The sequence below is a fragment of the Arthrobacter sp. zg-Y1110 genome (assembly GCF_025244865.1).
Classification (GTDB): Bacteria; Actinomycetota; Actinomycetes; order Actinomycetales; family Micrococcaceae; genus Arthrobacter_B.
In genome coordinates this window covers 2,962,772-3,409,002 of the sequence record NZ_CP104272.1, presented here as the reverse complement: position 1 = coordinate 3,409,002, position 446,231 = coordinate 2,962,772, and the positions used below count along the sequence as shown (strand labels likewise).

Here is a 446,231-nt window from a genome sequence, read left to right as displayed (position 1 = left end):
CGCCGTCGGCGGCGGAAAATGCGCCGGAAGCGGTCGTGATCCATGTGGGCGCGGCCTACGGCAGCCGGCTCTGGCCCGCGGACCGGTTTGCCGACGTCGCCCGTGAACTCGACGCCGCCGGTTCCCCGATCCTCTTTACGGGCAGCCGGTCCGAGCGGCAGCGGGCGCTCGCCGTCGCCGACGCCGCCGGGCTGGGGGCGGAGTGCGTTGTGGCCGGTGAGCTCCGGCTGGACGAGTTCGCCGCCGTGATTTCCCGGTCCCGGCTGGTGATCTCGGCCGATACCGGTGCGGCGCACCTGGCGTCGGCCTATGCCCGGCCGTCAGTGGTCCTGTTCGGCCCGGCGCCGGTCAGTGAATGGGGTCCGCCGCCGGGCCCGCACATCGCCCTGACCGACGGCAGCCGACGCCGCGGAGACACCTTCGCCACGGATCCGGACCCTGCACTGCTGGCGGTCACGGTGGAGGACGTCCTGGCCGCCGTGGAGAAGCTCGAGGCGCTCTAGCGGTCGCTCAGGCGCAGCCGGCCGCCGGATGCGTCCACGGTTAGTTCCGCCCGGCCGCCGATCGGCAGGGTCAGCTGCGGCTGGGTGTGCCCGAAATCGACGTTGGCCAGGACCGGCAGGCCTGCCAGGGCGGGCTGGGCCGCGATCTCCTGCAGATGCGGCAGCGTGATGCCGCTGGACGCCTGGAACCTGCCGATGACCAGGCCCTGAATATCCTCCGCGTCCGGCTGCTGGAGCAGGGAGGTGAGGTCCCGGGCAAAGGTTCTGGGATCGGTCGTGGCATCGTCCTCCAGCATGAGCACGGCGCCGGCCAGCGGAGGCATCTGCGCGGTGCCCTGCAGGAGGTTCAGGGTGCACAGGTTCCCGCCGATAATGCGGCCGGAGGCGCTGCCCTGCTGCAGGGGCCACCATCCTTCCCCGGGCTGGGGACTGCGGTTGTCCTGGTCCAGGAACCAGGCGTCGTCGGTCCACTCGGGGGAGGGGGCAAGCTCCATCCGGTAGCCGTTCACCAGGGCGTCCACGAACCACTGCTGCGTTAGGTCAAAGTGGTCCCGCATACCGAAGCTGGACCAGTGCGGCCCGGAATAGGTCACCAGGCCGGTGCGGGCGAAAATCGCGTTCTGCAGCGCCGTAATGTCGGAATATCCGCACAGGATCTTCGGATTGGCGGCTATCAGGTCCCAATCCAGATAGGGGAGCAGCTCGTTGCTGTTGAAGCCGCCGATGACGGTCAGGATCCCCTTGACCTCCGGATCCGCAAACGCGTCATGCAGGTCGGCAACGCGGGAGGCGACCGAGGTGGAGTCGAAAATGTCCCGCTCATCCACGTGGCGGCCGTAGGAAAGCCGCAGGCCCAAGTCAGCGAAACGGCGTTCGATGAGGGCGCTGTGATCGTGTTCGGCCACCATGGCGCGGCTCGCCGCCGGGGCAATGACGCGCAGCAGGTCGCCCCTGGCCAGTTTGGGCGGGACGGTGGCTGGCGGGACTCTATTTTCCGGGGCACTGGTTTCCGGGGCAGCGGCAGGATCCATGGTGGAACGGTAACAGGGCGCCGTACGGTATCCGGGTAGGGCAGCGCAGGCCGCGCGGCGGTTCAGGCGGTTGCGCTGTCCCTGGCTGCGGGGGTCGCTGCCTGGGTGAGTGGCTTGGGGGCATCCAGCAGGTCATGCTGCAGCCGCACCAGGATCCTCGCCAGTCTGCGGGAGACCTGCATCTGGGTCAGGCCCAGCCGTTCTCCGATGGCCTGCTGGGATTCCTCGTGGAAATACCGCAGGAACAGCAGCTCCTTGTCCTGGTCGGTCAGATTCCGCACGGCGCGGCGCAGCATGGCAAGGTTCTCGGCCCGCTCCAGCCGGCCATCGGCTACGGCCCATTGCTCCGTACCGGCTGTGTCCGCCAGCGCTTCCAGGGATTCCGGGCGAAGGCTGCTCTGGCAGTTCAGTGCTTCAGAAACGGCTTTCGTGGGAACTCCCAATGCCTCGGACAGTTCACGCAGTGACGGCTCCCGCCCGAGCGTCTGCAGGAGTTCCGGTTGCAGCCTGGCGATGGCGGTCCGCAGGTCCTGGAGTTGCCGCGGCGGCCGGACTACCCAGGAGTGGTCCCGAAGATAGCGCTTGAGCTCTCCGTGAATGGTGGGAACCGCGAAGGCCGGAAAATGCGGGCCGACGGCAGGATCAAAGCGGCGTACCGCCTTGATCAGGCCCATGTAGGCGACCTGGCGCAGGTCCGCCAGCTCACGCCCTCTCCCCGCGTAGGCGGCGGCAGCCGTTTCAGCGATTTCCCGGTACCGGAGGACAAGTTCGTTGTGCAGCGCCTGCTGCAGGTCACCGCGTGCCTGGCGGGCTTTTTCAAACGGAAGCAGGGAGGACGGAACACCGGAGAAAGCGCTCATGAGCAGCACGGGTTTTCAGCAGCAGGTTCGGCCCCCTGCTGGACCGCCTGATCAGGACACCAGAGCGCTCACGGGTTATCAATAGTCCGGACCACCTGTTTTGTTACTGCTTCTTGAGCTCTGGATGGAGCAGAAGGTATAAGCGCCGGGAACGGCCGGCATCCTCCGGCACGGCGGGACCGGCTCCTTTTGCCGCGCCGGCCCGGGCGGCGGAGCGGTGCAGAAACAACGCGGCGACGGCGGCCGCAGCCACCGGTGCGCTTCCCAGGGCAATCATGAGAGTGCAGTACATCCACAGGAACATCAGGGTGGGCGGGGTTCCCAGCGGTGCCTCCAGGAATCCGGCCCAAAGGGCCAGCCAGTATGCCGCGCAGGCAGCGAGGACAATCCAGGCGGTGCGGCGGCGAACAAGGGCGAGCAGCTTTTGCTCCATGGCGAAAATCCAGGCAGATAGGCGGAAGTGCCGCCTGCTTGACCCATCAACCCTAGGCCCGCAGGCGGCTCCACCGCCGGTTTTGCGGAGCTTGTTCCTACTTTGTGGACAGCGGGGTTGCCATTCCCGCTGATTCCTCCACAATGACGGATATTTCTCCGGCAGGTGCCTGCTCGTCGGCTGCCGCTTGCAGGGCGGCGACCTGATCCGCGGGGACCTGGACGGTCACCGCTCCGGTGCGTCCGCTGGTGCTGATCGAGTGGACTTCCAGGTTCGGAACGGGCTTGTCCGCGAGCCAGGTCTGCACTTGGCTGCGGGCCTGCTGCAGTTGGTCGGCGTTGAACGCCACGAGGACCGGCTCTGCACCGGCGTCGCGCACCTGGGCCTCGGCCTCCGGACCGGTCACCGCGATGTGGAGAACGCCGCGGTCAATCCAGCCGTCAGCGTATTCGGTTCCCAGCTCGTTCCTGAGGCGCGCGTGCAGCAGCAGCAGCTGGGCACCGGGTCCGTTCGTTGTCATGGTTGCATCCGATCCTGGTGTGGCTGACGTGGCAGTGCCGGACGGCGAATCCGGCGGGGTGCCCGGCCCGCCGTCTGCGGATAGCGGTGCGCAGCCGGTAACCGCGCCTGCGGCGATCACGGCTGCCAGGGCGGCCCCGGCCAGGGATCGGACTGTAAGCAGGTGGAGCGACGGCGGTGTCCGGTTTCGGATCATGATTCCTCCTGGTGCGTGACTGTAGCTTAAGTCAAAGCGGGTCCCGGCCGTTGGCAGGGACCCGCTTCAGTGTGTACCGCTGGTGTTGTTAGGCGCCCACAGAAACCCGGCGGCGCTTGTTGTACATCAGCGCTGCGGCACCGGCGGCGAGCAGGGATGCTCCGCCTCCGGCCAGCAGGCCGAGGTTGGCGGCGCCGGTGTCAGGCAGTCCGCCACCCGGGTTAGCGGCCGGAGCCGGGTTCACCACAACCGGGGCTGCGGTGACCGTGATGCTCGCGGAGGCGTTGGCCGACGGAGCGCTGTTGATGGTCTGTACGGCCGTGATTCCGTAGTCGCCCACGGTCAAATCGCCCATCGGAACAGACCAGTTGCCGTCTTCATCCACGACTACGGCTTCGAGGGCCTCGTCATCGACCGCAACGGTCACCTCGACGCCGGCGGTGCCGGTACCGGTGATTTCGTTGGGGAGTGAACCTTCAACGAACTCCTGGCCGTCAGTTGGGGAGGTGATCACCGGAGCGTCGGGTGCGACCGTAAGGTTCAGCGTCGCTGCCCCCGAGTCTTCCTTGCCGGCAATGCCGCCCTGGACTGCGGACAGCTTGTAGACGCCGTACGTCAGCGGTTCCTCGAGGGTTACCGACCATTTGCCTTCGTCGTCGACCTCGGTATCGAGAACTGCAGCGGCTGCTACTTCCTCTTCCTCGGCGTCGCCCGGCACGGTCAGGGATACGGTGGCGCCGGCTACGCCGGTGCCTTCAATGGTCTCAATGGAATGCAGCACTGTGGCAGGAGTCGTGAAGACCGGAGCCGGCAGGGGAGCTTCCTTGACCGTCAGTTCGAAGTTGCTGACGGTGGACTTGCTGAACCCGTTGATGGCCTGCGCGGTGATGGTGAGCTTTTCGTCGGCCGGTACCAGAGTCGGTGCCTTGAAGGACCAGGTGCCGTCCGCGGCGACCTCTACCGTCGAGTCCACACCGTCGACGTTCAGGTTTACGGTGCTGCCGGCAGGAGCCGTGCCGGTGATGGCCGCGTCGGTGTCAACGGTGCCGTTGTTCGCCGGGCTGGTCAGCGCGGGTGCGTCCAGGTGCACGGCGAGGGTGTAGCCGGGGAGCACGTCCATTGCACGGCCGAGGTCCGCACCCGTGACCTTGCCGGAGCCGGGTACGCCTGCGCTAATGAGGCCTACGGCCAGGTTGCCGGAGATCATGGATCCGCCGGAGTCACCCTGTGCAGCCTGAAGCTCGGCTTCAAACCCTTCAACCCAGGAGCCCTCAACGTTGACGAGATGATCACTCTGCAGGATGGTGCCGCAGGTCCAGAAGGTTGTCCGGCCGGACTTGCAGATCGGTGCGCCCACGACGGGAGCGGTGGATCCGGTGACCTTCACCGTGGTGGCGGAAAGATCATCAACGTTTTTCCACTGCAGGGTTTCCGGGAGCAGGGTCAGTTCGGGGTTGATCTCGTCGATGACGCCGATATCGGTACCGGGATCGGTCTCGGTGCCGCCGAATTCGTAGGTGGCGCTGAAGAGGCCCAAGGCGTAGGCATGGTGTTCGAGAACGGTCTCGGGGAATGCGCCGTCCGGGCAGTGCCCGGCGGTGATGGCCGCAGCCTCGCCGTCGGCATTGAACCCGGCGAAACCGATGGAGCAGGCAAAGGCACCTTCGGCGGTCTCGAAGAGGTAGCCCGAACCATTCGGAATGTCCTCAAACTTCAACGTGGTCCCGTGGTCGTAGGTGACCGTGACGTTTGAGTACAGCTCGTCGAACTGCTGCGGCGTCATTGGTGCAGCCGTGCCGCGGGCCGAGGGGGAACCCAGCGCTTCTGCGGGCTCGCCCACCTTGAGTTCAAACCCCTGGTCGATGTTGCCGCTGACGGACTGCAGCTTGTCCGCACTGCCCGTTGCTGCGGCGTACTCGGACAGGAGGCTCCGGAGATCCGATGCCCGCTTTGCTTCCACGTCAGCCGGAGCTTTTTCCTCGGCTGCTTCGGACGGCTGGAGCGCCGGGGACGCCTCGGGTGCCTGATCTTCGCTGGGAGCCTCTGCGGCCGGGGCCTCGGGCTCAACGACTGTGGCGTCGAGTTCGGTAGCGAGTGCCAGGAGTTCTTCGCCGCTGCCGGTGATAACCAGGCTGCCGTCGAGGACCTCAATGCCGACAAAGCCCGCAGTGGCCTTGAGCCGCTCGAGGTTGTCCGAAGCCTTCTTGCCAAGGTCGCCTGCAGCTACGAATTCGTCGACGGTCATGCCGAGATCGCGCTGGAGGGCCTCCTCGAGGCCGGGGGCCAGTTCTCCGGCATCCGAGGCCGGGATTTCTGTGCCCTGCAGAAGCGCAGCGGCAGGTGTTTCGGTTGGCTGCGGGGCGTCCCCGGTATCAGCCATGGCCGGGCCGGCGATGAATGCGCCGCTCACCGCCAAAAGGGCAGCGGCGCTAAGGGCGCCTACCCGTGCATAGAGCGGGCGTGAACTTTCCTGCATGAAATTTTTCCCCCATAAAGCATTGGCCCCCGGCGTTTCCGTGCAGGCGCACGTACGGCACGGCACCTGGAGACTGCGGAGGTAATGAGACTGACACTACTGAATTTGTACCGATCCCGGCCGATTCCCTGAAAGGCCGTTATCCTGCCAATGAATTCAACCGGCCGGAATTAAAGCACCGGGTAACCGAGATCACAGACACGCGAAAGAATAGCGGTCACCGCCCGGTATGGCAAGGCTTGTGCATGGGCCCTTTGCATGCCGGGTCTAACGTCACCGGGGTTCGCGGAAAAGGGCATAAACGAGGCGGGCCCCGGCTATTCGCCGGGGCCCGCCTCGTTTATCGATTAGGAATTCCTAGGACTCAGAAGCCGCGTTGCGGCGGCGGTTGAACAGCAGGGCTGCACCACCGGCGGTGAGCAGGGCTGCTCCGCCTCCGGCCAGCAGGCCCAGGTTTGCTGCACCGGTGTCGGGCAGTCCGCCCGCTCCCGGGTTTCCGGCCGGAACGGGATTGACGGTGACGGGCGGGTCAACAACTGCAGCCGTAACGACGAAGCTGGTGTCGGAGAAATCGGAAACAGCATCTCCGACGGCCTGGATGGCAACAATGTTGTGGGCGCCCTCAGCCAAAGGAGTCAACGGGACGGACCAGTTGCCGCTGGCATCGGCGACGGTTGCCTGGATCGCGAGTTCATCCACATCCGCCTCACCGTCGAGATCGAAGTCGACGACGAGCTCGACGTCCGCACCGGGCACCGCGGTACCGGTGATTGCTGCCGGCAGCTTGTTGACGGGGATTTCGGCACCGTTGCCCGGGGTGGTGACCACCGGAGCGGCGGGGACCACATCGATGAAGTCGTTGATTGTCTCGGAGCTTTCCTTGCCCTCCTGCGACTGCACGAGGGTCAGGTCATACTCTCCGTAGCCCAGCGGCGTCTCGAGGGTCAGCTCCCAGATGCCGTTTTCGCCGACTGTGACGACGCCGGTAATCGGTGCTGCTACGTCCCCGTTGATCGTGATCGTGACGGTGGCCCCCGGGACGCCGTTACCGGTGAGAACCTTCAGGGAGTCCACGACGCGGGTCGGGGTGGTGACAGCCGGAGCCGGCAGCGGAGCATCTTCAAGGGCCACTGTGACAGTGGTGGCAGCTGACCTGGCGTCGCCGTTGATGGCAACTATCGAAAGGGTCAGCGGCTCCCCGTCCACCGCGACGACGGTGGGCGCGAGGACACTCCACGTGCCATCTGCCGCTACCGGGATGGTCTGCACCACTCCATTGGCGGTCAACTCCACGGAGGTTGCCCCCGGAGCCGTTCCCGTGATGCGCTGGCTCGTCTTGACGACATCACCGTTTTTGAGGTTAACGGTGGGCGCTGCCAAGGCCGCGGGTGCGGTCTCGGTGGGCGTCGCGGTGGCGGTGCCCGTGGGCGTCGGGGTTGCCGTACCGGTGGGATCCGGAGCCGCCGTGGTGGTGACCGAAGGAGTCGGCGTCGGAGTCGGCGTGGTGGTCTCGCTGGGATCCGGAGACGGCGTGGTGGTCTCGCTGGGCTCCGGAGACGGCATCTCTCCGGCCATCGCGGGGCTGGCAATGAATGCACCGCTGACCGTCAAAAGCGCGACGGCGCTAACGGCGCCGAGCCGTGCCGAAATATTGCGTGAATTTTCCTGCATGAAATTTTCCCCCATAAAACCGTCGACCCCCGACGTTTCCATGCTGGTAAGGCGGCAAATGGAGAATGCGGAGGGAACGAGACTGAAACTGCTGAACAAGTATTTGAAGTGCGCACAGTATTGTGCGCCATCAATAAGTGGTACCTGCAACGGATAGAGACCCATACCGCAGGTAAGGGCGAGAATAGCGTGCCCCTCCCTAGATAGCAAGGATGCGGATTATCCGGGCCAAGAGCATATTGAAAGCGCTCCCCAGGCCGGGTAGGGTCGCCGTCGTAATCCCGGACCCCCGTGTCCCGGGCTGTACTAAACCGCAGGGAGATTCATGGCACGGGCGCGGACAAAAGGCAGCCAAACGGCACTGCGGCCGGGAGCTGCCGGGATTCTCGTGGCGCTGGCATCGTCGGCGGTGTTTGGATTGTCCGGATCCTTTGCGAAGGCGCTGCTGGAAACCGGTTGGAGCCCCACCGGCGCCGTTGCTGTCCGGATGCTCGGAGCGGCACTAGTCCTCGCGGTTCCTACTGCGTTCGTCCTGCGCGGACGCTGGAGCCAGGTTCGGAGCAATTGGCGCACCATCGTGCTGTTCGGGTTCATCGGGGTGGCCGGGTGCCAGTTCTTCTATTTCAATGCGGTGGAGCGCCTGTCCGTGGGAGTGGCCCTGTTGCTGGAGTTCCTGGCACCGGTGCTGATGGTGCTTTGGATTTGGGCTGCCACGCGACGCCGCCCCGGCATCCGCACGGTCCTCGGCACGGTGGCCGCCGTGGCGGGGCTGGTGCTGGTACTGGATTTGGGAGGCAGCACGCGCATTGACCCGGTGGGAGTGCTGTGGGGACTCGCCGCCGCGGTCTGCCTGGCGAGCTATTTCTTCATCACCGCCAAGCAGAACGATTCCCTCCCGCCGCTGGTGCTGGCCACGGGCGGCATGTTTGTGGGCGGTGCCACCATGGCCGCGTTGGGCCTCACGGGCATCCTTTCCCTAAATTTCAGCACCACGGATGTGGACCTGGCAGGGTGGCGGACCGCATGGTGGGTTCCGCTGATCGGCCTGGTGCTGTTTTCCACGGTGCTGGCCTACGTCACCGGGATCATTGCGGCTCGCTCCCTCGGCTCCCGGGTGGCTTCGTTCGTGTCCCTGACCGAGGTGCTGTTCGCCGTCCTGTGGGCGTGGCTGCTGCTTTCGGAGCTGCCACGCCCCGTCCAGCTGGCAGGCGGGTGCCTGATTGTTGCCGGCGTTGTGCTGGTTCGTTCCGACGAGCCGGCCGGACTGCCCGGGGAGGCAGCGGCCGACGTCGAGCCCTACGCCTAGCGCTGCATTCCCCGGTTCCTACGGGGCCTGGAACGGCGGCAACGAAATTTGCCGCTCGCAGAGCTCGCGGTAAATATTAAAGCCGCCTTCCTCCAGGCCCCTCCAGGCCCCTCCAGGCCCCTCCAGGCCCCTCCAGGCCCGCGAAAGTCCCCGGGATGGCCCCGCGAAAGGCCCCGTAGGGGCCCCGTAAGCCCCGAAGCCCCTATGCTCCGGGCGCTTCGGCCGCCAGGGGTGCGGAAACCTTGATTTCCCGCTTCAGGATTTTGCCCGTGGGTCCCTTGGGCAGCGCGTCGGTCAGCTCGATCCGGCGCGGATACTTGTACGCGGCCAACCGGTCCTTGGTGAACTGCTGGATGTCTGCGATCAGCTCGTCCCGTGCTGCGTCGTCAGCGGGCACTGCTTCTTCACGAAGTCCCACCACCGCGACGATTTCCTCGCCGTGCAGAGGATCGGGGATGCCGATGACCGCGGCTTCGGCCACGGCCGGGTGTTCGTAGAGGACCTCTTCGACCTCACGGGGATAGACGTTGTAGCCGCCGCGCAGAATGATGTCCTTCTTCCGGTCCACGATGTAGATGTTGCCGTCCTCGTCGAAACGGGCCAGGTCCCCGGTCCGGAACCAGCCGTCCGGGATCGCAGCGGCCGTGGCGTCGTCGTTCTTCCAGTAGCCCTTCATCACGCCGTCGCCGCGGACGGACAGCTCCCCGACCTCGCCGACCGGAACGTCGTTGCCGTCCGGGTCCAGCATCCGGACCTCCGTCCCCGCCACTGTTTTACCGATGGAGCCGGGCCGGCGGTCGCCGCCGGGAACGTTGAAGGAGACGATCGGCGAGGTCTCCGAGAGGCCGTAACCCTCCAGCAGCTCAATGCCGAAAACTTCCTCGAACTCGTGCAGGATTTCCAGCGGCATGGCGGAACCACCGGTGATGGCGCCGCGCAGGGATGACAGATTGGTGGTCCTGACCGCCGGGTGGCGCAGCATGCCCACGTACATGGTGGGCACGCCTTCGAAGATGGTCACGCCGTCGCGCTCGATGATCTCCAGGGCCTTGCCCGCATCGAAACGAGGCAGCAGGCTGATGGACGCACCGGACAGGACGGACGAGTTCAGGGCCGCGGTCTGGCCGAACACGTGGAAGAAGGGCAGGCCGCCGAAGTGGACATCCGTCTCCACCGTGTTCAGCAGGGACTGGGCCACATAGGCGTTGGTGAGGAGGTTCCGGTGCGTGAGGGCGGCACCCTTGGGCCGGCCCGTGGTTCCGGAGGTGTAGAGGATCACCGCGGTGTCCTGGTCAGCCACTTCAGCCACTTCGGTGCGGCTGTCCGCACCGGCCAGCAACTGCAGGAATGCGGCCGAATCCACGGAGACCACCTCCACTCCGCCGGCCTCTTCCGCCCCGGCGGAGACTTCCGCGGCCACGCCCTCCCACGCGAAGGCAATCCGGGCACCCGAGTCCTGCAGGTGGTAGGCCACCTCGCGGGCCTTCAGCAGCGGGTTCATGGGAACGACGACGGCGCCGTGGCGCAGGGCGCCGAAGTACAGGAACGCCATCTGCGGGATGTTCGGCATCACCAGCGCAACGCGGTCTCCGGGCTCCACCCCCCGGCTGGCGAGGAGGCCGGCAACCTTGGCGCTCATGGCGTCGAGGGCCGCGTAGGAGACAACGGTTTCATCTAGCTTCAGGGCTGTCCGCTCCGGAAAGCGCGCCACCGTGTCAGTCAGAATGCCGGCGAGGTTGTGCATGGGGGTGATCTCCTTTGATCTGCGACGTAGAGGGAAGTCTAGCCACCGCCGTCGCACGCGGGAAACTTTCTTAACACGGCGGCTCACAAACGGAGCGCGGAAAACGTCTACCGTATGTGGAAGTGAAACCCTTTGAGCAGATTGTCCGCGAGCACGGCCCGGCCGTGCTGCGCGTCTGCCGTGCCGTCCTGGGTCCGGACGACGCCGAAGACGCGTGGTCCGAAACGTTCCTCGCCGCCCTGGGCGCCTACCCGGACCTGCCCGACGGCGCGAACGTCCAGGCCTGGTTGGTGACCATAGCCAAGCGGAAGGCCGTGGATCAGCACCGTTCCGCCGCCCGCAACCCGGTTCCGGTGGACGACGTGCCCGAACCGGTGAGGGCACCGCAGGCCGACACGGACGGATTGTGGTGGGCCCTGAAAACCCTGCCGGTGCGCCAGCGCGAGGCGCTGGCCTACCACCACCTCGCCGGGCTCCCGTATGCCGACGTGGCCCGGCTGCTCGGCGGCAGCGAAGCAGCCTGCCGCCGCTCCGCAGCAGACGGCATCAAGAAACTACGAACCCTGTATGAGGAGGACCGCCATGGCATCCTTTGAGACCTCCGGCGCCGGCCCCTCCAGTGCCGGCCTCCTGGACCCCGATCCCCGCGAGGACGCGGTCCTTGCCGCCCTGCATTCCCGCCTGGCCGCAGGAGCCGAGTTCGCCGGACTGCTGGACGTTGCCTACACCGTCATCGACAGTCCCGTGGGCCGGCTCATCCTTGCCGCCACCGACGCCGGCCTGGTCCGGGTCGCGTTCGAATGCGAAGGGGTGGACACCGTTCTGCAGGACCTCAGCACCCGGATCAGCCCGCGGATCCTCGAGGCTCCGGAGCGCCTGGCCCGTCCCGCCGCCCAACTCCGCGAGTACTTCGGCGGGACCCGGCGTAGCTTCGACCTGGACTTGGACCTGCGGCTTACCGCCGGATACCGGCGGACGGTGGTCCAGACGCTGCAGCAGATCGGTTACGGGCACACCTCCACGTATGCGGGCATAGCCGCACTGACCGGAAACCCCGGAGCCGTCCGGGCGGTGGGCACCGCCTGCGGCCGCAATCCGCTGCCCCTGGTCATCCCCTGCCACCGGGTCCTGCGCTCTGACGGGACCACCGGCGGCTACCGCGGCGGTCCCGACGCCAAGAAGATCCTCCTCGACCTGGAAGCCGCCGCATGAGCAACTCCCTCTTTCCCCGCGAACGCTCCGAACCCGCCGTCGGCGCCGTCCATGTGCCGGGCTGGCTGCCGCCGGAGAAACAGCAGCGCATTGTCCAGGCCTGCCGTCAGTGGGCCATCGGGCCGGTACCCATGCGCGCCGCCGTCCTCCCCGGCGGGCACACCATGTCCGTGCAGACCGTATGCCTGGGCTGGCACTGGCAGCCCTACAAGTACACGCGGACGGCCGACGACGTCGGGGGCGGCCGCGTCGCCGACCTGCCGGACTGGCTGGTCGAGTTGGGCCGCGATGCCCTCCGCGAGGCCTATCGGCAACCCGACGGCGGTTACGCCCGCGACGATTTCCGGCCGGAGAACTACACCCCCGATACGGCGCTGATCAACTACTACGCCGAGGGCGCCCACATGGGCATGCACCAGGACAAGGACGAGAAATCCAGCGCCCCGGTGGTATCCATCAGCATCGGGGACACCTGCGTTTTCCGGTTCGGCAACACTGAAACGCGGACCCGGCCCTACACCGACTTGGAGCTGGAATCAGGAGACCTGTTTGTCTTCGGCGGTCCCTCCCGGTTCGCCTACCACGGCGTTCCGCGGACCCTGGCAGGCACGGCGGACCCCGCATCCGGCCTGCCCGCGGGGCGGATCAATATCACGCTGCGCATGACCGGACTGTCATGACCGAGGCTGCGGCTTTGGCAGGCAGGCAGCGGCGTCCGCTCCGGCACCGCGGCCCCTTCGCCTGGGAACCGCTCGCCAGTGCGCTGCAGGCGCACGCCGTGCCCGGCCTGGAGCGGGTCACCCGGACGGAGGACGGCGCTACGGTCGAGCGGTTGCTGGCGGGAGCTTCGGCACCCCTCGCCGTGGCAGTGTCCCTGGGGGACGCCGGAGTAGTCCTCGACCTGCCCGCGCTGCCCGCAGCGGAGGAAGCCGCCCTGATAACAACGGTCCGGACCTGGCTGGACCTGGACGCCGATCCGGGCGTAGTGGACCCGTTCCTCTCCCGATTCGAGCTGCTGGAACCCCTGGTGAACCGGCACCCCGGCCTGCGGGTGCCCGGCTCCGCGGACGGCTTTGAAACCGGCGTCCAGACTGTCCTCGGGCAGCAGGTATCCCTCGCGGCCGCCCGGACCTTCGGTGCCCGGCTGGTTGCGGCGTTCGGGGATCCCGGGCCGAACGGGTTGTTTGCTTTCCCGACGGCGGAGCGGCTGGCAGCGGTGCCGGCCGCCGAGATCCAATCCGCGGTCCGGATCACCCATGCCCGTGCCCGGACTTTGTCTGCGCTGGCCGAAGCCGTGGCCGGTGGCCTGCCGCTGCGCCCGGGGGCGGAGCCGGCGGCTGTGCGCACCGGCCTGCTGGCCCTGCCCGGGATCGGACCGTGGACAGCGGACTACCTGGCTGTGCGGGTGCTGGGGGACCGTGATGCCTACCCGGCCGATGACTTGGTGTTGAAACGCGCCCTCGGGGTGGGAAGCGGGCGGGAGGCAGCCTTGCTGTCGCAGCCCTGGCGTCCGTGGCGCTCCTACGCCCTGTTCCACCTCTGGACCCGGGCAGCCTACGCGGTGCCGGCCCCCGCTGCGCGGTAGCTTTCCGCGGCGGGCGGCCCGTCAGGTCCCGAGCAGCGAAAAGACGAGGGAGAACGCCGCCGGCCCGCCCTGCACCAGGGACAGCCTGCCCATTCTCCTGTCGCTGAGCACCAGGACCACCGCAGCGAGCAGCATGCAGGCAGTGGTGAAGGTCATCAGCGTCAGACCGGCCACGGCATTACCGGCGACAAGCAGGACCACGCCCAGTCCTGCGCCCACCGCCAGGAACAGGTTGTAGAACCCCAGGTTGTAGGCCAGTTGTGCGGTGGCGGCGGCATTGGTTCCCCGCAGCTGAAAGATCTCCGCGGTTTCCGGCTCGGCCCAGCGCAGGGATTCGAGCATAAATAAGTAGAACGCCACGGCGGCGGCTACTACGGCAAAAATCGCGGCGGCAATCAGCACGGGCACTCCTTGCGCATGCGGGGGGTCATGGGGCATGTGGTCTCCGGCGCGGTCGCGCCGCAGCAGTATTGTCCGCAGCAGTATTGTCCCCAGCAGTGTTCTCCGCAGTGCCGTCAATGCTGACAGCAGCCCCGGCGCTCCTCAAGGGGGAAGGGGATTTCGGTTGGCAGGCGGGACCGATTGCCCGTTAGCCTTGAAAGGGCAGCTTTTTCGTACCTGCCTCCCCGGCGTTGGACGCCGTAGCCGCTTCTTTGGAAGGACACACTTTGCGCCCAATCCGCCCCGCCCGTTCCCTGGCCACGGTGGTGCTGGCAACGCTTGCCCTGACCGCGTGTGGATCCGATTACCCCCTCGGCGACGCCCAGCGCGAGGCTGCCGAGAACAGCACCTCCAACCTCAGCGGAGTGCTGTCCGGGGCCGGATCGAGTGCCCAGGGCCCTGCAATGGACTCCTGGATCGCCGGTTTCGGGACGCTGCATCCCAAAGTCCAGCTCCAGTATTCGCCGGACGGCTCCGGTGCAGGGCGCAGCGCACTGCTGGCCGGTGCGGTGAACTTCGCCGGGTCCGACGCCTATCTGCAGGAAGAAGAGATCGAGGACGCCAAGGCGGTCTGCGGGCCGGAGGGCGCCCTGGACATTCCCGCCTACATTTCCCCGATTGCCGTGGCCTTCAACCTCCCCGGCATCGAGTCGCTGAACCTGGACGCCGTCACCATTGCCCGGATGTTCCGCGGCGAGATTGAAGCCTGGAATGATCCGGCCATCGCTGCACTCAACCCGGGCGTCCAGCTGCCTGAAACCCGGATCACCCCCGTCAGCCGAGCGGATGACTCGGGTACCACGGAGAACTTCACCGAGTACCTGCACGAAGTGTCGCCCGATGCCTGGCCGGATGCACCGTCCGGAACCTGGCCGGGAGGGCTGCAGGGCGAAAATGCACAGGGAAGCTCCGGCGTCGTCAGTACGGTGACACGCACCGAGGGAGCCGTCACCTACGCCGACGACTCGGTGATCGACGATTCCATGGGCACCGCCAACCTGCTCGTCGGGACCGAATTCGTGCCGATCAGCGCCGAAGCGGCGAGCACCGCCGTCGAACAGTCCAAGCGCGTCCCCGGCCGCGGGGAGCATGACATTGCGCTCCAGCTGGACCGGCGGACCACAGCGCCCGGGGCCTACCCGCTGGTGCTGGTTTCCTACCAGATCTACTGCAGTTCCTATGACGACGCCGACCTCGTCGAGCGGGTGCGGACCTTCGGCCAGTATGTGGTGAGCGAGGAGGGACAGCAGACATCCGCGGAGGCAGCGAAGAGCGCCCCCATCCCCGATTCCCTGGCCGAAGAGGCCCGCGAGGCGCTGGAATCGATCACCGTCCGCGACTAGTTCCACGGGCCCGGCGTGCTACCTGTCGGTAGCACCCGGGCTTCCCCCGCTGCTCTTTCGTTGCCCCCTTGCGCCCCCTCATTGCCGGTGTCACCGTGGATTTACGCAACGCTGAAGGGGGCTGCTGTGGAACCTATCCGAATCGAACGCTGGTGGCCTTACCTGGACGGTTCGGCCAAGGACTGGCTGAGGCACAATCTCCGCCAGGACGGCCTGCCGCCCAAGGTCCAGGACCGGATTGCCGAGGCCGGCGGCCCTGTCATGGACCCCATCCTCGCCGAGCCGGACTGGGCCTTCATCGAACTGGACGCCCAGGCCGTCGAGTAAGGGTGCGGCACCAACGCTTCTATGGGAGGGCCTGAGCCAATCTGCTAGATTGGCCGCACCCCGGCCTAAGGCGGCGTTATGACCAAGCTCAGTGACGAGTCCCTGCCCCATCTCCCGCAGTTCATTGCCCGGCCCGGCTATGACCGCTCCCGGCTCAGCACCGGCATCGTGCATTTCGGTGTCGGAGGATTCCACCGGGCACATCAGGCGATGTACCTGGACCGCCTGATGAACCAGGGCAAAGCCCTGGACTGGGCCATCTGCGGAGTGGGTGTGCTGCCCTCCGACGCCGCCATGAAAACCGTGATGGACAGCCAGGACTGCCTGTACACCCTGGTCCTGAAGCACCCCGACGGGGCCCTGGAAGCCCGCGTGATCGGCTCGATTGCCGAGTACCTTTTCGCACCCGAAAATCCCGAAGCGGTCATTGAAAAAATGGCATCCCCGGCCACGCGCATCGTTTCCCTCACCATTACCGAGGGCGGCTACAACATCAGCGACACCACGGGACAATTCGATCCCCGGAATGCCGGCGTAGCGGCGGACCTGCAGCCCGGTGCGGTGCCCTCGAGCGTCTTCGGCCTGGTTGTCGAGGCACTGCGCCGCCGGCGTGACCGAGGGGTGGCACCGTTCGCGGTGATGTCCTGCGACAACGTCCCGGGCAACGGCGAAGTGGCCCGAAAGGCCTTCGGGGAGTTCGCCCGGCTGCGGGACCCGGAACTGGGCAAATGGGTGCAGGAGGCTGTTTCCTTCCCCTCCTCGATGGTGGACCGGATCACTCCGGCGACCACCGATGCCGACCGCACGCTGCTGTCGGCAGAGTTCGGAGTCGAGGACGCATGGCCCGTGGTGGCCGAAGACTTCGAGCAGTGGGCCCTCGAGGACGCGTTCCCGCAGGGCAGGCCCCCGTGGGAAGACGCCGGTGTGAGCATGGCGACGGATGTGGAGCCGTTCGAGCGGATGAAGCTCCGCCTGCTGAACTGCGGTCACCAGGGCCTGGCCTATTTGGGCTACCTCTCGGGCTACCGATATGTGCATGAAGCAGCTCGTGACCCGCAGCTGGCACAGTTCCTGCTGGACTACATGGATAAAGAAGCTACCCCCACCCTGCTTCCGGTTCCGGGGGTGGACCTGACGGCCTACAAGAAACGGCTGCTGCAGCGTTTCGGCAATGAACACGTCCGGGACACCCTCGCCCGCCTGTGCGCCGAAAGCTCGGACCGCATTCCGAAATGGCTGGTTCCGGTGGTCCGCGAGAACGTGGCTGCCGGCGGCGAAGTCTCCCGTTCCGCTGCGATCATTGCCGCCTGGGCACGTTACGCCGAGGGTGTGGATGAGGCAGGCGAGCCCATACGCGTTGTGGACAACCGGCGGGACGAGGTAATGGCCGTAGCCGCCCGGAACCGGGAGGATCCGCTGGCCTTTATTTCACAGCAGCAGTTCTTCGCCGACCTGGCCTCCGATGCCCGGTTCACGGAAGCGTACCTATCCGCTCTGGGCACCCTGCACGCCAGCGGAGCCGCCGCTGCCGTCGCCGCGCTGGTGGACAAGGCCTGACGGGACAGCGTCCCGGAGGCACGCCCTAGTCGACGAAGTGGGTTTTCACAGCCTGCGAGGTCACGGACTGCACCACGCGCTCGGCTACGTCCCGGAGTTTCAGGTTCCGGTTGCTGGAGGCATCGCGCAGGATCTCGAAGGCCGCTTCCTGGCTGCATTTGTTCTGCGCCATGACAATACCTACGGCAACGTCGATGGTGGTCCTGGCTCCCATGGCTGCGCGGAGGTGATCGGCGGTGCTCCTGTGCCGGGCGATCTGGACGGCCAGTTGCAGGGTAACTGCCGCCTCGGCCGCGAACGTTTCGGCTGACCGGATGATGTCCGGCGTGAAGTGACCCGCGTCCCGGGCGTACAGGTTGAGCCCGGCACCGCCGTCGCTGCCGAGGATAAGCGGGACGCCGAGGATGGAGTGGAAACCGCGGTCCCGGATGGCGTCCGCATACTCCGGCCACCGCGGGTCGGTACGCACGTCTTCCACCACAACGGTCCGCCCTGTCCGCGAGGCCCGCATGCACGGTCCGTCTCCGAAGCCGTACTGGACCTCGTCCAGCGCCCGGGCCGCCTCGCTGCTGCTGGCGACGGTGGTGCCCTGCTTGTTCCGAAGCAGGGTCACCCCGGCCAGGACTTCGGCATCATTGCTGAAAAGCTCAGCGGCACGCGTGGCGAAGCCCTCAAGGAAGAACTCCACCGACTCGGTCTGCAGGATAAGCTGCTGCAATTCAGCTGCAACGGACTGCTGGTCCGCGGTTAGGCTCATACGCTGATTCTATCGCCGGCCTGCCCCGTCCCCGTCCGCGCATCCGCTGCCCGCCCACGCCTAGGTGGCCTCCGCCAGTTCGGTTTCCTTTTCCCTGCTCCACGTCCTGGCATAGACCCCGATCAGTGCCTCCTGGCGAAGCGTGAATCCCAGCCGGTTTAACAGGCCGTGCGCCTGGTACACGGTGAGGTGCTGGGCGCTGCGGCTGGCTCCGGCCTTGTCTGCCCGGTAGAGGTAGGTGTCAATGGTCCGCAGCCAGCGCCGGCGCCAGTTGGTGACGGCGGGTTCGGAGGCGGTGGCCATCATCAGCCGGTGCACGGGCATCAACTGGGCCTGGGCCTGCGCGCCTGTGGCCTTCTGCACTCCGGCAGCCCGCGGATCGGAAGCGGTGCAGCTATGGAGATGGCTGTCCCAGTAGTACTCCCAGGAAACCCGACGGCGGTCCGGCCACGTGGAGGCACGCGGTCCCTTCATCATGGCGTAGGCCGAATCGAAGAGAAGCAGGGATGCCAGCGCCGATCGGTTCTGTGCCTTCGCAAACCGGGCGGTTGCCCAGAGGCAGAGATCGGAGGAAAGCTCGAAGACTTCCTCCGCCAGGGCCAGCCCGTCAACGCCGCCGTAGCGGGCCAGGTCCGCTTCGACCGACGGCAGCAGCGCGTCCGTGCCGATTGTCCGGTCCAGCACCGGTTCGTTAAATTCATGCTCCACCGAGAGGCTGCGCACCGGATCCCCGGACTGCTCCTGCAGTGCCCCCAGCAGGGACTGCAGCCGGTCCAGGGTTTCCACGGGGGCAAGTACCCGAAGCCGGACCTGCGCATTGGACGGCTGCATGCGTCGGGTATAGAACCACCGCTTGGTTCCGCAAAGCCTGGCCTGCGCAACGAGGGGGGTCACAAGTTCACCGATGATCCGATCTGCCAGTTCGAAGCCACCGGCATCAACAGTCAGGTTCCACCATGTGGGGTGAGGAGAGGGGTGGGAGGGAGTGCGGAGTGCGGCTGGCTGGGTCATGGCCATCCTTTCGGTGCTTGTTGTGCTGAGCCACCCCACCCGGAACGCCTATTTCAGCGCGTCCCGGGATGGAAGTCTTTCCCAATCCAGCGGCCGTGTCCACCACCTGAGGTTCCTCGCTGCGAAGACGGACGGAACCCATCCCGAAGCGCTCGATTAGGAGTAATATCTCCTGCTTGTGCACGCAGGTCCAGAGGTGCCGCACAGCCGCACCCCCGTGCCGCGAGGGCCGGGAATAGGGAAATTCCGTCATATTTACAGAAATCGCAAGCAGGCTGATAAATTGTTTGGCCGGGCACAAGACTTCTTCGAATATCCGATGAATGCGGAACCCGGAAAATTGTCCCTGCATAACTTGTTCTTCCAAAAGGTCCGGCATGCCCATGTTTTCCATTCCGCGCATCGGCCGGCAACGGACGTCCATTCCGGACTGGCCGGCCCTTTTCCACTGTTCCCCGTCCGGGTACGTTGTGGTTTCCGGGCAGGGCGTCATCCTGGAATCAAACTCCACTTTCGCGGCTTGGATCGGCAGGAACCGGAGTGCGCTCGCAGGCACCGTTTTTGCTGATCTCCTTTCGCCCGAAGACCTGCTGGAATACCAGCGCTGGAGCGCGGCACTCACTGCAGTACCTGCAGCGAATCTGAGCGTCGACTTCAACGGAGCTGGAAGCACCAGGCTGCCGGCCCACATCTCGGCGGTCCGGACCGCCTCCCGCGGCCGCACCATGGACCTGATCACGGTTTTCCCCATGCCCGGAAGGCGCAGGTATGAACGCGACCTGGTTGACGCGCTCCAGCAGGCCGAAGCCGCAGAGGCCGCACGCGGAGTTGCCGAGCGTGCGGCCAAGGAGCGGGAATCACTGCTGAAAACCATCCTGGACACGGTGGACGTGGGGGTGCTCGTGGTGGATGACGAAGGACGGGAAATCCTCGCCAACGCCCATATGGAGGCCAGTCGGACCATCTTGGGGGCCGAAGACCTGAGCGACTTCGAGTCCGGAGTGTGGTCTGTTTACGGTCCGGACCGGATCACACCGCTTCCGGACGAGCTGCTCCCCATCCGCCGTGCCGTTGCCGGTGAATCCTTTTCGCAGCAGATCATGTGGATCGGCACCGGTGAGGGCAAGATGGCGGTCAGCGTGTGTGCGCGCCCGGTGCGGAACGGAGGGGACTTCAAATGCTCCGTCCTGGCGTTCAGCGACGTCACCCAGCTGGTGCGCGCGCTGGCGGCACAGGGTGAGTTCGTGGGTAATGTGTCCCACGAGCTGCGAACACCCCTGACATCCATCCTCGGTTACCTGGATATGGCTCTGGAAGAAGAAGGACAGTTGCCCGGCACTGTCGAATCGGCCCTGCAGGCAGCGGTTCGGAATTCCGAGCGGCTGCTGCAGCTGGTGTCCGATCTGCTGTCCGTGGCATCCGACAGCGGCGCGATGGAACTGCAGGAAGTGGATCTGGCTTCCACCGTCACAGCCGCCGCGGATTCCTTCCGCCCCCACGCGCGGATCAACGGGGTGGAAATCGGTGTGGAGGTAGCGGCCGGGCTGCGGGCCGTGGCGGACGAAGACCGGATCCGGCAGGTGCTGGAGAACCTGGTGTCCAACGCCGTCAAGTTCTCGCCCGGCGGCGGAACGGTGCGGATCGGGGCGCGGAGGCAGGATGAAACCGTGGTGATTGAGGTCGCCGACACCGGCATCGGCATGACGCCGGCGGAACAGGAACAGGTCTTCAGCAAGTTCTTCAGGTCCGGCCAGGTTCTCACCGCGGCCATCCCCGGGGCAGGGTTGGGCCTGGTGATCACCCGCAGGATCGTGGAAGAGCACGGAGGCAGTATCGACTTCAGCAGCGAGGCGGGGCGGGGAAGCGTCTTCACCGTGAAGCTTCCGGCGGCCGGACCGGGTTCAGGCTTGCAAAGTTAGTAAGTCTGCTTATCGTTAAGGGGCCAGATCCGGCTTCAAACGAGGAGACTGTCCAGTGCGAGCGATGGTGTACCGAGGGCCCTACAAGGTGAGGGTGGAAGAAAAGGACATACCGCCGATCGAGCACCCCAATGATGCCATCGTGCGGGTCACCCGGGCGGCCATCTGCGGCTCCGATCTGCACCTTTACCACGGCCTGATGCCGGATACCCGGGTCGGCACGACGTTCGGCCACGAGTTCATCGGAGTGGTGGAGGAAGTCGGGTCGTCCGTGCAGAACCTCAAGGTCGGGGACCGTGTGATGGTCCCGGCCAACATTTACTGCGGTTCCTGCTACTTCTGCGCGCGGGGGCTCTACTCGAACTGCCACAACGTCAACCCCAACGCCACGGCCGTAGGCAGTCTCTACGGCTATTCGCACACCACCGGCGGTTACGACGGCGGCCAGGCGGAGTTCGTCCGGGTCCCGTTCGCCGACGTCGGGCCCTCCATCATCCCCGACTGGATGGACGAAGAAGACGCCCTGATGTGCACCGATGCACTCGCCACGGGCTACTTCGGCGCCCAGCTGGGGGACATCGTCGAAGGGGACACGGTGGTGGTTTTCGGTGCCGGCCCGGTGGGTTTGTACGCCGCCAAGTCCTCCTGGCTGATGGGTGCCGGCCGGGTGATCGTGATTGACCACCTGGACTACCGGCTCGAAAAGGCCCGGACCTTCGCCCACGCCGAGACCTACAACTTCACCGAGTACGACGACATTGTGGTGCACATGAAGAAGATCACCGACTACCTCGGCGCCGACGTCGCAATCGACGCCGTGGGAGCCGAGGCTGACGGCAATTTCCTGCAGCAGGTTACGGGCACGAAGCTCAAACTGCAGGGCGGGTCCGCAGTGGCACTCAACTGGGCGATCGACTCGGTACGCAAGGCCGGCACCGTGTCCGTCATGGGCGCCTACGGTCCGCTCTTCAACGCCGTGAAGTTCGGCGACGCGCTGAACAAGGGCCTGACGCTGAACATGAACCAGACGCCGATGAAACGGCAGTGGCCGCGCCTGTTCGAGCACATCAAGGCCGGCTACCTCAAGCCCAGCGAGATCATCACGCACCGGATTCCGCTGGAACACATCGCCGAGGGCTATCACATGTTCTCCGCCAAGCTGGATAACTGCATCAAGCCCGTCATCGTCCCCGGTTCCTGAAAGGAAGGACACTGCAATGGCCTACACGCCGCAAAAGCCGACCCGAACCCCCTCCAGCGAGGAACTGCGCGCGCGGATCCCGGGCTGGGGCGTTGACCTGGATCCCCGGGACCGTCCTGCGGTGCCCAAGCTGCAGTTTGATCCCACCCTCAGCGGCGCGCATTGGGAATTCCCGGAACGGCAGGAAGAAAAGTTCCCGCGGGAGCGCTCGATCGAGCACAAGTTCCTCACTCCGGTGTTCGGCACCGCCTGCCCGCCCAAGGGGCTGTCCGGCGTGATGCGCCGGTACGCCTACCGCCGGTACAGCGAGGCCCGTGCGACCCACTGGCTGATCCTGCTCGCCGCGGACCGGGTGGACGCCGTGGAGAGCCATCTGGCTTCCTTCGCGACCCTGCACCCGGACAATCCGATCACGGAGACCGGGGTGCTGAGCGAGTTCACCCGCCACGGCTTCTCTTCCCGGGCGGGCCGGAAGCGGGCGGACGTCAATCACCAGTGGATCGACCCGATCATCGTCGGCGGCCCGTGGCTGCTGGCCGGCGCGGGGGCGGCTACCGCCGTCGGCGCCGTGGTGCGCCGGCTGCGGAAGTAACGCCGGCTGCGGAAGTAACCCGGACCCGGGCACGCCTTCGTCGTGTCTGCCGTTGGTCCTTAGTAGGAATACCGGAGAGGTCCGAATCGGTTAAAACACCACACGGGACACTTGAGGTGGCGGGAGATCATGGACGGCAGGGGTGTTGAGCAGTACCGGCGCAGGATGGAACGGGCCGCGCGGCTGCGGGCCGCGGCGGCCGGCGGAGGGCTCGACGATGAAGACCTGGAACGTGCGGAGGCCGAAGAAGGGCTGCGGCACAAGCGCCGGAAGGTCGACGACGCCGCCAAGGCCGATTATCTGGTCCGGGATGCCATGGCACGGGGTGATTTCGACAACCTGAAGTACGCCGGGAAACCTATCCCTAATCTGGGCGACGGCCATGATCCGGACTGGTGGATCAAGGGGCTGATGCAGCGCGAGAACGTGACTGGATTAGGACCCAAGGCCATCCTGCTGCGCACGGAAGACGCGGAACTGGACGCCCGGCTGGACACGCGGTGGACCGAAAAGCAGGTTCGCGAGATCGTCCAGGATTTCAATGCGCGTGTCATCGATGCGCGCCGCCAGCTCGAAGGCGGGCCGCCCGTCGTTACGCGCACCCGCGACGTCGGGCAGGAAGTGCAGCGCTGGCGGGAACGGAAGGCCGAGGCGGCCGAAAAAGAAGCCGCCGCCGCTCCGGAACCGGAGCAGCGGCGGCCTTGGTTCAAACGCAGGCGCTAGGCGCTAGACGGTGGTGGCGTCGTGGACTTCGCCCACCAGCTCTTCGATGATGTCCTCAAGGAACAAGACGCCGGTGGTGTTGCCCTTGGCGTCAAAGACCCGCGCCACGTGGGCGCCGGTGCGGCGCATGGTGGCCAGGGCATCCTCCAGCTCGCTGCCCCGGTAAGCGGACGCCAGCCGGCGGATCCGCTTGGCGGGCACCGATGCCGCGAACTCGTCCGGCGTGGTGAGGTCCATAACGTCCTTCAGGTGAAGGTAGCCGTCGGGGTCGCCGTCGTCGTTGGTGAGGATGTACCGCGAGTAACCGTGGACGTCCACGGCCTGCTGCAGGTCCGCGGGGGTTGCGGTCTCGGGCAGCAGCACCATCTGGCTGATCGGAACCTCGACGTCGGCCACGGTCTTCTCCGTGAACTCGAAAGCGGCCGTCAGGGTGCCGCTGCGGTCCGAGAGCACCCCGTCACGCGTGGACTGCTCCACGATGTTCGCGACCTCGTCGAGGGTGTAGGCGCTGGTGGCTTCATCCTTGGGTTCCACCCGGAACAGGCGCAGGACACCGTTCGCTATGCCGTTCAGGGTCCAGATGATCGGACGGACAATGCGGGACACGATCACCAGGGGCGGAGCCAGCAGCAGTGCGGCGCGGGTGGGCACGGAGAACGAGATGTTCTTCGGCACCATTTCACCCACCACCACGTGCAGGAACGTCACCAGCAGCAGCGCCACCACAAACGCGATAATCCCAATGGCGTCTGCGGACAGCGGAGTCAGGCCCAGCGGGATCTCCAGCAGGTGGTGGATGGCCGGTTCCGAGACATTCAGGATGACCAGGGAACAGACGGTGATGCCAAGCTGGCTGGTCGCCAGCATCAGCGTGGCGTGCTCCATGGCCCACAGGGTGGTTTTCGCGGCCTTGCTGCCGGCTTCGGCCTTGGGCTCGATCTGTGACCGGCGCGCCGAGATCACGGCGAATTCAGCACCGACGAAGAACGCGTTGACCACCAGCAGCACTACGAGCCAGATGATTCCGGGCAGGTATTCACTCATGGGTCAGGTCCTTGGTCAGCGAGTCGACAATGCGGTCATGGGCGCTCACCGGGGTCTCCAGCGAGCCCGACGGGGTGAAGCGCAGGCGTTCGATGTGGTTTCGGATCACCCGTTCCACACGGAGCGTGCCGCCCTCGATTTCCACTTCGTCGCCCAGCTCCGGCAGCCGGTCCAGTACGTCCGTGACAAAGCCGGCGATGGTGTCATATTCCTCGCCGTCGGGAACCTCGACGCCGGTGCGGTCCAGGAGTTCGTCCGGCCGCAGCGCGGCGTCGAACGTGATGGCGCGGCCCGTGCGGACGACGCCGATGCGCGCGCGGTCGTGTTCGTCCTCGAGTTCGCCGACAATCTCTTCCACGAGGTCTTCGAGGGTCACGATGCCGGCGGTGCCGCCGTGCTCGTCGGACACGATCGCAACCTGCAGGCCCTGGGCCCGCAGAAGTCCCAGCAGGGTGTCAACGCCCATGGACTCGGGTACATGCAGCGGTTCCACCATGAGTTCTGCGGCAGTGACGGAGGTCCGTGCGGCCAGCGGCACGGCGAAGGCCTGCTTGAGGTGCAGTACGCCCAGAACGTCGTCCGAATCGCGTCCGATCACGGGGAAGCGGGAATAGCCGGTTGCCGTGGCAACGGCGACAACCTGCTCGGCAGTGTCGGACTCGTGGACCGTCCGCATGCGGACCCGGGGGGTCATAACGTCTGCCGCGGAGTGCTCGGCGAAGCGCAGGGTCCGGTTCAGGAGCACGGCGTGGTCCAGGTCCAGCACGCCTTCCAGGGCTGAACGCCGAACCAGGGAACTGAGTTCTTCGGCGCTGCGTGCACCCGAGAGCTCTTCCTTTGGTTCGATGCCGAAGGACCGGATGATGGCGTTCGCCGTGTTGTTGAACAGCAGGATTACTGGCTTGAACACCGTGGTGAAGACGGTCTGGAAGGGCACTACCAGCTTGGCGGTTGCCAGGGGGAGGGCCAGGGCAAAGTTCTTGGGAACCAGTTCGCCGATGATCATCGAGAAGATGGTGGCGAGGAAAATGCCGGCCACGGCACCGATTCCCGGCACCATCCCCTCCGGCAGGCCCAGCGCCGTGAGCGGGGAGCGCAGCATCGAACTGATTGCCGGTTCAAAGGTGTACCCGGTCAGCAGGGTGGTCAGGGTGATGCCCAGCTGGGCGCTGGAAAGATGGGTGGAGGTGATCTTCAGCGCGGCGATTGTGGGATTGAGGCGTTTCTCGCCCTTGTCGCGGCGGGACTCAAGGTCCGCACGGTCCAAATTGACGAGCGCAAATTCGGAGGCGACAAACAGTCCGGTGCCGACGGTGAGGAGCAATCCTACGCCGACCATGAGCCATTCATACATGGGGCTGCCCCTCTCTCGTGATAGCCGTTGCAGCCGGAGTGGGCACAGTCTGCAGATCGGTCAGGACGGGGAGGGGCATGGGTTTATGTGAGGGAGGGTCATCCATAGTCCAAGGAATGTTACAGGATGGACCTGTTTCCTGTTCCAAGGTTTCCTTCAGGTTATAGCCGGAAACCACGTCAATGCCTACCAGCTGCCCTGCCCATGCCGATAGGTGGGCTCGTGGTTGGTGGAGGCAGCCACCCGGTGCTGGCGCACCAGACAAAACGGGTCATAAAGTTCAATCCCCAGCCGGCCGGTGCCGGGCACGGGCTGGCAAAAGCAGGTGCAGGGAAAGTTCACGGGCGCCTTTCCGGGCCCTCGCATCAAGGCCCTCGAAGTTCTCTTGATCCGCAGCGGAGGGTCCCCGCGGGAAGCGGAAACCGTCCTACTTTCCTTGATACAACGCCAGCGCGTCCTGAGCCAAAACGGGCAGTTTCCGCAGCCGTCCCGTACCTCCGCACGCCAGTGGCATGCGGAAGGACGGGAAGCGGCGGCCGGGAACTAGCTGGTCGCCAGCTCCGGCTCGGTAACCGTTTCCATCAGGACGGAATCGAGCAGGTCGCCGGCGTCCTCCGCTGAGGAGGACCGGGCAAGGGCAAGCTCGGAGACGAGCAGCTGCCGGGCCTTCAGCAGCATCCGCTTCTCCCCGGTGGACAGGGGATGGGTCCGCTCGCGGCACCACAGGTCACGGACAACTTCTGCGATCAGGCGCAGTTCGCCGGTGGACATTTTGCCTTCGTTGGCCTTGAACCGGCGGGACCAGTTGTCCGGTTCCATCCCCACCGGACCGCGCAGCACCGCAAAGACGGCCTCTACGCCGGCTTCGTCGATGACGGAACGTACCCCTACGTCTTCGGCGTTGTCGGCCGGGAGCTTGATGGTCAATTCAGTGGCGTGGACGCGGAAGGTCAGGGTTTCCCGCTCCACCCCCTTGACTGTCATCGGGGAAATATCGGTAACGGTGACGGCGCCGTGGTGCGGGTACACCAGGGTCTGCCCGACGGTGAAATTCAAAATGACGTCCCTCTGTTCAAATGGTTCCGAGCTTGCTTCGGAAGCGGGCTCCCGAGACCGCTTGGACCTGTCCGGGCCGGTCACCAATGAAGGGTGACGGCCGGGCGCGCGGGCAATAGAGAAGGAGTCAATTTCCAGGCGGGAGGTGCGGATCTTGCTGAAAAGGTTGACGGATTAGTCGTTGACTGTCCGGCTCGCGGTCCCCACGCTGTCCCGTCAGCTTATCCTCCCTGCGCAAGTGCCTGCTTTTCCGGGCCGCCGGCAGTGCTTGTTTCCGCCGCACGGCGCACTTGTCGTACGGCTTCGCACAGACAAGGCACAGTCCCAGCACAGGGTGGAGACAGCAGGGAAAATACCGGGACGCAAAAGGGAACTTTGCGCTTACGCTTGACCCAGCCACCGGCACCGAGCCAAAAGGACGTATTCATGGCACACGTTTCGTCCCAATCGCCCACGGGTAATCTTCCGCGCCTCGCGCACCCGGACGGCAGTCCGATCCGGGCGCTGGTGGTCGACGACGAGACCAGCCTCGCGGAGCTTGTTGGCATGGGTTTGCGGATGCTGGGTTGGAATGTCGTTACTGCAGGAGACGGACTCGGTGCGGTTTCTGCTGCCCGTGAATTCCGGCCCGACGTCCTGGTGCTGGACGTGATGATGCCCGGGGTCAACGGGCTTCAGGCCCTGCAGAAGATCAGGTCCTTCCTGCCGCAGGTTCCCGCTCTGTTCCTTACCGCCAGGGATGCCGTGGAGGACCGTATCTCCGGGCTGGCCGCCGGCGGGGATGACTACGTAACCAAGCCGTTCAGCATGGAGGAACTGATGCTCCGCCTGCACCGCCTGGTGCAGCGTTCCGGGGCCGCGGCGTCGGGCTCGGACGAACTGGTGGTCGGCGACCTGGTGATGAACCTCGAAACCCGCGAGGTCAGCAGGGGCGGGGAGGACATTGCCCTCACGAACACCCAGTGGGAGCTGCTGCGGTACCTCATGGAAAACCCGAGGCGGGTGCTGAGTAAGGCGCAGATCCTGACGAATGTCTGGAACTACGATTTCGGCGGCCAGGCGAACATTGTCGAGCTGTACATTTCCTACCTGCGCAAGAAGATCGACGTCGGACGCCCGCCCATGATCCATACGGTCCGGGGCGCCGGCTACGTGCTTAAGCCGGCGGCCCCATGATCCAGGCGGGTACTCGTCCGGCTGCCGGGGGATCGCAAATGCGCAGCCATCCGCTGCGCACCAAGCTCATACTCACCACACTGGCGCTCCTGACAGTGACCTGTGCGGCGTTGGGCATTTTCAGCCACGTGGCCATGGACCGGTATCTCACCGGAGTGCTCGACGACGGCTTGGAACGAGCTGCGGCCCGAGCCGGGTTCCGCCTCGCCCAGTCTCCGGGCGAGTATAAGTCGCCCCAAAAGGAGTTGGCCCCGGGTGCCGCCGGTAAGGACAACGGAGCCGGGGGGCGGGGGGACGGCAGCGACTACCAGTCCGGCCATCGCCCGGGCTCCCTGAATGCCTTCTTCGAGGACGGGGTTGCCCGCCGATCCACGCTTGTGCTTGAGGACGGCACTGCCGTTTCCCTGAACGGGGCGGACCTGGACCTGCTGGCGGGAATGGATCCGGCCCGCGGCCCCCAGGACATGAACCTGTCCAGCGGGCATTACCGGCTGGATGCGTTCCCCGTCCCGGCCGGCGCCGGGAACGGAATGCTGGTCACCGGACTTTCAACGGCGCAGCGGGAGAGCACCCTGGCCTCGCTCGATCTGACTATGGTCGTCCTGTCCCTGGCAGGCCTGCTCGTCACCGGGTTTGCAGGCACGGTGATCATCCGCCGCTCGCTGCGCCCGCTGGATGAGCTGGCCGCCGTCGCGACCTCCGTATCCAAGCTGCCGCTGGCCTCCGGCGAGGTGGAAATCCCAGTCCGCGTGCCCCCGGCGGCGGCCCGGCCCGGGTCCGAAGTCGGAACGGTGGGGATGGCCCTGAACGGCATGATCGATCACGTTACCAACGCCCTGCGCGCCCGGCAGGCCAGCGAAACGAAGGTGCGGCGGTTCGTTGCCGACGCCAGCCACGAGCTGCGCACGCCGCTTACCTCTATCCGCGGGTACACGGAGCTGGTCCTGCTCAGCGAACACGTCAGCCCTCCGGGCCGGGCCGCGTTGGAACGCGTGGACAGTGAGTCCAAGCGCATGTCCGCGCTGGTTGAAGACCTGCTGCTGCTGGCGAGGCTGGACGAGGGGCAGCGGGGCGAGCGGGCCGACGTCGACCTCACCGAACTGATCGTGGAGGCAGTCAGCGACGCGCAGGTCTCCGCCCCGGAGTACCAGTGGACGCTGATGCTGCCTGATGAACCGGTATTGGTGTCCGCCGTCGAGTCCGAGCTGCGGCAGGTGCTTATTAATCTGCTTTCCAATGCCCATAAGCACACGCCTCGGGGGACCCGCGTGGAAATCGGACTGCAGGCGGGAGCAACCTGGGCCACCTTGACGGTGACGGATGACGGCCAGGGGATAGATCCGGACTTCATCGATTCCCTGTTCTCCCGGTTCAGTAAGGCCGATTCCGCCCGGACGGGGAATACGAGCAACACGGGGCTCGGCCTGGCCATTGTCTGTGCCCTCGTTGCGGCCAACGAGGGGACCATCGAGGTCGAGAGCAAACCCGGCCGCACCAGCTTCACCGTGGTGCTGCCGCTCGCTGGTGCGGTAGCGGTCTGAGCCCGTGGGGCAGTTATTCGGCCAGCCCGATCCAGTACCGTCGCGTGCCGTCCCGGCTGTCCTCATAGACTCCGCCGTTCTTCTCGATGACCGCCCGGGATCCGGCGTTGTTTTCCGCGCAGGTGACCAGCACCCGTGCAATGCCCAGCTCACGGGCAACCGGCAGGGCGTCCTGAAGCGCCCGTGTGGCATGCCTCCGCCGTCGTGCGGAGGGCCGGACGCTGTATCCAATGTGGCCACCCTGCTCGAACAGGAAATCATTCAGGGTGTGCCGGATGGCAAGCGAACCCAGGAATTCATCACCGTCCACGAGCCACAGATAGGTGCAGGGCACAAAGCCTTCCTGCCGCGGTGTGTCCGGGAACCGTTCCTTGACCAGGCCGTCGACGAAATCGGCAAAGTCCCCGGCAATTTCCGTGCGAATGCGCTCTTTCGAGGTGTCCCCGTACACGCCGGAACCGTCCATCCTCTCGCCGTTGAATTCTTCGGCTGCGGCCAGCCAACTGTTCCGGAAACGGACATCGGGGGTAATCAGGGTTGCCATTGGGGAATTGTACGGCCGTTTAATTTGGTTGGTTTATAGGAAATCAACCAAATGGGCAGGATTACCAGCCCATGGGATGAAAGACTGCCGTTTCATCCGAAAGTCGGTTGGGGGCGGGATAGCTTCGGGGCCATGACTCAATTCCTGAATTACACGCGTACCTGGGGCGCCCCGGCGGCAGCCGCAGTATTTCTGGTGCTCTGGATTATCGGCGAGGCGGGTCGGATGGGCGGAGACTTCTTAACCTGGTCTGGCGTGTTCCCGCTGCTGGCCTTCACTTTGGCCATAGGGCTTGCCTCACGGTTTGCCTATGCTGCAATGCTCATTCCCGCTGCCGTCCTTGGTGCGCAGCTACTCCGCGCGGTACCGCCGTTGGAACCCAATACCTGGCCCATTTACCTGGGCTCCGCCGTCGTTCTCTTTTTTGCCGCGTTCTCGGGAGACAAGTGGCAGCGGGTGGCGGGAATTGCCACCGCGCCTTTCCTCGCCGCCACCATGTCCTACCTGATGCTGAACAGAAGCTACTCGGGAGGAGTTGGCTGGCTGCCGGTTTACGGTGTCTCGTGGCACACAATGCGGGATTTCTGGATTCTGTATACCTCCTTCTTGCTGGTCCTCCTGACCGTTGGGTGGCTGGCTGGCTACGCACTTCGGGGCTGGGAGGAGCGCCGCACCCTGTCTGCGGAACGGACGGCGGCCGTGGACACGCTGAAGGCCACCGAAGTGGATCTGATCGTGGAACAGGAGCGCACCCGGATTTCCCGCGACCTGCACGATGTCCTGGCCCACTCGCTGGCGGTAATCGCGGCCCAGGCGGACGGATCCCGGTATCTGGGCAAGGATCAGCCACAGCCTGTGCTTGACGCGCTGGAGAACATAGCTTCGTCTGCACGCCGCGCCCTGACGGATGCCCAACGCGTGATCGAGGGGGTGGGCGACGGCGGGTCCGCTCTCCCGCAACCGAGGCTGGAGGATATTGAGAAACTGCTGGAACAGCAGGGCAGCAGCCTGCTGGTGGAGCGCACCGAATCCGGAACCCCGGTGGAACTTCCGGAGGGCCAGCAGATGGCCGTCTTCCGGATTGTCCAGGAGTCCTTGACCAATGCCCTGCGCCACGGCGGGACAGGCACCCGGGTAACCGTGCATCTGGATTGGAGCGGTCCCGGACTTTCGCTGCAGATAGCCTCCTATGCGGATCGACCCGGAAAACCGGCCACCGGAGCCATCACGACGGCTGGCACCGGCCGCGGCATCCCCGGCATGCGGGAGCGGGCCCACCTTGCCGGTGGGTGGCTTACGGCCGGTCCGGACGGAGGCAGCTTCCGGGTAACCGCGTTCCTTCCCTACGGCCTGGCTCTAAGTGCTCCGGGCGCGGAGATTTACGCCGCGGAGCTGGTGGGCGCAGATGAGTGAGGCTAAGGCCGGCGCCGCCCCCATCACTGTGGCGTTGGTGGATGACCAGCCGCTGTTCCGGACCGGTATCCAAATGCTGATCCGCTCGCAGCAGGACCTGGCCTACTGCGGCAGCGCCGGCAACGGGATGGAAGCCGTGGAACTGGCCGAAGCCGCGTGCCCGGACATCATGCTGATGGACCTGCGCATGCCCGTGGTGGACGGCATCACAGCCACCCGTCGCATCATGGCAGCAGCGGACGAAGCCGGGCGGGAGCGGCCGAAGGTGATTGCCCTGACCACCTTCAACCGGGACCAGGCCGTGGTGGAGGCCGTCCGCGCCGGCGCCAGCGGCTACCTGCTCAAGAGCGCCGAGCCGGAGTTCCTGCTTTCCGCCATCCGGACCGTCTATGCGGGCTATTCCGTGGTGGCCCCCGGATCGGCCCATGACCTCTTTGCGCATCTCACCCGCAGCGCGGATCCGGCGGAACCGGACACGGCGGCCATCGCCGAGCTGACCGCGCGGGAAAAGGACGTGTTCCTGCTCGTGGCTAAGGGGCTCAGCAATGCGGACATTGCGGGCAGCGTGTTCCTTTCAGAGGCCACGGTGAAGACGCATATCCGCCGTATCCAGGACCGGTTGGGTTTGGCTACGCGGATTTCGATGGTGGCCTTCGCGTATGAGCACCGGCTGCTGGGCTAAGAGGGCTCCCGCAGACAGGAAACCGACCGTATCCTCCGAGGATGGACCCGGTTCGCGTTTGCTTCGAGATATTCACCGCCGCCTGCGCCGGAACCTGGGTGCTCTCACTGCTCACCCGGGAATACTCCTGGACGGACCGCATCTGGTCCATAGTTCCGCTGGCCTATTTATGGGTTTTTGCCGTTGCGTCCGACGGCGACCACAGGGTAACGCTGATGGCGGTCCTGGTTACGCTCTGGGGCGTCCGGCTGACGTTCAATTTTGCCCGCAAGGGCGGTTACGCCCCGGGCGGCGAGGACTACCGGTGGGGGATCCTGCGCCAACGGCTGAAGCCGTGGCAGTTCCAGGCCTTCAACCTGCTGTTCATCAGCATCTATCAGAACGTCGTCATCTGGGTGATGACCCTGCCGGTGCTGACCGCCTACCAACACCCCGGAGCACTCACGGGCTGGGACTGGCTGCTGGCGGTCCTGTTTCTGGCCGCACTGGCTTCAGAGACCGTGGCGGACCAGCAGCAGTGGAACTTCCAGCAGTGGAAAAAGGCCCTGCGGACCGCCGGACGTATTCCGTCGGCCGACTTCCTCCAAACAGGACTGTTCCGGTACTCGCGCCATCCGAACTTCTTCTTTGAACAGCTCCAATGGTGGCTCTTCTACGGTTTCGCCGTCACCGCCTCGGGGGAGTGGCTGCATTGGACGCTGGCAGGCCCGGTCCTGCTGACCCTGCTCTTCGCCGGGTCCACCGCCTTCACCGAGAGCATTTCCCTGGCACGCTACCCCGACTACGCACGGTACCGGCGCCGGACCTCCCCACTCGTTCCGCTTCCTCCACGGCTAGGTTCAAAGCACGCCCGCTAGACGGGGAGGCAGGCGGAATGTTGGGTGGGTCGCCGCGCCCCGATCCGGGCACAGCGTCCCACTGGGTGGGGCCGCTGTGCCTCCTGTTGTCACAGGTTTCACAGGAGAACCACGCGTTGGGATCCTCTGCGGCGGGAGTGAGCTGCCAGCCCTTAACCCGCGCCAGCAGCTGTCTCCTCAGTCACATTCGACGGTTTTGGGAACGGCAGGTTCTTCTACAGGTGTTGAATAGGGCAGGATAGAAACAATCCGGTCCTGTTCCTGTCGAACCACGAGGCCGGCTACAACTCAAAGCTTGCGGCGTCCCCCAGCGCCGCGGCATAGAAGGGCTTCGCTTCGGCGGGGCCCTTCCGTGTATCTGAGAAGATTAGTCCCATGCCCGGACTGCACCCCCTGAAGCCGCATCGGCACTCACCGTCGGATGAGCCGAGGATAACGCGCACCCGGGATGCGCTCGAGGCAGGCCTGTGGGAGCTGCTTCGGGACCACGAACTCGCGGAGATCAGCGTGGCTGCACTCTGCCGGCAGGCCGGGGTGCACCGCACCACCTTCTACGGACACCACAGGAACATTTTCGACTTCGCCGGTTCGGTATACGCCGGCGTCGTGGACCGGCTTGGCACAGTTGAACTGGACCAACGCGGCACCGGCCGGACAATCGCGGAGATCGGGGACCTGTACGTCGAGTCCATCCGGCAGATCCTGCAGCACACCAAGGCAGAACAGCGGGTCTACCGGGCACTTTTTCACACCGAGACCTTCCTCGGCATCCTCGCCGACCAGCTAAACGTGCGGATTCTTCTGGCACTGCATGTCTGGCGGGCGCACAACGCGCCGCCCCCGGCCCTGGACCTGGACGCGACCGCGGCCTTCCTGGGCGGCGCCTATGCCTCCTGGTTCGAACAGTGGGTGGTCAGTGACGACGACGACGTCGAAGCCCGGCTGGCCACGCTGCGTCACCTGCTCCCGTGCTGGTGGCCGAGGGACGGCTTCCCGGAGGACTAGGGCTTCGCCGCGTGCCTTGGTGACGGGGCAGGGATCCAGTGTCCACTCTTGCCCGGCCGCAGGGAAGCCGCTTAGCTTCCCGGAAGTGACCTATTCGGGGGAGTGGAAATGAAGCCGTGGATAAATCCCATGGACCGCCGGGCGCGCTGGTACTGGTCGTTTCTCAGCGTGGCCGCGGCGACCGTTGTTCTGGGTACCGCTCTGCTGTTGAATCCGGGGTCCGGCAGGGGTGGTGGATGCCTCTGGTCCTGGTGATCGGCGGAGTGGTGTTTTGGGGCGCCTCGTCACAGCGGAAGCGCGCTGCGGAAGAGTTCCGGGTGGGACCGCCGGCTGAGGGCAGCAGCGCCACCGAGAATACCTAGAGCCGGTGAAGGGATCCGCGCAGCGAGGCCAGGTCCGGGTAGCCGTTGACCGCCATGGTCAGGTCCGCTTCAGCGAGCAGGCTGCGCATCACATGGGTGATTCCCGCCTGCCCGCCCGCCGCCAGACCGTAGACATAGGGCCGGCCGATCCCCACCGCCGTGGCCCCGAGTGCCAGTGCCCGCAGCGCGTCCACACCGGACCGCACGCCTGAATCGAAAAGCACGGGCGCGCCGTCGGCCGCTTCAACGACGCCCGGAAGGCAGTCAATTGCCGGGATGCCGCCGTTGGCCTGCCGTCCGCCGTGGTTGGAGCAGTAAATGCCGTCCATTCCGCCGTCCAGTGCGCGCCGGGCGTCTTCGGGGGAGCAGATACCTTTGAGGATGATCGGCAGCGACGTCATGGATCGGAACCAGTCCAGGTCCTCCCACGTCATCGTGGGGTTGCCGAACAGTGAGGCCCACAGCATGACGGCAGCGGCGGGATCCGGTGACCCCTGGTCGGCCAGGAGCTTCCGGAAGCGGTCATCGGTCAGGTAATTGGCCAGGCACTGGCCCGAAAGCATCGGCAGGTACGCGGCACTGAGGTCGCGGGGCCGCCAGCCGTTCACCCACGTATCCAACGTGATGACGATGCCCGAGTACCCGGCTGCTTCGGCACGGTGCACCAGGGACTCGGCCAGCTCCCGGTCGGCGGGCGGGTAGAGCTGGAAGAGCCCGGGGGTTTCACCGGCGGCTGCACGGACCTGTTCCAGCGGAGCGGAGGAGAGGGTGGAGGCAACCATCGGGATGCCCAGCTCCGCGGAAGCCGCAGCCGTCGCCAGGTCGCCGTCGTCGGCCACGGCACCCAGCACGCCCACCGGAGCGAAGAACAGGGGAGACGGCAGCCGGTGGCCCAGCAGATCAATGCCCATGTTGCGCTGGGCGGCTCCGACCAACATGCGCGGCATGATGCCAAGCCGCTCAAAGGCAGCCACATTGGCACGTTGGGTGTGCTCGTTTCCGGCACCGCCCGCAACGTAACCCAGAATCCGCGGATCCATCCTGCTTTCTGCCAACTCCTCCATGCCGGCCGAGCTCATCGGCAGATCCGGCAGGACGCCGCGTGCGCCGTTCATGTAGATGCCAAGCTGATAATCGCCGTAGTTCTTGCTCATGGAGGCTCCGCCTTTTCTTTCCGGCCGCTTTGCCGGTTTTCCGCTTTGCCCGGGATGCTACTCCAGCGGCGGCGGGGCATCCTGCCGACCCGCGGCGAAACGTTCCAGCCGTTCCTCAAGTCCGGCGCGGACTGCGGGCCATTCGTCGGACAGGACCGAGTACACCGCGGTGTCCCGCCAGCTGCCGTCGGCGCGGCGTTTGTCCCGGCGCCGGATGCCCTCGAAGACGGCACCGATCCCGCTGATCGCCGCACGGGAACGGGCATTGAGCGAGTCCGCCTGGATGCTGATCCGTCTGAAACCGGCGTCAAAGGCGGAGCCGAGCAGGAGCAGCTTCGTTTCCGCGTTGACCGCCGTTCCCCAGACAGCGGGAGCGTAGGCGGTCCACCCCAGCTGCACGGATTCGCCCGACAGATCCAGGTCAGCGAGGCTGCTGGTTCCCACGACGGCGCCCGGATGGTTTCCGTGGACCAGCCGCACCGCGAACGGCAGCTCATTCCACCGGTAGTAGGCCTGGGCCCACGCTGTGAACCCGTCCAGATCGGTGTGCAGGCCGGCCGGACCGCCGCCGTAGCCGCCGGCAAAGACCTCCGGTACCGCAATGGCTCGATGCAGGTCCGGGATCAGGTCAAGGGTGAGCGGCTCGAGCCGGACAAACCGGCCGGAAAGAACCGAGCGTTGGGGCAGTGAGGCGCTCATGCCGGCGGTCCGGCGTCGTCCGCCATGGCCTACCCCGCCGTGACCTGGAACTTGTTGCGCCAGTCCGTAATCAGCCATTCGCCTGCGCCCTGCCCCGGCCGAGAGCAAAGCGTCATGGACGCCTCGATGATCTGCGTATCTGTTCCCGGTTCCCCGGCACCGGGGGCCACTTCCATTTCCGCGGCCACGTAAATCTCGGTGACGATGCTCTTGTTGTCCTCGGCCAGCCACACGTCAACGACTTCGATGTCCAGCTTCGTGAAGCGGGACCGGTCGGATTCGTAGATGTACCGGTAGGAATCGCCGTAACGCTCCTGGTGGAAGGTGCTTTGCATAACGATTCCGCCAAAGGGCGAACCGTCACTAAGGCTCTGCCGGGCCATGCCTTGGAGCTCTGGGGCGATCCGTTCCCCATTTTCGGCCCACCATTCCTCCGGCATCCACGCACCGCCGTTGAGCGGGGAGTCGAGTCCCTCCTCGACCATAAAGGCCAGGTTGCTCCGGTGCGCTTCCTCGATTTGCTCCTGCGAGTACAGGGAAAGCAGGTTCGGCTCCACCACCGCCGGATCGAGGGTCCATGCCGGATCGTCTTCGGCCGGCGAGACCTGCAGGTAGGTTCCCTGGGCCGTCTCCACGTTGCCCTTGACTCCCAGCCCGCGCTGGGAAGCGGACGACGTCGGCGCCGGGGTTGTCGTTGGCGTGGGGGAGGGCTTTGCCTTGGGTGATGCTTTTTCCGTCGATTTGAAGGACGGGGAAGCCGACGGCGGGGCGCTGGCCGGGGCCTTGCTGGTTTCCGTGCCGGCCGGGCCGTTGCCGCAGCCGGAAAGGACGGTTACCAGCAACGCCAGACCTGCTGCCGCAAAAGCCGGGCGCAGGCCGGTGGATGTACCCATGGTTAGAAATTCCCCCATTCGAACCACGCCCTGGCCGGGTGTGGAAAGCGCCAGTATAGGCTCAAGGATTTCAGCTGGCGCCTCGGCGGGCGGTCCGGCGTGTTCGCTGCCGTGCGGAGCGGAAGACAAAAAAGATCCCGATCCGTTTCCGGATCGGGATCTTTTTCTTGGTTGCGGGGGCAAGATTTGAACTTGCGACCTCTGGGTTATGAGCCCAGCGAGCTACCGAACTGCTCCACCCCGCGGCGTGGTCTCAACTTTACCGCAGATCCGCCGCACAGCGTAATCCAGTGGCGGGGCTCACAATTCCTGCCGTCCCGTTCGGTACGCTGGGGCGGGTGAGCCTGCCGAAAACCGATACCGCCGTCACCTATCCCGCCGGAGCCCTGACGGGCACGGGAGCCGTACTCCACTTGGAGACACTGCCGGGCGGAAGGCTTGCGGTGTTGCTGGATACCACTCCCGTTCACCCGGTGGACGCCGGCTGGCCGGACCAGGGGCCGGACCTGGCCACGCTAACGACGCCGGACGGCCGTGAGGTACCCGTGCTTGACTGCGTGCTCGGGGCCACGGACGGCACCGCACTGTTCCTGGGCCGGGACATCCCGGTCCGCAAGGGCACCGAGGGCTGGGTGTTCGCGGTGGTTCATGTGCTGTCGGGGGATACCGGCATTGCGGAGGGAGACCGTGTCGGGGTCCGGGTGGACGGCGAACACCGGGCCGCGCTTTCGGCCGGTCACACAGCCTGCCACCTGGCGTCCCTGGCCCTGAACCGGCAGCTCGCCGGCGCCTGGAAGAAAGAGGTGCAGGTGGATGCGGCGGGTAACCCGAACTTCGACGCCCTGGCGATCGAAACATCGACGATTCTGCCCGGAGGCTCCCGGGACGTTTACCGGGTGGGGAAATCACTGCGGCGGAAGGGCTTTTTGCCGGACGCGCTGCTGACGGACCTGGCGGCCGTGGAAAAGGGTGTGAACGCAGTGTTGGCCGAGTGGGTGGCCTCCGACGCAGAGGTCCGCATCGAGCGGAAATCGGACCTTCTCACCGGTATGCGGCGCTGGGTCTGCGAACTGCCCGGCGGCTCGGTCAGCATTCCCTGCGGCGGCACCCATCTGGCCTCGTTGGCGGCTGTTTCCGAGATTGAAGTGCGGTTGAGCTGCGAACCCGGCGAGGGAGCCGCGGAAGTAGTTATGGATACCATTTGCACCCGCACCGGATCGGCTTAGTCGGCAAACGTTTCCCGGCCTGCCGCCGCGGTTATTCCTCATTGCCCCATTCCGCAAGCATTCCCCGCTGTCCCGTGCCTCCGGAAATGCTTTGCGCCAAGTGATCCGGTGACCCGTGGATAGCCCTTGCCCACTCGAATGGATGAACGTAGTGTTCCGCCCACGTGAGCGGAACCGCTGTCTCAAATGAGCAAAGGTGACCAGATGAGATTTCGACGCAGCAGGGGGAATCGCAACCACCGCCGTTACCGGCTTCGAGCGGGTTTGGCCTCCGCGGCAGCAGCCGCCCTGGTGCTGACCGGCTGCGGCGGTTCTGAGGCGGAGGGCAGGGATGAGATTGTCGTAGCAATTGTCTCCAACCCGCAGATGCAGGACGCAATCACGCTCCAGGACGAATTCAAGGCCCAGTATCCGGACATTGACGTCAGCTTTGTATCCCTTCCCGAAAACGAGGCGCGAGCGAAAATCACCGCCTCTGTTGCCACACAGGGCGGGGAATTCGATGTCGTGATGATCTCCAATTACGAAACGCCGATGTGGGCGGAAAACGGCTGGATCACTAATCTCCAGGACTATGCCGATTCCACCGAAGGATATGATCCCGACGATTTCGTCCCCACTATCCGTGAGGCGCTGAGTTACGAGGGAGACCTCTACTCCGTTCCGTTCTACGGTGAATCCTCCTTCCTCGTCTACCGGCAGGACCTGTTCGACGAAGCAGGCCTGACCATGCCGGAAAGCCCCACCTGGGACGACATCCGCGGCTTCGCCGAAGCACTCAACGATCCGGAGAACAATATGTCCGGTGTCTGTCTGCGCGGGCTGGCCGGCTGGGGTGAGGTCATGGCGCCGCTGGACACCATGATCAACACCTACGGCGGCCGGTGGTTCGACGAGGACTGGAATGCCCGTTTGGATGAGCCCGTAGTGGAAGAAGCCGTCACCGATTATGTGGACCTGGTGCAGAACTACGGGCAGGCCGGTGCCGCCACCAGCGGCTACGGGGACTGCCTGACCCTCTACAGCCAGGGAAATACGGCCATGTGGTACGACGCCACGGCCATGGTTTCCGCCATTGAGGACCCGGCGTCTTCACTCGTAGTCGGGAAAAGCGGATACGCGCCGGCACCCGTCAAGGAGACGGAGTCCGCCGGCTGGCTTTACAGCTGGTCCCTGGCCATCCCCACCACCAGCAACTCCAAGGACGCTGCCTGGGACTTTGTTTCCTGGATGACGGATAAGGAATACATCCAGCTTGTGGGCGAGGAGATCGGCTGGGAACGGGTGCCGCCGGGCAGCCGGCTCTCCACCTATGAGATCCCCGAATACGCCGAGGTGGCCGAGGCCTATGCCGAGCCGACCTTGGATGCGATGGCCGGGGCATCCCAGGAAAACAGCATGGTCCGCGGTGTGCCCTACACCGGCCTCCAGTTTGTCGGTATCCCGGAGTTCCAGGATCTGGGCACGCGGGTGGGGCAGCAGATATCGGCGGCCATAGCCGGGCAGCAGACAGTCCAAGAAGCGCTGGAACAATCCCAGGGCTACGCCGAAACGGTGGCGGAAAGCTACCAGGACGGAGCGGGTTAAATGTCCACGTTGGTTGAGCGGCAACAGGTCCGCGCCAGGAAGGCCGCAACGGAGCGGGAGGGCGGGGGAATGTCCTCCGCCGAGGGATGGCGGCGGCGCCTGCCGTTGTTGCCGGCCCTGATTTTCACATTGATCGTGACGCAGGTGCCCTTCCTCTTTACCATCTGGTACTCCCTGCAGAACTGGAACCTGCTGCGGCCGGAGGGTAACCAGTTTGTGGGGCTGGGGAACTACATCGATATTTTCTCCGACTCCACGTTCCGCGGGGCGGCGCTGAACAGCGTCCTCTTCACCGTGGCCTGTGTTTTCTTCGCGATGTTGCTGGGCATCATCTTCGCCCTGCTGCTGGACCGCAGTTTCGCCGGCCGGGGAGTGGTGCGTACCCTGCTGATCACCCCGTTCCTGATCATGCCGGTGGCCAGCTCCCTGCTGTGGTCCATTTCAATCCTCAATCCGAGCTACGGCCTGCTGAACTGGATCATCGGACTGGTGGGCATCCCGCCGGTGGACTGGACGTCGCAGCACCCGATCGTGTCCATCCTGATGGCGCTGGTGTGGCAGTGGACGCCGTTCATGATGCTGCTGGTCCTGTCCGGGCTGCAGGCGCAGTCGAAGGACGTGCTGGAGGCAGCGCAGGTGGACGGCGCGGGGTGGTGGCGGACGTTCATCTCGGTGACGTTGCCGCAGCTGCGCCGGTACATCGAACTCGGAGTCCTGCTTGGCGCCATCTATGTGGTGAATACCTTCGACCAGATCTACCTCATGACCGCCGGCGGGCCCGGGACGGCCAGTGCAAACCTGCCGTTCTACATCTACCAGCGGGCTTTCCTTGGCTTTGACATCGGCCAGGCCGCTGCCATGGGCGTGGTGGTTGTTATTGCCACCATCATTGTGGCCACCCTGGCCCTCCGCCTGATTTTCAAGAGCTTCGACGTAAAGGACTGACGACGTGGCTACCCAGACTGCTGCACCTACTCCCGCCGGGAAAGAAACAACTCCCGCTGCCAAAACCGTTCGGAAACCGGCCCGGCGTTTCAACTCCGCACCCATCCTCACCACGGTGACATGGGTGCTGGCACTGATTTTCTTCTCACCGGTGCTCTGGATGGTGCTGACCTCCTTCAAGCAGGAGTCCGCCGCCGCATCCGATCCGCCGGTGTTCTTCTTCGCCCCCACGCTGGACCAGTACCGGGCGGTACTGGACAGCGGGGCCGGAAGCTATTTCGCCAACTCGGCGATTGCCACCGGCGTCTCCACCATCCTGGTGGTCATCCTGGCGGTGCCGGCCTCCTATGCCTTGAGTATCCGGCCGGTGAAAAAGACCTCGGACGTGCTGTTCTTCTTTATCTCCACCCGCATGCTGCCGGTCGTGGCCGTGATTATGCCGATCTACGTGATTGCCGGGCAGCTGAAGGTATTGGATAACGTGTGGACGCTGGTGGTGCTGTACACCTCGATGAACCTGCCCATCGCCGTGTGGATGATGCGCTCGTTTTTCCTGGAAGTGCCCGGCGAGGTGCTCGAGGCGGCGCAGATGGACGGAGCCGGGCTGATGAAGACCCTCCTGCGGGTCCTAATGCCCATGGTCGCCCCCGGCCTTGCCGCGACGGCATTGATCTGCGTGATCTTCGCCTGGAACGAGTTCTTCTTCGCGCTGATCCTTACGGCGGGCCAATCGGCTACGGTCCCGGTCTTCCTGGTGTCCCAGATGACCAGCGAAGGCTTGTTCCTGGCGCAGCTCTCGGCGGCGTCGGTGCTGGCTTCGCTGCCGGTGGTGATTGCCGGATGGGTGGCGCAGAAGCAGCTGGTCCGCGGCCTGTCCATGGGCGCAGTCAAGTAAGCGGCTGACGCTTTGGCCGGGCCGCATCCCGGCCCGGTCAAAGCGCGGAGTTCTGCTCCTGGACAGTGGCGTTGGAGGAAACCTCGAAGGTCCGCTCGGGCGGCTCGACACTGGAGGGATCCATCCACATGAACTCCCAGACGTGTCCGTCCGGGTCGGTTGCCGAGCCGCTGTACATCCCCGGCATACGCTCCTCAGCCGGCGCGTAGACGGCACCCCCGCCGGGGGCGCAGGCGGCCAGGAAACGGTCCACTTCGTCCCTGCTGTCGCAGCTGATGCAGTTGAGTACTTCCTTGCCTGCGGAAGCCAGGTGCGGGGTATCTCCTTCGGGGAGGAAGCCTTGGTAGAAGTCCTCCTGCAGCAGCATCACCACAATGCTGTCCGAAATGACGATGGCGCTGGTGCGTTCATCACTGAACTGCGGGTTCTTGGTGAATCCGAGCCCCAGATAGAAGTTCTCTGCAGTCTTGAGGTTTGCCACCGGCAGGTTGGGGAAAATCATGCGTTCCATGTCTGGTCCTTCCTTCGAAGCCCGCGGGTGCGCTTCACTGCGGAGAACCCACGGTGGAGGTGCGTTCGGGTAACGCGCTGTTCCTTCACGTTCCCACTGCCCGCTCCCGCTGACAACGGGTAGCAGGAACGATCGGCAGCGGATCCGGGGCTCCGCCCTCGACGGGCTGTCCAGAAGGCCACGATTCACTTTAGAAAGGAAACCTCCTCCCGCCCTCAGCGGAAAGGGAACAGCAAGTGTCCGCTCTCGGCCAGCACCCGGACCAGCAGGTCTGCAGAACGCTGATCGCGGGGTCCTCGCTGCGGCGTCTGCCGGGGATCAGACTCGAGTCCGGGAAGACTGCGGCGGTTCTTCTTGGCCTGTCTGCGATTCATGGCGGTGCCTCCCTTGCCGCTCCCCTTTTGGGAGCTCAGGGCAACAGCAAACGTGCTCAAGTGCACTTGAGGTCAAATTTCCGTCACAGTTCTTCGGCTGTCCGCGAGCGTGCGCAACACTGGACCAGTGAACCAACCACCACGCCAACTGCTGGCTATCGGCGAGGTGGCGGAGCGTGCCGGAATTTCAGTTCCTGCCGTCCGCTACTACGAAGAGCGTGGATTGATCGTTTCCCAACGCACCAGCAGCAACCAGAGACAGTTCCCGCGCCACGTCCTGCGTCGGCTGGCTGTCATCTCCGCAGGCCGTCGTATCGGTTTGTCGCTCGAGGAAGTGGGTGTTGCCCTGGGCGCCCTACCTGCGGACCGGGCGCCCACGAGGAGCGAGTGGGCCGCCATGAGTGCCGACTGGTCACGGATGGTCGCCGGAAGAATCCGCGTGCTGCAGGCATTGCAGGCATCCCTTGACGGCTGCATCGGATGTGGATGCCTGTCCCGGGACAGGTGCGGGATTTTCAACCCCGGCGACCAGGCCGCACTGGTGGGACCCGGCTCCCGCTGGGAGCGCGAGGCCCGCGGTGAAGCCGGAACTGGTTTCGCATCATGACGCCGCCCATATTCCCCTTGTCCCAATAACTGCTAGTGTCACTGCTGCGAAGGCGGGCCGGGCACTTCCGGCTATCTACCTGGCACAACCGGACCAAGGGAGAAGCCATGAGCAGCACTTCGGACGATATTTACCTGGCCCAGGCCATTCGTCTTGCCACCGAGAACGTGGCCAACGACGGCGGACCTTTCGGTGCCGTCGTCGTCACCGCCGAAGGTGCCGCGTTTGAGGGCGTGAACCGGGTGACCGCGAACAACGATCCCACCGCGCACGCCGAAGTAACGGCCATCCGCAACGCCTGTGCCACTCTTGGCACGTTCGACCTCACGGGTGCGGTGCTGTACACCAGCTGCGAACCCTGCCCCATGTGCCTGGCGTCCTCGCTCTGGGCCCGCGTGGACCGCGTGGTTTTCGCTGCGGACCGGCACGATGCCGCCAGCGCAGGTTTCGATGACGCAGTCTTCTACGAGTTCTTTGAAACGCCGGTGGAACAGCGTTCCATGCAGGTTGCCCAGCTGGCCGTGGAAGGCAGTCCGGCGATGGCTCCGTTTAATGCCTGGACCGCGGCGTCGGAGCGGATCGATTACTAGGCTCTGGTTCGTCCGGCGCTCGCAGTGGGCCCCGGGCGCCTAGAACCGGTGCTCCAGTGCGGCGCCGATGGTCTTGGAGTAGCAGGTTGACCCATCGGAGGCGATGTACGGGCCGAAGTTCGGCACCACCCGGTAGCCGGCGTTCTCGTAAAAGCGGTGGCCGTCCGGCTGGGCGGAGCCTGCCTCTGCCGTAAGGACAGCGAATCCCATCTGCTTCGCTCGTGCCTCCAACGCCCCGAGGACCGCCGTCGCCACTCCTGAACCGCGGGCATACGGCAGGACATACACGCGCTTGATCTCCGCCGTCGTGGTATCCAGCCGCCGAAGCCCGCCGCAGCCCAGCGGCTGGCCCGTACTGCGCTCGTAGGCGATGAGGAAAACTGCCGAATCGGACGCGCGCGGCGGATTGGGATCGTGTTCCGCAGTACCGTAGCGGGCGTCCAGTTCCGCCTGCTGGGCTTCGCGCAGGTCGGCACCTACGGGGTTGCTCCACGGCACTTCGCGGATCCGCAGGTGCGGGGTGGAGTAGGGACGGAATCCGGAAAAGGGTCGCAAATCCGACATGCTGCCTCCAGCGTCAGTGGTAGTGCTTCCACGCTAGGAGCCCGGGGTTTCGCCTGTGTTTCGGGAGTGTGCCGTCCCGGCAAAAGGAATGTTCCGGATATGCGAATCGTGCGAGAATAGTGCTGATGTCAACCGTTGAATCTTCCCCCGCCAAAAAGTCCGAGCTGCGCCGTGTCCGCTCGGTTCCCACCGCCACCGGACCGCAGGTCCGCCCCGCCACGGAGGGTTGGGAACAGGCCAAGGAGCCCGACGGCCGGCCCCTGCTGCAGTTCAAATCACCGCGCGTGTCCCAGCCGCCGGCCCATCTGGCCGATATGACGCTGGCCGAACGCCAGGAGAAGCTGAAGTCCCTGGGCCTGCCTGCGTTCCGCGCGAAGCAGCTGTCGGTGCACTACTTCCAGCACTACACCACCGACCCGGAAGCCATGAGCGACCTTCCGAAGGAACGCCGTGACGAGCTGGTGGGCGAAATGTTCCCCACGCTGCTCACCGAGATCAAGCGCCTGACCACGGACAACGGGGACACGATCAAGTTCCTCTGGCGCCTCTTCGACGGCTCCCTCGTCGAGTCCGTGCTGATGCGCTACCCCGGCCGCATCACCCTGTGTGTCTCCAGCCAGTGCGGCTGCGGCATGAACTGCCCGTTCTGCGCCACCGGCCAGGCCGGCCTCACCCGCAACATGTCCACCGCGGAAATCCTGGACCAGATTGTCCAGGCCAACCGGGTGATCAAGGAAGGCGGCCTCGGCGGCAAGCGGCGTGACGGCGGACACGACGCCGAGCGCGTCACCAACATCGTCTTTATGGGCATGGGCGAGCCGCTGGCCAACTACAAGCGCGTGATGAACGCCGTGCACCGGATGGCCGCCGAGGTTCCCGAAGGCCTGGGCATGAGCGCCCGCAACATCACCGTCTCCACCGTGGGCCTCGTGCCGGCCATCAAGAAGCTTGCCGAGGAAAACATCCCGGTCACCTTCGCACTGAGCCTGCATGCCCCGGACGACGAGCTGCGCGACGAGCTGATCCCGGTCAACAGCCGGTGGAAGGTGGACGAGGCCCTGGACGCCGCGTACAACTACTACCGCGTCACCGGCCGCCGCGTCTCCATCGAGTATGCGCTGATCAAGGACATGAACGACCACGCCTGGCGTGCGGACCTGCTTGCCAAGAAGCTCAATGCCCGCGGCCGCGGCTGGGTGCACGTGAACCCCATTCCGCTGAACCCCACGCCCGGTTCCATCTGGACGTCGCCGGAGCCCGAGGTCATGCAGGAGTTCATCAACCACCTGATCGACGCCGGCATCCCCACTACCATCCGCGACACCCGCGGCAAGGAGATCGACGGGGCCTGCGGCCAGCTCGCCGCGGCGGACTAGCACCGGGAACAAAGGTTTAATGACGACGGCGGGAGGCCGGGCTGCGAGCCCGGCTCCCGCCGTCGTCGTTTTGGCTTAAAGCGGGCAGCCTACTTGAGGTGGTCCACCAGGACGTCCGCGATGCCCGTGTACTTGGCCGGGGTGAGGGCCTGCAGGCGGGCCTCCGCCTCGGCGGGAAGGCCAAGGCCGGCAACGAATTCCTTCATCCGGTCGGCGTCCACGCGGTGGCCGCGGGTGAGGTCCTTGAGCCGCTCATAGGGGTTTTCCATGCCCTCAACGCCGGCCACGGCTTCGGCGCGCATCACCATCTGGATGGCTTCCCCGAGCACCTCCCAGTTGGAGTCCAGGTCAGATGCCAGGACCTGCTCGGCGACGTGCAGCCGCTGGAGTCCCTTGGCGACGTTGGAAACGGCCAGCACCGAGTGTCCGAAGGCCACGCCGATGTTGCGCTGCGAGGAGGAGTCGGTGAGATCGCGCTGCCAGCGGGAGGTGACCAGGGTGGAAGCCAGCGTGTCCAGCAGGCCGTTGGAGATTTCCAGGTTTGCTTCGGCGTTCTCGAAGCGGATCGGATTGACCTTGTGCGGCATGGTGGAGGAGCCGGTGGCGCCTTCCACGGGGACCTGCGCGAAGTAGCCAATGGAGATGTAGCTCCAGACGTCCGTGCAGAAGTTGTGCAGGATGCGGTTGAAGCGGGCGATGTCTGCGTAGAGCTCTGCCTGCCAGTCGTGGGATTCGATCTGCGTGGTCAGCGGATTCCAGGCCAGGCCCAGGCCTTCCACGAAGCTGCGGGCCACCTGCTGCCAGTCGGTCTGCGGAGCCGCTGCGTAGTGGGCGGCGTACGTTCCGGTGGCGCCGTTGATCTTGCCCAGGAACTCAGTGTTGCGGATCCGGCGCAGCTGGCGGGTGAGGCGGTGGACGGTGACGGCCAGTTCCTTGCCCAAAGTGGTGGGGGTGGCCGGCTGTCCGTGCGTCCGGGACAGCATGGGCACAGTGCGGGTGTCCTCCGCCATCGCGGCGATCTGGTCCACCAGATTCTGCGCCGCCGGCAGCCAGACGTTTTCGACGGCGCCCTTGATGCCGAGGGCGTAGGAAAGGTTGTTGATGTCTTCGGACGTGCAGCCGAAGTGCACCAGGCTCTTCAGGTTCTCGAGACCGAGGGCCGGCAGCCTGTCGGCAATGTAGTACTCGACGGCCTTGACGTCGTGCACGGTGCGCTTTTCAATTTCGCCCAGCTCGGCCACGGAGTTGCCGTCGAAGCTCGTCACGATTTCCCGCAGCTGGTTCTGCTGGTCCTCTGTAAGCGGCGCGGTGCCCGGCAGGACGGCGTGGGAGGTCAGGTGAATCAGCCATTCCACCTCCACATGGGTCCGGTCCCGGTTCAGCGCGGCTTCGGACAGGTAGTCCACCAGCGGTGCGGTGGCGCTGCGGTAGCGGCCGTCCAGCGGGCCCAGGGCGATAGCGGGGGTTACGGAGGCGAGGGATACACGGGGTTCGGATTCGGCCATGCGGTAATTCTTTCATGCCGGGGCAGCGACGTTGGTGTGTGACTCATCGCTGCTCGGCGGTTTTGCCCTGGCCGGCCACTGTCCCTCGACAGCCGGGCGCCGCCGCACACAGGCCCGGTTCTTTCCACCGGAGGTGTGCGGAACGCCGCGGTCCGGTGACATGCCCGGCACCCTTGAGGGACCGGCGTCGTTCTTGAGCAGTCCCCGTCCCCGGAAGGCCTGGGCCGGGTCAGGTTGGCTGTGGACGCTACGTCACCCGTGGGAGGAAATGATGAACCAAATGGCTGCTGCGGCCTACGCGGCGGAGACGGAACGGTTGCTTTTGGCGTTCGCAGTAGAAACCGACGAGCTGGAGCGCGAGGTTGCCGCCGCCGCAGTCGTCCAGTGGGAGTCTCCCGCGGCAGACGCGTTTCGGCAGGAGCTCCTGGCCGTAGCGCAGCGGTTCCCCGACGTTTCGCTGCAGCTGCGGTTCGCCGCGGGCGAGCTGCAGCAGGATCCGCTCATGTTGGCTGCGGGGAGCTGACCATGGCGGAGATAGGAACCTGCGACCGGCCGTTGTACGAGGTGCGGGGCGGGGCCGCAGGTCTCCTGGTCCAGTACGAGGACCTGGTCCGGGTTGCGGGCAGGCTGGAGTCGACCACGGACCGCCTGCGGCTGCTCGGGCAGAGGGTGACGGAGCTTTGGCTGGAAATGGGCGGGTGGGGCGGAAGTTCGGCGACGGCCCGGGTCAGGTTGCGGATACTGGAGGCGGCCCAGACCCTGAAAACCTCCGCTGCCGCCGTCGATGCCCTTACGGACGGGGTGCGCGAAAGTGCCCGTGCCTATGCGGAAGCGGAAGGCCGGATTAAGGAACGGACGCCTTCCATCGGCCTGTTCCCGGTGAACCCCTGGTTTGCCCGCGGCCCCTATCCGCGGGCTGAGTGGTGGTTCCCCACCCTGCGCCAGTCGGAGATGGGCCTTGCCGATCCGGCCTCCGAAACCTTGATGAACGCTGCTTTGCTCCTGCTTTACGGAGCCGGGAGGGGGAAGCTGCGGCCAGTGGAGGTATCCGAGCTGCCCGGTGAACAAGGCCGCGTACGCCTGGACGGAACTGCTGCCGGCCTGCTGGAGCGGTCGGAGGTGCTGTTGCGGGAAAACAGGCCAGGCGTGATCGAAGTCCTCCCGGTCACGGGGAGCGACGGAAAGAAGACGTTTGTTGTCACCCTTCCCGGTACGCAGAGCCCCGGCATTTCCCCCGGAAGCGAGAACCCGTTCGATGCCATGGGCGTCTTCGAACCGTCCCTGAAAGACAGTTCGTACGTTACGGCGGGAGTGCGGGAGGCCTTGCGGCTGGCCGGGGCTGAAGCGGAGGACGCCGTCATCCTTTCCGGCTACAGCCAGGGCGGGGACCACGCCATCCGCGTTGCCGCATACTTGGCCGAGGAAAGCGAGTACAACGTGGCGTACCTGCTGACCGCAGGCAGCCACACGGGAGCCGCGGACCTGCCCCCGGGCGTCCCCGCACTGCACCTGGAGCATGTGCAGGACTGGGTGCCCGGGATCGACGGCATCCCGAATCCTGACACACCGGACCGGGTCACCATGACACTGACCGATCCGGCGGCCACTCCCGAGGGCGAGGACGCCGGTTTGGGTCCCGGGCACCGGCTGGACAATTACCGCCGGGGTGCCGCACTCGCAGACGCCAGTGATGATGCGTCGCTGCGGGCGGCTGTGGCATCCCTCGGTGCCGCTGTCGCAGCCGGAAGCGTTGCCACCAGGCACTTGTACCGTCTCTCCAGGGAAGAACTGCCGCAGCGGGAAGTGAGGGTTGTGCCGAGGCCTTCGCCGGGGAAGGACTACCGTCCGCCCGTCGGGCCCTAGCATCCGGACGACCGAAGCGGTTCGCCTCCCGCTTGCGGCTAGTCGCGGCTCCGGCTGTAGCTCCGGTTCCGGCTCCGCCCGCCAGTGACCGTATCCAGGACCAGCGACACAAGGCTGATGACAACAGCGCCCAGAACGGCTGTCCAGAAGAAGGAATCAACCTCGAAGCGGATGGGCGTGTAGCTGCTGAGCCAGGCGGTGAGCTCGAGCATGGCGGCATTGATGACTATGCGGAACAACCCCAGGGTCAGGATGGCCAACGGCAAGGTCAGTCCCTGTGCGATGGGACGGACCAGGGCGTTCACCACGCCGAAAATCAGGCCCACAAAAAGATACGCGAGCACCGTATCTATCACCGGATCACCGCTGAGGCTCCCGGTCGGCGCGCTCACCGTGAGGCCCGGCAAAAGCCACCCGGCTACCCAGAGGGCAACGGCGTTCAGGACTATCCGCAGCAACAGAGAGAACATGCCCCCATGCTGGCAGAAAATGGACCATTACTGTTAACGCCATGACCACTACCGAGAATGACACCGACGCAGCTGAAGTTCCCGCACCCGGCATCGCCCCACGGCCTGTTATCGGGCAGCTGCCCCAATACGCCGCGGGCAAGCCGCCGGTGGTTGTAGAAGGACTTCAGAGCTACAAACTCTCTTCCAACGAGAACCCGTTCCCGCCGCTGCCGGCCGTGTTGGATGCGATAAACGAAGCCGCTACGGTGAACCGCTATCCGGATCCGCTTTCCACTGCCCTGCGCAATGAACTCTCCACCTTCCTGGACGTTCCAGCGGAAGACATTGTGACCGGCGGCGGCAGCTTGGGAGCACTGAACCAGTTGCTCGCCACCTTTGCCGGACAGAACCCGGACGGAGCAGCAGACGAGGTTATCTACCCCTGGCGTTCCTTCGAGGCGTACCCCATCAGCGTTGGCCTGGCCGGTGCCCGGAGCGTCCAGGTACCGCTGAACTCCGACGGCACTCACAACCTGGCAGCCATGGCCGAGGCGGTCACGGAACGGACCAAGGTGATCCTGCTGTGCACCCCCAACAACCCGACCGGCCCGGTCCTGACGACAGCACAGGTAGAGGACTTCCTCCGACGGATTCCCACCAACATCATTGTGGTCATCGATGAAGCGTATGAGGATTTCGTGCGGGACGATGACGCCGTCAACGGTGTCGAAATGTACCGCAAGCATCCCAACGTTGTGGTGCTGAGGACCTTCTCCAAGGGTGCAGGACTGGCCGGACTGCGCGTGGGCTATTCCATTGCGCACGAGCCGATCACCGAGCACCTCCGGGTAGCGGCAGTCCCGTTTGCCGTGTCCACCATCGCCGAACAGGCAGCTGTGGCCTCCCTCCGGCACCACGACCAAATTGTGGAGAGAATACAAGGACTCGTCGCCGAGCGGACCCGGGTGGTGGAGGGGCTGGAGGCGCTGGGATGGTCCATTCCGGCTGCGCAGGGGAACTTTGTCTGGCTGGCCCTGGGCGAAAACACCCCCGAGTTTGCAGCGCTGGCAGGGGAACAGGCACTGGCTGTCAGGGCCTTTGGCAACGAAGGTGTGAGAGTGACCATCGGCGAAGAGGAAGCAAACACGCGGTTCCTGGCGTTATGTGCGACTTATACAAAAGGCCCGCGCGTTTCCTAGCGTGTCTTAGGTAGGGGCGGAAGCCGCGCCGTCGTTAGGCTTTGGAAGGTAACTTCCACTTATATGCGACACAGGGAATGTATTCCCTACGAAGTATATTTCCAGCGCGGTGCGGCTTTCGGCTGTCCAGGCAAGGAGAAGGCATGGACGTAGGACATTTGCCGGCCAGTGAGTTCGACTCGGCCGGACTAGAGCAATCCCTCATGGGCGCTCCGGAGGAAAACCCTGTCCCGGACATGGTTCAGCTGCTGAGTATCGACGGCGAGCTCCTGCAGGACGATACCTATGGCAGCTACGTCCAGGGCCTGACTTCCGAGGAACTCCGCGGGTTCTACCGCGACATGTTCCTGGTCCGACGGTTCGATGAAGAAGCCACCGCCCTTCAGCGGCAGGGCGAACTGGTGATGTGGGTTCCGCTCACCGGCCAGGAAGGCGCGCAGATCGGTTCCGGCAGGGCCCTGAAGCCGCAGGATTACGTATTCCCCACCTACCGGGAACACGGCGTCGCCTACACCCGGGGCCTGGAACTCGCCCAGCTGCTCCGGCGCTTCCGCGGCATTTCCCACGGAGGCTGGGACCCCCGCGAAGTCAATTTCCACCTCTACACGCTGGTGCTGGCCGCCCAGGTGCCGCACGCCGTCGGCTATGCCATGGGAATGGCCCGTGACCGGCTGACGAACCCCAAGCTGCCCGAGGCAGCCACTGTCGCGTACTTCGGCGACGGGGCGAGCTCCGAAGGCGACGTGCATGAAGGCATGGTCTTTGCCGCGTCCTACAACGCGCCGGTGGTCTTCTTCTGCCAGAACAACCACTGGGCCATCTCCGTGCCCACCGAAGTCCAGTCGCGCATCCCCTTGGCCAATCGGGCACAGGGCTACGGCTTCCCCGGAGTGCGCGTTGACGGCAACGACGTCCTGGCCGTCCACGCCGTGACGCGCTGGGCGCTGGAGCACGCCCGTTCGGGCGGTGGTCCGGTGCTCATTGAAGCCTTCACCTACCGGATGAGCGCGCATACGACGGCGGATGACCCCACCAAATACCGCCTCAGCGCCGACGAGGAAGCCTGGCTGGACCGGGACCCGTTGCTTCGGATGGAAAAGTACCTGCGCAGCCAGGGGCTTGCCGATGATGCGTTCTTTGAGGACCTCCGCGAGGAGGGCCGCAACATGGCCGTCCGGCTTCGCGAGAACGTCCAGCAGATGGAGGCGCCGGGCTTTGAAGACGCCTTCGCCGATGTCTACGCAGAGGCCCATCCGCTGATCCGCGAAGAGCTGGATGAGCATCGCCGGTACGAAGCCGGATTCGCCAGCGCCGACGACGCCAGCCCCGCCACCACCAACCCCGCCGCCCCGGAGCACACCGCATGAGCACCACCATGACCATGGCCAAGGCCATCAACGCCGGTCTGCGCGCAGCCCTCGAATCCCACCCGAACTCCCTGCTGATGGGCGAGGACATCGGTTCCCTGGGCGGCGTGTACCGGGTCACCGAGGGCCTGAAGGCAGACTTCGGTGCGGACCGCGTTATGGACACGCCGCTGGCCGAATCCGGAATCATCGGGACCGCGATCGGCCTGGCCCTGCGCGGCTACCTGCCCGTCTGCGAAATCCAGTTCGACGGGTTCGTCTTCCCGGGCTTCAACCAGATCACCACCCAGCTGGCGAAAATGCACTCCCGCAGCGAGGGGGCGCTCAACGCACCCGTGGTCATCCGGATCCCGTACGGCGGCGGCATCGGCTCCATCGAACACCACTCGGAATCGCCCGAAGCGCTCTTTGCCCACACTGCAGGGCTGCGCATCATCACGCCGTCGAACCCCCAGGACGCCTACTGGATGATCCAGCAGGCCGTGGCCTGCAAGGACCCGGTCATCGTCTTCGAACCCAAGCGCCGATACTGGCTCAAGGGCGACGTCGACACCACCGCACCGACGTCGGATCCGTTCTCTGCCCATATTGTCCGCGAAGGAACCGACGCAACCATCGTCGCCTACGGCCCGCTGGTCCCCGTCGCCCTGGCAGCGGCCGCAGCGGCTGAAGAGGACGGACGGTCCGTCGAGGTGGTGGATCTGCGGTCCATTTCGCCCATCGACTTCGACACCGTGACCGAGTCCGTGCGGAAGACGGGACGGCTGATTGTCACCCACGAAGCCCCTACCTTCGGCGGGATCGGCGGCGAGATCGCCGCACGGGTGGCGGAACGCGCCTTCCTGTCCCTGGAAGCTCCGGTGCTTCGCGTGGGTGGCTTCCACATGCCCTACCCGGTAGCGAAGGTCGAGGAACATTACCTTCCGGACATCGACCGCCTGCTTGAGGCGCTGGACCGCTCCTTCGCCTACTGATGCGCCTGCCCGCCCGCCTACATCCCATGACGAAGAACGAGTTGCAATGACTGAAAAGACATTCCGCCTGCCGGACGTGGGTGAAGGCCTGACCGAAGCCGATATCGTGCAGTGGAAGGTGTCGCCGGGGGACACGGTTGCCGTCAATGACGTGATCGTGGAAATCGAAACGGCGAAGTCCCTGGTGGAACTTCCCTCCCCGTTCGCCGGCACGGTCTCTGCCCTGATGGTTGCGGAAGGCGAGACGGTCGACGTCGGCACGCCCATCATCAGCGTGACGGTCGACGACGGCGCCGGGCCCAAGGCGCCGACGGCGGCAGGGGAGCCTGCAGCGTCCGCCACGGAAGAGGTTCCCGCGGAAACAAATCCCATGCCGTCCGCACCGGCAGGGGAAGCTCCGGCAGCCTCGCTGACCGGCACCGGCCCCAAGCCGGACGCGGTGCGTCGTCGCCCGCGCCGCCCCGTGTCCTCCGGCGCGCCGGCGGCCGCGAAGCCGGAACCAGCCGCACGGCCGGCTGCGGCCGCTCCCGCCGCCCCGGCTCCCGCTCCTGCCGATCCCGCAACTCCCGCATCTCCGGCGGCTTCGGCCCCGGCGTCGTCCGGAACCGCAGCAGTCCAGGACCGGGTCAACCGGCTGATCCAGCGCGTGCTGGCCAAACCGCCGGTACGCAAGGCTGCCAAGGATCTGGGCATCAACCTGTCGGACGTCACCGCCACCGGAGCCAGCGGCGAGGTGACCAAGCAGGACCTGATCAGCTACCAGGCCCAGCGTGAAGCAGAGCGCGAGTCGGCCGGCGAGTTCTGGTCCCCGGGTGCCGGTGCCATTGATTCGCGGATTGAACGGATCCCCGTCAAGGGCGTGCGCCGCGCCACTGCAAAGGCGATGGTGGAAAGCGCCTTCAGCGCACCCCACGTCAGCATCTTCGTCGATGTGGATGCGTCCCGGACCATGGAGTTCGTGAAGCGGCTGAAGGCGGCCAAGGACTTTGAAGGCATCCGGGTTTCACCGCTGCTGATCCTGGCGAAGGCCGTCATCTGGGCGGCCGCACGGAATCCCTCCGTCAACGCCACCTGGGCCGGCGACGAGATCCTGGTAAAGCACTTCATGAACCTCGGTATTGCGGCGGCCACCCCGCGGGGACTGATGGTGCCGAACATCAAGGACGCGCAGGAACTGTCCCTGAAGGAACTCGCAATCGCCCTCAACACCCTGGCGGCAACGGCCCGAGAGGGACGGACCCCGCCGGCCGATATGCGGGGCGGCACGCTGACCGTCACCAACATCGGATCGCTGGGCATCGACACAGGCACCCCGATCATCAATCCCGGCGAGGTGGCCATCGTGGCGTTCGGCACCATCAAGCAGAAGCCCTGGGTGGTTGACGGCGAGGTGGTGCCGCGCTGGATCACCACCCTGGGCGGCTCCTTCGACCACCGCGTGGTCGACGGCGACCTGTCTGCCCGCTTCATGGCGGACGTCGCCTCAATCCTGGAAGAGCCTGCACTGCTCCTGGATTAGGCACTTACGGCACCGGGCGGGTCTTCAGCGAACCCTTACGGCGTCGACGGCGGCACTCAGGATCGGTGCAAGCCGGCGCACACCCTCGGCTATGTCTTCGGAGGAGACCGCGCTGAAGGCCAGCCGCAGCTTGTTGGAGGGGCCCTCGCCGGGCGTGAATGCCGCGCCCGGAATGAAAACCGTCCCGGCGTCGATCGCTTCATAGAGCAGGGGATAGGTGTCCACACCCTCGGGCAGCGTCACCCAGATGAAGAACCCGCCGTCCGGCCGGGTCCACGTGACGCCCGCGGGCATGTGTTCGTCCAATGCGTCCAGCATCGCGGAGCACCGCTCGGCGTAGAGGCTGCGGGAGCTGCGCACATGGCCCATCCAGTCGTACTCGCGCAGGTACGCGGAGACCAGCATCTGGGTCAAAGGCGAGGGGCAGAGGACCACGGCCTCGCAGGCGAGGTAGAACCGCCGGTAAAGGTGGCGGGGGACCAGCGCCCAGCCGAGCCGGACTCCGGGGGCGAAGATCTTGGAGAACGAGCCCAAATACAGCACGTCCTGGGCGTTCCCTGCCCGCATCGGGGTCAGGGGTTCGCCGTCGAACCGGAGGAGGCCGTAGGGATTGTCCTCAAGGATCAGGATGTTGTTCCGCCGGCAGATTTCCACCACCGCCTGCCGGCGGTCGGCGGTCAGGGTGACGCCGCTGGGATTGTTGAAGCTCGGGATCGTATAGAGCAGCTTGATGGTTTTGCCTTCGGCACGTACCTCGCGGATCCGCTGCTCGAGTGCCTCCGGAACGAGGCCGCCGTCGTCCATCGGAACGGTGCGTACGTCCACCTCGTAGGCCTCGAAGGCATTCAGTGCCCCTACGTACGTGGGATCCTCGCAGAGGATGACGTCTCCTGGATCGCAGAAGACCTTGGCGGCGACATCCTGCGCGGACTGCGAACCGGTGGTGATGACGATGTCGGCCGGATCGGCGTCGAGGATGCCCTCGGCAGCCATGACCTCGCATGCCTGCGTGCGCAGCTCTTCCATCCCCTGCCCGCCGCCGTACTGCAGCGCCTCCAGCCCGTGTTCCGCAATAATGCGCTGGGCGGTCCGGCCGAGGTCTTCCAGTGGGAGCGAACGCAGATAGGGGCTCCCGCCTGCCAGGGAAATCAGGCCCGGACGGATGGAAATGTCGAAGACATCCCGTACCGCGGACTGCTTGATGTGGAAGGCGCGGTTGGAGAACAGCACCTCGTGGCGATGGGAGCCGGCGGCGCGTTCCAAAGCGGCCATGGTGTCAACGGGCAGTTCTACGGCATCGGAGAATTCCTCGCGGGTCATGCCACCCATGCTAACCCCAATAGTTGACCGTCAGGCAACGGCTGTTTAGTACACCAACCCCCGGCCTCGGGTCCGGCTGAACCCGGTCAGCCGGCGGAGCTTAGATCCAGCCGGCCTTGTGGGCCTTGATACCGGCCTGGAACCGGCTCTCGGCACCCAGCTCCTCCAGCATCCAGGCGATGTGGCGGCGGCAGGTCCGCACACTGATGCCAACCCGTCGGGCAATGGCTTCATCCGAATAACCGGAGGCCAGCGCCGTGAGGACGGACCGCTGGGTGCTGGTGAGTCCCTCCCTGCCGGGGTCGTCAATCAGGAACGGCTCCGCCAAGCCCCATGCAAACTCGAAGAGCAACCCGAAGATGCGGATCAGATTGGTATCCCGCACTACCAGCCCGGCAACGTCGCCGGGGTGCAGATCCCGGGCCACCACCGCCACTTTGTCATCGAAAATCAGGGTTCTCAGCGGCATATAGGGAAGGGTGCGGAACTGCCCTCCTGCTTGGGTAATAACTTCTACGGCCTTGCGGGTGGGCACATGGTCCCGCGTGCTCGCGTGGTACAGCGTTTGCCGGCGGACGCCGCTGCGCAGGAGATCCAGGTCCTTCTGCACGCTTTCCTCGTGGATGTCTGCGTTGGCACCCTGTCCCGGACGGGCGATCAGGACACGGTCGGTGGCGCTGCGCCCGTACTCGATCAGTACCCGCTGGACTTTCTCCTGGTCCTCGACCACCTCCACCGATGAATCGGCGGCCAAACGCTTGCGTGCCTCGGCGTAGGCCGGGGTCAATGCCGCCATTTCCCGCCGGCGGGTGCTGATTCTTCCGCGCAGTTCCAGCAGCGTCCGTTCGTCCGGATCCACCAGTTCTGCGAGTGCAACATCAGGGGAAACCGCCGTGTAGCTCGGGCAGTCCGCGTCCTGCTGCAGCAGGAGGCAGCTTGCGGTCAGTTCGGAGATGGCGCCGTCGATTACCTTGCTGGTGTACCCCAAGGCCTCGGAAGCCTCCTCCGCCGTCCACCCCGGACGGCTTACGGCAAAGCGGTAGACGTCGAGCGAAACCTGAGACAGCACGGCGAATCCTTTCAACGCATCAGCTGTAGCCCCCACAGCTACCCTACCCATGGGGCCCGGTTTCGGGGCCCCATGTGACAAAAGTGTTTTATGACGGCAACACACTTTGGAATGCAGGACATGGCCGGTTAATGCCAACGACGCCGGCGCCGAGCTCCTGCCGCGGAAAACCTCAGGTCATGGCGCTTTCTTATCCCGGCTGCAGCCGGGATAAGGAACCTGCCGGGTCCACATCCGGACATGTCAGGAACCGGGCAGCGGAGGCTATTTACAGGCCGTGCAGCGGCGGGGGAAGCTTTCGGAGTCAAATCAAGGCGCCGGCTGAGCAACAGCCCAAGACCCAAGGGGGATAGCGATCATGAAGAGCTGGGATTGGTTCTAACTGAGGGCCCCCAAGGGGTCAAACACAAGTAACTAGAACACTGCAAGGCCGCCCAGTGGCGGTAACCGCACCCCGAGGGGAAAGACGCATATGAGCCAGCTAGCTGCAGTTCGACCAGCCTCACGGACGCAACCGGGCACTCATTGGTGGTCGCTCTCCATTCATACCGGGGGCTTTGATGTAGCGGACGGCATCATCGGAGAACTGGTTACCCCGCTGGCGGCTCAGGCCCAGGTTCTGGGTGCGCAGCGCTGGTATTTCACGCGGTGCACGGACCCGGCCAACGCACACGTAAAACTCCGGGTGCTGGCACCTTCGAGCACGCTGGACCGGCTGCAGTCGCTGTTGGTGGCCCTGCAGGACCAGTCCAGCGGTGTCATCGGGCACCTGGAAACCAGCCAGCAGTTCAGCGAGCCGGCGACGGACCGGCTCAGCCCGGGCGGCGGTGAACCGCAGGACCCGCGCGTCGAAGCAGACCTAGCGAAATACGGCGGCGTGGAGGGCCTTTCCCTCGCCGAAGAGGTATTTGAGCTCTCTTCCGATCTGGCGAGTTGGGCCACCGCGCGCTTTCCCAAGGTCCAGAACCGCTGGGCACTTGGATCGCTCCTGCTGTTCGATGCGGCCCGGAGCATGATGAAAGGCCCCCGGGCATCAGCATGGCCGGACCGGCGCCGCCTCTCTTGGGACTACTACTGGGACAGTCACCTGCGCAGCTGCACGGCAGGGTTCGGCCCGCGGGCCGCCGGTGTACGGCAGGCCATGACGGTCCAGGTGGGCGCAAAGGTCATGCCGACCCACCGGCTGATGGCAGCGACGGCAGCGGAATCCGCCGTCGAAAACTGGCGGCGACGCTGGTTCCGGGGCATCGACACGTATTTGTATCGGGCGGACAAGGCCCGGCTCAGCCGAAGCGCCCAGCACCTGACGGTCTACCAGGCGCACATGCTTCTGAACCGCCTGGGCCTGAGCCTCCGCGAGGAAGCGGCCATGGGATTGTACGCACGGACCTGGAGTCCGGAACGGGAATCAGTTCTGCTCGATAAGCGCTGAACCTGCGCACTATGGGAAGGGGGCCCATCCGGTGGCCGATCATGAAGAAGTAGTGGTAGCGGACGCGCAGGAGCTCGGCTCGGTCCTCGGTTGCTCGGAAGACGTCCTGGCGGATCTGAAGAACAGCGGAGTCCTGGCGCCCTACGGCGAAGCCTGGAATGTCGGCCCGGCGCGTGAATACCTGAGGGACGCGGCCTGGGCGGACGAGGTCTGGTACTAGCAGGACGCCGAACGCAGAAGAGGGACGGACCAGTAGCGGTCCGTCCCTCTTTTCTGTCTGCTGTGGCTAGGCTACGGAGACTGAAGCCTCAGCCAGAACGCGGACGGCCTCGCCGAGCTGGGCAACGGTGTCCGGGTCGTCCTGCGGGTGCAGTCCGGCGTAACGCGTTACGGATCCGCCGATGGCCAGGCGTACTTCCTCGACTACGCGGGCGCCGGCAATACCGACCGACTTGCGGGCATCGTCCTGCGCCCAAACGCCGCCGTACTGGCCGAAGGCGGCACCGATGACGGCGGTGGGCATACCGGAGATGGCGCCTGCGCCGAAGGGGCGGGACAGCCAGTCAATGGCGTTCTTCAGCACTGCAGGCATGGTGCCGTTGTACTCGGGGCTGATCAGCAGCAGGCCGTCGGACGCAGCGGCTGCGTCGCGCAGTACCTGTGCTGCCTCCGGGACGAGCCCCTCCACATCAATGTCCTCGTTGTAGAACGGAATTTCGCCCAACCCGTCAAAGAGCTTCACTTCGACGCCTTCCGGAGCGCCGGCGGCAGCGGCTTCAGCGAGCTGGCGGTTGATGGAACCGGCGCGGAGGCTGCCGACGAGGGTCAGGATGGTGGTGCTCAAAATTGGAACTCCTGTCTTGGCCGCGCCGCCTTGGGGGCACGGGCACGGATTCTTCTTCAAGGCCTTAAGCGGACTACAGTCCGATTTTATTCCCCACGGCGCTACACTGGCCCGCATGGGCGGGAGAGGACCATCACAAGCGGGTATCCGAGTGGATGCCGCCCGGAATCATCACCGCCTGCTCGAAGCGGCTTTGGAACTCGTAGCCGCCGGCGGTGCGGACGCCTTGACGATGGATGATCTTGCCGAGCGGGCCCGGGTGGGCAAGGGGACGGTGTTCCGGCGCTTCGGCTCGCGTGCCGGCTTGATGCAGGCGCTGCTGGACCATGCCGAGCAGGGTTTCCGGACGGCCTACCTGTTCGGCCCGCCCCCGCTGGGGCCAGGAGCGCCGCCCAGGGACCGGCTGCTCGCCTTCGGCCGGGCACGGTTGGCATCGCTGACCGTGACCGGAGAGCTGGCCCGGGCGGCCGACGTCGATCCCCGGACCCGCTACCAGCATCCATCCCGAAGCCTTGCCCGCCGGCACCTTGCCGGGCTGCTCCGGCTGGCCGGTACGGTTCCGGACCCGGAACTCGCCGCCTACCAGTTGATGGCCTTCCTGGATGCAGGCCTGCTTCTCCACCTGCGGGCTGAGGAAGGCATGAGCCTGCCCCGCTTGGAGAAGGGGTGGGAGGAGCTGGTGGGCGCACTCGCCCGCCCCGGGTAGCTCAGGGTTCCTGGTGCGTCCCGCCTTCGGGCTGCTCGAGCCGAAGCGAGGAGATAAGGGCGCGTAGCGCCTGCCGCAGTTCCTGGCTGTCCTCTGCGTCCAAGGTCGCTTCCGCCTGTGCCAGATTGGCGCACTCCATGACTTTGACGCCCGCCTCGGTAACCGACCAGGTCCCGGACCCGTCCCGGGCGGAGTATCCGCAGGACTGGAGGTTTAGAAGATCGCTCCGAATAGCCGTTGAGGACTGGCCGGTCGTCTCGGCCAGCACGGCTTCCGTAGCAGCAGCCGAGGCAAGGCATCCAAGCAGGTGAAAGCTGCCCTGGTTCAGGCCGAACCGTTCCAGCGCACTGTCTGAGGCAAGGTGGGTCACATGGGCAGCTGCCGAAAGGAGGCGGGGGAAGTAGCCGGGTGCCGCGCCGGGTTCGGAACCGGAGGCGGGGTTCGGGCCGGATGGAAGGCCTGAAGCTGTTTCGTCCTCGCGGGCCCCAGTCACGCTGCGGCCCTGGATGTGCGGGGGCTGGCAGTCAAGCGCGTAATCGGAGTGCTAGTGGCGCTTAGGAAAAAGGCGTCGCGGGGGCAGACGTGGCAAAACGGCACTGGTTCCTCGGAGGTTTTAAAGGTTGGGTGCGGCTGGCAAACAGCCTGTGGCCACGTCTTGACCAATGGTCATCCTATTGTGAAGTATCCACGCCGGACAAGCGGGCTCAGGAGGCGCCGCGGCCTGCTAGGCCGGTGCCGGGTCCGTAACGATTCCGACGTCCGGCGACATGGAATCTTTTAGTGACGTAGTTCTCAGTTAGCTTTGTTTGGTGCAAATTAAGGAACGGATCGAAGATTCGCGGATGAGCCCCCGGCAGGTGGCTATTATCGCCATCTGCACCACCCTTTATATGATCGACGGCTTCGATGTCCTGGTCATGGCCTTCAGTGCCAGCCATGTGGCCGAAGAATGGGGACTGAACGGTGCACAGCTGGGCTACCTGCTCAGCGCCGCTCTGGTGGGCATGGCCGTCGGATCCATCTTCGTCTCGACGGTCTCCGACATTATCGGGCGCCAGAAAACGCTGCTGATCGGCGTCTGCATTGTCGCCGCCGGCATGCTGGCCTCCTACTTCGCCCCGAATTATGCGGTGCTGCTGATTCTGCGCCTCCTGACGGGCGTGGCCATTGGAACGCTCCAGTCCACCATCAGCGTTTTTGCCTCTGAGTTCTCCAACGCCAAGCGCCGATCCACCGCCCTGTCCCTCGTCAGCATCGGGCAGCCGATCGGCGGCGTCCTCGGCGGCCTGATCAGCGGTGTCCTGATCAGCCAATACGGCTGGCGTTCCGCGTTCCTGTTCGGCGCCGTCGTCACCCTCCTGATGATCCCGCTGGTGATGAAGGTATTCCCGGAATCCGTCGACTATCTGTTGACCCGCCGGCCGGCTGGCGCACTGGAACGAGTCAACCGCAGCCTGCGGGCCATCGGGCAGCCTGCCGTGGATGTGCTGCCGGAATCCGTCACCGTCGAGCAGAACAAATCCCGTTTTGCGGATGTCCTTACCGGTTACAACGCGCGCCGAACCATCCTGCTGGCCCTGGCCTACTTTGTCCTCATGGCGAGCTTCTACTTCGCGAACTCCTGGACCCCTCGACTTATTGCGGAAAGCGGTTTTACCGCCCAGGACGGCATCAACGCAGGTGTGCTCTTCAGCGTCGGCGCGATTGTCGGCGGCGTCCTGCTGGGCTTGCTGGGGGCACGCTTCCCCATGCGCAAGGTCCTGGCCGTGTTCTTCGTGATTGGGGCCGCCACCTTCGTCGTGTTCGCCAACTCGACCAACGGTTCGCTTGGCTGGGCCCTGTTCGCGGCAGCGCTGGTAGGGTTCGGCTCCAATGCGCCCATCGCCGGCATGTTGGCGATCAGCCCCACCTATTACACGAGCGAGGTCCGCGGCACCGCCCTGGGACTGGTGATCGGCATGGGCCGCATCGGCGCCATCATCTCGCCGATCCTTGCCGGTTCCCTGATGGACGGCGGATGGACGCCCGGAGATCTGTACTTCCTGTTCGTTATCCCAATGGCGCTGGGCGCCGTCATCATTTCCATGCTGGGCCAGCCGGTCCTTCGCGGACCCAGCCCCAAGGCTGCCGCACCGGTCCATTAACAGCCGCCGTCCGGTCCGCACGGCTGCGGACCGGACGGTCGCCGGTGGAACTGCTAGGAAGTCACCAGATCAGGCCACTCCGAGGCCAGCTCCAGCCCGTGGGCTGCAGAGACCGATGAGTGGGTGACCCGGCCGCCGGCGATATTGAGCCCGTGCGCGAGGTCCGGGTGCTTCTCAAAGGCGCCGGCCACACCGAGGCTGGCCAGCGAAACCGCGTACGGCAGGGTCACGTTGGTCAACGCGTAGGTGGACGTATTCGGAACCGCACCGGGCATGTTGGCCACGCAGTAGAACAGGGAGCCGTGCACCCGGAAGGTCGGATCTTCGTGCGTGGTGGGGTGGCTGTCTTCGAAGCAGCCGCCCTGGTCCACCGCGATGTCCACCAGCACGCTTCCCGGTTTCATCCGCGAAACCATCTCATTGGTGACCAGCTTCGGAGCCCGTGCCCCGGGGACCAGTACCGAGCCGATCACCAGGTCCGCATCCACCACGGCCCGCTCGATCTCGAAAGCGTTGGATGCCACCGTCTTGATCCGGCCGGCATACAGCTCATCGAGTTCCCGCAGCCGGTCGATATTGATGTCCAGGACCGTAACGTCCGCATGGGCGCCTACGGCCGCCGCCGCCGCGTTGGTCCCGGCCACTCCGGCCCCCAGCACCACGACCTTGGCCGGCCGGACACCCGGAACGCCGCCCAGCAGCAGGCCTGGCCCGCCCGCCGGGGCCATCATGGACTGCGCACCCACCTGGACCGAAAGCCGCCCGGCTACTTCGGACATGGGCGCCAGCAGGGGGAGGGCCCGGCCGCGCTGCACGGTCTCATAGGCGATCGCCGTGACTCCGCGGTCCAGCAGTGCAGCCGTCAGCTCCGGCTCCGCCGCCAGATGCAGGTAAGTGAAGAGGATCAGGCCCGGCCGGAAATGCCGGTATTCGGCGGCAATGGGCTCCTTGACCTTGAGGATCATGGCTGCCTGCGCCCAGACGTCGTCGGCTGAGTCCAGGATCTGCGCCCCGGCGGCGGTGTATTCCGCGTCCGTAATGTTCGAGCCGGTGCCGGCACCGCTTTGTACCAGCACCTGGTGGCCATGGGAGCGCAGCTCGTGCACGCCCGAGGCGGTTATTGCTACACGGAATTCATTGTTCTTGATTTCCTTGGGGATACCGATGATCACAGTATTGCTCCGTCAGTAGGGTCAGCCGGCGGGGTGTCCGCCGACACATCCCCAGCATAGGTCCCCGCCACACGGCCGTGCAGTGGCACCGGGAGCCGGTTTTCCACCGGCGGACTTCCGGTATCAGGAGCCGGGAGCCTCCGCGCTGTTCGCGGTTGCTTCCCCGGCTGCCTTGGCTGCCCTCGCGGCCTGCGATTCGAGCCAGGCCTGGACGTCCTCCATCCGGATGCGGCGGTGCGAACCGCGGTATTGGACCGGGATAATCCCGGCATCCGTCAGGTTGCGCAGGTAGGTATGCGAGATGCCGGCGGCAGCGGCCGCCTGGGAAGTGGTCAGCAGCGGCACAGATCCGGCCGGAAGCGGCGGATCCACCGGCGCCGCCGGCTCCGAGGACACGGTCACGGGGGCGCCCGCCGCGAGACGCGACAGCAGGTCCAGCACAGCGTCCCGGGCGGCGTCGGGCAGCCGCAGCGCCGTTCCGTCCACGAAGACGGTGACATCGCCGGCAGCCAGCGCGCGCTTCAGCGCAAGGGTGTCTTTGTCCGGCAGCGCCGGTACGGTCCTGGAACTCTCATTCATGGCCCTAATCTTGCCAGTGGAATGGCGGGCGGGCGGGCACCGATGCCGTGTTGAGGCGGTTCGGGCAGTGGAAACAGCGGGACGGCCCGGGTTCTTCGTGGTGGAATAGGGCTGGCGTATCGAAAGGGACCGGAAGCCGGTTCGAAATTTACTCGAGGGAGAGTTCATGGGCACCGAGAGCACCAGGTCCATCCGCGGCGCGGTCCTGCAGACCATCGGCGCCCCGCGCCCCTACGCTCAGTCCCGGCCGGTGGTGGTCCAGGACCTCCAGCTGCAGCCGCCCGGGCCCGGTGAAATCATGGTGCGCATCGAGGCTGCCAGCCTGTGCCACTCGGACCTGTCGGTGGTGAACGGCAGCCGGGTGAGGCCGCTGCCCATGCTGCTCGGGCACGAGGCCGCGGGAAAGGTGGAGGAGCTGGGCGAGGGCGTGGACGACCTCGCCGTCGGACAGCGCGTGGTGATGGCTTTCCTGCCCCGCTGCGGTGAATGTGCAGGCTGCCGGACCGAGGGCAAGATGCCCTGCATCCCGGGATCCGCAGCGAATAATGCCGGTACGCTGCTCGACGGCGGGATGCGGCTGACCGCCGCGGACGGCGGCGAAGTACGCCATCACCTCGGCGTCTCCGGCTTCGCCACGCATGCCGTGGTCAACCGGAAGTCAGTGGTGCCCGTAGATGACGACATCCCGCCGCACGTGGCAGCCCTGCTGGGGTGCGCCGTCCTCACCGGAGGCGGCGCGGTGCTGAACCCGGCCCGTCCGGGCAAGGACGACGACGTCGCGATCGTCGGGCTCGGCGGCGTCGGCATGGCTGCGCTCCTGACGGCACTGTCCCTGGATGTGCACAGTGTGATCGGCATTGACTCATTGCCGGAGAAACTGGCACGCGCCCGGGAGCTCGGCGCCGACGAGGTGTACACGCCGCAGGAGGCGCTCGACGCCGGCATCCGCCCCGTCCTGGTGATCGAGGCTGCCGGGCATCCCCGCGCCTTCGAAACGGCCGTACGGATCACCGCCCCCGGGGGTACCACCGTCACGGTAGGGCTGCCGGCCCCGGACCAAACCTCCGAAATCACGCCGCTGACGCTGACCGCCGAAGCCCGGACCATCATCGGCAGCTACCTCGGTTCCGCCGTTCCCGCCCGGGACATCCCGGTTTACGCGCAGCTGTGGCGGGAGGGAAAACTGCCGGTGGAGGAACTGGTCTCCTCCACCATTGCACTGGAGGACATCAACTCGGCCATGGATACCCTGGCGGACGGCCTCGCCATCCGCCAGGTCATCCGCTTCGAGCCGGACGGCGCTTCTGCATGAGCAAACCGCGCCCCCGGCGCATGTGGGAACCGGACATCCTGGGCGAGGGATTCGACCAGCTGACCCTGGACCTGCCCGGCGGCAAGGTTGCCACCCTGGTCCGCTACACGCCGCCGGATCCGCTGTCGGGCCCAACACCGTCCGGCCCGACGCCGGATGTCCTCTACGTGCACGGCTGGTCGGACTACTTCTTCCAGACCGAACTGGCGCGCTACTGGGCGGGGCAGGGCGCGCGGTTCTTCGCCCTTGACCTGCACAACTACGGGCGGAGCCTCCGCCCGGGGGAGGAACCCGGATACGTCCAGGACCTCCGCGACTATGACGCGGATGTGGGTGCAGCACTGGAAGCCATGGGGCAGGACGCGGCAGACGCCGGACCGCTGATCCTGCTTGGGCACTCCACCGGCGGCCTGACGCTGGCGCTCTGGGCGCAGCGCCACCCCGGCCGGGCCGCAGCCCTGATCCTGAACAGCCCGTGGCTGGAATTCCAGGCCACGGAACTGGCCCGCCGGGTTATTTCACCGCTTGTCAGCCTGGAGGCACAGCATCACCCGCGCCGCCCGTTGCCGCCGGTTGACCCCGGAATCTACACCCGGACGGTGTCTGCGGCGTTCGGCGGGGAATGGCATTACGACACCGACTGGCGTCCCGTGCGGGGTTTCCCGGTCACGGTCGCTTTCCTGCATGCAGTGTTCTCCGCCCAGGCAACGGTCGCCGCGGGACTGCAGCTGCAGCTGCCCGTGCTGGTGCTGCTGTCAGACAACAGCTACCTGCATCCGCGCTGGTCGGAAGATGCGGCGCGCTCCGACGTCGTGCTGGACGTCAACGTGGTGGCTCACCGCTCGCTCTCCCTGGGCTCCACCGTGAGCGTGGACCGGATCTCCAATGCGATGCACGACGTGTTCCTGTCGGCACCGGCGGTCCGGGCCCAGGCGTACAACGCAATCACCCGCTGGGGGAGCGGTTACCTGCGGGCCCTGCCGCACTTCGGCAAGGCCCGCCCGCCCGAGGGCTAGTCGATCAGCTCGTACGCCGGCAGGGTCAGGAAGTCCGTGTAGTCCTTGGACAGGCTGATCTCCCCGATGATCCGGCTGGCCGGCTCGAAGTAACCCGTGAACATTTCGTCCGACACCTCTCCGCGCAGCCGTTCCGTTTCTTCGGCCAGGATCCGGCTGACCAATTCCTCGGTGACGGTCTCGCCGGTATCCTCGAGCACCACGTTGTTGCGGACCTGCTGCCAGACCTGGGAGCGGGAAATCTCCGCAGTGGCCGCGTCCTCCATCAGGTTGCGGATGGCGACGGCACCGTTGCCGGAGAGCCAGACGGCAACGTAGTTGATGGCCACATAGAGGTTGGACCGCAGTCCTGCTTCCGTGATGGAGCCTCCGGCGGTGCTGACATCGAGCAGGTCGGTGGCCGTCACGGACACGTCCTCGCGCTGGCGGTCCACCTGGTTCGGCTTGTCGCCCAGGACGTCGTCGAAGACCTCCCGGCAGACGGGCACCAGGTCCGGGTGGGCCACCCAGGAACCGTCAAACCCGTCCCCGGCCTCACGGGTTTTGTCGGCCTTCACTTTCTCCAGTGCGCTTGCAGTGATTTCGGGTTCGCGGCGGTTGGGAATGAAGGCGGCCATACCGCCCATGGCGAAGGCGCCGCGGCGGTGGCAGGTCTTCACCAGCAGTTCGGTGTAGGCGCGCATGAAGGGTGCAGTCATGGAGACGTCGGCCCGGTCCGGCAGCAGATAGGCCTTCCCTGCATCACGGAAGACCTTGATCATGCTGAAGAGGTAATCCCAGCGCCCGGCGTTCAGGCCGGAGGCGTGATCGCGCAGTTCGTAGAGGATCTCCTCCATTTCGAAGGCGGCCGGAATGGTCTCGATCAGGACGGTGGCGCGGACGGAGCCCTGCGGCACGCCCACGTACTCCTCGGAGAAGTTGAAGACGTCGTTCCAGAGGCGTGCCTCCAGGTGGCTTTCCATCTTGGGAAGGTAGTAGTACGGTCCCTGTCCGTTGTCCAGCAGGTGCCGGGCATTGGAGAAGAAGTGGAGTCCGAAATCCACCAGGGCGCCAACGGCGGGTTCGCCGTCGATCAGCACATGCTTTTCGGGCAGGTGCCATCCGCGCGGGCGCATTACGACGACGGCGAGCGGGGCATCGGTGCGCAGCGCATACTCCTTGCCCTCGGGTGAGGTGAAGGAGAGGTCGTTGCGTGCGGCACGGTAGAGGTTCACCTGCGAATCCACCACGTTGTGCCAGGTGGGGGTGCAGGCATCTTCAAGGTCGGCCAGCCAGACCTTGGCGCCGGAGTTCAGGGCATTGATGGCCATTTTGGCGGGGGAAGCCGGGCCGGTCATTTCCACCCGGCGGTCCTGCAGCGCGGCGGGCGCCTCGGCCACCTTCCAGTCCCCGCTGCGGATATCGGCGGTCTCGGGCAGGAAATCCAGCCGGCCGGTGGAGGCGGCTTCCTCGCGGCGGACGGAGCGGGCGGCAAGCCGCTCGTCGCGGGTGCTGCGGAAGCGGCGGTGGAGTTCCTCGATGAATTCCAGCGCTTCGGGGGTCAGGATGTGTTCCGATCCTTCGGCGGGCGAGGAGTCGGTTACTTCAATGGCCATAATGATTCTCCCTGTGGCAATGCCGGTGGACAGCAAATAAAAGTGATGCCGGTTACTTCTTCCGTATCGTGGATATTATTGTCTGGGAAGTGGAATTACAAGGGATTACCGCCAGGGCGTCATGGCTGCTGATAGGTGTTCGCGGGCCCGGAACAACCGTCCGCGCACGGCCTGCGGGCTGATGCTCAGCGCAGCGCCGATCTCCGCATAGCTCTGTCCATGGATTTCACGCAGGAGCCAGCAGGCCCGCTGATCCGCAGGAAGCAGGGAGAGGGCCCGCCGAAGCGCCTCCAATTCTGCCGCCACCTCCGCCGTCCGGTGCGGATCCGCTTCCCGGTCCGGGTCGCGGGCGGTGGCAACCGCGGCAGCGTCAGCCAGCGGATCGGCGCCCGGCAGGTCCTGCGGGTGGGAGGTGCGGTGCCGAAGCACGTCCAGGCAGCGGTTGGTTGCCGTCCGGTAGACCCAGCCGCCGAAGGCTTCCTCCCGGTTCAAGGTCGGGAGCATCCGCCAGCCGGCCGTCAGCGTGTCCTGCACGACGTCCTCGGCATCACCGCGGTCCCGAAGCATGCGGTAGGCGAGGCGGAACAACCTGCGCTGGTAAATGGCCACCAGATACTCGAAGGCGGGCAGGTCTCCTCCGCGGGCCAGGGCGACCAGGGCGGCCTCGTCCGGATGCCGGTTCCCTGGCCCGGTGCGCGGGGATCTCCCGCCGTTATGCGCCGCCTGCGGCAGCTCGGATCCCGCCATGGTGTCCCTGTCCCGTCCGGCAGCGGCCGGACGTGGGTCGATTGTCCCAGAACGGGGGCCATGACGGAATAACCGCAGGACGGGCAGGGCGAAAGACGGTTGAAGTCCCGGTTCTGCCGTGACGATTCGGGCCTTCGCGCGTCATTAACTCTGTAAGGGACGCGCGCGGTGCATCCGCAATGAACGCAGGAGATGATTCCCATGGCAGATCCATCAAAGACAGCGGGGGCAACGTCCGCTACGGCCCATCCCCAGGGTGCCCAGAGTATGCAGACCGGACAGGGTTCTCCCCAGGGGCAGGGCAGCTCCTCTGCCTCGCCGTCGACTGACGCCGAGCGCCGGACCGGACCGCTGCACACACCCCGGGGCGACACCACCATCGAGGAAACCGTGGTGCAGAAGCTGGCCGGCATGGCCACCCGCGAGGTGCCGGGCGTGCATGCCATGGGCAATGCCGCCCGGCGGGCCTTCAGCTCCATGACCGAGAGGATCCCGGGTTCACAGACCAACGTCAGCAACGGCGTCACGGTGGAAAAGGGTGAACGCCAGGCCGCGATCGACGTCAGCATCGTGGTGGAGTACGGCTTTTCCGTGGTGGAGGTGAGCCAGGGCATCCGGCGCAACGTCATCCGGTCCGTGGAAAACGCCACCGGCCTGGAAGTGCTGGAGGTGAACGTGAATGTCACCGATGTCCACCTGCCGGATGAGAACGAGGACCAGGACGACCAGCAGCCTTCCAGCCAGTCCAAGAGCCTGGAGTAAGGGCCGTACAACAACCAAAAGGAGGACTCCATGTCCGCAACGCGGTGGTGTCTGTTAATCGGGCTGGTGCTGGGAATCGTGCTGGCCTTCGGCGGTTGGCTGGCCTTCCTCATTACGCTGCTGTTCGGCCTGATCGGGCTGCTGGTGGGGTTGGTGGCGGATGGGAAGGTGGACGTGGCGGGAATGCTCGGTAAAGCGTCAAGCCGATGAGCATTCCCTCGGCACTGCCGTCGCTGCATTCGGGGCGGGATGCCGATGACCGCGGCGAAACCGTCCTGGCCCGGCGGGTGCTGGAGAAAACGGCCAGCCAGGTAGCCCGGGATGAAACGTTTGCCGGCGGAAGCTCCGGAGGATTCCTCGGTATCGGCAGCCGCGCGGATCTTTCCGCACGGCCGGATGCCAGCGTGGAGTTGGCCGGAAACGTCGCCAGCCTCAAGGTCACTGTGGGGTTGCCGTATCCGATGCCGCTGCGCCAGGCCACCGAACAACTGCGCCGCCGGATCACGGAGCGGGTCACCGAGCTGACCGGAGTCCAGGTGCGGCAGGTGGACATTACGGTTGCCTGGCTGAAGCCGCCGCAGCGGGATACGCGTGGTCGAAGGAAACTGCAATGAACGCGAAGATCCCGCCGCCGGTGTCCATGCGGCGCAGGCCCAGCCGCTCCGTTCCCGCAGCAATTTCCGCCATCGTGATGCTGGCGCTTGGTGTGGGCCTGGTCTGGGCCGCCGTCGCCCGCCTTCTTCAGGAGAGTTGGCCGGCCTTCGTGACGGAACTGCTGCGTTGGCTCTCCGAGACCGGGTGGGACAGCACCCGGGGCTGGACGGGCGCCGTAGTGCTGCTCCTGATCGGGTTGATCCTGCTGCTGTGCGGAATGGTCCCCGGAGACTTCTCCGCACTGCCGCTGCGGGCCAAGCCGGTGAATATGCCGGGGCTGCCCGGAGCGGGGGAATCGGGCGGCGTTCCGTCGGTCCGGGGCGGGGAAACCGTGGTGATGAGCCGGCGCGCAGTCGCGCGGTTGGCGGCATCCACCTGCGACCACATTGACGGGGTGGCCTCCGCCTCCGCGACGGCGTCCTCGCGCAAGGTCCATCTGGACGTGAGGACGGCGCTGCACGGCACCACCGATTTGCAGCACTGGGTGGTGGACGGGGTACGCTCCCGCCTGGCCGCCACCGGACTGGATCCGGTGCCGGAAGTCACGGCAACCATCCGCACGCGGGACTGACAGCCGGAACCAGGACAGGAAGGCAGGGGCAATGAGGCACCATTCAGGAAGAGCCAACCGGACCTGGCTGATTATCCTCGGGGTCCTTTTCCTTGCTGCCGGAGTGCTGGCAGCACTTATCGCCAGCGGAACCCTCGATCGCCTGATCGGCGGCAGCCCGGGCCGTTCGGACCGGGTGCTGTCCGAATCTGACGGCCAGGGGTTCCTGGCGGGGGAGTACGTGCCCTGGGGCATGCTGCTGGCCGGGGTGATCCTGGGCATCCTGGGGCTGTGGTGGCTTCTGGCGCAGATTCCCCGGTCCCGGCCGGCGGGGACGTTCCGGCTGCAGGAAGACCCGGCGCACGGCGTCACCGTGTGTGATCCGCAGGTGCTGGCCTCCGCCGTCAGTAATGAAACGGAACAGCTGCCCGGAGTGGTGGGCTCAACCGTCCGCCTGCGCGGCACTGCGGACGAGCCGGACCTAGCCATGAAGGTGACGGTGAATTCCGATGCCGACGTGCAGGGCGTGATCGCCCGGATCCAGCAGGAAGTGGTGCCGCATCTGGTCTCGGCCCTGGAGGTGCCGCTGAATACCTTCGGACTGGAGATAGACGCCAGCAGCAAAGCCGGTGCCCCGGGAGGCGGCGCAACGGTCAGCTCCCGGGGAACGGTGGTGTACTAGGCGCCGCTTATGGCTTCGCGGCGGTGAGCGCGGCGCGCTCGCGGGCGACGTCGTCGTGGTGTGCAGCCACCCGTGCCTGGTGCACGGGGGTCCGCCGCAGGACGGCATAGACAATGCCCAGCAGGACGAACCATGCGGGGGTCACGAGGAGCGCCTGCAGCGTGTCTGCCTGGGTGGTGAGCGTCCACAGGATAAACGCGAAGAACGCCAGCACGAGGTAGGCCATCACGACGCCGCCGGGCATCGGAAACTTCGACGCCTCATGCAGCTGCGGCCGGCGCTTGCGGTACACCAGGTAGCTGATCAGGATGATGGACCAGACGAACATAAAGCACAGGGCCGAAATGGTGCTCACCAAGGTGAATGCCGCGCTGACGGATTCACCCGCGTACAGCAGGGCGACGCCGGCGAGCAGGAAGGTGCAGGAGAAGAACAGTGCGTTCTGGGGCACCTTCCGCCGGGAGAGGCGGCCGAATTGGCGGGGAGCGTCGCCGTCCTGCGCCAGGCCGAAAACCATACGCGAAGTGGAATATATCCCGGAATTCGCTGAAGATGCCGCGGATGTCAGCACTACGAAGTTCACGATGGCCGCGGCGGTGCCAAGTCCGGCCAGGGTGAACATACCCACGAACGGGCTTTCGTCGGCGCTGAATTCGTCCCAAGGGATGACGGCCATCAGGACGGTCAGGGCGCCTACGTAGAAGAGCAGGATACGGATCGGAATGGAGTTCACGGCCCGGGGCAGGTTCTTTTCCGGATCCTTGGTTTCCGCCGCGGTGGTACCCACCAGTTCAATGCCGACAAACGCGAACACCGCGATCTGGAAGCCGGCAACAAAGCCCATCGGCCCGGTGGGGAAGAAGCCGCCGTGTTCCCAGAGGTTGCCGAAGCCGGCGGTAACCCCCTCGCCGTGCGTGAAGCCGGTAAGGATCATGACCAGTCCAACCACGATGAGCGTCAGGATGGCGACGATCTTGACCAGCGCAAACCAGAATTCGGTTTCACCGAACGCCTTGACGGTTGGCAGGTTCAAGGCCAGCAGGAGCAGGATGCAGGCCAGGGCAGGTATCCACAGGGGAGCGTTGCCCCACCAGAAGGTGACGTAGTGGGCAATTGCCACCACGTCTGCAATGCCGGTGACCACCCAGCAGAACCAGTAGGTCCAGCCGGTGAAGAAGCCTGCCCAGGGGCCCAGCAGGTCCGCGGAGAAATCGGTGAAGGACTTGTAACGAAGGTTGGAGAGCAGCAGTTCGCCCATGGCCCGCATCACGAAGAAGAGCATGAAGCCGATGATCGCGTAGACGAAGATCACTGACGGGCCGGCCGCGGAGATGGTCTTGCCTGACCCCATGAACAACCCGGTGCCGATGGCCCCGCCGATAGCCAGCAGCTGGATGTGCCGGCTGGACAGGGACCGGGCGAGGTGGGGTTCTTCCGCCCTGTTTTGCGGCGCGGAAACAGGGCTGTCGCTTGGTGGGCGGGTTATGTGCTCAGACATTGAAATCTCTCTTTTAGGCACCCGCCGGCAGCTCATCCGCCGTAATCGCCTATGCCGCCCGATGAGGCAACCCTGGATGTTGGCGCTGCCGCCGACATTTCAGTTTGGAAGCCGTTAACAGGCCCCGTCAAATTCAGGCAGCTGTGACGTTGCAGGTCACACGGGGGTTGGGAGCCTTCCCGGACGGAAGTCGGGACCACGCGCCCGGGCGTGTCAGAGGGTTGAGGCGGTGCCGGGAGCAGGCTAAAGTTGGCCGTGTCACATCAGCATTCACAACTGAACATGCCTTTATCAGCCGTGGCGGGAGAGTCCCGCCGGATGCGCATCAGCATCGGCGGGCGCCGTAGGAGCAAACCCTCCCCGGGAATCTCTCAGGCCCCCGTACCGCCACAGCGAGGCAACTCTGGAAAGCAGTTCCCGGCCGTGCCGGAAACTCACCGACGGTGCAAGCGGAAGTACACCCGCGGAATCTCTCAGGTCCAATACAGAGCGGGGAGGAGCCGTCGCCGTCGACGTACCCCCGTCTGCCTTTCCTGGAGCCTCACATGCCTGTAGAACCGTCCTCCTCTACTCTTGCCGCCGCGTTTGTGGACCGGCACATCGGTGCCCGTGCCGACGCCGTTGAAACCATGCTCAAGGCTGTCGGCTACGACTCCCTTGACGGCCTGGTGGACATGGCCGTCCCCGCCGCGATCCGGCAGAACTTCCCGTTGGTCCTGGATCCGGCGAAGAGCGAAGAGGAAACCCTCGCAGCCCTGCGGAGGATTGCCGGGAAGAACAAGACGGCCGTCCAGATGATCGGCCAGGGCTACTACGGCACCCACACCCCTCCGGTGATCCTGCGCAACGTGGTGGAGGATCCGGCCTGGTACACCGCCTACACCCCCTACCAGCCCGAAATCTCCCAGGGCCGGCTCGAAGCCCTCCTGAACTTCCAGACCATGGTCCAGGACCTCACCGCACTGCCCATCGCCAACGCGTCCCTGCTGGACGAAGCCACTGCCGTGGCCGAGGCCGTGCTGCTGATGCGCCGGTCCAACAAGTCCCACAGCAACGGCGCCATCGTGCTGGACTCGGAGCTCTTCCCGCAGACCATCGCCGTGGTGAAGGGGCGAGCCAAGGCGCTTGCCTTCGACGTCATTGTTGCCGACCTCGCCAACGGCCTGCCCGAAGGTGAGCTGGCCGGCGTCGTGCTCCAGCAGCCCGGCGCCTCCGGCGTGGTCCGCGACTCTGCCGGCCTGATCGCTGAAGCGAAGGACCGCGGCGCGCTCGTCACCGTGGCCGCGGACCTGCTGGCCCTGACCCTCATCACTCCTCCCGGCGAGCAGGGCGCGGACATTGCCGTCGGCTCCGTGCAGCGCTTCGGCGTTCCGCTGTTCTACGGCGGCCCGCACGCCGCCTACATGGCCGTCCGCAAGGGCCTGGAACGTTCCCTGCCCGGCCGCCTGGTGGGCGTCTCCAAGGATTCCGCCGGCACCCCCGCCTACCGCCTGGCGCTGCAGACCCGCGAGCAGCACATCCGCCGCGAAAAGGCGACTTCGAATATCTGCACCGCGCAGGCGCTGCTCGCCATCGTGGCCTCCATGTACGCCGTCTACCACGGCCCCGAAGGCCTCACCGCGATTGCCCGCCGCGCCCACGACTCCGCCCGGACGCTGGCTACCGCCCTGAAGGCCGCCGGCGTCGAACTGCTGCACGAGTCCTTCTTCGACACCGTTACTGCCCGCGTTCCCGGCCGTGCTGCGGAGGTTATTGCCGCCGCGGAGGCGAAGGGCATCAACCTGCGCCGGATCGATGCGGACACCGTGGGTATCTCCGCCGACGAAACGACGACGCCGGCAGTGATCGCCGACGTGGCCGCAGCCTTCGGTGCCGCCTCCGTGGAAGCGGCGGACGGCTTCGACCTGCCGGCGGGGCTGCTGCGCACCTCAGAGTTCATGACGCACCCGGTGTTCTCCTCCTACCGCTCCGAAACCCAGATGCTGCGTTACCTGCGCCGCCTCTCGGACCGCGACCTGGCCCTGGACCGCACCATGATCCCGCTGGGCTCCTGCACCATGAAGCTCAACGCCACCGCGGAAATGCAGGCCATGACGTGGCCGGAGTTCGCCTCCATCCACCCGTTCGCTCCGGACTCCCAGACCGAGGGCTGGCGCGAACTGATCGCGGACCTGGAAGAGAAGCTCGCGGTCATCACCGGGTATGACACGGTTTCCATCCAGCCCAACGCCGGCTCGCAGGGCGAACTGGCCGGACTGCTTGCCATCCGCGGCTACCACCACTCCCGCGGCGACGAACAGCGCACCGTCTGCCTCATCCCCGCCTCGGCGCACGGCACCAACGCCGCCTCCGCCGTGCTGGCCGGCATGAAGGTGGTGGTGGTGGCCACGGCCGACGACGGCGCCATCGACCACGCGGACCTGCGCGCCAAGATCGATGCGAACCGCGAAAACCTCGCCGCCATCATGATCACCTACCCCTCCACCCACGGCGTGTTCGACGACGACGTCCGCGACGTCTGCGAAGCGGTCCACGAGGCCGGCGGCCAGGTCTACATTGACGGCGCCAACCTCAACGCGCTGGTCGGCCTGGCACAGCCGGGCGAGTTCGGCGGCGACGTGTCCCACCTGAACCTGCACAAGACCTTCTGCATCCCGCACGGCGGCGGCGGCCCCGGCGTCGGCCCCGTGGCAGCCAAGGCGCACCTCGCGCCCTTCATGCCCGGCGACGCCGCCACCTGGACCGGCGGCGAGGACATTCCCGTCTCCGCGTCCCGCTTCGGTTCCGCCGGCGTGCTGCCCATCTCCTGGGCGTACATCAGCCTGATGGGCGGCGAAGGACTGACCAGCGCCACCAAGCACGCCCTGCTCGCGGCGAACTACGTGGCCGCCCGGCTGAACGAGTACTACCCCGTGCTCTACACGGGCAAGGGCGGACTCGTGGCGCACGAGTGCATCCTGGACCTGCGTGAACTGACCGCCAAAACCGGCGTGACCGCCGAGGACGTGGCCAAGCGGCTGGTGGACTACGGGTTCCATGCCCCCACGCTGTCCTTCCCGGTGGCCGGCACCCTGATGGTGGAACCCACCGAGTCCGAGGACCTGGGCGAGATGGACCGCTTCATCGATGCGATGATCGCCATCCGCGCCGAGATCGACCAGGTGGCGGCCGGGGACTTCACCCTCGAGGGCAGCCCGCTGCGCAATGCCCCGCACACCGCCGTCGTCGTGGCAGCCAACGAATGGGACCGCGCCTACCCGCGCGAACAGGCCGCTTTCCCTCTGCGCAGCCTGCGCATGGACAAGTACTTCCCGCCGGTAGGCCGGATTGACGGCGCCGCAGGGGACCGGAACCTGATCTGCTCCTGCCCGCCCATCGAAGACTTCGAAAACTAGAAGGAACATTCCATGACTGAGAAGTACACGGCGCTCTACGAGGCGCACAAACAGCTGGGCGCTTCCTTCACCGACTTCGGCGGCTGGCAGATGCCCCTCAAATACAGCTCCGAATTGGCCGAACATAAGGCAGTGCGCAGCGCAGCCGGGCTGTTCGACCTCTCCCACATGGGTGAAGTGGAGGTGTCCGGGCCCGACGCCGGGGCGTTCCTGGACTACGCCCTGGTCGGCAAACTCTCCGCAGTGAAGGTGGGACGCGCCAAGTATTCGCTGATCACCAACAATGACGGCGGGATCATCGATGACCTGATCAGCTACCGGCTCGCGGACGATTCCTACCTGGTGGTCCCCAACGCGGGCAACGCCGACGCCGTCGCCGCCGAACTGGCGTCCCGCGCCGAGGGCTTCGACGTCGCGGTGAACAATGTCTCGGCGGAAACCTCGCTGGTTGCCGTCCAAGGTCCGGTTGCCGAAGCCATCCTGCTGGACCTGGTCCCCGCCGAACAGGCTGAGACCGTAACCGGGATGAAGTACTACGCCGCGGCTACGGTGGGCATCCGGGCGGCGGAGCGGACCTTGGACCTGCTCGTGGCCCGCACCGGGTACACCGGCGAAGACGGGTTCGAGATCTACGTCCCCAACGACGACGCCGCGGACCTCTGGTCTGCGCTGCTGGCTGCCGGTGAAGGCCGGGGGTTGATTCCGGCGGGCCTGGCCTGTCGCGATTCGCTCCGCCTGGAAGCCGGGATGCCGCTCTACGGCAACGAACTCACGCTGGACACGGACCCGTACGCCGCTGGCCTGGGACCCGTCGTCGCCCTCTCCAAGGAGGGGAACTTTGTGGGCCGTTCCGCCCTCGAAACCCGTAAGGCTGCCGGACCTGCCCGCCGCCTCGTGGGTCTCAAGGGCTCCGGCCGACGTTCGGCGCGCAGCCACTACCCGGTTCTCAGCAGTGACGGCGAAACGGTTATCGGTGAAGTCACTTCCGGCGCTCCCAGCCCGACCCTCGGCTTCCCTATCGCCCTCGCCTATGTGGATGAGGCCTACACACAACCCGGCACGGAACTTAACGTCGACCTCCGTGGCAAACCAGAAACCTTCACGGTTGTCGAGCTTCCTTTCTATAAGCGCAGCAAGCAGTAACGCCAAAGACAAAAAGAGATTCTGTGACGGCGGCGCCAGCTGTGGCAGGCGGTATTGTCTCGGGCGCGGCTCCCGCAAGTAGGTGGAGGCTATGGGGCTGGAACGTGCGCGCGGTGCGGCGTTCGTGTAGCCCCGCATCGCCGAGCGAGGAACGAGCGAGGCAGTGAAAGATCCAGGGTCCCCTCTCCGAGCTTGCGAGGAGGAGGGCAGGATCTGGAACGCTAAGGGCGGCAGAATGCCGCGCTTCCGACGCCCCGGCCTAGACTTTGAACCAGACCCGAACGCACTCGACACAGCTTCGAAAGGCAAAAAGATGAGCAAAGTAAACGCAGGACTCCGTTATTCCGCCGAGCACGAGTGGGTCGACTCCTCGAGCCCCGTCCGCGTCGGCATTTCAGCCGTCGCCGCAGACGCCCTTGGCGACGTCGTTTATGTTGACCTTCCCGCCGTCGGCGACACGGTGACCGCCGGCGAAACCTGCGGCGAGGTTGAGTCCACGAAGTCCGTCTCGGACCTCTACGCTCCGGTTTCCGGTGAAATCGTGGAGATCAACCAGGAGGCCATCGACAATCCGGCCCTGCTGAACGAGGACCCGTACGGCGCCGGCTGGCTGTTCACCGTGAACGCCACGAGTGAAGGCGCGCTGCTCAGCGCCGAGGAATACGCGGAGAAGAACGGCGGCGACCTGTGAGCGATTACCTCAATGACTCCCTCGCGGTAGTTGACCCCGAGGTCGCAGCGCAGATCGACAACGAGCTCCGCCGGCAGCAGCAGGGCCTGGAGATGATCGCCTCCGAGAACCACACTGCCGTTTCCGTCATGGAAGCCCAGGGGTCGGTGCTGACCAACAAGTACGCCGAAGGCTACCCGGGACGGCGCTACTATGGCGGCTGCGAATTCGTGGACGTCATTGAGCAGTTGGCCATCGACCGCGCCAAGTCCCTCTTCGGTGCGGGCTTCGCCAACGTGCAGCCACACTCCGGCGCGCAGGCCAACGCTTCCGTCATGCACGCCCTGATCCGGCCCGGAGACACCATCCTGGGCCTGTCCCTGGCGCACGGCGGGCACCTGACCCACGGCATGAAGATCAACTTCTCCGGCCGGCTCTACAACGTGGTGCCCTACAACGTGTCCGAAGAGGACCACCGCGTGGACATGGCCGAGGTGGAGGCCCTTGCCAAGGAACACCAGCCCAAGCTGATCGTCGCCGGCTGGTCCGCCTACGCCCGCCAGCTGGACTTCGCCGAATTCCGCCGCATCGCGGACGAGGTGGGTGCTTTCCTGATGGTGGACATGGCCCACTTCGCCGGTCTGGTGGCCGCGGGACTGCACCCCAGCCCCGTGCCCCACGCCCACGTGGTCACCACCACCACGCACAAGACCCTTGCCGGTCCCCGCGGCGGCATCATCCTGTCCAACGACGCCGACATTGCCAAGAAGATCAACTCTGCAGTGTTCCCGGGTCAGCAGGGCGGTCCGCTGGAACACGTGATTGCCGGCAAGGCGACCGCCTTCAAGATTGCAGCCACCCCCGAGTTCAAAGAGCGGCAGGAGCGCACGCTCGCCGGCGCCCGGATCCTTGCCGAACGCCTGCTGGCCGACGACGTCGCTGCCGCCGGCATCTCCGTGGTCTCCGGCGGAACGGACGTGCACCTGGTGCTCGTGGACCTGCGCAACGCGGCCCTCAACGGCCAGGAAGCCGAAGACCGGCTCGCCCAGATCGACATCACCGTGAACCGCAACGCCGTACCGTTCGATCCGCGGCCGCCCATGGTGACCTCGGGCCTGCGGATCGGCACCCCCGCCCTGGCCACCCGCGGCTTCGGTGAAGACGCATTCCGGGAAGTCGCGGACATCATTGCCAAGGCTCTCATCGCCGGTGAGGACACCGATCTGGCACCGCTGCGCGAACGCGTTACCGCTCTCGCGCAGGCCCATCCGCTGTACCCGGAGGTGGCGGATCTCGCCGCTGCCCCCGCTGCGGCAAACCGTTAGGAAGCACTACCTTGGCTGTCGGCGTTTTTGACCTGTTTACCGTGGGCATCGGCCCATCGAGCTCCCACACGGTGGGCCCGATGCGTGCCGCTGCCGTGTTCGCGGCGGAGCTGGTCGACGCCGGCAGCCTGGCCGACGTCGCCGGCCTGAGGGTGGATTTGTACGGCTCCCTCGCGGCGACCGGCCGGGGCCACGGCACCATGACTGCAGTGCTGCTGGGGCTGGAGGGCTTCGCCCCCGAACTCATCCTGCCTGAACAGGTGGAGCAGCGGCTGGCCGACATTGAGGCGACCCGGAAACTGCAGTTGTGCGCGCAGGTTCCCGGTGCAGTGGCCTGCCCGCTGGAATACGGCGAGGCGGATATTGTGCTGCACCCGCTGACGGTCCTGCCGCGGCACACCAACGGCATGAAGTTCGCCGCCCTGGCCGCCGACGGTTCCGCACTGCACGAGGCCACTTTCTTCTCCGTGGGCGGCGGCTTCATTGTCCGCGAGGGTGAAGAGCGGGCGGATGCCCTGGAACTCGAGGCCAGCAAATCCGACCTGCCGTACCCCTTCCGCACCGCCGTCGGACTGCTGCAGCACTGCACCGGCACCGGACTGAGCATCAGCGAAGTGATGCTGGCCAACGAAAAGGTCTCCCGTACCGAAGCTGAGATCCGCTCCGGCCTGCTGCACATCCGCGACGTGATGGAGGAGTGCAAGGACTCCGCCATCCGCCGCACCGGCCTGCTGCCCGGCGGGCTGAAGGTCCGCCGTCGGGCGCCGGCCTGGCACACCCGGCTGCGTGCCGAGGATCCAAACCGGGACCCGAAATTCTGGCAGGAATGGGTGAACCTGGTGGCGCTGGCCGTGAACGAGGAAAACGCGTCCGGTGGACGGGTGGTCACCGCGCCCACCAACGGTGCGGCGGGCATCATCCCCGCAGTGATGTTCTACGCCACCCACTACGGCCCCGGCATGGAGAACGCCACTCCCGAGCAGCGCGACGACGTCGTGGTCCGCTTCCTGCTCGCCGCCGCTGCCGTGGGGGTGCTCTACAAGGAGCAGGCCTCCATCTCCGGCGCCGAGGTGGGCTGCCAGGGCGAGGTGGGATCGGCGTCGTCCATGGCCGCTGCCGGGTTGGCCGAAATCCTGGGCGGCACCCCGGAACAGGTGGAAAACGCCGCTGAAATCGCCATGGAACACAACCTCGGCTTGACCTGCGATCCGATCGGGGGGCTGGTGCAGGTGCCCTGCATCGAGCGGAACGCCATCGGTGCCGCGAAGGCTGTCAACGCCGCAAAAATGGCGCTTTGGGGCGACGGCGAACACCGGGTCTCGCTGGATGAGGTCATTGTGACCATGCGGGAAACCGGCCGCGACATGAGCTCGAAGTACAAGGAAACCGCACTCGGCGGACTGGCCGTCAATGTGGTGGAGTGCTGACGCTCCGTCTCACGTACAGCAAGTGATTTGTGCAATACCACTGGCTTAAGCAAGGCTATGTTGTCGCATTCGACAGCACGCTTACTTGAAACAGGGGTTCGAACCAATGAACGCAGCACGGGCAGTTTCCATGGCACCGGCATCGGAGGACGTGGGGTTGCTCGGCACCATTGACGCCGCCGTCAACTCCTTTTTTGAACCGATTACAGCTGTGTTCTCCGGGATCGTGTTCTTCCCGATCACCATCGGCGACTTCAGCTTCCCCGCAGTCGTTGCCTGGCTGATCATCGCCGGCATCGTCTTTACGTTCTACTTCGGCTTCATCCAGTTCCGCGGACTGAAGGTGGCCATCCAGGTGGTCCGCGGCAAATTCTCCTCAAAGGATGATCCGGGCGAGGTCCCGCACTTCCAGGCCCTCACCTCCGCTCTCTCGGGCACCGTCGGCCTGGGCAACATTGCCGGCGTCGGTGCGGCCATGGCCCTGGGCGGCCCCGGCGCGACCTTCTGGATGATCCTCGCCGGACTGCTCGGCATGGCCTCGAAGTTCGCGGAATGCACGCTCGGCGTGAAGTACCGCGAAGTCCACGAAGACGGCTCCATCAGCGGCGGTCCGTTCAAGTACCTGCCGGTGGCCTTCCGGCGCCTGGGCCATTGGCCCGCGAAGATCCTCACCGGAATCTTTGCGGTAGCGATCCTGATCTTCGGCATTGCCGGCGGCAACATGTTCCAGGCCAACCAGACCTTCGCGCAGATCCAGAACGTCACCGGCGGCGAGGACGGCATCCTCGGCAGTGCGGGAGCGGCCCTGATCTTCGGCCTGGTCCTGGCAGTCCTGGTGGCCGTGGTGATCCTCGGCGGCATCAAGTCGATCGGTGCCACCACCTCCAAGCTGGTGCCCGCCATGGCCGGCGTCTACATCGTGGCCTGCCTGTTCGTCATCATCGTCAACTTCGAGAACGTACCGGCAGCCTTCGGCGCCATCATCGAGGGCGCCTTCCGTCCCGAGGGCTTCGCCGGCGGCATCATCGGCGTGATGATCGTCGGCTTCCAGCGGGCGTCCTTCTCGAATGAGGCGGGCGTTGGCTCCGCAGCCATCGCGCACTCCGCGGTCAAGACCCGCCGGCCGGTCAGCGAAGGCTTCGTGGCGCTCTTCGAACCGCTGGTGGACACCGTGCTCATCTGCACCATGACAGCCCTGGCCATCATCATGGCCTCCACCCCCAGCCTGCAGGCAGGGATCGACCAGGTCCAGGCCGGAGGCGACGCGCCCGACGGCGTCATCCTCACCTCCGACGCCTTCGCCACCGTCCTGCCGTGGTTCCCGATCGTGCTGTCCATTGCCGTGGCGCTCTTCGCCTACTCCACCCTGATCACCTGGTCCTACTACGGCCTGAAGTCCTGGGAATACCTCTTCGGCCGCGGTAAGCGCCGGGAAATCACCTACAAGGTCATCTTCCTGCTCTTCACCGTGGCCGGCTGCGTCCTGTCCTTCAGCCAGGTCATCAGCTTCGCTGACGCCGCCCTCTTTGTCTGCGCGTTCGTGAACCTGCTCGGCGTGTACCTGCTGCTGCCCGTGATCAAGAAGGAAATGAAGCAGTTCCTGGCAGACCGCCAGAGCGGAAAGCTGGAGATGCTGGGCATTGACGACGACGACATCGAGGCCGCCGCCGCCACCGCCTAACCCGCGCGTCGGGCACGTTCCCTTGCCGCCAAACTCCTCCGCCGCTTCCGGGTATCGCCCGGAAGCGGCGGGGGAGTTTTTGGTTGAGCCACCGCCGCGAAGGGTGGTAGACCGTAAGGGAAAACTACGGATAGGGATGGGAATGCCTAAGACCGGCAAGAACGACCACGCAGTGAAGAGCGAACTGCCTTCGACCCTGCAGCGCTCGGATTCCAAGGCCCAGGACACCTTCGCCAAGACCTACGATTCAGCGGTGGAGGAATACGGCGACGGCGAGCGGGCCGCCCGGACGGCGTACGCCTCCCTCAAGCACACCCACGAAAAAGTGGGCGACCACTGGGAGGAAAAGGAGCGGAAGGGCCCCTCCGATGCCCGTGCCGCGGAAGGGCGCACTTCGGCCAAGGACACGACCGGGGGAGTCGACGCCAACGCGTCCAAGGCGCACTTGTACGACCTAGCGTCCCGGCTGGACATTCCCGGCCGCTCGAAGATGACCAAGGACGAGCTGGTGGAGGCGCTGCAGAAGGCCAGCGAAAAGCAGACCCGGAAGGCCCGGGAAAGCTAGCGACGGGGCCTAGCCGCGGCCGCCGAAAGGCATCCCGGCCGCGGTGACCAACAGCGAGCGGACATTGGCCGACGCCGGGGCGGAGGCCATAAACAGCACGGCGGCAGCGGCCTCCTCCGCGGGGAACGAGGGTTCCTCGGCCCGGGTGCCGTTGGCCTGCAGCGCGCCCTGCCCGCCGCTGATCCCGGCAAGCAGGTCGGTGGCGGCGTTGCCGATGTCGATCTGCCCGCAGGTGATGCCGAAGGGGCGCCCGTCCAGGTCTATGGCCTTGGTCAGGCCGGTGACCGCGTGCTTCGTCGCGGTATACGCCGCCGAAAGCGGACGGGGCGTGTGCGCCGAAACCGAGCCGTTGTTGATGATCCGGCCGCCCTGCGGGGACTGGGCCTTCATGTGCCGCACGGCCGCAGCGGTACACAGCATGGTGCCGGTGACGTTGACCGCGAGGGTCCGGTTCCAGTCCTCGATGCTCAGCTCGTCGATGCTGCCCGTGGGGCCGAACGTCCCGGCATTGTTGAACAACACGTCCACCCGCCCGAATGCGCCGACGGCCGCGGCGAAAAGCCGCTCGACGTCGTCGGGCACCGTAATGTCCGCGGGCACCACGAGTGCCGCTTCGAATCCGGCGGCGGTTTCCTGCAGCTCCGCCTCCCGGCGTCCGGCCAGCACCACCTGGAAGCCGGCGGACAGGAAAGCCCGGGCCGTGGCACGGCCGATCCCCGAACCTGCCCCGGTAATAACCGCGGTCCGGGGCGGAAGTGTTTCGGTCGAACGGGTCTGGTTGTCCATCATTGCATTGTGCCTTGCCCTTCCTCCGGGCGGCACCGGTTCCGGAACGGAACTGCCGCATCGTGTGCCCCGGCCTATTGATTCTCCCAAGGGGCTGGCGGGCCGTCCGCCGCCGCCATACGATACCAAGCACAGTCTCGTGTTCCTGGCAGGGCAGTACCCTTCGGCGGATCGGGAAAGTTCCATGTCGACAGTGAAATACACCGCGGAACCGGACGGAACTTTTGTAGCACCCCGGGTGGTGCCGGTGTCCAGGGGGCGGATCGTCGTCAACTGGATCACCTCCACCGACCACAAAACCATCGGGTTTATGTACCTGATCGCGTCCTTCGTCTTCTTCTCGCTGGCCGGTGTGATGGCACTGCTCATCCGTGCCGAACTCTTTGAGCCGGGAATGCAGATCCTGCAGACACGGGAGCAGTACAACCAGCTCTTCACCATGCACGGCACCGCCATGCTGCTGATGTTCGCCACCCCGCTTTTCGCCGGCTTCGCGAACGTGATCATGCCGCTGCAGATCGGGGCGCCCGATGTCGCGTTCCCGCGCCTGAACGCCCTCGCGTTCTGGTTCTTCCTGTTTGGCTCGCTGATTGCACTGTCCGGGTTCATCACCCCGCAGGGCACCGCGTCCTTCGGCTGGACCGCCTATACGCCGCTGTCCAACGTTGCGTTCAGCCCCGGCCTCGGCGGTGACCTGTGGGTCTTCGGCTTGGCGTTATCCGGCTTCGGCACCATCCTGGGTTCGGTCAACTTTGTCACCACCATCATCTGTCTGCGGGCTCCGGGCATGACCATGTGGCGCATGCCGATCTTCACCTGGAACACCCTGGTTACGGCGATCCTGGTGCTGATGGCGTTCCCGCCCCTGGCCGCAGCACTGTTCGCCCTGGGCGCGGACCGGCGCTTCGGTGCGGACATCTTCAACCCGGAACGCGGCGGCTCCATCCTGTGGCAGCACCTGTTCTGGTTCTTCGGCCATCCCGAGGTCTACATCATTGCCCTGCCGTTCTTCGGCATCGTGTCCGAAATCTTCCCGGTCTTCAGTCGAAAATCCATTTTCGGCTACAAGGGCCTGGTGTTTGCCACGATTGCCATCGCCGCCCTGTCGATGACGGTCTGGGCGCACCACATGTACGTGACCGGCGCCGTTATGCTGCCGTTCTTCTCCTTCATGACCATGCTGATCGCGGTGCCCACCGGGGTGAAGTTCTTCAACTGGATCGGCACCCTGTGGCGGGGGTCCATAACGTTCGAGACCCCCATGCTCTGGAGCATCGGCTTCCTGATCACGTTCCTCTTCGGCGGCCTGACCGGCATCATCCTGTCCTCTCCGCCGCTGGACTTCCATGTTTCGGACACGTACTTCGTGGTGGCGCACTTCCACTACGTGGTGTTCGGGACCGTGGTCTTCGCAATGTTTGCCGGATTTTATTTCTGGTGGCCCAAATTCACTGGAAAGATGCTGAACGAACGACTCGGCAAAATCCACTTCTGGCTGCTTTTCCTGGGTTTCCACACCACGTTCCTGATCCAGCATTGGCTGGGTGTGCTGGGGATGCCCCGGCGGTACGCCGACTACCTGGTGGAGGACAACTTCACCGGAATGAACCAGCTCTCCACCATCGGTTCGGGCATCCTGGCGCTGTCCATGATTCCCTTCTTCTGGAATGTCTACGCCACCTGGCGGCACGGCAAGAAGGTCGAGGTGGATGATCCGTGGGGCTTCGGCGGATCGCTCGAGTGGGCCACTTCCTGCCCGCCGCCGCGGCACAACTTCACCTCGCTGCCGAAGATCCGCTCGGAACGGCCCGCGCTGGACCTCCACCATCCCGAGCTGATGGCGCGCGCGAACTCCGACACGAATTCGCCGGCGGAAAAACTGTTCGGTGCTGCGGATATGGGCAGCGAGCAGCCGCGTAATCCCGATCCGCGGCAATAAGTAACCACTGCGGCCGCCGCCGCGGTTTCCGGCCTTTACCGGCAGGGAACCGCGGCGGCGATTGTGTTTACGGCCCTTCGGTTTGGCTGAGCCGATTTTGTTCCGGGTGGTCGCCAACCGTTGACCCTGCCAAGGGGCGGGCCTAGGGTCAACGCATCATCACCGTGGATGTGGAAACAAAAACAAAGGAGTTTTTGTGACGATTGCTGCTGCGTTCCAACAGCCCCTCGACCCGATTGCCGGTTCCCTGCCCCTGTCCGCCATCCTGGCCGCCCTGCCGCTGCTGATTCTGTTTGTCCTGCTGGGCGTGTTCCGGCTGAAGGCTTACCAGGCGGCACTGATCAGCCTGGCACTGTCCATCATCCTTGCCATCGTGGGCTGGAGGATGCCGGTGGGACAGGTTCTTTCAGCCACGGGGCTTGGCGCCTTCTACGCCATCTTCCCCATCCTCTGGATCCTGATCAACGCCCTGTGGATCTACAAGCTGACCGTGGCAACGCCGTGGTTCGAGGTCCTGGGACGCACCATCCGCTCCATTTCCGACGATCTGCGCATCCTGTCCATCCTGATTGCCTTCTGCTTCGGCGCCCTGCTGGAATCCCTGGCCGGCTTCGGAGCGCCGGTAGCCATCGCGGCTGCCATGCTGATGGCCGCAGGCATGAAGCCGCTGAAATCCGCCATGGTCGCCCTGCTGGCGAACACGGCTCCGGTGGCCTTCGGCGCCATGGCGGCACCGATCATCGCGCTGAACGGCGTCACGGGCATCCCGCTGCAGGAGCTGTCCTCCATGACCGGACGGCAGACGCCCTTCATTGCGCTGGTGGTTCCGCTGATCCTGGTCTTCCTGGTGGACGGGAAACGCGGTCTGCGGCAGACCTGGCCGGTGGCGCTCGTCGCCGGAGCGGCCTTCGGACTGGCACAGTTCGCGGCCTCCAACTTCTTCATCGTGGAACTGACCGACGTCGTTGCCGCCGTCGTGACGGTAGTGGCCGTACTCCTGATGCTCCGGGTCTGGCAGCCGTCCGAGATCATCGGCATGACCGGTGAAACCCGCGAGGCCGAGAAGGCAGGGGAAACCGCGTCGGTTTCCGAGACGGAATCCGTTGGAACGGACACCCTCACCGGATCGGGCCGCGGGTCCGCACCCGGGGCCGCACCCGGGGCCGGAACCGGAACCGCTGCCGGGGGAGCAACCGCCGTGGGTGCGGGAGCCGACGGCGGCCGGGTAGGAGACGGCGGGGAGGGAGACCGGGCCGCCAGCGGCACCACCTCCTCCACCGGCAGGCCGTCCGGGCACGACGTCTGGATGGCCATCGCACCTTATCTGGTGATCATCGTGGTGTTCTCCATTGCCCAGATTCCCGTGGTCAAGACGTGGTTGATGAGCATCGGCAGCACCACGTTCCTGTGGCCGGGACTCGACGTCACCGGAAACAACGGCGAACCGGTGGCTGCCCAGACCCTGCGTTTTGACCACATCCGGGCTACCGGCACCCTGCTGCTTTTCTCCGGCATCATCACCATGGTGCTGTACCGGATCGCGGCGGGCCGCGGCCTACGCGTCTACGGAGAAACCCTGAAGCAGCTGCGCTGGACCATCCTGACCGTCTGCGCCGTGCTGGCCCTGTCCTTCGTGATGAACCTGTCCGGCCAGACCACCACCCTCGGGGTCGCCCTGGCCTCCGCGGGAAGCTTCTTCGCACTGCTTTCCCCGCTGCTGGGCTGGATCGGCGTGGCCCTTACCGGCTCCGACACCTCCTCGAACTCCCTGTTCGGCGCCCTGCAGGTAGCCGCTGCCAACGAAACCGGGCTGTCGCCCACGCTCATGGCCGCAGCCAACTCCTCCGCAGGCGTTATGGGCAAGATGCTTTCGCTGCAGAACCTGGCCATCGCCTCGGCCGCAGTGGGCCTGGAAGGGGCGGAAGGAACACTGCTGCGCAAACTCATCGGCTGGAGCCTTGGCCTGCTGGCGTTCATCACCGTGCTGATCTGGCTGCAGTCCACCTCGATTCTTGGCTGGATGGTCCCCTGATCCCTGCCCGAACCACCTCACCGAATTACAAGAACTACAAGGAGAAATCCCGTGAGCACGCACTCCCTCAACCCGGTTCCCGCTAACGCTGCCGGTTCCGGCAGTACCGTCCTAAGCGGTTTCCCCTCCGTCTCCTTCCTGGAAGCGGACCGGCAGCGGGTGAGCACGGACAGGTCCGGCTTCGTTCCGGAATCGCTGCCGGACGGCGTGGTGTTCGCCCGCACCGCGGACGACGTCGTCGCCACCCTCCAGTTGGCCACTCAACACCGCATACCCGTGGTTCCGCGGGGAGCCGGCACCGGGCTGGCCGCGGCGTCGTCCTCCCGTGCCGGCGAACTGGTGCTCGATGTTTCGGGCATGAACCGGATCCTGCGCATCGACCCCGTGGAGCAGCTGGCCGTGGTGGAGCCCGGAGTCCTCAACGCGGACCTCAATGCGGCCGCCGCGGAATACGGGCTCTTCTATGCACCGGATCCGGCGAGCACCGCCATCTGCAGCATCGGCGGCAACATTGCCACGAACGCAGGTGGCATGCGCTGCGCCAAGTACGGCGTCACCCGGGAATCGGTGCTGGCCCTGCGCGTGATCCTGGCGGACGGACGGGAACTGCGGACCGGCCGCGAAACCATCAAGGGTGTCAGCGGCTATGACCTCAACGCCCTGATGATCGGTTCGGAGGGGACCCTGGGTGTGGTGGTCGAAGCCACGCTGCGGCTGCGCCCGCTACCGGTGCATACCGCCACAGTGGCTGCATTCTTCCCGGATGTCACCGCCGCTGCCCAGGCCGCGTCCGCCGTCGTAGCCGCCCGGATCCAGCCGTCCGTGATGGAGCTGATGGACGGACAAACGCTGGAGGCGGTGGATATGGCCATGGGAACGGATTACCGCTCAAAGGGCGGAGCGTTCCTGCTGGTGCAGACGGACGGGTATGGGGCGTTCCTTGAGCAGGACGTGGTGATGGACGTCCTGACGACGCTGGGCAGCTGCGAAAGGGCCGTCGACGACGAGCACGCCGCCGCGCTGATCACTGCGCGCCGGGAAGCCATCCCCTCACTGGAGAAGCTGGGCCGGGTGTCGATCGGCGATATCGGCGTTCCCCGGGGACGGTTGGCGGAGGTGGTGACTGGGCTCGAAGAAATCTCCGCGCGCACCGGGGTCCGCATCTTCACCATCGCGCATGCCTCGGACGGGAACCTGCATCCCATGATCGTGCTGGATCCGGAGGATTCGGTGACCACCGGTCCGGCGAAAGCGGCCCTGGGGGAGATGTTCCACCTTGCCCACCGGCTGGGCGGCACCCTCACCGGCGAACACGGCATCGGGCTGCTCAAGCGGGACTGGCTGGAGGAGGAGCTGGGCGGGGTATCCCTGGAGGTCATGCACACCATCCGCACCGCCCTGGACCCGCTGGGTATCCTCAACCCGGGCAAGGCGCTCTAGGCCGGGTTGGCCCCCGCGGCCGGGGGTCGGCGCAACAGTGCCCCGGGAGCGGCGCGGTACCGCGGTTTCGGTGGTGCACGCCCCGGGCGGGGCCTACCCTGTGCAGTCCACCAGCTGTTTATCCCCATGAGGAGAGGCCATGCGCCGACTGCCCCTAGTTACTATTGCCGACAAACTGGAAAACGCGGGCTGGCTGGACCCTGCAGCCGGATGGGTGGCGAGGACCGTGAAGTCGGTGCTGCCCTGGCCTGCCGTGCGGGACGTCCTGCACGGCGTCCCCTTGGGACATCCCCTGCACCCCCTGATGATCGTGGTGCCGCTGGGAGCCTGGGTTTCCGCTGCCGTGCTGGACGTGCTGCCCGGTAACGAGCGGGCCGCCCGGACCCTGATAGGCGTGGGGGTAGCAGCGGCTGGTCCCACGGCGCTCGCAGGTGTCACGGACTTCTCCCAGCTGGATACCGTACAGCAGCGCACCGGAATTGTGCACCAGGCCGCCAACGCACTCGCCGTCGGCCTCTATTCCGCCTCCTGGGTGGTGCGGGGACGGGGCCGGACGGGACTGGGCCGGGTCCTGGCCTTCACCGGCCTTGCGGTCACCGGTGCCGGCGGCTTCCTGGGCGGACACCTTTCCTACCGCCAGGGTGCCGGAGTCAACCGCAATGAGGATTTCGCGGAGAAGGTGCCGGCAGGCTGGCACTCGCTGGGGCCTGCGGCTTCGTTCGCTTCCGGGGTTCCGCAGCCGGCCCGGCTCGGATCGGTCAACCTCATGGTGCTTAAACGGACCGACGGCGCCGCGGACGGTGCGGTTTCCGTCCTGGCGGGCACGTGCAGCCATCTCGGTGGACCCCTGCACGAGGGTGAGCTCCGCCAAGTGAAAAACGAGCTGTGCATTGTCTGTCCCTGGCACGGCAGCACGTTCTCCGTGCAGTCGGGCGAAGTGGTGCACGGACCGGCTACCTCCCCGCAGCCGGCTTTTTCCACCCGGATCCGGGACGGCCTGCTGGAAGTGAGCGTTAAGCCTTAAACCTGTCCGCTGCACTACGCAAGGAGCCTGCAATGCGCACAACTTCACTGGGAACCAATGGTCCAGAGGTCGGCGTCATCGGCCTGGGCTGCATGGGCATGAGCTACGCCTACGACATGAAGGCGGAACGTGACGACGAAACCTCCATCTCGGTAATCCGCGGAGCGATCGAACTCGGGACCACCCTGATTGACACCGCCGACGTGTACGGCCCCTACACCAATGAGGAACTCGTGGGCCGGGCGTTGAAGGACGGCTACCGGGAGCGGGTGGCGCTGTCTACCAAGGTAGGGCTGGAGGTCAGCAACGAGGCCCCGGCCGCCGGAACCATGCCCGGGCTGAAGAAGGACGGCCGCCCCGAGCACATCCGCGCATCCATCGATGCGAGCCTGCGCCGGCTCGGCACCGATCACGTGGACTTATACATCCTGCACCGGGTGGATCCGCAGGTGCCGCTGGAGGAATCCTGGGGCGCCATGGCCCACGTGGTCCGTGACGGCAAGGCCCGGGCCATCGGCCTGTCCGAGGCCAGCGTGGAACAGATCCGGCTGGCGCAGACGGTGCATCCGGTGACCGCCGTGCAGTCCGAACTCTCGCTCTGGACCCGGGACCGGCTGGCCGACGTCGTGCCCTACTGCGAGGAACAGGGTATGGCGTTCCTGCCCTTCTCGCCGCTGGGCCGCGGTTTCCTCACCGGCCGCTTCACCTCCTTCGATGACCTGCCCGCTGATGACATGCGCCGCAGGCTTCCGCGCTTCCAGCAGGAGAACTTCAAGGCAAACCTCGCCATTGTGCAACGGGTGCACGACGTCGCGGCACGGGTGGGGGCGACGCCCGCCCAGGTGGCGCTGGCGTGGACGGTGGCCCAGGGCCGGCGGGTAATTCCGATTCCCGGCACCAAGACCCCCAAATACCTGCGCGAAAACGTGGGTGCCGGGGACCTGGTGCTCAGCGGCGAGGACCTGGCATTGCTCAATGACGCACCGCAGCCGGAGGGCGCCCGGTACTGACCCGCCGGATCGCGTCAGGCCCCGCCCACTGCCGCCAGGTCCGCGCGGACCTGCTCGGGTATTGACGCCTTCCGGAATCGTTTGCACCGAGTGCAATGATGCACGTAGTGTAGAAACGTGCTGACCACCCTCCCGGTTGAAGACCGCCGCAAAGCGCTGAAAAGCCGCCACCGGCAGGACATTGTGGCTGCCGCGGCCGCGCTGATGGACGAGCGCCAGGCCACGGATTTCACCGTGGACGAGTTGGCGCAGCGCGCAGACGTTTCCCGCCGCACGGTGTTCAACCACTTTGCCTCCATCAACGACATTGTCTCGGAGGTCTGCAGCGACGTACTCAGCGCCGCCGTCGCCAGCCTGACCGCCGTCCCGGCGTCCGACGTCGGACGCCCGGCCGTGCTGGATGAAATTGCCGAGGCCTTCCGCAACGCGGACCTGGTGGCGCCCATGGCCTACCTGAACCGCGTGCTCGGCGACGGCGGGCCGGCAGTGACGGCACATCCCATGGCCCTGCGGGCCTTCACCGAACTCAGCGAACGGCTGTCAGCCGTGATGCTCAGCCGCCACCCCGAGGCCGACAAACTCAGCGTGCACCTTCTGGTGGGCGCCCTGACCAGCGGGCTTGGGGTGCTCTACCACCACTGGCATTGCGCCACCGGCGCCGTCGACACCCCGCAGTCCCGGCGTAGCTGGGCGCGGATGCTGGACCAGCTCCTTGAAACCGTCCGTACCGGCCATGCCGCCGGACCGGCCGGCCAAGCCGGCCAACCCTGCCCTAGTTCCGTAGTTTCCTCCAACCATCCCTCTAAAGGACAGACTCTCAATGGCTGAATTCCTCTACCGCCTCGGAGCAGCGGCAGCCCGCCGTGCGCGCACCGTGCTGGCGGCGTGGTTCGCAGTGCTCGTGGTGGCCGGCGTGGCCTTCACGCTCTTCAGCGGTACCCTCACCACCGCGTTCTCCATTCCCAACACGCCCACCACCCAGGTCACCGAACGCCTGCAGGAAAAGCTCCCGCAGGCATCGGGCGGCTCCGGCTCCGTGATGGTCCAGACGGAGGACGGCTCCCGCTTCACCGAGGCCCAGCAGCAGGAAATCACCGCACTGGTCAACAAGGCAGCCGAGATCGACGGCGTGGAAAACGTCATCGATCCGTTCGCCACCGAGGCGGACCGTGCCAAGCAGGGGCAGGAGCTCGAGGCAGGCCTGGCGCAGGTTGAGGCGGGCCGCGCCCAGATCGAGGACGGCCGCGCCCAGCTGGAGGCCGGGCAGGCCCAGCTCGACGCCGCACGGCAGCAGGCCGAAGCAGCCGGCACCCCCGCCGAAATGATGGCCGCACTGGACGCGCAGCAGGCCGAGCTGGATGCCAAGCGCGCGGAACTGGACGCCGGCAGCGAAGAGCTGGAAGCCGGAGCCGTGCAGGCCGAAGAGGGCGCAGCCCTGCTGGAAATGGCCAAGGAGATCCGTATGGTTTCCGAGGACGGCAGCGCCGCCATCCTGAACGTGACCTTCACGGAGTCACAGATGGAAATCCTGCAGGAAACCAAGGATGACCTGGTCGCTGCCTTTGAGGACGAACCCATTGACGGCGTAAAGGTGGATTTCTCCGCTGAAATCTCCGCCGCGGCTCCTGCACTCTTCGGCATCGGCGAAGTTGTTGGACTCGTCATCGCAGGAGTTGTCCTGTTTGTGATGCTGGGGACCCTGATCGGCGCCGGCCTGCCGCTGCTGACCGCCCTGATCGGCGTCGGCATCGGTGCCCTGGGCGCGCTGGCCTTCTCCGGCGTCGTCGAAATGGCGTCCGTGACCCCCGTGCTGGGCCTGATGCTTGGCCTGGCAGTGGGTATCGACTACGCCCTGTTCATCGTCAACCGGCACCGCCGGCAGCTCAAGACCGGCCTCACCCTGCAGGAATCCATTGCGCTGGCCAACGGCACCTCGGGCAACGCCGTGGTGTTCGCCGGTGCAACCGTCTTCATTGCACTGCTCGCCTTGAATGTCACGGGCATTCCGTTCCTGGGCCTCATGGGTACCGTGGGCGCGGCGTGTGTGGCCATCGCCGTACTGGTTGCCGTCACGCTGACCCCGGCCCTGCTGAAGCTCGTGGGCATGCGCATCCTCAGCCGCAAGGAACGCGCGGCCATCGCTCCTGCCGACGGCGCCGAGTCCAAGGAGGGCCGCCCGCAGCTCGCGGCGGCCAAGCCCATGTCCTCCGGCCGTGCAGTGGTGACGGTTATCGGCTCCATCGCCGCACTGCTGCTGCTGGCGGTGCCGTCCATGGACCTGCGGCTGAACCTGCCCGACGGTTCCGCCGAAGCGCACGACACCACCCAGTACCGGGCCTATGCGGCCGTCTCCGAGAAGTTCGGCGAGGGGCAGAACGGCCCGCTGCTGCTCGTAGCGGAGCTGCCCGGCGAGCCCAGCGAAGAAGAAGCGCTGGTGGCCCAGAACGAGATCGCCACCGCCATCTTCGACCAGGACGACGTGGCGGCAGTAGCCCCCATCGGTACCTCCGAAGACCGGAGCGTGGCTGCCTTCCAGGTCATTCCGGAAGAAGGCCCCACGAGCGAATCCACGGAGAACCTCGTGAACTCGCTGCGCGGCATGTCCCCGATTGAGGGCGAAAACGGCGACTACGAGATCGGCGTCGCCGGCTCTGCCAGCGGCAACATCGACATTTCCGAGAAGCTGGGTTCCGCCCTGCCGCTCTACCTCGGCGTAGTGGTGGGACTGTCCCTGCTGATCCTGATCCTGGTGTTCCGGTCCATCTTCGTTCCGGTGATCGCCACGCTCGGGTTCATCCTGTCCTACTTCGCCGCCCTCGGCGGCGTGGTGGCCATCTACCAGTGGGGCTGGCTGTCCGGGATCTTCGGGGTGGAAACCCCCGGCCCGATCCTGAGCTTCCTGCCGACCATCCTGGCGGGCATCCTCTTCGGCCTGGCCATGGACTACATGCTCTTCCTCGGCTCCGGCATGCGGGAGGCCTTCGTTCACGGAGCACCTGCACGCCTGGCCGTGGCCCAGGGCTTCCGCGCCGGCCGCTCGGTGGTTGCCGCGGCAGCCATCATCATGGCGTCCGTGTTCGGCGGCTTCATCTTCTCGCACAGCACGATGATCCGGCCGATCGGCTTTGCCCTGGCCTTCGGCGTCCTCGTTGACGCCTTCGTGGTGCGGATGCTGCTGATCCCGGCCCTGATGCACCTTGCCGGCGACAAGGCCTGGTGGCTGCCGAAGTGGCTGGACAAGATCCTGCCGGACGTCGACGTCGAGGGCGCTTCCCTGGAACGCCGCCATCCGCACGTCGATGAGAAGCACTCAGAGGTGGAGGAACCGGTCCGGAGCTAGTTCCGCCCGTTCCCTGGGAACAAAAAGGTGCCGCCCTTCCTTCGGGAAGGGCGGCACCTTTTTGTTCCGGGAATTGTGTTCCGGGAAGAGCGTGCCTAGACGGCGGCGGCTTCTTCGGCCGGAGCTTCCACAGACGCACGCGTGAGCAGCAGGAAGGACGCGGCGGCCAGGACCAGGAAGCCGAGCATGGCGACACCCATCGGCACGCCGGTCTCTTCGCCCCACAGGCCAACCAGCGGGGACACGAGGGCTGCCAGCAGGAACTGCAGCGAGCCCAGGAAAGCGGAACCGGTGCCGGCGTGGTGCCCGGCCTCTTCGAGGGCCAGCGCTGTGGCGTTGCCGAAGATCAGGCCCAGGGAACCCTGGAAGACGGCGAACAGCACCAGGGTGGGGACCGTCGGGGTGCCGTTGGATACCGAAATGAGCATGCCGGCGGCCGCCAGGACGGCGACGGACAGGCCAATGGCGATCATCAGGCGGTACGGTGCCTTGCCCGCAAGGGCGGCAGCTACGGCACTGACGATGGTGATGGCCACGGCGTTCATGGCGAACACGAGGGAGAACCGGGTCTCGGACATGCCCAGGATGTTCTGGATGACGAACGGGGAGGCGGCGATGTACGCAAAGAGTCCGGCGAAGGAGAAGCAGAAGGTCAGCAGGTAACCGGTGTAGTTGCGGTTGCGGAGCACTTCACCCGCCACGCGGAAGGTGGCCTTGAGGCCGCCGCGGTTGCGGTCTGCCTCGGGCAGGGTTTCCTTCACGCCGAACAGTGCGCCCAGGAACATCAGCAGGACCAGGACCGCGAGGACCCAGAACACCATCCGCCAGCCGCCGGCAGCGATGATGCCGCCGCCGGCCAGCGGGCCGATCACGGGGGCAATGACGCTGATCATGGTCAGCACACCCAGCAGCTTGGCGGCTGCTGCTCCGCGGGAGGTGTCGGAGACAATGGCACGCGCCAGCACAATGCCGGCGGCGCCGCCAAGGCCCTGCAGGAAGCGGGCGGTGGCCAGGATTTCAACGTTCGGTGCAACGGCGCAGAGCACGGTCGCCAGCAAGGCAACGAAGGAGCCGATCAGCAGCGGCTTGCGGCGGCCGACGCCGTCGGAGAGCGGGCCGATGACCAGCTGACCGAGGGCCAGGCCCACCAGGAACGCCGTCATGGTGAGTTGGATGCCGGTGGCGCTGGTGTTCAGGTCATGCGCCATGTGCGGGAAGGCCGGCAGGTACATGTCGATGGACAGCGGGGCCACTGCGGTGAGCAGGGCCAAGATGCCCGTCAGCATGCCGGCGTTGGGCCGCTTGGAGGGCGGTGCGGGGAGCGTGGTGCTCGTCATGAAAAACCTTCTTCTAAAACCGTGTAAGTGCCGAGCGAGCATAGCATATGTAGACATATATATTCTAAGATATGCGCTAGGATCGTTGGCATGACGAACGACGGCGCGCCGGCGGCAACGCGCGAAATTGCGGACCTGCTGCGCGATCTTTCCTGGAACATCCACCGGAAGGCGCCCGAGATCACCGGGATCGAACCGCTGCCCAACACTGAGCTGGCCGTGCTCAAGCATGTGCTGGACAACCCGGGCCTGACGGTCACGGAACTTGCCCGGCTGATGGGGCTCAAGCAGAGCAATGCCAGCGCCGCCGTGCGAACGCTGGCGGAGCGCGGGCTGGTGACGCGGTCGGGCAGTCCGACGGACCGGCGCGTCAGCCTCCTGTTGCCCACCGAGGAGGCACGGGCGCAGAACGAGGTCATTGCCCACGCCTGGGCGGGCCCTATCCGTGCCGGCATCGAGCGGCTGACTGTCGAACAGCGGGAAGCGCTGGCGGCGGCGTCGGAGGCGCTGGTTGCCTTGAACCGCGCCATGCAGTCCCGGGGCTGAACGTCTGCTGCCACTGTGTGCAGTTGCAGGCGGTTTAAACCGGCTGCAGAAATGTAAACCGGCGGCCGGAATTCCCGTGACAGCCGGCGGGATGGGGACCTAAGCTTCCCGCCATGGCTATCGCACGCGTTCCCAATACAGTTATCGACTGCCCGGATCCCGAGGCACTCGCCACCTTCTACGGCGCGCTGCTGGACTGGAAGGTGGGTGTGGACGACGACGGCTGGGCGGACATCACCGACGTCACCGGCCAGCGCTTCGCCTTCCAGCGGGTGGAAAACTACACACCGCCGGCCTGGCCCGGCCAGGACGTTCCCCAGCAGATGCATATCGACGTCGATGTGGACGACCTGGATGAGGCGGAAGCCGCCGTGCTCGCCCTCGGCGCCACCAAGCACGAGTACCAGCCGGGGGATACTTTCCGGGTGTTCCTTGACCCGGCCGGCCATCCGTTCTGCCTCTGCGTCGGCTGGCAGGATGACTGAAATTCCCGTGACAGCCGGCGGCAGGGTGCTCTAAGGTTCCAGCCATGGCTATTGCACGAGTACCCAGCACAGTTATCGACTGCCCGGATCCCGAGGCACTCGCCATCTTCTACGGCGCCCTCCTGGACTGGAAGGTGGACCTGGACGGGCACGACGGCGACTGGACCGAAATCTCCGACGTCACCGGCCAGCGCTTCGCTTTCCAGCGGGTGGAAAACTACACTCCGCCGGTCTGGCCGGGCCAGGATGTTCCCCAGCAGATGCATATCGATGTCGATGTGGACGATCTGGACGAAGGGGAAGCGGCGGTCCTCGCGCTTGGAGCAACCAAACATGAGCACCAGCGGGGAAGGACCTTCCGCGTGTTCCTGGATCCGGCAGGTCACCCCTTCTGCCTCTGCCAGGCCTAGCCGGCCGGGGCGGCCGGCGCCGCGCAGATTAGCGGCTGAGGTTGTCCTCCAGTGTGGCAGTGTGCGCGGCAAGCCGGGCGAACGCGCCCTCGGCGGCCCGCAGCTCGGCCGGAGTGCCCGCCTCGATGACCCGGCCGGCGTCGAGCACCACCACCTGATCCGCGTTCTCCACGGTGGAGAGCCGGTGCGCGATGGTCAGCGTGGTGCGCCCGGCGGACAGCCGCTCCAGGGCCAGCTGAACCTGCGCCTCGGTGGTGTTGTCCAGCGCCGAGGTGGCCTCGTCCAGGACCAGCACCGGCGGATTGCGCAGGATGGTGCGGGCAATGGCGAGCCGCTGCTGCTCCCCGCCGGAGAATCGGTGGCCGCGCGCACCCACCAGGGTGTCCAGGCCGTCCGGCAGGGTACCGACGCTGTCGGCCATCTGCGCGGCGGCAAGCGCGGACCAGAGCTGGTCGTCACTGGCGTCCGGATCGGCCAGCAGCAGGTTTTCGCGGATGGAGGCGTGGATCAGGTAGGTCTCCTGCGAGACGACGCCGACAATCCGGGCGAGGTCCTCGGGGGCCAGATCGCGTACATCCACGCCGTCGATGGTGACGCGGCCCGAGCCGGTGTCATTGAGGCGCGGCAGCAGGGACGCCAGGGTGCTCTTGCCGGAGCCGGTGGGGCCGACGACGGCGGTGGCGGTCCCGGCGGGCAGCGTCAGGTCGATGCCGTGCAGGACTTCGGTGCCGTCGTCGTACGCAAAGTGCACGTCCTCGAACCGCACGTCGCCGCGCACGGTTGCCGGATCCAGCCGGACCGGGTTTTTCGCCGGGCGGATCTGCGGCTCAAGGTCCAGGTACTCGAAGATCCGGCTGAAGAACGCCAGCGCGGTCACCCACTGCACACCGATGTTCAGCAGCCCCATGACCGGCCGGAAGATGCCGGCCTGCAGTCCGGTGAACGCCACTAGGGTGCCGATGGTCATGCCGCCGCTGGTGGCGGGGAAGCCGGCGGCGAGGTAGATGACGGCCGGAATGGCGGCGAAGACAATCTGCATGGTGGCCATCCGCCAGCGCCCGGCGAGCTGGCTGCGCAGCTCCAGTCCCACCAGGGTTTCGGAGCGGGCGCGGAACCGGTCGGCGTCGCGCGGAACGGTGCCCAGCGTTTTGGCCAGCCGGACGCCCGAGACCGAGAGGCCCTCTTCGACCTGGGTGTGCAGGGCGGCGAGCTCGCGCTGGCGTTCGTCGGTGACGTCGCGGCGGATCATCGCCACCCGGCGGGAGAGCCAGATGGCCGGCGGGAGCACCACCAGCGAGATCAGGCTCAGCCCGGGGGAGAGCGCCACCATCGCGACGGCGGTGGCGACCGCCGTCGTGAGGTTGGAGGCCACGCCCGTGGCGGTGGTGGTGACCACGGACTGCATGCCGGAGATATCGTGCGTGAGCCGGGACTGCACCTCCCCGCCGCGGGTGCGGGTGAAGAAGCCGAGCGACTGGGCCTGCAGATGGGTGAAAAGATTCACGCGCAGGGTATGCATAACGCGCTGGCCCATGCTGGTGGCCATCCAGGTCTGTACGACGCCGATGGCGGCGGTCAGGGCGGCCACGCCCACCATGGAAGCGGTCAGGAACAGCAGCAGCCGGGTGTTGCCATGCGGCAGTGCGTCATCAATCACCGCGCGGACCAGGAACGGCTGTGCCAGGCCGACCACCGACGAGGCGGTGATCAGCAGGACGACGACGGCGATGGCACCCTTGTGCGGGGCGAATAGTGCGGCGATGCGCCGCAGGTGAACCGGATGCCGGTTCAGTTGCTTTTGGTCGGCGGGATTCAGCTTGGCGGGGCCGCGGCCGCCGCCTGGTCCTCTGCCGCTTCCGGGGCCTTCGGGGGCCGCTTCGGGAACAGCCATGGTTCCTCCTGTCGCTGCCGGGAGATGCGATTCGGCAGCTAATGCAGAGGTTACCTCATTATGTGGTTACCGCGAAATGGGTAGACTGTTTTCATGACTGATGCTTCTGCCGATCCGGCGGCCCTGGGGGAACTGATGCATACGGCGTTCCGCGGACTGCGGAAGCGCTGGATGCAGCAGCTGGCCCCGTACGACCTGACGCCGCACCAGTTCCGCGCGCTGAGCGCGGTGGCACGGGCAGCGGGGCACGGGGGCGGGGTGCACGGCGGGGCGCACGGGGGCGCACCGGACACGGCCGGGGTCGACTGTGAGCCCGGGCTGCGGCTGAAGGAACTGGCGGAGCGGCTGCGCATTGCCCCGCGCTCGGCCACGGAGGTGGTGGACCAGTTAACCGCCAAGGGGCTGGTGGAGCGCCGGGCACATCCGACCGACCGTCGGGCTACCCTGCTGACGCTGAGCGAGGCAGGGGAGCGGCTGCGGGAAACGGTGCTGGCAGACCGGAAGCGCGAGGCGGACGAGTTCTTTTCCGTTCTGGAGCCGGGGGACCGGGCGGAGTTGGCGCGGATCCTGGGCGAGCTTGGCGGGAGTAGGGATGGATAATTCCCGGCACGCAAACACGATGGAAAGCTAAGCAACCTGATTTTCTCCTGTGGGGGTCGTTCTGTTAGATTTCGAACGGGGAATTCCACGCGTTGCTGCGTGCCTTCCTTGGCAGCAATTTGCTGGTGATTGAACAAAGTCTCGATATATAAGGTCTCTACTTCATGTGTAAAACGAGCGGTAAGCCCCTCGCCCGGGCTGGTGTCGCAGCCCCGGCACGGCCCGCACTCAGTTCCTCGCCGCCCCCGGAAGAATCCGCCCGAGGATGAATGCGCAGGCAGTAATCCAGCGCAACAACGTCCGGGTGCTTGGACGTCCAGATGGCCCTGTGCTGCTGCTGGTTCAGGGCTTTGGCTGCGACCAGGTGATCTGGGACCCGATCCTGCCGGCGTTTACGGACGCCTACAAAGTGGTGCTGTTTGATCATGTCGGAACCGGGGCGGCCGATCCGGAGGCTTACAACGAAGCAAAATACGCTGATCTGGAAGGTTATCTGGGCGACCTCATCGAGGTGCTGGATGCCTTGGATGTGCAGGACGCCACCATCGTGGGGCACAGCATAGCCGGCACCATGGCACTGGCCGCCTCGGTGCGCAGCCCTCGGATTGCATGCCTCATCCTGCTCTGCACGTCGCCCTGCTACCTCAACGACGAGGGTTATTCGGGTGGATTCGCCCCCGGTGACATCCAGAAGGTTATTGATGCGGTGGAGGCCAACTACCCCCTCTGGGCGAGGACGATGAGCGCGGGCATAGCGGGAGCGGATGCAGGCCCGGAGGTCAATGACATGCTGGCGGACCGGCTGTGCCGGTTGCATCCGGAGTACGTGCGGGACTTCCTGCGAATGAGCTTCGCCACGGACATCCGGCACCTGCTGCCCCAGGTGTCCGTTCCGGCCCTGGTCCTGCAGCCGCGGGCCGACCCGCTGACCCCGGAAGCGGCGTCGTTGTACCTGCACCAGCATCTCCCCGGCAGCACGCTTGTGGAACTGGAAACGCGCGGCAACATGCCGCACATCATCAACCCCCGAGAGACGGCCGAGGCCATCCTCCAGTACCTGCCGACGGTTCAGGCATGACCGGCGCGACCAGCGCAGCGGCGGATGGTCCGCAGGCCGGCGACGGCGTGTACGAGGAGCACTTCCATGCGGCGGCTTCCGGGTACCTCGTCCTCACCACGGACGGTACGATCCTGGATGCCAACCAGACGCTGGCCTCCTGGACCGGGCATTCCCGGGAGGGGTTGCTCGGAGGCAACATCATTGACCTGATGCCGTTGGCCGACCAGGTGGTCTTCACCTCCTACGCCGTACCGCAGCTGGCCGTGGCGGGATGCTTCAACGAAATGGCGGCGGAGCTGGTGTCCGCAGACGGGGACCTGATTCCGGTTCTCCTCTCCGGCGTGCGCACGGAGGAAAAAGACGCCCGAGACGGGGCCGGCGTGGACCGGATCGCCGTCTTTAACGCCTCTGAACGCAGGCTCTACGAGCGGGAGCTGGTGGCTGCCCTGCGCAAAGCCGAGGCGGCTGAAGCAGCGCGGGCCGCAGCGGAAGAAGAAACCCGGGAAAAGCAGAAGGCACTGGAGGAGAAAGACCTCGTCCTGCAGGCGAATCTGGCGAAGAGCAGGGAGCGCGAAGCCTTACTGGAAACGGTGCTCAACACGATCGACGTCGGCCTGCTTGTGGTGGATGCGCAGGGCCGGACCATGCTGACAAACGCCCATCTCCAGTCCGCCTGGAACAGGGTCCAAGGGGACATCGCCCCGGGCGGGGACCGGCCGATTTTCGGTCCGGACCGCGTCACGCCCCTGTCCGATGTCGAGAGTCCGGTGAGGCGGGCCGTCGCGGGTGAGTCCTTCTCGAACCGGTTGGTATGGTTCGGGTCCTTGGACCGTGGAAACCAGCTGGCCCTCAATGTCTCCGCCCGGCCCATCAGGGCGGAAGGGGTGGTTTCCGGATCGGTGATCGTCTACAGCGACGTCAGCCGGTTGGTCCATGCCGTCGCGGCCCAGGAGGAATTCGTGGCGAGTGTGTCCCACGAACTGCGGACCCCGCTGACTTCGATCATGGGTTACCTTGACCTCGCACTGGACGAGGAGGGACTGTCCCCGGTGGTGACCTCGGCGCTGAATGTTGCGCTGCGCAACTCGGAACGGCTGTTGGCGCTGGTGTCCGATCTGTTGTCCGTAGCGTCCGGTGCTACCAAAATGGACCGCCGACCGGTGAATCTGGCCGAAATCGTGCGGGCAGGCGTGGTGTCGGTATCCCCGAAGGCTGCTGCGGGACGGGTGGACCTGGTGTCGGAGATTCCGGTCTCGCTGACTGCTGATGCGGATCCGCAGCGACTGGCACAGGTGGTCGATAACCTGCTGTCCAACGCCGTGAAGTACTCGCCGGACGGGGGAACAGTGACAATCCGCCTCTGCAAGGACGAGCACGCGGTCCGCCTTTCCGTGGCAGATACCGGGATCGGAATGAGCGAGGCCGAACAGGAAAAGGTCTTTACCAAGTTCTTCCGGTCCCGCCGCGCTGTTGCCTCGGCTGTGCCCGGGGTCGGCCTGGGCCTGGTGATCACCAAGAACATTGTGGAATCGCACGGGGGAAAGCTGAGCTTCGTCAGCAGTCCGGGGCAGGGAAGCGAGTTCACGGTGTCCCTGCCCCTGGCGGCGGAAACCGCTGCCGGAATCAGTTCCGCTCGTTGAGCTTCTTCAACAGGTCGGTAAGGTTCTGCAGCTCGGTCGAAGTCCAGCTCCCGAGCCGGTCCCGCAGGAGGGCCCGCTTCGCAGAGTGGGCGTTCTCGTAGCGGACCCGACCTTCCGGAGTCAGATTCAGCAGCTGGACCCGCCCGTCGGCAGGGTTCGCCCGGCGGACCACCAGGCCCAGGGTTTCCAGCTGGGACACCGTCCGGCTGAGCAGGGCCTTGTCCACCTGAAGCGCCTCGGCCACGCTCCCCTGCGGACATTCCCCGCCGCGGTACAGGGTCATCAACACCGTGAACCCCAGCGGCTGCAGGCCCGGATGGACCGCCGCGGCGGCATCCTTGAACGTCCCCCGCGCGGCGGCAAGCATCATGGAAAACTCGCGTTCCACTTCCAGGACGGCGGACTCGAAGGTGATGCTGTCAGCGTCCCCGGCTGCCGACGTCGTCACCCTATGCGTTGTTCTTTCCGGCCGGAACATCCTTCCCCGCAGAAACGTCCGGATCCTGCCCGGCGGCCTCTTCGGACACGGCAGCTACCGTCTCTGCAGTAGTCCCGGAGTCCTTCCCGGACGCCGCAGCAGCTTCTTCTGCCTGCATCTTCTCGTGCCGGGTCAGGCTGCCCAGCGGCAGGTTCGGCAGGAAGAGCACAGCCAGCAGGGTCAGGACGCCCAGCGGAGCGGCGATCATGAAGATGTGCGCCACCGAGGAGCCGTACACCGATTCCACAATGAGACGCACGGATTCGGGCAGGGAATTCACATCCGGGATGCTGCCGGAGGCCAGCGATGCGGCGACCGCCTTGCCCTCCTCGCCCAGCGCGCCGATGGCAGCCGTCAGTTCGCCCTGCTTCTCGGCCAGCCGGTCGGTCACCTGGGTGGCCAGCACCGCGCCCAGCGCGGACACACCGACGGTGCCGCCGATAGTACGGAAGAAGTTGATGCTGGAGCTGGCGACGCCGAGATCCCGGGTGGAAACGTCGTTCTGCACCACGAGCACGAGGTTCTGCATCACCATGCCCACGCCGGCGCCGAGCAGGAACATGTACAGGGAGACGAGCCCGAAGTTCGTGTCATATTCGATGGTGCCCATGAGGACAAGGCCCACCGTCAGCAGCACGGACCCGACCACCACGTAGGCCTTCCACTTGCCGCTCTTGGTGATCATCCGGCCCACAATCGTGGAGATAATCAGCAGGCCGGCCATCATCGGGATGGTCATCAATCCGGACATGGTCGCAGATGCGCCGCGGGCCAGCTGCATGTACTGGGACAGGAACACGGTGGTGCCGAACATGGCGACGCCGACGGCGAGGGACCCGACCACCGCGAAGGTGAAGGTCCGGTTGCGGAACAGAGTCAACGGGATCAGCGGCTCCGGGGCCTTCAGTTCCACGGTCACGAACGCGGCCAGGCCCAGCAGCGAACCGCCGACCATCCATGCGGTGGCCGCACTGGCCCAGCCGAAGTCCGTGCCGACCAGGGAAACCCAGATGAGCAGGCAGGACACGGATGCCGAAAGCAGCACGATGCCGGCGTAGTCGATCTGCACCTTCCGCTTCTTCAGCGGCGGCAGGTGCAGGGTCTTCTGGATCATCACCAGGGCGACGGCGGCCAGCGGCACGGCGACGTAGAAGTTCCAACGCCAGTTGACGGTGTCCGTGATGACGCCGCCGATCAGAGGACCGCCCACCGTGGACAGGGCCATCACGGCGCCGAACAGGCCCATGTACCGGCCGCGTTCCCGCGGCGAGACAATGTCCGCCATGACAATCTGGGTCAGCGCGCCGAGACCGCCGGCGCCGATGCCCTGCACCACGCGCATGGCGATCAGCCAGTCGGTGTTGTGCGCGAAACCTGCCGCGGCGCTGGCGACAATGAAGATGATCAGGGCCAGCTGGACCAGGACCTTGCGGTTGAGCAGGTCTGCGAGCTTGCCCCAGATCGGGGTCGAAACCGCGGTGGCCAGCAGGGTGGCGGTGACCACCCAGGTGAAGGCGGCCTGGTCGCCGTCGAGGTCCGAGATGATCACCGGCAGCGAGGTGCTCACCACCGTGTTCGCCAGCATCGAGACGAACATGCCCAGCAGCAGGCCGGTCAGGGCCTGGAGAACGGCACGGTGCTTGCGTTTTGCTTCAGCCCGCGCCTCGGCTCGGGTTGCGGGGGCGGCGCCCTGCGGGGCAGGGGAAACGGACATGGGGTACTCCAAAAAGCCGAACGACGGTTAAAGGTTGATTTAAATCAACGGTACGTCCGGGGTTTTTGCTGCCTTGACCAGATGCGCCCCTCGGTGACTGATCTCATGGGGAAAGGTGATGAGGTCGTCTTCCGGCTGTGGGGTCGGAGCGCGCAGCGGTGAAGCCGGGCACAATGAAGGGTGGCCGAGATTCCGTTTTCCAAGGGGCACCGATGAGCAATACCGTGCATGGTTCGTCCACCTTCCCGCCGCGCCACCCGGGTCTGGAGCCGCGCTTCCGGGTGTCCCGGGAGGCGCTGCGTGCCTCCCTCTGGTTCTGGCCCACCTGCGCCTCGCTTGCAGCGGTGCTGCTGACCCTGCTGCTGTTGCAGGTCCGCCCGGGTGACGACGTCGCGTGGGCACGCTGGATCTGGCCGGCCGGCGTCGATGCGGCGAGCAGCCTGCTGCAGACCGTGGCCACCAGCGTGATGACGGCAGCGACCGTGACGTTCTCCCTGACCGTGGTGGCATTGCAGCTGGCCTCGCAGCAGTTTTCGCCCCGGCTGCTGCGCGAGTTTGCTCGGGATGCCCGGACCCAGACCGTCCTGGGCGTGCTGATGGGAACGTTTATGGCGTCCGTCACCGGCCTCTACGGGATGGAGGTGGACCGCTCCGTCCCGGTGCTGGTGGTGGGCCTGGTCTACGTGCTGGGGATTGCCAGCGGCGTGGTGCTGCTGCTGTTCATCGGGCACATCACCCGGTCGCTGCGGGTGGACACCATGATGCTCAACGCGCATCAGGGCTGCCTGGCGGTGCTGCGTGAAACCTATCCCGCATCCGATACCGGCGAGGTGCAGGACTTTCCCCGGCCCGACGGCGGCACTCCTGTGCCGGTCGGCCGCAGCGGCATCGTGCAGGCAGTGCACGCGAAGCCCCTGGTCCAGATGCTGCACGAACACGGACTGACTCTGCGGATGGAGGTGCAGCCGGGCGACCATGTCACCATCGGCACGCCGGTGGCCCGGGTCTGGAGCGACGACGGCGGCCCGGTCCCGCTGGGTGCCGTGCGCGAGTCCCTGGCGGGTGCACTGGAAATCGGCTATGAACGGACACCTGAGCAGGACGCCGCGCTGGGGCTGCGCCAGCTGACCGACATTGCGGTCAAGGCCATTTCCCCAAGCATCAATGATCCGATCACCGCCGCCCACGCGCTGGGCTACTGTGCCGATCTGCTGGTGGACATCTCGCGCCGGCGGCTCGGCCCCGAAGGGCAGGAAGATAACGACGGGGTGCTGCGCCTGGTCACTGTGGGCCGTGACTACCGGTACTTCTTGGACCTGGTCTGCGGGCCGGTCCGCCGCTTCGCGGATTCCGAACCGATTGTGCTCACCGCCGTGCAGCGCCTGCTGCGTGACTGCGCGGCCACTGCCGTCAATGAGAACCAGCGCGAGGAGATCCGTCGGCAGTCCTCGCTGGTGCTCGAGAACACCTCGCGGACCCTGGCGGTGGCTGACGGACAGGAAGTCCGCGACATGGCCCGCCGGGTGGAGGAGGCCCTGGCCGGGGACCTGGAAGCCGCCTTCGGTGACCGGGCGGGGGAAACCCGCTCGGTTTAGGGCAGCAGTTCCATGGCCAGGACAAAAACGCCCATGGCCAGCACGAAGAACCCGAAGCCCCGCCGCAGCGCGGCCTCCGGAATACGCCCGACCAGCCGGGCACCGATGAGCGATCCGATAATCGCCGCAGCGGTGACACCGCCCACCAGCGCCCAGTCCAGGGACACGGTGGTGAGGTAGCCGGCGAGGCCTGCAAAGGACTTCATGGAAATGACCACCAGCGAAGTTCCCACCGCCACGGGCATGGAAAGCCCGCCCAGCAGGGCCAGTGCCGGGACCACCAGGAAGCCGCCGCCGGCTCCCACCAGGCCGGTCACCAACCCCACCACCAGGCCTTCGACAATGACCTTCCCCACCGGAAGCTCCTTGCTATGCGATTCCGCGGACCCGCCCCTGCGTCCGCGGATCATCGCCACCGAGGTTGCGATCATCATCAGGGCGAAGGCGACCATCAGCACCACTCCCGGTATCCGCCCGCCAAGCAGGCCCCCTGCAAACGCCCCTGCCATCCCCGCCGCGCCGAAGAGCAGCCCGGTGCGCCACTTCACCCGACCCTTGCGGGCGTGCCCGACGGCGCTGAAGGCCGAGGTCACGCCAACCACGAAGAGCGACGAGGCGATGGCCTCGCGGGGGCTCATGCCGGCCACGTAGGTCAGGATCGGGACGGTGAGGATGGACCCGCCCCCGCCAAGCAGGCCGAGCGAGAGCCCGATCAGCACGGAAAGCAGGAGGGTCGCGGCGAGGGTAACAGTCATGGATGGTGTCCTTGGAAAGGGGAGCGGCGGTGGGGCAGGCGGGTTAGCGGGCGGCGGGCAGCTGGCTGATGGCCGACTGCGCCGTGGGTTCGGACGCCGCCTTGTTCCAGGGCATCTTCGACAGGGCCTGGCCCATGGCGCAGGTGTTGGTCGCAGCGGAGAACGTCAGCCCGGCGCCGATTCCCCCGGCCAGCAGCCGCACCTTGGGGGACACGAACCGGCCGCCGGCGAGGCCGGCGATCACCAGGGAGCCTGCGGCCATGCGGACCTGGCGTTCCAGCGACCAGCGCTGTGCGCCGCGGACGACGTCGCCGCCGGCCGCCGCGAACGCGGGCACACCGCCGGTGAGGACCCGGGCGTTGGTGACGGCCGCACCGGCGAGGCGCCCGCGGGCCTGTTCGGCGCGGACGCCGGACTGGCAGACCAGCACCACGCGGTCGCCCAGGCGTTTGGCCAGTTCATCGGTGTGCTCGGACAGCAGCGGCAGCGGCACGTTGTAGGAGCCCCGGATGTGCATGCTTTCAAACTCGGCGGCGGAACGGACGTCGAGGACCACGAGGTCTTCGTACCGGCCCATCCAGTTCTGCAGGGTGGCGGCGTCGAGCTCGGTTACGGGGGAAGCGGAGGAGGCCATGGGCCCTCATTTCTGTAGATAGGTAGTTCTGCGGGAAACGCCGGAGCGAAACCCCTGGGGGTATACTTCCGGTAAGAAAATCACCACCGGAGGAGAAGTCCATGCAGCTGGATAACAACGAACTCGCACCCGTCATCAACCGGCTGAAGCGGGCTCAGGGACAGCTGACCGCGGTTACCCGCATGCTCGAGGAGGGGCGGGACTGCAAAGACATCGTCACGCAGCTGGCAGCTGTGTCGAAGGCGCTGGACAAGGCGGGATTCGCAATCATCGCGGCCGGCCTGGAGCAGTGCCTGCTCAACGATGACGGCTCGATGGACAAGAAGGACCTGGAAAAGCTCTTCCTCTCCCTGGCCTAGGCGGCAGGGGCGGCGGTTCGCCGGCCGCCCCTGCCAGCGGAAATCAGCTGTTGATACGGGCCTGCATGCCGGACCAGCCGGCGTAGCTGCCGTCCAGTTCGACGACGTCGTACCCGGCCCGGCGCAGGGCGCTGGCGGCCACGGAGTTGCGCACGCCGCTCTGGCAGTAGGTCACGATGGTGCCCTCGTCCGGCAGCTGGTCCAGGTTCCAGAGCACCCGGCCGGCGCTGAGCTGCTTCGAACCGGGGATGTGTCCGGCGGTGTGCTCGGTGCGGTTGCGGACATCAAGGACCAGGGCTGCGTCAAAGCCTTCCAGCTCCTCCGGCTGGATCAGGCGCGGCAGAGTCTGCGGCAGGCCGTCCATGGTGGTGGCGAAGCCGGCCACCCGGTCAATGCCGACCCGGACCAGGTGGTCCCACATCTCCTGTGCAGAGCCCTGATCGGCGGCGAGCAGCACCAGCGGGCGGTGGTCGGTTTCGGGGTCCACGGCCCAGGCTCCGAAGCTGGCGGTTTTGGTGCCGGCGGGGATATTCACCGATCCGGTCACGGTTCCCTTGTGGACCTCTCCGTTCGAGCGGGTGTCCACGAAGGTGAGGGTGTCCTGCGCCAGGCCGCGGGCGACGTCGTCCGCGGACAGTTCCTGCAGCGGGGCGCGTTCGCCCATCACGGCCGGACCCTGCCGGTTTTCGCGCTTCATCCTGCCGAAGTAGGCGTGCGCATCAGGCTGCCCGTCGAGCAGTTCATCCACGAAGCCCTGCTCGTCATTGGCGGCAAGGTATTTGCCCCACCACGCGTAGAGGCGTTCGTAGCCCACGGTGGTGGAGGGGAGTGCGCCGAGCGCCTTGCCGCAGGCGCTGCCCGAGCCGTGGCCGGGGTAGACCTGCACGTGGTCGGGCAGGGTCAGGAACTTTTCCTGCAGACTGCGGAAAATCTGCCGGGCGCCTTCGAAGCGGGTGTCCACGCCGCCGGCGGCTTCATCCAGCAGGTCGGGGCGGCCCAGGTCTCCGGAAAAAACGAAGTCGCCGGAGAGCAGGTAGCCGGGTTCGCTGCTGAAGGCGCCGTCGGTGACCAGGAAGGAAAGATGTTCCGGCGTGTGGCCCGGGGTGTGCAGGGCCTGGAGGGTGATGTTGCCGAGGGGAACCGTGTCGCCGTCGTGTAGGCGGGCCGCCTCGAAGCGGTACTGCCAGTCCGTGCCGCCCTCGCCGGAAACGTACATTTCGGCGCCGGTGGCGGCCGCGAGCTCGCGGGTGCCGGAGAGGTAATCGGCATGGATGTGTGTCTCGGTGACCGCGACAATGCGCATGCCGTTGGCGGCGGCGAGCTCCAGGTAGGTGTTGATGTCGCGGCGGGCGTCCACCACCACGGCTTCGCCCTGGCGCTGGCAGCCGATGAAGTAGCTTGCCTGGGCCAGGTCCTCGTCATAGATGCGTTCGAGCAGCATGGAATCTCCTTTGTGGGGTTTTTAGACACCCCCGGGGGTATCCGTCCTGCTTCGACGGTAATACCCAGGGGGGTATGTCCGCAAACCCGAGGGGTGCGCTTTGCATACCCTAGGGGGTATCTGCAACCATGGTGGAGGGACGCAATGTCCGGTAGGAATACGAGCCAAGGAACAAGCAAAATGTGCCGAGCAGTAAAGTGCCGCAAATGCGGCAAGACCACGTGGGCCGGATGCGGAAACCACGTTGACCAGGTGATGCGCGGGGTGTCGAAGGCGGACCGCTGCAGCTGCGGCGGGGACGCCGGAAAAGCTACGGCCGGCGCCCAGCCGTCCGGCGGCTGGCTCGGGAAACTGTTCGGCCGGAAGTAAGCAGGACCGGCCGGGGCAAGCCGAGCCTCCGGCCACCGCAGGTGCGGCTGTGGCAGGCTGTGGCCATGGAAACCACCACCGGCATTCCCCCATGGCCTTCGGCCGAGCCGCAGTATGCCAACGTGAGGCTGCGCGCGTTCCGGGACACCGACGTCGGGATGGCCATGGAGCTGGCCCAGGACAAGTACGTCCCCACGGTGGGGAGCCTTCCGGCGCGGGCAACCCACGGGCAGGCCTTGGAGTGGCTGGAACAGCAGCGGCAGCGGCACGCCGCGGGAACAGGCTTTTCCTTTGCCGTCGCGGATGCCGAAACCGATCAGTGCGTGGGGCAGATCGGACTCTGGGGGTGGGAGCTGCAGCACGGCCGTGCCCAGGCCGGCTACGGCATCATGCCAACCGCCCGGGGGCACCGGTTTGCTGCCAACGCCCTGCGGGCACTGCTGGAATTCGCCTGGACTATTCCGGAGCTGCACCGCGTGGAGGCGTACATCGAGCCGTGGAACACCGCCTCGATCCGTTCGGCCGAACTCGCGGGTTTTGCGCAGGAAGGACTACTGCGCAGCTACATGGAGATTTCCGGGCAGCGGCGGGACCTGCTGATCTATGGAGCGGTCAGGGGACACGAGGGGTAGCCGGCGCCGGGACGGCGCATTCGCAATCATCCTTTCCGACGCAACCGCGGCCCCATCCGTTGACTCCCCGCCCCGCGGAAGCGGACAGTTGAGGCATGCCAGGCATCGCCGCACCCCTCTGGGATTCTCTGACCGGGACCGTCCAATCGGGCTGGTGTCCGGGACTGGTGGCAGGGGTCCGGATCAACGGGCAGACCGAAATCTTCGCCACCGGCTCGCTGGGACTCGACCAGTCCGAGCCGATGGCCGAGGACACTCCGTTCCGCATCTCCTCGCTGAGCAAACTGTTCGGCGGCGCCCTGGCCATGAGCCTGGTGGCCGACGGCGCGCTGGGATTGAATGACGAGGCCGGACGGTGGCTGCCGCGGCTCGCAAACCTGCGGGTGCTGGCCACTCCGGATGCCCCTTTGACGCTGACGGTCCCGGCCCGCGGACCCGTCACGGTGCGCCACCTGCTGACCTTCACCGCCGGCCTGGGCGTCGACTTCGATCCGACCCCGTATGTGGCGGCCACCCAGGATTTCCTCTGGGGACCCAACCCGCCGGACATGACCCCCGAGGAGTACCTGACCCGGCTCGGCAGCCTGCCGCTGGCCTACCAGCCGGGGGAGCGCTGGATGTACCACGCCAGCGCGGACGTGCTCTCGGTCCTGCTCGCGGCAGCCACTGTCACGCCCCTGGACCAGCTGGTGCAGGAGCGGATCAGCGAACCGTTCGGGCTGACCGGCACCGGCTTCCCGACGGGCACCGAACATTTCCCGGTGGTGTACGCGGTTAACGACGACGGCGGGTTGTTCGAGGCGGTGTCCTACCGGGATGCGCTGGCGGGACCGCCGAAGTTCGCGTCCCTGGCCGGCGGGATGGTTTCCACCGTGCCGGACTTCGTGCGCTTCCTCGCCGGGCTCGCGGATGACACGGTGCTGCCGGCCGAGCTGCGGCACGAAATGACGGCGGACCAGTTGACCTCCCCGCAGCAGGTCGGCGTGGCCGAAGTGGCCGGCCCGGACGAATCCTGGGGATTCATGACCGCCGTACAGACCGGGCGTGGGGCGCCTTGGTCCGAGCCGGGCATGTGGGGCTGGGCCGGCGGATCCGGGACCAGCGCCGCCGTTTTTCCCAACGGGGATATCGGCGTCGTGTTCACCCAGCGGTTCCTGAGCAGCCCGCAGGAGCATTTCGATTTCTTCTGGGAACCGTTCGGGGAGCTGCGGGAGAGTATTCGGAACACCGCTACCTAGTTGGCCGCGGCCAGGAGGGCTTCCTACGCGAAGTGGGTTGCTACCTTGGCGGCGGTCACCGATTCGACCAGCCGTTCAGCCAGCTCGCGGAGCTTGATGTTCTGGTGGCTGGACGCCCGCCGGAGGATGCCAAAGGCTTCCCCCTGGCTGCAGCGGTTCTGTCCGGCAACGATACCGACGGCAATGTCGATGGCGGTGCGGGACTCCATGGCCTTACGCAGATCGTCGCTGACCTCCTTGTGGTTCGCAATCTGAACGGCAACCTGCAGGGTCACGGCAGCTTCCGCTGCATAGTCCTCAACGGCATGCACGAAATCATCGGTGAAAATGCCGGTGCTCTTGCCGTAGAGGTTGAGGGCCGCGCCGCCGTCGTCACCAATGAGCAGGGGTACGGCGAGCACGGAATAGCAGCCCAGGCCATGGATAGCCTCGAAATACTCGATCCAGCGTGAACCGGTGCGGGTGTCGGCCACCAGCGTCAGCTCTCCGCTCTCCGCCGCGTAGAGGCACGGCCCGTCGCCGTACCCGTACTGGAGTTCGTCGAGCTGATTGGCCTCGGTGCTGCTGCTGGCCACCGTCTGGGCGCGTTTGTCCCGTTTCAGGGTGATGCTGCAGAGCAGCTGGTCCGGGTCGCTGAAAAGTTCAGCAGCTTGTCCGGCGAAGGCTTCAAGAAAAAGCTCCATGCCCGGGTTGTCCAGAATGAGTTGCTGCAGCTGCGCCGCAACTGAGGTTCCGCGAGTAAGGGCTGTCATTGCAACAGCTTATCCGGGCGGCTGCTCGGGAATGGCCCGCGGACGACGGCGCGCGGCCGGCGACAATAAGGCCTGCTGCTTAGGGCGTTATGCTCCGGATGGGACCGAAGAGCCCTAGGATAAACGCAATTCCGCAGCACCGCAGAAACGAGGCTTCAGTGTCCACGCCCCACCCCGACCCGCAGAATGACCAGTATCCCTACCCGTCGACTACGGAAACGGAAGACCGGACCCAGACGCAGACGCAGTTCCCGTCCTACCCGATGTCGGCCCAGCGGCCCAGCGGGCGTGCAGCGGGGGAGAGCTTCAAGAACCAGTCGCTGCTCTTCGGTGTGCTCGGCCTGTTTGTCGCTGGATTCGTCCTCGGTCCCATGGCCATTTACTACGCCCAGAAAGCCGAGGCGCTGAATGTCCCTGCAAGTGCGGGCAAGGTGCTCGGCTGGGTCAACGTGGTTATGTGCGCCATCACCGTGGCTATCTTCCAAACGCTGATTTACTTCCTGGTGTTCGCCGCGATTACCGGGTTTGGGGGCCGCGCCATCTAAGTGCTTGACCCTGACACAGTGGCAGGCAGGAGAACTGAGACATGTTATCCATCGGAGCCTTCGCGCAGATCGGCCAGGTGACCCACCGCATGCTGCGGCACTGGGACACCGCCGGGCTGCTCGTCCCGGCCCACGTGAACGAGTTCAGCGGCTACCGCTCCTACGATCCCTCCCAGCTGGAACGGCTGCACCGGATCGTCGCCCTTCGCCAGCTCGGCTTCGGCCTGGAGGAAGTTGCCTCCATTCTCGATGCCGGCGTCGACGCCGACCGGATCGCCCGGATGCTCCGCATCCGGCGGGCCGAGGTGGAGAGCGAACAGCGGACGGCGGCCGCGAGGCTCCTCGACGTGGAACGGCGGCTCCATCTCATTGAAAAGGAAAATGCCATGTCCCAGATCGAAATCGTGCAGAAGTCCCTGCCTGCGGTCCGTTTGGCCGCCCGCACCGCCGTCGTTTCCGAACAGCACGAGGTGGCCGCCGTCGTCGGGCCGTTGTTCGATGCCGTGGCGGAGGCCCTGGCACCCACGGGTGCATCCCTGGATAGGCCGATCGCCCAGTACGAGACGAGCGAAAACGGCATGCACATCATGGCCGGGTATGCCGTCTCCTCTGCGGGTCCCGACGGCGTGGAGCTGGTGGATCTGCCGTCCGTCCCGACCGCCATCTGCGGTGTCCACCTCGGCGCCATGGACCGCATAGGGGAAAGCTGGCAGGCCGTGCATACAGAGACCATTGCCCGCGGCTTTGTGCTCTCGGGTCCGTGCCGCGAGGTGTATATCCGTGCGGCCTCCGATGACCAGGCGGACTGGGTCACGGAGCTGCAGCAGCCCGTCCGGCCGGTCCGCGGAACACCGCCGGTTTAGACGTTGTAGATCTTCCCGGCGGTGATCCCGCCGTCGACCACAAACTCGGCACCCGTGGAGAAGCTGGACTCGTCGCTGGCCAGGAAGAGGACCACACTGGTGACCTCTTCCGGAGCGGCCGGCCGGGTGAGGGTGGTTTCGGTGAAGTCGATCAGCTTGACCCGCATGAGGGGTAGCTCTGCACATGAAACGCCGGCAGCATGGGGAGTCGACGGCGATCCTCGGACTCGGCTGGAGGGGCCAATAACACGATGGCCAGGACCGACAGCAGGGCCAGCAGACAATGGTGATTTGTGACACGAATCAGGATTCAACCAGCGGTAGACTGTCGGAATGACTGATCGAGCGCCCGCCGGAACGCAGGCGGTGGGCCGAGCGCTCAGCGTATTGAAACTCCTCGGTTCTGCCTCTGGAGAGCTCAGCGGCAACGAAATCGGCACCACGCTAGGCCTGTCCTCGGGAACTGCTAATCGGATCATCCGGGCTTTGGTTGCAGAGGATTTTATTGCCCGCAACCCGCGAACTGACTGTTATTTCCTCGGTAGGGGTGCTGTTCTCCTCGGCGAAGCTGCGCAGCGGAGTTTTGGGATCGACAAGATGCTGCCACTGCTTGAGCAGCTGAACGCTGAGACCGGGGAATCAGTAAACCTATCGGTTCGCGACGGGAATGAATCAGTGGTGATGATGCGGGTTCAGTCCACACTGCCGTTGAGGTTCGAGCAGCGCCCCGGTGCTCGATTCCCGTTGTATACGACTGCATCTGGGAAGGCGATACTTGCTCACACACCCGAGCGGGACGCCTATATCAGGGATCTGCCACCCCGGCTGGAGAAGCTGACTCCCCATACTCTTGAAACACCGCAGGACCTGGAACGGGCTCTTACCTCGGTCAGGCGACGCGGTTACAGCACAGACGAGCAGGAAAACGTTGACGGCGTACGCTGCGTCGGCGCTCCGATACTTGACAGGTCTGGAAACGCTCAGGCGGCGATTGTTGTTCAGGTCCCTGCGGTCCGAATGTCGAAGCAACGCACGAGCGAGCTCGGTAAGCGCGCTGCCCAGATTGCAGCAGAAGCTGCCCGGTTCCTCCCCGTCGATCGGGCGATATCCCGCTGAGCGGGCAAACGTCAGCAGGTCATGCCGAATGTTTCCGGCGACTCCCTAACCACCGCTTGCTTGCACTAGCGATGTGAATCCGCGGCAGATGCACTCGCACAAACCACGCGTGTGAGCTCCTCGGTGCCATATCGCTGCTGCTCGACGGCGGGCAGGACCATCTTGATTATGTGAGGTACTTCACAAGTTGCCTCTCTCGCCCTAGAGTGTGTCCATTATGTGGGGACCCTCCACACATAGCGAAGACAACGAGGTCCGTTATGAACACTGAAGATTCAACTGAAACAGTTTTTACATGGGCCGCGCCTCCTCTGAAATTCGGGAATGGCGCGCTGGATGAGATCGGCCTTGAGGTGGCGGCTTTGGGCGCGACATCGTGCCTCATAATCACTGACCCAGGGGTGAGGGACACCGGAATTCCCGAACGCGTCCGGGAATTGGTATTAGCGTGCCGGATTAAGTGTGAAGTGTTCGATGGGGTAGCGGTTGAGCCCACGGACGCCAGCATTAACGCGGCCGTGACCTACGCACGTCAACAGGATTGGGACTGCTATATAGCGATTGGCGGCGGGTCCGCCATCGACACCGCAAAGGCGGTTAACCTCCTCACCACGCACCCGGGCGAATTGTTGGATTTTGTAACTCCCCCGATCGGAGGTGGCAAGGCGCCGTGGCTACCGCTGAAACCGCTCATTGCCGTTCCGACTACAGCCGGAACGGGTTCGGAGTCCACGACAATCTGTGTAATCGACTTTCTGGGGCTCCACCTAAAAGCCGGCATCAGTCATGCGAAACTTCGACCCACAATGGCCATAGTCGACCCGCTGACAACTCTTACACTGCCCAGCCAGGTAACGGCATCAAGCGGTATGGATGTGCTGTCCCATGCCTTGGAGAGCTATACCTGTGTGCCTTTCGATTCAAAGCCCAAACCGGCGGACCCGATGAAACGGCCAGCATTCTGCGGTTCGAACCCGATCAGTGACATCTGGTGTGAACAGGCCCTGCGGCTCGCAGGCAAGTACCTCCCCCTTGCCGTAGCCAACGGTGACGACCGTGAGGCCCGATACCAGATGGCGCTGGCCTCAGCGTCCGCGGGTACAGGTTTCGGTAATGCGGGCACCCATCTGCCCCATGCGAATGCCTATCCCGTGGCGGGCGCCGTGAAGAACTACCGGGCAGAAGGGTACCCCGAGATGCCGATGGTGCCTCACGGGCAGGCAGTGTCGTCAACGGCGGCAGCCGTGTTCCGCTGGACTTATGAAGGTGACCCGGCCAGGCATCTTCGAGCTGCAGAGCTGCTTTCGGGGCAGACCTTTACAGCCACGGATGGAGCTGATGCCCTTCCCCACGTCCTTTCAGAACTGATGCGGAAAATAGGGATGCCTGAGGGCCTTCGAAGTTTTGGCTATACGGAGGCCGACCTTGACGAGCTCGTGGACGGGACCATGAAACAATCCCGTCAACTGGCTGTGGTCCCGCGCCTGGTCACCAGAGACGCCCTTTACGGCATCTTTCAGGAGTCCCTGTGAGCGCGGGGTCGGAGTCCCAGAATGGTGCAGTAGTCATTTCAAAAAAAGATCTCCGCACCGTGATCGTCTCCTGCATCGTCGGAACCACTGTTGAGTGGTACGACTTCTTCCTCTACGGCGTTGCCGCAGGACTTGTATTCAACAAGCTCTACTTCCCTAGTGAGGACCCGCTGGTCGGCACTCTGTTGGCCTTCGCTTCTTTTGCTGTTGGCTTCGTTGCCCGCCCGGTGGGAGGGCTTATCTTCGGCCACATCGGAGACAGGGTGGGGCGTAAGAAGACCCTCGTTGCCACGATGATGATCATGGGCGTCGCGACGTTCCTGATCGGCGTCATACCGCCCTATGCGATGATCGGCGCTGCTGCACCGATCCTGTTGATCGTGTTCAGGCTCGCCCAGGGAGTAGCTGTGGGCGGGGAATGGGGTGGGGCCGTGCTTATGGCTGTTGAGTATGCGCCTAAGGGTAAGCGGGGTTTGTACGGTAGTCTGCCCCAAATTGGACTGGCTCTGGGGCTAATGATGGGCACCGGGGTCCTGGCGTTCTTGGCCGCAGTGATGAGTGATGCATCGTTCCTGGCCTGGGGATGGAGAATAGCTTTCTTGCTCAGTGCCGTACTGGTGATTGTGGGGCTGTTTATCCGGCTGAAGGTGATGGAAACTCCCGCATTCCAGAAACTCCAGGAGGCCGAAGCTCGCGCAACTATTCCTGCACTTGAGCTGGTCAAGAGTAAAAAGTCAAGGCGGAACATGGTGCTTGGCATGGGAGCCCGCTGGGCTGAAGGTGTTGCCTTCAATACCTGGGCGGTCTTCGTCATTACCTATGGAACGGGAACGCTGAAGCTAAGTCAGGGAACACTGTTGCTGTCCGTGATGACAGCCGCCGCGGTTATGGTCGGCATGATTCCGCTCATGGGCCGGCTCTCGGACCGGGTGGATCGGCGGCACATGTATGCGGCGGGAGTGGTGGTTCTGGGGCTAGCGTCCTGGCCAGCATTCCTACTGCTTGGCACTGGCAACGTTTTGATCGTTGGAGGAACAATTGTTCTAGTCTTGGGCATCATATATCCGGTAATTTACGCGCCTGAGGCCTCACTATTTGCAGAACTATTCCCAACGCGGGTACGGTACAGCGGCATTTCCGTGGTCTACCAGATGTCGGGGATCGTCGCCTCGGGCCTAACACCGCTCATACTGGTCTATCTGCTGGGGCAAGCCGATGGCGGCGTTCATTGGATCGTGGGCTATATCGGTGCCGTCACCCTAATTAGTGTCGTGTCGACCCTGGCCATTCGTCGCCGCGACATGCATACGGAAGCGGACGACGCAGCGGAGGTGATCGCTATGGAAAAGACGCCGTTGACGGATACTAAAACCGTATGACGAACCGTTAACATCCCCGGAGCCTTCAAAAGGCTCCGGGGATGTAGGGCGTTAAGCGGTCATGGCCTTCCAAAGAGCTTCCGCATCCCGCCCTTCGCCTTCCTGGCGACTCGCCTCGCGCGTCAGCAGCAGACCAGTTTCGCGCAGGTGATAATCCATAGCCGATGCAGCGCTGGTTCCGTCCCCGCGGATGATGGCTTCCACTATCGGCGCATGCTCCGCTTGGATGCTGTGTAGCGTCCGGGATTTTTCTGCTGTGGAGGCACCAACCAAGCGAATGGCATCGCGGAGCGTTTCCACTGTTCGCCGTACCAGCACGTTGCCGGCCATCGTCAGGATCAGTCCGTGCAATTGCTGGTCGCGGAGCATAAACAGTGATTCGTTGTCGGCGTCGGCGGCTGATTGCAGGTCATCAAACGCGGCACGAAGCGCATCCCGGGCACTCTCATCGGAGCGTGCCGCCATGCGTGCGGCGGGTACCTCGAGCGCCAGGCGGACGGCGAAGATCTCAACCAGTTCCTTCGGGCCGGGCATGATAATACGAAAACCGCGGTTGCGCTCAAACCTGACCATCCTGGTCTCGGCCAGTCGTAGCAGGGCATCCCGCACGGGACTTCGGGAAACCCCGAGGCTTTCAGCCAGGCTGTAAACCGAATACAGCTCGCCGGGAACCAGTGTTCCCTCCCTTATCGCCGTTCGTATGGCATCGATTGCACGTTCCGTGAGGGAAGGGGGATTTCCCTCGAGCGGCGTCATGGGAATTTGCGGCATGTTTTTCATTTTACTCACTGGGCCTTTTTATGTGGACTGCAGCATGTAACATGCTACTCATGGTCATGTCACTGGAGACACCTCGTTCACTTCCTTCCCTTTTGCGGTCCCTCGGAATTTCGGATGTACGGGACGATGCGCTCTCTCGGGCAGCCTATTCTTCCGATGCGTCCTTATACCGGGTGGAGCCCGCAGTGGTGATGTTCCCTAAGGACTCTGATGAGGTGGAGACCGCAATGGAAGCTTGCCGCGAGCGTGGGATATCCCTTACCGCGCGCGGCGCTGGTACTTCTGTGGCTGGTAACGCAGTCGGCAGCGGCGTCGTTATGGATTTCAGTCGGTATATGAACAGAGTGCTGTCCCTTGACGCCGATACGCGCACTGCGATCGTTCAACCGGGGACTGTTCATGCAACGCTGCAGAAGAAGGCGCTTGCTCAGGGCCTTCGCTTCGGCCCTGACCCGTCTACGCACCAAAGGTGCACCATCGGCGGAATGATTGGCAACAACGCCTGCGGGTCCCGCACATTGGCTTATGGCCGCACCAGCGATAACGTCATGCACCTTGACGTCGTCACAGGTTCCGGGGAGCGGATCTTCCTCGGCCAGGACGGGACGCCGGTGACCCCTCAAACGGATGCCCTGCGGAGGTTAGTGGCAGGAGGTCTGGAGACCATACGAACAGAGCTGGGCCAGTTCGGCCGTCAGGTATCCGGTTACTCCTTGGAGCACCTGCTGCCGGAGAAGCGGTTTGATCTGCGTCGGGCTCTCGTAGGTAGCGAGGGAACACTGGCAGTCGTACTGGAAGCAGGTGTTCGGCTGGTTGCTGACGCGCAATACAAGACGCTGGTTGTTCTGGGCTTTGAAGACATCGGAGCTGCCGGGGACGCTGTCATTCCAGTCTTGGGCTTCTCACCGACAGCCTGCGAGGGGATGGACCGGAGGATCGTCGACGTTGTGGCCAGTAGGAGAGGGGCTGCAGCGATACCGGACCTTCCGGCAGGAGCTGCTTGGCTTTTGGTTGAACTCTCCGGTGACGACGCGAATGATGTGAGGGACCGGGCGGAAAAGGTAGCACTGCTGGATGTGGCAGTAGACAACCGAATTGTGACAGGGCAAGCCGAGGCTGCCAGACTCTGGAAGATCCGTGAGGATGGAGCAGGGCTCGCCGGGCGGTCCCCGGTGGGTGCCCCCGCCCACTCTGGATGGGAGGACGCGGCCGTCCCGCCCGCGAAACTCGGTGATTATCTGCGCGATTTCGACAAGCTGTTGACCAGTCATCGCCTTACCGGCTTCCCATACGGTCACTTCGGCGACGGATGTGTCCACGTCCGCCTCGACTTTCCCCTGGCAGCCCCGGACGGCCTGCAGGTTTTCAGGCAGTTCATGACGGAAGCAGCCGAACTGGTAGCCCGTTATGGGGGGTCGCTTTCCGGGGAACATGGAGACGGGCGTGCCCGCAGCGAGTTGCTGCCGTACATGTACTCCCCTGATGCCCTCAGGATGTTTTCCCACGTGAAACACATCATGGATCCGGCCAACATCCTGAATCCCGGCGTGATAGTGGAGCCGGCGGCATTAGACGGCGACGTTCGAGTAGCACGGGCACACCCAGTGACCAAGGGACTCGCCTTGGGATACCACGACGACGGAGGCGATTTCAGCCAAGCCGTCCACAGGTGTACTGGAGTCGGAAAATGCAGGGCGGACAATCTCGGCGACGACGTCATGTGTCCTTCCTTTCTCGCAACGCGGGAAGAAAAAGACTCAACACGGGGGCGTGCTCGGGTTTTGCAGGAGATGATCAGCAAAGGGACTACTGACTGGCGGGCGCCGGAAGTGCATGACGCGCTGGACCTGTGCCTTTCCTGCAAAGGGTGCGCTTCGGACTGCCCAACCGGCGTGGATATGGCTTCATACAAGGCAGAGGTTTTGTACCAGAGTTACAAGGGCCGGCTCCGGCCGATGACGCACTACACCTTGGGATGGCTGCCGCGCTGGGCGGCTTTAGCGTCCAAGGCTCCCAGGCTGGTCAACGCTATGACGCGTCTACCGGGGGTGGGCAGGCTTGGGCTTCGAATGGCCGGAGTGGACAGCAGGCGCAGTATTCCGCATTTTGCTGCGGAAACGTTCCATCAGTGGTTTGCTTCACGGCCGGAGATAGCCGGAGAGCCCGCCCGCGAGGTACTGCTGTGGGTGGATTCGTTCACAAACTATTTTTCGCCGGAAATCGGTCAGGCCGCTGTACGGGTCTTGGAGGGGAGCGGAGCCCGAGTCATCGTTCCTGCTGAACCGCTGTGCTGCGGGCTCACCTGGATTTCAACCGGTCAATTGGACAGCGCCCGAAGAATTCTGAGTCAGACTGTGGAGACGCTTGCCGCCGCGGCGGTGAATGGCATCCAAATCGTGGGCATCGAACCGTCCTGCACTGCCGTTATGCGATCGGACGCGCTCGAACTGGTGGGTGGGGATGCCGCGGCAAAGGTTGCCAACGCCACCCATACCCTCGCCGAGTACCTCGGGTCGCTCCCGGACTACAGCCCGCCGTCCCTGGCCGGGCAACCCGTGGTAGCCCAGCCGCACTGCCACCACCACGCGGTGATGGGCTGGAGCGCGGATGCAAAGCTTCTTAAGGATGCTGGTGCGGAACTCGAACAGCTGGGCGGCTGCTGCGGCCTTGCAGGGAACTTCGGAGTCGAGAAAGGGCACTACGACATTTCCGTCGCTGTCGCCGAGCAGCAGTTACTTCCTGCAGTCCAGGCCGCAGCCCCCGATGCCCTGGTGCTTGCGGACGGTTACTCGTGCCGGACGCAGCTGGAAGACCTGACTGACCGACGTGGGCTGCACCTGGCCCAGATCCTGGATGAGGCCACTTAACAGCAGCCTTGAAATGCCCATCTTGGTCAGATGAGTTGCACGCCGACAAAAGCCAGGACGGCGATGAGTGCCCATGAGAGCATGGCCGCCACAATGGCCCGACCGCTTGTGCGAAGCATCGACCGGAGCCGCACCGAGGCTCCGAGGCCGAAGAGGGCTGCGGCGAGGAGCAGGTCCTGGACTATGCCGGCCGCTTCGAGGGCTGAGGAAGGAAGTAAACCCAGGGTACGTACAACGATCATCAGCATGAAACCCGCGACGAAAAGCGGGATAAGCGGCGGTAGCTTGATCCCGGGGGCTACAACAGCCTTGGTGGGAGTGCCACGGTCCATGGGAGCGTTCGCTTTATGCCGACGGCGGTACCGGTCCACCACAGATGCCCCGGTGACCATCGGAGCCAGCAGCAGCACACGCGTCAGTTTGATGATCAGCGCGGCCGCGAGGGCGGTCGGTCCTGCCGTTTGTGCTGTCGCTACGACCTGGCCTACGTCATGAACGCTGGCCCCGACCCAATATCCGAACGTCACAGTGTCCAGGCCCAGTGGCCCCTTCAGGGCAGGTAGGGCTGCAATGGCGAGCGTTCCGCACAAAGTGACAAGCGCAATAGGCACCACCGTAGCGCGGTGGTCGGCTCTGGTTACTCCACCCATGGCCCCAATCGCGGAGGCACCGCAGATGGAAAACCCCGCTGCAAGCAGTATGGGCTGGTCGCCCGGGAGCCTCAGCGCCTTACCGAGGATCAGCGTGCCCGCAAAGGTCAGCACCACGATTGCGACCACTATGCCTAGCGTTTTCCAGCCCAACTCAGCCACATCCACGAGGCTGAGCTTGAGGCCAAGCAGGACAATTCCCAGCCGCATGAACCGTTTGGCGGAAAGCGTCAGCCCCGGCTGCAGGATTCCTTCAACGGCGGTGCTGATCCCGGGCAGGTTGGCGCTGAGGATGCCCAGTATGACGGCCGCTGTGAGGAAAGGGATCACGGGAACGGCCAAGTGTATGAGCCATGCGGATGATACGGCGATCGCAGCCACCGCCAGGCCAGGCAGCAGTGGGCTCCGGAACCCGCGGGGAAGTGTTCGCTGGCTGGGGTTTGGGGAGGACACGGCACCGTCTCTTCTCATAGCGATTTGGCCCAGGCTGGTCCGGCAGCTGCCGGACCCATGCCGGATTTCCTTTCTCTGGCGCAGGTTGTGGAACGTACCGCGGACTCGGAATATCAGCGGTTCAGATCTAGGGACTGCCTGGCGCTCAGGAGACCCATGGAGTAGATGTCATCTGTGGTGCAGCCACGGGACAGGTCGTTCATTGGCGCCGCCAGTCCCTGAAGGAGGGGGCCCAAAGCCAGGGCTCCGCCCAACCGTTCGGTGATTTTGTAACCGATATTGGCCGCATCGAGGGTAGGAAAAATGAGTACGTTGGCGTGGCCCGCAACAGCTGAACCGGGCGCCTTCAACATGCCGATCTGGGGTACTAAAGCAGCATCTAGCTGCAGTTCTCCATCCGCTTGCAGCGACGGGTGGCGGGCCCGGAGGACTACCATGGCGTTTTTGATCTTGTCTACATGCGGGTGAACGGCACTGTCCCGGGTTGAGAACGATAAGAGCGCTACCTTGGCGCGCTCTCCGGTTAGCGTCTGGTGCATCATCGCTGCTGATGCGGCGATATCCGCCAATTCCTCGGCTGAAGGATCGGGGACGACAGCACAATCTCCGAAGGTTATCTGCCGGCCGTTCGGCAGCAGCATCAGGAAAGAACTGCTCAGGGTGCTGCAGCCGCGCGACAACCCCACAACCCGTAGCGCGGCCCGCAGGACCAGAGCCGTTGGGGAGCCCGCGCCCGCGACGCATGCGTCGACGCAGCCGGCCTTCAGTGCAGCAGCGGCCAGGTAGACGGGATCCTGTCTAACCTGCTCCAGCTGCTCGGGCTTCCGGATACGAATACTAGAGACGATGCGGTCGATGGCGCTGTCCCCGGCTAGTTCGCCGACGTCGAGTATCCATCCGCGCGGAACCTCACATCCGAGCTGTTGCGCTAGCCGCTGGATTTCTGCGCTCCTACCCACCAATCGGGGGAGGAGAATCCCCTGGGATCCAAGGACGGCGGCGGCGCGTATGGCTCTCGGGTCCTCACCGTCAGCGAAGCCGACGGTTCGGTCATGGCCGGACAGTTCCTGCCTCCAACGGTCAAACACGGTGCTCGCAACGGACTCCCCTGTCCGAAGTTCCGGCCTCCCGGCGATTTCTGCCGTCACGGGCATACCCTCTCGTAAGTTGCCTGCGGAGGCCTTCAGGAGGCCTCCGCAGGGCGCAGATTTCAGGAGCCAGGGATTTATACGTAATCCTTGTACTTGTCGAGCAGGCGGATCGGTTTGGCGAGGGCGTCGCGCCTGAACGGGTCACCGAGCTCCCGAGTGCACATGATTTCGATGACGGTGGTTTTTCCCTCGTTCAGCTGGGCAGCAAGCGCGCGTTTAAGTGCTGGTCCGACTTCGTCCAAGCGGTCCACCACAATGCCCTCTGCCCCCATGGTTTGCGCCATGGCGGCAAAGCTCTCGTTCTCGTTGTCCAGTTCACCGGCAACAAACCGGCGGTTGTAGAATTCGACCTGGTTCTTTTTTTCGGCACCCCACTGCCGGTTGCGAAAAACGACCGCAGTAACCGGGATGTCGTGCCGGACCGCGGTGAGCACTTCGCCCATGCTCATAGCCCAAGCCCCGTCACCCGCGTAGGCAACAGCGGGACGCTCCATGGCAGCCGCTTTTGCTCCAATGATGGTTGGCAACGCGTAGCCGCAGTTACCGAAGCTCATGGGAGCGAAGAAACTGCGCGGCTTTTCAAAGCGCAGGTAGCTGTGTGCCACGGAGTTGATGTTGCCTATGTCGGTGGAGATCATGACATCTTCCGGCATGGCCTTCTCAAGTTCACGTAGTACCTGCCGAGGCGACAACCAGTTGCCCTCCTCGTTTTTGTGCTCTTCGAGCATGTCAAGGCTGTACTCGTCAGTTTCGTGGGTCCATGCAATCAGTTCCTCTTCCCAGGCTTCCTTTTCAGCCTTGATGGCGGTCGCACGTTCAGTCTTGGTCGCATCGCAGTCCAGAACGACTTGATCGAGTCGTCGAATGAGTTCGATGGCAACTGCCTTGGCATCGCCGCAAATGCCGACACTGATCTTCTTGACCAGGCCGAGCATCGTATGGTCGGCATCGATCTGGATGATCTTGGCCTCGGTAGGCCAGTAGGCCTGACCATACTGCGGCAGGGTACCGAACGGGCCAAGCCGGGTACCGAGAGCAATGACGACGTCGGCCTGCGAGATGAGCTTCATGCCCGCCTTGGAACCCTGGTAGCCGAGCGGTCCGGCCCAAAGGGGGTGGCTGGCCGGGAACGAATCGTTGTGCTGGTAGCTGTTCACCACGGGAGCGCCCAAGCGTTCTGCCAGAGCCTTGCATTCCTCGATACCGTCTGCCATTACCACCCCACCGCCGGAAACAATGACCGGGAACTTGGCGGAAGCGATCAATGCTGCCGCTTCATCCAAGGTCTTGGAGCCGCCGGCGCCGCGGTCAACCCGGCGAGGTTCAGGGATTTCAGCAGTAATTTCACCGTAGAAGTAATCGCGGGGAATGTTGAGCTGGGTCGGGCCGTTTTCGGACATGGCGCGGTCGAAGCACCGCCCGGTGTACTCGGCCATCCGGGCTGGATGGGTCACGTGGCCTTGGTATTTTGTGAACTCCTGAAACATGGGCAGCTGTTTGGCCTCTTGGAAACCACCGAGGCCGATGCCCGTGGTGCCTGCCTCCGGTGTCACGATGACGACGGGGCTATGCGCCCAGAATGCTGCAGCGATACCAGTGACACAGTTGCTGATGCCGGGGCCATTCTGGCCGATGACCACACCATGGCGCCCGCTAGCGCGGGCATAACCGTCCGCCATATGGGCGGCCCCCTGCTCATGTACGACCGGAACCAGCCGTATGCCCGCCGGAGCAAAGATGTCCATGGCATCCATGAAGGCCGATCCCATAATGCCGAAAATGTCAGTTACGTCGTTGGCAACCAAGGTTTCAACGAAAGCCTCTGAGGGGGTCATTTTTTGCATCCCCTTGATGGCTTCCCTGGGGGATTTCTGTGGCGCAGCCAGCTTCTGTGGGCCTGTGGTCCCTACCGCGGATGAACCGGTATCGGGTGCAGCTGTTGTGCCGTCTTCGGCAACAGGAAAAAGGTCGACCATGATGATGCTCCTCCTCCAGGCGTTCACCCAGACTTTTGAGAAAAATGGAACAAAATGTTCCTGTTTTCGGTACTGGAGCCGAGAGTATGCCAAGGACGACGAACCGTCAACGGAAATTTAAATAGTTGAAACGTGATGTACAGCATTTCGCTATATGTGGCAGTATGTTGCCTACTACGTGATCGGAGACAATCGAATGGCAGAAATTCGCAGGCTCGGGGAATCTGCTCCGGTACCGTCTGAACTCGTTGGCGACACCCCCACCATGCGGTTGTTCTCCCTCTTGGAGTTAATCGCCACGAAAGATCAGCTCTTTACGCTTCAGGGCTTGGTGGAGGAAACAGGAACCCCCAAGCCGACTCTTCATCGCATGCTTCAGCAACTCGAGGGCTCAGGGCTGTTGGTTCGGGAAAATAACGGTCGGCACTATGGCACCGGGGCCAGGCTGCGCCGGATGGCGGAGAAACTGCTAATCAACGACATACATCACGGGGCCAGACATGCTGTCCTGCGCGATCTCGTGAGGGAATTGGGCGAAAGCTGCAACGTCACAACCGTGTCTGGCAGCGAGGTGGTCTACCTAGACCGCATTGAAACCCCTGAGCCGTTGAGGATAACGCTCCAGCCTGGTTCCCGCGTCCCGGTGCACTGTTCAGCCAGTGGAAAGATGATCCTCTCCCAGCTCAGCCCCGCCCAGCGCAGGCGCCTGATCTCCGCCGCGCCGTTGGAACGCTACACAGATAAGACCATGACGGACCCGGACCTAATCGACGAGGAACTTCAACTCGTCCGCCGGGATGGCTACGCCATCGACGACGAGGAATTCCTCCCAGGTCTGGTGTGCGTGGCCGTGTTGGTTCCGACCGGGAATCCGGTTTCCAACCTATGTGTGGCAGTACAGGCGCCAGCCATGCGGCTCACCCCCGAGAAGGGATTGAAGCTTCTTCCCGCCCTGCACCGTGCTGCTGCGGCGCTTGGCGAGATTGAATTAGGTTCTTCCGCCCCTGATGGAAGCGGTAAGGGCGGCAACGACGCAGGCTTGGCGGAGGGGGACGGGTTGTGGACCAGCTGAACTGCGTGATGCCGGACCACATGGTGTCTGTCCGTGACGTATTCGGCGTCGACTCGGACCTTATGGTGCCGGCATTCCGGGAAGGCGGTGAGCATGTCCCCCGAATAGATCCCGCCTATCTCTTTAACGAAGAAGTCACATTAGCCATCCTGGTGGCGTTCACCCGGAACCGGCGGATGCTGCTTCAGGGGCTGCATGGAACGGGCAAGTCGACACATATCGAACAGGTGGCGGCACGCCTGAACTGGGGTTGTGTGCGCGTGAATCTGGATGGCCATATCAGCAGACTCGACCTGATAGGGCGGGATGGGGTGGTACTCAAGGAGGGCAAACAAGTCACGGAGTTCCAAGAAGGAATCGTTCCATGGGCAGTTCAACGTCCGATGGCCCTGATTTTGGATGAGTACGATGCCGGACGGCCGGATGTGATGTTCGTGATCCAGCGGCTCTTGGAGCGCGACGGCAAGTTAACGATGCTGGATCAGAACCGGGTCCTCGACGTGCACCCCGGGTTCCGGCTCTTCGCCACAGCCAACACGGTGGGTTTGGGGAACCTCAACGGTATGTACCATGGCGTTCAACGGCTGAACCACGCCCAAATGGACCGCTGGAACATCATCGCTTCGCTAAACCATCCCAGCGCGGCGGAAGAGGCCGGGATCGTTTTGGCTCAGGTGCCCGAACTGGAGGATGCCGCCGGCCGAAAACTGGTGGCATCCATGGTGGCAGTGGCCAACCTGACACGCGAGGGGTTCCGCGTAGGCGACCTCTCCACACTGATGTCTCCGCGGACAGTGATTACCTGGGCCGAGAATGTCGGCGTCTTCGGCGATGCCGGCAAGGCATTCCGGTTGTCCTTCGCCAACAGGTGTGACGAGGCCGAGCAAACTCTCCTTGCGGAATACTTCCAGCGCTGTTTCGACCGCGAATTGGCCCCGCCGGCGTCTGGACCAGTGCCGCCCAAGCGCAACCACTCACCCGTTATGGCTAGCTAAGGCCCACCCACCTATGGATCCCGTCGTGCATGCCGGACCCGGTCTGGAGGATCGCGACCCTGCGGTTTCCGGGGAAGGCGCTGTAGCCGCGCTCCGCCGCCAAAAACAGACATTTGAGCTCTGCGCGGCGGTCATACGTTCCCTTTCCGGTCAGCCCGACGTGCACTTTCGAGGCGCCACGCTGTACAGGGGCAGCACTTCACTGTCGATGCCTGCACCGCACCTCCACATGGGGGAGGACCCCCCGGCCTTGGAAGACGTCCGCGGCGTGGCTGACGGCATGGCCCTACGGCTTCGGCACAGTGACCCGGTTTTGCACCGATATCTCTGTCCAACAGAACCAGCCCGCATGCTCGTTTTTGAAATGCTCGAACAGTTCCGGGTTGAATCCCTGAGCGACCCGGAGATGCCAGGTATCCGGGTCAACCTGAATCGGCGCTTCCAGCAGTGGTCTAGGGAGTTTTACGGGTCCACCTTGTCCGGGACCGACTTGGGAGTCATCGTCTTTGCGGTGTCGCAGGTCTGCCGTGCGAGAATCACGCTGGACCCCATCTGTCCGGAATATGAGGACCGAATCGAATCCATCTGGGCCCGGCTGGCTCCTCGCCTCGGTGTGCATCTGGCTGCCCTTCGGCGGGAGAGGGCATCTCAGCGGGTGTTCGCAGGCCATGCTCTTGCCATCGCCGAGGCTATCGCCGCCACTATAGAGCACATGATCGTGGCGGGGAAAAGGCCATCCCGAGGTGGCCGGAGTGCTTCGTTTCCTCTGCTCTTCGACCAGGAAAGCAGCGGGGATGCCATCCCGGTTGCCAGCTATGGGAACAGCCAGGCGCTGGAATCCGGTGGCACCGGATATCGCTGCTTCACCAGAGCCTATGACCGCGAGCTCATGGCAACGGACCTGGTCCGCACTGGGCTGCTCCGCCACTACCGGCAGCAGTTGGATGAGAGTATCGCCGGGCAGGGCATCAACGTTCACAGGCTGGGATCCAGTCTTGCCGCGGTGCTGTCCTCAGCCATCCCGGACGGCTGGGACGGCGACGCCCTCGAAGGACGCTTAGACGGCAGCAGGCTCGCCCGGATTGTTACGTCTTCCGGAGACCATCGGGTTTTCCGGACGGATCGGATCCAATCCCGAAGCGAGGTCCGAGTCACTTTCCTGGTGGACTGCTCCGGATCCATGAAAGAGCACAGTGCTGCTATTGCAGCCCTCGTTGATGTCTATGCACGCGCCTTGGACCTTGTCGGCGCGCGCTGTGAAGTCCTTGGGTTCACGACGGGTACCTGGAACGGCGGCCGCGTAGGGAAGGACTGGATCGGTGCCGGACGGCCCCCGAACCCCGGGCGCCTCAATGAGGTGCAGCATTTGGTGTTCAAGGATGGCGACACCCCCTGGCGGCAGGCCCGTCCGGGCATCGCAGGGCTGATGAAGAAGGAGTTATTCCGGGAAGGCGTGGATGGCGAAGCCGTCGATTGGGCCTGCCGGCGGCTCGCGGATTCCTCGGAGGGGCATGGTTCCGCCGGCGACGGCGGTTCAGGGCGGCGGATCCTGATGGTTCTTTCCGACGGCAGTCCGATGGACGGGGCCACGTCCCTTGCCAACGACGACCACTATCTGGAACAACACTTGCAAAGCATCGTTTCGTCGCACGAGGTTAGCGGCGGAGTGGAGATAATTGGGCTCGGTGTCGGGTTGGACCTTTCGCCGTACTACCGAAGGAATGCTGCACTGGACCTGTCCCGGGGAACCACTCCCGGAATCATCAATCAAGTGCTCGGGTTGTTCCTGCGCGACTAGTCGGTCACCACGGTCCTTAGGTTCTTCCCCCCGGCCTCCCTGATCTCCCGCACCTCCGTCGACAGCCTTGATATCCCAGCCGGCGTAAGGGGACCGCGGACCGGCACCGCGTGTGCCGGTCCGCGGAACACCGCCGGTTTAGACGTTGTAGATCTTCCCGGCGGTGATCCCGCCGTCGACCACAAACTCGGCACCCGTGGAGAAGCTTGACTCGTCGCTGGCCAGGAAGAGGACAACACTGGTGACCTCTTCCGGAGCGGCCGGCCGGGTGAGGGTGGTTTCGGTGAAGTCGATCGGCTTCTGCCTGCCCATCACGGCGGTCATCGGCGTCTGGATGGACCCCGGGTGCACCGAGTTGACCCGCACGTGGGATGCGGCGAGTTCCAGCGCGGTGGACTTCGTCAGTCCGCGCAGGCCGAACTTCGACGCCGTGTAGCCGTGCATTCCGGCAATGCCCTCCAGTCCGGCGGTGGAGGAAATGTTGATGACCGACGACGGCGCGGACGCCTTGAGCGCCTCGACTGCTGCGGACATGCCGAGGAAGGGGCCGGTCAGGTTGATGTCCAGTGCCCGCTGCCAGCGCTCCGCCGGATATTGGCCGAGCGGACCGCCGTCGAGGATGCCGGCGTTGTTCACCAGGATATTGAGGCCGCCGAAGGTTTCGAGCGTGGCTGCCACGGCGGCGGCCCAGTCCTCGGCGCTGGTGACATTCAGATGCACGTAGCGTGCGGCGTCGCCCAGTTCCGCGGCCAGGGCGGCACCGGCGTCGTCGTTGATGTCGGCGATCATCACCTTGGCGCCTTCACGCACGAAAGCCCGTGCGTGGGAGGCGCCCATACCGCTGGCTGCGCCGGTAATCAGGGATACTTTGTCTTTGAGTCGTTCGCTCACGGTTGGATCCTCCTGGTTGGATTGCCGGTTCCCACGGCACGTTCGGCGCTGTGGTGGGGCGGGGCCCATTTCCGATCGTACGGCGGCGGAATCGGGCAAAATCCGCGGGAGGGGCCCCGTTGTGGGCAGTGTCATATGCGCAGGAAACCCTTTAGGCTCCTCACCATGGCATCCCTGATCTCCCACACATCCTTCGACAGCCTCGACGCCTACGGTCAGTCCGTGTTCTGGCGGCGGATCCTCGGCTTCCGGGAAGACCCGGAGGACCCGAACCGGCCGGGCGAGGAGGAATGCATGATCTTCTCCCAGGACGGCACGCAGCGGCTGCTGTTCATTGAGGTTCCGGACGCCAAGCAGATCAAGAACCGCGTCCATCTGGACTTGAAGCCCGCCGAAGGTACCCGCGACCAGGAACTCGAGCGCCTTCTGGGGCTGGGCGCCCGCGAAGTCGACGACCGGCGCAACGCGGACGGCACCGGGTGGGTGGTGCTCGCAGATCCGGAGGGCAACGAATTCTGCATCCTGCGCAGCGACGAGGAGCGCCGGGCGTCCGCCTAGGGGCAGGCATCCTGGGCTCGGGTTAGGCCGGGGGTGGCTGGGACTGGGACAAGACCCTCCCGTCCGGCGGGTCGTCACGCGTAGTGTCGGGGACTGTATTCCGGAAGACCACCGAGAGGAAAGCCGATGGAGAACGTCACCTTAAACAACGGCGTCGAAATGCCGATCCTGGGCTTCGGCGTGTATCAGGTCCCGCCGGATGAGACCGAAGAGGCCGTGACCAACGCGCTGGCTGCGGGATACCGCTCGCTGGACACCGCCGCGGCGTACCAAAACGAAGACGCCGTGGGACGTGCGGTGCAGAAGAGCGGCCTGGCACGCAACGAACTGTTCATCACCACCAAGCTCTGGATCCAGGACAACGGCGAGGCCACCACCACACGCGCCTTCGAGAACTCGTTGCAGAACCTAGGCATGGAGTATGTGGATCTGTACCTGATCCACCAGCCCTTCGGTGACGTCTACGGCGAGTGGCGGGTAATGGAACAGCTCTACAACGACGGCGCCGCGCGGGCCATCGGTGTTTCGAACTTCGCCCCGGACCGGTTGATCGATCTGATCATGCACCACGACGTGGTTCCGGCCGTGAACCAGATTGAAACCAACCCGTTCTACCAGCGGGCGGTCGAAAACCAGTTGATGAGCGACCACGGCGTCCGGCACGAGTCCTGGGCGCCCTTCGCCGAGGGTAAGAACAATCTCTTCTCCGATCCCACGCTCTCGGCCGTCGGCGACACCCACGGGAAGTCCATTCCCCAGGTGGTGCTCCGCTGGCTGATTCAACGCCGAATAGTGGTGATCCCGAAATCGGTCCGCCCGGACCGGATGGCGGAGAACTTCGATGTGTTCGACTTCGAGCTCAGCCCACAGGAAATGGCCTCCATAGCCGACCTCGATACCGGGAAGTCCATGTTTTTCGACCACCGGGACCCCAAGGCCGTGGCCCGCTTGAGCGGGGTCACTTTGGAGTAGGTTCGGGCGCCCGATGCAGGTCCCGCACGAGGTAGAGCCACGGGAAGGACCGGCTCCCCACCTGCCAGCCGTCCGTTTCGTAGTGGGAGGAAGGCCGGGTCCAGAGCACACGGCGGTGTTCCCACTGGGTGTCCGTCTGCAGCATCCGGTGCCGGAGCATGTCGACGCCGATGGTGCGCCAGCCCATCCGCCCGGCCAGTTCCAGCTCGGGCATTTCATCGAAGGCCGTGACCGGGCCGAGCCAGCGCTCGCGGGAACCGGGGGCCTGTTCCTCCGGGCGCGTACCGAAACGCTGCTGTACCGCCTGCCGGGTCATCCCCAGCTCGCGGCCCAGTGCAGCCCAGCTGACTCCCGCGCTCCGGGCCGCCGCGACCGCCCGGTGCTGCAGCTGCTGGCTTGCCTGCTCGGCTGCCCCTGCCCGAGCCACGAGGGCGAGGTGGTCCTCCTCGGTGAGGGTCCCGGCGTCGTCGTAGTCGCCGAGGATCAGTGCGCCGATCTGCTCCTGCAGGTCGGTGACCGGACCGCGGGTCACGGCTGTTCACCGGCGTCGCGGCTGGGCAGCCAGTACTCCCTGCCGCTGCTGTCCGTGCTTCTCCGCCGGACGTGCGCGACGGCAAGGTACACGCTGCCCACGATCAGGGCGCCGCCGGCACCCTGGCAGAGGCCCTTGGGGAATCCATGCAGGTCGAGCAGCAACCAGAGGGCAAATAGTGCAACGCCAACCAGAAACATCACTGCGGCGTAAACGGCGGTGAAGATGCGGAAAGTTCTCATGGTGTCAATCAAAGCTTGACATCTTCGAAACGTCAAGGATTTGTTGACACTTTCTTGATTCGGCTTCCGGTACTCGCGTATCGGGGATCCGCGGCGGCTAGGGTGCAGGGATTGGTGCGCCATCAGCGGTGCACTGGAGAGAAGAGAAGAGAAGAGAAGAGAAGAGGAGCAGACGTGGAACGTTCGGTGCTGTCGTTGTGGTCATCCGGGTCGGTGCTGTCCATCGGGTCGAAGAACTCGGTGCTGTCGATCGGCAGCGTGGGGTCGGCGTGCTCCATCGGCTCGATCGGGTCCTTTGGCTCGGCGCTGTCCATCGGATCGGCGTTGTCCGCGGTGGCGGTGATGTCCTGGCTATCCGTCGGGTCCATCATGTCTTTGCGGTCCAAGGCCGGGGTCATGGCCGCCGGCAAGGCCTAGCCTGCGGCCTCCCAGGCTGTGACCGTCAGGAAGCCGGGCTCCGCCAAGTCGATGTCCGCCTCCAGTTCCTGGCGCACGGTCCCGGAGTAGGGGGCCACCAGCAAGGTGCCTACCCGAACCATGCCCGCCCCGGCGGTACCGCGCCAGCCGATCGAGGCCGTGGCTGCTTCCCCGGGGGTCAGCGTCACCGGCTGCACTGGAGAATCCTCGGTCATGTGGGAGCCGCCGTGCACCGCAGTGATGCCCATGACCCAGCCGTCGCTGCTCTCGAAGTCCAGATCCGGGTAGCCCTGCACCGTGCAGGACCGTGTTCCCGTGTTTCGCACAGTGATCTGCGCTGCCCGGTGGCCCATGGCTGCATCCCACCCGCCGATCGAGGACTCGACTTCTTCACCGGTGCACCACAGCGGATCCGGCTCGGAGAGGGCGGCACCCACCGGCTCGGCACCGTAAACCGTTGGCTCCGGAGTGGGCGTCGCGGCAGGCTCCGGAACAGGCTGCGAGGGATTGCGGGCGGTGAGCGGCAGTGCAACCAGCACGGCCGCCGAGAACAGCACGAATGCGCCCAGGGCCCAGCCACGCTGCCGAACCCGGGCGGTGGGAGCGGGTTCCTCCGGAACTCGGGCTGCGTGACGTTTCTCCGGCAGATGGGAACCCGCCCCGTCGGAAGCGCGGGCGGAAAGGAAGGTGGCCACGAGGGCCGGCACCCAGCCCCATGCAACCCCCCAATACGCTCCGGTGAGCAGTGAGGGCCCAAGCAGGTCAAAAATCCACTGTGCCCTGCCCAGGGGCCATTGGGCCAGGACCGAAGCCACGGCCAGCACCGCTGAACCGGCCACGGCCGCCAGCGTCACGCTCATCCAGTTGGCTAGGAAGAGCGCGCCCCGGGTGCCGGTCTTCCTGCTATCGGGCAGGAGCACCAAGGTGAACGCGGCCACGGCCAGGGCTGTTAACCCGGCCACCAGCACCAGGCCGGAACCGTCCAGGAGAGACTTGATGCGGACCGGCATAGTGTCCGGGGAGACCAGTGAAGCCAGGAAGATCGGTATCCGGCCGTTCCCTGCGGTCAGCAGCGCTTCGAAGGCCCAGCCGGAAATCAGCCAGAGGGCGGCGACGACGGCGGGCAGAAGCAGCGGTTTCAAGCCTGCGGCAGAGTTCCCCATGCAGCGAGGGTACCCCGCCATCCTCAAGCCGGATCCGGCAGCGGAGGGTGCGGGAAGTTACCGCACCGTTGCCGGTACGAGTTGCCGCCGCAGCTCCGCACACAGTTCCGCCAGCGCCTGCGGGGCGCTGCGGCACAGCCGCGGGAAGGCCAGGTAACCGTGCGGCATTCCCACATACGTGGTGACGCGAACCGGAACGCCGGCCTTGCGCAGCGCTTCGGCGTACCGCAGCCCGTCGTCGCGGATGGGGTCGTGTTCGGCTACCTGGATCAGTGCCGGCGGCAGCCCGGTGTGGTCCAGGGCCAGCAGCGGCGAGGCATACGGGTTGCTGCGGTCTGCCAGATCGGGAACGTAGAGGCTGCCGTAGCGGAGAATCTCCTCCTTGGTGAGGATGGGCGCGTTGGCGTTCTCCTCGATTGACGGGCTGCCCAAGGTCAGGTCGGTAGCGGGGTAGATCAGCCCCTGGAACGCGATGGCGGGACCGGACCGGTCCCGGGACATCAGCGTCAGCACCGCCGCCAGGTTGCCTCCGGCACTGTCGCCCACCACGGCGAGCCGGCCGGCGTCGGCCTCCCAATCGGCAGCGCGTCCGGCCACCTCGACCAGCGCCGCATAGCAGTCCTCCGCGGCGGCTGGCCAGGGATGCGTCGGCGCCAGCCGGTACTCGAGGGAAACGACGACGGCGCGTGCGTCCCGGGCGATAGTGCTGGCCAGCGAGTCATAGATGTCCAGGTTGCCGACGGTCCAGCCGCCGCCGTGGATCAGGACCACCAGGGGCAAGGTTCCATCGGCGTCCTTCGGCCGGTACACCCGGACGGGGATCCGGCCCTCCGCACCCGCGGCGGTGTCGTCCGTCATTTTTACGCCGGATGCGACGCCGCCCAGCACCCAGTCCAGAACCGGGTTGTGCTTGATGGTGCGCTGCTGGTCAGCGAGAATCTGTTCCTCGCTCTTGCGGGCCACGGAGAAGCGCGCCAGCACCTTGCCCACCAGCCGTACCCGGAGATCAAGCTTTGCCATCTTCGTGCCTTTCTTCTGCTTACCGGCACAGCCAGGGAACTTCCTCCGCTGCTCCGGACGGGCTGTACCCCCGGCCGCCCGGGGCATCCTCGCACCACTCGCTCACCAATGCCCCGCCGAGGCTCAGCGTAACGGGAAGCGCACCCACAAGGAGCAACGTCCCGGTGAGCGTTGAACACAGCCAGGCCTGGCCCGCAGAGGTGGCGCGCCGCAACACGATATAGGCAGCTACCGCCCCGAAAAACGTGAGAAGAAACGGCAGGAAGCGCAGAGCCTGGTCCCGGGTGGCGCCCGTCCCGGCGAGGGCGGACTGGAGGGAAGCTGCAGCCAGGACCGCCCCGATCAGGGCCGGTACCCCGCAGATGGCCCACACGGTCATGCCCAAGGTCAGCGGTGCCTGGGGAGGGGGTGCAGCGTGTGCGGGCATGCGGCCGAGTGTAGCTCAGGCGCCGATTTGCAGGATCGGCCAGGCCTTCCGTGAGTGCGGAAAGGCCGCGCCTGCCGGGACCCGCCGTCGTCGTTCCCGTTAGCCGTTGCCGCGCCGGGAGCGACCGGGCAGAATCGGACCGTCGGTGAAGGCGCGGGACAATGAGGCACGGGACCGACCCGGGCGGATGGAGCGGCAATGAGCACGGACACTACGACGAGCACCGGCACCGGGCAGGCGTCGCACGCCGCGGACAGCCATGACGTGATCCGGGTGCAGGGTGCGCGGGTGAACAACCTGCGTGACATCAGCATCGAGATTCCCAAGCGTCGGCTGACGGTGTTTACCGGCGTGTCCGGCTCCGGCAAGAGCTCGCTGGTATTCGGAACCGTGGCGGCCGAATCCCAGCGGCTGATCAACGAGACCTACAGTGCCTTTGTGCAGGGGTTTATGCCCTCCCTGGCCCGGCCGGAGGTGGACCTGCTGGAGGGGCTGACCACCGCGATCATTGTTGACCAGGAACGGATGGGTTCGAACCCGCGCTCCACCGTGGGCACCGCCACCGATGCGAACGCGATGCTGCGGATCCTGTTCAGCCGGCTGGGGCAGCCGAACATCGGCCCGCCCAACGCGTATTCCTTCAACGTCCCGTCCGTGAAGGCCTCCGGCGCCATCACGGTGGAGCGGGGCGACGGGAAGACCCGGGCGGAAAAGGCGGTGTTCAACCGGCTCGGCGGCATGTGCCCGCGCTGTGAGGGGACGGGAGCGGTCACCGACTTCGACCTCACGGCACTGTTCGACGGCGCGAAATCACTGTCCGAAGGCGCCATCACGGTGCCGGGCTACAGCATGGACGGCTGGTTCGGGCGGATCTACGCCGGCTCCGGGTTCTTCAACATGGACAAGCCGATTGCAAAGTTCAATAAGCGCGAGCTGCATGACCTGCTGTACAAGGAGCCCACCAAGATCAAAGTGGAAGGCATCAACCTCACCTATGAAGGGCTGATTCCGAAGATCTCCAAGTCCATGCTGTCCAAGGACCCCGAAGCCATGCAGCCGCACATCCGCGCCTTCGTGGATCGCGCCATCACCTTCAGCACCTGCCCCGAATGCGACGGCACCCGGATCAGCCCGGAGGCACGGTCCTCGAAGATCGGCGGCCTCAACATCGCCGACGTCTGTGCCATGCAGATCAGCGACCTCGCCGGCTGGGTCCGCGGGCTGAAGGAACCCTCGGTGGCGCCGCTGCTGGCCGGGCTGCAGCACCTGCTGGACGCCTTCGCGGAAATCGGGCTGGGCTACCTGTCCCTGGACCGCCCCTCGGGCACCCTGTCCGGCGGCGAGTCGCAGCGGACCAAGATGATCCGCCACCTGGGCTCCTCGCTGACCGACGTCACCTACGTTTTCGACGAACCGACCATCGGCCTGCATCCGCACGACATTGCCCGGATGAATCAGCTGCTGCTGCAGCTGCGGGACAAGGGGAACACGGTGCTGGTGGTGGAACACAAACCGGAAACCATCGCGATTGCGGACCACGTGGTGGACCTGGGCCCGGGCGCCGGCGCCGGGGGCGGCACGGTTACCTTCGAGGGACCGCTGGAGGGACTGCGGAAGAGCGGCACGCTGACCGGCCGCCACCTCGGGGACCGGGCGCGGCTCAAGGATTCGGTGCGGCAGGCGTCGTCGTCCCTGGAAGTGCGCGGTGCCGCCACCAACAACCTGCGCGACGTCGACGTCGACATTCCGCTGGGTGTCCTGGTGGTCCTCACCGGGGTGGCCGGCTCCGGCAAGAGCTCGCTGATCACCGGGTCGGTGTCCGGGCGGGAAGGCGTGGTGACAGTGGACCAGGCCGCCATCCGCGGTTCCCGGCGCAGCAACCCGGCCACCTACACCGGTCTGCTGGAACCGATCCGCAAGGCGTTCGCGAAGGCCAACGGCGTGAAGCCCGCCCTGTTTTCCTCCAACTCCGAGGGGGCGTGCCCGTCCTGCAACGGCGCCGGGGTGATCTACACCGAGCTGGGCGTGATGGCCACGGTGGAATCGGTATGCGAGGACTGCGAGGGCCGCCGCTTCCAAGCCTCGGTGCTGGAATACACGTTGGGCGGGAAGGATATTGCCGAGGTGCTGGCCCTGTCAGTGGCCGAGGCGCAGGAGTTCTTCGGCGACGGCGAAGCCCGCACCCCGGCCGCACATAAGATCCTGAGCCAGCTGGCCGACGTCGGACTCGGATACCTTCATCTGGGACAGCCGCTGACCACGCTTTCCGGCGGCGAACGGCAGCGGCTGAAGCTGGCCACCCATATGGGCGGCAAGGAAGCCGTCTTTGTGCTGGACGAGCCGACCACCGGCCTGCACCTGGCCGACGTCGAACAACTGCTGGCCCTGCTGGACCGGCTGGTGGATTCCGGGAAGTCCGTGATCGTGATCGAGCACCACCAGGCGGTGATGGCGCATGCGGACTGGATCATCGACCTGGGCCCCGGTGCCGGGCGGGACGGCGGGCGCATCGTGTTCGAGGGGACCCCGGCGGATCTGGTGGCGGACGCGTCCACGCTGACCGGAGAGCATCTGGCCGCCTACGTGGCGGGGTGATCTGGGGCTAGACCCCTTCGACCGCGGGCAGGCGCCCGGAACGTACCGCATCGGCGAAGGCTTGATAGTCCCGCTCGTTTTGATCTGCGTACCGCTCGCAGAAGTCGGTGATCGAGTTATCGAACTTCTCGCTCTTGCCAAGATAGGCGGCGATCGCGACCGGGTCTCCTGATCTGGCGTGGGCCCGGGCCAATGTCCAGCCGCAGGTGCGGGCGTAAAACTCCATCCCGCGGGGTTTCATCGTTTCCACGACCACTGAGCCCTTCATGTCCCGCAGCTGGCGCCAGTACAGGTACCGGTTTTCCTGCACGCCCTTGGTCCAGCCCAGGAAGATGTCGCTGGCGGCCTGCATCCTTCGCTGGCCCTGCACTACGCGCTGGCCCGGCTGGCGGTATCTGCTTTTGGGCAGGTGGTCCTCAAGGACTGACCGTGTTGCTTCCTTGACCTGCAGGAACAGCGGGTCATCTGAATCGCGGCCCTGAAGCAACGCGATAAAGCCCCGGGTGCCGACGCTGCCCACACCCACCACCTTGCGGGCGATATCGACGATTTCGAAGCGCTCGAGGAGGTCGCGCCTGTCGTCCTGCAACGTGGCCCGGTAGGACCGGAGCTGTTCGCGGGATTCCTCCCACATCTGGTCCGCGGATAAACCGTATGAATCACCGAACTCCCTGAGCGGGATGACGATCGGCGGTTGGCTGACGATTCGGTACTTCCCGTCCACGCGCTCGGCCAGCTTGGACAGTGCCTGCAGGCTGTCCCGGGAACGCGCCTTCCGGACGGCCTGTTGCGCCCTCTTTTCGATCTGCTTCGCTGCCTTTTTCTCCACCTTGCCCTTCCCGTTGTCCGCCCCCAGCTGGATCGTGGACAAAATATCCTGTTCCGTCAGACGCGCGTACCAGATGTCCATGGTTCCCATTTGTGCGAACTCGCGCATCGCTTCGCGGTAACCCCGAACCGCGGCAAGGGTTGCCGAGCGCGCCTCTTCGTTGGTGAAGGAGTTGTTCCTGGCCGCAATGGTGAAACTCGCGGACATCCGCAGCACGTCGTACTCGAACGGACCCGGAAGTGTTTCGTCGAAGTCATTGAGGTCGAACAGCAGGATCCGCTCGGGTGAGGCGAATACCCCGAAGTTCGACAAATGGGCGTCGCCGCAGAGCTGGGCGGTCAGGCCGGATCTCGGTGTGTCCTTGAGGTCGGCGGCCATGACCTTGGCTGCACCCCGGTAGAAGGTAAACGGAGAGTCAAGCATCCGGCCGTGGCGCACCGGCACGAGGTCCGCATCGCGGGTGAGGTTCTGTTCTTCGATGAGCGCGACGGGGTCCGGGCGGTCGGCTGCTGGAACCCACCCTTGATGGGCGGAGACGGGTGTTGTCTCCCGGCGGTCCTTGCCTGCTGCCACGCGTTCCGTAACGCTCGGGTGCGTGACCTCGATACTGGCCATGATCGGCGACCTCTCTACAACGGCGTTTTGCGCCATCCGGCAGGTCCTGCGGGGTCAGACTTTGTACGGCGGCTGACGTCCATAGAATATCGGGTTGCCTTCCCCGAGGGGATGGGTCCGGCGTCCGGGGAGGGCCCCGCCTCCCGTTTCGCCGCCGTCTTCCGGGGCTGCTCCGGCGGCCCGCTGGCTGCCCGCTCTCGACGGCCACGGCACTATCTCGTAATTTGAGTCGTGGTCATACCCCAACGGCAAGGACCGCCGCCGCTGTGACAGGTACGGGGAGGAACAGGATGATTCCGCTACTGCTCGGAGCCGCGGTGCTGATAGTTTTCGGTGCTTTTTCGGCGCCGCTGAGCCGCCGAGGGGTGACGAGTGCCATGGCGTTCGTGCTCGCCGGGACTGTCCTCGCGGCGGCGTTGGGCGGATCACCCACCCTGGAAAGCCACGCCGTCGAGCGGGTCACCGAACTGGCCCTTGTGTTCCTTCTCTTCACCGACGCCGCCCGGCTCGATCTTGGAATCCTGCGCCGAACTCTCGGGTGGCCGGGGCGGTTGCTGCTGATCGGGCTGCCGCTGACCCTTGTCCTTGGCTTCGGGGCCGGGCTGCTCCTCTTCCCCGAACTTCCCCTGGCCAGTGTTTTCCTCCTGTCCGCGATGCTCTGCTCGACCGACGCCGCGCTGGGGCAGAGGGTCGTCGAGGATACCGCGGTGCCGGGGCGCGTGCGCCAGGCACTGACTGTGGAAAGCGGCCTGAACGATGGCATCGCGGTGCCGTTCTTTCTGGTGTCGCTGGACATCTCGTTGGCGACGCTTGACGGCAGCGTACCGTCGGCTGTCGTGGATGCCATCGCGGAGCAAATCGGATGGGGGCTGCTGGCCGGGGTCGGTGTCGGGGGAGCAGGCGGGTACCTGTTGCGGGCCGCTGCCGGACGGATTGAAACGCAGTGGCGCCAGCCGTTCACGCTGGCCGTTGCCCTCGGCGCCTACGCGGCGGCGGGTTCGCTCGGCGGCAGTGTGTTCATCGCGGCGTTTGTGGGAGGAATGGCGTTCCGCCTGTCCAGCCGTGCAGGGAACATCGACACGACTTCCTTCACCGCCGAGGTGGGGAGTGTTCTCGCCGCGGCCACTTGGATGATTTTCGGCGCGGTCGCGGTCCTGACCGCCGTCCCGCACATCACCTGGCAGGTTGTGGCCTACGCCGTGCTGAGCCTCACCGTCGTGCGGATGCTGCCGGTCGCCGTCGCCCTGGCCGGCAGCGGTGTGCGGTGGCAAACCCAGGTGTTCATGGGGTGGTTCGGCCCCCGGGGGCTGGCCTCCGTGGTGTTCGGCCTGCTGGCCTTTGAGGGGGGAATCCCGGCGGCAACCACGCTCCTGACGACGGTGGTTGTCACGGTAGGCCTGAGTGTCTTCGCGCATGGGCTTTCGGCCAAGCCGCTCGTGGCTGCCTACCACCGCTGGTCCGAGGCCAATCCCGGAAAGTAGTATCCGGATGCGGAAGCAGTTACGACACCGGGCTGCGGGGTGCGAACATGATCACGGCGACGCCCGCCAGGCAGATCAGCGACCCGAGGATGTCCCACCGGTCGGGCCGGAAGCCGTCGAAGACCATGCCCCAGGCCAGCGACCCGGCCACGAACACTCCACCATAGGCGGCCAGGATCCGCCCAAAGTGCGCGTCCGGCTGCAGCGTGGCCACAAATCCGTAGGCGCCCAGGGCCATCACGCCCAGACCCGCCCACCACCACGCCCGGTCCTCCCGCACGGACTGCCACACCAGCCAGGCTCCGCCGATTTCGGCGGCAGCCGCCAGGAGGAACAGGAGGACGGTTTTTGCAATGGTCATGGCATCCATCCTGCAGGGTTTTGCCCAAAACGCAGGGAATCCAACCCGTGCTGCGTCAAGGGTCGTCCGGTGCGGAGGGAAACGTCACCCGCCGCCCCGTTACCGGGTCTGGTCGCCGCCGGGCCCGGCCGCCTGCGCACCCCGCACCCGGTGCCGGACCTCGCGGTACAGCAGGCTCTCCACGGTAACCAGCCCCGCAACCAGGGCGGTAACGAGGAGAAGCGCCGCCAAGGAGGTCAACGGCGGACCAGCGGCCACCAACGCCAGCAGCAGCGCGGCCGTACCCAGCCGCCACTTCTTCCATCCGCCGCCCATCCTCCGCCAGAAGGCAGCGGTGCCCAGCAGGTACAGTGCCGGGCCGCCGAACAACGCGAAAACCCCAACGCTGCTCAGGCCCTTCCCCTCCTCCACATGCGCCAACACGTCCTCGACGCCCAGGGCCGTGAGCACAATGCCGGCTACGAGGGGTAGGTGCAGGTAGGTGTATGCGACGACGGCGGCGGAAGACCGGGCGGATCCGCGCAGAGCGGCGAAGCGGTGTTCGGCCGCGACGGCCGTGACGTCGAAGTAGAGCCACCAAAGCCCGATGGACAGACAGATTCCCGCCGCCGCACCGGTCAGCACCGGCACGCTCACGGGCAGTTCGGAGGCACCGACGCCGATGGACACGATGGATTCGCCGAGTGCGAGGATGACCACGAGTGCATACCGTTCGGTCCAGTGCGCCGCCGAGTGGATCCGCCAGTTGCCGTGCCACGAGATGAGGAAGGTGAGGCCGGTGTCCAGCACCATGCCGGCCAGCCAGAACCAGGTCTGTGCGGTGCCGCCCAGCAGCGCCCCGGTGACGACCAGCGCCGCTCCCAGGACGGCGGTGAAGGTCAGCTTGGCTATCTGCCGGCGCAGCGGCCGATCGTTCCCGGACGCATACACGTACAGGACCAGGTGCAGGATCCGGACCGCAGAATAGGCCAGGGCAAGGACCATCGGGCCGTGGAGGCCGCCGTCGAGGTCTTCGAACGCTTCCGGAATAGCCAGGGCGGCGATAAAGGCCGCCACCATCACGGCGGACAGGCCGAACCGCATCAACCCCTCGTCGACGTGTGCCTGGTTGGCGAGCCAGGAAAAGGGGGCCCAGGACCACCAGAGCAGGACCAGGATGACCATCCCCTGCAACACGCCCAGGAATGAATGCTCGTGCACCATGAATCCGGTGACCTGGGTGAAGGCGAACACGAACACCAGGTCAAAGAACAACTCGAAGGTGGTCACCCGGTGCGTTTCATCCGAGATGCGGGCAGCAGGAAGCGGCGGGCGCGGCAGATGCGGCATGCCACAAAGAATAGAAGTCCGTGGCCCCGCCTAGAAGATAATGCGGTCGAAAAGCCAAACGTTCCGCGGCGTCGACAATGTCCGGCCGCGGTCGGATGGGCTGGACTCCGACGTCCGTGAAATTCGGGAATTCCTACGGTTTGTCGTGATCCCTGCAGTTTGTGACAATTCCTGCGTCGCGCGGCGCAGGAATTGCGACAAAGCGCAGGATCTTTCGCAAACCGGCATCCGGCCCGGCTGAATATTGAACCGTCACACCGAACCGTTCCGCTTGTGACCCACGTCATGTCTCCGGTACGGTGACTACACCGCCGGCGGTTCGACTATCGAACGTTCTGTTCAAATAACGAACACGATCGGCGGCCACCAACGGCACAACGAAGTGAGGACCCCGTGCAGTTCCACCACCACGGCTACGTATCCGGTGACCCCCGCATCCAGCCCGCCGCCGGCACCGGCGTCGACCGCCCCGCCGACCTGCCCGACAAAGTGGACGTGCTGATCGTCGGCTCCGGTCCCGCCGGGATGCTCACCGCCGCGCAGCTGTCGCAGTTCCCCAGTGTCACCACCCGGATCGTGGAGCGGCGGGACAGCCGCCTCGCCATCGGCCAGGCGGACGGCATCCAGGCCCGCAGCGTGGAAACCTTCCAGGCATTCGGCTTCGCCGAGGAAATCACCGCCGAGGCCTACCGCATTACCGAGATGTGCTTCTGGCGCCCGGACCCCGAAAATCCGGAGAATATCGTCCGTTCCGGCCGCGCCCTGGATGACCCCGCCGGAATCAGCGAATTCCCGCACCTGATCGTCAACCAGGCCCGCGTGCTGGACTACTTCGCCCGGTTCATGGCCAACTCGCCCACCCGTATGCAGCCCGACTACGGGTTCGAATTCCGCGGTCTGGAGGTCGACGACGACGCCGAGTACCCGGTCACCGTCACCCTCCTGTCCACGGCCGGCACGGATGAAGGCACGGAGCGCACGGTTAAAGCCAAGTACGTGGTCGGCTCCGACGGCGCCCGCAGCAAGGTCCGCGACTCCATCGGCTGCACCCTGGCCGGAGACAAGGCCAACCACGCCTGGGGCGTGATGGATGTGCTGGCCAACACCGACTTCCCCGACATCCGCACCAAGTGCGCCATCCAGTCCTCCAACGGCGGCAGCATCCTGCTCATCCCGCGCGAGGGCGGCCACCTGTTCCGCATGTACGTTGACCTCGGTGTTGTGCCCGAAGGCGACAATGGTGCCGTCCGCAAGACCTCCATTGACCAGATCATCGCCAAGGCCAACGGCATCATGGCCCCCTACACGCTCGACGTCCGCAACGTCGCCTGGCACAGCGTGTACGAGGTGGGCCACCGGCTCACCGATCGGTTCGACGACGTTGTGCCCGAGGACCTCGGCACCCGCACCCCGCGCGTCTTCATTACCGGCGACGCCTGCCATACGCACAGCGCCAAGGCCGGCCAGGGCATGAACGTCTCCATGCAGGACGGCTTCAACCTGGGCTGGAAGCTCGGCCACGTGCTGGACGGCCGCAGCCCGGAAACCCTGCTCTCCACCTACTCTGCGGAACGCCAGGTGGTGGCAAAGAACCTCATCGACTTCGACAAAGAGTGGTCCACGCTCATGGCGAAGAAGCCCGAAGAGTTCGAGAACCCCTCGGACCTGGAGGACTTCTACGTCCGCACCGCCGAGTTCCCGGCCGGGTTCATGACCGAGTACACCCCCTCCATGCTCATTGCCGAGCCGAAGCACCAGGACCTGGCCGCCGGCTTCCCCATCGGCAAGCGCTTCAAGTCCGCGCCTGTGCTCCGCGTGTGCGACACCAACCCGGTGCAGCTGGGCCACCAGGCGCGGGCGGACGGCAAGTGGCGGATCTACGTCTTCGCCGACGCCGCGGCTGCAGGCACGCCCTCGCCGGTGGCCGAGCTGGCGGACTGGCTGGACACCGCGCCGGACTCCCCGCTCGCGGCCACGCCGGAAGGAGCGGACCGGGATGCCTGGTTCGACGTCAAGGTGATCTACCAGCAGGACCACACGGGCATTGATCTGGGTGCCGTGCCGGCGGTGTTCAAGCCGCAGGTCGGACCGTTCCAGCTCGACGACCTGGCGAAGGTCTACGGCGCCGACCCGACCGCCGACATCTTCGAGCAGCGCGGAATTTCCCGGAACGGCGCGGTGGTGGTGGTCCGCCCGGACCAGTACGTCGCCAACGTGCTGCCGCTGACGGCCACCGCGGAGCTCGCGGGGTTCTTCGCACCCCTGCTGCCGGCCCGCCAGCAGGCGTAACCGGTTCCCAACGCACGACGACGGCGGCGCCTTAGGTGCCGCCGTCGTCCCGCGTTAACGGCGGCAGGGCTGGCAGACTGACCAGTATGGACAGCTCCGACCCTTCCGAAATCACGCTCGACTTCAACGCCGCCGCGCTCCTTTGGGACGCCTACGCCGCGGCATTCCCCGCCCGGGCTGCGGCCGCCGGGGAATACACCGTGGAAACCTTCGGCGATTCCCCGGCACTGGCCGATGAACTGCTGGCCCTGGTCCTGGATGGCCGCAAGCGGGCCACCTCCTCGCACGTCGCTGAGTATGTCGCGGAAGGCGAACCGCTTCCGCGCATCGGCATCCACTGGATTGTCTGCGACGGCGCCGGTGCGCCGAAAGCGATCCTGCGCACCACCGAACTGCGGCTCGGGACCTTTGCCGACGCGGATGAGGCTTTCGCCTACGACGAGGGTGAAGATGACCGGAGCCTGGCGTCCTGGCAGCGCGAGCACCGGAAGTTCTGGGAACGCACGGCCGCAGCGCGCGGTGGCAGCTGGTCAGAGGAGGACGAGCTGGTGTTCGAACGCTTCGAGGTGGTCTGGCCTATCGGGTGAAGGATGAACAGCTGCCCTTGAAATACTCCCGCAACAGAGCGGGATCTCCGGCCCGTGCCGGGGCAATGACGGAGGCATCAAAGACCTCGGGGTTGACCATGTGTTCCTGTATTGCGGGCAGGGATGTGTACTTGGCCAGGTACTCCATGCTGTGTCCCTGGCCGGCCGCGTCTCCGCTGTCGAGGGCCTGGAGGTAGGAATCCATCCAGGCGCAGAGCCAGTAGCCGGCGACCGTGGTGTCCTGGACTCCGTCCTGGATGCTGATCTGTCCCTGCTGGGTTCCGGCCGCGGGGTCGCTGAAGTTGCTGAGTTCGATCCGCCAATCCATACCGGCCGGCAGCGGCTCCGGGAACTCGGCGATGGCTTCCGCCACCGCCTGGTCGAAGCAATCGGGTTTGATGCTCACGTAGCCCCCGGCCGGGTCGATCCGCATAATTTCGCCGCCCGGGCAGGGCCGTAGGGTCATGGTGGGCTCCGGCGTGGGACGGGCGCTGGCCTCCGCGCGGGCCAACGCCTCGTTGCTTTCCGCGTCGGTGGTTCCGCAACCGGCGAGCACGCCGGTAAACAGGGCGCCGGCTGCGGCAACGCCCATCGCTGCGGTAAATCGAGTTTTCATGTGTCCCCCCGGTCTACGCAGACCATAGCTCAGCACGGGCCGGGGGGATAGCCGCATTTTTGGCGAGCCGGCCGGGGCTAACCCGCCCAGGCGCGGGTGCGCGTTACCAGGGCAGGGGACCGTCCTCATCGCTGAAGGTGCCGGTGGGCCCGTCCGCCGGGATCGTGGCCATCCGGACGGCTGCCCTGGCGCCCTGCTCCGGTGTGCGTGTTCCCCGGAAACCGTTCAGATCGGTGGCAACAAAACCCGGACAGACCGCATTAATCAGGATGCCTTCCGGAGCAAGTCCCTTCGCATACTGCAGCGTCAGGGAGGTCAGGGCGGTTTTGGACGGCGCGTACCCGGCGGCGATCGGGTCGGTGTTGGCCGGATTGGATACTGCGGCGAGGGATCCGGCCACGCTGGAGACGTTGACGATCCGAGGGGCCTCGGAGAGGCGCAGCAGCGGCAGGAAGGCCGCCGTCACGGAGATGACGCCGAAGAAGTTGGTCTCGAAGACCGAGCGGATTTCATTCACGTCGGCCGAGCCCGGCTGTTGGGCAGCAAAGCTGACTCCCGGCGTCGCCACAATCCCGGCGTTGTTGATCAGGGCATCCAGCCGCCCGAAGCGGCGCTTTACCTCGTCCGCAGCGGCCGCCACCGAGGCCGGATCGGTCACATCGAGGACGACGGCGACGGCGTCTCCACCCTCCGCGCGCACCTCCGCAGCAGCCCGCTCACCGGCGTCGGCGTTCCGTGCGGCTACCACCACGGTGTGGCCGAGCGCCGCCAGCTGGCCGGCAATCTCGCGCCCGATACCTTTGTTGGCGCCGGTGACGAGGGAAATCATGCTGTTATTCATGGGACTCCTAGAGAAAACACGGCCAACCCGACCGGGAAGGCACTTTCAGTCTGTCCGCAGGGGCGTGTACTTGGAATAACGAAAAGTCCGTATTTTTTGCTCTACAGTACAAAGATGGTGAATGACCGGTTATCGGAAGTCCTCGACCTGATAGAGGTCAGGAGCATTATTTCGGGCAGCACTGCGGTGTCCGGGCGGTGGGAAACCGAAAGCAGTCTCGATGAGGACCTGAAGTTCTTCGCGGTTGTGCAGGGCAGGATGCGGCTCTCGACCGACGGGCCGGACATGCCCCTGATCCTGGAGGCTGGCGATGTTGCCCTCCTCAACGGCCGCCGCTGGCTCAAGCTGGAGGGCGGCAGCGGGGACGCCTCGCCGCTGCGCCTGAAACCGCCGGCCAGCGGGACGTTCGTCCGGGTGGGGGAGGGTGCACCGGGCACCGAGGACATCGTCATCGGCGGCCGAGTGGCTGTGAACGCCACCGGGCGTGAACTGCTGCTGCGGGCCCTGCCGCCCGTGGCCCACATACGTTCCGGAACCGACGCCGCGCCGCACCTGCACGGACTCGTCGAGCGGCTGTTCGAGGAGGTGTCCGGGCAGCGGGTCGGGTCGGGGTTTGCGGCACGACAGTACGGCCAGCTGCTGTTGCTGGAGGTGTTGCGTGCATTCATCACCGATGCGGCACTGCCGCCGGGATGGCTGAAACTGCTTGCCGACGAACGGCTGCGGCCGGCGCTGGCGTTGATCCACGCCCAGGGGACCCGGCCTCCGAGCCTGGAGGACATGGCCGGTGCCGTGGCCATGTCGCGCACCGCCTTCACCGAACGGTTTAGGGAAGTTGCCGGCTCTCCGCCGCGGTCCTACCTGAATAACTGGCGCATGCTCGTAGCGCAGCGGGAACTGAGGTCCGGGGATACCCGGATCCGTTCATTGGCGTTGGACCTGGGTTTCTCCTCCGAGAGCGCCTTCAGTACGGCGTTCAAGCGCAGTGTGGGCGAATCGCCGCTGCATTACCGGTCCCGGGTGCGGGCGCTGGAGCCGGTGGATTAGCTCGCGCTGGCCGGACGACGACGGCGGGAGTGGGCGTAGATCCGAGCCTGATCGCCGGACAGGGCGAGGATCAGCAGGACGTCAAAGGCGTAGCCGAACAAGTTGGTCCGCAGCGCCGCCTCGGGTCCGGCGGACACGGCGGCCACCTGCAGGGCCATGGCGACTGAGCTCAGGCACATCGCGGTGATCCGGGCCCTGTTACTGCCGCGCAGTATGAGCACGGCCAGCACCGCCTCCACCCCGGCGAAAACGGTGAGCGAGACGCTGGTGGGAGCGTAGGCACTGCCCAGCTCGGCAATCCCACGGCTCTGGGTGCCCAGCAGGTTGATCACCGGGGAGATATCGGCCAAGTGGACCAGGAAGGGCGCCGCCATCGCCAGGGAGGCGAATCCGCGCAGGAACACCAGAACGGCACCCAAAATAACCGCGGCCGGCGGCCGGTCCCGGGCAGCAGCTGCGCCGATGGGCACGGTCGGGCCGATGTCCGGGAGACTGCTCAGGTCCGCCACCGGCAGGTCCCCGTCGGTGACAATCGAGTCCCCGCCGCCGTTGCGGGAGTGGTATCCGGTGGAGAAGTTCTTGATGACCTCCACGGACACCGCGGGGGAGGCTTCCCGGAGAGAGCTGATCAGGTAGTCCCGTTCGGCGTCGATGTTCTCTCCGACCCGGTGCGTGACCTGCAGGGTGAACAGGGACAAACCGACGGCACGGTCAAAGGACGCGGCGCCCAGCCAGTCCGCGGCAATGCCGCCGGGGAGCATCCAGCCCTCGGGGCAGCGCCAGAAACGGACATGGTGGCGCTGCCGCGGGTTGCCGTGCATTTCCTGCTCGTAGGCAAAATCCTGCTGCCGGTCGAACAGGAGCAGGGGGCTCACCGGGGCCTGGACATAGCTGCGATGCAGCAGGGTGGAGGAGACAATGCGCCAGCTGCTGGCCAGGGTCACCGGGTCCGCGAGGTGCCAGCCGGCCTTTTCCAAGGCGCCCCGCAACTGCGCCTCGCTGCCCAGAAAGGCGAGGTTGACGGCGTCGCCGAACAGGCCGGCATTGGTGCGGGTGCGGCCCATGAAGTAGTTGGGAATGAAAATCTGTGTCAGGACCCGGTCCAGGCGCGGCAGCACCAAGTACGCCAGCGCGGCCCAGAACACCACCAGGAACCAGATATGCCGCTGCTGCAGGCTCTCCTCCAGCAGCAGCACGGCGAACCAGGCTGCACCGATGCCGCTGAACGTAAAGAAAGCCCAGTCGACGGCGGTTGCCGCCGGCCCGCCGTCGGACTCCGCTGCGGTGCCCGGCTGGGTCATCCGGAAGTCATAGCCCCGGCAGTTCGCCGTTTGCCCGGGCCTCAATCCAGTCCACGGCGGCATCCGGCAGGTAGTAGGCTCCGCTGCCGTCGGAAGCCATGCCGCGGCTGCGGGAGATTTCCTCCACCACCCACGGCTCTACGGCGTCACCGTTATTGGCGGTCAGCCACTCGCGGGACTCGGCGGTGAGCATCGGCCACCAGAGGGCAATGTCCAGGTCATCGCGCTCAAACTGTTCATAAGTCATGGCTAAAACTCTGGCACTTTCGGGCCGGTTGGTCGACGGCCGCCGCTTCCCGGTTACCGGCCGGCCGGAAATATCCCCGCGGGCTCAGCGGTGAGCCGGTAGCGGCGTACCGGCGCGTCGAACCCGTCCGGTGCCTCGACGTCGTCGCCGGGCAGGAGCCCAAAGCCGTCCTCATGCTGTCCCGGACCCCATTCGGCGTGCGCCTCGCGCCAGGAGTCCTGCCAGGCGGCGTCGGGGGCAATCAGTTGCAGCATGGGCGCCACTCTAGTAGCTCCCGGGTTCACCCGCCGCGAAGCCAGGTTGCCCCGGAAAACCGGACGTGCGACCGTGGAGGGGAGGCCGCGACACGGTCTCCCGGACGAGGGGTGCCGTACCCGGTGTGCGACAAGACGGCCCGAGGGAGACTCTCATGTCATGGATTGTTCTGGTGCTGTCCGGCGTCCTGGAAGCAGTATGGGCCACCGCCCTGGACAAATCGCAGGGATTCAGCCGGTTCTGGCCGTCGGCCATTTTCGTTACCGCCCTTATCGCCAGCATGGCCGGGCTCGCCTACGCCATGCGGGAACTGCCGCTGGGCACCTCGTACGCCGTCTGGGTAGGGATCGGCGCGACACTGACCGTCATCTACGCCATGGCCACCGGCGCGGAATCCGTGTCCCTGCTGAAGATCGTGTTCCTGGCGATGATCGTGGGCGGCGTGATCGGGCTGAAGTCGCTCCACTAGGCCCGTTCCAGGCCCTGCGTGAGCACTGCTTAGCGACGCATGCGTGCCCTGCGCACCTGCACCCTTGTGCAGCGGAAACCCGGAGAGTTGAGTTGGGGAATGGGATCCCTTACGTACTCCATGAACTGCTCACTGGACGGGTACAGCGCCGACGCTGACGGTAACTTCGCCTGGTTGGAGCCGACCGAAGATTTTCTTGCCTCACATTCCGAGGACCTGGAGGACGCGGCCGCCGTGCTCTACGGGCGACGGATGTACGAAACCCTGTCCGTGTGGGAGACCGACCGCGCCGCGTCAGTTGGCCTTCCGGGGACTGACAGGTTCGCGGACGCCTGGTCGGCGGTGCCCAAGGTGGTGTTTTCCTCCACACTGCAGGATGTTTTCACCGGCCGGACATCGTTGGAACCCACCCTGACCCCGGAAGCCGTGGAGCGGGCCAAAGCCGCGGGAAACGTCATGATCGGCGGACCGGAACTGGCTAAGAGCGCCATGCGCATGGGGTTGGTGGACATTGTGTCGCTGGTGATCTGTCCGGTAATTGCCGGCGGCGGTCAGCGGGCCCTGCCCGACGGGGTGCCACTGGACCTTCGCCTGCTGCGGGAACAACGCCTCGACAACGGGGGAGTCCGGGTGACCTACGCCGTGGGCTGAGGCGATGCTTCCCCGCGCGGCGGCCGGATCGGATCTAACCGCCGCGCACCCTGCACCCGTCTACTGCTTAGAAGAGGCGTTCCGCCACGTTCACCCGGGTGGCCGACGCCAGTGCGGACTCGACCTTCGCCTTGGGTGTTGTGCCCGGAACCGAGCTCATCAGCTGGTCGTCGGGGATGCTGGCATCCGCGAGGTACAGACGGGTGTAGCCAGCGGAGTCCGGCTCAAACCTCCAGCTCTCGGCGAGGGTGCCCGCCTCGACGACGTCATAGCCCAGCCCGTCGATGAGTGCGGCCGCCTCAGCCTTGGCCGAATCGTCGTCGGAAGCGATGGGCAGAGCGGAGCGCTCAGCGGACCCGGCGGGGCGGGCCAGAAGCGGAATGTGGTGGGCCAGGACGTTATTGAAGGCCTTGACGTACTGCGCCCCGGGAAGCCGGCTCTGCACCAGTTCGCTGGTGGTCACCGTGCTGTCATCGAGCTCGGCGATGCGCCCGTCCCGGGACGGATAGTAATTGCTGGTGTCCAGGACGATCTTGCCGGCCAGGAGTCCGTCCGGAAGAGCGGAAACCGCGTTCAGTGGAATGGACAGCACGACGGCGTCACCGAGTTTCGCGGCGTCTTCCACCGTTCCGGCCTGGGCCAGCGGCCCGAGGTCGGCCACCAGTTCCGAGAGCGTTTCAGGTCCCCTCGAGTTGGCAATAACGACGTTCATGCCCGCCGCAACCGCGAGCCGCGCGACTGCGGATCCGATGTTCCCGCTTCCAATGATGCCCAATGTCGGCATTGCGTATCCCTTCGATAATGTTCGGCTGGACTGGCGCGGGTGTCCTCCGGCAGCCCCTAAAGGAGGCAACTGCCGCTGCTGCGGAGGAATTCCCCCGGGCGGCGGCGCCCCTGCGGGTGCTCCCGGGCGGCGGAAGTGTTAGGCGAGCCGTGACCCGGCGGACATTGCGAGGTTTCGAGCTCCGGTGAAGTGTTCGGCCGTGCCGACACGGTTCAGCAGCCGTGCCGCGCGGACCATGAGGTTTCCCCGCCGACGCCGGCCGGCGTCGTAGCGCTGCAGGCCGGCGGCAACGTCGGGAGCCGCGGTTAGTGCGTCGACCAGGGCAACCGCGTCCAGAAGTGCCTCGCAGGCGCCGCGGCCAAGGTTCGGCGCCATACCGTGCGCCGCGTCGCCGAGCAGCGCCAAGTTGCCGGAAATGTAGGACGGGAGCGGCGGAATGTCGAACAGTTCCCGGTAATCTATCGGGCTCCCGTCCAGTTTCCCCAGGACCTGGGCGATATCCGGATGCCACCCGCGGTAGAGGCTGCGCAGCAGGTCGGCCCCCTGGGCGCCGATAGCCTCCGGGGAGCCCAGCGCGGGAAGGTCTGTGGAGCGGAGGCAGGCAAACCAGTTAGTGCTGCCGGCATCCAGCGGCGTAATGCCGAACAGGCGGCCGCGCCCCCAGGTCTCGCTGACTCCGCGGGCCGGGCCGGGGACAACGCCCCGAAAGGCCACTGTTCCCAGTGCCCGGGGCGATACTCCGTTGCCGGCGGTGCGCAGGCGGCTGAAGATTCCGTCGGCGGCCACGACAACATCGGCAGAAGGCAGGGTTGAGGGTTCGGCGACCGGTGAATCCCATTCGATAACCCCGGCAGGAAAGTCCCCGGCCAGGGCCTCGAGCAGGACGGTGCGTGGAACAAGGCGAGCGGTCCGGCCGCGGCCCATGGCTGCGATCTGGCTGCCGTCAGGTTTCAGAATCCGTGCGCCGCGCTCTTCCACCGAACCGGCGCGGACTGCGTCACCGGCGCCCAACGCGTCGAGGGCGCGCATCGCCTCGGGCCACATGGCCAGTGCCGTTCCGCTGCCGGGCAGGTTTGCGCCGCGTTCGAGCACCTGGACCGACCATCCTGCGCGCAGCAGTCCCCGCGCAACGGCGGTTCCCCCGATGCCCGCTCCGACGATCAGTGCTGAACCGCGCATGGGTGTCTCCTCATCAATGGTCCGGCTGCCGCAGGCTCGGGGGCGGCCACTGTCTGACGGTGATCCCACCCAAGGCGGAATCTACGCCGTCTGCTGCCTGCTGTCGACGTCGGTCTCGGCAGCGGTTTCCCGCGGCCGCCGGAAGCCGACGGCCGTCAGGTAAATCCCCAGCGACGCCTCCCAGATGATCTCCGGAAGGGTGGCCAGGGCCGAGGGAACCGAGGTCTGCCCGTAGGCTCCGAAAAGCACGGCAAGGCCGGACAGCGACATCAGCGGGCCGCCGATCAGGCCGAACAGTGCCATCGGCCGCGGCACCAGGTGCGAGCGGTACATCAGGAACCCGAGCAGCAGCCCGTTGCCGATGCCCACCACGAACCCCGGGCCGAGCAGGAACGTCCAGCCGTGCACCGCCACCAGCGCCCGGGCTACGGGCAGGTACTCCCCGGCGTCGGCACCCGCGGTCTGCCGCAGCGTCACCACGGTGAGCACGCTGAGAATTCCGACGGCAATAAGCGCGCACTCCATGATCCGGGCCGCAACATAGCCGACCGCGGCGGTCTCGCTGTAGCGCCGCAGCACGGGAAACAGCACGACGGCGGTGCCGATGTTGGTCACGATCAGCACCAGTTCGCAGACGGCGCCGAGCAGGATCCGGGTGTCCGCACCGGGTCCGGCGAGGTAGTTGGGGTCGGTGAGCAGCGGTGCGTACAGGGCAGCCCCGGCGATGGCGGAGGCGAAGGTGAGGAGGAAGAGGATCCCGGCGGTCCGGGCCGTGCGGTTAGAGGTCTGCATGACGCTCCTGTCAGCCAAAGGTGTACTGCGTACACCGGATGCGATGAACCTAGGTGTATGTCGTACACTTTGTCAAGGATCTCTTCCCGGGAAGGTGGCACTGTGGGACAGGTACCCAAGGCGCGGCAGCAGGAACCGTCCGCGCGGCGTCCGCGCCTGAACCGGGACGCCGTGCTGCGCGCCGGCGTCGTGCTGGCTGATCAGGTGGGCACTGACGGTTTCACTATGCGCACGCTGGCGGACGAACTCGGCGTGGTTCCCATGGCGCTGTACAAACACGTGGCCAACAAGCAGGAACTGCTCGAGGGCATGGTGGACCTGGTCTGGGCCGAGGTCACGGAACCGGACAGCGGGCGCGGCTGGAAACAAGCCATGCGCGGCCGCGCCGTCTCCCTCTGGGCCGCACTGGTCCGGCACCGCTGGGCCGTGGGACGGATGGAAGCGGCCGGCCGGCCGGGACCGGAGAGCCTGCGCCAGCACAACGCGATGCTGGGCTGCCTGCGGCAGAGCGGATTCTCGTTCCGCACTACCGTCCACGTCATGAGCCTGCTGGATGCCTACGTATACGGCTTTGCCCTGCAGCAGAAGACCCTGTCCTTTGAAACCCCGGAGGAGTCGGCCGAGGCTGCCGCCGACACCCTCAACGGGGAATCGGCGGAGGCCGCGGCCTTGTATCCGTACCTGCTCGAAGTGGTGGGCGAGCTGGCGAAGGAAGGCTATGACTATGACGCCGAATTCAACGTCGGGCTCGACGTCCTGCTGGACGGCATCGAAACTCTGCGGAGCTCCTGGCGCGACGGCTAGGTTCGGCGGAGCGAGATCATCATTTCTTTGACGGCTTGATACTCAGCAGTGCGCTGATACGCCTCGAAAAAACTGCTGCTCCCGGCAGCTTTGAGGCTCGGATCGATATCAGGAAGGTCCTCTGAAGGGCTAATCCACCGGGAGAATGCTGCGCCGGTTGTTGAGTCAATATTGAAGCCGGGCAGGGAGGACGAGATCGGGAAGTCTGACTTGAAAGTATTGATACTCATCTCAGCACCCACTTCACCACGGACCGGGTTGAACCTTGTTTCATAGTGATAAGCGATTGCCGTCCCTTCATGGGTTGGGGCAATCTGCTCACCCGGAATTTTCTGATATTCGAGCGGAACAGGTGCGGTAGGCCCGGCGACCACCGAGTCATTGACTGCAGGAAAACCTGCGACAAAAGCAGCCATCTGCCTTCCTTGCGCGTCCTGCACGATGAGGGACGTGGACACTTCGTTCGGGCTCGAGGCGGGATTGGAGAGTACTGACCATTCGGAGGGGTAATCGAACTCGAACATGCCGTCGGGGGTGATGTACGTCGAAACCTGGGGTGTGGAGACCGCCGGTTGGGGTAGGTCCTGTTCCTTCGAAGGGGACTCAGCCGCAGCGGTTTGTGTTTCGGTCGGCCCCGGTCCCGCAGTCTCGGCATCCGGGACTGACGGAGCGCAAGCCCCCAGAAACAGTACGGCAAGCACAGCGATTGCCGGTTGAATAATACGGTGGCTTTGAGGCATGGATTTCAATATCCCCTGATTTTGTCGCTGATCGCAACATGAAACTCCGATAATCAGTAATTTATAGGAGATCCCGCGCTTTCGACGTGAGAGCAGGGGTGCTCCGTCGGATAATATGTCCGGGTCGACCTAATTGTTCCGGTGTGCGGAAACTGCGGATTCGACCGTAGTTGCAATCTCCGCTGCGGCGAAGATATGACGCTTTGACATCGTCAACTACTGAAGCACGACCCTGATAACAGAAAAGGCATACCCCTTAATGAGCACTACCGAAACAAGCTATAAGCCCGTTACCGGCACCGGGAAGTCCTTTGTCGTGACATGGCTGCTCGCGCTCTTCCTGGGCGGGCTGGGTATCGACCGGTTCTACCTGGGCAAGATCGGGACCGGCGTCCTGAAGCTCCTGACGGGTGGCGGTTTCGGTATCTGGACGCTGGTCGACCTGATCATCACCCTGACCGGGAACCAGAAGGACAAGCAGGGCCGCCCGCTGGACGGCTACAAGGAGAATAAGAAGACGGCGTGGATCGTCACCGCCGTCGTCTGGGTTCTCAATGTGATCCTGTCTGTGGTCATGGCGACCACCATGATGGCGGTGATCGGAGCGGCCATTGAGGAAAGCCAGAAGGCATCGGAGACGAACAGCACTACGCAGTCGAGCCCGGCTCCGGTCTACTCCGCGCCGACCGAGGAGGCCCCCGCTGCTCCTGCCGTTCCAAAGAACGATGACAATCTGCAGGCGCTGAACAGTGCCACGTTCTACAGCGACTCCCTGCACATGAGCAAGGCAGCCATCCAGGAGCAGCTGGGTGGGGAATACGGCCAGTACACCCCGGAGGCCGCGCAGTACGCCGTCGATAACCTCAAGGCCGATTACAAGACCAACGCGCTGGAAGCCGCGAAGTCTTTGCAGAAGGAAAACCCGATGCCCCTGGATGAGCTGCGGGATTACCTCGCCAGCACCGATATGTACGGCGCAATGTTCACCCAGGAGGAAGCCGACTACGCCATTCAGAACCTGAAGTAGTCCCCTTCCCCGCAAGACTCCGATGCTGGCCGGCGGCAGGCGATCCGACGGACGACGACGGCGGGACGGTGCCGCGGCATCCGTCCCGCCGATCCGGGAGCTGTTGCCACCCCGCCGCCCCGGTGCGACGGTAGGACGAGTAGGCCAACCGACTAGGGGCACCATGGACCTCGAGGAACTGCTCGCGGCGCTCAACGCAGGCGAGACCATTACCGCCGGATCGCCCCTGCATGAGGCCATGCATCACGCCAGCCAGGCCGCCCTGCAGATTACCGGCGAGATCAACAGCGGCTACCACGAACCGGCCCGGGTGCGGGAGCTGCTCTCCCGGCTGACCGGGAGGCCGGTGGACGAATCCGGGGCCCTGTTCCCGCCGTTTTCCTCCGACTTCGGGAAGAACATCAGCCTGGGGAAACGGGTGTTCATCAACGCCGGCTGCCGGTTCCAGGACCAGGGCGGGATCCGCATCGGCGATGACTGCCTGATCGGCCACAACGTTGTCCTGGCCACGCTCAACCATGATCTGTCGCCGGTGCGCCGGGCGGACATGCATCCGGCGCCGGTCACACTGGGCCGGAATGTCTGGCTCGGTTCCAACGTCACGGTGTTGCCGGGTGTGACCATCGGCGACGATTCCGTGGTGGCCGCCGGCGCCGTCGTCACCAAGGACGTTCCGGCGCGGTCCCTCGCCGTCGGGTCACCTGCCCGGGTTATCCGTTCACTCGCGGATTAGACCGGCCGTGGCAGGCGTGCGGCGTGCGCAACCCTTTAGTTGCCGCGGACGCCGGTGTTAGCTAGAGGCACGGATTGAATCGATGTGCGGGAACACCCGCACGGGAAGGAGATCGCCATGACCGAGCATCTCCACAAATTCGCTGACCTCTACCGGAAACAAGGACCCTGGTGTGCCGCTTATGTCGATGCCGGGGCCGGAACCGTGGAAGGCCGCGAAGCCGCTGAAGTCCGCCCGGGCAACGTCCGGACGGCGCTGGCGGAAAAGGGGGCCTCGCCGGCGGACCTTGAGGCCATGGAAGCCGCGGTGGCTCCTGCTTACGGAGTACCCGCCCCGGTGTCGCGCTTCGTCCTCGTCCGGCAGGGAACGGTGGAACTGAACGAACTCCTGCCCGGCCCGCTGATGGGCCCGAAGCACCTTTCCGCGGGAATAGTTCCGGACCTGCTGCCGCTGCTCAAGCACCGCCCCGAAGAATTCCCGTACATCGTTGCGGAAGTGTCGCGGGAAGGCGCCGAGATCCGGCTGGAATATGTGGGCCGCCCCGGTCCCGCCAGCATCTCTGATGTTGCAGGCTCCAGTGAGGATATCCGCAAACTCTCCGTCGGCGACGGCTGGGCGCAGGACAAGCAGCAGCGCAGGACCGAAGATATCTGGCGCCGGAACGCGGACGAGGTCGCCGGACAGATCGACAGCATCGTGGATAGCAGCGGTGCCCGGCTGATCGTGCTCGCGGGTGATGTCCGTGCCCGCGGACTGGTGCAGGACCAGCTCGCCGAAGCGCACCGGCCCCTGGTCCGCATGCTCGATTCGCATACCCGTACCGGCGGCGCCCATCATGAGGGTTTTGAGGACCGCGTCCAGGAACTGATTGCCCTGCAGTGGGCGGACGAGCAGGAACAGATCATGGACCGCCTTGCCCTGCAGCAAGGGCAGGCCAACCCCGAGTCGACCACCGGCATCGGCGCTGTTGTCCAGGCGCTCCAACAGGCTCAGGTGGACGTGCTGATCCTGAATGACACCGCGCTCGCCGACCACCCGCTGCTGGCACTCGGTGCCGAGCCGTGGGTAGCCACCGCGGAGGAACAGGCACTCGGCGCGGACGTGCTGGGCAAGGTTTCCGCGACTGTGGCCCTGCTTCGCGCCGCGGCCCTGACCGATTCCAAGCTTCTCCTGGTGCCCGACGGCGTCCTGCCCGGCGGAGCCGGCGTCGCCGCGCTGCTGCGCTGGCCCACCGGTCCGGAAGCACCCGGAAGGAACGCGACCTAGAGGCAGTTCCGGATTAGCGCTGGCGGACGGCCTGGACGACGACGTCGCGCAGGGTGACCTGGCTGCCGTCCGGTGCGGTCATGGAGCGCGGATGCTCCTCGGCGACGGTGATGGACCACGCGGACGGATCCAGCAGTGCTTGGATGTCCCGGGCCGTCACGGTCGCTTCGGCCGGCGGATGGTGCCCGTGCGCCGTCGTCGCCTCGTCGTCGTGGGCGTGCCCGACAATCAGGAGGGTGCCGCCCGGGGCCACCCACTCCGCGACCCGGGCATAGAACGCCAGCTGCGGCATCGCCGGGTGGGCGTAGTTGGTGGTGACCAGGTCAAAGCGGCGTCCCGGTTCCCAGGAGACCAGGTCGGCCTCGATCCAGTCCACACTGCCGGACAGGGTCTGCGCTTCGGCACGCCGGGACGCTGCGGCCAGGGCAGATGCCGATACGTCCGTACCCACTACCGTCCAGCCGTGCGCTGCCAGTTCCAGGGCTTCCGCGCCGGTGCCGCAGCCGGCGTCCAGCGCGATGCCTGCCGGGAGCTCCGCCGCGAGGCGGGCCACATAGGGGTTGGCCGGCGGCTGGTGGTTCGCGGCCGGATCGGTGTCCGGAGCCTCGTGCCAGTGCTGCTCCCAGTAGTCCTTGTCGAAGCTGTGTGTCATTGTTCCAGCGTAGTCCCGGGCCGGGCCGGGGCTAGCTGGAGGTGAGCTCCCCGGCGAGGTAGCGGTTCCGCGACTCAATGAGCTTCCGGAGGTAGCGGGCCAGCACCAGTTTCTCGACCAGGCGCCCGACGACGCCGAACGGCGCCTCGAACTCGATGCGGTCAACCATGGTGCTGCCCGCGGGATCCTGACGGAACTCGTGGACGTGCCGGAACCGCCGGAACGGGCCCCTGACCTGCTCATCGACGAAACGGTCCGGCGCCTCCATCTCGGTGATCCGGCTAGTCATCCGCAGCGGAACACCGAAATGCCAGGCCCGCCAGGTGACGTCCTCACCCAGGGAGATGAGGCCCGACGTCACGCCGCCGACCGCCTCTTCCCGGGACCGCGCCATCGAGTCCTTGTGCGCATCAATGCTCCGGGCACGGTCAAACAGCTCCGATGCGGGCAGGGCTGTCCGGGTGGTGCACTCGAAGTAGACGGTCATGGTCAGAGTATGGCAGGGCGCTCTGCGGCCGGCGGCGTACGCGGGAGTCGGCATCAGAGCCCGGTGGTTGGGGGACGGAATCCGCTGTCGCTTCTAAAAGTGTGTGCCAGCTCCTCCCAAAGCAAGGCGGTGGCATTGCTACACGTGGTGACGGTGCCGAAGCCGGTGTGGTGCAGTGCGCGTCGCTGGTTCGCAAAACCCATAGTCGGCCAGCGTGCGCAGGAAAAGAGTCCCTGACACAAATGGAAAATTTCTTAGAACCCGTATGGACATTCACGTTTTGGCAACACACTGTTCGAACGCACTGTTGGGAACACACCTACCGAAGTCAAGACGATCATTTTGGGGATGATATGAGCCGCGTAGTGCAATCGAACACTGGTCATCGTGAGGCAGCTACCCGTCCTGTGCAGCACGACAGCACGGCTGTGTGGTCCATGTTGACTGTAGAGCCGGAGCACAGGGATGCGGGTGATGAAATAGTCCGCCGTATTGTTGCTCCGCTGATGTCCGGAACGAGGACCGGGGGAGAGCGCTGGTTTGGCTTTTCCCGCAGGCTGGAATCCGCCCATCCGGCCGTGCACCTGCATGTGCGTGCCGCCGACGACGTTGTTAAGCGGCTTTGGAAGTTTGTGTACGCGTTGGCAGACGAAAGCGCTGCCTCACTGGGTCCCGTGAAGATCTCCCGGTGGCCGGACATCACTTATCCACCACGATCAGGCGAGCCGGTGCACGAAGTAATGGAAGCGGCATTTGCCCGGTTCGGTGGACGGAAGGGCTTGGAACTGGTTTCTGAGGTTGCCGACTTGTCCTCGGACCTGGCTTTGTGGGCAGTCAACCGCTTTCCCCGCCTCAACATGCGCTCGATGCTGGCCGCCCTGCTTCTCTTCGACACCGGGCACGCCATGATGCGCGGGCCGCGGTCCGCTGTGTGGCCCGACCGCAGAACCACTAGCTGGGACTACTACTGGAATGCTCATCTGCACGCCTGTACAGGTTCTTTTGGTTCGCACTCCGGGCAGGCACGCACGGCAATGATGGCCCAGATGGCACCCCGGGTTATGCCTGCGCATAGGGTGATGGCCGCCCTTGCCTCGGAGTCGGCAGTGGATATCTGGCGGAAGCGCTGGGCAAGGGCCATCGATGAGTATTTGTACCGGGCAGACAAGCAACGCATCAGTCGCAGTGCGCAGCAGCTGGCTATGGGGGCTAGCGGGCTGGCACTCAACCGGCTGGGCTTTCCACCCCGGGAACAGGGGGCCCTTGGGATATACGCGCGTGCCTGGAGCAAGGATATTGAAGCGCGGTATTCCGGTGAGGAGCATTAGTCGCTCCCGCCAAAGCAAGGTAAGGAATGACGGCGTCGGCGGCGCCGGCTAGTGGCCACGGGTTAGCGTACTGGCCTCCGGCGCCAAAGACGCCAGCTGAGAGCCGGTTGATGGATCCGGGTCAGACGCACTTGAGCTGGCGACGCGGCCCGACCGGAACCTCGACGCGGATTTCGTCGCGGACGCTCTGGTCCTTGCTGAAGTTGTGCTTGCTGCTTTGACTGGCCGAGAGCACTTTCGATCCTTCGGGATTGCGGATGGCAGTCATTGACGGATCATTTCATATCCCGCCACGGCCTTCGGAAAGGGCCCCGGAGCACGCCAACCGTGACGGGAAGTCGGTTTTTCCCAACTCGACCTAGACCGTGTACCTCCCGGCATTCGGTGCGCACCGGCCCAATAGGACGCGAACAGGTAATGATTTGGGGGGGGGGGGCGGTATGGACTTACACGTTTTGGGAACACAGGATAAACACAGCAAAAGTACCCATGTCAGCCAATCATTCTTGGGGATGAAATGAGCCGCGTAATGCAGTCGAATACTGTTCATCGAGGTGCAGCTTCCCGCCCTGGGAAGCAGCACCCCAGCACAACCCTGTGGTCCATCCTGACTATTGAGCCGGAGCGTAAGAATGCCGGCGACGACATTATCCGCCATGTTGTTTCCCCTTTGTCTTCCCAACTGCGGGCCGGGGAGGGGAACCGGTTTCGGTTGTCACGCAGCCCGGAATCCGACCGTCACGCCGTGCTCCTGCATTTGCTTGCCACCGACGACGTCGCTAAGCGCCTATGGAAGTTTGCGCACGCGCTGGCGGACGAAAACGTTGCCACGCTGGGTACTGTGAAGATCTCCCACTCGCCGGGGCTCGTTTATCCGCCGCTGCCGGGCGAACCGGTACCTGAGGTGGTGGAAGCGGCATTTGCACGGTTCGGTGGGCCAAAGGGCTTGGACCTGGTAACTGAGATTGGCGAGGTCTCCATGGATCTGACTTTGTGGGCGGTCAATCGCTTTCCCAGCCTCAACACGCGCTCGATGCTGGTTGCCCTGCTTCTCTTCGACGCCGGCCACGCCATGATGCGGGGCCCCCGGTCCTCTGTTTGGCCCGACCGCAGAACCACTAGCTGGGACTTCTACTGGAACGCTCATCTGCACGCCTGCACAGGTTCTTTTGGCCCGAACGCTGCGCAAGCGCGCAGGGCAATGATGGCCCGGATTGCACCCCGGGTTATGCCCGCACATCGGGTGATGGCCGCTCTTGCCTCAGAGCAGGCAGTGGATATCTGGCGGAAGCGGTGGGCGAGGGCCATGGATGAGTATTTGTACCGGGCAGACAAACAACGCGTCAGCCGCAGTGCGCAGCAACTGGCAATGGGGGCTAGCCAGCACGCACTCAACGGGCTGGGATTCGCGCTCAGGGAGCAGGCGACCCTTGGCCTATACGCGCGTGCATGGAGTAAAGAAATTGAAGCGCAGTATTCCGGTGAGGAGCATTAGCCGCAGCCGTCAAAACAGGGTAAGAAATGGCGGCGTAGGCGGCACCTGGCAGTAGCCGCCGCTTATGCCCGGACCGCGTTCTCCTAGAACTGGATCCCCCGTGAGAGGGCACCGTCCGCCAGAACGTTCGCTCCGGTCATCCGGGAGGCGCGCGGGCTGGAGACGAACACAACGACGTCGGCCACCTCCTGCGCGCTGCCCATCCGCCCGGTGGGATTCAGCGCCATGGACGAGGCAAACATCTCCGGACTGTTCCGTTCCATGCTCTGCCAGACGCCGCCGTCGTGATAGGTGTTGCCCGGCGACACTGTGTTGGCGCGGATCCCGGTCCCGGCCAACTGGAAGGCCAGCCCGGCCATATAGGCGATCAGCGCCGACTTGACCGTGCCGTACGGACCGGACGCGAAATCCACCTCCCGGCCGGAAACGCTGGAGATGGCCACCAGCGACGGCGACTCGCTGCGCCCAACGTGCGGGACCGCCGCCTGCATCAGGCGTACGGTCCCCATCAGGTCTACCCGCAGGCACGCCTCCCACGATTCGGCACTGTCATCGATGGCCAGGGCGCTGACGTTGCTGACCACCGCGTCCAATCCGCCGAAGCGCCCGGCGACGGCATCCACCCAGGCGGCCACGGCGTCGCCGTCGCCCACGTCCAGGACTGCGCCTTCCACCTTGACCCCGGTGCCGGCCAATGCCGTTTCGGTGGCTGTGATTTCCGCCTTGTTCCGGGCGCAGAAGGCAACGTTGGCCCCTTCCGCGGCGAACGCTTCCACGATCGCCCGCCCAATCCCGCGGGTGCCGCCGGTGACCAGTGCCGTCTTGCCGTTCAACTGCAGATCCATCGTTCCTCCGGAGCGGGTTGTCGGGGTTAGAGAAGTTCTTCGCTGCGCCGGCGCAGGTCTGCGTGCAGCCCGTCGTAGGCAGCGGCGGACGGGAACAGGGCCTTGCGTGCCTTGACCACCACGGAGTAATTGGCGTCCACGGCGTTGGCGATCGGTGCCTGCGCCGTCTGGGTGAGCAACTGGTAGGCATCCATCTGGTGCAGGCCGAAGAGCTCGCCGAACCAGCGCACCATCTCCACCTGGCCGATGCGCCAGGAATCCTCCATGGGCCGGGACGAGCCGACGGCCATCCACTCTGCGTCGGTCTCCAGCCTCGGCCAGGCGGGTGCGCCGCCCTTGATCAGGTCCACCAGGATCGTGGAATGCATGGCCCCTTCCACGGCGGTGCCGCAGGCTTCACCTTCGCCCTGGCGGTAATGCCCGTCGCCGATGGAGAACAGCGCGCCCGGCTGGTTCACCCCGAGGTACACGGTGGTGCCGGCCTTCACCTCCGGGGCGTCCATGTTTCCGCCGAAGCGTTCGGGGACCAGGGAGGAGCGGACCTCCCCGCCGGGAGGAGCCACCCCGACCGTTCCCAGCATGGGTTCCAGCGGCAGGGCCACTTCAAAGTCCCCGAACCGGGCGGAGAAACCGACGGTGGAGCGGGCGGAGTCCACGTGGTAGATCCAGGTGGTGTCCGGCAACGGATCCTGCAGGAACGCGGTGCGGTCGGTGCTGGTGAGTCCGCCGAAGAACGGGATGGTGGCGGAGGCGCCGTAGCTCCGCGCCGGGGTCAGCTCCACGATGTGCAGGGCGAGGGTATCGCCGGGTTCGGCGCCTTCAACGTAGAACGGTCCGGTCTGCGGGTTTACGAAGTTGAGGTCGACCTTCTCGCTGGACAGGTCCTCGACCGTGGTCAGTGCGTTGTTGAAGGCGTCCTCCGACCAGAGCTTCAAGGCGGTTCCCGGTCGAACCTTCATCACGGGCTCGGCCCCGCCGAAGGTGTAGACCAGCTGGTCCGGACGCGGGTGGTACTCAAGGATTTCCATGGGGCCGGATGCTATCGAAGGTTTCCGGTTCTGGATATACGCGGCGGGGGACCGGGTGGACTGACGGCCTGCTAAGGCTCCCTCACTGAGTTCCGCCGGGATGGCTTGAGGAAGGAAGCTCGGTATTTCCCTGATTCAGCATTGCTGACCGCGATACAACATTCCAGTTGCCGCAATTTCTTTCGGTGCGGAAAGCCGCGGGTTTTCCACCGGCGAATATGCGTCGGGCCGCCGGATTTCGCCTAACCGGAACCACATGGCAGGATTCCCTTCGATAAACAGAAACGACCCTGATCACAGAAAAGGCAAGCCCGTTAATGAGCACCACCGACACAAGTTATATGACCACTACCGCCACCAAGAAGTCCTTCGTTGTGACCTGGCTGCTCGCACTCTTCCTGGGCACGCTGGGCGCCGATCGCTTCTACCTGGGCAAGATCGGGACAGGCGTCCTGAAGCTCCTGACGGGTGGCGGTTTCGGTATCTGGGCGTTGGTCGACCTGATCATCACCCTGACCGGAAACCAGAAGGATAAGCACGGTCAGCCTCTCGCCGGCTACCAGGAGAGCAAGAAGACGGCGTGGATCGTCACCGCCGTCGTCTGGGTTCTCGGCGTCGTCGTTTCGCTGATCATGCTCCTCACCGGAGCGCTGGCAGTCGGCTCGGCCGTCGAGAACAGCCAGGCAGTGTCCCAGGAGGACAGCGGCACGGTAGTCGAGGCTCCGGCTCCGACCGCGACTCCGGCTGAGACGTACATTCCCTTCGTGTCCGATGCGCCCACCCTGGACCCCTCCGTTCCGAAGGAGTACCAGGAGGTTATGCAGAGCGCTCAGGGCTTTACCTACATGTCCCTGAGTAAGGCTGACATGATCGACAAGCTGGTCTACACGGGCTACTCCCCGGAGGAGGCCCAGTACGCAGTGGACAACCTGGGCGTGGACTTCAAGGAACATGCGCTGAAGAAGGCCCAGGAGTACAAGGAGTGGGGCGACTCCCCCGAGGAGATCCACCACATGCTCGTCAGTGAATACGGGGAGAAGTTCACCCCGGAGGAAGCCGACTACGCCATTCAGAACCTGAAGTAGCCTGATTCCGCCGGAGCCCCGGCACCTTTATGGAAATAGCCAGAAGCGCACGGTTGCTTCTGGCTATTCCTTTGCCCGGTCAGGTGCGGGACTCCTCCCTGAGGAGCCAGACCGCACTGTCCGCGGGAAGCAGTCCCGCATCGGTCAGGGGCGATGATGCCAACACAACGCTGCCTTGCGGAAGGGCACAGGGCTCCTCACCCATGGCCACGGCAAGCAGGAACCGGTCCCCGCGCTCGCAGAGGAGCAATCCGTTGTCCTGGACGTGCCAGGTGGTTGCATCGTCGGGCGACAGGATCTCCTTCTCGATCAGTTCCCTGCGCACCCTCAGCGCCTCGGTCACCAGCTGCAGGGTCGACGCCGGATCATCCAGCTGCATCTGAACCGACCTGGATCCCCAGGCCGCCGGTACCGGCAGCCACGGATCTGCTGCCCCGGCGGGTGAGAACCCGTAGGTGTTCTCGGCTGCGACCGTCCACGGCAGCGGGACACGGGCCCCGTCACGGGATACCCCGGCCCGGGTCCACATGGGATCCGCTCGGGCGTGGAGCGGCACTTCAGCTTCGGGCAGGTTGAGCTCCTGGCCCTGGTAGATGTACGCGCCACCGGGCAGTCCCAGGATGGCGAGCAGGCCCGCACGCGCACGGAGGGTTCCGCGTTCACCGCCGCCGAACCGTGTCACGGAGCGGACAATGTCGTGGTTCTCCAGTGCCCAGGTCAGCGGCGCCCCGTGCTCTTTCCGAGCGGCTTCGAGTTCAGTGCCGACTGCGGCCCATGCAGCGGCATCCCAGCCCAGCTTCACGAAGGCAAACGCGAATGCCTGATGCATCTCGTCATGCCGGGTGTACCGGGCAGCGCGGTGCGGTTCCAGGTTCACCTCGCCTACCAGCACCCGGGTGGGGGAGTAGGAGTCGGCAACGCGGCGCCAGCGCCGGTACACCTCGTGCACTTCATCCTGGTCGGAGACCTGCGGGTTGGAGCGCAGGCCGTTGACGACGCCGTCGGTGCTGGCGGTGTCCGGCAGGCCGTCGGCCTTGAACAGGGCGTGTGCGACGTCGATCCGCAGGCCGTCCACGCCCTTGTCGAACCAGAACCGGAGCACGCCCTCGAAGTAGTCGCCCACTGCGGGGTTGCGCCAGTTCCAGTCCGGCTGCTCCGGGGAAAAGAGGTGCAGGTACCACTCCTTGTCCGTGTCCGAGCCAGGATTCACCCGGCTCCAGGCGCGGCCGCCGAAAACGCTCTGCCAGTTGTTCGGCGGGGTGTCGTCATCAACGCCGTTCTCGAAGTGGAACATCGCCCGTTCAGGTGAGCCTGAATCGGCGGCGACGGCAGCTTGGAACAGGGGATGCTCCGATGAGCAGTGGTTGGGCACCACGTCGAGGAAGATCCGAAGCCCCAGAGCGTGCGCCGCCTCGAGCACTTGGTCGAATTGTTCCATGGTGCCGAAGAGGGGATCGACCGCGCAGTAGTCGCTGACGTCGTAGCCCTGGTCCACCTGCGGGGAGGGCTGGAACGGGGTCATCCAGATGCCGTCTACGCCGAGGGAGGCAATGTAAGGCAGACGGTCCAGCAGGCCCGCAAGATCGCCTACCCCGTCACCGTCGCCGTCGGCGAAGGAGCGTGGATAGACCTGGTAGATGACGGCGTCCTGCCACCAGCCGGGCCTCTGTCCCCGGACGGTCGGCCGGCTCATTTGGTGGCACCCGAGGTGAGTCCCTCGACGATCCGCCGCTGGAAGATGAGAACCATGATCACCAGCGGGACGGTGACGATCACTCCCGCTGCCATTTGCTCACCGAAGGGTGCCTGGAACTCCGTGGCCCCGGTGAACTTGGAAATGGCGACCGTGGCAGTCTGCCGTTCGGGATCATTGATCATCGACAGCGCGATGATGAACTCGTTCCAGCTGTGGATGAACGTGAGGATCGCCGTCGTGAAGACGCCGGGCGCTGCCAACGGCAGGAGGATCTTCCGGAACGCCTGCCACTTGGTGCAGCCGTCAATCATCGCCGCCTCCTCCAGGTCGAAGGGAAGCGCCTTCATGAAGGTGGTGAGGTTCCAGACGGCAAGCGGGATGGCGAAGGACAGGTTGGGCACGATCATCGCCTGGTAGGTGTTGATCCAGCCGATGTCCGTGAACAGGCGCAGCAACGGCACCACCACGGAGATGCCCGGGAACATGGAGGTGGCAATAACGAGGCCGAGGATCACGGACTTGAACCGGAAGTTCAGCCGGGAGATGGCATAGGCGGCGAAGATCCCGAGGACCAGTGCCGCCGTCGTGGTGATGCCGGCGACGATCAGGCTGTTCAGCAGGGCCTGGCCGAACATCGTGGATCCGTCGAAGACCTTCAGGTAGTTCTCGAGTGAGAAGGGCTGGGGAATGAGGCTGTTGTCGAAGATGTCTGCCGTGCGGCGGAAGCTGGAGACCAGCATCCAGTAAAACGGGGACAGGCAGTACACGAAGATCGCCGCGAGGCCGAGGTACGTGAGGTAGCTCTTCGTGCCGCGCTTCTTGGGTTTCCGCTGCGGGGCGTCGTCAGGGGTGTCCGCGCGTGTCAGGACGGGAATCTGGGTCATCAGAGTGCCTTTGCCTTCCGGGAGCGGCCGGTCTTGCGGAGGGAGCGCATCTCCTTGGCTCCGGCGACGTCGGCGCCGAGCAGCTTCACGAAGACGATCGCGACCAGGGCAACGTAGAGGAACAGGACGACGGCGAACGCCGACGCCGAGCCGTAGCGCAGCTGGTTGGATTCATCCCAAGCGAGCATGGAGAGGGTCTCCACGGATTGTTTGCCGGGGCCGATCAGGACGAACGGCAGGTCAAACATCCGCAGGGCGTCGAGGAGACGGAAGAGGACGGCGACGAGCAGCGTCGGCTTCACGAGCGGGAGCGTGATTGAACCCAGCGTGCGCCACCAGCCGGCGCCGTCGATACGTGCGGCCTCGTACACCTCTTCCGGGATCACCTGCATCCCGGCGAGGACGAGCAGGCCGATGAACGGTGCCGTCTTCCAGACTTCGGCGATGATCACCGCGGCTTTCGCCTGGAAACCTTCGGCGGTCCAGAGGATCTCCGTACCGATCAGGGTGTTGGCGATGCCGTCCGACTGGAAGATCCAGCGCCACAGGAGTCCCGAGACTGCGGTGGGGACAGCCCACGGGATGAGGATGCTGGCGCGCAGCAGGCCCCGTCCCCGGAACGCCCGGTTCATGGCCAGGGCCAGGCACAGGCCGAGCACGGTCTCGAGGGTGACGGTGGTGAGGGTGAAGAAGGTGGTGTTGGCGAGGGCGTTCAGGAACCGTTCACCGGACTCTCCGACAAGGAGGTCGGTGTAGTTGGCCAGCCCGACGAAGGTCTCGCCTTCGGCGACGAACCCGTTCTCGTCGAGCCCGGATTCTTCCCGGAAGAGCGACTGGTAGAGGGCGGACACCAGGGGGTAGGCGATCACCAGGGCAAGGACCAGCAGGGTGGGGGACAGCAGCAGCGCCGCCATCCTGCCTTCGCCGGAGGTTCGGGAGTCGGGTTTGCGTTTTCCAGGAGGCTGGCCGTCGGGACGGCGCGGGGGCGCAGCGGTGCTGGTACTCATGGAGTTCCTAACTGTGCACGGGAATGGGAATCAAGCTGCGGAGGCGGCCGCCGGCACCGACGTCGGCGGCCGCCGGCGGCCTATTCGGCCGAGAGCTCTTCGAGCTTTGCCTGCATGTCGGCGAGGGCGGTTTCCGGATCCTTCTCCCCGGTGAGGGCCGCGTACGCCTCTTCCTGAATTGCCGTCGTCGTCGCGCCGTACTTGACGACCTGCGGGCGCGCCTGCGCGTTCTCCAGCGATTCCAGGAGCGTGGGATAGAACGGGCGCTTTTCTACGACGGCGGGATCCTCGAGCAGTGAGGGGTAGACGGGAGCCCGCGAACTCTTGTCCAGGCGTGCTTTCGACTCTTCCTCGCTGGTGAAGAACTTGATGAAGTCCAGGGCCGTTGCCTTGTTCTCCGTGAACGGTGAGACGGCGAGGTTCCGGCCGCCAAGCGTGGAGACCCCCGGATTGTCGCCGATGCCGGGAACCGAGCTGATGCCGAATTTGTCCACAACGGCGCTTGAGCCGTCCGTGGCGGTCAGCGAGGAGTAGACGAACGGCCAGTTGCGCAGGAACACGAGATCGCCTTCCTGGAAGGCGCGGCGGCCCTGCTCCTCGATGTAGGTGATGGCGTCACTGGGAACCAGGCCCTCGTTGAAGGCGTCGGTGAGCTGGGTGAGTCCGGCGAGGGCCTCGGGGGTGTCCACCGTCGGGGCGCCCTCATCGTCGAAGACCTGGCCGCCGGCTGATCCGACGGCTTCAGTGAAGTTCACCGTCAGGGCCTCGTTTTTGTCGAACTGGCCCGCGTAGCAGGACATGCCCTCGGCCTCGGGGAGGGCGAGGACCTTCTCGCACGCCGCCGTCATCTCTTCCCAGTTGGTGGGCGGGGCGTCGATGCCGGCCGCCTGGAGGAGGTCCGTGCGGTGGTAGAGCAGAGCGCCGTCCGTGTAGTACGGGGCGCCGTACAGCGTGCCGCGGTAGGTTGCGGTCTCCACTGCGGCTGGGACCATGGTGTCCGTGGGCAGTGCGTCCTCGGGCAGCGGAAGGATCCACCGGTTCGCGGCGAACTCGGAGGTCCAGACGACGTCGAGGTTCAGGACGCTGAAGGTCTCCGACTTGATCTGGGCGTTTTGCACCAGCTGCTGGCGCTGCTGGTCCGCGGAATCGGGCAGTTCGACGAACGTCACCTGCTCCTCCGGGTGCTCGGCGTTCCATTTGTCGATGGTGTCCTGCGCGGCGCCGGAGGCATCCCGGGAGGAGACATAGTTGATGGGTCCCCGGCCCTCGAACGCTGCGGCCGCGTCCTGCTGCGCTTCGGGTTCTTCACTGCTTCCTCCGCCGCAGCCGGTGAGGACCAGGCCGGAGATGGTCAGTGCTGCTGTTCCGAGGAGGATCTGTCGAAAGTGGCGTCGTTGCCTCATGCTGTGCTCCTTGTAGTGGCGAGTGGTGCTGGCTTTTTAGTGCTGGTCTCAGTGCTGCTGGTTTCGGGGCGGGCTGGTTTCGGGGCGGGCTGGTGGACCCGCGGGCAATGAGGGTGTGCGGCATAATCCGTGGCCCGAGGTCGCGGGTGCGCAGCAGTTTGGCGACCGCCGTCCGGCCCATTTCCTCCAGCGGCTGGGCGACGGTGCTCAGCGGAGGGTGGACGTGCTGGGACGTGGACGTGTTGTCGAAGCCGAGCACCGAGACGTCGTCGGGCACGCGGCGGCCGCGCTCCTGCAGTTCGTTGACGGCGGCGGCGGCCATCTCGTCGCTGACCGCGAAGACGGCGGTGAGGTCCGGTTCCTGCCGAAGCAGTTCATCCAGGCCCGGGGCGCCGCTGTCGTAGAAGAAGGTGCCGTGGGCGACGACGGAGGTGTGGCCTGCCTCCGCCATGGCCCGTTCGTAGCCGCGCTGGCGCGGGTGGGCGACGAAGACCGATGCCGGATCCCCGGCGAGCAGGCCGATCCGCCGGTGGCCCAGGGACAGCAGGTACCGGGTGGCGTCGTAGGCGGCCCGCTCGTCATCGATGGAGACGCTGGGGGAGCCGGACTTGTCGCTGATGGCGACGGAAATGAGCGGGATGTTCGGACCGAGGATCTGCCGCATTTCCGGTGTGATGACGGCCGAAATCAGGATGACGCCGGCGGCCCGGTAGGTCCGCAGCGTCCGCAGGTAGCCATCGATAAAGACGGACTGCAGTCCCGTCCGGCCAAGCATCACGGCGTACCCCTGCTCGCGTGCTGCTTCCTCGACGCCGCGCATCACCTCGGAGGCCAGCGCGTCGGACACCATAGGCGCGAGGAGCCCGATGACTGAGGTCTGCCGCGTCTTTAGCCCGCGGGCCATGAAGTCGGTCTCGTAGTTGAGGCGGGTTACGGCCTCTTCGACGCGGCGCCGGGTCTCCTCGGAATAGCCCACCAGACCGTTGACTACCCGGGACACGGTGGCCGGGGAGACGCCGGCATACTTCGCCACATCCCTGATGGTTGCCATGGCCCGCCTCCTCGTGGACTCATCCGTGGGCGCAAACGGTTTACGTAAACGGTTGCGCGATCTGCGTCACACCCTATGCGGAGGTGTGCGGGATCCATGACGTTTCGTAAACGGGCAGGAAAAATCCCCTCCGACCCGGGGTCTGAGGGGATTTTTTTGGGGCCTTTTACTGGGGAATCAGACGCACTTGAGCCGGCGTTGCGGCCCGGCCGGAAGCTCGACGCGGATCTCGTCGTCGATGTTCACCGCCCCGCCGCTCAGCACGATGCCCATGATTCCGGTTTTCCGCACGATCTTTCCGGCACTGTCGCGGGGCAGCACCGCTTTGAGCAGTCCGGTTTGGAAGGGGTCAATCTGCCGGCAGGGGTTCCGCAGCCCGGTTACCTGCACGACGGCGTCGGGTCCGATCCGCAGGAGTGTCCCCTCGAGCAGGTTCAGGAGGTCGATGCCGCGGGTGGTGATGTTTTCCCCGAGGTCACCGGGATGCAGCTCGAAGCCGTCCTGCGCCAGTTCGTCGAACAGTTCCGCATGGATCAGGTGCACCTGCCGGAGGTTGGGTTCCGTCGGATGGGATCGCTTTCTGAACACATGCTGCACGGTGCTGCCGGAATGTGCGTCTCCGTCAACGCCCAGCCCTTCCACCAGCAGAACCGATTCGACCCGGTCCTTGCTGAAGTTGTGCTTGCTGCTTTGACTGACCGAGACCACTTTCGGTCCTTGGGAATTGGAGCTGGCAGTCATTGACGGATCATTTCATATCCCGCGACGGCTTCGAATCCGATCCACCTACCGCTCGCTAATCTGACGGAGCACTATGAAGGTGTTGCCCGCTGGTATGTGGCCACGGAACGAACGACCAGCCTTGACCGCAGCTCTCCGCGCTCCCGCCGTCTGACCTTGGGCGGTTTCGAGGGCCGATGTTCACCTAGAGCCAATGGAGATCTACGATGTCCAACGTTTTCAACCCCGTTTGGCTGGTCCGCCGCGGCGAAAACCTGCACTGGATAACCCACCGGGTGAGATTTGAGCCCCGTCCCATCCTGGCCCATATCCAATTGACCGCGCTTAGCATGCAGAACGGCGAAAGGTTCCAGCCGTTCAAGCGGCAGTTCGCAAAAACCTATATCGAGACAAAGGAAACAACCATAGGACCGTGGGGGCCTATGGCCAATGAGGAAACCGACAATTTTGTCTGGATGGAAGCCGCCGATGAACTCACCTTCGTGCTCAAAACCGAGGGGATCGAGGGCTGCTCGGCGTTCGGCCTCCTCCACGACCGCGGCAGCCAAAAGACTCTCAGCAGCGTGAAAAAGACGGTCAGCCTGGCCGTTTTCGATGACGAGGGAACCGTTGTGGGACGCCATATCGAAGAGCAGCTGGAGGGCGGGGAGAAGCTTCATCTGGAGGACATCCAGGAGCAGGTGCTGAGAAGGGCCACCGCGTGGACGGACCGGAATGTCGACGTTGCTGAGGTGGATTTGACCGGTCTTCCGCAGAATGCGGAATTCCGCATCAATACCCGCACGCGCCGGCCGGTACCTCCAAATGACCCGGGTAGGAGCCAATGACGCTCGCCGGCCGGCTACGAGACCGGAGCCAGCTCCGGGTAGTCCGTGTAGTCGGCGCTCCGTCGGCGTAGACGGTGCCTCGGGCGAACTCGTGCAGCGGGTGGTCTTCCTGGCAGTGACAGGAGGCGGACCCGGTTCTCCGTGATCAGCGATAGTTATCGGTGCGAGTGCGAGTGCGGGTGATTAGTCAGGGAGTCGGATACCCCCCCCCCGGCAATCGACTGCAAAAATAATTGAAGTCGCATTTGCTCCCTGCAGTCTCACTAATTATTCTTCAGGGATGACCGAAGCAAGGAAAGTGCAACCGCACCCCGCAGGAAAATGTTGGTGGTGCGGGAAACCGGGTGACTCAGGCGAGCACAAGGTTAAGAAAACAGACCTCCGCCGCATATTTACGAACAAAAAGGAGTCAGAATCAATATTCCTGAGTCCTACAGCAGTCGAAACAAACAGTAAGCTGCGGATTATGCAAGGCCCCGATAGTAAACTGATAAAGTTTCCAAATATCCTCTGTAAAGTCTGTAACAATGCTCAAAGTCAACCATTTGATCGCGCATACACCGATTTCATTGCCTACTACGCTCGCCACCGCGAACGCATCATGGATGAACGTTCCATAGATTTCCGGAAAATCTATGGACGCAGCACTTGGCGGCGAGAAGTGCTGCACCTAAGTAAATACTTGCTAAAACACGCTGGCTGTAGAATCGCCGAACAAGGCTTCAAAGTGAACGAGAGCGTGGCTGCCTTTTTGAACTCCCCGGCCGCCGAACTTCCTGGCATTCACCTAGGTATGCACTTGGATACATCCCTCCAGAACCTTGTTGCTTCTGAGACAGCGGGGGAATTTGAGCTTCGGGTATTTCTTCCGGACTTGGATGTTCACTTTGCTGAATCAATTAGCGACACTGCATTCGGAGTTTTTAAAGAACAGCGATTATATTATATCAGTGGCAAGATGTTTATCGACTCACTTGTTTTTGAGTGGCAGGTATTCTATGAGGAACTGAAGAGCCCGCTCAGGTTCCCCTTTAGGAAGCCGGTATATAATCTAATTTTGACCGATTCCGTAAAACACTAGCGGTTTCCCTATCTATAACAGGGCCCCGTGGCCTTCTGTGATCTTTTGCAAAATCTGGATGTCTTTGCCGATCGATCCGACATAGATTCATTTGGTTTTCATTATCCCAAGTGTCCTTAAGCTAATGGGTTCTCCATCCGAAGACTGTCCTCAGATGGAATCGATGCTTATGGTTTGCACCCAATTCATCTGTTTGGCAGGACGACAGCAGGCCTCCCTCGTGGAGGGCCTGCCGTCGTCGTTCGTTTTTCGACTAGGAAACCGGAGCCAGTTCCGGGTAGTCGGTGTAGCCGGCGGCACCGTCGGTGTAAACGGTGGTCTGGTCGATCTCGTTCAACGGGTGGTCCTCCTGCCAGCGGCGGGCCAGGTCCGGGTTGGCGATCACGGGACGGCCGACGACGGCGGCGTCGGCCAGGTCCTCCTCGAGCAGCATGACGGCGTCCTCGCGGCTGGTGACCGTGCCGAAGCCGGTGTTCATCAGCACCGGGCCGCCGAAGCGGTGGCGCAGGCCCTGGACCATCTCGTCGGCCGGGTCGGCGTGCAGGATGCTCAGGTAGGCCGGCTTCAGATCGGCGATGCCGTCCACCAGGGCGGTGTAGGTGGCGGTCACGTCGGCGCGGTCGGTTTCCAGCACGCCCTGGATGTTGTGTTCCGGGGAGATGCGGATGCCGGTGTGCTCGGCGCCGACGGCCTCGGCCACGGCACGGAAGGCCTCGATGACCAGGCGGGCGCGGTTCTCCGGGGATCCGCCGTAGTTGTCGGTGCGGGTGTTGGAGACGGGGGAGAGGAATTCCTGCAGCAGGTAGCCGTTGGCACCGTGCAGCTCGACGCCGTCGAACCCGGCCTTCATCGCGTTCCGCGCGGCGGAGACGAAGTCCTGCACGACGCCGGGGAGTTCGGCTTCGGTGAGGGCGTGCGGCACCGGGAAGGGCTGCTTGCCGGCGTAGGTGTGGGCCATGCCTTCAACCGCGATGGCGCTGGGGGCGACGACGGGGCGGCCGCCGTTGATGTTTTCGTGGGCGACGCGTCCGGAGTGCATCAGCTGGGCGACGATCCGGCCGCCGGCTTCGTGGACGGCGTCGGTGACGCGCTTCCACCCGGCGACGTGTTCCTCGGTGACCAGGCCGGGCATCAGGGCGTTGCCCTGGCCGGTGAAGGAGGGGTAGATGCCGTCAGTGATGATCAGGCCCATGGAGGCGCGCTGGCGGTAGTGCTCGACCATGATGTCGGTGGGCACGCCGTTGCGGTCGGCGCGTACGCGGGACATCGGTGCCATGACGAGGCGGTTGGGCAGTTCCATGGTGCCGACGGTGAGGGGGGTAAAGAGTTTCACTAAGTGGTTCCTTCTGTTGCGTGCTTCAGCGCAGGAGGAGCCTGGGCTGAAGGTTCTACAGCGTGGCAACGCCGCGAACCGCTGCAGATATTCCACGGGCGCGGCGCATCACATGCGTCGGGTGCTAGCACTGCCGCCGGCACCCCGATGCATCAGCTCTAAAGCCTGTTTTCCAGCTGCAACTTGCGCCATGAATGGGCATTAATGATCGGTTTACGCATCTGAGTTAGGTCAAAAACCATAACCACTATTCGTGTTTCCATAACTTATCTGGAACTCGATGGATTGGTCCTGCTGCCTGGCACAGCAACGTGAATGACGTGGCGGGGCACCGAGTCGCCGTCAATACCAAAAATGGTATGCCCGATTAGAGACTTGATGTGCGGCGGCGGACCTGTGGGATCGAATGCCTTATGGCGCAGCGCGACTAAGAAACCAATCCGAATGTCATTCGTCTGATATGTAACTGTCTGCTTCAGATATGCCGTTCGATCGCTTAGCGGAAGTCTGGTTTCATCCACCTTCATTTCTACGTGGAGCGCGCAGGCATCGAATTTCAGCCTGATGTCAACCCGCCCACCTCCGACATGGGAGACCTCATACTCGACGCGGCCGCCGAGGTTGCCTGTCAGGTAGTTGTATAGATCTTCCTGGATGGCGTCCTCCTTCGCATTGGCATCGAAAAGGTATTTGTAATGCCCAGCCGAGGATGCGGTTCTGCTGACGAGGAAGTTGAGGATAAGCAGCAGGACTTCGTCGACGACTGATACGACTTGACCTTTGTAATCCGGGCTGGTGGACAGCGCTTCGCGCAACTGATCAAAGAGCTCTTGCTGTACAAGATTCAAATGTGCGCGACCGGCCGCTACGTGATCCAGCCGTTGCGCTATATCGGTAAGCGTCTTCGGCGAGACCTGTGCCAGCTGGTATTCGTCAACTGAACCAGCAGGCACAAGAAGTCTAAGCGTAGGTGGCAGCGGCGTGGATAGGACGCCGCTGCTTGCTTTTTCCGAGGCATCATCTCCCCTCGACACCCGCCGAGCGATCTCGATAATGCCATTGGCAGCGTGGAGCTGAGCGGACGCCTCATCGTTGAGTCCACCAGCTCCGCGCGAAGCAAGGTCGGCGACGTACTCCTCAAGGTTGCTCAAATGGCTAGCCTTGCTGGCGAAGCCGCTAGTGATGACCGGCTGAATCAGATCCTGAACGCCGGAGATGTCGATGCTGTGGGTGCCGACAGGGAACGTTCTTGCGCTGGTATAAATGGCCAGCAGATCCCGGATGACGACTTCAGCCTGATAAAAGCCATCCTTGCCTAGTTGCTTACCCATCCGTTCGAGATCATCGGCCAAAGCCGACCACGCGGTGAGTGTCACCCGCTTGGCGTCGCCGTACCAATGGTCTAAGCCGCTGGAGTCGACGCTGAATCTTCGTATCTGCTCACGCAAAACCGTCAATAAATTCCCCGAGAGCGGTGCTGTGCTCATGGCTCCGATCTCGTCACTGGACACGATCCCGGCGACGAGTTCGCGGAGAGCTTCGACAACGCTGAGCATTGGGTGTGCATCCGGTCGTTTATGGGCGTGCGCTGAGACTGCAAAAAACCTGGCAGCGTCTTGGAGGTGCGGGGCCATTTCCTGAACCGATGCGGCCCTCAACGAGCGGACCGTGGACACCATTGCGAGAGCCCATGCGGCATCTGACTCCACGGCATGGGTGAGCGACGGATCACCGCCGACCACCGCGTCAACGCCACCTATGACGCGGACAACCTCGACGAGCCGATCAGCTTCAGGCCAGACATCGACGGCTATGCTCACCGAACGGATGACAGCTCGCGCCATCGGAGCGACTGTTGGAGCGCCAAATTTCTGGAGCAACGCCAGCAATGAGAAGTGTGACCCGTACCCAACCGCAACGAGCCGTGTCATGACCTCGAGTGCGTCCGCCGATGCCAGGTCGGCGACCTCTGATCTTTCTCGTCTAAGAAATCCGGCAGCTACCGGCTCAAGGCCCTCGACGAGCCTTTCACCGACAATCTGGGTGATGACAGAGCTCGCCAGCAGCGCTTCAAGCGAGTCCCGAAGTAGGGATGGCTGCTCGGTAGCGATAACTGCGTCGGCGACCGCTTCCACCGCCGCAGCTGCGTCGCCATCCCCTTCCTCCGCATCCCTGGCGACGAGATTCGCAACTATCGGAAGTGCAGATTGGCCGATGAGAGTGGTGGCCCCGGAGGCGATTCGACCCCACCCGCCGAGGTCTTGGACCGCAGAGCTTGGAAAGGGTTTTCCTTGGGAGTTCCGAGCTACGGCCAGCACAGCGCCAGCGAGCGTTTCAGCATCGGGGCAGCTCATTTAGACTCCTCAATAAACTGACGATTCACATAATGGTTTTCGGATTACAGATCGAACGTATCGGTATCACCAGACGAAGGCGTTGTCGTCAGCAATAAGGCGGCTCTCTCTCGGCAGAAGGTGCATGAGGGGGCCGGTACTGCGAGTAGCAACGATGATCTGCATCGGCGCTTCTGCCGCAACTTCCAGAAGCGCAGAGACCATTGTCGCCAGATCCCCGTCAGGCATCTCCTCCGCCGCGGGCGAGTCCAGAAGTAGGAACCCTGGATGGCGGCCAATATTTTCTGCATATCCGTGTTTGATTAGCGCAATAACTGTCGCGATCTTCAACCGCAACTGCTCGCCAGGCGTCACCGCGCTGTACATTGACAGATCACCGTTCTGCCGCAGTTTCATGTTCGCAGCGCCGTCGAGCGCTATGTTGCTTAAACTGTCGGCGCCGAAGTTCACCACCAATCGCTCGATCTCTGCGGAAATCTGATCAAGCAGAGGATCCTGGTGAGCCTTGACCCAATCAGCGAGGACCTCTTTCGCAACTTCAGCAATAGCAAGGTGTATCGGGTCTACACGAGATTCATCCGTATGGCGGACCGGATCAGCCAAAGCCGCGGCAGCTCCCTCAGCCCGAGCCAGCTCGATTTCTAATAACCTCCGCTCTTCAGCTGCCGCGAGTAGCGAAGCGTCTGTCTCTGTCTCTTCTACAAGTTCATCGCGATGCACCTGCAGCGCACTGATCTGAGAACGTAGAGAATCCATGTTGTTCTCGATATCCGCCATCGCACGCTCAAGTGCTTCAATCTCGTCGACCGGCGCATCGTCTGCTTCGCTCCCGTCAAGAGCGGAGGCCGCGGACGCAACCAAGACACTAGAGGTGCTCTGCTCAGCAGAGGCGGCCACGATAACGTCAGTCTCAAGCGCCGCCAGATTGAGATCACTGGTGCACACTGAGCATTTGTGTTCCTCCGGCTCAGCAGCACGACGCTCGGCTGTGACCGTTGCAGTACACCGTGGGCACACCGTTGGTGCCATCTGATGGAAGAATTTTTTCAGCAGCGCGTCCTCATACTGGGTGTTCTGATGCGCTTTTGCAACCTTCAGCTGTTGCCGCACCGTATCCGCAGCAATCGAGCGCTTCAGAAGCTGAGTATCCAAGTCATGTAGTTGACGGATCAGCTCGCTGATCTCAGCGTTAGCGCTGGCAGTTTTCGCGGCGTCGGGAACGTCAGTCGGGAGCGCACCGATTTTCGCTTTGACCTCCCCCACATTCCTAAGGGCCTCAGCTCTGGCGCTCTCCACAGCTTCGGTCGCAGTTCTTGTCCGGGCTTCCGAGAGGTTTTGCTCAGACCCTAGTGTCCCTGCGACAGTTGCAGCGGTTGCCAGAACTGGCACCCAGTCAGTGCCAATAAACATCTGCATCAGCCGGACGCTGAGAGTTGATTCTTTGCCGATGATGGATTTCAAATACTTAGGGCGAACCCACAGCGCGTTTACATAAGACGACCATCTGTGCGTCACCGATTTCCCAGACTGCGACACGGTGAATGGCTCTAGCCGGAGACGATTCATCATCACCGAACTCATCGCGTCCTCGAAGGAGTCATTATCGAATGAGACCAGAGCTGTCCCCATTGCACCGTCTTTTCCGACAACGGTGACCGTACCATTTCTGACTTCGCCATTGTCAGCATCGAAGGCTACTCGCAGCCTCTCGGGCCCAACGAACCAGTCAACCTCGACGTGTTCGATCCACCGCTTCACTGGAATGGAAAACTCCGAGCATCTTCCAGAAAGCGACCATAACAAGAGGTTCATAATGCTCGATTTGCCACGCAAGTTGTGTTCTGAGCCAATACCGTTTACGCCGTCAACCGGCTCCCATACAAAGTCAAAGGGGACCAGTGCGCGCACAATAGGCCCATCGCTTGTAGCGCCCTCCGAATTCATGCCAGGGACTGTCAAATCGGACGGATTCGTAGCAGGATCAGTGCCATCTGGCAGCGGACTGCTGACAGCATCCATTGACTCCAACTGACATCCCTTTGCATCGGGATGCGATGGATCCAGCCGCTTCGTCCCCCTGAAAGTAACACGTGCCACACGGAGATGCACCGGTACTCCCTTGGAGGCTGAAGTCGGGATGCCGAGGTCCGTGAGAATCTCATCGACGCGGGCGGAACTCATCTCAAGACGGTTACCCTTTCTCCTGCGGCCGAGCACCTTCACGATCTCATCAGCAAGAAGACTCACAGTCCACCTCCGGTTGTTTTGGCTACAGGAAACACAGCATTCTCAAGGTGCTCTCGCACTCGTTCCGCGATTGGTGCTATGTCCAATCCCAACTCTGTGCCGGCGTAAGTCGCTTGCTCGTACTGCCGTTCCTTCAACTTGCTCCCGACCGTCTCACCGGCAGCGGCGGCCACTAGTTCTGCCTGGCGCGTGTACCAGCCGAGCACCGGGTCATGACTGATCTCTGTCACGGCGGTCGAACCCGCATCAGTTATGAACAACTGGTTTCGGAGGCTCCTCGTTCCTGGTTCTCCCGACCGGCGGAAAATTGCCAGCCCGTAGGTTTCGAGTAGAGCCATCGCATCATCGATCGCCTCATACGCCCCATAGAACCACCGGGGCATCGGATAGTAATGCAAATCCGGCTCAGGATCGTCCAGCAGGGAACGCGCCACGTTCAAGTAGCGAGAGTCGAGCCTTCCTTCTTCAACCTGCGAAATAAGTTCGTCGGCCAGGTAGTCAGGGTTGCGCATCCAAAAGTCCATTGCTTGGAGACGCAATTCGCTACGCACAGCTTTGACTGCACCCACTGGATCCCCCTCAAGAACCTCCCCGCCGGTGCGGTCAAGAAGCACTAGCAGCCGAAGGGCATGCTGCGTCCGGGTGTGAGGCGAGCGCTCCACAGCTACCTTGCTTGTGTCTTTCATCTTTCCCCCAAGTCGATGCTCCATCGACCATCAAACCAGCTATTCGTTGACACATTGTTACGAGTCATTCCATGCAAACGCCAGATAGCTGCGACTGTGTGATTCATTATGTCTGGCCGCCGAAGGCTATCGCCGACGACACGAGGGCTCAACATTGAATCGTTGCTTCCAAGCCCCTTGACGTGACCCGCACCACATGTAACCCTGATCATATACGATTTCGTACTTGATCCAGGAGAGACATGGGCAACGACGCCACCACGGACACGCTGAAGCAGGCCGGCAAGGTCATCGCCGTCCACATCAATTACCCCTCGCGGGCAGCAGAACGCGGACGCACCCCGGAACAGCCCTCCTACTTCCTCAAGCCCAGCTCCTCCCTGGCCCTGACCGGCGGCAGCGTGGAGCGCCCGGCGGGCTGTGAACTGCTCGGCTTCGAAGGCGAAATCGCCCTGGTCATCGGCAGGACCGCCCGCCGCATTTCGATCGAGGACGCGTGGAGCTACGTCGGGGGAGTGACCGCCAGCAATGACCTGGGTGTCTACGACCTGCGCTGGGCAGACAAAGGCTCCAACCTCCGCTCCAAGGGCGGCGACGGTTTCACCCCGGTCGGTCCGCACATCCTCGACGCGGCCGACGTCGACCCCGCCGCACTGCGCGTCCGTACCTGGGTCAACGGCGAACTCGCCCAGGAAGATACCACCGCAGACCTGCTCTTCCCCTTCGCCCAGCTGGTGGCCGACCTCTCCCAGCTGCTCTCCCTGGAACCGGGCGACCTGATCCTCACCGGCACCCCCGCCGGCGCCTCCGTGGCCGTCCCCGGCGACCGCCTCGAAGTCGAAGTCGACGTCCCTGGCACGGACAAAACCACCGGCCGCCTCGCCACCACCGTCACCGACGGCACGACGCCGCTGGCCCCCTTCGGCGCACAGCCCAAGATTGACGACAAGCAGCGCGAAGAAGCCTGGGGTTCCGCGGAAAAGGCGGGCCTCGCACCCAAGGAACAGGCCAAAACCCTCTCCCCGGAACTCAAGGCGAAGCTGGAATCCGTCGCCACCGCCACCCTGTCCTCGCAGATGCGCGCCCGCGGCCTGAACAACGTCTCCATCGACGGCCTCACCGGCACCCGCCCCGGCCGCAAGGTCGTCGGCACCGCCCGCACCCTGCGCTTTGTCCCCAACCGCGAGGACCTCTTCAAAACCCACGGCGGCGGCTACAACGCGCAGAAACGCGCCATCGACTCCGTGGGCGACGGTGAAATCCTCGTGATGGAAGCCCGCGGCGAAAAGGGCACCGGCACCCTGGGCGACATCCTCGCCCTCCGCGCCAAGCACAACGGCGCCGCAGCCATCATCACCGACGGCGGCGTGCGCGACTACTCCACCGTGGCCGGCATCGACCTGCCCGTCTACTGCGCCAACCCGCACCCCGCCGTCCTCGGCCGCAAGCACGTCCCCTGGGACACCGACATCACCATCGCCTGCGGCGGCGCCACCGTGCAGCCCGGCGACATCATCGTGGCCGACGACGACGGCATCCTCGTCATCCCGCCGGCCATCGCGGAGGAGCTGGTAGAGGCCTGCATTCGGCAGGAACACCAGGAAGAGTTCATCGCCGAAATGGTGAAGGCCGGACACGGCGTCGACGGGCTGTACCCGATGAACGCCGCGTGGAAGGAAAAGTACGAGGCCTGGGCAGCGGAACAGGCATGAGCGCAGCAGCCAACAGCAACGGGCAAGCCACGAAAACCAGCCCCGCCGCCGGCTCCAAGTCGGAGCAGGCCTACACCCAGCTGAAGGACCGCATCCTCGGCGGCGAAATGAGCCCCGGCTACCGCCTAGTGCTCAGCAGCATCGCCACGGAGATGGGCTTCAGCGTGGTCCCGGTCCGCGAAGCCATCCGCCGGCTCGAAGCCGAAGGGCTGGTGCACTTTGTCCGCAACGTCGGCGCCACCGTGGCCGGCATCGATCCGGACCTGTACCTGCACACCATGCAGACCCTCAGCATTATCGAAGGTGCCGCCACCGCCCTGGCCGCCCCGAGCATCAGCGCCGAGGAACTGGCTAAGGCCCGGGAACTGAACAACCAGATGCGCGAGGTCCTCGACAACTTCGACCCGGTCCGCTTCACCGCCCTGAACACCGAGTTCCACGCCCTGCTCTACGCCCGCTGCCCCAATCCGCACATCCTGGACCTGGTCCACCGCGGCTGGAACCGGCTGGGCCGCATGCGCTCCTCCGTCTTCCGGTACGTCCCGGACCGGGCGCACGCCTCGGTACAGGAACACGAGGCGCTGCTGGACCTGATCGACGCCGGCGCCCCGGCGGCCGACGTCGAACACGCCGCCCGCGCGCACCGCACCAGCACGCTCAACGCGTTCCTGGCCCAGAACCACCAGCCGCCTTCCCCGATCTAAGAACAGCTAAAGCCTCCCGATCTAAAGAAACACACGAAAGAGGAAACCATGAGCACGCACTTCGTTCCGGAGAACCTGCCCACCCACATCCAGCACTTCATCAACGGCAAGTTCGTGGACTCCGCCAATGGCGCCACCTTCGACGTGCTGGATCCGGTCACCAACAAGACCTACGCCACCGCCGCCGCTGGCCAGAAGGAAGACATCGACGCCGCCGTCGCCGCCGCCCGCGAAGCCTTCGTCAACGGTCCCTGGCCGAAAATGAAGCCGCGCGAACGCGCCCGCGTGCTGAATAAGATTGCCGACGCCGTCGAGGCCCAGGAAGAACGCCTGGCCGAGATGGAAACCTTTGACACCGGGCTGCCCATTACCCAGGCCAAGGGCCAGGCCCTGCGCGCCGCGGAGAACTTCCGCTTCTTCGCGGACCTGATCGTGGCGCAGTTCGACGATGCCATGAAGGTCCCCGGCAGCCAGATCAACTACGTGAACCGCAAGCCCATCGGCGTCGCCGGGCTCATCACCCCGTGGAACACCCCGTTTATGCTCGAGTCCTGGAAGCTCGCCCCGGCCCTGGCCACCGGCAACACCGTGGTGCTCAAGCCGGCCGAATTCACCCCGCTCTCCGCCTCGCTCTGGGCCGACATCTTCACCGAAGCCGGCGTCCCCGCCGGTGTCTTCAACCTGGTCAACGGCCTGGGCGAGGAAGCCGGCGATGCCCTGGTGAAGCACCCGCAGGTCCCGCTGATCTCCTTCACCGGCGAAACCACCACCGGGCAGACGATTTTTCGCAACGCCGCGGAAAACCTGAAGGGCCTGTCCATGGAGCTCGGCGGCAAGAGCCCCTGCGTCATCTTCGCCGACGCGGACCTGGACGCCGCCATCGACTCCGCCCTCTTCGGCGTCTTCTCCCTCAACGGCGAACGCTGCACCGCCGGCTCCCGCATCCTGGTCGAACGCCCGGTCTACGACGAGTTCTGCGAACGCTTCGCCGCCCGCGCCAAGACCATCGTCGTCGGCGACCCGCACGATCCGAAGACCCAGGTCGGCGCCCTCGTGCACCCCGAACACTTCGACAAGGTCGCCTCCTACGTGGAAATCGGCAAGACCGAAGGCCGCCTGCTCGCCGGCGGCGGACGCCCCGAAGGCCTCGAAGAAGGCAACTACATCGCCCCGACCGTCTTCGCCGACGTCGCCCCCGACGCCCGGATCTTCCAGGAAGAAATCTTCGGCCCCGTCGTCGCCATCACCCCCTTCGACACCGAAGCCGAAGCCCTGGAACTGGCCAACAACACCAAGTACGGGCTCGCCGCGTACATCTGGACGCAGGACCTCACCCGCGCGCACAACTTCGCGCAGAACACCGAGGCCGGGATGGTCTGGCTCAACAGCCACAACGTCCGCGACCTGCGCACCCCGTTCGGCGGCGTGAAGTCCTCCGGCCTGGGCCACGAGGGCGGCTACCGCTCCATCGACTTCTACACCGACCAGCAGGCCGTGCACATCACCCTGGGCAAGGTCCACACCCCCAAGTTCGGGACCGACGACGCCGCCAAGGTCGACGGCTAACCCCTCCCCGACACTTCCCCCGCCGTTTGCAAAGGAGCAAAACCATGGACATCGAAAACCGCATTCCCACCCCGAGCATCGCCCCGCCGGACATTGTCCGCTGCGCCTACACGGACCTGGTGGTCACCGACCTGGAACGGTCCCGGAAGTTCTACGTGGACGTCCTCGGCCTGCACGTCACCGCAGAGGACGAGAACGCCATCTACCTGCGCTCCCTGGAGGAGTTCATCCACCACAACCTGGTGCTGCGCAAGGGCCCGGTGGCCGCCGTCGCCGCCCTGGCCTACCGCGTCCGCACCCCCGAAGACGTGGACGTAGCCGAGGCGTACTACAAGGAACTGGGTTGCCGCACCGAGCGCCGCAAGGACGGCTTCGTGAAGGGCATCGGCGACTCCGTGCGCGTGGAGGACCCGCTGGGCTTCCCCTACGAGTTCTTCTACGAAGTGGACCACGTGGAACGCCTCACCCAGCGCTACGACCTCTACTCCGCCGGGGAACTGGTCCGCCTGGACCACTTCAACCAGGTCACCCCTGACGTGCCCCGCGGCCGCGCCTACCTGGAGGACCTGGGCTTCCGCGTCTCCGAGGACATCAAGGATTCCGACGGCGTCACCTACGCCGCCTGGATGCACCGCAAGCACACCGTCCATGACACCGCCCTGACCGGCGGCGACGGCCCGCGCATGCACCACATGGCCTTCGCCACGCACGAAAAGCACAACATCATCCAGATCTGCGACAAGATGGGCGCCCTGCGCATCTCCGACCGGATTGAACGCGGCCCCGGCCGGCACGGCGTCTCCAACGCCTTCTACCTCTACATCCTGGATCCGGACGACCACCGCATCGAGATCTACACGCAGGACTACTACACCGGCGATCCGGACAACCCCACCATCACCTGGGACGTCCACGACAACCAGCGCCGCGACTGGTGGGGCAACCCCGTGGTCCCGTCCTGGTACACCGAGGCCTCCCTGGTGCTGGACCTGGACGGCAACCCGCAGCCGCTTACCCAGCGCACGGAAACCTCGGAAATGGCGGTCACCATCGGCGCGGACGGGTTCTCCTACACCCGCCCCGACGACGCCGCCGGCAGTGCCTCCGGCGAGCCCGCCAAGGGCTTCAAGATCGGCACCCAGCTCTAGACCGCGCCCGACGACGGCGCTGAAGCCGGCGCCGTCGTCGTCACACCCTCTCCCACGCACCCCCGAACACGCCGCACTCTCCGAACACTGCACCCTCCGAAGACAAAGGAATCGCCGTGCTAGATAAACAGACTCTCCGGGCGGTGGCCGATGAGCTGCTTGAAGCCCAACGCACCCGCACCCCGGTGCCGCGCCTGACCGAGCGCTACCCGGACATGACCATCGAGGACTCCTACGCCGTGCAGAACCTGTGGCGGGAACGGATGATCGCCTCCGGGCGGTCCCTGGCCGGCCACAAGATCGGCCTCACCTCCAAGGCCATGCAGGCCGCCACCGGCATCACCGAACCCGACTACGGCGTCATCCTCGATGACATGGTGCTGGAAAACGGCTGCACCCTGGAGTGGGACCGGTACACGCATCCGCGGATCGAGGTGGAGCTGGCGTTTGTGCTGGGCAAGCCGCTCTCCGGGCCGAACTGCACGCTGTTCGACGTCCTGGATGCCACGGATTACGTGGTGCCGGCGCTGGAAATCCTGGATTCGCGGATCGAGATGGAGGGCCGGACCATCGTGGACACCATCGCGGACAACGCGGCGATGGGCGCCATGGTGGTCGGCGGGAACCCGGTGCGACCGGCCGACGTGGACCTGCGCTGGGTGTCCGCGCTGCTCTACCGGAACCAGGGCATTGAGGAAACCGGCGTCGCGGCCGGGGTGCTGAACCATCCCGCTGCCGGCGTGTACTGGCTGGCGAACAAGCTCGCCGTGCACGGCACCTCGCTGGAGGCCGGGGAAATCATCCTCGCCGGCTCCTTCACCCGCCCGATGTGGGTATACAAGGGCGACACCGTCTTTGCCGACTACGGACCGTTGGGAACCATTACATGCCGCTTCGAGTAGAGGAAACCTTCGCCGCCCGGCTGTCCGCCGGGGGCCGGCAAACCGGCATGTGGGTCTGCTCCGGCAGTCCGCTGGTAGCCGAAATCTGTGCCGGATCCGGGCTGGACTGGCTGCTGATCGACGCCGAACACAGCCCCAACGGGCTGGAATCCCTGCTCGCCCAGCTGCAGGCGGTGCACGGCTATCCGGTCACCGCGGTGGTCCGCCCGCCCATCGGGGACGCGGTGCTGCTCAAGCAGTACCTGGATCTGGGGGCGCAGAACCTGCTGATTCCCATGGTCGACACCCCGGAGCAGGCCGCCGAGCTGGTCCGCGCCGTCCGGTATCCGCCGCACGGCATCCGCGGGGTGGGCAGCGCCCTGGCCCGCGCGTCGCGCTGGAACCGGATCGAGGGATACCTCGAAAACGCCGCCGAGTCCGTGACCCTGCTGGTGCAGATCGAGACCGCCGCCGCCGTCGAAAACGTGGAGGCGATTGCCGCCGTCGACGGGGTGGACGGGCTGTTCATCGGGCCGTCGGACCTCGCCGCGTCCATGGGCCACCTCGGCCAGCAGGAGCATCCCGACGTGATTGCCGCCGTCGAGCACTGCATCCGGGTGGTGAAGGCTGCCGGGAAACCGGTGGGCGTGAACGCGTTCGCCGAAGCCACCGCCCGCCGCTATATCGACGCCGGCGTGGACTTCATCCTGGTGGGCGCCGACGTCGCACTCCTGGCCCGGGGCAGCGAAGCCCTAGCCGCAAAATATCTCCCTGCCGCGGACGACGACGTCCGCGCGAGTTACTGATAAGGATTCCCATGGCTGCACCTTCCGGCACTGCCGCCGGCTCCCATTCCCCTCGATCCACCGCTGAATCCACCGCTCGATCCACTCCGCGGGACACCCGCAGGGTTGCGACCGCAACCCTGATCGGCACCACCGTTGAGTGGTATGACTTCTTCATTTACGCCACCGCTGCAGGGCTGGTCTTTTCCGAGCTGTTCTTCAAGCCCGCGGGCAGCGAGTTCGCCACCCTCGTCACGTTCGCCTCGGTGGGCCTGAGTTTCCTGTTCCGTCCGCTCGGCGCCTTCCTGGCCGGGCACTACGGCGACAAGATCGGCCGCAAGGCCATGCTGGTGCTGACCCTGCTGCTCATGGGCGGGGCCACCACCCTGATCGGCGTCCTGCCCACCCATGCCACCGCCGGCATCTGGGCACCCATCCTGCTGGTGCTGCTGCGCATCATCCAGGGCATCTCCGCCGGCGGCGAATGGGGCGGCGCGGTGCTGATGTCCGTGGAACACGCCCCGCGCAACCGTCGCGGGCTCTTCGGCTCCTTCCCGCAGCTGGGCGTGCCGCTGGGCATGCTGCTGGCCTCCGGCGTGACCGCGCTGATGACCGGCGTCATCTCCCCGGGCGACGAGTTCGTGGAATGGGGCTGGCGCCTGCCGTTCCTGCTGAGCATCGTTCTCATTGTGGTCGGCTTCCTGGTGCGGATGTCCGTCAGCGAAAGCCCGGTCTTCGAGGAAATTGCCGAGAAGAAGAAGCAGACCCAGATGCCCATCGTGGAACTGATGAAGAACCACTGGAAGCTGGTTCTCCTGGCCGCCCTGGTCTTCGCGGGCAACAGCGCCGCCGGGTACATGACCACCGGCGGATTCATCCTGAACTACTCCACCAACCCGGACGGCCCGGTGGCGCTGGACCGCACGGATGTGCTGCTGGCCGTCTCCGGCTCCGCGGCCCTGTGGTTCGTCTTCACCTTGGTCAGCGGCTTCATGGCGGACCGGATCGGGCGGAAGAACACCTACCTCATCGGGTTCGCCTGCCTGGCCCTGACCGTCTTCCCGCTGTTCTGGCTGATCAACACCGGCGACATCGGGATCCTGTTCCTCGGCATGGCCCTGTTCACCGTGGGACTCGGCCTGACCTACGGGCCGCAGGCGGCCTGGTACAGCGAGATTTTCCCGGCGTCGATCCGCTTCTCCGGCGTCTCGGTGTCCTACGCGCTGGGCGCGATCCTCGGCGGGGCGTTCGCGCCGACCATCGCCGCTGCGCTGGTCAAGGAGACAGGTTCGACGACGGCGGTTTCCGCTTACCTGCTGGTGATGATCGTGCTCGCTGCAGCCGCCACTATGATGCTGCGCGACCGGCCGGGCATCGACCTATCGATCCGGAACCAGGCGGAGCAGGAAGTTGGGGCAACCATCTTCGATAAGCGCCGCGGGGTGTCTACGGATGATGCCGGTTCGGGGGCTGTCGGTTCGGGTACGGGCGACGGAGTGGCAACCCGCTAGCCGTCGAGCCGGGGCCGCGCGGCGGCGTGTCCAATACGGGCACTGGCCCGCACGTTTAGCTCCTCAGCTGGGGGCCCGGCAGCTTAGGGGGTCGATTCCCCTAAGCTGCCGGGCCTTAGCTGTTTCCGGGACGGCCCGGCGTCTGGGATGACCGGGCCGGCCGGGCCGGGCGTCCGGGGAATCGAGAAGGCACAAATTACCGTTTTCCGTCCGAAAATCGGTAATTTGTGCCTTCTCGTTCGTCGCAGTCGTCCCCGGCCGCACAGTGTCCCACGAAGTGGTGCTGGTGGGGCAGATGGTTCCCCACCAGGAAACTTCCGTACCACCCGATGGGATGCTGTGCTGCTGCTGACCCCTCCCGCTGCAGAGCGTCCCACGAAATGGGACGGGTGGGGCTGCTGTCCCCATCAGGCAACATCCGCACCATTCCCTGGGATGCTGTGCTGGCGACGGGCGCTCCGCTGCAGAGCGTCCCACGACGTGGGGCGGGTGGGGCTGCTGTGTCCCCATCAGGCAACATCCGCACCATTCCCTGGGATGCTGTGCTGGCGGCGGGCGCTCCGCTGCAGAGCGTCCCACGACGTGGGGCGGGTGGGGCTGCTGTGTCCCCACCAGGAAACCTTCGTACCACCCGGTGGGATGCTGTGCTGGCGAGGTTGGTGCCCGTGTTGGTGTCCGCGGCGGTGGCAGCTGTCGCAGGACCCTGGGCACTCAGGATGCTTCGACCGTCGAAGCCTCCTGCGGCAGCATGTTCTCGCGAGGGATAAACGTGCTGCCGCGGGCGGGTTTCTCCCCGAAGGACCGGAAAACCAGCGGCAATCCGCAGGCGGTCCACGGATCCGCTCCGTCCATGGCCTGCACATGCACATGGGGCTGCGTGGAGTTGCCAGAGTTTCCGCAGTCCCCGATCTGCTCGCCCTCGCGGACCTGCTGCCCGGTAGAAACCCGGATCGACCCGGACCGCAGGTGCATCACCCCGACCACCGCTCCGCCGTCGGCCGTTTCGATGAGGACGTAGTTTCCGGCAATCGCACCGGCTCCCTGCCGCAGCCGGCCTTGCTGGCCCAGCACATACGGGATGAGGGCCAGCTGCGACCGGCGGGCTTCGTGGTCGGCTTCGCCGTCGTGCACGGTGACCACCTGCCCGCTGACCGGAGCCAGGATCGGCCGTCCGAAGGCGAAGAACAGTTCCGGAGGCTCGGTTCCGAACGCGGAGTGCCAGCTGACCGTGGGAGCCGAACGGCCGTCGTCGTCCACGCCCACAAAGTCGATGGCATAGGTGGTGGCGAGCAGATGCGTGCCGTGGCTGGGTACCCGCCGCAGGGGACTGTTCTGCACTTTCCATTTCCCGGTGAAGGGGAGGGAAACTTCCAGCGGTGCATGGTGCGTCATGGTCCGGTTATAGGCCTCGTGCGGGTGGAAGGAAAGGGCCGAGCCGCAGCAGGGTTGTCCCTCCGCGGGTTCGGGTTTGGCATGCATACTGCCGCAAGCCAGGGGTCCGGGCCTAACCTGAAAAGGGCGGGGCGGCGGCAGGCACCGTTGTCCTCCTCGGCGTCTCCGGCGTAGGCCCAGCAAGCAGGCGGAACTCCCAGGGTTTCGCTGGAACAGGGAGCATAAACATGTGCACAGGCATCAGGTTCTCGGACGGCAGCAACCTCTATTTCGCACGTAACCTCGACTGGACGTCTGATTTCGGAGAGCGGGTGGTGGTGACGCCCACCGGGTACGCCACGAACTCGCCCTTCGGGGCGGTGCCGAAGATCCAGCATGCGGTCATCGGCATGGGCATCGTTCAGGAAGACACACCGCTGTACTTCGACTGCGGCAACGACGCAGGCCTGGCCGTCGGCGGCCTCAACTTTCCGGGGTACGCGCAGTACGCGCCGGCACCGGTCGACGGCGCGACAAACGTTGCCGCATTCGAGTTCCCGCTTTGGGTGGCCTCCCAGTTCAGCACCGTCGACGAGGTTGAGGCAGCCCTGAACAAGGTTGTCATTGTGGACAGGCCGATCAACGAGAAGTACCCGAGCTCATTGCTGCACTGGTTGATCGGCGACTCGACGCGCGCCATCGTCGTGGAGTACACGAGCGACGGCATGCACGTCTTCCACGACGACGTCGACGTCCTGGCAAACCAGCCCGGCTTCGGCTGGCACCACGAGAACCTGCGCAACTACCTCAACGCCTCGCCCGACTTCCCGGAGGAGGTCGTGCTCAACCAGGCGCACCTGACCCCGTTCGGCTCGGGGTCGCTTATGCGGGGGATCCCCGGCGACTACTACTCGCCGTCGCGGTTTGTACGCGCAGCCTACGTCCACGCGAACTACCCGCCCAAGACGAGCGAAGAGGAGAACGTCAGCCGCGCGTTCCACACGCTGCAGCAGGTCGCGATGGTGGAAGGAAGCGCGGCCATGGGCTCGGGCGAGTTTGAGAAGACCACCTATACCGGGCTCTTCTCGTCCCGGACCATGACCTACTACTGGAACACGTACGACGACCCGGCCATCCAGAGTGTCGCGCTGGCCGACCACGGGGCGGACAAAACGGAGCTTGTGGTCGTCTAGCTTTCTGCACGCCCGTCGGAACAAGGGAGATTGCCGTGCCGAATCTCGCCAGTATCCTCAGCGATACCGCAGCCCGCTCACCGGACAGTCCCGTGCTGAGGATCGGCGACAGCGTGATGAGTTACGCGGCGCTGGATGAGTTGAGTGCCCGTGCCGCGGGTTTGCTTGCAGCCCGCGGCATCGGCTCTGGTGACCGGGTGGCGCTTCTTTTGCCCGATGTTCCGCCGATGGCCGCCCTGTATTACGGGATCCTGCGGCAAGGGGCGGTTGCAGTGCCGATGAACCCGTTGCTCGCTGCCAAGGAAATCGCGCACCAGTTGGCGGATTCCGGTGCCCGGCTGCTCTTTGCCTTCGGCTACGAGGACATCCTTGCCCATGCCGACGACGGCGCAGCGGAGGCCGGCGCCGATGTCATCCCGGTGAACACCGGCAGCTTCCGTGAGCTGCTCGCCGCCGCGGCGCCGCGTCCGGGGGTGGTGGATCGAGCCGATAACGACGCCGCCGTCATCCTCTACACCTCGGGAGCCACGGGTCCGCCCAAGGGTGCCACGCTCTCGCACGCCAATCTGCGCAGCACCGCCGATGCTGCCAGCGGCTTGCTGCCGGTGCAGGACTCCGACGTGCTTTTTGGGGGACTGCCGCTCTTCCATGGCTTCGGGCAGGCCCTGGTGATGAACGCGGCCGTGCTGACGGGAGCTTCCGTCAGCTTGCTGCCGCGGTTCGAACCGGGAACCGCGCTGCAGATGATTGAGCGGGATGGGGTCACCATCTTCGCCGGGATTCCGGCGATGTACGCGGCAATGCTGGAGCATCCGGCCCTTGGGGAGGCTGATACATCCAGTGTGCGTTGGGGAATCTCCGGCACGGCGCCGCTGCCGCGCGAGAGCCTGGAGGGCATCGAACAGGCCTTCGGTTCGCAGGTCCTGGAGGCATACGGGCTGGCCGAAGCCTTGGTCTCGTTCAATGCTCCGGTTCCGGAGCGGCGCTCTGGATCGGTCGGCCAACCGGTGCCCGGGATGGAGGTGCGCATTCTGGACGGTGCTGCCAATGACGTTCCTGAAGGCGAGGTCGGTGAGCTGGTCACCCGCGGCGAGGGGCTCATGCTGGGCTACTGGAACGACCCTCAAACAACGGCTGCAGCGCTGGCGGACGGCTGGCTTCACACCGGCGACCTTGCGCGGTTGGATGAGCAGGGCAACATCTACGTCGTCGGCCGTGTGGAGACCTGACAGTCCGACATCACGGGGTACCCGAAACCCACTGTCCCGTGTAGATTACTTCGCATGCGAAATAATAGTGTGTCAGTCGTCACGTCCGACCGGATTAGTATCCCCGTCCCTGCGGGCGGTGCGCTCGCCGGAACCCTGCGCCTTCCGGCCGACGCCGCTCCCCGGGCCGCCGTCGTCATCCACCCCGCCACGGCGGTAGCCGAACGGCTGTACACCGGCTTCAGCGAATACCTGGCCGAAAACGGGTATGCGGTCCTGACCTACGACTATCGCGGAACCGGCGCGTCCGGCAGCCCGAAGGCCAACCGGAAGCTGCGGATGCGCGACTGGATGGCCCAGGACGTTCCCGCCGCCGCGGACTGGCTGGCCGCGCGGTTCCCGGAGCTGCCGCGCCTGGCCGTCGGGCACAGCATCGGCGGACATGCGATGGCCCTGGACAACGGCACGGACGGACTGCTCGGATTCGTGGCCATCGCCTCGCACGCCGGTGTCACCAAGACCATCCAGGACCCGAAGGAACGGCTGCGCGTGGGACTGGTCCTACGGGTCCTCGGCCCGCTCACCAGCCGGTTGCTCGGTGCAGTGCCGGGCCGGAAAATGGGCCTGGGTGAGGACATGCCCGGCGGCGCCATGCTCGAGTGGAGCTCATGGTCCCGCCGGCCCAACTACTTCTTCGACGATCCGAGCATGGACGCCGCCGAACGCGCGGCACGGGTCAAGACCGAGGTGCTGTCCATCGGCTTCACCGACGACCTCTGGGCCACCCCGGGACAGATCAACGCCATCTACAGCCGGCTCACCAACGCCCCGCTGGAGCGGCGTACCTACTCGCCCGACGACGCCGGGGTGCCCGCGATCGGGCACATGGGCTTTTTCCGGCGCGGGGTCAAGGACAAGCTGTGGCCCGAGGTCCTCACCTGGCTGGACGGACGGATCGCGAAGCAGTCGTGATGCCGGGCGACGCCGGCGGGACAAGCGGCAACGGCCGGGAGGGCGGCAATGCCGGGCAGGGCGACGCTGGCGGGACGGGCGACGGCGGGCAGAGCGGCGCCAGCGGGGGCCGCGACGCCAGCGGAACGGGCGACGCCGGTCGGCGGCGTCCGCCACGGCTGGTCTTCCTGACGCTGACCGCCGAGAGGCGGCTGCGGCGGTGGATCGGACGCCGGGGCGAGGACCGCGGCCTCAGCGCGGCAGCTTCCGGGGTGCTGCTGTATCTGGCCGCCCGTCCCGGCGCGAGCACCGGCGAGGTGGCCGAAGCGGTGGACGCCTCGCCGGCCGGGCTAAGCGGGCTGTTGTCCCGGCTGGAGAAGGCCGGGCTCGTCACCCGGGCACCGGATCCGGCGGACCGCCGGACCATCCGGGTGAACCTGACCGCCGACGGGAAGGCGGCGCTCGGCGTCGTGCAGTCAGCGCTGGGCGAGCTGAACGGAAAGATCACTGACGGGTTCAGCGCCGAGGAGCTGGCCGTCGTCGCCCGTTGGCTGCGGCACGTTGCGGACGCGCTGGACTAGAACCGGGGGAGGCCCCGCTTAGGATGGCCGCATGCGCCAAGACCCGATCGACTGGACCCCCGTCAGCACCGAGCGTCTGCTGCTGCGCCGGCTCGAACGCGCGGATTACGATGCCGCCATCCAGATCCACACGGACCCCCGGACCAACCGGCACAATCCGCATACCCCGACGGTGGAATCCGTGACAAAGTCCCTGCAGGATTTCCTGGACCACTGGGACCGCGAGGGCTTCGGCTACTGGGCGGTGGCCGAACGGGACGCCCCGGACATCGTCATCGGCTTCACCGGACTGCAGCGCGCCGCGGTGGACGGCCGGACCATCCTGAATCTGTATTACCGCTACGACCCGGCGGTCTGGGGCCGGGGCTACGCGACAGAGGGAGCAACGGAAGCCGTGCGCTGCGGCCGGACGCTGCTGCCGGCGCTGCCGATCCTGGCCCGCACGACGACGACAAACACCGGCTCCCAGCGGACAGCGCTCGCCGCCGGCCTGAGGCACTTTCCCGGATTGGACCGGGAGTATGCCGGAGTGCCGGAGATGTACTTGGCCCTGGGCTGGCCCGAGGCTGATTCCGCCGCGAAACCCGACGCCGGCGCCGGCAATGCCGCTGTTGGTTCTCGAACGGCGCCGGTCTAGGTCGTTGCGGACCGGCGCCGCGGGACGGCCTCCGACAGCGGCGCAGCAACCGGAGCGGTGGCCCAGAACGCCAGTGCCGCGACCGGCAGCACCACGCCCAGGCCGGTGAACAGCTCCAGCGCCGTCGGGCCCTGACCGCTCACGACCCCGGTCAGCATCATCGTGACGGTGATCGAGGACAGCATAAACACCGGCACCATCACCACCAGCAGGGCGATGCCCGCGCCGCGGACCCCGGCCCGCCGTCGTCGTACCGCCACCCACAGCGCCGGCAGCACCAGTGCGATCCAGACCCAGTGGTGGAACCAGGAAATCGGCGAGATCGCGAGCATCACCACGGCGTTCGCGCTGACCGCAGCCACCGTGTCACCGCGGGCGTCCGAGCGGCGGATGGCGAAGAAACCCAGCACGACGACGGCGGCCGAGGCCAGCAGCCAGAGCGGCCGCTGCAGCGACTCGGGGGTCCCGAGATGCGAGAGCAGCGAGTTCAGCGACACGTTGTACATGTCCGTGGTGTCCCCGACACGGTCGGAGTTGAAGAGCGAGTCGAACCAGAAGGTCCGTGACTGCTCCGGCGAGGCCAGCCAGCCGACGGCAATGGTCGCGGCGAACGCGGCACCCATGGTCAGGATGGCCCGCCAGTCGCGGCGGACCAAGAAGATCAGCCCGAACGCCAGCGGCGTGAGCTTGATGCCGGCCGCAAGTCCGATGAGGATGCCGCGCGGAATTTTCGACGACGCCGGCCGGAGCAGGTCCGCGACGATCAGGAGCATCAGCATCGGGTTGATCTGGCCGAAGCCCAGGCCCTCGCGCCACGGTCCGAGCACGCCGATCAGCAGAGTGGCGAGAACGGCGACGCCGGCGCTGCCGCCCAGCGCGGTGTGCAGCCGCGGGGGCAGCACCTCGTTCTTCGTGAGGTAGCGGGCGACGAGGAAGGCGGTCAGCACCAGGCAGGCGCACGACGTCGCCGTCAGCAGGACCAGCCCCACGGCCTCGGGCAGGACCGCGAACGGCGTCAGCAGCAGGGCGGCGAAGGGCGGATACGTGAACGGCAGGCCGCGGGTGTCCGTTTCAACCAGGCTCGGGTCATACAGGCGGTGCTCGCCCAGGCCGAGGAACGCCCGGGCTCCTTCGCGGTACACGGTGAAATCCAGGCCGTGAATCTGGGCGCCGAGGACCACCAGGACCAGCGCAACCGGAAGGCCGAGCGCGAGCCAGAGGATCCGGGTGCGGGTGCGGGACGCCGGGTCCGCCGTTGATAATGCCATGCCTGCCAGTTTAGACGGCAGCGTGCCGGCGGCTTTGGGATGGCAGGCTGATCCGGCCGTGACGGTGCGCCCGCACGGTGCCCGGCGTCGTCGTGCTCCCTATTCTTCGCGCGTTTCGCGCGGGCGGTCCGGCGGGACGGTGTCCAGATCCAGGCGTAGGAAGATGCTGTTGGGATCCGCGGTGTAGCCGCCGAACGGCGGGCAGGGCCGAAAGCCGTGCCGCTGGTAGAGCCGCTGCGCCGGCGCGAAGAAGTCCTGGGTGCCGGTTTCCAGCAGCAGGGCGATGTAGCCGCGGGACCGTGCCTCGGCGACGATCATCTGCAGGATGCATGCTGCGACGCCGTGTCCGCGGGCGGCTTCTGCGGTGCGCATGGACTTGATCTCGCCCTGGTGCGGCCCGAGCTGCTTGAGTGCGCCGCAGCCCAGCAGCTGCCCGTCCTTCCGCGCGGTCCAGAAGGTTATGTCCGGGTCCTGCAGGGCGGCGGGGTCCAACGCGTGCACGCTTTCGGCCGGGGAGACGGCGAACATGTCGGCCAGATGCTCGGCCAGCAGCTTGAGCACGTCTTCCCGGCCGGGGTCGTCGAGCTGCAGCTTCACGGTGTTCCTCTCACGGATGTGCTGAAGATCAGCGCCGTCTCGGGTTCGGGATCGGGGCGGCCGCCAGAGCGCGCTGTGCTGCGAGAATTTCGGTCAGGGTCCCGGGCTTGGCGTAGACCTTGTCCTCCGGGGATGCGTCCGGGACGGCGGCGGGTTCCGCCGGGCCGGTCGAGGCGGCCCGCAGGTCCAGGCACATAAAGGTGCTGTTGGGGTTGGCGCGGTAGCTGCCGAACGGCGGGCATGCGGTGAAACCGTGGCGCTGATACAGCCGCCTGGACGAGGCGAAGAACTCCTGTGTGCCGGTTTCCAGCAGCAAAGCGATGTAGCCGCGGGCGCGGGCGTTCGTGATGATCTGCTGCAGGAGCATCTGGGCAACACCCCGTCCGCGGGCGGACTCGACCGTGCGCATCGAGGTGATTTCGCCGTATTCACCTGCTGTGCCTCCGAACAGGGGAGGAAGTTCCTTCAACGCGCCGCAGCCCAGCAGGGTGCCGTCCTCGCGGACCGTCCAGAAGGTGACGGAGGGGTCCCTCAAGGACGGAGGAGTCAGGCCTGCGGCTACTGTTCCGGCGGGATACAGCAGGTCGCGGTTCTCTGCGAGGAGGGCTCGGACATCGCCTTTGCCCGGATCGTCTCGGATTACGCTCACCCGGTGCGCCTCCAGGGCGCGCGGGCCGGCCTGCCCTCCGCGGACGGTGGGGCGCGTGTCGCGGAGGTCCGGGATAACGGGCAGGGCCGCCGTCGTCGCCTGCTGGCCCGCACCGGCGAACGGGACCGGACCCGGAACGCGGATCGGCGGCGGCGTGGGGATGTAACCGGGCATTTCTACTTCTTCCAACTCTGAAACGGAGACGGGCTCCCGAATGTCTTCCGGGACGTCGACTGCTGTCCCAGCGGAACTCAGCCGGCGATCCCGCCGGAGTGCAGCTGTGGGACCCGCCGCGTCTTCTCAGCCAGAGTCTAACCGGTGCCCGCCGTGACGGCGGACACCGGCATAGCTGGGGCGGGTTAGCGGACCGTGAGTTCCCGTGCGGCGGCGGCAAGCTCGGCGATCCGGGGGTTGGATTTCTCCAGCTCGGCTGCGTGCTCGGCGACAACCTCTTTCTTGGTCTCAAGGATTAGTGCGTCGAATTCATCCCGCACGCCCGTTTCCAGGGAGCAGTTGTAGTACTTCATGGCCAGGGCAGCTTCGGCGGGAGTGGGTGCGTACGTGATTTCGACGTCGGCGGGAATGATTTCCACGCCGGAGGCCTGCTTCGGGCCGCTGCGTTCGGGGTATTCCACGGCCGTACCGAGCTCGACGTCCGATGTGAAGCCGTACAGCTCGCCGGACGCCGGCGTCACCGGATCCCCGGCGTCGATCAGGCACTGGACCACTTCCTGCTGGAGGGGTGCCAGGGCCTCAAATGTCCGGTCGGCCAGGCCGCCGGCCAGTTTGCTGCTGAGCCGGTTGTAGTCGATCAGGCTCTGCTCGGCGTTCTCTCCCAGTGCAGCCCAGGCTTTCGTGTTGCAGGCTTCGGATACTGCCTCGAAGGCGTCGTCATGCACAAAGACCTTGGCCGGTGACGGGCCGAACTGTTCACCGCGGAGCCCGCGGGCCGTAGCGTCCTGCACGCTTTCGAAGAACGCGTCATCAACGGTGAGCTGGTCCAGCAGATCAGCGCGCCACTGCACTGCCGGTTCCTCCGGGATGAACGCCTCGTATTCGGGATAGCCGTTGTCCGCGTAGCACTGGAAGCGGAGGGTGTCCTGGGCAAGGTGGATGGCGTCCATATCTTCGGCCAAATAGATTTCGAACGGGTCGGCCGAGGACTCCGAAACCGGTGCCAGGGCGGAATCGGCGGCACAGCCGGCGAGAGCGGCGGCTCCGAGGGCGATGACCCCGAGGCCGGCAAGATAACGACGACGCCGGGCCGGTGCGGCGGGGTCGGAGGCCGGTGCGGGCGCAGCGAGGGAGAGTCGGTTGCGGTTCATGGTGTGCCTTTCGAGACTGGATCCAGGGTGCGGTGCCGGACCAGCTCATCGGGAGCATGTCCGTAGAACGACAGCAGTAATCAGGTGGAGCAGGCAGTGCTGGTGGGGCGGGTGGTGCAGGGAGCTGAGGGGTGCAGGTCAGGCGGTTCGGAGCCGCCGGGACCGGATCTGCCGGTCCGCGGCGGTCAGTGCTGCCGTGGCCAAGGCCAATCCGAGGAACGCCCATTCCCAGTGGGCGGTAACTGGGCCAGGTAAGCCCGAGGCGGCAAGCCAGGTTTCGAGGGAACCTCCGGACCAGAGCCGGACCAGCAACGGCGTCGATGCCACGGCCAGGCCAGCAGTCCAGGGGATCATCCGGCTTCCGCTGACCAGGACCATTCCGACGGCCAGCATCAGCGCCGCCGCTGCCAGTGTCAGGGACCGGGCATCAACGGCAAGCACGCTCGCCGCGTCGTAGAAGAACAGGGCAGCGCCGCCGGACAACCGGCTGACGGCCAGCCACAGACCCGACAACGAGACACCGGCCGTGACGGCCCCCAGCAGGACGCGGCGGGAAGCGCTGGCCGCGGGGTTGCCGATGAGGGCCAGCAGCGCCAGGCCGCTGAGCACGAGCATGGGAGTGAGCGGCGGTGCGAGGATTCCCGCGACGGCGCCGGAGAGGGGAATCAGCGGAGCTGTCACTGCCGCGCTGAGATGCAGTGTCCGGCGCAGGGAGTGCCGGCCGGCCAGCGCAGCAACGAATCCGGCGAGCAGTGCCAGGTAAACCGCCGCGGCCGCCGTCGTGAACGGTCCCGCGGCCAGGAACGCCTCACCGAACCCCTCGCCCGTGGGCCGCCAGCGCAGCGTGCCCGGCCGGACCCACGGACCCCATTCGCCCAGCAGTGTCAGGGTGAGCGCAAGGTAGGTGGCCAGCACGGTGGCGGTGAAGGCGATGCCGTTGCGTCGCCGCCGGCCCACGCTGCCAAGCAGTTCCAGGCCGCGGGTAGCCAGGCCGTTGCCTACGAGGTTGAGCAGTTCGGCCGGGGTGGCCTTGGTGCGGTGCTCGGAACGGGCGACGTAGAGCAGTACGCCGATCAGTTCCTCGCCCTGCTCCCGGCGCCAGCGGCGCGGGTAGGCTACAAGCGCCCGGGTGTAGGTGGCCTCCAGTTTGGAGGCTCCGCCGTTCATGCTCCGGCCTGCGCTGCACGCAGTCGCAGCTTCGACATGGCCTGCCGGGCGTTGGCTGCCAGACGGTCCGCTTCCTTGGCGAGGGTGGCGGCGCCGCCGTCGGTAATCCGGTAGTAGCGGCGGGCTCGGCCGTCCACCACGTCCTCGCCGGAAATCTCCACCAACCCGTCTTCCCGCAGCCGGTCCAGCACCCCGTAGAGGGTGCCGGGCTGCAGCTTCACCCGGCCGCCGGAGAGGTCCTTTGTCTCGGCGATCAGGGCGTAGCCGTGCTTGGGTCCGTCAGCCAGGGCCGAGAGGACCAGGAAGGTCGGTTCGCGCATCTCATGCTTGCTCATGCCCTGAACGATAGTCAGAAAAACTGAATATAGGGAAGAAATGAATATAACGGTTAAGTCACGGTTGTTTCAGTGCTGCCTGGGCTATGGGATCCGGATTTGCCGGGTTGTGAGCGCGGCTGAAAGTCCTTGCCATACTCATGTCATATACATATATTGCTTCCATGAGCACACGAGAGATGCGCGAACCGACCTTCCTGATCCTGACTGCCTTAGCCAGGGGTAGGCATCACGGCTATTCCCTGCTGACGGAGACCAAGAAGCTTTCCGGTGGAAGGGTGTCGCTCAAGCCCGGCAGCCTCTATACGACGCTGGACCGCCTTCAGGAGGAGGGTCTGGTGCAGGACGCAGGCGAGGAAGTGGTGGCCGGACGGCTTCGCCGGTACTACGCACTGACGGATAACGGGGCCGACGCATTGAAAAGGGAGGCCGACCGGATGGAGGCCGCCGCAGATGCCGCGCGGCAAAGCCTGCGCATCAGGACCAAGGGGGCACTGGCATGAGCGAAGCAGCTGCAATGGAGGAGCAGTACCGACGGGCGCTGCGGGCCTACCCTGTCGACTGGCGCGCCCGGCACGGCGAGGAGTTTCTGGGGGTGCTGCTCGACGTCGCCGCCAGCGAAGGGAGAGGGGAGGCAACCCGACCGGAGCTGCTGCAGTTGGCGTTGCACGGAACCCTTGCACGTGTGAATCAGGTTCTGCCGAGCCGCCGTCGGGACCGGATGGCTGCCATCGGGGCCATCTCAGGTACCGCTCTCGCGCTGGTGATGATGGTTCTCGGCGAGTTGGGGCGGTGGTTCCGCTGGAATAGCTACAATCTGGTGGATCATCCGTTCGGAGCGTTCACAACTCCCGCAGCGATCGTTTTTGTCCTGACCCTCGTGGCATTCGGAGCCCGGGCAGCCGGACGGCGCACTACTGCCATATTCCTGCAGCTGGCTTCCGTGGCTGCAAGCATCGCCCTGGCGGTCATCCTCGGCGTCACGGATCCACCCATCCCGGTGCATCCGCTGGTGTTTGCCCTCTTTGCCGTAGCGGGTCTGCTGGCGTTGTGTGGTGACCCTATCGGGACCCCGCTGCTCCGAAACGTTGTACTCATCGGCGCGCCGGCACTTGGTGCTTTCCTCACCCTCACCAGCTATCTGCAGGGCGGGGGAGCCCAGCGCACCTTCTGGGGCGGCCCCTACCTCATCAATGACCAGCGGTTGGCATGGTGGTCCCTGGAACTGGTGGTTCTTGGCGCGGTTCTTGCTGCTGCCGGGCACAAGGTGCGCCCCTGGGCCTGCCTTGTCCTTATCCCGCTGATGTCCCTCCCGCTTTCCGGCATGTTCCTGATGGTTGGGGGCAACAGCGGCATTGGACTTGTCGGGATACCGCCCGAGGTCTTTTACTTCGGTTGCTCGTCCTTTGGCGTCCTCAGCGCGTGGGTGGCCTGGAAGCGGCCCGTGCTGAGCTTCCCGGGCAGGGGTTCCACACCTGCCGCCTAACTGGGTGTCCGGAGGCATGGAATCCGGGCCGTATTCCCCTGCGGTTTGGGGAAAACCCTGCGGTTTGTGGCAATCCCTGCGCGGCGCAGCGCAGGGATCCGGACAAACCGCGGGGATACAGACAAACCGCAGGGATTCGCAGCCGACCCGCAAGCGGAGGACAAACAATCAGTTGTCGAGCTTGGCCAGCAGTGCTGCCAGCGCCTCCCGCTCGCCGCCGTCCAGGACGTCCAACAGACGGTGTTCGGTGGCCACATGGTCCGGAAGGGCGGCGTCGACGGCGGCCCGGCCGGCGTCGGTCAGGGTCACCTGCTTGCCGCGCCGGTCCGCGGAACTGGGGGAGCGCAGGACGTATCCCTGCGCCTCCAATCGGTTCAACCGCTGCGCTATGGCGCTGGAGGTGACCATGGACCCTGCGGAGAGGTCCTTGGGGCTGAGTGTGTAGGGCGGGCCGGAACGGCGCAGCGTGGCCAGCACGTCGAAGGAGGCCGCATCCAGGCCGTGTTTTGCGAAGGTTGCAGCCAGCTGTTCATCGAACCGGCGGGCCACCCGGGACAGCCGGCCGACCACGGCCATGGGGGAGACATCCAAATCCGGCCGTTCCGCTGCCCACTGCCGGAGAACCCTGTCCACGTGATCGCTCATGAAATGCACCCTAGCAATTAACTAAGCACTTAGCTATATTAGCTAAGTGCTTAGCAAATCGATAACTCTGACAGCGACGACGGCCCTGGCGCCGATCGTCTGGGGCACCACCTACATCGTGGCCGCAGAGCTGCTGCCGCCGGACCGGCCGCTGCTGGCCGCCCTGCTGCGCTCGCTGCCCGCGGGCCTGCTGCTGCTCCTGCTGGTCCGGCGGTTGCCCCGCGGCAGTTGGTGGTGGCGCTCGGCGGTATTAGGGGTGCTGAACATCGGACTGTTCTTCGCCCTGCTGTTCGTGGCCGCCTACCGGCTGCCCGGCGGCGTCGCTGCCACCGTGGGTGCGGTGCAGCCGCTGCTGGTCGCGCTGTTTGCTTCGCGGTGGATCGGCGAACGGCTGACCGGACGGAAGTTGGCGGCAGGCGTGGCCGGGCTGGCCGGCGTCGGGCTGCTGGTGCTGCAGGCTCAGGCGCGGCTTGATGCGCTGGGTGTGGCCGCCGCGCTCGGAGGAGCAGTGGCGATGGCGGCCGGGGTGGTCCTGACGAAGAAGTGGGGCACCCCGGATACGCTGCTGGCGGCCACATCCTGGCAGCTGGTCGCCGGCGGGTTGTTCCTGCTGCCGGTGGCCCTGCTGGTGGAGGGTCCGCCGCCCGCACTGACCGGCGTCAACCTGGCCGGGTACGCCTACCTCGGCGTGACCGGCACGGCGTTGGCCTACTACCTCTGGTTCCGCGGCCTGCACCGGCTGCCCGCCTCAAGCACCGCACTGCTCGGACTGCTTAGCCCGGTGGTCGCGGCAGCCGCCGGCTGGCTGCTCGCCGGGCAGGTCCTCAGTCCCGGCCAATGCTTGGGCGCGGCAATGGTCCTTGCCACCCTGGTGCTGGCCGGGCCGGCCGGACATCGGCGTGCCAACGCCGCGGCGGTGCGCACACATGATGTGCTGGACCGGTCGGCTTCCCCACGTTGAAACGAGCTCCCGTGTTCACAGGTCTGTCCGCCTTTCCCCTGACACCTGTCATCAATGACACCGTCGATCTGGACCTGTTTGCCGCCCTGGTCCACCGTGCGGTGGAGGCCGGGGTGGATTCCATCGGCGCCTTGGGATCCACCGGCAGTTACGCCTACCTGTCCCGGGAGGAACGACGCCGGGTGGCAGCGGCCGCGGTGCAGGCAGCCGGGGCGGTGCCGGTGATTGTGGGGATCGGAGCGCTGCGGACCACTGATGTCCTGCGCGGAGCGGAGGATGCCCAGAACGCCGGTGCCGCCGGCCTGCTGCTCGCGCCGGTGTCCTACCAGCCGCTGACCGAGGACGAGGTGGCCAGCCTGTTCGAGGCCGTCTCCGCCGCCAGCTCGGTGCCCATCTGCATCTATGACAATCCGACCACCACCCGGTTCACGTTCACGGACGAGTTCTATGCCCGGCTAGGCGCCCTTCCGCAGGTGGAGGCCGTGAAGATTCCGCCCCGGCCGGTGGACGAAGCGGACCGGCGGATCCGTGAGGTGCGGGCCGCGCTGCCGGACGGGGTGGCCCTGGGGGTCAGCGGCGACGAGTTTGCCGCCCCGGCCCTGCTCGCCGGCGCGGACGTGTGGTTCAGCGTGCTGGGCGGCACCCTGCCGGACCTGGCGCTCGCCATCACACGCGCCGCTCAGGCCGGGGATGCCGAGACTGCCCTGCGTTTGTCGGCACAGCTGGCACCGGTCTGGGAGTTGTTCCGGGATTTCGGCAGCCTGCGCGTGACCTCCGCGTTGGCGGCAGAGCTTGGCCTGCTGCCGGTGGAGAACCTGCCCGCCCCGCTGCGGCCCCTGCCCGGGGACGTTCGGAGGAGGATCGGCGGGGTGCTGCGGACCCTTCGGGGCTCAGCGGCCGGTTAGCCCACGGCGCACCCCGCCGCAGGACGCAAAACTCCTCCGGTTCGGGAAAACCCCTCGGTTTGTGACACATCCTGCCGCGCGCGGCGCAGGAATCCCGACAAACCGCAGGGAATCGGACAGATCGCAGGGGTTCGCACCTGATTTCCGGCTGCAGGACACAAAAACTCCTCCGCTTCGTAAAACCCCTCGGTTTGTGACAAATCCTGCCGCGCGCGGCGCAGGAATCCCGACAAACCGTAGGGATCCGGACAAACCGCAGGGAAATCGCACAAACCGCAGGGTTTCGCACCTGAGTTCCGGGATACAGACGCCCGGCTGCACCGTCGGAGACGGATCCCCCCGCTCAGCCGCAACCTCCCGCTCAGCCGGAGCCTCCGGATCAGCGCGGCCTCCCGCTCAGCCGGAGCCTCCGGACGACGCAAACCCTTCCAGTTCGGGAAAACTCTGCCGGTTCGGGAAATCCCTGCCACGGCGCAGCGGAGGGATTTCCCAAACTGGAGGGGAAAAGCACAAACCGGCGCGAAATGGGCGGGCAGCCGGGCGGGAAACCAGTCGGAACGGGAAGGCGTGTGGCAGAACCAGCCGCCCTACACCGCAGAAGCTGGCGCAGCCTCCGGTCCGGCCGGAAGTTCCGCCGGAACCCCGGCCAGAACCCGCGCAGCCCGCAGCCCCAGATACACCCGGTCCCGGGCGAACGGCGTCCGGGCGAACCGGATTCCGGTGGCATCCCTCAGCGCATTGGCCAGCGCCGGCGCCACGGGGTTGAACGGGCTTTCGCTCATGGACTTGGCGCCCATCGGTCCCAGCGAATCGTCCGTCTCGGCGAAGAAGATCTCCGTCCGTGGCACGTCGGCGAATGTGGGGACGTGGTACTCGCGCAGGATCTGGGTTTCCACCGTGCCCTCGGCGTCAATGCGCACTTCCTCGAACAATGCCGCCCCGAGGGCCTGGGCAATGCCGCCCTCGATCTGGCCGCGGCACTGCATCGGATTCACGACGACGCCGGCGTCCGCCGCGTGCACGCTCTGCAGGATCCGGATCTCCCCGGTCCCGGCATGCACCGCCACCCGGAAGCCCTGCACGTTGAAGGCGACCGACCGCGGGGTGCCGCCCCACCGGCCCTCCGCGGACAGGTCGATGCCTTCCTCACGTGCCCGGACGGCGACGTCGGCCAGCGGTATCCGCTCGCCGCCGCCCTCCACGGCATCCGCCAGCAGCTGCACCTGCGCCGAGGTGGAGCTAAACAGGGACGCGGCGAAGCCCTTGAGCAGGGTGGCCAGTTCCTCCGCTGCGGCCAGTGACGCCTTGCCCGCGACCACGGTGCCGGTGGAGCCGTATGCGCCGGTGTCGTGGTCCACCAGATCGGTGTCCGATTGCCGGATCACCACCCGGTCCGCGGTGGTGTGCAGCGCAGTGGAGGCCAGCTGTGCGTGCACGGTGGTGGTGCCGTTACCGAACTCGGCGGTGCCGACGTCGAGCCCGTACCGGCCGTCCTCACGCAGGGAAATCTTCGCGTGGCTGATGTGCCCGCGCGGCGGCACGGTGTCGATCATGGCGACGGCGCTGCCCTCACCGATCAGCCACCCGCCGTCGTCGGCCGCCCCGGCCGCCCCGGACGACGCGGCTGAAACAAGCTCCGCCCCGGAGGTCTCCGGCTGCTCCCGCCCCGCAGCCAGCGCACCGGAAACCAGCTCCAGGCACTGGTCCAGGCCGTAGCTGCCGTAATGCACGTCTTCGGCAGGTTCGGGGGAGGTGGAGACCATGCGGTCACCCTGCGCCACCACGTTGCGGCGGCGGAAGTCCAGCGGATCCATCCCCAGCCCCCGGGCGAGTTCGTCCATGGCGGACTCGATCGCGTAGATCATCTGGCTCAGGCCGTAGCCGCGGAACGCCCCGGAGGGCAGTGTGTTGGTGTAGACCGAGCGGGCGTCCACCTTCTTGTTGGCGCACCGGTAGACGGCCACGGATTCCCCGCAGCCGTGGAACATCACGCCGGGGGCGTGGTTGCCGTAGGCGCCGGTGTTGGCGGTGACGTCCAGGGCCAGCGCGGTCAGGGTGCCGTCCGCGGTGGCCCCGGCCCGGACCTTCACGGCGAAGGGGTGCCGGGTGGTGGTGGCGGTGAACTGCTCCTCGCGGGTCAGTTCCAGCTGCACCGGCCGGTTCAGCTTCAGTGCGGCCAGCGCGGCAAGGTCCTCGGTGATCATTTCCTGCTTGCCGCCGAACCCGCCGCCCACCCGGCCGGCGAGCACGCGCACCGACGCTAGCTTCAGCCCGAACACCCGGCACAGCGCCCGCCGGACAAGGAATGGCACCTGCGTGGAGGTCCGCACCACCAGCCGGCCCAGTTCGTCGAAGTACGCGATCGATGCATGGGTCTCCAGGGCGACGTGCTGCAGGCGCTGGCTGTAGTAGGTGTTTTCGTGCACGACGTCGGCCGCAGCGAGTCCGGCGGCAACGTCGCCGACCTCGGAGTGCAGTTCCGCCACGACGTTCCCGGCGGTACCGGGATGGACTTCCGGAGCTCCGGGTGCCAGGGCCGCCTCGGGATCCAGCACCGCGGGCAGCAGCTCATACTCGACCTTCAGTGCACGCACGCCTTCGGCCGCAGCGCCCACGGTGTCGGCGACGACGGCGGCCACCCGCTGGCCGCGGAACCTGACGACGCTGTCCAGGACCCGGGTGTCGTCGGGATCGTCGGTGTGCAGTTCGTGCTGGGCGGTGGAGAACAGCTGGTCCGGGGCGTCCTCGTGGGTGAGCACCGCTTCGACGCCGGGCACGGCCAGGGCGGCGCTCGCATCAATAGACAGGATCCGGGCATGTGCGTGCGGGGAGCGCAGGATCTTCAGATGCAGCAGCCCGGGCAGGTCCTTTGCCGGGACATCCAGGGTGTAGCGGGCGCGGCCGGTGACGATGTCCGGCCCGGCCGGAGCGGCGACGTTGGCGCCGACTGTCCGGGCGCCGCCGGTCTGCGTTCCGCCAATGCCGTGGGCCGGAGAGGAGAGGCTCGCGCCGTCGCCGGTCTGCGCGGGGGTCGCTCCGCCGGGGGATGGATCGGTGCCGGCGGTGCTGGTTTCAGTGTGCCGGTGCCCGCAGACGGCATCTTCGATGCTCCGGTAGCCGGTGCAGCGGCAGAGGTTGCCCTTGAGGTTCCGGGGCAGGTTCTCCTTCTGCTGCTCGTCGAAGGTCACGGCGGTCATCACCATGCCGGCGGTGCAGAACCCGCATTGGAAGCCCTGAGCGTCCAGGAACTGCTGCTGCATCGGATGCAGGGCATCGCCGTCGGCCCGCCCCGCGCCGTCGGCCAGTCCCTCGACGTCGGCCCGTCCCGCCGTGTCAGCCAAGCCCTCGATGGTGGTGATCTCCCGGCCCTCGGCCCGGACCGCGGGGTAGATGCAGCTGTGCACTGGTTTGCCGTCCACATGCACGGTGCACGCGCCGCAGTCGCCGGCGTCGCAGCCCTTTTTGACGCCCAGGTTGCCCTGTTCGCGGAGGAAGGTGCGCAGGCACTGGCCGGGGAAGGGGTGGGCCTCCACCTCGGCGTTGTTGATCCGGTAGGTCACAGGGAACCGTCCTCGGGTGCGGTCACGGGTGCGGAAGGGGATACGGGCACGGCAAGTTCGGCGCGGATGTCCTCCGCCAGCCGGTAGGTCATGTCCTGCCGCCATTCGGGCAGCCCATGCACGTCGTCGTGCCAAAGCCCGGCATCAATCGCATCCTCCAGCCCGGCCCGCAGCTCGGCGCCGTCCGGCACCGCGGAAAAACGAAGCTGGACCGGACGTTTCGTCGCCGCAGTGACGGTCAGGACAAAGCCGCTGTCCTCGTCGACACATCCGATCAGCAGCACCCCGGACCGGCCCAGATTGGTCAGCGAGAGCCGCCGGAACGCAGTGCGCGCTCGCAGCGCGGCGGCGGGGAGCGAGATGCTGCGCAGCAGTTCGCCCGGCGCCAGCGCGGTACGCCCGTCGCCGGTCACGAGTTCGGCCACCGGCACCCGGCGGGAAGTGCCGTCGGGGGAGTGGATCAGGGCGACGCCGTCCAGCGCCGCGGTCAGCGACGTCATGGGCCCGGCGGGCAGGCCGGTGCAGATGTTCCCGCCCACGGTGGACACGTTCCAGACCTTGAAGGAGGCCACGAAGGAGTCGCAGCACGGCTGCACCAGATCCAGTGCCGGCCAGGCCTGCCGCAGTCCGGGTGCGGCGGCGTCCGGGAAGGCATACAGTTCGGCGATGGTGCAGGTGGCGGCGATCTCGAGTCCGACGTCGTTCACCACCAGCGGTTCCCAGCCGGCGGCCGTGACATCCAGCAGCCGCTGCAGGGTTTCACTGCCGTACGAGAACAGCACGGTGCCGCCCGCGAGCCAGGCGTCTCCGGGACGCCAGTGCTGCGGGTCCGCGGTGCGGATCAGCTCGGAAACGGTGGGCAGGTCCATGGGGATTCCTCAGCTGGCGCGGAGCCGGTTGGTCGGATGGATGGGTCCGGAAACATCGCGCAGCGGTTGTCCGCTGGCTGCGGCTCCGGACCGGGCGGCCACGATCTCCGCGAAAACAGATACTGCGGTCTCCTCGGGGGTGGCGGCGCCGATGTCGAGCCCGATGGGGGAGTGCAGCTTCGCCAACTCGGGGCCGGCCACCCCGGCTGCGCGCAGGGCGGCCAGCCGCGCGTCGTGGGTCCGGCGGGAACCCATTGCCCCGACAAAGGCCAGCTCTAGGCGCAGGGCCTCGGCCAGGACCGGGACGTCGAACCTGGCGTCGTGGCTGAGCACGCACACCACGGTGCGGGCATCCAGCCGCCCGGCCGACGCCTCCCCGCGCAGGTACGCGTCTGGCCATTGCACATGCACCTCGTGGGCGTCGGGAAACCGCTCCGGCACGGTGAACGCAGGCCGCGCGTCGCAGATGGTCACGTGGTAGCCGAGCATCCGTCCCTGCCGGGCAAGGGCGGCGGAAAAGTCGTTGGACCCGATCAGCACCAGCCGCGGCGGTGCCAGCCTGGACTCCAGGAGCAGGACGGCGCTGCCGCCGTCGCACTCCGGCCCGCCAAACTCTCCCAGTTCGACGACGCCGGTGCGGCCGGCCGCCAGCAGCGGAGCGAGGCGGGCGGCCGCACGCGCCGGGTCGATGCCCAGCATCGCGGCCAGGTCGGGGCCGTGGGCGGAAAGCAGACCTGCAGGCGTTGCCTCTGCCGGGTCCCCGATCAGCAACGGAACGGAAGCCGCGCCGTCGTCGATCCGCCGGAGCAGTGCGCAGGGCGCGCCGGGCGACGGAACGACAGGAACCGTGCCGGGGAAAACCGGGGAGATGAAGACGTCCAGGGTGCCGCCGCAGCTCAAACCGACGGCGAACGCATCGGAGTCGCTGTAGCCGAAGGACTCGAACCGCGGGCGGCCGTCAGCGAGGACCTCCTCGGCCGCGGCGACGACGGCGGCCTCCACGCAGCCGCCCGAAAGGGAACCGGAAACCACCCCGGTGCCGCTGACCAGCATGGTGGTGCCGACCGGCCGGGGAACGGAGCCGGAGGCGCGGACGATGGTCGCCGCGGCGCAGGGAATCCCCTCGGCCATGGCGGCGGCCAACTCCTCCAACATGTCCAGCACTGCGGCCTACCCTCCGGCAACCCGGCGGCAACCGCCACCGGCTAGCCCAGCAACCAAAGCGGTGAGTTCCCCCTGCGGGATAGAACGGGCAGGGGCCTTAAGTCCGCAAAACAATGAAACATTTCAAAAGCGCATTACTTTGTAACTGCGGGCCGCAAAAGAATGTTTTTTCCGGCACTGCAAATCCGGTTCAAATCCCTCAGGGCTCCGGTAATTGCAGGGAAGCGTACCACGCGGTTCTTTCCGGCGGGATACCCCGCCGGAAATGGCGTGTTCTCCCTCAGCGGGCGCGTTCCCGGCGGTTATCCCGTCCGGCGCGGGACGGCACGGGACAGCACGAGATAGCCGAGCAGGGCTAGGCCCCACAGCAGGAACAGCGGGTCCCAGAGCCAGGCGTGCCCGATCGTCGCCGTGCGGTCGTATCCGGTGTCCGGTCGGATCAGCCCCGCCAGCACGGCATTGCTGACCACCGTGTTCGCACCCCCGTACAGCACCAGCACCACGGCACCGATCCAGCTCAGCGTCCGCAAGAGGCGCGGCTCCGGCAGCCGGCCGTACGCCGCTGCCGTCGGAATCAGTGCGGCCGCCGCCTTGAACGCGGCCACGGCTCCCAGCAGCAGCCCGGTCCGCAAGGATGCCTCTGCGGACACGGCCCACTGGCCCACGGTGTCCAGGAGCCAGCGGCCGCCCAGGGCCCAGTAGAGGCTGAAGCCGGCGTGCAGCAGGCCGGCGGCGCACGCCGTCCATAGACAGGCGCGGCCGAGCCCGGTCGGGGCCTGCCGGCGGCCTGCCTTCCGTTCAACGGAGGCGTCCATGGAAGTCATTGTGGAAGCCGGCCCGCCGGACGGGAAGTGCCTGCGGAACAGTGCACAAATTAAGCTGCGGTAATACTACGGATTTAATAACGGGCAGTTCCTTGACAGATACTGCGGGGGCGCACAGACTGTCCCAAATATAAATTCCGTTCCGGAACATCGAATCAAGTCGGCGTCGCCGATGGTCAAGGGTGTCCAGCGCCGGCGGCGGATGAGCTCTGACTGAAAGCTGACACCCGTGCCCCCAGAAAACACGCCTCCAGAAGCAGCGGATTTCCTTGCCGCCTTCAACGCCGCGTCCCGGCCGGATGCCGAAGCGATGCTGCGGCCCTGCGTGGACATTCCCCGCTGGTGCAACGAGGTAGCTGCCGCCCGACCGTTCACCACGCCCGGGGAGCTCCTGAGTTTCGCCGAACTGGCTGCCCCGGATTTCACCCAGGCAGAGATCGACGCCGCCCTGGCCCACCACCCGCGCATCGGTGACCGCGCCGACGGCACCGGCACTGAAGCCCGCTTCTCCCGCAGCGAGCAGGCGTCCGTGAGCGGGCTCGAGGGGATCCAGGACCGGCTGCAGGCCGGCAACCGGGCGTACGAAGACCGGTTCGGCCGCGTCTTCCTCATCCGCGCCGCCGGCCGCAGCGCGGAGGAAATCCTGGCCGTCCTCGAAGAACGGCTGCAGAACACCGACGCCGAAGAACTCCCCGTCATTGCAGCCCAGCTGCGCGACATCGCCATCCTCCGACTCGAAGGACTGTTGAACGCATGACCCGCAGCCACGTCACCACCCACATCCTGGACACCGCCGTCGGCAGGCCCGCCGCCGGCGTCGCCGCCTCCCTCTGGGCCCTGCACGACGGCGGCGAGAAGCGGGTGGGGGAGGGAACCACGGACGGGGACGGCAGGATCGGCAGCCTCGGCCCGGCGGAATTGGAGCCGGGCACGTACCGGATCGACTTCGCCACCGGCGACTACTTTGCCGCCGCCGGAACGGACACCTTTTTCCCCAGCGTCTCCCTGACCTTTAGCCTCACCGACCCGGGCCAGCACTACCACGTGCCGCTGCTGCTGAGCCCGTTTGCCTACTCCACCTACCGAGGAAGCTGAGCCATGACCGAAGCAACGCACGCCCCCGCGGGGGCCAACACCGCCACCGCTGGCCCCGAATCGAAGATCGTGCTCGGCCGCAATCAATACGGCAAGGCCGAGGTCCGGCTGGTGAAGGTCACCCGCGACACCGCCCGGCACCAGCTCGAGGACCTCAGCGTCACCTCCCAGCTGCACGGCGACTTCGAGGCCGCCCACACGCAGGGGGACAACTCCTCCGTGGTGGCCACCGACACGCAGAAGAACACCATCTACGCCTTCGCCCGCGACGGCGTCGGCTCGCCCGAAGCGTTCCTGCTGCGCCTGGAACAGCACTTCACGGGCGGGTTCGAATGGGTCACCGGTGGACGCTGGGCCGCGGAGCAGTACTTCTGGAACCGGATCAGCGACCATGACCACGCCTTCGCCAAGGACAAATCCGAAATCCGCACCGCCCTCCTGCTGTCCGAAGCCGGGCACCAGCACCTGGTTTCGGGGATCAGCGGCCTGACGGTGCTTAAATCCACCGGCTCGGAGTTCCACGGTTTCCCGCGGGACCGCTACACCACCCTCGCCGAAACCACGGACCGGATCCTCGCCACAGATGTCACGGCCAAATGGCGCTATGCCCCGGAGACGGACCTGGCCGCCCTGGATTTCAACGCCCTCTACGCCTCCGCGCGGACCCTGCTCCTGGACGCCTTCGCCGCCACGCACTCCCTGGCCCTGCAGCAGACCATGTATGAAATGGGCAAAGCCGTGATCGCTGCCCACCCGGAAATCGTGGAAGTGCGTCTCTCCCTGCCAAACAACCACCACTTCCTGGTGGACCTGTCACCCTTCGGGCTGGACAACCCCAACGAAGTCTTCTTCGCCGCGGACCGGCCCTACGGGCTGATCGAGGCGTCCGTGCTGCGCGAGGGCACGGACCCGGATGCGCCGGTCTGGGACACCGTGGGCGGGTTCTGCTGATGAGCCGCGCACACCGCGCCGCGCCGGCTCGGGCCGCCGCCCGCCCCGAGGACGCGCGGCTGCCGCTGGGCAGCACGTTCGCGTACGGCTTCCAGCACGTGCTGACCATGTACGGCGGGATCATCGCCCCGCCGCTGATTGTCGGCACCGCCGCCGGCCTGGATCCCACCGACGTCGGCATGCTGGTGGCCGCCTGCCTGTTTGTCGGCGGGCTGGCCACCCTGCTGCAGACCGTCGGCATCCCGTTCTTCGGCTCCCAGCTGCCCCTGGTCCAGGGTGTGTCCTTCGCCGGGGTGGCGACCATGACCGCCATTCTCGACGGCGGCGGCGGGCTGCAGTCCGTCTTCGGCGCCGTGATCGTCGCGTCCTTGATCGGGCTGCTGATTACCCCGGTGTTCGCCAGGGTGATCCGCTTCTTCCCGCCGGTGGTCACCGGCGTCGTCATCACCACCATCGGACTGACCCTGATGCCCGTGGCGGCCAACTGGGCCATGGGCGGCAGCAGCGCCGCCCCGGACTACGGCAGCGTCTCCAACATCGGGCTGGCCGGGCTGACCCTGCTGCTGGTGCTGCTGCTGAGCAAACTGGGCAGCTCCGCCATTTCCCGGCTGTCCATCCTCATTGCCATTGTCCTGGGCACGGTCTTCGCACTCGTCACCGGCAAGGCCGATTTCTCCGGGGTGGGCACCGGCCCCGTGTTCGCGTTCCCGCAGCCCTTCGCCTTCGGGCTGCCCACCTTCGAGGCGGCGGCCATCATTTCCATGGTGATCGTCATCCTGGTGACCCTCACCGAAACCACCGCGGACATCATTGCCGTGGGCGAGATTGTGGACACCAAGGTGGACGCCAAGCGGATCGGCAACGGCCTGCGGGCCGACATGCTTTCCAGCGCCCTGTCCCCGGTCTTCAACTCCTTCACGCAGAGCGCCTTCGCCCAGAACGTGGGCCTGGTGGCCATCACCGGGGTCAAGAGCCGATTTGTGGTCAGCGCCGGCGGATTGATCCTGGTCATCCTTGGCCTGTTGCCGATCCTTGGGCGGGTAGTGGCAGCCGTGCCGACGCCGGTGCTCGGCGGCGCCGGAATTGTCCTGTTCGGCACGGTGGCGGCCAGCGGTATCCGCACCCTGGCCAAGGTGGACTACCGGGACAACATGAACTTTGTCATTGTTGCCACGTCCATCGGCTTCGGCATGATCCCGATTGCCGCCCCCACCTTCTACGACCGGTTCCCCACCTGGTTCGGCACCATTTTCCACTCCGGCATCAGCTCCGCCGCCGTTATGGCCATCCTGATGAACATCCTGTTCAACCACATCCGCTCGGGAAACCCGAAGGACCCCTCCGTCTTCGCCGAAGGCGCCGACCGGATTGTGCGGGTCGAGAACCTGGCGGCGCTGAAGGAAGGCGACCATGTGCAGGACGGCAAGCTGCTGGACGCCGACGGACAGGAAATCCCGCTGACCACCACCGGAACCGAACCCCATTAGGATCACCGTGACACCACCCCTTACGCCCGAACCCGTCCTCGGCGCCGAGCACAGAGCCCGGCTGGACGCCGTCCTCGCAGACACCGACCGGCTGCTGGCCGCCGCCTACCCCGGCGACGACGGCAGCCGCCAGCCCGTGCACACCGTCTACATCCCGGCGGACCGCTGCGTGCCCGCCCTCCCCGGAAGCTGGGGTGCAGAGGGACTGGCCGCGGTGGCGGAGCACGGCAGCCTCGCCGGGCTGGCGGAGCAACTGGGGATCGACGCCGGAACGGCCGCCGCCGTCGTCCCGCTGGTCGAGGCGAAACTGCGCACCGAACCGATCGAGGACCTACGCCTCGACTTCGAGGACGGCTACGGTATCCGGCCCGACGACGAAGAGGACGGCCATGCCCGGCAGGCAGCCGCCGCCGTGGCCGGGGCGGTCGCGGCCGGAACCGCCCCGCCGTTTGTCGGCATCCGGTTCAAGTCCTTCGAAGCTGCCACCCGCGCCCGCGGCGTCCGCACCCTGGACCTGTTCCTGGCCGGCCTGCTGGCAGCCGGGCCGCTGCCGGACGGACTGGTGCTGACCCTGCCCAAGGTCTCCACCGTGGAACAGGTCGAAGCCATGGTCTACGTCTGCGAACTGCTGGAGGACGCCCACGGGCTGCCCGAAGGCCGGCTCCGGTTCGAGGTCCAGCTGGAAACCCCACAGCTGATCCTGGCCGCCAACGGCACCGTGCCCGCCGCGCAGCTGATCCACCGGGCCAAGGGCCGGGTTTCGGCCCTGCACTACGGCACCTACGACTATTCCGATTCAGTACAGATCGCCGCCGCCTACCAGTCCATGGAGCATCCGGCCGCGGACTACGCCAAGGCCGTGATGCAGGTAGCCGCCGCCGGCACCGGCGTCCGGCTCTCCGACGGCTCCACCAACATCCTGCCGCTGGGTACACCCGCCGAGATCCTCTCGGCCTGGCAGCTGCACGCCCGGCTGGTGCGCCGATCCCTGGAACGCGGCTTTTACCAGGGCTGGGACCTGCATCCGGCGCAGCTGCCCACCCGCTTCCTGGCCACCTATGCCTTCTACCGGGAGGGGTTCGACGCCGCCGCGGTGCGCCTGCGCAATTACGTGCAGAAACGCGGCGGCAGCGTGCTCGACGAACCGGCCACGGCCCGTGCGCTGGCCCGGTTTGTCTCCCGCGGGCTGCTGTGCGGAGCACTCACCGAAGCCGAGGTTGCGCGGGACACCGGGCTCACCGGCGTCGAACTTGCCGCCCTCGCCCATCCAGCCGCCCACCCCCGCGCTGCCCGGCCCACCACCACCGCCTCCGCACCCGAAGAAAAGGTCCGATAGTGAACACGCCCCGCTACTACGCCCCCGAGGGCGGCCTGCCCGCACAGACCGATCTGCTCACCGGACGGGCCGTGGTCACCGAGGCCTACACCGTGATTCCCCGCGGCGTGCTGCGGGACATCGTGGTCAGCGTGCTGCCCGAATGGACCGATACCCGTGCCTGGATCCTCAACCGGCCGGTCGCCGGCGGGGCGACCACCTTCGCCCAGTACCTGATGGAGGTGGCCCCGGGCGGCGGCTCCCGCGCCCCCGAGCCGGAGCTTGAAGTGCAGTCCTTCATTTTCGTCCTCGAGGGCACCCTGACCGTCCGCCGCCTGGGCCGGGACCATGAGCTGACTCCGGGCGGGTTCGCCTACCTGCCGCCGGAAACGCTGTGGGGAGCGTTCAACGAGGGGCAGGAAACGGTGAAATTCGCGTGGATCCGCAAGGCCTACCAGCCGCTGGTCGGGCATACTCCGGCGCCGCTGTTCGGCAACGAGGCGGACATCGCGCCGACGCCGATGCCCGGCACGGACAACAAATGGCGCACCACCCGGATGATCCCGGTGGAGGACGTCGCCTATGACATGCACGTGAACGTGGTGACCTTTGAACCCGGTGCCGTGATTCCCTTCGCCGAAACCCATGTGATGGAGCACGGGCTGTACGTGCTCGAGGGCAAGGCGGTGTACCGGCTCAACCAGGACTGGGTGGAGGTGGAGGAAGGCGATTACCTGTCCCTGCGCGCGTTCTGCCCGCAGGCCTGTTACGCCGGCGGCCCCTCGAACTTCCGCTACCTCCTATATAAGGACGTGAACCGCCAGGTCCTGCTGGGAGGCCGGTGATGCACGACGGCGCCCGCTCCGGATACTCGGTGAACTGCTCCATCCTGTTCACCGAACTTCCCCTGCTGGAACGTCCGGCCGCCGCGCGCGCCGCGGGCTTCGACACCGTGGAATTCTGGTGGCCGTTTCCCGAACCGGTCCCGCCGCAGGCACAGGTGGCCGAGTTCGAGGCAGCCATCCGCGACGCCGGGGTGCGCCTGGGGGCTTTGAACTTCGACGCCGGGACAATGCCCGCGGGCGAACGCGGACTGCTCTCCCTGCCGCACCGGGGAGCGGATTTCCGGGCCAACGTGCAGGTGGTGGCGGGAATCGGGGAACGGCTGGGCTGCCGGCTGTTCAACGCCCTCTACGGCAACCGCAATCCCCGCTTCAGCCCCGAGGAGCAGGACGCCGAAGCCACGCGGAACCTGCTGGAGGCGGCCCGCGCCGTCGCGCCCTTCGGGGGAACCGTGCTCCTGGAACCGCTCAGCGGCGCCCCGGACTATCCCCTGAAAACAGCGGCGGACGTGTTCGCGGTGCTGGACCGGGTGCACGACGCCGGGGCGGCCAACACGGCGCTGCTCGCCGATTTCTACCATCTGGCGGTGAACGGCGACGACGTCGAGGCGCTGGTGGCCGCCGACGCCGGTCGGTTCGGGCACGTCCAGATTGCCGATGCTCCCGGCCGCGGTGCGCCCGGAACCGGAGCCCTGCCCCTGGCGGAGTGGGTCCGGGCGAGCCGCAGCGGCGGCTACCGGGGGGAGGTGTCGCTGGAATACGCGGGACCAGTTTCCGGGGCCTTTGACTGGTTGGACGCGGAGGCGGACTCGGAGTCAGCGTCGCGCGCCGCGGAGGCCCCCGAGGCGCCGTCGGAGGCGCGGGCCGCCACGCCGGCGGCGGACCGCTATGACCTGGTGATCCGCGGCCAGGCCGTCCTGACCCCGGAAGGAATTGTTCCGGCGGAAGTGGCCGTGCGGAACGGCTCGATTGCCGCCGTCGTCCCGCTGGGCACCGGGCTGGAAGGGGAGCGGCTGCTGGAACTTGCCGAGGATGAAACGCTGCTGCCCGGACTGGTGGACTCCCATGTGCACGTGAACGAGCCGGGCCGCACCGAGTGGGAGGGGTTCGCATCGGCCACCCGGGCGGCGGCGGCCGGCGGGGTCACCACACTGATCGACATGCCGCTGAACAGCATCCCGCCCACCGTGAACGTGGCGGCGCTGGAGACCAAGCGGGCCTGCGCAGCGCCGCAGTCCGCCGTCGACGTCGGATTCTGGGGCGGAGCCGTCCCCGGAAACGAAAAGGACCTGCGCCCCCTGCATGACGCCGGCGTCTTCGGCTTCAAATGCTTCCTGGTCCACTCCGGCGTCGACGAATTCCCGCATCTGGAACCGGCGGAAATGGAAACCGTCCTCGCGGAGCTGAAAACCTTCGACGCCCTGCTGATCGTCCACGCCGAAGACCCGGACAAGATCCAGGAGACTCCGGCCGGTTCGCGGTACGCAGGCTTCCTGGCCTCGCGGCCGCCGGAAGCGGAAAACACCGCCGTCGGACAGGTCATCGAGGCGGCACGGCGCACCGGAGCGCGGGCACACATCCTGCACCTGTCCTCCGCCGAGGCGCTGCCCCTGATCCGCGCGGCGAAGGACGACGGGGTCCGCCTCACCGCCGAGACCTGCCCGCACTACCTGACCCTGACCGCCGAGGAGATTCCCGACGGCGCCACGGCGTTCAAATGCTGCCCGCCCATCCGCGAGGAAGTGAACCGGGAACAGCTCTGGGCCGGACTGGCGGACGGGACCATCGACTGCATTGTCTCGGACCACTCGCCCAGCACCCAGGACCTGAAGGACCTGGTGCGCGGGGACTTCGGCGTGGCCTGGGGCGGGGTGTCCTCGCTGCAGCTGGGCCTGCCGTTGATCTGGACCGAAGCCCGCACCCGGGGAATTCCGCTTGAGCGGGTGCTGCACTGGATGTCCGCCGCGCCCGCAGCGTTGGCCGGCCTGGACCGGAAGGGCGGCATTGCTCCGGGCAAGGACGCCGACTTCGCCGTCTTTGCGGCCGGGGAAACCTTCACCGTGGACCCTGCCGCCCTGCAGCACAAGAATCCCGTCACGCCTTACGCGGGGAAGCAGCTCACCGGAGTAGTACGCCGCACGCTGCTGGCCGGCGTCGACGTCGACCCCGCCGCTCCGGCCGGCCGGCTGCTGCGGCGGGGCGAGGCGTAGGCGGACTGTTTGCGTGACGGTGCCCACATGACGCCCGTCGCATTTACGCAACCGCCGACCCTGAAAGTAATGTCTTCTGTATGGCCCCCTTCCGAAACAGCCGCGCCGCTGCCCTTCCCGCAAAACTGTCCCGTTCCTGGCTGCTGGCATCCGCCGCAGACGAAGCGAACTTTGCACCGGCGCTGGCGTCCGAGGCCGATTCGGTGGTCTTCGACATGGAAGACGCCGTTCCGGCCGGCGGCAAGGCCGAAGCCCGCGAACGGGTTGTCGAGGCATTGTCCACCGGCATGACCGCCTGGGTGCGCGTCAACGGCATCGAAACCGAGTACTGGGCCGATGACCTCGCCGCCCTCTCCAAGGCCCCGGGCCTGCGCGGCGTGATGCTCGCGATGACCGAAAAGCCTGAGCAAGTCACCCACACGGCCATGCGGCTGCAGGCCGGCACCCCGGTGCTCGCCCTCGTGGAATCGGCCCTCGGCATTGAAAACGCCACCGCCATCGCCAGCGCGCCGGGCACGTTCCGCCTTGCGTTCGGCGTCGGCGATTTCCGCCGCGACACCGGCGCCTCGGACGATCCGATGGCCCTGGCCTACGCCCGCTCCAAGCTCGTGGTCGCTTCCCGCGTCGGCCAGCTGCCCGGCCCCATCGACGGTCCCACGGTCGGCGCGCTGGGCGAGAAGCTGCTGGACGCCTGCAAGGTCACCCAGAGCATGGGCATGACCGGCAAGCTGTGCCTGATGCCCGAGGCTACGGACTTCATCAACCAGGGTCTCTCGCCGAGCGGCTCGGAAATCACCTGGGCCCACGAGCTGCTGGAAGCACACGCTGCCGGTGCCGTGGTGGGCGACGGCTCCTACCTGCCGCGCCTGGCCCGCGCCCAGAAGATCTCCTCGCTGGCGGACTCCTACGGACTCTGGAACGCCTAAGCGGGGTTGTCCGCCCGCTCCAGCAGCTGGAGCACCAACCGGGTGAGGGTGAACGCGGCGTCCATGTCGTAATCCGGCTGGCTGATATCCGCGAACAGGTGCGAGGCACCCATATAGAGGAAAAGGTCGGCGTCCGGCGTGGACGCGGCCAGGTTCTCCGCGGCGTCCAGGTCCCCGCTGTCCACGAATTCCTCATCGGCGTCCATGCCGTGGATCTGCACCGGGACGCCGGCCGGCCAGGTGTCCCCGAAGGTGCCCAGTGGCAGGCACGCGCTGACCAGCACCGCGCCGCGGGCTCCCGGGCGGGTCTGCGCCAGCCGCTGGGCCGGGATCACGCCGAGTGAGAAGCCGATATAGACCATTTCCGCGGGGAACCGGTTCGCAATGCTGACGCCCAGCTCTTCGATGGTGTCCATGCCGATATCCTGCGCGTAGGCCACTCCGGCCTCCAGATTGGTGAAGGTACGCCCGTCATAGAGGTCCGGGACCGTCACCGTATGGCCGGCTTCGCGTAGGACATCGGCGAAGGCATCCATGCCGGAGGTCAGGCCGAGCGCGTGGTGGAAGAGCAGGACGTTGGCCATCTGGGTCTCCTAGGGTTCGACGAGGATGCCGTCCTCGTCCGCGTAGAGCGCTGCGCCGGGACGGAAGGTGACGCCGCCGAACTCTACGGGCACATCCACCTCGCCGACAGAGTTCTTGGCGCTCTTGCGCGGATTCGAGCCCAGGGCCTTCACGCCCAGCGGCAGCTTGGCGACGGCGGTGCGGTCACGGATAGCGCCGTTGATAACGACGCCGGCCCAGCCGTTCTCCACGGCGGCCCCGGCGATCAGATCCCCCATCAAAGCGGTGTTCAGCGACCCGGCGCCGTCGACCACCAATACCGCACCCTCGCCGGGGGAGTTCAGCAGGGACTTGATGATGCCGTTGTCCTCCAGGCATCGGACGGTGCGGATGGGGCCGGTGAAGCCCACATGCCCGCCCAGGTCCTGGAACTGCAGGGATACCGAGGCCAGCTCGTCGCCGCGTTCGTCGTACAGGTCAGCTGTGCTTGTATTCATGGCACCACTGTGGCAGACGGCACAGCAGTGAATCATGCTGCCACGCCGGGGATTGGCCGTGCGTCGGGCCCTCGGTTTGTCCGGATCCCTGCACTTTGTCCGGATCCCTGCGCTGCGCGGCGCAGGGATTGTCACAAACCGCAGGGTTTTTCCCAAACCGCGGGGAATTCCGTGCCGGGAGGTTACGTCTGCGCCTGCTGGGCGTGGGATTTCAGGACGTCGACGATTTCCAGCAGGTCGGAGACGGAATGCGTGCGGCTGTCACGGGTGGCCTGCGGCCAGCCGCCGGGCAGGCCCTCGTTGTAATACAACCCGTCGGCCAGCAGGGTGATGGCACGGGCAATGCCCGGATCGCCCACCTCGTCATGGACCAGGTCGAACCAGCTGCGGTGGATGTCCTGCAGCAGTTCCGAGGCCACGGGATCGGATGCCTGCGCCAGGCGGACGACGCCGATCAGTGCCCGGTCCAGCTCGCTGCCGACGTACACGGAGCTGCGGACCAGATAACGCGCCGGACCTTCCGGATCCTCGCGCATTGTCTGCAGGTCCGCTGCGGCGAGGCCGCGGAGCTTTTCGATCAGGGCCCCGGCCATCGCTTCCTTGTTCTTGAAGTGATACAGCAGGCCGCCTTTGGAAACCTCGGCGCGTGCGACGACGGCATCCAGGGTAGCGCCGCGGGGGCCTTCGTTGATGAGGAGCTCCTCATAGGCATCGAGGATGCGGTCCCGGGCGGGACGAGTGTTGGGCATGCTTTTACGCTACGCCATCAGCGGACGAAACAGCCGCAATTTGGCTACCGTACAGTCTAGACGGTACAGTACTTCGGTGGGGTTTTCCCTGCCCAGAATCCGTGAAAGACCAACCTTGAAGGAGGAAGCCGTGCTGGCGGTCCAGGAAAAACCCGCAGTTACGCGTGCAGGAACGCGCGAATGGTGGGGACTCGCAGTCCTGATGCTGCCCGTTCTGCTCATCTCCATCGACAACAACGTCCTGAGCTTCGCCATCCCGTCGCTCTCGCAGGCGCTGGCACCGACCGGCGTCGAACTGTTGTGGATCGTGGACGTCTACGCCCTGGTCCTGGCCGGCCTGCTGGTGCCCATGGGTAGCCTCGGCGACCGGATCGGCCGGCTCCGCCTGCTGATGATCGGCAGCGTGGGCTTCGGCGTCTTCTCCCTGGTGGCCGCATTTGCGCCCTCCGCGGCACTGCTGATCGTGGCCCGTGCCCTGATGGGCGTGTTCGGTGCCATGCTGATGCCCGCCACCCTGTCGCTGATCCGCAACATCTTCACCGACCCGTCCCAGCGCCGGATCGCGGTGGCCATCTGGGCGGCCGGTTTCTCCGGCGGCGCGGCCCTCGGCCCGATCGTGGGCGGCGTGCTGCTCGAGCACTTCTGGTGGGGCTCGGTGTTCCTGCTGTCCATCCCGGTGCTGCTGCCGCTGCTGATTTTCGCCCCGATGCTGCTGCCCGAATCCAAGGACCCCAGCCCCGGCGCCGTCGACATTCTCGGCGTTGTCCTGGTCATGGGCGCCATGCTCTCGGTCACCTACGGCATCAAGGAATTCGCGCACGACGGCGCCTCGGCCGGCCTGCCGTTCATCGCCGCCGGCGTTGTGCTGGGCTTCTTCTTTGTCCGCCGCCAGCTTTCGCGTGAAAAGCCGATGCTCGACGTCCGGCTGTTCCGGAACCCGGTCTTCAGCGGCTCCATCGCCGCGAACCTGCTCAGCCTGTTCGCCATGGTGGGCTTCATCTTCTTCCTCTCCCAGCACCTGCAGCTGGTGGTCGGACAGACGCCCATCGAAGCCGGTCTGACCATGCTTCCCGGACTGGTGCTCACCATCATCACCGGCCTGGCCGTGGTGCCCCTGGTGAAGCGGGTCCGCCCCGCGGTTGTGGTGGCCGGCGGGCTGCTCTTCAACGGAGCCGGCTATGCCCTGGTCTTTGCTGCGGGGGAGTCGGTGACCGTGCTCCAGCTGATCATCGCGTTCCTGCTGCTCGGCGTCGGGGTGGGGGCTGCGGAAACCATTTCCAATGACCTCATCCTGGCCAGCGTTCCGCCGTCCCGTGCCGGATCCGCCTCGGCCATCTCCGAGACCGCCTACGAAATCGGATCCGTCCTGGGCACTGCCGTCCTGGGCAGCATCCTCACCGCGGCCTACCGCAACGGCGTCCAGGTCCCGGCCGGGCTGACCCCGGAGCAGACCGCTTCGGCCGGAGAAACCCTGGGCGGCGCCGTCGAGGCTGCCCATAACCTGCCCGCAGATGCTGCCTCGGCGCTGCTGCATTCCGCGCAGATGGCCTTCGACTCCGGCGTCAACATCACCTCGCTGATCGGTCTGGTCACCATGGTGGTGGCCGCCGTGGCTGCCGGCATCCTGCTGCGTCGGGTTCCGGCTCACCGGTAGTTCTGGTCCGGTCCCCGGGCGCAAGGTCCCGAGGAGACGGTCCCGGGCCTTCCGTGCCTTCTGCGCAGGCGATGCTGGCTGGAACCGGCCGAAACCGGTGTACACAAGGCGCGAGGCTGGTGCCGGCGCGACGCCGGCCCGACCCGCCGTCGTCGGCCTCTCCCCACATGTGTTCGCCGGCGGCCCTCAGTCCCGGTGGGGACGGGCAATCAGCACCGGGCAGTAAGCATGCGAGGCCACAGCGGTGCTGACCGAGCCAAGCAGCAGCCCCGCAAAACCGCCGCGTCCGCGGTTGCCCACCACCAGCATCTCCGCCCCGCGGCTGGCTTCCATCAGCACCCGGGCGGTCTGTCCGGCGACGGCTGCCTGGGTTAGATCCTCGGGAGTTCCCGCCCCTTCGAAGGCCGCTTCCACCGCCTCGGCCAGGCCCCGCTCGGCTTCCACCCGCGGCGACCAGTCGGCGGTGGGAAACGGCGTGGCCAGCATTGCCGGAAACTCCCACACCGTGATGGCCTCAATGCGGCATTCCAGCAGGTCCGCCAGTCGACGAGCCATGCGCAGCGCCTCCAAAGACTCCTCTGAGCCGTCCACGCCAACGACAATCCGCTTCCGGGTTCCCTCAGTCATGATGTTCCTTCCAGGGCAGTTGGATATGCAGCAGTTTGCGCCCCCGGCAGCGGACAGGGCCAGAGCAGCGGCGATTTGCGCGGCGGAACCGCGGACTTGAGTAGAAGCGCCAATCGGGCATAGGGTAATAAGCATGCTTACGTTAGCGTGAGCGACCGCCTTTTACGGCGGCCCTAGCCGGACCGCCCGAATGGACTGACCTACCGAAAGTGGGAACTTCTATGACAAACGGCAACAAGTCGGACCAGTACACCTTCCAGAACCCCGTGGACCGCTACCCGTCCATCGCTCCGCCTATCCAGGACCAGCCCGAGCCGGGCCTGGACAAGGATATGACCCCGCATGTGGACCATGGCGAGGACACCTACCGCGGCACCGGACGCCTGGAGGGCCGGAAGGCGCTCATTACCGGCGGCGATTCCGGCATCGGTGCGGCTGTGGCCATCGCCTTCGCCCGTGAGGGGGCCGACGTCGCCATCTCCTACCTTCCCGAGGAGGAGCCGGACGCCCAGCACATTGCCGAGGTGGTCGAGAAGACCGGCCGCAAACTGGTGAGGCTTCCCGGTGACCTCAAGGATCCCGAGTACTGCCGCCAGCTGGTCGAAGATGCCGTTTCGGCCCTGGGTGGGCTGGACATCCTGGTCAATAACGCTGGCAAGCAGATTGCCGTGGAGAACCTCGAAGATCTCTCCGATGAGCAGCTGGACCACACGTTCAAGACCAACATCTACTCGTTTTTCCGGGTGACGAAGGCTGCGCTGAAGCACCTGCCGGCCGGCTCGAGCATCATCAACACGACCTCGATCCAGGCGTACAACCCGTCCCCGGATCTGCTGGACTATGCCAGCACCAAGGCGGCCATCAACAACTTCACCAAGGGCCTGGGCCAGCAGCTGGCACCCAAGGGTATCCGTGTGAACGCTGTGGCGCCGGGTCCGTTCTGGACTCCGCTGCAGCCGTCCGACGGACAGCAGAAGGAAGCGCTGCCCGAGTTCGGCCAGAGCACCCCGCTGGGCCGCGCGGGCCAGCCCACCGAACTGGCTCCGGCCTACGTCTTCCTGGCGTCGCCGGAATCCAGCTACGTGGTCGGCGAAACCCTGAACGTCAACGGCGGCACCCCGTCCCCGTAACGTCTGCGGTGTTATCCCGTTAGAGCTGAGGCCCCGCAGGTGCGGGGCCTCAGCTGTTTAAGCCGGCTGGGACGCGGGGACCTGCGGGGCTGCGGGGCCCGCGCACGGCATCCCACGACGTGGTGCTGCTGTTGCTGGCGGGATCCCAGGCGTCACAGCAGTACCGGATCGTGGGCGTCGTGACCCAGCTCGATCTAGCCCTTACCCAATGTCGAAGCTGCTTTGGACTTTTCGGCTTTTGTGGACGAATCGGAGGCCAACTTTTCCCCGGCCTTCGAGAGTTCCTTCTTGCTTGGTTTAGCACCCTTACCCATGTTCATCACCTCCTCACGGCGGAGAGTATCAAGCCCGAACTACATGCGCTGGCAGTTACCGCACAAAGGATAGCCGCCTGTGCCTGAAACGCGGTTGCTGAGCGGGATCTGCTGACCGTTGGGGCAGTCGCTATGGACATGATGTACATCTGGGTCATTTACGTTCGTGGAGTGATATGGCGTAGTGCGCATGGATTTCTCCTTATAGCAGCGGAAAACACGTGACACACATCACCATATTGAGAGCCACCGACATTCTTACTTTCCGCCGCCCGGAAAGAACAACGGTTAGCGTGACGATGATGGCGGCCATGACTTTGTGGCCGCGCCCATGTCCTAGCAGCCACGTTCCGCCCGGGAGCGCGGTGACCTGCGGCTTGGGCACCGTGGTGGACACAGCATCCCACGCTTTGGTGCCGGTGGTGCTGGTGGGGTCCCAAGTGCCACAGGTGTATCGAAGGGTGGGACATTCTGCTCGTCGGCCCTGCGGCCGACACAGCATCCCACGCATTGGTGCTGCTGTTGCTGGGGAGGTCCCAGGCGTCACTTCCGTACCGAACGATGGGACATTCTGCGGGCATCCGCACCGCACCAACAAAAACGGCCGCCGCAACTCCCGGGAACCGGAGGTTGCAGCGGCCGCTGGGGCCGACATCCGCGTCTTAGCGGGCGACGGTCTCTTCGGTGCGGAAGTCTGCACGGTCAATACGGCGGTGGAAACGCATTCCGGCCAGGCCGCCCAGGATGGCGCCGAGCAGGGTAGCCACCAGGCTGGCGGCGACGGCGATCCAGGTGCCGGCGTCCATGCCTTCCAGGTTCTCGGGCAGCGGCGCAACCGAGTTGAGCTGGCTGATGCTGCGGATATCGTTGCCGAAGATCAGGCCCAGGACGATGACGACGGCGGCCGCCACCAGTGCCCACAGCCATACGGCCAGGCCCTGCTTGGCGCCGTTGAAGCGGGCCATGCGGCCGGCGACGTATCCGCCGGCAAAGTAGGAGAGCAGCAGGACCAGAAGCATGATGATCGCGCCGATGATCCCGGCGGACTGGTTGGCTGCTGCAGATTCCAGCGCCTGGCCGAGGTTGGTCTCAGCCGAAAGGCCCACGGCAGCACCGATCGCCGCAGCCAGTGCGGAAAGCAGCACCACCATTCCGGTAGCGGTCAGCCAGCCGAAGAACGCCGCACCGAACTTGAAGCCGCCGAAGCGTTCCTTCTCCCGGGCCAGCAGTGCCTCACGGTTGGGCAGGGCGGCCTCGCGGGTGTGCACCGCGTCACGGTCATCAATTCGGCCGTCCCGGTCGTGGTCGCGTACGACGCCGCGGTCATCGTTCCGGTCGTCGTGTCGATCATCCGTCGTGTCGCCGGCGTTCATGGCGTGCCGGTTCTCGGCGTCGCGGTCCGAGTTGCGCGCAGTGTCTGCGTCACGATGGTCGCGCACGGCGGATACCGATGTTGCGCCGCGGTGCTCGCCGGTGCCGTCAGTGTCGGGGGAGCGGGTGGCGGTGACCGGTGCGACCCGGGTACGCGTATCTTCGGCGCCGGAATCGGAGTCCGAACGGGAATCGGAGGCCGGCATCGTGCGGCCAGCGGCGTCGTCGTTCGCGGTGCCCGCTACCGGTTCGGCGGCATGGCTGCCCGCGCGGCGTCCGGTGGCATGCGACGGAGCAGAGGAGGCGGTGTCGGTATCCATGGCCCGGGTGGCGGTGTCCTCCCGGTGACCGTCCACGGGAACGGCCTGGCTGTCGTCGACGGGCGCCGGCCGATCGGACCGGTCTCGGAACGGGCCGCCCTCAGAGGCTCCGCGTCCGGTGTTGGAAGCGTTTGTGTTCCCTGGTTCGGTGCTCATTTACTGCTCTCCTGTTTTCCGTCCGGTGAATCGGGCTGAAGATGCCACCTTATAAGCATCCTTAGTAATTTCTCCACCCGGGGGTTCGAGCCACGCCGGGGATTTCGGGCTCGGCGGGCAGGGCAAACGCTCCGGTTTGGGAAAAACCGGCCGGTTTGGGAAATCCCTGCCACTGCGCAGCGGAGGGATTTCCCAAACCGGCAGCAGAACCCCAAACCGGCAGCACGACGCCCCGGCTGGGTAAATACGAGGGGAGTGGACAGCTGGTGGAACACTGGGGGAATGGACCCCGACCTTCTTGTAACCATTGCCGCAGCCCTGGTGATCGCCGTGGGCCTGATCGGCATTGTGGTGCCCGTGCTGCCGGGCAGCATCCTGATCATCATTGCCCTGCTGGGCTGGGCCCTCGGAGTGCAGAGCGCGCCGGCCTGGTGGTCCTTCGGGATCGGTGCGGTGCTCCTGATCGCCGGAATGCTATCCAGTGCCTTCCTCACCGGACGGCGGCTCAAGGAACGGGAAATCCCCAAACGCTCCGTCGTGGCGGGTGTGGCTGTGGGCATCGTTGGAATGTTCACCATTCCTGCCGTGGGCCTGTTCATCGGGTTCGCCGTCGGCCTGCTGCTCAGCGAGTGGCTGCGCAAGCGGGACCTGCCCACCGCCTGGTCCTCCAGTGTGGCCACCCTGAAGGCCATGGGCATCGGGATCTTGGCCGAACTGGCGCTGGCACTGACCGCAGGCGGACTCTGGGGCGGGGCTGTCTGGCTGCACTTCGCCACCCGGTAACACCGTTCCCCAAGGTGAGCCGCGTGGGTAAGGTCTGGCGTTATGAGCGAGCCGCCGATCAACCGCAGCCTGCGGTCCGTTGATGATCTCCTGAGGATGATGGACGGGCTGTTCGCCCGTGACTCGGTCCGCTGGACCCACGACGCGGGCAGCACCTGGTGGAACAGGTTCTATGCCGACCGGACACGGCCCGTCCCGTTCTTCGCAGACAAACCCGACGAAAACCTGGCACGCTGGGTCAGCGATGAAGTGTTCGTGCCGACGAGGGTACTGGATATCGGGTCAGGTCCTGGCCGCAATGCCCTGTTCCTGGCGGAAAACGGTTATACCGTGGATGCCGTTGATCTCTCATCCGAAGCCGTGGCGTGGGGACGGGAACGTGCCGCAGCGAGGCGGCTGGAAGTCTCATTTACCTGCGGTGACGCCTTTGCCCTGCCGCCGGAAGCGCTTTCAGGAATGTACGGACTGGTCTACGACTCAGGGTGCCTGCACCACCTTCCCCCGCACCGCCGCATCAGCTACCTCCAACTGCTGCAGCGCACCCTCGCGCCCGGCGGCTATCTGGGGCTGGCCTGTTTCGCCCGGGGCCGGATGGGCTCGGAAGCTCCCGACGAACAGCTCTACCTCGACGGGGCATTTGAAGCGGGTATTGCCTTCAGCCCTGACGACTTGCGGTGGGTTTTTGCGGACTTCGAGGAAATCGAAATCCGCCCGATGGCCGCTCAGGAACAGGACTCGCCCTGGTTTGGGGAATCTTTCCTGCTCACCGCACTGTTCCGCCGCCCCACCCCGGACAACTAGCCCCCGGTCACGAACCCCGCGAGGTTCCGCAGCTGGTCGACGCGGCAGCCGGGGTTCACGTACATCATGTGCCCGGCCTCGTAGTAGTGGTGCGTGAACCGGGACCGTGCTTCATCGCTCAGCCGCATATGCGCCCACACGTACTCCGCGGCGAAATGCGGCGTGGCGCCGTCGTAGTAGCCGTAGTCCACGTGCACCCGCAGCGCCGGGTTGTGTACCAGCAGCCGTTCCAGGGTGCCGGTGACATCGACGGGCACACCCTCGAAGGTCTTGTAGCTCCACGGCTGGACCCGGCCGCTGAGGATTTCGTAGGGGAGATCGTTCTCGTAGCCGAGCTCGGCGCGGACATAGTGGTTGATGGCTGCGGAATAGGGGCCGTTAATGGCCACCAGGCTGGGATCGTCCCAGTTGATCCAGTCCTGCTGGTGCGCGGGCGCGGCGGTAAACCGGCCGTCAATGCGGCCCACGGCCAGGTTGTCCTCCCGCAGCAGCTCAGCGGAGAACACCGCGTAGTCCCAGCGCAGGTTGGTACGGCGGATGAAGCCCTCGCTCAGGGTGGTGATGGCGGCGAGGCGGGCGACGACGTCGTCGTACTCCTCCGCGCTCAGCCGGGACCCCTGGGTCAGCGCATACCCGTACTCGCGGGCGGCGTAGGCTTCGGCTTCGCGGACGACGTCGGCCAGCTCGCGGCCCGGAAGCCTGCCGTGGAAGTGCGCGATGGCGGCGTAGGTCGGCAGATGCAGCGCATAAGGGGTGTCCCGCCCGGGGGCGAAATCCAGGGTGGCCAGGTTCAGGACAGTCGAAATCAGGCCCAGGCCGTTGACTGCCAGTCCGTAAGCGTCGAACAGCTTCCCGGCTACGGCCACCGCGCGCAGGGTGCCGTAGGACTCACCCACCAGATACTTCGGGCTCAGCCAGCGGTTATTGCGCGTGGTCCAGAGCCGGATCACCTCGGCCACCAGGTCCCGGTCCTCCTCGAACCCGTGGAACTCCGCGGCGTCGTTGCCGTTCACCACGCGGGAGAAGCCCGTGTTCACCGGATCGATCAGCACCAGGTCTGCGTGTTCCAGCAGGGTCTGCGGGTTGTCCACCAGATCAAACGGGGGAGGGGTCAGGGAGCCGGCGTCGCCCGAGTCCACCATCCGCGGGCCCAGCAGTCCCATGTGGAGCCAGACGGAGGAGGAACCAGGACCGCCGTTGAAGGCAAACACCACCGGACGCCGGTTGGGCCCGGTCTCCGGTGCGTCCGCCGTGTAGGCGACCAGGAAGATTTCCGCCTTGGGCCGAAAGCCATCCGACTTCCCGTCGCTGACTTCTTCCTTGCGGAACACCATCCGTCCAGTGGTGGTGGTGTACCCCAGGCCCGAGGGCAGGGTGTGCCGGCGGACCGCGAAGTCGTCGGTGACGTCCGGTGCGGGGTTCGCATCCGGACCGGCGGGAGAGGCGGCGGCGGCGGGGGCGGAGGCAGGGGTGTCGGGGTGTTCCTGGGAGACCATGGCAAGGACACTACCCGTGCATCGGCCGATTATCCGGGAGGAAAACGGCGCTGTTGGAGGCGGGTCCGGCAACTGCCCTGACTACTCTTCCGTGCATTCCGGAGCGGGTCTACGTTGGAAACACCGTGACCGGCCACGGCACCCCGCGGAGGGAACGCCGATTCCGGCGCCGGTCCATAAGGTGCGGAGGCATTATGTTTTTCCATAAACAGGAACTCCAGTTCAAGTCCACTCCGGAGAAGCCGGATGCGGTGTTCGCCCGGAAGCTTCAAGAGGCCTTGGGCGGCCAGTACGGCGAAATCACGGTAGCCATGCAGTACGGATTCCAGTCCTGGAATGCGCACATTCCGGGTAAATACCGGGACCTGCTGTACGGCATTGCCGCAGAGGAAATGGGCCATGTGGAAATGCTGGCCATCATGATTGCGCAGCTGCTGGAAAAGGCTCCGCTGGGGGTTACCGACGACGCCGTCCAGAACGATCCCACGGTTGCAGCGGTGATGGGCGGCATGGACGTGCAGCACGCCATCGTGGCCGGTGCCGGCGCCCGCCCGGTGGACAGCAACGGCAACCCCTGGACCGGCGGCTACATCACGGCCAGCGGCAATATGCTGGCGGACTTTACGTCCAACGCCAACATCGAAATGCAGGGCCGCGTTGCCGTTGCCCGGCTCTACCACATGACCGATGACCACGGGGTGCGGGACCTGCTGGCGTTCCTGCTGGCCCGGGACACCATGCACCAGAACCAGTGGACCACCGCGGCCCTGGAACTTCAGGCGGAGAACATGGAACAGCTACCGGTACCGAGCAACTTCCCGCTCAACAAGGAACACCGCGAGGTGTCCTACCAGTACCTGAACTTCTCCGACGGCGAGCATGCGAAGGAAGGGTCCTGGGCGAAGGGCCCGACGCCGGACGGCAAGGGCGAATTCAGCTACCACGACGGTCCCACCACCCGGGCCCCGATGCCGCCGCCCACCCGCCCGGACGCACGGTACTACGGCACCACGGACGTACCCAACCCGGTCGAGAAGGCGGCAGGAGCCGTGCAGGACAAGCTGAACAAGGAATAACCCTGAACAAGGAATAAGCCCTGCTAAATGCAAAACCGGGCGGAGCCGCAGAGGCTCCGCCCGGTTTCGTGCTGTCCGGGGTTTCAGCCCTTCGAAGCGGTCCGGGCCGCCTCCCGGGCACCGCCCGAGGTGAGTTCAGGAGCAGGCTTGGCGTAGAACAGCGAGGCCAGAAGGGCAAGGAGAATGACGGCCGCGGGCAGGTACAGGGACTGCCCCATGGCCTCGGAATAGCCGGCCTTGAGGGCGTCCGGGAACGCACCGCCGGCCGGTGCGGTGCCGCCGTCGGCCGCTCCTGTGCCCAGGTGCGCCGTCAGCCGCGACTGCATGATCGCGGCGATGGCGCTGCTGCCGATCACCGCGCCGAACTGCCGGGTGGTGTTGTACACGCCGGAACCGGCACCGGCGACGTCGGCCGCGAGGTTGCGCGTGGCGGTCAGCGACACCGAAGGCCAGATGCATGCGTTCGCCAGTCCCATGAGGGCCATCGGCAGGACAAGGTGCCAGTACGGGACGTCCGGGCTGAGGATGGAGCCGAGCCAGATGAGGGATGTCGCCATGGCAGCGAACCCGAAGACCGCAATGAACCGGGGGTTCCCGCGCTGGACGATTTTGCCCGCAGCAGGGGCGAGGACTCCGGCCAGGATTGCCATCGGGGCAAGCAGGAGCGCCGCCTGGGTGGGGCTGAGCCCGCGCACGTTCTGCGCAAAGAGGATCACTGGCAGCGAGAACGCGGTTACGGCGAAGCCCATGCCGGTGATGGAGATGTTGGCCAGGGAGAAATTGCGGTCCCGGAAGAGTTTCAGCGGCAGCAGCGGCTCGGCGCGGTTCAGCCGCTGCCAGAGGACAAACATACCCAGCAGCACCACCCCGGCAATGATCAGCGACCAGACGGACAACGGCCCGGCAATGGTTCCCCAGTTGTAGCTTTCGCCTTCCTGGATGCCGAAGACCAGGCAGAACATCCCCGCCGCGCTGAGCAGCACGCCCAGATAATCGAAGCGGTGCACGGCGGTGGGGAGTTTCGGCACCAGCCGGTAGGCCAGGATGAAGCCCAGCACGCCCACCGGTACGTTGATGAAGAAGATCCATTCCCAGCCCAGTCCGTCGACCAGCACACCGCCCAGGATCGGACCCACGAGGGTGGCGACGCCGGCGGTTGCGCCCCAGAGGCCCAGTGCGGTGCCGCGCTTGTCCGGCGGGAAAATCCGGGTAATCACGGACATGGTCTGCGGGGTCATCAGCGCGGCTCCGAAGCCCTGGACCACACGGGCCAGGATCAGCGCGTCCACGCTGTTGGCGAAGCCGCACCAGAGGCTGGAGAGCGTGAAGACCACCAGCCCGACCAGGTAGACCCGGCGCGGGCCGAACCGGTCACCGAGCCGGCCGGTAATCAGCAGCGGCACGGCGTAGGCCAGCAGGTAGGCGCTGATCACCCAGATCACCTGGTCGAGTCCTGCACCCAGGTCCGCCATGATGGCGGGGGTGGCGATGTTTACGATCGTGGAGTCCACCAGGATCATGAAGAACCCGATGACCAGGGACCAGAGCGCCGGCCACGGTTTAAGGTCCGGCTGGGAGGTGTTCAAGATGCGTTGCTGCCGTTCGGTCGAAAAAGCGGTGAGGGCGGGAAAAGAGCCGAAGTCCATTGTGGACCTACTTCCCCGTACGGCATACCCCCGGGCGGTTCCCCGGTGGAATTCTGTGCTGTCCCGTGAAACTCGCCGGTCCGGGTAAGGGCCCGACGTCGGCGGCGGGCGTACGATGCCTGCATCCGGGTGCGGGGGCCGGTCCGTTTCCACATCACTGTCCGTCTCAAAACAATGGAGTTTTAGATGAGTGTCAATGCCGCGTCCGCCGTGCCTTCTTCCGGCCGGATGAGCCGGGAGGAACGCAAGGTCCTCGCCGGAACCCTGGTCGGCACCACCATCGAGTGGTACGACTTCTTCATTTACGCCCAAGCTGCGGGCCTGGTGCTGGCCACCCTGTATTTCGGTCCCATCAACGACGGCCCGCTGGGACAGGTGGTCTCCTTTGCGACCATCGGCATCAGTTTCCTGTTCCGTCCCCTGGGCGCCGTCGTCGCCGGGCATCTGGGGGACCGGATCGGCCGGAAGAAAATGCTGGTGTTCACCTTGGTCATGATGGGTATCTCCACCGCCCTGATCGGTCTGGTGCCCACGTACGAGCAGATCGGCGTCGCCGGTCCGATCCTGCTGATTGTGCTGCGCATTATGCAGGGCTTCTCCGCCGGCGGAGAGTGGGGCGGGGCCGCCCTGCTGTCGGTGGAGCACGCCCCGGCGGGCAAGCGCGGCCTCTTCGGTGCCTACCCGCAGATCGGCGTGCCGGTGGGCATGATCCTGGCGACGTTCGTGATGTACGTGCTGAGCACGAGCCTGAGCGAGGAAGACTTCCTGGCCTGGGGCTGGCGGATCCCGTTCCTGGTTTCGGTGGTACTGATCATCGTCGGCTACTTCATCCGCCGCTCGGTGGCCGAGAGCCCTATTTTCAAGGAAATCCAGGAGCGGAAGAAGGAATCCTCCGCCCCGCTGAGCCAGCTGTTTCGGCACAACAGCCGCGAGGTGATCCTCAGCGCGTTGATCTTCATCGCCAACAATGCGGCCGGATACCTGGTCATCGCCTTCTTTGCCTCTTACGCCACCGGTAAGCCGGAGGCGGGCGGGCTGGGAATGGACCGCCCCTCGGTGCTGCTGGCCACCACGCTGGGATCCTTCGGCTGGCTGATCTTCACGCTCTACGGCGGGATCCTGTCCGACCGGATCGGCCGGGTCCGCACCTTCCAGATCGGCTACGCCTGGGTCTTCCTGTGGGCGGTCCCGATGTTCCTGCTTATCGACACCACCAACATTGTCCTGTTCGCGGTGGCGATTTTCGTCCTGACCATCGGCCTGGGCCTGTCCTACGGACCGCAGTCGGCCATGTACGCCGAGATGTTCCCGGCCCGGGTGCGGTACTCGGGCGTCTCCATCGGGTACGCCCTCGGGGCCATCCTGGGCGGGGCGTTCGCGCCGACCATTGCCCAGGCGCTGTTGAACGAAACCGGCTGGTCGCCGTCCATCGGCCTCTACATCATGGTGCTGTGCGTGGTGTCCTTTGTGGCAGTGACCATGGTGAAGGAAACCAAGGGCAACGACCTGCACGTGGAGGGCTCACCAAAGCAGCGGTCCCGGCAGTAGCGCCCTACCGTTCCAGGACGCCGATTTCGTTGCCGGCCTGGTCATAGACCCGCAGGGTGCCGCCGTCGACGTCGGCCGCGGCACCCGCGGCGAGCCAGGTGTCCATTCCGGGCGGGCAGGCCATCAGGGTGGTGGCCATGTCCCGGAGCGTGACGCGGTTGCCGGAGACGCTCCAGTGCCCCATCAAACGGTTGCAGCCGTCCGTGCCGCTGACCCGCCCGTCGGGGCTGAAGTCCAGGGACGGTGCGTCCGGGTTGTCGACGTCGCCCCACACGCCGGTCACATCGGCGGCCGAACTCCCGCCGCTTCCGCCGGGATCCGGGGACGCACCGGCGTTGTTCCCGCAGGCGCTCAGCAGCAGCGCGCCCGCCAGCAGGGGGAGCAGCAGCCGCATCAGAGCCACTTGTTCCGTTTGAAGGTCACGTACAGGATGGCGCCCATCCCGAACATCGCCAGGATGGCCAGCGGATATCCGAATTCCCATCCGAGCTCGGGCATATCTTCAAAGTTCATGCCGTAAATAGTGCCCACCAGGGTGGGCGCAAAGAGGATGGCAGCCCACGAGGAAATCCGCTTCACCTGTTCATTCTGTTCAATGCTGGTTTCCGCCAATCGATTGGAGGCCAGCGTCGAGGACAGGGTGAGCGCATTCTCCAGGATGGCGCGGTACGCGTTGACGCGGTCCACCAGGCGCAGCACGTGGTCCAGCACGTCCCCAAGGTTGTCATGCAGGTCCGCCGGGATGCCGTACTGGTCCGCATTCTGGCGCAGTTCGCCCACCACGTTTTCCAGCGGGCTAATGGCGCGGTGGAACTGGATGACTTCGCGGGAGAGCTCGTAGATGCGGCGGGGAACCTCGGCGTCGCCGCCGAACAGCTGGTCCTCAATCTCGTCAATGTCGTTTTCCAGCCCGGCCGCGACGGGAGCGTATTCATCCACCACCTGGTCCAGCACCGCGTAGAGCACCGCCTGCGGTCCAAGCGCCAGCAGGTCCGGCTCCTGTTCCAGCCGCTTGCGGACACGGGTCAGGTCCGGTGATTCGGCGTGCCGGACGGTCACGACGAAGTTGGGGCCCACAAACAGGTGCAGCTCACCGAACTCGACGCGTTCGACGTCGTCCAGGTAGCGGGCGGGCCGGAGCACCAGGAACAGCTGGTCACCGTACTGCTCGAGCTTCGAGCGCTGGTGGCCGGCCAAAGCGTCTTCGACAATGAGCAGGTTCAGGCCGAACTCCTCGGCGACGGCCAGCAGCTCCACCTCGTCCGGGCGGTACAGGCCGATCCATGCCATGCCGCCGGAGCTGCGGGTCAGTTCGAACGTTTCATCCAGGCTGTCCGGGTTATGGTGGCGCTTGCCGTTCACATACACCGCATTGTCGACCAACGTCATGGACATTCCCCTAGCGTCTAAACCAAAAAACCCGTCATCGGCCGGGCACCGGGCGGCGGCCACTGCCCATTATCCCTGCCCGCCGGTCCCCGTGCCGCTCGGTGCCGCGCGCGGGACGGCGTCCAGCCCCGTGCAGGGCGCGCAGGGCATTGAGGATGGCGGCCAAATCCACCAATTCCTGGGTCAGGGCACCGGCGACCGCCGGAATGTACCCGAAGGCTGCCACCAGCATCAGGGCCACGCTCAGCGCGATGCCGAGCCGGATGCTCTGCAGCGCCACCCGAAGCGTGTGCTGGCCGATGTCGACGGCCACGGCCACGCGGGAGAGGTCGTCGGCGGCAATCACCGCGTCGGCGGACTCGCCCGCCGCGGTGGAACCCCTGGCACCCATGGCAATGCCGACGTCGGCCGCTGCCAGCACCGGTGCGTCATTGACGCCGTCGCCCACCATCAGGACCGGCCGGTCGGGCAGGGCGGCAACCGCCCGGACCTTATCCGCCGGCAGCAAGCCGGCGGAGACGTGCGTAATGCCCAGCTCGTGGGCGACGCTGTGTGCGGTTCCGGCGGCGTCACCGGTGAGCATGGCCGTGGACCGGACTCCCAGCCGCCGCAGGTCCGTCAGCGTGGCCGCGGCATTGGGGCGCACGGTATCGCTAAGCACCAGGGTGCCGGCGAAGCTGCCCTCCACCCCGACATAGACGGCCAGTTCGCCGGGCCGCAGGGGCTGTTCGGCCGGGTCCGCGCCCGTGCCGGCAATGAACCGCTGCTTGCCCACCCGGATCCTGCGGCCGCCGATCAGCGCTTCCACCCCGTTGGTCGCCGTCTCCGAGGCGTAGTGGGCCGGCAGTAAAGTCAGCCCCCGTGCGGTGGCCGCCGACTGGACGGCGGCGGCCAGCACATGGGAGGAATACTGCTCCGCGGACGCAGCGAGGGCCAGCAGTTCGTCCTCCGTGAACGGCGGCTGCGGGTGCACCGCCACCAGTTCCGGCCGGCCGGCGGTCAGCGTGCCGGTCTTGTCGAAGGCGGCCGTGCGGACCCGGGCAAGCTGTTCCAGGGTTGCACCGCCCTTGACGATGATGCCGTGCCGGGCAGCCCGGCTCATGCCGCCCATAAAGGCCACCGGGGCAGCGATCAGCAACGGGCAGGGCGTGGCCAGGACCAGTACCTCCGCGAAGCGGCCGGGATCGCCGCTGGCCAGCCAGGCAGCACCGGCAATCAGCAGGGAAAGCCCGGTGAACGGCAGTGCGTACCGGTCCGCCAGCCGCACCAAGGGTGCCCGCGACGCCGCGGCCTCCTGCACCAGGGACACAATCCGCTGGTACTGGCTGTCCGCCGTCGTTGCCGTGGCACGGATACGGACGGCAGCCGTGCCGTTGACCGACCCGCTGAGCACCGTCTCCCCGGCGCTGCGCAGGGCCGGCAGGGATTCGCCCGTGAGTGAGGACTCGTCGAACTCGGCGGCCGGATCCAGCAGGATGCCGTCCACAGGCACCAGTTCGGCGGGCCGGACCAGCAGGATGTCGCCGGGCCGGACATCGGTGGCGGCAAGATCGACGACGGCGTCCGCTTCCAGCCGGTGGGCTTGCTGGGGTGCGCGCTCCAACAGGGCATCAAGCTCGCTGCGGGCACGGCCGGCGGCATAATCCTCCAGCGCCTCGCCGCCGGAGAGCATCAGCACGATGATCAGCGCGGCGAGGTATTCGCCAACGGCGATGGTGCTGAGGATCGCCATGACGGCCAGGATGTCCAAACCCCAGTTGCCGGCACGGATGTTCCGGACCATCCCCGCGGCGGTCTGCAGCGCCACCGCGCCCGCATACAGGCTTGCCGTCCAGGCCGCGGCGGTACCGGCATCGACGGCGAGCAGGGCAAGGACCGCCAGGCCGACCAGCAGCGTGGCGAACACCAGCGGATAACGGCGCACCGCGTCCGGGATCTTGGGTATTCTGCTGCTCCACATGTCTTCAGTTTTAGGCCGGTTGCGGAGCAGTTTCCAGCAAGATAATGCTTACCTAAATTTTCCCTGCACTCTCAGCGGAGGGCCGCTTCAATCCGCCGGGCGGTTTCCGCCAGCCGCAGTCCCATGGCGTCTTCGTCCTTACCGGAGCCGAAGTACACCACCGACACCGCGGCGGGCAGCTGGCCTGAGACAGTGACGGGAGCGGCAACGGCGGAGACCCCTTCGATGACCTCGTTGTGGCTGACGGCGTAGCCGCGCTCCCGGGCTACGCGGCTTTCGCTGCGGTACTTCTGCCCGGGGGCCAGCCGGTCCCACTGCTCCTCCGTCATGGCGGACTGGATGGCGATCCCGGGAGCACCGGCGGTGAAGGAGTGGCGGGTGCCCGGGCGTTGGATGAGGGCGGTGCGGCTGTGGGTGGGTTCCACGGTCATCAGGGTGACGCAGTTCTGCCGGTCCCAGACGGCAACAAAGGCGGTCATGGAGAGCTCATTGGCCAGCAGGCTGAGCTCGGGCAGCGCCGCCGACTGCAGGTCCCGTGACACGCCCCGGGCCAGCGCTGCGAGGCCGGGTGCGGCCGAGACCCGGCCGGCGTCGTCGCGCATCACCAGGGAGTGGGATTCCAGTGTCCGCAGGATCCGGTAGGCGATGGAGCGGTGTACCCCAAGCCGTTCGGAGAGTTCGGCAATGCTCAGTGCGCCCTCCGCGTCCGCGAGGAGTTCCAGGGCGCGGATGCCGCGGGAGAGGGTCTGGGACTGGGAGCCGGCTCCGGTTGGCTCAGGGGGTGTCATGGGCCAATCCTAAGCGCACGGCCCTGCGTTGCCGTGCCGTGACGTCGGTGCCGGATGCCCCGTTACACGCCGCGGCGGCTACACTCCGCGGCGGCGGCTGAGCAGCCCGGACATCAGCAGCAGCAGCCCGCCCGTGAGCGGCCACAGGATGTACATGCTCAACAGCGCGCCGAAGGAAGCGACCACGAGGCTGGTCAGCATGGTGCTGCAGACCAGGATCATTCCCAGGACAATCCGAGCCTGGCCGCGGTGCGGCGAGGGGATCGGCGGAAGCCATGCGGGACGCTCATCTGTCCAGCTCATGCGAGCCATTTTAGGACTGCGGGGCGAGGAAGGAACCGGCCGTGGCCCGATTTTTCCGCCGTGGCCCGAAACGGCCTCTTCCCGGACCTCGGACCGGCGTGAAACGATGGCAAAACCCTGCCGCCAACCCTGAGGGAGCCTCCCGCGATGGACGAAAGCGATCTCCTTATTGATGCCTTCGGACGGCTCCCCGGTGCAGTCCGGCGGGCCGTGAACAACCTCGACGCCGGTGCGCTGAACCACCGCCCCTATCCGGACGGAAACTCCATTGCCTGGCTGATTTGGCACCTGAGCCGGGTGGAGGACCACCAGATTGCCGAGGTGTCGGGGCAGGAGCAGGCCTGGACTGCCGACGGCTGGGCCAAACGGGTGGGGCTCCCGCTGGCGGTGGAAGACACCGGCTACGGGCATACCTCCGAGCAGGTGGCGCTGGTCCAGGTGCACTCCGCGGAGCTGCTGCTGGGCTATTACGACGACGTGCATTCCCGCACCGAGGCGTTCGTCTCGGGACTGTCGGGTGAGGACCTGGGCCAGATTGTCGACCGGGCCTGGGATCCGCCGGTTACGCTGGGCGTCCGGCTGGTGAGCACTTTCGCGGACTGCCTTGAGCACGTGGGGCAGGCGGCCTATGTCCGGGGAATGGTGCTGGCGCACTAACCACGTGAGGTCAGCAGTTTTTCGCACGCGTTGATGCAGCGGCGGCAGGCCTCCGCGCAGATCCGGCAATGCGGGTGCATGGCGGCGTGCTGCTGGCATTCCTCGGCACACGCGGCGCAGGCTGCAATGCAGGCATGCAGCAGGCTGGCGCTCGCCGGCCCCGTGGCACCCGTTCGGGACAGCACTGCGGACGTGGTTGCGCAGATCTCGGCACAGTCCAGGTCGGTGCGGATGCAGCTGACCAGCTCGCCCACCATTTCCTCGCTCAGGCAGGCGTCTGCGCAGGCGTTGCAGACCTGGGCACATTCACCGCAGGCCAGCAGGCACTCGACCAGGAGGCGGGGATCCGAAGTGCGGGGGCCGGCGGCGGGATGGTTTTCGAGCATTTCGGTGATCAGGGCCATGGCATTCTCCTTGGTTCCGGTGTGCTTTGCGCGGGACCGCTCTCCGCGGGCGAACCGTGCCGGTTCCTCGACGGTAGCGAGGGTCCCAAGGCATTCCTAGGGTGCCGGGGGTTTGGTGCGGGCCGGAGCACGTGTTTAGAATCGGTGTAGCCTAGCGGGGTCGGTTGTTCGGCCGTTTCGATCCGCAGTTCGGACCGGGTACGACGCCGCACGGTGCAGTTTGGGGCTTTAGCTCAGTTGGTAGAGCGTTTCGTTCGCAATGAAAAGGTCAGGGGTTCGATTCCCCTAAGCTCCACAGGAAAACCCCCGGGAAACCGGGGGTTTTTGCTTTGTCCGGAGCGGTCCCTCCGTGACGGGGCGTCCCGGAGGGGCCGATAGAGTTGGTTCATGAACAACTTCAAGCAGAGTGCAGCGCTCATCTCCTGGGGCGGCGCGATTCTGTTCCTCGGTGCCCTCTTTATCCTCTTTTCGGCCATGGATGTCCTGATGTCATCAGGTGCTTATTCCGATACGCACAACAGCGTGATGTTCCTGTATCTGGGTGTGGTCGTCGCCATCGCAGGTGTTTCGATGCTCCTCGTAGGCATTCACCGCGTAGTTTCCTCCTTGGGCGTGCCAGGAAATCCCGCCGTGCAGGATCAGCCCGTGCCTAACGAGCCGGCAAACCTCGCCTAGCCGCCTTTCCCCCGTGACCGAGCGTTCCGCGGCTGAGGCCTTTGAAACAGGCGTGCGGTTTCAAGGGCCCGCGGAGGCCGGTGCCGGGCCATCAGCGGGCCAGGGGTGTTAGACACAACACGCTTCATGCGGGCAGGCGACCTGTACTGTGCCTAGGCTGGAAGCATGAAAGTCACTGGCATTATTCGTCCTGTCGAAACCCGGGAATTGGAAGCCGAGGGGGAGGGATTCCTCGAAGCCCGCGAAGCACTCCAGGCCCAGGTCCCGGAGGGTTGGCAATTGATTATGGTGACCACTCATCCGTAAGTGCTGAATTAGCGGTACCGGAAGTCCCTAATATAATTCTTTAGCGATACCGGGAGTCCCTTTTATTCTGAAATACTCCCGAAAATCCGCGGATTACAGGGGATTAGCGACACCTCCACGGTCCGTCAATAGCAGGATGAAAAAACGGTGCCGGAAATGTCTGATTTACCGATGACATAATCCGGAGTGCATGTCATGATTTGCCAATGCCGACCCGCGAAGAAATAGAAGCAGCGCGTACTCCTGCAGGTGGTTTCACCAAACAGCAGCTTGAGTTGTGGGGTGTCTCCTGGCCGCCCCCGCGCGGCTGGCGTCTCCGGCTCGAAGAAGAAGCCGAAAAGTCGGCCTTGGCCGGAAGCCAGGACCGGATCGGCGCGCTCTAGAACCCCGCACGTTACACTTCCCGCATGACCATCACCTTCCGCAGGATGACCCCTGACGACGCCAGTGCGGTCACTGCCTTCCTGACCGCCAACCGGTTCCCCTTTCACGTGAATCCGGCGCCATGCGAGTCCTCCGCAAACAAGCGGGTGGCGGAGGGACACTTCTGGAGCAAGGAATCCCAGGGGTACTGGGTGCAGCACGGCGGCAAGGACATCGGGCTGGCAGTCCTGGAGGATCTTGAGGACGACAACCCTGTTTTCGACCTTCGCCTGGCGGAAAGCCATCGCGGCCGCGGACTGGGCGTGGACGTGGTCCGGGCCCTGTGCCGGCTGGCCTTCACCGAATTGCCGCAAATTGTCCGGTTTGAAGGCCAGACACGGGAAGACAACATTGCCATGCGTAAAACGTTCCTGCGCGCCGGTTTCGTCAAGGAAGCCCATTACCGGCAGGCGTGGCCGACGGCGGACGGCACCCGGTTGGCGTCCGTGGCCTATGCGATACTTCGCTCGGATTGGGAAAACAACACAGTGACTCCGCTGGACTTCGACGACCTGCTCCTGGACGCATAGAACCGCACAAACTAGGGGAGCCAATTGGGAACTTTGGATGCCGCAATCTCCGTGCGCGGACTGACCAAACGCTTCGGCCGAGTGGCGGCGGTGGACAACTTGTCCTTTGACGTGGAGCCAGGAAGTGTATTCGCCTTCCTCGGCGCCAACGGTGCGGGGAAGTCCACCACCATTTCCTGCCTGACCACTGTCCTGCCGTTCGATGCCGGCACTGTCGAGGTGGCGGGGCACGACGTCCGCGGCAGCGGTGGCGGCGTCCGCGAAGCCATCGGGGTGGTGTTCCAGGATTCGATGCTGGACCCAATCCTCACCGGCCGGGAAAACCTTCAAACCCGCGCGCGGTTCTATTCACCCGACAAAGCCGCCAATGATGCCCGCATCGGGGAGCTAAGCCGGATGGTCGGCCTGGGAGACTTCCTCGACCGGCGCTATGCCACCTATTCCGGCGGAGAACGACGCCGGGTGGACATCGCCCGGGCGCTGCTGCACTCGCCGTCGATCATCTTCCTGGATGAACCCACTGCCGGCCTGGACCCGGCCAGCCGTGCCCTCGTCTGGTCCACCATCCACGACCTGCGGGAAAACCACGGCCTCACCGTTTTCCTGACCACCCATTACATGGAGGAAACCGAGGAAGCGGACCGGGTCTGCGTGATTGAGAAGGGGCAGATCATTGCCGACGGCACGCCCACCACTCTGCGCGCCGAATACAGCAGCAGCATCCTTTCCATCACGTCTGCCGACCCGCAGGCATTGGCATCCTTGGCCCGCGACGCCGGGGTCGACGTCGCCGGGGTGGACGGCAACGTGCTGCGGCTGCGGGTGGACCGCTCCGATACGGCCCGCCGCCTCCTCGCCGCGCACGGCGACAGTGTCCTGGACTTCGAATTCCGCCACGGGACCATGGACGACGTCTTCCTGGCCTTGACCGGCCGGCAGGGGGAAGCAGCATGAACGTAGTCCTGGACATCACCGGCCGGAACCTACGCCTGTACTTCCGTGACCGGCTCAACCTGTTCTTTTCCCTCCTCGGCGCACTGGTCCTGTTCCTGCTCTACACCCTGTTCCTGGGCAACCAGCAGACCGAAGGCCTGGCGGAAATGTTTCCGCAGGCCGCCGAGGAGGACATCAAGGGCTTTGTGGACGCGTGGATGTTCGCCGGGATCGTGGGAATCACTGCAATCACCACGGGGCTCGCCGCAGTGAACGTGATCGTGGATGACACCGCCACCGGGCGCTTCCGGGACTTCCTGGTGTCCCCGATCAGCCGCGGGCAGTTGGTCCTGGGGTATCTGCTCTCCACCGTCGCGATCGCGCTGATCATGACCACCGTGGTGCTGGCCGTGAGCCTGGGATACCTGGCCGCGGTGGACGGCGTGGTGCTCACATTGGGCCAGCTGGCCCGCACTTACGGTTACCTGGTGCTTAGCTGTATCGCCTTCGGATCGCTGAGCGCCTTCATCGTCACCTTCGTCCGTACCCCGGGTTCCTTCGCGGCCCTGTCCACACTGGTAGGCACCATCCTCGGCTTCGCCGCAGGGTCCTACATTCCGGTGGGGGCTTTTCCCGAGGGAGTAAAGAACTTCGTCAGCGCGCTGCCCTTTATGCAGGCCTCCATGGTGGTGCGCCAGGAGATGACCGCCGGACCCATGGGCGCCGTGACGGACCAGCCCGAAGCCGTGGCCGAAGTGCAGGATGTTTTCGGCATCACTGCCTCGGTGGGGGACTGGTTAGTACCCACCGGCTACGTCGTGTCTGTACTCGTGGCCATGGTGGTGGTCTTCGTCCTGCTGGCGGCGCTGAGGATCCGTTCCCGTATCCGCTGAGCGTCAGGGGCGGGCGTCGCCGGCGAGGACGGCCATCGAGATCGCGTCCACCCATTCCCCGTCCCAGCGCAGGGCTTCTCGGCGCCGGCCCTCCACCACAAACCCGCACTTTTCATACACACGCTGCGCCCGCGGGTTGAACTCGAAGACCTCCAGTTCAATCCGGTGCAGCCCGAGGTCATCGAAGGCATGGCCCAGCACCGCGCGGGTGGCTTCCGTGCCGTAGCCCTGTCCGAAGACCTTCGGGGAGGACAAAGCGATGCGGAACCCCATCGACTCGTTGTCCGGGTCCAGGTCATTCAGCACTACCTCGCCCACATAAACACCGTCCTCGGCCCGGATTATTGCCCACTCCGCCCGGTCTGCTTCACCGGCGCGGGTCTGCAGCCAGCTCCGGATCTGCTCCGGAGCAAAAACTGCGTGGGTGCCGGTCAGCCTGCGGCCCTCCGGATCCTGCAGTGCCGCCCACGCGCCGTCGAAGTGCTCCGGTCCCAGCGGCTCGAGCCGCAGGCGGTCCGTGGTGAGCGTGGACTGCTGCGCGAAGAGGTTCCCGGCAATCATGCGGCGGTCCCGGCGTCGGCAGCGGCCTTGATGCGGGTGCCCAGATTCTGCAGGCCGGAGCGGATCATGGCGCCGTACCCTTCGCTGCCGAGCTCCTCTGCAAGGGCCAGACCCTGTTCCAGATGGCCACGCGCCCGCCCGGGCTCGCCGCGGCGCAGGTAGCCGTCCCCGAGGTTCAAATGCAGCGAAGGAGCGAAACCACCCGCCGAGGGGATGCCCAGCGGTGCAAGATCTTCGTCGCTGACCCCGGCATGTTCCGCCAGCGCGGTCTCATCCCACGAAATCTCCGCGTCGAGGTCCGTTTCCGTGTCCGCGAGGTAGTGCGCCAGGACGCATCGATAGGCGTGCTCGTCCGGAACCGTATCCTCCCAGCACACCAGCAGTGCCCGCTGTCCTGCGGCATTGTCTCCGCCCAGGGCCACCGTGACGGCGGCCGTGATCTCTGTCCAGGTTGTCATTCGAGCGATCCTAGCGGACCGGTGTCAGTTACCTCCCGCCGGGAGTTCATAAACGATCTCCAGCCCGTCCTCGTCATCCCATTGCTCACCCGTTGCCACGAACCCGTACTGTTCCACCAGTCGCCGGGAAGGGCCGTTGTCCGGGCTGATGGTCGCACGGACGGTGCGGATCGAGGGTTCCTTCGCAGCCGCGGCAAGCAGCGCCTCCAGGGCGGCGCGGGCGTAGCCCTGCCGCCGGTAGGCCGGGTCCACCGAATACCCGACTTCCACCATGCCGTTGCCGTCCGGAGGGCCGTGGAACCCGGCCAGGCCCACCGCCCGGCCCAGTCCGGGGTCAAAGATGGCCCGGGTGATCCATGCCGCGTCTCCGGGATTCTCTTCCAGCTGCGCGCTCCGGATACGCCACAGCGGCTGCCGGTCCTGGGAAAAGTGCTCGGTAAGCTCCAGAGGCGCCTGCCGGTTGGCGCCGGGCAGGTCACCGGCGGCAAGCGCATCAATCACGCCGCGGGGAAGCTGGATCAGTTCAATGGGTTTGAGTGCCGCTGCCACTACTGGCTCCTTTGCCGATTCCGGCACCGCTTAATGCGCCCGGGCTACCGACCCTAGCCTCCTCCCCGACAGACTTGAAGGACCGCTGCAGCGAAGGGAAGAGCCGATGGGTACAGATTCCGTCCTGATCATCGGGTCCGGTCCCGCCGGTTACACCGCAGGGGTCTACGCCGCCCGGGCCGGGTTGAAACCCCGTATCCTCGCGGGCTCCGTCACCGCCGGCGGCGCCCTGATGAACACCACGGAGGTGGAGAACTTTCCGGGTTTCCCCGACGGCATCCTGGGGCCGGACCTGATGGAGAACCTGCGCAGGCAGGCGGAGAAATTCGGCGCCCTGGTGGAGTACGACGACGCCGTGTCGGTGGAGCTGGGTGCCCACACCAAGCGGGTGGCCACAGGCAACGGGAAAACCTACAAGGCCCGCAGCGTCATCCTCGCCACCGGCTCCGTCTACAAGGAGCTGGGGCTGCCGGAGGAAAAACAGCTCAACGGCCGGGGCATTTCCTGGTGCGCCACCTGCGACGGCTTTTTCTTCCGCAACCAGGACATCGTGGTGGTCGGGGGCGGGGATTCAGCCATGGAGGAAGCGCTGTTCCTGACCCGCTTCGCGGCGTCGGTGACCGTCGTCGTACGCCGGGACACGCTGCGTGCCTCCCGCATCATGGCCCAGCGGGCCCGGGACCACGCGAAGATCCACTTTGAGTTCAACAGCGAAGTCACCGCGATCCATGGCACGGACAAGGTGACCGGCATGACCCTTACGGACACCGTCACCGGCGCCACGCGGAATCTGCCGACGCAGGGGGTTTTCGTCGCCATTGGCCATGCCCCGCGTACCGATCTCCTGGCGGGACAGGTGGATCTGGATCCGGAGGGGTACATCAGGGTCGCGGCTCCGAGCACCCAGACCAACCTGGACGGGGTGTTCGCGTGCGGCGACGCCGTGGACCACCGCTACCGGCAAGCGATCACCGCTGCGGGCACCGGCTGCTCCGCTGCGCTGGACGCCGAGCGGTATCTCGCGGCCCAGGCGGATGCCGACAGCATCGCTACCGCACTGGTGGAGGGTTCGCTGAAAGGCTAGCCTCAGGCGCCGGTGAAGGTCAGCACCAGCAGGGTGATGTTCAGCCCGACCAGCAGCACCGAGACCAGTACGCCCAGGCCTGTGGTCCACCACTGGTTGCGGTGGCTCCCCATCAGGTCCCGCTGCGCGGTCAGCCAGACCAGTGGAATCAGGGCGAACGGAATGCCGAAGGAGAGGATGACCTGGCTGAGGATCAGAGCCCAGGTGGGATCGATGCCGACGGCGAGGATCGCCAGCGCGGGGAGCAGGGTAATCAGGCGACGCAGCAGCATGGGGATGCGCACCTTAAGCAGGCCCTGCATGATTTCGGCACCCGCATACGCGCCCACCGACGTCGAGGCAAGGCCGGACGCGAGCAGTCCGACAGCGAACATGGTGGCCACCACCGAGCCCAGTGAGGCGGCAATGGCGGCGTGGGCGCCTTCGAGGGTATCCGTCCCTTCCACACCCTGCAGCGAACCGGCGGCGAGCAGCAGGATGGCCAGGTTCACCGAGCCCGCCACGGCCAGGGCAATGGTTACGTCCCATTTGGTGGCCTTGATCAGCCGGGTGGTGGTGAGGGAAGCGGTGCGTCCGGGGAAGCGGTCCCGGGTCAGGGCGGAGTGCGCATAAATGGCGTGCGGCATCACGGTGGCGCCCAGGATCGATGCTGCGAGGAGCACCGATTCGCTGCCTTCGAAACGAGGCACCAGGCCTTCGACCACGGAGCCGCCGTCGGGCGGGTTGAGGAAGACGCCGGCCGTGAAACCGACGGCGATCACCAGCATCAGCGTGACGATGACGTACTCGAAGCTTCGGTGCCGGCCGCTGTTCTGCAGCTGCAGCACCACCATGGAGATAGCGCCGGTAATGATGCCGCCCAGGAACAGCGGAAGATCAAAGAGCAGCCAGAGTGCGACGGCGCCGCCGATCACCTCTGCGACATCAGTGGCCATCGCGACCAGTTCGGCCTGCAGCCAGTACAGCCGCCGGGCAGGTTTCAGTCCGATGCGTTCCCCGAGCAGTTCGGGCAGGCTGCGACCGGTGACCAGCCCCAGCTTGGCCGACAGGTACTGGATCAGCCACGCCATCACGTTGCCCGTCACCACCACCCAGACCAGCAGGTAGCCGAACTTCGCCCCTGCAGTCATGTTGCTGGCAACGTTGCCGGGATCCAGGTAGGCGACGCCGGCCACCAGCGCGGGGCCAAGCAGCCACAGGATGTGGCGGGGACGCGTTGCGGGGCGCGGGGTGTCGGGGAGCTGGACGGTACGGGCCATGACAGCAACCTAACACCTTAAGTTCGGCATGCCTAACAATTCTTCGGGGGTCGCCTGATCGACCGCGAAATCCCGTGTTCCACCGCCGGCTGCCGGTGGAAGGCACAAAGAAAAGGCGCGCATCCCCAAGGGATGCGCGCCTTGTGCGGGCTGGTTGAGTTACTGGGCGGCCGGCGCGTATGCAGGCTGGTTCGGGTTCTCGGCCAGGCCGAAGGGGCCCTTGCTGGCCTGCGGGCCGAAGTACCGGGCGGAGCTGTAGGAAAGGTAGAAGTACATGATGCCGCCGAAGAGGAATAGCAGTACGGCTATCACGGCGGTCTGGCCGAAGACTTTTGCGAGGTTGATGGCCAGAAGTACAACCGGAACGATGTTCAGGACCGGGACCAGCATGGCCAGGAACCACCAGCCGGACATGCCGCCGATGCGGAAAAGCACCACCTGGGCGTAGACGGGGACAAAAGCCTCCCAGGGCTTGCGGCCGGCCTTCTTGAACATGCCCATCATGGCCAACCCGCCGACAACGATGCCGATGATGCCGAACACGAGCATGGAGCCAACGAGGGCGCCGGCCCCAATGGTTGTTTCCTGCGTAGTTGTGCTGAATTCGGAGGCAGAAAGAACAGACGGAAGAATCGAGACTGGATTGATCATGCCGAGAACGATATTTGGTCGAGTGCTTATGTCAAGGCCCCCAGCCGTGTTTATTGAACCGTTATTCGTTCTTGTTCTTAAGTTCTCCCGCGGGCCGCTCCCATGGCAGGGAGCCGGTGACTTCCAGCTGCAGCGAATAGCTTAAAAACGTGCGGATAAGCACGATTATGGCAAGTATTCCAACCGATTCGAAGGTAGGGGTCACAGCCACCGTGCGGATAATGTCCGCAGCCACCAATAACTCCAGTCCGAGCAGAATACTTCGCCCCAGCCGCTGCCGGTATTCCTCATAGACCGGGCCTCGCCGGCGCATCGCAGCAGCGGCAGCGGCGATGGTCGCGGCCACGGCACCCAGGACGATGGCGGCTACTCCCGCCAGGTCCATCAATTCCCCCACGGATTCGATCAAATGCTGAAAGTCCATGCGTCAACGTCCTGCCACAAACACCGCCGGAACAAAGTTCCGTGTGCCGCGGTTCTGCCGCACCCTTCCATCAGTCCCCTCCGGCTGTGAGGGGTCAAGGGTGCACCGGCAGCGCAGCGCTGCTTCCATGCGAATCCGGGGCCGGGTCAGGCGGCGGCGGGGGAGGCCTGGTAGTAGAACCGGAAGTCGTCGTAAGGGTCACGCCAAGCGGAATCGTCCCGGGCAATCCGGTGAACAGTGGAAGCCGGAGTCCACCGGTTATGGGCCTGGCCGTCGTCGTCAATCCAGTGCAGGAGGACCTCCGTGCGCGTCCAGGCCACGGCCTTTCCGTCAACGCTGCTGTTTCCGGTCCGGCAGCGGACGTAGGGTTCCCGGCGGTAGTGGGCGTGGGTGACAGGTCCGGCAGGGGCGGAGGGCATCCGGGTGCCAAGTGAGGAACTCATGACCTCCACAATGGCAACCGCCTCTGACATTCCTGCCGATGGGCCTGCCTCGCCGGTGCAGGCTAGGAAGCGCGGTCCCGCCATTTGGCAGCGGCACGGCTGGTGAGGGCAGCGCCACGTACGGCGGCACGGCTGGTCAGGGCGGCACCGTGGACAGCGGCGCGGCGGGGCATCATCCGGATCACGGGCGCCAGGCCGTTGCCGTGTGCCTCCCCGGTCTGCGGTGCAGCAGAGGGTGCTGCGTGTCCCTTCGGCCGGTTGAGTACGAGGTATGCAATACAGATCGGGAGGAAAAGCAGCGAAATAAGGGTGAGCGCACCGAGGGCAAACACAGCAAGAGCAGCATGGATGGGCGAACCGAAAAGGGCGGCAACAAAGTCCGCGGCACCAAAAAGCATCCATAGCCAGAAAACCGCAATCAGTACGAGCCCGCTGCGGGCGCGGCGGAAAAGCATGGTGGACCGCCTCGGTGCAGAAGGCATGGCCTGAGACTGACTGCCCATTCGGTTATTCTCCCCAACTGAGGGTCCATTTTTACGGAACCCGTAAGGCAGATAATAGCCGCTATTCATTGAATTGGAAGGGAGGATGCTGCGGCTCGTTCTGTGTTGGCGGCTCTAACAGTCAGTTTTCCGGCCGGGGATTCGTCCTGAGGCTCCGATGCCGCGGGCTGTTGGGATTCAGCAGGGAATGCCTATACCCGTAGAACGCGTAAACCAGCACCCCGATGGCCAGCCAAATACCGAAACGCAGCCAGGTTTCCCAATGCAGCTGCAGCATCAGGAACCCCGAGGCGAGGACGCCGAACGCCGGTATCCACGGCATCAGCGGGAGCCGGAATTCCCGCGGGGTATCCGGCTGACGGTAGCGGAGCACAATTACTGCCACGCAAACCACCACGAACGCGGCGAGGATGCCGATGTTTGTCAGATCCGCCACGGCACGAATGGGGAAGAATCCGGCCAGTAAAGCGGAGGCGCCGCCAGCGATCCAGGTCACCCGCTGCGGAGTGCCCCGCTTGTCCGTTCCGGAGAACCATCCCGGCAGCAGACCGTCCCGGCTCATGGCGAACCACACCCGGGTCACGCCGAGCAGGAACGTAAGCATCACGGTAAGGATGGACAGCACAGCGAAAGCTGAAATGACGGTGGCTATGACGGGCAGTCCGACGGATTGGAACGCGGAGGCGAAACCGGCGGTCGGGCTGATGTCCGCATAATTCTGCATTCCGGTCAGTACCAGCGTGGCGAGGATGTACAGGACCATCGCGATGGCCAGGGAGAGAAGGATGGCTTTGGGCATGTGTTTCTTGCCGTCCGTGGCTTCCTCGGCGGCGGTGCTCATGGCGTCGTAGCCGAAGACGGCAAAGAAGACGGTGGCTGCCCCGGTGAACACCGCCCCGAAACCGCTGGGCAGGAACGGGGTGTAGTTGTCTGTGTTGATGTAGAAGAACCCCAGTCCCACGATGAACACGATCAGCAGGACTTTCAGGCCCACGGCCACCAGTTCAAAGCGTCCGAAGGTCTTGGTGCCGCGGCTGAGGATCCAGGTAATGAACAGGCAGACGACGGCGGCGGGCAGGTTGATCAGCCCGCCCTCCACCGTGTCCCCGGTTCCTTGCATCCAGATGGGCATCTCGATGCCGAAACCGGCGAGGAACTCGGTGAAGTAACCGGAGATGCCGATGGCCACCACTGCCACGATTGCGGTGTATTCCAGCAGCAGGTCCCAGCCGATGAACCACCCGATCAGTTCGCCCAGCGCCACGTACCCGTAGGTGTAGGCGGAGCCGGCGCGCGGTACCAGTCCGGCGAACTCGGCGTAGGACAGGGCCGCCGCGGCGCTGGCCAGGCCGGCGACCAGGAAGGAGAGCAGGACGGCAGGCCCCACGGGGGCGGCGTCGGGACCGCCGTTGGCCACCAGGCCGGCGAGGGTGAAGATCCCGACGCCGATGATGCCGCCCACGCCGATGGCCGTCAGTTGCCAGAGGCCAAGGCTCTTGAACAGCTTGTTGCCGGTTTTCTCCTCGTCGATTTCCTCAATGGGCTTGCGGCGAAGGACGGAACGGCCGCTGCCGGCGACTGTGGACATGTCTGCTCCCCTCCGTGCCCGGCGGGACCGCCGGAATCAAGGCCTGCGGCTTCAGCTACGGCAGAAGTATGGACCTTCATCCGGCGGCGGGGTACCCCCGCCGCCTTCCAGCGGTACGCCGGACGCCTCAGAGGAGGAACAGGCTCAGGACCCAGACCGCTGCGAAACCTGCAATGCCCTGCACGGCAGTGGCCGGTGTCAGCGTGCGGTACGCGGTGGCAGTCGGGATGCGGCTGAACTGGGAGACCACCCAGAAGTACGAGTCGTTGGCGTGTGACACCACCATGGCGCCGGCGCCGATAGCGAGGACCGCGAGGACTGGTCCAGCTCCGCCGGCCAGTCCCAGCGGTTCCAGCAGCGGCAGAAGCATGGCCGACGTCGTCACCATGGCAACGGTGGAGGAACCCTGGGCCGTCTTCAAAGCAGCTGAAATCACGAACGGCACCGCAATGCCCAGACCCAGCGTTGCCAGGTTGTCGGAGAGGAAAGCAGTGATGGAGCTCTTGCCCAGTACCCCGCCGAATGCAGCCCCGGCACTGGTGATCAGCAGGATGGGTGCCGCCAGCACAATCGAGTCCGAGATCTGGGTGTTGAAGGTGCTGAGCTTGCCCTTGCCGCGCAGCAGGAACACCGCCGCCATCAGGCCAAGCGCAAGTGCGACCACGGGAGTTCCTACGAAGGCGGCGGTTGCGGCCAGGCCACCCTCGCCCATCGGGGCGCCGGGCAGCTTGGCTATCGAGGACAGGCAGATCAGCGTAATCGGCAGCAGGATCGGCAGGAAGGCCATAAAGCCGCTCGGCAACGTTCCATACTGCGTCCTCAGGTCCTCGTAGCTGACCTCCACCTCTTCGGCCGGAACGGGCAGCAGCTCAATGTCCTTTTTCAGGAACCGGTTGGCGTAGAGCAGGGCGGCACCCGCCGAAACCGCGGCCACCACCAGGCCGAGGCCGATCAGCAGGCCCAGGCTGTCCACCACATTCAGGTTGGCGGCGGCGGCCAGCGGTCCGGGCGTGGGCGGGACCATCGTGTGCGTGGCATACAGGCCGGTCATCAACGCTATGGACATGGCGACCAGGGATACCTTGGCCCGTTCGGCCATGGCCTTCTTCAGTGAATTGAGAATGATGTAGCCGGAGTCGCAGAAGACGGGAATAGAGACGATGTAGCCAATGATGCTCATGGTCAGGGTCGGAAACCGCGTCCCCAGGACCTTGATCAACACATCAGCCATGGCGATGGCGCCGCCGGACCGCTCCAGGATCACGCCGATCATCGTGCCGAAAAGGATCACCAGGCCGATGTTGCCCATGGTGTTGCCGAACGCCGTCGTAATTGTCGGGATGATTTCATCAACCGGCAGGCGAAACGCAAACGCGCCGATAAAGGCAGCGGCAAGGAGGGCGAGGAAAGGCGAGATTTTGAGCTTTGCAGTGACGGCGACGATGCCGACGACCAGCAACAGCAATATCAACAGATCAATCATGGTTTCCTAAAAGTGAAAAACTTCGATGTTTATCAACAGGGCAAATCATGGAATCACGGGTTTTCCCAAAGTCCAAAACGCGCTGCAGCCCGCTGCGTAACGCAAAGGCGGCTGGGACGGGGCGGCGTCGACCGTGGTTGTCCTGCACCGCTGCGGACCCTTGCGGGGCTTGGGAGTCCCGCACAGAATTGAGGCAATCGCTCCACGCCGCGCACCCGCGTCGGCGGACCGCCGGGGGAACAGGTTGTCAATGGAACTTCTGCCAACGCACAGCATGCGGATCAATGACTGGTTGGGTGACTATGCAATGAACCTGGGCCGCTACCAGAGTGCGGAGGAGGGCATCCACGGTGCGGTCCTTGCCCGGTTGGCCGACGACGGGTTGAATTACCACCACATCCAGCATCGGGTGAAGGCCATCGAATCGCTGGGGAAGAAGCTTGAACGGCGGACCGAGGACGGAGCACCGCGGTATATTAACGGGCTTAATGACATTGATGACCTGATTGGCGTGCGGATCATCCTCTTCCTGGAATCGGATATCCCTGCTGCCATGGAGGCGTTGTCCGGCACCTTTGAAGAACTGGACCATGTGGACAAGTCCGCCGAGCAGAAAATACGCGGCGATTTCGGCTACTCCGGGCAGCACCTCATCCTCCGGGTCCCCGCAGGCAATCCGCCGTCGGGCTGTGAATCGTTCGGCGGGCAGCGGTTCGAGGTGCAGTTCCGCACCATCCTCCAGCACGCCTGGGCCGAGTTCGAGCACGAAATCCGCTACAAAGGCAGCGGTCCGGTGCCGCCGGAGGTGAACCGGGCGTTCACCCTCGCGTCCGGACTGATCGAACTGGCGGACCGCGAATTTGATGCCATCAACCACGTGGTTGCCCTGCAGCGGGTGCGCGGGGAAGCCCGCAGCGCCGGAGCTTCGAGCGGGGATGAACTGACCGCTGCCGCGCTGCGCGAGGTGCTCGAGCAGGAACTGCCGGAACATCCGCGCAGCCGTGCCGACCACTATGACTGGCTGGTGCAGGCGCTGGAAGCCAACACTGTCTATTCACTGGCCGAGGCCACCGCACTGCTGCGCTCGGCCGACTGGCCGTCCCTGGCGTCCCGGCTGCGGTACCGGTTTCCGCCGGGCCACGTCCGGGCCGCCGATGACTTCCTGCTGGAGCAGTGGGGCCGGGGGTACATCCAGCGCACGGCGCACCTGAGCGATGACGGCACCCGGCGCGGCAAACTGGAATACCGGCTGCGGCGGCTGCTGGCCTGAGCCGCCGTCGCCGTCGCCGTCGCCGTCGCCGTAGCCGCCGCCGTTACCGCTTCGTACGCAGGGCTGCCGCGGCGTCGCTGGCCGTAGTGCGGATCCGGTACAGGCTGGTAGTTGCCGTCATATACAGCGTCCGGCCGTCCTGCCCGCCGAAGCAGACGTTGCTGACGGTTTCGAGCACCGGGATGTGTTCGAGCAGCTCGCCGGCCGGCGAAAACACCCGCACGCCGTCGCCGCCGGAGGACCAGATGTTCCCGTCCGTATCCACCCGGAACCCGTCGGGCACACCGGGGGCGACGCGCACGAACACCCGGCCGTTCTTCGCTTGCCGGCCCTCGACCACGTCGTAGGCACGGATCGGGTTGCCTTCGGACTGAGCCGGGCCGTACGGGGAGACGGCCTCTTCAGCGGTGTCGGAAACGTAGAGGACGGATTCGTCCGGGGAGAACGCCAGCCCGTTGGGGGCCATGATGTCGGTGATCACCGCGGTGAGTTCCCCGCTGGCCGGATCAAAGCGGAACACGTACCGGTCCCCGTACTCCAGGTCGCCGGGGTGGCCTTCGGCCGGGTTGTCGATCCCGTATGAGGGATCCGAAAACCAGATGGTGCCGTCGGACTTCACGACGACGTCGTTGGGTGAGTTGAACCGGACGTCGCCGAAGCGGTCAACCAGGGTTTCCACGGTGCCGTTGCGGTCCCGTTCCACGGCCCTGCGCCCGTGCGAGCACTGCACCACGGAGCCGTCCGCGTCCAGCGCCCGGCCGTTGGTGAACTCGATGTCGGAGCCGTAGACGCTGAGCTCGCCGGTGGTTTCGCTGTACTCCAGGATCCGGTTGGACCGCACGTCGCTGTAGCGCACCGCGTTGCGCTCCGGGACCCACGTGGGACCCTCCGCCCAGACCGCGCCCGTACCCACCTGCTCCAGCGAGGCTCCGTCTTCCAGCAGTGTCGAGGGGCGTGCGTCCATTGCGTTGTCTCCTTCTGAAGGTCCGGCCGGGCCTGCTTTTCGTGCGGGTGGTCTGCGTCCTTTTATACGCGAGGCTGCGGCGCCCGCCCAAAGGCGCCCCTCGTCACGTCCAGGCCGGGCGGATGACGACGTCGGCCCGGCGTTTGGACTCCTGGACCAGGCGCGTATTGGGGCCGTCGACGTCCCGGACCCAGGCGGCGGCTGCTTCCGGTGACTTCCCGAACCGGATATGCCGCTCCACCAGGCGCTGCACGCGTTGCTCGTCGTCGGGCTGGCAGTACCAGACCTCGGTGCACCGGGAGCGGACTTCCCGCCATTCCGGCCGGTCCAGCAGCAGATAGTTTCCCTCCGTCAGGATCACCGTCGCCGCCGGAAACACCGGAATGTCACCGGCCAGCGGCTGTTCCAGCGTCCGCTCGAAGCCGGGCGCGTAGACCACGGCGGTCCGCGGTGACCGGAGGCGTTCCAGAAGTGCCGCATAGCCGTAGGCGTCGAAGGTTTCCGGGGCGCCCTTGCACGCCAGCAGCCCGAGACGCGTCAATTCCCGGTCCGAGAGGTGGAAGCCGTCCATGGGAACGTGGGCAAAGAGCTGCGCTTCGACGTCGGCGACGGCGCCGTTCAGCTCGCGGACCAGGGACTCCACCAGGGTGGTCTTTCCGGCTCCGGGGGGACCGGTGACCCCGATGACCACGGTTCCAGCGGAAGCCGAGGCCAGCGCCGTGATCCGGTTTTCCAGCTCTGTACGTAGGGTTCGGGAATCTGCCACGGTCCTCCGCTCGTGCCGCCGCTGTTGGCGGGCACCAGTCTACGACGGCGGCTGCGCAGCTGGGCGGGTGTCGTCCCCGCACAGGGTCCCACGGTGTGGTGCTGGTGTTGCGGGAGTGGTCACACCAGTTGACAGGGGCACCACGGGCGGGGATCCCGTGCCGTTAGAAGCCGCCCGGATAGTCCAACGCAGGAGGCGGGCGGCGCGGACCCCGGCATAAGCTGGGGGTGTTGCCTATTTCGAGGAGAAAACCTTGTCCCTGCTGACCCCTTTGATCACCTCCGCCGGCCTGATCGGCGGCTACCAGACCGCCCGCTCCACCGGTAACCGCCAGCTGGGCGGAGCCGTGCTCGCCGCCGCCGGAGCCGGTGCGTTTGCCCTCTGGAAGCGCGACGCCGGCACGGGCACCGCCGCGGCACTGACCGCAGGCTATGTAGCCGCCTTCGGTCTCTCCCATCCGCTCGCGAAGAAGATGGGCGCCTGGCCTGCCGTCTACACCGTCACGGGTGCCGTGGCCGCGGCGTCGCTGGTTTTCGGTCGACGCCGCTAGCCGCCTGGCCGGTCCGCGCCTCCTTTTCCTGCACCTCCCGGACCGCATCAAAAGGTGCGGCCGAGCGGGAATGATCCGCGGGCCGGCGTCGTTAAAACTCTTGGACGGCCCGGGAGGGTCGGCCGCCACCGGAAACGGTGCTTGATAACTCAATATGGGGATGATCGGTTTCGACGATGTTTGTTGAGCCAGGGGAAGCGGGCCGAGAACGCAGAGTTATCTCGTTAACGCTCTCTGCAAAACAATAAGTGCCAAACCTATGCGCACTGACTTCGCTCTCGCTGCGTAAGCAGCCGGAGTAGTCCGTCAGCCCGGAGTCGCTCTCGCTCCGGATCCTGGCGTCGTTTAGAGGGCCACTGCCGAACACTCCCGCCGTCGGGGTGTTCGGGACATTTTGACGGCTGGGCCCGGATCAGCCACCTGTATGCAGGGATGGCTGGGGCCGAGAAAATCCGACGCATACTGCGCCCGGAGAAGCCCTGACAAAACAACACCGGACGGGGGTTCGATTCCCCCCATCTCCACCACCTTTTGAAGGCCTGCCCCCAGGGCGGGCCTTCAGTGTTTCCGCGGCCGTTCCGCCTCTGCGTGCGCCGGGTCTCAACCGCCGCGGCCGCGGCGCTAATCTGGGATACAGACAGCAAGCAGCCGCGGGAAGGAAACCACATGCAGGCATTGATCATCACCCCCGGGCAGAAGGACTCGCTGGAGCTGCGGGACCTTCCCGAACCGGAAGCCGGTGAAGGAAGCGTGCTGGTGGAGACGCTAGCGGTGGGCCTGTGCGCCACCGACCGCGAAGTCATTGCCGCCGAATTCGGCACCGCACCCGAGGACCGGGACTACCTGGTGATGGGACACGAGAACCTGGGCCGCGTCGTCGAGGCCCCCGAAGGCTCGGACCTTGCCGCAGGGGACCTGGTGGTCGGGATTGTCCGCCGCCCCTGTGCGGAAAACTGCCGTGCCTGCGCCGCCGGCGAGTGGGACATGTGCCTGACCGGGACCTACACCGAACACGGTATCGAGGGGCTGGACGGTTTCGCGCGCGAATACTGGCGCGGGGACCCCGATGACATGGTGAAGCTCGAACCCGCCCTGGAACGCGTAGGGGTATTGCTGGAACCCGCGACCATTCTGGCCAAGGCCTGGGAACAAATCGACCGGATCGGCGGCCGCGCGTACTTCCGGCCGCAGGTTGTGGCCGTGACCGGCGCCGGGCCCGTGGGGTTGCTCGGTGCCTTGTTCGGGGTGCAGCGCGGACTCGAAGTGCACGTCTTCGACCTGGAAGAGGACGGGCCGAAGGAGAAGCTGACCAAGGAACTTGGCGCCGTCTTCCACACCGACACCCTCCCCGAATCCGGCATCAACCCGGACATCATCATCGAATGCACCGGCGTGCCCACGGTGATCAAAGACGTGCTGGAGCACGGCGCCAAAAACTCGGTCACCTGCCTCACCGGTGTCTCCGAGCCCGACGGCGAGCAGCCCGTGGACCTGGGTGCCCTGAACCTGAGCCTGGTGATGGACAACCGCGTGGTTTTCGGCACCGTCAACGCCAACCGCCGCCACTACCTCAAGGCGGCCGCGGCCCTGGCCAAGAGCGATGCACGGTGGCTTGAGCAGCTGATTTCCCGCCGGGTTCCGCTGGCGGACTATGCACAGGCCTTCGAGGACCGCGACGGGGACATCAAGGTGGTGCTGGACCTGCGGGACGACGCCTAACCCGTTCCGCAGGCTATTTCTACTGGGCGGCTTCGGTGATAGACAGAAGAGACGGAAGCCGCCCCGGCGGCCACGGCAACCTGCATTGGAGGCACGCATATGCGTAAGGACGCTGACCAACCGGTAATCCCCGACGGTTCGGAGGCTGACCGGGCCGAGCAGTCGCTGCCCGCGGTTCCCGGTGCAGGTGACGCCGGGCCGGCCGGGGAAATCCACCGGGACGGCTCCGAGGCGGACGGCATCGAGCAGGACATTCCCGTAGTTCCGGGCGCCGGTGACGCCGGGCCGGCCGGGGAAATCCACCCGGACGGTTCCGAGGCCGACATCCTGGAACAGAAAACGGACGTCCCGGGGAACGACGACGACTATCCGCCGGGCTCGGAGGACGGCTGATCCCGTTCAGCCTCGTTGGTATTTGTCACGATGGCCCCGGGCTCATTCCGCCGCCAGCTGTAAATCCCCCCGGTTTGTCTGAATCCCTGCGGTTTGGGTGAATTCCTCCGCTGCGCAGCGTAGGGATTTGCACAAACCGCAGGATTTTCCGGGTCCGCAGCCACGTAGAATGGACGGCGGCAGAGCGGGCAACGGAAACAGCAGGTGCGGCGTGGATCTTTTCGACCCGAGGGCGGTGTTCGACGCCGTCGACCTCGCAGGTGTGCTCGCGAACGGAGTCCTCGGCGGCGCCGTGGCGCGGCAGCTGCGGATGGACCCGGTGGGTTTCCTGGTCCTGGCGCTCACCTCGGCGCTGGGCGGCGGCGTGCTGCGTGACACCCTCCTGCAGGCCGGACCGCCCGTGGCGCTGACCAACCCTGCCTACCTCTTCACGGCCATCGCCGGGGCCGTCATTGCCTATGCCATTGAACTCAAGGGCAAATGGGCCAACCGGTTCCTGATTGTGATCGATGCGTTCGCGCTGGGCTGCTGGGCCGCCACCGGCACGGCCAAGGCGCTGGGCCTGGGGCTGGAATGGCTCCCGGCCATCCTGATCGGCGTCGTCACCGCCGTGGGCGGCGGCATGATCCGCGACATTGTGGTGGGCCGGGTGCCGGCCATCTTCGGCGGCAACACCCTGTACGCCACCGGTGCCCTCGTAGCCGCCGTCGAAATGGCGATCCTCTACGATCTGGGCCTGCAGAACGTGGGAATGGGAGTGGCCATCGGCACCTGCGCCGTGCTGTGCACGGTGGCCCGCCGCCGCGGGTGGCGGCTCCCCGGGCCGGGGGAGTTCAGCGTCCGGCTGAGCCGGCGCCCGCGCACGGAGGACCGGAAAAGCTCGGGCCAGGGCTGGCCGCGGCCGAAGTTCTGGAAACCGCGCCTGCGCCGCTGACCCGCCGCGGATCAGCTTTGCGGTAATTCGCCCCGCAAACCCCCTGAAACAAGAACCGACGCGGATTTAGTCCCGGAAATTCAGGCTTTCGCAGACTGGATTTACAGGGAGTAGCGTGGCCAATATGAGTGCTTACAAGAGCGTAAATCCAGCCACCGGAGAAACCCTTCAGGAATTCGCTGAAGCCACCGACGCCGAAATCAACCAGGCCGTCACCGCAGCACATGAGGCCTTCGCCAGCTGGCGGAACGAGCCCGTGGAAAACCGCACCAAGGTCATCACCCGCGTTGCGGAACTGTACCGGGAACGCGCCGAGGAGCTTGCCAAGCTGATTGCCCTCGAAATGGGCAAGCCGCTGCGCGAGGCGAAGAACGAGGTTGCCCTCTCCGCCAACATCTACGAGTACTACGCCACCCAGGGCCCCGGCTTCATGGCTGACGAGCAGCTCGACGTCAAGGGCGGCGGCAACGCCGTGGTCCGCACCGAGCCCGTGGGGGCGCTCCTGGGCATCATGCCGTGGAACTACCCGTACTACCAGGTGGCCCGCTTTGCCGGCCCCAACCTGATGCTCGGTAACACCGTGCTGCTCAAGCATGCGAACAACTGCCCGCAGTCCGCCCTGGCGATGGCGCAGATCTTCGCCGACGCCGGCGTACCCGAGGGTGCCTACGTCAACCTGTTCGCCACCAACGAGCAGGCCGCGGACATCATCGCGGATGCCCGGATCCAGGGCGTTTCCCTGACCGGCTCCGAGCGGGCAGGGTCCGCCGTCGCCGAGGTGGCCGGCCGGAACCTGAAGAAGTACGTCCTCGAACTCGGCGGCAGCGATCCGTTCATCGTCCTCGACACCGAGGACCTCGATGCCACGGTCAAGGCCGGAGTCCTCGGCCGGATGGGCAACGGCGGGCAGGCCTGCAATGCCGCCAAGCGCTTCATCGTGATGGAAGACCTCTACGACGACTTCGTGGAGAAGTTCACCGCCCGGATGTCCGCCATTGAACCCGGCGATCCGCTGCAGCCGGAAACCCGTTTCGGCCCGCTCTCCACGCAGGCTGCCGCAGACGGCCTGGTGGAGCAGATCCGCGACGCCGTGGACAAGGGTGCAACCCTGCACACCGGGGGCAGCCTGATCGACGGACCGGGTGCCTTCGTGCAGCCGACCGTGCTGACCGGTGTCACCCCGGAAATGCGGGCGTTCTCCGAGGAGCTGTTCGGCCCCGCAGCCGTCATTTACAAGGTGTCCAGCGAGGAAGAAGCCATTGAACTGGCCAACAACTCCCCGTTCGGCCTGGGTGGAGCGGTGTTCAGCACCGACGAAAACCGCGCACTGAACGTCGCCGACCAGCTGGAAAGCGGCATGGTCTGGATCAACGGCACCTCCGGCACGCAGGAAGACCTGCCCTTCGGCGGCGTCAAGCGCTCCGGTGTGGGGCGCGAGCTGGGACGTTTCGGCATGGCCGAGTTCGTCAACAAGAAGCTGATCCGCACCCCGCAGAAGAAGTAGGTCCGGCAAAAAACCCGGGGCGGCCTACCGCCCCGGGTTTTTTATGCCTGAGAGGTTTCGAGGACGAAACCGGCGTAGTCCGGCGCCTCGTCCACCAACCCGGATTCGGTGTGGAAGGCCGATGCCACTTTGTAGGACTCCTCGGTGATCTTCGTGGAGGTGGCGATTTCCTTGGGCAGCAGGGCCACCAGCGCATCGACGGTCTGCGGTTGGGTGTCCTTCAGGTACTCGCCCAAGAGGGTCCGGGCCTTTTCCGGGTCTTCCTGGATCAGTGCCAGCGACTTATCCAGTGCCCGGTTGAATCCGTCCACCAGATCCTGTTTGGCCTCGATCTGGGCGCCCGTGCTGAACACTGCGCCGTGGATAGGCGACCGCAGCGTTTCGATATCGCCGCGGGTCGGTGAGATGTAGATGCTGCCCTCGCCCGCGGTTTCGACCTGTTGTCCGATCGGCTGGAAGAAACACAGTGCGTCCACCCTGCCGGCGGTCAGCGCGCCGATGGCGGCGGTGGCGGCACTGCCGATGTTGACCATCGTGGAATCTGTCTGGGCGTTCTTGCCGATCTTTTTGAACAGGTACGTCATGAGCGCTTCGGTGCCGCTGCCCGGTCCGGTGATGCCGATCTGCTTACCCACCAGGGCCTGGATCCGTTCCTCGAGCGGTGCGTCAGCGGAGGGTCCGTCGAAGTTGTTCCCCACCACCACGTCCACGTAGTACTCGGTGACCAGGCCGCTGACCAGTTTCGCGTCGTCGTCGATCTTGTACAGGTTGAACGCGTCGGTGATGACGCCGGCGCCGAGATCGATGCTGCCCGATTTCAGGGCGGCGGCCACCTTGGCACCTGTTCCGAGCCGGGGGCGTTCTCCCATGGTGACTCCTTCGGCAGTGAAGAAGCCCTCCTGCTCGGCTACGAACAGGGGGAAAAACGCGATCGAGTCGCTGATCTGGCCCACATTCAGCACTCCCGGATCGGAGCTGCCGGCGTTGTTGGCGCAGGAGGCGAGTGCGGGGACGGCGGCGATGGCGGGAAGGACGAGCATCGACTTGAGCATGCTGCGTCTGGAGGGGGTAACCGTTTCAAGCATTGGAGTTCCAATCTGTGGAGGAAGAGTTAGTGCTCGTCCAGGGGCTTCCAGCGGTTGATCCGCTTGCTGAGGACGGCGACGCCGGAGTTCAGGATGGTGGCAACGATGGTGAGCACCACCAGGGTGGCGAAGACGCCGGCAGTGTCGAACTGGGCGGCGGAGGCGTTGATCAGGTAGCCGAGTCCCTGGTTGGACGCGACCAGCTCCCCGATGACCGCACCGATCAGTGCGTACGGGATGGCTACCTTCAAGCCGGTAAGGAAACCGGTCATGGAGGAGGGGAGCACGACCTTGAAGGCGACATGGCGGCGGTTGCCGCCCATCAGCCGGACTGCGTCGATCAGGCCGCGGTCCACTTCGCGGACCCCGGCGGCGGTGTTGAGGAAGACGAGGAAGAATACCGTGGCGGCTGCCAGCAGCACTTTCATGTCCATGCCGATGCCGAACCACACAATGAACAGCGGTGCCAGGGCAACCTTGGGGATGGAATACAGGGCGAGCATAAACGGATCCAGCACCTGGTAGAGCAGGTTGAACGAGGCCAGCAGGTATCCCACCAGGGCGCCGGCAAGGGCTCCGAAGAAGAACCCGAGAAGGATCTCCTGCAGGGTGATCCAAGTGTGTGTCCAGAGTGTGCCGTCAGCGATCCAGTCCACCAGCCGTTCCAGGATCAGGCTGGGCTTGCTGACGAAGGTGATATCGATGACCGGTCCTGCGGTGATCTGCCACAGGGTCAGGAAGGCCACCAGTACCGCCGCGCGCAGGCCCCAGACGATGGTTGAGTGGCCAAACTTGTCCCACCAGGTGCGGTTCAGGTCTTCCTTGACCGGACCGGACCCGGCCGCCAGCGGCGGTACCCGGCCCGTTCCCGGTGCGGTTGCCGCCGGCAGCGCCGGCTCGGCAGCGGATGCAGCGCTCATGCCGTGGATCCTTCCTTGAGGGCGGCGGCAAGCTTCTTATGCAGCGCCACGAATGTGGGGTCGATCCGGGTTTCATCCACCGAGCGGGGACGCGGGATATTGATCGGCTCATCCAGCAGGATCCGGCCGAGCTGGCCCAGGACCACCACGCGGTCGCCGAGGAGGAGGGCCTCCTCGATGTCATGGGTGACAAAAACCACCGTCTGCCCGGAGCCCTGCCACAACCGGAGCAGTTCCTCCTGGAGTTCGTTGCGCAGCTGTGCATCCAGCGCTCCGAAAGGCTCGTCCATCAGGAGGGTCTTCGGCGCCCCTGCCAGCATCCGGGCCAGGCTGGCCCGGCGCCGCATTCCCCCGGAGAGCTCCCGGGGATAGTGGTTCTCGAATCCGGTCAATCCGACCTTGGCTATAAGTGACTGCGCCACCTCCCGGCGCTTCTCCTTGGATTCGCCGCGGATTTCCAGCGGCATTTCGACATTGCGGACGACGTCGCGCCACGGCATAAGCGTGTCCGACTGGGTCAGGTAGCCGATGTCCACGTTGGGGCCGTTCAGCACCGAGCCCTGGTAGTGGACGGTTCCCGAACTGGGCCGGGTAAGCCCGGAGAGCAGGTTCAGCATGGTGGATTTCCCGCACCCGCTGCGGCCGAGGATGCTGACGAATGTGCCTTCCTCGATGGAGAGGTCAAAGTCCCGCAGGGCAACGGTGGCGGTGTCATCGCGCTCAAACTGCTTGCTGAGCCCGGAAATTTCCAGCAGGGAGCTCATGCGGCCTGCACCTTGCCCCGGTGGTGGGACGGGGCATCCGGCAGCGGGTCCGCGCCGGCCAGCCAGCGGCTGTTATGCACAGTCATCAGCCGGACCTCTTCCTCCGTGAAATCCTGCGCCAGCAGCAGGTCCGCGGCGATGGCCAGCCCGTCCTCCACAGGAGGGTTGAAGGGCTGGCCGAGGTCGCTGCTGATGACCGAGTTTTCCGGGCCGGCATGGCGGATGTTGGAGAACCAGAGGTCCCAGGACACCTTGCCGGTGAGGGGAGTGGTGAGGCACCGCTCCAGCAGCGCACCCTGCTCGGCCAGCTCCCGCTGCTGATCCAGCAACATGCGCTGGGAGGTGAACTCCGGGTGCGTGATCACCATCCGGCGCACGCCCAACTCCACGGCCGCCGGAATCAGGCTGCCGGATTCGTCGGCGTGCAGGTGGCCGGTGGCAAGCGTCATGTCATGTTTTGCGATCAGCTCCAGGACCTGGCGGGCCTCCGGGACCAGCCCGCCGCCGGATTCCACCTCCACGGCGGGTGCAGCCATTCCGGCGGCGCGCAGGTCCTCCTGCAGCTGGGCCCACATGGGCGGGGTGGCGCCTTCGGGCTCTTCGGAGAGGCAGGACCGCTGGTTTGAGCTGTCCACGGTGGGCAGCCAGACAAACTGGGCTCCGCCGCGGGCGGCAATCTCCACGGCGATAGGGTTCAGACCCCCCACCGAGGCATTGAGGGTGATGGCTCCGAGGACATCCACGCCCGGGTGGACCTTGCGGACGACGGCGGCGCGCTCTGCGGTGGGCGTGTAGTGGGACTTCAGCACAAATCCGGCCATGCCGAGCTCCGCGAAACGGGCGGCTAGATCAATGTCGTCAATTCGGCGGCGCATAACGTCCGGCGCAATGTGCACGTGGACGTCATATGCGTCCCGGACTAGGTCCCGTGCGCGGGCTGAGGGCTGGTGATGGTCGGACATAAGGCTCCCTTGCCTGATGAGCGGTTGGTGCCCAAATTGTCGCCAATAATGTCAACGGTTGTCAATCCGAAAAAGTGAGCTGCTTCACATCACTGCACAATCCAGGCAGGACAACGAATAACGCCGACGCGAAATGCGCCGGCGTAGAAACTTTGGTGGGGTGGCAGGGAGCAGCTAGGCCGAGCGGGTGTTTTCCGGTTCCGTTTGCCCCGCGCGGTCGCTGGGACCGTTGAACACCACATACCGGTACGCGAAGTAGCGGAAGATATTGCCCAGGGCGATGCCCACCACGTTGCCGGAAATGTTGTCTGCAAAGGTGCTGCGGAAATCCAGCACGTAGTGGGAGATGAACAGGCAGCCGGTGGAAATAAGCAGCCCCACCAGATTGGTCAGGGCAAAAAGCAGCGTTTCACTGCGGATGCTCCGGGTGCGCAGCTTCCGGAAGGTCACGTAGCGGCTGCCCAGCCATGAAACGGTGGTGGCCGCCAATACTGAAATGGTCTTGGCCGCGATGGGGCTGTCCGGCACGAGGGTGGCAGAGAGAATATTGAACAGGCCTACGTCAACCACGAAGGCGACGGCGCCCACTGCTGAAAACGAGCCCAGACGGCGAACGATTGCGCGCACCTTGCTGGTTTCTGCCATTACCGAAAAATCCATTCACCGCATTGCTGCGGGACGCAGCTTCCTGCCCTTGCCGGTGCGCACACGCGGGGAGGGACTTTTACCTTTCGGATGATGGCACAAAGTGCATTTGGCCTCAAAATCCGTGCCGATGCAAGCCGGATCAGGGCAGTGTGACTGTAAAGACAGTGCCCTTGCCGGCCTCGCTTTCCATGGCGATGGTGCCCCCGTGCTCTTCCACAATGCGCTTGGTGATCACCAGCCCCAGCCCGACGCCGGGGATCTGCGCCCGGCGTGCGGTGCCGGAGCGGAAGAACTTGGTAAAGACCTCTGCCTGCTCGGCCTCGGTCATGCCGATGCCGGAGTCCGCTACCCGAAGGACGGTGGCGCCGGTTTCGGTGCGCCAGGCGCTGACCGTCACCCGGCCGCCGTCGGGCGAGTATTTCACCGCGTTGGAGAGCAGGTTGTCCAGCACCTGGGAAATGCGCTTGGGGTCGACCATGGCCGGCAGCGTCTCGGGAACCTCGGCAACGATGGTCACCGCGTTGATTTCGGCACGCGGAGCGGCGGAGGTGATGCCGGAGCGGACCAGTTCGCTGAGGTCCGTGACTTCCTGCTGGACATTGGCGGAGCCGGCCGCGGCGGTCAGCAGGTCCGAGACCAGGTGCAGGAGCTTCTCGGAATTCCGCTGCGCCACCTTCAGCGAGGAGGCCACATACGCCGGGATGGCATCTTCTTCGTCGAGCGCCAGTTCCAGGTAGCCCATGATCGAGGTCAGCGGGGTGCGCAGCTCATGGGACACATTCGCCACGAAGTCGTCCTTCGCCGCCACGGCATTCACCAGGCCGGTGACGTCGCTGTAGGCGATCACGGAACCGCGGAAGGCGTCGTCGTCGCCCTTGACGGAGCGGGCCGAGACGCTCAGCGCCTTCTGCTCCTCGCCGTTCCCGTACCAAACGAGTTGGTCCGAGAAGGACTGGCCGAGGGCTGCCCGCTTCACCGGACGCTGGTCCACGGGGACCGGTGTGGTGCGGTCCGGCCCGAAAATGTACATTTCCGCTTCGGTGGGGCGGGTGGTGAACGAAGGGGCCGCGAGGCGCTCGTGGAGCTGCTGGCGGGAATTGGTAAGGATGCGGCGGCCGTCCTCGTCAATGACCGCCACACCAACCCGGATGGTGTTCAGGATGGTTTCCAGCATCGATTCCTTGCGCAGGCTCTCCATCAGCGAGGCCTGCAGCACCACATCCTTTTCCTGCAGCACCACTGCCTGGGCGGTGAGGCTGGCCTCAGCCTCGGCGCGGGCGGCCTCGGCGTCCTCGGCGGTGCGCAGGGCCGAAATGAGGTCACGCTCGTACAGCCGGCGCTCGTGCGCATAGAAGGCAACCACCTGGTCAAGGGCCGGCCTCCCGTCGGCCGCGGGGGAGCGGGTGGCGGAGAGCAGGACCGGGATGCGCCGGCCGTCGGGTCCCAGGAGGTCGACGGCGAGTTCGGCAAACGCCGCGTTCAACGCCAGCTGCGGCATGGCGTGGGTGGTGTAGACAATCCGGTCACCCACGGGCAGCAGCTTCAGGAAGCTGGTGCCGCGGACGTCCTCCAACGCCTTGCCAATCCATTTCTGCGCCGTGCCGTTGGCGTCCACCACGGTACCGTCCGTCAGGGTGATGAAATAGCCCGCCGGAGCGGTTTGGGACAGGGCGCGGTAGTCGAGCCGGAAATCCAGGTCCACGATGTGCCTACTCCGACTGCTGCAGGTAGCCGAGGATGATGTCCGCGGTCTCCTCCGGTGCGCTGACATGGGGGAGGTGGCCGGTGGCTTCCATCTGCACCAGCGTGCTGTGCGGGATGTGTTCCTGCAGGTAGCGGCCCACGTGGTCGGGGGCCAGGAGATCCGCGGAGGCCTGCATGATGAGGGTGGGGACTGACACCTTATGCAGCAGGCTCCGGACATCGCTCAGGAAAGCCACGCGGGCAAACTGTCGGGCGATGGTCGGGTTGACCCGGCAGAAACTGCCCTCGAGTTCGGTGCCCAGGGCGGGAACGGCCGGGTTGCCCATGATCACCGGTGCCATGGTGGCGGCCCAGACCAGGTAATTGGTATCCAGGGATTCGAGGAGTTCGTCGAGGTCGGCGCGGCTGAAGCCGCCTTCGTAGCCGTCCTCGGGATAGTCCATGTAGCTGGGCGACGGCGCTACCAGGATGATCCGGGCAAGGCGTTCGGCGGCGGTGGCGCCGGCGGCAATGGCCATCATGGCGCTCACGCTGTGGCCGATGAAGGTGACATCCTGCAGGTCCAGCTCTTCGCACAGTTCCAGGACATCGGCGACGTAGCCGTCCAAGGTGGCGTATTTGGCCGGTGTGTAGGCGGCGAGGTCGGAACCACCGGCACCGACGTGGTCGAAGAGAACCACTTTGTACTCATCGGTGAAACGCAGCAGTACCCGGGACCACATGCCCTGGTCGCAGCCGAAACCGTGGGCGAAAAGCAGTACCGGCCCGTCCGCTCGTCCTAGGACGCGAACATTGTTCCGGGTGCGGATATCAGTCTTCATTTACCTGTACGCCTGCTTTTCTTTCATATTCCGTGCCCGCATTGCCGTGAGCGGAGTCTCAGCAAACATTACAGGTCTAATACCGCTTAAACGGCCAGCCGGGCCGCGGACGGAAATGCTGTTCGGCGGGGCCGTCGGTAATGCCGGGAAAACGGGTCGGCCCGCCCCGCATTCACCAACCGAAAGTGTTGTAGGTACCGTTTGTTCCCCGGCAAACGGTCTCTACTGCACTTTCCCCACGGCGTAGCGGAGCTCGGCGGCGCCGCCGTTGAACTGCGTGCTGGCGATCAGGCGCATGGGTGCGGTGGGGCCGGACACCGGCAGCAGGCGCCGCCCGGTGCCCAGCGCCACCGGCATGTAAGTGATCCACAGTTCGTCCAGCAGCCCGGCCTCGGCGAACTGTGCCGCCACATTGCCGCCGCCCACTACCCAGATGTTCCCTTCTCCTGCCGCGTCCCGAGCAGCCCGGAGCACCTCGCGTACGTCACCGGAGGCAAACCGGACGTCCCCCTCCGCCGGGCCGGACTCTTCCCCGTGCGTGAGTACCCAGCACGGCTGGGTGTACTCCCAGCTGTCCGGTTGCTCCGCCCGGACCCAGCGGTAGGTGTCCGCCCCCATAACCACCGCGCCGACGTCGGCCATAAACCGGTTGTAGTGGTCCTGGAACGCCTCGAAACCGAACTGGAGCAGCCAGTCCAGCCGGTTGTCATCGGTGGCAATAAAACCGTCCAGGGAGGATGCGACGTAATAGATGACCTTGGGCATGGGATGAGGATAGCCCGTGGCCTCGGGAGGGATGTAGTGCCAGGCGGGCTTAGCCGGCCCGAATAAACGGATTCTGCCTAGAAGGGATATCCGGCAATTCCGGGCCGCATGGTCAGCCACTGCGTTTCGGTAAACGCTTCGATGTTGGCGCCCGCCCCGCCGAAACGGGAACCCGTGCCGGAAGCGCCCATCCCGCCGAACGGTGAATTGGCTTCATCGGAGACGGTTTGTTCGTTGATGTGCACTTTCCCCGAGATCATGCGGTCTGCCACCTCCATCGCCATTCCCACCTCACCCAGCACGCCCACGGAGAGGCCGTATTCGGAGGCATTGGCCAGCTCGACCGCCTCATCGACGGTCGAGAACCCCAGCACGGGGGCCACCGGCCCGAAGATCTCCTCCGTCCACGCGGGGTTGTCCGGGGTCAGCTCGGTCAAGACAGTGGGCTGGTAGAAGAGGCCCTCATAGTTTCCACCCGCCGCAATCCGGGCACCGGCGTCCTTGGCCGCCCGTACCAGGCGGTCAATGTTGTCGCGCTGGCGCTCGTCGATGATCGGGCCCAACGCTACGCTGCCGGTGTGCGGATCCCCGACCGGCAGCGCCCGGGCTTTGGCCGAGAGCCTGTCGATGTACTCCTCCAGCAGGGATTCGTGGACCAGGTGGCGTCCGGTGGTCATGCAGATCTGTCCTTGGTGCATAAAGGAACCGAAGGCTCCGGCAGACGCAGCCAGCTCAACGTCGGCGCCGGGCAGCACGATCAGGGCGTTGTTGCCGCCCAGCTCCAGGTGGGCGCGCTTGAGCAGGCGGCCCGCAGTCTCGCCGACCTTGCGCCCGGCCGCCGTGGAACCCGTGAAGGAGATGATGCGTACCTCCGGGGCTTCCACCAGGGCCTGCCCGACGTCGGCACCCCCGGGGAGCAGCTGCAGGACTCCGGCAGGAAGGCCGGCCAGTTCGAAGATGCGCATGATGGACACACCGCCGGAGACGCTGGTGCGGGGGTCCGGCTTCAGCAGGACGGCGTTGCCGAGCGCCAGGGCCGGCGCCACCGACCGGATGGAGAGGATCAGGGGGAAGTTGAAGGGGGAAATCACCGACACGACGCCGGCAGCCCGGCGCCGAGCGAAGGACCAGCGGTTTTCATTGGAGGTCAGCACTTCCCCGGCCGGGTGGGCGGGAAGCGCAGCCGCTTCGAAGCATTCGTTGGCGGCAATGTGGGTCTCCAGCGCCGCCTTGGCCTCAATTCCCCCGGTCTCGCGAATGATCCATCCTTGGATTTCCTTGGCATGGTCCTCGAAGAGCATCCCCGCCCGCCGCAGCACCGCGGCACGCTCCTCCGGCTTGGTCTGTGCCCATGCCTGCTGCGCGGCAGCCGCCCGGGTTGCGGCGGCAAGGGCATCGGCGCGGTCCGCTGCCCCAACGGCACCCAGGACAAGCCCGGTGGCGGGTTCGACGACGTCGATAACGCCGCCGGACCCGGCCGTCCAGGAATCGGTGTGGATTTTTCCGTGCCAGGCGGATGTGGCGAGGATGGACATGGCTGCTCCTAGATTGCGGTGAAACAAGATGGCTGCGAAGGATTGGTTCCCTTGCGGGAGGGATCAGGCCGGGGTGGAAGCACCTTGGCCGGGTGGTGTTTCTGCCGGGGCGGAACCCGCTGCCGCGGAGGCCGGACGCACCGCCCGCGTCTTGCGGCGCTGCACCAGGGTGGCGGCTGAGACGGCGATCAGCAAAGCTACCCCGTTGAAAACGTTGGTAACCCAGGTCTTGGCACCCAGGATGACCAGCCCGTTGGCTCCGACGGCAAGCAGGTACACGCCCGTTACAGTGCCCCAGACGTTGAAGTAGCCGGCACGGATGGCCGTGGCACCCAGGAACGCAGCGGCGTAGGCCGGCAGCAGGAATTCCGGGCCAAGGTCCGGCGTCGCATTTCCAGCGCGGGACGCCTGCAGCGTTCCGGCAAGTCCGCCGAGCAGTCCGGCGCCGATGAAGGCCGCGGCCAGGTATCTCTTGGTGCGCACCCCGGAAAGTTCGGCGGCGTCGCGCCCCAAACCGGTGGCCCGCAGGTACCGGCCGAAGGGAGTGCGTTCCAGGACGAACCAGAGGATGAGGGCCGCGGCGAGGAAGTAGAACACAACTACCTGCAGCCCGCCGGGCAGGCGGAGCCCGGTCAGGGCCGAGAACGCATCGGAGGAATGGGTGATCAGCGTGGAATTGGTCAGCAGCAGGTTCAATCCGGCCAGGATGGTGGCCATGCCCAGGGTCGCAATAAAGGCGTTGACGCCGACGACGATGGTCATGAACGCGTTGATGGCGCCGATCAGCATCCCCAGGGCAAGCGTGGCGAGCAGGATCAGCGGCAGCGGCAGGCCGGTACCGGCCAGGACTATTCCGGTGATGGTGCAGATGCCGAGGTTGGCACCCACGGAAAGGTCGAACTCTCCGGCGGCCAGCGGCAGGATGACGGCCAGTGCCAGGATGCCCGGGACCGCCTGGTCGGCGAGGATCTGCCGGAAGTTGCCGGACGTCGCGAAGGTATCCGGCATAAGCAGCGCGAAGACGGCGATCATCAGTACCAGGAAGACTACGATGCCGTAGTTCTTCATGAGGATGCCGGGGTTGAGGCGGAGGTTCACTGTAGAGGCTCCTTGGTGGGGTGTGCGTAGTAGGTGGGGTGCGGCCTAAGCCGGTGCGCCGGTCTGGCAGGCGAGGGCGATTCCGTCCTCGGTGATTTCCGGCCCGGAGAGCTCGGCGGCAATCCGGCCGCGGTCCAGGACCACCACGCGGTCCGCCAGGCCGACGAAGTCGTCGTAGTCGGTGCTGGCGACCAGGACTGCCACGCCGTCGTCGGCAAGTTCCTGAAGCAGCCGGCTGATCTCCTGCCGGGCCAGTGCGTCAACCCCCTGGGAGGGTTCATCCAGCAGCAGCAGCAACGGCGTGCCGCTCGCTGCGCGTGCAACAACCACTTTCTGCTGGTTGCCGCCGGAGAGGCTGCGCACAGGTGCGGCGAGGGACGCGGTCTTCACCAGGAAGCGGCGGGAGAGGTCCTCCGCGGCGGCCTTCTCCGCAGCGCGGTTTATGACCGGTCCGCGGGTATACCGGCGCAGGCGCCCGAGCGTCAGGTTTTCTCCGACCCCCAGGTCCAGGACGACGCCGTCCCGCCGGCGGTTTTGCGGAACGCAGGCCACCCCCGACGTGATTGCGGCTGCAGGGGAATCCGGTGTGTACGGCTTGCCGGCCAAGGTCATGGACCCGGCGGACGGCTGCTGGGCACCGGCGATCAGACGGACCAGTTCGCTGCGGCCGCAGCCGACCAGGCCCGTGACCCCCACGATCTCTCCGGCGTGCACATCCAGGTCGATACCGTCCAGCCGGGGTCCGCTGAGTGCACGGGTGCTCAGCAGCACCGGGCCTTCGCGTTCCTCGGCGCTGCGGATGGCGGGGGACTCCAATTCGCGGCCGATGACCAGGGAAACGACCGCCGCGGCGTCACGTTCGCCCAGCGGCTCGTCCGCAACGAGCAGGCCGTCACGGAGCACGGCGACATTGTCCGCGATGCGGCGGACCTCCTCGATCCGGTGGCTGACATAAACGGCGGTTCCGCCGTGGCCGCGGAGCATGTCCAGCAGGGCCAGGACGCGGTCTGCCTCGTGCGCGGGCAGCGAGGCGGTGGGCTCGTCCAGGATCAGGATGTTGCGGCGGAGCGCGTCGACGTCGGCGGGGGCGCCGTCGTCGACGCTCCCGGAGCGGTGCTGGAAGGCGCGGGCGATGCCCACCATGGTGCGGGTGGAGGGGGTGAGGTCACCGACCAGCCTGCCGGGATGTTCGTCGATGCCCAGGAGCTCCAACGTGGCTGCCACGTGGGCGTGTTCCTTCCGGAGCTTCACCGGGGAAAAAGCGGTGCGGGTGAAGAACCCGTCGGAAAGCGCAAAGTTGTCGGCGATCGTCAGCGCGTCCACGAGTCCCAGGTCCTGGTGAAGGAACCGCAGGCCTGCGGCGTGTGCGGCCGCGGGTGTAAGCGGCAGTTGCAGGTCCTTGCCGCGGACCGAAAGGCTTCCGCCGGGATCCGGCGCGTAGACCCCGGCCAGGATCTTGATCAGCGTCGACTTTCCGGAGCCGTTCATGCCCAACAGTGCGGTCACTTTGCCGGTCTGGATGTCGAGGCTGACGCCGTCGAGGGCCCGTTGTCCGGTAAAGGTCTTGCTGATTCCGCGGATGCTCAGGGCTGCGGTGTGCTCCATGGGTACTCCTGAATGTGTGGCAGCGGGAAAGCGGTATACGGCCGGCCCGGATAACCGGGCCGGCCGCGTGGGTTCCGCGGAAACTAGCCCGCGTTCTCCCACAGAGCCGTGAAGGCTGACTTCCAGTCGGAGTCACCCGTCCACGGCAGCTCGGGCAGGGTCTCCTGCAGCACCATGCGTTTGGGCATCTCGATGACCTGGTGCCCGCTGGCACCGTTGGCGAAGAGGTTGTTCATCTCATGCACGGACAGGTAGCCCGTGTGCTCCATCGGCTTGATGACGTCCGCGAACTGGCTCTTGCCGTCCTTGATCAGGTTCAGGTTGGCGGAGTTGCCGTCGTAGGAAACCATCTTGATCTTCTCGCCGTTGGCGCTGCGCTCCACGGTGGCCTGGGTGGAGACGACGGCGGCACCGGTGTGCGTCCAGATGTAGTCGATGTCCGGGTTGGCGGTCAGGGTGGCCTGGATCTGCGGCGGCAGTCCGGACTGCAGCTGGGACATCTGCGTTTCGATGGTCTCGACGATCTCGCAGCCGGAGCAAAGCTCGGGGAGCCACTTCTCGAACGCCTCGGTGCGCGCCGTGATGGACGGGAAGGCCGGGTCGGTGGTGAGCAGGATCTTCGCGTCTCCGCCGCTGTCCTGGGCGATGGCCGCAGCCATCATCTTGCCCGAGACCTCCTCATCCGGCACAACCTCGACGTCGAAGCGGTCATCGGCGGGGGACATGCTGTTGACCAGGAAAATGCCGGCTTCCCGGGCCTGCTTCAGCGAAGCATCGATCTGGTCGCCTACGGCGGCGGTGAAGATGATGCCGTCGGCACCGAGCTGGATCGCCTGGTCGATGGCCTGGCGGGCTTTTTCCGGATTGCCGGCCGGATCGATCATGCGGGTTTCCCAGCCAAGGGATTCAGCCGCTTCCATCGCAGCGTCGGCTCCGCGGGCGCAGGCTTCGGACGAATAGGTGCAGGGGATGACCACGATGCTCTTGTCTTTCGCGATGGCCGCGGACTCCGTCGGCACCTCTTCTTCGAGGGGCTTCTGGAAGTCGGTGAGCATGGTCTCGAGCGCCGCTGTGTCCACTGACGAGGAACCGGTTTCGGCGGCGTCGGACGTTGTGCCGGCATCGTCACCGCAGGCGGCAAGGGACAGGACCAGTGCCGGGACAGCGAGCAGCCCGAGCAGGTGGCGGGGAGAGGTTTTCATAGGGTCCGGAGCCTTTCGGAAATGACACTGGGTGTGATGTAGGTCCCACTGTCTCCGGCAGGGCAGGCGCCGCTGAAGGCCTGGTCCGGAACAGGCAAGCCGATGTCCGGATTCGGCAAGGATCATATTCTGGAAAGGGCCGGCTTATTCCGCCTGGCGTGCGGCCGCTGAAAGGCGGGCGTCGCGGGGTGTGCAGCCGTACTCCAGACGGAATGCCCGGGAGAAGTGGGCGGCCGAAACGAATCCGACGGACGCCGCGATTGCTGCGATGGAGGTGGCGGCGTGGGCCGGATCTGCCAGCAGCTGCTGGGCACGGGTCAGCCGGGTCTCCAGTACATACCGGGCCGGGCTGGTACCTGCTTCTGCGAAAACCCGGGTCAGGTGGCGCTCGCTGATCCCCACGGCGCGGGCTATCTGGGCCAGGGACAGGGCCGGCCGGCCCAGATGTGTTCCGATGTAATCGCGGGCGGCTGCGAGATAGGCCAGCGAAGGCGCGGCCCCGGGCTCGCCGGTAATGATGGAGAACATTTCCAGCACGCTCCGTTCCAGCTCGTCCGTATCTTCAACCGGATCCCGGAAGGCCCCAAGCACCGCGTTGGCAGTGGTGTTGGCGTGCGTGGCGGCGGGTGACCCGGCGATGCGGAGCACCCGCGGACGGAAGTACTCTTCGCGTGCCGACTGCTCGCGCAGCACCGTGCGGGGTACCTCCACAATCACCTGGCGCATATCCGTGGAAAAGCCGTACATAAAAGGCCGGTTGGCGTCATAAACGACGGCTTCCCCTGCCGCCAGGGTTTCGCAGCCGGCGTCGTGGTAGAAAAACGCCTTCCCCTCGAGCAGCAGGCAGAGCATTACGGCGTCGACCGGGTTCCTGCGGATATTCTCCGGCGCGCGTTCAATTACATGGTCATTCCCGTTGATATGCGTAAGCCGGATCCGGGGCAGTGCAAGGTTGGTTTGGGTGGCCAGGAGGCTGCGTTCCGAGAGGGTGCTGCAGCGCAGCCCGAACAGTGCCTGCTCGTTGTATTCCTCCCATAAATCCAGCCGTTGCCGCAGCGGCGCCTGCGCGGTGGAAAACCGGCTTGTCCGGCGGGCTCCTTCAGGGGTGCCGAGGGGTGCGGAATCGTTCATCGGAACGGGAATCGGCACGGCCGGCGCCTCCAATCGGGCATCTTTGTCACGAACCAGGAGCAATGCACCCAAGGGTACGTGAAATGTGCCGCACGTCACTATCTGAAAGTCCGGGGGATGGCGGCACCTGGTGCCTGCTGTGCCACCCTTGGGTTCCCGGGGCGGGCAACTAATGCAATAGTGTGGCCGTATCGTAAGCATGCTGATTACAGGAGGCTTCCATGAGTGAGCGGCTCGTAGCGGATCTGATTGTCGAACGCCTGAAGGCCTGGAATGTGGACCGGGTGTTCGGCTACAGCGGAGACGGCATCAATACGGTCCTGGGCGCGATGCGCCGCAGCGGCGACCCCGAGTTCATCCAGGTCCGGCACGAGGAAAACGCAGCATTTATGGCGGTGGGGCATGCGAAGTACACCGGCGGGGTAGGGGTGATGATGTCCACCCAGGGGCCCGGCGCCATCCATCTGCTCAACGGCCTGTACGACGCCCGGCTGGACGGGGCACCCGTGGTGGCCATTGTCGGGCAGCAGTCCCGCAGCGTGCTGGGGTCCTCGTACATGCAGGAAGTGGACCTGATGAACCTGACGCGGGATGTTGCGTCGGCGTTCCGTCAGCAGATCAATTCCCCCGAGCAGGTCCCGCTGGTGCTGGACCGCGCGTTCAAGAAGGCGCTGGCCACCGGCACGCCCGCCGTCGTCATCATCCCGCATGACGTGCAGCAGGCCCCGGCCCCGGACCTGGAACAGGAGCACGGCATCCTCAACACCGTTCCCGTGTTCAGCCCCGCGCGGACCTCGCCGGACCCGGCGGACATCCGGGCCGCCGCGGACCTGATCAATTCCGGCGAGCGGGTGGCCCTGCTCGTGGGGCAGGGTGCACGGAATGCCCGCGCCCAGGTCGCCGCCCTGGCCGAGAAGATCGGTGCGGGCATCACCACCAGCCTGCTCGGCAAACCGTACGTGGATGAAACCCTGCCGCTGGCCGCCGGAACCATGGGACACCTTGGCACCAGTTCCGCCGGCTACGTGATGGACAACTGCGACACCCTGCTGATCATCGGCTCCAGCGACCCGTGGACCGAGTTCTACCCAAAGCCGGGGACGGCGCGCGGGGTGCAGATTGACCGGGATGCTTCCGCAATCGGGAACCGCTACCCGGTGGAGGTCGGCATCACCGGAGACACCGTAGCCAGCCTGGATGCCCTGATCCCGTTGCTGGAAGCTAAACCGGATACTCCCTGGCGGGGGCAGGTGGAGGAAAGCGTACGCCGCTGGCACGAACTGGCCCGCGTACGGGCCATGACGCCCGCCGATCCGGTGAACCCCGAACGCGTGGTCTACGAGCTGAACCGGCGCCTGCCGGACAACGCACAGGTGGCGGTCGACGTCGGCAGCTCCGTGTACTGGTACGCCCGGCAGCTGCACCTTCCGGAGGGCGTGCCCGCGCACCTGTCCAGCACGCTGGCCAGCATGGGCTGCGCCGTGCCGTACGGACTGGCCGCGAAGCTGGCGTATCCGGACCGGCCGGTCGTGGCGCTCTCCGGAGACGGCGCCATGCAGATGGCCGGAGTGACCGAACTGATCACCCTGAGCCGGCTCTGGCAGAAGTGGGAGGATCCGCGGTTCGTTCTCTGCGTGCTGAACAACCGCGAGCTGGCCGAGGTCACCTGGGAACAGCGCGAAATGGAGGGCGATCCGCGGTTCGAGGACAGCCAGTCGCTGCCGGACTTCAAGTACGCGGAGTACGCCAAGCTGCTGGGACTGGAAAGCATCCGGGTGGAGGATCCGGAGCTCCTGGGTGAAGCCTGGGACGTGGCGCTCGCCGCCACCCGGCCGTTCCTGATCGAAGTGGTCACCGATCCCGCGGTGCCGCTGCTTCCGCCCTTCCCCAGCGGCGCCGCCCAGGCCGAAACCATGAAGGACGGCCTGGCGCAGGAGGGTGCCGCGGGCGAGCATTCACGCCGGCTGCTGGACATCTACCTGGAGCAGGAAGAAGGCCTGTACCGGGATCTCTGAGCCGGCCGGGGGCCGGGAACAACAACCCGGTACACCGGAACGGGCGCACCCGCGGTGGGTGCGCCCGTTCCTCCTTTCGGTGCCCGTCCTAGGTTCGGGTCGGTGCGCCGAGCTCCACGGGTTCTTCATCATTCAGGTAGGCGGATTCGGAGTGGGCCATGAGGTCGATTCCCTTGAGTTCGCTCTCTTCGGGGATGCGCAGGCCGATGGTCAGCTGGAGCACCTTGGCAATCACCCACGTCACCACGAAGGAGTAAATGAGCACGGCTCCGCAGGCGAGTGCCTGGCTGCCGAGCAGGGAGAAACCGCCGCCGTAGAAGAGGCCGCTGACACCGTTGGGCGCCGCGTCCGTGGCGAACAAACCGATCAGCAGGGTGCCCAGCAGGCCGCCGACGGCGTGGACTCCCACCACGTCCAGGGAATCGTCGAAGCCGAGGCGGAACTTCATCTCGATGGCCAAGGAGCAGACCAGTCCGGCGATCGCGCCGATGGCGACGGCGCCCAGGGGGCTGACCGCGCCGCAGGCGGGCGTGATGGCCACCAGGGCTGCGATCAGGCCCGACGCCGCACCCAGACTTGAGGAGCGTCCCAGCCGCAGGCGTTCCATCAGCATCCAGCCGAGCATGCCGGCGGCTGCGGCAACTGCGGTATTCAGGAAAACGACGGCGGCGGAGTGGCCGGCGCTGAGGGCGGAACCGGCGTTGAAGCCGTACCAGCCGATCCAGAGCAGGCTTGCCCCCAGCAGGATCAGCGGGCGGCTGTGCGGCTGCCCGTGCGAGTGCGGCCAGCCTTTGCTGCGGCCCAGGACCAGCGCCAGGGCCAGTGCAGCGACACCGGCGTTCAGGTGTACGGCGGTGCCTCCGGCGAAGTCAATGGCGCCGAGCTGGTTGGCGATCCAGCCGCCGACGACGGTGCCCTCCGCGTTGTCAAAAGCGAAGACCCAGTGCGCCACCGGGAAGTAGACCAGCGTGGCCCAGAGCCCGGCGAAGACCATCCAGGCGCCGAACTTCATCCGTCCGGCCGCGGACCCGGCCACCAGGGCGGTGGTTACGCACGCGAACATCAGCTGGAAGGCAGCGAACAGGGCCACCGGGATGGACGCGGCCGGATCTTCAGTAAGGAGTGCGGAGAGGCCGAGGTACTCCAGCGGGTCGCCCAGCAGGCCCATGCCGCCCAGCGAGTCGCCGAACGCTGCGGAATAGCCGTAAAGCACCCAAAGGACGGCCACGAGGCTGGCCCCGCCAAAGCACATCATCATCATGTTCAGGATCCGCCGTGAGCCCACCATGCCGCCGTAGAAGAAGGCGATCCCGGGGATCATCAGGCAGACCAATGCGGAACTGGCCAGCAGCCAGGCTGTGTTTCCAGAGTCCATGGAGGTACTCCCGTTCGGGTTGTGCGCCCGTTCCTGCCTCTGCCGATGCAGCCGGGCGGAGAATGCGGAGAATATGGACGGGCCAGCCCCCCGCGGCTGACCGGCACCCCGGTACCGGCGGCGCTGGTTTAAGCATGGGGGCGGTATGTTACGGCCGGGAGCGCCTGCAGGTTAGCGCTGCGTTAACGCGGTCTGGACGTCTGCTGGGAGGTTTCTGGACGCGCAGGCCCCCGGTTCGGGAGGCTGACTGCCGGAAGGAGGTTCAAGCGTTTCGGGGCATGCCCCGGCCGAAGGCAAAGGCGCGGACAATCTGGATGGCGCCCAGGACCACAAGGAAGATCCCGCCGTAAATCACCAGGACCGCCAGAGTTTCCAGGGGGAGGAAGAGCACCACTATCCCGGCGAGGATGCTCAGGATCCCCAGCACAATGGCGAACCAGCGGGACCCGCCGCGGTCGGACTCGGCCAGGGCCATCACGCCCTCCACGATCCAGGCGATCCCGATCACCAGGCCGAGTGCCGTCAGGGTTTCCGTGGGGTTGCGGATGGCGATCACGCCGACCACCAGCAGGGCCAGGCCCACCAGGATGTTGAGGATCTTCAACCCTCCGCCCAAGCCGGTGAAAACGCCGAGCAGAATGCGGACGGCACCGGCAATCACGAAATACAGGCCAAAGAGGACTGCGAGCACCTCGAGCGTCGCTCCGGGCCAGAAGAGGACAAGCAGTCCCAGGATCACCGAAACCAGCCCGGTGATGCCCAATCCGAGGCGGATTCCGCGCACGACGGACTTGGTCAGGTTCATGGCGTCCAACGCAAACCCTTGATGGAACTCGCTGCCTGATGCGGACATCCTCAAGACCTCCAGAGAGATTCCCCCATCGGCCCGGCTGGCCGTCTCCCCAGTATCCGATGCCAACGCCCCGCTTCTCTAGGGAACAGCCGCGGAACCGGCCGGCCGGACCCGGATCGTCGCTGCGGCCGGCCTGCGCCGGAGGCTCGGGTGCATCCGTCAGGGGCCCAGCAGGTCCCGGACCTCGGCATCGGTGGTCTGGCCGAACCGGCGGTACGCCAGTCCCACGGCGTCCAGTCCGCTGTGCGGCCAGGGCACCACGACGTCGTCCGCCGGCGGGCTGAGCCGGTCCGCCGCACTGCCGCACGCTACCGGCGCAGCGGCGACCAGGCGGGCCGGGTCCAGCTGCCGGACCGCGCCAAGGGCGGCACGCATGGTCGCTCCGGTGGCCAGCCCGTCATCCACCGCAATGACTGTGCAGCCGGCAATGCGCCGTTCCGGTGATCCTGGGCGGAACAGCTCCTCCCGGCTCCGGACCTCGCCGAGCTGCTGCTCGACGGCGGCCGCGAACAGGGCCTCCGCGTCCTGCGTGCGGCTGCGCCAATACCGGAGCACGTCCTCGTTGCGGACAACGCAGACCGTTCCAGCGATGCCGGCCACTGCGCCGGCCGCCAGCTCGGGCTGTTCCGGATAGCCGATCTTCCGCACCACCACCACATCCAGCGGCGCGGACAGCGTCCGGGCCACCTCGGCTGCTACGGGAACCCCGCCGCGGGGGAGGCCCAGGACCAGCAGGCCCGGTGCACCCGCGTAGGGGAACAGTCCGACGGCGAGCGCGCGGCCGGCGTCGGCGCGGTCCTGCCAGCGCGGGGAGGGGGCGGAGTTCGAGAAAAACATGGGATGGGCGGATCCGGTCGGACGGAAAATCGGGTTCGGGTGCTCCTCCCAAGCTAGGGACCGCCGCAGGCACCGGCAAGGGGTCCACCCAACCGCTGCGTTGCCAAACCGGGGCCGGCATAGAAAGGTGGCCTTATGACGCAGACAGCAGTTATTACAGGAGCCACGTCCGGAATCGGTGCGGAGTTCGCCCGCCAGCTGGCACAGCGCGGCTATGACGTGGTGCTCACCGGCCGGAATACCGAGCGGCTGGAATCCACCGCAGCGGAACTGGCCCGGGATTACTCCGTAAAGACCGAGTGGATCGCGGCCGACCTCGCCACCTCCGAAGGAGTGGACGCCGTCGCCGACCGCGTGCAGAAGCCCGACGTCGGACTCCTGGTCAATAACGCCGGATACGGTCTGAAAAACGATTTTGCCCGGAACGAACTGCAGGCCGAGATCGACCACCTGAATGTTCTGGTGGGCGCGCCGCTGCAGCTGAGCCACGCTGCACTGAACGCGATGCAGTCCAACGGCGGCGGCCGGATCATCAACGTGGCCTCCGTGGCCGGCTTCATCCCACGGGGAACCTACAGCGCCGCCAAGGCATGGGTGATCAACTTCAGCCGCTGGGCCAATCTCTACTACCGGGGCCGCGGCATCACCGTGACCGCGGTATGCCCGGGGTTTGTGCACACGGAATTCCATGCGCGCATGGAAATGGACAAGAGCCTGTACCCCAAGTGGATGTGGCTGAGTGCGGACCGCGTGGTGCGTGAAGCCCTGGCCGACGCCTTCGCGGGCAAGGGCGTTTCCATTCCGTCCAAGCGGTACCGGGTGCTGGCTACGGTGGGGAGCCGGGCACCGCAGGCACTGGTGGCCCGGCTGGCGGGCCGGGGGCGGTAGGGGAGCGGCCGACGTCGGACGTCACGGAAGCTGGCGGAGCCGTGGCCGCGGGCCTAGGGTTGCCCTGCACCGCCTGCCCTGCCCGGGGCCGACGACGAAACCGGTGAAAGTGAGTTCCATGAGCACCCCCACGGTCTATGCCCTGCATGAGAATCCCGAATGGTTCCCTCCCTTTGCCCGTGCCTTCGAAGCCGAAGGCGTGCACGTGGAGGAATGGCTGCTGACCGACGGCGTCCTGGACCTGGACTCGGTGCCGCCGGAGGGGATTTTCTGGTCCCGGATCAGCGCCTCCTCGCACACCAGGGACCACGGCCTGTCCAAGGACTACGCCCGGGCGGTGCTGTCCTGGCTGGAAGCGCACGGACGGCGCACGGTCAACGGCCGCCGGGTGCTGGAACTGGAAATGAGCAAGGTGGACCAGCTGACCGCGCTGCGCGCCGCGGGCATCGACACCCCGCGTACCGTGGCCGCCGTCGGGCGGCACCAGATCCTGGCCGCGGCCAAGGAATTCCCCGCACCGTTCATCACCAAGCACAACCAGGGCGGCAAGGGACTCGGGGTGCGGAAGTTCGAATCCCACGGGGAACTGGCGGACTACGTGGCGTCGGAGGACTTCGAGGAGCCTGCGGACGGCATCACCCTGATCCAGGAATACATTGTTGCGGCCGAGCCCTTCATTACCCGGGCGGAGATTGTGGGCGGGGAATTCGTCTACGCCATCAAGGCGGACACGGCCCGCGGCGGATTCCAGCTCTGCCCGGCGGATGCCTGCGCCATCGACCCGTCCACGGGCAAGCCGATCATGCCGCCCGGCGCCACCATTGCACCGGACGCGGACACCCAGCTGTTCAGCCTGCGGGAGGACTTCGACCATCCGGTGATCGGCAAGTACCTCGAGTTCGCCCGCCGGAACCGGTTGGAGGTCTGCGGCATAGAGTTCATCGAGGCCGCCGACGGCCGCCTGCTGACCTATGACGTGAACACGAACACCAACTACAACGCCGCCGTCGAAGCTGTGGCTCCGCGGTCCGCGCCCCGGGCCCTGGCCCGGTATCTGGCGTCCCTGGCGGCGGTTGCGGAATAGGGTGGCGCGGCTCAACTTTTTTATCCACAGGGCTGCGGCCTCGATATAGTCGTGGTATTGCCCAACCTGAAGGAGACCTCCATGTCCGCTGCCCTGGAACCGCATTGGGTCAAGAACTACCAGCCCGGCGTTCCCGCGCAGATTGAGCTGCCCACCGAATCGCTCACCGCCATGATGGAAGACGCCGTGGAGCGGTTCGGCAGCAAGGTGGCCCTGGAATTCTTCGGCGCCGAAACCACGTATCGGGAACTGGGGGACCGGATTCGCCGGGCCGCCGAAGGGCTGCGCAAGCTGGGCGTGCGGAAGGGCCACCGGGTGGCCGTCATCCTGCCCAACTGCCCGCAGTACCTCATCGCGTTCTACGCCGTGCTCCGGCTGGGCGCCGTCGTCGTCGGCCACAACCCGCTGTACACCGAACGCGAGCTGCGCCACCAGTTCGAGAACCACGGCGCCAAGGTGGCCATCGTCTGGGACAAGGCCGTGGAGAAGGTGCAGGACTTCCCCGGCGACGTGGCCGTGGAAACCATCGTGGCCGTGAACATCACCAAGGCGATGCCCCGGATCAAGCGGATGGCCCTGGCTCTTCCGGTTCCCTCCCTGCGGCGCACCCGTGCGGGCCTGACCGCCAAGACCGAGCGCACCATGTCCTGGGAGGAACTGCTCGACAATGCTCCGCTGTCCGCGGACCACCCCCGCCCGGCCGTTTCCGACCTGGCGGCCCTGCAGTACACCTCGGGCACCACAGGCATCCCCAAGGGGGTCATGCTCACGCATTACAACCTGCGGTCCAACGCCCTGCAGGGCAAGGCCTGGATGCACGGTGCGCAGGAGGGCAAGGAAGTCATTTACGGCGTGCTGCCCATGTTCCACGCCTTCGGCCTCACCCTGTACCTGACCTTCTCCGTCCTCACCGGGTCGCGGCTCGTATTGTTCCCCAAGTTCGACGTGGACCTGGTCCTGTCCGCCGCGAAGAAATCCAAGCCCACCGTCTTCTGCGCCGTCCCGCCGATCTACGAAAAGACCGCGCACGAGTCCAAGAAGCGCGGCGTGGACCTGTCCACCATCCGCTACGCCATTTCCGGGGCCATGACCCTGCCGGCAGCCACGGTGAAGCTCTGGGAAGAGGTCTCCGGCGGGCTGCTGGTGGAGGGCTACGGCCTGACCGAATCCTCTCCCGTGGCCCTGGGCAACCCGTTTGCCGAATCGCGCCGCAACGGCACCATCGGTGTTCCGTTCCCCAGCACCGAGATGCGCGTGGTGGACCCGGAAAACCCCGTGAACGACGTCGAACCCGGTGCCGCCGGTGAGCTCCTGATCCGCGGGCCGCAGGTCTTCGCCGGCTACTGGAACAACCCCGAGGACACCGCCGAGGTGCTGCTCGCCGGCGGCTGGCTGCGCACCGGCGACATTGTCACCGTGGACGAGGACGGCTTCGTGAAGGTGGTGGACCGCCGCAAGGAACTGATCATCACCGGCGGCTTCAACGTCTCGCCGTCGGAGGTCGAGGACGTGCTGCGCACCCACCAGCACATCCTCGACGCCGCCGTGGTGGGCCTGCCCCGGGCCGACGGCGGCGAGCAGGTGGTGGCCGCCGTCGTCCTGCAGGAGGGTGCCGAGCTTGATGAAGCAGCTCTGCGTGCCTACTGCCGCGAGCGGCTGACCCCCTACAAGGTGCCGCGGAAGATCGTGGTTATCGAGGAACTGCCCAAGTCCATGCTGGGGAAGGTGCTGCGCCGCCAGGTGCGGGACGCCCTGCTGCAGGACGCGTAGTCCCCTCCTCGCAGCAAGTACCTATTGACGGGTCCGGAGGCGTGGGGCTGGAATTGTAAGTGGGCTTGGTATGTATGCCAGGTTCCTCACCAGTCAACCAGCCGGCCCGGAGCCGCAGGCGGATACCGACCGCCTTGTCCTCTGTCTCCGATCAGGCCAGTGGTGAATTACCGCCGGTCAACCGATTCGGCGGATTCGCTGTCGCGAGGAGAACAAGATGATCACGAATCAGCAGGTCGAAGGACTCATGAGCGGTTCGGGCAATGTAGTCGGCTCGAACGGTGACCGAATCGGTGCCGTTGGTACCTTCTACCTGGACGACCAGACCGACGAACCGGCATGGGTCACCGTGAACACCGGCCTCTTCGGCACGTCGGAAACGTTTATCCCCCTCAGTGAGGCAACCGTCGAGGGTGCCGACGTCCTGGTGCCCTACTCCAAGGAAGAGGTCAAGAACGCGCCGCACATTGAAAGCGACGGTTCGATCAGCCCCGACGAGGAAGTCACGCTCTACCGGTACTACGGCTTCAGCTACGACGACGGTTCTTCGGAATCCGTGTCGGAAACCGACACCATCACCGAGACGCGGGACAGCGGCATGCGGGGCAGTGACATGAGCAGCGGTACCTCCACGGTGTCGGAGAGCCAGACATCCGGGACCTCCAGCAGCAGCTCCAGCAGCAGCGGGACGTCCGGCCTTTCCTCCAGTTCCTCCGGTTCGGGATCCAGCGGGGACGACTCCATGACCCGTTCGGAGGAGCGCCTCAACGTCGGCACCGAGAACCGCGCCGTGGGCAAGGCCCGGCTGCGCAAGTACATCGTGACGGAGACCGTCACCAAGCAGGTGCCGGTCAGCCACGAGGAAGTGCGGATCGAGCGTGAGCCCATCACGGACGCCAACGCGGGGGATGCCCTGTCAGGCGCCGAACTCACGGAAGACGAGCACGAGGTGACGCTCCATGCCGAAGAGGCTGTGGTTTCCAAGCACACCGAGCCGGTGGAACGCGTTCGCCTGGACACCGAGACGGTGACCGACACGGAGAGCGTCTCCGAAGAGGTCCGCAAGGAGCAGATCGACACGGACGTCAATGATTCCTCCTCCCGCGGGAAAAAGTCCGGCGGGTCGGGGTCCTCGGGGTCCGGCTCGGATTCCTCGGGGTCTTCGGGGTCCGGGTCCGGCGGCAGCCGCTAGGTCCTGGCTCTTCAACACGCACGACGGATTAACACGCACGACGGATTAACACGCACGACGGCGGGTCCCGGGTTTCCGGGGTCCGCCGTTTTGTTGTGTGGGGGCGACTGTCGCGGTGCCCCGCTGGGAGGGGCTACTGAGCAGACGAGGGGGTGCGCCGGGGGTCATCCGGGGACCCGGATCTAGTGAGCAGATAACGGGCTATGCGCGGGGATCCTGGATCTACTGCGCAGATAACGGGGGGGTATCCGGCGGCCATAACCCCGTTAACTGCTCAGTTGATGAGTTGCGCGGGCTGGGCATCCCGAGTGCCGGCACAGCATCCCACCGAGTGGTGCTGCTGTTGCCTCGTGGGACACCGTCCGCCCCAACAGCACCACCGGATGGGATCCCCTGTCCGCCGCCGGCGCGCGCGGGACACCGTCCGCCCCGACCCGGGTCCCCACCCTGGCACCCGGCGCAAGTCCGCCGGCCCCGACGGTGAGTGTGCAGTAGATGCGGGATGGCCGTTAAACAGGCAGCATCTACTGCACACTGAATGCGATGCCCGGCTCTGCAGCGGCACCCAAAAGCTCGGCCGGTCCGGTGCAGGTGCTAGGTTGGGGCAACTGTCTACGAAGTCCCGGGGGAACCATGAGAAAAACCGCAGCCATTCCGGTCCTGGCCCTGCTGCTCGTCACCGGCTGCAGCGCAGAAGCGTCGGAGCCCGAAGCTGCCTCGGCCCCTGCAACCGCCGCAGCCTCCGCCCCTGCACCCGCCGCAGCAGCTGCCGGGTCAACCGCCGAAACGGTGGCACTGGACTCGGCAGAGGAAACGTGCCGCAAGCTCCTCGGGACCGACGGTAACGGCCCCCTCTACCGGGCTATCTACTTCGTGAAAGACAACGGTTCAACGTTCGGCTTTGAGGGCTCCGACGGTACGGGTGCAAACGCGCTCAACACGGAAGTCCGCGGTATTGCCGACAGCGCCCCGGAGGGTATGGATGCCCTGCTCAAGGAGCTGTCAGCTCCGATTGAAAGCGCCATGCCGGTGGCCGAGGACTCCGGTTCCGCCTGGCACTTCGATATCTATGCCTGGAGAAACGCTGTTTCGGAGATCCTGGCCCAGTGCGCGCCCTATGAGGCCACAGCCAGCGACGCCGGGGCGGCACCTGCTGCGCCTGCCCCGTCCAAAGCCGACGAGGCCAGCGCCGCGTTCCCGGGCTACCCCCTGATCGTGAATGCCACCTCTGTGGATTACCGGGTGGCCGCCTGGTTCGACAGCAAGCTCGTCGACGGGCAGGTGGTTGCACTGGCGCCGGGACTTTACGCGCCGTACGACCCCAACGTTTCTGACCTGTCGGCCTACTACGTTCCGGGCGGCGTAGCCGGGGACCGGGCCATGAAGGCAACCGTCTTTCCCAACTCCGGGGGCGCCGCCAGCTGGTCCGGGGTGAACCCCGGCCCGGAGGAACCGCAGTAGGGCGGTCAGGCGGTGCGCACCGACGGTCACGGTTACACGCCGGCTTAAACCCTCCGGTTTGGGTCAAATCGACCGGTTTGGGAAAACCCTGCCACTGCGCAGCGGAGGGATTTCCCAAACCGGCAGGAAAATCCTAAGCCGCAGAAGAACCACACCGAGGGATTTCCCAAGCCGATGAAGAACCCGCGCTGGGGGATTTCCCAAAACGTAGGGATTCCCAAAACGGCAGGAGAACCCGCACTGGGGGATTTCCCAACCGGCAGGCCCCCCCAGCTGGCAGGCCCCCCCAGCTGGCAGCCCCCCCCAACCGGCAGGCCCCCCAGCTGGCAGGCCCCCAACCGGCAGGCCCCCCACCGGCAGAGAGCGCACCTAGGACACCAGTCGGGCCGTCCGCTCCAGAACCTCCCGGCACGCGAGAATGGCCGGACGCCTGCTCCCAGCCTCCCGGACCGATGTGAAGATGGTCCGCCGCGGCCGGCCCGGCAGATCCAGGAGCCGGACCGTCGGTGTGCGGCCGGTCCACACGAGCTCCGGCATGAGGCCGACGGCGTTGCCGGACTCGATCAGCCGGATCTGCGCCTGCAGGTCAGCCGTTTCATACCGGACATCCGGCTCGAACCCGGCCTGCCGGCACGCCTGCTCTGCCCAGTGCCGGGAGGCGGCGCCGCGGGGTTCCATGACCCAGGCGCGGGAAGCGGTGTCCGCGATGGAGCGGATGTCCCCGGCATCCAGGGAATCGGCGGGCACTGCCAGCTGGATGGCGTCCGTGGTGAGCTGCACGCGGTCAAGGCCGGGATGCCGGGGTGCGGCATGCCCGGGGTACTGTTCGGCGATCACCAGGTCGAAATCCCGGGCCCAGGTTTCATAGAGCGCGGTTTCGGGTTCGCGCTGGGTCATTTCGATCCGCACCTCGGGATAGTCCCGCCCCAGGATGGTGAGGGCATCCGGCATCAGGGCCAGTGCCGCTGACTGGAAGACGGCCACGCGGACCGTTCCCGCCACGGTGGTCAGGGACTCGGCCAGGTCCGCTTCCGCCCGCTCCATGGCGTCCAGGATCCCGGCGGCGTGGTCCACCAGGATCTCGGCCTGCGGCGTGAGGGTGACCCGGCGTCCGGTCTTGCGCAGCAGGGGCACCCCTACCTCGTTCTCCAGCAGGGCCAACTGCTGCGACACGGAGGACGGACTGAAGTTCAGGGCCGCGGCAACAGAGGCCAGCGTGCCCCGGACCTTGAGTTCGCGCAGCAGCCGCAGCCGGCGGATATCGAGCACGCGGGCACCTTTCAGATTAGTAAGCAGAGCCAAAGTGTATTGGTCGGAAAAGATCGCTTTATCTAATTGAACAACAGGCGGATACTGGGTCAGTACCTTTGGGGGATAACTACCTGTTAGATGAAAAGAGCACCAACTCATGACCGATACCTTTGAGGACCGCGCCAGCGCCGACGCCGCCCCCAGCGCCGGGCTGGCAGAGCAGTCCGTAGCCCTCGTCCGCCGCTGGCTGACCGAGGCCTCGGCCGTCCCCGTGGACGCCTCCGCCGCGCAGCTGGCCGGCGTCCTGAAGGACCCGGACGGCCTGGGCTTCACCGTCGGCTTCGTCGACGGCGTCGTGCGCCCCGAAGACATCCGCGTCGCAGCCCGCAACCTCGCCGCCCTGGCCCCCCGCGTCCCCGGCTTCCTGCCCTGGTACATGCGCGCGGCCGTGCGCGCCGGCGGCATCCTCGGCCCGGTGGTCCCGCAGATTGTCATTCCAGCCGCCCGCAAGGTGCTTCGCGAAATGGTCGGGCACCTGATTGTCGATGCCACGGACGCGAAGCTGGGCAAGGCCATCGCCGGCATCCGCAAGGACAACACCCGGCTGAACATGAACCTCCTCGGCGAGGCCGTCCTCGGCCAGCACGAAGCAGCCCGCCGGCTGGAAGGCACCCACGCCCTCCTGGCCCGCGACGACGTCGACTACGTCTCCATCAAGGTTTCCTCCACCGTGGCGCCGCACTCCGCATGGGCTTTCAACGAGGCCGTGCAGCACGTCATCGAATCCCTGACCCCGCTCTTCCGCCGGGCCGCGCAGTCCCCGGTGAAGAAGTTCATCAACCTGGACATGGAGGAGTACAAGGACCTGGAGATGACCATGGCGGTCTTCACCGGGATCCTCTCGCAGCCCGAGTTCAAGGACCTGGAAGCCGGCATCGTGCTCCAGGCCTACCTCCCGGACGCCCTCTCGGCCATGATGCGCCTGCAGGAATTCGCTGCCGCTCGCCGCGCCGACGGCGGTGCCGCCATCAAGGTCCGCGTGGTTAAGGGCGCCAACCTGCCCATGGAACAGGTGGAAGCTTCCCTGCACGGCTGGCCGCTGGCCACCTGGCACACCAAGGCGGACAGCGACACCAACTACAAGCGCGTCATCAACTACGCCCTGCACCCGGACCGCATCAAGAACGTGCGGATCGGCGTCGCCGGACACAACCTGTTCGACGTCGCGTTCGCCTGGCTGCTGGCCGGGGATCGCGGCGTGCGGGACGGCATCGAATTCGAAATGCTGCTGGGCATGGCCGCCGGCCAGGCCGAGGTGGTGCGCCGCGACGTCGGCAGCCTGCTGCTCTACACCCCGGTAGTGCACCCCGCTGAATTCGACGTCGCCATCGCGTACCTGATCCGCCGGCTGGAGGAAGGCGCCAGCTCGGAGAACTTCATGTCCGCCGTGTTCGAACTGGCCGACAACGAGGCATTGTTCGAACGCGAGAAGCTGCGTTTCCTGGCCTCGCTGGAGAACCTGGACACCGCCGTTCCCGCCCCGCACCGTGTGCAGGACCGCAACCTTCCCGCCGTGGCCGCGGCCACGGACAGCTTCGACAACACCCCGGACAGCGACCCGTCGCTGCCCGCCAACCAGGCCTGGGGCCGGGGCATCCTCGCCCGCGTCCCCGGTTCCGAACTGGGCAAGGCCGCCGTGGCCGCTGCCGCCGTCGGCACCGAGGCGGAGCTCGACGCCGTCATCAACACCGCGGTCACCAAGGGCAAGGCGTGGGGTGCACTCAGCGGTGCCGAACGCGCAGAGGTCCTGCACCGCGCCGGCGAAGTCCTCGAGGCACGCCGCGCCGATCTGATGGAGGTCATGGCCGCCGAAACCGGCAAGACCCTGGACCAGTCGGACCCCGAGGTTTCCGAAGCCATCGACTTCGCGCATTACTACGCCGAGCTCGCCCGCGAACTCGACAACGTGGAGGGCGCCCGCTTCGTCCCGGCGCGCCTGACCGTGGTCACCCCGCCGTGGAACTTCCCGGTAGCCATCCCGGCCGGCTCGACCCTCGCCGCCCTGGCTGCCGGGTCCGCCGTCGTCATCAAGCCCGCCCGCCAGTCCGCGCGAAGCGGTGCGGTCATGGTGGAAGCGCTCTGGGAAGCCGGCGTTCCGCGCGACGTCCTGCAGCTCGTCCAGCTGGGTGAAAACGAACTCGGCCGCCAGCTGATCTCCAACCCGGCCGTGGACCGCGTAATCCTGACCGGCGGTTACGAGACCGCCGAACTGTTCCGCTCCTTCCGCCCCGACCTGCCGCTGCTGGCCGAAACCTCGGGCAAAAACACCGTGATCGTCACCCCCAGCGCGGACTTCGACCTCGCTGCCCGCGACGTCGCCGCGTCCGCCTTCGGGCACGCCGGGCAGAAGTGCTCCGCCGCTTCCCTGGTGATCCTGGTCGGTTCCGTGGCCAAGTCGGCGCGCTTCCGGAACCAGCTCGTGGACGCCGTCCAGTCACTGAAGGTCGGCTACCCCGAAGACCCCACCACGCAGATGGGCCCGGTCATCGAGCCCGCCGCCGGCAAGCTTCTCAAGGGCCTCACCGAGCTTGGCGAGGGCGAAACCTGGCTGCTGCAGCCGGAACAGCTCGATGAAAGCGGCCGGCTGTGGAGCCCGGGCATCCGCACCGGTGTCCGCCGCGGCTCCGAGTACCACCGCACCGAGTACTTCGGCCCGATCCTGGGCGTTATGACCGCCGCGACCCTCGAAGAGGCCATCGACATGGCCAACGACATCGACTACGGCCTCACCGCCGGGCTGCATTCCCTCGAACCGGCGGAAATGGACGTCTGGCTAAACCGCATCCAGGCGGGCAACCTGTACGTGAACCGCGGCATCACCGGCGCCATCGTCCGCCGCCAGCCGTTCGGCGGCTGGAAGAAGTCCGCCGTGGGTGCGGGCACCAAGGCCGGCGGCCCGAACTACCTGATCGGCCTGGGCAACTGGGAAGCCGTAAACGGCACTTCCGACGCGGCCGCCGTCGAGCTGCCCGCCGCGGCGCCGGCTGCACGCCTTGTCGCTGCCGCCGAATCCGCAGGCTCGGCCTTCACCGCCGACGACGCCGCGTTCCTCCGCCGCGCCGCGAACAGCGACGCCCGTGCCTGGAACGGCGAATTCGGGACCGCCAAGGATGTGTCCGCCCTGTCCGCGGAGCGGAATGTCTTCCGCTACGTACCCGTTCCGGTGACCGTCCGCCTCGCCGAAGGCCAGCCGGCAGCCCTGCTGGTCCGGGTCCTGGCCGCTGCGCTGACCGCCGGATCTGCAGTCAGCGTGTCCACCGCCGTCGACCTCCCGGCCGGCCTGCGGGCCGTGCTGACCGAACTCGGACTGCAGTTCCGGGTTCAGGACGACGCCGCGTGGCTGGCTTCCGCTGCTTCGCTGACGTCAGGGCGGATCCGGCTGATCGGCGGCTCCGTGCAGGCGCTGGCCGAAGCCACCGGCGGCACCCCGGACATTGCCGTCTACGCCCAGCCCGTCACCGAATCCGGCCGCCTGGAGCTGCTGCCCTTCCTGCATGAGCAGGCGGTCAGCATCACCGCGCACCGCTTCGGAACGCCGAACTTCCTCTCGGATGCGCTGATCTAGGCGTTCACCGGAGGTTCGGAATCCGACGCCGAGCGGGAAGCACGCAGCAGGAAACGCTGCAGCTTTCCGCTCGGTGTTTTTGGCAGCTCCTCCACAAAGTGCACCGCCCGCGGATACGCATGGGCGGCATACTGGGCTTTGACCAGCTGCTGCAGTTCCGCCGCCAGCTCGGGGGAGCCGGAGCCGGAGCGGAGCACCACGTAGGCCTCCAGCCGTTCTCCGCGCAGCTCGTCCGGAACCCCGATCACGGCACTCTCCGCTACCTCCGGATGCGTGGCCAGCACGGATTCGACCTCGAACGGGCCGATCCGGTAGCCGGCCATGATGATCACATCGTCATCCCGGGCGGAGAAGTAGGTGTACCCGTCGGCATCGCGTGAACCGGTGTCTCCGGTGTAGTACCAGCGGCGGTCGCTGCTGTAACGTTCGGCGGTTTTCTCCGGGTTGTCCGTGTACCCGCTGAACCACATCAACGGGCTGGCCGGAACGTCAATGGCCACCCGTCCCTTCTCGCCGGGTGCGGCCGCGGTGTCTTCCTCCAGCGACAGCACTTCGGTGCGGTAGCCGGGCAGGGCGTGGCCCATCGAACCGGGCCGGATTTCGCGGGACACCGAGTCTTCCCAGCCGTTCACAATGCACATACCCATTTCCGTCTGCCCGTAGTGGTCCCGCACGGCGGTACCCAGGCAGCGCGTGGCCCAGCTGATGGTTTCCGCGTCCAGGGGCTCGCCCGCGCTGGAGGCGCGCTGCAGTGCCAGGGGGCCGACGCCGTCGGGCGCCTCGGCCCGGAGCGAGCGGAAAATGGTGGGCGCCGCGGCGAAGTTCGTGACGCGGAACCGGTCCAGCACCTCCCAGCACAGCTTCGCGCTGAAGCCGCCGCGCAGCAGCAGGTTTCGGCGGCCCGCCGCCAGCGGAGCGAGGATCCCGTAATACAGGCCGTAGGCCCAGCCCGGATCGGCGGCGTTCCAGAACACGTCCTCCTCCTGCACGTCCAGTCCGTAGTGGAAGTAGGCGGAGAACGCTTCGAGCGCCGAAACCGGCACCGTCACGCCCTTCGGTGCGCCGGTGGTGCCCGACGTGAAGATTTCCACGAGCACCTCCTCCGGGTCCAGGACTGCCGCCGGCATTCCCTGCTGTTCGGCCGAGAGCAGCTGTGTCCAGTTCAGGGCATCCGCCGCACCCGCCGCACCGGCGGCTTCGCCCGCGGCGCCGGCGGCCAGGACCGTCAGGCCCAGCTCCGGCACGAGGGGCGCCACCTTGGCCAGCTGGTTTTCGTCGGCCACCACCAGTCGGGCACCGCTGGCGGACAGGCGTACGGAAATGGCCGGCGTGGCAAATGCCGTGAACAGCGGCACGTGGACGGCGCCCAGGCGCCACAGGCCCAGCAGCACCGTCACCAGGTCACCGCTCTTGCCCATCAGGGTTGCCACCCGGTCCCCGCGTCGCACCCCCAGCCGGGCGAAGGCCGCCGCGGCCCGCTCGGAGCCCGCCTGGAGTTCTCCGTAGGTCAGGTCGGTGGACGAAAGGTCCTGCTCAATGACGGTGAAGGCAACAGAGTCAGCGGGGTGCCGGTCGCACAGCAGTGCGGCGGGCGCCACCGGTTCCTGGACAGTGAGGGGGTTGAACATCTTATGCGGCTCCGTTCCATTCCATGTGCCGTGGATCACTCCCGGCCGTAGTCTCCATGCTAGGCCGACGTCGGCTTAGCGGGGGACATTGTGTCCTCACCGGGCAGCGGCCCATGATGGGGACCGAAAGCCATCAGGGCCGGCGGCGACGGGCCGGGACCGGCAGGGCAACCGGGAAGGCGGGACCATGGAGCAGCTGCTCAGCGGGAAGAACGCGGTGATCTACGGCGGCGGCGGAGGCATCGGCGGCGCCGTGGCGCAGGCCTTCGCCCGGGAAGGGGCGCGGGTCTTCCTCGCAGGACGCGCGCCGGAGCCGCTCGAGGCCGTGGCGGATCGGATCCGGCATGCCGGAGGAACGGTGGACACGGCACTGCTGGACGCCACCAACGAGCGGGCGGTTCGCGAACATGCCGACGACGTCGCGGCCGCCGCGGGCAGCATCGATATCTCCATGAACGTGATCCAGCACGGCGACGTGCAGGGAACGCCTATGGCCGAAATGTCCGTCGCCGACTATCTGCGGCCGGTCGCCACCGCCGTCCAGACCTTTTTCCTGACCTCGCAGACGGCCGCGGCGCACATGATGCGCCAGCGCTCGGGGGTGATCCTGGTCTTCGGCGGCTCGGGTGACCCGGTGCCCGGTTTGTACCTGGGTGGGCTGCAGACCGCCTTTGAAGCGATGGAGTCCATGCGCCGCCAGCTTTCCAGCGAGCTGGGGGGCTACGGGATCCGGGTGGTGACCCTGCGCAGCGGCGGCGTCCCGGAAACCCTGCCGGAAAACATGGAAGGCGCCGGCGAGATTGCCGACGCCATGATTCGCTCCACCATGCTGGGCCGCGCCGCCACCCTGGAGGATGTTGGCTATGCGGCGGCCTTCGCTGCTTCGGACCGGGCTGCCAGCATGACCGCCGCAACGCTGAACATCAGCGCCGGCGCCCTGATCGACCGGTGAACGGTTTCCGCAGCGGGGGTGTGGCTACAGCTTCCAGAGGCTGAAATCGTCCATGCTGGCCGCAGTCCGTAGGCCGGTGGACTCATCGCGGATCCAGACGGTGGACAGGCCCGGGGCCGTGTCCTGGACCTCGCCGTGGAAATAGGTGGTTCCGCCGCTGCGTGCTTCAACGATGTCTCCGCGACGGAGGGAACGGATGCTTCGCACGCGCTTGGCACGTGCTGTCGTTGCGGGGGAGTTGGTATTGGCTACCGGCAAAAGGCATCTCCTCAATTAGTTGATACTTACACTAACCAGCGCATGGCCGTTAAATATTCCCGTTCGCGCATGGACCACTGACCGGCGGGCAGTACGCCGGGTAGGATTCGGCCATGGATATCGTGGATTTCCTGGTCACGCGTTTCCAAGAAGACATCTCCGAGGCCCGCAAACTACTGGCATCTTCCGACGTTTCGCTCTCCGACCGCTGGTATGAGGAGAGGCTGCTGAAGGAATGCGAAACCAAGCTCATGCTCATCGAGATCATCGGAGGTGCGCGCCGCCATGCCCTCTCACGCATGATCGTGGACCCCGACGACGATCCCCAGTTCCGTGAGGAGCTGGAGTGGACCCGGCTGGCGCTGTCCGCCCTCGCCGCCGTGCACGAGGACCATCCGGAGTTCCAAGACAACTGGCGCCTGACGCAGGAACGCCCCTAGCGGGACGTTCGCTGCCAGCGATGGAAGAAGGTGCGGCGGCGTCCTGCGGGCCATAGATTGGTTCCATGAGTGAAAAGCCAAAAGCCCCGTCCGCCCGCCCTGATCCGGACGCCGCCGGCCTCCTCCGCCAGCTTGCCGACTTTCACAAGGTAGCCACCACCTTCACCGGCTGGGACGGTTCCGAGCAGCAGGTATCCGACTCCACGCTGCGCAGCGTCCTCTCCGCACTGGGCCTGGCCGTCGAATCGGAACAGGACCTGGAACGGTCCCTCGCAGAGTCAAAGGCAGCCGCCTGGAAGCGCACGCTGCCGCCGACCGCCGTCGTGCGCCAAGGCAAGCCCGGCAGCGTGCCCGTCCACCTGCCGCCGGGCAGCACAGCGAAACTGACCCTGCGGCTGGAAGACGGCTCAGAACAGGAACTCGCCTGGCCGGAACAGCCCGAGGAGGAACGGGAGATCGACGGCTCGGCCGTGGCACGCACCCTGGTTCCCCTGCCCGAGGGGCTGGAGCTGGGCTGGCACCGGCTTGAAGCGGCAAGCGGCGGCATCTCCGCCAGTGCCGTTCTGGTGGTCACCCCCGACCGGCTCGACACCGCGGACAAACTGGAAACGGATCGCGCCTGGGGTGTGCAGGCCCAGCTCTACTCGGTCCGCTCTTCCCGGTCCTGGGGGATCGGAGACCTTACCGACCTGGCGGATCTCGCCGCCGTCGCCGGCACGGATTACGACGCCGGGTTTGTCCTGATCAACCCGCTGCACGCCGCGGAACCCGTTCCGCCGATTGAGCCGTCCCCGTACCTTCCCACCACCCGGCGGTTCTTCAACCCGCTGTACATCCGGGTGGAAGCCGTGCCGGAATACGCGTACCTGACCGACGGCCAGCGGCAGGCCGCTGAAGAGGCGGCCCGATCCCTGTACCCGGCGAACACCTCCGCGGCGGAACTGGACCGCAACGCCAGCTACGCGGCCAAGCTGCGCGTCCTGCAGGACGTGTACCAGGTGGAACGCAGCCCGAGCCGGCAGAAACAGTTCGACGCCTTCAAGGCCGACGCTGGTCAGGGCCTGGAGAACTTCGCCCGCTGGTGCGCCCTGGCCGAGGAACTGGCCCCCGGCGCACCGGAATGGGCCGAAGCCACCGGCCCGGACAGCGACTACGTGATCCGCCAGCTGCCCCGTCTGCAGGAACGCATCGACTTCTACAAGTGGCTGCAGTGGATCTGCGACGAACAGCTGGAGGGTGTGCAGCTGGCAGCGAAGAAGGCAGGCATGGGGATCGGCGTGATCCACGACCTCGCCGTGGGCGTGCACCCCAGCGGTGCCGATGCGTGGATGCTCCGCGACGTGCTGACGTCCGGCATCTCCGTCGGCGCGCCGCCGGACATGTTCAACCAGCGCGGCCAGGACTGGAGCCAGCCGCCGTGGCACCCCGGACGGCTGGCCGACTCCGGCTACGCCGCCTACCGGGACATGATCCGCACCATCCTCCGGCACGCCGGCGGCATCCGGGTGGACCACATCCTGGGCCTGTTCCGGCTCTGGTGGATCCCGCAGGGCGCCGGATCCCCGGGCGAGGGTGCGTATGTCTACTACGACCATGAGGCGATGATCGGCATCCTCGCGCTGGAAGCGCAGCGGGCCGGCGCCGTCGTCATTGGTGAGGACCTGGGCGTCTTTGAGCCGTGGGTCCAGGAGTACCTCGGGGAGCGCGGGGTGCTGGGCACCTCCATCCTGTGGTTCGAGCAGACCGAGGACGGCCCGCGCGATCCGGAGGAATACCGGGTGGGTGCCCTGACCAGCGTGAACACCCACGACCTCCCGCCGACGGCCGGTTATCTGGCCGGTGAACACGTGAACCTGCGCGAGTCCCTTGGCCTGCTCAACCGTCCGGTGGAGGAAGAACGGAAGGCGGACAGCGAGGGGCAGGAAGCCGTCCTGGATGCGCTCCGGCAGCGCGGGCTGCTGCCCGAATCCGCCTCCGGCCAGGTGGCCGGCCAGATGCACGGCGAAGAAGTGCAGCAGACGGTGGAGGCACTGCACGAATTCATCCTGCAGACGCCGTCGGTGCTTCTCGGCGTGGCCCTGGCCGACCTGGTGGGCGAGAAAAAGACCCAGAACCAGCCGGGGACCGCCGATGAGTACCCGAACTGGCGGATTCCCCTCTGCGGTCCCGACGGCGAAGCGGTGCTGCTGGACGACCTGGAACAGAACGAAAGGTTCCGCTCCCTGGCGGCCCTGATGCAAAAGGGGATCTAGGCTCACACCCCGCCGCCCTCGCCGCCCCCGCCGCCGTCGGGCGTTGGGACGGGCGTTGCGGCGGCCACAGTTCGAGCGCCGGTGCGGTGGTCTGCTTTGCGGACCGCCGCACCGGTTTTTTGTGCCCTCCCTGGGTCGCTGCCGGTATCCAGGAACAAATACTGTTGACATTCTCAACGATCCGGGGTGACATGGAGCCAGCCACCGGCACGGGTTCAGGGAATCCCCGTCCGGGTAACGGCCAGGGCACCACTCTTACCACCACAATGAAGAGGTAGGTCATGAGGAACACGATCACCAGGAAACTGTCCACTGCTGCGGCAGGCGGAGTTCTGCTGGCACTGGCACTGACCGGCTGCTCCGGTTCGACTGCCGGATCAGACGCCGAGTCGTCGCCGTCGGGCAGCGAAAGTTCCGGCAGCGGTGAACTTCAGCAGGTGGTGGTGGGGGTGTTGTCCATCGCGCCGTCCTCGGCCATGCAGTACGGCATCGACGAAGGCATTTTCGAGAAGCACGGGCTGGAAATCGAGCTCCAGCGCGGCACCGGCGGGGCAGCCATGCTGCCGGCGGTCTCCACCGGCGACATCCATTTTGCCGTGGGTAACCCGCTGTCGGTCATGGTGGCCAAGGACAAAGGGCTGGATATGAAGATCGTGTCCGGGTATTCCAATTCCCTCGCAGAAGGCAACGACATCAACGGTGTGGTGGCCCGCGCCGACTCCGGGATCACGTCCTTCGCCGATCTGGAAGGCAAAACCACCACCGTCAACGCGGTCAATACCCAGGGCGATCTGACCATCATGGAAAGCGCCGCCCTGGCCGGCGCCGATCCGGAGCAGATCAACTTCAACGAACTGCCGTTCCAGGATATGGAAGCCGCGCTCGAGCGAGGCAATACAGACGCGATCTGGCTGCCGGAGCCTTTCCTGAGCCGCGCCCTGGCCAATCCCGACTACGTCCTGGTGGGTTATCCGAACCAGGAGGCGATCCCCGGGATGCCCACGATGGTCACGTTTACCTCCGGCCGGTATGCGGAGGAAAACGAGGAAACCGTCACGGCCTTCAAGGAGGCCGTCACCGAAACGCTCACCCAGGCGCAGGGCGACGTCGACGGCGTCCGCGCCACCCTTCCGACGTTCATGGGGATGGACGCGGCAATCGCCGAGAACCTCAAGATGGAGGAGTTCGACGGCGAACTCCGAAGCGACGAGCTGGATGACCTGGGCGCACTTATGCTGAAGTACGAGTTTGTGGCAAAGGAACCGGACGTCGATGCGATGACGGTGCAGTAGTGCCATGGAGAATCAGGGGCTGGGATCATGGATACACCGCCGGCGCCTGAAGTCCGCCGGCCGGACGGCACTGGTCTTCCAGGGCAGGGGCATCAGCTACACGGAGCTGGACGAGCGCATCAACCGGCTGGCACAGGCACTGCGTGCCTCCGGGGTGGAGCACGGTTCCCGGGTGGCTTTCCTCGGCGATAACCATCCCGCATTCCTGGAGACGTTTTTTGCCGCCGGTACGCTGGGCGCCGTCTTTGTTCCGTTGAACACCCGGCTGGCGCCGCCCGAGATTCAGTTCGCGCTGCAGGATTCGGGCAGCTCGGTGCTGGTGTACACCGGTGCGCTCGCCCGGCTGGCGCAGCTGGGGTCAGCGGGCACATCGGTGGCGGTGCGGCTGGAGGTGGCCGACGGCGCCGTGGCCGACGGCGCCGTGGCCGACGCCCCGGCGGCGCCCGACGCGGACGATCCGGCCGGATCGGGCGGAGAACATGTGTCCGACTTCGACGCCGTGATAGCCGGAGCGCCCCCGGACCGGCTGGACCTGCCGGTCGGGGCAGAGGACGGGGCGATGATCCTCTACACCTCCGGCACCACCGGCCGGCCCAAAGGCGCCCTGCTGTCCCACTCCAACCTGGCCTGGAACTGCTACAACGTGCTGGTCGACTACGACGTGTCCGGGACGGAGGTCGCACTGATGATCTCCCCGATGTTCCACGTCGCGTCCCTGGACATGGGCGTGCTGCCGGTGCTCCTCAAGGGCGGCACGGTGGTGCTGGAAACCAGGTTCGAACCGGGCCGCACGCTCGCCGCGATTGAACAGTATGGAGCTACCTACATCAGCGGCGTGCCCACCACGTACCAGATGCTGTGCGAACATCCGGACTGGGACAAGCGGGACATCAGCTCGCTGACCACCATCACCTGCGGCGGATCCGCAGTGCCCCTGCGGGTCCTGGAAGCCTATGAAGCCCGCGGCCTGTCCTTCTCCAACGGTTACGGAATGACTGAAACGGCCCCGGGCGCCACTGCGCTTCCGGCCGCCCGATCCAGGGAAAAGGCAGGTTCCGCCGGATTGCCGCACTTCTTCACCGACGTTCGGATCACGGGTCCGGACGGCGGCGTCCTCCCGGCGGGAGAGGTGGGGGAGATCCAGATTTCCGGACCCAACGTCATCCGCTCCTATTGGAACCGGCCCGACGCCACCGCGGAAGCCTATGCCGAGGACGCCTGGTTCCGGTCCGGGGATATGGGCTATTTCGACGACGACGGGTACCTGTTCATTTCCGACCGGCTGAAGGACATGATCATTTCCGGCGGGGAGAACATTTATCCGGCCGAGGTCGAGCAGGCCATTGCGGAGCTGGAGGCCGTGGCTGCCGTTGCGGTGATCGGGGTGCCGGACAGCAGATGGGGCGAAGTCCCCCGCGCGGTCATCAGCCTGCGGCCGGGATACGCACTGACGGCCGAAGAAGTGCAGGAACACCTCTTCGGCCGCCTGGCCCGGTACAAAGTGCCGCGCACGGTGACGATGGTCGAGGACTTTCCCCGCACGGCGAGCGGAAAGATCCGCAAGGCCGAACTGCGCCGGCAGTATTCGGACTGACTGCAGCACAAACGAAACAGGCGGGGAGCCGATGCTCCCCGCCTGCCACTGTGATGCTCCCGCCGGGGCTACTGCTCCAGCTTCATGGCCTTGCGCAGCGTCAGCGAGCCTCCGCTCTGCAGAACGGCCCGTCGGTAGATCTTGGCGCCAAAGCCCAGCAGCGCGTAGGCCGCGGCCAGCGCAATGGCCAGCGAGGCGAAGGTCTGCCACAGCGGCACCTCCGAGCCGAGCATCCGGACGGGCATCGCCACGGAGGAAATCACCGGCACGAACGAGGCGACGACCAGCAGCTGTCCCTTGGCAAACATCCCGGCAAACAGGGCGGCGAAGATGATTGCCATGACCGGGGTGGAACTGCTGTTCAGGTCCTCGGACCGGCTGGCCATGGCCCCGAGCATTGCCCAGCCGGCGGCAAGGATCAGGAACCCGACGAGGAAGAAGACCAGGAACCAGCCGGACACCGGAATGATGGAGCCCACCATGTCCGCTGTTCCGGTCAGGTTCAGCGCCAGCAGGGCTGCCCCGCCGTACAGTGCCAGCTGCACCACGGCCAGGACGGTATTGCCGATCACCTTGCCGTAAAGGAGCTGGCGGATGGGAATGGCGGTAGCCAGGATTTCCACCACCCGGTTCTGCTTCTCCTCCAGCACGGAGGTGGCGATCGCCAGACCGAAAATGATGGTGGCCATATAGAAGAGGAAGCTGAACGCGAAGCCGACGGCGGCGGCGATTCCGGCCTGCTCGGCGTCGCCTTCCAGCAGCGCTTCTTCCAGCTCGCTGCCGGCGGTCAGTTCCGCCGCCGTCGTGCCGGCCGCTGCGGCGTTGGCACTGATGACATAGCTTGTCAGGGCCTCGGAAACCGGCCCGCGGATCCCGGAACCGATCTCGGCCTTTCCGGTCAGGGTCCAGCTGCCGTCATCTCCCTGGATCAGTGCCGCGTCCGCCTCTTCATTGTTGACCAGCTGCAGGGCTGCCTCGGGGGAGTCTGCCGTGACGGCTTCGAAGGAGGTGTTCCCGCCGTCCTCCTGTCCGGCGGCGTCGGCAGCGGTGATGATTTCGGCGGCGGCGGAATCTGCCACGGCCACCGTATGGTCCGAACCGCGCGAGGACATGTAGGCGTTAAAGAGGACGCCGCCCACGATCAGCAGCAGGGTCACCAGGGTCGAGAGCAGGTAGGTGCGGTCGCGCATCTTGACCATGACTTCGCGCAAGGTAACGATGGCCCAGGCGGGCGTGTTGTCAGGGGTTTCCGGAGCTTGCCCGGGCTTTGCCACGGGGGTTCGGGTTGCGGTGCTCATGCTGTCACCTCACGGTAGATGTCGCTCAGGGACGGACGGATGGGGGCGAATTCCTGCACCGTGCCGCGGGACAGGGCGGCGGCCAGGGTGCGCTGGGCGTGGGCGTCGTCGTCGAACTCCACCAGTGCGGACGGACCGGCGACGTCGATGACGGTGAGTCCGGTTTCCTCGCGCAGCCAGCCGGCGTCGGGGGAGACCGTGATGCGGTGGCGGCGGGGTGCCGTGGCGCGCAGCTCGTCGCCGGTGCCGGCGGCCATCAGGCGGCCGGCCTGCAGGACCACGAGGTTGTCGCAGAGCCGGTCCACCAGGTCCAGCTGGTGGCTGGAGAACAGGACCGGCACACCGGCGGCGGTCCGTTCGCGCAGCAGTTCCACCATGGAGTCGACGGCGATCGGATCCAGTCCGGAGAACGGTTCGTCCAGGATCAGGGCGGTGGGCCGGTGCAGCAGCGAGGCGGCGATCTGCACGCGCTGCTGGTTGCCCAGGGAAAGCGATTCGAGCTTGTCCTTGCTCCGGTCTGCCAGATTAAAACGGTCCAGCAGTTCCATTGCCTCACGGCGGGCCGAGGACTGGCTCATCCGGTGCAGCTGGCCGAGGTAGACCAGCTGGTCGATGATGGGCTGCTTGGGGTAGAGGCCGCGCTCTTCGGGCATGTACCCGAACTGTGCGCGCTGCGCAGCGGTCACGGGGGACCCGTCCAGCAGCACTTCGCCGGCTGTGGCGGTCAGGACTCCCATGATCATGCGCATGGTGGTGGTTTTACCGGCGCCGTTTGCACCCACGAAGCCGGTCATGCGGCCGGACGGAATGTCGAACGTGACGTCGTCGACGGCGGTTTTGTCCCCGAAGCGTCGGGTGAGATTGCGGACCTGCAGCATGTGCTGCTCCTTCCCCGGAAGAGGCCGGGCCTAGTGATGAACTTCTGCTTCGAGCTTAGGCAGAAGAGCAGCACGGCGGATCGGCCGCGGGATGGAACCTTTCCGGGTCAGCCGGCGGCCGGCTTGTCCCCCGGGAGGATGAGGCCGGACTCATAGGCGAACACCACAGCCTGCACCCGGTCCCGGACCTGGATCTTGCCCAGCAGATTGGAGACATGGGTCTTGACCGTCGCCTCGGCCACGAACATGCCCGCAGCGATCTCGGCGTTGCTCCGGCCAGCGGCAACATTCACGAGCACTTCGCGCTCACGGGAGGTCAGCGAGTCCAGCAGTTTCTGCTGCTGGGCGGACCCCGACGGCGGGCGGGTTCCGACGGCGGTGGCCGGGGCAGCGGTTGGGTGGCCGTTTGGCCGGGCAGCCGCGCCGGCAGCCTCTGCGTGCAGCTGCCGGGCGAAGCGTTCGATGACCCGCACCGTCATTTCCGGTGCCAGCAGGGCGTGGCCGCCGGCGACGGCGTGGACCGCTGCCACCAGATCGTCCGGGTCGGAGTTCTTCAGCAGGAAGCCGCTGGCACCGGCGCTGATGGCATCAAAAAGGTAGTCGTCGCGTTCAAAGGTGGTGAGGATGATGACCTTCGCGGTGCCGGCCCGCACTACCTGCTCGGTGGCCCGGATCCCGTCCAGGACCGGCATCTGCACGTCCATGAGGATGATGTCGACGGGGTGTGCCGCGGCAAAGTCCACGGCTTCGGCGCCGTTGGCGGCTTGGCCCACCACCTCGATTTCGTCCTCCACGGAGAGCATCATGGCAAAGCCCGCCCGCAGCAGGGCCTGGTCATCAGCCAGCAGGACCCGGATCGGTTCCATTACTTACGCTTCACCCTTTCGAAGGAGTTCTGCCGGCCGCAGCATGCGGCCCTCGGCAACCACGGTAACGGTCAATGGAGCGGAAACCGGACCCGGACGCGCCAGCCGCCGCCGGACCGCGGTCCGATTTCGGTGCTGCCGCCGTGCAGGTCGGCCCGTTCCCGGATACCCCGGATGCCGAATCCGGAACCGGCGGTGCTGCCCGTGCGCGGCCTGCCGTTGTCCACGGTCTCCACCTCCACCCAGCTGTTGCCGGTCCCTGTGGTGCCCGTGCGAAGGGCGACGACGGCGGAGCCTGCGGTGGAGTGCCGGCGGACGTTGGCGAGGGACTCCTGGACGGTGCGGTAAATCGAGAGGCCCAGCGGTGCGGGGACCCGGTCCAGCGAGCCGGGCACATGCTCGGACCGGTGATACGACACGGACAGGCCCAACTGCAGGTGCTCTGCCACCAGTGCCGGGAGGTCCGCCAAGCCGGGCTCGGGGGTACGCCGCGCACCGCCGTCGGACTCCGCCCCCGGTTCCTCGCCCGCGCGCAGTACGCCCAGCAGGGACCGCATCTGCTCCACCGCTTCGCGGGAGGAGGCTTCAATGGTCTGCAGGGCGCCCGCGGTGGCCTCGGGTTTTTTCTCCAGCACCCGCCGGGCCGCGCCCGCCTGGACCCCGATCACCGCGATGTGGTGCGCGACGACGTCGTGCAGTTCCCGGGCGATGCGCAGCCGCTCATCCAGCACCGCCTGCCGGGCCAGTTCCGTCGCCTGGATTTCCAGCTGAGCGGACTGTTTGACCAGCAGCTCGCGCTGATGCGCGCTGCGCCAGGCGCTCATGCCGAACATGATGGCTCCGCCGAAGAAGGCGGCGTTGATGGCGAAGTTGTAGAGCGCCAGGGATGCCAGCGGCGGCAGGAAACCGCGGTAGGTGTCATCGCCCTCCATGATCCGTTCCAGCATGCCGTCGTAGGTGGAGGACACGGTGAAGGAAAGGATGACCCACAACGCCATCACGGCAATGACCACGGTGGTGCCGAGCCAGAGCATCCTGCGGTCCTTCGCCCAGGCCACAGCGGTGTAGAGCGAGGCAAAATAGGCGGCCTGGAAGCTCGTCTGCGTGGCGACCATGGGCACCAGCAGCCCCAGTCCCAGGAACACGGCGCTGCAGGCCAGCATGACGGCCACCGGGTAACGGCGGCGCACCACCAAGGGCAGGATGATTAAAGCCAGCGCCAGATGCTGGAACCAGATGGGCCCGGTTTCCCCGGCCAGGGCACCGATTCCGCGGCTCACCTCCATAACGAGCGCGGAGACCAGCAACACGATCAGGGTTCCGACGACGTCGTGGCGCAGCTGGGCGCGGGTGGGCCCCGGGCGTTCCCAGTCCTCCCCGGTTCGCCAGGGGAGGCGGGCGAGCCAGCCGGGCCGGGTCCGTGCGTTCCGTTCCGGGCCGGCGTCGGCCGTGTCGAAGGCCATGGTCTCGATCATGCTGCCCAGTCTAGGAGTTGCACCGCCGGCAGGGGGTCCGCCGCAGGGATGAACGACCGGGGGATGAGCGGCCCCCTCGCCAGGAGCGGCTCTTCCGCGGGGGCCAGTGGAGCCCCGTTCACCGCCGTCGTCGGACCGGAACCGGTGCGGTTGGGGCCGTGCCCCCTGTGCTGGAGCGAAAGGAGTGATTTACTGCGTAGGTAGCGGCAGTCCGAACGGCAGCCGGCCATCAGCGTAGATGACAGGACTTCAAGCATGTTTGTACAGGAAGCACAGGCGATCCTGCCTGAACTGGTGGCCCTGCGGCGGGAGCTGCACCGGGATCCGGAGACCGGAATCAACCTGCCCCGGACGCAGGAAAAAGTCCTGGCCGCCCTCGAGGGGCTGGACCTGGAAATCACCCTGGGGGTGAAGACAACCTCCGTGGTCGCCGTGCTCCGCGGCGCCGAACCCGGTCCCACCGTCCTGCTGCGCGGGGACATGGACGCGCTGCCGGTGAGCGAACTGACCGATCTGGACTATGCCTCCACCAACGGATCCATGCATGCCTGCGGGCATGACCTGCACGTCGCGGGCCTGGTCGGCGCCGCCCGGCTGCTCTGCGCGCAGCAGCAGGACCTCTCCGGCAATGTGATCTTTATGTTCCAGCCGGGGGAGGAGGGCCACGACGGTGCAAGCCTGATGCTCGACGAGGGGGTGCTCGACGCCGCCGGGGAACGTCCCGTAGCTGCCTACGGCATCCACGTCCGGCCCGGCCCGCTGGGAGTCTTCCGTACCAAGCCCGGCACGCTGATGGCCGGCGCGAACGAACTGCGGATCACCGTGAAGGGCTCCGGCGGGCACAGCTCCCAGCCGCAGACGGCCATTGATCCGGTGCCGGCGCTGACTGAAATCGCCACGGCGCTGCAGACCATGGCCACGCGCCGGTTCTCTGCCTTCGACCCGATCGTGCTCACCGTGACCCAGCTTTCCGCAGGGGAAGCGATCAACGTCATTCCCGATACCGCCAGCCTCGGCGCCTCGGTCCGTACTCTCTCGGAGGAATCCCTGGACCGGGTGATCGTGGAGTCCAAGGCGCTCGCCGAGGGCATTGCCGCCGCGCACGGCTGCAGCGTGGAGGTGGACTTCACCATCCGCTACCCCGTCACCTGCAACGATCCTGACCGGACCCGGGAGGCCGTCACCGGGCTGCGGGAGATCTTCGGCGAGGACCGGGTGCTGGAATCCCGTGATCCGCTGATGGGATCGGAGGACTTCTCCCTGGTGCTCAACGAGGTTCCGGGCACCTTCCTCTTCCTCGGTGCGACGCCGCCGTCGGTCAATCCGGTCACCGCCGCCTGGAACCATTCACCGCGGGTGGTCTTTGACGACTCGGTGCTGGGGGACCAAGCCGCAGCCCTGGCGCAGCTGGCCTACAACCGGCTGACCTGACCTGGCCTGACCTGACTTGGCCTGCCGTCGTTGACCGCACCGCTGCCCGGGCGGTCCTTCGGGGCAGGGGTGTAGCGTCGGGGGCATGTCTGCCCTGAAGAAGGTCCTTGCCCTTGCCGCCCGCCCCGCGCCGCCGACGTCGAAACCCCGCCGCATCGGCGCCGTTGCCCTCGGTTCGTTCCTGGCCTTCGCCGGGACCTCGCACCTGACCTTCGCCCGGCAGGAATTCCAGGCCCAGGTGCCGGACTGGGTTCCGCTGAACGAGGATGCCGTGGTGCTGCTCTCCGGCGTGGCCGAAATCAGCCTGGGGGCGGCCCTGATCCTGCTCCGGAAGCGCCGGGTGCCGGTTGGGCTGGCCGCTGCTGCGTTCTTCATTGCGATCTTCCCGGGCAACATTTCCCAGTACGTCACCCACACGGACGCGTTTGGCCTGGATTCGGACCGCGCCCGGCTGGTGCGGCTGTTCTTCCAGCCGCCGCTGGTGCTGTGGGCGCTGTGGTCAACCGGGGCGTGGAAGGAACTGCGGGCGGCGACTAAGAAGGGATAACCCGGTCAGGGCGCGGCCTGTTGCATCCTGGCGCGGCGTTTCTCTTCCCGAGCCGCCGCCTTCGCCTGCAGCAGCCGGGCCTTCTCCTTCTCCCGCCGCCGTTTGTCCCGCTTGCGGGCTCGCCGCGCCCGGCGTCGTTCCTCGTTCCGGGCTTCGAACTCAAACTGGTCCGCTTCCCAGTCGCGGTACCACTGGGGCAGCAGCACCGGGCGGAGGGCTTTCGGCAGGAAGTAATGGTGCATCATGGCGATGGGCATGCCGATGCACCAGGACGCACCGGCCATGAGCTGAACTGCTTCCAGGGGCATCCCCAGCAGGCCCAGGATCATCGCCAGCAGCGTCCCGGTGAACGCCAGCCCGCCCCAGAAACAGGTAAAACCCACCCGGGAGTGCTTGGCGGTGGAGCCTGTCGATACCCTCAGTCCCAGCCAGGACGTCCACCGGCCGGTGTGGGCGCGGATGCCCATCACCATCGCCGCCGGCCCGATGACCACCGCGCCGGCGCCGAACAGGATGTATGCGATCAGCGGTGGCGAGTCCATTCCGATCACTCTAGGGGACAGGGTTCGGTGGTGACGACGACGGCGGCGGGTCGACTGCCACTCGACCGGCCCCAACCGCGGCCCTGGACCCGGCCCGGGAAGACGAAGAGGCTTAGCCCCTCAAAGTGCATCTACTGAGCAGATAAAGGGCTTATCGCCACCGAATAACCCCCCGCCCGCACGTTCACTGTGCAGTAGATGCTGCCTCCGGACCGGCCAGACGACATCTACTGCACTCTGAACGCGTCCGGGCCGATGAAACGCCGCAGAACTTCCCACCCACTGGTGCTCCTGTTCCTGGTGTGACAACTACAGCCAGAGCCATCACAGTTCATGGGAAATCATGCAGGACCGGTCCAAAGCGCCGCTCCTGTCCGGCTGATGCCGCCCGGAACCACGCCAGGCAGCATCACCCGTACACGAGGTGAGCTCTCATGACGTAAGAATGTGACCGCAAACACAAAGTGCATTAGCGTTGTTCTTCCGTCAACGCAGCCGGAGCCACTCTCCGTGTCCACACTGCGTCATCACTTGCCCCTTTAGGGCGGCACGACATGGAAAGGGGTGCCGGGTGGGAACCTCGCTCCACGAAACCGAGCCCTCGCTCAAGAAAGTCCTCGGCCGGATCGACGTCCTGGCCCTAGGTTTCGGCGCAATGATCGGTTTCGGCTGGGTGGTGCTCACCGGCGACTGGCTGATCAATGCCGGCACCCTCGGCTCGGTGCTGGCCATGGTTACCGGCGGCGTCATCATGGCGGTGGTCGGACTGACCTACGCCGAGCTGTGCGCGGCGATGCCAAAGGCCGGCGGCGAGCACAACTACATCATGCGCGCCATGGGCCCGCGGACTTCCTTCGTGGGATCCTGGGCCATCATCGGCGGCTATGTGACCATTGTGGCGTTCGAAGCCGTGGCCCTGCCCCGCACGGTGCAGTACATCTTCCCGGACCTGAGCCAGATTCACCTGTGGACCGTGGCGGGCTTCGACGTGCACCTGACCTGGGCGCTGGTAGGTGCGGCTGCCGCCGTCGTCATCACCTGGATCAACATCCGCGGCGTGAAGGAAGCGGGCGTGGTGCAGACCTTCGTGGTGCTTTTCCTGCTGGCCATCGGGCTGGTGATGATTGCCGGTTCGTTCACCGGAGGGTCCGTGGCCAACATGGAGCCGTGGATTAACAACGGCATGACCGGGTTCTTCGCGGTCCTGGTGGTGGTGCCCTTCCTGTTTATCGGCTTCGACGTGATTCCGCAGTCCGCCGAGGAAGTGAACATCCCCGCCAAGCAGATCGGCAAGCTCGTAGTTGTCTCCGTGGTGCTGGCAACCATTTGGTACCTCATGGTGGTGCTGACCACCTCTTCGGCCATGTCCGCCGGAGACCTGGCGCAGACGGATATTGCGACGGCGGACGCCGTCGGAGCCATGTTCGGCTCGGACATCATGGCCAAGATCCTGATTGCCGGCGGCATCGCAGGCATCCTCACCTCGTGGAACTCGCTGCTGATGGGTGCGTCCCGGCTGATGTATTCCCTGGCCCGTTCAGGCATGCTCCCGGCATGGTTCGGCCGCCTGCATCCGAAGTACCACACCCCGCACAACGCACTGCTGTTCATCGGGGCGCTGAGTTTCCTCGCCCCGTTCGGCGGCGCGGAGATGCTCGGCTGGCTGGTGGACTCCGGGGCACCGAGCATCGTGCTGGCCTACACCCTGGTGGCGATTTCATTCCTCATCCTGCGCCGGCGCGAACCGGCTATGGACCGGCCGCTGCGGATCGGCGGGCGCGGTAACGGCGGCATCGTCATCGGTATTGCCGCCGCGGTCTTTGGTCTGGCCCTGTTCAGCCTCTACATGCCGGGCATGCCAGCGGCGTTGGGGCTTGAGCCGTGGGTCCTGTTCGCTGCGTGGTGGGTGGTCGGCCTGGTCTTCTTCTTCCGGGTGCCGGCGGGCATCAAGGCAGGGCCCGACGCCGAGGAGCACGTCCTTGCCCGGCTCCGGTCCGGCGCGCGGTAGGGCTGATTTGGATAGGAGCGGTGGAACGATGTCGGCGGTCGCGAGGCTGGCGACGTCCCGGTGCACGCCCCGACGCAGCACCTTGCCCCTGGCGTGCGCCCCGACGCAGCACCTTCCCCTGGAAATCCGTCTACTGAGTAGATAGCGGGGTTATCTCCGTGGAATAACCCCGTTATCTGCTCACTGGATCCGGCTAAACCCCGTTATCTGCTCACCAGAGCCCGCGCCCGCACGTTCAGAGTGCAGTAGATGCTGCCCGCGGGCAGGTGAGGCGACATCTACTGCACTATGAACGCGTCCGGCCACTGAAGCCGGCAGAAAACCCCATCCAGTGTGGCTGGTGTTCCCGGTGTAACAACCGCAGCCACCAGAGTTCCAGAGAGTGTGAGGCCACGCCGACGGCCAGGCCGGCCAGCACTAACTCCGCCCGCAGCAAAAACACCATGTTGTACGGGTTTGGAGCTTCCCGGAGCGCTTTGTGAGGCAGGTAACGGTAAGGTTGCTTGGTAGTTTTCGCTCGGGCACCAAGCTCGGACTCCAAGCTCGGACACCAACGCCGGGCGGCGACAAGGAACATACGCAACCAAAGTGAAGAGGTCTTGATGTGTGGGAATTCGTGGCGGACCGGTATCAGCAGATCCTGTTCGCCGGATGGCAGCACTTCAGCCTAGTTGTCCAGTGCCTGATCCTCGCCACGGTCATAGCCGTGGTTATCGCGGCCCTGGTTTACCGCAATAAGACCCTCAGCGGAGTGGCCAACGGCGTCTCCGCAGTTGGCCTGACGCTCCCGTCCTTCGCCCTGATCGGCCTGCTGATCGCACCCTTCGGGTTCGGTGCCGTGCCGGCCGTGATCGTGGTGGCGTTCTATGCCACCCTGCCCATCCTGCGCAACGCGGTGGTGGGCCTGGCCGGAATTTCCCCGACCGTTGTTGAATCCGCCCGCGGTGTCGGCATGAGCCGGCTGCGCACGCTGCTGCGCATCGAACTGCCGCTGGCCTGGCCGGTCATCCTGGCCGGCGTGCGGGTGTCCGCCCAGATGGTGATGGGTATTGCCGCCATCGCGGCCTACGCCCTCGGGCCGGGACTGGGCGGCTTCATCTTCACCGGCCTGTCCCGCCTGGGCGGGGCCAACTCCCTCGAGTCCGTGGTGGTCGGCGTCGTCGGCGTCATCCTGCTGGCCCTGATCCTTGACCTTCTCCTGGTCGGCCTCGGCCGGCTCACAACCCCGCGAGGTATCCGTGTCTGAGACTCTTTCCCCAACCACCGGCGCCAAAGGCACCGCCACCGGCATCCTGCTCGAAGACGTCACCAAGCGCTTCCCCGGGCAGGGCAAGCCGGCTGTCGGCGGCCTGACCATGGAGATTCCGCGGGGCAGCATCGTGATGCTGGTTGGCCCGTCGGGCTGCGGCAAGACCACCACGCTGAAGATGATCAACCGGCTCATCGAGCCCACCAGCGGACGGATCATCCTCGACGGCGAAGACGTCACCGGGATCGACGGCGACCAGCTGCGCCGCGGGATCGGCTACGTCATCCAGGCCGGCGGGCTCTTTCCGCACATGACCGTGGGGGCGAACATCGCCGTCGTGCCCAAGATGCTCAACTGGGACAAGGACCGCATCCAGGCGCGGGTGGACGAGCTGCTCGAACTGGTCTCCCTGGATCCGGCCCTGTACCGGGACCGCTACCCGAAGGAGCTGTCCGGCGGGCAGCAGCAGCGCGTGGGGGTGGCCCGTGCGCTGGCCGCCGATCCGCCCGTGCTGCTCATGGATGAACCGTTCGGCGCCGTGGATCCGATCACCCGCCAGCGGCTGCAGGACGAACTGCTGCACATCCAGTCCGAACTGCACAAGACCATCGTCTGCGTCACCCATGACTTCGACGAAGCGGTGAAGCTGGGGGACTGGATCGCCATCTTCGACGAGGGCGCCCAGCTGGTCCAGTACGACTCCCCGGAACGGATCCTGGCCAATCCTGCCAACGAGTTCGTGGAGAACTTCATCGGCTCCGGCGCGGGCCTGAAGCAGCTCACCCTGACCCGGGTGAACGAGGTGGAGCTGACGTCCCCGATTACGGCCGCCATCGGAGACCTCGCCAGTGACACCCTCTCCCGGCTGCAGGGCGCCGGCGAGCAGAACGCCGTGGTGCTGGACGAACGCGAGCGGCCCATCCAGTGGCTCTCCCGCCGCCAGCTCAGCCGCCTGGACCGGCACACCGACATCGTCGATCCCAAGCTTCCGGTGATCGGGAACCAGTCCACCCTCAATGACGCGCTGGACACCATGCTGGTTTCCAGCACCGGCGCCGCCCTGGTGACGGGGCCGCGGGACCGGTTCCTCGGCCTGATCACCGTCCAGACCGTGATGGAGGCGATCACGGCAGCGAACGACGCCGCGCAGCAGGGCTCCTCCGGCGCACCGGTGGGCCTCAACAGCGGCGCCATCCGACGCGGCACCGAGACAGACGCCCAGGCAGCGGTGCAGGACGACGCCGGTGCTGCCGCCGGCCAGGGCACCCGATGACCGCCGTTTCGACGGCTGCGCAGGCCCGGACCGAAGCCGAAAGCGGTGCCGGCCCGACGTCGTGGCGCCCGCTGCTGCTGCAGCTGGCCGGCATCGCGGTGGCCTTCGGACTCCTGATGCTCTGGCTGACCACCGCCGAGCTCAGCGTCACCGAGCGCACCACGCTGGACCCCGCAGCACTGTGGGAATACACCGTCCAGCACCTCCTGCTCACCGGGGTGTCCGCCGTGATCGTGCTGGTGGTCGCCATCCCGCTGGGCGTGCTGCTCACCCGCGGACGGATGCGCCGGGTCACCGGACCGATCATGGCGCTGGCCAACATCGGCCAGGCCGCGCCGGCCATCGGGCTGCTGGTGCTGCTGGCCTTCTGGGTCGGGTTCGGCTTCCGGGCCGCCATCGGCGCGCTGGTGGTCTACGCCCTGCTGCCGGTTATGCGGAACACGATGGTGGGCCTGCAGCAGGTGGACCCGCGCATCGTCGAGGCCGGCCGCGGCGTCGGCATGAGCAACGCCCAGGTGCTGTTTCGGCTGGAACTGCCGCTCGCGGTGCCCGTGATGCTCTCCGGCGTCCGGACCGCCCTGGTGCTCCTGGTGGGCACTGCCACCCTGGCCACGTTCGTCAACGGCGGCGGGCTGGGGATCCTCATCACCACCGGCGTGAACCTGAACCTGACCACGGTGCTGGTGGCCGGAGCCCTGCTGGTGGCGCTGCTGGCCCTGGTGGTCGACTGGATCGGCCGTCTGGTCGAGCACATCGCCCGGCCGAAGGGACTCTAATGAAAAAGCAGCCAAACGCACGCGTCCGCCTCGCTGCCGCAGGAGCCGCCGCCGTCGGCCTGCTGCTTGCAGGCTGCGGACTGCAGCCCGCCGCCTCCTACGTGCCGGAGGCGGACCCCGGCCTGATCCAGCCGGTTGAGGGCCTGCCCGACGACGCGAAACTCACCGTCACCAGCAAGAACTTCACCGAACAACTCATCCTGGGCAAGATCGCGGTGCTGGCCACCAAGGTAGCCGGCTTCGACGTCACCGACCTGACCAACGTGCCCGGCAGCCAGCCGGCCCGGGAGCTGCTCCTATCGGGGCAGGCAGGCATGACGTGGGAATACACCGGCACCGGGTGGATCGCCTACCTCGGGCAGAGCGAAGGCATCCCCGACAAGCAGGAACAATGGCAGGCCGTGCATGACGCGGACCTTGCCAACGGCGTCACGTGGGGCGATCCGGCACCGCTGAACAACACCTACGCCATGGCCATCCGCAGCGAAGCGGGCGAGGAACTGGGGGTGGACAGCATCTCCGACATCGCCAACCTGCCGGTGGAGGAGCGCACGTTCTGCCTCGAGGCCGAGTTCAACTCGCGTCCGGACGGCATGAACCCGCTGCTGGAAAAGTACGGCATACCGCGCGGGGCGCCCAACGGCGTGCCGGACGCCAATATCGGCATCTATGACACCGGTGCCGTGTATTCGGCCACCGACGCCGGGGAGTGCAACTTCGGCGAGGTCTTTGCCACGGACGGACGGATCGATTCGCTGGGCCTGACCGTGCTCGTGGATGACCTGGCCTACTTCCCGGCCTACAACGCGGCGCCGGTCTTCAACACCGACGCGCTGGAGGAATATCCGGAGCTGGTAGACATCTTCGCGCAGGTGTCCCCGTTGCTAACGGACGAGGAACTGCGCAAGATGAACCTTGCCGTAGACGTCTACGGCCAGGAGCCCGCCGACGTCGCCTTCGACTGGATGGTCGAGAAGGGCCTGATTACCGCTCCCGAGTGAGGTGGACCCCGTGGACCTTCCAGCCATCCTCGACGCCGGCCACGTCGACGACGCCGCCGCCCTGCTGCACCGCTACTACACGCAGAAACTGACCTCGGGGCATGTGCGGACCGGGGCGAGGTTCGACACCTGGGCCGGCGGCGGAGACTCCCCGGGGGCCGCCAACCGGATCACCGCTGACGACCTGCTTGCACTGGCCCTGCTGGGCGAGGAAATCAAGGGACCGGCGGTGGTGGGGCTGCTCGAGACCAAGGCCCCGGAGATCGGCGAGCTGCTGGAACTGATTCCGGTGAACCTGGAGCTGGCGGACGTTACCGGCGTCGAATACGTCCACGTCCTCGGCAAGGACAGTCCGGCGTGGCTGCTCTGGGACGTGTTCCGGGGCTACCGGGGCGGGCAGTGGAAGATGGGCCCCATGAAAACCAGCAAGCTGCTGGCCCGCAAGCGGCCGAAACTGATTCCGATCTGGGATTCGATGGTGGCCCGCAGCATCGGGGCGGGTACCTCCCTCACGCAGTGGGAGCAATGGCATGCGCTGCTCACCGCCAATGACCGGGAACTGGTCCGGCGCCTGGACGCGGTCCAGGACCGGGCGGCCCTGCCCGTCCGGGTTTCCAGGCTGCGGGCCATGGACGTGGTGCTGTGGATGGACGCCAAGCAGCGCGGGTTCCGGGCGGCGCCGGGCGACGACGACTGAAATTTCCGGGGTACGCGGAAGACGCCGGCGCCTAGTTCCGGTAGGTGAACACGGTCAGCCCGCCGGTCGCGAAACGAGGAATATCGGCGTTGGCGGCCTGGCCCTCGGCGGTGGTCAGTGACTCCTGCATGGCCGATTCGTCGTCGAAATCGGCTTCAAACAGTGCAAAATACGGCGGCCGCTCCTCCGCGGACCTCAGCTCCTCGGACGCCCGCAGGTCGCGGAGGCCGGGAATGTTGCGCACCAGCGGCAGGTGCACGTTGCGGTAGTGCCGCCGGAAGGCAGCCGGGTCCACCGGTTGCCGGAACAAAACAACGAGGGTGTGCATGCAGAAAAGGTAACGCGGCTGGTTGCGAGGGAACAGGGCGGCGCCGTTAAGGACAGGCAGTCCCGCACCGGACTAGAGTCCTCAGTACGTCGGGCCGCCATGCCCGCGGACCCGCAACGAAGAGGAAACCGCCATGTCACTTTCCACCAGCCCAGCCGCGACGCCGACGCCGGAGCTTCCGGACAGCATGCGCGTCTCGGTCCTGCGGGTCCCGTCTGCCGCGGACGGCAACGCCGGCAGCGAAGCACCCAACCAGCTCTCCGTCGATGAACGCCCGCTTCCGCAGTTGGCACCGAACGAGGTGCTGGTCCGGGTGGCCGCCGTCGGCGTCTGCGGTAGCGACGTGCACTATTTCCGGCACGGGCGGATCGGGCAGTTTGTCGTGGAGGAGCCGCTGGTGCTGGGGCACGAAGCGTCCGGGACGATTGCCGCCGTCGGCGCCGCCGTGGACCCGGTCCGGATCGGCCAGCGCGTGTCCATCGAGCCGCAGAAACCCTGCCGCCGCTGCGAGCAGTGCAAGCAGGGCCGCTACAACCTGTGCCCGGACATGGCCTTCTACGCCACCCCGCCGGTCGACGGCGCCTTTGCCGAATACGTGGCGATCGAGTCCGATTTCGCCCACGCCGTTCCGGACACCGTTTCGGACGAAGCCGCCGCCCTGATGGAGCCGCTCTCGGTGGGCATCTGGGCCTGCCGGAAGGCCGGTATCGGGCCCGGACAGCGGGTGCTGGTAGCCGGGGCCGGGCCGATCGGCGTGGTTATTGCCCAGGTGGCCCGCGCTTTCGGTGCCAGCACCGTGTACATCAGTGACATCGCGCAGGACCGGCTGGACTTCGCCGCCCGGCACGGAGCCACGCACACCCTGCATGCCTCGCAGCCGGTGGACGGGCTGGGGGTGGATGCGTTCATCGACGCGTCCGGAGCTCCCAGTGCGGTCCGCGCAGGCATCCGGGCGGTGGCCCCGGGCGGCCGGGCAGTGTTGGTGGGCATGGGCGCCGAGGACGTCGAACTGCCGGTCGGCGTGATCCAGAACCGCGAAATCTGGCTCACCGGCGTCTTCCGCTACGCCAATACCTGGCCGACGGCGATCGCGCTGGTGGCAGAGGGCAAGGTGGACCTGGACGTACTGGTCACCCATGAGTTCGGGCTCGGCCAGGTGCGGGAGGCGCTCGACGCCGGGCAGGAACCGGGCGCGCTCAAGGCCATGGTCCAGCCCTGGCGCTGACGCGGCGCTGAGGGCCTGGCGCTGACGGGCGCCGCACTGCGGGGGCCGGTACCGGTTCGCGCGCCAGCGGACCGGGAAAAGAAAATTCCGCGGCGCACCTCGACACTAAGTTACTGAGCGGTAATATAGCGGGCATGCACCTCATTCTGCGCACCATCCTGACCCTGTTCCGCGCCCGACGCCGGCCCAAGCTGGGCTTCTTCGAGACCTCCTCAGTGCCCATGAAGGTCCTGGTCACGGACATCGACTTTGCGATGCACCTGAACAACGGCATGTACTTCTCGCTGATGGACCTGGGCCGGTTTGACCTGCTGGTCCGCAGCGGCGTCTGGGACATCATGAAAAAGCGCGGCTGGAGCCCGGTGGCGAACAACGAAACCATCAGCTTCCGTAAATCCCTGCAGCTGCACCAGCAGTACAGCATTGAAACCCGGGTCATCGGGTTTGATGAACGGGCCATCTACATCGAGCAGCGCATGGTGGCGGACGGCGAGATCTATGCCAGCGCCGTCATCTGCACCCGCCTGGTATCCAAGAAGGGCCCGGTGAGCAACGAGGAGATCTTCGAGGCCGTGGGCGCCGTCCCGCCGTCGGACCTGGAACTGCCGGAGTGGATCAACGAGTGGCGTGCCGCCGTCGCGCTGCCGAGCACCCGCCGCCCCGCTCCGCACACCTGGGCCTAAGCGGAGCTCCCGCCCCCGGGCGTTGCCGGGGACCGTTGACACCCCCGGATGCCGGGCCGAACCTAGAAGCAGGGGGACCTAGGAACGGGGTGCTCGGTGAAGCTGACGGTCAACACTTTCCTGACGTTGAACGGCGTGATGCAGGCTCCGGGCAGCGTGGAGGAGGACCCGTCCGGCGGTTTCACCGGCGGCGGGTGGCTGACTCCGCTTGCTGATCCTGACCTGGAGCAGATTGTCTCCGAGTGGTACGGCATGGCCGATGCACTGCTGCTGGGGCGCAACACGTACGACATGATGCAGCCCTATTGGGAGGCCGCGAACCAACCCGGCGACTTCATTGCCACAGCATTGAACCGCCTGCCGAAGTATCTGGTCTCCGCCACAATGCCGCCGGTGCCCTGGCACAACACGTTTCTGCTCGAAGGGGAACTGGTCTCGAGCGTGGAACGGCTGAAGTCCCGGCGCAGCGGCGAACTCCAGGTGCACGGCAGCTATCAGCTGGTGCAGGCGCTGGCGGCGGCGGGGCTGGTGGACGCGTACCGGCTGCTGATCTTCCCGGTGGTGGTCGGCCAGGGCAAGCGGCTCTTCGAAGACATCCGCGAGGCCGCCTCCTACAGCGTCTCCCAGCCGCAGACCACCCGCTCCGGTGCCATCTGCGTGACGCTGCACCCCGCGGCGCTGCCGGCCGAAACGGGATCCGAAGCCGGCCCCGGAATGTCCGTCTGATGCTGTTCAGTCCTGCCGAAATAAGGAAGAAGTTTTCCGCTCTGCGATAAAGTGGGGGCAATTCGTGGGGAGGGGCAATCATGGCTGAACGGGCCGCCGGATCCGGCGTGCAGTCGGTGGAACGGGTCTTTGAACTGCTGGAGCTGATTGCCGACGCCGGCGGGGCAGTGACGCTGAGCGAACTTGCCGCCTCCACCTCCCTGCCCCTGCCCACCATCCACCGGCTGCTGCGCACCCTCGTGGGCCGGGGTTATGCGCGGCAGCTGCCCAACCGGCGTTACGCCCTGGGGCCGAAACTGATCCGGCTCGGGGAAGGCGCCAACCTGCAGCTCGGCGCGCTGGCGATGCCGCAGCTCAAGGGTCTCGCGGATGATCTGGGCGAGACCTCCAACATGGCAGTGCTCGACGCCGACATGGTGGTCTACGTGGCCCAGGTTCCCTCGCGCCATTCAATGCGGATGTTCACGGAAGTCGGCCGCCGGGTGCATACCCATGACACCGGCGTCGGCAAGGCGATCCTGGCGCAGCTGCCGGATGAACAGGTCCGCAGCATCGTGGGCAGGGCGGGAATGCCCACCCCCACCGGGCACAGCCTGGGCAGCGTCGATGCGCTCCTGGCTGATCTGGAAGGCATCCGGGAGCGCGGCTACTCCGTGGACGAGCAGGAACAGGAGCTCGGGGTGCGCTGCTTCGCCATGGCCGTCCCCAACGCGCCCACACCGTCGGCGGTGTCCGTCTCGGGGCCGGTCTCGCGCGTGGATGGAGCCTTCGCGGACCGTGCGGTGCCGCTGCTGCGCGCAGCCGTGGAGCGGATCTCCGCCGAGCTGAACCGCTAGGACATTTCCCGAGAGCCTTTTTGGGCAGCCCTCCGGGGCACGGAAAAGGGCAGGTGCCGCGGCTGCGGTACCTGCCCTTTTCTCAGTGATGCGAGGTGATGCGGTGTGATCTAGCTGTGAAGTGCCCGGTCCCTAGTGCTGGGTGCCGCGGCGGGTGCCGGCGATCAGCATGCCGATCGGAACCAGCAGCAGGAGCAGCGGGATGAGTACGGCCAGGATCTTCGGGGAGGTGAGGATTTCGCCCGGGGTCAGCGCCGTGGTGCTGGCCCGCATGGTGTCCGCACCTTCGGAGATCTTGCCGTTGCCGTCGGCCAGGGTCTTGCTGCCTTCGGCCAGTTCGGTGTTGCCGTCGGCCAGCTTCTTGGCGCCTTCCTTCAGGTCGCTCGTGCCGGCGGTCAGCGTCTTGCCGCCGTCGTCGAGCTTCACAACGCCCTCGTCCAGGGACTCGGTGCCGGTGACCAGGCGGCTGGTGCCGTCGGAGAGGCTGATGGTGCCGTCGTAGATCTTGTAGTTGCCGTCGGCCAGCGTGTAAGCGCCGGTTTCCAGGGTGTCCAGGCCGGTGGCCAGGGTTCCTGCGCCGGTGGCGAGCTTGCCGTTGCCTTCGGCCAGGGTGTAGGCGCCGGTTTCGAGGGTCTTCAGGCCGGTGTTCAGCTCGGAAGCGCCTGCGGAAAGGGTTCCGGCGCCGGTGTAAAGCTGCGCGACGCCGTCGGCTGCCGAGTGGGCGCCTGCAGCCAATGCGGGAGCCTTGCCGTTCAGCTCCGTCAGGCCACCGGATACGGCGTCGGCACCATAGACGAGGCCAGGGTTCTGGGGAGTGCCGTTGCCTTTGAGGCCGACGTCTATTCCAGCGACCAGCCGTTCGAGACCCTCCAGCTTGTCCGCTGCATCGAGTATGCCTTCCCTGGCGCCCGGAATTACCTGCGCCTGGGCCAGCATGCGGAGTTGGGCGGCGCCTGCTGAAACGCCTTCCGGGCCGTAAGAACTGCCTGTCTTGGCGAAGTCTGCCGAGATGTTCTGGTAAGCGGTTTTCCCGTCCTTGCCGGGGGTGCTGTTGATGCCCGCATAAATGCTCTCTACCCCACCGTCAACCGCAGCCGCGCCCGGGGCCAGCTCGGAAATGCCTGCAACAGCGGCGTCTGCACCGGCTGCGAGTTCCTTCGAGCCTCCGACCAACGGTTCCATCTTCGTGTAAAGCTCGTTCGCACCGGTGGCCAGCCTGTCGGAGCCCTGACGCGCCGTCGTTGCGCCTGCGGCCAGCGTGCTGGCGCCCTGTGAGGCGCTGCTCGCGCCGGCAGCCAGCGTGCCTGCACCCGTCCGGGCGTTGGTGGCACCGGCAGCAAGCTTGTTGGCACCCTCGTTGGCTGCTTCCGCGCCGGTGAGGAGCTTGACGGCTCCTTCATCCAGCGTGGTGGCGCCTTCCTTCAGGGTGGTGACGCCCGCCTTGGCGGAGCCGATGCCCTTCGCCAGGGTGTTGGCGCCCGCGTCAACCTTTTCGGTGCCCGCAGAGAGGTCCTTGGCTCCGGTCTGCGCCTTCTCGGCGCCGGCCTTCAGGTCTCCTGCGCCGGTGGAGGCGCGTTCCGCGCCGTCGCTCAGCTCCGTTGCCCCGCTGGCAACCTTGCCAGTAAAGAGGACGAAGAAGGCGAGGAGGAGGACCAGGAACAACGCCAAAAGTACGGTCAAAAGTGTGTGTGGGCGGCTGGAAGCGCGCCCGGACGTGGAACTCGTCATTGAATATCCTTCTTCTGCTTCTTACGATTCGAGACTGACTAAGCGGCGAGCAGCACGCCTATGGGCGCAGCCTCCGCGGATGCAAGGTGACCGGGTCCGTCGCTACGTTGAGACGTAATCGGTCAAGACCAGTGTGATGTCTGTTACATCTAAGCTACCCGCGGGTAACAAAGCAAGGCTTTTTCGAAATTAGTTACTGATGAGTAGGTTGCGCGGTATGTTTTGGTGCGCTAATGGTCACCAGCGTGTCGAACCCGCGTAACCCAGCTCACACCGGGCATCGTTGAGTGCAGACAGGATCGGCGTGAAATGAGGGAGTCTGTATGAGCTGGCTGGACCGCGACCGCACCATCGCCCCGCCCGGATTCAATCGATGGCTGATCCCGCCGGCGGCGCTGGCGGTACACCTTTGCATCGGACAGGTCTACGCCACCAGCGTCTACAAGACGGCGCTCGTGGAATACTTCGGCGCCAGCCTCACCCAGATCGGCGTCATCTTCTCCATCGCCATCGTGATGCTCGGGCTCTCCGCCGCTGTGATGGGCACCTGGGTGGATGCCAACGGACCCCGCAAGGCCATGTTCGTTTCGGCCATGTTCTGGGTGAGCGGCTTCCTCATTGGGGCCTTGGGCATCTTCACCGGGCAGCTCTGGCTGCTGTACCTGGGGTACGGCTTCATCGGCGGTATCGGCCTGGGCATCGGCTACATTTCCCCGGTCTCCACCCTGATCAAATGGTTCCCCGACCGGCCCGGCCTCGCCACGGGCATGGCCATCATGGGCTTCGGCGGCGGTGCGCTGATCGCCAGCCCGCTCTCCTCGGCCCTGCTGACCTTCTTTGACCCTGAATCCGGCACCCCCGGCTGGGTGGCGAGCGGCGACGCCGTGGGCAAGCTGTTCCTCACCCTGGGCGCCCTCTACCTGGTGTACATGCTCTACGGCGCCTGGAGCATCCGGGTGCCGGCGGCGGATTGGAAGCCCGAGGGCTTTGACCCCTCCACCGTCGCCTCCAAGTCCCTGGTCACCACCAACCACGTCTCGGCCGCCAACGCCATCAAAACCCGACAGTTCTGGCTGGTCTGGATTGTGCTCTTCTGCAACGTCACCGCGGGCATCGGCATCCTGGAACAGGCAGCGCCCATGATCCAGGACTTCTTCCGCCAGCCCGACGGCGCCTCGCTGGTGACGGCCGCCGTCGCCGGCGGTTTCGTCGGCCTGCTCTCGATCGGCAACATGGGCGGGCGCTTTGTCTGGTCCGCCACCTCGGACCTGATCGGCCGCAAGCGCATCTACATGATCTACCTCGGTGCCGGCGCTGTCCTGTACACCCTGCTGTCCTTCTTCGGGGACACGTCCACCATCCTCTACGTGGCCTTGGCGTTCGTGATCCTGTCCTTCTACGGCGGCGGGTTTGCCACGGTTCCCGCTTACCTGCGGGACCTCTTCGGCACCTTCCAGGTCGGTGCCATCCACGGCCGCCTCCTCACGGCCTGGTCCGCTGCCGGCATTGCCGGTCCGCTGATCGTCAACTCCTTCCTGGACGCCCAAGGCACCCCGGGGGAGCTGACGGCAGCGGCGTACTATCCGGCCCTGCTGACCATGGTGGGACTGCTGGTGGTTGGCTTCATCGCCAACCTGCTGGTGACGCCGGTTGCGTCCCGCTACCATGAACCCGCGAAATCCGAGCCGGCCGCCCCGGCCCAGGCCGCTACCCAGGACGGAGAACGCTGATGACCAAGGCAAAGTTGACGGTGAGCTGGCTGCTGGTGGGGGTCCCCCTGGCCTACGGGGTGTTCCAGACCCTGACCCGGGCCGCGGCGCTCTTCGGCTGACCGAGGCACCGCGGATCACGGGTGTGGGGCAGGACATGGCCGGCAGCTGGAATGAGGTTCGGCTCCTGCCGCCGGAAGCGCGGCCGGACGCCTATACCCAGCTGCCGTTCACGGGCTGGTTCCTCATGATGGGATGGGCGGCGAGGGTGCAGCACACCTACCGCCATCCCGGCACGCTCTATGAAACCCTGCCCACCCAGGAGCTGTTTGCCCCCGAGGACGAGGAATGGGTCTACCAAATGACCAATGACTATCTGGCGCTGGTCGGCATTCCGCCCGTCCCGCGCGGATACGTCTGGTTCCTGGCCCGGCCTGCAGGGATCACCTCGGATGAAGCCCTGTGGCGGCGGCTGAACGAAAAGATCGATGAGGTGGGAGGCATACCCCACTTCGACGGACCCGCCTACGTCACGGGGGCCTATCCGGTCATCGCGGAGGCGGTGCGGCGGCTCTACTGACGGGGCTTCGAAACCTTGGCGTCCTTCGAGTCCATCACCTGGTCCATGACCAGGGAATAGAGCACCGCTGCCATTGCCATGACGGGACGGGGCCGGGCCACTCCGCGTCGGACCAGCCACGCTTCGACAGCCTCATCCAGGACGAGGCTCAGTGCCGTGATCCCGCTGACGGCTGAGCCCATCAGCACAGCCAGACCCGTCAGCGCAGTTCCCGGCATCCGCGTCCGGGGCCCGGCTGCACGCACGTAGGAAGGGGCGGTTGCGGAATCGCCCCCGGCCCTGACCGTGAACGGGGTGACAAGGTCAACCGTTCCGGCGGCGGCCAGCTCCCTCCCTTTTCGCATGCCCCTGCTGAGGGCTACGACGCCGATGGTGCCCACGGCTGCGCCCGGTACAAGAACATAGGCGCGGCGCAATCCCGGGGACCAGTCGGCCGGCCGTGACAGGGTAAAACCGCCGACGGCAGCGGCAATCGTGAGTGACAGCGGAAGATTCTTCATGGCCCACACGGTACCTGCCGCCGGAGGGGCTGTGGAACCGGGAACGCGGTGCAACGATTGAAGTGCAAAATCCATCCATCGCGCCGTGGCGGATCACTCTCGGTGCGGAGAGCAGGAGTATGCCATGAAGGCCCTTCAATACCGCGCCATTGGCCAGCCGCCCGAAGTGGTGGAGATTGATACCCCCGAACCCGGCCCCGGGCAGGTCCGCCTGAAGGTCACCGCCGCCGGGGTCTGCCACTCGGACGAATTCATCATGAGTCTCCCTGAGGAGGAGTACATCTACGGTCTGCCCCTGACGCTGGGACACGAGGGTGCCGGCGTGGTGGACCGGGTGGGCGACGGCGTGCAGTACATCGAAGAGGGCACGTCCATGGCCGTCTACGGGCCGTGGGGCTGCGGGATTTGCTACGAGTGCTCCAGCGGCCGGGAGAACTACTGCCGCAACGCCGCGAAGTTCGGCATTGTCCCGCCCGGACTCGGCGCACCCGGGGCCATGGCCGAATACCTGATTGTGGACAGCCCCCGCCATCTGCTTCCCCTCGGGGACCTGGATCCGGTGCAGAATGTGTCCCTGACCGACGCCGGGCTCACGCCGTACCACGCGATCAAAGGCTCCCTGGAGAAGCTGCCCTCCGGTGCCACCGCCGTCGTCATCGGAGTGGGCGGGCTGGGGCACGTGGCCGTGCAGATCCTGCGCGCCATGACCGCAGCCACCGTGGTGGCGCTGGATATCGACGAGGCGAAACTGAACCTCGCCACCGACGTCGGCGCGCACTACACCTTCCCGTCCGAGCCGGGCGCAGCGGACCTGGTCCGGGACCTGACTGGCGGCAGGGGAGTGGACGCTGTCTTTGACTTCGTGACCAACCAGGCCACCCTGGACCTGGGCCAGGCGATGGTGGGATCGCAGGGCGACCAGGTGCTGGTGGGGGTCGGGTCGGGCACCGTGTCGGTGGGCCTGGCTGCCACAGCCGCCTGGGAAACCTCCATCCGTGCCCCGTACTGGGGTTCGCGGTCGGAGCTGTTCGAGGTGCTGGACCTGGCCCGGGGCGAAGGCATCAACGTGCATACCGAGGTCTTCAGCCTGGACGAGGCCCCGGCGGCCTACGAGAAGCTGAAGAACAACCAGCTGATCGGCCGCGCCGTCGTCGTGCCGTAACTCCGGCGCGGAAGCTGCAGCGCTGCCGAAGTTACAGCGCCGCCGGGAGTTACAGCGGCGCCGGTGCCAGCCCGGCGAACCCGGCGGCGGACCGCAGCAGCTGCGGCACCCCGGCCTCCAGCGACGGGGCGAATATCCGGTCGTTGGGGCGCTCGCCCTTGAGCCAGCGGGTATAGATGGCCTCGCAGAAGATCGATGCCTTCCACAGGGCCAGGGTCTGGTACCAGGGCAGCGCTTCCAGATCCAGGTCCATCCGCTGCCGGTAGGCCTCAATCACATCCTCCCGGGTGTAATAGCCTGGGTTGCGGGTCACTCCGGTGAGCTCCAGGGGCGTAGCGACGCTGCCCGGCTCGGAGTAGGTGGCGGTGAGGTAGCCAAGATCGGCCAATGGATCGCCGATGGCGGACATTTCCCAGTCCAGGACGGCAATCACTCTGGCGGGGGACTGCGGGGCGAACATCAGGTTCCCGGGCCGGTAATCCCCGTGCAGCACCGAGGCGGCCTGGCTGTCCGGCACGTTGTCCGCCAGCCAGCTGCCGATCCTGCCCACCTCGGGAAGATTGCGCATGGTGTTGACCTCCCACAACCCGGAGAACCGGGCCACCTGCCGCTGCAGGTACCCCTCCGGTTTGCCGAAGGAGGCCAGGTCCCCGCTGCTGACATCCACGGAATGGATGCGGACCAAGGCGTCGACGACGGCGGCGCTGGTTGCCCGGCGGTCCTCCATTGCGGACAGTGCGGTCGGGATGGTGTTGGTGATGACCAGTCCGTCGAGGAAGCCCATCACGTAGAACGGCACCCCGAGCACCGACTCGTCTTCGCAGAGGGCCAGGATTTCCGGCACCGGCACACCCTGCACGCGCAGCAGCTGCTGGATCCGGGCTTCGCGGACCATGTCATGGGTGGAGCGGGGCAGCGGCGGGCGCGGGCCGCGGCGCAGCACAAAGTCATCGTCTCCGCGCCGGATCCGGTAGGTGATGTTGGACTGCCCGTCCCCGATCTGCGCCCATGACAGCGGCCCCGAACCCAGTCCGTGCGCGTCGAAGAACGCGGTCACTTCATCCAGGATCAGCAGCGGAGGGGAGGCCAAGGCCTCGGCCTGGGAACGGGTGGCTACAACTTCGGTGCCGTCGGCAGTGGTGTGCATGGGGTTCAGGCTTTCGCTTCGGCGGGGGATCCGGCGTCGTCCGCGGACGCCGGGCGGGACACATCGGCAAGATCCGGAGCGCCGCGCTCCGTTTCCCGGCGGCGGCCGGAGGAAGCGCGGCGGGCAATGGCCCACTTATGCGTTTCGTTGGAGCCGTCATAGATGCGGAAGGCGCGGACCTCGTTGAGGTAGGAGGCCAGCGGCAGCCGGTCGGTGACGCCGTCGCCTCCGCACAGCTGCAGGCTCCGGTCGATCACCCGGTACACCGCCTCCGAGGTGTGGGCCTTGGCCACCGAGGACAGGGCGGAACCGGCCTTGGCATCGGTTTCCAGCAGGGCAGCGGTCTTGGTGATGATGGCGTCGGAAGTTTCAATATCGATGACGGACTGCGCGATCATCTCCTGGGCCAGGCCGAGTTCGTTCATCACCGATCCGAAGATCTCCCGCCGGTTGGTGCGGTCCAACGCGATGTCCAGGGACCGCCGGGCCAGGCCGAGCCAGCGCATGCAGTGGGTCAGCCGGGCCGGACCAAGCCGGACCTGCGCGTACCGGAAGCCTTCCCCGGGTGCGCCGAGCACGGCGGCGTCCGGCACAAACACGTCCTCGAAGTGCACGTGTGGATGCCCGCCCCCGATCGCCCGGTCCATGGTGTGCAGCTGCTCGCCGATCCGCACCCCGGGGGCGTCCATGTCCACCAGGAGCATGGTGGCCCCGGCGGGCGCGCCGTCCACCGCGTCGGTGCGCACCATGGCAATGCAGAAGGTGGCGTTGTTGGCTCCGCTGGTGAAGCGCTTGTGCCCGTTGATCAGCCAGCCGCCGTCCACCTTCGCGGCGCTGCTGCGCAGGGCGGCGGGGTCCGATCCGGCACCCGGGTGCGGCTCGGTCATACCGAAGCAGGATCGGGCCTCGCCGGAGACCAGCGGGGCGAGGTAGCGGCGCTTCTGTTCCTCGCTGCCGATCAGGTGCAGCATGTGCATGTTCCCCTCATCCGGGGCCATGCAGTTCAGTGCCGAGGGGCCGATCAGCGAATAGCCGGCCTCCTGGAAGACGGGGGACCAGTACTCGAGCGGCACCCCCTGCCCGCCGTATTCGCGCGGTGCGTGCGGGGCGAAGACGCCGGCGGCCTTCGCGGCGGCGCGCAGTTCCTCCAGCAGCGCCTCCGGAACGACGGCGCCCGGCCGCGGTTCTGCGGGCATCACCGTGCCGCGGATGAACTCGCGGGTGCGCAGGCGGAGGTCTTCGATTTCCGGAGGCAGGGAAACAGTGCTCATGAGGGGTCCTTAGGGGATGCGGTGGGAGCGGTCAGGCCGAGCCGCCGGCCACGAGCAGGCCGCCGTCGAGGTTGATGATCTGCCCGGTGATCCAGGCGGCGTCGTCGGAAGCCAGGAAGGCGGCCGCACCGGCTACGTCCTCCGGGGTGCCGAGCCGCTTCAGCGGGTAGGTGGAGCTGACTTTTTCTTCGCGGCCCTCATACAGGGCGCGCGCAAACTGGGTCTTGACGACGGCGGGCGCCAGCGCGTTCACGCGCACCGTTGGGGCCAGCTCGACGGCGAGGGTGCGGGTGAGCTGTTCCACGGCGGCCTTGCTGATGCCGTAGAAGCCGATGCCGGCGGCCGGGGTCTGCGCCGAGACCGAGGAGAGGTTCAGCACCGATCCGCCGCGGCCGAGGAAATCCAGTGCCTCGTGCGCGCAGACGGCGGAAACCCAGGCGAGGGTGCCCAGCACGTTGACGTCCAGGATCCGGCGGGCGGCCTCCGGGTCCAGCTTGCTCAGGGGCCCGTACACCGGGTTCACGCCGGCGTTGTTGACGAGGATGTCCAGCCGGCCCCAGGTCTCGGCCACGGTGTCCAGCACCTCGGTGCGGTGGTCCGGGTCATCGGATTTGCCGGCTATCGCCAGCACCGTGCCTTCCGGGAACTCGGCGGCGGCTTCCTTCAACGGTCCGATGTTGCGGGCAGTGATGCAGACCTTCGCCCCTTCGGCGGCCAGGCGGTGTGCGATCGCCAGCCCGATACCGCGGCTGGCTCCGGTGACAATGGCTGTTTTGCCCTTGAGGCGTCGCCCGCCTGCAGGCTGCTCCGGTTCGGTCATGTGCTCCGCCAACTTCCGTCTCCAACCACTACCGAGCGACCGCTCGGTACGGTTAGTCTGGTGCAGGCCCCGTAAAGTGTCAAGGATCACAACCGGGTATTCGACCAACGAGGGGACGCCATGACCGCAGTCCGTACGCAGCCCGACTGGCGGGACTTCTCCGTGCCCGCCCTGCCGCCGCTGCTGCGCAACGCGCTGGACTGCTTTGTGGAGCACGGCTACCACGGGACCAGCATCCGCACCGTGGCCACCCGGGCCGGCTTGTCCGTGCCCGGGCTCTACCACCACTATCCGTCCAAACAGGCGCTGCTGGTGGGGATAGCCGAATCCGCGATGGCGGATCTCTACGTCCGGAGCACCGCTGCCCTCGCCGAGGCGGGGGAGGACGTCGAGGACCGCTTTGCCCTGCTGATCGAGTGCCTTGTCCTGGTGCACGCCTACCGCTGGGAACACGCGTTCATCGCCGCCAGCGAGATCCGCAGCCTGGAGGGTGCGGCCCGGGCCGGGCACATCGCGGCCCGGGACCGGCAGCAGAAACTCCTGGATGACGTGGTGTCAGCAGCGGTCAGCAGCGGCCGCTTCGCCACCGGCTATCCCAAGGACGCCAGCCGGGCGGTCACCACCATGTGCACCGGAGTGTCCCAGTGGTACCGCGCCGGAGGTCCGCTCAGCCCGGAGGAACTAGCGGTGCGCTATGTGCAGATCTGCCGCGGTGCGGTGGGCGCGACGTAAGGCTCACCGGTACCGGCGGTGCAGGTTCTCCTTCGGTTCGTCGCCGCGGGCCGTCTCCGAGATCCACGGGCCCGTCCCCTCGGACGCATCCAGCACACCTTCCTCCTGCCAGGTGTAGCGTCCGTCCAGGACTCCCTTGGACAGCTTCCGGTCCGACTCGTCGGAGTTGTGCCACAGGCCGTCGAACAGGGACTCGATCCGCACCCGGGACTGCCGGCTGAAGGCGTCCGCGAGCTCGAACGCGCTTGCACCCTCCGCCGGATCCTCGCGCCGGATGTTCAGGGCGCGGACGCACGAGGCCGAGATCGCAAAGATTTCCGCGCCGATGTCCACAATCCGGCCCAGGAAGACCTGGTGGTGTTCCAGCCCCGCCTGCCAGCGGGCCATGCCGAGGAAGGTGGACCGGGCCAGCCGGCGGGAGGCCCGCTCGGCGTAGCGCAGGTGCCGGGCCAGCAGGCCGAACTCGGCGTAGGACGTGGGGACGTTGCCCTTGCCCGCAGCGAGCGTCGGCAGCCACTTGCCGTAAAAACCGCTGGCCTTCAGTGCAGCCCGTGCCTTGGCGCCCACCGGGGCGTCCGCCACCGCCAGGTCCCCGGCCGCGGACAGGTGCGCGTCCACGGCTTCCCGCGCAATGAACAGGTGCATGATTTCGGTGGAACCCTCGAATACCCGGTTGATACGCAGGTCCCGCAGCTGCTGTTCGGCCGGGACCGCGCGCTCGCCGCGGGCGGCGAGGGAATCTGCGGTCTCGAAACCGCGTCCACCGCGCACCTGCACCAGCTCGTCGGCAACGTTGTAGGCCATTTCACTGGCCCAGAGCTTCGCCAGGGCCGCCTCGATGCGGATGTCCTTGGTGCCGGCGTCGGCGAGCTGGGCGGAGAGTTCGAAGACCGCCTCCAGTGCGAAGCTGGTAGCCGCAATGTAGGCGAGTTTCTTGGCCACGGCCTCGTGCCGGCCGATCGGCCGGCCCCACTGTTCCCTGGCACCGGACCAGCCGCGGGCAATCTTCAGCGACCATTTCCCGGAGGCCGCGCACATGGCCGGAATGGAGAGGCGGCCGGTGTTCAGCGTGGTCAGGGCAATCTTCAGGCCCTGGCCTTCGCGGCCCAGCCGGTTGGCCGCCGGAACGCGGACGTTGGTGAAGCGGGTGACCCCGTTCTCGATGCCGCGCAGGCCCATGAAGTTGTTGCGGTTCTCCACCGTGATGCCGGGGGAGGACATTTCCACCACGAACGCGCTGATGCCGCCCTTGGAACCGCCGTGCGGCGGAACGGCGGCCATCACCACCACCAGTTCGGCAATCACGCCGTTGGTGGTCCACAGCTTGACGCCGTCAATCACGTATTCGCTGCCGTCTTCGGAGGGGATGGCGGTGGTGCGCAGCCGCGCCGGGTCCGATCCGACGTCGGGCTCGGTGAGCAGGAAGGCGGTCACTGCCCCGGCGGCGCAGCGCGGCAGGTACTCCTCCTTCTGTGCGTCGTTCCCGAAGACCTTCACCGGCTCCGGCACGCCGATGGACTGATGGGCCGAGACCAGTGCCCCCAGGCTGGGGTGCACGCTGCCCAGGAGCATCAGGGCGCGTCCGTAGTTCAGCAGGGACAGTCCGAGCCCGCCGTAGTGCTGGGGGATCTTGATGCCGAACACCCCCAGGTCCGCAAGTCCGCGCAGGTTCTCGTCCGGAATCACCCCGGTGCGTTCAATTGCCAGTCCGTCCATGGTCCGGCAGTACTCGGTCAAGGCTTCCAGGAACAGTTGGGCGCGGGCCTCCTCGTCGAGGTCCGCCGGCGGCAGGGAACCGACCAGGTCCAGGTTGTAATTGCCGAGGTAGATCCCCTTGGCGAAGCTCGGGCGGGATTCCCCGGTATCGCGTGCTGCTTCGGTGGCGTTGCGGGCATCCTGTTCGGTGACCACGCGCTCTTTGATTCTGCGGGCACTTCGGTTGCGGCCGGCGTCTTGGGAAACATCAGTGGTGCTCATGGGATTTCTCCTCCGTCATGGCTGCACCGTAAATCCGGCACCGTGTCCGGCCTCGCAGCCCACTGTGGGGACCATGCTACGCGTCAGTAGGTAGGGGTAAAGGGGGTGCGGTGGCTAATGTTGGCCGCAGGCCGTAAAGCCGGAGGGAAGCTCCCGGAAAAGGGAGAAAACCGGCGGGGTTCAACGTGAAGGAGATCGACATGGCATGGGTGGAAACGGAACGCGCGGAATTGGTCCGGACGCTGCGGGAGGCGGATCCGCTGGCGCCGACGCTGTGTGAGGGATGGGATGTGCGCCGGCTGCTGGCCCATCTGGTGCTGCGGGAGCACGCGCCCTGGAGGATTGCCGCCGATGCGGTGCAACGGACCAAACCAGGGCAGGAGAAGCAGCTGGGTGCCGAGGCCGCCGCTGCCGGCACCCCCGAAGGCTATGCCGCATTGGTGGACCGGTTTGCCGCCGGTCCGGCCCGTTTTTCCCCGTTCCGGCTGGACGCGGCGAACCTCGTGGAATACGTCGTCCACCACGAGGACATCCGCCGCGGGGAATCAATGGCAGCGCCGCGGGAGCTTCCCGCGGGTCAGCAGCAGGCCCTGTGGAAGCAGCTGGGCCTCATGGCCCGGATGGGCTACCGCGGCAGCCCGGTGGGCGTGGAACTGGCAGTGCCCGGTTCCGGCCGGCGCCGGGTCAAGGGCGGCACCCCGTCGGTGCTGATTTCCGGAGACGTGGTGGATCTCGCCCTGCACGCCATGGGAAGGCGTGCGGCGGCCAATGTGAGCATCGAAGGCGGGGGTGACACGGTCCGGGCATTCCGCCAGTGGGCCGCCCGCTAACTTCACCCGCTTGACAAGTACCCCCTCATTGCCGTTGAAATAGTAAGCACACTGATTGTTTCAGCGGAGCAGAACCGCCTACCAATGACGTATCAGGGAAGCAGGAAGATGCAGAACGAGGGGGACTGGGAACCCGTGCGGCTGCTCTCAACGGCTGCAAGACTGGTAAGACGAGAAGTAGATAACAAGCTCCGTGCCGTGGGGCTGACGCAGGAGCGCGTGACAGTGCTGCGGGTGCTCCTGGCGGAGGGGCCCATGCGGCGCGCGGAGCTGGCCAGGCGCCTGCGCGTCACCGCGCAGACCCTGGGTACGGCGCTGGTGAGCATGGCCGCGCAAGGTCTCGTGGAAGAGGTGTCGGCCGAGACCGTCGGCCGCTCCGGACGATGGATGGCCATCTCCGAGCGCGGGCAGAAGCTGCTGGCCGACGCCGAAAACCTGGAGCAGGACAATTCCACGGCCGGAATCGGTCCGGAGCTGCGATCGGAGTTGATCACGCTTATCCGCGGCCTCGAGCGCGGCAAGCAGCAGCGGCCTGCACCACCCCTGGCCGGGGTGGAGCAGAACGGCTCCCCGCTGGCGGCGGCCTCCGAGCCTCCGCTGCCGGGGTAACGTGTTGACCTAAGAGCAGCACGTTATTGGCCTGGTGCCGGGGAAGGAAGGGCATGAGCGAGGGTATCCGCGTTGCCGATGTTGACGAGATAGACGAGGGTGAAGCCCTGACGGTGGACGCCGAAACTGCGGGCACCTCGGATGATATTGCCGTTTTCCACAGCGACAACGGACGCTTCTATGCGCTCAATGACACCTGCACGCACGAGGATGCCTCCCTTGCCGACGGGTGGATCGAAGGGGACGAGGTGGAATGCCCCGTCCACTCCGCGCGCTTCTGCCTCCGCACCGGTGAAGCCTTGTGCCTGCCGGCCCTCATCAGCACCAAGGCGCACCGCGTTGACGTGCGCGACGGAGCCGTGTGGCTCTACCCGAACGAGAGCCCCCTCAACGTTTGACGTCCCTTGCAGCCCCCGCGTCCATCGCTGTGGCGGGCGGCGGAATCGCCGGCTTCAGCGCCGTCCGTGAACTCCGGCGGCGCGGCTTCGCCGGCACCCTCTTCCTGGTGGACCCGGCCGGGCTGCCTTATGACCGGCCGCCGCTGAGTAAGGCGTTCCTCGCCGGAACCCTGGACCGGCTCCGCCTGCAGCTTGCCCCGGAACAGTGGTACGACGACAACGGCATCACGGTGCTCGCCGACACCGTGGACAAGCTCGACGCCGGGAACGGCACCGAGGCGCCCGTCCTCAAGCTGGCCTCGGGCAGGGACCTCGCCGCCGACGTCGTCCTGCTCGCCACCGGCGCCCGGGCCCGCCGGCTGCCGTTGCCCGGCATGGACCTGCCCGGAGTCTTCACCCTGCGCAGCGCCGACGATGCCCTGGCACTGCAGGGGCACTTGGCTGCCGGCGCCCACTTGGTGATCCTCGGCGCGGGACTGATCGGTGCCGAGGTGGCGGGAACGGCCCGCGCACTGGGAGCCGGCGTCACTTTGGTGGATCCCGCCGAACTGCCGTTCGCGCAGGCCGTGGGCCCCGCCATGGCCGGCTATCTGCATCACCTCCACGCTGCGCACGGGACGGAGCATGTGCGGGGCACGGCGGCAGCGATCACCTCGGACGGGAACGTCCTGCGGGTGGAACTGGCGGACGGCGGCAGGCTGTCCGGCACCGCCGTCCTGGTCGCCGCGGGCAGCGAGCCCGAAACGGCGCTCGCCGAAGCCGCAGGACTCGCCGTGGACGGCGGCCTGCTGGTGGATGCATCCGGCCGAACCTCCCATCCGCGCATTTTCGCCGCCGGTGATTCCTCCCGCAGCATCGGCCCCGACGGCGTGCCCGGCCGCCGGTTTGAACACTGGGATGCGGCCCGCCGCACCGGCGAAGCGGCCGCTGCCGGAATGCTCGGCGCCGAACCTCCGGCCGGCACGGCGGACTGGTTCTGGTCCGACCGCTACGGCGTGCACCTGGAAGTGGCCGGCAGCATGGCCGTCCCGGGGCAGACCGTGCTCCGCGGCGAGCCCGGCTCCGGATTTATGGTGTTCCTGCTGGGCCGGGACGGAGAGCTGGCGGGAGCGGCCGCCGTCGACGGCGGAACCGCTGTCCGGGCAGCCCGGAAGCTCATTGAGTCCGGCCGGATCCTCGACCCGGCGCAGCTGCAGGACCCGGCTGTCGACCTGCGCCGGCTGGCCCGCGGGAAGGCCTGAAACAGCCGGCGGACGCGGGGTCCGGAGGCATTTCCGGCCCCCCGGATGGATTACGAAAGGTTAGCGTTGCGTAATTAGGGAAAACCTAGGCTAACCTTACTTTTGGATCCGCGACCGCTGGGTCCGTTCCGTTCGTTTAGTGATCCAAGGAGCCCAACATGGCCCTGTCCCGGATGCGCCGCGTCGCCGCTGCGGCCGCCGTCGCCGTTCTGTCCCTTTCCGCCTGCTCCACCGGTGCCGCGGGGGAAAACGAATCCTCCGGCAGCGCTGCAGCGGCGGAAGACCAGTTTCCCGTGACCATCAAGCATGCCTTCGGTGAGACCACCATCGAAGGGGTTCCCGAACGGGTAGCCGCCGTGGCCTGGGCCAACGCAGAAACCGCGCTGGCACTGGACGTGGTTCCCGTGGGGATGCCGCTGATCGAATTCGGCGGCAATGACCAGGGCACCACCCCCTGGATTGACGAGGCACTCGAAGACCTCGACGCATCCATCGGATCGGAAAACGCTCCGGTGCAGTACTCCGAGGCTGACGGCATTGCCTTCGACGACGTCGCCGCCACCGACCCCGACGTCATCCTCGCCGCGTACTCCGGATTGTCCCAGGAGGACTACGACAAGCTGAGCAAGATCGCTCCCGTGGTCGCCTACCCCGAAACCGCGTGGGGCACCTCCTGGCAGGACACCGCCACCATGATCGGCGAAGCCCTCGGCAAGAGCGACGAAGCCGAGCAACTGGTGGCGGACACCGAGCAGGCCATCACCGAGAAGGCGGACGAATACCCGCAGCTCGAGGGCAAGTCCTTCATCTACGGCAACCTCGCCCCGGGTGCGGAGAACTCTGTCTACACCGCCCTGGACAACCGGCCCAAGTTCATGGAATCCCTGGGCCTCACCATGGCGCCGGTGGTAGCGGAAAACACCAAGGGAGACGAGTTCTACATCCCCTGGTCGGATGAAAACCTCAACCAGCTGGATTCCGACATCTTTGTCAGCTGGGTGGCCAGCGAAGAGGTTGCCGACAGCATTGCCTCCGATCCGCTGCTGGGGCAGATCCCCGCTGTGAAGAACGGCGGCCTCGTGGCCGACGCCGACCCGACGCGCGTCTTCTCCACCTCGGCCATCAACGTGCTCAGCATCCCCTACGCCCTGGACAACGTGGTGCCGATGATCGCCGACGCCGCAACGGCAGCCGACGACGCGAAGTAGGACCCGTTACCTCCGCCTTCTCCGGAAGGCGCAGCGGACACCCCGGAATCCTCCGGGGTGTCCGCTGTTTTAACCGCCCGGCGGGCAGGCTCCGCACGGTCCCGCCGCGAGACCTGATTGGACAGCCACCCACGGCTGTTTGCAATGATCGAAGGTATGGAAGACCTGCTCTCGCTTGCTGTCAGCTTTAAACCGCTCTTTGCCGTGCTGGTGGCAGTGGGTGTGGCCCTGATCGTGGCCCGGATCCTGCGGGAAGTGGTCCACCGGGCATTCCGCAAGACACCGGGCATCCGGGAGATCTCCGTCAAGGCCCGGAACCCGCTGCGGCTGGGACTCTCGCTGATCGGCGCGCGGATTGCCCTCGGAGCCACCGCTGCCGGTGCCTCGTGGCTGCCGGCGGTCGACTACGTGCTGGTGCTGGGACTGATCGGCGCCGTGGCGTGGCTGGGCGTGGTCCTGCTGCTGGTGATCGAGGCCATGATCCTCACGAAGTACAGCACGGACACCCGGGACAACCGCCGGCTGCGGCGCCTGAAAACCCAGGTGATCCTGGGCAGGAGGGTGGGCATAGCCGTGCTGATCACCATTGCCGTTGCCTGCGTGCTGCTGACCATCCCCGAGGTCCGCGCACTCGGTGCCGGTATCCTCGCCTCCGCCGGCGTGCTGTCCATTGTGGCGGGCCTCGCCGTGCAGGGGACGCTGACCAACGTGTTTGCCGGGATGCAGCTGGCCTTCACTGACGCGATCCGGGTGGACGACGTCGTTGTGGTGGAAGGCGAATGGGGCACCATCGAGGAAATCACCATGACCTACGTGGTGCTCCACATCTGGGACGACCGGCGCCTGATCCTGCCCTCCACCTACTTCACCACCACGCCGTTCCAGAACTGGACCCGCCGCCAGTCGGACATCCTGGGCACGGTGGAACTGGACCTGGACTGGCGTGTGCCGGTGGGGGACCTGCGCACCCTGCTGAAGGAAATCCTCGCGGACACCGACCTGTGGGACCAGCGCACCGGCGTGCTGCAGGTGACGGACGCCGTGAAGGGCCTGGTGCGGATCCGCATCCTCGTCAGCGCGGTGGACAGCGGCACCCTGTTCGACCTGCGCTGCCTTATCCGCGAAAGCATGGTCGCCTATCTCCAGGAATGGCATCCGGATGCCCTGCCGCGCCAGCGCTGGGAAGAGGTCCGCCCCGCCGGCAGCATGGTGCACAGCGGCCCGCGTGCCGCATCGGCGCCCCGCAACGAGGACACCAGCGACTCGCAGTTCTTCACTGGAAGCATCGATGCCGTGGAACGCCGGGTGAACTTCTCCGGCCCCGGTGAAGAGGTCTTCGCCGAACGGGAGGAAAACGCCGTCGACGGCGAGCCGCGCTGACTTCCCCGTTCCCCGCCGGACGGCACGCGCACAGGTGTTGACAGCAGGCCCTGCGTCGGGCGGCAATAAGAACCCGGCCAGTTCGGCCGGGCCGGCGAAGGGACGAGACATGGCGGATGCATTTACGCTGCACGAAATCCAGGGCTCCAGCGTCTGGGCGAACGACGGCGAGCGGCTGGGGCTGGTGGGCGAAGTGCACCTGGACCGCGCCACCGCAGAGCCTGTCTGGATCACGGTTGACCTGGGCCTGTTCGAAACCGAGAACCATTATGTTCCGCTGACCGGTGCCCGCCGCGACGGGCAGGACATCTTCGTGAACTACTCCAGGGACCAGGTGGCGCACTCACCCGGGGCCAATCCGGAGAACCCGCTAAGCCCCGGCGAAGAGGCCGTCCTGATGGACTATTACCGGCTCCGCTGACTTCCGCGGATCCGGGTGCATCAGCGGTATCTCTTTGTTGGTAAGAACGCTTACTAATAGCATGGGGGCAGAACATCCATCCCAGCAGGAGGCCGCAGTGGCGCAGGAAACGAACAGCAAAGCCGAGACCGCACCCAGTCCGGACGATGCCAGCAAGCCCGATAAACCCACCGAGGTATCCAAGCCCAGCTGGAAATACATCCTCAAGAAGACCGTCCGCGAGTTTTCCAAGGACCAGTGCACCGATCTGGCCGCGGCCCTGACCTACTACACCGTCCTGGCGATCTTCCCGGCCCTGCTGGCGCTGGTGTCCATCCTGGGTTTGGTGGGCCAGGCGGAAAGCACCACCAACGCACTGCTGGACCTGGTGCGGCAGTTTGCCCCCGCGGACGCGGTCAAGGTCATTGAAGGGCCCATCGAGCAGCTGACCTCCTCCTCCACCGCAGGGCTCGCGTTGATCGTCGGTATCCTGGGCGCCCTGTGGTCCGCCTCCGGCTTCGTGAAGGCGTTTGGCCGTTCCCTGAACCGCATTTACGAAGTTGAGGAAGGCCGGCCCGCCTGGAAGCTGCTTCCCACGCAGCTGCTCGTGACCCTGGTGCTGGTCCTGATGGCTGCCGCACTGATGCTGATGCTGGTGATTTCAGGCCCGATCGCCGAAGCGATCGGCAATGTCATCGGTCTGGGCAGTGAAGCGGTAACCATCTGGAATATCGCCAAGTGGCCAATCATGGTGATCTTCGCGGTGCTGATCATCGCAGTCCTCTACTACACCACCCCGAACGTCAAGCAGCCCAAGTTCCGCTGGATGAGCATGGGCTCGCTGATCGCCCTCGTGATCCTGGCGATCGTGACCCTTGGCTTCAGCTTCTACGTCGCCAACTTCGGCAACTACAACGCCACCTACGGCGCCATCGGCGGCGTCATTGTCCTGCTGCTGTGGATCTGGCTGGCCAATGTGTCCCTGCTCTTCGGTGCGGAGTTCGACGCCGAGGTGGAGCGCGGCCGCGAACTGCAGGCAGGCATCCAGGCCGAGGAATCCGTGCAGCTTCCCCCGCGTGACACCCGCCAGACGGAGAAGCGGCAGGAACAGGAAGAGAAGGACATCGCCGAGGGCCGGAAGCTGCGCCAGCAGCATGCCGGCAAGGACTACGACGACGACCTGCACGAGTAACCGCTAGCGCACTGCAAAGCCGCGCAAACCCAAAACCGCCCCGGACCAGCTGGTCCGGGGCGGTTTTTGCGTGCGGGGCGCGGCTGCCGGGATTCCCGGAACGAGAGTGCAGCGCCTACCGCTCCTGCGTGGTTTCGGTGCTGCTTTCCTTCGGCTTGCCCGCACCGCGGCGGGTCTTGGCACCGAGGTTCTTGCCCTTGGCCAGGAACCGGGCTCCGAACAGCAGGAGCCCGATGGCCATCAGCGCGCCGGCCCGCAGCCAGACGGTGCCGTCCTGCTGGGTCAGGAGCAGCAGGCAGGAGGCGATAGCGAGGTACGGCACCACAATCGGAGCCTTGAAGTGCTTCTCCTCCACCTTGTCCTTGCGCAGCACAATCACTGCGAGGTTGGTGCTCAGGAAGACGAAGAGCAGCAGGAGGACCACGGTCTCGGCCAGCGAGGCCAGTCCTCCGGTCATGGTCAGGATCATGGCGACGGCGGTGGTGGCGATGATGGCCACCCACGGGGTTTTCCGGCGAGGCAGCACCCGGCCGAACACGGCGGGAAGCAGGCCCTGTTCCGACATGCCGTAGGTCAGCCGCGAGGACATGATCATGGTCAGCAGCGCACCGTTGGCCACGGCGACCAGGGCCACCAGGCTGAAGAGCCAGTCCGGAATGCCGAACCCGGTGGCGCTGACGACGTCGAGCAGCGGCCCCGAGGACCCGGCGAGGTCCTCAGTGGGCAGGGCAATGGATGCCGCCAGTCCGATCAGGACGTAGACGAATCCTGCGGTGAGCATTGCCCCGAAGATGGCCTTCGGATAGACCCGGCGGACATCGCGGACTTCCTCGGCGATGTTGGCGGAAACTTCGAAGCCCACGAAGGAGTAGTAGGCAATTACGGACGCGGCGAGGACCGCCGTGCCCGGATTCACGCCTACCGGGAACTGGGTGATCTGCTCCGTGAAGCCTTCACCCTTACCCAGCATGAGGCCCACCAGCACGATCACCAGGACCAGCCCGGAGAGCTCGATAATGGTCATGACCACGTTGCTGCGCACCGATTCCGTGATGCCGCGGGCGTTCAGCAGCGCCACGAGCAACAGGAACACGATGGCCGCGGGGACCGGGGGGACGTCCAGGAACGGACTCAGGTAGTCACCGGTGAACGCCAGCGCCAGTCCGGCCGCACTGGTCACGCCGGCGGCGAGCATGGCGAAACCGACCAGGAACGAAATGGCCGGCACCTTGAAGGCACGCTGGGCGAACACCGCGGCACCGCCGGCCTTCGGGTACTTCGTCACCAGCTCGGCATAGGAGGCGGCGGTCAGCAGCGCAAGCACCAGGGCAACCAGCAGCGGCACCCAGATGGCACCGCCCACTTGGCCCGAAACCTCGCCCACCAGGGCATAGATACCCGCACCAAGTACGTCGCCGAGAATGAACAGATACAGCATGGGGCCGGTGATGCCCTGCTTGAGTTTGGAGGCAGGCTTTTCCTGCGTGGTTTCTTCCATGCGGAAAAGTCTAGACAACATACTAAGAATGCTGATGATTTCCACCGGATCCTGTAAAAAGTAGCTATGACCAGTCCTGAATCTTCCCCTCCTGTTCCCGAGTACGACGTGGTGATCGTGGGCGGCGGCATAGCCGGCCTCACCGCTGCGCTGGTCCTGGGGCGGGCTCGCCGCCGGGTGGCGGTGCTCGACGCCGGGTCCCCGCGCAACGCGCCTGCCGGCCATGTGCATGGTTTCCCCACACGTGACGGCATGCCGCCGGCCGAACTGCTTGAGCTCGCCCGCACCGAGGTCCGCGGCTACGGAGTGGAACTGGCGGAGGCCACGGTGGCCGCTGTGGAACCCTCCGGCACGGTCAGGACCGGCGACGGCGGCGAGTTCCGCGGCCGGCAGCTGATCCTTGCCACCGGGCTGCGGGACGTCCTGCCGGACATCGAGGGCCTCCGCTCCCGCTGGGGCCGCGACGTGCTGCAGTGCCCCTACTGCCACGGCTACGAAACAATCGACAAAAAGCTGGCCGTGCTGGGAACCGGGGAAACCTCCATCCAGCAGGCACAGCTGGTCCGCAGTTTCTCGGAGCATGTGGTGCTGGTGCTGCACGAGGACATTTCCCTCAGTGAAGAGGACGCGTCCGGCCTTGCCGCCATGGGGATCCGGGTGGTGGAGGGCACTGTGGCGGAGCTGAGCGTCGAGAACGATGCCTTGGCGGCCCTGGTGCTGGCCGACGGGCAGACCGTTCCCTGCGAAGCGCTGTTCCTGGAGCCTGACGCCGAGATGGACACCGGGCTGACCGAGCATCTGGACGTGGACGACGACGGCTGCATTGTCACCGACGAAATGGGACGCACCAGCCAGGAGCGGATCTGGGCCGTGGGCAATGCCACCGATCCGTCCGCCCAGGTGGTCGCCGCCGCCGGCGACGCGTACCGGCTGGCAGTGGTGGTCAACGCCAAGCTGCTCGAAGAGGATCTCGGGCTGGCGGTCGCCGCCGCACGCCCGGCAGCAGGCATGGTGGAAACAGCGGACCTGCGCGAAGCGGTCTAGGTGCCGGCTAGCGGCGCACCCGGCTGCGGGGTGCCAGCAGCGGAGAGCCGGCCACACCGTCGCCGGCGCTCATCCCGTCCAGCACGAACTGCAGGGATTCCAGCGAGGTGCGCCGCGGCTGCCAGCCCAGCTCTTCGCGCGCCCGGGCGGTGTCCATTACCGGCACACCGGCGGCCAAGTCGATCCAGCCCGGATCCGAGGCCTGCAGGTGCGCCGCCCAGGTCAGGCCGACGACGGCGCGCACCAGCTTCACCGGCACGTTCAGGACCCGCTTGGCGCCCAGCACCCCGGCCAGGAGCTCGGGCGTGATGACCGGATCGGCGGCAATGTTGAAGGCGCCCTCCGCGCGCTGGTCCACCACGCGCCAGTAGGCGTCGGCCATGTCATCGGCGTGGACCGCCTGGAAAACAAACTCGCTGGGCAGGGGGATCAACGGCAAGCGGAGCTTGTTGAGGATGAACTTGGGGATCACCCGGCCCACAAAGTAGACGCCGACCTCGCTTCCGGCGTCGGAGGAGAAGACCAGCCCCTGCCGCAGCCGGGCCACGGCGATCTCCGGGTACTCCAGTTCGAACCGGTCCAGGAGCGCTTCCTGCTCGCCCTTGTGCCTGCTGTAGTGCGAACTGGCGATGCCGCGCGCCGGCCAGGATTCATCCGTCAGCCGGTCCTTCGGAGCCGGGCTGTACGCACCCACAGAGGAGGCGCAGACAAACTGCCGGACCCCCGCGGCGGCCGCCGCGGCCAGCGCATTTTCCGTACCCTTGACGTTGACCCGGTGCAGCTCGGCTTCGTCACGGTTGGGCTGGATCAGCCAGGCAAGGTGGATGACCGCATCGGACCCGCGGAGCGCCTCGGCCAACTTGTCCACGTTGGCGGCGTCGCCGACGTCGATGCTGTGCCACTCGACGTCGTTGTACGGAGGCAGCGAGGTATCCGGAATCCGGCGGGCAATCCCCACCACCTCCAGATCGCCGCGTTCGCTGCGGGCGTCGGCAAGCCGGCGCAGGATCGCCGTTCCAACGTTTCCGGTTGCTCCGATAACCGCTACTCGCATGGTCCAGTTCCTTCCGTTGAACTGCTGCCGGCGTTGGATTCGACTCTACCGCCGCGCCCGTTTTCCGGCAGCCCCGAAGGCAGCGGCAGGCCCCCGCGGCCGGGCGCAACGCGTTAGTCTGTTGGGCATGACATCACAGGGATCAGCCCCGGCGGACAGCTCCGCGCATAGCACCAAAGGCGCCTATGTCACCGGCGGCACCGAATACACGCGGGACACGAACTACATCGAAACCCGAATCACCCGAGATGGCCGGGACGGCTACCCGGTGGAGGCCGGACGCTACCGGCTGGTCGCAGCCCGCGCCTGCCCGTGGGCCAACCGGACCATCATTGTCCGGCGGCTGCTGGGCCTGGAGGATGCCATCTCGCTGGGCCTGCCCGGGCCCACCCATGACGCCCGCAGCTGGACCTTCGACCTGGATCCGGACGGACGGGACCCGGTGCTGGGCATTGAACGGCTGCAGGAGGCCTTCTTCCGCCGCGTCCCCGGCTATCAGCGCGGGATTACCGTCCCGGCGATCGTGGACGTTCCCACCGGTGCCGTGGTGACCAACAACTTCCCGCAGATCACCCTGGACTTCTCCACCGAGTGGAAGGAGTTCCACCGCGAGGGTGCTCCGGACCTGCTGCCGGCCGAGCATCTGGCGGAAATGGAACAGGTCAATAAACGGATCTTCACCGAGGTGAACAACGGGGTGTACCGGTGTGGATTCGCCGGCTCGCAGGAGGCCTACAACGCGGCCTATGACCGTCTGTGGGCTGCGATGGACTGGCTGGAGGACCGGCTTTCGACGCAGCGCTACCTGGTGGGGGACACCATCACCGAGGCGGACGTCCGGCTGTTCACCACCCTGGTGCGCTTCGATCCCGTCTATCACGGGCACTTCAAATGCAACCGGAACAAGCTGACCGAGATGCCCGCCCTGTGGGGGTACGCGCGGGACCTGTTCCAGACACCCGGCTTCGGGGACACCGTGGACTTCGAGCAGATCAAGGCGCACTACTACATCGTCCACGAGGACATTAACCCCACCGGGATTGTGCCCAAAGGTCCGGACCTGTCCAACTGGCTTTCGGAGCACGGCCGCGAGGAGCTGGGAGGCCGGCCCTTCGGCGACGGAACCCCACCCGGACCGGTGCGGAAATCGGAACGGGTTGCCCCCGGACACGGCGCCGACAACTAACCAGCGGCAGGCGTCCTAATACGCAACATAAACGTTTCTTAAAGGCAGTAACCATAGGCTAGCCTTACTTAAGAAATTGCCTGTTGCTCTAGGGAGGTGCCTACGTGAGCGTTGCCGCACGCCCGTCAGGCGTTCCCCGCCAGCGCGGCTCCCGCGTGCACCTCACCGAAGCGGCTTCCTCCGCGGGCAAGACCACCGGTCCCGGCACTGAACCTGCCGTTTCCCGGCCGGAATCCGCCGGAAACCGAGGATCCGGACGACGTTTCGGCCTGCTCCTCCTGACCCTTGCGTTCCTTGCCGTGGCATGTGCCGCGTCCGTGGCCATCGGCGCCCGGCCGGTTGCCCCCGGCACCGTCTGGGAGGCCTTTACCGCCTTCGACCCGGCCAACGGAGACCATGCGGTGGTCCACTCCCGCGTTCCGCGGACGGTCCTGGGCCTGGTCACCGGCGCCGCGCTCGGCCTGGCCGGTGCGGCCATGCAGGGCGTGGCCCGTAATCCGCTGGCAGACCCCGGCATCCTGGGTGTCAACGCCGGTGCGGCGTTCGCGGTGGTGCTGGGCATCTACATCTTCGGCGTCACCAACCTCAACGGCTACATCTGGTTTGCCTTAGCCGGCGCTGCGGGAGCCGCCGTCGTCGTTTATCTGGTGGCGAGCCTCGGCCGGGAAGGCGCCACGCCCGTCAAACTGGCCCTGGCCGGCGCAGCGCTCAGCGCCGGATTGATGTCCCTGCTCAGCGCCGTGCTGGTCTCCAGCCAGCAGACCCTGGATACCTTTCGCTTCTGGCAGGTGGGCAGCGTGTCCGGACGGAACTGGGACACCATCGTCGCGGTGCTGCCGTTCCTGGCGGCAGGTGCCCTGATTTCCGTCTTCGCCGGCCGGGCCCTGAACGGCCTGAGCCTGGGCGACGACGTTGCCCGCGGGCTCGGCCAGCGCGTGGGACTCACACGGGGGATCACGGCGCTGGGGGTGGTGCTGCTGTGCGGTGCTGCCACTGCAGCCGCCGGACCCATCGCGTTCATCGGCCTGGTCATCCCGCACGTGGTGCGCAGTTTCACCGGCCCGGATTACCGCTGGATTCTGCCCTTCTCCATGCTCCTCGCCCCGGCACTGCTGGTCACCGCCGACGTGGTGGGCCGGGTCCTGCTGCCGCCGGGGGAAATCCCCGTCGGGGTCACTACCGCAGTGATCGGCGCGCCGGTCTTCATCTGGCTCGTGCGGCGCCGGAAGCTGGCCGAACTGTGAGCGCCGCCGTCGAGACTCCCCGCGGCCCCCGCACCGCACCCGCCGGCGCGGCAGAAGCGGTTCGGGCTGCCCGGCGACAAGGACGACGACGCCGGGTGCTGGTGCCGTCGCTGCTGGCCGCCGCGGTGTTCGTGCTGTTCGCGGTCTACGTCCTGCTGGGCACCTATACCTTCACCATCCCGGATTTCTTCCGGATCCTGTTCGGGGAGCAGATCCCCGGTGCAACCTACATCCTGATGGAGAGCAAGCTTCCCCGGGCAGTCATCGGCACCTTGATCGGGGTGGGGTTCGGGATAGCCGGGGCGGTATTCCAGACCCTGCTGCGCAACCCCCTGGCCAGCCCCGACATCATCGGCATCAGCTACGGCGCCAGTGCCAGCGCGGTGAGCGCAATCGTGCTGTTCGGCGCCGCCGGGACCACGGTGTCCGTCGTCGCGCTGGTGGGAGCGCTGGTGGTGGCCCTGGCCATCTACCTGCTTTCCCGCCGCGGCGGTGCGGCGGGTTACCGGCTGGTGCTGGTGGGCATCGGCTTCGCCGCCGTGATGCAGGCACTGGTGAGTTTCCTGCTGACCCGGACGGATATCCGCACCGCCTCCGAGGCGCTCGTGTGGCTGAACGGTTCCCTGAACAACAGCAGCTGGGACCGTGCAGCGGTCCTGGCCGCCTTCCTGCTGGTGCTGCTTCCCGCTGCGGCCGTGCTCTCCCGCAGCCTGCGCGGACTGGAACTCGGTGACGACGCCGCTGCCGGCCTCGGTATCCGCGTCGAATCGGCACGGCTGGCCCTGATCATCGTCGGCGTAGGCCTGGCCGCCGTCGCCACCGCGGCAGCCGGCCCGGTGGCCTTCATCGCGTTCCTCTCCGGACCCATCGCCCGCCGGCTGATGGGCGGGGAGGGCACTCTGCTCACCGCCGGACTGGTCGGCGCCTGCATCGTCCTGGCAGCAGACTTCGTCGGTGCCAACCTCATCCCCGGCGTCACCCTGCCCGTGGGCGTGGTGACCGGTGCCCTCGGGGCCCCTTTTCTTCTGTGGCTGCTGGTCACGTCAAACCGCGTAGGCCAAGGAGGCTGACATGGAGAACCTGCTTTCCGCTGAAAAGCTGGAGCTCGGATACGACGAGCGCAAAGTGGTGGACTCGCTTTCGCTCACCCTCCCCGCCGGAAAAATCACGATCATCGTCGGTGCCAATGCCTGCGGAAAGTCCACCCTGCTGCGGGGCCTGGCCCGGCTGCTGAAGCCCACCGCCGGCACCGTCTACCTGAACGGCAAGGATATCTCCGCCGTGCCCAGCCGGCAGGTGGCGCGCACGCTCGGACTGCTTCCGCAGACACCCACCGCCCCCGAGGGGATCACGGTGGCGGATCTGGTGGGCCGCGGCCGCTACCCCCACCAGGGCTGGTTCCGGCAGTGGACCTCCGCCGACGACGACGCGGTGGCCGCCGCGCTGGCCGCCACCGACACGGTGGACCTGGCCGGACGCAGCGTGGATGAGCTTTCCGGCGGCCAGCGCCAGCGGGTCTGGATTGCCATGGCCCTGGCACAGGAAACGGACATCCTGCTGCTGGACGAACCCACCACCTTCCTGGACGTCACCCACCAGATCGAAGTCCTGGACCTGATTACCGACCTCAACCGGCGGGCCGGCACCACCGTGGCCATCGTGCTGCACGATTTGAACCTGGCCGCCCGTTACGCGGACCACCTGGTGGCCATGAAGGACGGGAAGATTGCCGCAGAAGGCGCCCCGGCCGACGTCGTGACCGAGGAACTGGTGGGCGCCGTCTTCGGGCTGGCCTCCCGCGTTATCCCGGACCCGGTCTCCGGCACGCCGATGGTCGTCCCGCTGGGCCGCCACCACAGCGCCGAACCGGAACCGGAACCGGAACCGGAACCGGAAAAACCACAGGGCTACCTGCCCAATCCGGGGGACGGCCAGCGCCGGTCCGGCATCAACGAGCCCATGGAGGCCGCATCATGACGCACGTCCGCTCCGCCAACGGGGCAACTGCGGCTTCCGCCGCAACCGCCGCAACCGTTCCGGCCCGCCACGGCCGCCGTGCCCGCAGCGCCGGCGCCGTGATGTCCTTCGACGTTGAGGTCAAACGGATTGCCCGGGTGGGCACCAACTTCCAGCGAGTCACCTTCGCCGGCCCCTGCCTGGCCGACTTCGGCGTGCAGGGACTGACCCACGATCTGCGGATCAAGGTGATTGTGCCCTGCGTCGACGCGGACGGCACTTCCCTGCCGCTGCCGGACCTCTCCACGCTCGACGCCGGCTGGTACCAGGACTGGCTGAAGCTGGATCCGGCCACCCGCGGCTGCATGCGAACCTACACCGTCCGCGATGCCCGCTGCTCCGGGTCCGAACCGGAGATCGACGTCGACTTCGTGATGCACTTCGACGAGGACGGCAAGGGCGGACCGGCTTCCAGCTGGGCGGCTTCCGCGGAACCGGGGGACCGGGTCTGCATCATTGGACCGAACGTTGCCCAGTGCGTCACCGCCGAGTCCTACGGCGGCATCGAATGGCGTCCCGGCATGGCCCGGCACGTGCTGCTCGCCGGGGATGAAACCGCCGTACCGGCCATCACCGCGATCCTGGAGTCGCTGCCCGAAGACGTCACCGGCCACGCCCTGATGGAAATTCCGTCCAGCGGCGACCGCCAGGAGGTCAGCACCAACTCCGGCGTGCAGATGATCTGGCTGGCCCGCGGTTCCCGGCCGCACGGCGAACTGCTCGACGCCGCGGTGCGGCAGGTCGTGGCACTGCCGGGCTGGGCATCGGTGGAGACGGCCGACGGCGCACCGTTCCGCCCCAGCCCCACCCTGCGGGAACCCGAGGAAGTCAACGTGGACGAGGCCATCCTGTGGGAAACCCCGCAGCGGCTGGATCCCGCCGTGGTGGAAGCCTCGCGGAATCCGCACGCCCCGTCCGGCGCCCTTCCCTTCTATGCCTGGATCGCCGGCGAGGCCGCCGTGGTGCGCGGACTGCGCCGCTACCTGGTGCGCGACGTCGGGATCGACCGCAAGCAGGTGGCCTTTATGGGCTACTGGCGCAAGGGCCGAGCCGAACTTTCCTAGCGAATCCGCACCTGATTTTTTATTAGACGGGCCTGCCATACGGCGGGCCCGTCCTCCTGAGAGGAAGAACCATGAAAAGAACTCCGATTGCCGCTGCGCTGGCGGTCCCTGCGGTCCTGCTGGCCCTGAGCGGCTGCGGTGCAGACGCGGGGGACAGCCCGGAGGCCGGGGCAAGCACTGCAGGGTCGGAGCACTTTCCGGTAACCATCGACTCCGCCCTGGGGCAGGCCGTGGTTGAGGAAAAGCCCGAACGCGTGGTCACCATCGGCTGGGGCTCCGCGGACACCGCCGTCGCGCTGGGCACCACGCCGGTGGGCGTCGAAGAAGTCACCTGGGGCAACGACGAACACGGCAACTACCCGTGGGTCAGCGAAGCCATCGAGGAACGCGGCGACGATTTCCCGACCACCTTCACCGGGGGACAGGACATTGACATTGATGCCATTGTTGCCTTGGAACCGGACCTGATCCTGGCCCCGAACTCCGGCATCACCCAGGAGGACTTCGACATCCTCAACGATCTCGCTCCCACAGTGGCCTACCCGGAGCAGGCCTGGAACATCAGCTGGGATGACCAGATTGCGCTCATCGGCAAGGCCCTTGGCGAACCGGAGGCAGCACAGGATGCAGTTGACGGCATCGGGCAGTCCCTGGCGGACAGCGCGGCCGAGCATCCCGAGTTTGCCGGAAAGACCTTCGCCTACGTCTGGGGCGGCGGCGCCCCGGGCTCCCTGGTGCTTTACAACGAGGGTGACGCACGCGTGGATATCCTCACCGCGCTGGGCATGACCGTGGCCCCCGAGGTGCAGGACATTCCCTCGAGCGAGGGAAGCTTCACCTCGGACCTGGGGCTGGAGAACGCCGGCAAGCTGAACGACGTCGACGTGCTGTTCACCTGGTACAACGACGAAGCGGAGCAGCAGCGCACCGAAGAGCAGCGGCTTTTCGCGCAGATCCCCGCGGTTGAACGCGACTCCGTGGTGCGCAGCCTGGACCGCCAGGTCGGCATGGCCTCCAGCTTCCTGACACCGTTGAGCGTTCCGTGGGTCCTGGATCGGTTCGAGCCGATGATTGAAGAAGCAGTTGCCAAGGTCGACTAATTCGACGCCTGGCTTGGTTCCGGCGCAGGCCGGAAACCCGGGAGCGGCCGGTGCAGGTGCACCGGCCGCTCCGCGGCGTCCGCTGCTGGGCGCCGGGCGCGGGACGGCACTGCTGGCCGCAGGGCTGGGTATGCTGTTCCTCGCCGTCATCACCAGCCTCGCCGTCGGCGCCCACCAGCTGAGCCCGGCGGAGGTCGCGGCGTCGCTGTGGACGGAAATCAGCGGCACCGGCAGCACCTATGCCGATGACGTGGTGGCCAGCCGGATGCCGCGGACCGTCCTGGGCATGGTGGCCGGCGCCGCCCTGGCCGTGGCCGGGGTAATCATGCAGGGCCTGACCCGCAATCCGCTCGCGGATCCGGGCATCCTGGGCGTCAACGCGGGAGCCGCAGCCGCCATGGTCACGGGAATGGCGTTCTTCGGCCTCGGCGCCACGAGCGCGAATGTCTGGGTAGCCCTGCCCGGTGCCCTGCTCACCGTGCTGGTGGTGTACGGCCTCGCCTCCGGCCGGCGCGGTTCGACGCCGGTCCGGCTGGTCCTGGCCGGCACCGTGATCTCCGCGGTGCTGCTCTCCTATATCCAAGCCATTGCCCTGACCCGCCCGGATGTGTTCACCATGTACCGGTTCTGGGCAGTGGGGTCCCTGAGCGGACGGACCATGGAGCAGGCCTATGACGTCCTGCCGTTCTTCCTGGTGGGACTGGTCGCCGCCCTCGCCACCGGGCGGACCCTGAACGCCCTGGCACTGGGCGAGGAAGCCGCGGCATCGCTCGGCCTGCGGCCGCAGACCGCCAAGGTCACCGGCGCGCTGGCCGCCGCTCTCCTGTGCGCCTCGGCGACCGCCGCCGTCGGGCCCATCGGCTTTGTCGGCCTCGCAGTGCCGCACATCGTGCGCAGCTTTACCGGCCCGGACCACCGCTGGCTGCTGGTCCTGAGCGCGATTCTCGGGCCTGCCCTGCTCCTGTTTGCGGACGTTGCAGGCCGCCTCGTGGCGCAGCCCGGGGAAATGCTCACCGGCGTCATCACCGCCCTGCTGGGCGCACCGCTGCTGATCCTGGCCGTCCGCCGGATGCGGGCGGTGGCATGAGCGGCGTCCGCACCGTGCCCGGGAACCGCGTGCCGGGAACCCGCACCGTCCGCCTGGGCAAGCGCTTGAGCTTCCAGTACCGCAGGCGCAGCCTCCTGATCTGCCTCCTCCTGACCGTCGCACTGATCCTGGCGGGAGCATTCACGCTGACCGCCGGGGAGCTGGGGCTGACCTGGCGTGAGTTGTTCGGACTTGCCGTCTCGCCGCCGGAGGGAAGCGCTTCCTTTGTACTCGAACGGCTGCGCGGGCCGCGGTTCCTGACCGCAGTGGGCGCGGGTATCGCGTTCGGTGTGGCCGGCTCCCTCTTCCAGACGGTTACCCGCAACCCGCTGGGCAGCCCGGAGGTGGTTGGGTTGACCAGCGGTGCGGCTGCCGGAGCCGCCGCAACCACGCTTTGGCCGGGCTACCTGCCGGTGCCCGTCGCCGCGATCCTGGGTGGTGCCGTGGCTGTGGGACTGGTCTGGCTCAGCACCGGCCGCGGGTTCGCGCGGCCCGGGAAACTGATTGTGGCCGGCATCGGCATTTCCGCCGTAGCAACCGCCTTGACCTCGCTGGCAATGACGACCGTGGGGGAGCAGCAGGCGCAGACGCTGGCGTTCTACCTCAACGGGTCCCTGGCTTCCCGGTCCTGGTCCCATGTGGCCACGATCGCCGTCGCCCTCGTCCTCGCACTGCCCGCCGCGGCCGCGCTGCAGCGGCAGTTGAACCTGGTGTCCCTCGGCGATGACATAGCCGCCGGGCTCGGCGTCCGGGTGGTGCGTACCCGTACGATCGCCATCCTCCTCGCGGTGGTGTTGGCTGCCGCGGCTGTCAGCGTGTGCGGGCCCGTGGCGTTCGTGGCCCTGGTTGCCCCGCAGATCGCGCTGCGCCTGCTCGGGGTTTCCTCACCCGGTGTTGCTGCACCGGCGCTGGTGGGCGCGCTGGTACTGACGCTGTCCGACTTCACCGTGCAGCAGATCGACGTCGGCGCAGCCCTGCCCGTGGGCATCTTCACTGCGGCCCTGGGCAGCCTCTATCTGGGGTACCTCTTGTTCGGGGAAGCACGAAAGGGCGTGCTCTGAGCACGTGCCCTGAGCCGGACCGACCGTGGGCCCGGGTGTTGGCGAGACCTCTGACACGGGGGTGCCGGACATGGGTCACCGGGTGTGTTGGGATTGGCCACAAAAGGGAGACCGGCGGCCTGCCGGTTTCTAGAATTAAAACCGGGCCGGATTGCCAGGCGGAGGACCGGGATGGTCCCGCAGATACGTTCCAGTCCGGCTTCAGCGCTCCAGGGAACCCGGTGAAGGCTGCCCGGGCCCGGAACGCAACGGACGGCAGAAAGTCCGGATCACGGAAGAGTCCTTGACCAACGCACACTGAGGTGATTGTTGACCGAGCACTTTTTAGACTCCGCACATTCAAAGAACTCCGATTCCTCTTCGGCCCTGCTCCGCGCACCCGCCAATATCCGGGACCGGACCCTGGCGGGGAGCCCGACGGGAGAACAGGCTCCCGAACGGAATCCCCTTGACCTCCGGATCTCCGCCGAAAGCGTGCGGGCCCGCGTGAAGGACCTGCGCACCCAGGCCGGAACGCTCCGTACCCGGGCTGAAGACCTGAGCGGCCGTGCGGCCAGGGAAGCGGGTGCCCGGGCAAAGGAACTGGGGGCCCACGCCAAAGGGCTGGGCGAACGGGCTCGAAACTGGATCCAGGAGAACGATGCCCCCAACCGGCGGACCGGCGCGCTGTCCATCGCCGCCGCCGTCGCTATCGGCGGGCTCGTCACCGGGACGGCCGAATCAGCCGAACCGGACCTGCGGATTGAACGCCAGGTTGTGGTGTCCGAGCTGCCCACAGTCCACGGCGGGGACGGCGGGGACGGCACGGACGGCGGTGCTCCCGCAGCGGAGGCTCCCGAACCGGCACCTGCGGCGGAACCGGCTGCAGCGGAACCGGCCCCCGAGCCTGCTCCGGAACCGGTTGCCGAACCGGACCCGGGACCTGTCCCTCCAGTGGACGACATGGTGGTCACGTCTCCGTTCGGCTACCGGGACAACCCGCTCGCCCCGGGCGCCCTGGAATTCCACACCGGAACGGACTTCGGCGCGGTGACCGGAACCCCGGTGAAGGCCATGCTCGGCGGCACCGTCACGGAAGCCGGCTGGCATACCACCGGCGGCGGCGGGCTGCGCGTGGTTGTTGACCACGGTGACGGACTGCAGACCACCTACAACCACCTCAACAGCATTGACGTGAGTGTGGGGCAGGCCGTGGACGCCGGCGCAGTGGTGGGTGGAGTCGGCAGCACCGGCAACTCCACCGGGCCGCATCTGCACTTCGAAGTGCTGCGCCACGGGGACTACGAAGACCCGATGGGCTGGCTGTAACCGGGCCGTCCGGAGACGGCCCGGGTCACGGGTTACGGCACCGGGTTGGTGAGGACCGCAGGGTCCTTCTTGCCGTAGGGCATCCGGATGCGCAGCGCACTGGCATCCATCTCGAACAGGATATGGGTGGCGTTGCCCAGATGGTCGCCGTCCATTTCGAAGTCCAGCGGGGACTCGGCCCACACCTCGGCGCGCTTGCACTGGTAGTACTCCACAGCGGTGCTGCTGCCCTTGCCGCGGCGCAGCAGCCCGGTCACCACGCCCACCCAGCCCAGCTTGCCCTTGGGCGCCAGCGTCAGGATGTCCAGCAGCCCGTCGTCGAGTTTGGCACCCGGGAAAATCTCCAGGCCACCGGTGATCTTGCCGCAGTTTCCACCCATGACGCTGCGGAGACGGCGGTGGATCGGCTTGCCGCCGTCGATCGAGATGGTGGTCTTGACGGGCTTGCCGGGAAGGTTCCGGATGCCGGCGTCGACGTACGCCAGCCAGCCGATCTTGTCCTTGAGCGTGTCCTTGGTGTCCGCCATCATGCCGGCGTCGTAGCCCAGCCCCGCCATCACCAGGAAGGTGTCGCTGTCCACGGCTTCATCAACGGTGACGTGGACGACGTCGATGCGCCGCTCCGTGCCGTTGAGGGCGGCGCGGACTGCCTGCTCCGGATCATCGACCCCGATGTCCAGGTTGCGGGCCAGGAGGTTGCCGGTGCCCAGCGGCAGCAGGCCCATGGGGAAGGATGTGCCGGCCAGCTCCGCGGCGACGCAGCGCACGGTACCGTCTCCGCCGGCGGCAATCACCAGGTCGACACCGGCTTCCATGGCCTTGCGCGCCATGGAGTGCCCCGGGTCTGCTTCCTCGGTGTCGAAGAACAACGGCTCATCCCAGCCTTCGTCGGCGCAGATTTCCGCCACCCGCACCCGGACGTCAAAATCCGTCTTCTTGATGGGGTTCACAATGACGGCGGCACGGGGACGCGACTGGGTGTCTGGGCTGGTCATGGTGTCCTTATCGTAAGCATGCGAACTATGGTCCGGCTCTGAGTCTAGCCCGGTCCCGGGCCCGGCTGTGGCTGGTGCGGCACCCGGCTTGGAACGGGAGTTTCTCGAGGAAGCTTGTAATCTGTGGTGGTGACTTTCAAGCAGCGATACGTGGCCCTGGGTGATTCGTTTACGGAAGGCGTGGGGGATGAGGATGAGACCCGTCCCAACGGCGTGCGCGGGTGGGCGGACCGCGTGGCCGAGCAACTGGTGCTCGCGGACAGCTCCTGGGGGTATGCGAACCTCGCCATCCGCGGCAAGAAGCTGCACCAGGTCCTGAACGAGCAGGTGGATGCCGCCATCGCGCTGTCGCCCACGCTGGTGACCATCTATGCAGGGGGCAATGACATCCTGCGTCCCAAGGTGGATATTGACGCGATAGTTGCCGCCTACGACGCCGGGATTGCGAAGCTGTGCTCCAGCGGTGCCGCGGTGCTTGTCTTCACGGGATTCGATTCCGGCAATTCCCCGGTCTTCGGACGCACCCGCGGACGCACGGCGATCTACAACGAACTGGTCCGCGAGGCAGTGGAGAAGAACGATGCCGTGCTGGTGGACTACTGGCGCATGAAGAACCTCCAGGACGAACGGTACTGGGCCGTGGACCGCCTGCACATGTCCCCGGCCGGTCACATGCTGACCGCCAAGAAGGTGCTGGAAGTGCTCCGCGGAACGGACGCCATTAACACTCCGGAGCTGGAGGAGCTGCCTGCGCGCAACCGGGTGGAGCAGCTCCGCAAGGACGCCCAATGGGCGCGCGAATACCTGGGCCCGTGGGTGAGCCGCCGGCTCCGCGGAGTGTCTTCCGGGGACAACCTCAGCCCCCGTTATCCGGAGCTGACCCACCCGCCGCTGCCCGCTTCGTAGCCACCCGTGCGGGAAATCACATATGCGGTGATAAGTACGCTGTTTGTATACCAAAACCGGTCCCGGCACCTGCCCTGACAAGGGAAATTACGTTCCTCGATTCGGTGGATGCACCGCAGATTTCATAAACTTGTAGGCCTGCCCGGCACCGTGTGGTGCTCGGGTGGTTGCTTCTGTCTCCAGCAGCCGACTTCGATCGAGGGAAGGCCCACATGCCGAAAGATGCACCGCCCCGCGTTTCCGGAACCCCGGATTCACCATCCACACCGGCGGCCCGCAAGACCCGCAGGTCCCCCCTGCGGCGCCGCCGACTTGAGGTGGACGACGTAAATGTCGTCGACAAGTCCATGATGAAAAAGGCTGTCGGCGGCACCGTCGTCGGCAACACCATGGAATGGTTCGACGTCGGTGTCTACGGCTACCTGGCCGTCACCATGGGTGCCGTCTTCCTGTCCGACGCCGACAAGGACGCACAGCTGCTCTTCAGCCTCGGCGTCTTCGCTGCCACCTTCATCGCCCGTCCGCTGGGCGGCGTCGTCTTCGGGCGCCTCGGCGACCGCATGGGCCGGCAGAAGACCCTGGCCATCACGCTGATCATGATGGCCGGTTCCACTTTCGTCATCGGCCTGCTGCCCAGCTACGGCACCATCGGCATCTGGGCTCCGATCCTGCTGGTGCTTATGAAGCTGCTGCAGGGCTTCTCCACCGGCGGCGAGTACGCCGGTGCCACCACCTTTGTTACCGAATACGCCTCCGACAAGCGGCGCGGCTTCCTCGCCAGCATCCTGGACCTGGGCAGCTACCTGGGCTTCGCCCTGGGTGCAGCCGTCGTCTCGGTGATGCAGCTGCTGCTCTCCGACGCCGACATGGTGGACTGGGGCTGGCGCATCCCGTTCCTGGTCGCGGGACCGATGGGCGCCGTAGCCATCTACTTCCGGCTCAAGATCGAAGAATCCCCGGCCTTCCAGGCCACCCTGGATGCACAGGAAGCGGGCGCCAAGGGCGGCGACGAAACCGAGTCGCTGGGCACCATGGGCATTTTCCGTGCCTACTGGCGTCCGATCGTGCTGGCCATGGTCCTCGTGGCCGCCGCCAACACCGTGGGCTACGCGCTGACGTCCTACATGCCCTCCTACCTGACGGATTCCAAGGGCTACGATCCGGTCCACGGCACCATGCTGACCATCCCCGTGCTGGTTCTGATGGCCCTGTGCATTCCGCTCACCGGCAAGCTTTCCGACCGCATCGGACGCCGTCCGGTGCTGTGGATGGGTGCCGGCTCCACCATCGTCCTGGCTGTTCCGTCTTTCTGGCTGATTGACCAGGGGCCGGTTGCCACGACCCTGCTCGGCCTGGCGCTGCTGGCCATCCCGGTGACCTTCTACGTGTCCAACCTGGCCTCCGCACTGCCGGCGCTCTTCCCGACCGCCAGCCGCTACGGTGCCATGGGCATCTCCTACAACTTCGCCGTTGCCATCTTCGGCGGCACCGCGCCGCTGATCATGCAGGGCCTGATCACCCTCACGGACAACGACATGATGCCGGCCTACTGGCTGATGTTCACCTCCGTGGCCGGTGCCATTGCCGTAGGCGTTATGAAGGAATCAGCCAACCGGCCGATGCCCGGGTCCATGCCGAGCGTGGACACCCATGCCGAGGCACGTGAACTGGTGGCAGGCCAGGACGAGAACCCGCGGCTCGACGTCGATTCGCTGCCGTTCGACACGCTGGGGAGCCAGCAGGCGCCCTCCGCTGCAGAGCCTGCTGACAACCGCGCGGAACCCGGCGTCAGCCGCTAACCGCAATACCGCCAGCCACAGGAGCCGGCCGGACGCCCCGCGCGTCCGGTCGTCTCCTGCCGTTTGGCACCGGTTGGAGCGCAGCCCGAACCCTGCGATCATTGAAACCTAAAGCTTTGACGAGAGGAACGCCGGGATGACTGAGAGCACCCCCCGCTGGCTAAGCGCCCCGGAACGGCAGGCCTGGTTGGCCCTGTACGCCGTATCGGGCCTCCTCCCGGCCGCGCTCGACGCCGATCTGTTCCGCCGCGCGCGGATCACCCTCTTCGATTACCACGTCCTGGCCATGGTCTCCGAGGCCGAAGGCAGGTCCCTGCCGATGAGTGAGCTGGCCGCGCGCTCCAACGCTTCGCTGTCCCGGCTTTCCCATGTGGTCAAGAAACTTGAGCAGCGCGGCTGGATGTCCCGGACCCCCTCGCCTGCGGATGCCCGGGTGACGACGGCGGCACTGACGGATGAAGGCATGGCCGCCCTCGAGGGACTCGCGCCGGAACATGTTGAATCCGTCCGGAAGGCGGTTTTCGACGGCCTCTCCGACGAAGACGTTGCGGATCTGGAACGGGTGGGAAAGAAGATACTCGCCCGCCTCGACCCCGGCAACGGCATTCTCGGGCCGAATCAGTCCCCGTAGCGCCAAAGTCAACTTGTCGCCCGGGTGCCTGCCCTTGTTAGCGTGGATACCGAGCAAACGCACGATATCCACGGCACGATGAGAGGCACCACAGCATGCGCGTACCCCGAATCCTGACCGTAGTCCTCGCCGGCGGTGCCGGCGGACGGTTGGGCAGCTTGACGGACCACCGAGCGAAACCGGCCATCCCGGTCGCCGGGTCCTACAACCTCATCGATATTTCCCTCTCCAACCTGCACAACAGCGGCTTCGGCGATGTCTGGATTGTGGAGCAGTACAAGCCCCAGTCGCTCAATGACCAGATGGTCAGCGGGCGGCCCTGGGACCTTGACCGCACCCAGGGCGGGCTGCGGGTGCTTCCGCCGTTCCAGGGCGGCGACGGCGAAGGCTTCGCCCAGGGCAACGCGGACGCCCTGTACCGCCAGGCGGATTACATCCGCGAATTCGACCCGGACCTCGTGCTGGTGCTCAGCGCCGACCATCTCTACCGCCTGGACTACCGCGACGTCGTCGAAACCCACCAGGCAAACGGCGCGGCCCTGACCCTGGTCACCACGAAGATCAACAACAATCCGGGGGACCACGGAGTGGTCGAGGTAACCGACGGGCTGGTCACCGGATTCGAGTACAAGCCCCAGGATCCGAAGACGGACCTGGTGGCGGCGGAGATCTTCCTCTATGACACCGATGTCCTGCTGAACGCACTGGAAACCCTGGTGCAGCGGGACGGGCAGCTCGAGGACTACGGAGACCAGCTCATTCCCTACCTGGTGGAACAGGAAAAAGTCGTGGAATACCGGCTGCCGGGATACTGGCGGGACATGGGCACGCCGCGCAGTTACCACCAGGCGCACCTGGACCTGATCGAGGGCAACGGCCTGGATTTCGATGATCCGCAGTGGCCGATCCTTTCCGCCAGCCCACGGCGGCTGCCGGCCTATGTCGGGCCGAACGGTATCGCCGCGGAGAGCCTGCTGTCTCCCGGTGCCCGGGTCGAAGGCAGCGTCCGCCGCAGCGTTCTCAGCGCCGGCGCAGTGGTGGAGGCCGGTGCCGAAGTGGATTCCTGCGTGCTGCTGGACGGCGTGGTGGTCCGGTCCGGAGCGCGTATCGCAAACCTGATTGTGGACTCCACGACGGTGATCGGCGGAGGGCGGAAACTGGACGGGGCGGAGTTGGATCCGGAAAACGGCGTGGCCGTGGTGGGACGCGATTCGAAGGCGGACCCGCCGTCGTCGTGATACCCGGCACGCAGGTACCTCCGAGTTTGAACGAAACGCCCGTTGCCCCTAGGATAGAGAGGCGTTAAGTCGTGTGTGTGTTAACCTGTTCCGCTCCGCGCGGGCAGGGGAGTATTTGCACGGCCACCCGTATAAACCTAGAATTGAAGGCTGTCGAGCCGGGTTCTCCCGTTCGGCTGCCTGAACTTCACCGTCTTCCCCGCGGCGAGGCACTTCGGCTGGATCTCACCCCGCCAGGTTAACCTCCGGAAAGTCGCAGTAATAACGGTGTCAAAACTGGTGGCGGGACGCTCTTTATGGCAGGTGCTTAGGCGCTTCCGCCTTGTGTCTGTTTTTTGAGGACCGTCATATTTACTACAACTGGAGGAGAGATCATGGCAGCTTACTGCCAGGTAACCGGAGCCATCCCCGGCTTTGGTCACAGCATTTCGCACTCGCACCGCCGCAACAAGCGTCGGTTCGACCCGAATATTCAGAAGAAGCGCTACTGGGTTCCGTCCCTGCGCCGCAACGTGACGCTGCAGGTTTCTGCACGCGGCATCAAGACGATTGACATCCGCGGCATCGACGCTGTTGTTACCGATCTGATCGCGAAGGGTGTGAAGCTGTAGTGGCTAAGGACAAGGACGTACGTCCGATCATCAAGCTGAAGTCCACTGCGGGCACCGGCTACACCTACGTAACTCGCAAGAACCGTCGTAACGATCCGGATCGTATGGTTCTGAAGAAGTACGATCCCAAGATCCGCCAGCACGTCGATTTCCGTGAGGAGCGCTAAGAATGGCAAAGAAGTCCAAGATTGCCCGCAACGAGCAGCGCAAGGTTATTGTTGAGCGTTACGCTGCCAAGCGCCTCGAACTGAAGAAGACCCTGGTCGACGCAAACGCTACCGACGAAGCCCGCGAAGCTGCACGCCTCGGCCTGCAGAAGCTTCCGCGCAACGCTTCCCCGGTCCGCCTTCGCAACCGTGACCAGATTGACGGCCGCCCCCGCGGTACCCTCCAGAAGTTCGGTATCTCGCGTGTGCGTTTCCGCAACATGGCCCACGCAGGCGAACTGCCGGGCATCAAGAAGTCCAGCTGGTAAGCACTGCCTACCGCTTTAGAAGGACGGTCCCTCAAAGGGGCCGTCCTTCTTGCTGTTAAGCACGCTTTTGCCCCCTGGCCTCTTCAGCCGTTGCCGATGAGGAAGGGCTACCTTGCTGCCTCCTGTACAGGTGATGCTCCCTGCGGGACGGCCGGGCAGCATGCTGTACGCCGTCGCGCCGTCGCGCCGTCGCATGCCTGGACTGAACCGAGACCATTCTTTTACTTCGGACGGGCATCAGGAGGCTTCGGCTGGCCGAGTGTGCAGTAGATGCTGTCTGCGGACGGGCCAGGCAGCATTTACTGCACTATGAACGCCGGAATCCGAGGCTGTAATCACGCACGGGGCAGGGATTCCCAACCACTCGCGCTGCTGGCGCTGAAGTGGCCCCTTCTACCGTCCGGCATCACAGGGCGGAATTCCGTGACAATGGTTTGATATCCCACCCGCCCGGAGGCCGGTCCGGCGCTGATAGCGCAGATATCGGGGTTATGGCCCCCGGATAAGCCCGTTATCTGCACACCGGATGCGGGGTGGGGCCGACCGAGGCCTCGCGGTGGAGGAGTAAGACCCGCGGGGAGCCAGCTGCGTCGCCCCCCCGGGTGCAATAAACCCCCAGCGCGAGCCGGCAGATCCACTCCCGCCCCGGATTCAGCCGGTGCAGAGGCAGGCTCCCGCGGGTGCCGGGCAACCCGCTTATCACGGGACCAGCTTCCACGCGAGTTGACTGCTTATTGAGGGCAAAAAGCCACTTTTCGGCCTGATTATCGGGAAAAATCCGCTAAATGCAGGGGTTTTTGCCGGAGTTGGGGGTCCAAGCTGGTAAGTTTTCGAACAGCGGCGGTTTCGCATCCGCGTTCCGCTCGAGTTACCCCAGAGTCCAGGAGGACATAAATTGGCTATGAACCGCAGTGAACTTGTTGCCGCAGTTGCAGAAAAGTCCGGCAACAGCCAGACCGCAGTCAACGGCGTGCTGGATGCCGTCTTCGACATCTTCGTTGATTCCGTTTCCAAGGGCGAGAAGATCACCATCCCGGGCTGGCTGGCAGTTGAGCGCACCGACCGCGCTGCACGTACGGGCCGCAACCCGCAGACCGGCGAAACCATTCAGATCCCGGCAGGCCACAGCGTCAAGCTGACCGCCGGCTCCAAGCTGAAGGCTGCCGTCTCCACCAAGAAGTAGCAGAACACCAGCGGCAACCCTGCCGCAGCATTTGAGAGGGCCGGCATCGCGAAGATGCCGGCCCTCCCGTGTTTTCAGGGGATTCCCGGGAAGCGCAGGCGAATGCCGCTGCCGCCGCACAGTCCGCAAACCCGTGACAGCCGCAACAATGATTGGCCCTATTTTTACAGCGGGTAGAGAATGGGTACTGTGCCAAAATCCGTCAAACCCCAGACCGAACGCCCCGCCGGCAGTTCGCGGCTCCCGCAGCACGGCAACGGGAGCGATCCAAGCGCAGCAGGGGAGAGCCGCAGTGCTGTTCCCGCCGTGCGCACCGGCTGGCTTGCAGCTGCCGGCGCCCTCGTCTTCATCGCCCTGGCAGCGGCCATGCTTTTCACCGGTGCCGCCGGAGCGTCGCAGCTGGGGGACCCCGGATCGCTGACCCGCTGGGCACTCCCCGCAGCGAAGGCCGTGCAGAATATTTCCATGGCTGCCGTCATCGGCTCGCTTGTTTTCGCCGTGACAATCCTGCCCAAAAGCCTGAATTTTCGACGCGCGCGGAAAAACGCGTCCGGCCGGCCTGCAGCCGCTGAGCCCGAGCATCCTGCGTTCACCCGTGCGCTGACCCTGACCTCGGTTGCCGCGGTCGTCTGGACCCTTTCCGCGCTGGCGGTGATGGTGTTCACTTACTCTGATGTTTCCGGGCTGCCGCTCGGCGCCGACTCCACTTACACGGCTGGCCTGGCGTCCTTCCTGACTGACTTTTCCACCGGGCGTGCCTGGCTGGCAGTGAGCATCATCGCGGCCGTAGTCACCGCGCTGTCCTTCGGCGTGCGGTCCCTCGGCATGCTGGCCTTCACGCTGGTCCTCGCCGTCGGCGCGCTGCTCCCCACCGCCCTGATCGGGCACTCCGCCGGGGGTGACGATCATGCCGCAGCGGTGAACTCGATCGGACTGCACCTGCTGGGCGTGTGCCTTTGGATCGGCGGAATCATTGTCCTGGCCGTCGTGTCCCGGCAGCTGGGCTCCATCACCGGCGTCGTGCTGGCCCGGTTCTCGGCCCTCGCCGGCTTCGCCTTCGCGCTGGTGTTCCTCTCCGGCGTCGTCAATGCGTCCCTGCGGATCAATTCGCTGGACCAGCTGGGGACGCCTTGGGGCGGCCTGGTCCTCACCAAAGCCGGGCTCACGCTGCTCCTGGGCGTCCTGGGGCTGATGCACCGCAACTGGATCATTCCGCGCCTCGCCGGTTCCCACCCGTCCCGTACCCCGGTGCCGGGCGGCACAGCAGTCCCCACCGGCGGGCTGTCGGCCCAGCGGGTGCTCTGGCAGCTCATTGCCGTGGAACTGGCCGTTATGGGTGCAGTGTCCGGCGTGGCCGTGGCCCTGGGCCGCACCGCGCCGCCGCGTTCCGAAGAGCTTCCCCAGGATGCCTCCCCGGCCCGTATCCTGACCGGCTACGACCTCCCGCCCGAGCTGACCCCGGAACGCTACCTCACCGAGTGGCGGCCGGACTGGCTCTGGGTTGCCGTCATCCTGACCCTGGCCACGTCCTATCTCATCGGCGCGGTGCGGCTCCGCCGCCGCGGAGATCGATGGCCGGTCCGGCGCACGGCCTGCTGGCTGGTCGGCCTGCTGGCCCTCGGCTACATCACCTGCGGCGCGCCGCAGGTTTACGGCATGGTCCTGTTCAGCACGCACATGCTGGGGCACATGGCCCTGACCATGGTGGTGCCGCTGTTCCTCGTCCTCGGAGCACCGGTCACCCTGGCGCTCAAGGCATTGACGCCCCGCACCGACGGGACCCGCGGGATCCGGGAATGGATCCTCATCGGGGTGCATTCACGTTTCTCGAAGATCATCACCAACCCGATTGTGGCCGCCGTGAACTTTGCCGGCTCCATCGTGGTCTTCTACTATTCGGACCTCTTCGGCCTGGCCCTGCGCGAGCACGTGGGGCACGAGCTGATGGTGGTGCACTTCCTGCTGACCGGCTACATCTTCATCCTGACGATGATCGGGATCGATCCGCTGCCCGGCCGCGCGCCGTACCCGCTGCGCTTGGTGATCCTGCTCGCCACCATGGCTTTCCACGCCTTCTTCGGAGTGGCGGTGATGGGCGGAACGGCACTGATCCAGGCTTCCTACTTCGGGAACATGGGCCGGGAATGGGGACTGTCGGCCCTGGCGGACCAGCAGCTGGGCGGGTCTTTGATGTGGGGCATCGGTGAAATTCCGACCCTGTTCGTGGCCATCGGGGTGGCTTATCAGTGGTCCAAGAGCGACGCCCGGGAAACCCGGCGGCTGGACCGCGCAGCGGAGCGGAATAATGACGCCGATCTGACTGCTTACAACAACATGTTTGCAAACCTGGCACAGCGTGATGCCGGGACCCCGGATCAAGGAGATCGTTAATGACTGAAACCGTGCGCGCCGGATACCGGGTGCGGGCCTCGGAGCTTGAGGGCCGCAACTGGCTGAACACCGGCGGCCGGCAGCTGAACCTCGAGGATCTCCGCGGCAAGATCGTGTTGCTGGATTTCTGGACTTTCTGCTGCATCAACTGCCTGCACGTGCTGGACGAGCTCCGGCCCCTGGAGGAAAAGTTCTCCGACGTGCTGGTCACCGTGGGAGTCCATTCCCCGAAGTTTGAACACGAAGCGGACCCGGTGGCCCTCGCCGCAGCCGTGGAGCGCTACGAAATCCACCATCCCGTACTGGATGACCCGGAGCTGCTCACCTGGCAGGCCTACACCGCCCGTGCCTGGCCTACCCTGGTGGTCCTGGACCCCGAGGGGTACATCGTGGCGCACCTGTCCGGTGAAGGGCACGCAGCGGGCCTGGAATCGCTTGTGGCCGAGCTGGTGGAGGAACACGAGGCCAAGGGGACACTGCACCGCGGCGACGGCCCCTACGTTCCGGCAGAACCCACCGCCGGGGACCTGCGGTTCCCGGGAAAGGTGACCGCGCTGCCCGGGGGCACCTTCCTGGTCGCCGATACGGGCCACCACCGCCTCGTGGAGCTGGAAGCGGACCTGACGGGCGTCCGCCGGACCATCGGCGACGGCACCAAGGGCTGGCAGGACGGCGACGCCGGGACGGCACGCTTCAACGAACCCCAGGGTGTGGCCCTGCTACCTGCCGACGTGGCCGAAAAGGCAGGGTACGACGTCGTTGTGGCGGACACGGTCAACCACCGCCTGCGCTCGGTGAACCTCGCTACCGGTGCCGTTCAGACCATCGCCGGCAACGGAGTGCAGCGGTTGCTGGACGCCGGGAACCAGACCAAGGCGGGTGCTGCATCCGCAGGATCCGGTGAAGCCGCCGCTGGGGACAATGCTCCCTCCGATTCCTCGGATCTGCTGGGCGCCGAACCGCTCAACATTTCCCTGTCCTCGCCGTGGGACCTGGTCTGGTCCTCGAAGCTGCAGCGGCTGGTCATCGCCATGGCCGGCACCCACCAGATCTTCAGCTTTGACCCGGAGACCGGGGCCGTCGCCGTCCTGGCCGGCACGGGACTGGAGGGCCTGCTCGACGGCGGTGCCTCCGCTGCCTGGTTCGCCCAGTCCTCGGGCCTGGCCGAAGACAGCGACGGCAACCTCTGGGTGGCCGACTCCGAGACGTCCGCCCTGCGCAAGCTGTTCCTGGACGGCACCGGCATCCAGGTGGAAACCGCCGTCGGCACCGGCCTGTTCGACTTTGGCTTCCGCGACGGCGCGGCCTCCCAGGCCCGGCTGCAGCACCCGTTGGGCGTAGCGGTGCTGCCGGACGGCTCCGTGGCCGTTGCGGACACCTACAACGGTGCGGTGCGGCGCTACGATCCGGTCACGGGCACCGTCTCCACCCTGGCCCGTGGACTCTCCGAGCCTTCGGACGTGCTGGTGGACAACAGTGCCGCCGAACCGCTGCTGATTGTGGTCGAGTCGAACCGGCACCAGCTGGTCCGCCTGCCCATTCCAAAGGAAGCCCAGTCCGTGGATGAAGGGGCCCGGCAGACGCAGCGGCCGAAGACTCCCGTGGAAGCCGGCCCGATGTCCCTGACGGTGCGCTTTGCCGCCCCCAAGGGCCAGAAGCTGGATGACCGCTGGGGCGATCCCACGCAGTTGAAGATCTCCGCCTCCCCGGAGGAACTGCTCGTTTCCGGCGGCGGTACGGCTACGGGGCTGACCCGTGACCTCGTGCTCTCCGACAAGGTGACGGATGGAGTACTCCACATCACCGCCCGTGCTGCCGCCTGCGACGGAGAGCCGGGCGGAGAGATCCCGGACCACGCGGCCTGCCACATGTACCAGCAGGACTGGGGCATTCCGGTAGTGCTGCAGGCCGGCGGCGAGTCCGAGCTGGTTCTGGACCTGCGCGGACTGGACTGAGCACCTCTTCCCTGACGGGGCGGTACTGACTGGATCTGCTTAACGGCGCAGGCGGCGGCATGGGAATCCATGCCGCCGCCTGCGCTTTGTTGAAGGGCTGCTAGTCGACCTGCGGGCTCAGCGTCACGGTTTCGCCGTCCACACGGAGGGAAGCGCTGAAGGTGAAGGGCTCATCGGCCACCAGCGGGCTCTTGTCGCCGCTGAAGAGGTCGACCTGGGTGGCGGTGACCTGCGCGGTGCCGCTCAGCGGGCTGAGCACCCAGGCGCCCTCAGCCTGGGTCAGTTCAACGTCGGGGTAGTCGGTGATGCTCCACCTGATGGGCTGGTCCACCCGGTTGTTGGTGAGGTGGTAGAACGGGCAGCCCGGAGGTGCCAGACGGTCAGCGGCCGTGCAGCCGTCGAGGAACTCGCGGATACCGGCATCGATCTTGGAAACCAGTTCCTTGGTTGCCTCCGGCACGAGCGTGAGCTGCGGCTCGGCGTCGTCCGAAACCAGGACCTCCCGCTCCGCGGCGGCCAGGTACTGGCTGTCATAAGAGGCCGTCACCCGCGACGCAGGGAAGGCGGCGAACGTATTGGCGCCCTCCGGGAGCGTTACCCGGACCCCGTTGAGGTTTGCTTCCCGCAGCGCCGGAGCGTTGACCTGAACGGTCGGCAGCGTGGCCGGCACAAAGTCCCAGGTGTCGAAGAAGAGCCAGCGTTTGCCGGTGTTTTCCAGCACGAACCTGGTTGTTCCCTCGGCCTCGCCGTAGGCGTAGTCCACCGCAACCTCGACGCGGTCCCCGCCGATCTCCTCGGCGTCGCCGATTCCGCGCACCTGCTGCCCCTTCACGGAGGCGCGGAGCGCGTCGCCGTCCAGCAGCGCGGCGTTGGCTTCGGGGACCTGGGCGTTGAGCATCCCCAGCGCCTGTTCGCCCTCGCCGTCGGCAAGCTTCTGCAGATAGCTCTCGACGTGTTTCTCGGGGCCGTACGTCTTGGCGTTAACGAAGTAGATCACGACGACGGCGGCCGCGATGGTGAGCATGAGGGCAAGCAGCCAGGCGGCTACTGCCTTGATTACCGGTGATGTTCCCTGCACTGCTCTTACGTTACCTGCCCGGACGGACGAAGGCCGGATCGGTTTCCCGCTCCGGCCTTCGTGTCAGGTGCCCTGGGGGAGGGCTGTACCAGTTGTCCCGCTGCTAGGAGGCTGCCGCCGGGGCGGTCTCGTGTGCAGCGGCGATCTCCTCGGCACGGGCGGCATTGGCTTCCTCGGTGAGCTCGGCGCCCGCAGCAGCGTCGCGTGTGAGGTTTTCACCGCTTTCCGGGTCGAAGAGGTGCACCTTGCGGGTGTCCAGCCACAGCTCGGCGTCGCGTCCGCCGCGGATTCGGCTGGCGGCGTCGAGCGTCACCACCACCTGCGGGCGCAGTTCGTCGGCGTCCATGTCCCGGGCAAGGTTGTTCAGCAGCTCGCGTACCTCGGGGGTGGGGTCGAAGTGGATGTACCCGTACTGCTCGTTGCCCAGCCACTCCGTGTGCGTGATCGGCGCCGTGAACGTGGAACCGTGCTGCAGCTTGCTTTCCTCCACCAGGGAGGCATCCTCGAAGAACTCCGGGCGGATGCCCACCAGGACAACCTGTTTGCCGGCGGCCTTTGCGGCCTTGTCTTCGGGGACGCGGATGTCGCCGACGGCCGTCTTCAGCACTCCGTTCTCCAGTGTTGCAGGCAGGAAGTTCATGGAAGGGGATCCGATGAAGCCGGCCACGAAGAGGTTGATGGGCTGCTCGTAAAGCTCACGAGGGGAGGCGACCTGCTGCAGGATGCCCTTCTTCAGCACCGCCACGCGGTCACCGAGTGTCATGGCCTCGGTCTGGTCGTGGGTGACGTAGACGCTGGTGGTGCCCAGGCGGCGCTGCATCTGCGCAATCTCCGAACGCATCTGGCCGCGCAGCTTCGCGTCCAGGTTTGAAAGCGGCTCGTCGAAGAGGAACGCATCGGCCTGCCGGACGATGGCGCGGCCCATGGCCACCCGCTGCCGCTGGCCGCCCGAGAGGTTGGCCGGCTTGCGGTCCAGGTGGTCGGTCAGTTCCAGCGTTGCGGCTGCATCGGTCACGAGCTTGCGGACCTGCTCGTCGTTGTACTTTCCCTTGTTCAGGCGCAGCGGGAACGCGATGTTCTCGTACACCGTGAGGTGCGGGTAGAGCGCATAGTTCTGGAACACCATCGCCAGGTTGCGGTCGCGCGGTGCCTTGTCATTGACGCGCTCTCCATTGATGAGCAGATCGCCGGAGGTGATGTCCTCCAGTCCCACGATCATGCGCAGGAGGGTCGATTTGCCGCAGCCAGACGGGCCCACCAGGATGATGAACTCGCCGTCGGCAATGTCCAGGCTGACATCGTTGACGGCCGGAAAACCGTCGCCGTACTTCTTGACGAGGTGGTTGAGGGTGATAGATGCCATGGTTAGGGATCCTTTTCTTAGTCCGGGTGTCGAAGGGAACTAGCCCTTGACGGCGCCCTGGGTTAGGCCGGAGACGATTTGGCGCTGGAACGCGAGCACCAGGACAACTACGGGAATGGTGACGATGATCGCCGCGGCGGAGATGGCTCCGGTGGGCTCCTCGAACTGTGAAGCGCCGGTGAAGAACGCCAGGGCTGCCGGTACCGGCCGCGCCGCCTCGGTGGAGGTCAGCGAAATGCCGTATACGAAGTCATTCCAGGCGATGAAGAACGCAATGATCGCGGTGGTGAAGACGCCGGGGGCCGCCAGGGGAACGATGGCCTTGCGGAACGCCTGCCACGTGGTGGCGCCGTCGACCTGGGCTGCCTGCTCCAGCTCCCAGGGGATCTGCCGGAAGAAGGCAGCCAGGGTCCAGATGGAGATCGGCAGCGTCAGGGACAGGTAGGGGATGATGAGTCCGGGCCACGTGTCGTAGAGTCCGATGTTGCGCCAGAGGTTGAACAGCGGGGTCACGATGGAGATGACCGGGAAGATCGAGACACCCAGCGCCGTGGTCAGAACCAGTTTCTTGCCCGGGAAGTCCAGACGGGCAATGGCATAGGCGCACAGGGTGGCCAGGACGACCGCGATGAAGGTGGCGATCAGGCAGATGCCGATGGAGTTGCGCAGGCTGCTCAGGAAGAGCCCCTGCGCGTCGCCGACCAGGATCTGCTCGTAGTTGCTCCACGACCAGTTGGTCGGGAGGAAGGTCCCGGACGTCAGGTCGCTGGGCAGCTTGAACGAGGTGGCCAGGATCGATGCCACCGGGAACAGCGCGTACAGGACAACCAGAACCGAAATAATGGTCCAAATCGTCCGCCGTTTGGCAGGTGAGGACTTCACTTATTTACCCCCTCGTGCGCCGGAAAGGTCCACTTTGAACAGTTTGATGGCGATGAAACAGATGATGATGACGCAGATGAACAGGAGGACCGACACGGCCGAGCCCATGCCGATTTCCAGGCGGGTAATCGAGGTCCGGTAGGCCAGCAGCGACAGCACCTCGGTGCCGTACGCGCCGTTGGTCATGATGTACACGTTGTCGAAGATGCGGAAGGCGTCCAGTGCCCGGAACAGGACGGCGACCATGATGGCGGCCTTCATGTTCGGGATGATCACCTTGGACATCCGCTGCCACCAGGACGCGCCGTCAACCTCTGCGGCCTCCGTCAGCTCGCCCGGAACCTGGGCCAGGCCTGCCAGCAGCAGCAGGGAAATGAACGGGGTGGTCTTCCAGATTTCCGAAGCCATGATGACGGACAGTGCCGTCCAGGTGTCGGCGAACCAGTTCAGGTCCGAGTCGATACCGGGCACCCAGTTGAACCAGCTGTTGATGTACCCGGAGTTGATGTCGAACGCATAGAACCAGGCGAAGGCGGAAACCACGGTGATGATGCCGTACGGCACGAGGATCGCGGTGCGCAGCCAGCCGCGGACGGCCTTCAACGCGCTGTTCATCACCAGGGCCAGGGCAAAGCCGAGGATCAGCTCAATGACGACGGTGATGACCGTGATCAGCACCGTGACGCCCAGGTCCCGCCAGAACAGGCCGTCCGAAAGGATGGTCGCGTAGTTGCCCAGTCCCACGAACTCCCGGTCCGCCGGGGCGGTCAGGCGGTATTTGAACAGCGATTCCCAGAGCGCCAGGAGGATCGGATAGGCGGTGACCGCCAGCATGATGATGAAGGCGGGCCCGGCGAGCCAGAAACCCAGCCGCCGCTCCGCTTTGGCGCGGTCGCTGAGGGGCTGTTTGGACGGAGTGGGCTTGGCCGGGGCGTCCCGGACCGCTTCGACGGAAGTGCTCACAGCAGTTTCTCCCCTCTAAGGACTTCGAGAATGAATTCCTGGCTCTCGGCCGGGGTGGTATCGGGGTTGACGTCGCTCGGCGGAGTCCAGGTCTGCTGGATGCCGGTCGAGATCTCGTTGTAGTACGGGGTCTGCGGCCGCGGCACGGCCAGTTCCAGCGAGTCCCGGATGACCGGGGCCATCGGGAATGTCTCTTCGATCCCCGGTGCGTTGTAGGCCTCTTCGTTCGACGGCGGGTTGCCGTTGGTGGTGAAGTACTGGGCCTGGTTCTCGGGCGAGACGATGCATTCGATGGCCTCGAACGCCAGGTCAGGGTGCTCGCTGTTGGAACCCACTCCGAGGTTGATGCCGCCCAGCGGGGGAGCCGTATCCTCGCCCTCGTTCATGGCCGGGTAGAGGGCCCAGCCGATGTCCTCGATGAGGGACTCAGGCAAGGCACCCTCCTCGACCGACGCGTTGGTGGCCGGCCAGACGAAGGGGTAGTTGACCATGAACGAACCCTGGTCACCCTGGAACTGGATCATGGAGGTGTTTTCCGTCTGGGTGGGCAGTCCGGGACCGCCCAGGCCCTCCTTGCCGATCGTGGAGACGACGTCGGCCGCCTGCTTTCCGGCCTCGGAGTCGAGTCCCAGCTGCAGTTCGTCCGCCGATGCGTCCGGGTTCTGCACGATTTCACCGCCGGCAGATGCCACCAGGGCATTGACCCACACGGTCATGGACTCGGCACGTGCGCCCTGCACACCGATGTATTTGTCCTGGCTCTCGGCCGCGGCAATTATGTCGTCCCAGGTCACCGGCTGGGTCATGTCAAGACCTGCGGCCTGCGCAACGGACTTGCGGTACCAGAGGATCTGCGTGTTGGCCCAGAAGGGAACGGCCACCACTTCGTCTTTCCACTTTGCTCCCGCGAGGGCGCCTTCCAGCACACCCTCGGTGGTGCGCTCCGCGACGTCGTCGGGTACGGGCGCCAGGTAACCCGGCTCCGCATACTCGGGAACGTTGGGCGGATCCAGGCTCATGATGTCCATGCTCTTATCCCCGGCCGCGAGGCGCCGGGCCAGCTGTTCGCGCTGGGAGGCGGCATCATTCGGCAGCAGGGAGGTCTCGATGGTGTACGCACCCCCGGAGGCATCGCTGCACTGCTTCGCCAGTTCGGCTTGCCCGCCCGCATCCGGATTGATGTACCAGGTCAAGGTGGGTGCTGCGCCCTCATCGGTTCCGCAGCCGGTCAGGAGAGTCGCACCCACGGCCAGAGCAACGCCGGCCGCAGCCCGTGCCCCTTTCCGGGTACGGCCCCAGTATCTTGCGTCGTTTGGCATCGGTACTGTGCCTCCACCTCGTCGTAAGCGTCCCCTGCGGCTTTGCACGAGACGGGCCGCACACTAAGCAGCCTTCGGTTTGACCATATGCCTTGAACGTAATTTACGCCACATTTATACCGGTCAAAGCGGGTGTTGCCTCAGGTCAGCAGGGCTGCGGCCAGGACCAGCACGGGAAGCGAGGCAATGGTGGTGAGCAGCACGGTGTCCTTGGCCACCAGCACGCCTTCTTCGTAGCGGGCAGCCGCAACGAAGACATTCTGGGCAGTGGGAAGGGCGGCGGTGACCACGACGGCGAAAAGCAGGTGTCCTTCCATTCCCAGGAGGAAGCGGGCCAGCAGGAAAGCCAGCAGCGGCTGGACAAGGAGCTTGAAGGCAGAGGCGAGGACGACGTCGGCCCGCCTGCCGCCGTCGGCATTCAGGGGCCGCGACCCCACCAGCGAAAGCCCGAAGGCAAGCAGCATGGCGGGAACCGCTGCACCGCCGATCAGGGACACCGGTTCATGGATGATTTCGGGCAGCTGTGTGCCGGTGGCGGCCAACAGCAGGCCGATCAGTGAGCCTACGATTATCGGGTTGCGGACCACCTGCCCGGCAAAAACCCGAACTGAGGTCCGCCGGCCGCTGGTGGCCGAATCCATCATCATCAGGAAGAGCGGGGTGAAGAACGCGAGCTGGAAAATCAGCACGGGCGCGATATAGGCAGCGTCCCCGAGGACGTACACGCAGATGGGCAATCCAAGATTGGCGGCATTGACCAGGGACGAAGACATCGCCGAAATGAGCATTTCCGGCAACGGCCGGCGCAGCCACCAGCGGGTAACGAGCACATAGAGGACCGCTGTGGCTCCGGCGCTGACGGCGGCCACCAGCAGCGGAAACGAGAAGACCGTGGGCAGGTCCGCATCGCTGAGGGTTATGAGCAGGAGCGCCGGCGATGCAACGAAGAACGCCAGGCGGCTCAGTACGGTCTGGGCGTTTTCGCCAAGTACGCCGAGCCGGCCGATGGCATACCCGGTAAGGATGATGATCCAGACAACGGCGAATCCGGTGAGTACCCCCAGCACCGGATGCTGCTATCTGGCTTCGGCTGCGGCGCCCGGGTTGCCGGCCATGACCTGGGTGTTGTCCAGGGCCAGCGGAGGACGCTCGGTGCCTTCCGTCACGGCCTCGGCCGGGTCCGTCCCCAGCTCCAGGATCCGGTTGGCGGAATCAACGTGGACAACCGTCGGCACAAAGGAGCGGGCCTCATCGGTGGTCATATCGGCATAGGTAATAAGGATGACCGTGTCGCCCACATGCACCAGGTGGGCCGCTGCACCGTTGATGCCCAGCACTCCCGAGCCGCGTTCGCCGGCGATGGTGTACGTCTCCAGCCGGGCGCCGTTGTCGACGTCGACGATCGAGACGAGCTCGCCGGGCAGGATGTCCGCGGCTTCGAGGAGGTCAAGGTCAACCGTCACGGACCCCACGTAGTGCAGGTCGGCATGGGTCACCGTGGCGCGGTGGATTTTGGACTTAAACATTTTCCGGTTCATCGCGGATAAGTCTACGCCGAATACCCCGGACTATGAGCAGGGGGTTGACACGCTGACAGCGAAAGTGCAGTGCGGCGCAGTGCAGGGGGAATGGGTGGAGTCTTGCTCCGAAGTGGAGCGGGCGACGGGAATCGAACCCGCGTATCAAGCTTGGGAAGCTAGCGCTCTACCATTGAGCTACGCCCGCAGTGTCCGGAAGGAATCCGGCACAGCTCCTAACTTTACATGGAACCTGCCGGTTGCCTAATTCGTTTGCGGGCGCTGCCGAAAGGTTTCCGGACTGGTTGCCCAAGCACCGGCCGGCCTAGTCTCCGGAGCCTTCGCCGGAGCCTTCGCCGGGTTCGGAATCGGCGCCGGCCCGGGCCCGCTCCACGAGTTCGCGCCACCTGCCCTTGACCTGCCGTTCCGGGATGGTGACGGCGGCCGGGCCCACGGAGATCTCATACGTGAACCGGTCCGGTTCGCTGTCCGGGGCTTCGGGCGGATCGCTGAGGAGCGGCAGCCACCGCTCCTGTGCCTCTTCGGAGCTGACCTGCGTGCTCCAGGTGCGCTGCATGCCCGCAAAGCCGCCGCTGCGCACTACAACCAGTCTCATACCAAGACGTTAACCTCTTTCCATGCGGCCTGCACAGCAGTACTTTCCTCCGTTCCCGCTCCGTACCGTTTTTCCGCTGCGGTGAGCGTGGCGGCGGCAAAGACGGCGAAGGTGGCGTCGGCGGGAAAATTGCGTTCGGTGATGGTGTCGTACCAGATCTGGCCGGCTCGTTCCCAGGCATACCCGCCCAGGGCTTCAGCGACCAGGTAGAAGGCGCGGTTGGGGATTCCGGAGTTGATGTGGACACCGCCGTTGTCCGCCGCGGTCTGCACGAAGTCCGCCATGGACGCCGGCTGCGGATCCTTGCCAAGCACGTCGTCGTCGTAGGCAGTGCCCGGTGCCTTCAGGGACCGCAGTGCATGCCCCTGCACCAGGTCCGTGAACAGGCCCTCACCAACCAGCCAGCTGGCCTGGTCCGCTGTCTGTCCCAGCAGTTTCTGCTCGACCAGGACGCCGAAGACATCCGCTACTGATTCGTTGAGTGCCCCGGCCTGGTCACGGTAGTCCAGCTGCGCGGTGTACTGGATGATGCCGTGGGTCAGCTCGTGGCCGATCACGGTGAGGGATTTGCTGAAGCGTTCAAACACCTCGCCGTCGCCGTCGCCGAGCACCATCCGGGAACCGTCCCAGAAGGCGTTGTCGTAGGCACGTCCATAGTGGACGGTGGCCTCCAATGCCCGCCCGGCGCCGTCGAGCGAGGAACGTCCGTAGGCATCGCTGAAGAGACGGTACGTGGCGCCGAGACCGGCATAGGTTTCGTCCACCGCCGGGTCGCCCGTGTCCGGTTCGCCCTCGGACCGCACTACCGTGCCCGGCAGTTCCTCCAGGCCCAGGGCATCGGAGATAGTGCGGCGCAGGGACGGGGCAAACGCCGTGCCTGATCCGCGGGACGGCGCAGAACGCGGCGCCGAGCGCGCGGATTCCACGCCGTCGATCCCGGTCAGGGCGCGGCGGGCAGCCTTCGCCGCCGTTGCCTTTGCAGGGTCTTCGGCGGCGGCCAGGCGGGCAAGCAGATACGGCGGAACGATGGAACAGATCGAAGAAGCAACGCTTGAGTTGGTCACGGTACAGCCCTCCCTCTGTTGTGAGGTTCCCCAGCGTAGGCCCCGGCACTGACACTGCAAGCGCTAGGCCTGCAAAAACGGCATCAAATGGCCATAACGCAACCTAATCGGCTGTTTTCGACCCTTCCGGGGCTGGTCAGTCCTGTTCCGTACCGGCCGGGTCCTGTGCCTGCGCAGCGGCCTTTTCGGACGCCTCGACGAGCGAAGCCACAACGTCCGGGCCGATCTCCAGCCCTACTTCGTGTCCCGGATTGACGGACATGCCGTATCCCGGGGCAATGCTGCGGATGGTGGCTTCGCCGCTGGCCTTGACGACCACCGGTGCTGCTTCGCGCAGCTGTGCGGGGATGCGGTCCGCGGAGGTGAAGGTGGCAGCCACGGAGTAGTCGGCGTCCGGGGCCTTCAGGACCACTGCCTGGAAGGTGGAGGGATCGTCGTCCTTCGTCAAGCGCCCCACGCTGAGCAGTTCCGACGTCCAGATGACGGACATAACCTCGCGGTTGGTGAGCCGGCCCTCACGACCGGCGGTAATGGCTTCTTCAAGCGCCGCGCCGGGTGCTTCGACGTCGTCGTGGGCCAGCGGCATTGTCGGGATCTCGGGGGTGTTGTCCGGTTCCATGGGGGCTCCTTCTCAGGGCTCGGTGCCAAAACCCCAAGTCTGGCATATGGAGCGGATACCGTGGTGGGCATGAGTCCGAACGAGAACACCCGCAGCCTCGAAGCAGGCATTGAGCGGGATTTCAGCGACAAGATGAGCTACGGGTCCTACCTTGCCCTGGATGAACTGCTTTCCGCGCAGCATCCGGTGAGCAGCCCGGAGCACCACGACGAGATGCTGTTCATCATCCAGCACCAGACCTCGGAACTGTGGTTGAAGCTCGTCCTGCACGAGCTGCTGGCCGTGCGTGCCCGCCTGGCGGCGGATGACCTGCGTTCGGCCATGAAGGGAATTGCCCGGATCAAGCACATCCAGCGCTCGCTGACGGAACAGTGGTCCGTGCTGGCAACGCTGACCCCGTCCGAGTACTCCGAATTCCGCGATGACCTGGGCGCCTCGAGCGGCTTCCAGTCCTACCAGTACCGTGCCGTCGAGTTCCTGCTGGGCAACAAGAACGAGGCAATGATTGCCGTGTTCGCGGCAGACCCGGCCGCTCAGGAGCTGCTGTCCGGCCTGCTTTCCCAAACCAGCATCTACGACGAGTTCATCCGCTATCTTGCCCGCCGCGGCTACGCCGTGGCGCCGGAACTCCTGGACCGTGACGTGACGCAGGCACATGTGTATGACGAGTCACTGCTGGCGGTCTACAAGTACGTCTACGAAAACCCCGCCGGGAACTGGGACGTCTACGAGGCCTGCGAAGAGCTTGTGGACCTCGAGGACAATTTCCAGCTGTGGCGTTTCCGACACTTGAAAACGGTTGAACGCACCATCGGCATGAAGCGGGGCACGGGCGGTTCCAGCGGTGCCGGCTTCCTGCGGCGCGCCCTCGAACTGACGTTCTTCCCCGAGCTCTATGCGGTGCGGACGGAAATCGGCCGCTAGGGGCATGCGCTATTTTTGAAGAGTGCTGATTTCTGACCGCGACATCCGAGCCGAGATTGCCGACAACCGGATTGCCCTGGACCCCTATGACCCCGCCATGGTCCAGCCTTCCAGCGTCGATGTGCGCATCGACCGCTTCTTCCGGCTATTCGACAACCATAAGTACGCCCACATCGATCCCTCGCAGGACCAACCTGAGCTGACCCGCCTGGTGGAAGTGGATCCGGATGAGCCGTTCATCCTCCACCCCGGAGAGTTTGTCCTGGGTTCCACCTACGAGCAGGTCACCCTGCCGGACGACATCGCTGCGCGTCTGGAGGGCAAGTCCTCGCTGGGCCGGCTTGGGCTGCTGACGCACTCCACGGCTGGCTTCATTGATCCCGGCTTCTCCGGCCACGTCACGCTGGAGCTTTCCAACATGGCAACGCTGCCCATCAAGCTGTGGCCCGGCTCCAAGATCGGACAGCTGTGCTTCTTCCGGCTCAGCTCCCCGGCGGAGCACGCGTACGGCTCGGGACGCTACGGCAACCGGTACCAGGGCCAGCGGGGCCCGACGGCGTCGCGCAGCCACCTGAACTTCCACCGCACCGATGTCACTGCTGCCTCGAATGACGAGGACACGGCGGGCGTCAGCGCCTCCTAGGGCCTGGCGGCGGCGCGGCGACCGTCCGTCTGTAGGGCCTGGCGGGGGCGGTGTGACCGTCCGGCTGGAGGGCCTGGCGGGCGGTGTGACTGTCCGGCTGGAGGGCCTGGCGGGGGCGGTGTGACTGTCCGGCTGGAGGGCCTGGCGGCGGCGGTGTGACTGTCCGGCTCTAGGGTCTGGCGGAGGCGGCTTTAATATTCCGAGCGAGCTCTGCGAGCGTAGGAATTTCGTTGCCGCCGGAGCCAGACCCGCAGGCACGCAGGCCGGAGCCGGAGCCCGGCCTGCGAGCCAAACCGCTGCGCCTACAGCGTTTCGACGGGCGAAGCGGTCCGTGCTGCGGGGGAGCGGACCGGGAGCAGCACCAGCAGGCCTATCAGCAGCACGGCCATGATGCCGATGATGCCGTACCGCTGGGAACCGAAGACCACGATGCAGACCGAGAACAGCGTGGGGGCCAGGAAACTGACCGCCCGCCCGGTGGTGGCATACAGGCCGAACAGCTCGCCTTCCTTCCCTTCCGGGGCGAGCCTGGCGAGGAACGCCCGGGACGCGGACTGGGCCGGGCCCACGAACAGGCACAGCAGCAGGCCGAAGATCCAGAACGTGGTGTCGCCGGTCCACTGCAGTCCAAACAGGTCCTGGTCATCCGGGCCCAGCACCACAATGGCCGTGCCGGCAAGGATCAGTCCGATCAGCGAACCGACGATCACGGCCTTGGGGCCGGAGCGGTCATCGAGGAAGCCGCCGACCACGGACCCGGCGGCGGCGACCACGTTGCCGAAGATGGCGAACATAATCACCTCTGACAGTTCCCAGTTGAAAGTGCCGGCCGCGATAACGCCGCCGAAGGTGAACACTGCCGCCAGGCCGTCGCGGAAGACGGCGCTGGCGAGCAGGAAGTAAATGGTGTGCGGGTCGGTCCGGAAGAGGGCCTTGATGCGCTGGAAGAGGAGCTTGTAGGACGCAAGGATTCCCAGCCGTGCCAGCGCCTCCTGCCGGGGAACCTCGGGCACGGTGAACATCAGCGGCAGGGCGAACAGCAGGAACCAGACGGCGGAAAACAGCGCAACGAAGCGGATGTTCAGTCCGTCTTCGGAGGTGACGCCGAACCAGCCGACGTCGGGCTGCACAAAGCCCACGAGTACCAGCGCCAGGGCAGCGATTCCGCCTACATAGCCCATGGCCCAGCCCAGGCCGCTGATTTTGCCGACGGTGGCCGGCGTGGAGATCTGGCTGAGCATGGCGTTGTAGTTCACGCCGGCAAATTCGAAGAACAGGTTCGCTGCGGCGATCAGCGCCACGCCCAGGATCAGGTAGTCGGGCGAGGGGAAAACAAACCAGCACGCCGCGACCAGGGCGCAGGTCAGCAGGGTGTTGACGGTGAGCCACGTGCGGCGGCGGCCACCCGCGTCCGAGCGTTGGCCGGTGACCGGCGCGAGGACGGCCACGGCGACGCCGGCAATCGCGAGGCCGGCGCCGAGGACGGCTGAGTTCTCGTCTTTGTCTCCGAAGGAGGCGGACGTCAGGTAGACAGTGAACACAAAAGTGGTCATCACTGCGTTAAAGGAAGCGGACCCCCAGTCCCAGGCCGCCCAGGCCGCCACCTGTTTCCAGCGTGCAGGTGCGGAGGCGCGCGGCGCCAGGCCACCCGGAGACGTTTTTTGTGTGCTGAGACTCATGCCGCTGAGCCTAGCGGCTGCCGCGGCCCGGAACGGTATTCAACGCCCAAAACGCCGGTGGCCGGTTCCTTTGCCGAACCGCCCGAGTAGGAGGGCGTCCGTATGCCATGGGTAGAATGTACTTACGACCTTGACCGCCCCCCTTGATAACTGCAGCCAAAATCAGGCTGAAACATCGACGAAAGAGCCCGGGAGATCATAGTGCTGTTTGTGCTCACCGTTTTATTTGCGGTGGCATTGGTTGCGCCCTTGGTGTTCCGCAAGGTCGGCCGGTCTGCGTTCTACATCCTCGCGGCCTTCCCGGCTGCCGCGTTCATTTGGCTGATAGCCACCTTCCCCCGGTACACCGGTGCAGACCAGACGCTGGCATCCGGCGCCCCGAACGCGCCGCCGTCGGTCACCATTGCCTGGATTCCCGACCTCCGGGTGGAACTGGCCTTCCGGATGGACACCCTTGCGGCTGTGCTGTCCATCCTGATCCTCGGCGTGGGCGCCCTGGTCCTCTTCTACTGCGCCCGGTACTTCCGGCCGAATGACCCGAAAATGGGCAGCTTCGGTGCCCAGCTGCTGGCGTTCGCAGCCGCCATGTTCGGTTTGGTTACGGCGGATGACCTCATCCTGCTGTTCATTTTCTGGGAACTGACCACCATCCTTTCCTACCTGCTGATCGGCTACTCGGCGCACCGGCTCTCTGCCCGCCGCGCGGCCCTGCAGGCCTTGATCGTCACGACCTTCGGCGGCCTGGCGATGCTGGTCGGCATGATCATCCTCGGCTCCGTCGCCGGGACGTACCGGATCTCGGAGATCCTGGTGCAGGCACCGGAACTGGTGAATGCCGGGACGCTGGTCAACGTTGCCATCGCCCTGCTGCTGGTCGGCGCCGTCTCAAAATCGGCCCTCGTGCCCTTCCACTTCTGGCTGCCCGCAGCCATGGCGGCGCCCACCCCGGTCAGCGCCTACCTGCATGCCGCCGCCATGGTGAAGGCCGGTATCTACCTCATTGCCCGGCTGGCCCCCGGTTTCTCCGAGACGCTGCTGTGGCACCCCATCGTGCTGATCCTGGGCCTGTCAACCATGCTGCTGGGCGGCTGGCGTGCCCTGCGCCAGTACGACATCAAACTGATCCTTGCCTACGGCACGGTCAGCCAGCTCGGTTTCCTTACCTTGGTGGTGGGCCTGGGCAGCCGGGAGGCCGCAGTCGCCGGGATGGGCCTGCTTCTGGCGCACGGCTTCTTCAAGGCGACCCTGTTCCTGGTGGTCGGGATTATCGACCACCAGGCCGGCACCCGTGACATCCGCAAACTCTCGGGAATCTTCCGTGCAGCACCGAAACTGGCCGTCGTCGCCGTTATCGGTGCGGCATCCATGGCAGGCGTGCCGCCGCTGCTGGGCTTCGTGGCCAAGGAATCGGTCTACGAGACCTTTGTGCATTACGGCGAGCAGCAGGGCACCATCGCCGCCTGGCTCCTGCTGGCCGGCGTGGTGACCGGTTCCATCCTCACCTTCGCCTACAGCGCCCGTTTCATCTGGGGCGCCTTTGCAACCAAGGATGGCTGCACACCCACCCCGTTCAAGGCGGTGTCCTGGTCCTTCCTCGCCGCTCCGGCGATCCTGGCGGGCGTCACCGTAGTGTTCGGGCTCTGGCCGGCACCGCTGGATTCCGCGATCGCGTCCTACGCGGATCTCTTCCCTGCCGAAGGCAAGCCCACCCATCTGGCCCTCTGGCACGGCCTGACCCCGGCGCTGGGCCTGACCGCGCTCACCCTCGGCATCGGCGTCGTCCTGTTCCTGCTGGCCCGGCAGGTAGAGGACCTCCAGCGGGACGTAGCCTTCCCGGTCGACGCCGAGCGGTCCTACCGCGGCGCCATCGGGGTACTCGACGACGTCGCCGTGTGGGTTACCGGGCGCACGCAGCGCGGTTCGCTGCTGTTCTACCTGTTCGTCATCCTGACCATGGCGATCCTGACCCCGCTGATGGCCCTGATCCTGCGGTCCGCGCCCCTGCCGCAGGACTTCCGCTGGTTCGATACCCCGCTGCAGGCCGTGATCGGCGCCGCGGTGGTCCTGGGCGCCGTTGCCGCGGCCCGCGCGACGAAGCGTTTCCTGGCCGTGCTGATGGTTTCCGTCAGCGGTTACGGCATTGCCCTGATCTTCGCGCTGCAGGGCGCCCCGGACCTGGCCCTGACCCAGATGCTCGTCGAAACCATTGTCCTGGTGGCGTTCGTGCTGGCCCTGCGGTCCCTGCCGGCCAGGTTGTGGAAGCGTGAACCCAAGCGCCACCGCTTCCTAAGGGCGTTGCTGGGCATCGCCTTCGGCGCCAGCATGGTCGTGTTCGCCATGACCGCCATGGCTTCCCGTGTCGCCACGCCCGTATCCCTCGACTTCCCGCAGCTGGCCTACGACGGCGGCGGTGGTTCCAACATTGTCAACGTCACCCTGGTGGATATCCGCGCCTGGGATACGTTCGGTGAAATCACGGTGCTGGCCATCGCGGCCACGGGCCTCGCGTCCCTGATCTTCGTCCGCGGACGCGGGGACAAGCGGCGCCGGGCCGAGGGTGTGGCCAGCGGCTCCGTGGACCGGGGGAGGGAGCAGTTTGCCCCCACCGCCCGGCGCCAGGCCACCCTCGCCATGGCCCGCAAATTCTCCAGCGTGGGCCGCGACGCCTGGCTGGTAGCCGGCCGGACGCTGGCGCCCGAGCGCCGGTCCATCATCTTCGAGGTGATTACCCGGCTACTGTTCCACTCCGTCATCCTGTTCTCCGTCTACCTGCTGGTTGCCGGCCACAACCTGCCCGGCGGCGGGTTCGCCGGCGGGCTGATGGCCGGACTGGCGCTGACCATCCGTTACCTGGCCGGCGGCCGCTTCGAATTGGCCGAAGCCAGCCCGGTCAGCGCCGGAACGCTGCTGGGCGGCGGCTTGGGCGTGATTGCCCTGTCCGCGGCGGCGCCGCTGTTCTTCGGCGGGCAGATCCTGCAAAGCGCAATCCTCAAGTTCACCTGGCCGATCTTCGGGGAGGTCAAATTCGTGACCTCCACGATCTTCGACATCGGCGTCTACCTGGTGGTGGTGGGGCTGGTGCTGGACGTCCTGCGCAGCCTGGGCTCGGAGATTGACGAGCGCAGCGAGGGCGACGCCGACGACGAAGACGACGACGAAAATACTGTGGAGGAACCGGAAATCATCGACGTTGCCGCCCGTCCCGAAGAGGAAGAGGTGGCACGGTGACTGTTAACCTCACCCTCCTCCTGGTTATGGGGTGCCTGTACGCAGCCGGCATCTACCTGCTGCTTGAGCGGAGCCTGACCCGGGTGGTGCTTGGCCTGGCCATGCTCACCAATGCAACGAACATCCTGCTGCTCGCCACCGGCGGGCCGGCGGGGCTCGCACCGATCTTCAACAAGGACATTGCCGCGGATGCCTACAACGATCCGCTGCCGCAGGCCTTCATCCTGACCTCGATCGTCATTTCCTTCTCGGTCACGGCCTTTATGCTCGGCATCATTTACCGGTCCTGGGTGCTGGGCAGGCAGGACGAGGTCCAGGACGACGTTGAGGACCGGCGCGTGGCGAGCCAGAGCAGCTTCGACGCCGAAGATGACGCAGACGTCCCGGAGGACACCACGGAATTCACACCGCCGGAGGAAGCCGAAGAGGCTCCCGGCTCCCAGCGCGGCAACACAGCAAACGAACCGGAGGTGAACCGATGAACACAGCCAGCCTTGCACCGCTGGCGGTGGTGCTCCCGGTCCTCGGTGCCGCCCTCGCGTTCATCCTGATCCGTCACCAGCGCGCCCAGCGGGTGGTCAGCATCAGCATCCTCAGCGGAACCCTGATCCTGGAAATCGTCCTGCTGGGCTCCGTCTGGCAGACCGGCGCGCAGGCCGTGAACCTGGGCGCCTGGCTTCCACCGTTCGGCATCACCATGGTGGTGGACCAGTTCTCCGCACTGATGCTGGTGGTCTCTTCGGCGATCAGCCTTTCCGTGCTGATCTATGCCGCCGGCCAGGGTATGGCCGACGGCGACGAAGACGGACCCATTTCGATCTTCCACCCGACCTATCTCATCCTGGTGGCAGGCGTTTCCAATGCCTTCCTCGCCGGGGACCTGTTCAACCTGTACGTGGGCTTCGAAATCCTGCTGACCGCCAGCTATGTCCTGATGACCCTCGGCGGGACGACGCCGCGGATCCGTGCCGGCGTGACGTATGTAGTGGTCAGCGTGGTGTCGTCGCTGCTGTTCCTGATTTCCATTGCCATGATCTACGCGGCCACCGGCACCGTGAACATGGCCGACCTTGCCCTGAAGCTCGGCGAACTGGATCCGGCGACCCAGCTGATGCTGCACCTGATGCTCCTGGTGGCATTCGGGATTAAGGCCGCCATTTTCCCGTTGTCCTTCTGGCTGCCGGACTCCTATCCCACCGCGCCGGCCCCGGTCACCGCCGTGTTCGCCGGCCTGCTGACCAAGGTGGGTGTCTATGCCATGGTCCGCACCGAGACCCTGCTCTTCCCCGGGGACAGGATCAACACGCTGCTGATGGTGGTGGCGGGGCTGACCATGCTGGTGGGCATCCTCGGTGCGCTGGCGCAGACCGACATTAAACGAATGCTCTCCTTCACCCTGGTCAGCCACATCGGCTACATGGTGTTCGGTCTCGCGATCGCCTCCGTGATGGGCATCGGTTCCACCGTGTTCTACGTGGTGCACCACATTACGGTGCAGACTTCGCTGTTCCTGGTGACGGGCCTGATCGAACGCCGCGGCGGAACCGCCAACATGGACCGGCTCGGCGGGCTGGCACGGCTGTCGCCGCTGCTGGCGGTGCTGTACTTCATTCCCGCCATCAACCTGGCCGGCATCCCGCCGTTCTCCGGGTTCCTGGGCAAGCTCGGCCTGATGCAGGCCGGTGTGGACCTTGGCACTCCGCTGGCCTATGTCCTCGTGGGTGCAGGGGCCGCCACCAGCCTGCTGACCCTGCTGGTCATGGCCCGGGTCTGGAACCGTGCATTCTGGCGTACCCCCGAGGACGCCGTGCACCCGGATCCCATCCTGCTGGCCACCAGCACCGACGGCTCCAGCCTGCGCAGCTCCGAGCACGTCATCGAGCATGCCACGGGACGGTTCTCCGGCAGGGAGTCCGTGGACCTGCTGCCCCGGACCATGGTTTACCCGACTGTGGGCCTGGTTGCCCTCGGCGTCGCCCTGACCGTGGCTGCCGGACCACTGTTTTCACTCAGCGACGACGCCGCCCGGGACCTGCTGGACCGCACCCCCTACATTGAAGCCGTACTGGGCGAGGGGGCAGCCCAATGACCAAGCAAGCACGCATGCGCAACCGGTCCCGCGTTCCGCTGCTGCAGGAACTGCCCCTGCTGATCTGGCTGGTGTTCCTGTGGGGGGCGCTGTGGCAGGACTTCAGCGCCGGAAACCTGGTTTTCGGGGCGGTGATCGCCTTCTTCGTGGCGAACATCTTCTACCTCCCGCCCGTGGAACTCAGCGGCAGGTTCAACCCGCTCTACGGGCTGCTCTTCGCCGGACGTTTCCTCTACAAGCTGGTGGAGGCCAGCTTCCACGTGCTTTGGCTCGCGCTTGTCCGCGGCCCGCGGATCCGCAACGGTGTCATCGGGGTGAAGCTGCGCAGCCGCTCGGACCTGCTGGTCACGGCCACCGGCCACGTGCTCTCCCTGATCCCCGGCTCGTTGATTGTCGACGTCGACCGTTCCACCTCGACTCTGTACCTGCACGCGCTGAACGTGTCCACGGCGGAACAGGCGGAAAAGGTGCGGGCCGATGCCCTGGACGCCGAGGCCTGGCTGATCCGCACCCTGGGAACCAAAGAGGAGCTGGCCGCCCTGCGTGCCGAAACCGCTGAAATACGGAAACGAAAGATTGGAGGCCGGGCATGATGAGCGCAGCTGTGGTGGCCGTGTCCGTCATGTTGGCAGTGGCCGGCGCCGGTGCCATTTACCGGATTGCCCGGGGCCCCTCGATCCTGGACCGGGTGCTGGCCTCGGACGTGCTGCTGGCCATTGTCGGTGCGGCCCTGATCACGGACATGATCGTTTACCGCAACCTGGACTACCTGGCCCTGGTGGTCGCTATTTCCCTTATCGGCTTCATCGGCTCCGTGACCGTTGCCCGGTTCGTAACGGACAGGCGGTAGCACCATGGAAGAGACCGTCTATGACGTGATCACAGCCGTATTGATCCTCGGCGGCGCGCTGATGTCCCTGGCCGCTGCCATCGGCCTGATCCGTTTCCCCGACCTGCTCAGCCGCATGCACGCGGCCACCAAACCCCAGGTGCTTGGGCTCCTGCTGTTCCTGCTGGCCATGGCCGTGGAATTCCGCAGCTGGAAGCTGCTGCCGATCCTGTTCGTGGCCTGGATCTTTATGCTCCTGACCGCACCGGTCTCGGCCCACATGGTTGGTCGCGCCGGTTACCGGACCAAGCACCTGCGGCCCGAACTGCTGGTCATCGACGAACTGGACGACGTCGTCGAGCGTGCACAGCGCCTGCTCCGGGAAGCGGAAGAGGAAGTGCTCGAAGACGAGGATGACGATCCGCGCGTGGACGATGATCCGGGGCACGGCTACACCGGGGAGCTCGACGACGACGAGATGCTGCGCGCCCGCGGAACCGGCGCAGGAGGGGCGTTAAACAGCGACGCCCAGCGCCCGGGGAAAAACCCCGAGGGCTGAGCGCCCCTGCCTCCACCAACGGCGGAGGCTTCGATAATCGAAGGCTTAGACGATTTCCGGCGTCTTCTGGTAGCGCTGGATGGCCCGCTGCGTGCCGCGGTTGGTCAGCACGCGGATGACCTGGCTGACGGCACCCGAGACCACGGCGAATGCCACGGCGGAGCGGAGGCTGTTTTCCAGACTGCCTTCGGCGTCCTTCGGCGGCTCGTTGCCGGTGGCCTTGGTCCAGGCGAAATCCAGCACCTTGGCGGCGACGATTCCGGAGAGGATGCTCGCTCCGGTTCCGAGCAGTTTGAGGATCAGGTTCATGAATACTCCTAGCTTCGGGCGTTTTTCCTAACCCTACGGTACCCGTTTGCCCGTCGCCGGATCAGGAACACGTGTGTAGAGTGGAACCGCAAACATACGACAGGGGAGCGCCGTCCCGCAGCAGGTCTTCGGACTGCGAAGGACAAGGCGCTGAGAGTGCGGATATCCGCAGACCCTCGAACCTGATCCGGTTAGTACCGGCGAAGGGAGTCGAGACTCAGGGAAATCCCCGTTGGCCGGGCAACGGCCTGCGGGGAAGCGCGCCGGTTTACCGGTGCAGTATCACCCTCCCCTCCTGACCTCAGGAGGATATTCATGAAAGACCAATCCGCAGCTCCCCACCGCACCCGGACTGCAGCCCCAAGGCGTTCCTGGCGGGTGGTGGACATTGTTGTTGCCTCCGTCCTCGCGGTGGCCGTGGGCGTGATTTTCTGGGCCTGGTCCCTGGGCTACGCCGGGATCAGCGTACTCACCGCGGCGTTTCCGCCGCTCGCCGGGCTCTACACCGGCGGCTGGCTGATTGCCGGGGTGCTGGGCGGGCTCATCATCCGCAAACCCGGCGCGGCGATCTACTGCGAGATGCTGGCCTCCGCCGTGTCAGGCGTGCTGGGCACGCAGTTCGGCCTCTCCGTGCTGCTTTCGGGCTTCCTGCAGGGCCTGGGCGCCGAGCTGGTGTTCCTGCTGTTCCTGTACCGGCGGTTCTCCCTTCCCGTGGCACTGCTGGCCGGGCTGGGGTCCGGCCTGTTCCTCGGCCTGAGCGAAAACGTCCTGTACAACGTGGAATGGGCCGCCCAGTGGCAGTTGCTGTACGTCCTGCTCACCTGCGTCTCGGGAGCGGTCATTGCCGGCGGGCTGTCCTGGCTGGCGGTCCGCGCGCTGGCACGGACGGGTGCCCTTGCACCCTTCGCATCGGGCCGGACGGGAACGGCGTAGCGGTGCTGTTCGGGAAGAAGGGCGGAGGGAGACGTCCGCCTGCTGCAGCGGCTTCCATCCCGTTGCGGAATACCGCCCCCGACTCCCGCCGCCGGCCCCGCCCGGCCGCCGTCGCAGCCCGCGGCTGGGGCTGGCAGCACGGGGGACGGACCGGTTCGGCGGTGTCTGGCCTGGACCTGGCGATTTCCCCGGGTGAGCGGGTGCTGCTGCTGGGTGCTTCCGGCGCCGGAAAATCCACGTTCCTGCACGCCCTTGCCGGTGTCCTCGGCCCGGATACCGGCGGGGAGGAACAGGGGGTCCTGACGCTCGACGGCGTCCATCCCGCGAACGCCCGCGGACGGACCGGGTTGGTCCTGCAGGACCCGGACTCCCAGACCGTCCTGTCCCGGGTAGGGGACGAAGTGGCCTTCGGCGCGGAGAACCTGGCCGTTCCGACCGCGGAGATCTGGCCGCGGGTGCGTTCGGCACTGGCCGACGTCGGCCTGGAGGTTCCGCTGGACCACTCCACCGCCGCGCTCTCCGGCGGACAGAAGCAACGCCTGGCCCTCGCTTCGGTCATGGCCATGGAACCGGGCCTGCTGCTGCTCGATGAACCCACGGCCAACCTGGACCCGGACGGCGTGGTGGAAATCCGCGACGCCGTGACCCGGGTGCTGGACCGCACCGGTGCCACGCTCATTGTGGTGGAGCACCGGGTGGATGTCTGGGCCGGCGTTGTGGACCGCATTGTTGTCCTCGCCGCCGGCGGCGGCGTGCTGGCGGACGGTTCCCCGGAACAGGTACTGGGCAATCCCGCGCACCGCAGCACCCTGGCGGAGTCGGGGGTCTGGCTGCCCGGTACCAGGCCGGAAATTCCGGGCGGTCCCTGGGGTCCGGCTGCGGCCGGTCCCCGGCTGCTGGAGGCCCGCGGGCTGGCCGTTGCGCGTTCGCTCCGCGGTCCCGCCGTGCTGATCGGAGCGGACCTGAGCCTGGACGCCGGCACCGCCGTCGGCATCACCGGCCCCAACGGTGCCGGCAAATCCACGCTTGCCCTGACTCTCGGCGGCCTGCTCCGGCCACGGGCAGGAACCCTCACCGCGGCCCCGGCCCTGGCCGGCGCGGCCCGCCCGGAACCCGGCCGCTGGACCTCCGCGCAGCTGGTGGACCGCATCGGCACCGTCTTCCAGGAACCCGAACACCAGTTCCTGGCCAACACCGTGCTGGATGAACTGGCCTTCGGACCGCGGCGGCTGGGCCGGGAGACGGACGCGCAGGTGCTGGCCCGGGTGCACCACCTGGCGGAACGGCTCCGGCTGGACAAGCTGCTCGAGGCCAACCCGTTCACGCTTTCGGGCGGGGAGAAACGCCGGTTGTCCGTGGCAACCATGCTTGCCACGGAGCCGTCCATCCTGCTGCTGGATGAACCGACCTTCGGACAGGACGCCCGCACCTGGGCGGAACTGGTAGCCCTGCTGCGCGGCCAGTTGTCGGAAGGGCGCTGTGTGGTTTCCGTGACGCATGACGCTGAGTTCATCGACGCGCTGGCCTCCCGGGACCTCCGGGCGGCGGGCGGGGTGCTCACCCCTGTTGCCGCTGCCGCGCCCGGCGTTCCTGCCGGCGACGCCGGCACGGCCCGGGACGCCGGCACGGCCCGGGACGCCCAGGTGCGGCGATGAGCGCTGCAGCTGCCGCGGCTCCGGCCCGCCCCGCCGGCACGTTCCTGGCCCGCGCCAACCCGCTCTCCAAGCTTGCCGCGGCAGTGCTGCTGACCCTGGCAGTACTGGTGACGGTGGACTGGGTGAGTGCCGCCGTCGTCCTCACCGCCGAACTGGCCCTGCTGCCGCTGCTGCACATCCGGATCGGAACGCTGGTCCGGCGGATCTGGCCGCTGCTGGCCGCGGCGCTGATCGGTGCGTGGGGCACGGCGCTGCTGGCGGAAAAGACCGGGTCGGTGCTGCTCGAGGCCGGGCCGCTGGTGTTCACCTCCGGCTCCGTTGCCGCGGGCATCGCCATCGGGCTGCGCGGCCTGGCGATAGCCCTGCCGGGTATCTACCTGCTGGCCACCACTGATCCCACGGACCTGGCCGATGCCCTGGCCCAGAAACTGGGGCTGCCGCACCGCTTTGTCCTGGGCGCGCTGGCGGCCATGCGCCTGGTGGGGCTGCTGGTGGAGGAATGGCGCACCATCGGACTGGCCCGGCACGCCCGCGGCGCGGGACCGGATGCCGGGGGAGCGGCCCGGCTTCGGGGGTTCGCCGGGCAGTCCCTCGCGCTGCTGGTGCAGGCGATCCGCCGGGCCACCCGCCTTGCGACGGCAATGGAGGCGCGCGGCTTCGGCGCAGCGGAACGGACCTGGGCTCGAACGTCGACCTTCAGCGGGGTGGACGCCGCGGTCTTCGGGGTGGGGGTGGCAGTGTCCGCCGCTGCCATGGCAGCCGCGGTGGCGGCCGGCACGTTCAACTTCATCCTGACCTGAGGCTTCCCGGCCCGGCCGGCTTAGAGGGCCGCGTCCGCCAGTTTGGTGAGTTCGGCGTTCAAGGTCTCCGAGAAGGGCAGGTCCCTGCCGTCGATGGAGCGCACCGGTACCAGCAACCGGATGCTGGACGCCAGCCAGACGCCGTCGGCCGCGAACAGGTCTTCGGGCACCAGCGGCCCGTATCCCAGTTCCCAGCCGGCGGCTTCGGCCGCCCTGAAGAGGGCATCCTGCGTGGTTCCGGCCAGGATGCCGCTCTTGCGCTCGGGGGTGAGCAGGGTGCGCACGCCGTTGCGTTCGCGGGCCAGCACCACGGTTGACGTGGGCCCTTCGAGGACCTTGCCGTCGGAGGAGGTGAAGATCGCGTCGTCGGCGCCGTTCGCACGGACGTAGCGCAGGGCCGCCATGTTTACGGCATAGGAGAGCGTCTTGGCACCGAGCAGCAGCCACGGCGCGCGGGCGGCTGCCTGGCTGTCATAGCCGCGGTCCAGGAGCAGCACCTTGATGCCTTCGGAACGCTGGCGGAAGGCATCGGGGGCGGTGCTCACCTGCACCCACGCCGTGGGCATGGCGGCGCCCTCGACGCCCCGGGTGACCACGAGCTTCACTGCCGCCCGTGCGGGGGAGCCGGTGCCGGCGGTTTCCGCCTCCGCGTGCAGGGCGAGCGCGGTGGCAATGGCCCGTTCCCAGGCGCCTCGCGGGGGAATGTCCAGTTCCAGGAGCCGCGCGGAGGACGCCAGCCGGTCCAGATGGGCATCCGGCTTGCGGGGCACCGAGTCCACGGCCAGCAATGATTCGAAGATCCCGTCTCCGCGGGTCACGCCCAGGTCATTGATCATCAGCTGGGGGACCCCGGCGTCGGCCGGACGTCCGTCGGGAAAGGCGGAATCCAGGAAAACCAGAAGAGTCATGGCCCCAGCCTAGCCGCGGCAGGCACGGCCAGCGCGGCCGGACCGATAGGCTGTCTAAAAGGCGGCGTCGGGGAGGAGCAGGGTGTGTGGTGGTCTGTAGCCGGTTTTGACGTGTCCGGGTGGACCGCCGTCGTCCTGACCACGGTGGATTATGCGATCCGGATCATCGCCCTGGGTGTTGTACCCGGCAACCGCCGTCCCACCACCGCCATGGCCTGGCTGTTGTGCATCTTCTTCCTGCCGATTCCCGGGATCATCCTTTTTTCCTTCTTCGGCAACCACCGGCTGTCCGAGCACCGGGTGAAACGGCAGGCCGAAATCAGCCGCCTGGTCCGTGAAAACACCAAGGAGCTGGAAACCGAGGGCACCAATTACGACGGCCCCGAGTGGGTGCTGAATGCGGCGGAGCTCAACCGCCGGCTGGGATCCTTTCCCACCCTGGACGGCAACAAGGTGGACCTGCAGCGCGACTACCACGAGTCCATCTCTGAAATGACCGAGGCAGTGGGGAAGGCTACGCGGTACGTCCATGTGGAGTTCTACATCATGGGGTACGACGCCGTCACCCGCGACTTCTTCCGGGCCCTGAATGACGCTGCCGCGCGCGGCGTCACCGTCCGGCTCCTGTTTGACCACATCGGCACCCTGCGCATCCCGGGTTACCGGAGGCTGCTGCGCGAACTGCGCGGCAGCGACATCCAGTGGCGGCGGATGCTGCCGGTCAATCCCTTCCGCGGGCGCTGGCGCCGGCCGGATCTGCGCAACCACCGCAAGATCCTGGTGGTGGACGGGGACGTGGGCTTCACCGGCTCCCAGAACCTGGTGGAACCGGCCTACAACAAGCGCCGCAACCGCCGGTCCGGCCGCAAATGGGTCGAGCTTATGGCCCGGGTGGAAGGGCCGGTGGTGGATGAACTCAACGTCGTCTTCGCCACGGACTGGAACGCCGAGACCGACGAAAACCTGGAACGGGAACTGAGCCTGTACGAATCGTCGTCCAATCCGGGCGACGTCACGTGCCAGGTGGTGCCCAGCGGTCCCGGCTTCAGCACCGAAAACAACCTGCGCCTCTTCGCGTCCCTTATTTACTCGGCGAGCGACCGCATCTCCATTACCAGCCCGTACTTCGTCCCCGATGACACACTGCTTTACGCAGTGACGACGGCGGCGCAGCGAGGCGTGGAAGTGGAGCTGTTCGTCTCCGAGAAAGGCGACCAGTTCCTCGTGGACCACGCGCAGCGCTCCTATTACGAGGCGCTGCTGCGGGCCGGGGTCAGGATTTACCAGTACCCCAAACCGCTGGTACTGCATGCGAAGCACTTCACCATCGACAACGAGGTGGCGGTGCTGGGGTCCAGCAACATGGACATGCGCTCCTTCTCGCTGAACCTCGAAATCTCCGTGATGATGTTCGACGGCACGATCGTCGAGCAGATGCGCCGCATCGAGGACACCTACCGGGCACTGTCCAAGGAGCTCATCCTGGACAACTGGGTGGACCGGCCGCTGTGGCAGCGGTACATCGACAACGTGGCCAGGCTGACGGCGACCCTGCAGTAGCGGCTAGCCGGGAACGTTCCGCGGTTCCGGCTGCAGCCGGGACAGGACGGCCCTCAGCGCTGCCGCGGCGTTCCCCTGCGGACCCACCAGCCGTACGGTGAGATCCGCGGCGGAGGCAGCGTCGTCGTCGGCCGCCCAGCGGCGTTCCTGCGCCGCCCACCGCTCCCAGTGCGGAGCATAGGTTCCGCCGTCGCGCGCCAACGCGACCCGGCGGCGGACGCTTTCCTCACCCGCCACCCAGACCGTGGTGTCCAGCAGCTGCCGGGCAGCGCGGTGGGCGGCGCCGACGCCTTCGAAGACCACGACGTCGGCCGGTTCGGTTCTCTGCCAGTCGCCGCAGCGTCCGGCGGCCCAGTCCCAGGACTGCCAGCGGGCGGCGCGTCCCTCGGCGAGCGGGCACAGGATGTGCTCGCGGTAGTAGGTCATTCCCGATTCCAGCCCGTCCCAGCCGGGGTAGACATCCTCCAGGTGGAACACCCGAACGGAACGGGAGCGGGACAGGGCAGCGGCAATCCCGGCGGCCAGGGTGGTTTTCCCGGCGCCGGAGAAACCGTCCACCGCAATGAGCAGGGGCGCGAAGGAGCTAACGGGCATCGGGGGAGTTCCCGGGGCACATGGTCATGATGGCGGACATTCCTTAACCCTAGCCAGAAACGGTCAGGCTCTGAGGAGCAGTTCCCCGCAGGGGATCAGGAACCAGCCGTCCGGGGCTCCGGCCCACTCCTGCCAGCCGGCGGCAAGCTGCGCCAGCAGGTTGCTGTCCGCCAGTCCGCGTTCCTGCGCCTGCTCCGCGAAGGCGGAGTGCAGTACGCGTTCGGACCAGGAGTCCGCGTGTCCGCGCCGCTCTTCCGGTGTCGCGTAGAGCCAGTTGGAGGATGAGGGCGTGACGTCGGTGAAGCCGGCCTCCAGCGCCCAGGCCAGCAGGTGCCGGCCGGCATCGGGCTCAGCGGAGTTACCGCGGGCAATCTGCTGGTAGATCCGCATCCACTGGGCCAGCTCGGGTGTGGGCGGATGCCAGATCATGCCGGAGAAATCGGCGTCGCGCACCGCCACCAGCCCGCCGGGCTTGGCGACCCGGCGCATTTCCCGAAGCGCGGCCACCGGGTCCATCAGGTGCTGGAGCACCTGGTGGGCATGGACGACGTCGAACGTTTCGTCCGGAAAATCGAGGTCATAGACATTCCCGGCGACAAAGGAGGCATTGGCCAGTCCGCGTCCGTCCGCCCGGGCGCGGGCGGAGATAAGGACGTCTTCGGAGGAGTCCAGGCCCACCACCGGGCCCGGAGCCGCAAGCGCCGCGAAATCGGCGGTGATGCTGCCCGGGCCGCAGCCGACGTCGAGAATGCTGACTCCGGGCGTCAGCTCCGGCAGCAGATACGCCGCGCAGTCCCGCGCCGTTCGGAGGGCATGGGCGTCCACCACGCTGCGGTGATGGCCGTGGGAATAGGTTTCGGAAGCCATGGCAGGACCCTACCGCCAGACCCGCCCGCGAGGGAGAAGGGCCCGCTGCCGTGTTCCGCAACCTCCGGGCGCAGAGTTGAGCCTGAGACACTCAAGTTTGTTGACAAAGAAATACTGCTGAGTAAAGTTGAGTGCAGAACGCTCAATTGCTCTCCGCAGCGAACCGAGTGGCTGTCCTCCGGGGCGGACCAGGCCGGTGCCGCTGTGAGATGCGGGTTTCTCCAAGGAAAGAGGAAGCAAATATGTCACGTGCAGTAGGTATTGACCTCGGTACTACCAACTCGGTTGTCTCGGTCCTGGAAGGCGGCGAGCCCACGGTTATCGCCAACGCCGAAGGCGGCCGCACCACTCCGTCCGTCGTAGCCTTCGCCAAGTCCGGCGAAGTCCTGGTCGGCGAGATTGCCAAGCGCCAGGCAGTCAACAACATTGACCGCACCATCGCTTCCGTCAAGCGCCACATGGGCACCGACTGGAGCGTAGACGTGGACGGCAAGAAGTACACCGCCCAGGAGATCTCCGCCCGCATCCTGATGAAGTTGAAGAACGACGCCGAGGCGTACCTCGGTGAGAAGGTCACGGACGCCGTGGTCACCGTTCCCGCCTACTTCAACGACGCCGAGCGCCAGGCCACCAAGGAAGCCGGCGAGATTGCCGGCCTGAACGTGCTGCGCATCGTCAACGAGCCCACCGCTGCTGCCCTGGCCTACGGCCTGGACAAGGGCAAGGAAGACGAACTCATCCTGGTCTTCGACCTCGGCGGCGGCACCTTCGACGTCTCCCTGCTGGAAGTCGGCAAGGACGAAGACGAATTCTCCACCATCCAGGTCCGTGCCACGGCCGGTGACAACCGCCTCGGCGGCGACGACTGGGACCAGCGGATTGTCGATTACCTGCTGAGCCAGGCCAAGGCCAAGGGCGCGGATCTGTCCAAGGACAAGATCGCCCTGCAGCGCCTGAAGGAAGCAGCGGAGCAGGCCAAGAAGGAACTCTCCTCGGCTACCTCCACCAACATCTCCCTGCAGTACCTTTCGGTCACCCCCGAAGGCCCGGTCCACCTGGACGAGCACCTGTCGCGTGCCAAGTTCCAGGACCTGACCAAGGATCTGCTGGACCGCACCAAGAAGCCGTTCAACGACGTCATTTCCGAGGCCGGCATCAAGGTCTCCGACATCGACCACATCATCCTCGTGGGCGGTTCCACCCGTATGCCCGCCGTCTCCGAACTGGTGAAGGAACTGGCCGGCGGCCAGGAGCCCAACAAGGGCGTGAACCCGGACGAGGTTGTGGCCGTGGGCGCTGCCCTGCAGGCCGGCGTGCTGAAGGGTGAGCGCAAGGACGTCCTGCTCATCGACGTCACGCCGCTGTCCCTGGGCATCGAAACCAAGGGCGGTGTGATGACCAAGCTGATCGAGCGCAACACGGCCATCCCCACCAAGCGCAGCGAGACCTTCACCACCGCGGATGACAACCAGCCGTCCGTGGCCATCCAGGTCTTCCAGGGCGAACGCGAGTTCACCCGCGACAACAAGCCGCTGGGCACGTTCGAGCTGACCGGCATTGCGCCGGCTCCGCGCGGCGTTCCGCAGATCGAGGTCACCTTCGACATCGACGCCAACGGCATTGTGCACGTGTCCGCCAAGGACAAGGGCACCGGCGCCGAGCAGTCCATGACCATCACCGGCGGGTCCTCCCTCAACAAGGAAGACATTGACCGCATGGTCCGCGAGGCCGAAGAGCACGCCGCGGAGGATAAGAAGCGCCGCGAGGCCGCCGACATCCGCAACTCGGCCGAGCAGCTCGCCTACTCGGTGGACAAGCTCCTCGCCGACAATGATGACAAGCTGCCCGAAGACGTCAAGACCGAGGTCAAGGGCGACGTCGACGCGCTGAAGAAGGCGCTCGAAGGCACGGACAACGACGACGAGGTCAAGACTGCGTTTGAGAAGCTGCAGGCTTCCCAGACCAAGCTGGGCGAAGCTATCTACGCCCAGGCCTCCGCCGCCGGTGCCGACAGCACCCCCGGTGCTGCCGACGGTGCTCCGTCCGGTGACGGCTCTGCCGCAGGCAGCTCCGCCGGTGACGAAGACATCGTTGACGCCGAAGTTGTCGACGACGAAGAAAAGAAGTAACCATGCCGGCGGAAAACGAGCACGGGAACACTCCCGAAGGTGAAGAGCCCGTAAACGGCCAGGACACGCCCGGCACGGGCGAGACTGCGGATTCCGCCAACGGTGGCGCGGCAGGGGAGGAAGCTTCGGCTTCCGCCCCCGCCGCCGGAGCCGAGGGAGATGCACTCTCCCAGGCGGAGCAGATCCTGAACAACGCCGACGTACCGGCCCAGCCTGCCGCGTCCGGTTCGCCGGAGGCAGCTGAACTGCGCAACGACCTGCTGCGCCTGCAGGCCGAGTATGTGAACTACCGCAAGCGGGTGGAACGCGACCGCGACGTCGCCCGGGAGATGGCCGTCATCGGAGTCCTGAACTCCCTGATGCCCGTCCTGGACGACATTGACGCCGCACGCCAGCACGGCGACCTGGCGGAGGGACCCTTCGCCGCGATCGCCACCAAGCTGGAAAACTCGCTGAAAACGTACGGACTCAGCCGCATCGATGAGACCGGTGTGGAGTTCGATCCGAACATCCACGAGGCACTCATCCAGCAGCAGAGCGCGGACGTCACGTTCGATACGGTGACGCAGATCCTGAGGGCCGGCTACAAGTCCGGCGACCGGGTCCTGCGAGCCGCGCAGGTGATTGTTTCGGTTCCGGAACAGTAGTTGCACCGTGTCCGGGGCCGCCGTAAAGCGGCCCCGGACATTTTTCCATCGGCAGGTCCCGCAGCAGGGGCAGCAGGCCCGGCAGCCGTGTTTTCGCGGCAATGCAGCGGGATTCGCAAATGAGGAAGGGACACCAATTGGCTAGTCAGGATTGGGTCGATAAGGACTTTTACAAGATTCTGGGTGTTCCCAAGGATGCGTCCGACGCCGACATCAAGAAGGCGTACCGCAAACTGGCGCGGAAGTACCATCCCGATCAGAACCAGGGCGACGCCAACTCCGAGCGCATGTTCAAGGACCTCTCCGAGGCGTATTCGGTCCTGTCCGATGCCGAGGAACGCCAGCAGTATGACGCCATCCGTGCCATGGGCAGCGGCGCCCGGTTCACTGCCGGCGGCCCCCAGGGTGCCGGCGGCGGTGCCGGCGGGGCGGGCTTCGAGGACATCTTCGGGGACCTGTTCGGCCAGACCGCACGCGGCGGCGGCCGGCGGACCACCTTCAACGCGGGCGGCAGCAACATCCCGCCCGAATTCGCCGACCTTTTCGGCGGCGGCAGCGGCTTCGGCGGCGGCGGTTTCGGTGCCCCGCCGCCCACCAAGGGTGCGGACCGGACGGCCAGCACCACCATTTCCTTTGCAGGGTCCATTAACGGAACCGTGATCGGCCTGCGCGAACCCAGCGGCGAAGTGGTGGAGGTCCGGGTCCCGGCCGGCGTCAAGGACGGCCAGAAGATCCGGGTGCGCGGCAAGGGCCAGCCCGGCCCCGCAGGCGCGGGGGACCTGATGGTCACCGTCCACGTCACCCCGCACGACTTCTTCACCCGCGAGGGCAACAACATCCGGATCCACGTTCCGGTCTCCTTCCCCGAGGCCGCCCTGGGTGCCACCATCGAGGTGCCTACCCTCACCTCCGACACCGTCCGGCTCAAGGTGCCCGCCGGAACACCGTCGGGACGCACCCTGCGGGTCAAGGGCCGCGGCGTGCACACCTCCAAGGGCAACGGGGACCTGCTGGTGACTATCGACGTCGCCGTGCCCACCCACCTGAACAAGGACGCCCGGGAAGCCGTCGAGGCATTCGCCGACGCGACCAAGGGCGAGGACCCCAGAGCCGGATTGGCAGCAAAAGCACGGCTGTAATTCCGGCGCTCCGCTCCCCGGAGGGTTGAACTACCCGCGTTACCATTTCAACAGCAGTGAAGGAGGAACAATGGGCATAGACGTCAATGCGCCTATATTCGTGATCTCCGTTGCCGCTGAGCTCGCGGAGATGCATCCGCAGACCCTCCGGCAATACGACCGGCTGGGGATTGTCCGTCCCAGCCGGGCTCCGGGGCGGTCGCGCCGATACTCCCAGCGCGACATCGAACTGCTGCGCGAGGTCCAGAAGCTCTCCCAGGAGGGTGTCTCCCTCGAAGGCATCAAGCGGATCATGGAGCTGCAGAACCAAGTCACCGGCCTGCGTCAGCGGATTGTGGAACTCTCCACCGAACTGGACGAGGCCCAGCGCCGTACCCCCGACCGCAGCCGCGTCTTCGCTGCCGGGCTCGCCGGCGACGTCGTCACCCTCAGCCGCGGGCAGCGCCCGCCGGCCGCCGCCACCGCCGTCCAGCAGCTGGGCCTGGTCTCGCTGATGGAACGCCGGAGCCGGCTGCGCGCGCTTCCCGCCGGCAAGTCCGCCGAGCGGAACTACGCCGACGACGGCTACATCCAGTCGCTCTAAGCGCCGGCCTGCAGGGCCTTTATGACACAATGCCGGGATGCCATATGAGGAAACGCCGGTAGGCAGCGTCCAGGCCTTGTACCGCTATCCGGTCAAGTCGACCGCGGGCCAGGCGCTGCGCGCCTCCGCCGTGACCGACAGGGGATTGCAGCATGACCGCCGATGGGCGGTTTACACCGACGACGGCGGCATCGCCAGCGGCAAGCGGACGCGGCGCTTCCGCCCCGTGCCCGGGTTAATGCAGTGGTCCTCCAGCATCGAGGACAGTGAAACTGCGCCGTTGCTGCTGAGCCCTGAGGGCCGTCAATATCGAGTCGATGATCCGGCCGCCTCCCGGGCGCTGAGCGCAGCCTTCGGCCGGGAACTGACCCTGCGGACCGAAACCGCTGTCGGGCACCATGACGAGACACCCCTGCACCTGGTGACAACGTCCTCACTTGCGGCACTCGAGGGCCTGACCGGTGGTGCGGTGGATGAGCGCCGTTTCCGCGCCAACATCGTCATCGACACCGGTTCCCGGCTAGGGTTCTGCGAGGACGAATGGGTCGGCGCCGAACTGGTTCTCGGAGGCGAGGTTCTTCTGCGACTGGGGGAGGGGATGCCGCGCTGCGTGATGATCGACGAGACGCAGGCCGGTATCGCGGCACAGCGCAAGGCGTTGAAGCTTCTCGGCACGCACCACTCCACGGAATTCGGGCTGCAGGCACATGTCATGCGGACCGGGAAGCTGCGGGTCGGAGACGTCGTTACCCTTCGCCGCACCCTGACCGCATGACGGCCAGGTCCAGTCGCCCTGGTCAGGACCCGACGAGTCCGGTTCCGGGGGTCGGTCCCGCCCAGCCGTAGCGCAGGAGGACCGCTCCTTTTTCCGAAGCCTCCGGCGCCCCGAGCAGTCTCAGTTCCGCGGGCGGGCCGTCCGGAGGGAACAGGCGTTTCCCGGGGCCGACGACCACCGGATTCACCCACAGGTTCAGGGAATCGAACATGCCGCCCGCGACGAGGGTGCGCGAGAAGTCGATGCTCCCGATGACATGGATTTCCCGGTGCCGTTCCCGTAAGCCTGCCAGCGCCGCCGCCAGGTCTCCATCGAGGAGGTGCGAGTCCCGCCACCGGCCCAGATCCGGGGTTCCCCGCGACGCGACGTATTTGGGGACGGCATCGAACTTGCGTGCAATTCCGGAGTCCTCACCCTCCAGCTGGTGCGGCCAGTAGGCGGCGAAAATGTCGTATGTCTTCCGCCCCAGGAGCAGTGCGTCCATGGACTGGATGCCCTCGTCCACCTGGGCACCGATGGTTTCGTCGAGCAGGGGAGCCTGCCAGCCGCCGTAGGCGAAACCGCCCTCCAGGTCTTCCTCCGGGCCGCCCGGAGCCTGGGCGACGCCGTCCAGCGTCATAAAGAGGTCGATGGAAACACGGCCGGCCATGGTGCCCTCCCGTTTTGGTTACGGCACTGGGTAACGGTGCCAGGCAACATGCTCGCGACGCGGCGTGGCACCTGTCAATGGGCGGGAGGCGATCAGGCGGTCCCCGGGAGGGAAAACACCGGAGGGCTAGCGCAGCCGCCGTGCGCGCAACACAACATCCTCGGTGTGGTGGGCCCCGGCACCGCTGGCAACGTGCCGTGGGCGGGTTTCGTCGACCTCTATCCGCCAATCGTCATCGAGCAGTGCAGCCACGTCGGCAACTCCCACGTACTCGTGAAGATCAATTCCGCGGGCCTTTGCTTCCTCCGCAGTGGGCGGCGGATGGTGCACCCACAGGAGAACCCCGCCCGGCGCGACGGCGCGAAGCAGCGAGTGTTCCGCTTCGTTCCCGTCAGTCCGCAGGAGTACGGGGTACTGCGCCGAAACCAGGTCAAAGGACGCCGGCGGCAGGGCAGCCTCGACCAGACCCGCATGCACCCAGTCCACCCGGACCGAACGCAGCCCGGCTTGGCGGGCCGCCCGGGCGAGGGCTACCCCCGAGACGTCCAGTGCAGTGACGTCCCACCCCTGTTCCGCCAGCCACAGGGCGTCGGCACCCTCGCCGCAGCCCACATCCAAGGCGCGGGCGGGCCGGAGCCCCCGGGCCTCGCTGACCAGCACGGCATTGGGCTGCCCGCTCCACAGTTCGCCGCTGCCGGCGTAGCGCCGGTCCCACAGCTCCTCGACGGCTGCAGGATCCCGCGGCTGGGAATCGGAGGGCTCGGCGCTGCGTGTCAACGGCGGGTGTCAGCTTCCGGGCGAAGGCGGATAAGGCGCTGGGGCCCGTCGTCGTCCAGCTCCACCAGGTCGCCGTGCGAGGAGAGGAAATCGGTGAAGGACCGGAAGCCCAGCGGCTTCTCGTTGAAGGCCGGGTCCATCCGGCGCATCTGGTTCTTGACCGTGCCCGTGTTGAGCCACTCGTCGGCGTCGCCCTTCGCGTGGCCGATCTGCAGGGCCCGCACGAGGAGTTCCGTTGCGAGGACACCCGGGTCGACGTCGTCGGCGGGTTCCGGCTCCTCAAACCCGGCCTGGCCCGTGTGCGAGAACATGGGGACCGTAGTGAGCCTGCGCGCAGGGGCAGGGTCGGGCTGGGAATCCGTCGGGGCTGCGGTTTTCCCGGCAGCCGTATCCGACGCGGCCGGAGCGGCGGCTGCGGCTTCGATGCCGGGCAGCGAGTCGTAATCCTCGAATTCATCGCAGGCCGCAGCGAGGGAGGTGCTGGTCGACCCGGCAACACCGATGCCGACGACGAAGCGGCCGAGCCGCTTGGACTTCTGCGCGAGGGCAATGTAATCGCTGTCGCCGGCCACGATGATGACATGGGTCAGGTCGGGCAGGCGGAAGAGGTCTTCGACGACGTCCACGGCGAGGCGGATGTCCGCCCCGTTCTTGGTACCGCGCGTGGTGGTGGTGAACAGCTGCGTGAGGTCCACTGCCCGGGACATCAGCTGGCGCTGGTAACTCGCGTTCACGGGCACCGACCAGTCGGCATAGGCGCGGTTAACCACGAGGGTTCCGAAGGAAGCGGCGAAATCGATAATTGCGTTGAAATCCACCGTGGCTGCGGTGAGTTTGGCGGCAACTTCGGGATCGGCCTCGCGGTTCGTCCGGTCGAAATTGCGGATCCCGTCGCGCTGGAACGCGTTGCGGCCATGCAACTGCTGATAGCGCGAGATAACAATGTTGTCGAAATCGATGTAGAGACCGACGCGTGCGTCGTTCGGTTCAGTCATTTTTGAGTCAGATCCTTCGGTAAGCAAGGTCGAAAATCAGTCGGCCGGCCTCGTGGGCCTTGTTCTCGAAACTGGTCAGTGTCCGGCCTTCGAAGCGCGGGGCCCAGCCGCCGAGGGTATCGACGTCGTCTTCCGGCGCCTTGTTCTCCAGGCCTTCCCGGCGCACGCGCGTCAGTGGGCTGTCTTCACCGGCACGCTCGCCGGCGTGCAGATTCTCGAACCGCGCCGATGCATCCAGCACGTCGCGCATCTGCACGGCGTAGTCAGACCAGTCGGTTGCCAGGCGCCACGTGCCGCCGGGCTCCAGCACCCGGGCCACCAGCTCGGCAAAGGACTCCTTGACCAGGCGGCGCTTGTGGTGGCGGGTCTTGTGCCAGGGGTCGGGGAAGAACACCCAAACCTCAGCCACGGACCCGGCCGGGAGCATGCTGGTGAGCACCTCCGGGGCATTTGCCTGGACCACGCGGATATTCGTCAGGCCCTTCTGGCCGATCCGCTGCAGGGTCTGCGCCAGGCCGGGGAGATAGACCTCAACGGCCAGGAAGTCCTTGTCCGGATTCTGCTCGGCGGCATGGGCAACGGCTTCGCCCAGGCCCGAACCGATTTCGACGACGAGGGGAGCGGTGCGCCCGAACTCGGCGGCGGCGTCGAACACGTATCCGGGGTGCACCGAGGTGTCCGCTTCGTCACGTGGGACATCCACCACGAAGCGGTCGGAAAGTTCGTCCCAGGCCTGCTGGCGGCGGCCCTGCAGACGCGAGCCGCGCCGGACAAAGGACACCGGAGAGCGGAAATGCTGCTCCTCGTCGGAGCCGGTGGCGGGATCCGCCGGCCCGGTTTCGGCGGCGTCGGGCAGGGCTGGTTCAGTAGTCATCACTGTTAATGCTATCGGCTGGCACGGCCCCGGATTTCACCGCCGTTGCGGCCCCCGATTAGGAAAGATTCCGCATTACGGTAAACTGGAGGCAGATGTTGGTCCTGCCACTGTTGAACCATGCTTAAAATCCAAGGTTTGAACAGTGTGTGTAAGCAGTCCAGCCTGCGTCGATGAACGCTTTCTTTTGTCCCGCTTCAGTGCGGTAGACACTGTCTGACTTTTCTTCGGCGAACCCCCGGCCCAAACGGCGTTGGGGGCCTCTTACCGAAAGTTGCCTGTTTTTAATGACCACTTTTGCTGCCCTTGGTGTGCCCAAGGCACTTGTTTCCTCCCTCGCCGCCGCCGGAATTGACGAGGCCTTCCCCATCCAGGTGGAAACCCTTCCGGACACACTCAAGGGCCGTGACGTCCTGGGCCGTGGCCGCACCGGTTCCGGCAAGACCCTGGCATTCTCCCTCCCGCTGGTCGCCCGGCTGGCCGAGAACGAAGCAGCCTACCGTCGCCGCCCGAACCGCCCGCTGGGCCTGGTCCTGGCTCCGACCCGCGAACTGGCCACGCAGATCAACAACGTGATTGAGCCGCTCGCGAAGGAACTGGGCCTGAACACCACCGTGATCTACGGCGGCGTATCCCAGCAGCGCCAGGAAAAGGCACTCAAGGCCGGCGTCGACATCGTCATCGCCTGCCCGGGCCGCCTCGAAGACCTGATGAAGCAGAAGGTCATCAGCCTCGAGTCCGTCGAGATCACCGTCCTGGACGAGGCCGACCACATGGCGGACCTCGGCTTCCTGCCGGTTGTCCAGCGCCTGCTGGACCGCACTCCGGAAAAGGGCCAGCGGATGCTGTTCTCCGCCACGCTGGACAACGGCGTGGACAAGCTTGTCCGCCGTTACCTGTCCAACCCGCTGACGCACTCCGTGGATGAGCCGCAGGCCGCGGTCTCCACCATGGAGCACCACGTGCTGCTGGTCCAGGACCAGACAGCCAAGAAGCTGCTGGTCAAGGAACTGGCCGGTGGCCAGGGCCGCCGCATCATGTTCATGCGCACCAAGCACCACGCCCGCAAGATGGCCCAGTTCCTCACGGACAACGGCATCCCCACGGTGGACCTGCACGGCAACTTGTCCCAGAATGCCCGTGACCGCAACCTGGCGGAGTTCGCTTCCGGCGACGTCCGCGTCCTGGTCGCCACCGACGTCGCCGCCCGCGGCGTCCACGTGGATGACGTTGAACTCGTGGTCCACATTGATCCGCCCACGGAGCACAAGGCCTACCTGCACCGTTCAGGCCGTACGGCCCGCGCCGGATCCAGCGGAACCGTGGTGACGCTGACCCTCCCGGAGCAGAAGAGCGAGGTGTCGAAGCTGATGAAGGCTGCCGGCGTCGACGTTTCCATCGAGAAGGTCAGCCACAATTCGCCGTCCATCGCCAAGCTTGTCGGCGAACGCGCGGCCGTTGTGGAACCGCACGTGCGCGCTGCACAGCTCGCGGCCAAGTCGCCGCAGCAGGGCGGCGGGCGCTCCACCGGCGCCAACGCCCAGCGCAAGCGCGCAGCCCGCAGCACGGGTGCTCCCCGCGCCGGCGGACGCGGCGGTACAGGCGGACGCGGCCGCGTTTCGGCTGAACGCCCGGACCGCAGCGAACGCAATGACCGTGCCGTCGACGACGTGCGTACGCAGCGTCCGGCCCGGTCTTCGGACGGACGCCGCAACAGCGCCTCGGCCGCGACCGCATCCGGCCGCAACCGCCGCCCGGCAACCGGCCAGCGCGCCGAGGGCGCCGGCAGCGGCCAGCGTGCAGGCGGGGCCTCCCGCGGCGCCGCCGGTGCAGCTTCCGGCCGTCCGGCACGCGCCGCCGGTCCCCGCCGCGCCACCGCGCCGGCGTCGAACGAACGCCGTTCCCGCTAAGGCATAGCAACAGCTACAAGAGGCGCCGCACCCACGAGGTGCGGCGCCTCTTTCGGCGTCTTCTGCTTTAGCGGGCTACTCCGTGTACAGCCCCATTCCACGCAGCACATTGCGGCGGGCAGCAATGGAGATAAGGAACCGGCGGCCGGTTGTCAGTTCCGGTTCAATGCGGACAAACGCGTTTTTCGTCCCCGCCTGCCACGGGAAGAGCGGGAGTTCCTCGGAGTCCATGATCTCCGAGAAGTCTTCGAGCAGGGTGGCTCCGCCCTTAAGTACCACGCTCCAGGCGGAGGACAGCGTGTCATCGTAACCGTCGATTTCGAACGCAACCCGGTTGCCCGAGAGCGCACCGGCCAGCTTGGTTCCGGCCGAGGTGCGGAAAACCACTGTGCCTTGGTCAACGGCGAAGTTAACGGGGAAAATCTCGGGATGTCCGTCGACAATCACGGCGAGCCGGCCGAACTTCGCCTGCCGGACATAGGTCCAGCACTGGCTGGAGGTCAGGTGGTCTGCGGTGTTCTCGTCGCTGATCGGCATGGCGCCAGTCTAGGGCAGGTGCAGGCGGGCGGGTATGCAGGCGGCCAAGCCGTGGCTAATCAGTACCGGGTGGAGAACAATGGATCCATGAAAGCGATCCTGAACGTCATCTGGCTTCTGTTCGGCGGTATCTGGCTTGCCCTCGGTTATGCACTGGCGGGTGTGGTCTGCTGCCTGCTCATTGTCACTATCCCGTTCGGTATCGCATCCTTCCGTATCGCCAACTACGCGCTCTGGCCGTTCGGCCGGACGGTCGTGGACCGGGGCGGGTTCACCGGTCCCCTCAGCCTGCTGGGAAACATCATCTGGCTGCTGCTGGCCGGCATCTGGATCGCCATTGGACACATCCTCACGGCCATCCCGATGTTCGTGAGCATCGTCGGGATCCCGCTGGGCATCGCGAATTTGAAGATGCTGCCGATTTCGCTGATGCCGCTGGGCAAGGTAATAGTGCCTACGGACACCTGGCAGATCACTCCGTACGCCGGGAACGCATACCGGCAGCCCGGCTACCAGGGCCGGGTTGCACCCCAGCAGTGGCCCTCCTGAGCTGTTCCCTTCGCGCTTAGCCCTGGGCGCCCTCGAGGAAGGCCTTCATCAGCGGTCCGCCCGAGGTAGAACCCCGCTCGCCCTGCTCCACGAACACTGCAACGGCCAGGTCGCCCTGGATGGCCAGCACCCATGCGTGGGTTTCCGGCGGTGTCTGGCTGCCGAACTCAGCGGTTCCGGTCTTGGCGAGCACGGGATCTCCCGGTACGCCGAGCAGCATCTGCACTCCGCCTTCGGCGACGACGGCGCGCATCATCTCCCGCAGCGATGCGGCTTCCCCTGCCGTGAGGTTGCCCGGCACGGAAGCTGTCGTTTCCGGAGCGGAGGCGGTGGGCGAAGCCGGAGCGGACCCACCGGCCGGGGCCGGCGAGGCGGATTCCCGGATCAGCGTGGGGGAGACCCGTTCGCCCTTGCCGATGGAGGCACCGGCAACCGCCATGGCCAGAGGGGAGACCAGGACCTGGCCCTGTCCGATCAGCGAGGCTGCATGTTCGGTGCCTGCAGCCTCCGCAGGCACGGAGCCCAGGAACGCGTCCGTGCCGATCGAAGCATCCACACCGATACCCAGGTCTCCGGCGGCAGCGGAGAGGCTCTGCTGGGAAACGGTGCCCTGGGCATTGAGGAAGGCAGTGTTGCAGGAGTTCGCGAATGCCGTGCGCAGCGGGATGCTGCCGGTGGCCTCGGCCGGGTAGCCGGGGACGTTGTTGAACTTCCGGCCGTCGACGTTGAGTTCGGACGGGCACTCCACGGTGCTGGCCGGTGTGGTGCCGTTGCGCAGCATTGCCAGCGCGGTGGCTGTCTTGAACGTGGATCCCGGCGGGTACTGGCCCAGGAGGGCGGTTTGCTGGCCTTCGCTGCCGGGGCCGTTCGCCACGGTCAGGATCTCACCGGTGGAGGGCTGGATAGCCACGATGGCGGACGCCGACGGTTCTTCTTCCAGGATTCCCTCCGCCAACTGCTGCAGCCGCGGATCCAGGGTGGTCTGCAGATCAGTGCCCGTCTGCGGATCGATGCTCTTCACGGTGTCGCTGGTTCCTGCTTCATTCTCCACGGTGACCGTAACGCCGGGACTGCCCTGGAGCTGCGGGTTGTACTGCTTCTGCAGCCCGGAAAGACCGGTCTGGTCCCCTGCGGACACCCTGCCCTCGGATTCCTCGACCAATTCCGCAGTCGCCTCGCCCACGGTGCCCAGCAGGGCGCGGGCAAAGCCGCGGGTGGGCGCCAGGATCCGCTGCGCGGGAAGGGCTAGTGCGCCGGGGATGGCTTCGATGGCCGCCGGGGTTGCCGGTCCCTCCGCTTCCTCACGCTGGACAATCGCCTCGACAAAGGCTTCGGGGCCGGAGGCCTGCACCTGTGCGGTGTACGGGGCGGGGTCCAGTCCCACCAGTTCGGCCAGCGCCGCCGACGACGACGCATACTGATCCTCGGAGAGGTCCGGCTTGTTGATGCCGATGCGGAGCACCGGCCGTGCGTTCATCAGGGGTTGCCCGTTGCGGTCCAGGATGTCGGCGCGGCCGCCGGGAGTGGTGGAGCGGACCAGCCGATCGCCGTCGACCAGGGGACTGAACAGTACGGAGGGTGCCCACTCAACGAGCCACTTGTCGTCCTCTCCGCGGCGGAGCTGGGCGGAGCTCTCATAGGTCCAGTCCGGCTCCGAATCGCTGTTGACGTCCCAGGCATAGGTCAACCGTGCGGTGGCGGCGGAGTCGTCGTCCTCGTCTTCGTCAACTCCGGCCACTGTAACGTCAGGGCGGAGCGGGCCCATGTCGGCGAGCAACTGTTCCAGCTCGGCGTTCACGTCGGCGGGGGTGCCCGCCGTAAAGGCAGACGCCGAAACGTCCAGTTGGCTCAGGCCCTCCGCCAACTCGGCGGCGGCGTCGCCAGGCGCCGGTTTGTCCCCCGAGCAGGACACCAGGGTCAGGGCCAGGGCGGCCACGGCAAGGACGGAAACGGAAGTACGGTTTTTCCCCATCCGCACAGGCTACCCGGGGTGGGCCCCGACTTTGGATTCCGGACACGTAAAAGGGCGGTGCGGAAGTCCGCACCGCCCTTTGTCCCGGGTGTTACGCCGTGCGGGCTGCCTTGATCAGGTCCGCGCAGCGTTCGCCGATCATCATGGTGGTGATGTTCGGGTTCACGGTCACCAGCTCCGGCATCACGGAAGCGTCCGCGACGCGCAGGCCGGTAACACCCTTGACCCGTAGCTGGGGATCAAGGGGAGACATGACGTCGTCCTCCGCGCCCATCCGAACCGTGCCGGCCGGGTGGTAGACGGTGTTGTGCGTCTTTTTGATGTATTCGATTATCTGCTCGTCGGTTTGCACCTCTTTGCCCGGGTAGAGTTCCTCGCCGACCCACTCCGCCATGGCAGGCTGGGAAACGATCTCCCGGGCCTTCCGGATGCCGTAGACCATCACGCGCATGTCGTGCGGGTCGGTGAAGTAGCGCGGATCAACCATCGGCTTGTCACGGAAGTCCCGGCTGCGCAGCCGCACGGTGCCGCGGGAACGGGCGTGGGTGACGTTGGGGGTCAGGCAGAACCCGTTCTCGGTGGTCGGGTAGCCGTGGCGCAGGGTGTGCATGTCGAACGGCACCGATCCGTAGTGGAACATCAGGTCGGGGCGGTCCAACCCGTCTTCGGTGGGGGTGAAAATCCCGATTTCCCACCACTGCGTGGAGGTTTCGGGCATCGGCTTTTTCGCCTCCCACTGAATCACGCCTTCGGGGTGGTCCTGCAGGTTCTCGCCCACGCCGGGGGAGTCCACCCGGACTGCGACGCCGCGCTCCTCGAGGTGTTCCTTCGGGCCGATGCCGGAGAGCATCAGCAGTTTCGGTGAGTCGATCGCTCCCGCGGAAACCACGGTTTCGATCCGCGCACGCAGATAATGTGCGCGGCCGAACGGGTTATCGACGACGGCAACACCGGTGCAGCGGTTCGCGTCGTCGAAGGTCAGTTCCTTCGCCAGCACGCCGGTGAGCAGGGTGAAGTTTTCCCGCTCCATGATCGGGTGGATGTAGGAGACCGACGACGAGGACCGGGTGCCGTCGGCGCGGCGGTTGATCTGGAAGAAGTTCGCGCCGTTGATCACCGTCTCGCCGGTATTGAACTTCACCTTCGGAATGCCGGCCTGCTCGCAGGCTTCCAGCAGGGCGACGCCGCACGGGTCCTCGGCGGGGATGTTCATCAGGTGCACGGGGCCGGAGTCGCCGTGATGCGGCGCGTCGGGGCCGGCGTCCTCGTTGGTCTCCAGCTTCCGGTACAGCTCCCAGGCCGTCTTGGCGTTCCAGCCCTCGGCGCCGAACTTGGCTTCCCACTCGTCGATGTCCTCGCGCGGGGCCCAGAACGCGATGCAGGAGTTGTGGCTGGAGCAGCCGCCCATCACCTTCGCGCGGGCATGGCGCATGAAGGAGTTGCCGTTCTCCTGCGGCTCAATCTGGTAGTCCCAGTCATAGCCGGATTCGAGCAGTTCCATCCAGCGGTCCAGCTGCAGGACTTCCTGGATGCCGCGGTCATCGGGCCCGGCTTCGATCAGGGCCACCTGGACATCCGGGTCCTCGCTCAGCCGGGCAGCCACGGCTGCGCCGGCGGAACCGCCGCCCACCACGATGTAATCGAATTCGGTCTGATCAGCCATGTGGTGCTACGCCTTTCCGTGGTCGGCGAACCAGCCGGTCACCTGCGGGTTGATGTTGTGGTAAATGTGCTTGGCTTCCTGGTACTCGCCCAGACCGGTGGGTCCCAGCTCCCGGCCGATGCCGGACTGCCCGTAACCGCCCCACTCCGCCTGCGGGAGGTACGGGTGGAAGTCGTTGATCCAGACGGTGCCGGCGCGCATCCGGCGGGCCACCCGCTGGCTCTTGCCGGCGTCCTGCGTCCAAACGGCTCCGGCCAGTCCGTAGTCGGTGTCATTGGCCAGTTTTACGGCCTCTTCCTCGCCGTTGAACGTCTCCACCGTGACAACCGGGCCGAACGCTTCGTCCTTAAGCGCAGCAGTGCCGCTGTCCACGTTGTCCAGCACGGTGGGGGCGTAGTAGAAGCCCTTCTCGAGGTCGCCGGTGCCCCAGGTTCCACCGCAGCGGATACGGGCGCCTTCTTCCACGGCCTTGTTCACGTACGCGGTTACCTTGTCACGGTGGGCAGCGGAAATCAGCGGTCCGGTTTCGGTGGCCGCATCGAAGGGCCCGCCCATCCGGATCATTTCGGCGCGGCGTGCCAGCTCGGCCACGAACCGTTCAGCGATGGGTTCCTCCACGAGGAGCCGGGCGCCGGCGGAGCAGACCTGGCCGGAGTGGACGAAGGCGGCATTGAGCGCGTTGTCCAGGGCGGCGTCGAAATCGGCGTCGGCAAAGATGATGTTGGGGTTCTTGCCGCCCAGTTCCAGGGCGACCTTCTTGACCGTCTTGGCCGCGGAGGCAGCGATGACCTTGCCCGTCGCCACGCCGCCGGTGAAGGAGACCAGGTCGACGTCGGGGGACTCGGAGAGCGGCGCGCCGGCCACGGCTCCGGCGCCGAGCACCAGGTTGGCGACACCGCGGGGCAGGCCCAGTTCCTCCAGCACCTGCATCATGAGGATGGAGGTGTGCGGGGTCAGCTCGGAGGGCTTGAGGATGAAGGTGCAGCCCGCGGCCAGTGCGGGGGCGATCTTCCACGCGGCCTGCAGCAAGGGGTAGTTCCACGGTGCGATCAGCCCGCACACGCCGACCGGTTCGTATTCGATCCGGCTGACGACGTCGTTGTTGCCGGCGTCGACTATCCGGCCGGCGTTGGATCCGGCGATCTTGCCGAAGTACGTGAAGCAGGCAGCGATATCGTCCATGTCGATTTCGCTTTCCACCAGGCGCTTGCCGGTGTCCCGCGTTTCAGCCAAGGCAAATTCGTCTTTGCGTTCCTTGAGCCGGGCGGCAACCTTCAGCAGGAAGTCGCCGCGTTCCGGGGCGGGAACACTGGACCATTCCCCGCGTTCCCAGGCAGCCTTGGCAGCGGTGATGGCCTTTTCCGTGTCTTCACGGGTGGCTTCGGAGACCGTGGCAACAAAGGTGCCGTCCGCAGGGTTGTGGATGTCGCGGGTGCCGCCGTCTGACGCGGGCACCCACGCTCCGTCAATAAACAAAGTGGCAGTGGTCATGCTTTTCCCTCCTCGCTGACAAAGTCAGCTTCCCAGTTGTCTTTCGGAACCTGGTCCTCCGCGATGGAGGTATTGCCCGGCGCCTCGCGGTTGAGGTGCAGGAATTCCAGGTGGGTTTCGTAGTGGTCCAGGACATCGGTGATGACCTGTTCCTTGGTGTAGCCCATGAGGTCGTAGCCGTGGCTGCCCTCCAGGGAGAAAACCTCCATGCGGAAGTACTTGCTGTCCGCCGACGCGTTGTGCGCGTAGGAGGGCGTGTCGTACTGCACGGGGTAGATCTGGTACTTGAAGCCGCGTTCCTCGGCCATTCCCACCTGCAGGTCCAGATGGTGGATGCCGTGCGGGGCCGCTTCGCCCTCGCAGAGCACAACGTCCGCGCCGCGTTCCCGAAGTTCGTCATGGACTTCCTGCAGTGCCGGCCGGGCCACTGCCTGGAGGAACCGCTCCGCCTGCCGCGGGCCGGGGTAGGTCATCACCCGGGAGAGCCGCTGCCGCCAGCTTCGGCCGCTGCGCGCGTCGAGGCTGCGGCCCGCGATGATGCCCGGCAGCGAGGCGCGGTAGCTGTCGGTCAGCGTGTTCTCCACGCGCAGGGCCTTATAGACCCCGAGCATGATGAACAGCAGCAGGATGGACAGCGGCAGGCCCATGATGATGGTGGCGTTCTGCAGTGTGGTCACCCCGCCCACCATGAGCATCGCCAGGGTAAGCAGGCCGGTGGCCACGGACCAGAAGACCCGGAGCCATTTGGGTCCGTCAGAGTCGGCGTCCTTCAGATGGGACGTAAAGTTGGCCATCACCAGGGCTCCGGAGTCCGCGGAAGTGACGTAGAACAGCAGACCGGTAAAGGTGGCGATGGCTGCCGTCGCCGGGGCCCACGGATACTGTTCAAGCAATCCGTAGAACGCCCGTTCGGGCTGGTTCATGGCTACCTCGCCGAAGGCGGCGTTGCCGCCCATCACCAGGTCGAGGGCCGAATTGCCGAAGATGGAGATCCACAGCAGAATGAAGGCGAACGGGACAATCATGGTGCCCAGTACAAACTGCCGGATGGTCCGGCCCCGGGAAATACGGGCGAGGAACAGGCCCACGAACGGCGCCCAGGCAATCCACCAGGCCCAGAAGAACAGCGTCCAGGAGCTCAGCCAGTCGTCCGGCCGGTCATAAGCCATCGTGTCCATGGTCATGGCCGGGAAGCGGCTCAGCACGTCGCCGACATTCTGGACGATGCCGTCCAGCAGGAAATTGGTCTTGCCGGCAACCAGGACGAAAAGCATCAGCCCGACGGCGAGGATCACGTTGAGCTCGGAGAGCCGGCGGATGCCTTTTTCGACACCGGAGACCACCGAGACCGTGGCCATGACCACGGACAGGGCAATCAGGGCTATCTGTACGGTGAGGTTTTCGGGCAGCCCGAACATAAAGCTCAAACCGTAGTTCAGCTGGACGACGCCGATCCCCAGGGATGTAGCAATGCCGAAGATGGTGCCAAGCAACGCGGCGATATCCACCCCGTGTCCGATGGGCCCTTCAATTTTCTTGCCGAAGATCGGATACAGCGCGGAGCGGATGCTCAGGGGGAGATTGTGCCGGTAAGCGAAATAGCCCAGGGCCAGCCCCATCAGTGCGTAGAGGGCCCAGCCGGTAATGCCGTAGTGGAACAGCGTCAGCACCAGCGCCTGGCGGGCAGCCTCGGCCGTGGCACCGTCTCCGGACGGAGGAGCGAGGTACTGGGTGACCGGCTCGGACACCGAGAAGAACATCAGGTCAATACCAATGCCCGCCGCAAACAGCATGGCTCCCCAGGTGAAGAGACCGAACTGCGGTTTGGAGTGGTCGGGGCCAAGCTTCGTTTTCCCCACCCGTGTCAGCGCAGTGGCCAGTACGAAGATCACGACCAGGCTGACCACCAGGAAGTAATACCACCCCATATTTACTGAAACCCAGCCGACCATGGAGCCGATAACGGATTCAGCGTTTTCTGTGGCCAGCATGGCCCAGAGGGCAATCGCAAGGATTCCCGTTGCTGAACCAATAAAGACCGTCGTATTAACCCGGGTCCGGGGAGCGGCCGGAATCCCTGTTTCGGGCTCCTCTGTCTCCGGTTCCGCAAGTCTGCTCATGGAGTCGATCCTTCGGGTTGCTTTGGAGTTGGAATGCGCTCCGGCAGCCTGGAATGTTTGAGGTGCCCACGGCAACGTACCGGCCTGCTGCGGCAGTGCGGCAGGTCTCACGGTTGGCGGCAAAGTGCGGGCTCCCGGAGGCATTTCGAATCTATCAAAGGGATTTGCGCTGTTCCGATTTCCTTGACGTGGATCACAATCGGTGTCCGTCCGCTGGGATGCCGCGGCTGGTTTGCCGCCGGTCGGGAGCCCTGTGCAGGGCATGTTTTCCCTGCTACGGTTTTTGGAAACGGCCTCAGGACGTGGCCTTATAAATACAACTCGCTTCCACCGGCACCCTGCGGACAGCCGGAACGGCCGCAATGGCCGCTGGAGGACCGGATCGGTTGCCGGTTGTTTTACGGCAGGAGTGGGCAAATGTCCGATCTGGACATGATTCTCGAGAAGACGGTGCGGTCCTACGGGCGGCGGCAGATCCAGGCCGGCCACGCACTGATGATCGTTATGGCACGCGATATTCCATACCCCATCGGAGAAGTGTGGTCTGCGCTCGCAGATCCGGAACGATTGGGTCAATGGGTGGCGCTTCCGGAAGGGGACCTGCGGCGAGGCGGCACCTACAGCCTCCCGGACGGATCCCACGGAGCGATCCTTCGCTGTGACGGACCCCGCCTTCTGACGGTGTCCTGGGCGCGGGAAGGAACGTCGTCTGCAGAGGTGGAATTTCACCTGACCGGGGAGAACGGAAATACCCGGTTGGAACTGCGGTACGCGTCGGTGCGCAAGGGATTCGCGGTAACAGCGGCCCCCGGCGCAGGACTCTGGACCGGCGGTGCGGGGTGGGAATATTTCCTCGACGTCATGGAGGACTATCTGGCCGGGACTATCCCCGAGGAGCCGCCCGGAATCCGGTTTGAAATCGAAGCAGCCGGGCCGCTGGCGCAGCTCTTTGAAGCGCGGAACGAACGCTGGCGAAGGACCGCAGACGAATTCGACCGGGAGCACATCCCCTAGGCGTCCCCAGGCCAGCGGAGGTGCTGTGGACAACTTTACTTCCAAAGTTGAGCGAATTAGACTCAACTTTATTTAGCATTGCGGAAGCATTCTTCGCTGAGGTTTTGAGGAGCCACCGTGGACACTAAATTCACGAACAAGAGCCAGGAAGCACTTTCGGCTGCGGCCATGAACGCGAACACTGCGGGGAATCCGCAGATTGAACCGGCGCATCTGCTCAAAGCGCTTATGGATCAGCGGCAGGGGGTCGCCGTCGCCCTCCTGAAGGCTGCAGGAATCAATGTGGACACCGTCAGTGCCGCTGCCAGCACCGCCATTCACCAGCTGCCTTCCTCCTCCGGCAGCTCGGTGGCGCAGCCCCAGTTTTCCCGGCCCTTGCTTCAAGTCATCAACGCGGCGCAGCAGGAGGCAGAACAGCTGGGGGATGCCTTTGTCTCTACCGAACACCTCCTGCTCGGGTTGTCCCTCGACAACGGTCCCGCAGGAAAAGCGCTTCGGGACAACAACGCCGGGCACGACGCGCTCAGCGCCGTGCTTCCAACCGTACGAGGAGACCGCAAAGTGACCAATGCCGACCCGGAGAACACGTTCCAGGCCCTGGAAAAATTCAGTACCGACCTGACGGAAATGGCCCGCTCGGGCAAGCTGGACCCCGTGATCGGCCGGGACGCCGAGATCCGGCGCGTCATCCAGGTGCTCAGCCGCCGTACCAAGAACAACCCGGTACTCATCGGCGAGCCGGGCGTGGGCAAGACGGCCGTCGTCGAAGGACTGGCCCAGCGCATCGTTGCAGGGGACGTGCCCGAGAGCCTGAGCGGCAAGACCCTGCTGTCCCTTGACCTTGGATCCATGGTCGCCGGTGCCAAGTACCGCGGCGAGTTCGAAGAGCGGTTCAAGGCCGTGCTCGAGGAAATCTCCAATGCCGAAGGCCAGATCGTCACCTTTATCGACGAGCTGCACACCGTAGTAGGGGCGGGTGCGGCCGAAGGGTCCATGGACGCCGGCAATATGCTCAAGCCAATGCTGGCGCGCGGGGAGCTGCGGCTGATCGGCGCCACCACGCTGAACGAATACCGCGAAAACGTTGAAAAGGATGCGGCATTGGAGCGCCGTTTCCAGCAGGTATACGTGGGCGAGCCCAGCGTCCCGGACACCATCGGCATCCTGCGCGGCTTGAAGGAGCGGTACGAGGCCCACCACAAGGTCGCCATCGCCGACTCGGCCCTGGTTGCCGCCGCAACGCTGTCCAACCGCTACATCACCGGGCGCCAGCTTCCGGACAAGGCCATTGACCTGGTGGATGAGGCTGCTTCCCGGCTGCGGATGGAAATCGACTCCGCCCCCGAGGAAATCGACGAGCTCCGGCGTGCCGTGGACAGGCTCACCATGGAGGAACTCGCACTGGCGAATGAAACGGACGAGGCTTCGATTGAGCGGCTGGCCGTCCTGCGCGAAGACATGGCGAATAAGAAGGAACAGCTGGCCGCGCTCAACGCCCGGTGGGAAGCCGAAAAGGCAGGACTCAACCGGGTCGGCGACCTCAAGGCAAAGATCGACGAGCTGCGCAGCGAGGCGGAGAAATTCCAGCGCGACGGCGACCTCACGGAAGCCTCCCGCATCCTGTACGGGGAAATACCTGCCCTGCAGAAGGAATTGGAGGCAGCTCAGCAGGCCGAGGAGAACAGCTTCGGCGAAGAAACCCGGGAACTGATGGTCTCCGAGGAAGTCACTGCGGACGACATCGCGGAAGTGGTCTCTGCCTGGACGGGCATCCCCTCCGGACGCATGCTGCAGGGCGAATCCCAGAAACTGCTGGACATGGAAGAAGCCATCGGCTCGCGCCTGATCGGGCAGAGCAAGGCCGTGGCCGCGGTCTCCGATGCCGTGCGCCGCTCACGGGCCGGTGTCAGCGATCCGGACCGGCCCACCGGTTCCTTCCTTTTCCTTGGCCCCACCGGCGTCGGCAAGACCGAACTGGCGAAGGCCCTGGCGGACTTCCTCTTCGACGACGAGCGGGCCATGGTCCGCATCGATATGAGTGAGTACTCCGAGAAGCATGCGGTGTCCCGCCTGGTGGGTGCGCCTCCCGGATACGTGGGCTATGAAGAGGGCGGCCAGCTCACCGAAGCCGTGCGCCGCCGCCCCTACTCGGTGATCCTGCTGGACGAAGTGGAGAAGGCGCATCCGGACGTCTTCGACATCCTGCTTCAGGTGCTCGACGACGGCCGGCTGACTGACGGCCAGGGCCGGACGGTGGACTTCCGCAACGTCATCCTGATCCTGACGTCCAACCTCGGGTCCCAGTTCCTGGTGGATCCGGGCCTGACCGAGGAGCAGAAGCGCGAATCGGTGATGTCCATGGTCAACGCGAACTTCAAGCCGGAGTTCCTTAACCGGCTCGACGACGTGATCCTGTTCGATCCGCTGAGCCTGGAGGATCTGACCCGGATCGTGGACATCCAGGTGCGTGCCCTGGCCAACCGCCTCCACGAGCGCCGCCTGGTGCTGGATGTGACCGATGCGGCCCGGGAATGGCTGGGCCTGACCGGCTACGATCCGGCCTACGGTGCACGGCCGCTACGCCGCCTGGTGCAGCGGGAAATCGGCGACCAGCTGGCCCGCGGGATCCTGGCCGGAAAGATCAGCGACGGCAACACAGTGCTGGTGGATAGGCCGTCAGACGGGCTGGACGGCGACGGGCTGGTGGCCGAGCCCGGGCTTACGGTGGCAGCGGTCGCTTAGGTCCGAAAAGCACAAAGGCGCGCGGCGGCTGATGCCCGCCGCGCGCCTTTGTGCTGTTGCCTGGGGCGCTTACTCCTGAACCAGGGACTCGGTGAGTTCCTGGCCCTCAGGGGCGAAGACAATGCAGTCCACGCGGCGGTCACCGGAGGCCCAGGTCTGCTCGGTGGGGATGGACTTGGTCAGCTTCAAGCCCGGGGACTCCGCGGCGGCGTCGGCATACTCCACAGCCGCGCAGACCTCGCTGACCCGCTCTTCCAGGGCGCCGGTGCCGGGGAAGGCCGCGTCCTCAGTGAAGCTGTCCGTGGCGACCAGCTGGGCGTTGTGCGGCGTTTCGCAGGTGACTACGGTGGCGCTGGAGTTGACGTCGTCCCAATCCTTCAGGCACGCGCCGTCCGCCAGCTCGAGAGGACTCACATCCTCGGAGATGACACCTTCCTCCTTGCCGTTAAAGACGAACACGAAAAGCAGGATGGCGACGACGGCGGCGAGCACAACGCCGCCGAGTACCAGCAGCAGGCGGGTGTTGCGCTTGCTCTTGCCGCTGTCCTTTGCCGCGGCGGGGGCGATGCCTGCCGGCGTCCCTGCCCCAGTTGCGGAGGCCGTGGCGCCGGAGGCAGCGCCGGACTGCTTGGATGCTGCCGTGGCCCCCGCTGCCTGGCTTTCGGCCAGCCGGCGTGACCGGCGGGTGTCGCCCGCCGGTACAGCTGCCGTCACGGGCTCCGGCTCTCCTGATGCGGCATCCGGGGCGACGGTGCGCTCCTGGGGTGCCGCGGTCATCGGAGCTGCCGCATTGATGCCGTGCAGGGGATGCGGTTCAGTGCCCCCTGCGGACGGTTCCTGCTCCGCTTCGGCGGCTGGTTCAGGTGTTTCGCCGGGCGCCGGAAGGTCTAGCCCGACGGCGGCTTCACCTTCGGAGCCATCGGCCTTGGAGTCATCTGCACCGTCGCCGGGGGCCGCGGAGTCTTCAGTACCCCGATCCGGCATGGCTTCAGCCTCCGCGCTGTCGGTTGTGTCTTCAGCCTCGGCACCATCGGCCTTGGAGTTATCTGCACCGTCGCCGGGGGTCGCGGAGTCTTTAGTATCCCCGTCCGGCACGGCTTCAGCCTCCGCGCCGTCCGGCACTGCTTCAGCCTCCGCGCCGTCCGGCACGGCTTCAGCCTCGGTCCCGTCCGGCACAGCGGTACCGGCAGCCGACTCAGACTCGGAGGCCGTTGCAACGCCGTCCTCGGGTGTTGGACCGGAAAGAGTGGTCGCCTCGTCAGTTTCTCCGGGCTCATTGGCGCCGGCAGCGTTGGCGTCCACCTGGACTTCCGTCCCGGCAGGAGCGGGTTCCAGTCCGGACAGGCGCCCGGCTTCCGCCGCGTCGGCCTCGGCTGCAGCGGTTTCCGAGACAACCTGGTCGAGGGACGCTGCTTCCACGGCGTCATCACTCAGGGCCGGCTCGGCCAGGGAAGGTTCTTCCAGTTCGAGTTCCTCCGGTGCTACCACCACTGGCTCCGGGGGAAGATCCAACGCAGCGGTTTCGTCACCGTCGGGTTCAGTTCCGGCGGCCATAGCCGGGGCATCCGCTGCGGAGCCTGCGCCGTCAGCCCCTTCGGCGGCGGCCATGTCAGCGTCTCCGGCACCCTCGAAACTGCGTTCCCAGACTCCGGCGTCGTGGTTTCCGTCTTCGGAGAGCCACGCGGGGGAGTCCGAATGCGCGCTCAGATCGGGGAAGGCACCCGGCGTACTTTCCTTCTCCGGTGGCGGATAAACCGCTTCCGGTGTACTTTTCTGATCGCTCATGGTGAACGTCTGTCCTCCCTGTAGGCGGTGGCATGATGCACCCCAAAACTGTCTCTACCCCCGACTTTAGCCAATATCGGCGGGTGGGCGCAGGGACCGGCGTGCCGGAGGCGCTGTGCTAATGCTCGGGGAATACCCCTCGCCGCGGTCGAGGGGGCACAAGCCAGCGGGAAAACATGTAACCTGTACTTACGACAAATTGACCAAATATTCCGGGGCCCTCGTTCATCTGCCCGAACGACTAACCTCCGGATCGACGCAAAAAGGGGGTCACGCCATGGGGCGCGGCCGTCAAAAGGCAAAAGCAACCAAGCAGGCTCGGGAGATGAAGTACTTCACCCCTGCCACGGACTACTCGGCGCTGCAGCGTGAGCTCTCAGGACCGACGAGTCGTCCATCCAGTCGATATCCCGAGGAGCCGGCTGAGCCCGACTACTCGGCGTACGAAGATAAGTACGCGGATCAATTTGGCGACGATGACGATGATGAGGGGAACCGCCGCGTAGGCTAGCGGTAATTTCCTCAACGACGTTGGCCAATTGCCTCCTTCAGCGGATCACCTTAGGGTGGGTCCGCTGAATGGCGTTAAGCCTGTAAGTAAGTTCCTGTTTTAGAGCAAGGCCCCGCACCGGCGTATCCGGTGCGGGGCCTTGCTCTGTTCGGGGGGAGTGCTTAGGCGTAGGCCCCGACCAAGCGGACCGCACCGCCGTCAACGCCCTTGGCACCCTGTACAAAATCGGCATCGGTGCCGGACGGCGTTTCGATCCCGCCGACAGTGCCCATGGCCCAGGCGGGGACGCCGCGGGCCGCGAGGCGCTCAAGCGCGGCGTCCGCGCTTCCGGCGTCGACGATCGCCACCATGCCGACGCCGAGGTTCAGCGTACGTTCGAGGTCCGGCTGAGGGACGTTGCCCAGTTCGGCGATCAGCTTGAACACGGGTGGCAGTTCCCAGGTGGAGCGGTCCACCGTGGCCTGCAACCCCTTCGGCAGCACGCGTGCCAGGTTTGCTGCCAATCCGCCGCCGGTCACGTGGCTGAAACCGTGCACTCCGGCCGCGTCGTAGCGGGCGAGGTCCAGGCAATCCGCGGCGTAGACACGGGTAGGTTCGAGCAGTTCCTCGCCCAGGGTGCGTCCCAGTTCGGAAACCTGGCGTTCAAGCTGCCAGCCGGCATGGTTGATGACGCGGCGGACCAGGGAGTAGCCGTTGGAGTGGATTCCCGAAGATGCCATGCCGATGACTACGTCGCCGTGGCGGACGCGGTCCGGGCCGAGGAGCCGGTCCGCCTCCACAACGCCCGTGGCAGCGCCCGCGACGTCGTACTCGTGCTCACCCAGCAGACCCGGATGTTCGGCGGTTTCCCCGCCCACCAGTGCCGTGCCGGCCACCTCGCAGGCAGCCGCGATGCCGCGGACTATGTCGGCGATGCGCTCCGGCACTACTTTGCCGCAGGCAATGTAATCCGTCATGAACAGTGGCTCGGCTCCCACCACCACGATGTCGTCCACCACCATGCCCACAAGGTCGAAGCCGATGGTGTCGTGGATATCCATGGCCTGCGCAATGGCAACCTTGGTTCCGACGCCGTCCGTGGACGTTGCGAGCAACGGCTTCCGGTAGCGCAGCAGCCGGGAGGCGTCGTAAAGGCCGGCGAAACCGCCCACCCCGCCCAGCACCGACGGATTGTGGGTGGCCTTTACGGCTGCCTTCATCAGTTCAACGGCTTTGTCGCCGGCTTCGACATCCACTCCTGCGGACGCGTAGGTGATGGGGGCGGCGTTCATACGGCTTCTTTCTTTTCGGCGTCGGTAAGCAGGTTCTCGTATTCGCTGTCCGGTCCCGGGTCACAGCCGTTGGAGCCGGCGTCCTCCGCGGGATTGGCGGGATTGCCGGGTTCCAGCAGGTTCTTCCCCAGCCGGTCCGCGGAGGGCAGTTCGATCGGGTAGACACCGGTGAAGCAGGCCGTGCACAACCGTTCCCGCGGCTGCAGGGTCGCATCGATCATGCCGTCTTCGGAAATGTAGGCCAGGCTGTCCGCGCCGATGGACGCGCGGATTTCCTCCACGGCAGCGCCGTTGGCGATCAACTCGGCCCGGGAAGCGAAGTCGATGCCGTAGAAGCACGGCCATTTCACCGGGGGAGAGGAAATCTTCACGTGGACCTCAAGGGCGCCGGCTTCGTGCAGCATCCGAACGATGGCACGCTGCGTATTGCCGCGCACGATGGAATCATCCACCACCACTACCCGCTTGCCGCGGATTACCGATTCGAGGGCGTTCAGCTTCAACTTGATGCCGAGCTGGCGAAGGGTCTGGCTGGGCTGGATGAAGGTGCGTCCAACGTAGGAGTTCTTGACGAACCCATGGGCAAAGGGAATGCCGGATTCCTCGGCGTATCCCACCGCGGCCGGGGTGCCGGATTCCGGGACCGGGATCACGATGTCCGCTTCGACCGCGTTTTCCCGTGCCAGCTGTCGGCCCATTTCGACGCGGGATTCGTACACCGACCGGCCGGCAATGGTGGCATCGGGGCGGGCGAGGTAAACGTACTCGAACACGCAACCGGCCGGCGTCGGCTCCCCGAAGGTGCGGCTGCGGACCCCTGACTCGTCAATGGCAATGAACTCGCCCGGCTTGATCTCCCGGATGAAACTGGCTCCCACCGTGGCGAGGGCGGAGCCTTCGGAGGCCACCACCCAGCCACGCTCCAGCCTTCCAAGCACCAGCGGCCGGACGCCGTAGGTGTCCCGCGCGGCGTAGAGGGTGCCCTCATCCATAAACACGAAGGAGAACGCGCCGCGCAGTTTCGGCAGCAGTTCCATGGCCGTGTCCTCAAGGGACCGTCCGTCGCTGCCGTTGAGCAGGGCGGTGACCAGGGCCGTGTCGGAGGTGTTGCCCTGGGCGATTTCGCCGGTGCGGGGCCTGCCTTCACGCTCGAGGATCAGCTCGTACAGTTCGGCGGAGTTGGTCAGGTTGCCGTTGTGCGCCAGGGCCACGGTGCCGCTCGCGGTGGCGCCGAGGGTGGGCTGGGCATTCGCCCAGTGGGAGGCACCGGTGGTTGAATACCGGCAGTGCCCCACCGCAATGTGCCCCAGGAGGGTATTGAGCGTGGTTTCGTCGAAGACCTGGGATACCAGCCCCATGTCCTTGTACACGCTGATGCGGTTGCCGTCGCTGGTGGCGATGCCGGCGGACTCCTGTCCGCGGTGCTGCAGGGCGTACAACCCGTAATAGGTAAGCTTCGCTACCTCTTCGCCGGGGGCCCAGACTCCGAAGACTCCACAGGCATCCTGTGGGCCTTTTTCGCCGGGCATCAGATCATGGGAAAGCTGTCCGTCTCCGCGTGCCATGTGTGAATTGTCTCATGGACAACCGGCGGCGCGGGCTGTGTGCGCAACCGTTACGACGGCGGCTGTTCCCGGCTTTCCGGTTCCGCGGGATCCACGCTCTCAACCGTGGACCGGCGGGCCCTGCGGACGCTGATCCAATCCAGGATGAGCGCGGTCAGGGCGCCCAGCAGCAGCCCCGGGAGGCCGAACATGACGGTGAAGAACCCGAGGGTGGCTTCACGCGTGAAGCTGGGGTTCTCGGCCCCGCCGTAAGCGACAAAGAGGGCAGCAATAAACCCGGCAACCACGCCCAGTGCCAGGAAAGGGACGAAACGGGGAGCGCGGCGGACCGTAATCTCGCGGCGCTCAGGGCTGTGCTGCTCGGAAACCATGCTTCGATTCTACCGGCCGGGCACTCTCCCGCCTGCCGATGGAGATCAGGCGTGGACGGGACGGATCCCGGCCGGGGATCCTAGGACCCGGTCCGGAAGAGCGGCAGCACATCGGAAAGGTCGGCGCGCAGCCCCGAGGCCGCCACCTTCCCCGCGGCAACGGCGTCGGCCCAGGACTGCCGGCCGGTGACCAGCGCCAGCCAGGTGGCGCCGTCGGTCTCGATGACGTTCGGGGGAGTGCCGCGGGTGTGCCGGGGGCCGGCGACGCACTGAGTCACCCCGAAGGGCGGAACCCGGACCTCGACGCTGTTGCCGGGGGCGCGTTCCGCGAGTTCCTCCAGGGCATAGCGCACCGCCATGGCAGTGGTGCCGCGGTCGGTTGCCCCGGCTGCCGCTGCCTGCAGTGCGGCCCGGCCGTCTTCGCCGGAGATCCGGCGCCGTGCCACGCTTCTAGCCCAGCAGCGCCGTGACCGGCGCACCCAGCCGCAGGCTTCCCACGGGCTGTCCGCCGCCGAGCACCGGCTGCATGATCTTGGTCAGCACCTTCTCCACGGCCAGCGGATCGACGGCGCCGCTGGCGGCCAGCAGCGTCAGGCCCACCAGGGAGGCGGCGCGGGTATTGCCGTCGAGCATCTTCAGCGCCACGGAAACGCCGGTGTCGGTGCCCAGCACCAGGACACCCTCGGCGCCGTTCTTGGCGATGATCCCCAGGTCCTCCATCACAACCGAGTTCTCGCGGCCGTGGCCGTGCACCGCCCACGGGTAGTCGAGCATCGCGGTGGCAACCGTTGCCGCACGGGCGTTGCCATGCTTGCCGGACGGCGCCTTGGCCAGCCGGCCGATGCCGCGGGCCAGTCCGGTCAGCGAGACAGCGGCCAGCGGCGCGCCGCAGCCGTCCACCGCCCAGTGCTGCACGGTTTCGCCGGTGAACTCCTCGATCAGCTCGGCGATGCGGCGCTGCAGCGGATGCTGGGGATCCAGGTAGGTTGCGTGGTCCCAGTTGTTCTCGGTGCACGCCCAGAGGAAAGCGGCGTGCTTGCCGGAGCAGTTGAACGCGATCCGCTGCGGCCCCCTGCCTTCGCGGATGAGTTCATTTCGGGCCTCGGTGTCCTGCGGCCAGTCCTCGGGGCACTGCAGGTGCCCCTCGGTGACGCCGGCGGCGGCCAGCATGCCGCGGACGACGTCGGTGTGTTCCCGGGAGCCGACGTGGCTGGCGGCGGCAAGTGCCACCTGCGGCCCGCGCAAGGGCACCCCGGACTGCATGGCCGCGACGGCCTGGAACGGCTTGAGCGTGGAGCGGGGGAAGATCGGCGTGGTGATGTCACCGAGTTCCGTGACCACGGTGCCGTCGGCGGCCATCACGACGGCGGAGCCGATGTGGCGGGATTCGATAAAACCGTTGCGCTCCAGCACTGCCAGTTCAACGGCGTCGGACGCGGTAAAAGTTGCGTTCATGTTCTTCAGTCTAAAGGGGTGCGGGGGGCGAACCGGCGATGACGGCCCCGGCACCGCCGTCGATCTCGCTGCCCCCCGCTGTTCCTCGGCATGCGCTGCACGACTGCAGCTTCCGCACTTCCACTATCGATCCGCCTCGGGCTACCTGCAAGGGACGCCGGCCTACAGGTACCGGACGCATGCCAAATAGGTAGCCCGGGATGTCGAGCCGCCGCGGACAGGCATCGCTGCGGCAATCCGTGCCGCGGCGTCATGTTGGGCAGGTGCTTTCAGGCGGTCCATCCCAGCAAGTACCCTGATCTACTGTGAAGGTTCTCGTAGTAGGCCCCGGCGGCCGCGAACATGCCCTTGTCCAAGCGCTCCTGGCCGATCCCTATGTCCGCGAGGTCCACGCGGCACCCGGGAACGCAGGCATTGCCCAGCTGGTGCCGGTCCACCCGGTCGAGGCCACCGACCCCTCCGCGGTCACGGATCTGGCCCGCTCCCTCGGTTCCGACCTGGTGGTCATCGGGCCGGAAGCACCGCTCGCGGCAGGTGCTGCCGACGCGCTGCGGGAGGCAGGGTTTGCCGTATTCGGTCCGTCGCAGGCCGCCGCCCAGCTCGAAGCTTCCAAGGCCTTCGCCAAGCAGGTCATGGCGGCCGCCAACGTTCCCACGGCCATGGCGCGCATGGCCGGCACCATGGAGGAAGCAGCCGACGCGCTCGACACCTTCGGCGCCCCGTACGTGGTCAAGGACGACGGGCTGGCCGCGGGCAAGGGCGTGGTGGTGACTTCGGACCGGAAGGAAGCACTGGAGCATGCCCGCGCCTGCTTCGAGGCGGGCGGAACCGTGGTGATCGAGGAGTTCCTGGACGGCCCCGAGGTCTCGCTCTTTGTGCTCTCGGACGGACGGCACGTGGTGCCGCTGGCTCCGGCCCAGGACTTCAAGCGGATTTTCGACGACGACGCCGGCCCCAACACCGGCGGCATGGGCGCCTACTCGCCCGTGGACTGGGCGCCGGCCGGGCTGGTGCAGGACGTGGTCCGCCGGGTCGCGCAGCCGACCATCGACGAAATGGCTTCCCGCGGCACCCCCTTCGTGGGCGTGCTGTACTGCGGGCTTGCCCTGACGACGCGCGGGGTGCGGGTCATCGAATTCAACGCCCGCTTCGGCGACCCGGAGACGCAGGCGGTGCTGGCCCGGTTGAAGACACCGCTCGGCGGGCTGCTGATGGCGGCGGCCAAGGGGGAGCTGGATGCCATGGAACAGCTCAAATGGGACCCGCGCCCCGCAGTCGCCGTGGTGGTGGCAGCGGAAAACTATCCGGGCAAGCCGAGGACCGGTGACCGGGTGCGGGGGCTGAAGAAAGCCGGGCGGCTGGAGGGTGTACACGTGCTGCACGCCGGAACCAAGCTCAAGAAGGACAAGGTGCACAGCGCCGGCGGGCGGGTGCTTTCCGTTGTCGCGCTGGGTTCGGACCTGAACGAGGCGAGGGACCGTGCCTACGCCGGCGTCGATCTGATCCGGCTGGAGGGGTCCCAGCACCGCACCGATATTGCCCTGAAGGCTGCCCGCGGCGAAGTGCGGGTTCCGGAAGGCAGCTCGGGGCAGGCGGGCAGCACCGCCGCCCCGGAAGCCGATGCGGCCCGGGAAGGGAAACTCGCATGAGCGACGGTACGGGCCATGCGCCCCAGCTGCCCGGCTGGCGGCACGTGTATTCGGGCAAGGTCCGCGATCTGTACGTGCCCGAGGGGGACGGGGACGACGCCGGCCGCGTGCTGGTAGTGGCCAGCGACCGGATCAGTGCGTATGACCATGTGCTGGCCAGCACCATTCCGGACAAGGGCCGGATCCTCACCCAGCTCAGTCTTTGGTGGTTTGACCAGCTGGGGGACATCGCGAACCACGTGATTTCCGCCCGGGAGGGTGTACCGGACGCGGTGGCCGGCCGGGCGATGATCTGCAAAAAGCTGGAGATGTACCCGGTGGAGTGTATTGCCCGCGGTTACCTCACCGGCTCCGGGCTGGCCGAGTACCAGGCCTCCCGGACAGTGTGCGGGTTGCCGCTGCCTGCCGGGCTGGTGGACGGTTCACGGATTGAACCGCCAGTGTTTACCCCCTCGGCCAAGGCCGAGCAGGGCGAACACGACGAAAACATCACCTATGAAGCAGTGGTGGACACAGTGGGTGCCGGCACGGCGGACGAGCTGCGTTCCCTGACGCTGCAGATCTACACCCGCGCCGAAGCCGTCGCACGGGAACGCGGGATCATCCTGGCCGATACCAAAGTGGAGTTCGGAAAGGATCCGGTTACCGGTGCGGTCACCCTGGGGGACGAAGTGCTGACCCCGGATTCGTCCCGTTTCTGGGACGCGGCACTGTATTCGCCCGGCCAGGCCCAGCCGTCCTTCGATAAGCAATATGTGCGGGACTGGCTTACCTCACCGGCCTCGGGCTGGGACCGGCGTTCCGATGTGCCGCCCCCCGCTCTCCCGGACGACGTCGTCGAACGCACCCGGGCCCGGTATGTGGAGGCCTATGAACGGCTTACCGGGGAGAAGTTCGTGTAGTCCCGGCATTTTGCTCTTGGCGCTTAACGCAAAAGGGCCGGTCAGATTTCTCTGACCGGCCCTTGCTGGTCGGGGTGACAGGATTTGAACCTGCGACCTCGTCGTCCCGAACGACGCGCGCTACCAAGCTGCGCCACACCCCGTAACCACTGTTTCGCTGAAGTGTTTGACGACCTCGCGAAGCAACTTTACAAGGATACTAGACAAATCCCGATTCCGCGAAACGGACGTTTTGAACGTCTCCGGCGGCACCTGCGGAAGGCCGGTCCGGCGCCTGGTCCGGGCTTAGGAGTCCCGCGCCGTCAGGGTCAGCAGGACCGCCTCGGGACGGCAGGCAAAGCGCACCGGTGCATAGCGCGAGGTGCCGATGCCGGCGGAGACGTTCAGCGGCACCCGGCGTCCCGCATGTGCCCAGGACGTCAGGCCGCGGGCCTGCCAGGTCGGCAGGTCACAGTTGCTGACCAGGGCGCCGTAGCCGGGAATGCAGACCTGTCCGCCGTGGGTGTGCCCCGCAAGGATGATCTCGGCACCCCCGCCGGTGAACTCGTTAAGTACCCGCTGGTAGGGAGCATGGGCGACGCCGATCTTCACTTCGGGCGCTGCGTTGTTCCCCGTGGATGCGGCTACGCCGGACGGTGCAAAGCCCTGATATTTGTCCCGCCCCAGGTGCGGGTCATCCACTCCGGAGAAGTTCAGGCGCAGGCCGGGCAGGTCCATCACGCTGCTGGTGTTGGTCAGGTTCTGCCAGCCGGCGTCCTGGAAAGAGTCGAAGAGGCTGCCCCAGGGCAGCTTCTCCGGCTCGCGCCGATGCTTGGAGGGGCCGGTGAAGTACGTGAACGGATTCTTCAGCACCGGGGCGTAGTAATCGTTGGAGCCCGGGACAAAGACGCCCGGGAAACGCATCACGGGTTTCAACGCTTCAAGCACGGCTGGCACTGCCTGCGGGTGGCTGAGATTGTCGCCGGTGTTGACTACCAGGTCCGGTTCCAGCTCAGCCAGGCCCTGCAGCCAGCGGACTTTCCGCTCCTGGCCGGGAACAAAGTGGATGTCCGAAAGGTGCAGGACCCGCAGGGGAGTGCTTCCGGTCGGCAGGACCCGGACTGTTTCTTCACGGACGCCGAAGAGGTTGCGTTCTATCAGGGAGCCGTAGGCGAGGGCCGCAGCGCCGGTGCCGGCGAGGCCGCCGGCCAGCCATGCTGCCTTCCGCCCCACGGAGGTGAGGGTCGAATCAGCCACTAGCCGTTACCGCCGCCGTTACCGCCGCCGTTGCCGCCGCCGTTGCCGTTGCCGCCGCCTTCACCGCCGCCACCGTTACCGTTGCCGCCGCCTTCACCGCCGCCGCCACCGTTACCGCCGCCGTTACCGTTGCCGCCGCCGTTGCCAGGCCCCTGATCTGCGGCAGGGGATGCCGGCGGGGAAGCCGGCGGAGTGGCGCGGGGCGGTGTTGTGTTGCCGACCATGCTGGCCGGGGGAGCGGTAAACGCGTTGGCCTCGTACTGGCCGGCAATCCTCTGGATGTAATTCTTCCAGGAGGGACCGGCGATCAGGGAGCCGTCGATCTCCGGGTAGGTCCGTCCGCCGATCAGCTTGTCGGACATGGTGGTGTTATTGGCTTTCCAGTTGCCGATCCACGAGGCGGTGACCATTCCGGTGCTGTAGCCCATGAACCAGGTCTGCGAACGGGTGTCGTTGGTGCCGGTCTTGCCTGCGGTGGGAACACCGACCTGCAGGTTCACACCGGAACCGTTGGTCATCACCCGCTGAGTGGCCATATTGACGCCTTGGGCAACCTCTTTGCGCATCACCTGCTCGCAGGACTGCTCCGGAACCTGATATTCGGTGCCGTCGGCGCCGGTGACAGACTCAAGCGCAATGGGGTCACACTTCACACCCTCGGCGGCCAGGGTAGCAAAACCGGTGGCCATGGACAGCGGAGAGGCGTCGCCGCCGCCGCCGAAGGTAGACGGCGGATCGACGGAGAGCATGTCCTCTTTGCCTTCCGAGCTCTTGCCGTTGTGGATTCCTGCGGCAAAGGCGATTTCCTGGAAGGAGCACAAATCCAGCTGGTTGATCTCCGCCAGGGTGATGGTGTTGTAGGACTGTGCCAGGCCGTCCAGGACGGTGGTGCTCTTGTAGTTCGTATCGCCGTAGTTGATGGGCGTCCACGGTTCAAGTGCCACGTAGCGGCCGCCGGGCAGGCACTTGGCGTTCCAGGAGTGCCCCGCGGGGTAGGTGCGCTTGGAACCGTTCAGGGTGGTGTTCAGGGTTTTGCCCGAATCCAGCCAGGCAGCAACGGTGAACGGTTTGTACGTGGACCCGGGCTGGAAACCGCCCAAGCCGTTGAGGGGTTTGGCTGGATCACCGTCTTGGTTGACGTCCACGTTGAAGTTCTGGACGGAGTTGCCATCCGCGAGTTCCGGCGTGTACCGGGTGTTCTGGGCCATGGTCAGGATCTTGCCGGTGCCCGGTTCGATGCTGACCATCGCGTGGCCGATCTCAGCGTCGGTGGTGTCCGGATTGGCCGTTTCATTGACGGCTGTCTGCGCGGCATTCTGGAACGTCGGGTTCAGGGTGGTCTTGATGGTGAGGCCGCCGCGCTTGAGCAGCTTGTCCCGATCTTCCTCGGTGGCGCCGAAGTTCTCGTCGTTGAGCACAAGGCGTGTTACGTAGTCGCAGAAGTAGGGGGCCTGGGAGGCACCAACGCAGTTGCTGGAAACCGGAGTGACCTGCAGGTCCAGTCCGGTGGCAACAGAGGCGTCGAAGTCTGCCTGCGTGATGCGGCCCTTATCCAACATGGCCTGGAGCACCAGGTTCCGGCGTTCCAGGGCGCGCTCGGGGTTCAGCTCAGGGCTGTAAAAAGTGGGGCCGTTGACGACGCCGGCCAGCAGGGCCGACTGGGCAATGGTCAGGTCCTTGGCGTCAACGTTGAAGAAGTAGCGGGCCGCAGCCTGGACGCCGTACGTGGTGCCGCTGAACGGAACGATATTGAAGTAGCCCTCAAGGATTTCGTCCTTGCTCAGCTCTTTTTCCACCGCAATTGCAAGCTTCATTTCGCGAAGCTTGTCGCCAACCGATTTACCGCCGCTGAAAACAACTTCCTCGTTGTTCTGCATGTTGGTGTCAATGATGACGTTGTTTACGTATTGCTGGGTGATGGTGGAAGCACCGCGCGTGCTGTCACTGGTGGCATTGGACACCAAAGCACCCATGATGCCCTGCAGGTCCACCCCGCCGTGATCGTAGAACCGGTCATCCTCGATAGCCAGCATGGCGTCCACCATATTGGGCGACACCTGGTCGAGGGTCACCGGCTGGCGGTTCTCCTCGTACACGGTGGCGATCAGGGAGCCGTCGTTTGCATAGATCTTTGACGGCGTGGCCAGCGCCCCACGTTCCAGTTCCGACGGAAGCTGGTCAAAGAACTGGATGGATCCGGATGCGGCTGTGCCTGCTGCTGCGGCTACCGGAACCAGGAGACCGGCAGCCAGGACTCCGCAAAGAGCACTGATGCCGAAGAACGCGACGAGCTTCCCGAGAGTGGTCGCCGTGTCAAAGAACGGTGATTTGCGTGCTGCCATGCGAGACAGTCTACAAGCACGTTACGCTTTCCCTTATGACCAAATGGGAATACTTCATTACGCCTCTTCCACTGCACACACCCGGCCAAGTGCTCAATATGCACGGGGACGAAGGTTGGGAACTGGTACAGATCGCTTCGGCGCCGAACGGAACCGGTTCCGTTGCCTACATGAAACGCGAAAAAAACCAGTGACCGGCGCTGCCGGTGCAGTCTCGGCTGTTGAGGTCAGGCTCCGGGAACTGGGCCTGAGCCTTCCCGCCGTCGCGTCCCCGGTGGCCGTCTACGTTCCGGCCATGATCACCGGAAACCTCGTCCACACATCCGGCCAACTGCCGTTTGTGGACGGGGTCCTGCCGGCCACGGGCAAGGTCGGTGCCGAAGTGGGCGCAGAGGATGCCGCGTCCTACGCGGCCATCTGCGCCGTCAATGCCCTGGCCGCCGTGAAGGCTCAGATTGGTGACCTAGACCGCGTGGTACGTGTGGTCAAGGTGGTGGGCTACGTCGCCTCCGACCCTTCCTTCACCGGCCAGCCGGCCGTCATTAACGGTGCTTCCGAGCTGCTGGGAAATGTCTTCGGCTCCGCGGGAAGCCATGCGCGTTCCGCCGTCGGCGTGGCGGTCCTGCCTCTGGACGCGCCTGTTGAAGTAGAAATGATCGTTGAATTTGCCTAACTCCTCAGTCCGGCTTTTCCCGGTAGCCCCCGCGGACCGGGTGGCGGCCCAGACTTGGTTCGAGCGCCCCGACCGCACGCCCCGCAAACCGCGGCTGGCGTCCTCGGTGGTGCTGCTGCGGGACTCCCCGCGGGGTACCCAGACGTACCTTTCCTATCGGCGCGGCGAATCGCCCCTGGGCAAGGTCGCCTTCCCGGGCGGCAGCATCGAAGAGAACGACGACGCGCAGGTCGCTTGGTACGGTCCGGCCCCGGCACTGTGGGCGAAGTCCATGGGCGCCGACGACGCCCGGCACGCCCGCCGCCACGTCGTGGCCGCAATCCGCGAGTTGTTCGAAGAAACCGGAATCCTGCTGGCCGGCCCTGACGAGTCCACCCTGTTGGAAAGCAACCGCGGCCCGGAATGGATGGCTGCACGGACGGCCATTGCCACCCAGGAGGCATCCTTCCTGGAGCTGCTTGGTAAGCGCGGACTCGGTCTGCGAACGGACCTTCTGCGCCCGCTCTCCAACTGGCACAGTGCCGACTTTGCGCTCCGGCGCTTCGATACCCGCTACTTTGCCGCGGTCCAGCCGGTGGGCCAGGACGCCACCCTGCTGGAGGGTAAAGGTGTCTGGGCAGACTGGAAACCGGCGGCGGAAGTCATTGCCGCGCGGGACAGCACCGAGCTGGGCGACGAAATCGGCCAGCCGGACACGTCCGGGCTGACCCTGGGCGAACTGGTGGTTCCCGCCGTCGAACTCACCCTGGAAAAGGTAGCGTCCGCCCGAGGCTGTATCGCTTATCTTTCAAGCCGCCGGCCCGCAGCCGTCTACCAGCCGGAACTGGTCGAGGTTGACGGAAAGCCCTGCGTAGCCGTTCGTGCGGGTGGCGGCACCGAAGGATCCTCCCAGCACGGGCGCTAGCCGGCTGCGGCCCGGCCGGTGCACAAACGTGCACGGTTCTCAACCAACAACGGCGGCGCCGGTCCCAGGGACCGGCGCCGCCGTTGTTGGTGTTTCTTGCCTTTAGCGGGAGCGCTGGCGCAGCCGCTGGACGTCAAGAATGACAACCGCGCGGGCTTCCAGGCGCAGCCAGCCACGCTGGACAAACTCGGCGAGGGCCTTGTTCACCGTTTCGCGGGAGGCGCCAACCAGCTGGGCCAGTTCCTCCTGGGTGAGCTCGTGCGCAACCAGGATGCCGTCGGTCGCGGGACGGCCGAAGCGGTCCGCCAGGTCCAACAGCGCCTTTGCCACGCGGCCCGGAACGTCGGAGAACACGAGGTCCGCCAGGGACTCGTTCGTGCGGCGAAGCCTGCGGGCCAGTGCCTGCAGCAGCTGGACGGAAACCTCGGGGCGGGTTTCAATCAGGGCGCGCAGGTTCTCGTGGCGGAGGCCCGCTAGGCGGGTTTCGGAAACGGCGGTTGCCGTGGCGTTCCGGGGCGAGGGATCAAAGAGGGCCATCTCGCCGAACAGTTCGCCCGGGCCGAGGATCGCCAGCAGGTTTTCCCGGCCGTCCGGGGCGGAGCGGCCAAGCTTGATCTTGCCGGAGACGATGAAATAGAGCTGGTCGCCCTGATCGCCTTCGCGGAAGACGGAGGCGCCGCGTGAGAGGTCGACCTCAGTGAGCTCTTCGGTCAGGGCGGCGAAGACGTCGTCTCCCAGAGAGGCGAACAACGGCGCGCGGCGCAGTACCTCGATATCCATGAAATCTCCTGTAAATAGTGGTCTCTCCTTATTATCTTGCCGCACGTCACCCCCTAGTGATACCTGAAGCACGTTTGTTCACTGATAGGTGCGAAAAAGAGGGCAGGACCACAAGCGCGGGAGCAATCCTGATAACGGCTTCCGCAGGTTGTCCCTATAAACTCGCAACTGCAGCGGTCTTCCACCGCCGGGCCACCCCGATTGACACGCTTGGAGCTCTTTGTGCTCGGACTGACACTTCTGGACATCATCCTGCTCCTCGTCCTGCTCTTCTACCTCGTTGCAGGACTGCGCAACGGACTGGTGGTGACCCTCGGCGGGATCGTCGGATTCGTTGCCGGCGCCATTGGCGCCTTTTTCGCGATTCCGCTGGTTGCCGAATGGGTTCCGGATAACGGCTGGCGGCTGACGGTGGTCATTGCCACGGCCGTCGTCCTCGTGCTCGTGGGCCACGCAGCCGGGGCCGCGCTTGGCGGCATGATCCGCAGGTGGCTGAATTTCCCGCCGCTGAGGTTCCTGGACCGCGTACTCGGCGGTGCAGCCAACCTTGCAGTGGCAGCGCTGGTCATGGCCATGCTTGCCTTTAGCGTGACGACGCTGGGCGTTCCGTTCCTGTCCCAGCAGATTGCCGCCTCGAAGGTACTCACCACCATTGACGATGCCACCCCCGAGCAGGTGAAGACCTGGAGCGCGCAGATTCGTTCCTTCACTGTCTCCGAGGGGCTGCCGACCATCCTTGACAGCGCCGCACCCCAAACGGCTGTCCCGCCCAGCGCGGAGGTGGACTCCGCGGAGCTGCGGACCGCATCGGCGTCGGTCCTCAAAATCACCGGCACGGCGTACCAGTGCGGACAGAACCAGACAGGGTCAGGTGTTGTGGTGGCGGATGACCGCGTGCTTACGAACGCCCACGTGGTTGCCGGCGTGAACGAACCAGTGGTGGAGGTTCCCGACGGCAGCGTGCTGCCCGGACGGGTGGTCCACTTCGATTCAGCCCGCGACCTGGCCGTCCTCGCGGTGGAAGGCCTCGACGCCGATCCCGTCCCCGTGGGTGAGCCGCTTGAAGCCGGCACCACCGCGGCCTTTGCCGGGTACCCGGCGGGCGGCCCGTTCCGGCTGCAGGCCGCAAGTGTCGAGGGCCTGTCCAACGTGTCCGTCCGGGATATCTACGGAACCTCCCCCTCGGTGCTGGAGGTCTACACCCTGGCCGCGAACGTGCAGCAGGGTAATTCCGGCGGGCCGCTGCTGGGCATGGACGGCAGCCTCGCCGGCATCATTTTCGCTAAGACCACCAGCGACCAGCCCATCGGCTATGCCCTCTCACTGGCTGAAGTCGGCCCGGTGGTTGATGCCGCGCCGGGTTATGACAGCCCGGTTTCGGCCGGTCAGTGCACCAGCAAATAAAAACAGACGACAGCAGTACCCCGCTATAGCCAGTGCAGGGACTGCCCGTGCGCTCCGGTGCGGGCCACGGCCCTGCCGTTGTGGTGCAGGACGAACAGTCCGGGTTCCGTACCGTGTTCAGGCTCTGCCGGCCCCGGAAGAGCGCCGCTGCCCTCGTTGGAGATCCAATGCACCGGGCGTGCGGGGATATCCACATAGCTGGACACCGTGTCCCGGAAGATTTCCCGGTCCGGCTTCGGAACGTAGGCAAGGACGGCGGTGTGGAACACAACGACGGCGGCCTCGGGCGGGGCTGCTTCAATCAATCCGGCGATTTCGGCGTTGAGGTCCCCCTGGACGATCCGGGCGGGGGAGCAGCCGGCGGTTTCGGCCGCTGCCTTCAGGAGTGTCCGGCGGTCTTCCATGCCGGGCCAGATCAAGGCATCCAACCAGGCGAGGTCTTCGGGGTCGGCAGGGTCCAGCGGCGACAGATCCACCCCGGTGCGGTGGATGATTTCGGGACAGGACCGCGGCAGCGGCGGGTTGCCGGTGGTCGTGCAGTCCAGGATTAGGTCCGCGCGGCCCGGATTGTTGAGGAGGTCGCCGTCGTCGTACCGGTAACCGTAGCGGTCCGGATACAGGCACAGCCCGGCGGAAGCGCCGACTTCGATCAGGGCCAGCGGGCGACCCTCCGTCCGCGCGATCTCGGCGAACAGGGGAAGGAGGACGGCGCAGCGGCGGGGTTCGTTGGTCTGCGTGCTCCGGCGCAGGATGACCGTCCGGATGTCTTCCCAATGCTCCTGCAGGAAGGAACGGAACTGCGCGTAGGGTCCGGCGGCGGCGCCACGGCTCCGGGCGGCCGCCAGCACGAGGTTGGGTTGGCGCTTGGCCTCCGGAAGGGCGTCAATCAGCTCCAGCACCTCAGGATCCGCGCTGATAGCCGCGGTCCACTGCTCATACACATCGGAGGATCCCCGGGCCTCGAATTCGGCGAACCGGGCATACCGCTGCGCAGTGGCGGCCATGGCTACTCCGCGGACTGCCCGGCGGCGGCGGACCCGATCAGGTAGTCCACCGCCATGCGGTAGCCACTGATACCGGCCCCGCAGATCACTACCTCCGCCACCGCGGAGACGAAGGAGTGGTGGCGGAACTCCTCGCGGCGGTGGATGTTGCTCAGATGAACCTCGACCACCGGAAGTTCCACGCCGGACAACGCGTCCGGGATGGCCACCGAGGTGTGGCTGTAGGCAGCGGGATTGATGACAATGCCGTCCGCGGTGCCACGCGCCGCGTGGATGGCATCGATCAGATCGCCTTCGTGGTTGGACTGGACGCAGTCCACGGTCCAGCCGTGGGCGGAGGCCGCGGCCATGGCCGCGGCCTCCACATCCGCCAGGGTGGAGCTGCCGTAGATCGCCGGTTCGCGGGTGCCCAACAGGTTCAGGTTGGGGCCGTTTAGGACGAGGAGGTTGCGGGTGCCGGCTGAAGTCATGGCTTAACTATGCCGGAGCTCAGATCAGAAGGCTGCACTGCGGCCGTGTTGCGCGCTGTCATGCGGCGGGCGGCCAGCGCGCCGGCAATGGTGATCAGGGACATCAGGGCCAGGACGACGCCGGGGTGCCACCACGCACCGCCGGTTGCGTTGGAGAACACCTGGGTGATGGACGGGGTGAATCCGGAGAGGATGCCGGCCAGGCTGTAGGCCAGGGACATGGCGGTGAACCCGGTTCGGGCCGGGAACAGATCCGCCATCAATCCCCCCAGTGCCGCCCACGCCGCCGTCGGCGCGATCCCGCCGATCAGGATGGTCAGGATGTAGACCGGCGCGGTGGCGTTGCTGATGATGAAGTACAGCGGGAAGGAGATCAGCAGGGTGGCAACGGCCCCGGCCATCACCATCCGCGCCGAACCGATCCGGTTGGCCAGGAAACCGAAGGCGGGGATGGTTGCCAGCTGCAGCACCGAACCGACCAATGCCGCGTTCAGGACCGTGGATTCGGACAGCCCAAGCACCGTTGTCCCGTAGGACTGGGTGTAGGTGGTCATCAGGAAGTAGGAGCCGATACCCAGCAGCGCAGCCGCGGCCGCCACCAGGACCGCAGCCCACTGGGTGCGGAGCACCTCCAGCAGCGGAACCCGGGTGATCTGGTGCGCCTGTGCCACGCCCTTGAAAACGGGGGTTTCATCGATGGCCAGCCGCAGGTACAGGGCGATGCCCATAAAGGGGAAGGCCAGCAGGAACGGAATGCGCCAGACCCCGGCTGCCAGGTCCTCGTCGGAAACCTGGGTAAGCAGCAGGAAGATGCCGGTGACCATGATGGTGCCTACCGGCGAACCGATCTGCGGAATGGCCGCGTACAGCGCCCGCTTTCGGGGAGCGGCGTGCTCGGTGGCAATCAGGATGGAACCGCCCCATTCACCCCCGACAGCCAGGCCCTGGAGGAGGCGCAGCGCCACCAGCAGCAGCGGCGCCCAGATCCCGATGGTGTTGTAGTCCGGCAGCAGGCCCACGGCTCCGGTGGCGGTACCCATCAGGACGATGGTTCCGATCAGGGACGTTTTGCGTCCTACCCGGTCACCGATGTGGCCGAAGAGAATGGCGCCCAGGGGTCGGGCGATGAAGCCCATGCCCAGGGTGAGGAAGGACAGCAGGATGCCTGTTGCCGCATCCACGTCTGGGAAGAAGATCCGGTTCAGGATCAGGGCTGCGGCGGTGCCGAAAACATAGAAGTCGTAGGACTCCAAAGCAGTGCCGATAAACGATGCGCCCGCAACTTTGCGGGCCATCTTGGAAGAGGAGGGGGTGGGGGAAGCGGGCAGTGCGGCCGCTGCGGGTGTAGTAGACACAGACAGGAATTGTCCTAGCAGTGGAGGGTTTCACCAAGTCCATGAGTCCAACGTCACACTGGTCCGGATTTCGGCGGAGCTAGGAGGACTGTCCCGGCTCCGGAAGGTGCGGGAGGACCAGTGCCTTTCCGGCCGTGATCAGTGCCGGTTCGACGGCGGTGCCGTCCGCCACGTATCCGTGCACCATTGCGCCGTCCCGCAGCATCAGCAGCTGGTCCGCGAGCTGTCCGGCGTCCGCGGCGCCCAGTTGCTCCAGCCGTTCGCTAACGAGGGCATGCAGCCACGCGCGGTGCTCGGAAACAACCACCCGGACGGGATGGCCCGGGTCCGGATATTCCGCCGCCGCATTGATGAACGGGCAGCCGCGGAAGCCTGCACTGCAGGCCTCGGAACCCATCGCTTCGGCGAACTGCAGCAGCCCGGTGCACGGATCCGGGTCCAGCTCCGCTGCCCGCGCCCGCATCGCCGCCGACTGCTCCCGCAGGTAGGCGACCACGAGGTCATCCTTCGAGCGGAAGTAGCGGTAGAAGGTCACCTTCGTGGTGCCGGCAGCGGCAATGATCTTGTCGGCACTGACTGCCCGGATGCCCTCTCGGTAAAACAGGAGGGAGGCCCGTGCCAGGATCCGCTCCCGCACGGGTGTAGCTGCCGTCATGGGTCCCCTCATTCGTTGTTCCTCATTTGCAGTAGACGTACTAGTTAGTCTACCTTGAGGTCTACCAAGTTTTCCCCACAAAAGGAGTTCCCCATGAGCGCTTTGTACACTGCCGCCGCCACCGCCACCGGCGACGGCCGCAACGGTGAAGCCCGTACCAGCGACGGCAAGCTCGAGGTGAACCTGTCCACTCCGACCGAAATGGGCGGTTCCGGCGAAGGCACGAACCCGGAGCAGCTTTTTGCCACCGGCTACGCCGCATGCTTCCTCTCCGCACTGAAGATGATTGCCCGCGCGGAAAAGGCACCCATCTCGGATGCCGCCGTGACGGCGGACGTCAGCATCTTCAAGAACGACGACGGCGGCTTCAAGCTGGGCGTTGAACTCCACGTGGAGATGTCCGGCGTCGACGAAGCCACTGCGGACAAGCTGACCCAGGCCGCCCACCAGGTCTGCCCCTACTCCAACGCCACCCGCGGCAACATTGACGTGTTCCTGGACGTCACCGTCGGCTAAGTCGCACAGGGTTAAACAACAGCAGGTGCCGTCCCGATCAGGGGACGGCACCTGCTGTTTTCTGCGGGGCCTACTTCTTGAGGGAAGCCGCGATCTGCTGCATCACTGTATTGTCAGCCAGCGTGCTGGAATCGCCGGCTTCGCGTCCCTCGGCCACGTCCTTGAGCAGGCGCCGCATGATCTTGCCGCTGCGGGTCTTGGGCAGCTCGGGGACCACCAGGATATGCCGCGGCTTGGCGATGGGGCCGATTTCCTTGCCAACGTGGTTGCGCAGGGTGGTGACAATGTCGTCGTCGTCCTTGGCGCTGCCGCGAAGGATCACGAAGGCCACCACGGCTTCGCCGGTGGTGTCGTCCGCGGCCCCGACGACGGCGGCCTCGGCCACCGACGGGTGGCTCACCAGCGCGGACTCGATCTCCGTGGTGGAGAGCCGGTGGCCGGAAACGTTCATCACGTCGTCCACGCGGCCCAGCAGCCAGATATCGCCGTCCTCGTCCTTCTTGGCACCGTCCCCGGCGAAGTACATGTTGTCGAACCGGGACCAGTAGGTTTCCTTGAACCGTTCCGGGTCGCCCCAGATACCGCGCAGCATGGACGGCCACGGCTCCTTGACCACCAGGAATCCGCCGGAACCGTTGGGGACCGGCTCGCCCATCTCATCGACGACGTCCACCGAGATGCCGGGCACGGCCACCTGTGCCGAACCCGGTTTGGTGGCCGTGATGCCGGGCATGGGGGCGATCATGTGCGCACCGGTCTCGGTCTGCCACCAGGTGTCCACGATCGGGGCCGGGTTTTCCTTCTTGCCGCCGTTGGCGCCGATGACCTGCCGGTACCACATCCAGGCTTCGGGATTGATCGGCTCGCCCACCGAACCCAGGACCCGGATGGATTCGAGGTTGTACTTCTGGGGGATATCCCGGCCCCACTTCATGCAGGTGCGGATGGCGGTAGGAGCCGTGTAGAGGATGGACACCTTGTACTTCTCCACCAGCTCCCACCAGCGGCCCTGGTGCGGGGTATCCGGGGTGCCTTCGTAAATCAGCTGCGTGGCTCCGTTGATCAGCGGGGCGTAGGTGACGTAGCTGTGGCCGGTAACCCAGCCGATGTCCGCGGTGCACCAGTACACGTCCGTTTCGGGGTGCAGGTCGAAGGTATTCAAGTGCGTAAAGGCCGTTTGGGTGAGGAACCCGCCGGTGGTGTGCAGGATGCCCTTGGGCTTACCCGTGGTTCCCGATGTGTAGAGGATGAACAGCGGATGCTCGGAGTCGTGGGCTACGGGGGAGTGCTCGGCGCTCGCGGTGTCCACAACATCGTGCCACCAGCGGTCCAGGCCGTCGTTCCATTCCACGGGCTCCCCGTTGCGGCGGACCACCAGCACGTTTTCGACGGTATGGCCGTCCTTGGCGAGGGCTTCGTCCACGGCGGGCTTGAGTGCGCTGGGCTTGCCGCGGCGGTAGGAACCGTCCGCCGTGACCACAAGCTTCGCCTCGGCGTCGTCGATCCGGCTGCGCAGGGCGTCGGCGGAGAAACCGCCGAAGACCACCGAGTGCACGGCGCCGATCCGGGCGCAGGCCAGCATGGTGATGACCGCTTCGGGGATCATCGGCAGGTACACCGCCACGCGGTCGCCCTTGGTGACACCCAAGGATTCGAACGCGTTCGCCGCCTTCTTGACCTCTTCGGTCAGCTGCGCATAGGTGTAGGTGCGCGTATCCCCGGGTTCGCCCTCGAAGTAAATGGCCACCCGGTCTCCGCGGCCTTCTTCGACATGCCGGTCCAGGGCGTTGTACGCCGCGTTGAGTTTGCCGCCGACAAACCATTTGGCGAACGGAGCATCAGTCCAGTCCAGCGCCTGGGTGAAATCCTGTTCCCAAGAGAGAATGCTCCGTGCCTGCCGCGCCCAGAACTCGGGCCCATCGGCTGCCGCTTCCTCATACAGCGAGGGACGGGCCACTGCGGATGCTGCAAATTCGGCACTCGGCGGGAAGCTGCGGCTTTCATGCAGCAGGTTCTCGAAGGCGTCTCCGTGCTTCTTTGCAGGGGACTGATCAGACATGGTTGAACCCTTTCACTTCGCTGAAAATCCATCACTAGGGGAATCGTGCATGGCTGCAAACCACCCTATCCCCGGTTTTATGCCACTGTGTCCGCGCTCACATAATCAGTCACAAAACGGCGCGATTATGCGGTGAGCGGTATGTCACTCCGCCGGGACGCGCCGCCCCTGCGCTAGTCTGCCTCGCCGTCGTTGATTAGGCTGTCTGAAGGAAGCAACCGCCTACGTACCGTAGATGCGCACCTCCAGTTCTTGACCGCACCCCGTGCGGTCAAGGGACAGGGGGGTCGTGAATGGAGATCAGTATGAACAACCCCCCTGTTGAGAACGAGGCCCGCACCACGGCCGGATCTTCGGAAACCGGCGGACATCCCTCCGCGACGGACAAGGGCCTGCCGGCACATCCGGCCGCCACGGACCAGGAAGCCCTCGTTGGGCCCTTCGGGCTTCGCGACACCGTTGTAGGCGGCTCGGTCCTCGTGATGCTCGTGGGCAGCATCCTGCCGTTCTTCACGGTGACCCGTCTCGGGTTTGAAGAGGACTTCAACCTTTGGAATGCGTTTTCCCTGTTCTTCATCGGCATCGGCATCCTGCTGCCGCTGCTGGTAGCCGGACTGTTTGCCGGCCGCCGCCTCGCGCCCACGATGAAGCCCCGCGTAGGATCGCTCTCCCTGGACCAGTTCGCCTCCGTGGCAGCTGTGCTGGCCCTGGCTTTCTTCTTCATCCAGACGGTGACCGATTTCAGCGTCGGCGCGATGGTCGCGCTGGTCGGTTCCCTGGGCCTGGTGGTGTCCACCACCCTGGCGCCGCACCTTCCCTTCTTTGCCCGGGAATTCCGTAACCGCCCCGAAGCTGCCGCGGCGCTGACTGCCCGCGATGCTTTGCCGCTGCGTCCGCGTCCGGCCCGCCCGAAGCCTGAAGCGAAGCCGGAGACGGAGAACGCCGCCGGTGCCCGCCGTTTCACCAACCCGCTGCGCCGCAACGAGGACGCCCGCACCACCGTGCATGACGCGCCGAGCCAGAGCGGCACCGATGTTTCCGCTCCGGGCGGCACCGCCGTCGTCGGAACCCCCACCGCCGGGGCGGCAGCAGCCGCTCCCGCCACCTCCGCGCACGCTGCATCCACCCCCTCGACGCAGGTTTCCCCCGCCACGGCATCACCGGCTACGCAGGCGCAGCCCGCTGCCGCTCCGGCCGCCGGAATGCAGGCCGAGGAACCCATGGCCGCCACGACCGTGAATCCGGTGGTCCGCGACGCCGGAACCCCCGAAGCGTCCGCAGCAGGGGCCCACGAAGCCGAAGCCGGCAACGCGGAACCCATTACCGCTACCCGTGACGAGTCCGAGGCAGTGGTGGAAGCCTTCTGGTTCGCCGTGGGCACGCCGCGCCAGATTGTGGACGAGCGCACCGGCCTGCCGCTGTTTATGTTCCACCCGGGTGACTGGGAACTGGGCCTTGAGGACCGCGGTGACGAATTCCTGGTCCAGGACAAGCGCACCGGGCGCATCGGCGTGCTGCGCGACCTCAGCAACATTGAGCGCGTCGACGCCGACCAGTAGGCCGTTCGCAGCAGGGCCGAACAGCATCAGGGGCCATCAGCAGCATCCAACCGTCAGTAGAAGGACACCCAGCAGTGGCAAAGGCAACCGGCAGCGATCCGTCCCTCCTCGCTTTGAAGCGGAGGGCACGGCGGATCAACCGGATGCTCGGCGAGGTTTATCCCTACGCCGTGGCCGAGCTGGACTTCACCAACGCGTTTGAGCTGCTGGTGGCCACTGTGCTTTCGGCGCAGACCACGGACATCCGGGTCAATGCCGTCACGCCCATCCTCTTTGCCCGGTACCCCGATGCCAAGGCGATGGCGGAGGCCGACGAGGAGACGCTGCAGGAGATTCTCCGGCCCACCGGATTCTTCCGTGCGAAAGCGGCCAGTGTGAAAGCACTGTCCACCCGGCTGGTCGATGAGTTCGACGGCGAAGTGCCGGACCGGCTCGAAGACCTGGTCACCCTGCCCGGCGTCGGCCGGAAGACCGCCAACGTGGTGCTGGGCAATGCCTTCGGCGTTCCCGGAATCACGGTGGACACCCACTTCGGGCGCCTGTCCCGCCGGTTCGGCTGGACCACCGCCACAGACCCGGTGAAGGTGGAGGAAGACGTCGCGGCGCTGTTCGAGCCGAAGGACTGGACCCCGCTTTCCAACCGGGTGGTGTTCCACGGCCGGCGGGTCTGCCACGCCAAGAAACCAGCCTGCGGCGCCTGCCCCGTCGCCCAGCTCTGCCCCTCCTACGGTGAAGGCGAAACGGACCCCGCGAAGGCACGCAAACTGCTCAAGTATGAGCTGGCGCCCGGCCGCGAGGAACTGCACGCCCGGATGATGGCCGCCGAAACCCGGGCCCAGCTGCGGGCCGCCGGCTTCGGCCTGGAAGCATGAGCGCCTACGCCGATCTGCGGGCGCTGGGTGTCTCCGCAGCCGCCCGCACCACCTACTTCGACGCGAACCTGGAACTGATGCGACGCAGCGTGGACCCGGCCACGGCCCGCCGTGCCGCCGTGCTGATCCTCTTCGGCAACCTGGATGACAAGCCAGCGGACTTCCGTTCCGCCGGGGTCCCCGCCGAACTCGATGTCCTGCTGGTCGAGCGGGCAGCCACACTCAACGACCACCCCGGCCAGGTGGCCTTTCCCGGCGGCTCCCTGGATGCCGCCGACGCCGGCCCGGAAGCCGCAGCCCTGCGCGAAGCCCGGGAGGAAACGGGATTGGACCCCGACGGCGTTACGGTCCTCGGGACCCTGCCGGAGGTGGGACTGCCCGTCAGCAACTTCCTGGTCACCCCGGTGCTGGGCTGGTGGGACCGGCCCACGCCGGTGGACGTGGTGGACTACGGGGAATCGGCATCGGTGTTCCGCGTACCGGTGGCCGACCTGCTCAATCCGGAAAACCGGCGCACCGCCGTCATCACGAACGGCTCTCGGACGTACCGTTCGCCGGCCTTCCGCGTGAACGGAGTGCTGGTGTGGGGCTTCACCGGCATCACCCTCAACGCCGTGCTGGATGAACTGGGCTGGACCCTGCCCTGGGATGAGAGCCGGGAAATCGTTCCGGCTCTCTAGCCTGCGCTGCTACTTGGCGTCCGCGTAGGAGTCCACGGCAACGGCTACCACCGGGAACTCCAGCGGAATCGGCCCGAACAGCAGCCGTGTGGCTGCCGACGCGGCCTCCGTCACCAGTGCGCTGACCTCCTCGACCCGTTCGGCAGGCACCTGGAGCATCACCTCGTCATGCAGGAAAAACACCAGTTCTCCTGCAGGGGCGGACGACGACGCCGCCCGCAGCCGCCGTCGTATCTCCGCCAGCCAGCACAGCGCCCATTCCGCCGCCGTCGCCTGGACCACGAAGTTGCGGGTGAACCGGCCCTGGGCGCGGGCCAGCGAATCTGCGCGGCGTTGTTCCTCGGCGCTGGTGCTCTGCTGGGCGCGGACCCAGCGTTCCGATACCGGCGGCGAACTGCGGCCCAGGTGGCTGCTCACCACCTGCCCGGCTTCACCCGCCCGGGCGCCGCGTTCCACCACGCCGATGGCCTGCGGGTAGGCGCGGGTCAGCACCGGCATCAGCCGGCCCGATTCCCCGCTGGTGGCCCCGTACATGGCCCCGAGCATTGCCATCTTTGCCTTGGCCCGGTCGCCGTCGAAACTGCGGTCTGCGATGCCCTGATAGAGGTCCTTGCCGCGGGCCGCTGCCGCCAGAGCATTGTCCTGCCCCAGGGCGGCGAGGACACGGGGTTCCAGCTGCGCTGCGTCGGCCACGATGAGCCGGTGGCCGGGGTCCGGGCGAACGGCGTCCCGTACCGTCTTGGGAATCTGCAGCGCACCGCCGCCGCGGGAGGCCCAGCGACCCGACACCACGCCGCCCACTACGTATTCGGGCCGGAAGCGGCCGCCGTCCACCCAGGCATCCAGCCAGGCCCACCCGTTGGCGGTGAGGAGCCGGGAGAGCTTTTTGTACTCCAGCAGCGGCTCGATGGCGGGATGGTCCTGCTGCTGCAGCTCCCAGGAGCGGGTGCTGCGGACCTCGATGCCGGCGCGGTGCAGGGCCCGCAGCAGCTCCTGCGGGGAGTCCGGGTTGAAGCCGGGGTTGCCCAGCAGCAGGCGCAGCTCGGCAACAAGCTGTTCGAGCTTTTCGGGGCGCTGGCCCTCCGGCGGCCGCTCGCCGAGGCTCTCCCGGAGCATGGCCTCGTGAATGTCCCGGCGCCACGGAATGCCGGAGTGTTCCATTTCCACGGCGATCAGGCCGCCGGTGGACTCCGCGACGGCCAGCAGGTTCAGTTTCGCCGGCGACGTGGAACGGGCGATCGCATCCAATTGGTCCGCCAATTCGGCGGCGAGCTCGGCAGCGGTGGCCTGCTGCGGACCGGCCGCCGCTCCGGCGGGGGCGTCGAGCGTATCGAAGATGGAGGTCTGGTCGGGGGAGTGCTGGACCGGGAGCAGCTGGCGGGGCGCCGGGTCTGGAGCCTCTTCCGCGGCGCGCAGTTTTTCGATGTAGGGAGTGGAGGGCACCGACTCGGCGAACCGCAGGATCCCGCGCACCAGTGCGAGGTCGTGGCAGCGCTCCACCGTGAGTCCGGCAGCCAGCAGCCGGGAATAGACTGCGCGGGCAGAGTCCCAGACCCAGCGGACCGGCTGTTGTTCATAGTGCCGCACGGCCGCGGGCAACCGGTCTCGGGTAATCACGACGGCGGGCGCGGACGGAAGGCCGGCGTCGTCGGTTTCCTGCAGGGTCCAGGTCTCGTCCTTCGCCTGGGCAGCGCCGGTGCCGGGTGCGAGGACGATGTACATGCTTCTATTCTCACCCGGAACCGCGGCACCGTGCTTTAGCCGCTTCGGTCGCGGGGAAACCTGCGGCGCGGCGATAGGGGAGACTGGAAGCTCACCAACTCTCAGGGCGGAACCACTTGATCACTCTTCAGCAGGACAATGACGGCTTTATTCGGATGGACCGGCATTTCCCGGCCTCCGCTTCCATCGCGGTCCGCTTCAGCGACGGCACCAGCGAAGTGCTCACCGGTGCCCGGCTGAATCAGGCGTACGACGACGCCGTGGCCGTTTTCCGCGCAAAGAACCACCTGGATGCCAAGGGTTTCTCCCGCGTACCGAAGAAGGTTTTCCCCGGCGCCAACAAGATCAATGTCGTTCCGGTGCAGCCCGGGATGGGCGACTAGCTCAAACTCAGGCGGAATCCGCGGTGCGGGCACCCAGGTGCCCGGCGACGAGCCTCAGCAGTTCGGGCACCACCGCGGGGGAGAAGTAGTGGCCCATTCCGGGGATCGTGGCCAGCCGTGAGCCGGGAATGGCGGCCACCGTCGCCGCGCCCCCGCTGGGATGCACAATCGGATCCCGGTCGCCGTGGATTACAAGCGTCGGAACCCGGATTCCGGCCAGGGCCCCGGTGCGGTCGGCGGAGGCATTGATAGCACCGAGCTGCCGGGCCCGGGCCGCCCCGCCGTCCGGATAGGCTCCGCGGTCCCAGGCCAGGCCGGCCAGTTCGGCTTCCGTCGCCGGATCCGCCGGGTTGGTCCGCCCGGAAAGATGACGCATCAGGGCTACCCGTGCCCGGATGAACTCCTCGCGGGTCCTCGGAGGCCGTGCCGCGAACCGGCGCTTAGTGGAGAAAGTTGCGCCACCCACGTCCCGGGCTCCGGTGGTGGAGATGATGGAGGTCAGGGTCAGGACGCGGTCCGGGTGATGGGCGGCCACGGACTGGGCGATCATGCCGCCCAGCGACATCCCCGCCACATGGGCCCGGCCCACCTGCAGGTGTTCGAGCAGCCCCGCGACGTCGTCGGCCATGTCCTCAATCCGGTAGGCGCCGGGCATCGGCCGGGCCAGCACCTGATGCAGCAGGGTGGGTGTGGGGGTGTCCATCCGGCAGGAGCGTCCGACGTCGCGGTTATCCGGCCGGATGACGCGGTAACCGGCAGCGGTCAGGCCCTGCACGAATGCGGCCGGCCACGCCTCCAGGTCCAGGCCGAGGCCGGACAAAAGGACCACCGGCTCGCCGTCGTCGGGCCCCTCGATCCGGTAACACAGCCGCAGCCCGGACCCGAGGGTGACGAACCGGTCCTCCGCCGAATTGTCGGCCCCGCCGGCGTCACCGCTGAAGTGCAGGTACTCATCCGCCAGCGCACCTTTCTGCAGGTCCCTCCGGTCGGCCAGGAAGTTCATGGTCATCAGCCAGGGAGCCTGGTCGCCCTGCCGGGGCAGGGAAGAAAGGCTGCGCTGGACGTAGCCGGCGCCAAAGTCCAGCAGCGGCCGGGTATGCATGTCCGGCGGCGCGACGGGGACGGCCGATGTGTAGCCGTGCCGGTCCATGGAGCTGAGCAGCCGCGAGAACCACTGCGTCAGCAGCCCGACCTTTAGCGTCCAGGAAGCGTTGGTGTAACCGATGGCGAACGCCATGTTGGGGATGCCGCTGAGCATCACTCCGCGGTAGGCGACGTGCTCGGCCAGGTTTACCGGCACGCCGTCGAGCTTTAATTCCATACCGCCCAGCACCTGGACGGTGAATCCGGTGGCGGTCACCACGACGTCGGCCTCCACCTCTTCACCGGAAGCCAGCCGGAGGCCGCGCTCGGTAAACCCGGTGGTCCGGCCGGTCACCACGGTTGTGTTGCCGCTGCGCAGGGCGGTGAAGAAATCGCCGTCCGGCACCGCGCACAGCCGCTGGTCCCACGGCCGGTACGGCGGGTTCAGGTGCTTATCCAGCTCAAAACCCTCCGGTACATTACGGGCCTGGGTACCGCGGATGAGCTTCCGGGCCAGGTCCGGCCAGCGCTGGCAGAACACCCAGATGGCACGCTGCCGGCGGGCGCTGACCTCGGCCATGATCCGGCCGGTCCGTTCGGGCCCGACGACGCCGCGCAGCCGCCGGGCCAGCGGATCCTCCGCCGGGACGGGAAGGATATAGGTAGGCGTGCGCTGGACCATTGTCACGCGGGCGCCCAGCTCCGCCAGCGCCGGAACGAGGGTGACGGCCGTGGCTCCGCTGCCAAGCACGGCAATCCGTTTCCCTGCGACGTCCAGGTTCTCGGGCCAGTGCTGCGGATGCACCACCGGTCCGGCGAACAGTTCCCGCCCGGGCAGCTCCGGCGCGTAGCCCTCCCCGTAGCGGTAGTAGCCGGCGGCGTTGAAGATCCAGCCGGCGGTGAGATGCAGGATTTCCCCGGTTCCCACCGGTTCGGCCGGGGCAAGGTCAGGGCCGGCTTCCGGCGTCCGGGTGCGCTCGACCGTGACGGTCCAGCATGCGTCCCGGCTGGACCAGTCCGCGGAGAGCACGCGGTGGTGGTACCGGATCAGGGAATCCACGCCGTATTCTGCGGCGGTCTCCTTGAGGTAATGCAGGATGCTCGGGCCGTCGGCAATGGCTTTCTCTTCACGCCACGGGCGGAAGTCATAGCCGAAGGTGTAGAGGTCCGAGTCGGAGCGGATCCCGGGGTAGCGGAACAGGTCCCAGGTGCCGCCTGCGCGGCCGCGGGTCTCCAAGAGGGCGACGGAACGGCCCGGATGGTCCATGCGCAGGCGGCAGGCCGCGCCGATGCCGCTCAGGCCGGCGCCGATGACCAGCACGTCCAGGTGTTCCATATCGGTTTCCATGACTCCCCGCTTCCTTCGCCGGCGCGCCGCTGCGCCGGGATGTCGGTGCCGAAGCGTTCCTGCCGGATAGTCCGCTCCCGGTTAGCGCCGACCCTATCGGATTCCTCCGACGGTAGCCGATGCAGCCGGAGGCAGCCTGACCCGGCGGGACCTTTCCTCCACAACCTTCTTGCCGGCGGCACTTTCTAATGGTGTTTCGGCCGGCAGATACATCAGACCGGTCCGTGGTGCGACGGTTGGGCGCATGGACATGGAACGAGGTGGGCCGGGCGCCGGCCGCGCACGGACCCGACGGCTGCCGGAAACGCGGTCCGGCCGCAGGCTGTCGGGCACGGCGGGCGGGGACGCCGCCGTCGCTGTGCTCGTGGCCGGGGACCAGGCGCTGCAGGATGAAGTGGCCCGGGTCGCTGCAGCTGCGGGCGTGGAAATTCCCGTGGCTCCGGGTATCCCCGAGGCGATGGCGTTGGCACCGGATGTGCTGCTGTTGGGCAGCGGGCACCTCCGGTTCCTGGCCGAACAAGGAGGACCGTGGCGCGCGCTCGCCGCTGCGGGAGCCGGTTCGGCAGGAACGGGGAAACCCGAGGTCATTGTGGTCAGCCTGGCGGAGGACTCCGCCGTCTGGGACGCAGCTGCGGGAAGTTCTGCGGGCCGGGTCGCGGTTCTCCCCGCAGCAGCCGGCTGGCTCGCGGGCTTTCTGGGCAGACGGCGCAGCCTCTCCGGAGGTACGGTCCTGGGTGTCTTGGGCGGCGGCGGAGCCGGCACCTCCACCGTGGCGTGCTGGTTGAGTGCCAATGCCGCTGAGATCGGCCAATCGGTGCTGTTGCTGGAGGGGGATGCCTGGGGAGCCGGCTTGGAGTGGGCCCTGGGCGCTGCAGATCTGGAGGGAATCCGCTGGCCGGATTTGGAGGGGCTAAGCGGCAGCCTGAATCCCGTGCAGCTCGCGGCCGGTTTACCGGCGCTCGCAGGCTTTTCGCTTCTGGGCAGGGGGACGGGGATACCTCCGGCTGATGAGGCAGTTGCCACTGCAGTCGTGGATGCAGCGCGGAGCGGATATCAGCTGACCGTTGTTGATTTGGGCCGAACCGTCGGCGCAGCGTCGCTGCTGCGTTTCTGCGACCAGGTGCTGTTGGTGGTGCCGGGCCGGACCGGCGGGGTCCTGGGGGCGCAGGCGTTGCTGCGGTATCTCCGGGAGGTACCGGCCTACGTAGTGGTGCGCGGTCCGCTCGGGAACGGATTGGACGAAGTCCTGGTGGCCGAAGCCCTGGGGTTGCCGCTGGCCGGTTACCTCCCCTTCCAACGGGGAACGGGCCGGGAGTACGGCCAGGTACTGGCGGGTGCGGGGCGCCCGCGGATCAGGCGCGTGTCAAAGCGGATTCTGGCGACGGTGGTGCCCGTGCCGGTTGGAGCGGCGCCGTGAGTATGTCCGGTGCCGGAAGCGGCGGAGTGCACCGCCAACGGCTGGGTCAGCCGCTTGGCCAACCGCTTGGTCCGGATCCGCTGTTGGCACGGGTGCGGGACCGGATGCTGGCACGCTCCGAACCGGTGACCGGAGCACGGCTCGCGGCAGCGGTGCAGGCGAGCGGCCAGCTGCTGGGTTCCGAGGGGACACTGCACGCGGTGGACCGCATGCGTGCCGAGCTGCAGGGCCTGGGGCCGCTTCAGCCGCTGGCATTGCTTCCCGGCGTAAGCGACATCCTGGTGAACGGTCCGGACCGGGTCTGGGTGGATGCCGGCCGCGGCTTGGAACTGACCGCTATCCGGTTTGCCTCCGATTCGGAGGTGCAGGCCCTTGCCACGCGCCTGGTGGCGGCCGGGGGTCGGCGGCTGGACGATTCCTGTCCCTGCGTCGATGTCCAGCTGCAGGGGTACCGCGTGCATGCAGTGCTCCGCCCGGTTTCCACCGGGGCTACGCTCCTCTCGGTCCGAATTCACCGGAGCCGGTCTTTCACCCTGGCGGAACTGACACGCGGCGGAACCCTGGACCGGGAGTGTGAAGCCCTGCTCCGCGCCATTGTCCGCCGACGCTTGAACTTTCTCGTCAGCGGAGCCACCGGCACCGGGAAAACGACGCTTCTCTCCACGTTGCTTTCCATCAGTGGTCCGCAGGAACGGCTGGTGCTGGTGGAGGACGCAGCCGAACTGGAACCGGACCATCCCCACGTGGTGGGCCTGCAGAGCCGGCACGGAAACGTGGAGGGCAGCGGGGTATTGGATCAGGCCGAACTGGTGCGGCAGGCCCTGCGCATGCGGCCGGACCGCCTCGTGGTGGGCGAGTGCAGGGGAGCCGAGGTCCGGGAACTCCTGGCAGCGCTGAACACCGGCCATGACGGTGCCGGCGGAACCATTCACGCCAACTCTGCCGCGGGAGTGCCGGCCCGGTTGGTGGCATTGGGTGCACTTGCCGGTATGGCGCCGGAAGCAGTGGCACTGCAGGCGGCAGCAGCGCTGGACGTGGTGGTCCATCTGCACCGGTCGGCCGGCACCCGCACCATTGCCGAGATTGCGGTCCTGATGATCGCCGACGGAAAACTGACTGCCGTTCCGGCCCTGGTCCTCAGCGGAGGGAAATACCGGCGCGGCAGCGGGTGGTCCGAGCTCGAACAGCGGCTGGAGGTACGGGCAGCCGCTGAAAACGGTGCCGGATCCGTGCCGGCAGGCCGTTAGTGTCGGCGTGGCAGGGCTGACCGTCGCGGTACTCCTCGCCGCGGCAGCGGCCCTGACGCTCGGGGTTCCGCCGCCCCGGCCGCCGGTTGCCCGCCGCAGGTCTGCCCGCATACCGGACGGCCTTCTTCTACGACCACGACGGCGTCGCCCTCGCCGTCGCCGTCGCCCAAAACTCGACAGTGATGCCCCGGCACTGCTGGTGCGGGAACTGGCAGGGCTGCTGGCGGCGGGACGCTCGGCCCACCGGATCTGGGCGGATGCAGCCACACTGTACGAAGTCCCTGGCTCGGCGGAGACCCCCGTTCACCCCTTTTCCCCGGTGCTGAAGGCGGCCGCGGCGTCGGCAGCGCTGGGTCTTAGTCCCGTGCCGGTGCTTGCCGCCGCGGAGCGGGCAGGCAACGGGGAAACGGATCCGGCGCTGCAGCAGCTGTGGTCCGGTTTGGCTGTCTGCCTGCGCGTGTCGGAGCGGAGCGGCGCCCCGCTGGCCGCTGTGCTCAGCCGGTATGCCGGGCAGCTGGAAGCCGCCCGTGATGCCGCCTCGGACCGGGAGGCGGCAATGGCCGGCCCGCGTGCCACCATGCGGCTCCTGACCTGGCTGCCGGGCGGCGGGATACTCCTGGGCTACCTGCTGGGCGGCAACCCGCTGCAGATCCTGACAGCGACGCCGCTGGGGTGGCTTGCGGCGGCAACCGGAACCGGGTTCTGGCTGGCAGGGCGTCTATGGTCCTCACGGCTGGTGCGGAACGCCCAGGCTCCGGTGCAGGGCAATTCCGGATGACCGGCCTGCTGGTATTCGCGTTCCTTTCGACGGCTGCCCTGCTCCTGACCGGATCCGGCGGGCATCCGCGGCAGCAGCACCTCCGGCAGAGGACCGAACCCGGGTCGGAGGGCAGCACCGGCGACCCCGCCCTGATGCTGGACCTGATTGCGGCGATGTTGGAAGCG

General features: G+C 66.1%; 421 protein-coding genes, 4 tRNA genes, 1 other RNA gene, 3 pseudogenes and 3 riboswitches (2 of these 432 running past the window's edge). Of the genes and pseudogenes, 236 read left to right on the top strand and 193 right to left on the bottom strand.

The features are described 5' to 3' along the window. Window positions 1-503, top strand: the 3' portion of a protein-coding gene (locus N2K99_RS15985) for a glycosyltransferase family 9 protein (RefSeq protein WP_227932712.1). The gene continues 436 nt to the left of window position 1, outside the view; the window shows 503 of its 939 coding nt (coding positions 437-939); the start codon falls outside the window, past its left edge; it ends in the stop codon at window positions 501-503. Here N2K99_RS15985 and N2K99_RS15980 read toward each other — a convergent pair. From N2K99_RS15980 to N2K99_RS15955, 6 genes are all read right to left on the bottom strand, one after another. Continuing rightward, complete coding sequence (locus N2K99_RS15980; protein ID WP_227932713.1) at window positions 500-1,534, bottom strand: S66 peptidase family protein; 1,035 nt, start codon at window positions 1,532-1,534, stop codon at window positions 500-502. The genes N2K99_RS15985 and N2K99_RS15980 overlap by 4 nt on opposite strands. 62 nt (window positions 1,535-1,596) lie before the next feature. Further along, window positions 1,597-2,394: a sigma-70 family RNA polymerase sigma factor gene (locus tag N2K99_RS15975; RefSeq protein WP_227932714.1), complete on the bottom strand. Its 798-nt coding sequence runs from the start codon at window positions 2,392-2,394 to the stop codon at window positions 1,597-1,599. A gap of 103 nt (window positions 2,395-2,497) precedes the next feature. Next, a complete protein-coding gene (locus N2K99_RS15970; RefSeq protein ID WP_227932715.1) occupies window positions 2,498-2,827 on the bottom strand; it encodes a hypothetical protein in 330 nt (109 codons plus the stop codon). Window positions 2,828-2,924: 97 nt separating this feature from the next. Further along, window positions 2,925-3,347, bottom strand: coding sequence for a hypothetical protein (locus N2K99_RS15965; protein WP_227920178.1), 423 nt, complete (start codon window positions 3,345-3,347; stop codon window positions 2,925-2,927). Between the two features lie 283 nt (window positions 3,348-3,630). Continuing rightward, on the bottom strand, window positions 3,631-6,018 hold the full coding sequence (locus tag N2K99_RS15960; protein ID WP_227932716.1) for an LPXTG cell wall anchor domain-containing protein: 2,388 nt from the start codon (window positions 6,016-6,018) through the stop codon (window positions 3,631-3,633). 357 nt (window positions 6,019-6,375) lie between these two features. Continuing rightward, window positions 6,376-7,689: an LPXTG cell wall anchor domain-containing protein gene (locus N2K99_RS15955; protein WP_227932717.1), complete on the bottom strand. Its 1,314-nt coding sequence runs from the start codon at window positions 7,687-7,689 to the stop codon at window positions 6,376-6,378. Window positions 7,690-8,014: 325 nt separating this feature from the next. Between N2K99_RS15955 and N2K99_RS15950 the strand changes: the two genes are divergently transcribed. Beyond that, window positions 8,015-8,995: a DMT family transporter gene (locus N2K99_RS15950; protein WP_227920171.1), complete on the top strand. Its 981-nt coding sequence runs from the start codon at window positions 8,015-8,017 to the stop codon at window positions 8,993-8,995. A 202-nt stretch (window positions 8,996-9,197) separates the two neighbouring features. On the opposite strand, the gene N2K99_RS15945 is transcribed toward N2K99_RS15950, so the two are convergent. After that, entirely contained in the window at window positions 9,198-10,739 is a 1,542-nt protein-coding gene (locus tag N2K99_RS15945; protein ID WP_227932718.1) for a long-chain fatty acid--CoA ligase, read from the bottom strand. Between the two features lie 116 nt (window positions 10,740-10,855). Here N2K99_RS15945 and N2K99_RS15940 point away from each other — a divergent pair, with 116 nt between their 5' ends. The 4 genes from N2K99_RS15940 to N2K99_RS15925 are packed head-to-tail and all read left to right on the top strand — an operon-like array spanning window position 10,856 to window position 13,536. Continuing rightward, complete coding sequence (locus N2K99_RS15940) at window positions 10,856-11,335, top strand: RNA polymerase sigma factor (RefSeq protein ID WP_374200018.1); 480 nt, start codon at window positions 10,856-10,858, stop codon at window positions 11,333-11,335. Beyond that, window positions 11,322-11,951, top strand: coding sequence for a methylated-DNA--[protein]-cysteine S-methyltransferase (locus tag N2K99_RS15935; RefSeq protein ID WP_227920163.1), 630 nt, complete (start codon window positions 11,322-11,324; stop codon window positions 11,949-11,951). Before N2K99_RS15940 ends, N2K99_RS15935 begins: the two co-directional genes overlap by 14 nt. Beyond that, window positions 11,948-12,631, top strand: coding sequence for an alpha-ketoglutarate-dependent dioxygenase AlkB (locus tag N2K99_RS15930; protein ID WP_227920159.1), 684 nt, complete (start codon window positions 11,948-11,950; stop codon window positions 12,629-12,631). The genes N2K99_RS15935 and N2K99_RS15930 overlap by 4 nt, the downstream gene beginning before the upstream one ends. Next, window positions 12,628-13,536 (top strand): AlkA N-terminal domain-containing protein, encoded by a 909-nt coding sequence (locus N2K99_RS15925; protein WP_227932720.1) that lies wholly within the window; start codon window positions 12,628-12,630, stop codon window positions 13,534-13,536. Before N2K99_RS15930 ends, N2K99_RS15925 begins: the two co-directional genes overlap by 4 nt. A 21-nt stretch (window positions 13,537-13,557) precedes the next feature. On the opposite strand, the gene N2K99_RS15920 is transcribed toward N2K99_RS15925, so the two are convergent. After that, complete coding sequence (locus N2K99_RS15920; RefSeq protein WP_227920154.1) at window positions 13,558-13,938, bottom strand: DUF1304 domain-containing protein; 381 nt, start codon at window positions 13,936-13,938, stop codon at window positions 13,558-13,560. A 266-nt stretch (window positions 13,939-14,204) separates the two neighbouring features. Between N2K99_RS15920 and pstS the strand changes: the two genes are divergently transcribed. From pstS to N2K99_RS15905, 3 genes are all read left to right on the top strand, one after another. Beyond that, window positions 14,205-15,320 (top strand): phosphate ABC transporter substrate-binding protein PstS, encoded by a 1,116-nt coding sequence (pstS, locus tag N2K99_RS15915; protein WP_227932721.1) that lies wholly within the window; start codon window positions 14,205-14,207, stop codon window positions 15,318-15,320. Window positions 15,321-15,446: 126 nt separating this feature from the next. Continuing rightward, window positions 15,447-15,647 (top strand): hypothetical protein, encoded by a 201-nt coding sequence (locus N2K99_RS15910; protein ID WP_227920152.1) that lies wholly within the window; start codon window positions 15,447-15,449, stop codon window positions 15,645-15,647. A 78-nt stretch (window positions 15,648-15,725) separates the two neighbouring features. Next, window positions 15,726-17,204, top strand: coding sequence for a mannitol dehydrogenase family protein (locus N2K99_RS15905; protein WP_227932722.1), 1,479 nt, complete (start codon window positions 15,726-15,728; stop codon window positions 17,202-17,204). Window positions 17,205-17,229: 25 nt separating this feature from the next. Here the strand turns inward: N2K99_RS15905 and N2K99_RS15900 are convergent, their stop codons facing one another. Then, window positions 17,230-17,961: a GAF and ANTAR domain-containing protein gene (locus N2K99_RS15900; protein WP_227920149.1), complete on the bottom strand. Its 732-nt coding sequence runs from the start codon at window positions 17,959-17,961 to the stop codon at window positions 17,230-17,232. Between the two features lie 60 nt (window positions 17,962-18,021). After that, a complete protein-coding gene (locus tag N2K99_RS15895; protein WP_227932723.1) occupies window positions 18,022-18,972 on the bottom strand; it encodes a lantibiotic dehydratase C-terminal domain-containing protein in 951 nt (316 codons plus the stop codon). Between N2K99_RS15895 and N2K99_RS15890 the strand changes: the two genes are divergently transcribed. From N2K99_RS15890 to N2K99_RS15870, 5 genes are all read left to right on the top strand, one after another. After that, a complete protein-coding gene (locus N2K99_RS15890; RefSeq protein ID WP_227920135.1) occupies window positions 18,971-19,132 on the top strand; it encodes a hypothetical protein in 162 nt (53 codons plus the stop codon). The two genes, N2K99_RS15895 and N2K99_RS15890, sit on opposite strands and share 2 nt — an antisense overlap. Before the next feature lie 217 nt (window positions 19,133-19,349). Then, on the top strand, window positions 19,350-20,891 hold the full coding sequence (locus N2K99_RS15885) for an ATP-binding protein (protein ID WP_227932724.1): 1,542 nt from the start codon (window positions 19,350-19,352) through the stop codon (window positions 20,889-20,891). A 55-nt stretch (window positions 20,892-20,946) separates the two neighbouring features. Then, complete coding sequence (locus tag N2K99_RS15880) at window positions 20,947-22,092, top strand: zinc-dependent alcohol dehydrogenase (protein ID WP_227932725.1); 1,146 nt, start codon at window positions 20,947-20,949, stop codon at window positions 22,090-22,092. 16 nt (window positions 22,093-22,108) lie between these two features. Further along, complete coding sequence (locus N2K99_RS15875) at window positions 22,109-22,684, top strand: hypothetical protein (protein ID WP_227932726.1); 576 nt, start codon at window positions 22,109-22,111, stop codon at window positions 22,682-22,684. Between the two features lie 129 nt (window positions 22,685-22,813). Next, window positions 22,814-23,407: a DUF1992 domain-containing protein gene (locus N2K99_RS15870; protein ID WP_227932727.1), complete on the top strand. Its 594-nt coding sequence runs from the start codon at window positions 22,814-22,816 to the stop codon at window positions 23,405-23,407. Between the two features lie 3 nt (window positions 23,408-23,410). On the opposite strand, the gene N2K99_RS15865 is transcribed toward N2K99_RS15870, so the two are convergent. The 3 genes from N2K99_RS15865 to N2K99_RS15855 form a co-directional block, all read right to left on the bottom strand. After that, entirely contained in the window at window positions 23,411-24,451 is a 1,041-nt protein-coding gene (locus N2K99_RS15865; protein ID WP_227920127.1) for a hemolysin family protein, read from the bottom strand. Then, on the bottom strand, window positions 24,444-25,805 hold the full coding sequence (locus N2K99_RS15860) for a hemolysin family protein (protein ID WP_227932728.1): 1,362 nt from the start codon (window positions 25,803-25,805) through the stop codon (window positions 24,444-24,446). The genes N2K99_RS15865 and N2K99_RS15860 overlap by 8 nt, the downstream gene beginning before the upstream one ends. 543 nt (window positions 25,806-26,348) lie before the next feature. Next, complete coding sequence (locus tag N2K99_RS15855) at window positions 26,349-26,861, bottom strand: CarD family transcriptional regulator (RefSeq protein ID WP_227920123.1); 513 nt, start codon at window positions 26,859-26,861, stop codon at window positions 26,349-26,351. Window positions 26,862-27,287: 426 nt separating this feature from the next. Here N2K99_RS15855 and N2K99_RS15850 point away from each other — a divergent pair, with 426 nt between their 5' ends. Together N2K99_RS15850 and N2K99_RS15845 are read left to right on the top strand one after the other, a co-directional pair. After that, window positions 27,288-28,037 (top strand): response regulator transcription factor, encoded by a 750-nt coding sequence (locus tag N2K99_RS15850; protein ID WP_227920120.1) that lies wholly within the window; start codon window positions 27,288-27,290, stop codon window positions 28,035-28,037. Between the two features lie 38 nt (window positions 28,038-28,075). Next, the gene (locus N2K99_RS15845) at window positions 28,076-29,578 is read left to right on the top strand and encodes a cell wall metabolism sensor histidine kinase WalK (RefSeq protein ID WP_227932729.1); all 1,503 of its coding nucleotides are present in this window, start codon (window positions 28,076-28,078) and stop codon (window positions 29,576-29,578) included. Between the two features lie 13 nt (window positions 29,579-29,591). On the opposite strand, the gene N2K99_RS15840 is transcribed toward N2K99_RS15845, so the two are convergent. Beyond that, on the bottom strand, window positions 29,592-30,122 hold the full coding sequence (locus tag N2K99_RS15840) for a GNAT family N-acetyltransferase (protein ID WP_227920115.1): 531 nt from the start codon (window positions 30,120-30,122) through the stop codon (window positions 29,592-29,594). 132 nt (window positions 30,123-30,254) lie between these two features. Here N2K99_RS15840 and N2K99_RS15835 point away from each other — a divergent pair, with 132 nt between their 5' ends. The 5 genes from N2K99_RS15835 (at window position 30,255) to N2K99_RS15815 (ending at window position 34,441) form a co-directional block, all read left to right on the top strand. Beyond that, window positions 30,255-31,535: a sensor histidine kinase gene (locus N2K99_RS15835; protein ID WP_227932730.1), complete on the top strand. Its 1,281-nt coding sequence runs from the start codon at window positions 30,255-30,257 to the stop codon at window positions 31,533-31,535. Continuing rightward, a complete protein-coding gene (locus N2K99_RS15830; RefSeq protein ID WP_227920108.1) occupies window positions 31,528-32,217 on the top strand; it encodes a response regulator transcription factor in 690 nt (229 codons plus the stop codon). The genes N2K99_RS15835 and N2K99_RS15830 overlap by 8 nt, the downstream gene beginning before the upstream one ends. Before the next feature lie 41 nt (window positions 32,218-32,258). Continuing rightward, complete coding sequence (locus N2K99_RS15825; RefSeq protein ID WP_227932731.1) at window positions 32,259-33,074, top strand: DUF1295 domain-containing protein; 816 nt, start codon at window positions 32,259-32,261, stop codon at window positions 33,072-33,074. A 375-nt stretch (window positions 33,075-33,449) separates the two neighbouring features. Then, window positions 33,450-34,079: a TetR/AcrR family transcriptional regulator gene (locus tag N2K99_RS15820; RefSeq protein WP_227920102.1), complete on the top strand. Its 630-nt coding sequence runs from the start codon at window positions 33,450-33,452 to the stop codon at window positions 34,077-34,079. A 236-nt stretch (window positions 34,080-34,315) separates the two neighbouring features. Continuing rightward, window positions 34,316-34,441: a hypothetical protein gene (locus tag N2K99_RS15815; protein ID WP_257793622.1), complete on the top strand. Its 126-nt coding sequence runs from the start codon at window positions 34,316-34,318 to the stop codon at window positions 34,439-34,441. Here N2K99_RS15815 and N2K99_RS15810 read toward each other — a convergent pair. The 4 genes from N2K99_RS15810 to N2K99_RS15795 all read right to left on the bottom strand — a co-directional run bounded on the left by N2K99_RS15810 (window position 34,438) and on the right by N2K99_RS15795 (window position 37,432). Beyond that, window positions 34,438-35,595 (bottom strand): alpha-hydroxy-acid oxidizing protein, encoded by a 1,158-nt coding sequence (locus tag N2K99_RS15810; RefSeq protein ID WP_227932732.1) that lies wholly within the window; start codon window positions 35,593-35,595, stop codon window positions 34,438-34,440. The two genes, N2K99_RS15815 and N2K99_RS15810, sit on opposite strands and share 4 nt — an antisense overlap. 57 nt (window positions 35,596-35,652) lie before the next feature. Further along, window positions 35,653-36,294 carry a GNAT family N-acetyltransferase gene (locus N2K99_RS15805; RefSeq protein WP_227932733.1) on the bottom strand — a complete coding sequence of 214 codons (642 nt, stop codon included), beginning with the start codon at window positions 36,292-36,294 and terminating at the stop codon, window positions 35,653-35,655. Window positions 36,295-36,323: 29 nt separating this feature from the next. Then, window positions 36,324-37,187, bottom strand: a complete 864-nt coding sequence (locus N2K99_RS15800; protein ID WP_227932734.1) for a hypothetical protein — start codon at window positions 37,185-37,187, stop codon at window positions 36,324-36,326. 168 nt (window positions 37,188-37,355) lie between these two features. Continuing rightward, a tRNA-Met gene (locus N2K99_RS15795) sits at window positions 37,356-37,432 on the bottom strand. Window positions 37,433-37,525: 93 nt separating this feature from the next. Between N2K99_RS15795 and N2K99_RS15790 the strand changes: the two genes are divergently transcribed. The 4 genes from N2K99_RS15790 to N2K99_RS15775 all read left to right on the top strand — a co-directional run bounded on the left by N2K99_RS15790 (window position 37,526) and on the right by N2K99_RS15775 (window position 41,840). After that, window positions 37,526-38,413, top strand: coding sequence for a metal-dependent hydrolase (locus N2K99_RS15790; protein ID WP_227920091.1), 888 nt, complete (start codon window positions 37,526-37,528; stop codon window positions 38,411-38,413). Window positions 38,414-38,617: 204 nt separating this feature from the next. After that, on the top strand, window positions 38,618-40,000 hold the full coding sequence (locus N2K99_RS15785) for a sugar ABC transporter substrate-binding protein (RefSeq protein ID WP_227932735.1): 1,383 nt from the start codon (window positions 38,618-38,620) through the stop codon (window positions 39,998-40,000). Then, window positions 40,001-40,945, top strand: coding sequence for a carbohydrate ABC transporter permease (locus tag N2K99_RS15780; RefSeq protein ID WP_227920086.1), 945 nt, complete (start codon window positions 40,001-40,003; stop codon window positions 40,943-40,945). Between the two features lie 103 nt (window positions 40,946-41,048). After that, window positions 41,049-41,840: a carbohydrate ABC transporter permease gene (locus N2K99_RS15775; protein WP_227920933.1), complete on the top strand. Its 792-nt coding sequence runs from the start codon at window positions 41,049-41,051 to the stop codon at window positions 41,838-41,840. 37 nt (window positions 41,841-41,877) lie between these two features. On the opposite strand, the gene N2K99_RS15770 is transcribed toward N2K99_RS15775, so the two are convergent. Together N2K99_RS15770 and N2K99_RS15765 are read right to left on the bottom strand one after the other, a co-directional pair. Beyond that, complete coding sequence (locus N2K99_RS15770) at window positions 41,878-42,351, bottom strand: VOC family protein (RefSeq protein ID WP_227932736.1); 474 nt, start codon at window positions 42,349-42,351, stop codon at window positions 41,878-41,880. A 215-nt stretch (window positions 42,352-42,566) separates the two neighbouring features. After that, window positions 42,567-42,725: a hypothetical protein gene (locus N2K99_RS15765; RefSeq protein ID WP_227920079.1), complete on the bottom strand. Its 159-nt coding sequence runs from the start codon at window positions 42,723-42,725 to the stop codon at window positions 42,567-42,569. Between the two features lie 127 nt (window positions 42,726-42,852). Between N2K99_RS15765 and soxR the strand changes: the two genes are divergently transcribed. Next, window positions 42,853-43,332, top strand: coding sequence for a redox-sensitive transcriptional activator SoxR (gene soxR / locus N2K99_RS15760; RefSeq protein WP_227932737.1), 480 nt, complete (start codon window positions 42,853-42,855; stop codon window positions 43,330-43,332). A gap of 107 nt (window positions 43,333-43,439) precedes the next feature. Next, the gene (locus tag N2K99_RS15755) at window positions 43,440-43,922 is read left to right on the top strand and encodes a nucleoside deaminase (RefSeq protein ID WP_227920074.1); all 483 of its coding nucleotides are present in this window, start codon (window positions 43,440-43,442) and stop codon (window positions 43,920-43,922) included. 39 nt (window positions 43,923-43,961) lie between these two features. Here the strand turns inward: N2K99_RS15755 and N2K99_RS15750 are convergent, their stop codons facing one another. Then, window positions 43,962-44,486 carry a GNAT family N-acetyltransferase gene (locus N2K99_RS15750; RefSeq protein ID WP_227920072.1) on the bottom strand — a complete coding sequence of 175 codons (525 nt, stop codon included), beginning with the start codon at window positions 44,484-44,486 and terminating at the stop codon, window positions 43,962-43,964. A 125-nt stretch (window positions 44,487-44,611) separates the two neighbouring features. On the opposite strand from N2K99_RS15750, the gene rlmN reads away from it, so the two are divergent. After that, the gene (gene rlmN / locus N2K99_RS15745) at window positions 44,612-45,862 is read left to right on the top strand and encodes a 23S rRNA (adenine(2503)-C(2))-methyltransferase RlmN (RefSeq protein ID WP_227920069.1); all 1,251 of its coding nucleotides are present in this window, start codon (window positions 44,612-44,614) and stop codon (window positions 45,860-45,862) included. 89 nt (window positions 45,863-45,951) lie between these two features. Here rlmN and purB read toward each other — a convergent pair whose 3' ends face one another. Continuing rightward, window positions 45,952-47,367, bottom strand: coding sequence for an adenylosuccinate lyase (purB, locus tag N2K99_RS15740; RefSeq protein WP_227932738.1), 1,416 nt, complete (start codon window positions 47,365-47,367; stop codon window positions 45,952-45,954). 268 nt (window positions 47,368-47,635) lie between these two features. On the opposite strand from purB, the gene N2K99_RS15735 reads away from it, so the two are divergent. Together N2K99_RS15735 and N2K99_RS15730 are read left to right on the top strand one after the other, a co-directional pair. Continuing rightward, window positions 47,636-47,890: a hypothetical protein gene (locus N2K99_RS15735; protein WP_227920063.1), complete on the top strand. Its 255-nt coding sequence runs from the start codon at window positions 47,636-47,638 to the stop codon at window positions 47,888-47,890. 2 nt (window positions 47,891-47,892) lie between these two features. After that, on the top strand, window positions 47,893-49,230 hold the full coding sequence (locus N2K99_RS15730; protein ID WP_227932739.1) for a WXG100 family type VII secretion target: 1,338 nt from the start codon (window positions 47,893-47,895) through the stop codon (window positions 49,228-49,230). A gap of 38 nt (window positions 49,231-49,268) precedes the next feature. Here N2K99_RS15730 and N2K99_RS15725 read toward each other — a convergent pair whose 3' ends face one another. Then, entirely contained in the window at window positions 49,269-49,700 is a 432-nt protein-coding gene (locus N2K99_RS15725; RefSeq protein ID WP_227920047.1) for a phage holin family protein, read from the bottom strand. Between the two features lie 41 nt (window positions 49,701-49,741). On the opposite strand from N2K99_RS15725, the gene N2K99_RS15720 reads away from it, so the two are divergent. From N2K99_RS15720 to N2K99_RS15705, 4 genes are all read left to right on the top strand, one after another. Further along, the gene (locus tag N2K99_RS15720) at window positions 49,742-50,881 is read left to right on the top strand and encodes a histidinol-phosphate transaminase (protein ID WP_227932740.1); all 1,140 of its coding nucleotides are present in this window, start codon (window positions 49,742-49,744) and stop codon (window positions 50,879-50,881) included. A gap of 143 nt (window positions 50,882-51,024) precedes the next feature. Further along, window positions 51,025-52,248, top strand: coding sequence for a pyruvate dehydrogenase (acetyl-transferring) E1 component subunit alpha (gene pdhA / locus N2K99_RS15715; protein ID WP_374200019.1), 1,224 nt, complete (start codon window positions 51,025-51,027; stop codon window positions 52,246-52,248). Next, complete coding sequence (locus N2K99_RS15710) at window positions 52,245-53,222, top strand: alpha-ketoacid dehydrogenase subunit beta (protein ID WP_227932741.1); 978 nt, start codon at window positions 52,245-52,247, stop codon at window positions 53,220-53,222. Before pdhA ends, N2K99_RS15710 begins: the two co-directional genes overlap by 4 nt. A 46-nt stretch (window positions 53,223-53,268) precedes the next feature. Next, window positions 53,269-54,741, top strand: coding sequence for a dihydrolipoamide acetyltransferase family protein (locus N2K99_RS15705; RefSeq protein ID WP_227932742.1), 1,473 nt, complete (start codon window positions 53,269-53,271; stop codon window positions 54,739-54,741). Between the two features lie 24 nt (window positions 54,742-54,765). On the opposite strand, the gene N2K99_RS15700 is transcribed toward N2K99_RS15705, so the two are convergent. After that, window positions 54,766-56,061 (bottom strand): PLP-dependent aminotransferase family protein, encoded by a 1,296-nt coding sequence (locus N2K99_RS15700; RefSeq protein ID WP_227932744.1) that lies wholly within the window; start codon window positions 56,059-56,061, stop codon window positions 54,766-54,768. A 100-nt stretch (window positions 56,062-56,161) separates the two neighbouring features. Continuing rightward, window positions 56,162-57,130, bottom strand: a complete 969-nt coding sequence (locus N2K99_RS15695) for a helix-turn-helix transcriptional regulator (protein ID WP_227920037.1) — start codon at window positions 57,128-57,130, stop codon at window positions 56,162-56,164. Between the two features lie 472 nt (window positions 57,131-57,602). Between N2K99_RS15695 and N2K99_RS15690 the strand changes: the two genes are divergently transcribed. Both N2K99_RS15690 and N2K99_RS15685 read left to right on the top strand, forming a co-directional pair. After that, window positions 57,603-58,562, top strand: a complete 960-nt coding sequence (locus N2K99_RS15690) for a lantibiotic dehydratase C-terminal domain-containing protein (protein WP_227920036.1) — start codon at window positions 57,603-57,605, stop codon at window positions 58,560-58,562. A gap of 31 nt (window positions 58,563-58,593) precedes the next feature. After that, complete coding sequence (locus N2K99_RS15685; RefSeq protein WP_227920034.1) at window positions 58,594-58,782, top strand: hypothetical protein; 189 nt, start codon at window positions 58,594-58,596, stop codon at window positions 58,780-58,782. A 66-nt stretch (window positions 58,783-58,848) separates the two neighbouring features. On the opposite strand, the gene N2K99_RS15680 is transcribed toward N2K99_RS15685, so the two are convergent. Beyond that, on the bottom strand, window positions 58,849-59,409 hold the full coding sequence (locus N2K99_RS15680; RefSeq protein ID WP_227920929.1) for an NADPH-dependent FMN reductase: 561 nt from the start codon (window positions 59,407-59,409) through the stop codon (window positions 58,849-58,851). 148 nt (window positions 59,410-59,557) lie between these two features. On the opposite strand from N2K99_RS15680, the gene N2K99_RS15675 reads away from it, so the two are divergent. After that, window positions 59,558-60,112, top strand: coding sequence for a TetR/AcrR family transcriptional regulator (locus N2K99_RS15675; protein ID WP_227932745.1), 555 nt, complete (start codon window positions 59,558-59,560; stop codon window positions 60,110-60,112). Window position 60,113: 1 nt separating this feature from the next. On the opposite strand, the gene N2K99_RS15670 is transcribed toward N2K99_RS15675, so the two are convergent. After that, window positions 60,114-60,605, bottom strand: a complete 492-nt coding sequence (locus tag N2K99_RS15670) for a hypothetical protein (RefSeq protein ID WP_227932746.1) — start codon at window positions 60,603-60,605, stop codon at window positions 60,114-60,116. 316 nt (window positions 60,606-60,921) lie between these two features. Between N2K99_RS15670 and N2K99_RS15665 the strand changes: the two genes are divergently transcribed. Beyond that, window positions 60,922-62,256, top strand: a complete 1,335-nt coding sequence (locus tag N2K99_RS15665; protein WP_227920020.1) for an MFS transporter — start codon at window positions 60,922-60,924, stop codon at window positions 62,254-62,256. 53 nt (window positions 62,257-62,309) lie between these two features. Here the strand turns inward: N2K99_RS15665 and ald are convergent, their stop codons facing one another. Beyond that, window positions 62,310-63,428 (bottom strand): alanine dehydrogenase, encoded by a 1,119-nt coding sequence (gene ald / locus N2K99_RS15660; protein WP_227920019.1) that lies wholly within the window; start codon window positions 63,426-63,428, stop codon window positions 62,310-62,312. Between the two features lie 123 nt (window positions 63,429-63,551). Then, a complete protein-coding gene (locus N2K99_RS15655; RefSeq protein WP_227932747.1) occupies window positions 63,552-64,007 on the bottom strand; it encodes a helix-turn-helix domain-containing protein in 456 nt (151 codons plus the stop codon). Window positions 64,008-64,173: 166 nt separating this feature from the next. On the opposite strand from N2K99_RS15655, the gene N2K99_RS15650 reads away from it, so the two are divergent. Further along, the gene (locus tag N2K99_RS15650) at window positions 64,174-65,319 is read left to right on the top strand and encodes an alcohol dehydrogenase catalytic domain-containing protein (RefSeq protein WP_227920011.1); all 1,146 of its coding nucleotides are present in this window, start codon (window positions 64,174-64,176) and stop codon (window positions 65,317-65,319) included. Continuing rightward, on the top strand, window positions 65,316-66,335 hold the full coding sequence (locus N2K99_RS15645; protein WP_227932748.1) for an alpha/beta hydrolase: 1,020 nt from the start codon (window positions 65,316-65,318) through the stop codon (window positions 66,333-66,335). The genes N2K99_RS15650 and N2K99_RS15645 overlap by 4 nt, the downstream gene beginning before the upstream one ends. On the opposite strand, the gene aceB is transcribed toward N2K99_RS15645, so the two are convergent. Continuing rightward, window positions 66,332-67,930: a malate synthase A gene (gene aceB / locus N2K99_RS15640; protein WP_227920002.1), complete on the bottom strand. Its 1,599-nt coding sequence runs from the start codon at window positions 67,928-67,930 to the stop codon at window positions 66,332-66,334. The genes N2K99_RS15645 and aceB overlap by 4 nt on opposite strands. 105 nt (window positions 67,931-68,035) lie before the next feature. Beyond that, entirely contained in the window at window positions 68,036-68,677 is a 642-nt protein-coding gene (locus tag N2K99_RS15635; RefSeq protein ID WP_227919997.1) for an RNA polymerase sigma factor, read from the bottom strand. Window positions 68,678-68,878: 201 nt separating this feature from the next. Between N2K99_RS15635 and N2K99_RS15630 the strand changes: the two genes are divergently transcribed. Genes N2K99_RS15630 through N2K99_RS15610 form a run of 5 tightly spaced genes read left to right on the top strand, consistent with a single transcriptional unit; the run spans window position 68,879 to window position 71,325 of the window. Beyond that, a complete protein-coding gene (locus N2K99_RS15630) occupies window positions 68,879-69,439 on the top strand; it encodes an Asp23/Gls24 family envelope stress response protein (protein ID WP_227919993.1) in 561 nt (186 codons plus the stop codon). Window positions 69,440-69,469: 30 nt separating this feature from the next. Then, window positions 69,470-69,649: a hypothetical protein gene (locus tag N2K99_RS15625; RefSeq protein WP_227919989.1), complete on the top strand. Its 180-nt coding sequence runs from the start codon at window positions 69,470-69,472 to the stop codon at window positions 69,647-69,649. Then, window positions 69,646-70,053 (top strand): Asp23/Gls24 family envelope stress response protein, encoded by a 408-nt coding sequence (locus N2K99_RS15620; protein WP_227919985.1) that lies wholly within the window; start codon window positions 69,646-69,648, stop codon window positions 70,051-70,053. The genes N2K99_RS15625 and N2K99_RS15620 overlap by 4 nt, the downstream gene beginning before the upstream one ends. Then, window positions 70,050-70,664, top strand: coding sequence for a DUF6286 domain-containing protein (locus tag N2K99_RS15615; protein ID WP_227932749.1), 615 nt, complete (start codon window positions 70,050-70,052; stop codon window positions 70,662-70,664). Before N2K99_RS15620 ends, N2K99_RS15615 begins: the two co-directional genes overlap by 4 nt. A gap of 31 nt (window positions 70,665-70,695) precedes the next feature. Beyond that, complete coding sequence (locus N2K99_RS15610) at window positions 70,696-71,325, top strand: alkaline shock response membrane anchor protein AmaP (protein WP_227919975.1); 630 nt, start codon at window positions 70,696-70,698, stop codon at window positions 71,323-71,325. A 7-nt stretch (window positions 71,326-71,332) separates the two neighbouring features. Here the strand turns inward: N2K99_RS15610 and cycA are convergent, their stop codons facing one another. Further along, window positions 71,333-72,823 carry a D-serine/D-alanine/glycine transporter gene (cycA, locus tag N2K99_RS15605; protein ID WP_227919972.1) on the bottom strand — a complete coding sequence of 497 codons (1,491 nt, stop codon included), beginning with the start codon at window positions 72,821-72,823 and terminating at the stop codon, window positions 71,333-71,335. 291 nt (window positions 72,824-73,114) lie between these two features. After that, window positions 73,115-73,220, top strand: a riboswitch (glycine riboswitch). Window positions 73,221-73,368: 148 nt separating this feature from the next. Between cycA and gcvP the strand changes: the two genes are divergently transcribed. The 7 genes from gcvP (at window position 73,369) to N2K99_RS15570 (ending at window position 83,029) form a co-directional block, all read left to right on the top strand. Beyond that, the gene (gene gcvP, locus N2K99_RS15600) at window positions 73,369-76,218 is read left to right on the top strand and encodes an aminomethyl-transferring glycine dehydrogenase (protein ID WP_227932750.1); all 2,850 of its coding nucleotides are present in this window, start codon (window positions 73,369-73,371) and stop codon (window positions 76,216-76,218) included. A 12-nt stretch (window positions 76,219-76,230) separates the two neighbouring features. Continuing rightward, complete coding sequence (gene gcvT, locus N2K99_RS15595) at window positions 76,231-77,361, top strand: glycine cleavage system aminomethyltransferase GcvT (RefSeq protein WP_227932751.1); 1,131 nt, start codon at window positions 76,231-76,233, stop codon at window positions 77,359-77,361. A 313-nt stretch (window positions 77,362-77,674) separates the two neighbouring features. Further along, window positions 77,675-78,052, top strand: a complete 378-nt coding sequence (gene gcvH / locus N2K99_RS15590; protein ID WP_227919961.1) for a glycine cleavage system protein GcvH — start codon at window positions 77,675-77,677, stop codon at window positions 78,050-78,052. Next, window positions 78,049-79,356 carry a serine hydroxymethyltransferase gene (glyA, locus tag N2K99_RS15585; protein ID WP_227919950.1) on the top strand — a complete coding sequence of 436 codons (1,308 nt, stop codon included), beginning with the start codon at window positions 78,049-78,051 and terminating at the stop codon, window positions 79,354-79,356. The genes gcvH and glyA overlap by 4 nt, the downstream gene beginning before the upstream one ends. 11 nt (window positions 79,357-79,367) lie before the next feature. After that, on the top strand, window positions 79,368-80,783 hold the full coding sequence (locus tag N2K99_RS15580; RefSeq protein ID WP_227919946.1) for an L-serine ammonia-lyase: 1,416 nt from the start codon (window positions 79,368-79,370) through the stop codon (window positions 80,781-80,783). Window positions 80,784-80,889: 106 nt separating this feature from the next. Then, entirely contained in the window at window positions 80,890-82,464 is a 1,575-nt protein-coding gene (locus N2K99_RS15575; RefSeq protein WP_227932752.1) for a sodium:alanine symporter family protein, read from the top strand. 142 nt (window positions 82,465-82,606) lie between these two features. Then, complete coding sequence (locus N2K99_RS15570; protein ID WP_227932753.1) at window positions 82,607-83,029, top strand: ChaB family protein; 423 nt, start codon at window positions 82,607-82,609, stop codon at window positions 83,027-83,029. Between the two features lie 9 nt (window positions 83,030-83,038). Here the strand turns inward: N2K99_RS15570 and N2K99_RS15565 are convergent, their stop codons facing one another. Then, a complete protein-coding gene (locus N2K99_RS15565) occupies window positions 83,039-83,815 on the bottom strand; it encodes an SDR family oxidoreductase (protein ID WP_227919939.1) in 777 nt (258 codons plus the stop codon). Between the two features lie 184 nt (window positions 83,816-83,999). Here N2K99_RS15565 and ctaD point away from each other — a divergent pair, with 184 nt between their 5' ends. The 7 genes from ctaD to N2K99_RS15530 all read left to right on the top strand — a co-directional run bounded on the left by ctaD (window position 84,000) and on the right by N2K99_RS15530 (window position 94,600). Next, complete coding sequence (gene ctaD / locus N2K99_RS15560) at window positions 84,000-85,754, top strand: cytochrome c oxidase subunit I (protein ID WP_227919937.1); 1,755 nt, start codon at window positions 84,000-84,002, stop codon at window positions 85,752-85,754. Between the two features lie 196 nt (window positions 85,755-85,950). Beyond that, window positions 85,951-87,786, top strand: coding sequence for an L-lactate permease (locus tag N2K99_RS15555; protein ID WP_227932754.1), 1,836 nt, complete (start codon window positions 85,951-85,953; stop codon window positions 87,784-87,786). Window positions 87,787-87,837: 51 nt separating this feature from the next. Then, complete coding sequence (locus tag N2K99_RS15550; protein ID WP_308036318.1) at window positions 87,838-89,226, top strand: FAD-linked oxidase C-terminal domain-containing protein; 1,389 nt, start codon at window positions 87,838-87,840, stop codon at window positions 89,224-89,226. A 139-nt stretch (window positions 89,227-89,365) separates the two neighbouring features. Then, entirely contained in the window at window positions 89,366-90,250 is an 885-nt protein-coding gene (locus N2K99_RS15545; RefSeq protein WP_227932755.1) for a DUF2231 domain-containing protein, read from the top strand. Window positions 90,251-90,282: 32 nt separating this feature from the next. Further along, complete coding sequence (locus tag N2K99_RS15540) at window positions 90,283-91,260, top strand: aldo/keto reductase (RefSeq protein WP_227932756.1); 978 nt, start codon at window positions 90,283-90,285, stop codon at window positions 91,258-91,260. A gap of 117 nt (window positions 91,261-91,377) precedes the next feature. Further along, window positions 91,378-92,088, top strand: coding sequence for a TetR/AcrR family transcriptional regulator (locus N2K99_RS15535; protein ID WP_227932758.1), 711 nt, complete (start codon window positions 91,378-91,380; stop codon window positions 92,086-92,088). Next, window positions 92,081-94,600, top strand: a complete 2,520-nt coding sequence (locus N2K99_RS15530) for an MMPL family transporter (protein WP_227932759.1) — start codon at window positions 92,081-92,083, stop codon at window positions 94,598-94,600. Before N2K99_RS15535 ends, N2K99_RS15530 begins: the two co-directional genes overlap by 8 nt. Before the next feature lie 95 nt (window positions 94,601-94,695). On the opposite strand, the gene N2K99_RS15525 is transcribed toward N2K99_RS15530, so the two are convergent. After that, window positions 94,696-95,937: a multidrug effflux MFS transporter gene (locus tag N2K99_RS15525; protein ID WP_227932761.1), complete on the bottom strand. Its 1,242-nt coding sequence runs from the start codon at window positions 95,935-95,937 to the stop codon at window positions 94,696-94,698. Between the two features lie 90 nt (window positions 95,938-96,027). Between N2K99_RS15525 and N2K99_RS15520 the strand changes: the two genes are divergently transcribed. From N2K99_RS15520 to N2K99_RS15510, 3 genes are all read left to right on the top strand, one after another. Further along, complete coding sequence (locus tag N2K99_RS15520; RefSeq protein WP_227919915.1) at window positions 96,028-96,483, top strand: MarR family winged helix-turn-helix transcriptional regulator; 456 nt, start codon at window positions 96,028-96,030, stop codon at window positions 96,481-96,483. 113 nt (window positions 96,484-96,596) lie between these two features. Further along, complete coding sequence (locus N2K99_RS15515; RefSeq protein WP_227919910.1) at window positions 96,597-96,968, top strand: VOC family protein; 372 nt, start codon at window positions 96,597-96,599, stop codon at window positions 96,966-96,968. A 44-nt stretch (window positions 96,969-97,012) separates the two neighbouring features. After that, the gene (locus tag N2K99_RS15510) at window positions 97,013-97,378 is read left to right on the top strand and encodes a VOC family protein (RefSeq protein ID WP_227932762.1); all 366 of its coding nucleotides are present in this window, start codon (window positions 97,013-97,015) and stop codon (window positions 97,376-97,378) included. A gap of 28 nt (window positions 97,379-97,406) precedes the next feature. Here the strand turns inward: N2K99_RS15510 and N2K99_RS15505 are convergent, their stop codons facing one another. Continuing rightward, window positions 97,407-99,269 (bottom strand): ABC transporter ATP-binding protein, encoded by a 1,863-nt coding sequence (locus N2K99_RS15505; protein WP_227932763.1) that lies wholly within the window; start codon window positions 99,267-99,269, stop codon window positions 97,407-97,409. A gap of 93 nt (window positions 99,270-99,362) precedes the next feature. Here N2K99_RS15505 and N2K99_RS15500 point away from each other — a divergent pair, with 93 nt between their 5' ends. The 3 genes from N2K99_RS15500 to N2K99_RS15490 all read left to right on the top strand — a co-directional run bounded on the left by N2K99_RS15500 (window position 99,363) and on the right by N2K99_RS15490 (window position 102,569). Continuing rightward, window positions 99,363-99,869 carry a MarR family winged helix-turn-helix transcriptional regulator gene (locus tag N2K99_RS15500; protein ID WP_227932764.1) on the top strand — a complete coding sequence of 169 codons (507 nt, stop codon included), beginning with the start codon at window positions 99,363-99,365 and terminating at the stop codon, window positions 99,867-99,869. Window positions 99,870-100,134: 265 nt separating this feature from the next. After that, window positions 100,135-100,947, top strand: a complete 813-nt coding sequence (locus tag N2K99_RS15495) for an alpha/beta fold hydrolase (RefSeq protein ID WP_227932765.1) — start codon at window positions 100,135-100,137, stop codon at window positions 100,945-100,947. Continuing rightward, a complete protein-coding gene (locus N2K99_RS15490; RefSeq protein ID WP_227932766.1) occupies window positions 100,944-102,569 on the top strand; it encodes an ATP-binding protein in 1,626 nt (541 codons plus the stop codon). The genes N2K99_RS15495 and N2K99_RS15490 overlap by 4 nt, the downstream gene beginning before the upstream one ends. Here N2K99_RS15490 and N2K99_RS15485 read toward each other — a convergent pair. Next, window positions 102,553-103,017, bottom strand: a complete 465-nt coding sequence (locus N2K99_RS15485) for a MarR family winged helix-turn-helix transcriptional regulator (protein WP_227932767.1) — start codon at window positions 103,015-103,017, stop codon at window positions 102,553-102,555. The genes N2K99_RS15490 and N2K99_RS15485 overlap by 17 nt on opposite strands. A 1-nt stretch (window position 103,018) precedes the next feature. Continuing rightward, window positions 103,019-104,761, bottom strand: coding sequence for an MDR family MFS transporter (locus N2K99_RS15480; protein WP_227932768.1), 1,743 nt, complete (start codon window positions 104,759-104,761; stop codon window positions 103,019-103,021). Between the two features lie 212 nt (window positions 104,762-104,973). Between N2K99_RS15480 and N2K99_RS15475 the strand changes: the two genes are divergently transcribed. Further along, window positions 104,974-106,356, top strand: a complete 1,383-nt coding sequence (locus N2K99_RS15475; RefSeq protein ID WP_227932769.1) for a DUF2254 domain-containing protein — start codon at window positions 104,974-104,976, stop codon at window positions 106,354-106,356. Here N2K99_RS15475 and N2K99_RS15470 read toward each other — a convergent pair. Both N2K99_RS15470 and N2K99_RS15465 read right to left on the bottom strand, forming a co-directional pair. Beyond that, on the bottom strand, window positions 106,353-107,111 hold the full coding sequence (locus N2K99_RS15470; protein WP_227919865.1) for a sulfite exporter TauE/SafE family protein: 759 nt from the start codon (window positions 107,109-107,111) through the stop codon (window positions 106,353-106,355). The two genes, N2K99_RS15475 and N2K99_RS15470, sit on opposite strands and share 4 nt — an antisense overlap. Before the next feature lie 43 nt (window positions 107,112-107,154). Beyond that, on the bottom strand, window positions 107,155-107,745 hold the full coding sequence (locus N2K99_RS15465; RefSeq protein WP_227919860.1) for a rhodanese-like domain-containing protein: 591 nt from the start codon (window positions 107,743-107,745) through the stop codon (window positions 107,155-107,157). Between the two features lie 101 nt (window positions 107,746-107,846). On the opposite strand from N2K99_RS15465, the gene N2K99_RS15460 reads away from it, so the two are divergent. Continuing rightward, entirely contained in the window at window positions 107,847-108,104 is a 258-nt protein-coding gene (locus tag N2K99_RS15460; RefSeq protein WP_227919859.1) for a metal-sensitive transcriptional regulator, read from the top strand. Window positions 108,105-108,147: 43 nt separating this feature from the next. On the opposite strand, the gene N2K99_RS15455 is transcribed toward N2K99_RS15460, so the two are convergent. Continuing rightward, entirely contained in the window at window positions 108,148-109,545 is a 1,398-nt protein-coding gene (locus tag N2K99_RS15455; protein WP_227932770.1) for a rhodanese-like domain-containing protein, read from the bottom strand. A gap of 434 nt (window positions 109,546-109,979) precedes the next feature. Between N2K99_RS15455 and N2K99_RS15445 the strand changes: the two genes are divergently transcribed. Beyond that, on the top strand, window positions 109,980-110,546 hold the full coding sequence (locus N2K99_RS15445; protein WP_227932772.1) for a GNAT family N-acetyltransferase: 567 nt from the start codon (window positions 109,980-109,982) through the stop codon (window positions 110,544-110,546). A gap of 95 nt (window positions 110,547-110,641) precedes the next feature. Then, on the top strand, window positions 110,642-111,784 hold the full coding sequence (locus N2K99_RS15440; RefSeq protein WP_227932773.1) for a serine hydrolase: 1,143 nt from the start codon (window positions 110,642-110,644) through the stop codon (window positions 111,782-111,784). A gap of 23 nt (window positions 111,785-111,807) precedes the next feature. Here the strand turns inward: N2K99_RS15440 and N2K99_RS15435 are convergent, their stop codons facing one another. Then, complete coding sequence (locus N2K99_RS15435) at window positions 111,808-112,536, bottom strand: GAF and ANTAR domain-containing protein (RefSeq protein WP_227932774.1); 729 nt, start codon at window positions 112,534-112,536, stop codon at window positions 111,808-111,810. A 158-nt stretch (window positions 112,537-112,694) separates the two neighbouring features. On the opposite strand from N2K99_RS15435, the gene N2K99_RS15430 reads away from it, so the two are divergent. Both N2K99_RS15430 and N2K99_RS15425 read left to right on the top strand, forming a co-directional pair. Further along, a complete protein-coding gene (locus tag N2K99_RS15430; RefSeq protein WP_227932775.1) occupies window positions 112,695-113,081 on the top strand; it encodes a hypothetical protein in 387 nt (128 codons plus the stop codon). A gap of 41 nt (window positions 113,082-113,122) precedes the next feature. Next, the gene (locus N2K99_RS15425; RefSeq protein ID WP_227932776.1) at window positions 113,123-113,944 is read left to right on the top strand and encodes a MerR family transcriptional regulator; all 822 of its coding nucleotides are present in this window, start codon (window positions 113,123-113,125) and stop codon (window positions 113,942-113,944) included. Here N2K99_RS15425 and N2K99_RS15420 read toward each other — a convergent pair. Beyond that, window positions 113,941-114,111, bottom strand: a complete 171-nt coding sequence (locus N2K99_RS15420; RefSeq protein ID WP_374200020.1) for an SDR family oxidoreductase — start codon at window positions 114,109-114,111, stop codon at window positions 113,941-113,943. The genes N2K99_RS15425 and N2K99_RS15420 overlap by 4 nt on opposite strands. A gap of 166 nt (window positions 114,112-114,277) precedes the next feature. On the opposite strand from N2K99_RS15420, the gene N2K99_RS15415 reads away from it, so the two are divergent. The 3 genes from N2K99_RS15415 (at window position 114,278) to N2K99_RS15405 (ending at window position 117,971) form a co-directional block, all read left to right on the top strand. Beyond that, on the top strand, window positions 114,278-115,060 hold the full coding sequence (locus N2K99_RS15415; protein ID WP_227932777.1) for an IclR family transcriptional regulator: 783 nt from the start codon (window positions 114,278-114,280) through the stop codon (window positions 115,058-115,060). Between the two features lie 260 nt (window positions 115,061-115,320). After that, window positions 115,321-116,592: a hydroxyacid-oxoacid transhydrogenase gene (locus tag N2K99_RS15410; protein ID WP_227932778.1), complete on the top strand. Its 1,272-nt coding sequence runs from the start codon at window positions 115,321-115,323 to the stop codon at window positions 116,590-116,592. Further along, the gene (locus N2K99_RS15405) at window positions 116,589-117,971 is read left to right on the top strand and encodes an MFS transporter (RefSeq protein ID WP_227932779.1); all 1,383 of its coding nucleotides are present in this window, start codon (window positions 116,589-116,591) and stop codon (window positions 117,969-117,971) included. The genes N2K99_RS15410 and N2K99_RS15405 overlap by 4 nt, the downstream gene beginning before the upstream one ends. Window positions 117,972-118,022: 51 nt before the next feature. On the opposite strand, the gene N2K99_RS15400 is transcribed toward N2K99_RS15405, so the two are convergent. Then, on the bottom strand, window positions 118,023-118,751 hold the full coding sequence (locus N2K99_RS15400; protein ID WP_227932944.1) for a GntR family transcriptional regulator: 729 nt from the start codon (window positions 118,749-118,751) through the stop codon (window positions 118,023-118,025). A gap of 50 nt (window positions 118,752-118,801) precedes the next feature. Here N2K99_RS15400 and N2K99_RS15395 point away from each other — a divergent pair, with 50 nt between their 5' ends. Next, window positions 118,802-121,618: an FAD-binding and (Fe-S)-binding domain-containing protein gene (locus N2K99_RS15395; RefSeq protein WP_227932780.1), complete on the top strand. Its 2,817-nt coding sequence runs from the start codon at window positions 118,802-118,804 to the stop codon at window positions 121,616-121,618. A 26-nt stretch (window positions 121,619-121,644) separates the two neighbouring features. Here N2K99_RS15395 and N2K99_RS15390 read toward each other — a convergent pair whose 3' ends face one another. The 3 genes from N2K99_RS15390 to xsc all read right to left on the bottom strand — a co-directional run bounded on the left by N2K99_RS15390 (window position 121,645) and on the right by xsc (window position 125,848). After that, entirely contained in the window at window positions 121,645-122,598 is a 954-nt protein-coding gene (locus N2K99_RS15390; RefSeq protein WP_260554686.1) for a YeiH family protein, read from the bottom strand. 236 nt (window positions 122,599-122,834) lie between these two features. After that, window positions 122,835-123,869 (bottom strand): phosphotransacetylase, encoded by a 1,035-nt coding sequence (locus N2K99_RS15385; RefSeq protein WP_227932782.1) that lies wholly within the window; start codon window positions 123,867-123,869, stop codon window positions 122,835-122,837. A gap of 77 nt (window positions 123,870-123,946) precedes the next feature. Next, complete coding sequence (xsc, locus tag N2K99_RS15380) at window positions 123,947-125,848, bottom strand: sulfoacetaldehyde acetyltransferase (RefSeq protein ID WP_227932783.1); 1,902 nt, start codon at window positions 125,846-125,848, stop codon at window positions 123,947-123,949. Between the two features lie 196 nt (window positions 125,849-126,044). Between xsc and N2K99_RS15375 the strand changes: the two genes are divergently transcribed. From N2K99_RS15375 to N2K99_RS15365, 3 genes are read left to right on the top strand one after another with little or no spacing between them, the layout of a single operon-like run. Continuing rightward, window positions 126,045-126,920, top strand: a complete 876-nt coding sequence (locus N2K99_RS15375) for an IclR family transcriptional regulator (protein ID WP_227932784.1) — start codon at window positions 126,045-126,047, stop codon at window positions 126,918-126,920. Continuing rightward, window positions 126,908-127,915 carry an AAA family ATPase gene (locus N2K99_RS15370; RefSeq protein ID WP_227932785.1) on the top strand — a complete coding sequence of 336 codons (1,008 nt, stop codon included), beginning with the start codon at window positions 126,908-126,910 and terminating at the stop codon, window positions 127,913-127,915. Before N2K99_RS15375 ends, N2K99_RS15370 begins: the two co-directional genes overlap by 13 nt. A gap of 13 nt (window positions 127,916-127,928) precedes the next feature. Continuing rightward, window positions 127,929-129,713, top strand: a complete 1,785-nt coding sequence (locus tag N2K99_RS15365; protein ID WP_227932786.1) for a cobaltochelatase CobT-related protein — start codon at window positions 127,929-127,931, stop codon at window positions 129,711-129,713. Window positions 129,714-129,851: 138 nt separating this feature from the next. On the opposite strand, the gene N2K99_RS15360 is transcribed toward N2K99_RS15365, so the two are convergent. Then, window positions 129,852-130,604, bottom strand: a complete 753-nt coding sequence (locus N2K99_RS15360) for a glucose 1-dehydrogenase (protein ID WP_227932787.1) — start codon at window positions 130,602-130,604, stop codon at window positions 129,852-129,854. A 165-nt stretch (window positions 130,605-130,769) separates the two neighbouring features. Here N2K99_RS15360 and N2K99_RS15355 point away from each other — a divergent pair, with 165 nt between their 5' ends. Continuing rightward, entirely contained in the window at window positions 130,770-131,162 is a 393-nt protein-coding gene (locus N2K99_RS15355) for a VOC family protein (protein WP_227919823.1), read from the top strand. 126 nt (window positions 131,163-131,288) lie between these two features. Beyond that, the gene (locus N2K99_RS15350; protein ID WP_227919821.1) at window positions 131,289-132,134 is read left to right on the top strand and encodes an aldo/keto reductase; all 846 of its coding nucleotides are present in this window, start codon (window positions 131,289-131,291) and stop codon (window positions 132,132-132,134) included. Here N2K99_RS15350 and N2K99_RS15345 read toward each other — a convergent pair. From N2K99_RS15345 to N2K99_RS15320, 6 genes are all read right to left on the bottom strand, one after another. Continuing rightward, window positions 132,121-132,666: a hypothetical protein gene (locus tag N2K99_RS15345; RefSeq protein WP_227919817.1), complete on the bottom strand. Its 546-nt coding sequence runs from the start codon at window positions 132,664-132,666 to the stop codon at window positions 132,121-132,123. The genes N2K99_RS15350 and N2K99_RS15345 overlap by 14 nt on opposite strands. Further along, window positions 132,663-132,908, bottom strand: a complete 246-nt coding sequence (locus N2K99_RS15340; protein ID WP_227932788.1) for a hypothetical protein — start codon at window positions 132,906-132,908, stop codon at window positions 132,663-132,665. Before N2K99_RS15340 ends, N2K99_RS15345 begins: the two co-directional genes overlap by 4 nt. 122 nt (window positions 132,909-133,030) lie before the next feature. Continuing rightward, on the bottom strand, window positions 133,031-133,276 hold the full coding sequence (locus N2K99_RS15335; RefSeq protein WP_260554685.1) for a hypothetical protein: 246 nt from the start codon (window positions 133,274-133,276) through the stop codon (window positions 133,031-133,033). 45 nt (window positions 133,277-133,321) lie between these two features. Next, entirely contained in the window at window positions 133,322-134,488 is a 1,167-nt protein-coding gene (locus tag N2K99_RS15330; protein ID WP_227932790.1) for a DUF4232 domain-containing protein, read from the bottom strand. 57 nt (window positions 134,489-134,545) lie between these two features. Then, a complete protein-coding gene (locus tag N2K99_RS15325) occupies window positions 134,546-135,508 on the bottom strand; it encodes an alpha/beta hydrolase (protein ID WP_227932791.1) in 963 nt (320 codons plus the stop codon). Window positions 135,509-135,527: 19 nt separating this feature from the next. Further along, window positions 135,528-135,935 (bottom strand): hypothetical protein, encoded by a 408-nt coding sequence (locus N2K99_RS15320; protein WP_227932792.1) that lies wholly within the window; start codon window positions 135,933-135,935, stop codon window positions 135,528-135,530. A 198-nt stretch (window positions 135,936-136,133) separates the two neighbouring features. Between N2K99_RS15320 and N2K99_RS15315 the strand changes: the two genes are divergently transcribed. Next, window positions 136,134-138,530 (top strand): excinuclease ABC subunit UvrA, encoded by a 2,397-nt coding sequence (locus N2K99_RS15315; protein ID WP_227932793.1) that lies wholly within the window; start codon window positions 136,134-136,136, stop codon window positions 138,528-138,530. 7 nt (window positions 138,531-138,537) lie between these two features. Here N2K99_RS15315 and N2K99_RS15310 read toward each other — a convergent pair whose 3' ends face one another. Continuing rightward, on the bottom strand, window positions 138,538-139,974 hold the full coding sequence (locus N2K99_RS15310; protein ID WP_227932794.1) for a DUF2252 domain-containing protein: 1,437 nt from the start codon (window positions 139,972-139,974) through the stop codon (window positions 138,538-138,540). 290 nt (window positions 139,975-140,264) lie between these two features. Here N2K99_RS15310 and N2K99_RS15305 point away from each other — a divergent pair, with 290 nt between their 5' ends. Next, on the top strand, window positions 140,265-141,455 hold the full coding sequence (locus N2K99_RS15305; protein ID WP_227932795.1) for a cation:proton antiporter: 1,191 nt from the start codon (window positions 140,265-140,267) through the stop codon (window positions 141,453-141,455). A 19-nt stretch (window positions 141,456-141,474) separates the two neighbouring features. Here the strand turns inward: N2K99_RS15305 and N2K99_RS15300 are convergent, their stop codons facing one another. Together N2K99_RS15300 and N2K99_RS15295 are read right to left on the bottom strand one after the other, a co-directional pair. Further along, window positions 141,475-141,816 carry a YnfA family protein gene (locus N2K99_RS15300; protein WP_227919775.1) on the bottom strand — a complete coding sequence of 114 codons (342 nt, stop codon included), beginning with the start codon at window positions 141,814-141,816 and terminating at the stop codon, window positions 141,475-141,477. 99 nt (window positions 141,817-141,915) lie between these two features. Then, entirely contained in the window at window positions 141,916-143,145 is a 1,230-nt protein-coding gene (locus N2K99_RS15295) for a low temperature requirement protein A (protein WP_227932796.1), read from the bottom strand. Between the two features lie 393 nt (window positions 143,146-143,538). Between N2K99_RS15295 and N2K99_RS15290 the strand changes: the two genes are divergently transcribed. Then, window positions 143,539-145,434, top strand: coding sequence for an FAD-binding monooxygenase (locus N2K99_RS15290; protein WP_227932797.1), 1,896 nt, complete (start codon window positions 143,539-143,541; stop codon window positions 145,432-145,434). An 86-nt stretch (window positions 145,435-145,520) separates the two neighbouring features. Beyond that, window positions 145,521-146,021 carry an ASCH domain-containing protein gene (locus N2K99_RS15285; protein WP_227932798.1) on the top strand — a complete coding sequence of 167 codons (501 nt, stop codon included), beginning with the start codon at window positions 145,521-145,523 and terminating at the stop codon, window positions 146,019-146,021. Here N2K99_RS15285 and N2K99_RS15280 read toward each other — a convergent pair. Continuing rightward, window positions 146,011-146,637 (bottom strand): hypothetical protein, encoded by a 627-nt coding sequence (locus N2K99_RS15280; RefSeq protein ID WP_227932799.1) that lies wholly within the window; start codon window positions 146,635-146,637, stop codon window positions 146,011-146,013. The genes N2K99_RS15285 and N2K99_RS15280 overlap by 11 nt on opposite strands. 103 nt (window positions 146,638-146,740) lie before the next feature. Continuing rightward, window positions 146,741-147,478 (bottom strand): SDR family oxidoreductase, encoded by a 738-nt coding sequence (locus tag N2K99_RS15275; RefSeq protein ID WP_227932800.1) that lies wholly within the window; start codon window positions 147,476-147,478, stop codon window positions 146,741-146,743. A 114-nt stretch (window positions 147,479-147,592) separates the two neighbouring features. Here N2K99_RS15275 and N2K99_RS15270 point away from each other — a divergent pair, with 114 nt between their 5' ends. Continuing rightward, window positions 147,593-148,525, top strand: coding sequence for an AraC family transcriptional regulator (locus tag N2K99_RS15270; RefSeq protein WP_227932801.1), 933 nt, complete (start codon window positions 147,593-147,595; stop codon window positions 148,523-148,525). Here the strand turns inward: N2K99_RS15270 and N2K99_RS15265 are convergent. From N2K99_RS15265 to N2K99_RS15255, 3 genes are read right to left on the bottom strand one after another with little or no spacing between them, the layout of a single operon-like run. After that, window positions 148,522-149,826, bottom strand: coding sequence for an LssY C-terminal domain-containing protein (locus N2K99_RS15265; protein ID WP_227932802.1), 1,305 nt, complete (start codon window positions 149,824-149,826; stop codon window positions 148,522-148,524). The genes N2K99_RS15270 and N2K99_RS15265 overlap by 4 nt on opposite strands. A gap of 7 nt (window positions 149,827-149,833) precedes the next feature. Next, window positions 149,834-150,073, bottom strand: coding sequence for a hypothetical protein (locus N2K99_RS15260; RefSeq protein WP_227932803.1), 240 nt, complete (start codon window positions 150,071-150,073; stop codon window positions 149,834-149,836). A gap of 53 nt (window positions 150,074-150,126) precedes the next feature. Beyond that, entirely contained in the window at window positions 150,127-150,327 is a 201-nt protein-coding gene (locus N2K99_RS15255; protein ID WP_227932804.1) for a hypothetical protein, read from the bottom strand. Window positions 150,328-150,405: 78 nt separating this feature from the next. Beyond that, a riboswitch (guanidine-III (ykkC-III) riboswitch) is annotated at window positions 150,406-150,472 on the top strand. Between the two features lie 10 nt (window positions 150,473-150,482). Here N2K99_RS15255 and N2K99_RS15250 point away from each other — a divergent pair. Next, on the top strand, window positions 150,483-150,797 hold the full coding sequence (locus N2K99_RS15250) for a multidrug efflux SMR transporter (RefSeq protein ID WP_227919735.1): 315 nt from the start codon (window positions 150,483-150,485) through the stop codon (window positions 150,795-150,797). A 99-nt stretch (window positions 150,798-150,896) separates the two neighbouring features. Continuing rightward, window positions 150,897-151,448 (top strand): dihydrofolate reductase family protein, encoded by a 552-nt coding sequence (locus N2K99_RS15245; RefSeq protein WP_227919732.1) that lies wholly within the window; start codon window positions 150,897-150,899, stop codon window positions 151,446-151,448. Between the two features lie 67 nt (window positions 151,449-151,515). On the opposite strand, the gene N2K99_RS15240 is transcribed toward N2K99_RS15245, so the two are convergent. The 3 genes from N2K99_RS15240 to N2K99_RS15230 all read right to left on the bottom strand — a co-directional run bounded on the left by N2K99_RS15240 (window position 151,516) and on the right by N2K99_RS15230 (window position 154,203). Continuing rightward, window positions 151,516-152,232: an NADPH-dependent F420 reductase gene (locus tag N2K99_RS15240; RefSeq protein WP_231711668.1), complete on the bottom strand. Its 717-nt coding sequence runs from the start codon at window positions 152,230-152,232 to the stop codon at window positions 151,516-151,518. 138 nt (window positions 152,233-152,370) lie between these two features. Further along, entirely contained in the window at window positions 152,371-153,411 is a 1,041-nt protein-coding gene (locus N2K99_RS15235; RefSeq protein WP_227932806.1) for an FAD-dependent monooxygenase, read from the bottom strand. A gap of 81 nt (window positions 153,412-153,492) precedes the next feature. Then, a complete protein-coding gene (locus N2K99_RS15230) occupies window positions 153,493-154,203 on the bottom strand; it encodes a DUF4386 domain-containing protein (protein ID WP_227932807.1) in 711 nt (236 codons plus the stop codon). Between the two features lie 102 nt (window positions 154,204-154,305). Between N2K99_RS15230 and N2K99_RS15225 the strand changes: the two genes are divergently transcribed. After that, window positions 154,306-155,007, top strand: a complete 702-nt coding sequence (locus N2K99_RS15225; protein ID WP_227932808.1) for a TetR/AcrR family transcriptional regulator C-terminal domain-containing protein — start codon at window positions 154,306-154,308, stop codon at window positions 155,005-155,007. Here the strand turns inward: N2K99_RS15225 and N2K99_RS15220 are convergent. Beyond that, window positions 155,004-155,423 carry a hypothetical protein gene (locus tag N2K99_RS15220; RefSeq protein ID WP_227932809.1) on the bottom strand — a complete coding sequence of 140 codons (420 nt, stop codon included), beginning with the start codon at window positions 155,421-155,423 and terminating at the stop codon, window positions 155,004-155,006. The two genes, N2K99_RS15225 and N2K99_RS15220, sit on opposite strands and share 4 nt — an antisense overlap. 583 nt (window positions 155,424-156,006) lie before the next feature. Here N2K99_RS15220 and N2K99_RS15215 point away from each other — a divergent pair. From N2K99_RS15215 to N2K99_RS15205, 3 genes are all read left to right on the top strand, one after another. Beyond that, window positions 156,007-156,774, top strand: coding sequence for an Ltp family lipoprotein (locus tag N2K99_RS15215; protein WP_227932810.1), 768 nt, complete (start codon window positions 156,007-156,009; stop codon window positions 156,772-156,774). Window positions 156,775-156,937: 163 nt separating this feature from the next. Beyond that, the gene (locus N2K99_RS15210; protein WP_227932811.1) at window positions 156,938-157,507 is read left to right on the top strand and encodes a sugar O-acetyltransferase; all 570 of its coding nucleotides are present in this window, start codon (window positions 156,938-156,940) and stop codon (window positions 157,505-157,507) included. A gap of 117 nt (window positions 157,508-157,624) precedes the next feature. Then, complete coding sequence (locus N2K99_RS15205) at window positions 157,625-158,773, top strand: Vms1/Ankzf1 family peptidyl-tRNA hydrolase (RefSeq protein WP_227932812.1); 1,149 nt, start codon at window positions 157,625-157,627, stop codon at window positions 158,771-158,773. Window positions 158,774-158,786: 13 nt separating this feature from the next. Here N2K99_RS15205 and N2K99_RS15200 read toward each other — a convergent pair whose 3' ends face one another. Together N2K99_RS15200 and N2K99_RS15195 are read right to left on the bottom strand one after the other, a co-directional pair. Further along, window positions 158,787-159,425, bottom strand: coding sequence for a bifunctional 2-polyprenyl-6-hydroxyphenol methylase/3-demethylubiquinol 3-O-methyltransferase UbiG (locus N2K99_RS15200; RefSeq protein WP_227932813.1), 639 nt, complete (start codon window positions 159,423-159,425; stop codon window positions 158,787-158,789). 31 nt (window positions 159,426-159,456) lie between these two features. Beyond that, window positions 159,457-159,912 carry an SRPBCC family protein gene (locus tag N2K99_RS15195; protein ID WP_227919698.1) on the bottom strand — a complete coding sequence of 152 codons (456 nt, stop codon included), beginning with the start codon at window positions 159,910-159,912 and terminating at the stop codon, window positions 159,457-159,459. Window positions 159,913-160,349: 437 nt separating this feature from the next. Here N2K99_RS15195 and N2K99_RS15190 point away from each other — a divergent pair, with 437 nt between their 5' ends. Beyond that, window positions 160,350-161,240: a lantibiotic dehydratase C-terminal domain-containing protein gene (locus tag N2K99_RS15190; RefSeq protein ID WP_260554682.1), complete on the top strand. Its 891-nt coding sequence runs from the start codon at window positions 160,350-160,352 to the stop codon at window positions 161,238-161,240. A 121-nt stretch (window positions 161,241-161,361) separates the two neighbouring features. On the opposite strand, the gene N2K99_RS15185 is transcribed toward N2K99_RS15190, so the two are convergent. Then, the gene (locus N2K99_RS15185) at window positions 161,362-161,508 is read right to left on the bottom strand and encodes a hypothetical protein (RefSeq protein WP_227932815.1); all 147 of its coding nucleotides are present in this window, start codon (window positions 161,506-161,508) and stop codon (window positions 161,362-161,364) included. 261 nt (window positions 161,509-161,769) lie between these two features. Here N2K99_RS15185 and N2K99_RS15180 point away from each other — a divergent pair, with 261 nt between their 5' ends. Next, window positions 161,770-162,735 (top strand): hypothetical protein, encoded by a 966-nt coding sequence (locus tag N2K99_RS15180; protein WP_227932816.1) that lies wholly within the window; start codon window positions 161,770-161,772, stop codon window positions 162,733-162,735. Between the two features lie 83 nt (window positions 162,736-162,818). Here N2K99_RS15180 and N2K99_RS15175 read toward each other — a convergent pair whose 3' ends face one another. Further along, a complete protein-coding gene (locus N2K99_RS15175) occupies window positions 162,819-163,580 on the bottom strand; it encodes an SDR family NAD(P)-dependent oxidoreductase (protein WP_227919690.1) in 762 nt (253 codons plus the stop codon). 26 nt (window positions 163,581-163,606) lie between these two features. Further along, window positions 163,607-164,608 carry an acetamidase/formamidase family protein gene (locus N2K99_RS15170; protein WP_227932817.1) on the bottom strand — a complete coding sequence of 334 codons (1,002 nt, stop codon included), beginning with the start codon at window positions 164,606-164,608 and terminating at the stop codon, window positions 163,607-163,609. Between the two features lie 317 nt (window positions 164,609-164,925). Between N2K99_RS15170 and N2K99_RS15165 the strand changes: the two genes are divergently transcribed. Continuing rightward, a complete protein-coding gene (locus N2K99_RS15165; protein ID WP_227932818.1) occupies window positions 164,926-165,693 on the top strand; it encodes an Ltp family lipoprotein in 768 nt (255 codons plus the stop codon). A 79-nt stretch (window positions 165,694-165,772) separates the two neighbouring features. Here N2K99_RS15165 and N2K99_RS15160 read toward each other — a convergent pair whose 3' ends face one another. From N2K99_RS15160 to N2K99_RS15135, 6 genes are all read right to left on the bottom strand, one after another. Then, complete coding sequence (locus N2K99_RS15160) at window positions 165,773-167,386, bottom strand: alpha-amylase family glycosyl hydrolase (protein WP_227932819.1); 1,614 nt, start codon at window positions 167,384-167,386, stop codon at window positions 165,773-165,775. Next, entirely contained in the window at window positions 167,383-168,273 is an 891-nt protein-coding gene (locus N2K99_RS15155; protein ID WP_227919672.1) for a carbohydrate ABC transporter permease, read from the bottom strand. The genes N2K99_RS15160 and N2K99_RS15155 overlap by 4 nt, the downstream gene beginning before the upstream one ends. After that, the gene (locus N2K99_RS15150) at window positions 168,273-169,280 is read right to left on the bottom strand and encodes a carbohydrate ABC transporter permease (RefSeq protein WP_227932820.1); all 1,008 of its coding nucleotides are present in this window, start codon (window positions 169,278-169,280) and stop codon (window positions 168,273-168,275) included. The genes N2K99_RS15155 and N2K99_RS15150 overlap by 1 nt, the downstream gene beginning before the upstream one ends. Before the next feature lie 80 nt (window positions 169,281-169,360). Further along, window positions 169,361-170,683 carry an ABC transporter substrate-binding protein gene (locus N2K99_RS15145; RefSeq protein ID WP_227932821.1) on the bottom strand — a complete coding sequence of 441 codons (1,323 nt, stop codon included), beginning with the start codon at window positions 170,681-170,683 and terminating at the stop codon, window positions 169,361-169,363. Beyond that, a complete protein-coding gene (locus tag N2K99_RS15140) occupies window positions 170,586-171,734 on the bottom strand; it encodes a LacI family DNA-binding transcriptional regulator (RefSeq protein WP_227932822.1) in 1,149 nt (382 codons plus the stop codon). The genes N2K99_RS15145 and N2K99_RS15140 overlap by 98 nt, the downstream gene beginning before the upstream one ends. Before the next feature lie 177 nt (window positions 171,735-171,911). Continuing rightward, entirely contained in the window at window positions 171,912-172,475 is a 564-nt protein-coding gene (locus tag N2K99_RS15135) for an MOSC domain-containing protein (RefSeq protein ID WP_227932823.1), read from the bottom strand. Window positions 172,476-172,804: 329 nt separating this feature from the next. Here N2K99_RS15135 and N2K99_RS15130 point away from each other — a divergent pair, with 329 nt between their 5' ends. Next, the gene (locus N2K99_RS15130) at window positions 172,805-173,302 is read left to right on the top strand and encodes a hypothetical protein (protein WP_260554680.1); all 498 of its coding nucleotides are present in this window, start codon (window positions 172,805-172,807) and stop codon (window positions 173,300-173,302) included. Window positions 173,303-173,582: 280 nt separating this feature from the next. Next, window positions 173,583-174,383 (top strand): hypothetical protein, encoded by an 801-nt coding sequence (locus N2K99_RS15125; RefSeq protein ID WP_227932825.1) that lies wholly within the window; start codon window positions 173,583-173,585, stop codon window positions 174,381-174,383. 253 nt (window positions 174,384-174,636) lie between these two features. On the opposite strand, the gene N2K99_RS15120 is transcribed toward N2K99_RS15125, so the two are convergent. The 4 genes from N2K99_RS15120 to N2K99_RS15105 all read right to left on the bottom strand — a co-directional run bounded on the left by N2K99_RS15120 (window position 174,637) and on the right by N2K99_RS15105 (window position 180,886). Then, on the bottom strand, window positions 174,637-175,683 hold the full coding sequence (locus N2K99_RS15120; protein WP_231711712.1) for an alkene reductase: 1,047 nt from the start codon (window positions 175,681-175,683) through the stop codon (window positions 174,637-174,639). 299 nt (window positions 175,684-175,982) lie between these two features. Further along, window positions 175,983-178,070, bottom strand: coding sequence for a hypothetical protein (locus N2K99_RS15115; RefSeq protein WP_227932827.1), 2,088 nt, complete (start codon window positions 178,068-178,070; stop codon window positions 175,983-175,985). A 66-nt stretch (window positions 178,071-178,136) separates the two neighbouring features. Further along, window positions 178,137-180,317, bottom strand: a complete 2,181-nt coding sequence (locus N2K99_RS15110) for a hypothetical protein (RefSeq protein WP_227932828.1) — start codon at window positions 180,315-180,317, stop codon at window positions 178,137-178,139. Further along, on the bottom strand, window positions 180,314-180,886 hold the full coding sequence (locus tag N2K99_RS15105; protein ID WP_227932829.1) for a hypothetical protein: 573 nt from the start codon (window positions 180,884-180,886) through the stop codon (window positions 180,314-180,316). The genes N2K99_RS15110 and N2K99_RS15105 overlap by 4 nt, the downstream gene beginning before the upstream one ends. A 359-nt stretch (window positions 180,887-181,245) precedes the next feature. Between N2K99_RS15105 and N2K99_RS15100 the strand changes: the two genes are divergently transcribed. The 7 genes from N2K99_RS15100 (at window position 181,246) to N2K99_RS15070 (ending at window position 189,310) form a co-directional block, all read left to right on the top strand. Then, a complete protein-coding gene (locus N2K99_RS15100) occupies window positions 181,246-182,715 on the top strand; it encodes a fumarylacetoacetate hydrolase family protein (protein ID WP_227932830.1) in 1,470 nt (489 codons plus the stop codon). After that, complete coding sequence (locus N2K99_RS15095) at window positions 182,712-183,419, top strand: GntR family transcriptional regulator (RefSeq protein WP_227932831.1); 708 nt, start codon at window positions 182,712-182,714, stop codon at window positions 183,417-183,419. Before N2K99_RS15100 ends, N2K99_RS15095 begins: the two co-directional genes overlap by 4 nt. Window positions 183,420-183,467: 48 nt before the next feature. Continuing rightward, complete coding sequence (gene hpaE / locus N2K99_RS15090) at window positions 183,468-184,985, top strand: 5-carboxymethyl-2-hydroxymuconate semialdehyde dehydrogenase (protein WP_227932832.1); 1,518 nt, start codon at window positions 183,468-183,470, stop codon at window positions 184,983-184,985. Window positions 184,986-185,035: 50 nt separating this feature from the next. Beyond that, window positions 185,036-186,133: a 3,4-dihydroxyphenylacetate 2,3-dioxygenase gene (hpaD, locus tag N2K99_RS15085; RefSeq protein ID WP_227932945.1), complete on the top strand. Its 1,098-nt coding sequence runs from the start codon at window positions 185,036-185,038 to the stop codon at window positions 186,131-186,133. A 116-nt stretch (window positions 186,134-186,249) separates the two neighbouring features. Beyond that, complete coding sequence (gene hpaH / locus N2K99_RS15080; RefSeq protein WP_227932833.1) at window positions 186,250-187,035, top strand: 2-oxo-hept-4-ene-1,7-dioate hydratase; 786 nt, start codon at window positions 186,250-186,252, stop codon at window positions 187,033-187,035. Next, window positions 187,020-187,820 (top strand): HpcH/HpaI aldolase/citrate lyase family protein, encoded by an 801-nt coding sequence (locus tag N2K99_RS15075; protein ID WP_227932834.1) that lies wholly within the window; start codon window positions 187,020-187,022, stop codon window positions 187,818-187,820. Before hpaH ends, N2K99_RS15075 begins: the two co-directional genes overlap by 16 nt. An 11-nt stretch (window positions 187,821-187,831) precedes the next feature. Next, a complete protein-coding gene (locus N2K99_RS15070) occupies window positions 187,832-189,310 on the top strand; it encodes an MFS transporter (protein ID WP_227932835.1) in 1,479 nt (492 codons plus the stop codon). A gap of 711 nt (window positions 189,311-190,021) precedes the next feature. Here N2K99_RS15070 and N2K99_RS15065 read toward each other — a convergent pair. Then, window positions 190,022-190,702, bottom strand: a complete 681-nt coding sequence (locus tag N2K99_RS15065) for a M23 family metallopeptidase (RefSeq protein WP_227932836.1) — start codon at window positions 190,700-190,702, stop codon at window positions 190,022-190,024. 227 nt (window positions 190,703-190,929) lie between these two features. Here N2K99_RS15065 and bsh point away from each other — a divergent pair, with 227 nt between their 5' ends. The 5 genes from bsh to N2K99_RS15040 are packed head-to-tail and all read left to right on the top strand — an operon-like array spanning window position 190,930 to window position 195,251. Then, window positions 190,930-191,874 (top strand): choloylglycine hydrolase, encoded by a 945-nt coding sequence (gene bsh, locus N2K99_RS15060; RefSeq protein WP_227932837.1) that lies wholly within the window; start codon window positions 190,930-190,932, stop codon window positions 191,872-191,874. Between the two features lie 35 nt (window positions 191,875-191,909). Continuing rightward, window positions 191,910-193,103 (top strand): AMP-binding protein, encoded by a 1,194-nt coding sequence (locus N2K99_RS15055; protein WP_227932838.1) that lies wholly within the window; start codon window positions 191,910-191,912, stop codon window positions 193,101-193,103. Between the two features lie 54 nt (window positions 193,104-193,157). Continuing rightward, window positions 193,158-194,054 carry an alpha/beta fold hydrolase gene (locus N2K99_RS15050; RefSeq protein WP_227932839.1) on the top strand — a complete coding sequence of 299 codons (897 nt, stop codon included), beginning with the start codon at window positions 193,158-193,160 and terminating at the stop codon, window positions 194,052-194,054. Beyond that, window positions 194,054-194,614: a MarR family winged helix-turn-helix transcriptional regulator gene (locus N2K99_RS15045; protein WP_227932840.1), complete on the top strand. Its 561-nt coding sequence runs from the start codon at window positions 194,054-194,056 to the stop codon at window positions 194,612-194,614. The genes N2K99_RS15050 and N2K99_RS15045 overlap by 1 nt, the downstream gene beginning before the upstream one ends. A 31-nt stretch (window positions 194,615-194,645) precedes the next feature. Then, on the top strand, window positions 194,646-195,251 hold the full coding sequence (locus N2K99_RS15040; RefSeq protein WP_227932841.1) for a GNAT family N-acetyltransferase: 606 nt from the start codon (window positions 194,646-194,648) through the stop codon (window positions 195,249-195,251). Here the strand turns inward: N2K99_RS15040 and N2K99_RS15035 are convergent. From N2K99_RS15035 to N2K99_RS15010, 6 genes are all read right to left on the bottom strand, one after another. Further along, window positions 195,248-196,519, bottom strand: a complete 1,272-nt coding sequence (locus N2K99_RS15035; protein ID WP_227932842.1) for a glycosyltransferase 87 family protein — start codon at window positions 196,517-196,519, stop codon at window positions 195,248-195,250. The two genes, N2K99_RS15040 and N2K99_RS15035, sit on opposite strands and share 4 nt — an antisense overlap. 99 nt (window positions 196,520-196,618) lie before the next feature. After that, window positions 196,619-197,116 (bottom strand): GNAT family N-acetyltransferase, encoded by a 498-nt coding sequence (locus tag N2K99_RS15030; protein WP_227932843.1) that lies wholly within the window; start codon window positions 197,114-197,116, stop codon window positions 196,619-196,621. Window positions 197,117-197,144: 28 nt separating this feature from the next. Further along, complete coding sequence (locus N2K99_RS19100; RefSeq protein WP_308036321.1) at window positions 197,145-197,939, bottom strand: GNAT family N-acetyltransferase; 795 nt, start codon at window positions 197,937-197,939, stop codon at window positions 197,145-197,147. A 185-nt stretch (window positions 197,940-198,124) separates the two neighbouring features. Then, the gene (locus N2K99_RS15020) at window positions 198,125-199,090 is read right to left on the bottom strand and encodes a hypothetical protein (RefSeq protein WP_227932844.1); all 966 of its coding nucleotides are present in this window, start codon (window positions 199,088-199,090) and stop codon (window positions 198,125-198,127) included. Window positions 199,091-199,228: 138 nt separating this feature from the next. Continuing rightward, window positions 199,229-200,257, bottom strand: coding sequence for a hypothetical protein (locus tag N2K99_RS15015; protein ID WP_227919602.1), 1,029 nt, complete (start codon window positions 200,255-200,257; stop codon window positions 199,229-199,231). Further along, window positions 200,254-200,592, bottom strand: coding sequence for a PadR family transcriptional regulator (locus tag N2K99_RS15010; protein WP_227919600.1), 339 nt, complete (start codon window positions 200,590-200,592; stop codon window positions 200,254-200,256). Before N2K99_RS15010 ends, N2K99_RS15015 begins: the two co-directional genes overlap by 4 nt. A gap of 164 nt (window positions 200,593-200,756) precedes the next feature. On the opposite strand from N2K99_RS15010, the gene N2K99_RS15005 reads away from it, so the two are divergent. Further along, window positions 200,757-201,095 (top strand): PadR family transcriptional regulator, encoded by a 339-nt coding sequence (locus N2K99_RS15005; RefSeq protein WP_227919598.1) that lies wholly within the window; start codon window positions 200,757-200,759, stop codon window positions 201,093-201,095. Continuing rightward, window positions 201,092-202,078 carry a hypothetical protein gene (locus N2K99_RS15000; protein ID WP_227919596.1) on the top strand — a complete coding sequence of 329 codons (987 nt, stop codon included), beginning with the start codon at window positions 201,092-201,094 and terminating at the stop codon, window positions 202,076-202,078. The genes N2K99_RS15005 and N2K99_RS15000 overlap by 4 nt, the downstream gene beginning before the upstream one ends. Before the next feature lie 168 nt (window positions 202,079-202,246). Here N2K99_RS15000 and N2K99_RS14995 read toward each other — a convergent pair whose 3' ends face one another. Then, a complete protein-coding gene (locus N2K99_RS14995) occupies window positions 202,247-202,723 on the bottom strand; it encodes a MarR family winged helix-turn-helix transcriptional regulator (protein WP_227919593.1) in 477 nt (158 codons plus the stop codon). Window positions 202,724-202,769: 46 nt separating this feature from the next. On the opposite strand from N2K99_RS14995, the gene N2K99_RS14990 reads away from it, so the two are divergent. Together N2K99_RS14990 and N2K99_RS14985 are read left to right on the top strand one after the other, a co-directional pair. After that, entirely contained in the window at window positions 202,770-203,684 is a 915-nt protein-coding gene (locus N2K99_RS14990) for an EamA family transporter (RefSeq protein ID WP_227919591.1), read from the top strand. Window positions 203,685-203,695: 11 nt separating this feature from the next. Further along, on the top strand, window positions 203,696-204,589 hold the full coding sequence (locus tag N2K99_RS14985) for a dihydrodipicolinate synthase family protein (protein WP_227932845.1): 894 nt from the start codon (window positions 203,696-203,698) through the stop codon (window positions 204,587-204,589). Window positions 204,590-205,176: 587 nt separating this feature from the next. On the opposite strand, the gene N2K99_RS14980 is transcribed toward N2K99_RS14985, so the two are convergent. From N2K99_RS14980 to N2K99_RS14965, 4 genes are all read right to left on the bottom strand, one after another. Further along, window positions 205,177-208,149, bottom strand: coding sequence for a molybdopterin-dependent oxidoreductase (locus tag N2K99_RS14980; protein WP_227932846.1), 2,973 nt, complete (start codon window positions 208,147-208,149; stop codon window positions 205,177-205,179). Continuing rightward, window positions 208,146-209,018, bottom strand: coding sequence for a xanthine dehydrogenase family protein subunit M (locus tag N2K99_RS14975; RefSeq protein WP_227932847.1), 873 nt, complete (start codon window positions 209,016-209,018; stop codon window positions 208,146-208,148). The genes N2K99_RS14980 and N2K99_RS14975 overlap by 4 nt, the downstream gene beginning before the upstream one ends. 9 nt (window positions 209,019-209,027) lie before the next feature. Beyond that, complete coding sequence (locus N2K99_RS14970) at window positions 209,028-210,173, bottom strand: XdhC family protein (protein WP_227932946.1); 1,146 nt, start codon at window positions 210,171-210,173, stop codon at window positions 209,028-209,030. 311 nt (window positions 210,174-210,484) lie between these two features. Continuing rightward, window positions 210,485-210,997, bottom strand: a complete 513-nt coding sequence (locus N2K99_RS14965; RefSeq protein ID WP_227932848.1) for a DUF3995 domain-containing protein — start codon at window positions 210,995-210,997, stop codon at window positions 210,485-210,487. A 238-nt stretch (window positions 210,998-211,235) separates the two neighbouring features. Between N2K99_RS14965 and uraD the strand changes: the two genes are divergently transcribed. From uraD to N2K99_RS14920, 9 genes and pseudogenes are all read left to right on the top strand, one after another. Then, window positions 211,236-211,763 (top strand): 2-oxo-4-hydroxy-4-carboxy-5-ureidoimidazoline decarboxylase, encoded by a 528-nt coding sequence (gene uraD / locus N2K99_RS14960; protein ID WP_227932849.1) that lies wholly within the window; start codon window positions 211,236-211,238, stop codon window positions 211,761-211,763. Then, window positions 211,760-212,101, top strand: coding sequence for a hydroxyisourate hydrolase (gene uraH / locus N2K99_RS14955; RefSeq protein ID WP_227932850.1), 342 nt, complete (start codon window positions 211,760-211,762; stop codon window positions 212,099-212,101). Before uraD ends, uraH begins: the two co-directional genes overlap by 4 nt. Before the next feature lie 3 nt (window positions 212,102-212,104). Continuing rightward, on the top strand, window positions 212,105-213,052 hold the full coding sequence (gene pucL / locus N2K99_RS14950) for a factor-independent urate hydroxylase (RefSeq protein WP_227932851.1): 948 nt from the start codon (window positions 212,105-212,107) through the stop codon (window positions 213,050-213,052). Next, window positions 213,052-214,539, top strand: a complete 1,488-nt coding sequence (locus N2K99_RS14945; RefSeq protein ID WP_227919570.1) for a nucleobase:cation symporter-2 family protein — start codon at window positions 213,052-213,054, stop codon at window positions 214,537-214,539. The genes pucL and N2K99_RS14945 overlap by 1 nt, the downstream gene beginning before the upstream one ends. A 7-nt stretch (window positions 214,540-214,546) precedes the next feature. Then, on the top strand, window positions 214,547-215,875 hold the full coding sequence (locus N2K99_RS14940; RefSeq protein WP_227932852.1) for a DUF6986 family protein: 1,329 nt from the start codon (window positions 214,547-214,549) through the stop codon (window positions 215,873-215,875). Continuing rightward, window positions 215,875-216,699 carry a bifunctional allantoicase/(S)-ureidoglycine aminohydrolase gene (locus N2K99_RS14935; RefSeq protein ID WP_227932853.1) on the top strand — a complete coding sequence of 275 codons (825 nt, stop codon included), beginning with the start codon at window positions 215,875-215,877 and terminating at the stop codon, window positions 216,697-216,699. The genes N2K99_RS14940 and N2K99_RS14935 overlap by 1 nt, the downstream gene beginning before the upstream one ends. Then, window positions 216,699-217,487, top strand: a pseudogene (locus N2K99_RS14930) (hydroxypyruvate isomerase family protein); the annotation flags it as partial. The gene N2K99_RS14935 and the pseudogene N2K99_RS14930, both read left to right, overlap by 1 nt. 102 nt (window positions 217,488-217,589) lie before the next feature. Continuing rightward, window positions 217,590-218,906: an allantoinase AllB gene (allB, locus tag N2K99_RS14925; RefSeq protein ID WP_227932947.1), complete on the top strand. Its 1,317-nt coding sequence runs from the start codon at window positions 217,590-217,592 to the stop codon at window positions 218,904-218,906. Window positions 218,907-218,986: 80 nt separating this feature from the next. Continuing rightward, complete coding sequence (locus tag N2K99_RS14920) at window positions 218,987-219,832, top strand: CoA ester lyase (RefSeq protein ID WP_227919561.1); 846 nt, start codon at window positions 218,987-218,989, stop codon at window positions 219,830-219,832. Here N2K99_RS14920 and N2K99_RS14915 read toward each other — a convergent pair. The 3 genes from N2K99_RS14915 to N2K99_RS14905 all read right to left on the bottom strand — a co-directional run bounded on the left by N2K99_RS14915 (window position 219,829) and on the right by N2K99_RS14905 (window position 221,642). Next, window positions 219,829-220,416 (bottom strand): dienelactone hydrolase family protein, encoded by a 588-nt coding sequence (locus tag N2K99_RS14915; RefSeq protein ID WP_227932854.1) that lies wholly within the window; start codon window positions 220,414-220,416, stop codon window positions 219,829-219,831. The two genes, N2K99_RS14920 and N2K99_RS14915, sit on opposite strands and share 4 nt — an antisense overlap. Window positions 220,417-220,425: 9 nt before the next feature. Then, window positions 220,426-220,893: a ribonuclease E activity regulator RraA gene (rraA, locus tag N2K99_RS14910; protein ID WP_227919537.1), complete on the bottom strand. Its 468-nt coding sequence runs from the start codon at window positions 220,891-220,893 to the stop codon at window positions 220,426-220,428. Window positions 220,894-221,075: 182 nt separating this feature from the next. Further along, window positions 221,076-221,642 carry a TetR/AcrR family transcriptional regulator gene (locus N2K99_RS14905; RefSeq protein ID WP_227919535.1) on the bottom strand — a complete coding sequence of 189 codons (567 nt, stop codon included), beginning with the start codon at window positions 221,640-221,642 and terminating at the stop codon, window positions 221,076-221,078. A 115-nt stretch (window positions 221,643-221,757) separates the two neighbouring features. Here N2K99_RS14905 and N2K99_RS14900 point away from each other — a divergent pair, with 115 nt between their 5' ends. Continuing rightward, the gene (locus tag N2K99_RS14900) at window positions 221,758-223,296 is read left to right on the top strand and encodes an MFS transporter (RefSeq protein ID WP_374200021.1); all 1,539 of its coding nucleotides are present in this window, start codon (window positions 221,758-221,760) and stop codon (window positions 223,294-223,296) included. Window positions 223,297-223,482: 186 nt separating this feature from the next. Here the strand turns inward: N2K99_RS14900 and N2K99_RS14895 are convergent, their stop codons facing one another. Beyond that, complete coding sequence (locus tag N2K99_RS14895) at window positions 223,483-223,923, bottom strand: universal stress protein (RefSeq protein WP_227919533.1); 441 nt, start codon at window positions 223,921-223,923, stop codon at window positions 223,483-223,485. A 221-nt stretch (window positions 223,924-224,144) separates the two neighbouring features. Here N2K99_RS14895 and N2K99_RS14890 point away from each other — a divergent pair, with 221 nt between their 5' ends. Beyond that, window positions 224,145-225,053 (top strand): SDR family oxidoreductase, encoded by a 909-nt coding sequence (locus N2K99_RS14890; protein ID WP_227932855.1) that lies wholly within the window; start codon window positions 224,145-224,147, stop codon window positions 225,051-225,053. 976 nt (window positions 225,054-226,029) lie between these two features. Here the strand turns inward: N2K99_RS14890 and N2K99_RS14885 are convergent. Continuing rightward, window positions 226,030-227,214 carry a hypothetical protein gene (locus N2K99_RS14885; RefSeq protein WP_227932856.1) on the bottom strand — a complete coding sequence of 395 codons (1,185 nt, stop codon included), beginning with the start codon at window positions 227,212-227,214 and terminating at the stop codon, window positions 226,030-226,032. A 282-nt stretch (window positions 227,215-227,496) separates the two neighbouring features. Here N2K99_RS14885 and N2K99_RS14880 point away from each other — a divergent pair, with 282 nt between their 5' ends. Beyond that, window positions 227,497-227,997 carry a DUF456 domain-containing protein gene (locus tag N2K99_RS14880; RefSeq protein WP_227919526.1) on the top strand — a complete coding sequence of 167 codons (501 nt, stop codon included), beginning with the start codon at window positions 227,497-227,499 and terminating at the stop codon, window positions 227,995-227,997. A 42-nt stretch (window positions 227,998-228,039) separates the two neighbouring features. After that, window positions 228,040-228,798, top strand: a complete 759-nt coding sequence (locus N2K99_RS14875; RefSeq protein ID WP_227932857.1) for a class I SAM-dependent methyltransferase — start codon at window positions 228,040-228,042, stop codon at window positions 228,796-228,798. On the opposite strand, the gene N2K99_RS14870 is transcribed toward N2K99_RS14875, so the two are convergent. Further along, the gene (locus N2K99_RS14870; protein ID WP_227932858.1) at window positions 228,795-230,294 is read right to left on the bottom strand and encodes a S10 family peptidase; all 1,500 of its coding nucleotides are present in this window, start codon (window positions 230,292-230,294) and stop codon (window positions 228,795-228,797) included. The two genes, N2K99_RS14875 and N2K99_RS14870, sit on opposite strands and share 4 nt — an antisense overlap. Before the next feature lie 194 nt (window positions 230,295-230,488). On the opposite strand from N2K99_RS14870, the gene N2K99_RS14865 reads away from it, so the two are divergent. Continuing rightward, entirely contained in the window at window positions 230,489-231,370 is an 882-nt protein-coding gene (locus tag N2K99_RS14865; protein WP_227919520.1) for a manganese catalase family protein, read from the top strand. Between the two features lie 83 nt (window positions 231,371-231,453). Here N2K99_RS14865 and N2K99_RS14860 read toward each other — a convergent pair whose 3' ends face one another. Continuing rightward, window positions 231,454-232,890 carry a DHA2 family efflux MFS transporter permease subunit gene (locus tag N2K99_RS14860; RefSeq protein WP_231711722.1) on the bottom strand — a complete coding sequence of 479 codons (1,437 nt, stop codon included), beginning with the start codon at window positions 232,888-232,890 and terminating at the stop codon, window positions 231,454-231,456. A gap of 312 nt (window positions 232,891-233,202) precedes the next feature. On the opposite strand from N2K99_RS14860, the gene N2K99_RS14855 reads away from it, so the two are divergent. After that, on the top strand, window positions 233,203-234,564 hold the full coding sequence (locus N2K99_RS14855; protein ID WP_227919514.1) for an MFS transporter: 1,362 nt from the start codon (window positions 233,203-233,205) through the stop codon (window positions 234,562-234,564). Window positions 234,565-234,568: 4 nt separating this feature from the next. Here N2K99_RS14855 and N2K99_RS14850 read toward each other — a convergent pair whose 3' ends face one another. The 5 genes from N2K99_RS14850 to N2K99_RS14830 form a co-directional block, all read right to left on the bottom strand. Beyond that, window positions 234,569-234,958, bottom strand: a complete 390-nt coding sequence (locus N2K99_RS14850) for an META domain-containing protein (RefSeq protein ID WP_227932949.1) — start codon at window positions 234,956-234,958, stop codon at window positions 234,569-234,571. Beyond that, complete coding sequence (locus N2K99_RS14845) at window positions 234,958-235,953, bottom strand: magnesium and cobalt transport protein CorA (RefSeq protein ID WP_227920912.1); 996 nt, start codon at window positions 235,951-235,953, stop codon at window positions 234,958-234,960. Before N2K99_RS14845 ends, N2K99_RS14850 begins: the two co-directional genes overlap by 1 nt. Before the next feature lie 34 nt (window positions 235,954-235,987). Beyond that, window positions 235,988-237,913, bottom strand: a complete 1,926-nt coding sequence (locus tag N2K99_RS14840) for a heavy metal translocating P-type ATPase (RefSeq protein WP_227932860.1) — start codon at window positions 237,911-237,913, stop codon at window positions 235,988-235,990. A gap of 71 nt (window positions 237,914-237,984) precedes the next feature. Further along, window positions 237,985-238,701, bottom strand: coding sequence for an IclR family transcriptional regulator (locus N2K99_RS14835; RefSeq protein ID WP_227919509.1), 717 nt, complete (start codon window positions 238,699-238,701; stop codon window positions 237,985-237,987). 78 nt (window positions 238,702-238,779) lie between these two features. Further along, window positions 238,780-239,004 carry a hypothetical protein gene (locus tag N2K99_RS14830; protein ID WP_227919507.1) on the bottom strand — a complete coding sequence of 75 codons (225 nt, stop codon included), beginning with the start codon at window positions 239,002-239,004 and terminating at the stop codon, window positions 238,780-238,782. Window positions 239,005-239,151: 147 nt separating this feature from the next. Between N2K99_RS14830 and N2K99_RS14825 the strand changes: the two genes are divergently transcribed. Beyond that, entirely contained in the window at window positions 239,152-239,661 is a 510-nt protein-coding gene (locus N2K99_RS14825; RefSeq protein WP_227932861.1) for a mycothiol transferase, read from the top strand. On the opposite strand, the gene N2K99_RS14820 is transcribed toward N2K99_RS14825, so the two are convergent. Next, window positions 239,658-240,065: a four-helix bundle copper-binding protein gene (locus tag N2K99_RS14820; RefSeq protein ID WP_227919501.1), complete on the bottom strand. Its 408-nt coding sequence runs from the start codon at window positions 240,063-240,065 to the stop codon at window positions 239,658-239,660. The genes N2K99_RS14825 and N2K99_RS14820 overlap by 4 nt on opposite strands. Window positions 240,066-240,287: 222 nt before the next feature. On the opposite strand from N2K99_RS14820, the gene N2K99_RS14815 reads away from it, so the two are divergent. The 7 genes from N2K99_RS14815 to N2K99_RS14785 all read left to right on the top strand — a co-directional run bounded on the left by N2K99_RS14815 (window position 240,288) and on the right by N2K99_RS14785 (window position 243,825). Further along, a tRNA-Ala gene (locus N2K99_RS14815) sits at window positions 240,288-240,360 on the top strand. Between the two features lie 92 nt (window positions 240,361-240,452). After that, window positions 240,453-240,740 (top strand): hypothetical protein, encoded by a 288-nt coding sequence (locus tag N2K99_RS14810; RefSeq protein WP_227919498.1) that lies wholly within the window; start codon window positions 240,453-240,455, stop codon window positions 240,738-240,740. A 165-nt stretch (window positions 240,741-240,905) separates the two neighbouring features. Continuing rightward, complete coding sequence (locus N2K99_RS14805) at window positions 240,906-241,046, top strand: hypothetical protein (RefSeq protein ID WP_227932862.1); 141 nt, start codon at window positions 240,906-240,908, stop codon at window positions 241,044-241,046. A 206-nt stretch (window positions 241,047-241,252) separates the two neighbouring features. Then, a complete protein-coding gene (locus N2K99_RS14800) occupies window positions 241,253-241,429 on the top strand; it encodes a hypothetical protein (RefSeq protein ID WP_227919497.1) in 177 nt (58 codons plus the stop codon). Window positions 241,430-241,453: 24 nt separating this feature from the next. Next, window positions 241,454-241,999, top strand: a complete 546-nt coding sequence (locus N2K99_RS14795; RefSeq protein WP_227932863.1) for a GNAT family N-acetyltransferase — start codon at window positions 241,454-241,456, stop codon at window positions 241,997-241,999. Between the two features lie 24 nt (window positions 242,000-242,023). Then, window positions 242,024-242,953: an ABC transporter ATP-binding protein gene (locus N2K99_RS14790; RefSeq protein ID WP_227932864.1), complete on the top strand. Its 930-nt coding sequence runs from the start codon at window positions 242,024-242,026 to the stop codon at window positions 242,951-242,953. Continuing rightward, window positions 242,950-243,825, top strand: coding sequence for an ABC transporter permease (locus N2K99_RS14785; protein WP_227932865.1), 876 nt, complete (start codon window positions 242,950-242,952; stop codon window positions 243,823-243,825). The genes N2K99_RS14790 and N2K99_RS14785 overlap by 4 nt, the downstream gene beginning before the upstream one ends. Window positions 243,826-243,828: 3 nt before the next feature. Here the strand turns inward: N2K99_RS14785 and N2K99_RS14780 are convergent, their stop codons facing one another. The 3 genes from N2K99_RS14780 to N2K99_RS14770 are packed head-to-tail and all read right to left on the bottom strand — an operon-like array spanning window position 243,829 to window position 245,393. After that, entirely contained in the window at window positions 243,829-244,386 is a 558-nt protein-coding gene (locus tag N2K99_RS14780; RefSeq protein ID WP_227932866.1) for a GNAT family N-acetyltransferase, read from the bottom strand. Further along, window positions 244,383-244,844: a hypothetical protein gene (locus N2K99_RS14775; protein ID WP_227919491.1), complete on the bottom strand. Its 462-nt coding sequence runs from the start codon at window positions 244,842-244,844 to the stop codon at window positions 244,383-244,385. The genes N2K99_RS14780 and N2K99_RS14775 overlap by 4 nt, the downstream gene beginning before the upstream one ends. Window positions 244,845-244,868: 24 nt before the next feature. Continuing rightward, the gene (locus N2K99_RS14770) at window positions 244,869-245,393 is read right to left on the bottom strand and encodes a GNAT family N-acetyltransferase (RefSeq protein WP_227919489.1); all 525 of its coding nucleotides are present in this window, start codon (window positions 245,391-245,393) and stop codon (window positions 244,869-244,871) included. Window positions 245,394-245,499: 106 nt separating this feature from the next. Here N2K99_RS14770 and trxB point away from each other — a divergent pair, with 106 nt between their 5' ends. Continuing rightward, the gene (trxB, locus tag N2K99_RS14765) at window positions 245,500-246,477 is read left to right on the top strand and encodes a thioredoxin-disulfide reductase (RefSeq protein ID WP_227919486.1); all 978 of its coding nucleotides are present in this window, start codon (window positions 245,500-245,502) and stop codon (window positions 246,475-246,477) included. Between the two features lie 2 nt (window positions 246,478-246,479). Here the strand turns inward: trxB and N2K99_RS14760 are convergent, their stop codons facing one another. The 7 genes from N2K99_RS14760 to N2K99_RS14730 all read right to left on the bottom strand — a co-directional run bounded on the left by N2K99_RS14760 (window position 246,480) and on the right by N2K99_RS14730 (window position 252,828). Continuing rightward, on the bottom strand, window positions 246,480-247,736 hold the full coding sequence (locus N2K99_RS14760) for an Nramp family divalent metal transporter (protein ID WP_227932867.1): 1,257 nt from the start codon (window positions 247,734-247,736) through the stop codon (window positions 246,480-246,482). 159 nt (window positions 247,737-247,895) lie between these two features. Beyond that, window positions 247,896-248,387, bottom strand: a complete 492-nt coding sequence (locus tag N2K99_RS14755) for a DUF5684 domain-containing protein (RefSeq protein ID WP_227919482.1) — start codon at window positions 248,385-248,387, stop codon at window positions 247,896-247,898. 61 nt (window positions 248,388-248,448) lie between these two features. Continuing rightward, window positions 248,449-248,811, bottom strand: coding sequence for a DUF1622 domain-containing protein (locus tag N2K99_RS14750; protein WP_227932868.1), 363 nt, complete (start codon window positions 248,809-248,811; stop codon window positions 248,449-248,451). Between the two features lie 146 nt (window positions 248,812-248,957). Then, window positions 248,958-249,254, bottom strand: coding sequence for a hypothetical protein (locus N2K99_RS14745; protein ID WP_227919478.1), 297 nt, complete (start codon window positions 249,252-249,254; stop codon window positions 248,958-248,960). A 62-nt stretch (window positions 249,255-249,316) separates the two neighbouring features. Continuing rightward, the gene (locus N2K99_RS14740) at window positions 249,317-249,757 is read right to left on the bottom strand and encodes a hypothetical protein (RefSeq protein WP_227919475.1); all 441 of its coding nucleotides are present in this window, start codon (window positions 249,755-249,757) and stop codon (window positions 249,317-249,319) included. A gap of 121 nt (window positions 249,758-249,878) precedes the next feature. Then, window positions 249,879-251,345, bottom strand: a complete 1,467-nt coding sequence (locus N2K99_RS14735; protein WP_227932869.1) for an amino acid permease — start codon at window positions 251,343-251,345, stop codon at window positions 249,879-249,881. Between the two features lie 127 nt (window positions 251,346-251,472). Continuing rightward, a complete protein-coding gene (locus tag N2K99_RS14730; protein WP_227932870.1) occupies window positions 251,473-252,828 on the bottom strand; it encodes a GntP family permease in 1,356 nt (451 codons plus the stop codon). A gap of 250 nt (window positions 252,829-253,078) precedes the next feature. On the opposite strand from N2K99_RS14730, the gene N2K99_RS14725 reads away from it, so the two are divergent. Next, window positions 253,079-254,098: a GTP pyrophosphokinase family protein gene (locus N2K99_RS14725; protein ID WP_227932871.1), complete on the top strand. Its 1,020-nt coding sequence runs from the start codon at window positions 253,079-253,081 to the stop codon at window positions 254,096-254,098. A gap of 43 nt (window positions 254,099-254,141) precedes the next feature. Here N2K99_RS14725 and N2K99_RS14720 read toward each other — a convergent pair whose 3' ends face one another. After that, window positions 254,142-255,062 carry an SMP-30/gluconolactonase/LRE family protein gene (locus N2K99_RS14720; RefSeq protein ID WP_227932872.1) on the bottom strand — a complete coding sequence of 307 codons (921 nt, stop codon included), beginning with the start codon at window positions 255,060-255,062 and terminating at the stop codon, window positions 254,142-254,144. Between the two features lie 103 nt (window positions 255,063-255,165). Further along, the gene (locus tag N2K99_RS14715; RefSeq protein WP_227919465.1) at window positions 255,166-255,828 is read right to left on the bottom strand and encodes a nucleoside/nucleotide kinase family protein; all 663 of its coding nucleotides are present in this window, start codon (window positions 255,826-255,828) and stop codon (window positions 255,166-255,168) included. Window positions 255,829-256,081: 253 nt separating this feature from the next. On the opposite strand from N2K99_RS14715, the gene N2K99_RS14710 reads away from it, so the two are divergent. From N2K99_RS14710 to N2K99_RS14685, 6 genes are all read left to right on the top strand, one after another. Next, window positions 256,082-256,378, top strand: coding sequence for a hypothetical protein (locus tag N2K99_RS14710; protein WP_227919463.1), 297 nt, complete (start codon window positions 256,082-256,084; stop codon window positions 256,376-256,378). 156 nt (window positions 256,379-256,534) lie between these two features. Then, window positions 256,535-256,905: a transfer-messenger RNA gene (gene ssrA, locus N2K99_RS14705) on the top strand. A gap of 139 nt (window positions 256,906-257,044) precedes the next feature. Continuing rightward, a complete protein-coding gene (locus N2K99_RS14700; protein ID WP_227932873.1) occupies window positions 257,045-258,097 on the top strand; it encodes a glucose 1-dehydrogenase in 1,053 nt (350 codons plus the stop codon). Between the two features lie 99 nt (window positions 258,098-258,196). Beyond that, entirely contained in the window at window positions 258,197-258,490 is a 294-nt protein-coding gene (locus tag N2K99_RS14695; protein ID WP_227932874.1) for a hypothetical protein, read from the top strand. Between the two features lie 211 nt (window positions 258,491-258,701). Further along, complete coding sequence (locus N2K99_RS14690) at window positions 258,702-259,424, top strand: trimeric intracellular cation channel family protein (protein WP_227919456.1); 723 nt, start codon at window positions 258,702-258,704, stop codon at window positions 259,422-259,424. Window positions 259,425-259,548: 124 nt separating this feature from the next. Next, window positions 259,549-260,928 carry an NAD-dependent succinate-semialdehyde dehydrogenase gene (locus N2K99_RS14685; protein ID WP_227932875.1) on the top strand — a complete coding sequence of 460 codons (1,380 nt, stop codon included), beginning with the start codon at window positions 259,549-259,551 and terminating at the stop codon, window positions 260,926-260,928. A 41-nt stretch (window positions 260,929-260,969) separates the two neighbouring features. On the opposite strand, the gene N2K99_RS14680 is transcribed toward N2K99_RS14685, so the two are convergent. The 13 genes from N2K99_RS14680 to N2K99_RS14620 all read right to left on the bottom strand — a co-directional run bounded on the left by N2K99_RS14680 (window position 260,970) and on the right by N2K99_RS14620 (window position 275,186). Beyond that, window positions 260,970-262,013 (bottom strand): ABC transporter substrate-binding protein, encoded by a 1,044-nt coding sequence (locus tag N2K99_RS14680; protein WP_227932876.1) that lies wholly within the window; start codon window positions 262,011-262,013, stop codon window positions 260,970-260,972. A 26-nt stretch (window positions 262,014-262,039) separates the two neighbouring features. Next, window positions 262,040-262,933: an ABC transporter permease gene (locus tag N2K99_RS14675; protein ID WP_227919448.1), complete on the bottom strand. Its 894-nt coding sequence runs from the start codon at window positions 262,931-262,933 to the stop codon at window positions 262,040-262,042. Continuing rightward, window positions 262,930-263,697, bottom strand: a complete 768-nt coding sequence (locus N2K99_RS14670; protein ID WP_227919445.1) for an ABC transporter ATP-binding protein — start codon at window positions 263,695-263,697, stop codon at window positions 262,930-262,932. Before N2K99_RS14670 ends, N2K99_RS14675 begins: the two co-directional genes overlap by 4 nt. Then, a complete protein-coding gene (locus N2K99_RS14665; RefSeq protein WP_227932877.1) occupies window positions 263,694-264,659 on the bottom strand; it encodes a DUF6282 family protein in 966 nt (321 codons plus the stop codon). The genes N2K99_RS14670 and N2K99_RS14665 overlap by 4 nt, the downstream gene beginning before the upstream one ends. A 174-nt stretch (window positions 264,660-264,833) precedes the next feature. Further along, window positions 264,834-265,304 (bottom strand): GtrA family protein, encoded by a 471-nt coding sequence (locus N2K99_RS14660; protein ID WP_227919441.1) that lies wholly within the window; start codon window positions 265,302-265,304, stop codon window positions 264,834-264,836. A gap of 142 nt (window positions 265,305-265,446) precedes the next feature. Beyond that, window positions 265,447-267,009 (bottom strand): ATP-binding protein, encoded by a 1,563-nt coding sequence (locus N2K99_RS14655; protein WP_227919438.1) that lies wholly within the window; start codon window positions 267,007-267,009, stop codon window positions 265,447-265,449. A 7-nt stretch (window positions 267,010-267,016) separates the two neighbouring features. Continuing rightward, complete coding sequence (locus tag N2K99_RS14650; RefSeq protein WP_227932878.1) at window positions 267,017-267,832, bottom strand: alpha/beta fold hydrolase; 816 nt, start codon at window positions 267,830-267,832, stop codon at window positions 267,017-267,019. A gap of 222 nt (window positions 267,833-268,054) precedes the next feature. Beyond that, a complete protein-coding gene (locus N2K99_RS14645) occupies window positions 268,055-268,597 on the bottom strand; it encodes a dihydrofolate reductase family protein (protein ID WP_227919434.1) in 543 nt (180 codons plus the stop codon). Between the two features lie 77 nt (window positions 268,598-268,674). Next, a complete protein-coding gene (locus N2K99_RS14640; protein WP_227919432.1) occupies window positions 268,675-270,132 on the bottom strand; it encodes a benzaldehyde dehydrogenase in 1,458 nt (485 codons plus the stop codon). Window positions 270,133-270,195: 63 nt separating this feature from the next. Then, entirely contained in the window at window positions 270,196-271,230 is a 1,035-nt protein-coding gene (locus N2K99_RS14635) for an ABC transporter permease (protein WP_227919430.1), read from the bottom strand. A 45-nt stretch (window positions 271,231-271,275) separates the two neighbouring features. Then, window positions 271,276-272,835 carry a sugar ABC transporter ATP-binding protein gene (locus N2K99_RS14630; RefSeq protein WP_227919428.1) on the bottom strand — a complete coding sequence of 520 codons (1,560 nt, stop codon included), beginning with the start codon at window positions 272,833-272,835 and terminating at the stop codon, window positions 271,276-271,278. An 83-nt stretch (window positions 272,836-272,918) separates the two neighbouring features. Then, window positions 272,919-274,037 (bottom strand): sugar ABC transporter substrate-binding protein, encoded by a 1,119-nt coding sequence (locus tag N2K99_RS14625; RefSeq protein WP_227919426.1) that lies wholly within the window; start codon window positions 274,035-274,037, stop codon window positions 272,919-272,921. A 144-nt stretch (window positions 274,038-274,181) separates the two neighbouring features. Further along, a complete protein-coding gene (locus N2K99_RS14620) occupies window positions 274,182-275,186 on the bottom strand; it encodes an AraC family transcriptional regulator (protein WP_227919425.1) in 1,005 nt (334 codons plus the stop codon). Between the two features lie 203 nt (window positions 275,187-275,389). On the opposite strand from N2K99_RS14620, the gene N2K99_RS14615 reads away from it, so the two are divergent. Then, window positions 275,390-277,183, top strand: coding sequence for a thiamine pyrophosphate-requiring protein (locus N2K99_RS14615; RefSeq protein WP_227932879.1), 1,794 nt, complete (start codon window positions 275,390-275,392; stop codon window positions 277,181-277,183). Between the two features lie 88 nt (window positions 277,184-277,271). Here the strand turns inward: N2K99_RS14615 and N2K99_RS14610 are convergent, their stop codons facing one another. From N2K99_RS14610 to N2K99_RS14600, 3 genes are all read right to left on the bottom strand, one after another. Further along, the gene (locus tag N2K99_RS14610) at window positions 277,272-278,558 is read right to left on the bottom strand and encodes an ammonium transporter (RefSeq protein ID WP_227919423.1); all 1,287 of its coding nucleotides are present in this window, start codon (window positions 278,556-278,558) and stop codon (window positions 277,272-277,274) included. 262 nt (window positions 278,559-278,820) lie between these two features. Then, on the bottom strand, window positions 278,821-279,411 hold the full coding sequence (locus tag N2K99_RS14605; protein WP_227919422.1) for an HdeD family acid-resistance protein: 591 nt from the start codon (window positions 279,409-279,411) through the stop codon (window positions 278,821-278,823). Between the two features lie 159 nt (window positions 279,412-279,570). Then, complete coding sequence (locus N2K99_RS14600; protein WP_227919421.1) at window positions 279,571-280,248, bottom strand: phosphoribosyltransferase; 678 nt, start codon at window positions 280,246-280,248, stop codon at window positions 279,571-279,573. Between the two features lie 135 nt (window positions 280,249-280,383). On the opposite strand from N2K99_RS14600, the gene N2K99_RS14595 reads away from it, so the two are divergent. The 5 genes from N2K99_RS14595 to N2K99_RS14575 all read left to right on the top strand — a co-directional run bounded on the left by N2K99_RS14595 (window position 280,384) and on the right by N2K99_RS14575 (window position 286,643). Continuing rightward, entirely contained in the window at window positions 280,384-281,136 is a 753-nt protein-coding gene (locus tag N2K99_RS14595) for an SDR family oxidoreductase (protein WP_227919418.1), read from the top strand. A 118-nt stretch (window positions 281,137-281,254) separates the two neighbouring features. Continuing rightward, window positions 281,255-282,220 carry a RimK family alpha-L-glutamate ligase gene (locus tag N2K99_RS14590; protein WP_227932880.1) on the top strand — a complete coding sequence of 322 codons (966 nt, stop codon included), beginning with the start codon at window positions 281,255-281,257 and terminating at the stop codon, window positions 282,218-282,220. Between the two features lie 81 nt (window positions 282,221-282,301). Beyond that, the gene (locus N2K99_RS14585; RefSeq protein WP_227932950.1) at window positions 282,302-283,990 is read left to right on the top strand and encodes a long-chain-fatty-acid--CoA ligase; all 1,689 of its coding nucleotides are present in this window, start codon (window positions 282,302-282,304) and stop codon (window positions 283,988-283,990) included. A gap of 217 nt (window positions 283,991-284,207) precedes the next feature. Continuing rightward, entirely contained in the window at window positions 284,208-285,182 is a 975-nt protein-coding gene (locus N2K99_RS14580) for a YsnF/AvaK domain-containing protein (RefSeq protein ID WP_227932881.1), read from the top strand. Between the two features lie 633 nt (window positions 285,183-285,815). After that, on the top strand, window positions 285,816-286,643 hold the full coding sequence (locus N2K99_RS14575) for a hypothetical protein (RefSeq protein WP_227932882.1): 828 nt from the start codon (window positions 285,816-285,818) through the stop codon (window positions 286,641-286,643). A gap of 369 nt (window positions 286,644-287,012) precedes the next feature. Here N2K99_RS14575 and N2K99_RS14570 read toward each other — a convergent pair whose 3' ends face one another. Continuing rightward, window positions 287,013-287,912, bottom strand: coding sequence for a LysR substrate-binding domain-containing protein (locus tag N2K99_RS14570; protein ID WP_227919408.1), 900 nt, complete (start codon window positions 287,910-287,912; stop codon window positions 287,013-287,015). A gap of 139 nt (window positions 287,913-288,051) precedes the next feature. On the opposite strand from N2K99_RS14570, the gene N2K99_RS14565 reads away from it, so the two are divergent. Next, window positions 288,052-291,519, top strand: a complete 3,468-nt coding sequence (locus tag N2K99_RS14565) for a bifunctional proline dehydrogenase/L-glutamate gamma-semialdehyde dehydrogenase (RefSeq protein ID WP_227932883.1) — start codon at window positions 288,052-288,054, stop codon at window positions 291,517-291,519. Here N2K99_RS14565 and N2K99_RS14560 read toward each other — a convergent pair. Next, entirely contained in the window at window positions 291,516-293,147 is a 1,632-nt protein-coding gene (locus tag N2K99_RS14560; RefSeq protein WP_227932884.1) for an AMP-binding protein, read from the bottom strand. The two genes, N2K99_RS14565 and N2K99_RS14560, sit on opposite strands and share 4 nt — an antisense overlap. A gap of 187 nt (window positions 293,148-293,334) precedes the next feature. On the opposite strand from N2K99_RS14560, the gene N2K99_RS14555 reads away from it, so the two are divergent. Next, window positions 293,335-294,099, top strand: a complete 765-nt coding sequence (locus N2K99_RS14555; RefSeq protein ID WP_227932885.1) for an SDR family NAD(P)-dependent oxidoreductase — start codon at window positions 293,335-293,337, stop codon at window positions 294,097-294,099. Window positions 294,100-294,123: 24 nt separating this feature from the next. On the opposite strand, the gene N2K99_RS14550 is transcribed toward N2K99_RS14555, so the two are convergent. Beyond that, the gene (locus N2K99_RS14550) at window positions 294,124-294,357 is read right to left on the bottom strand and encodes a hypothetical protein (RefSeq protein ID WP_227919396.1); all 234 of its coding nucleotides are present in this window, start codon (window positions 294,355-294,357) and stop codon (window positions 294,124-294,126) included. 113 nt (window positions 294,358-294,470) lie between these two features. Here N2K99_RS14550 and N2K99_RS14545 point away from each other — a divergent pair, with 113 nt between their 5' ends. The 4 genes from N2K99_RS14545 to N2K99_RS14530 all read left to right on the top strand — a co-directional run bounded on the left by N2K99_RS14545 (window position 294,471) and on the right by N2K99_RS14530 (window position 299,935). Continuing rightward, on the top strand, window positions 294,471-294,797 hold the full coding sequence (locus N2K99_RS14545; RefSeq protein ID WP_227919392.1) for a DUF6221 family protein: 327 nt from the start codon (window positions 294,471-294,473) through the stop codon (window positions 294,795-294,797). A 65-nt stretch (window positions 294,798-294,862) separates the two neighbouring features. After that, window positions 294,863-297,049, top strand: a complete 2,187-nt coding sequence (gene malQ, locus N2K99_RS14540) for a 4-alpha-glucanotransferase (protein WP_227932886.1) — start codon at window positions 294,863-294,865, stop codon at window positions 297,047-297,049. Between the two features lie 281 nt (window positions 297,050-297,330). After that, on the top strand, window positions 297,331-298,341 hold the full coding sequence (locus N2K99_RS14535; protein ID WP_227919388.1) for an ABC transporter substrate-binding protein: 1,011 nt from the start codon (window positions 297,331-297,333) through the stop codon (window positions 298,339-298,341). A 4-nt stretch (window positions 298,342-298,345) separates the two neighbouring features. Next, entirely contained in the window at window positions 298,346-299,935 is a 1,590-nt protein-coding gene (locus N2K99_RS14530) for a long-chain fatty acid--CoA ligase (RefSeq protein WP_227919387.1), read from the top strand. Between the two features lie 68 nt (window positions 299,936-300,003). Here N2K99_RS14530 and N2K99_RS14525 read toward each other — a convergent pair whose 3' ends face one another. The 4 genes from N2K99_RS14525 to N2K99_RS14510 all read right to left on the bottom strand — a co-directional run bounded on the left by N2K99_RS14525 (window position 300,004) and on the right by N2K99_RS14510 (window position 304,452). Then, a complete protein-coding gene (locus N2K99_RS14525) occupies window positions 300,004-301,233 on the bottom strand; it encodes an ABC transporter permease (RefSeq protein ID WP_227919386.1) in 1,230 nt (409 codons plus the stop codon). Further along, window positions 301,230-302,111 (bottom strand): ABC transporter ATP-binding protein, encoded by an 882-nt coding sequence (locus N2K99_RS14520; RefSeq protein WP_227919385.1) that lies wholly within the window; start codon window positions 302,109-302,111, stop codon window positions 301,230-301,232. The genes N2K99_RS14525 and N2K99_RS14520 overlap by 4 nt, the downstream gene beginning before the upstream one ends. 107 nt (window positions 302,112-302,218) lie before the next feature. Continuing rightward, complete coding sequence (locus N2K99_RS14515; RefSeq protein WP_227919384.1) at window positions 302,219-302,977, bottom strand: response regulator transcription factor; 759 nt, start codon at window positions 302,975-302,977, stop codon at window positions 302,219-302,221. Between the two features lie 71 nt (window positions 302,978-303,048). Further along, a complete protein-coding gene (locus N2K99_RS14510) occupies window positions 303,049-304,452 on the bottom strand; it encodes a sensor histidine kinase (protein ID WP_227919383.1) in 1,404 nt (467 codons plus the stop codon). A gap of 255 nt (window positions 304,453-304,707) precedes the next feature. Here N2K99_RS14510 and N2K99_RS14505 point away from each other — a divergent pair, with 255 nt between their 5' ends. Then, a complete protein-coding gene (locus N2K99_RS14505) occupies window positions 304,708-305,883 on the top strand; it encodes a M20 family metallopeptidase (protein WP_227919380.1) in 1,176 nt (391 codons plus the stop codon). A gap of 85 nt (window positions 305,884-305,968) precedes the next feature. Then, window positions 305,969-306,430 (top strand): hypothetical protein, encoded by a 462-nt coding sequence (locus tag N2K99_RS14500; protein ID WP_227919378.1) that lies wholly within the window; start codon window positions 305,969-305,971, stop codon window positions 306,428-306,430. Between the two features lie 5 nt (window positions 306,431-306,435). Here N2K99_RS14500 and N2K99_RS14495 read toward each other — a convergent pair whose 3' ends face one another. Continuing rightward, complete coding sequence (locus N2K99_RS14495) at window positions 306,436-306,972, bottom strand: hypothetical protein (protein ID WP_227919369.1); 537 nt, start codon at window positions 306,970-306,972, stop codon at window positions 306,436-306,438. A 655-nt stretch (window positions 306,973-307,627) separates the two neighbouring features. On the opposite strand from N2K99_RS14495, the gene N2K99_RS14490 reads away from it, so the two are divergent. From N2K99_RS14490 to N2K99_RS14465, 6 genes are all read left to right on the top strand, one after another. Beyond that, on the top strand, window positions 307,628-308,980 hold the full coding sequence (locus N2K99_RS14490) for an APC family permease (RefSeq protein ID WP_231709235.1): 1,353 nt from the start codon (window positions 307,628-307,630) through the stop codon (window positions 308,978-308,980). A 604-nt stretch (window positions 308,981-309,584) separates the two neighbouring features. Then, window positions 309,585-310,226, top strand: a complete 642-nt coding sequence (locus N2K99_RS14485; protein WP_227919365.1) for an ABC transporter permease — start codon at window positions 309,585-309,587, stop codon at window positions 310,224-310,226. Next, the gene (locus N2K99_RS14480) at window positions 310,219-311,502 is read left to right on the top strand and encodes an ATP-binding cassette domain-containing protein (protein WP_227932887.1); all 1,284 of its coding nucleotides are present in this window, start codon (window positions 310,219-310,221) and stop codon (window positions 311,500-311,502) included. Before N2K99_RS14485 ends, N2K99_RS14480 begins: the two co-directional genes overlap by 8 nt. Beyond that, a complete protein-coding gene (locus tag N2K99_RS14475) occupies window positions 311,499-312,278 on the top strand; it encodes an ABC transporter permease (protein ID WP_374200022.1) in 780 nt (259 codons plus the stop codon). Before N2K99_RS14480 ends, N2K99_RS14475 begins: the two co-directional genes overlap by 4 nt. After that, complete coding sequence (locus N2K99_RS14470; protein WP_227919361.1) at window positions 312,278-313,279, top strand: glycine betaine ABC transporter substrate-binding protein; 1,002 nt, start codon at window positions 312,278-312,280, stop codon at window positions 313,277-313,279. Before N2K99_RS14475 ends, N2K99_RS14470 begins: the two co-directional genes overlap by 1 nt. Window positions 313,280-313,289: 10 nt before the next feature. Next, a complete protein-coding gene (locus tag N2K99_RS14465) occupies window positions 313,290-313,976 on the top strand; it encodes a DUF6308 family protein (protein WP_227919359.1) in 687 nt (228 codons plus the stop codon). Window positions 313,977-314,007: 31 nt separating this feature from the next. Here N2K99_RS14465 and N2K99_RS14460 read toward each other — a convergent pair whose 3' ends face one another. Beyond that, a complete protein-coding gene (locus tag N2K99_RS14460) occupies window positions 314,008-314,304 on the bottom strand; it encodes an EthD family reductase (RefSeq protein WP_227919358.1) in 297 nt (98 codons plus the stop codon). Window positions 314,305-314,437: 133 nt separating this feature from the next. Between N2K99_RS14460 and N2K99_RS14455 the strand changes: the two genes are divergently transcribed. From N2K99_RS14455 to N2K99_RS14440, 4 genes are all read left to right on the top strand, one after another. Further along, on the top strand, window positions 314,438-315,529 hold the full coding sequence (locus N2K99_RS14455; protein ID WP_227932888.1) for an NAD(P)-dependent alcohol dehydrogenase: 1,092 nt from the start codon (window positions 314,438-314,440) through the stop codon (window positions 315,527-315,529). Window positions 315,530-315,663: 134 nt separating this feature from the next. Further along, a complete protein-coding gene (locus N2K99_RS14450; RefSeq protein WP_227932889.1) occupies window positions 315,664-316,212 on the top strand; it encodes an acyl-CoA thioesterase in 549 nt (182 codons plus the stop codon). Between the two features lie 96 nt (window positions 316,213-316,308). Beyond that, window positions 316,309-316,938 (top strand): dihydrofolate reductase family protein, encoded by a 630-nt coding sequence (locus N2K99_RS14445; protein WP_227919351.1) that lies wholly within the window; start codon window positions 316,309-316,311, stop codon window positions 316,936-316,938. An 80-nt stretch (window positions 316,939-317,018) separates the two neighbouring features. Next, window positions 317,019-317,774 carry an IclR family transcriptional regulator gene (locus tag N2K99_RS14440; protein ID WP_227919349.1) on the top strand — a complete coding sequence of 252 codons (756 nt, stop codon included), beginning with the start codon at window positions 317,019-317,021 and terminating at the stop codon, window positions 317,772-317,774. A 132-nt stretch (window positions 317,775-317,906) separates the two neighbouring features. On the opposite strand, the gene N2K99_RS14435 is transcribed toward N2K99_RS14440, so the two are convergent. Next, complete coding sequence (locus N2K99_RS14435) at window positions 317,907-319,502, bottom strand: hypothetical protein (RefSeq protein ID WP_227919347.1); 1,596 nt, start codon at window positions 319,500-319,502, stop codon at window positions 317,907-317,909. Between the two features lie 323 nt (window positions 319,503-319,825). Here N2K99_RS14435 and N2K99_RS14430 point away from each other — a divergent pair, with 323 nt between their 5' ends. Both N2K99_RS14430 and N2K99_RS14425 read left to right on the top strand, forming a co-directional pair. Continuing rightward, window positions 319,826-321,232 (top strand): OFA family MFS transporter, encoded by a 1,407-nt coding sequence (locus N2K99_RS14430; protein ID WP_227919345.1) that lies wholly within the window; start codon window positions 319,826-319,828, stop codon window positions 321,230-321,232. 124 nt (window positions 321,233-321,356) lie between these two features. Continuing rightward, a complete protein-coding gene (locus N2K99_RS14425) occupies window positions 321,357-321,791 on the top strand; it encodes a DUF5956 family protein (protein WP_227932891.1) in 435 nt (144 codons plus the stop codon). On the opposite strand, the gene N2K99_RS14420 is transcribed toward N2K99_RS14425, so the two are convergent. Beyond that, window positions 321,785-322,291, bottom strand: a complete 507-nt coding sequence (locus N2K99_RS14420) for a hypothetical protein (protein ID WP_227932892.1) — start codon at window positions 322,289-322,291, stop codon at window positions 321,785-321,787. The genes N2K99_RS14425 and N2K99_RS14420 overlap by 7 nt on opposite strands. Before the next feature lie 124 nt (window positions 322,292-322,415). Here N2K99_RS14420 and N2K99_RS14415 point away from each other — a divergent pair, with 124 nt between their 5' ends. Continuing rightward, window positions 322,416-323,453 carry an NAD(P)-dependent alcohol dehydrogenase gene (locus N2K99_RS14415; RefSeq protein ID WP_227919338.1) on the top strand — a complete coding sequence of 346 codons (1,038 nt, stop codon included), beginning with the start codon at window positions 322,416-322,418 and terminating at the stop codon, window positions 323,451-323,453. A gap of 49 nt (window positions 323,454-323,502) precedes the next feature. On the opposite strand, the gene N2K99_RS14410 is transcribed toward N2K99_RS14415, so the two are convergent. The 3 genes from N2K99_RS14410 to N2K99_RS14400 are packed head-to-tail and all read right to left on the bottom strand — an operon-like array spanning window position 323,503 to window position 326,691. After that, window positions 323,503-324,600 (bottom strand): phosphotransferase family protein, encoded by a 1,098-nt coding sequence (locus N2K99_RS14410; protein WP_227932893.1) that lies wholly within the window; start codon window positions 324,598-324,600, stop codon window positions 323,503-323,505. Between the two features lie 5 nt (window positions 324,601-324,605). Next, window positions 324,606-325,871, bottom strand: a complete 1,266-nt coding sequence (locus N2K99_RS14405) for an acyl-CoA dehydrogenase family protein (protein ID WP_227932894.1) — start codon at window positions 325,869-325,871, stop codon at window positions 324,606-324,608. Window positions 325,872-325,902: 31 nt separating this feature from the next. Next, on the bottom strand, window positions 325,903-326,691 hold the full coding sequence (locus N2K99_RS14400; protein WP_227932895.1) for an SDR family oxidoreductase: 789 nt from the start codon (window positions 326,689-326,691) through the stop codon (window positions 325,903-325,905). A 120-nt stretch (window positions 326,692-326,811) separates the two neighbouring features. Between N2K99_RS14400 and N2K99_RS14395 the strand changes: the two genes are divergently transcribed. Next, window positions 326,812-327,423: a TetR/AcrR family transcriptional regulator gene (locus tag N2K99_RS14395; protein WP_227919328.1), complete on the top strand. Its 612-nt coding sequence runs from the start codon at window positions 326,812-326,814 to the stop codon at window positions 327,421-327,423. A gap of 3 nt (window positions 327,424-327,426) precedes the next feature. On the opposite strand, the gene N2K99_RS14390 is transcribed toward N2K99_RS14395, so the two are convergent. Next, window positions 327,427-329,400, bottom strand: a complete 1,974-nt coding sequence (locus N2K99_RS14390; protein ID WP_227919325.1) for an acyl-CoA dehydrogenase family protein — start codon at window positions 329,398-329,400, stop codon at window positions 327,427-327,429. Between the two features lie 200 nt (window positions 329,401-329,600). On the opposite strand from N2K99_RS14390, the gene N2K99_RS14385 reads away from it, so the two are divergent. From N2K99_RS14385 to N2K99_RS14350, 8 genes are all read left to right on the top strand, one after another. Next, window positions 329,601-330,230, top strand: coding sequence for a TIGR03085 family metal-binding protein (locus tag N2K99_RS14385; RefSeq protein WP_227919324.1), 630 nt, complete (start codon window positions 329,601-329,603; stop codon window positions 330,228-330,230). A 108-nt stretch (window positions 330,231-330,338) separates the two neighbouring features. Next, on the top strand, window positions 330,339-330,839 hold the full coding sequence (locus N2K99_RS14380; RefSeq protein ID WP_227919323.1) for a MarR family winged helix-turn-helix transcriptional regulator: 501 nt from the start codon (window positions 330,339-330,341) through the stop codon (window positions 330,837-330,839). Between the two features lie 53 nt (window positions 330,840-330,892). After that, complete coding sequence (locus tag N2K99_RS14375) at window positions 330,893-331,237, top strand: bifunctional 3-phenylpropionate/cinnamic acid dioxygenase ferredoxin subunit (RefSeq protein ID WP_227919321.1); 345 nt, start codon at window positions 330,893-330,895, stop codon at window positions 331,235-331,237. After that, entirely contained in the window at window positions 331,234-332,478 is a 1,245-nt protein-coding gene (locus tag N2K99_RS14370; RefSeq protein WP_227932896.1) for an NAD(P)/FAD-dependent oxidoreductase, read from the top strand. Before N2K99_RS14375 ends, N2K99_RS14370 begins: the two co-directional genes overlap by 4 nt. A 158-nt stretch (window positions 332,479-332,636) precedes the next feature. Next, window positions 332,637-333,686 carry an iron-siderophore ABC transporter substrate-binding protein gene (locus tag N2K99_RS14365; RefSeq protein ID WP_227919317.1) on the top strand — a complete coding sequence of 350 codons (1,050 nt, stop codon included), beginning with the start codon at window positions 332,637-332,639 and terminating at the stop codon, window positions 333,684-333,686. Between the two features lie 144 nt (window positions 333,687-333,830). Continuing rightward, entirely contained in the window at window positions 333,831-335,066 is a 1,236-nt protein-coding gene (locus N2K99_RS14360; protein ID WP_227932897.1) for a mechanosensitive ion channel family protein, read from the top strand. A 109-nt stretch (window positions 335,067-335,175) separates the two neighbouring features. Next, window positions 335,176-335,487, top strand: a complete 312-nt coding sequence (locus N2K99_RS14355; RefSeq protein ID WP_227919315.1) for a PRC-barrel domain-containing protein — start codon at window positions 335,176-335,178, stop codon at window positions 335,485-335,487. Between the two features lie 61 nt (window positions 335,488-335,548). Beyond that, on the top strand, window positions 335,549-336,658 hold the full coding sequence (locus tag N2K99_RS14350; protein WP_227932898.1) for a YihY/virulence factor BrkB family protein: 1,110 nt from the start codon (window positions 335,549-335,551) through the stop codon (window positions 336,656-336,658). Window positions 336,659-336,773: 115 nt separating this feature from the next. Here the strand turns inward: N2K99_RS14350 and N2K99_RS14345 are convergent, their stop codons facing one another. Continuing rightward, entirely contained in the window at window positions 336,774-338,156 is a 1,383-nt protein-coding gene (locus N2K99_RS14345; RefSeq protein ID WP_227932899.1) for an APC family permease, read from the bottom strand. Between the two features lie 66 nt (window positions 338,157-338,222). Here N2K99_RS14345 and N2K99_RS14340 point away from each other — a divergent pair, with 66 nt between their 5' ends. Then, window positions 338,223-339,200, top strand: a complete 978-nt coding sequence (locus N2K99_RS14340) for an NAD(P)/FAD-dependent oxidoreductase (RefSeq protein ID WP_227932900.1) — start codon at window positions 338,223-338,225, stop codon at window positions 339,198-339,200. A gap of 7 nt (window positions 339,201-339,207) precedes the next feature. On the opposite strand, the gene N2K99_RS14335 is transcribed toward N2K99_RS14340, so the two are convergent. Then, window positions 339,208-340,254, bottom strand: coding sequence for an NAD-dependent epimerase/dehydratase family protein (locus N2K99_RS14335; RefSeq protein ID WP_227932901.1), 1,047 nt, complete (start codon window positions 340,252-340,254; stop codon window positions 339,208-339,210). 127 nt (window positions 340,255-340,381) lie between these two features. On the opposite strand from N2K99_RS14335, the gene N2K99_RS14330 reads away from it, so the two are divergent. The 9 genes from N2K99_RS14330 (at window position 340,382) to N2K99_RS14290 (ending at window position 350,320) form a co-directional block, all read left to right on the top strand. Then, entirely contained in the window at window positions 340,382-341,440 is a 1,059-nt protein-coding gene (locus N2K99_RS14330; RefSeq protein WP_227919306.1) for a glutathione S-transferase family protein, read from the top strand. A gap of 104 nt (window positions 341,441-341,544) precedes the next feature. Then, window positions 341,545-342,684: an iron ABC transporter permease gene (locus N2K99_RS14325; RefSeq protein ID WP_227932902.1), complete on the top strand. Its 1,140-nt coding sequence runs from the start codon at window positions 341,545-341,547 to the stop codon at window positions 342,682-342,684. Then, window positions 342,681-343,754 (top strand): FecCD family ABC transporter permease, encoded by a 1,074-nt coding sequence (locus N2K99_RS14320; protein ID WP_374200023.1) that lies wholly within the window; start codon window positions 342,681-342,683, stop codon window positions 343,752-343,754. The genes N2K99_RS14325 and N2K99_RS14320 overlap by 4 nt, the downstream gene beginning before the upstream one ends. Window position 343,755: 1 nt before the next feature. Continuing rightward, window positions 343,756-344,661, top strand: coding sequence for an ABC transporter ATP-binding protein (locus tag N2K99_RS14315; protein ID WP_227919300.1), 906 nt, complete (start codon window positions 343,756-343,758; stop codon window positions 344,659-344,661). Window positions 344,662-344,762: 101 nt separating this feature from the next. Further along, entirely contained in the window at window positions 344,763-345,764 is a 1,002-nt protein-coding gene (locus tag N2K99_RS14310; RefSeq protein WP_227920904.1) for a siderophore-interacting protein, read from the top strand. A gap of 71 nt (window positions 345,765-345,835) precedes the next feature. Further along, complete coding sequence (locus N2K99_RS14305; protein ID WP_227932903.1) at window positions 345,836-346,864, top strand: iron-siderophore ABC transporter substrate-binding protein; 1,029 nt, start codon at window positions 345,836-345,838, stop codon at window positions 346,862-346,864. Further along, window positions 346,848-347,951 carry an iron ABC transporter permease gene (locus N2K99_RS14300; protein ID WP_227932904.1) on the top strand — a complete coding sequence of 368 codons (1,104 nt, stop codon included), beginning with the start codon at window positions 346,848-346,850 and terminating at the stop codon, window positions 347,949-347,951. Before N2K99_RS14305 ends, N2K99_RS14300 begins: the two co-directional genes overlap by 17 nt. After that, window positions 347,948-349,012, top strand: coding sequence for an iron chelate uptake ABC transporter family permease subunit (locus tag N2K99_RS14295; RefSeq protein WP_227932905.1), 1,065 nt, complete (start codon window positions 347,948-347,950; stop codon window positions 349,010-349,012). The genes N2K99_RS14300 and N2K99_RS14295 overlap by 4 nt, the downstream gene beginning before the upstream one ends. Before the next feature lie 309 nt (window positions 349,013-349,321). Next, window positions 349,322-350,320: a M23 family metallopeptidase gene (locus N2K99_RS14290; protein ID WP_227932906.1), complete on the top strand. Its 999-nt coding sequence runs from the start codon at window positions 349,322-349,324 to the stop codon at window positions 350,318-350,320. A 32-nt stretch (window positions 350,321-350,352) separates the two neighbouring features. Here the strand turns inward: N2K99_RS14290 and N2K99_RS14285 are convergent, their stop codons facing one another. Then, the gene (locus tag N2K99_RS14285; protein ID WP_227919293.1) at window positions 350,353-351,315 is read right to left on the bottom strand and encodes a diacylglycerol kinase family protein; all 963 of its coding nucleotides are present in this window, start codon (window positions 351,313-351,315) and stop codon (window positions 350,353-350,355) included. A 129-nt stretch (window positions 351,316-351,444) separates the two neighbouring features. On the opposite strand from N2K99_RS14285, the gene N2K99_RS14280 reads away from it, so the two are divergent. From N2K99_RS14280 to N2K99_RS14235, 10 genes are all read left to right on the top strand, one after another. Next, on the top strand, window positions 351,445-352,221 hold the full coding sequence (locus N2K99_RS14280) for an SGNH/GDSL hydrolase family protein (protein WP_227919292.1): 777 nt from the start codon (window positions 351,445-351,447) through the stop codon (window positions 352,219-352,221). 212 nt (window positions 352,222-352,433) lie between these two features. Next, window positions 352,434-354,020 carry an MFS transporter gene (locus N2K99_RS14275; protein WP_227932907.1) on the top strand — a complete coding sequence of 529 codons (1,587 nt, stop codon included), beginning with the start codon at window positions 352,434-352,436 and terminating at the stop codon, window positions 354,018-354,020. A 136-nt stretch (window positions 354,021-354,156) separates the two neighbouring features. After that, complete coding sequence (locus tag N2K99_RS14270) at window positions 354,157-354,651, top strand: MarR family winged helix-turn-helix transcriptional regulator (protein ID WP_227932908.1); 495 nt, start codon at window positions 354,157-354,159, stop codon at window positions 354,649-354,651. A gap of 95 nt (window positions 354,652-354,746) precedes the next feature. After that, window positions 354,747-355,889, top strand: a complete 1,143-nt coding sequence (locus tag N2K99_RS14265) for a glucose-1-phosphate adenylyltransferase family protein (RefSeq protein WP_227932909.1) — start codon at window positions 354,747-354,749, stop codon at window positions 355,887-355,889. Window positions 355,890-356,263: 374 nt separating this feature from the next. Next, the gene (gene rpmB / locus N2K99_RS14260; RefSeq protein WP_146360594.1) at window positions 356,264-356,500 is read left to right on the top strand and encodes a 50S ribosomal protein L28; all 237 of its coding nucleotides are present in this window, start codon (window positions 356,264-356,266) and stop codon (window positions 356,498-356,500) included. After that, entirely contained in the window at window positions 356,500-356,667 is a 168-nt protein-coding gene (rpmG, locus tag N2K99_RS14255; protein ID WP_227919278.1) for a 50S ribosomal protein L33, read from the top strand. The genes rpmB and rpmG overlap by 1 nt, the downstream gene beginning before the upstream one ends. Before the next feature lie 2 nt (window positions 356,668-356,669). Beyond that, window positions 356,670-356,975 (top strand): 30S ribosomal protein S14, encoded by a 306-nt coding sequence (rpsN, locus tag N2K99_RS14250; RefSeq protein WP_227919276.1) that lies wholly within the window; start codon window positions 356,670-356,672, stop codon window positions 356,973-356,975. 895 nt (window positions 356,976-357,870) lie between these two features. Further along, window positions 357,871-358,158 carry an HU family DNA-binding protein gene (locus tag N2K99_RS14245; protein ID WP_269436490.1) on the top strand — a complete coding sequence of 96 codons (288 nt, stop codon included), beginning with the start codon at window positions 357,871-357,873 and terminating at the stop codon, window positions 358,156-358,158. Window positions 358,159-358,338: 180 nt separating this feature from the next. Continuing rightward, window positions 358,339-360,549 carry a cytochrome c oxidase assembly protein gene (locus N2K99_RS14240; protein WP_396127059.1) on the top strand — a complete coding sequence of 737 codons (2,211 nt, stop codon included), beginning with the start codon at window positions 358,339-358,341 and terminating at the stop codon, window positions 360,547-360,549. Further along, window positions 360,549-362,504 carry an NHL domain-containing thioredoxin family protein gene (locus N2K99_RS14235; RefSeq protein ID WP_227919272.1) on the top strand — a complete coding sequence of 652 codons (1,956 nt, stop codon included), beginning with the start codon at window positions 360,549-360,551 and terminating at the stop codon, window positions 362,502-362,504. Before N2K99_RS14240 ends, N2K99_RS14235 begins: the two co-directional genes overlap by 1 nt. A 100-nt stretch (window positions 362,505-362,604) precedes the next feature. Here N2K99_RS14235 and N2K99_RS14230 read toward each other — a convergent pair whose 3' ends face one another. The 11 genes from N2K99_RS14230 to N2K99_RS14180 form a co-directional block, all read right to left on the bottom strand. Then, entirely contained in the window at window positions 362,605-363,582 is a 978-nt protein-coding gene (locus N2K99_RS14230; protein WP_227919268.1) for a hypothetical protein, read from the bottom strand. Window positions 363,583-363,685: 103 nt separating this feature from the next. Continuing rightward, window positions 363,686-364,945 (bottom strand): ABC transporter ATP-binding protein, encoded by a 1,260-nt coding sequence (locus tag N2K99_RS14225; protein WP_227919267.1) that lies wholly within the window; start codon window positions 364,943-364,945, stop codon window positions 363,686-363,688. Window positions 364,946-364,984: 39 nt separating this feature from the next. Further along, window positions 364,985-365,827 carry a carbohydrate ABC transporter permease gene (locus tag N2K99_RS14220; protein WP_227919266.1) on the bottom strand — a complete coding sequence of 281 codons (843 nt, stop codon included), beginning with the start codon at window positions 365,825-365,827 and terminating at the stop codon, window positions 364,985-364,987. Beyond that, window positions 365,828-366,790 (bottom strand): carbohydrate ABC transporter permease, encoded by a 963-nt coding sequence (locus N2K99_RS14215; RefSeq protein ID WP_227919264.1) that lies wholly within the window; start codon window positions 366,788-366,790, stop codon window positions 365,828-365,830. Then, a complete protein-coding gene (locus N2K99_RS14210; protein ID WP_227919262.1) occupies window positions 366,787-368,109 on the bottom strand; it encodes an extracellular solute-binding protein in 1,323 nt (440 codons plus the stop codon). The genes N2K99_RS14215 and N2K99_RS14210 overlap by 4 nt, the downstream gene beginning before the upstream one ends. A gap of 140 nt (window positions 368,110-368,249) precedes the next feature. Beyond that, complete coding sequence (locus tag N2K99_RS14205; RefSeq protein ID WP_227919259.1) at window positions 368,250-369,176, bottom strand: AEC family transporter; 927 nt, start codon at window positions 369,174-369,176, stop codon at window positions 368,250-368,252. A gap of 9 nt (window positions 369,177-369,185) precedes the next feature. Next, window positions 369,186-369,647, bottom strand: coding sequence for an aspartate 1-decarboxylase (panD, locus tag N2K99_RS14200; protein WP_227919251.1), 462 nt, complete (start codon window positions 369,645-369,647; stop codon window positions 369,186-369,188). 113 nt (window positions 369,648-369,760) lie between these two features. Then, window positions 369,761-369,834: transfer RNA gene (locus tag N2K99_RS14195), tRNA-Gly, on the bottom strand. A 117-nt stretch (window positions 369,835-369,951) separates the two neighbouring features. Beyond that, window positions 369,952-370,242, bottom strand: a complete 291-nt coding sequence (locus tag N2K99_RS14190) for a protealysin inhibitor emfourin (protein WP_227932910.1) — start codon at window positions 370,240-370,242, stop codon at window positions 369,952-369,954. After that, entirely contained in the window at window positions 370,239-371,306 is a 1,068-nt protein-coding gene (locus N2K99_RS14185) for a M4 family metallopeptidase (RefSeq protein ID WP_227919246.1), read from the bottom strand. The genes N2K99_RS14190 and N2K99_RS14185 overlap by 4 nt, the downstream gene beginning before the upstream one ends. A gap of 136 nt (window positions 371,307-371,442) precedes the next feature. Continuing rightward, complete coding sequence (locus N2K99_RS14180) at window positions 371,443-371,925, bottom strand: SseB family protein (RefSeq protein ID WP_227919240.1); 483 nt, start codon at window positions 371,923-371,925, stop codon at window positions 371,443-371,445. 69 nt (window positions 371,926-371,994) lie between these two features. Here N2K99_RS14180 and N2K99_RS14175 point away from each other — a divergent pair, with 69 nt between their 5' ends. After that, window positions 371,995-372,849, top strand: a complete 855-nt coding sequence (locus N2K99_RS14175) for a tryptophan 2,3-dioxygenase (protein WP_227919238.1) — start codon at window positions 371,995-371,997, stop codon at window positions 372,847-372,849. A gap of 22 nt (window positions 372,850-372,871) precedes the next feature. Beyond that, on the top strand, window positions 372,872-373,492 hold the full coding sequence (gene dcd, locus N2K99_RS14170; protein WP_227919236.1) for a dCTP deaminase: 621 nt from the start codon (window positions 372,872-372,874) through the stop codon (window positions 373,490-373,492). Window positions 373,493-373,794: 302 nt separating this feature from the next. Here dcd and N2K99_RS14165 read toward each other — a convergent pair whose 3' ends face one another. Next, complete coding sequence (locus N2K99_RS14165) at window positions 373,795-375,171, bottom strand: MFS transporter (RefSeq protein ID WP_312847323.1); 1,377 nt, start codon at window positions 375,169-375,171, stop codon at window positions 373,795-373,797. Between the two features lie 201 nt (window positions 375,172-375,372). On the opposite strand from N2K99_RS14165, the gene N2K99_RS14160 reads away from it, so the two are divergent. From N2K99_RS14160 to mnhG, 6 genes and pseudogenes are all read left to right on the top strand, one after another. Further along, window positions 375,373-378,399: a Na+/H+ antiporter subunit A gene (locus N2K99_RS14160; RefSeq protein WP_227919233.1), complete on the top strand. Its 3,027-nt coding sequence runs from the start codon at window positions 375,373-375,375 to the stop codon at window positions 378,397-378,399. After that, a complete protein-coding gene (locus tag N2K99_RS14155) occupies window positions 378,396-378,881 on the top strand; it encodes a Na(+)/H(+) antiporter subunit C (protein ID WP_227919230.1) in 486 nt (161 codons plus the stop codon). Before N2K99_RS14160 ends, N2K99_RS14155 begins: the two co-directional genes overlap by 4 nt. Further along, window positions 378,878-380,488, top strand: a complete 1,611-nt coding sequence (locus N2K99_RS14150) for a Na+/H+ antiporter subunit D (protein ID WP_227919229.1) — start codon at window positions 378,878-378,880, stop codon at window positions 380,486-380,488. The genes N2K99_RS14155 and N2K99_RS14150 overlap by 4 nt, the downstream gene beginning before the upstream one ends. Beyond that, on the top strand, window positions 380,485-381,081 hold the full coding sequence (locus N2K99_RS14145) for a Na+/H+ antiporter subunit E (RefSeq protein WP_227932911.1): 597 nt from the start codon (window positions 380,485-380,487) through the stop codon (window positions 381,079-381,081). The genes N2K99_RS14150 and N2K99_RS14145 overlap by 4 nt, the downstream gene beginning before the upstream one ends. Next, a complete protein-coding gene (locus N2K99_RS14140) occupies window positions 381,078-381,338 on the top strand; it encodes a monovalent cation/H+ antiporter complex subunit F (RefSeq protein WP_227919225.1) in 261 nt (86 codons plus the stop codon). The genes N2K99_RS14145 and N2K99_RS14140 overlap by 4 nt, the downstream gene beginning before the upstream one ends. A 4-nt stretch (window positions 381,339-381,342) precedes the next feature. Next, window positions 381,343-381,684, top strand: a pseudogene (mnhG, locus tag N2K99_RS14135) (monovalent cation/H(+) antiporter subunit G); the annotation flags it as partial. Window positions 381,685-381,921: 237 nt separating this feature from the next. On the opposite strand, the gene N2K99_RS14130 reads toward mnhG, so the two are convergent. Continuing rightward, window positions 381,922-382,185 carry a DUF4235 domain-containing protein gene (locus N2K99_RS14130; protein WP_227919224.1) on the bottom strand — a complete coding sequence of 88 codons (264 nt, stop codon included), beginning with the start codon at window positions 382,183-382,185 and terminating at the stop codon, window positions 381,922-381,924. A gap of 91 nt (window positions 382,186-382,276) precedes the next feature. Further along, window positions 382,277-382,411, top strand: a riboswitch (TPP riboswitch). An 89-nt stretch (window positions 382,412-382,500) separates the two neighbouring features. Between N2K99_RS14130 and N2K99_RS14125 the strand changes: the two genes are divergently transcribed. From N2K99_RS14125 to N2K99_RS14115, 3 genes are all read left to right on the top strand, one after another. Next, entirely contained in the window at window positions 382,501-383,118 is a 618-nt protein-coding gene (locus N2K99_RS14125; protein ID WP_227919223.1) for an ECF transporter S component, read from the top strand. Between the two features lie 62 nt (window positions 383,119-383,180). After that, a complete protein-coding gene (locus N2K99_RS14120) occupies window positions 383,181-384,773 on the top strand; it encodes an ABC transporter ATP-binding protein (RefSeq protein ID WP_227932912.1) in 1,593 nt (530 codons plus the stop codon). Beyond that, window positions 384,770-385,573, top strand: a complete 804-nt coding sequence (locus N2K99_RS14115; RefSeq protein ID WP_227932913.1) for an energy-coupling factor transporter transmembrane protein EcfT — start codon at window positions 384,770-384,772, stop codon at window positions 385,571-385,573. Before N2K99_RS14120 ends, N2K99_RS14115 begins: the two co-directional genes overlap by 4 nt. Window positions 385,574-385,593: 20 nt before the next feature. Here the strand turns inward: N2K99_RS14115 and N2K99_RS14110 are convergent, their stop codons facing one another. Beyond that, window positions 385,594-386,481 carry an aminodeoxychorismate lyase gene (locus tag N2K99_RS14110; protein WP_227932914.1) on the bottom strand — a complete coding sequence of 296 codons (888 nt, stop codon included), beginning with the start codon at window positions 386,479-386,481 and terminating at the stop codon, window positions 385,594-385,596. A gap of 84 nt (window positions 386,482-386,565) precedes the next feature. Between N2K99_RS14110 and cls the strand changes: the two genes are divergently transcribed. After that, window positions 386,566-388,041: a cardiolipin synthase gene (gene cls / locus N2K99_RS14105; protein ID WP_374200024.1), complete on the top strand. Its 1,476-nt coding sequence runs from the start codon at window positions 386,566-386,568 to the stop codon at window positions 388,039-388,041. Window positions 388,042-388,044: 3 nt separating this feature from the next. Here the strand turns inward: cls and N2K99_RS14100 are convergent, their stop codons facing one another. Both N2K99_RS14100 and N2K99_RS14095 read right to left on the bottom strand, forming a co-directional pair. After that, window positions 388,045-388,635 carry a hypothetical protein gene (locus N2K99_RS14100; RefSeq protein WP_227932915.1) on the bottom strand — a complete coding sequence of 197 codons (591 nt, stop codon included), beginning with the start codon at window positions 388,633-388,635 and terminating at the stop codon, window positions 388,045-388,047. Window positions 388,636-388,698: 63 nt separating this feature from the next. Beyond that, window positions 388,699-389,502 carry a methyltransferase domain-containing protein gene (locus N2K99_RS14095; protein WP_227932916.1) on the bottom strand — a complete coding sequence of 268 codons (804 nt, stop codon included), beginning with the start codon at window positions 389,500-389,502 and terminating at the stop codon, window positions 388,699-388,701. 242 nt (window positions 389,503-389,744) lie between these two features. Between N2K99_RS14095 and dnaK the strand changes: the two genes are divergently transcribed. The 5 genes and pseudogenes from dnaK to N2K99_RS14070 all read left to right on the top strand — a co-directional run bounded on the left by dnaK (window position 389,745) and on the right by N2K99_RS14070 (window position 394,775). After that, window positions 389,745-391,631 (top strand): molecular chaperone DnaK, encoded by a 1,887-nt coding sequence (gene dnaK, locus N2K99_RS14090; protein ID WP_227919212.1) that lies wholly within the window; start codon window positions 389,745-389,747, stop codon window positions 391,629-391,631. Between the two features lie 2 nt (window positions 391,632-391,633). Next, window positions 391,634-392,278 (top strand): nucleotide exchange factor GrpE, encoded by a 645-nt coding sequence (locus N2K99_RS14085; RefSeq protein ID WP_227919210.1) that lies wholly within the window; start codon window positions 391,634-391,636, stop codon window positions 392,276-392,278. Between the two features lie 137 nt (window positions 392,279-392,415). After that, entirely contained in the window at window positions 392,416-393,417 is a 1,002-nt protein-coding gene (locus N2K99_RS14080) for a DnaJ C-terminal domain-containing protein (RefSeq protein ID WP_227919209.1), read from the top strand. A 70-nt stretch (window positions 393,418-393,487) separates the two neighbouring features. Next, window positions 393,488-393,886, top strand: a pseudogene (locus N2K99_RS14075) (heat shock protein transcriptional repressor HspR); the annotation flags it as partial. A 151-nt stretch (window positions 393,887-394,037) separates the two neighbouring features. After that, on the top strand, window positions 394,038-394,775 hold the full coding sequence (locus N2K99_RS14070) for an MOSC domain-containing protein (protein ID WP_227932917.1): 738 nt from the start codon (window positions 394,038-394,040) through the stop codon (window positions 394,773-394,775). A gap of 22 nt (window positions 394,776-394,797) precedes the next feature. Here the strand turns inward: N2K99_RS14070 and N2K99_RS14065 are convergent, their stop codons facing one another. From N2K99_RS14065 to trmB, 4 genes are all read right to left on the bottom strand, one after another. After that, on the bottom strand, window positions 394,798-395,424 hold the full coding sequence (locus N2K99_RS14065; RefSeq protein ID WP_227932918.1) for a dihydrofolate reductase family protein: 627 nt from the start codon (window positions 395,422-395,424) through the stop codon (window positions 394,798-394,800). A 126-nt stretch (window positions 395,425-395,550) separates the two neighbouring features. After that, the gene (locus N2K99_RS14060; protein WP_227932919.1) at window positions 395,551-396,201 is read right to left on the bottom strand and encodes a bifunctional 2-polyprenyl-6-hydroxyphenol methylase/3-demethylubiquinol 3-O-methyltransferase UbiG; all 651 of its coding nucleotides are present in this window, start codon (window positions 396,199-396,201) and stop codon (window positions 395,551-395,553) included. Beyond that, the gene (locus tag N2K99_RS14055) at window positions 396,198-397,196 is read right to left on the bottom strand and encodes an NYN domain-containing protein (RefSeq protein ID WP_227932920.1); all 999 of its coding nucleotides are present in this window, start codon (window positions 397,194-397,196) and stop codon (window positions 396,198-396,200) included. The genes N2K99_RS14060 and N2K99_RS14055 overlap by 4 nt, the downstream gene beginning before the upstream one ends. Window positions 397,197-397,203: 7 nt before the next feature. Further along, complete coding sequence (gene trmB, locus N2K99_RS14050) at window positions 397,204-398,070, bottom strand: tRNA (guanosine(46)-N7)-methyltransferase TrmB (protein WP_227932921.1); 867 nt, start codon at window positions 398,068-398,070, stop codon at window positions 397,204-397,206. A gap of 287 nt (window positions 398,071-398,357) precedes the next feature. Here trmB and N2K99_RS14045 point away from each other — a divergent pair, with 287 nt between their 5' ends. Then, entirely contained in the window at window positions 398,358-399,980 is a 1,623-nt protein-coding gene (locus N2K99_RS14045; protein ID WP_227919201.1) for a DEAD/DEAH box helicase, read from the top strand. Between the two features lie 75 nt (window positions 399,981-400,055). Here the strand turns inward: N2K99_RS14045 and N2K99_RS14040 are convergent, their stop codons facing one another. After that, window positions 400,056-400,517: a pyridoxamine 5'-phosphate oxidase family protein gene (locus N2K99_RS14040; RefSeq protein WP_227919200.1), complete on the bottom strand. Its 462-nt coding sequence runs from the start codon at window positions 400,515-400,517 to the stop codon at window positions 400,056-400,058. Between the two features lie 87 nt (window positions 400,518-400,604). Between N2K99_RS14040 and N2K99_RS14035 the strand changes: the two genes are divergently transcribed. Further along, the gene (locus tag N2K99_RS14035) at window positions 400,605-401,066 is read left to right on the top strand and encodes a YccF domain-containing protein (protein ID WP_227919199.1); all 462 of its coding nucleotides are present in this window, start codon (window positions 400,605-400,607) and stop codon (window positions 401,064-401,066) included. 16 nt (window positions 401,067-401,082) lie between these two features. Here the strand turns inward: N2K99_RS14035 and N2K99_RS14030 are convergent, their stop codons facing one another. From N2K99_RS14030 to betT, 4 genes are all read right to left on the bottom strand, one after another. Next, a complete protein-coding gene (locus tag N2K99_RS14030; protein WP_227932922.1) occupies window positions 401,083-403,038 on the bottom strand; it encodes a penicillin-binding transpeptidase domain-containing protein in 1,956 nt (651 codons plus the stop codon). Between the two features lie 91 nt (window positions 403,039-403,129). Continuing rightward, window positions 403,130-404,701, bottom strand: a complete 1,572-nt coding sequence (locus tag N2K99_RS14025) for a GMC family oxidoreductase (protein ID WP_227919197.1) — start codon at window positions 404,699-404,701, stop codon at window positions 403,130-403,132. A gap of 6 nt (window positions 404,702-404,707) precedes the next feature. Continuing rightward, window positions 404,708-406,192 (bottom strand): aldehyde dehydrogenase family protein, encoded by a 1,485-nt coding sequence (locus tag N2K99_RS14020; RefSeq protein ID WP_227932923.1) that lies wholly within the window; start codon window positions 406,190-406,192, stop codon window positions 404,708-404,710. Continuing rightward, entirely contained in the window at window positions 406,189-408,312 is a 2,124-nt protein-coding gene (gene betT / locus N2K99_RS14015; protein ID WP_227932924.1) for a choline BCCT transporter BetT, read from the bottom strand. Before betT ends, N2K99_RS14020 begins: the two co-directional genes overlap by 4 nt. 417 nt (window positions 408,313-408,729) lie before the next feature. On the opposite strand from betT, the gene N2K99_RS14010 reads away from it, so the two are divergent. Beyond that, a complete protein-coding gene (locus N2K99_RS14010; RefSeq protein WP_227919192.1) occupies window positions 408,730-409,326 on the top strand; it encodes an SRPBCC domain-containing protein in 597 nt (198 codons plus the stop codon). A 117-nt stretch (window positions 409,327-409,443) separates the two neighbouring features. Next, window positions 409,444-412,068 (top strand): ATP-dependent chaperone ClpB, encoded by a 2,625-nt coding sequence (clpB, locus tag N2K99_RS14005; RefSeq protein WP_227932925.1) that lies wholly within the window; start codon window positions 409,444-409,446, stop codon window positions 412,066-412,068. Window positions 412,069-412,137: 69 nt separating this feature from the next. Here the strand turns inward: clpB and N2K99_RS14000 are convergent, their stop codons facing one another. Then, window positions 412,138-413,853 carry a septum formation family protein gene (locus tag N2K99_RS14000; RefSeq protein WP_227932926.1) on the bottom strand — a complete coding sequence of 572 codons (1,716 nt, stop codon included), beginning with the start codon at window positions 413,851-413,853 and terminating at the stop codon, window positions 412,138-412,140. A 277-nt stretch (window positions 413,854-414,130) separates the two neighbouring features. Between N2K99_RS14000 and N2K99_RS13995 the strand changes: the two genes are divergently transcribed. Further along, the gene (locus tag N2K99_RS13995) at window positions 414,131-414,364 is read left to right on the top strand and encodes a DUF3073 domain-containing protein (RefSeq protein ID WP_146361664.1); all 234 of its coding nucleotides are present in this window, start codon (window positions 414,131-414,133) and stop codon (window positions 414,362-414,364) included. Window positions 414,365-414,525: 161 nt separating this feature from the next. Here N2K99_RS13995 and purM read toward each other — a convergent pair whose 3' ends face one another. The 5 genes from purM to N2K99_RS13970 all read right to left on the bottom strand — a co-directional run bounded on the left by purM (window position 414,526) and on the right by N2K99_RS13970 (window position 419,026). Next, the gene (purM, locus tag N2K99_RS13990) at window positions 414,526-415,635 is read right to left on the bottom strand and encodes a phosphoribosylformylglycinamidine cyclo-ligase (protein WP_227932927.1); all 1,110 of its coding nucleotides are present in this window, start codon (window positions 415,633-415,635) and stop codon (window positions 414,526-414,528) included. Then, on the bottom strand, window positions 415,632-417,200 hold the full coding sequence (gene purF, locus N2K99_RS13985; RefSeq protein WP_227919184.1) for an amidophosphoribosyltransferase: 1,569 nt from the start codon (window positions 417,198-417,200) through the stop codon (window positions 415,632-415,634). The genes purM and purF overlap by 4 nt, the downstream gene beginning before the upstream one ends. 50 nt (window positions 417,201-417,250) lie before the next feature. Further along, window positions 417,251-417,571 (bottom strand): hypothetical protein, encoded by a 321-nt coding sequence (locus N2K99_RS13980; RefSeq protein WP_227919183.1) that lies wholly within the window; start codon window positions 417,569-417,571, stop codon window positions 417,251-417,253. An 80-nt stretch (window positions 417,572-417,651) separates the two neighbouring features. Further along, a complete protein-coding gene (locus N2K99_RS13975; protein WP_227919182.1) occupies window positions 417,652-418,017 on the bottom strand; it encodes a sterol carrier family protein in 366 nt (121 codons plus the stop codon). Window positions 418,018-418,021: 4 nt separating this feature from the next. After that, window positions 418,022-419,026 carry an asparaginase gene (locus N2K99_RS13970; protein WP_227919181.1) on the bottom strand — a complete coding sequence of 335 codons (1,005 nt, stop codon included), beginning with the start codon at window positions 419,024-419,026 and terminating at the stop codon, window positions 418,022-418,024. A 305-nt stretch (window positions 419,027-419,331) separates the two neighbouring features. On the opposite strand from N2K99_RS13970, the gene purD reads away from it, so the two are divergent. Beyond that, complete coding sequence (purD, locus tag N2K99_RS13965; RefSeq protein ID WP_227932928.1) at window positions 419,332-420,675, top strand: phosphoribosylamine--glycine ligase; 1,344 nt, start codon at window positions 419,332-419,334, stop codon at window positions 420,673-420,675. Then, the gene (locus N2K99_RS13960) at window positions 420,672-421,577 is read left to right on the top strand and encodes a phosphoribosylaminoimidazolesuccinocarboxamide synthase (RefSeq protein ID WP_227932929.1); all 906 of its coding nucleotides are present in this window, start codon (window positions 420,672-420,674) and stop codon (window positions 421,575-421,577) included. Before purD ends, N2K99_RS13960 begins: the two co-directional genes overlap by 4 nt. 66 nt (window positions 421,578-421,643) lie before the next feature. Here N2K99_RS13960 and N2K99_RS13955 read toward each other — a convergent pair. The 3 genes from N2K99_RS13955 to N2K99_RS13945 form a co-directional block, all read right to left on the bottom strand. Next, a tRNA-Pro gene (locus N2K99_RS13955) sits at window positions 421,644-421,720 on the bottom strand. A 142-nt stretch (window positions 421,721-421,862) separates the two neighbouring features. After that, window positions 421,863-422,813, bottom strand: a complete 951-nt coding sequence (locus N2K99_RS13950) for a metallophosphoesterase (RefSeq protein ID WP_374200025.1) — start codon at window positions 422,811-422,813, stop codon at window positions 421,863-421,865. Further along, window positions 422,813-425,155: a transglycosylase domain-containing protein gene (locus N2K99_RS13945; RefSeq protein WP_227932930.1), complete on the bottom strand. Its 2,343-nt coding sequence runs from the start codon at window positions 425,153-425,155 to the stop codon at window positions 422,813-422,815. Before N2K99_RS13945 ends, N2K99_RS13950 begins: the two co-directional genes overlap by 1 nt. A 35-nt stretch (window positions 425,156-425,190) precedes the next feature. On the opposite strand from N2K99_RS13945, the gene N2K99_RS13940 reads away from it, so the two are divergent. Genes N2K99_RS13940 through N2K99_RS13930 form a run of 3 tightly spaced genes read left to right on the top strand, consistent with a single transcriptional unit; the run spans window position 425,191 to window position 426,732 of the window. Beyond that, window positions 425,191-425,349, top strand: a complete 159-nt coding sequence (locus N2K99_RS13940; RefSeq protein WP_227919175.1) for a DUF4177 domain-containing protein — start codon at window positions 425,191-425,193, stop codon at window positions 425,347-425,349. Continuing rightward, window positions 425,346-425,828: a RidA family protein gene (locus N2K99_RS13935; protein ID WP_227919170.1), complete on the top strand. Its 483-nt coding sequence runs from the start codon at window positions 425,346-425,348 to the stop codon at window positions 425,826-425,828. Before N2K99_RS13940 ends, N2K99_RS13935 begins: the two co-directional genes overlap by 4 nt. Continuing rightward, a complete protein-coding gene (locus tag N2K99_RS13930) occupies window positions 425,821-426,732 on the top strand; it encodes an NUDIX hydrolase (RefSeq protein ID WP_227919168.1) in 912 nt (303 codons plus the stop codon). Before N2K99_RS13935 ends, N2K99_RS13930 begins: the two co-directional genes overlap by 8 nt. 102 nt (window positions 426,733-426,834) lie before the next feature. Here N2K99_RS13930 and N2K99_RS13925 read toward each other — a convergent pair whose 3' ends face one another. After that, on the bottom strand, window positions 426,835-427,512 hold the full coding sequence (locus N2K99_RS13925; protein ID WP_146360700.1) for a Crp/Fnr family transcriptional regulator: 678 nt from the start codon (window positions 427,510-427,512) through the stop codon (window positions 426,835-426,837). Between the two features lie 222 nt (window positions 427,513-427,734). Here N2K99_RS13925 and N2K99_RS13920 point away from each other — a divergent pair, with 222 nt between their 5' ends. Beyond that, window positions 427,735-428,916 carry a MarP family serine protease gene (locus N2K99_RS13920; protein ID WP_227919166.1) on the top strand — a complete coding sequence of 394 codons (1,182 nt, stop codon included), beginning with the start codon at window positions 427,735-427,737 and terminating at the stop codon, window positions 428,914-428,916. Window positions 428,917-428,939: 23 nt separating this feature from the next. On the opposite strand, the gene N2K99_RS13915 is transcribed toward N2K99_RS13920, so the two are convergent. The 4 genes from N2K99_RS13915 to N2K99_RS13900 form a co-directional block, all read right to left on the bottom strand. Next, window positions 428,940-429,920: a DUF2332 domain-containing protein gene (locus N2K99_RS13915; RefSeq protein WP_227932955.1), complete on the bottom strand. Its 981-nt coding sequence runs from the start codon at window positions 429,918-429,920 to the stop codon at window positions 428,940-428,942. A gap of 2 nt (window positions 429,921-429,922) precedes the next feature. Beyond that, window positions 429,923-430,390, bottom strand: coding sequence for a type II 3-dehydroquinate dehydratase (aroQ, locus tag N2K99_RS13910; RefSeq protein WP_227932956.1), 468 nt, complete (start codon window positions 430,388-430,390; stop codon window positions 429,923-429,925). Then, window positions 430,387-431,745 (bottom strand): MFS transporter, encoded by a 1,359-nt coding sequence (locus tag N2K99_RS13905; RefSeq protein WP_227932957.1) that lies wholly within the window; start codon window positions 431,743-431,745, stop codon window positions 430,387-430,389. The genes aroQ and N2K99_RS13905 overlap by 4 nt, the downstream gene beginning before the upstream one ends. Before the next feature lie 79 nt (window positions 431,746-431,824). After that, window positions 431,825-432,400 (bottom strand): TetR/AcrR family transcriptional regulator, encoded by a 576-nt coding sequence (locus N2K99_RS13900; protein WP_227932958.1) that lies wholly within the window; start codon window positions 432,398-432,400, stop codon window positions 431,825-431,827. A 93-nt stretch (window positions 432,401-432,493) separates the two neighbouring features. On the opposite strand from N2K99_RS13900, the gene N2K99_RS13895 reads away from it, so the two are divergent. After that, window positions 432,494-432,916, top strand: a complete 423-nt coding sequence (locus N2K99_RS13895) for an organic hydroperoxide resistance protein (RefSeq protein ID WP_227919155.1) — start codon at window positions 432,494-432,496, stop codon at window positions 432,914-432,916. A gap of 70 nt (window positions 432,917-432,986) precedes the next feature. Here the strand turns inward: N2K99_RS13895 and acs are convergent, their stop codons facing one another. After that, window positions 432,987-434,975 (bottom strand): acetate--CoA ligase, encoded by a 1,989-nt coding sequence (gene acs / locus N2K99_RS13890; RefSeq protein WP_227932959.1) that lies wholly within the window; start codon window positions 434,973-434,975, stop codon window positions 432,987-432,989. 305 nt (window positions 434,976-435,280) lie between these two features. On the opposite strand from acs, the gene N2K99_RS13885 reads away from it, so the two are divergent. The 3 genes from N2K99_RS13885 to N2K99_RS13875 all read left to right on the top strand — a co-directional run bounded on the left by N2K99_RS13885 (window position 435,281) and on the right by N2K99_RS13875 (window position 438,086). Beyond that, window positions 435,281-436,534 carry a hypothetical protein gene (locus tag N2K99_RS13885; RefSeq protein ID WP_227919150.1) on the top strand — a complete coding sequence of 418 codons (1,254 nt, stop codon included), beginning with the start codon at window positions 435,281-435,283 and terminating at the stop codon, window positions 436,532-436,534. Window positions 436,535-436,677: 143 nt separating this feature from the next. Continuing rightward, window positions 436,678-437,406 carry an endonuclease III gene (gene nth, locus N2K99_RS13880; protein WP_231709216.1) on the top strand — a complete coding sequence of 243 codons (729 nt, stop codon included), beginning with the start codon at window positions 436,678-436,680 and terminating at the stop codon, window positions 437,404-437,406. Continuing rightward, window positions 437,403-438,086 (top strand): CoA pyrophosphatase, encoded by a 684-nt coding sequence (locus tag N2K99_RS13875; RefSeq protein ID WP_374200030.1) that lies wholly within the window; start codon window positions 437,403-437,405, stop codon window positions 438,084-438,086. Before nth ends, N2K99_RS13875 begins: the two co-directional genes overlap by 4 nt. A gap of 9 nt (window positions 438,087-438,095) precedes the next feature. On the opposite strand, the gene N2K99_RS13870 is transcribed toward N2K99_RS13875, so the two are convergent. Further along, a complete protein-coding gene (locus N2K99_RS13870) occupies window positions 438,096-439,808 on the bottom strand; it encodes a bifunctional 3'-5' exonuclease/DNA polymerase (protein ID WP_227919146.1) in 1,713 nt (570 codons plus the stop codon). Window positions 439,809-439,924: 116 nt separating this feature from the next. Here N2K99_RS13870 and N2K99_RS13865 point away from each other — a divergent pair, with 116 nt between their 5' ends. Then, window positions 439,925-440,191 (top strand): hypothetical protein, encoded by a 267-nt coding sequence (locus N2K99_RS13865; RefSeq protein ID WP_227919136.1) that lies wholly within the window; start codon window positions 439,925-439,927, stop codon window positions 440,189-440,191. Window positions 440,192-440,198: 7 nt separating this feature from the next. On the opposite strand, the gene N2K99_RS13860 is transcribed toward N2K99_RS13865, so the two are convergent. Continuing rightward, complete coding sequence (locus N2K99_RS13860; RefSeq protein WP_227932960.1) at window positions 440,199-442,622, bottom strand: alpha/beta fold hydrolase; 2,424 nt, start codon at window positions 442,620-442,622, stop codon at window positions 440,199-440,201. A 244-nt stretch (window positions 442,623-442,866) separates the two neighbouring features. On the opposite strand from N2K99_RS13860, the gene ssd reads away from it, so the two are divergent. The 4 genes in view from ssd to N2K99_RS13840 are tightly spaced (at most 7 nt apart) and all read left to right on the top strand, a layout consistent with a single transcriptional unit that may run on beyond the window. Next, window positions 442,867-444,039, top strand: a complete 1,173-nt coding sequence (gene ssd, locus N2K99_RS13855; RefSeq protein ID WP_227919118.1) for a septum site-determining protein Ssd — start codon at window positions 442,867-442,869, stop codon at window positions 444,037-444,039. A gap of 2 nt (window positions 444,040-444,041) precedes the next feature. Continuing rightward, window positions 444,042-445,286, top strand: coding sequence for a TadA family conjugal transfer-associated ATPase (locus N2K99_RS13850; RefSeq protein ID WP_257793639.1), 1,245 nt, complete (start codon window positions 444,042-444,044; stop codon window positions 445,284-445,286). A 7-nt stretch (window positions 445,287-445,293) separates the two neighbouring features. After that, window positions 445,294-446,064, top strand: a complete 771-nt coding sequence (locus N2K99_RS13845) for a type II secretion system F family protein (RefSeq protein WP_227919113.1) — start codon at window positions 445,294-445,296, stop codon at window positions 446,062-446,064. Continuing rightward, window positions 446,061-446,231: the start of a type II secretion system F family protein gene (locus tag N2K99_RS13840; RefSeq protein ID WP_227919111.1), read on the top strand. Its footprint extends 456 nt past the window's final position; the window shows 171 of its 627 coding nt (coding positions 1-171); its start codon is at window positions 446,061-446,063; its stop codon lies beyond the right edge, outside the window. Before N2K99_RS13845 ends, N2K99_RS13840 begins: the two co-directional genes overlap by 4 nt.

What these genes read in the sequence shown, in the direction of transcription:
- N2K99_RS15495 (WP_227932765.1), top strand. Translation starts at nt 100,135, where the DNA reads ATGAATGCGCAGGCAGTAATCCAGCGCAACAACGTCCGGGTGCTTGGA.
- N2K99_RS15955 (WP_227932717.1), bottom strand. Translation starts at nt 7,689, where the DNA reads ATGCAGGAAAATTCACGCAATATTTCGGCACGGCTCGGCGCCGTTAGC.
- dnaK (WP_227919212.1), top strand. Translation starts at nt 389,745, where the DNA reads ATGTCACGTGCAGTAGGTATTGACCTCGGTACTACCAACTCGGTTGTC.
- N2K99_RS15215 (WP_227932810.1), top strand. Translation starts at nt 156,007, where the DNA reads ATGAGCACTACCGAAACAAGCTATAAGCCCGTTACCGGCACCGGGAAG.
- N2K99_RS15190 (WP_260554682.1), top strand. Translation starts at nt 160,350, where the DNA reads ATGTTGACTGTAGAGCCGGAGCACAGGGATGCGGGTGATGAAATAGTC.
- N2K99_RS15145 (WP_227932821.1), bottom strand. Translation starts at nt 170,683, where the DNA reads ATGAGGCAACGACGCCACTTTCGACAGATCCTCCTCGGAACAGCAGCA.
- N2K99_RS15945 (WP_227932718.1), bottom strand. Translation starts at nt 10,739, where the DNA reads ATGCACAACCTCGCCGGCATTCTGACTGACACGGTGGCGCGCTTTCCG.
- N2K99_RS15395 (WP_227932780.1), top strand. Translation starts at nt 118,802, where the DNA reads ATGGTCATGTCACTGGAGACACCTCGTTCACTTCCTTCCCTTTTGCGG.
- cycA (WP_227919972.1), bottom strand. Translation starts at nt 72,823, where the DNA reads ATGTCTGAGCACATAACCCGCCCACCAAGCGACAGCCCTGTTTCCGCG.
- N2K99_RS14630 (WP_227919428.1), bottom strand. Translation starts at nt 272,835, where the DNA reads ATGGAGCACACCGCAGCCCTGAGCATCCGCGGAATCAGCAAGACCTTT.
- N2K99_RS15825 (WP_227932731.1), top strand. Translation starts at nt 32,259, where the DNA reads ATGGACCCGGTTCGCGTTTGCTTCGAGATATTCACCGCCGCCTGCGCC.
- N2K99_RS15235 (WP_227932806.1), bottom strand. Translation starts at nt 153,411, where the DNA reads ATGCGCGGTTCAGCACTGATCGTCGGAGCGGGCATCGGGGGAACCGCC.
- N2K99_RS13895 (WP_227919155.1), top strand. Translation starts at nt 432,494, where the DNA reads ATGAGCGCTTTGTACACTGCCGCCGCCACCGCCACCGGCGACGGCCGC.
- N2K99_RS15040 (WP_227932841.1), top strand. Translation starts at nt 194,646, where the DNA reads ATGCGCCAAGACCCGATCGACTGGACCCCCGTCAGCACCGAGCGTCTG.
- N2K99_RS14895 (WP_227919533.1), bottom strand. Translation starts at nt 223,923, where the DNA reads ATGACTGAGGGAACCCGGAAGCGGATTGTCGTTGGCGTGGACGGCTCA.
- N2K99_RS15800 (WP_227932734.1), bottom strand. Translation starts at nt 37,187, where the DNA reads ATGGGTACATCCACCGGCCTGCGCCCGGCTTTTGCGGCAGCAGGTCTG.
- N2K99_RS15280 (WP_227932799.1), bottom strand. Translation starts at nt 146,637, where the DNA reads ATGAAAACTCGATTTACCGCAGCGATGGGCGTTGCCGCAGCCGGCGCC.
- N2K99_RS14810 (WP_227919498.1), top strand. Translation starts at nt 240,453, where the DNA reads ATGAACAACTTCAAGCAGAGTGCAGCGCTCATCTCCTGGGGCGGCGCG.
- N2K99_RS15895 (WP_227932723.1), bottom strand. Translation starts at nt 18,972, where the DNA reads ATGACCCAGCCAGCCGCACTCCGCACTCCCTCCCACCCCTCTCCTCAC.
- N2K99_RS15070 (WP_227932835.1), top strand. Translation starts at nt 187,832, where the DNA reads ATGGCTGCACCTTCCGGCACTGCCGCCGGCTCCCATTCCCCTCGATCC.
- N2K99_RS14945 (WP_227919570.1), top strand. Translation starts at nt 213,052, where the DNA reads ATGAGCCGCGCACACCGCGCCGCGCCGGCTCGGGCCGCCGCCCGCCCC.
- N2K99_RS15500 (WP_227932764.1), top strand. Translation starts at nt 99,363, where the DNA reads ATGACTGATGCTTCTGCCGATCCGGCGGCCCTGGGGGAACTGATGCAT.
- N2K99_RS14820 (WP_227919501.1), bottom strand. Translation starts at nt 240,065, where the DNA reads ATGGCCCTGATCACCGAAATGCTCGAAAACCATCCCGCCGCCGGCCCC.
- N2K99_RS13915 (WP_227932955.1), bottom strand. Translation starts at nt 429,920, where the DNA reads ATGGCCGCCACTGCGCAGCGGTATGCCCGGTTCGCCGAATTCGAGGCC.
- N2K99_RS14360 (WP_227932897.1), top strand. Translation starts at nt 333,831, where the DNA reads ATGATCGAAGGTATGGAAGACCTGCTCTCGCTTGCTGTCAGCTTTAAA.
- rpmB (WP_146360594.1), top strand. Translation starts at nt 356,264, where the DNA reads ATGGCAGCTTACTGCCAGGTAACCGGAGCCATCCCCGGCTTTGGTCAC.
- N2K99_RS14685 (WP_227932875.1), top strand. Translation starts at nt 259,549, where the DNA reads ATGAGTGCTTACAAGAGCGTAAATCCAGCCACCGGAGAAACCCTTCAG.
- N2K99_RS14515 (WP_227919384.1), bottom strand. Translation starts at nt 302,977, where the DNA reads ATGGAACCGATCCGGGTCCTGCTGGCTGATGACCAGGCCCTGCTGCGG.
- N2K99_RS15245 (WP_227919732.1), top strand. Translation starts at nt 150,897, where the DNA reads ATGGGATCCCTTACGTACTCCATGAACTGCTCACTGGACGGGTACAGC.
- N2K99_RS15885 (WP_227932724.1), top strand. Translation starts at nt 19,350, where the DNA reads ATGCCCATGTTTTCCATTCCGCGCATCGGCCGGCAACGGACGTCCATT.
- hpaE (WP_227932832.1), top strand. Translation starts at nt 183,468, where the DNA reads ATGAGCACGCACTTCGTTCCGGAGAACCTGCCCACCCACATCCAGCAC.
- N2K99_RS14385 (WP_227919324.1), top strand. Translation starts at nt 329,601, where the DNA reads ATGGCATGGGTGGAAACGGAACGCGCGGAATTGGTCCGGACGCTGCGG.
- N2K99_RS14510 (WP_227919383.1), bottom strand. Translation starts at nt 304,452, where the DNA reads ATGATCGAGACCATGGCCTTCGACACGGCCGACGCCGGCCCGGAACGG.
- N2K99_RS15320 (WP_227932792.1), bottom strand. Translation starts at nt 135,935, where the DNA reads ATGCCCGCACACGCTGCACCCCCTCCCCAGGCACCGCTGACCTTGGGC.
- N2K99_RS14475 (WP_374200022.1), top strand. Translation starts at nt 311,499, where the DNA reads ATGACCGCCGTTTCGACGGCTGCGCAGGCCCGGACCGAAGCCGAAAGC.
- N2K99_RS14565 (WP_227932883.1), top strand. Translation starts at nt 288,052, where the DNA reads ATGACCGATACCTTTGAGGACCGCGCCAGCGCCGACGCCGCCCCCAGC.
- N2K99_RS13980 (WP_227919183.1), bottom strand. Translation starts at nt 417,571, where the DNA reads ATGGTTTCCGAGCAGCACAGCCCTGAGCGCCGCGAGATTACGGTCCGC.
- N2K99_RS15435 (WP_227932774.1), bottom strand. Translation starts at nt 112,536, where the DNA reads ATGACAGCCCTTACTCGCGGAACCTCAGTTGCGGCGCAGCTGCAGCAA.
- aroQ (WP_227932956.1), bottom strand. Translation starts at nt 430,390, where the DNA reads ATGACTTCAGCCGGCACCCGCAACCTCCTCGTCCTAAACGGCCCCAAC.
- N2K99_RS15860 (WP_227932728.1), bottom strand. Translation starts at nt 25,805, where the DNA reads ATGTATGAATGGCTCATGGTCGGCGTAGGATTGCTCCTCACCGTCGGC.
- N2K99_RS14735 (WP_227932869.1), bottom strand. Translation starts at nt 251,345, where the DNA reads ATGTCCACAGTCGCCGGCAGCGGCCGTTCCGTCCTTCGCCGCAAGCCC.
- N2K99_RS14285 (WP_227919293.1), bottom strand. Translation starts at nt 351,315, where the DNA reads ATGACCAGCCCAGACACCCAGTCGCGTCCCCGTGCCGCCGTCATTGTG.
- N2K99_RS15050 (WP_227932839.1), top strand. Translation starts at nt 193,158, where the DNA reads ATGCGAAATAATAGTGTGTCAGTCGTCACGTCCGACCGGATTAGTATC.
- N2K99_RS15400 (WP_227932944.1), bottom strand. Translation starts at nt 118,751, where the DNA reads ATGAAAAACATGCCGCAAATTCCCATGACGCCGCTCGAGGGAAATCCC.
- N2K99_RS15805 (WP_227932733.1), bottom strand. Translation starts at nt 36,294, where the DNA reads ATGAGCGCCTCACTGCCCCAACGCTCGGTTCTTTCCGGCCGGTTTGTC.
- N2K99_RS15165 (WP_227932818.1), top strand. Translation starts at nt 164,926, where the DNA reads ATGAGCACCACCGACACAAGTTATATGACCACTACCGCCACCAAGAAG.
- N2K99_RS14045 (WP_227919201.1), top strand. Translation starts at nt 398,358, where the DNA reads ATGACCACTTTTGCTGCCCTTGGTGTGCCCAAGGCACTTGTTTCCTCC.
- N2K99_RS14995 (WP_227919593.1), bottom strand. Translation starts at nt 202,723, where the DNA reads ATGAGCGATCACGTGGACAGGGTTCTCCGGCAGTGGGCAGCGGAACGG.
- N2K99_RS14835 (WP_227919509.1), bottom strand. Translation starts at nt 238,701, where the DNA reads ATGACACCCCCTGAGCCAACCGGAGCCGGCTCCCAGTCCCAGACCCTC.
- N2K99_RS14175 (WP_227919238.1), top strand. Translation starts at nt 371,995, where the DNA reads ATGAGTCCGAACGAGAACACCCGCAGCCTCGAAGCAGGCATTGAGCGG.
- N2K99_RS14740 (WP_227919475.1), bottom strand. Translation starts at nt 249,757, where the DNA reads ATGGGCAGTCAGTCTCAGGCCATGCCTTCTGCACCGAGGCGGTCCACC.
- N2K99_RS14340 (WP_227932900.1), top strand. Translation starts at nt 338,223, where the DNA reads ATGACCAGTCCTGAATCTTCCCCTCCTGTTCCCGAGTACGACGTGGTG.
- N2K99_RS15960 (WP_227932716.1), bottom strand. Translation starts at nt 6,018, where the DNA reads ATGCAGGAAAGTTCACGCCCGCTCTATGCACGGGTAGGCGCCCTTAGC.
- N2K99_RS15970 (WP_227932715.1), bottom strand. Translation starts at nt 2,827, where the DNA reads ATGGAGCAAAAGCTGCTCGCCCTTGTTCGCCGCCGCACCGCCTGGATT.
- N2K99_RS14150 (WP_227919229.1), top strand. Translation starts at nt 378,878, where the DNA reads ATGAACACAGCCAGCCTTGCACCGCTGGCGGTGGTGCTCCCGGTCCTC.
- N2K99_RS15115 (WP_227932827.1), bottom strand. Translation starts at nt 178,070, where the DNA reads ATGAGCTGCCCCGATGCTGAAACGCTCGCTGGCGCTGTGCTGGCCGTA.
- betT (WP_227932924.1), bottom strand. Translation starts at nt 408,312, where the DNA reads ATGAGCAGACTTGCGGAACCGGAGACAGAGGAGCCCGAAACAGGGATT.
- N2K99_RS14430 (WP_227919345.1), top strand. Translation starts at nt 319,826, where the DNA reads ATGAGCTGGCTGGACCGCGACCGCACCATCGCCCCGCCCGGATTCAAT.
- N2K99_RS15455 (WP_227932770.1), bottom strand. Translation starts at nt 109,545, where the DNA reads ATGCTGCTCGAACGCATCTATGACGAGGACCTGGCCCAGGCAAGCTAC.
- N2K99_RS15780 (WP_227920086.1), top strand. Translation starts at nt 40,001, where the DNA reads ATGTCCACGTTGGTTGAGCGGCAACAGGTCCGCGCCAGGAAGGCCGCA.
- N2K99_RS14460 (WP_227919358.1), bottom strand. Translation starts at nt 314,304, where the DNA reads ATGCACACCCTCGTTGTTTTGTTCCGGCAACCGGTGGACCCGGCTGCC.
- N2K99_RS15075 (WP_227932834.1), top strand. Translation starts at nt 187,020, where the DNA reads ATGCCGCTTCGAGTAGAGGAAACCTTCGCCGCCCGGCTGTCCGCCGGG.
- N2K99_RS15350 (WP_227919821.1), top strand. Translation starts at nt 131,289, where the DNA reads ATGGAGAACGTCACCTTAAACAACGGCGTCGAAATGCCGATCCTGGGC.
- N2K99_RS15005 (WP_227919598.1), top strand. Translation starts at nt 200,757, where the DNA reads ATGAGCACACGAGAGATGCGCGAACCGACCTTCCTGATCCTGACTGCC.
- N2K99_RS14530 (WP_227919387.1), top strand. Translation starts at nt 298,346, where the DNA reads ATGGAGAATCAGGGGCTGGGATCATGGATACACCGCCGGCGCCTGAAG.
- N2K99_RS14395 (WP_227919328.1), top strand. Translation starts at nt 326,812, where the DNA reads ATGACCGCAGTCCGTACGCAGCCCGACTGGCGGGACTTCTCCGTGCCC.
- N2K99_RS14145 (WP_227932911.1), top strand. Translation starts at nt 380,485, where the DNA reads ATGACCAAGCAAGCACGCATGCGCAACCGGTCCCGCGTTCCGCTGCTG.
- N2K99_RS14905 (WP_227919535.1), bottom strand. Translation starts at nt 221,642, where the DNA reads ATGCCCAACACTCGTCCCGCCCGGGACCGCATCCTCGATGCCTATGAG.
- ssd (WP_227919118.1), top strand. Translation starts at nt 442,867, where the DNA reads ATGGACATGGAACGAGGTGGGCCGGGCGCCGGCCGCGCACGGACCCGA.
- N2K99_RS15465 (WP_227919860.1), bottom strand. Translation starts at nt 107,745, where the DNA reads ATGGCCTCCTCCGCTTCCCCCGTAACCGAGCTCGACGCCGCCACCCTG.
- N2K99_RS14110 (WP_227932914.1), bottom strand. Translation starts at nt 386,481, where the DNA reads ATGACTCTTCTGGTTTTCCTGGATTCCGCCTTTCCCGACGGACGTCCG.
- N2K99_RS14840 (WP_227932860.1), bottom strand. Translation starts at nt 237,913, where the DNA reads ATGTGGAGCAGCAGAATACCCAAGATCCCGGACGCGGTGCGCCGTTAT.
- N2K99_RS14795 (WP_227932863.1), top strand. Translation starts at nt 241,454, where the DNA reads ATGACCATCACCTTCCGCAGGATGACCCCTGACGACGCCAGTGCGGTC.
- N2K99_RS14785 (WP_227932865.1), top strand. Translation starts at nt 242,950, where the DNA reads ATGAACGTAGTCCTGGACATCACCGGCCGGAACCTACGCCTGTACTTC.
- purM (WP_227932927.1), bottom strand. Translation starts at nt 415,635, where the DNA reads ATGAACGCCGCCCCCATCACCTACGCGTCCGCAGGAGTGGATGTCGAA.
- N2K99_RS14625 (WP_227919426.1), bottom strand. Translation starts at nt 274,037, where the DNA reads ATGAAAACCTCTCCCCGCCACCTGCTCGGGCTGCTCGCTGTCCCGGCA.
- N2K99_RS15545 (WP_227932755.1), top strand. Translation starts at nt 89,366, where the DNA reads ATGCGCCGACTGCCCCTAGTTACTATTGCCGACAAACTGGAAAACGCG.
- N2K99_RS14725 (WP_227932871.1), top strand. Translation starts at nt 253,079, where the DNA reads ATGGAACTTCTGCCAACGCACAGCATGCGGATCAATGACTGGTTGGGT.
- N2K99_RS14720 (WP_227932872.1), bottom strand. Translation starts at nt 255,062, where the DNA reads ATGGACGCACGCCCCTCGACACTGCTGGAAGACGGAGCCTCGCTGGAG.
- N2K99_RS14805 (WP_227932862.1), top strand. Translation starts at nt 240,906, where the DNA reads ATGAAAGTCACTGGCATTATTCGTCCTGTCGAAACCCGGGAATTGGAA.
- N2K99_RS15975 (WP_227932714.1), bottom strand. Translation starts at nt 2,394, where the DNA reads ATGAGCGCTTTCTCCGGTGTTCCGTCCTCCCTGCTTCCGTTTGAAAAA.
- N2K99_RS15185 (WP_227932815.1), bottom strand. Translation starts at nt 161,508, where the DNA reads ATGACTGCCATCCGCAATCCCGAAGGATCGAAAGTGCTCTCGGCCAGT.
- N2K99_RS14610 (WP_227919423.1), bottom strand. Translation starts at nt 278,558, where the DNA reads ATGGACTCTGGAAACACAGCCTGGCTGCTGGCCAGTTCCGCATTGGTC.
- N2K99_RS14420 (WP_227932892.1), bottom strand. Translation starts at nt 322,291, where the DNA reads ATGAAGAATCTTCCGCTGTCACTCACGATTGCCGCTGCCGTCGGCGGT.
- purF (WP_227919184.1), bottom strand. Translation starts at nt 417,200, where the DNA reads ATGGCACGCGGAGACGGACAGCTTTCCCATGATCTGATGCCCGGCGAA.
- N2K99_RS14965 (WP_227932848.1), bottom strand. Translation starts at nt 210,997, where the DNA reads ATGGACGCCTCCGTTGAACGGAAGGCAGGCCGCCGGCAGGCCCCGACC.
- N2K99_RS15265 (WP_227932802.1), bottom strand. Translation starts at nt 149,826, where the DNA reads ATGACCCAGCCGGGCACCGCAGCGGAGTCCGACGGCGGGCCGGCGGCA.
- N2K99_RS15445 (WP_227932772.1), top strand. Translation starts at nt 109,980, where the DNA reads ATGGAAACCACCACCGGCATTCCCCCATGGCCTTCGGCCGAGCCGCAG.
- N2K99_RS14545 (WP_227919392.1), top strand. Translation starts at nt 294,471, where the DNA reads ATGGATATCGTGGATTTCCTGGTCACGCGTTTCCAAGAAGACATCTCC.
- N2K99_RS15480 (WP_227932768.1), bottom strand. Translation starts at nt 104,761, where the DNA reads ATGTCCGTTTCCCCTGCCCCGCAGGGCGCCGCCCCCGCAACCCGAGCC.
- N2K99_RS15195 (WP_227919698.1), bottom strand. Translation starts at nt 159,912, where the DNA reads ATGACCGTCTACTTCGAGTGCACCACCCGGACAGCCCTGCCCGCATCG.
- N2K99_RS14605 (WP_227919422.1), bottom strand. Translation starts at nt 279,411, where the DNA reads ATGTCCGCATCAGGCAGCGAGTTCCATCAAGGGTTTGCGTTGGACGCC.
- N2K99_RS15900 (WP_227920149.1), bottom strand. Translation starts at nt 17,961, where the DNA reads ATGAGCCTAACCGCGGACCAGCAGTCCGTTGCAGCTGAATTGCAGCAG.
- N2K99_RS14115 (WP_227932913.1), top strand. Translation starts at nt 384,770, where the DNA reads ATGAGCGCTGCAGCTGCCGCGGCTCCGGCCCGCCCCGCCGGCACGTTC.
- N2K99_RS14970 (WP_227932946.1), bottom strand. Translation starts at nt 210,173, where the DNA reads ATGTTGGAGGAGTTGGCCGCCGCCATGGCCGAGGGGATTCCCTGCGCC.
- N2K99_RS14210 (WP_227919262.1), bottom strand. Translation starts at nt 368,109, where the DNA reads ATGCCAAACGACGCAAGATACTGGGGCCGTACCCGGAAAGGGGCACGG.
- N2K99_RS14760 (WP_227932867.1), bottom strand. Translation starts at nt 247,736, where the DNA reads ATGGCCCGTACCGTCCAGCTCCCCGACACCCCGCGCCCCGCAACGCGT.
- N2K99_RS15875 (WP_227932726.1), top strand. Translation starts at nt 22,109, where the DNA reads ATGGCCTACACGCCGCAAAAGCCGACCCGAACCCCCTCCAGCGAGGAA.
- malQ (WP_227932886.1), top strand. Translation starts at nt 294,863, where the DNA reads ATGAGTGAAAAGCCAAAAGCCCCGTCCGCCCGCCCTGATCCGGACGCC.
- N2K99_RS15625 (WP_227919989.1), top strand. Translation starts at nt 69,470, where the DNA reads ATGTCCGCAACGCGGTGGTGTCTGTTAATCGGGCTGGTGCTGGGAATC.
- N2K99_RS14915 (WP_227932854.1), bottom strand. Translation starts at nt 220,416, where the DNA reads ATGGCCAACGTCCTGCTCTTCCACCACGCGCTCGGCCTGACCTCCGGC.
- N2K99_RS14525 (WP_227919386.1), bottom strand. Translation starts at nt 301,233, where the DNA reads ATGAGCACCGCAACCCGAACCCCCGTGGCAAAGCCCGGGCAAGCTCCG.
- N2K99_RS15285 (WP_227932798.1), top strand. Translation starts at nt 145,521, where the DNA reads ATGGACAGCTCCGACCCTTCCGAAATCACGCTCGACTTCAACGCCGCC.
- N2K99_RS14345 (WP_227932899.1), bottom strand. Translation starts at nt 338,156, where the DNA reads ATGGAAGAAACCACGCAGGAAAAGCCTGCCTCCAAACTCAAGCAGGGC.
- N2K99_RS15865 (WP_227920127.1), bottom strand. Translation starts at nt 24,451, where the DNA reads ATGAGTGAATACCTGCCCGGAATCATCTGGCTCGTAGTGCTGCTGGTG.
- N2K99_RS14440 (WP_227919349.1), top strand. Translation starts at nt 317,019, where the DNA reads ATGGCTGAACGGGCCGCCGGATCCGGCGTGCAGTCGGTGGAACGGGTC.
- N2K99_RS14870 (WP_227932858.1), bottom strand. Translation starts at nt 230,294, where the DNA reads ATGGTCTCCCAGGAACACCCCGACACCCCTGCCTCCGCCCCCGCCGCC.
- N2K99_RS15490 (WP_227932766.1), top strand. Translation starts at nt 100,944, where the DNA reads ATGACCGGCGCGACCAGCGCAGCGGCGGATGGTCCGCAGGCCGGCGAC.
- N2K99_RS15305 (WP_227932795.1), top strand. Translation starts at nt 140,265, where the DNA reads ATGATTCCGCTACTGCTCGGAGCCGCGGTGCTGATAGTTTTCGGTGCT.
- N2K99_RS15630 (WP_227919993.1), top strand. Translation starts at nt 68,879, where the DNA reads ATGGCAGATCCATCAAAGACAGCGGGGGCAACGTCCGCTACGGCCCAT.
- N2K99_RS14455 (WP_227932888.1), top strand. Translation starts at nt 314,438, where the DNA reads ATGTCACTTTCCACCAGCCCAGCCGCGACGCCGACGCCGGAGCTTCCG.
- N2K99_RS14335 (WP_227932901.1), bottom strand. Translation starts at nt 340,254, where the DNA reads ATGCGAGTAGCGGTTATCGGAGCAACCGGAAACGTTGGAACGGCGATC.
- N2K99_RS14450 (WP_227932889.1), top strand. Translation starts at nt 315,664, where the DNA reads ATGCACCTCATTCTGCGCACCATCCTGACCCTGTTCCGCGCCCGACGC.
- N2K99_RS13995 (WP_146361664.1), top strand. Translation starts at nt 414,131, where the DNA reads ATGGGGCGCGGCCGTCAAAAGGCAAAAGCAACCAAGCAGGCTCGGGAG.
- N2K99_RS14125 (WP_227919223.1), top strand. Translation starts at nt 382,501, where the DNA reads ATGAAAGACCAATCCGCAGCTCCCCACCGCACCCGGACTGCAGCCCCA.
- N2K99_RS14380 (WP_227919323.1), top strand. Translation starts at nt 330,339, where the DNA reads ATGCAGAACGAGGGGGACTGGGAACCCGTGCGGCTGCTCTCAACGGCT.
- N2K99_RS14745 (WP_227919478.1), bottom strand. Translation starts at nt 249,254, where the DNA reads ATGAGTTCCTCACTTGGCACCCGGATGCCCTCCGCCCCTGCCGGACCT.
- N2K99_RS15890 (WP_227920135.1), top strand. Translation starts at nt 18,971, where the DNA reads ATGGCCATCCTTTCGGTGCTTGTTGTGCTGAGCCACCCCACCCGGAAC.
- N2K99_RS15065 (WP_227932836.1), bottom strand. Translation starts at nt 190,702, where the DNA reads ATGACGCACCATGCACCGCTGGAAGTTTCCCTCCCCTTCACCGGGAAA.
- N2K99_RS15930 (WP_227920159.1), top strand. Translation starts at nt 11,948, where the DNA reads ATGAGCAACTCCCTCTTTCCCCGCGAACGCTCCGAACCCGCCGTCGGC.
- N2K99_RS14010 (WP_227919192.1), top strand. Translation starts at nt 408,730, where the DNA reads ATGTCCGATCTGGACATGATTCTCGAGAAGACGGTGCGGTCCTACGGG.
- N2K99_RS15610 (WP_227919975.1), top strand. Translation starts at nt 70,696, where the DNA reads ATGAGGCACCATTCAGGAAGAGCCAACCGGACCTGGCTGATTATCCTC.
- N2K99_RS15870 (WP_227932727.1), top strand. Translation starts at nt 22,814, where the DNA reads ATGGACGGCAGGGGTGTTGAGCAGTACCGGCGCAGGATGGAACGGGCC.
- N2K99_RS15010 (WP_227919600.1), bottom strand. Translation starts at nt 200,592, where the DNA reads ATGAGCAAGCATGAGATGCGCGAACCGACCTTCCTGGTCCTCTCGGCC.
- N2K99_RS14295 (WP_227932905.1), top strand. Translation starts at nt 347,948, where the DNA reads ATGAGCGGCGTCCGCACCGTGCCCGGGAACCGCGTGCCGGGAACCCGC.
- N2K99_RS14375 (WP_227919321.1), top strand. Translation starts at nt 330,893, where the DNA reads ATGAGCGAGGGTATCCGCGTTGCCGATGTTGACGAGATAGACGAGGGT.
- N2K99_RS15140 (WP_227932822.1), bottom strand. Translation starts at nt 171,734, where the DNA reads ATGGCAACCATCAGGGATGTGGCGAAGTATGCCGGCGTCTCCCCGGCC.
- gcvP (WP_227932750.1), top strand. Translation starts at nt 73,369, where the DNA reads ATGCCTGTAGAACCGTCCTCCTCTACTCTTGCCGCCGCGTTTGTGGAC.
- N2K99_RS15220 (WP_227932809.1), bottom strand. Translation starts at nt 155,423, where the DNA reads ATGGCTGCTTTTGTCGCAGGTTTTCCTGCAGTCAATGACTCGGTGGTC.
- N2K99_RS15835 (WP_227932730.1), top strand. Translation starts at nt 30,255, where the DNA reads ATGACTCAATTCCTGAATTACACGCGTACCTGGGGCGCCCCGGCGGCA.
- purB (WP_227932738.1), bottom strand. Translation starts at nt 47,367, where the DNA reads ATGGCCGAATCCGAACCCCGTGTATCCCTCGCCTCCGTAACCCCCGCT.
- bsh (WP_227932837.1), top strand. Translation starts at nt 190,930, where the DNA reads ATGTGCACAGGCATCAGGTTCTCGGACGGCAGCAACCTCTATTTCGCA.
- N2K99_RS14845 (WP_227920912.1), bottom strand. Translation starts at nt 235,953, where the DNA reads ATGACGTTGGTCGACAATGCGGTGTATGTGAACGGCAAGCGCCACCAT.
- N2K99_RS13885 (WP_227919150.1), top strand. Translation starts at nt 435,281, where the DNA reads ATGAACAACCCCCCTGTTGAGAACGAGGCCCGCACCACGGCCGGATCT.
- N2K99_RS14495 (WP_227919369.1), bottom strand. Translation starts at nt 306,972, where the DNA reads ATGGACTCGCCACCGCTGATCGCATACATCCTGTTCGGCGCCGGCGCG.
- N2K99_RS15690 (WP_227920036.1), top strand. Translation starts at nt 57,603, where the DNA reads ATGAGCCAGCTAGCTGCAGTTCGACCAGCCTCACGGACGCAACCGGGC.
- N2K99_RS15330 (WP_227932790.1), bottom strand. Translation starts at nt 134,488, where the DNA reads ATGGGGAACTCTGCCGCAGGCTTGAAACCGCTGCTTCTGCCCGCCGTC.
- N2K99_RS14860 (WP_231711722.1), bottom strand. Translation starts at nt 232,890, where the DNA reads ATGATCCTGGTGGACTCCACGATCGTAAACATCGCCACCCCCGCCATC.
- N2K99_RS15845 (WP_227932729.1), top strand. Translation starts at nt 28,076, where the DNA reads ATGCGCAGCCATCCGCTGCGCACCAAGCTCATACTCACCACACTGGCG.
- rpsN (WP_227919276.1), top strand. Translation starts at nt 356,670, where the DNA reads ATGGCAAAGAAGTCCAAGATTGCCCGCAACGAGCAGCGCAAGGTTATT.
- N2K99_RS14055 (WP_227932920.1), bottom strand. Translation starts at nt 397,196, where the DNA reads ATGACTGAACCGAACGACGCACGCGTCGGTCTCTACATCGATTTCGAC.
- N2K99_RS15375 (WP_227932784.1), top strand. Translation starts at nt 126,045, where the DNA reads ATGGCAGAAATTCGCAGGCTCGGGGAATCTGCTCCGGTACCGTCTGAA.
- N2K99_RS13960 (WP_227932929.1), top strand. Translation starts at nt 420,672, where the DNA reads ATGAGCGACGGTACGGGCCATGCGCCCCAGCTGCCCGGCTGGCGGCAC.
- N2K99_RS14305 (WP_227932903.1), top strand. Translation starts at nt 345,836, where the DNA reads ATGAAAAGAACTCCGATTGCCGCTGCGCTGGCGGTCCCTGCGGTCCTG.
- N2K99_RS13850 (WP_257793639.1), top strand. Translation starts at nt 444,042, where the DNA reads ATGTCCGGTGCCGGAAGCGGCGGAGTGCACCGCCAACGGCTGGGTCAG.
- N2K99_RS15420 (WP_374200020.1), bottom strand. Translation starts at nt 114,111, where the DNA reads ATGCGGGTCAAGCTGATCGACTTCACCGAAACCACCCTCACCCGGCCG.
- N2K99_RS15270 (WP_227932801.1), top strand. Translation starts at nt 147,593, where the DNA reads ATGGTGAATGACCGGTTATCGGAAGTCCTCGACCTGATAGAGGTCAGG.
- N2K99_RS14140 (WP_227919225.1), top strand. Translation starts at nt 381,078, where the DNA reads ATGATGAGCGCAGCTGTGGTGGCCGTGTCCGTCATGTTGGCAGTGGCC.
- N2K99_RS15295 (WP_227932796.1), bottom strand. Translation starts at nt 143,145, where the DNA reads ATGCCGCATCTGCCGCGCCCGCCGCTTCCTGCTGCCCGCATCTCGGAT.
- N2K99_RS14975 (WP_227932847.1), bottom strand. Translation starts at nt 209,018, where the DNA reads ATGGACCTGCCCACCGTTTCCGAGCTGATCCGCACCGCGGACCCGCAG.
- N2K99_RS14130 (WP_227919224.1), bottom strand. Translation starts at nt 382,185, where the DNA reads ATGAACCTGATCCTCAAACTGCTCGGAACCGGAGCGAGCATCCTCTCC.
- N2K99_RS14405 (WP_227932894.1), bottom strand. Translation starts at nt 325,871, where the DNA reads ATGAGCACTGTTTCCCTGCCTCCGGAAATCGAAGACCTCCGCCTGCGC.
- N2K99_RS14640 (WP_227919432.1), bottom strand. Translation starts at nt 270,132, where the DNA reads ATGTCCATCCTCGCCACATCCGCCTGGCACGGAAAAATCCACACCGAT.
- N2K99_RS15275 (WP_227932800.1), bottom strand. Translation starts at nt 147,478, where the DNA reads ATGAATAACAGCATGATTTCCCTCGTCACCGGCGCCAACAAAGGTATC.
- N2K99_RS14310 (WP_227920904.1), top strand. Translation starts at nt 344,763, where the DNA reads ATGTCCTTCGACGTTGAGGTCAAACGGATTGCCCGGGTGGGCACCAAC.
- N2K99_RS14400 (WP_227932895.1), bottom strand. Translation starts at nt 326,691, where the DNA reads ATGACCGAACCGGAGCAGCCTGCAGGCGGGCGACGCCTCAAGGGCAAA.
- N2K99_RS13870 (WP_227919146.1), bottom strand. Translation starts at nt 439,808, where the DNA reads ATGTACATCGTCCTCGCACCCGGCACCGGCGCTGCCCAGGCGAAGGAC.
- N2K99_RS14365 (WP_227919317.1), top strand. Translation starts at nt 332,637, where the DNA reads ATGGCCCTGTCCCGGATGCGCCGCGTCGCCGCTGCGGCCGCCGTCGCC.
- N2K99_RS14190 (WP_227932910.1), bottom strand. Translation starts at nt 370,242, where the DNA reads ATGAGACTGGTTGTAGTGCGCAGCGGCGGCTTTGCGGGCATGCAGCGC.
- N2K99_RS15045 (WP_227932840.1), top strand. Translation starts at nt 194,054, where the DNA reads ATGCCGGGCGACGCCGGCGGGACAAGCGGCAACGGCCGGGAGGGCGGC.
- N2K99_RS14240 (WP_396127059.1), top strand. Translation starts at nt 358,339, where the DNA reads ATGGGTACTGTGCCAAAATCCGTCAAACCCCAGACCGAACGCCCCGCC.
- N2K99_RS15340 (WP_227932788.1), bottom strand. Translation starts at nt 132,908, where the DNA reads ATGAGAACTTTCCGCATCTTCACCGCCGTTTACGCCGCAGTGATGTTT.
- N2K99_RS14270 (WP_227932908.1), top strand. Translation starts at nt 354,157, where the DNA reads ATGACTGAGAGCACCCCCCGCTGGCTAAGCGCCCCGGAACGGCAGGCC.
- N2K99_RS14590 (WP_227932880.1), top strand. Translation starts at nt 281,255, where the DNA reads ATGAGCACCCCCACGGTCTATGCCCTGCATGAGAATCCCGAATGGTTC.
- N2K99_RS14025 (WP_227919197.1), bottom strand. Translation starts at nt 404,701, where the DNA reads ATGGCTGATCAGACCGAATTCGATTACATCGTGGTGGGCGGCGGTTCC.
- N2K99_RS15705 (WP_227932742.1), top strand. Translation starts at nt 53,269, where the DNA reads ATGACTGAAAAGACATTCCGCCTGCCGGACGTGGGTGAAGGCCTGACC.
- N2K99_RS14085 (WP_227919210.1), top strand. Translation starts at nt 391,634, where the DNA reads ATGCCGGCGGAAAACGAGCACGGGAACACTCCCGAAGGTGAAGAGCCC.
- rraA (WP_227919537.1), bottom strand. Translation starts at nt 220,893, where the DNA reads ATGAATACAAGCACAGCTGACCTGTACGACGAACGCGGCGACGAGCTG.
- N2K99_RS15730 (WP_227932739.1), top strand. Translation starts at nt 47,893, where the DNA reads ATGGCGGAGATAGGAACCTGCGACCGGCCGTTGTACGAGGTGCGGGGC.
- N2K99_RS15170 (WP_227932817.1), bottom strand. Translation starts at nt 164,608, where the DNA reads ATGGAAATCCTTGAGTACCACCCGCGTCCGGACCAGCTGGTCTACACC.
- N2K99_RS14880 (WP_227919526.1), top strand. Translation starts at nt 227,497, where the DNA reads ATGGACCCCGACCTTCTTGTAACCATTGCCGCAGCCCTGGTGATCGCC.
- N2K99_RS14330 (WP_227919306.1), top strand. Translation starts at nt 340,382, where the DNA reads ATGACATCACAGGGATCAGCCCCGGCGGACAGCTCCGCGCATAGCACC.
- N2K99_RS15000 (WP_227919596.1), top strand. Translation starts at nt 201,092, where the DNA reads ATGAGCGAAGCAGCTGCAATGGAGGAGCAGTACCGACGGGCGCTGCGG.
- N2K99_RS14315 (WP_227919300.1), top strand. Translation starts at nt 343,756, where the DNA reads ATGGAGAACCTGCTTTCCGCTGAAAAGCTGGAGCTCGGATACGACGAG.
- pucL (WP_227932851.1), top strand. Translation starts at nt 212,105, where the DNA reads ATGACCGAAGCAACGCACGCCCCCGCGGGGGCCAACACCGCCACCGCT.
- N2K99_RS15210 (WP_227932811.1), top strand. Translation starts at nt 156,938, where the DNA reads ATGGACCTCGAGGAACTGCTCGCGGCGCTCAACGCAGGCGAGACCATT.
- N2K99_RS14575 (WP_227932882.1), top strand. Translation starts at nt 285,816, where the DNA reads ATGAGAAAAACCGCAGCCATTCCGGTCCTGGCCCTGCTGCTCGTCACC.
- nth (WP_231709216.1), top strand. Translation starts at nt 436,678, where the DNA reads ATGCTCGGCGAGGTTTATCCCTACGCCGTGGCCGAGCTGGACTTCACC.
- N2K99_RS14100 (WP_227932915.1), bottom strand. Translation starts at nt 388,635, where the DNA reads ATGCCCGTTAGCTCCTTCGCGCCCCTGCTCATTGCGGTGGACGGTTTC.
- N2K99_RS15750 (WP_227920072.1), bottom strand. Translation starts at nt 44,486, where the DNA reads ATGTCGGATTTGCGACCCTTTTCCGGATTCCGTCCCTACTCCACCCCG.
- N2K99_RS14850 (WP_227932949.1), bottom strand. Translation starts at nt 234,958, where the DNA reads ATGCGGCTGCTGCTCCCCCTGCTGGCGGGCGCGCTGCTGCTGAGCGCC.
- N2K99_RS14410 (WP_227932893.1), bottom strand. Translation starts at nt 324,600, where the DNA reads ATGCACACCACTGCCGACGGCACCGAAGTTGTAGCCACCCGTTCCCAG.
- N2K99_RS15850 (WP_227920120.1), top strand. Translation starts at nt 27,288, where the DNA reads ATGGCACACGTTTCGTCCCAATCGCCCACGGGTAATCTTCCGCGCCTC.
- N2K99_RS15820 (WP_227920102.1), top strand. Translation starts at nt 33,450, where the DNA reads ATGCCCGGACTGCACCCCCTGAAGCCGCATCGGCACTCACCGTCGGAT.
- N2K99_RS13900 (WP_227932958.1), bottom strand. Translation starts at nt 432,400, where the DNA reads ATGACGGCAGCTACACCCGTGCGGGAGCGGATCCTGGCACGGGCCTCC.
- N2K99_RS14275 (WP_227932907.1), top strand. Translation starts at nt 352,434, where the DNA reads ATGCCGAAAGATGCACCGCCCCGCGTTTCCGGAACCCCGGATTCACCA.
- N2K99_RS15710 (WP_227932741.1), top strand. Translation starts at nt 52,245, where the DNA reads ATGAGCACCACCATGACCATGGCCAAGGCCATCAACGCCGGTCTGCGC.
- N2K99_RS15470 (WP_227919865.1), bottom strand. Translation starts at nt 107,111, where the DNA reads ATGACTGTTACCCTCGCCGCGACCCTCCTGCTTTCCGTGCTGATCGGG.
- N2K99_RS15810 (WP_227932732.1), bottom strand. Translation starts at nt 35,595, where the DNA reads ATGAGCAAGAACTACGGCGATTATCAGCTTGGCATCTACATGAACGGC.
- N2K99_RS14225 (WP_227919267.1), bottom strand. Translation starts at nt 364,945, where the DNA reads ATGGCATCTATCACCCTCAACCACCTCGTCAAGAAGTACGGCGACGGT.
- N2K99_RS15160 (WP_227932819.1), bottom strand. Translation starts at nt 167,386, where the DNA reads ATGAGCCGGCCGACCGTCCGGGGACAGAGGCCCGGCTGGTGGCAGGAC.
- N2K99_RS15655 (WP_227932747.1), bottom strand. Translation starts at nt 64,007, where the DNA reads ATGAATGAGAGTTCCAGGACCGTACCGGCGCTGCCGGACAAAGACACC.
- N2K99_RS14535 (WP_227919388.1), top strand. Translation starts at nt 297,331, where the DNA reads ATGAGGAACACGATCACCAGGAAACTGTCCACTGCTGCGGCAGGCGGA.
- N2K99_RS14890 (WP_227932855.1), top strand. Translation starts at nt 224,145, where the DNA reads ATGACAAACGGCAACAAGTCGGACCAGTACACCTTCCAGAACCCCGTG.
- N2K99_RS15315 (WP_227932793.1), top strand. Translation starts at nt 136,134, where the DNA reads ATGAGCACGGACACTACGACGAGCACCGGCACCGGGCAGGCGTCGCAC.
- N2K99_RS14800 (WP_227919497.1), top strand. Translation starts at nt 241,253, where the DNA reads ATGCCGACCCGCGAAGAAATAGAAGCAGCGCGTACTCCTGCAGGTGGT.
- N2K99_RS15570 (WP_227932753.1), top strand. Translation starts at nt 82,607, where the DNA reads ATGCCTAAGACCGGCAAGAACGACCACGCAGTGAAGAGCGAACTGCCT.
- N2K99_RS14555 (WP_227932885.1), top strand. Translation starts at nt 293,335, where the DNA reads ATGGAGCAGCTGCTCAGCGGGAAGAACGCGGTGATCTACGGCGGCGGC.
- N2K99_RS13925 (WP_146360700.1), bottom strand. Translation starts at nt 427,512, where the DNA reads ATGGATATCGAGGTACTGCGCCGCGCGCCGTTGTTCGCCTCTCTGGGA.
- N2K99_RS15540 (WP_227932756.1), top strand. Translation starts at nt 90,283, where the DNA reads ATGCGCACAACTTCACTGGGAACCAATGGTCCAGAGGTCGGCGTCATC.
- N2K99_RS14505 (WP_227919380.1), top strand. Translation starts at nt 304,708, where the DNA reads ATGTTTGTACAGGAAGCACAGGCGATCCTGCCTGAACTGGTGGCCCTG.
- N2K99_RS15120 (WP_231711712.1), bottom strand. Translation starts at nt 175,683, where the DNA reads ATGGAACTGCCCAACCGCCTCGTCATGGCACCGATGTCCCGCGTACGC.
- acs (WP_227932959.1), bottom strand. Translation starts at nt 434,975, where the DNA reads ATGTCTGATCAGTCCCCTGCAAAGAAGCACGGAGACGCCTTCGAGAAC.
- N2K99_RS15650 (WP_227920011.1), top strand. Translation starts at nt 64,174, where the DNA reads ATGGGCACCGAGAGCACCAGGTCCATCCGCGGCGCGGTCCTGCAGACC.
- N2K99_RS14580 (WP_227932881.1), top strand. Translation starts at nt 284,208, where the DNA reads ATGATCACGAATCAGCAGGTCGAAGGACTCATGAGCGGTTCGGGCAAT.
- N2K99_RS15135 (WP_227932823.1), bottom strand. Translation starts at nt 172,475, where the DNA reads ATGACTGCCAGCTCCAATTCCCAAGGACCGAAAGTGGTCTCGGTCAGT.
- N2K99_RS14650 (WP_227932878.1), bottom strand. Translation starts at nt 267,832, where the DNA reads ATGAAGACTGATATCCGCACCCGGAACAATGTTCGCGTCCTAGGACGA.
- N2K99_RS14070 (WP_227932917.1), top strand. Translation starts at nt 394,038, where the DNA reads ATGCCATATGAGGAAACGCCGGTAGGCAGCGTCCAGGCCTTGTACCGC.
- N2K99_RS15310 (WP_227932794.1), bottom strand. Translation starts at nt 139,974, where the DNA reads ATGGCCAGTATCGAGGTCACGCACCCGAGCGTTACGGAACGCGTGGCA.
- N2K99_RS14585 (WP_227932950.1), top strand. Translation starts at nt 282,302, where the DNA reads ATGTCCGCTGCCCTGGAACCGCATTGGGTCAAGAACTACCAGCCCGGC.
- N2K99_RS15475 (WP_227932769.1), top strand. Translation starts at nt 104,974, where the DNA reads ATGAGCAATACCGTGCATGGTTCGTCCACCTTCCCGCCGCGCCACCCG.
- N2K99_RS14470 (WP_227919361.1), top strand. Translation starts at nt 312,278, where the DNA reads ATGAAAAAGCAGCCAAACGCACGCGTCCGCCTCGCTGCCGCAGGAGCC.
- N2K99_RS13970 (WP_227919181.1), bottom strand. Translation starts at nt 419,026, where the DNA reads ATGAACGCAACTTTTACCGCGTCCGACGCCGTTGAACTGGCAGTGCTG.
- N2K99_RS15510 (WP_227932762.1), top strand. Translation starts at nt 97,013, where the DNA reads ATGGCTATTGCACGAGTACCCAGCACAGTTATCGACTGCCCGGATCCC.
- N2K99_RS15325 (WP_227932791.1), bottom strand. Translation starts at nt 135,508, where the DNA reads ATGGCAAAGCTTGATCTCCGGGTACGGCTGGTGGGCAAGGTGCTGGCG.
- N2K99_RS14645 (WP_227919434.1), bottom strand. Translation starts at nt 268,597, where the DNA reads ATGCCCAAGGTCATCTATTACGTCGCATCCTCCCTGGACGGTTTTATT.
- pdhA (WP_374200019.1), top strand. Translation starts at nt 51,025, where the DNA reads ATGGACGTAGGACATTTGCCGGCCAGTGAGTTCGACTCGGCCGGACTA.
- N2K99_RS15200 (WP_227932813.1), bottom strand. Translation starts at nt 159,425, where the DNA reads ATGACACACAGCTTCGACAAGGACTACTGGGAGCAGCACTGGCACGAG.
- N2K99_RS19100 (WP_308036321.1), bottom strand. Translation starts at nt 197,939, where the DNA reads ATGCCCGGTTACATCCCCACGCCGCCGCCGATCCGCGTTCCGGGTCCG.
- N2K99_RS15965 (WP_227920178.1), bottom strand. Translation starts at nt 3,347, where the DNA reads ATGACAACGAACGGACCCGGTGCCCAGCTGCTGCTGCTGCACGCGCGC.
- N2K99_RS15155 (WP_227919672.1), bottom strand. Translation starts at nt 168,273, where the DNA reads ATGACCCAGATTCCCGTCCTGACACGCGCGGACACCCCTGACGACGCC.
- N2K99_RS14755 (WP_227919482.1), bottom strand. Translation starts at nt 248,387, where the DNA reads ATGATCAATCCAGTCTCGATTCTTCCGTCTGTTCTTTCTGCCTCCGAA.
- N2K99_RS14520 (WP_227919385.1), bottom strand. Translation starts at nt 302,111, where the DNA reads ATGCTGCAGGTCCGCAATCTCACCCGACGCTTCGGGGACAAAACCGCC.
- N2K99_RS14020 (WP_227932923.1), bottom strand. Translation starts at nt 406,192, where the DNA reads ATGACCACTGCCACTTTGTTTATTGACGGAGCGTGGGTGCCCGCGTCA.
- N2K99_RS14670 (WP_227919445.1), bottom strand. Translation starts at nt 263,697, where the DNA reads ATGAGCTCCCTGCTGGAAATTTCCGGGCTCAGCAAGCAGTTTGAGCGC.
- N2K99_RS14165 (WP_312847323.1), bottom strand. Translation starts at nt 375,171, where the DNA reads ATGAGTCTCAGCACACAAAAAACGTCTCCGGGTGGCCTGGCGCCGCGC.
- N2K99_RS15150 (WP_227932820.1), bottom strand. Translation starts at nt 169,280, where the DNA reads ATGAGTACCAGCACCGCTGCGCCCCCGCGCCGTCCCGACGGCCAGCCT.
- N2K99_RS14830 (WP_227919507.1), bottom strand. Translation starts at nt 239,004, where the DNA reads ATGAGCTGGACAGATGAGCGTCCCGCATGGCTTCCGCCGATCCCCTCG.
- N2K99_RS15230 (WP_227932807.1), bottom strand. Translation starts at nt 154,203, where the DNA reads ATGCAGACCTCTAACCGCACGGCCCGGACCGCCGGGATCCTCTTCCTC.
- N2K99_RS14035 (WP_227919199.1), top strand. Translation starts at nt 400,605, where the DNA reads ATGAAAGCGATCCTGAACGTCATCTGGCTTCTGTTCGGCGGTATCTGG.
- N2K99_RS15240 (WP_231711668.1), bottom strand. Translation starts at nt 152,232, where the DNA reads ATGCCGACATTGGGCATCATTGGAAGCGGGAACATCGGATCCGCAGTC.
- N2K99_RS14350 (WP_227932898.1), top strand. Translation starts at nt 335,549, where the DNA reads ATGGGGGCAGAACATCCATCCCAGCAGGAGGCCGCAGTGGCGCAGGAA.
- N2K99_RS14775 (WP_227919491.1), bottom strand. Translation starts at nt 244,844, where the DNA reads ATGACAACCTGGACAGAGATCACGGCCGCCGTCACGGTGGCCCTGGGC.
- N2K99_RS15525 (WP_227932761.1), bottom strand. Translation starts at nt 95,937, where the DNA reads ATGACGAGCACCACGCTCCCCGCACCGCCCTCCAAGCGGCCCAACGCC.
- N2K99_RS15175 (WP_227919690.1), bottom strand. Translation starts at nt 163,580, where the DNA reads ATGGATCTGCAGTTGAACGGCAAGACGGCACTGGTCACCGGCGGCACC.
- N2K99_RS14865 (WP_227919520.1), top strand. Translation starts at nt 230,489, where the DNA reads ATGTTTTTCCATAAACAGGAACTCCAGTTCAAGTCCACTCCGGAGAAG.
- N2K99_RS15355 (WP_227919823.1), top strand. Translation starts at nt 130,770, where the DNA reads ATGGCATCCCTGATCTCCCACACATCCTTCGACAGCCTCGACGCCTAC.
- N2K99_RS15645 (WP_227932748.1), top strand. Translation starts at nt 65,316, where the DNA reads ATGAGCAAACCGCGCCCCCGGCGCATGTGGGAACCGGACATCCTGGGC.
- N2K99_RS14750 (WP_227932868.1), bottom strand. Translation starts at nt 248,811, where the DNA reads ATGGACTTTCAGCATTTGATCGAATCCGTGGGGGAATTGATGGACCTG.
- panD (WP_227919251.1), bottom strand. Translation starts at nt 369,647, where the DNA reads ATGAACCGGAAAATGTTTAAGTCCAAAATCCACCGCGCCACGGTGACC.
- N2K99_RS15415 (WP_227932777.1), top strand. Translation starts at nt 114,278, where the DNA reads ATGACTGATCGAGCGCCCGCCGGAACGCAGGCGGTGGGCCGAGCGCTC.
- N2K99_RS15035 (WP_227932842.1), bottom strand. Translation starts at nt 196,519, where the DNA reads ATGGCATTATCAACGGCGGACCCGGCGTCCCGCACCCGCACCCGGATC.
- N2K99_RS14920 (WP_227919561.1), top strand. Translation starts at nt 218,987, where the DNA reads ATGGCCCCCTTCCGAAACAGCCGCGCCGCTGCCCTTCCCGCAAAACTG.
- N2K99_RS15505 (WP_227932763.1), bottom strand. Translation starts at nt 99,269, where the DNA reads ATGGCTGTTCCCGAAGCGGCCCCCGAAGGCCCCGGAAGCGGCAGAGGA.
- N2K99_RS15255 (WP_227932804.1), bottom strand. Translation starts at nt 150,327, where the DNA reads ATGCTGCAACTGATTGCCCCCGACGCCGCCTGGCAGGACTCCTGGCGC.
- N2K99_RS15725 (WP_227920047.1), bottom strand. Translation starts at nt 49,700, where the DNA reads ATGTTCTCTCTGTTGCTGCGGATAGTCCTGAACGCCGTTGCCCTCTGG.
- N2K99_RS14435 (WP_227919347.1), bottom strand. Translation starts at nt 319,502, where the DNA reads ATGACGAGTTCCACGTCCGGGCGCGCTTCCAGCCGCCCACACACACTT.
- N2K99_RS15720 (WP_227932740.1), top strand. Translation starts at nt 49,742, where the DNA reads ATGACCACTACCGAGAATGACACCGACGCAGCTGAAGTTCCCGCACCC.
- N2K99_RS14615 (WP_227932879.1), top strand. Translation starts at nt 275,390, where the DNA reads ATGAGTGAGCGGCTCGTAGCGGATCTGATTGTCGAACGCCTGAAGGCC.
- N2K99_RS15440 (WP_227932773.1), top strand. Translation starts at nt 110,642, where the DNA reads ATGCCAGGCATCGCCGCACCCCTCTGGGATTCTCTGACCGGGACCGTC.
- N2K99_RS14095 (WP_227932916.1), bottom strand. Translation starts at nt 389,502, where the DNA reads ATGGCTTCCGAAACCTATTCCCACGGCCATCACCGCAGCGTGGTGGAC.
- N2K99_RS14000 (WP_227932926.1), bottom strand. Translation starts at nt 413,853, where the DNA reads ATGAGCGATCAGAAAAGTACACCGGAAGCGGTTTATCCGCCACCGGAG.
- N2K99_RS14040 (WP_227919200.1), bottom strand. Translation starts at nt 400,517, where the DNA reads ATGCCGATCAGCGACGAGAACACCGCAGACCACCTGACCTCCAGCCAG.
- N2K99_RS15950 (WP_227920171.1), top strand. Translation starts at nt 8,015, where the DNA reads ATGGCACGGGCGCGGACAAAAGGCAGCCAAACGGCACTGCGGCCGGGA.
- N2K99_RS15300 (WP_227919775.1), bottom strand. Translation starts at nt 141,816, where the DNA reads ATGACCATTGCAAAAACCGTCCTCCTGTTCCTCCTGGCGGCTGCCGCC.
- N2K99_RS15100 (WP_227932830.1), top strand. Translation starts at nt 181,246, where the DNA reads ATGGGCAACGACGCCACCACGGACACGCTGAAGCAGGCCGGCAAGGTC.
- N2K99_RS14660 (WP_227919441.1), bottom strand. Translation starts at nt 265,304, where the DNA reads ATGGCAGAAACCAGCAAGGTGCGCGCAATCGTTCGCCGTCTGGGCTCG.
- trxB (WP_227919486.1), top strand. Translation starts at nt 245,500, where the DNA reads ATGGGTACAGATTCCGTCCTGATCATCGGGTCCGGTCCCGCCGGTTAC.
- N2K99_RS14390 (WP_227919325.1), bottom strand. Translation starts at nt 329,400, where the DNA reads ATGAGCACCACTGATGTTTCCCAAGACGCCGGCCGCAACCGAAGTGCC.
- N2K99_RS15770 (WP_227932736.1), bottom strand. Translation starts at nt 42,351, where the DNA reads ATGGAACGCATGATTTTCCCCAACCTGCCGGTGGCAAACCTCAAGACT.
- N2K99_RS15980 (WP_227932713.1), bottom strand. Translation starts at nt 1,534, where the DNA reads ATGGATCCTGCCGCTGCCCCGGAAACCAGTGCCCCGGAAAATAGAGTC.
- N2K99_RS15530 (WP_227932759.1), top strand. Translation starts at nt 92,081, where the DNA reads ATGGCTGAATTCCTCTACCGCCTCGGAGCAGCGGCAGCCCGCCGTGCG.
- rlmN (WP_227920069.1), top strand. Translation starts at nt 44,612, where the DNA reads ATGTCAACCGTTGAATCTTCCCCCGCCAAAAAGTCCGAGCTGCGCCGT.
- N2K99_RS13860 (WP_227932960.1), bottom strand. Translation starts at nt 442,622, where the DNA reads ATGGAAACCGATATGGAACACCTGGACGTGCTGGTCATCGGCGCCGGC.
- N2K99_RS14065 (WP_227932918.1), bottom strand. Translation starts at nt 395,424, where the DNA reads ATGGCCGGCCGTGTTTCCATCGACCTCTTTATGACGCTGGACGGCGTC.
- N2K99_RS14030 (WP_227932922.1), bottom strand. Translation starts at nt 403,038, where the DNA reads ATGGGGAAAAACCGTACTTCCGTTTCCGTCCTTGCCGTGGCCGCCCTG.
- N2K99_RS14885 (WP_227932856.1), bottom strand. Translation starts at nt 227,214, where the DNA reads ATGAGCACCGAACCAGGGAACACAAACGCTTCCAACACCGGACGCGGA.
- N2K99_RS15905 (WP_227932722.1), top strand. Translation starts at nt 15,726, where the DNA reads ATGACCAAGCTCAGTGACGAGTCCCTGCCCCATCTCCCGCAGTTCATT.
- N2K99_RS15020 (WP_227932844.1), bottom strand. Translation starts at nt 199,090, where the DNA reads ATGAACCGCAACCGACTCTCCCTCGCTGCGCCCGCACCGGCCTCCGAC.
- N2K99_RS14665 (WP_227932877.1), bottom strand. Translation starts at nt 264,659, where the DNA reads ATGTCCGACCATCACCAGCCCTCAGCCCGCGCACGGGACCTAGTCCGG.
- N2K99_RS14595 (WP_227919418.1), top strand. Translation starts at nt 280,384, where the DNA reads ATGACGCAGACAGCAGTTATTACAGGAGCCACGTCCGGAATCGGTGCG.
- N2K99_RS13940 (WP_227919175.1), top strand. Translation starts at nt 425,191, where the DNA reads ATGACCAAATGGGAATACTTCATTACGCCTCTTCCACTGCACACACCC.
- N2K99_RS15700 (WP_227932744.1), bottom strand. Translation starts at nt 56,061, where the DNA reads ATGACCCGCGAGGAATTCTCCGATGCCGTAGAACTGCCCGTTGACACC.
- N2K99_RS15250 (WP_227919735.1), top strand. Translation starts at nt 150,483, where the DNA reads ATGTCATGGATTGTTCTGGTGCTGTCCGGCGTCCTGGAAGCAGTATGG.
- N2K99_RS14680 (WP_227932876.1), bottom strand. Translation starts at nt 262,013, where the DNA reads ATGCTTGAAACGGTTACCCCCTCCAGACGCAGCATGCTCAAGTCGATG.
- N2K99_RS15935 (WP_227920163.1), top strand. Translation starts at nt 11,322, where the DNA reads ATGGCATCCTTTGAGACCTCCGGCGCCGGCCCCTCCAGTGCCGGCCTC.
- N2K99_RS15840 (WP_227920115.1), bottom strand. Translation starts at nt 30,122, where the DNA reads ATGGCAACCCTGATTACCCCCGATGTCCGTTTCCGGAACAGTTGGCTG.
- N2K99_RS15925 (WP_227932720.1), top strand. Translation starts at nt 12,628, where the DNA reads ATGACCGAGGCTGCGGCTTTGGCAGGCAGGCAGCGGCGTCCGCTCCGG.
- N2K99_RS14700 (WP_227932873.1), top strand. Translation starts at nt 257,045, where the DNA reads ATGCAGGCATTGATCATCACCCCCGGGCAGAAGGACTCGCTGGAGCTG.
- N2K99_RS14855 (WP_227919514.1), top strand. Translation starts at nt 233,203, where the DNA reads ATGAGTGTCAATGCCGCGTCCGCCGTGCCTTCTTCCGGCCGGATGAGC.
- N2K99_RS14265 (WP_227932909.1), top strand. Translation starts at nt 354,747, where the DNA reads ATGCGCGTACCCCGAATCCTGACCGTAGTCCTCGCCGGCGGTGCCGGC.
- N2K99_RS13945 (WP_227932930.1), bottom strand. Translation starts at nt 425,155, where the DNA reads ATGGCAGCACGCAAATCACCGTTCTTTGACACGGCGACCACTCTCGGG.
- N2K99_RS15765 (WP_227920079.1), bottom strand. Translation starts at nt 42,725, where the DNA reads ATGAATCGCAGACAGGCCAAGAAGAACCGCCGCAGTCTTCCCGGACTC.
- N2K99_RS14780 (WP_227932866.1), bottom strand. Translation starts at nt 244,386, where the DNA reads ATGATTGCCGGGAACCTCTTCGCGCAGCAGTCCACGCTCACCACGGAC.
- N2K99_RS14180 (WP_227919240.1), bottom strand. Translation starts at nt 371,925, where the DNA reads ATGGAACCGGACAACACCCCCGAGATCCCGACAATGCCGCTGGCCCAC.
- N2K99_RS14825 (WP_227932861.1), top strand. Translation starts at nt 239,152, where the DNA reads ATGGACGAAAGCGATCTCCTTATTGATGCCTTCGGACGGCTCCCCGGT.
- N2K99_RS15260 (WP_227932803.1), bottom strand. Translation starts at nt 150,073, where the DNA reads ATGACTTATGAACAGTTTGAGCGCGATGACCTGGACATTGCCCTCTGG.
- trmB (WP_227932921.1), bottom strand. Translation starts at nt 398,070, where the DNA reads ATGACTACTGAACCAGCCCTGCCCGACGCCGCCGAAACCGGGCCGGCG.
- N2K99_RS14875 (WP_227932857.1), top strand. Translation starts at nt 228,040, where the DNA reads ATGAGCGAGCCGCCGATCAACCGCAGCCTGCGGTCCGTTGATGATCTC.
- N2K99_RS14695 (WP_227932874.1), top strand. Translation starts at nt 258,197, where the DNA reads ATGCGTAAGGACGCTGACCAACCGGTAATCCCCGACGGTTCGGAGGCT.
- N2K99_RS14600 (WP_227919421.1), bottom strand. Translation starts at nt 280,248, where the DNA reads ATGTTTTTCTCGAACTCCGCCCCCTCCCCGCGCTGGCAGGACCGCGCC.
- N2K99_RS15205 (WP_227932812.1), top strand. Translation starts at nt 157,625, where the DNA reads ATGACCGAGCATCTCCACAAATTCGCTGACCTCTACCGGAAACAAGGA.
- N2K99_RS15425 (WP_227932776.1), top strand. Translation starts at nt 113,123, where the DNA reads ATGTTATCCATCGGAGCCTTCGCGCAGATCGGCCAGGTGACCCACCGC.
- N2K99_RS15335 (WP_260554685.1), bottom strand. Translation starts at nt 133,276, where the DNA reads ATGGACCCGACGGATAGCCAGGACATCACCGCCACCGCGGACAACGCC.
- N2K99_RS15520 (WP_227919915.1), top strand. Translation starts at nt 96,028, where the DNA reads ATGACGAACGACGGCGCGCCGGCGGCAACGCGCGAAATTGCGGACCTG.
- N2K99_RS15365 (WP_227932786.1), top strand. Translation starts at nt 127,929, where the DNA reads ATGGATCCCGTCGTGCATGCCGGACCCGGTCTGGAGGATCGCGACCCT.
- gcvT (WP_227932751.1), top strand. Translation starts at nt 76,231, where the DNA reads ATGACTGAGAAGTACACGGCGCTCTACGAGGCGCACAAACAGCTGGGC.
- N2K99_RS15755 (WP_227920074.1), top strand. Translation starts at nt 43,440, where the DNA reads ATGAGCAGCACTTCGGACGATATTTACCTGGCCCAGGCCATTCGTCTT.
- gcvH (WP_227919961.1), top strand. Translation starts at nt 77,675, where the DNA reads ATGAGCAAAGTAAACGCAGGACTCCGTTATTCCGCCGAGCACGAGTGG.
- N2K99_RS15620 (WP_227919985.1), top strand. Translation starts at nt 69,646, where the DNA reads ATGAGCATTCCCTCGGCACTGCCGTCGCTGCATTCGGGGCGGGATGCC.
- N2K99_RS14490 (WP_231709235.1), top strand. Translation starts at nt 307,628, where the DNA reads ATGATCGGTTTCGGCTGGGTGGTGCTCACCGGCGACTGGCTGATCAAT.
- N2K99_RS15565 (WP_227919939.1), bottom strand. Translation starts at nt 83,815, where the DNA reads ATGGACAACCAGACCCGTTCGACCGAAACACTTCCGCCCCGGACCGCG.
- N2K99_RS13875 (WP_374200030.1), top strand. Translation starts at nt 437,403, where the DNA reads ATGAGCGCCTACGCCGATCTGCGGGCGCTGGGTGTCTCCGCAGCCGCC.
- N2K99_RS15095 (WP_227932831.1), top strand. Translation starts at nt 182,712, where the DNA reads ATGAGCGCAGCAGCCAACAGCAACGGGCAAGCCACGAAAACCAGCCCC.
- uraH (WP_227932850.1), top strand. Translation starts at nt 211,760, where the DNA reads ATGACCCGCAGCCACGTCACCACCCACATCCTGGACACCGCCGTCGGC.
- N2K99_RS15815 (WP_257793622.1), top strand. Translation starts at nt 34,316, where the DNA reads ATGCCTCTGGTCCTGGTGATCGGCGGAGTGGTGTTTTGGGGCGCCTCG.
- N2K99_RS15735 (WP_227920063.1), top strand. Translation starts at nt 47,636, where the DNA reads ATGATGAACCAAATGGCTGCTGCGGCCTACGCGGCGGAGACGGAACGG.
- N2K99_RS14560 (WP_227932884.1), bottom strand. Translation starts at nt 293,147, where the DNA reads ATGTTCAACCCCCTCACTGTCCAGGAACCGGTGGCGCCCGCCGCACTG.
- N2K99_RS15125 (WP_227932825.1), top strand. Translation starts at nt 173,583, where the DNA reads ATGACCGAAGCAAGGAAAGTGCAACCGCACCCCGCAGGAAAATGTTGG.
- N2K99_RS15785 (WP_227932735.1), top strand. Translation starts at nt 38,618, where the DNA reads ATGAGATTTCGACGCAGCAGGGGGAATCGCAACCACCGCCGTTACCGG.
- N2K99_RS14675 (WP_227919448.1), bottom strand. Translation starts at nt 262,933, where the DNA reads ATGAGCGCTGCATCCGCTGCCGAGCCGGCGCTGCCGGCGGCAACCGCA.
- N2K99_RS15015 (WP_227919602.1), bottom strand. Translation starts at nt 200,257, where the DNA reads ATGAACGGCGGAGCCTCCAAACTGGAGGCCACCTACACCCGGGCGCTT.
- N2K99_RS14415 (WP_227919338.1), top strand. Translation starts at nt 322,416, where the DNA reads ATGAAGGCCCTTCAATACCGCGCCATTGGCCAGCCGCCCGAAGTGGTG.
- N2K99_RS14730 (WP_227932870.1), bottom strand. Translation starts at nt 252,828, where the DNA reads ATGATTGATCTGTTGATATTGCTGTTGCTGGTCGTCGGCATCGTCGCC.
- N2K99_RS15615 (WP_227932749.1), top strand. Translation starts at nt 70,050, where the DNA reads ATGAACGCGAAGATCCCGCCGCCGGTGTCCATGCGGCGCAGGCCCAGC.
- N2K99_RS15410 (WP_227932778.1), top strand. Translation starts at nt 115,321, where the DNA reads ATGAACACTGAAGATTCAACTGAAACAGTTTTTACATGGGCCGCGCCT.
- N2K99_RS15830 (WP_227920108.1), top strand. Translation starts at nt 31,528, where the DNA reads ATGAGTGAGGCTAAGGCCGGCGCCGCCCCCATCACTGTGGCGTTGGTG.
- aceB (WP_227920002.1), bottom strand. Translation starts at nt 67,930, where the DNA reads ATGGCCATTGAAGTAACCGACTCCTCGCCCGCCGAAGGATCGGAACAC.
- N2K99_RS15130 (WP_260554680.1), top strand. Translation starts at nt 172,805, where the DNA reads ATGCAGAACGGCGAAAGGTTCCAGCCGTTCAAGCGGCAGTTCGCAAAA.
- N2K99_RS14355 (WP_227919315.1), top strand. Translation starts at nt 335,176, where the DNA reads ATGGCGGATGCATTTACGCTGCACGAAATCCAGGGCTCCAGCGTCTGG.
- N2K99_RS14500 (WP_227919378.1), top strand. Translation starts at nt 305,969, where the DNA reads ATGTCTGCCCTGAAGAAGGTCCTTGCCCTTGCCGCCCGCCCCGCGCCG.
- N2K99_RS15515 (WP_227919910.1), top strand. Translation starts at nt 96,597, where the DNA reads ATGGCTATCGCACGCGTTCCCAATACAGTTATCGACTGCCCGGATCCC.
- N2K99_RS15180 (WP_227932816.1), top strand. Translation starts at nt 161,770, where the DNA reads ATGCAGTCGAATACTGTTCATCGAGGTGCAGCTTCCCGCCCTGGGAAG.
- xsc (WP_227932783.1), bottom strand. Translation starts at nt 125,848, where the DNA reads ATGGTCGACCTTTTTCCTGTTGCCGAAGACGGCACAACAGCTGCACCC.
- ctaD (WP_227919937.1), top strand. Translation starts at nt 84,000, where the DNA reads ATGTCGACAGTGAAATACACCGCGGAACCGGACGGAACTTTTGTAGCA.
- N2K99_RS15460 (WP_227919859.1), top strand. Translation starts at nt 107,847, where the DNA reads ATGCAGCTGGATAACAACGAACTCGCACCCGTCATCAACCGGCTGAAG.
- N2K99_RS14235 (WP_227919272.1), top strand. Translation starts at nt 360,549, where the DNA reads ATGACTGAAACCGTGCGCGCCGGATACCGGGTGCGGGCCTCGGAGCTT.
- N2K99_RS15635 (WP_227919997.1), bottom strand. Translation starts at nt 68,677, where the DNA reads ATGGCGGGATCCGAGCTGCCGCAGGCGGCGCATAACGGCGGGAGATCC.
- N2K99_RS15575 (WP_227932752.1), top strand. Translation starts at nt 80,890, where the DNA reads ATGAACGCAGCACGGGCAGTTTCCATGGCACCGGCATCGGAGGACGTG.